The organism is Vibrio nigripulchritudo (assembly GCF_027924785.1).
GTDB classification, from domain to species: domain Bacteria; phylum Pseudomonadota; class Gammaproteobacteria; order Enterobacterales; family Vibrionaceae; genus Vibrio; species Vibrio nigripulchritudo.
Map to the genome: position 1 here is coordinate 2,708,246 of NZ_AP027049.1, position 461,373 is coordinate 3,169,618.

Here is a 461,373-nt window from a genome sequence, read left to right on the forward strand (position 1 = left end):
AATGCATTGATGAGTCCGACTTGTACACTAATGACATTCACCAAGATTGCCGTTCTATCATGAACGTGACATTTCGGATTGCCTGCCCTGAAACGGAACAACGGTTTTTAGATCGAGCTCATCAGGCGGGGCTGAAAGGGTTAAAAGGGCACAAAGTGACAGGAGGCATTCGCGCCTCCATCTATAACGCCATGCCTTATGAAGGAGTGGAGGCGTTAATCCAGTTTATGAAAGCGTTCGAAATAGAGCATACGCAGCGAGTTCGATCTGCGGTTAGTCCGTCAAGTAGCCCAACTGCTTAGAGATGTCTCGCGCTGCATTGCTGATCAAATCCAGATGGGTCTGGTCAATCGCCCGAGCGCTGTCAAAACCAATCAAAATGATGCTCGCGGCCATTTCACCTACTGCGTCAAAAATAGGGGCGGCGACGGCTTTGGCACCGGGGATCACAGGGTTTACCTCTTCTCGCACCGAGACAAAATTGGCTTTAATCTGCTCGCAGCTTTCAGTAAAAGCTTGCCACTGCTGCTGGCTATCGCCCAGCTCGCTCTTGGCAAGAACTTCAAATGCCGATATCGGAAGATTGGCCGCGAAGCAACGCCCTACAGCACTGCTGGTCACTGGTGCGTAAAAACCAATTTTGAAATTGACCGATACAGGGGACGGGTGATCGAGAAAGCGTATGATCATCGGTCCTTGAGTTGTCCACACCGCCAACGCCGCCGCTTGCTGGCTACTTTGTCTGAGAGCGTGAAGAAACGGTTCACAGGTTTGCACAATATCCGTTCTGCCAAGAATTTTTGCGCCCAGCTCCAGCAACTTAGAACCGTGAAAGTAATTCCCTGATTCGTCTTGCACCACCACACCTACTCTCAACAGACTTGCCAAGTATTTGTGCAGTTTGCTTTTCGACATCTCCAACTGCCCTGCGGCATCGCTCAGCGACATCGCCTGTTTTTGGTCGGCAAAAAAATCGATGATGTGGAACGCTTGTTCAACAGACTGAATGCCTTGGTTTTTCTTTTCCATAGTGTGTCTTCTGGGCGTACTCGAAAGAAGGATTGGACGAGGTACATACTACCGCGAGATGGGCGTTTTACAACGCTGAGTAATGGAATAAAGGATACGAGGAGTTAAGACATTGGTTGACTGGAGTTTACGCTTCATGAAACAGAAGCCTCAATAAGCAAACTATAAAGAGCCGTGGGGAGCGGCTCTCGTCGGTTTGTGTCTAGATTTTCAGTTTGGCAGCTGCACTTAACATCACTGCCACGGCAAAAGCACCAGGGTCCATATTTCCTTTTAAACTTTCTTCTCTGAGATATGAAGAGCGACCAGCACCAGCTTTGGTCATAGTTTTCGTGCTTTCAGCTCCCTTCAACGCTGAAGCTGCTGCCACGCTTACATCCCCACCGCTTAACAATGCCTCAAATGCTGGTATTGCAGCATCTAACATTGTCCTGTCTCCTTGCCTTGCCCCTCCGTATTCCTGAACTTTGTTCAAACCCTCAATGAAAGCCTCTGGCAGATTGTTGCCTTGACTTAAGTGATGGGAAGCTGCGGTAAAAAAGATGGAAAGCAGAACACCACTCGACCCTCCCATAACATTGGACAAGTCTTTGCCAATGCATTTAAGTAGCTGATCGGCATCATTAAGAGGCAATCCTTCGGTTTCTAGCTTAGAAATTACCGACCTGGCGGCATTTGCAAAGGTGGTTCCCGTGTCTCCATCCCCGACTTCAGCGTCAAGGGCATTCAGTTCACGCTCGTGCTCCAATAATGATCGACAAACCGACATTACAATGGCTTCAACCCTGTTATTTTCATGTTTACCAGAAATTGATTGGGATTTAATTATTTGCTGCTCAATGGTTTTCACCTCTTCAAACTGATGAGGGACAGGCCAACGCTCCACACTAACTGGCGCTTTAAGCGCTCGTTCAATAGAGGAATCCAATTGGATGAGCGAAATCGAGAATCCATACATATTTAGTGCGGTCATGAAGCTGCCAGGCGAGAAAACAATATCGACCACGGAAGCAAGCTCTGAATCTGCCAATTCAGACAGAAGTATCTGCATTTCAATTTCAGAAACAGAACCTAAGTTGTTTACTAACATGGCGAATTTACCCGGTGAATTGGAATAATACGGTTCAAGTTTTTGCACCATTTTCTCTATGGCATCACGCGCATTATCTATTTCTACTGATTCAAACCCCGGTTCTCCATGAATACCAAGTCCGAGCTCAGGTGCAAAATCATTCGCCCCCGTTGGATGATAAGGCAAGGCACACGTTGTCAATGCGAGCCCGATTGAGTGTATGCCTTTAGAAATTTGGCTCAGCTTCAGGAAGATGGAGTCAAGGTCTTCGCCAGTTTCAGAAAGGTAACCTGCAATCTTATGTACAAACAGGGTTCCAGCCACTCCCCTTGGGTTACTTGAGTCCGGAAGTGAGATGTCATCGCCAACAATGAGCACTTTTACATCATAGCCCATCGCCCTTGCTTGCTCAGCTGCGAGACCAAAGTTCAGCCGATCTCCAGTGTAATTCTTCACAATAAGTAAACAGCCTGAATCCCCTGCCACTGCGATAATGGCCTGTAAAACGGCATCCACACTTGGAGAAGCAAAAACATCACCGACGACAGCTCCGGTCAGCATGCCTTTGCCAACAAAACCCACATGTGCAGGTTCATGACCTGCACCTCCCCCAGATAAAATTGCAACTTTTGACTTATCCCAATCAGCGCGTACCACCACTTTCACGTTGTTGTCTCCAGTCAACATAGCCAATGGTTGTTCACTGCTTGTCGATACCAGCCCCTTTATAGCGCTTGCCACGTCCTGGTTATCATATGAAAAAAAACGACTCATGATTTTTACTCCCTGTAGTTCATCACAATTAAACTAAACAAAAAATATTAACTAAACAATAAAATTAAACAAAAAACTAAACACCAAAAATCACCATCAAAAATAATATGCCTATTTTTCATGCATTTACAATAAATAATAAAATAAATGTTAAATTATTGTTTACCTACCCTTGATTTTTGTTAAGTAATATATCAATGTTTAACCGTATTTAGTAAACACAAAACATCACATTACCCGGCTGTGCGGTTGTATGGATTAAGTGGTGATGTGGAGAACAAGATCTTTGGATCAGGGATACATTGAAAGGAGTCACAAATGAAAAGTGTGCACAGAATCAAGGCTTTTACAACTGTTGCTGCCCTTGGACTTACCCTCACCAGCAATATGACCACCGCGTCTGAAAAAAGCCTGACACTATGCTGGGCAGCATGGGATCCAGCGAATGCACTTGTCGAACTTTCCAAGGGGTTTACACAAGAATCAGGAATAAAAATGAACTTTGAGTTCGTTCCCTGGACCAGTTTCGCTTCTCGCTTTCAAAACGAACTCAACTCTAGAGGAGAGCTTTGCGATCTACTTATTGGCGACAGTCAATGGATAGGCGGATCAGCAGAGAACGGTCACTATGTGAAACTAAACGAGTTTTTCGACAAAGAAGGGATCAAAATGGATCACTTTATTCCAGCTACGGTAGAAGCGTATTCTACCTGGCCAAAAGGGACGAAAAACTACTGGGCATTACCAGCGATGGGCGATGCTTTAGGCTGGGTTTACCGGAAAGACTGGTTTGCCAGAGAAGACATTCGAGCAGAATTTAAGAGCAAATACCAACGAGAGTTATCTCCTCCAAAAACATGGACCGAGCTAAAGCAGGTTGCGTCGTTTTTCCAAGGGCGTGAAATCGATGGACAGAAAGTTTATGGGGCAGCTATTTATACTGAACGTGGCTCAGAGGGAATTACAATGGGTGCGACGTCCGCACTTTATGCCCATGGTTTTGAGTATCAAAACCCGTCCAAACCTTATGACATAGAAGGATACGTAAACAGTGCCAACGCTGTTCAAGGACTAGAAGCATACAAAGATCTCTATAACTGTTGTACCCCGCCGGGGCATTCAAATGCTTATATGGTAGCGAATTTAGATGCGTATAAATCAGGACAGGTTGCAATGCAAATGAACTGGTTTGCATTTTTCCCTGGAATAGTCAAAGACCCGGAAGTTGGTGGAGAGAAATCAGGATTCTTTTTAAACCCCATGGAAACATCCAGTGGCTCAACACTGGGTGGACAAGGCATCTCGGTGGTGTCTTACTCAAAAAAACAAGACCTCGCACTTGAATACATAAAATGGTTCGCTCAGCCTGCCGTCCAGTCTGACTGGTGGTCATTGGGTGGCTATTCTGCTCACCGCTCCGTTGTTGAAGACCCAAACTTTAAAAACACAGCACCGTTTGCTCTGGACTTTGTAAAAGCCATGAGCGACGTAAAAGATTTTTGGCAGGAACCCAACTACGCCGAGCTTCTGCAATCCATGCAGAAAAGACTCCATGACTACGTTGTTGCCGATAAAGGAACGGCTGAACAAGCACTTGAGAAGCTGAAAGAAGACTGGATTGAAATCTTTGAAGATGGCGGACAACTCTAGCGCACGCGAGGGAAGATCCAACTTCTTCCCTCAGTTTCTATTTACACAATAGTGGTTTCTTTATGGCAGTAAATCAATCTAGCGCTTTGGGTGGGTCTGGAAGTAACCGAGCTCAGGCTCGAAGCAAACCCAATGCGAAATGGTCAATGTCTGATAGAGCAATGGCTTGGTGGTTCATTTCACCAACTATCTTGTTGCTATTGGCCATCAATATTTTCCCATTGATATGGACAATTTATCTTAGCTTCACTAATTACCGCGCCAACAGGCTCAATCAGTCTATTGATTGGGTAGGCTTAAAAAATTATATCCGAATCCTGAATGACGAGGATATCTGGCAATACTTACAAGCGACTGCGCATTTCGTTAGCTGGACCATGATTCTCCAGTTAACCATTGGGTTTGGTCTTGCATTGCTGATCAATAAAAACTTTAAAGGACATAGTTTTTGGACAACCTTGATCCTTATTCCAATGATGATGTCACCGGCTGTGGTTGGCACGTTCTGGACTTACCTATTTCAACCTCAGTCAGGAGTATTTTCTTACGTCGTCAACTTCTTTGCTGATGTCGGTCCTGTTGACATGATTGGCGATACGCAACTTGCTCCATGGGCGATTATTCTTGTCGATACTTGGATGTGGACACCTTACGTCATGCTCATTTGTCTGGCTGGGTTAAGGTCGATTCCCGGAAGTATATATGAAGCCGCAGAAGTAGACCGAGCTTCTAATATCCGACAGTTCTTCTCAATTACCTTACCCATGGTGATGCCATTTCTGATGCTTGCCATCCTTTTCCGAGCAATCGAAAACTTTAAGATGTTCGACATGGTGGTGCAACTCACCTCAGGCGGACCAGGTTCTATCACTGAACTCGCCTCAATAAACCTAAAAAGGGAAGCTTTCGAGAAATGGAAAACGGGGTATAGCTCTGCATTTGCAGTCATCCTGTTTGTCACGGTATTTGGCGCAGCAAACATATATGTAAAAGCAATGAATAAGGTGAAAAGTCGATGAGTAACTCTGCATTTTCTGTCGTCGAACCAAGCCGACAAAGTAAAAACCTGGCGGCAGTCGTCGTCATCTTGTATGGACTCGTGACCATCGCTCCGCTCATATGGATCTTGATGACCAGCTTCAAGTCACCATCCGATGCGATTGCCTACCCGCCTAAGATAAGCTACGAAGCAAGCATGGAAGGTTACGTGAATCTTTTCACCAATCGTTCACGACAAACGGATGAATACATGGCATCTCTTCCTCCACCAGATACCTGGTATGAAGAGCTTGTGCGCGAGCAAAACATGGTTATTACTGGTCCCTCTCGTTTCATCGGTCGATATACAAATTCAATGATCATTGGCTTTGGTTCGACTTTTCTCGCGGTATTCCTGGGAACCTTAGCTGCGTATGGATTTTCTCGTTTTAAAGTTCCATTAAAAGATGATCTCCTGTTTTTTATTCTGTCTACCAGAATGATGCCACCGATAGCGGTAGCCATACCCATCTATCTGATGTATCGACAATTAGGGCTTTCTGATACCCATCTCGGCATGATCATTCTGTATACCGCCGTCAATGTCAGTTTATCTGTCTGGTTGCTCAAAGGTTTCATTGACGAAATACCTCGAGAGTATGAAGAAGCGGCAATGATTGATGGATACAGTAGATTTCAGGCTTTCATTAAGGTGGTGCTTCCTCAGGCTTCTACGGGGATAGCTTCAACGGCTATTTTTTGTCTGGTCTTCGCTTGGAATGAATACGCGTTCGCTTTATTACTGACAAGTGGCAATGCTCAAACCGCCCCTCCATTTATCCCAATTATCATCGGAGAAGGCGGTCTCGATTGGCCGGCAGTCGCAGCAGGAACATCTTTGTTCTTAATTCCGATAGTCGTTTTCACCATAGTTCTCAGAAAACACCTGCTTCGCGGCATTACATTTGGAGCGGTAAGGAAATGATGCAAATGAAACATAACATTCGACGCTTTTTACGACGCGGTTTTATGGAAAACGTAGCTTGCTCGATCATAGGAATCGGCATCGTAATGCTGATGCAGCCTGTCGCTATGATTGCTTTCACGTATTCCTTTAGCGTGATTTTATTTGGAACCGTTGGCTTCCTGATCGTCAGTCATTTCCCAGAATAGGAGAACCGTTTATGGCAGATATTACTGTAGCTAACCTGCACAAGAGGTTCGATAAATTTGTAGCAGTCAAAGATTCTAGCTTCAAAATCCATGATGGCGAATTCTTTGTTTTACTGGGTCCGTCTGGATGTGGAAAGACTACCACTTTGAGAATGATTGCAGGTTTAGAGCTTCCAACTTCGGGGCAGATTCATATTGAAAATGAAGATGTTTCTTTTCTGAGAGCAAGGCAAAGAGACATTGCCTTTGTTTTCCAAATGTTTGCGCTTTATCCGCATATGAACGTGCGCCAGAACATCAGTTTTCCTTTGAAGTGTCAGGGCATGCCCAGGAAGGAAATGAAACAACGCGTCAATGAAGTCGCAGACATACTTCAAATTCATGATTTGTTAGACAGTCCGGTAGGCGCATTGTCGAGTGGCGACAAACAACGCGTATCTTTGGGCAGAGCCATCATTCGCCGTCCTCAGGCGTTTCTTATGGACGAGCCACTAGGGGCGCTAGACAGTGAGTTTCGACACCTGATGTGTGATGAGCTTCGGGAGCTCCATAAAAAAATCGGAGCTACCACAGTTTATGTCACACACGATCAGCTTGAAGCTATGTCCATGGCAGACAAAATAATGGTAATGAATCATGGTGTCATTGAGCAGGTTGGAGAACCGCAGTTTATTTATGACTACCCAAACACCGTATTCGTAGCGAGCTTTCTGGGAGAGCCCTCTATGAACCTTATCGAGTTCGATGATGACACTCGTATGGCTCAATCCACGGTTCGAGTCCATGATGTTCCTATCAAGATTTCACCATTAAAGGAGTCGGTAAGCACAACGAAACTCGTGCTAGGAATTCGACCGGAACACATTAACCTTGTTGAGTATTCGCTAATCAACGGGATAGTCGAATCTGTCGAGTATTTAGGGTCCACACAAGTAGTGACCGTCAACTCTGTAATTGGTGTACTAAAAGCCAGAGTTGATACTCAACAGCGTCCCAAGAGAGGCGATATCGTCTACTTGGATCTGGAGGAACAAAAAACAACCTTGTTTCAACGCGAATCAGGGCAAGTCATCATGAACCAACGTTATATGGAGGCTGATCGTGGCTAGTCTAGAGTTTTGTAATGTATCGAAAAAATTTGGGAATGTGTCGGCTCTTAATTCGATCGACTTACACATCAAGGACGGGGAATTTATGGTTTTGCTCGGACCGACTGGAGCGGGAAAAACCACATTACTACGACTGGCTGCCGGTTTAGACAATTGCTCGAATGGACAAATATTAAAAGACGGGCTCCCTCTAGACAATGTACCTCCTGCAGAGCGTGACGTAGCGTTTGTCTTTCAGCAATATTCTCTCTATCCACACTTAAGTGTTTATGACAATCTGGCATTTCCATTGCGTTCAAATATCCGCAAAGTACCGGAAAATGAGATCAAAGATCGCATTCACAAAATAGCTGAAATTCTCCATATAAGTCATAAATTAGAAAATAAAGCGACAAAACTTTCAGGTGGTGAGATGCAAAGGGTCGCTATTGGCAGAGCTCTGGTCAGAAGCCCAACGATCTATTTCATGGATGAACCACTTTCATCACTTGATGCCAAGTTACGCGCCGATCTGCGAGTCGAGTTAAAGCGAATCCAGCAGGAATTAAATGCCACTATACTCTATGTAACTCACGATCAAATTGAGGCAATGACACTCGGTGACCGAATCGGTGTACTCAAAGAAGGGGAGCTGATTCAGGTCGGGACACCTGAAGAAATTTACACTGAACCAAACAGCGACTATGTTGCAACGAGACTGGGGTTGCCACAAATTAATTTTTTACCAAGACACTGTTTTGATGAAAATGAGCAATTCCTGTCAAAGAGTGCCTCTCTTATAGGTATCAGAACCGAGCATTTAAATCTAGCAAAAGGCAGCAGGAATAAATATCAGGCTCAGGTGTGCGGCATCGACCGTTTAGGTGATCAAAGTCATCTCCATCTGGACTTCTCTGGGGAAAAACTGACCCTACTCGTCCCCCCTAATGTATCACTGGACAGAGATGATGTGGTGTCTTTTGAGCTTCGGGATCCCATCCTCTTTGATGAACAGGGAAGACGAGTTTAAGGAGCAAGCTATAAAAATCTTCAAACATAGGGAACAAGCTCTGGCTGCCATTTGCCAGAGCTTATTCGAAAATGAGCACATCCTTACAGAATTGGACACAAAGATTGGTGATGGCGACCACGGTATAAACATGTCAAGAGGTGCGCACGCTATCGAGCTGGAAATGAGTGGGTGGCATCATTTGGAAGACAGGCAGTTTTTGCTCACTTTAGCCCAATCCGTACTCAAAAATGTAGGAGGCGCTTCTGGCGCTTTATATGGCACATTATTGATTGAGTGGAGTCGTTCTTTTGCACCAGAGTGTTTCCACGCAGATGAATTTCGTCGAGGCGTACTTGCTGTACAAAAACGAGGAAAATCCAACCTTGGAGATAAAACAATGCTTGATGTGCTGATTCCATTTTCGACACTTTGGCAGCAAACTAAAAATAAACCTTTGGACAAAGCCACCCTGAGCCATTTTAAGTCCGAACTGAGTCAATACTGTCAAAAAACTAAGGAACTTCGAGCACAAATAGGCAGAGCAGCGTATCTTGGGTCGAGGAGCATCGGTCATGTCGATCCCGGTGCGTACTCTAGTATGCTTATGATTAACGCTGCCTTAGACGTTTTAATGGAGAACATGTATGAGCCGCAATCCTGTTAGCCTGGTTATTGTTTCGCATTCTCAATTAGTCGCAGAGGGTGTGGCAGACATGGCCAAACAAATCGTTTCAGACATAGTTCCCGTATCTTGGACAGGAGGCACTATTGATGGCCAGTTGGGCTGTGACTCTCTCGCCATCAAAGACGCGATAAACTTAGTTTGGTCCGCGGACGGTGTCGCGATATTTGTGGATATGGGAAGTACAGAGCTGAACAGTGAAGTGGCAATAGACTTGCTACCGACAGAAAAAGCAAAGTCAGTTCGTATCATGGACGCCCCTTTGGTCGAAGGTGTAATTGTCGCATCATACAAAGCGAAGACTGGAGCGACATTAGATCAAATAGAACAGGCCGTTCACGAGCTGAATCATATTGGTTAGGAAATGAAAAATTGGATTCATACTAATGTACAGTTGTGTAATAGCGTAGACCTGCATGTGCGTCCTACAGCAGAAATTTGTAATTTACTCATGAAATTCAATGCGAAAGTCGAACTCTCTAACACTCGGGAAGGACCTTGGATATGCGCTACGCGACAAGCAGCAGTGGTTCGCCTTAAGCTGAGAGCAAACCAGTCTGTGTTTATTCGGGCGACGGGACCTGAGAGCCAAAAAGCGTCTACCGCTGTGGTCTCATATTTGAAGGGGATGGACAAAGCATAGAAGAGTCCGTGTTCAATCTTGGTATTCAAACATGTGTCTGATATTCTGCAAATCATCAGACAGACACCTCTTCTCACATCACAAGAGCAGCTATAAGTAGATGGGCATGGAAACAACGAAAGTATATAAGTACAAAAGCATACTACGCACTGTGATTGAGCACCGACCTTCAGGTATGCGCCAACGCTTAGCCGAAGCATTAGGTAAAAACCGTAGCTTTATCTCGCAGATTTCAAACCCTGAATACAACACGCCAATCCCATTCAAACATCTTCCCACAATATTTGACGTATGTATGTTTTCTGAAGAAGAGGAAATGAGTTTTCTTGAAGCGTATTATCAAGCTCACCCAAACAGGACGTCACTCAATAAAAAAGCAAAGCCAATGATTCAGTTTGCTGTATCTTTTCCTGACTTGGGCAGTGAAAAACGCAACAACGTAATCAAGAAGGCAATCCAGGACTATACTAAGCAGTTAATATCAACCATTGAAAAATTAGATTAATTTCTTGCGCAGGAAAGCAGAATGGGAAGGGTAAGAGACAACTTTACAGTAACCGATTGTCTGACAGGATACGCTTTTGCTCATCAAGACAAGATTATCCTTCAATCTGAACCCAAGGTCGTTTTTCGTCGATTCCCTTCCGAAAACAAGGTCGCTTTAGTATCTGGAGGTGGTTCAGGTCATGAGCCTCTGCACGTTGGATTTGTGGGAAAAGGCATGCTTGATGCTGCCTGCCCTGGAGAAATCTTTACCTCTCCCACTCCCGAACAAATCGTTTCCGCTATAAATCAATTCAGAAAAAACTCTGGTGTTCTTTTGATTATAAAAAATTACCAAGGTGACAAGCTGAATTTTGAGCTCGCCTCAGAGTTGACCGATGTTGGCGTCAAGTCAGTATTGGTTAACGATGACGCTGCAGGTCAAGACCGTAATTCAGCCAGAGGGTTAGCAGGAGTGGTTATAGTAGAGAAAATTCTCGGTGCAGCAGCAGAAAATGGTCTTGAGTTGTCACAATTGGAGCGGTTGGGAAAACAAGTTTCAGAACGAACCCGTTCATTAGGCATCGCTTTTTCGAGCTGTTCTTGGCGTAGTGGCTCCATGTCCACCGTGAAAGAAAACGAATTAGAATATGGGGTTGGTATTCACGGGGAGTTGGGTGCGCTGCGTATAGAGCGCCCTTCCCTCTCTTCCATCGTAAGCAAGGTGATAAATGATATTATTGCTTCGCTTGGCTCATACCCCAAAAATCCAATTTTACTCGTTAACGGTCTTGGTGTTGCTCCCCTGACACTTCTTTATCAAGTCGCTGAGATTGCGAATAAAAATCTTAGTTCGAAAGGCATCTCTATCGCGCGGGTGCTAGTTGGAAATTTCGTTACGACTCTCGATACCAACGGTTTTTCTTTAACCATAACAGACGCCAATCCAGAATGGCTGCCTCTTTGGGATTCTGCGGTTTATACTCCTGCACTAGTCATGTAAACGGCAGTAAACTCTTGTAGCTTTTTCGTCTACACAACCAACATATCACTATGCTTCAAGCCAGTTTTTGGATTCGTTTTCCCCTTGAACATAGCTGCCAAGGTGAGTGCTGAAGCGTTTGTTGATGGCGTCTTCAATCAAGGTACTTTTCAGCTCCGCTGGATAAACTCTGAGGTTTTTGATGGTGTCTAGCCTTACCCATTCGACATCCTGGATGTATTCCTGATCGTTCAACCCGATAAGGTTTTCTTTGCTCGGTTCGCCTTCGTAGCTTTCAATCAGATAGAAAAACTCAGCGTGATAACGCAGTGGGTGTTGCTCCTGAAACTCTCGTACACATATCAAGTCGCCCACTTTTACTCGTAAGTTGGTCTCTTCACGAAATTCTCGACGCAGCGCATCTTTAGTAGTGGCGTCTTCATTTTCCATTCCACCACCGGGTGGGATCCAATAAACGCCGGTATGGTCTTTGACTCTCACCAGAAGAATCTTGTCATCTTCGATAAGAATGCCTGCAGCTCGGATTCTGTGTTCCATCAATCATCCTTAAACACTTTAATGGCGGCTTGAATAAGCAACCTGTGAATGGGAACCAAGTCTTGGTGCTCAGTTCGATAACCGCCGCCCACAACCGATGCGATGGGAATGCCAGCGTTTTTAGCTGTTAAAAATATAAAATGGTCGCGTTGGTAAATGCCTTCCGCGCTCACTTGCAAATAGCCTAGTTCATCATCGGTATGAATATCCACACCCGCATCGTAAATGATCAGATCCGGTTGATGAATGTTGATCGCCATCTCAACCACTTGCTTAAAGCTTGAAAGAAATTCCTCGTCTCCGATTTCGCGGGCAAGTGGCACATCCATATCCGACGTCGGTTTTCTGGCAGGGAAGTTTTTATCACAATGAAATGACAGCGTGATGATGTCCTCTCTGCCTTCACATAGGGTTGCCGTGCCATCGCCGTGGTGGACATCGGCATCGACGATTAAGACTTTATCAATGTTCTCGTTTTTAAGTGCTTCATGCGCCGCCAGAACCAAATCGTTGATCAGGCAAAAGCCGCTACCAAAATCTTTGTGCGCATGATGGTAACCACCACTCAAATGCAGCGCGATACCGTGTTCAATTGCTTGCTTTGCCGTTTCTACTGTGCCCCCCGCCGAAGTTAGGGTTCGGGTGATCAGTTGCTCACTCCACGGAAACCCGATTCGTCGCATTTTTGCTGCCGGCATTTCGCCAGAAAACAGCAGTTGAATGTACTCTTCATCATGCACTTCCAGTACTTGCTCGGTGCTCAGCGCCGTTGGTTCCGCAAAGGACAGTTCTTCACGCCACTGCGCATCGTGTTCCAGTGTTTGAACTACGTTTTCGTACAGTCTGCGGTATTTGGTTATCGGATATCGGTGCTTCGGTGGAAGAGAAAGCTCTGAATAGATCGGGTGATAAATAACCGGAATCATTAATAAATAGTTGTGAAGTTGTTTGGAAAGATTGTATACCCAAGTGATATTGAGATTCTAGGAAGTTTATAGAGAAACTTAGCCTACTCCGTATTGATAATAGCTCTCATTTACAACTATATGCAATTCAACTAAAGTGATGCACCTCAACTGGTAATTAGAGGTTCAATATGGCTAAAAATCTGATGCTTATCTCAGGAACATTATGCGGTGTATTCGCTGCCATCATTTTGTTCGCCATGATTTGCTTTGGTAGCTGGCTTGCCGTTACTCTACTTCTATTCAAGTAACCTCAATCGGAAGTCTTCATGTCACACGTTGTCATTACGGGCGCAAACCGCGGAATTGGTTTAGCCCTTGTTAAACAATACCTAGCATTAAATTGGACCATTACCGCCACCTATCGTTCTAAAGAGACCGCACAGGATCTTATTGAACTTGCCGATGCGAACCCTCAACTGACCGCTCAATTATTGGATGTGACCGACTACAACGCAGTATCGGAATTGGCGACTCAATTAGGTACGGTCGATATGTTGATCAACAACGCAGGCTACTACGGACCGAAAGGTTACGGGTTTGGTAATACGGACCCGGAAGAGTGGCGTAAAGTTATTGAAATCAACACCATTGCCCCCCTTAAGCTGGTGGAATTGCTGTATGACAACCTGAAAGCTTCCGATGCCAAAACGGTGATCTGCGTGTCGTCGAAAGTAGGCAGCATGGCAGAGAATACATCCGGAGGCGGGTACATTTATCGCTCTTCAAAAGCCGCATTGAACTCGGTGGTAAAAAGCCTGCACAACGATTTAAGTGCTCAGGGTTTTAAGGTTGCCGCCGTTCACCCTGGTTGGGTGCTCACCGAAATGGGCGGTCCAAATGCCTTGATTACCACCGAGGTATCGGCTGAAGGGTTAGTGAAGGTGATTGCGTCTATCGACGAAGAAAAGAGTGGTGGCTTCTTCGATTATCAAGGCAATCCCATTCCTTGGTAAGCGCTCCCTGTTAATCGTCCAGCCAGCGCTTTAAATGCGACACCAGCTTTTGCGGTGCTTCTGAGAGTTGACGCCCGAGTCTGGTAATCAAATGCACCTCACCTTGTTTTAAGATGGGGTGTTCAACGGGCAGAGCGACCAATTGCCCGTCCGCTACTTCCCTCGCGACGACAAACTCTGGCAACAATGTAATCCCCATTCCTGAGCGGGCAAATTGCTTTAAGACGGCGATGGAGTCGGTGGTAAGTTTGGGATGAATGCGAACCCGCTGCTGAAATTCTGCCATCCCGATAATCTGACGAACGCCATAGTCCACGTCCTGTAGCCCAATGGGGTAATCCAGAAGTGATTCAAAAGTGACCGCATCACGTAATTGTGTAAGAGGGTGGTTCTGTGGAACAACAGCGCAGATAGGTCGCTGAACTCGGCTTTGGGTGCGAATATTGGGGTGCTTGCTCGGGTGAAACAACAACCCTATGTGCGCCTCGTCTTGCTCGACTTTTCGGATCACATCGTTTGATCCGCCAAGCATGACAGAATAGGTCAATTCGGGAAATTTGGCTTCAAATTGGGGAAGTACTTCCGACATTAATTCGCCAACAAACCCTTCCCCCACAGCAAGTTTGATATGACCACTTTGCAGCCCCTGTAACGATTCAAGCTTTTGAAGACAAGCTTCCTGACTGGAGACGGTTTCTCGGTGGTACTTAAGCAGTACTTCACCCGCTTCGGTTGCCGCAACACCTTTTCGGTGCCTCTCTAACAAGACACTTCCCAACTCTTCTTCGAGCATGGAAATCTGGCGGCTCACCGCAGACGGGGCAACGTTCAGTTTGTCTGCTGCTGCGCGAACGCTGCCCAGCTTGACCGCTTCATAAAAATAGGCAACGCGCTTGTCGTTAATCGGCTTCAAAGCGTCGCCTTATTTGAGTTCCGATTTCACAAGCTCGACCCAGTAGCTTGCGCCAAGGGCAAGGATATCGTCATTAAAATCGTAATGTGGGTTGTGCAGTTCCGCGCTTTCTTCGCCGACACCGTTTCCCACCCAAATATACGCGCCGGGTTTTTCTTGTAACATAAAGGCAAAGTCCTCAGCACCCATGCTCGGTGCCATGCAATGCTTAACATTGTCTGACCCCACCAAAGATTCTGCGACCTTTGAACACCTGTCGGCATACTCTGGCACGTTAATGGTCGGTGGGTACATGCGGCGATAGTCGACTTCTCCATTCGCCCCGTAAGCTTCGCAGATGTGATGAACCTGAGTGCGAATGCGAGATTCCAGCAACTCTTGCACTTCGGTCGAAAAGGCACGACAGGTGCCAGATAGAGTAACGCTGTCTGGGATGACGTTATAGGCTTCGCCCCCTTGCATCTTAGTAATGCTCACCACGCCCGATTCCAACGAACTGAGGGTACGCCCGACAATACTTTGTAGTGATGAGATTAGCTGACCCGCAATCACCACAGGATCGACGCCAAGATGTGGCATCGCCGCATGACAGCCTTTACCCGTGATAGAGATATCGAACAGATCCATGGAAGCCATAACCGCGTCGGAATGCACCGCAAATTTGCCGACTTCTAAGCCCGGCCAGTTGTGCATGCCATAGACCGCATCAACTGGGAATTTCTCGAACAAGCCTTGCTCGACCATGGCTCTGCCACCCGCTTCACCTTCTTCGGCGGGCTGAAATATCACCACAACTGTGCCCGCAAAGTCACGATTCTCAGCCAGATATTTAGCCGCGCCAAGCAGCATAGCGGTGTGACCATCGTGACCACAGGCGTGCATCTTACCTTCGTTTTTTGAGCGATATTCAAAGTCGTTGGCTTCGGTTAAGTTCAGGGCGTCCATATCGGCACGCAGCGCAATGGCTTTTTCACCAGGCAAGTTACCTTTGATTGCCGTGACGACTCCGGTTCCCCCTAAACCTTGGTCTACTTCCAGACCGAAACTTGTTAGTAAGGTCGCCACTTTTTCAGATGTGCGATGCTCCTGATAAGCGGTTTCTGGATGGGCATGAATATCTCTGCGCCACTCTCGCATGTCATTGTGCAAGCTCTGTCCAATTGGCAATTCTGACTTCATGCTTATCTCTCTTCTTCCGGATATATTTCTATTATGGTATTACCCGCGAATTTAGCAGGGATTCGTACCCCGCCTTCCTCTGTCTGAACATATGTTACGTCATTACTATCAAGATGTTGCATCGCTTTCTGCACAGAATGAGAACTTACGCGAATGGCAACACCCGTTGGCAATTCACTTTCTTCACAAGGCAACACCACGCCTTCAAAACGGCGACGCGCCCTTTCAGGTGACAGTACCTCAAATATGCCTCTGTCGGTCTGAACGTTTAAGTACCCCTCTTCAAGGGTGACCGCCTCTTCACCATAAATACCCTTAAACCTAGCTTCGAGATCAGCCGGGTCGCTCGCAATGTAGCTCACACAGGTAATGCCATTAGCACCATTGGGGTGGTTCATCCAGTCTTCGACCCACACCAGTTCGGGTTTGTGTTGGTGACAAAAGAAATGGGAAATAGAAGGGGTTTTGGAGTTAATCAGCATGACCAATGAGACAATCGCCTCTTCTTCCGTGCCATCTGGGCGGTGTGCTACACGACGGAAATCGACAATGCCGTTATTTTCAACGCCACGCTCTTCCATCAATTGATGGTCTTGGCGCGCGTCTTCACTGTGCAGCGCCACCAGCGAAATACCTTCTCTTCTTTCTATGGAATCACTGATGAAACGACCAAAGGCAAAGCCTCGCTCATTTTTCATATCGAGCTTGCTGTGATCATAAATGCTGATGAGTTCAATAAAGTTATCAGGAAACATCAAGAGGTGATTGTCGGTTCCCCATGGATGGTGATGACGCGGGTTGATGTAAAACCCCAGCCTGGCGAAATCGTCACTGACTTTGTCCATATCTTTAACAGCAACCAAAGGATGATCTATCCCTAAATGATTGTTACTCATGACTTGTTTTCCTTTCTTCCAACAGGTTGAGCCAATGTACCCACTACGGTGGTATTAGGCGCGACCGATTTGACGACCACGGCACCACCAGCCACTTTGGCATTCTGACCAATTTCAATGTTCCCAAAAATAACGGCACCCGAACCAATAAATGCCCCTTTGCGGACTTTCGGGTGGCGGTCGCCCTGACCTTTCCCAGTACCACCTAAAGTAACACTCTGGAACAGGGTTACGTCATCTTCCACCACGGCAGTTTCACCCACGACAATCCCAACCGCGTGATCGAGAAAGATGCCCTGACCGATTTTGGCGGCGGGGTGAATATCGACGCCAAATACCGCAACTACTTTCCCTTGAATGTAGTTTGCCATAGGTTGCATACCATTCTGCCAACAAAAGTGCGCAAAACGATAGCTCTGTAACGCTTGGTAGCCTCCAAAATAGAGCAGTGGTGTGGAATGGTCTTTGATACTGGCGTTACTTTCTAACTGACACAGCAAATCCTTGGTGAGCGCCTGAGCAATATTTTCGGATTGCTGCACCAGACCACAAAGAAAGGCGTGCCATTCGTGTTCGTCGCCTTGGGCATCGACCAGTTTTTCTGCCAAAACCGAGCATAAAGCGTCGCTCAGACTGCCTCGGCTTAGAATGTGCTTTTGGTAGAAACTGGCAAGCAATGGCTGGGATTGCACAATGTCTCGCGCTTCTTGTTGAATGGTCACCCAAAGGTTATCGACATCAATGTCGCGCTGGTAATCCGACATACCCTCTCCTTCTCTATTCGACCGAGTAGCCAAACGTCATGGCAGGATCTTGCGCGGTTTCTACCCATACACTCTTGGTTTGCATGTATTCCATAAGACCTGCATGCCCGCTGGAGCGACCATAACCGCTTTCCCCAAAGCCCCCGAATGGCGACATCACGTTGATCGCTTTGTAGCTATTGACCCAAAAAGTACCGGCATTCACTTGGGAAGCGATGCGGTGTGCCCGTCCTACGTCTTTGGTCCATACCGCACCCGCCAGTCCAAACTTGCTGTCATTCGCAATGGCGACCGCTTCTTCTTCGTCAGAAAACGGAATCACGGACACAACAGGACCGAAAATCTCTTCCTGCGCCACCGACATCTGATTATTCACGTTTGCCAGAACCGTAGGCGTATAGAAAAACCCTGACTCACCCCCTTCTACGATGGCCTGTCTGCCACCAGCGGCGAGCGACGCACCGTCCGAAATGCCCTGCTGAACCAATGACTGGATATGGGAGAACTGAGGCGCATTGTTGATGGGACCGACCATGGTGTCTTCCTGCCAGGGCAGCCCTTGCCGGATTTTTGTGGTAGCAGAGGCCAAACGCTCAGTCAGCTGATCGTATACCTTTTGTTGTACCAGTAATCGTGACCCAGATACGCAGCTCTGACCTGCCGCAGAGAAAACCGCCGCTTGTGCCCCGATGACGGCTCGGTCGAGATCGGCATCGTCGAAAACGATATTGGCGGATTTTCCACCCAGTTCAAGGACGCAAGGAATGACCCGCTGGGCGGCAGCAGAAGCGATAAGGCTTCCGGTTTTAGGGGAGCCAACAAAGACGACTTTTTTCGTTACTTTGTGCGCAATAGCGGCAGCCCCTGTGGTTTGTCCGAGTCCGTTAACCACATTCACCAGCCCTTTGGGCACCCCGGCAGTTTCAATCAGTTTGACCAGCGCGGTGGTGCTCAGTGGTGTGAGTTCACTGGGTTTGATTAGCACGCCATTGCCTGCGCACATGGCAGGTGCGATTTGCCAACCGCCAGTGAATATGGGGGCGTTCCAAGGCGTGATTTGAGTCACCACTCCATAAGGCTCGTGGCGAGTGTAATTCAGATGGCTGGTCGGGACGGGTATCACTTCTCCTGTGAGTTTGTCGCACCAACCAGCATAGTACTCGAACATCTCCGCCACTTTCGCGACTTCAATTCGGCAGTCCCGAACGGGCTTTCCAGCGGAAATGGATTCCAGCCACGCCAGATCATCCGCATGCTGGCGAATTGCTTCACCGCATTTCCACATTACCTGAGCACGGGCAAACGCAGTGAGGCTCCACCACGCTTTCTGAGCACGTTGCGCTGCATCCGCAGCGGCGTCTACAAGGCTTTCACCGGCATCTTTATAGGTAAGAAAGCTCCCGCCAGTCGCGGGGTTCGTCAGCGAGATGTCATCACCCTGACCTTGCACCAACTCACCGTTGATCCAACTGCCAAACGCATCGCTGCCCAACAAGGTTTTCAGGAGTACCTGAACCTGAACACGACCGTGTTCCTGAATGTCTACTTTCATGATTCAGACTCCTTTTTCACGTATTGGGTAATGCGATTAAAATCTTCACGACCTTCGACCGTCCCTTCGCTCTGCGACCAGATTTGGGCAACGCTCTCTGAGATGGGTAGGGACAAACCGCATTCGTCTAACAAAGCTTTGGCGAGCCCCAAATCTTTGCGCATCAGTTGCATGGTGAAACCAGAATCAAACTGCTCGTTCAATATCCAACGCGGAAAGTTCACTTCACTGATTGCACTTCGACCGGAACCCGCATTCAGCCCTTCAATCAAAAGCGCAGGATCCAATCCGGCTTTTTCACCTAAAGTGATGGCTTCGGCTGTTGTCACCAGATGGGCAGCGCACAACAGGTTGTTTACCAATTTCGCGACATGCCCGTTGCCCGACTCCCCTAAGTGCACCGTTTTTGCGCTTAGCGCATCCAAAAATGGCGTGGCGCGCATCAACGCTTCTTCGCTCCCCCCCACGAGAATCACCATAGTGCCAGCTGACGCACCAGCGGCTCCGCCACTCAAGGGGCAATCCAGCATGGCGTGACCTAACCGGCTCAGTTTGTCTGCTAACCTGCGGGTGACTTCCGGCTCAGAAGTTGTGGTGTCCATTATCAAAGTGTTTGGCTGAGCATGTTCAATAATGCCGCCCTCGCCTTCAACCACGGCCATCACGTGTTTCGCGGTAGGGAGGGAAAGAATAAGGTTATTGACCGACAGGCAGAGCGATTCAATATCTTGCACCACCGCAACCCCGAGAGTACGAGCGGCTTGCTGTTGCTGCGCTGACGGGTCGAGACCAAATACTTCGAAACCTTCACGAGTCAGGGTTTGCGCCATGCCCAACCCCATGCTGCCAAGACCGATTAATCCAATACTTTTTTTAGTGTCCACTGTTACATTCCATTAACAACCATAGCTACATAGTAGGTGTTAATAAGAAATAGAAGAATGACAACATAGACACTTTATTGTTCTAATTATAGCAACACTAAATTACACGACTCTGCGAAGTGAGTTGCGAGGGTAAATGCGGGTGGAGGAAATATGGAAAGAAAAAGAGACGACACAGGAACGCCTCTTTGATTGGTACTAGGAAAAGCTAAAGCGCTGTTACGCTTCAAACAAATAGAGGTAATCGCCGTAGCCTTGGCTTTCCATTTGCTCAACCGGCACGAATTTCATCGCAGCGGAGTTCATGCAGTAACGCAGACCTGTTGGTTGCGGTCCGTCTTTAAACACATGACCGAGGTGAGAGTCACCAAACTTACTGCGAATCTCGGTTCTTGGGTAAACCAGTTTAAAATCGGTTTTCTCTACCACATAGCTGGCGTTGATCGGCTTGGTAAAGCTTGGCCAGCCTGTGCCCGATTTGTATTTGTCGGTAGACGAAAACAGAGGCTCACCAGTAACGATATCAACATAAATACCCGCTTCTTTGTTGTCCCAATACTTGTTGTTAAATGGGCGTTCTGTGCCGTCTTCTTGGGTTACGTAGTATTGAAGTTTGGTCAGCTTCCCTTTGATTTCCTCGTCTGAAGGTTTCTCGTATACCTTGGCAGCAGACGCATTTTTCGCATCAATCAACTGGCGCAATGTTTTGGGGTTGGCTTTGCGATCATCACCAAACACTTCGTCTAAGTACTGGTCGCGACCCGAAGCGAAACGGTAGTACTTGTACTTCAGACTGCTCTTTTTGTAATAGTCTTGGTGGTAAGCTTCCGCCGGATAAAACTTATCAAACTCGATCAGTTCGGTTTTCAAAGGTTTTGGGAAGATCATCGCCTTGTCGATTTCCATCATAAATTGCTCGGCAATCTGTTTTTGCTCGATATTGTGATAGAAAACCGCAGGGCGGTAGTGAGCACCGCGATCTACGAATGACCCTTTGTTGTCTGTCGGGTCGATGTGGCGGAAAAAGTGATCCAGTACTTCTTCATAGCTCACTACGCTCGTGTCGAACTTAACGCTAATGACTTCGATGTGCCCCGTCCTTCCAGAAGCGACTTGTCGATAGGTTGGGTTTTCTTCTTTGCCACCAGAATACCCAGACACTACATCCAGCACACCCGGCAGTTTTTCTAAATCGGATTCAGTACACCAGAAACAACCGCCCGCTAACGTTGTGACTTCCGTTTTACCCGATGCGACTTTGGCTTCCATCGTATCTGCGGTTCCGGTTTGACTGAGTAAGATAAACAGCACTGGGACAGAGAATCCCACCAATAGTTTTGAGACTGTATTCATAACTTCCTTCAACGGCTTTTTATCAATGGAGTTACTTAAAAAGACAGACCTATCGAGAAAAAAGTTACAACCGGAATGAAAAATTCTCTGTCCGATAGGGGTCAGTGAACACCTAAGACTTTTTCGACCCAGAGCTGCGTTTTCTCGTTGAACCTGGCTTCTTCGCCGAACTTTTACCTGTGCTGCGGCGCTTTTTGTAGGCTGGGCGTTCGACTTTAGGTAGGTGCCTGAGCGATTCAGGGACAGGACCAAACTTCACTTTCTCCATCAGGGTATTGATCTTGGTTTCAAGTGCTTGCATGAAAGGCTGATACGCCTGATTGCGTTCCGCCATGCCCTGCAACTGATGCTCCCAATGGGCGGTCATGTCTGGGTAAGTGGAGTCGTTGGGCAGCGCATGCACCAGTCCCCGACCCGCAGGCGAGCTGAGAATGGATTTACCTTGTCGAGTCAGTAGCTTTCGTTTAAATAGGGTATCCAGTATTCCGGCGCGAGTTGCCTCAGTACCTAAGCCATCAGTTTCGCGCAGAATCTTTTTCAATTCTTTGTCTTCCACAAATCGGGCAATACCCGTCATGGCTTGCAACAAGGTCGCTTCGGTAAAATGCTTAGGTGGCTCGGTTTTTCTGTCTTTTATCTGCCCTTCTCGACAGGTTAGTACTGTTCCTTCTGGCAGCGGTGGCACCGTATCGACGCCATCGTCCTGTTCCGTTTTCTCTTTGCCCATCAGAATTTTCCAACCCGGCTCGACAAGCTGCTTTCCCGATGCGATGAAAGTGCCGCCAACGATATCGAAAATCAACTTGGCCTCGGCGTACACCGCTGGTGGGTAAAACTGCATCAGATATTGTCTGGCGATCTGCTGATAGATTTTCATTTCATTGCCAGAAAGCGCATTAACCGAGGCTTTTTTTGGCGTTGGGATGATGGCGTGGTGAGCGTCGACTTTGCTGTCGTTCCACGCTTTGGATTTACGAGAAAGATCCGCCCCCTGTACTGCTTGAGATAATTCACCGCAGTTGTTGGCAATGGCATCCGATACAGCTTTCGCCTGCCCAAAATGTTCCATGGGCAAATGGCGACTGTCGGAACGAGGGTAAGTGATGAGTTTGTGTTTTTCGTAAAGCGATTGACAAACGTCAAGCACGTCTTGAGCACTCATACCAAATCGCTTGGCGGCATCTATTTGTAGCGCCGAAAGTGAATAAGGCAAAGGGGCAGCTTGCTTGGTCTGCTTTTGTTCTGATTTGGTGACAGTCGCTGGCTGACCAGCAATGCGCGAAGCTACGTTTTCCACCAGCTTTCGGTTCAGGACTCGCCCTTCTTCATCCTGCCAGGGTTTGCAGGCTTCACTTGGTTTCCAACGAGCTCGGATATCAAAGCTGCCATTCTGGTCTTGATAAGGGATAAGCGCATGAAGGGTGAAATAGTCTCGCGGGACAAAGTTTTCGATTTCTTCGTCTCGACGAACCACCAAACCCAGCACTGGAGTTTGCACGCGCCCTACCGATAACACGCCCTGATAACCGGCTTTTTGACCAAGCAATGTATACGCGCGTGACATGTTCATACCATACAGCCAATCGGCACGGGAACGAGCCAGAGCTGAGACAGACAAAGGAATGAAATCTCGGTTACTACGAAGTTGCGAGAGTGCGCGCTTTACCGCAGGCAAGTTCAGGTCGCTGATCAGTAACCTTTCCATGTTCTCTTTTTTGCCTTTAGGGACTTTGCAGTAATCAATCACTTCATCCACCAGCAACTGACCTTCGCGATCAGGGTCGCCTGCATGAACGATGTGGCTGCTTTCTTTTAAGAGCTTTCGGATCACCGTGAGCTGTTTGCTTGAAGTCTTGCGAGGTCTGAGTTGCCATTGGTCTGGAACAATCGGCAGGTCATTCATGTTCCATTTTTTGTAACGCTCATCGTAGGCATCGGGTTCCACTTGCTCCAACAAATGCCCAATACACCAAGTCACGATGTCACCATTACTACACCGAATACACCCGTTTTCATTCTTTTGGGGTTTTGGAAGTGCCGCGGCAATCGCGCGCCCTAAACTGGGTTTTTCGGCAATGATGAGTCGAGACATAAATGGATGAAGTTCACTAAATAAAACAAAGCCACATTATCTAATGTGGCTTTGAGAATGCAAGGAAAGAAACTGTATTTTTATACAGTTATAAAAATTCCACGAACTGACTGAGGTCACGCTCAGGCACTTTCATTGGTGTACAACCTGGGGTGCCCACATAAAGGAAACCGACAATCTCGTCTTTGCCTTCTAACCCAAAGGCTTCATGCACTTTCGGGTGGAACATCCAGCTACCTGAACGCCAGAATGCCTGAAAACCTTGCGCGACCGCTGCCATCTGCATAGCTTGAACTGCGCAGCCTGCAGAAAGGTATTGCTCCAGAGCAGGCACTTTTTCGTTTTCTGTGACCTTGGCGATCACCGTGATCACCATGGGAGCGCGGAAAGGAGCATTTTTCAGTTTTTCGATGACAGTTTCTTCGCTGTTTTCCGCTTCGGCCGCAGAAACCAGAATGTCAGCCAGTTTTGCCAAGCCTTCACCTTGTGAAATCACAAAGCGCCAAGGCGTTAAGCCAGCATGGTCAGGCGCTCGAAGCCCGGCTTTAATGATGTTTTGAAGTGCTTCACCTTCTGGTGCAGGAGCAGAAAGCTTGGCAATTGAGCGACGATTCAGTAAGAGGTCTAACGCTTCCATTTGAAGTCCTTATTCGTTTTTTCCAAATGTAGCACAATCCAGACAAAATTTAGCCCCTGCGAGTGAGGGGCTAATTGGATTTGAATTTGAGAGCTTAAATAGCCACCGCCAGCTTTACGCCTTGTCGAATAGCACGCACCGCATCCAGTTCACCCGCATGATCCGCACCACCGATAATATGAAGTTTATCACCCAGCTTGCTCCAGTCGGATTCAAATGGGCGAACGGACTCTTGCCCTGCACAAACGATAACCGTATCGGCATCTAGAAGCTTTTCATCACCTTTATGCTCGATATACAGCCCTTTGCCATTCAGGCGTTGGTACTTCACACCACCAAACAGGTTCACTCCGCGTTTTTCCAAAGTACGTTTGTGGATCCAGCCTGTGGTTTTACCCGGCCCTTTCCCTACTTTGCCTTGACGGCGTTGAAGTACCCAGACGGTTTTGTCGCTTACCGAATCTGGGTAAGGGAATAACCCGCCGGGATGTTCGATATTCTTGTCAATGCCCCATTCGTGCAGCCAGTCGTCCAAATCGTGGCTGTTTGGTTCAGTCAGCATTGTGGCGACATCAATTCCGATGCCTCCTGCTCCGATAATTGCGACTTTTTCGCCTACTGGTGTCTTTTCACGAATCAGTGTCTGGTAGTCCACCACTTTCTCGGCATTATCGAAGCCCTCAATGTTGACTTCACGGGGAGCTACGCCTGAGGCCATCACCACTTCATCGTAACCTTCCAGCATGTCAAAGGTGACTTCGGTTTCCAGCTTGAGGTTGACGCCCGTGGTGTCAATGCGATTAGCAAAGTAGCGAATGGTTTCGCGAAATTCCTCTTTTCCGGGGATTTGCATGGCCAGACGGAACTGCCCTCCAATGCGATCGTTTCTTTCGAACAGGTCAACATGATGACCCCGCTCGGAAGCCGTAGTTGCAAACGACAGACCAGCGGGACCTGCGCCCACGACGGCAATCTTCTTTTTCTTGGTCGCAGGTTGCACCACAATTTCTGATTCGTAGCATGCTCTTGGATTCACTAGACAGCTTGCACGCTTGCCTTTAAAGACGTTATCCAAGCACGCTTGGTTGCAACCAATACAGGTGTTGATCAGTTGGCTTTGATTGGCTGCCGCTTTATTGACAAAGTCTGGGTCGGCTAAGAATGGCCTAGCCATGGACACCATATCAGCTTGCCCCGATGCAATGATTTTCTCGCCTTCGTCTGGCGTGTTGATTCGGTTACAGGTGATCACAGGGACATTGATGTGCGGTTTCACTTTCTCTGTCACCCAAGCAAAGGCACTCCGCGGAACCTGTGTAGCAATTGTGGGGATTCGCGCTTCGTGCCAGCCGATTCCGGTGTTGATGATGGAAACGCCGGCTTTTTCCAACTCTTTGGCCAGCATGATCACTTCTTCAAACGTGCTCCCCTCTTCAACCAAATCCAGCATGGAAAGCCGAAAGATAATGATGAATTCTTCACCCACTTTTTCACGAATTGCTCTCACCACTTCTAACGGAAAACGCATCCGATTTTCGTAGGTTCCACCCCATTCGTCATAACGCATGTTAGTGCGCTTACAGATGAACTGGTTGAGAAGGTAACCTTCTGATCCCATCACTTCGACGCCGTCGTATCCCGCTTGTTTAGCAAGAGATGCAGAGTTAGCGAAAGCATCGATAGTTTTTAGAATCTGACGATGACTCATCTCACTTGGTGCAAACTTGGCGATGGGAGCACGAATACCCGAAGCACTCTGAGAAAATGGGTGCATGGCGTATCGACCTGCGTGCAGAAGTTGCAGCGCTATTTTTCCTCCATGCTCGTGCACCGCATCTGTGACTACCTTGTGTGCATTGGCATGTTTGGGTTTACTGAACTCGGCGCTGAACGGGTGAAGCCTCCCACGCAGATTTGGCGAGAATCCTCCAGTGACGATCAGACCGACTCCCCCTTTCGCACGCTCGGCATAGAAGGCTGCAAGCTTATGTAAGCCTTTCTTATCTTCTTCCAGACCAGTATGCATTGAACCCATCAATACTCGGTTTCTGAGCTGGGTAAAACCCAGATCCAGCGGTGAAAGTAAATTTGAATACATAGGGAGAGCTCACTTTAGTTTTATTGTAATGGTCTGACCACTCTAGAACCCTTAAAACAAAAAATCAAACACCTGTTTACATTTATTCAACAACGATCAATCTTCTGTGTTTTTCTGCCTCAAGATGACGTAGGATGGAGAAATTACATAAGTACTTGTATTGGAAAGACATGAAAAAGTTATTTCGAGTTATAGGTCTGATTTTTAAGTGGATATGGAAGGCAATTTCCTTCCTGCGTCTCGCGATTATCAACCTGTTCTTTTTGTTTTCCCTGGCGATCATCTACTTCGTCTATACCCAAGCAGATACAGAAGGTCCTGTCGTTCAGGAACGTTCAGCATTAGTGATGAATTTATCTGGTCCTATCGTTGAACAAAGCACCTACGTTGCACCAATGGATTCCTTTACGGGTTCACTGTTGGGGAACGAATTACCAAAAGAAAACGTTCTGTTCGAAATCGTCGATGCCATTCGATATGCACAAAATGACGATCAGGTATCTGGATTGGTTTTGGCTCTTCGTGAAATGCCAGAAACGAATCTGACTAAACTGCGGTACATCGCTAAGGCAATCAACGAATTTAAAACCTCTGGTAAACCTGTTTATGCGGTTGGCGATTTCTACAATCAGAGCCAGTATTACTTAGCCAGCTACGCCGATAAGATCTACATGGCACCTGATGGTGCAGTGCTACTCCAAGGTTATGGCGCTTACAACCTTTACTACAAAGACATGCTGGAGAAACTGGACGTTAACACGCATGTTTTCCGCGTTGGCACCTACAAATCCGCCATTGAGCCATTCACTCGTAATGACATGTCCGATGAAGCGAAAGAGTCGGCTTCGCGTTGGCTTACTCAGCTTTGGGATGCCTTTGTTCATGATGTTGCCTTAAATCGTAAGATTGAAGCGGCAACACTGGCACCAAGTGAAGACGAAATGCTGAACCTGCTTCAGGAAGCGAAAGGTGATTTAGCCTTACTTTCCCATAAAGTAGGGTTGGTTGATGAGCTAGCAACTCGCCAGCAAGTGCGCAAAGCGCTGGTCGAAGAGTTTGGCAGTAACGGTAATGATAGCTTCAACCATGTGGGTTACTACGAGTACCTAGCCACCATGAACCCATTGCCTAGCTTTGCTGCTGACGACGTCGCTATTGTGGTAGCCAGCGGTGCTATTATGGATGGTTACCAGCCTCGCGGAACTATTGGCGGCGATACGGTCGCATCACTACTTCGCGATGCCCGTATTGATGACAAAGTAAAATCCGTCGTATTGCGCGTTGACAGCCCTGGCGGCAGCGCATTTGCATCTGAAGTTATCCGAAATGAGGTTCAGGCTCTGCGCGATGCAGGAAAACCGGTTGTGGTTTCCATGTCTAGCCTAGCTGCATCGGGAGGTTACTGGATTTCGATGAGTGCGGACAAGATTGTTGCTCAGCCGACAACGCTAACGGGTTCTATTGGTATCTTTAGCGTGATTACAACCTTTGAAAAAGGCTTGAATAATCTTGGTATCTACAACGATGGTATTGGTACTTCGCCATTCTCAGGTGTGGGCATTACACGTGGACTGACTCCTGCGGCTTCTGAAGCCATTCAGCTTGGTATAGAGCACGGTTACCAGCGCTTCATCGGCCTGGTTGGTGAAAACCGTGAAATGAGTATTGAAGATGTAGATAAAGTGGCTCAGGGTCGTGTCTGGACAGCAAAAGACGCCATGTCGTTTGGTTTGGTTGATCAGATGGGTGACTTTGACGACGCCGTTAAACTGGCTGCCGAACTCGCTGGTCTTGAGTCTTACAATATCTACTGGGTTGAAGAACAGCTGTCTTCAACTGAGCAGTTCATTCAGGAAATCATGAAGAACATCTCTGTAAAACTGGGCATTGATATGAACAGTATGGTACCTGAGTCGCTACGTCCGATAGCAAAACAGCTATCGCAGGACTTCAGCGTTATGCAAAGCTTCAATGACCCCAAAGGGCATTACGCATTCTGCTTAAACTGCCAAGTTCAATAGACATTTCTTCAATCAAAAAATAGACGCTTCGGCGTCTATTTTTTTAGGTAAGAGCTATTCAACAATAAAAGAGAATCCTTCTGGGGTTTTGACTAAAATCAGATATAATCCCCGCCAACACCATGACGTATAACAACTAGAAACGTAGCCCTATGCCAAAGAAACACATTTACATCGCTTACACTGGTGGCACCATTGGAATGCAGAAGTCTGACCAAGGGTACATCCCAGTCGCCGGGTTTATGGAAAAACAGCTACAGAGCATGCCGGAATTTCATCGCCCTGAGATGCCGGATTACACCATCCACGAATACGACCCTTTGATCGATTCTTCCGACATGACTCCGATGGACTGGCAACAGATCGCGGATGATATTCATGATAACTACGACAAGTACGACGGTTTCGTGATTCTGCATGGTACAGACACCATGGCATACACCGCTTCTGCGTTGTCTTTTATGCTGGAAAACCTAGGCAAACCTGTCATCGTGACAGGCTCTCAGATTCCTTTGGCAGAGCTGCGTTCGGACGGTCAGGCTAATCTGTTGAATGCCCTTCATATTGCGGCAAATTACCCAATCAATGAAGTGACGTTGTTCTTCAACAATCAGCTGATGCGTGGCAACCGAAGTACCAAGTCTCATGCTGATGGCTTCAATGCGTTTACTTCTCCTAATCTCCCTGCACTGCTTGAAGCAGGTATCAATATTCAGGTGAGCAATCACGTTGAAGTGGACAAGAAACCAGAAGGTGATTTCAAGGTCCATAAGATCATCCCGCAGCCTATCGGGGTAATCACTATGTATCCTGGTATTTCTCATGAAGTGATTCGCAACACCTTGCGCCAGCCTGTAAACGCGATGATTCTACTGACCTTTGGCGTAGGCAACGCACCGCAAAACCCAGAACTGCTCGCACACCTGAAAGAAGCGTCTGAACGTGGGGTTATCGTGGTAAACCTTACCCAGTGCCTAGCCGGTAAAGTGAATATGGGTGGTTACGCGACGGGTTGTGCGCTGGCAGAAGCCGGGGTCATCAGCGGATACGATATGACCCATGAAGCGGCGTTAGCTAAACTCCATTATCTGCTAAGTCAGAATTTGGGCTATGAAGATGTGAAAGCGGAAATGCAAAAAGTGTTGCGCGGTGAAATGAGTCTTTAAGGCAAACGTAACTTATTCAATACAAACGTAAAGAGGAGGCGACTGCCTCCTCTTTTTCATTCGTCTTTGTCTATTTTTATTCGGGCGATTTCATCTTCCTTCTCGGAAAATTCTTTTTTCAGCTCAACCTTTGACTTGAACTCTATTTCGCCACCCGCAGCAACCGTCATGTGTTGTGCCTCGTTGTTATGCTTGGATTGATATAGCATAACGGCTTGCATGCAGGAGTCTCGCTGTTCTTGGTTTAACGGAGTACCATCCGGCCATTTCCCTGTTTCTACTGCATAATTTAAGCGCTCGTATACCTCGGGCGTCATTGCTTCGATAAGTTGCTCTACATTCACTTTCTTTCCTAATTATAAGCAAATAGGTTTTGAATAAGACCATATCCGGCTACTATGCTTAGTCAAGTAATGGACAACAAATTAGAGCCTTAGATCACAAGCGGGATACCAATGCTAAATACTCGACTTCTAATCTGTATCGCTTCAGCTTCAATGCTTTCAGGATGTTTTGAAGCCCACCAAAATACCGGGGAATTGTGCGAAGCAAACCCTACTCTTCGATGCGAAAAACTCAACATGCGTGACGGACAATGCCGTATTCCAAGAACCGATTTAATCTGGCACCGTTACGACGCATTGCGTAACAACACAGTAGATAAGATGCTCAAAGAATTTGAGATCTTACATGAATATCAGCAGTGCCTTGAGTTAGCAGCTCAGATTCAGCCTATTGACCAAAGTGATCTAAAAGAAAGGCGATTCAATGCTCTGGTTCATACCTATGATGAACAAAAACGCATCCTTCACGATTTAAAGTCCTCCAAAGATCCTTATGCTTTGTATTTCCGCTGGACTCAGGGCGATGATGATGCCCAGAGAGAATTTCTGCAATTAGAAGGTACAACAAAACTTAATACGGCTAAGCTGCAATACGCATTGGCAACTTACTATGCCAATAGAGATAAGCAGAAAACACTTACCCTGCTCGAAAACGCGCTGACTCTGACCAAAAAAGGTCAGCTGAATAATGAAGTGATTAAGTCGCTCGCCAGCACCAACCAGTCATTGGGCAATCTGGAATACGCTTATATATGGGCAATGGTCGGCAAGGAGTACGAAATCCCAGTATCCTCAGATCGTAACTTGAGAAGGCTGTATCCATTCCCGGAGGAAAAACTGGGTAAACTCAATGATCTGGCAGATGATGTGGTTGATGCAATCAAAGATGGCCAGTACAAACCATCTTTGATCCCGGAAATCGATGCTCTCAGGAAATGGTAGGGTGTGAACTTTCGTTTCCGTATATGAAAGTTTTTTTCAAAGGTGATGTGTTACGCATCACCTTTTTTATTATTGTTGAAAATTAACGACACAGAGTTAACGCAAAAGCGTTCACCTGTGGTTTTAGGTCCGTCAGGAAAAACGTGACCTAAATGGCTATCACAGGCAGCACAACGAATTTCTACCCTCTTCATTCCGTGACTCAGATCTTCCAGATATCGTATTGCTGTATCATTGATAGGGGAATCAAAGCTGGGCCAGCCACACCCCGAGTCATACTTGTTATCTGAGTGGAAAAGTGGAATTTCACAGCAGGTACACAGGTATTCACCGCTCTGTTTATTATGAAGTAATTTTCCAGAAAAAGGGGCTTCAGTCCCCTGCTGGCGACAAACACGAAATTCCTCATCGCTCAGTTGTTCTCTCCATTCTTTCTCCGTTTTTTCAACTGGTTGCACCTTTTGGTTCACGTTTATATTTCTCCATTTTTCTTATTTTTTATTCATTTCATTAAACAAAGTCTTGCCTAAGACTGGGGTTGTAGCACATACTTCGTAACCGAAATATGACCCGTGCGTCATTTTTGACACACTGATGTTGACTGAACACTTCTGCGCATGATTGCTGGCGCTAGATCCACGCAGTCATGTGTAAAAAATATACGTTTGCAAAGATATGTTAAAAAAAGCATCGCTTTTTTTTGACTTTAGACAAGTTAACCTTGATTATCTGTTGCAGATTTTGACTGGATTCTGTAATTTTACTACCAGTTATCTTTAATCAGAAATTAAGTTGTGGAGCAACTATAATGACTATCAAAGTAGGTATTAACGGTTTTGGCCGTATCGGTCGTTTCGTATTCCGCGCTGCTCAAGAGCGTGCTGACATCGAAGTTGTAGGTATTAATGACCTAATCGACGTAGAATACATGGCATACATGCTTAAGTACGACTCAACTCACGGTCGTTTCAACGGCACTGTTGAAGTTGAAGGCGGAAACCTAATCGTTAACGGCAAAACTGTACGTGTAACAGCAGAGCGCAACCCAACTGAACTTCAGTGGGACCAAATCGGTGTTGACGTTGTTGCAGAAGCAACTGGTATCTTCCTAACTGACGAAACTGCTCGCCAGCACATCACTGCAGGTGCTAAGAAAGTTGTTCTTACTGGCCCATCTAAAGACGCAACTCCAATGTTCGTTATGGGTGTAAACGACAGCACTTACGCTGGTCAAGACATCGTTTCTAACGCTTCTTGTACTACTAACTGTCTAGCGCCTATCGCTAAAGTTCTTAACGACAAGTTCGGTATCGAATCTGGTCTTATGACTACAGTTCACGCAACTACTGCTACTCAGAAGACTGTAGACGGTCCTTCTGCTAAAGACTGGCGTGGTGGTCGTGGTGCTTCTCAGAACATCATCCCATCTTCAACTGGTGCTGCTAAAGCTGTAGGCGTTGTTCTTCCAGAACTAAACGGCAAACTAACTGGTATGGCTTTCCGCGTACCAACTGCTAACGTTTCTGTAGTTGACCTAACAGTTAACCTGAAAGAAGGCGCATCTTACGAAGCTATCTGTGCAGCAATGAAAGAAGCTTCTGAAGGCGACCTAAAAGGCGTTCTAGGTTACACTGAAGACCAAGTTGTTTCTCAAGACTTCATCGGCGAAGTTCAAACTTCAGTATTCGATGCTAAAGCTGGTATCGCTCTAACTGACAACTTCGTTAAAGTTGTATCTTGGTACGACAACGAAATCGGTTACTCAAACAAAGTTCTTGACCTAATCGCTCACATCTCTAAGTAAGCATTAGTTAAAGACTTTCTTTGATGAAAGATTGAAAAAAGGCGACCATTGTGTCGCCTTTTTTATTATGTACTTAGGGTTCATAGCCCTAGGTTCAACCCCTCTATTTGCAATAAAGAAAACAGGAAAGAAGATGGAACTACGTACTCTGCCCGCTCTGACTGTACTCTCAGATAATGTTTCGATTGTAGAAAAAGACAATGTAAAAATTGTTCGTGTTATTCACGAAAAAGCAGAAGCGGGAATCGCATTGCATGGCGGTCACGTTGTTTCTTTCAAACCCAGCGGTCAGCAGGACCTGATCTGGATGAGTAAAGAAGCTAAGTTTGATGGAAAAGCTGCACTTCGAGGCGGCGTGCCTGTTTGCTGGCCATGGTTTGGTCGCATTGCTGCACCTGCACACGGCTTCGCTCGTTCCAGCCAGTGGGATCTGGTTGAGCATCGTGAAAACGAAAACGGTGTCATCGTTAGCCTCGGTCTAAAGCCTAATGCCGAAACCAAAGCAATTTGGGATTTCGACTTCGAAGCGATTCTGAACGTAGAGATATCAGACACTCTCACCATTACGTTGGATGTAAAGAATACGGATAACAAAGCGTGGACTTTCTCTGGAGCGCTTCATACTTATCTCAATGTGGGTGATATTCTGAATACCGAAACTACCGGCATGGGCGCTGAGTACATCGACAGCCTTCAGGACGACAAAGTCTGCCAGGGCGGTGAAGTCCTCATACTGACTGACACCATTGATCGCGTATACACTCAGCCAGAAGCGCAAATCCGCGTGTCTGACTCTTCATTTGATCGCACAATTGTTATCGAGAATCAGGGTCATAACTCCGCAGTGCTTTGGAACCCTTGGAAAGAAGGCGCTGAAGGCATGGGAGACATGCAGAACGACGGTTACCAAACCATGCTGTGTGTGGAGTCCACACTACACGCACCAAGCATTGAAGAAGGTAAAACTCTGCAGCCTGGTGACAGCCATCAGTTAGCGACCACGATTTCACTCGCAAATTAGGGTCTGTTGGCCTTTAAAGATGAATGACTGAAGCGACCATAGGGTCGCTTTTCTTTTTCCAATTCCTAATCCATTGATCTGTTTTATAAATTAAGCCTTGCCATTTGCCAGTTTCATTGTTAAGACTGTATTTTCAAAAATACATTAAAGCGTTTGTAAGATCAGATAATCGTTCACTCGCCTGATGTTCTAGACTTTCAGTGTCCTTTACACATTCTATATCCCCAACAGATATAGCTTTGTACCACTTCCAGTCACAAAACGTCACAACCAGTTTAATCAGATTGCAATACACTCGGTTGTAATAAGTCAAGGAGAGGAAATGCATCTAATGGATTCAGCTAATCAATATAATTTGATGCTTGTTGAAGACGATATGGAACTGGCTGGATTGATCCAGGACTACCTCGAAAACCACGAATTCAATGTCACCCACGTCGCGAATGGAAAAGACGCTGCCGACAGAATCTTGTCCGATCAACCTGACATTGTGATTCTGGACGTGATGTTACCGGGTCAGTCAGGTATGGATGTGTGCAGACAAGTGCGCTCTGGTTACAGTGGGATGATACTGATGCAAACAGCATTGGATGACGATATCGATCAGATGATGGGGCTGGAGCTGGGGGCAGACGACTACATTGTGAAGCAGGTTCAGCCCAGATTGCTTCTTTCCCGAGTACGGGCCCTGCTAAGACGCAGCCAGCGTTCTAGTCTAACTGCTGAATCCTCACAGATCATGAACTTTGGTGCGTTGAAAATTGATTTACAAAAACGTCAGGTGATGCTGAATGGTCAGGAGATTCAACTCACTACCGCCGAATTTGAGTTGCTGCATTTGCTGGCTCAAAACTCTGGTCAGGTAGTATCTCGTGATGACATAGTGCAGCAAATTCGTGGATACGAATACGACGGTTTAGATCGTTCAATCGACCGAAGAATCTCCAGACTAAGGCGAACATTGCTAGACGATCCCCATAACCCTCAGATAATCAAGACCATTCGTGGTAAAGGTTATCAGCTTTGCGCCAGCAATCATTGATCGGAGACCATCATGATAAAAGCATTTTCAATACTTTGGCTGGTCATTCTGATTCCTATCGCGCTGGTATTCAGTCCATTTGGTTCTGTGCCTCTCAATGAGATTGGCAACAGCATGGCGCACAAATTTTATACCGAAGTCTACGGTCCCACGCTATACACTCTCGAAGATGATCTTCTCAAACTGCCCAAAGAAGAATGGAAAAGTTATTCTGACGAACTTCAACCTGAATTCGGTCACAAACTGGATGTGGTCTCGATTGTTGATTTTCCCTTCACAGATTCGAATAAAGCACTCATCAGTGACGGTGAAATGATTTATCACATTGGTGACCCACCCGCGTTAATGAAACGGGTTGGAGAAAGCGATCAGGCGGTTTATTTTGCAGTAGAGTTAGCCGTCCATGAAGCTGGAAAAATGGCCGCAAAAGGTCCACTTCATTTGCTGAGAAGACAGATACTGGAGTTGCCAAAAGAGCAGCGTGAAGAAGGGCTTCGTAAACTCACCGAGACTTTGCCTGTTATCGCCACTTTTGAAAAAATCGATAGCGTTAAACTATCCGAAGAAGAACAGAGAAAGCTTCTGTCGGGGGAAATAGCCGCAGAACTCAGCGAAAATGACGAGATTGTTTTTTATGCGCTAATCGAAGAGGGAGTTGTGCTCAAAATTTTCGAGCATAACTCGACTAAGCTGCAGTTACAGTTCTCAAGTTACATCATCATGGGCATCATGGCTTGCATAGCCGCTGGTATGTTTCTTTGGGCCATACCTCTGTGGCGAGATCTGAAAAGGTTAGCGGCAACCACCAATGCATATGGAAGAGGTGAACTTCAGTCCCGGGCCAAAATTTCCCGTATGTCTGTAGTCGCGCAGTTAAGTGGTTCTTTCAACAAAATGGCAGACAATATTGAGAAGCTGATACTGGGTCACAGAGAACTGACCAACGCCATTGCACACGATTTAAGAACACCTCTTTACCGTCTGCGTTTTGCTTTTGAAATGCTGAACGATAACAAACTCAGTGACGAGCAAAGAGCAAAATATAACGGGGTAGTCGAGAAAAGTATCGATGATCTGGACCACCTGATTAACCAAACCTTAATTTTGTCTCGCTACTCTCGAGTGCCGAGCGCTGAACAAATCGCCCCTTGCATACTTGAGCCGGTTTTACGCTCTGAAATCAATCACTTTCAGTTGGAGCACCCTGAGCTCTCCGTTAGTTTTCAATGCTCTTCATTACTGAAGGAAAGCGAAGTCATGGTGGATCAACGAGCCATGATACGAGCTCTGAACAACTTGCTCGCCAATGCGGCTCGGTTTGCAGAAGAAACCATTCAGGTAACACTTGAGCGTCACCCAAACAACTGGGTACTCATTGTTGAAGATGACGGGATTGGTATACCTCAAGATATGTGGCAGTCCATCTTCGATCCCTTTACCCAAGTCAATAATGAACAGCGAGATACAAGCACAGGGCATGGATTAGGTCTGGCAATAGTCAAACAGATTGCGCATTGGCACGAAGGCGAAGCTAACGTATCACAATCTGAATTAGGTGGTGCGAAATTCATCATCACCTGGAATAAGCCCTTAACAAACGATTCACCAAACCAAGCACAAGCGGTCACAAACCGTCACATTTCGTCTACAAGTGAGCATGGATGAGTGAACAGGAATTAATCAAACTAGAATCTCTAATCACAGAAAGTAATAGGTACAAGGATGAAGAATTTACATAAGTCCATCGGGTTGTTCTGCTTAACACTGAGTGCACCCACTCTCGCGTCGTATGAGGAAACACCTTTTGAACCTGGATGGCAGTTTATCCTTTCTGCAAACCTTGGTTACGGTTCCGAAACGTCGCAATCTAACACCCATGATGACAACAAAACTGCCGACTCTTTGGATAGCAACGGTAAGTCGGTTTCCGCGTTTCTCCCCTTCCCTTTTATTCGGGTGGAATACACGCTCGATAGTGGGTACACACAATTTTACCTTGGTCAGAGTGAAGATCAGGTAACCAGCGAACAGTTTCAAGCCGAGCTGGGTGTGAACCACTATCAGGAAGGCATTGGCTTACTGACTGCCGCGTACTTCCCGAAAGTTCCGGGTGTGAGTGAAGTATGGGAAGACCCTTATCTGATTGGTAGCGAAAGAAAGACCACACATTCTAACGCTCACGGCGGTCGAATCGCTTATTCACCAGATACTACATTGCCGCTAACACTGCGTTATGCATTCGTAACCTATGATGTCGACGACGAAAAATCTGGGCAAAGTCAGGGGCTGACCTCTGCCGAGCAGAAGAAGCTAGACAGAAACAGTGATTTTCAGCGATTTGGCGTTGAATCCCTTGTACCACTAGGTGATTCTTTCGCAATAATGCCTGCTGTTAGATATACGCTCAGGGACGCCAAAGGGGACGCTCACAGTTTCAAAGAGCTGTCGGGAGAGTTGGCATTTCAGTACGGCTACGAACAACATAGCTTTGTGTTGCAAACAGGTTTAGCCAAGCGAAACTTCGATACACTGAACCCTGTGTTCGACAAAAAACAAGATACAACGGTTACTAATCTGTTTGGTGTCTACACCTACAATGAACCTTTTGGCTATGAGAACTTTAGCCTGAGCGTTATTGGTGGTGTGAGTAACGAAGACTCCGACATCAACTTCCATGATACAAAGAGTCAGTACATTGCTACAGGTGTCATTTATTACTTCTAATAAGTAAACCTGTAGAAACCACAATGGTGACGACATTCTGTCGTTGGTCTAAGGTTTGTTCCTCTCAAGCAGAGCTTACAAACCCTATTTTTAAGGAGGAAATCTATGCGTAAAATAACCATTTTGACCATCTTTGTGTCTCTGACACTGGCACTGACAGGTTGCAGCCGATTTCCTCAGGACAACATCTTAGATTTTCTGCCCGTATCCGCACCTTCTCTGGAAAAAGTTATTCCTGCGTTTCAGGGGGAGTGGTTTGGAAACATGATGAAAGGCGAAGCGGGTGAAGACGAACATGTCACTTATCACATTTCATCGGGCAGTCTAGCAAAAGAAGTCACCAAAAACGTGGTGACCAAAGTAAGCGTATTTATGGTTACAGCGCGATTACCTGCACCACAGAAGCAGCAGGAACGAATACAAAAACTTATTCACGAATTGCGCGAATAACTCGGGTCTTACTATGGAAAAATTCGATACCCAAGTCTTCATAGAGGCTTGGGTATTTTTTATTTAGATTCTTCCCTGCCAGACACTTTTTATTTATCGCTATTGCCGCTAAACTTTGCCCCCAATTTGCGTCTTTGAGTTTGACATGACATATCAGTGCCCCCTTTGCCAAAACGATTTGGAGTTGAATCAACGAACCTATCGCTGCGAGAACAACCACCAGTTTGATGTCGCAAAAGAAGGCTACGTTAACCTGATGCCAGCGCATCATAAACGCTCCAAAGATCCTGGTGATAACAAAGAAATGACGCGGGCACGCAGGCGCTTTCTTGATAGCGGGCACTATCAGGTTTTACGAGAGTCTGTCGCCCAAACGTGCAGCCACTGGGTAAGCAGCTCACAAGGGCAACTATTGGATATAGGCTGCGGAGAGGGTTACTACACCGATTTAGTGGAAAAACATCTGGCGGATAAGCTTTCTGAACCTCGTGTTTTCGGTTTAGACATTTCCAAAGTCGCCATTCGTTACGCTGCTAAACGTTATACAAATTGTCAGTTCAGTGTCGCTTCCAGCCACCGCCTTCCGTTTAGCGACGAGTCTTTAGATGCGGTGCTAAGAATCTATGCCCCATGTAAAGCAGAAGAGCTAAGCCGAGTTATCAGCGACAAAGGCGTATTGATTACGGTTACTCCAGCAGCGCGGCATCTCTTTCAGTTGAGACAGGGGATTTACGATGAAGTCAGGCTGCATGACGAATCACCCGAAATACTGGAAGGCTTTACCCTTGTCGATGAGAAAAAAATCCATTACACCATGCCTTTAAAGGGCAGTGATGCTCTGGACTTGCTGCAGATGACACCATTCGCGTGGAAAGCAACAGACGAATTCCGACAAACACTGTCTGCCTCAGAGTGTTTTGACTGTGAAGCCGACTTTATGATTCGTGTTTATCAAAAAGGTTAAGGGCCGCTGACCTTTTATTTATTACCCCTAATTCCCCGAATTTTGAAGGGTTAGAAAGTCAGCAATTTATGATAAAGTCTGAACATACTGTATATCGTCACTGAACATTATTTTGAGCGTAACGGACCCTTCACTCAATCGGATTGAGAAACTGCTTAGCTATATTCATAGCAATGTTGACCTGCCTTTGACCTTGGAAGATCTATCCAAACAAAGCTGCTGGTCTCGCTGGCAACTGCAAAGGGTTTTCCATTCAAAAACCGGGCTCAACGTAGCGCAATATGTGCGAGAGATTAAGCTCAGCCTGGCAGCGGAACAAGTGTTGAGCTCTCAGGATCGAGTGGTTGATATTGCGTTAGCCTTTGGCTTCAATTCAGAAATCAGTTTCTCTCGCGCCTTTAAACAGCATTTTGGTCTCAGCCCAAGAGCATACCGTCAACAGGGGAACCGCAATGGCATCAAGATCCCCTTGGTTCGACCCAGCGCCTCTGCCCCGAAGTTTCAACCTGATAGCGACTATTTCCAGATTCGAATTGAGCACCGTGAAGCCTCAACCCTATATGGTATTAAACAACCCATAAAAGGTCTGTTTGCTGAAACACCAGATTTCAAACAAAAGGTTCCTGAGATATGGGAAAACCTGCACACGAATAACAAAGAAGTTCGTGGTTTATCCCCACAGCTCGGTGTCATTGATGTCACTCATAGCGTTATGGGAGAGGAAGGGCTTGAATACTGGGCAGGGCTAGATTCCGAAACTCTAAGTCAGCGCTCGAAAGACAAACTCACTCCACTTCTTATTCCAGAGCACGATTACGCCGTGCTGCCTGTACATGGACCGATCGATAGACTGAGTGATTTGGTCGAGTGGTTTATTCTTTTCTGGTTACCCGATTCAGGGTATCAGGGTGTCGATGGGTATGAGATCGAACTTTACGATCACCGCTTCAATGCAACCAGTGACGCATCTTACATGGAATATTGGTTCCCTATTCTTAAAAATTATTGAGCATGAGCTCAATAAAGTGAGAGTTGCACCAAATTGTTAATTTTCACTTCAGCGAAATCTATATGATTTCCACCTGATAATCATTATCATTTGTGTTCACAATAATAAGGCATACGTTTAGCGACTAACGCGCTAACCCGAGACACCCTTCGTGCAGGGCATCTCTCGCTCCTCCTTGATAAAACAACGTGGACACTTGGCTGATTTAAGGACATAGCTGAGGTATCAATGAACCGTACATCCCACAATCCGACGTTGCGCCGCTCTATTATTGCGCTTGCTGTTGCTGCGACTTTTTCCTATACCCCATTTGCAATGGCGGACACCGAGGAAACTGAAACCATTGAAGTGTTTGGTAAAACGTACCGAAACACGGCTACTAAAACTGTACTAGAGCCAGAAGAAACGCCACAAACACTGAATGTGATTGAAAGCGAACAACTTGAGCAACGTGGCAACAAGTCTGTGATGCAGGCTTTGCGCTACGCACCGGGTGTCTCGACTGAAAACAAAGGTGGCGCTGTTGTGCTTTCTAACTGGGTCAACATCCGTGGTTTCAGTTCTTCTGACAACTACTACGATGGCTTGATGATGCCGATGCTACCGGGCTGGAACGTCCAGCCACAAATCGACCCTGTTGCCATAGAGCGCTTAGAAATTTTCAAAGGGCCTACATCCGTACTTTACGGAACGATGCCTCCTGGCGGTATGGTGAATGTGATCGCCAAAGCACCACAACTGGATAAAAGCACTAAAGTAAATCTGGCAACGGGTTCCAATAACCTGATGGAAGCGTCTATCGATACAACAGGTGCGCTGGCAGACAACGTTGCATACCGTCTTGTGGCTCTGGGCAGAAAATCCGATACACAAATTGATCATGTGAAAGAAGAGCGATACGTGTTTGCTCCTTCCATTGACTGGTATGTTTCGGACAAGACTTTCATTAATTTCAACCTCTATTACCAGAACGATCCGGCATTGGGTCATAACGTTACGATTCCTTTGGAAGGGATTACCGCTACGGATCCAAAAAAGAAAATCGATCGTTCTACCTACGCTGGCGATGTAAATTACAACACCTTAAAACGTGATTTCTGGTTGGCAGGTTACAAATTCAATCACGAATTCAATAATAACTGGACCTTCTTACAGAACTTCCGCTACATGGATGCCAAGCTTTACCAGGAAGGAACCGCAAGTGGCGCATTTGATTCTGCTACAGGAAACCTAGCTCGTACCGCCTACAGCACGGATGAAAAGTCTAAAGGGCTAAGCGTTGATAACCAGCTTGCTGGTTTTGTCGATGTTGGTGAATCCCAGCATTACCTGTTGTTTGGTGTCGATTATCGCGAAGTTACAGGAACGGCTATCTACGAAGCATTTGGTGGCGTACCTGGCATTAACCTTTATTCGCCAAACAACAACCTGGCTAACCCAAGTTCGTTTGCAAAAACATGGTCACAAACTCAGGATATCACCATGAAGCAGTTGGGCGGTTACTTCCAGGATCAAGTTCTCTGGAACAACTGGGTATTTATCGCAGGCGGACGCTTTGATGATGTGAGATCAGATACCAGCCTGACGACGATTATTGAGCCAAAGCCAGTTGCTACGGAAAACAAAGCTTCTAAGTTTTCTTATCGTGTAGGGGCGATGTATCAGTTTGATAATGGCATTTCGCCATTCCTAAACTTTGCAACAAGCTTTGAGCCAAACGCAAAACAAGATAAAGACGGAAATTACCTGGATCCGGAAACTGGCGAACAAGTGGAAGCCGGGCTTAAGTACGCATCAGCAGATGGTTTAGCTACCGCATCAGCCGCACTATTCGACATTAAGAAGAAAAACGTTGGTGTACGCAAAGATGGTAAATCACCTTACACGGCTATCGGTGAAGTTCGTTCCCGTGGTCTTGAGCTAGAAGCCCGTACCATGCTGTCTGACAATCTGGATGTCATTGCTAACTACACCTACACAGACATTGAGACGACCAAAGACAACAACCCAGCTAACGTAGGTCAGGTGCCTGTATTCGTACCGAAAGAAGCAGCAAACCTATGGTCTAACTACTACGTTCACGACGGTGCTTTGCAAGGTCTGCGCGTTGGCGGTGGTGTCCGTTACGTAGGTGAAGCTGTTCTGAATGACACCGACGAGCGTAACATTGGCAAGGTAGCGGGTTACACCCTAGTTGATATGTCACTGGGTTACGACTTAAGCCAGTTCAGCGATTCATTGCAAGGTGCGTCAGCAAACTTTGTCGCCAACAATCTGTTTAACACGGAATACTACACCTGTTGGAATGAAAGCAACTGCTGGTATGGACAAGAAAGAACCATGGAGCTGAATGTTAAATTCGAACTTTAACCAGACCCACTGAATAAAAGCAGGAGGTGCTTAGGTACCTCCTGCTTTTGGTGTTTTTGAAAAGGACTGATAACCGGCGTGCAAGATACATTTCACCAACAACTGTTTAGTGCCTGCGAGCAGATTTCACCCTACCTTGCAGGGCACATAAACCAACCAGATGAAAGGATGCTGCGTTACAACCACTGTAATGAGGCGTTTTTCGCACAGCTCTATTCGAGTCTGAAAACCGCGCATCCCGAAGCCGGGAATGGCTACTGGCTGACTCGCTGTTGGGATCTGGCAACCTGGCAACCTTTGTACATTGCCTTCATCAGTGTATACGGGTTCAGAACACTGCCGGATTTTCATGAATTTGGTCAGTCGCAAATGGGCACTTTCGTTGCTGGTTTTTGCTTCGCTTCCTCTTCTCACAGGCATGGTGAAATCACCGAACTCGTGCCACACGCTGCTGAACAATTGAGCCAGATTTTTGAATCCTATCGAGTTCAACTGGACGAACAGTACCGTTGCAGACCAGGGTTTGTGAAACACTTATTGGCTGATGCCATCATCAATTGCTGTCTGAAACTCAAAGCCTTTGATCCTTCACTTTCTCTGGATGACGTTCGAAACAATGCTGCTATGTGGCTCAGCGCATTTCAGTTGCCCTTAGACCAAATCGCCAATATTCGAGAAAGAAACAATCAAGAAGACAACAGCATGATTTCTTATGTCAGAAAAAGCTGCTGTCTGGTGTACAAAACAACGCAAGGCACCTTGTGTGAAGACTGCCCTAGACTCAAAAATTAACCGCTAACTCTATGTATAAACTTAACGAAATCAAAGTCATCAGAGATGACAAAACCATACTGGACATTGATAGCCTGACTATTGACCCCAAAGGTTTCACCGTAATTTTGGGTCACAATGGTTCAGGTAAATCGACCTTGGTTAACTTGCTGGCAAAACAGTTTGCACCGGAGCATGGTGAAATTGAGCTCAATGGTCAGCCAATCAGTACATTTTCAGCCAAAGCACTGGCAAAGGAAGTGGCCTACCTGCCTCAGAAGCTGCCTGAAGTGGCTGGTTTAAACGTCAAAGAGCTGGTTCGCTTGGGGCGCTACCCGTGGCGAGGCGTCTTTGGTCAATGGAACAGTGAAGACAACCAAATCATTGAAACTGCCATGATGCAAACACAGGTGGATGATATGAGTTTTGAGCTCGCCGACCAGCTGTCTGGAGGTGAAAAGCAACGCGCCTGGATCGCCATGTTACTTGCCCAACAATCCAACTTTCTGATTCTGGATGAGCCCACTTCAGCGCTAGATGTTCAGCATCAATATCAAGTGATGAGCCTGCTCAAGAAACTAAATCAGGAGTCTGGCAAAGGAGTACTGGTCATCCTCCATGATCTCAATTTGGCGTTGCGATTTGCCAGCCATGTTATCGCCCTCAAACAGGGGAAAGTGTTGTTTCAGGGGGAACATTCACTTCTTTTGGATGAACAACGTTTGTCCGCACTTTATAACACCCCCGTATCACTTATCGATCACCCAAAACACAACCACAAGGTAGCCATCGTATGTTAAGGAATGCACTGATTTCCCTACTCTTTTTTACTGTTCAGGTATGCGCTGAAATCAAAGTTCAGGACAGCCGTGGTGAACGAACTCTGCCGGAAGTGCCTGCGAGAGTCGCGGCTCTCAACTGGGATATTGCAGAGCAAGTCTTAGAATTGGGTGTCACCCCCGTCGCAATGCCAGATATCTCTGAGTACAACAATTGGGTAGTAAAGCCTGCTGTGCCTGAATCTGTCGAAGATATTGGCACGCGTATGGAGCCGAACATGGCGCGGCTTGAACAGCTTAAACCTGACGTCATCATTATTGGTTCACCGCAGGTCGATCTGACTGAGCGGCTCGAGAAAATTGCTCCCGTACTTTATTACCATACCTACAAGCAAGAGCCGGGTAATGTTGAACGCTCTATCAAGCATTTCCACCAAATGGGTCACGCGCTCGGTAAGGCTGATGTTGCCAAACAAAAAGTCGAGGCAATGTACACCAAAATAGAGGCAATGAAAGCCAAACTCGACAAGCACTACCCAGAGACAAAACCCAAAGTCGCTGCATTTAGGTTTGCCAGTACAACAACCATTTACCTTTACGGAGACAATTCCAGTACACAAGAAGCACTCAGCCTGCTTGGTTTTGAAATGGCACTCCCTCAGCCAAGCACACAATGGGGCGTAACACAGAAACGAGTGAAAGAACTGTATGGTATCGGGGATGGTCTGGCGCTGTATTTCAAACCCTTTAATCAAGAAGCGGAGCTGGAAAAGTCAGTAATGTGGAACGCGATGCCATTTGTAAAAAATAACAAAGTACACTCGGTGGAACCTGTTTGGAACTATGGTGGGGCGATGTCTCTGCTTCACGTAGCCGACGCCTTGACCAACAGCCTGCTTGAGCTTGCACCAGATTCAGGTGAATAAATGGCTGCAATACGCTTAAGTTTTTTATTCATCCCACTGATCGCAGTTTCAGGCTACGTTGGCAGTGAGCTGACTCTCGGCCATCAATGGGGGATTGTATTCCAGCTGATGACATCGGGATTTGAACCTGCTGAGTTTGAGGAAATTCTGTTTGCCGAGGCGCACCTTCCCAGAATCCTGATTGCCTTGATGGTAGGCGGTGTTCTGGGGCTGGTGGGAAGCCTGTTGCAACAGCTCACTCAAAACCCATTGGTGTCTCCTCTCACATTGGGTACTTCTTCCGGTGCCTGGCTGGCTTTGATCATCGCTGGTGTCTGGCTTCCGCCTGCCACTGCCTTTGCCTCTATCCTTATTCCATTTATTGGAGCCATGATCAGTCTGGGAGTGGTTATCGCCATTGTCGGCTTAAAAGAGCTATCGGGGCTAAGGGTCGTGCTAGCTGGTATGGCGGTGAATATTCTGTTTGGCGCTATCGCAACAGGTATTGCTCTGTTCAACAACGAATACGCTAAAGATCTGTTTATATGGGGTGCGGGTGATCTGGCTCAAAATGGTTGGCAGCAAGTTGAGTGGCTTTACCCTCAACTCTTGTTGGCACTGGTTTTAATCGTCGTTTCTCCAAGGATTCTGGCATTGTTGAGGTTAGGGCAAACTAACGCCGCTGCCAGAGGGCTTAGCCTGATTCCTGCGTTTGCATGTTTGCTTATTCTTGGTCTTTGGCTCGTCTCTTCCGCCATCGCAACGGTAGGAATCATCAGTTTTATTGGATTGATTGCCCCAAATATCGCCCGATATGCGGGTGCAAGAACACCGAAAGCCGAACTTTGGTCCAGTATGGTGATGGGAGCCTGCCTGCTGCTGGCGACTGATACATTAACTGTTGCCATCAATTTGGTCTCTATCAGTGTTATTCCATCGGGTACCATCACAGCGTTCATTGGTGCTCCGGTCTTAATTTGGTTTGCTCGAAACAAATTGAAAATTCAGGATCAAATGAGCCTGTCGCTGCCAGAAACGTCCCTAAACTTCCGTTCAAATACGTTAGTTATCGCGGCTATCACGACTCTTATCATGGTCGTTTTAAGCGCGTTTGTTTATAACACTGGGCACGTTTCGGGCTGGACGATTCAAATGCCTACCGAATTTGTCTGGGAGCAACAATATCCAAGAATGCTGACAGCATTTAGCGCCGGATTTGGCTTGGCGATCGCTGGTGTCGTACTTCAGCGGATTATCTATAACCCGCTGGCAAGCCCTGACATTTTGGGTATTTCGGCAGGTGCCAGCCTGTTTCTGGTGGTTGGCATGATGCTGCTTGGGACGTCACTGTTTGAACTGCAGTTTTCTCTGGCTTTAGCTGGCTGTCTGGCTGTGCTGGCGGTGCTGCTTTTATTGGGTCGACGACACCAGTATTCACCGGGAATGCTGATACTCACAGGTATCGCTTTAACTGCACTGATTGAGTCACTTATCCACTTTATTCTTGCCCAAGGGAACGAAACCGCTTACTTGCTTCTGACCTGGCTATCTGGCTCTACTTACCGAGTGGAAGCTAACTCTGCCATTGCTCTCTTTGGTTGTACTCTAGTGCTCTCTGGGTTGGCTTTGTCGTTGCACCGATGGTTAACCCTGATTTCTGGAGGAAGAGGTTTTGCACAGGCGCGAGGGCTTAATGTTCCTTCAAAGTTTAAGATTCTTTTGATCCTCGTTGCCATGCTTTGTGCTGCGGTAACCGCCACCATGGGTCCTGTGTCCTTTATCGGGCTGCTTGCGCCACACGTTGCGGTAATGCTGGGAGCAAAGCGCGCCAAAGATCAAATGCTGGTAGCAGGCTTTACAGGCGCGTCATTGCTGATGTTTGCCGACTGGCTGGGTCAGAATGTGGTCTATCCCGGACAAGTATCAGCCGGTATTGTGGTCTCTATCATCGGCGGTTCTTATTTCTTAATTCTACTCATGCGGAGTAAAGTGTCCCGATAGCTCGAACTAACCCTTAGTGAAAACAATTCTCATTCATTGAATTTCATTCAGGGCTAGAATACACTGCGAGCTCTTTCGGAGGACCCTATGAAAAAAACAATTCCACTCTCTATGCTTCTTCTTGCAGGCTGTTCTGCTGTGCCTTCTACAGAGAACTCATCGTCTGCAATAAATACCTTCTATGATTATCAAATTTACGCCTCCGGAAAATCCAAAGCACTTCACGATCTTGTCGAGGAATTATCTTCTGAGGATGTGGTTCTGGTCGGTGAGTGGCATGGTCATTCTGCAACCCACCGTTTTCAGACAGACTTATTAGCTGCACTCAACCAATCGGGTCTACCCACTGCTCTGGCGATGGAGCAGTTTTCACGAGATGCGCAACCTGTAGTCGATGATTACCTTAGTGGTGAAATTGGCGAGCAAACCCTTATCAAACAAGGTAACGCATGGCCAAACTACACCAGCGACTACCGACCTCTTGTCGAATTTGCGCGCACCAATAATTTGGATGTGATTGCAGCCAACGCACCGAAAAACACAGTAAAGTGCATTGGTCGAAAAGGCTTATCCTGGACGGAACACTTAAGCGAAGAAGATCGCGGTTTTATTGCCAAAAACATCGATACCAGCGATTCGCCATACAAGCAGAAATTTATGGCATCCATGCACCATGGAAAGCCCGAGCAAACCGCAAATCAGTACGCGGCACAAGTTACCTGGGATGAAACCATGGCAGAGAGTATTGTTCAGTACCTTGGTGAGAATCAGGGTAAAAAAGTACTACTCACCGCGGGTAAGTTTCACGTAACCGAAGGCTTAGGGACAGCACATTCAATTAAGCGTCGAAACCCAGACTTAAATGTTGTTGTCATCGACCCTGTGACTGAAATTTCAGAAAGTGCTATCGGATACCAAGTACTGGTCGCAGAGCTTCCGCCTCGTTACATCAAGCAAGAAAACCGCATGAAAGCTTACCACCAGTTAGGTAAGCGAAATGCTGACTTGAATTGCGACATCAAGTAAATCCCTCTCCTCAGAACTGGACTGATTTTTGCTAGCTTCTTGACCATTGTGTACAAGAAGCTATCAAATTCGGCAGAAAAAACAGTCAAGGTTTTCTAACCTTTGCCGATAGAGTATTCAGGACATATTGAGGAGTACAATATGACTTCGATTGGATCAGAGCCAGTGCGAGTCACGCCAGCCACTGCAACCACCAGCAGCACGAATGCTAAAGCGACCGATGAAGCCGTCGCGAATTCTGCCGTTAAAGTGGAACAGAACAAAGTGACCTTGTCTGCTGAAGGCAAGGCTCTGCTGGCAGCATTACAACAAATCGAGAAAGAAGGCGTAGCTGTAGGCGATAAGAGCGTCGGCGATAAAGTCGAATCGTTTGCCCATGGCGCACTAGGGATGGATCACCCAGACAAATTTAAAGAAGAAGACGATACCTCCTATTCTGCGGGGCAATATTTGTCCGCAGCGGCAACACTTGGCGGCATCATTGCGCTTCTGATTTAATTTGCCGCTTTAACCTTCTTACCCTTAAAAAATTTGTCTTCAGGACAAATATCTTTGTTTGTCCGCAAGTTAACCTCAAATCCATAATAAGCCACATTTTTGTTATGGAATATCTTTGTGGACAAGCCCTTTTCATTAATCGATAAACCCACGTTTTTCGGTGCCCTCTTCTTACTTACCTTAGTTACGATTCCTCTTATCGCGTTTCCTGCCGAAGGTGCTCATTGGATAGCGATAGCCAAATCATTTATGACCGACAAGCTGGGCTTCCTGTACCTGACACTGGGGATGACCGCATTCTTCTTTATGATTTATGTTGTGTTCAGTGACATGGGACAAATCAAATTAGGTGACGCAGACGAGGAACCTGAGTTTGCAACTGCCTCATGGGCAGCCATGTTGTTTTGCGGCGGAATCGGAGCCAGCATTCTGTATTGGGGCTGTATCGAATGGGCATATTACTATCAATCCCCACCTTTTCAGCTCGAACCGGGAAGTGAAGAAGCAGTTCGCTGGGCAGCCACTTACGGCATTTTTCACTGGGGACCCATTGCATGGGCGATTTACCTGATTCCAGCTTTACCCATCGCCTATTTCTTTTATGTGCGTAAACAGCCAGTACTGAAAGTGTCTAGTGCATTGATGCCTGTACTCGGTGAGGAACGTACACAAAAAGCGCCAGGGAAAATCGTTGATGTGCTGTTCATATTTGGCTTACTCGGTGGTGCAGCGACGACACTTGGATTGGCCGCCCCTCTGATCGGTGAAGGGTTGTATCAGCTATTTGGTATTCCCCAAACTACATACAGCCAGATTGGTGTTCTTTTGGTTTGTACCGCGATTTTCGCCTACTCTTCTTATGCCGGTATGGAGAAAGGTATTAAAGTTCTCAGCAACATCAATTTCTGGGGTGCCATGGGCTTGCTCGTATTTGTCCTGATGGTGGGACCCACCATATTCATGCTGGAAACGGGCTTAGATTCAATTGGCAGAATGCTTTCGAATTTCTTTACCATGGCGACATGGGCAGAACCTTTTGGTGGCTATGGCAGCTTTGACAACACTCACTTCCCGCAGGACTGGACCATCTTTTACTGGGCGTGGTGGCTGGTCTTTGCACCGAGCATGGGCTTATTTATTGCGCGTATTTCCAGAGGAAGAACCATCAAACAGATGGTCACAGGTTCTATTTTCTTTGGTTCCCTTGGCTGTTTTCTGTTCTTTATGGTTTTGGGAAACTACGGTCTCTCTTTGCAACTTTCTGGCGAGCTGGATGTTGTCGCCATCCTGAATGCAGAGGGGGCGACCAAAGCCATTTTTTCTATGCTGGGTGCCCTTCCTTTTAGCAAAGTAGTTATCGCCGTATTCACCTTGTTGTGTGTGATTTTTACGGCGACAACCTTTGATTCCATTTCCTACATACTGGCATCGGTCGTACAAAACAATGTGTCCGAAGAGCCTATGCGCTGGAACCGTATGTTCTGGGCATTTACCCTGTCTCTACTACCAACGGTATTGATGTTCCTTGGCGGACTGAGCACATTACAAACCGCTGCGATTGTGGGTGGTCTTCCTTTGCTGGCGATCTCTGTCATGTTGATGGTATCCGCTGTCAGAGCCACCAGCCTGGATATCCGACATCAGGAAGATTATGTAGAGCCGACGATAAATATCGAAGACTTGCCCGATATGGATCCTTGGTCTTCAGAAGGAATGGCACTTGCGAGATTTGAACGCAGTAGAGACGCAGCCCGAGACGCGGCAGAGCAAGAGCGTGAGGCACTCGCCCAGTTACTCGCAATGCGAAAACGAATCCGAGCCTATGTGCTTGAACACAGTGAAGAGGAAAGCCTTGCGGATCACGAATTGCCTGCTGAAATGCAATCAGAGCTCCAATCACTGCAAGACTTAGTCGCCCAGACTAAAGAACACAAAGAGCAACTCTCTCAGCAGGCACAAGAAGCAAGGATGGAGTTTAATCGACAGATAAGTTGATTTTAGATTGACAGCGTCGGCTGCCATTTCTAATCATGCAGACCATGATTAATGTCCAGTCGTTAAGAACGTCCTGGGTGATTCAACACGTGATCTTCCCAGTCCACTACATCTATTTCATACACCACTTTATTGCGTACGCTTTCTCCAGCAGCATGCATGGCAGATTTAGAGCCAGTGATCAGTGGGTGCCATTCGGGTAGGTTTTGACCTTCGGCAAGAACACGATACGAGCAGGTTTCAGGTAGCCAGTGGAATTCGTCGATTTTGTCGCGAGTCAGTTTTAGGCACTCTTCGCCAGATTGAAAACGATTCGGGTAGTCTTTGCAGCCGCAGGTTTTGTCGTTTAGCCAACTGCATGCCACATTGGTGTAGTAAACCTCATCGGTATCTTCGTCCATCAGTTTGTGCAGGCAGCATTTTCCACAACCGTCGCAAAGAGACTCCCACTCTTTTTCTGTCATTGCTTCCAGCGATTTTGTTTCCCAAAAATGTGCCATGATTTTACCTGCTAAATGTTCACGCCTTAACCGAATGCGTTAAGGAGGCGTCGTTATATCCGTTCAGCACCAGTAGTGCAAGTGATTTAAATCTCTTCCTAGCACGCACCTCTCTTTAATCGTCGACACTTATCAGTATTCTTTGTTTCCATATAGCAACAGTTATTTGATTAAATCCCTATATATCAACAAATGAGCACTCTTTATTATCCTTCCTGACAATTAAATCAACAAATAGGAATTCAAATGAAAAAGCATTTACTCGCGGCTACTGCCTCTCTAATTTTAAGCCAGCAAGTAATAGCTGCACCAACTTTGAGTGAAAGGCTCCCCAATTTGCCAGGTGTAGAGTCCGTTGTGTTCGATGAAAACAAAGGGGTGTACTTCGTATCTCTTCAATCTGGTAATGAACCTGGAGATGGATCCATCGTCGCCCTGAATGCGGATTATCAATTTATTGCTACAATCGCCAACGGCTTAGACAATCCAAAAGGGATCGCACTAAAAGACAACCTTCTGTTTGCCAGCGATATGAAAGCCCTTCTAGAAATAGATTTAGCAACCGGAAAGGTGGTCACGCACCACGCTGAGAATGCTGAGTTTCTTAACGACGTCGAGATTGACGCAGATGGAAACGTCTATGTGTCTGATATGTTTACATCAGCTATCTATAAGCTGGAAAACAACACCATGTCGGTTTGGATGGATACACCGGAACTAGAAAATCCTAACGGACTAAAGTTTATAGATGGCGATTTATACGTCGCTGCGTGGGGTTCTTTTAACGATGGCGACCCACTTAACGCTCCTTTTGGACGTTTGCTAAAGGTCAACCCAGAAACTAAATCCATAAAACGTGTGACCGAAAAACCGTTTGGGAACTTAGACGGCATTCAAGTAAATGAAGATGGGAACCTGTTGGTATCCGACTGGAAACAAGGGGTTATATTTACTGTTTCAAACCAAGGAGAGATTCGAAAAACCGTTGACTTACCAAGGGGCTCTGGCGATATCTATTACTCCAAAAATCAAAAAACGCTTATGGTGCCAATGGCTTTAGAAGGCGAAGTGCTGGTTTACCAATACTGATTTGAAATTAAGAAAGCGCTGTGTGAATAAGCACGGCGCTTAAGCGGCATCAAATTTGTTTTTTATGAATTCAATGAAGGTTCTTAGCCTTTTGGGCTGATATTTATCTTTATGATATATGGCAGAAAGCGGGATACGAGGTATGCGCCATTCGGTCAGTACGGGAACCAATTTTCCAGCGTCAATCATGTCTTGGCAATACATTGCAGGCACGCGAATAATACCATTCCCAAGCAACGCTCCTTGAATCAGTGCTCGACCATTTTTGCAGACCAAATGTCCTTCTACAGTCACATCAATTTCGTCACTGTTGCTTTCCTTAGACTGAAAGCTCCATCGATTTACTGATCCGGTTAAACAACGATGTTCTATAAGCTCTTTCGGGTGAATAGGTGATCCGGTTTTGGCGAGATATTGAGGGCTAGCCAGCGTTACTATCTCAACGTTCAATAACTTACGCGCGATAAACCCTGCATCTTGCAAATCACCCATTCGGAAGGCAACATCAAAATCATCGTCTATCAAATCAACTCTGTGGCTGGTGAAGTCCAAATGCACTTGTATATCTGGATAAGTGGCCATAAATTCACTTACATAAACTGCAATGATGTCCTCACCAATCAACCCACCGACACAGTTAACCCGAATAATCCCCCTAACGTCTTCAGTATCATCCACGGCGGCCACTAATGCTTGGTCAATCTCTTTTAAAGCGCTTTCACATTGCTTAAAGAAACGTTCACCCGCCTGAGTGAGTTTTAATGTTCTGGTAGTACGTGTCAGTAACGTCACTCCCATCTGAGTTTCCAATGAGCTAATCTGCCTTGAAACATGCGATCGCGATACGGAAAGCGCATTTGCTGCCTTGGTAAAGTTGCCTAGTTGGGCAATCAATACAAAAGAGCGAATGTCCGCGAGATTCACATTGTTTATCATAAGAGCACTTACCTACCAATTGTTGCTATGGTGCAATAGTAATTGATGCCGATGTTATCAACTAATCTTTTCTGTTAATATCCCGCTCCTGTTTTCACTGAGAGGTTTTCTGATGGATTGTCGACTAGGCTGCGGAGCATGCTGTATTGCACCCAGTATTTCATCGCCTATTCCAGGAATGGAAAATGGGAAACCCGCAGGCGTCCGTTGTATTCAGTTAAATGAAAACAACCTTTGTAAGTTGTTTGGTAAACCCGAACGCCCAAAAGTCTGCCACCAGTTTAAGCCTTGCCCTATTGTGTGTGGTTCAACAAACCAAGATGCCATCACCAATATTACTGAGCTGGAAAGATTAACCTAATCCAACTTCATAAATTCACCTCTGTTCATTATTCATCCGGTCAGTTCTGGTTGTTCTAATTCATTGAAAAAAACAGAACTTTATAAATATCTAAATGTCATTAATATAATCTATTAATCGTGGAATCCGTCTCAAAAATACGAGACTGGACAAATACCGGAGAACACATGACAAAACCCAGCCTCTTCATTTCTATTTTGTTGTCTTTAGTTGTACTTTCTGGGTGCGCTTCGATGTCAGCAGAAGAATGTCAAACCACTCACTGGGGAGATCTTGGTTATCAGGAAGGTCAAAGTGGCACTGATCCTTCTGTAATCAGTGATTATGCGAAGGATTGTGGTGAAAACGGCATCAGTGTAGACAAAGCTGCATGGCAGAAAGGATACAACCAAGGGTTGATTCTGTACTGCTCACCTGCCAATGGTTACCGTGAAGGAGTAAGTGGAAGAACCTACTATGGCGTTTGTGACAACCAGCAGTTTGTCGCGCAATACCAACTAGGACGTCAACAATATCTAAAAGAGCAAAGGTTAGAAAAGATTGAGCAAGAGATTTCAGACATTGATTTGAAGCTAAGCAACAAACAAGGTCTGGATGAAGACGAAAGAAAGCGCCTGAACCGTGTACGTGACAGCTTAGTCAGTGAACGTGGTCAACTGCTTAGCACTCAATATCGATTTGAACTCAATTTGTAATAGAAAACCCCAATAGCCAGTAAACCAACTATTGGGGTTTGTTTTAACTGCGGTAAGAGATTTAAAGCTTTTGTCGACCCATTAGTGAATGAGACAGAGTAGTCCCATCAACCAGATCCAGCTCGCCTCCCATCGGGACGCCGTGAGCAATACGAGTCACATCCACATCATGAGCATGACAAAGCTCTGCAATGTAATGTGCTGTGGCTTCGCCCTCTACTGTCGGGTTAGTGGCGAGTATCACTTCCGTAATGTCTTTCCGTCTTAATCGAAAGTCGAGAACATCCAATCCGATGTCGCTAGGCCCGATACCATCCAGAGGGGATAGATGCCCCATAAGAACGAAGTAACGTCCGGAATACTGACCTGTTGCCTCTACAGCAGCAATGTCAGATGGGCTCTCAACTACGCAAAGCTGACCATTTTCCTGGCGCTTTGGATTTAAACAAATATGACAGGTTTCTTCTTCGGTGAACGTTCGGCATTCACTGCAATGACCAATCTCTGTCATTGCCTGAGACAACACTTCCGCTAACTGAAGACCGCCTTTTCTGTCTCGCTGTAACAAATGAAAAGCCATACGCTGAGCCGACTTGGGACCCACCCCAGGCAGACAACGTAAGGCTTCCATCAATTGTTCCAGCAAATGGCTGGTACGCATATATGTATTCTTCTATGAAGATTTAGAAAGGCATTTTCATGCCTGGTGGCATTTGCATTCCACCAGTGATCGACGCCATTTTCTCTTTTTGAGTTTCTTCAACACGGCGAGATGCGTCGTTGAATGCTGCTGCAATCAAATCTTCCAACATCTCTTTGTCGTCTTCCATCAGGCTGTCGTCGATGTCTACACGACGTACGCTGTGACTACCAGTAATAGTAACTTTAACTAAACCAGCACCGGATTCACCGGTTACTTCCATGTTCGCAATTTCTTCTTGAAGCTTTTGCATGCGTTCTTGCATTTGTTGGGCTTGCTTCATCAAACCGCCCATACCGCCTTTACCAAACATTTCTTTTCTCTCTGGTTTATCTAGGTTGTGGTTTCTTGATGGGGTCAAAAGTCAGTACTTTCAATCCCAGCATCTGTGTGTTCTCTGGAAATCAGATTGGTCTCACGCTATCACTGTCTATTTCTGCCGCAAATCGAGCCTGAATAAACTGAACATGAGGATCCTCGGCTAAACTTTCATGCGCTTGCTGAAGCTTGCCCTGATAAAGTTTGTCTCTGATTTCGAGTGGAGATTCCCCGTCTTCGCCAATTTTAACAATAAGCTCACACGGCTCTCCAAGCGCTGTTGCCAACGCATCTGATAAATCTTTCTGCGCCTTTTCTGTGTTGAGGTGCGCTTGCGACGCCCTCAAGGTCAGATGAATGGTATTGCCTTCTTTCATGTAAGACGAGTTGAGTGCTAACTGCTCAACCAGTTTTGCCGTATCCAGCTTTTGGATCAGGGCAGACCATTCGTCTGCATCTACAGACTCTTCTACCAGCTTAGCTGCCATTTCAGGGGTTTTGGTGTGTTCCAGCGCTTTTTTAATTTGCGTCGGTGTCAGTTCGGTTCTCTGCGGCTTAACCTGAGGCTTGGATGGTTTCCACTGATAAGGCTCATTGGACACTTCCTTTTTCTCGGCGGTGGCTGCCGCTGAACTTGCTGGCGACACCTGCCCAGCCGGCGCGAGCTGAGCTATACGCTCTGCTGCTGACTGTTTTTTCGCTGCGGGTGCCGCGTTAACCTTTTTTGGCGAACTGCTTGTTGGCTTCGAGTTCTGCCCACCAGGATTACGTTTGCTCCGAAGTTGATGTCGAAGACCCGAAAGTGGGCTTGCTGCCGCTTGAGGAACTGGTTCTGAAGGCTGCTGAGCCGCGCTTTGTTGAGCTGGTGCACTAGGTGCTGGCTCGGAAGAAACAGGTTGTGAGTAAGCAGGATCATCGTATTGCGGGGGCATTGAATCCTGTTCAATATCTCCGTAATTCGGCATATCACTGTAATCCGGCATTGGCTCACTGTGAGACTGAGGCGCTGCTTGCTGTTGCTGTTGCTGTTGCTGTTGCTGTTGCTGTTGCTGTTGCTGTTGCTGTTGCTGTTGCTGTTGCTGTGCAGTATTTTGTCGCGCTGCTTCCAGTTTCTCACGCGCTGTTTCTGCAGGAGAAACGGGGGAATGAGAAGCTTCTGGCTGAGCAACAGACGGTTGAGGCGCTGCAGATGCAGCAGGCTTCACTTCAGCAGGTTGTACTGGTGCTTTTGCACTTGGTACAGATGTCGTTGCAGGCTGCGCATTCAGTGGTACAGCCTGAACGGATGCTGGTCTGAAGGCGATTAACCGCAGTACAATCATCTCCGCTCCCATCTTAGGAGTAGGAGCAATGGCGAGATCTTCACGACCTTTAATCACCATTTGATAATACAGCTGCACTTCTTCTGGCGTCAGAGCTCGTGATAGCAACTCAATCTTTTCAGCATCTGGCTGAGCTTTGTCGAGTGTGGCAGGCAGTGCCTGATACATCGCAATTCGATGAAGCTGAGTAGCGAGCTCTTGTAGCAAACCATCCCAATCGACACCAATCTGTGCAAGGTGATCCAGAGCATTCAGAGCAGTCTGTGCCTGATGAGAACTGATGGCTTCGAGTAAATGAATTGCCTGATCAGTATCCAGTGTACCCAGCATATTCGCGACGGTTGCGGTATCAATTGAACCGTTACCAAGCGCAATAGCCTGATCGGTGAGGCTGAGCGCATCACGCATACTTCCATCTGCTGCATGGGAAATCATCCCAACCGCGCGTGCTTCGGCAGTAACTTGCTCATGAGCCAGAATATGGTCGAGCTGCTGATGGATATTATCAACGCTGATCGGTTTGAGATGGAACTGCAAACAGCGTGAAAGAATAGTTACTGGCAGCTTTTGCGGATCGGTCGTCGCCAATAGAAACTTCACGTATTCCGGTGGCTCTTCCAGCGTTTTAAGCAACGCATTGAAGCTGTGGCGAGACAGCATATGAACTTCGTCTATCAGGTAGACTTTGAATCGACCGCGCGCCGGTTTGTACTGAACGTTATCCAGTAACTCTCGCGTGTCTTCTACCTTAGTTCGGGATGCGGCATCTATCTCTAGCAGATCAACGAATCGTCCTTCGTCGATTTCCTTACAGGTAGAACATTCCCCACAAGGGGTTGCTGTGATGCCTGTTTCGCAGTTTAGCCCTTTGGCAAACAAACGACCAATCGTTGTTTTACCAACGCCACGCGTACCGCTAAATAGATAAGCGTGATGAAGACGATTCTGATTTAAGGCATTTTCCAGTGCCGTCAGCACATGGCTTTGCCCCACGACTTCATTAAACTTTTGCGGACGCCACTTACGTGCTAACGCTAAATAACTCATTCACACTTTCCAATTACGAATGAATGTGAAGAAGGGCTTAGTGCCCTTCAAATTCACAGATGCTGTAAACATTCAGACCAAATTCTTTCAGGCGAGTTTCACCGCCAATTTCTGGAAGATTGATAACGAATGCTGCATGTTCTACTTCACCACCAAGCTGACGGATCAGTTTTACAGTCGCTTCAATTGTACCGCCAGTTGCAAGTAGGTCATCAACGACCAGTACTTTGTCACCTTCAGAGATGGCATCAGTATGGATTTCCAGAGTGTCGGTTCCGTACTCAAGCTCGTAAGACTGAGCCACCGTTTCACGTGGCAGTTTGCCCGGTTTGCGAACAGGCACAAAACCCACACCCATTTCCAAAGCCAAAGGAGCACCAAAAAGGAAGCCACGCGCTTCCGTACCCACAATTTTGGTGAATCCCATGTCTTTGTACTTTTCTACCAAAAGCGCAATCGTTGCACGGTAGGCATCAGCATCTTCCATCAAGCTAGTTACGTCGCGGAAAAGGATTCCCGGTTTTGGGTAATCTGGAATGCTTTTGATGCTCGCTTTGATCTGGGCGATGGTTTCAGTAGTCATAGTGTTAATCTTTAATCTCTGGCGTTTTCACAACAAACGCACATTGTAATACCCCAGTTAACATGTTTCTGCGAACTGGAAAAAGAAAATGAAATCCGCTTTGAGAGCGGCGCTTAATGTTAGTGATTTTCTTCTTTATCAGCAACAGGCTCAAGAACCGGGATCCGAGAAAACCAGGCTAACAGAACACAAAGCAATACTAACAGCATAGCTTTTACCCAGATTATTGGGGCAACGATAATAGAGACAGTAAAGCTGATCACGATAAACACATAGGCTCTTCGTTTCACTTTGGGCTTGAGAGCGCGATGCTGCTGCCAGTCGTTAAGAATAGGACCAAGCTTGGGATGCGTATGAAGCCAGTGGTAAAACTTGGGGCTACCACGTAAAAAGCATGCACTGGCAAGCAGTATAAAAGGTGTCGTAGGAAGCAAGGGAAGCACGATACCAATCACTCCCAAGACGAGAGCAACAATCCCCAAAGCGTTCCACGCGGTACGACGAATACTGATAGCAAAACACCCAGTTAACGAATTTCGCCACTATCATACCGTGCAACACACGGATGCCAAAAACAAAAACGGTTTCCAGAGCGGAAACCGTTTTAAAGTTCAAGATTCATAAAAATCTAATATCCATTGAATACTCGAATCCAAGTCAGTGTTGCGGGCAGCGTTGGAATCAGTAGCACAGCGATAAAACCTAAGAAATATAAAAAATTGTATGGATCTTTGTAATTTTCGTGTTCCGACATGGCTCAGTTTTTCTCCTCGTTTTATAAGACGAATGACTATATAAAATGCGCCAGCCAGAAAAAACACACAAAATGAAAGGTTATTTAACCTTCGCAACAACGATCTCACTTTTCTCTTACATTTCGTAACAGGTATCGCTATTGAACGTTGCCCTGGTAAATATCCAGACAAAAACTGCTGGAGCCTACCTTACTGAGTGTTAACTGACCACCACTATGCACTTGCAAGTTGGAATGGGCTTTGTGGCGAATGTTCCCGTCTCCCAGTGTGATGCCATCCAGCAAGTGAATATTTTGACCTCCACTTGACCACACACTTTCCAAGCCTGCGGAGACCACTTCTAACGAGCTGTCCGTCATATCGACAACACCGAACAGTGCATTGATAGAAGACGCATATTCAGAGCACGCTATGCCTTTCTCTACCGCCTCTATCAGGTGATTGAGATCGATGGTATCGCTCTTGTTGTTTCGGAGATGGTCATTGAACAATGCCCTGACCAGTAAAGTCGTCGCGACGGATTGGGAGCCCCCAGAAGCGGCATCAACCAGATAGAAAACAAAGTGACCGTCCATAACCCAGGCGTAATCAAATACCAGAGGTAAGGATTCAGAAGACTGAAGTAAACGGTAAGAACACTTCCATCCCCCGACTTTTGTATCCCTCTCGGGCAAGAGGGCTTCCAGCAGGTCGCGCGCCATATTTGGGTTGCTTTGCAGGTGTTCAAGATGCCAGTGAAGTTCTTGCTCTTCAGGTAAATCACCCGACTCATCGACCCGGAACCACTGGCTCGCAAAATCGCGCTGCTCAGAGTCGTTATCTTCGGCGTCTTCTAATGTGTTGCTGATCGCTTTTTCCAGATGATTCATATCAGCAATAGGTTTGGACAGAAAGTCTTTAATGCCGAAACGCAAAGCTCTCGCTACGTCGGACATTTCTTCGGTCGCAGATACAACTATCATTGGAAGCGAAGGGTACTCCCAGCATACTTCCTCAACAAATTCGATTCCGTTCAAAACGGGCATAGAGATATCACAAATAACCAAGTCAGGCACTTCGGTACGCAGTTGCTTGAGACCGTCGAGACCGTCCTCTGCCTCCATAACTCGGTAACCGTTGGACTCCAGATAGCTGGTAATCAATCGGCGAAAGATAGTGTCATCATCAACGACCATGACAGTGGGTTTGTCTAACGCAACCCCCTTTGCCACCTGATGTTGCAATACGCTTGATTTAATCATGGATCTAACCTCAAAAAATAAAGAAAGCTTCCTAAATGAGTCTTATTATTTTTTTACTCATTAACATAAAAAGTAGTCAGTAAAGTGCGTTTCTACAACTTTCCAAATGTTATCCGTGCCGCAAATTGCGTTAAGCGATGGGCTATCTACGACACAAAATCGTTGACTTAAAACAACCTTCTTCTGAAAAGATGCGTTACACTAATTCTCTTGCATTTTTTGTGTGTCTTATAAATGAAACTTGATGATCTCAACCTTTTCCGGCAGGTAGTCGAGAATGGCAGCTACACTGCAACGTCGCGTAAAACCATGATTCCGGTCGCGACCATCACCCGTCGTATTCAGGCACTGGAAGACTCCCTGAACCTGCGATTGTTGAATCGCCACGCAAGGAAACTAACCCTTACCGAAGCTGGCGAGCGCTTCTATATCGAATGTTCCCCATTGCTCAAACAACTGGCTTCAAAAGCCGAAAATATTTCCGATGATTGTCGGGGAGCGGCAGGAAAACTGAAGATATCTGCCCCCGCCAATATCACCAAAAGAATGATCATGCCGTTGCTGAATCAGTTTATGGCGGAGTACCCTGAAATTCGTATTGAGCTGACCACAACAAACCAGGCTGACCAGCTTGATCCGACTGAATGGGACGTGATTTTCAGAGTCGGTCCACAACGTGACTCTAGTCTCATTGTGCGCAAAATCAGTTCAGTGAAAGACATTCTGGTGGCCAGTCCGGACTACCTGAAACTGCATCGACCTCTGCAACATGCGGAAGATTTACGCGAACACGCTCTGCTGAAAGGCCACCCTTTAATGCGCTGGCAGTTAAACAACAGCGAAGGCGAAACGGTGATCATTAATGAACGTGGTCGACTAGAAGCCAGCGAGCTTAATGTTGTAAGGCGCGCCTGCTCTGCCGGGCTTGGTATTACTCTTATGCCCAACGTAATGCTGGAAACCTACATCAAAGACGGAAGTCTGGTTCGAGTGTTAGATGGCTGGAGTGCCAACCCAAGGGAAGTGTACATGCTTTATAATCACAAGGATCACCAACCTGAAAAGGTTCGTCTGCTGATTGATTTCTTCAGCCAACATTCCATGACTTAAAGACAAGAAAAAGCCAGAGCAGTGCTCTGGCTTAGTTATTCTTAGCTAGTCTAAAAGTGCTTACGCGCCTTCGTTGTGCAGCTCTAGGTTGGCAAGATCCTGCTGGATTTCGCGCTGAATTTTAGCGTCGTCATTACGAAGCCCATCCAGGAAGTCCAGGTATTGCTGGTCTACATCGCCCGTCACGTATTCACCGTTGAATACGGAACTTTCAAAGCGTGCGATGTCTTGATTGCCTGTACCAACAGCCGAAACCAAATCTTCCAAAGTTTGGAAAATCAGAGCATCTGCACCAATCATCTTACAAATTTCTTCGTTATCGCGACCGTGTGCAATCAGCTCATTAGCACTTGGCATGTCGATACCGTAAACGTTCGGGAAGCGTACTTCTGGAGCCGCTGAAACCATGTATACATTCTTCGCACCAGAATCGCGAGCCATCTCAATGATTTGCTCTGATGTGGTACCACGTACAATGGAATCGTCTACTAGCAGAACGTTCTTACCCTTGAACTCAGAACGGATAGCATTCAGCTTACGACGCACTGATTTCTTACGTTGTTGCTGACCCGGCATGATGAACGTACGACCTACGTAGCGGTTTTTCACAAAACCCTGTCGGTATGGCTTGTCGATAATCTGCGCGATTTCTAGTGCAATGTCGCAAGACGTTTCTGGAATCGGGATAACCACGTCGATATCCAGGTCGTCCCACTCTTTTTTGATTTTGTCGCCCAGTCTCTTACCCATCTCAACACGAGCACTGTAAACAGAAATCTTGTCGATGAATGAATCAGGACGAGCAAAGTAAACGAACTCGAAAATACAAGGATTAGACTGAGGATTTTCCGCGCACTGCTGAGTGAAGAGCTCACCGTCAAAGGTTGCGTAAATGGCTTCGCCTGGCGCTACGTCACGAACAAAGTCAAAGCCGACTGCGTCTAGTGCTACAGATTCTGAGGCAACCATGTACTCTGTGCGCCCGCTTTCCAGCTCGCGCTTGCCCAGACAAAGTGGACGAATGCCGTTAGGGTCGCGAAATGCAACCATACCATGACCGATGATCATTGCCGCTACTGCGTAAGCGCCGCGGATTTGTTTATGAACGTTCGCAACTGCGCTGAATACGCTGTCTTTGGTCACTTCTTTCGTCAGGTCAACTTCATGAGCAAGAATGTTAAGAAGCACTTCAGAGTCAGACGTTGTGTTTACGTGACGACGCGCTGTTTCGAAAAGGCGGTCACGCAACTCGTGAGCGTTGGTTAGGTTACCGTTGTGGGCAAGTGTAATGCCGTATGGAGAGTTTACGTAGAAAGGCTGGGCTTCTGATGCGCTTGAACTACCCGCAGTTGGGTAGCGAACGTGACCGATACCTACAGTACCTTGCAGACGTTGCATGTGTTTGGCTTCAAATACATCTTTAACTAGACCGTTCGCTTTTCTCAAACGAAAACGATTGCTTTCTATGGTAATAATACCAGCGGCATCCTGGCCACGATGCTGTAGTACAGTCAATGCGTCATAAATTGACTGATTTACAGGTGTTGTACCCACGATTCCAACAATACCACACATGTCATAATCCTCGGTTTTTGACAGTAGCTGGCACTACACAGTGCCAGACAAAAAGCTTGAAGTTTCTTTTAAGTGCTCGAAAAACGGCGCTATGATTCGGCTGAATTCAGGAATCAATTGCGAGTTGATCCACCACTCTGAATTTGGCAATGCAGTGAATGCATCAATAAAAAACAGCACAGCTGAAACAATCAGAATCCCTCGTAATCCGCCAAAGACGATACCCAAGATTCTGTCGGTTCCAGACAGACCCGTTTTTTGCACCAGTTGTCCAATAACATAGTTGACTAACGAGCCAACAACCAATGTAGCGATGAACAAAGCTGCGATGGCGGCTCCGTTTCGAAACATATCATCTTGAATATTGGTAAAGTACACCGCCAATTTGGCGTAATAGTGACTGGCGACAAAAAATGCGCCAAACCAAATCACAAGAGACAATGCTTCTTTCACAAAGCCACGAATCAGGCTGATCACAGCAGATAGCCCGATTACCCCTAAAATGACAAAATCTATCCAGTTCATTCTGTTCTACATCTTAAGTTGGCGCGCATTTTAACAGAAAAAAACGCGACGCAAACGTTTTCTTATGGATTTAGTGGTTTAAATTTCAACAGTTGACCTTTGGCTCCGGTGATTTTTTCTAATTCCTTGATTTGCTTTTCCAATTTCGGTTTAGAAACATCCGGTCCAATGATAACTCGTGAAAATTCGTTTTCTTGCTTGATATGAGCCTGATAGCCCCGTTTCTGAAGGTCTTTAACCAGTTTTTTGGCATTTTCGACATTCTTAAGTGCCATCAGCTGTATGATCCAAGCGCTATCTGCATAGTCGTTTTTCTCAGCGACAGGTCTTGGTGTCACTTCTATTTCTTCTGGCTCAGATTCGGTTGATGCAACGGTAACGGACACCGGGCTATCTGGAAGCACCAGATCATCCTCAACAGGTTCCAGCACTTCAAAGACTTCCACCTCTCCTTCCAATTCAGGCTTGATTGGTATGGGGGCAAGTTCTTCTTTGTAGTGCTGCTTTTTCCCGTCCAGCAGGTCTGGCAAAACAATCACGCCAACAGAGACCAGCAAAATGGTCCCCACTAGCCTGCTTTGAAACTTACTCGCCATTCTGGCTCCTTTCTTTCTCCCAGTATTCCAGTACAGCACCTACCGTATGGAATGAACCGACAACGACAACAACGTCGTCTGGTTTTGCCTGCGCCTGAGCGTTTACAAATGCATCTACTGGGTTGTCAAACTTGCCTGAATATGAAGGCAAATGTGTAATTAATTCGTCAACTTTTGCGGCTCTTGGTCCTTCAAGTGATGCCGGATACCATTTTGTTGCAATAGGAGCCAAAACTTTGAGTGTTTCCTCAATGTCCTTGTCATGCAACATGGCAACCACCATATGAATCTTCTTGTTCGGGTGCAGTTTCGTAAGCTGCTCAACCAAGTAGCCCGCCGAGTGAGGGTTATGCGCGACATCCAGCAAAGTGAGAGGTGAAGAAGACAAGGTTTGCATTCTGCCTGCCAGTTTTGCGCCTTCCAGCCCTTTTACAATGTTAACGTCCGATATATCTAAATCTGCACAACCGAGTGCCATCAGCGCGGTAGCGGCATTTGGCAAAGGTAAACCTGGTATTGGAAGGTCATCTAAAATGAACTGCCCTGAGCGCCATTTCCAGCGGTCGCCTTCAACAGAATAGTTGAATTGAATTTCCACCTGATGAAGTTTGGCACCGATATCATCGGCATGCGCAGCAACGGTCGCTGGCGCTTTTGGCTGACCACACACCGCAGGTTTATTACTGCGGAAAATCCCTGCCTTTTCGTAGCCAATAACATTGATGTCATCACCCAACCAGTCCACATGGTCTAGAGCCAGACTGGTAATAACGGATACATCATGGTCTACCACATTGGTTGCATCGAGACGACCACCAAGTCCGACTTCTAAAAGCACCACTTCGACTTTTTCAGTCTGGAACAGGCGAAGTGCAGCCAGAGTCCCGTATTCAAAGAAGCTTAAGCTGATCTCTCCACGTTGCTTCTCGATAAAATCGAACGCTTCAGCGTGTTTTTCTTCTTCCAGTTCAGTGCCATTAATGCGGACACGTTCTGTATAGCGAATAAGATGAGGAGAGCTGTAAACACCGACTGAATAGCCAGCATCCAGCAAAATGGCTTCCATCAGTGCGCAGGTGGAGCCTTTGCCGTTGGTTCCTGCAACAGTGATGATTGTCGGAGCGGGTTTGGTAAGGTCAGCTTTTTCTGCGACGGCTTGGACACGATCCAAACCAAGGTCGATAGCACTGGTATGGATGTTTTCTAAATAATCAAGCCACATCGACAGAGGTGATGTGGCTTGTGGTACTTGATTTTGACTCATTAAACTCTTAACTGATTCTTAAGCGGCTGTTTAATGAATACTTTACTCTTTTTCGTCAGGAACTGGTACTTCGTATTGCTCTTCATTTGGAGAATCGTTAACCGATACCACCAATGGAGACGTCTGGTTAGTCAGTTTTGCCAACAAACCACCGATACGTTGACGCATTTCACGACGATCGACAATCATATCGATCGCACCATGCTCCAGTAAGAATTCACTGCGTTGGAAACCTTCTGGCAAATCTTCACGAACAGTCTGTTCGATTACACGGCGACCAGCAAAACCAATCAGAGCTTTCGGCTCACCGATGTTAATGTCGCCCAGCATCGCCAAACTTGCTGATACACCGCCCATTGTCGGGTCGGTCATCACAGAGAAGAAAGGCAAACCTTTAGCAGAAAGACGTTCTAGTGCTGCACTGGTTTTCGCCATTTGCATCAGAGACATCAAAGCCTCCTGCATACGCGCACCACCACTGGCAGAGAAACAAACCAGACCGCAGTTGTTCTCGATAGCGGCTTCAACAGCGCGAACAAAACGTGCACCAACCACAGAGCCCATGGAACCACCCATGAACTTAAATTCGAATGCACAAGCGACAACAGGCAAACCCAACAACTCACCTTTCATTACAACAAGTGCGTCTTTCTCACCACTGTTTTTCTGAGCAGCAGAAATACGCTCTTTGTAACGCTTGGAGTCTTTAAATTTCAGCTTATCTTGAGGCTCTAACTCAGTCGCCAGCTCTTCACGTTCACCTTCATCAAGGAAAGTTTCCAAACGACGGCGAGCGCCCATACGCATGTGATGGTCACATTTCGGACACACTTCTAAGTTACGCTCTAGTTCTGCATAGTACAGAACCTGCTCACAGGCGGTACATTTGGTCCAAATCCCCTCTGGAATGGATACTCTACGTGAGCTTACGATACTGCTTTTGTTTAAAATTTTTTCAAGCCAACTCATGGAAGACCTTTTCTATTAACTCTTCCGCCTCAATGCGAAAGATACAAATTCTGAATGATGCGTGAGGATTAAAACACAATATTCTCACACTGTGGATCAAAAACTGGTTGTACCTATTTTAAAGCAACAACAAAGTGCGATAACTCACAACTTTTCAATGCGTTTGGTGACCATAAAAACACCAATTCTCATTCGTTCTGTTTAGAGGTTATCTGGCAGAAATATCGGTCCAATCGGTTCCCTAGGCAACTCAAACTCTTCAGGGTAATCTACATCAACTAAGTAGAGCCCTTCCGCTTTCGCTGTTGCCCCGGCAAGCCTTCTGTCCTTAGCTTCCAGCAACCATTTGATCCATTCTGGTTCTTGGTTACCGCGCCCAACCTCGATCAGGCTGCCAGTGATATTTCTCACCATATGATGGACAAACGCATTCGCTTTAATGTCTATGACAACGTAATTGCCGTGTCTACTCACATTTAAATGCATGATATTTCGCCACGGGCTCCGGGACTGGCACTGAACCGCCCGAAAAGACGTAAAGTCATTTTCACCCAGCAGATACTGCCCGGCTAAATGCATTTTCTTTTCGTCTAAGTCGCCATGATAATGGCTGATGCCCGAGGATAAAATTCCTGGTCGATAGGCGTGGTTATAGATCACATAACGGTAGCGTCTTGCGGTAGCAGAGAACCGGGCATGAAATTCATCCGGCACCTCTTTTGCCCAGCGCACAGCAATGTCTTTAGGCATGTTGGCGTTAACCCCCATGGTCCATGCCACCATTTTTCTTACTGCGGTTGTTTCAAAGTGAACGACTTGACCTGTTCCATGCACGCCTGCATCTGTTCTGCCTGCGCACTGCACTTCAACAGGATGGTTTGCCACAATAGACAGAGATTTTTCGAGTTTTTCCTGAACACTGGCTACTTCTCTTTGGCGTTGCCAACCAAAGTATTTAGCACCGTCGTATTCGATGCCTAACGCAATTCGCATAGTCGTTTACTTCTCAATTTCACGGGGTCGGAGAGTATATACCCAAGTTACCTCAAGATGCTAGGTATGCCGAACACTCACAATATGACCAATAAAAAACAGGCAGCGAGTCGCTGCCTGTCTGGTTTTACAATGTAGCTTAGTTTTCGTTTAACTTGTCGATAAGTGACTTCGCTTCTCTTCTTACTTCATCATCACCGTAGACGATGGCTTCTTCAAGAAGCTTGATAGCGCCATCGGTGTCATTCATTTCGACGTAAATCTTAGCTAAGTCGAGCTTGCCTGCCGCTTCACTGTTGCTGTCTACATCGAATGGTTCTACGTTACCTAAAACATCTGGGAATTCATCAAGACCGACATCCAGCTCTAGCGCTTCCGCGTCAGGGTCTGGCTTGTCTCCAGATTCGGCTTCTTCACGCTCAACCTGAGCCATCAGCTCATCGACACTCATGAATTTCTGATCAGCATCTCCTTCATTTGATAGATCAGGCTGATCTGCCCAGTCCTCTTCATCAACTTTAGGTTCTTCAAGTGTTTCAGCTGCTCCCCAGACTTCTTTCTCTTCATCTGGTACATCTTCAGAAATGGATGCCTGCTGCTCTGGTGTCAGGTTAAAACCGTTCCAGTCTTCACCCGTTTCCAGCATGGCATCGATATCCATACCTGCGCTGTCGACTACTTTGCTGTCTAGTGGCTCATCAAACCCACCTATTGCTCCCCCATCAGGTTCAGAAAGCAACGTAGCCATGGTCGCAGACTCATCAAACTGGCTTAGGTCGTCTTCTGTAACTGGCGCTGTTGGCGTGTCTTCAGACAAGGAGAATGCGTCTTGCAGCGCAGCGGCTTCGTCATACTCACCCAAATCAGAGTCATCAAGCTGAATTGATTCTGGTTCATTCTCTTCATCATCGGAAATTTCTGATACCAAATCTTCGGCAAGAGGGGCTGGCTCGTCTGCCATTGCATCTAGGGCAGCAGATTCATCGAACTCACCAAGGTCCGTATCATCCAGTTCAATCGATTCGAGCTCTTCTGAAGCAACGTCTTCTGGAACCGGCGTTTCAACTTCTGGCTCTAGATCTTCTGCTAATGGAGCTGGCTCGTCTGCCATTGCATCCAACGCTGCCGCTTCATCGAATTCGCCTAGGTCGGCATCGTCCAGTTCAATGGGCTCTGGTTCTTCTAAAACAGGCTCTTCTGGAACAACTTCTTCTGAAACCGGCGCTTCAACTTCTGGCTCTAGATCTTCTGCCAGTGGAGCTGGCTCGTCTGCCATTGCATCCAAGGCGGCCGCTTCATCGAATTCGCCAAGATCGGCATCGTCCAATTCAATGGACTTTGGCTCTTCTGAAGCAACTTCTTCAGAAACCGGTACTTCAACTTCTGGCTCTAGATCTTCTGCCAGTGGAGCAGGCTCGTCTACCATTGCATCCAAGGCGGCATCTTCATCGAACTCGCCTAGGTCGGCATCGTCCAGTTCAACGGATTCTGGCTCTTCTGAAGCCATTTCTTCTGAAACTGGCGTTTCAACTTCTGGCTCTAAATCTCCTGCTAAAGGTGCAGGCTCGTCTGCCATTGCATCCAAGGCAGCGGCTTCATCGAACTCACCCAGGTCGGCATCATCCAGTTCAACGGATTCTGGCTCTTCTGTAGCAAGGTCTTCAGAAACTGGCGCTTCAACTTCTGATTCTAGATCTTCTGCCAGTGGAGTTGGCTCGTCTGCCATTGCATCCAAGGCGGCATCTTCATCGAATTCGCCTAGGTCGGCATCGTCCAGTTCAATGGGCTCTGGTTCTTCTAAAACAGGCTCTTCTGGAACAACTTCTTCTGAAACTGGCGCTTCAACTTCTGGTTCTAGATCTTCCGCTAATGGAGCAGGCTCATCTGCCATTGCATCCAACGCAGCCGCTTCATCGAACTCGCCCAGGTCTGCATCGTCCAGTTCAATGGGCTCTGGTTCTTCAGTAGCAAGGTCTTCCGAAACTGGCGTTTCAGTTTCTGGTTCTAGATCTTCTGCTAAAGGTGCTGGCTCATCCGCCATTGCATCCAAGGCGGCATCTTCATCGAACTCGCCTAGGTCGGCATCGTCCAGTTCAATGGGCTCTGGTTCTTCTAAAATAGGCTCTTCTGCAACAGCTTCTTCCGAAACAGGCGTTTCGACTTCTGGCTCTAGATCTTCTGCCAGTGGAGCAGGTTCATCTGCCATTGCATCCAACGCAGCCGCTTCATCGAATTCGCCTAAGTCGGCATCATCGAGCTCAACGGTCTCTGGCTCTTCTGAAGCAACATCTTCTGAAACTGGCGCTTCAACTTCTGGTGATGTTTCAGCTAAGTCAGCCGCTAGCTCTTGGTCTAGCTCGTTCAGTCCCATTTCGTCTGAGTTGTCGGCTTCTGCCTGAACTTCTTCCAGACCGCTTAGATCTGAACCCTCAAAGTCCCAGTCTTCGTCCTGTGGCGTGCCAAATTCATTTGGCACAGCTTCAGGCATAACTAATTCTGGCTCTGGCTCTGGCTCTGGCTCTGGCTCTGGCTCTGGCTCTGGCTCTGGCTCTGGCTCTGGCTCTGGCTCTGGCTCTGGCTCTGGCTCTGGCTCTGGCTCTGGCTCTGGCTCTGGCTCTGGCTCTGGCTCTGGCTCTGGCTCTGGCTCTTCAGATGGTGTGTCGAAGCTGTAGTTGTCAACGTCTTCTTCACTTATCTCTTCAATTTCTTCTTGTGGTGACTCATCTAAATCAGGCTGAAGCTCGGCTTCCAGTTCAGCTTCGTCGATTTCAAAGTCATCTTCTGCCTCAACAGAAAGTTCTGGCTCCGGAGCAACTTCCTGTTCGGTTTCCTCTTGAGGCGGCGCTTCTAAATCGATGTTATCCAGCTCGGATTCGTCTTCTTCCTCTGTAGCGTCGACCAAACTTTCGGTTTCTTCTACTTCTGGAAGTTCTCCGATCTCAGGCAGCTCAGGGGCATCTTCTTCATCGGTGACTTCACCCGAGAAGGCTTCAGCCTGCCAATCTTCTACCGATTCTTCTTCGTCGGATATCGCATCAGAATCGGATTTCAGACCACTTTCGTCCAGGTTTCCAATTTCGGCATCGGTAAATTCTGACTCTTCTCTGGTCTCCCCCATCAGGACATCTAATGGTTCATCATCGTGCCCTTTTAGAGAGAAAGCGGTTTCAGCGTCTTCAATAGGCTGCGCTGCGAACTCGTCAGACTTTTTATCGGATTTAGCATCTTCAGCGTCTTCTTCGATTTCAGGCGCATCAAGGTCAAGTTCAGGTGTATCAACCTCAGGCGTGTCTTCAACGTCTTGAGATGCTCCAACTTCTGGTTGTTCTGATTGAGTTTCTTCTTGTGCCAGATCTACTTCATCTGAAACTTCAGGTTCCTCAATCTCGGGTTCCGGCTCTGTTGTTTCCTGCTCTTCAGTCTCTACGCTTTCTTCTGACGCATCTTCTGAGACCGGCGCTTCTGTAACCTCTTCTTCTGGTTGAGTTTCTTCCGCTTCCGGTTCAATTGCGGGGGATTCCTCAAGGCTTTCAGGCACTTCTTCACTTACGTCTTGTGAAAAGGCATCGTCAAGCTCTTGGGCAAAGTCACCACCAGATTGATCTTCGGCAGTTTCAGTATCTAATTCAGCGGTTTCTGGTTCAGGTGTGTCTAGCTCATCATCAAGATGACTTTCCGATTCGAATTCAAAGTCCAATCCATCGTCTTGCGATGCGTTTTGGTCTGGTTCAAATTCGTCTAGAGTATCCGCACCTAAATCAAACTCTGCTGGGTCAAAGTCTTCTTCTAAATCAGTGGAATTCTCATCAACCAATTCATCCAGTAAATCGGTACTTTCAGGATCGACCGCGGTTTTTGAATCTTCCAGCACATCGTCAAGTAAATCCGTACTGTCTTCTGCCAATGAATCCGGCATATCCAGATCAAGATCGTCCTCGCTTACATCATCAAGAACGCTGTCTAGGAGGTCGGTACTGTCTGGGTCAATGGAAGATTTGGATTCGTCATCAACCAGGTCATCCAGTAAATCTGTGTTGCTTTCATCCAGAGACTCTGGGCTGTCGTCAGATTCTTCAAGTAAGCTGTCTAATAAGTCTGTTGAGTCTGGGTCGAAGGAAGGTTCATCCGGATCCGAAGATTCACTTTCATCCAGAACATCGTCTAACAGATCTGTGCTGTCATCGCTTAAGTCAAATTCATCTAACAAATCATCTTCTGAAGGAGTGCTACTTTCTTGCTCCAGAGCTTCTTCCAGAAGCGCATCTGGATCTAATGAGATATCGCCGTCATCAGCGTCAATCACATCATCCAACAGATCAGTGCTGTCTGAATCTAAATCGGTGCCAGCTTCGAGCATGTCATCAAGCAAATCCGAATCGCTGCTGTCTTCTGGCTCCGATAGCAGTTCATCAAAGGCGCTTTCATCCATACCTGCGTCGAGGTCAATGCTCTCGTCAGTACCACCTTCTTCTGCGTCACCTTCTTCATTTGACAGCAGCGTGTCGAAATCCAGATCGTCATCCGTTTCCGTGTCATCAATACCGGCAAACAGATCGTCGAGAGTCGACTGGTCTAGCTCGTCTGCGCCTAAGTCTTCAGCGGGTTCATCAGTATCAAACAGCGCATCAATGTCGTCATTTGACAGGTCATCGCCCTCTGACAAGTCGAACTCTTCTGTTTCCTCTGATGGACCTTCTTCGATCTCTGGCTCTATTTCATCCAGAGCACGTTCCATTTCTTCCAGACCAAGTGCCTGCTCGTCCGCATCGACGCTAATGCCATTTGCACTTGTATCGAGATCCGCAATCTCGGCATCCAGTTCACCATCGTCACCGATGCTTGCGAATGGGTCGTCGCCGTCTTCGTCCAGATTAAAGTCCAGATCTTCATCGTTTAGATCACCGAAGACATCGTCTACTTCTTCCGCTTTTTCACCACCTTCTTCGGATTCATCAGAGAACGCAGCTTCGGATTCATCTCCGAAGAGTTCATCGTCTAGGGACAACTCGTCTTCTTCGATGTCACCAATCAAGTCATCATCGAGGTTAATCTCGTCGATTTCTTCATCATCGTTCGCCTGTACTGGCGGAATTTCTGGCTGTGGCTGCTCTTCTGTTTGTTCTTCTGGCTCTGGTTCTTTACGGCGATTTAGAAGCAAGACTATCAACAGACCAATCAGAAGACCCGGAATCAGAGCAAGCGCTCCAAGCAGCAGAGGGTTAGCAACGATACGCTCCATGAGCGTTGGCGCGTTTTGCTGGCTTTCCAGCTGCTTGAGTTTCTCCGCTTCAAGCAGTTTTTCTACTTCATTTTTAATTCTGTCTTCGTCGCTGAGTTCTTCTTTCAGCGTTTCGACTTCCCCTTGCACTTCTGAAAGCATGAGGCGCAGTTGGTGGTTTTTCTCTTCCAGTGTCGAGAGCTCACTCTCGGACATATCAAGCTGTTCTTTAAGACGAACGACCTGCCCGTCATCCTTCATTTCCGGTTTGGATTCAGGTTTAGGCTCTGGCTTCGCTTCAGCTTTTGGCTCTTCCTGCATCATTTCTGGTTTAGGCTGAGCATTCGCGTCTGTCACTTGCTCGTCGGCTTTTGGCTCAACAACAGGTTTTGGTGGTTCAACTGGGCGAGGTCTGACGGCGGGTCGCGTGGTCGCAACCTGATTCTGAGAATCTAATCGTGCTTGATGCGCAGCCATGATACGGACGGCATCGGCTGTTGATTCTGACTGAACTTGCTGAAGAGATGGAATTCTTAAAGTACTGCCCGGCACAAGACCGTGAATATTCTGATCTTCAAATGCTTGAGGGTTAAGTCGATAAATAGCCAGCAGAGTTTGTTGAACGGTCAGACTGTTTGCTGGTCTTAATGCAGAAGCGATGCTCCAGAGTGTTTCATTACCCCTTGTAGGACCGTAAAACAAAGACGGTTGCCCCTGAGCGACGGGTTGACGAATTTGCTCAGAAAAGCGTGGGGAGTCTGAAATCTCTCCGTTGGAACCAATAACTCTGATGGTGTCAGCGCTAGCCACTGGAATTTGAGTCGAGACCATCAGAAGCAAGGGCGTTAAACAACGCTTGAAAAAATGATGCATATAAGGCTCAGCTTTCTTGCTTTCTTATCTTGAATAATAATGTGATCTGCTAAATATATCGGATAAATGTCGTAAAACTATAGCGCCCGCACGAAAAAATGTGTGTCCGAGTTGATATTCGTACCATTCTTACCCAAATTTGCATTATTTGAACAAAATAGCGCCATAAAAAAAGCCCCACTAAGTGAGGCTTTTCAAACAATTTTATTCAGAAATAATCACGAATTAGCACTTCTGCAATCTGGACTGCGTTTGTAGCGGCACCTTTTCTAACATTGTCTGCTACCACCCATAGATTGACGCCCGAGTGATGGCTGATGTCGTTGCGAATACGCCCAACCAAAACATGATCTTTTCCACCCGCATCACGAACCTGAGTTGGGAAGTCCTCACCGTGAAAAACTTCAACACCTTCGGTTTGCTCAAGAAGCTGAGTAACCTGATCCGCATCAATAGGGGTACGTGTTTCAATGTGAACCGCTTCAGCGTGACCATAGAAAACCGGCACTCGCACACAGGTCGGGTTGACCATAATTGACGAGTCGTTGAAGATTTTTTGGGTTTCCCACACCATCTTCATCTCTTCTTTGGTGTAACCGTTGTCCATAAATTTGTCGATTTGTGGAATACAGTTAAACGCGATTTGCTGACTGAACGCTTTTTCTTCAATCGGCTTCGCGTTAAGAAGATGCGCCGTTTGACCCGCTAACTCATCAATGCCTGCCTTGCCTGCACCGGAAACCGATTGGTAAGTAGAAACATTGATTCGCTCAATGCCCGCCGCATCGTGGATAGGCTTAAGTGCAACCAGCATTTGAATGGTTGAACAGTTCGGGTTTGCAATGATGTTACGATTGCGAAACTCTGCGATGGCTTCTGGGTTAACTTCTGGCACAACAAGTGGAACGTCGTAGTCGTAACGGAACTGGGAAGTGTTGTCGATAACAACCACACCTTCATCTGCGGCAACTGGTGCCCACTTTTCTGACAGTTCACCACCAGCAGAGAAGAGCGCAATGTGTACCTGTGACCAGTCAAAATTTTCGACATTCTGAACTCGAATCGTTTTGCCATTGAAGCGATACGTCTTACCTTCACTGCGTTCGCTTGCCAATAAGTGCAACTCGCCTACTGGAAATTCTCGCTCTTGCAGAACTTCTAGAATGGTTTCACCTACGGCACCGGTTGCACCTAAAATTGCAACGTTAAATTCTTGGCTCATCTGTTACCTCAATTTGAAAACCTAGTTTAGCGAGCGGCTCAAGATTGCAGTTTGCATCGCCCACTAAAGTGACGGCACTGTATTCTCGTCTGTCCCAGTAATTTTTACGCATTTCATCAAATGCGCCGGGGCGTGCAATATTGCGACGGAATATGGCGTCATCGTGGCGCACATCATAAATCAATTGTGTGAGATTGTGCAGTGTTGCGTTATCCCAAGCGCGATCCAGTTGCACACGCGGGACCGGAGCGATTGGCAGTAACTCAGATGCATACACCCGATCTTCACGCCCTAAGAACTCACAGAATGAGTTGAAAATCATGGTTGTGCCACGCGCTTTGCCTTCTAAGCCATAACCCGCAACATGAGGCGTCGCGAAGGCAAGAAGCGGCAACAGTTCCATGTCCACTTCCGGTTCGAACTCAAACACATCTAGTGCGGCAATGAAGCCGTCATTTTTTTGTAGGCGTTTTTTCAGAGCTGAATTATCAACCACTGGTCCACGAGCCGCGTTGATCAGAATTTGATCCGCACGCATGGCTTCCAAGCGGGTTTCATTAATAATGTGATGAGTCGAATGCTCGCCATCACGAGTAATTGGGGTGTGCAGCGTAATAATGTCAGACTGCTCTAGTAGCGTGTCTAGCTCTGTAAATTGGCGGCTGTCGCCTTCTGCCTGCTTGATCGGGTCATTGAGCAATACTTTAATGCCCATGCCTTCCAGACAGTTGGCAAGATAAGATCCCACCTGACCAGCACCGATAATTCCGACGGTTTTATCAAACACTGAAAAACCCTGTTGCTGGCCAAGAATCATCATCACGCTAAACGCATATTCCGCCACGCCCACTTTGTTACAGCCGGGTGCTGCGGTGAAGAAGATGCCTTTTTCTTTCAGTAGAGCCTGATCGACATGATCCATCCCTGCGGTTGCCGTACCAACAAATTTCAACTTGTTGGCTTTAGAAATCAACTCTGCATTCACTTTGGTGACCGAGCGAATCATTAAACCATCCACATCAACTAAATCATCGGCAGTCATGGTACGTCCTGGTTTCAAAACCACGTCGCCTAGTTGGCTGAAAAGTTTTTCAGCGTAAGGCATGTTTTCATCAATTAGGATTTTCATTTCAATTGGGGAGAGTGGGTTAAATTGGTTGCACTGATTCTGCCCCAATCTCAGCGGAGTTAAAAGCCTGACGTGCCTTCCACTCACTTTTATGCATGATCATTCTGGTTTACACCGCTTTACATTGGCTTTTAACCATAACGATTACCGTCACATTTTTTAAACATCCCCCACTGCTCCTCCCTCTAGAGAAAATGTATAAAACACCATAATTATCAGATGATTGAACCCCATCTTACTTAAGAATATTTTGCGTTCCTTCTTTTAACCCTGCCTTTATTGATAAACAAATCATTTACATTGATCATTTTTTAATCTAGTGTATTTTTTGTAATGCATTACATTTTGGCTGGTTTTATCAGAATGATACTAGGTACGAAATTACCTTAAAGAGTACGTTTTTACTTGATTCATACATGCATACAGATAGAAGGAACTAAAAAATGAATCGATTTATTTTTAAAGCTACTGCATGTGCCATATGTGCTTTGGCAACCCTACCAAGCTTTGCGAAAGATAAAGTGGTGGTTTGGGTAAGTGGCGAACCTGGACAGGTGACGGTCTACGACAAAATTGCTGTGACGTTCAATCAAAAGTACAAGGATGCGGAGATTCAGATTGTTACTCAGCCCTCTGACTTGTTTAACCCGGCGCTGATCCCTGCGCTTTCTTCAGGTGAAGGACCTGATCTGTTTACCTTCGGAACGGGACCCGGGCAGCCCGCCGCCATCATCAACGGTGGCTTAGTTGCCGACCTCACTCCTCATTACTACGAAAACAACTGGGAAAAATACATTCCTGAAGGCGTCGTATCGCAAACGTCGAAGTCTGGAAAGCTGTGGGCATTTGGCAGTGAAGTTGAAACCACAGCCATGTTTTACAACAAAGCGATATTTAAAGAAGTAGGTATCAACCCGCCAAAAACCTGGGATGAACTAGCCAGCGCGGTCAAAGCTCTGAAAGAGGCTGGTTTTAAAACGCCTATCGGTTTAGGCGCTGCCGACAAGTGGCCAATTTCGCACTGGCAATCCATGATGTTTGGTCGATACGCGTCACCACAAGGGATAGATAACGTTCTGTTTTCCGATGGCAAATGGACAGACAAAGCCTTTGTTGACGCCAGTGCTAAGTTGCAAAAAATGTCCAAAGACGGCTGGTTTGGTCCTAGCCCAATCGCGGTGAACTACGGCGATTTGATGGATAACTTCTGGGCGGGTCGTATTCCAATGACTTACACAGGTCCTTGGGTGATTCCGGGCGGAATCAAGTCAACAGGTAAGCGTATTGGCGAATTTGGCATTTTCCAGATGCCTCCAATGGAAAGTGGTCAGAAAATCTACCCAACCGAGTCGATTGGCAGTGGCTGGTACGTTCGTGCCAATTCAGAATCGAAGCAGCATGCAGTGGCTTTCCTAAACCACATGTTCACAACACAAGAAGGTCGAGTAACGCTTCTTAACGATGGCATCGTACCTGTCGGTCCTCTTGAAGACGCGCTGGAAAAAGCCTCTCTACCTGCTCTGAGCCATGAATTGCGCTCAAGCGTAGATACCTACCGAACCAACGGAACCGTACCTGCCTTCCTGGATACCATTACACCCGCAAACCTGACTACCGTTACTTATGACGGATTGCAGGCGCTACTACTAGGCGTAATGACACCTGAAGCCTTTACTGAAGAATTGCAAGCGGCTTGGGAAGAAGCCAAAGCTGAAGGGAAAATTCTTGAGCCAGGCGGGCTGGATAAGCCGTAACCACCATCCCCCTGCATTCGATGCAGGGGGGTTAACTCAAACCCGAATTGCAGGAAAAATTGATGCACCAAAACGCAGTAAAAGAGCAGGTGGTTCAAAAGTCCATCCCTTGGCTGTTTCTTCTGCCAGCCATGGCTATCTATCTGATTTTTGCTATTCACCCCACTTTCTCTGTTCTGGAGTATTCGCTATACGACTGGAACGGGATCAGCCCGGATAAAAAGTGGGTGGGCTTAGCAAACTACGAGAAACTGTTCAAAGACAGAATTTTTTGGGAAGCCTTCCAGAATACCTTTGCGTGGTCGGCGTTCATTATTGTGGTCAACGTAGGCATTGGAATGCTGCTTGCCGCCATGCTGGCTCGAGTCTGGAAAGCAAGGCTTATCATTCAGACCGCCATTGTTTTGCCTGTCGTTATCAGCCCGATAGCCGTCGCGACCATCTGGAAATGGATGTATCAGCCAGAGGGTGTGATAAACCACGTTCTCAGCAATATCGGGTTGGACGAACTGGTCACCCCTTGGCTCGGCACGCCAAACGTGGTGCTTTATGCACTGGCGTTAGCGCATTCGTGGTCGACTATTGGTCTTAGCGTCATCATTTTCCTGGCTGGTCTGCAATCCATTGATGAAAGCCTTTACGACGCAGCAAAAGTTGACGGTGCCTCACCACTTCAGTCTTTTCGATTCATCACGCTACCGGCACTTCGACCTGTGACCGCCGTGGTTTTCATTCTGACTCTGACACAGTCTTTTAAGGTGTTTGATCTGGTCTGGGCGACGACTCAGGGTGGACCGATTCGCTTTAGTGAAATTCTGTCTACCTATATGTACAAGCGAGGCGTACTGGAGAACAACTATGGTTATGGCTCCGCGATTGGCGTCGCTCTGCTGGTCATTGTCAGCTTAGCCACCATTATTTACCTGAAAATACAGACTAAGGAGGAGAAATAACGTGGTCCAAAGATATTTTTTACTCCTGTTTCTGACGACGGTCGCCATTTTGATGAGTGCCCCTTTTGTGATGACCATTTTTGCGTCATTTAAACCCGAAACAGAACTCGTTAACCCTGCCTGGTTCCCTCCTTTGGATGCCACCTGGGAACATTACGCTCGCGTTTGGAACGAAGGGAAATTCAGCCGTTACTTTTTTAACACGATTTTTATCTCGACCATTGATGCCATTGTGATGGTTGTGATCGCTTCTATGAGCGCTTACGCCCTGATTTTTATGCGATTCAGAGGGAAGATGATCATCAATATTCTGCTGGTGATTGGGCTTATGATTCCAGTCACCGCCATCATTCTTCCTTTGTACTCAACCGTGAGGCAGTTTGGTCTTATCAATACGCATCTGGCAGTGATTCTCTCGGATTTGGCGCTGGCGGTATCGGTGTTTGTCTTTATGTTTACCTCGTACTTTGTCTCGATTCCAAAACCCTTGTACGAAGCCGCAAAAATCGATGGTGCTTCGGAATTTTACATATACCGAAAAGTCATTATGCCGATTTCCGGTCCTGCCATCGTGACCACGCTATTGCTGGAATTCATCTGGAGCTGGAATGACCTTCTGTTAAGGCTTCTGCTGCTCCCAAGCGACAACATGAAGACTCTTTCGGTTGGCCTTCTGAACTTCCAGGGTTTGCAAACCCGGGACTTAACAGGTCTGTCGGCGGGAACTGTCATTATGGCGGTTCCGGTGGTCATTCTTTTTCTCATTTTTCAGCGTCACTTTGTCAGAGGCATGACGCAAGGTGCGGTGAAATAGGAGTACTGCAATGAAACCTATCCTGATTCTTGACCAACATTGGCGAAAGCTGGAAGAGCTGTTCAGCCCCGCTGCCTATAAAGAACTCCAGTCCATGTGCACGATCATCGGTGGGGTTAACTGGGCAATGGATGAACAAGAGATCGACAAGCATATAGAGAGTGCCGATTTTCTGGTGGCTAGCCTTCCGACACTGTCTGAAGCTCAGTTGAAGAAAGCGAATAACCTGAAAGCGGTCATTGAAGTTTCCGGCGCATTTCGACCGGGTCTGGATTACCACACCTGCTTTGATCGCAATATTGAAGTGCTCTCCTGCTCACCCGGTTTTCAGTACTCGGTGGCTGAAATGGCGCTGGCAATGATTCTGTCCGGTGCTCGTGGCTTGGTTAACGAACATGAAAACTTCCGCAACGGTTCAGAACACTGGCTGGACGACAACATAGGATCTGATTTTACTCTCTATGACCAGTCTGTTGGTTTTATCGGTTACGGTGCAATTGCCCGAGAGCTGAGCCGACTGATGCAGCCTTTTTCCCCTTCGATTAAGGCTTACGACCCTTGGTTGCAGGCACAGGCAGGCTCCTCTTCTGAGGTCGATTTATGCGATTTAGATGAACTGGTCTCAAACAGCAAAGTTCTGATTGTGGCGGCATCACCAACCGATGAAAACCATCAGATGATCAACGCTGAGTTAATCGAAAAGCTGCCTCGAGGCGCTTTAGTGCTTGTGATTAGCCGGGCTCATCTCGTTGACTTTGATGCTCTGGTTCAGGCGGCGAAGCGTAACCGAATTCGGCTTGCAACGGATGTCTTCCCAGTTGAACCCTTGCCTGATGACAGTGATGTTCGGCAGATCAAAAACGTGATTCTATCCCCTCACAGAGCTGCCGCAGTAGAAGGAGGGCGTCATCCAATCGGCGAGATGATCGTTCACGACGTCAGAAATATTCTCGAAGACAAGCCGGGCAGACGCTTAAAGCCTGCCACACCTGAACAGGTATTCCATATTATTAATGCGCCAGACAGCGCCTCAAGCCAGTAAAAAAGGAGTGTTGTTACATGGCTTCAGTGACTTTAAAAGGACTCTCTAAATCGTATGGCAAACAGACCATCTTACACAGCATCGATCTGGATATTGCAGATGGCGAATTCATTGTGTTTGTCGGTCCTTCAGGGTGTGGAAAGTCCACATTACTTCGCCTGATTTCGGGGCTTGATGACATTGACAAAGGCGAGCTCTGGATTGACGACCAATTGTGCAACCAAAAAACACCAAAGCAGCGTAACATCGCGATGGTATTTCAAACTTATGCACTCTACCCACAGCTTACTGTTGAGGAGAACATCGGCTTCGGGCTACGAATCGATAAGCTCCCTAAAAAGCAAATTAAGGAAAAAGTGTATGAGGCAGCGCAGTCACTAAAACTCACCGCACTTTTAGACCGAAAACCTTCGCAACTATCCGGGGGTCAACGCCAGCGAGTAGCCATTGGTAGAGCAATTGTTCGTAATCCCAATGTGTTTTTGCTGGATGAGCCTCTTTCTAACCTTGATGCTGCGCTTAGAACGGATACCCGAATCGAAATTAGCGAGCTTCATCAAAAACTAAAGACCACCACCATCTATGTTACCCACGATCAGACGGAAGCAATGACCATGGCTGATCGCATTGTTGTGTTGAATCAGGGGTACATTGAGCAGGTAGGCACACCTATGGAGCTGTACAACAACCCGGCGTCAAAGTTTGTCGCAGGCTTTATCGGCTCCCCGAAAATGAACTTTATTGAAGGGCAAATCGCAGAAGAGTTTGGCTGTCATACATTGGGAATTCGCCCAGAGCATCTTGAATTGTCTGAACAAAGTGGCACCTGGCCATCTACGATAACACTCATTGAAAGGCTGGGCTTAAACACTATGGTTTACACCAAATCTGAAAAGCTGGGCTCTGTCGCCGTTAATCTGGCAGGGCAACAAGACTTTCAGCTAGGACAAACGGTGTACCTCTCCCCAGAAGTCGAACACGTTCACAAGTTTGATTCAGATGGAAACCCCACAAAGTAAGGAAAGATTATGACAACAAAAGTTTTGGTTTGGTCTGAATTCATTCACGAACAGGAAAGCCCTGTTGTGGCTGACGTTTACCCGGAAGGCATTCATGGCTGCATCGCGAATGCGTTAAACCAGCATCCGTCAATTGAAGCAACGACCGCTACGTTGCAGGAAGACCAACATGGGCTGACTGAAGAACGTCTAGCACAAACAGACGTGTTGATTTGGTGGGGACATGCAGCGCATGGAGAAGTCAGCGATGAGGTTGTGGAACGTGTCGTTCAGGCAGTCTGGAAAGGCATGGGATTCATCGCTTTGCATTCCTCTCATTTTTCCAAGGTATTTAAAAGGTTATTGGGCACTTCATGCAATCTGAGCTGGCGTGAGGCAGGTGAAAAGGAGCGTTTGTGGATCACCGCCCCCCAGCATCCAATTGTGCAGGGGATGCCTAAATATTTCGAACTGGCGAATGAGGAAATGTACGGCGAACCTTTTGGGATCCCAGAGCCTCTTGAAACCGTGCTCATCAGTTGGTTTCAGGGCGGGGAGGTATTTCGCTCTGGCGTGACTTACCGAAGGGGTGCAGGCAACATTTTCTATTTCCGCCCTGGTCATGAAACTTACCCGACATTCTACGATATGAACGTCACTAAAATTTTGCAAAACGCGGTGCTTTGGGCGGATTCCCATCAGCCTAAGTTAACAGATGATGATGTTCTGGATGCACCAAATACGGAAGTACAGAACGCATTGGAACCGATTCAAGAACAAGGTCCTAAACTGCATAAAGAAGGGGAAGCCGGATTTAAATAATTTCCGGTTAAGATTTAGAATTTAGCAACAGCGGTAGAATTACGAACGATAAGATTCGCATTCAAGTAGTAATGCCCTACCGCTTCCTTACCTTCAATCAGATCCATCAGCAGCTTCATGGCTGCTTCCCCAATTTCTGCTCTCGGTTGATGAATGGTTGTCAGCCCGGGTTCACAGTATTCGGCAAATGGAATGTCATCGAACCCCATGACGGAAAGGTCTTCTGGAACGCGAATACCAAGCTCTCTCGCGACTTTCATAACTCCGATAGCCATTTCATCGTTATGGCAAAAAATGGCGGTTGGTTTATCTGCTCCACTCAACAAGGTTCTGCCAAGAGAATAGCCTGAACCAAAACTGAAATCCCCTTCCAGCACCCATTTTGGGTTGGAAGGTATTGCCGCCTGTTCCAGAGAGCTGAGATAGCCCTGATGGCGATCAATGCATATCGGGTTGCTCATAGGTCCCTGAATCACACCAAACTTCTTATGACCCAAACTCAACAGATAGACCATCGCTTTTTCAGCCGCTTGTTGGTTGTCTATGGACACCGTCGGTAACTGCATTCCCTGAAAATACTCACAAGCCATGACTAGCGGGAATCCACTGCCGTGTGTTTTTCCATGCAGCAGACGTTTAGAGACTTCCGCAGTCAAAAGGATAATGCCGTCAGCCTGATTGGTCGGAAGCAAGTCAAAATAGGATTGCACTCGTTCGGGTTCGTGACCCGCATCCCCTAGTAGCACCTTTTTACCCGCCTTGTGGGCAACGCCTTCAATGCCGGAAATCACCTGGGAGAAGTAAGGGTTGGATATGTCAGGCACCACCACCACAATGGTGTTAGTGATACTTCGCCGCAAAGAGCGCGCTGCGACGTTAAGGGAATACCCTGTTACATCAACGGCATGCAGCACTTTTTTGCGTGTTTTTTCAGAAACCATATCTGGATTGGTCAAAGCACGTGAGACCGTTGCGGTTGAACAACCCGCAACTCTGGCAACATCTTTTACTGTTGGTATCCCACGACTTTGATTTGTTCGGGGTTTAAGTGGAGAACTCAAACTTTCCTACACCAGAAAACAATTGGTTAACATTATATTGAGTTTACTATCATTTAAATTGTAATGCATTTCATTTTGGTGAAAAATTGTTCTACTTTAGTTCGAAATATACTTCTCCAATGTCTTCCAGGCACCATCTTCATTTGACGATTCCACTGCGGCTTCAATAAAACATAACCCTCTCACACCTTCATCCACCCCGGGAATATCGGGTTTCTGCGCTGAGCTGCCAAGAAACCAATCAGCAAAATCTGAATAAAGCCTTGAAAAGGCTTCCAGATACCCTTCAGGATGACCAGCGGGGATACGTGCAAAACCTTCAAATCCCGCTCCACCTTTCACTCGTTTCTGGGTGGGCTGGTCAATCAGGGACACCTGCAGTTCATTAGGTCTTTCCTGATGGAAGATCAAACTGCCTTTCTCTCCTATGACTCTAAGCTGCAGACCGTTATCGAAACCGACCGCTATCTGGCTTGCCCACATCATGCCTTTAACTTCATCTTCAAACTTGAACAGAATATGGGCGTTGTCATCCAGTTGGCGATCAGCACCAAAGCTGGTGAGATCAGCAGATAAAGACTGCGCCTTTTTGCCTGTCACAAACTCTGCTAACTGCAAGGCGTGCGTTCCTATATCTCCGATGCTGCCGCCTTTGCCAGAAGTTGCGGGGTTGAGTCGCCACTTCGCCTGTTTTCCATTCTCAGAATCTTTCGCCAGCCATCCTTGTACGTACTCCATCTGGATCACGCGGACGTTTCCAATCTCACCGCTTTCAACTATTCGCTTGGCTTCCCGAATCATTGGGTACCCTGAGTAGTTGTGAGTCAGCATGAAAAATACTTCAGAAGACAGTACGAGCTGACGAAATGCCACAGCATCGCTTAATGTCGATGTTAAAGGCTTATCACAAATGACATGGATACCCTGTTCAATAAACGCTTTGGAGACATCGTAATGCAGGTGGTTTGGAGTGGCAACGACGACCACATCAATGCCATCTTCTCTTTGAGATTCTTGCTCTGCCATGACTTTGTAGTCGGAATAAATTCGGGATTCTTCCAGTCCCAAAGCTTTACCCGACTCTAAACTGCGCTCCGGGGTAGAGGAAAGCACGCCAGCACATAACTCGTATCGCCCGTCTATGCGAGCTGCAACGCGGTGCGCTTCACCAATCAGGGCATCCTTACCGCCGCCAATCATGCCCATGCGTATTCTTTTTTCCATTTCTCACTCCTTTCTTCGGCACGTTTTGTTAGGGTCTAGGCACTTTCATGCGCCGCAGCTTGCTCGATATGTTCTCCGCTGTCACCCACAATGGCACTGACGATTTCACTCATGCTGGTTGTCTCTGTGTGCAGTTCTTTCGCAACCACACCCTGACGCAATACCACCACGCGATCTGTCACACTTAGGACATCATTCAGTCGGTGAGAAATGAGGATCACAGAAACCCCTTCTTCCTTAAGTTTGCGGATCAGATTCAGTACGCTCTGTACTTCTTTCACCGCCAGCGCGGCTGTCGGTTCGTCCATGATGACAATTCGAGGGTTAAAGGTCAGTGCTCGGGCAATGGCAACGGTTTGTTGTTGACCACCAGAAAATGCGCCAACTGATCGCTGAATATCGGGCAGATGCGCTCCTAGCCGGTCAATCATCAGTTGGGATTGCGCGTTCATTTCTGCTCTGTCTATCAACTTCGGTCCCCAGCCAAACAGACGCTTAGTGGGTTCCCTGCCTAAAAAGATATTGCTAGCGACATCCTGCTGTTTGGCAAGAGCCAGATCCTGATAGATCATTTCTATCCCTAACTCGCGCCTCTCTCCCGGCGTTTTTCCGTTTATGGGCGTACCGTCAAGCGTGATGCTGCCATCGTTTTCTTTATAGATACCGGTGATGGTTTTCATCAGTGTGGACTTACCTGCCCCGTTATCTCCCACCAGCCCGACGACTTCGCCAGCGTGGATGTCAAGATCGACACCATGCAGAACCTGCACTGCACCGAAGTGCTTTTTCACTCCCTGTAATCTAAGAAGACTCATTATTTACTCTCCTTTGATTGATACTGATCGACGAAGACGGCAAAAATCAGTACTGCGCCTATGGCCATTTGTTGGTAGTAGCTTTGCACCGCGAGCAGGTTGAGACCGTTTTGCAGCACCCCCATGATCAGAGCACCAATTAGAGTGCCCAGAATCGAACCTCTGCCACCAAACAAGTTGGTTCCCCCAATAATTGCGGCGGTAATCGCGGTAAGTTCATAGCTCAACCCGGCAGTTGGGTCGCCCGAGTTCACCCTTGCCATAAAAATCAGACCGGCAACAGCAGCCAGAATGCCCGACAGCGTATAGAGGGTGATTCGCAGTCTGGATACGTTGATACCAGCAGTTTTTACTGCTTGTTCACTATCACCTAGTGCTAGCGTGTGGCGACCAAATCGGGTATACGCGAGTACGATGTGCATCGAAAATGCCAGAATAAGAAACAGCAGAGCAGGCATTGGGATACCAAAAGGTCTGCCTTGTCCAAGGTAAACCAGAAAATCTGGCAATCCGTAAACGACCCGACCATCAGTGATGACAAGTGCCAGACCACGGGCAAGCCCCAACATTCCCAAGGTCACAATGAAAGCTGGCACTTTCGCTCTGGTGACCAGAAACCCATTCACACCACCTGCCATTGCACCGGCGAGTAAACAACCGGCGATGCCAATCAGTGCGCTATCAAACATGACTGCCAAAGTCGCGCCAACCACACCACTTAGCCCCATTACAGAGCCTAGCGACAGGTCGAGCCCACCCGACCCAATCACAAAGGTGGCAGCAATAGCCAGCACACCAATAGTCGCCGTCGCTAGGATGATGTTCAGAAAGTTATCGACAGAAAGGAAATAGGGAGAAAGCGCGGTCATTACGACGCAGAGCCCTAAAAGAACGACCAACGATTCAAGTCTTACATGAAACCTGTCTACCGTTGTCTTTTGCCATCGAATCCAAAAATTAGAGGCATGCTCAGACTGCATGAAATACATCCTTGTTTTTCCAATTGAAAGTGACCCCGCACAGAGCCACTGTGCGCTGGACGGGGTAGTTATCTATTTAACGAATTCTAAAAGTGGTTCCTTACCGCTCTCCATGACTTCTTTCGTCAATACAAGCGTTGGGACGTGGATAACACTCTCTGTAGATTCACCACTCATGATTTTCTTCACGCGTTCCACTGCCTGCTTACCAACCAGATAAGGTAGCTGAGCAATCGACGCATTCAGGCGACCAGACTGGATTGATTTCACCGCATCCGAGTTACCATCTACACCGATAACCGTCACTTGACCGCCTTTTCCGGCTGCGTAAACAGACTCCACAGCACCTAATGCCATTCCGTCGTTTGCAGCAAAAATACCGACTAAGTCTGGATGACGAATCAGAATGTCATTGGTGATCGATGCCGCTTTACCACGGTCCCAGTCACCCGGCAGGCTCGCAACCACTTTCAACCCTGGAGCAATCGACTTCAGTTTATCGGTGAAACCATTCACGCGTTTTTGACCAGTAATGTTGCCTGACAACCCTTCGATGACGAGTACCGCACCTTTCGCATCCGGACCCAGTTGCTCTGTCAGGTACCGAGCGGCTTGCTGACCGGCAGCGATGTTGTCGGAACCTATCTGGAATGCGATATCGATTTTGGCTCGCTTGAGGATGTCTGGGTCTAAGTTACCGTCCAGATCGACAACCGGAATTCCGCGCTCCTGCGCTTTAGAAAGGCATGGCAATAAGTTGGTGGAGTTGATCGCCGCAGTGATCAAAGCACTGGGTTTTCTTTGCAACATGGTATTACACACGTTGAGCTGAGATTCCGCCGCCTGATCACTTTCAACAGCCTGAATGAAGTAAGGTGTGCCGGATGATTTTGCCGCATCCTCTACACCTTGACCCATGGCACCCCAGAATGGGTTGGAAAGGGTTTTCATCAGTACGCCAACTTCCCCGTCTGCATGCGCTAAGGGTGAGCTAATGGCTACCGAAAGTGCTGAAAAACAAAAAATAAATCGGTTTATTTTTTTGAATTTACTGAATTGCATAATTCACTCCTTCGAGATTAGGAGCGTGCATTAATGTGTACATCGCTCCGGACTTCCTAGTCTTGATCATCTGATTCTCAGATAACCGGCTTGATACCTCTGCTAACGTTACTGCTCCACCTTTTTGGTGGACTCCCTAAAAACGACATCGCAATGCTCCATTACCGCAGTTGCTGACGTGTTTAAACCTTCAATTCTGTTAAATAACGCGCCAATTGCACGCTTGGCAATAAGCTCTACAGGCTGAATGACTGCCGACACTGACGGATAAGTCACCTGCATCCACTCGGCATCATCAAACCCGATTAGCCCGATATCATCAGGGCAATGTATATGTTTGCGCCGGAACTCGGTTAAAGTCATCAATGTGCTTTTTGCAAACAGTGAATACATAGCGCTGGGCTTTTTATCGTCCAGATATTCACTCAGGGTTTGCTTTAGTTCGCTAATGTCTTCGGGAAGAATGAGGTCGACCGTCACTTTTTCATCCCTGTTACAAGTCACTGACAAAAACCCTTCTACCCTTCTTTTTGTCGTCGCCCTGTCTCTGTTAATCCCAACAACGGCGATGTGCCTGTGCCCGTCTTCACATAACTTTTGTGCCACCTGTTTACTTGCACTTACGTCATCGACACTGACGGTATCAAACGTTTTGTTTTCGGTTACACGGTCAATCAGTACCGCATCTATGTCGGATTTTTCCAGCATTACAGACCCCATGCCTTGTTCGCTGGTGACTGGCGCTAACACGATCCCCGCTACGCGCCAGTCCTCTAACCGCTCAATCAGGTGCTGCTCTCGCGACTCACATTCGTTGCTCGACATCGCAACCATGGTGTAACCGCGCTTCTCCACATACCTTTCGAGGTTTGCAACAAGGTTCGAGAAAAATTCACCTGCCAGTTCAGGGACAACAACACCAATGATTCGACGCTTTTCCCGTCTCATATCCGATGCCATCGGATCAGGTCGATACCCCAGAACCTCGATGGCGTTGTTAATTCTCTCCACGTTAGCTTTTTTCACAGTTGTTACGCCATGAAGCACTTTAGAGACAGTGGCCGGAGATACCGATGCCATTTTCGCAACGTCGTAAATTGATGGTCTTTTCTTCGATGGGGGCATGCATAATCCTTTGCTGATATATCTATTATTCTCTTCGAACCATCTTAAACTCTGAACGCAGAACCTCAAAAATAAATCGATTTACTTTTTTATCATTTGGGTTAAATTATAACCAAACAAACCAAAAGTAAATCGATTTATTTTCATTTTTTACAATTTTGCAACAAGCAGCTTTCTTCTATGATTTGAGTGTGCATGGATTTCACTGATTCATTTTTCCGGGGATAGCAGCTTCTTAACCCAATGTTTTTTAACAAGCTTGGGCAGTTTCAATTTAACGGTTAAAGGAAATGGATATGACGCTAGATAACCGCCCCCTCATCGTGAGCGCACCTTACCCCAGAACACTGGATTTGATTTTCTCACCTGAACGAAAAGCTCAGCTTTTTGAACAATACAGAATTCTTGAGATGGAAAGTGAGGACGTGAATGACCTCAACGATGACATCATTTCCGAGATAACCTACATCATTGGTCAGCCCCCACTGGACGAGCAATTCATTCAGAAGGCGTCAAAATTACGCTGCATTTTTAACGTCGAGAGTAACCTTATCGATAACATGCCCTACCCTCTGCTATTCGAAAGGGGGATTCATGTCGTCACAACGGGTCAGGTATTCGCACTTCCCGTGGCTGAACTTGGGGTTGCACTCGCCTTAGCGTTGAAAAGAGATCTGATCAACGCTGACTTGATGTTCAGAGAAGGTAATGAACTTTGGGGAGGCGACGGAAACGCTAATGCCAGTCTGCTATCGGGCGCTACCGTCGGAATCATTGGTTTTGGTGACTTAGGCAAAGCACTCAATCAACTGCTTAAAGGATTTCGGGCGAAAGTTCAGTCCTACGATCCATGGTTACCGGAATCTCTTCTTAAAGAACACGAAGTCACACCCGCTGATCTGGATACGTTGCTATCGACAAGTGATGTGATTTTTGTAGTCGCTTCCGTAACCAGCGAGAACCAGCATTTTCTGAATAAGAGTGCTTTCAGCAAGATGAAAGCAGGCTCCGCGTTTATTCTTCTCAGTCGGGCTAACGTCGTCAATTTTGAAGATTTGATGGACGCTGTTGAGTCAAAACACATCGTCGCAGCCAGTGATGTGTTCCCTGAAGAACCTCTACCCTTAGACCATCCGGTTCGCAACCTGGATGGCTTTGTCCGCTCCGCCCACCGAGCAGGCGCTTTGGATGTCGCGTTTCTCAACATGGGTGAAATGGTCATGGAGGATCTCAAGCTTCTCGACCAGAACTTACCCCCACAAAGATGCAAACGCGCCGAACGCGAGACCGTCTCAAGAATGCGTTCCAAGCCAGTGACGACGAACTAGATTCTATCTACTAGATATAAAAAAACCGGCCTCAATTGAGACCGGTAAACTCCAGAACAAAAGGACTGAACCCCGCTCTCCTTGGGGAACTTTCCGCGTCTGTTCGGTTAGCAATGCCAACCAGCTCTGGAAACTCTTAGCCTTGGTACTTCTTCATTACCAAGGTTGCGTTTGTGCCGCCGAAACCAAAGCTGTTCGACATAACCGTATTCAGCTCTTGATCACGCGCTTCAGTCACGATGTCCAGACCTTCAGCTGCTTCGTCCAGGTTCTCAACGTTGATGCTTGGTGCAACAAAGTTGTGGTGAAGCATTAGCGTAGTGTAGATAGCTTCGTGTACACCCGCAGCGCCCAGTGCGTGACCAGTCATTGCTTTCGTTGCAGAAATAGCCGGGCTGTTGCCACCAAACACTTCCTGAATCGCACCTAGCTCTTTCACGTCACCAACAGGTGTAGACGTACCGTGCGTGTTGATGTAATCAACGCCATCAACGTCCTGCATTGCCATCTTCATACAACGCACTGCACCTTCACCAGAAGGTGCTACCATGTCGTAGCCATCTGAAGTTGCGCCGTAACCGACGATTTCACCGTAGATAGTTGCGCCACGTGCCAGTGCATGCTCAAGCTCTTCGATAACAACCATACCGCCGCCACCAGAGATGATGAAACCATCACGATCAGCATCGTAGGTACGAGACGCTTTTTCTGGCGTGTCGTTGTACTTGGTTGAAAGTGCACCCATCGCATCAAACATCATGGTCAGAGTCCAGTCCAGCTCTTCACCACCACCTGCGAATACGATGTCTTGTTTACCCAGCTGAATCAGCTCAAGTGCGTGACCAATACAGTGTGCAGAAGTTGCACATGCAGAACTCATTGAGTAGTTCACGCCGCGAATCTTGAACGGTGTTGCAAGACACGCTGAAACAGTTGAGGACATAGTACGAGGTACCATGTAAGGACCAATACGCTTAACGCCTTTTTCACGTAGTGTATCTACCGCTACCGCTTGGTTTAGCGACGATGCACCACCAGAACCCGCAACAATACCTGTGCGGTCGTTAGAAACCTGCTCTTCAGTCAAACCTGCATCTGCAATAGCCTGCTCCATCGAAAGGTATGCGTAAGCTGCAGCATCACCCATAAAGCGCATTTTTTTGCGGTCGATGTGCTCAGCAGGGTTGATTTTCAGATCACCCCACACCTGTGAACGCAGACCTTTTTCCTTGAACTGCTCAGATGCGTTGATGCCTGATTTACCCGCTTTCAATGACGCTAATACTTCTTCGACGTTGTTACCGATACTGGAGACAATACCCATACCAGTGATTACGGCTCGTTTCATGAGACATTCCTATAATTCAAAAATCCGTAGAATAATAACTAAGTTGCCACGCAAAAGTGGTCAGCTTTCCCAGAAATACGTACAATCCGCGATAGTCTCGCACATTTACCCAAGATCTTACCACTATGACATCCATTAAGAATGCAGTCCTCGGCTGGAATGAAGCCGGAACACCTGTGTCTGATCAATTCGATGACGTCTACTTCTCTAACGTCAATGGTCTGGAAGAAACTCGATACGTTTTCCTTACTCAAAACCAGCTTCCTCAACGCTGGCATAACTTTGAACACCGACGTTTTGTGGTTGCAGAGACCGGGTTCGGAACCGGGCTAAACTTTCTCGCGCTCTGGCAGTGGTTTGATACTTTTAGAAAAGAAAACCCAGATTCTGCATTAAAAGAGCTGCACTTTATTAGCTTCGAGAAATTCCCTGTCACTCGTGATGACCTTAAAAAAGCGCACGAATCCTGGCCAGAACTGGCGGACTATGCGAGCCAGCTACAAGCGCACTACCCGATTGCGGTGCCAGACTGCCATCGCATCGTTCTGGCAGACGGAGCGATAACCTTGGATCTATGGTTTGGTGACATCAAAGACTGTATGCCTAGCGTGCCAACGCCAAAAGAAGGTTTAGTCGATGCCTGGTTCCTGGACGGATTTGCACCCAGTAAAAACCCGGAGATGTGGAATCAGAACTTGTTTGATGGCATGGCAAAACTCGCCAGACAAGATTGCAGCTGTGCCACTTTTACTGCGGCAGGTTTTGTGCGCAGAGGTCTTATTGAAGCCGGTTTCTCTATGAAGAAAGTGAAAGGTTTTGGCACCAAGCGTGAGATGATTGCAGGCGCTCTCGAAGAAAAAACGCCCATCACTAACCTTCTACCTTGGCTGGCTCGCCAGAATACGTCCAATGTATCTGACGTTGCTATCATAGGCGGTGGGATCGCCAGCGCCACTCTGGCGCAAACTCTCGCCCGTCGTGGCATCAAAACAACGCTTTATTGCAAAGATGCCATTCCCGCCGAAGAAGCTTCGGGTAACCGACAAGGGGCAGTGTATCCGCTCCTGAATGGCACTCACACCGGAATGTCGCGTGTGTTTGCTCCTGCGTTTCTCTTTGCCCGTCAGTTTGCTGAACAAATGAGTGAAACTGTCGATTTCGATCATGACTGGTGTGGCGTCACTCAACTGGCTTGGGATGAGAAAGCAGCCGCTAAGCTCGACAAAATGTTACTCGGTCACTTTTCGAGCGATTTGATCCACAAACTGGATGCGAGAGAGACTAGCGAAAAAACGGGCATGACTTTCGATATGGAGAGTGTCCATTACCCATTAGGGGGCTGGTTATGCCCTCAGCAATTGACCCGTGGAATCATCGAGAACCTCGAGAACCAAAATCGGCTTAGCTGTCACTTTCAGACTGAAATAGACAAATTAGAAAAGACCGAGTCAGGATGGACACTTCATTCACAAAGCCAGAAATTCGAACATCAGGCAGTGGTTGTAGCGAACGGTTATCTGTTCAATCAGTTTGTTCAGGCAGACACCATTCCGGCATCGGCAGTTAAAGGGCAAGTCAGCCATATCCCGACGACAGATTCACTTAAACAGCTCAAAACTGTGCTCTGCTACGACGGTTACATGACCCCTCATAACCCTGCGAACATGGAGCACTGTATAGGCGCAAGTTACGACAGGGCTAACATCGATAAGTTGTTTGATGAATCAGCTCAGATAGACAATGCTGAAAAACTCAGGCGCTGCGTGCCAAATCAGGCATGGTCAAAAGAAGCCGATACGTCTGGTAATCAGTCACGGCAGGGGATTCGCTGTGTCACCCGAGATCATCTGCCGTTTGTCGGTGCCGTGGGAGATTACGAAACCATTTTGAAAGAGTACGCGGATCTACAAAAGCAAGACGAAAATAAGGTAACGGAAACCCCGATATATCAGGATTTGTATTGCATGATTGGCTTAGGCTCTCGCGGTCTGAGTTCTGCACCACTTCTTGCTGAATTACTGGCCTCTCAAATCTGTGGCGACCCCATGCCATTCCCGGTCGAAACATTAAACGACCTGCACCCATCGAGAATGTGGGTCAGAAGACTGCGTAAAGGCAAAGCCATTACCGAGCGATAATTTTTCTGGGTGCCCTGAATTCAACGAGTAAGGGCACCTTTTATTTTCTTCTCAAAATCACAATCGTCGCCACTTACCTTTTACAATTAAGTACCTAGTCACTATATTGAACAAAATTCAGGCAGTTTCTGGGAAGGGAAGTGGATGTTAAGCCAAGAGCAAATTGCGCAATATCATGAAGAAGGATTTTTGGTTCTCGACCAAGTGATTTCTCCTGAAACTCTTGCGGAACTGAAAGCTCAGGCGGCTAAAATTGTCGATGAATGGAAACCCTCCTCCGATACCTCCATCTTCACCACTAACAATAACTCACGCTCAGGTGATCTCTATTTTCTCGATTCCGCAGAAAAAATCCGCTGTTTTTTTGAGGAAGAAGCCTTTGATCGTCATGGCAATCTTGTCGATGAGAAATCGCTCTGCATCAATAAAATCGGGCATGCGTTACACGAACTTGACCCTGTATTTAGAGCCTTCAGTCATCTGCCAGCCCTTGGAGACATTGCGTACGACATAGGTATGCTAACGCCTCAGATCCGCCAGTCGATGTACATCTTCAAGCAACCCAAAATTGGCGGGGTTGTAAACTGGCACCAAGACGCGACGTTTTTCTACACCACTCCTCAAAGCGTCGTCACTTACTGGCTTGCAATTGAGGACGCCAATCTGGATAACGGTTGTCTGTGGGTAGAACCCAAAGGTCATAATGGACCGTTGAGAGAGAGATTTAATCGAGACGGTGATACCACTACGATGGTGCCTTTAGATGAAACCCCCTGGCCAGATGAAACCAGTGGAGAACCTGTAGAAGTGAAAGCAGGCAGCTTGGTTATATTTCAGGGTTTGCTTCCCCATTACAGTGCGCCAAATCGCTCATCCAAATCCAGACAAGCCTATACTTTGCATGTCACCGATGGCGATGCCAGCTACGCCAAAGAAAACTGGCTTCAATCCGACACCCTGCCACTCAGAGGCTTCGATTAGGGTATGTTGATTTAAGGACACCAATAATGATCATCCGGCTCGCAAAATTGTCAGATTCGGCAAACATTCATGCGCTTTCCCAGCATCTCGGCTATCAGGATGAAGGCGTATCTGTCGCAGAACAAAGGCTAAAAGCCTTACTGAATTCGAATCATGACAGGGTTTATGTCGCTCAACTGAACGGTAAGCTAGTGGGTTGGTTACATTGTTTTTACGCTCAGAGGCTGGCATCTGAAAGCTTTATCGAAATCGGAGGAATGGTCGTTCATCCTGATGTTAGAGGACATGGTGTTGGAAGAGCGCTGGTTGAACATGCCACTGAGGTACACAAAGGAAAGTGGCGAGTCAGATGTCATTCTGAAAGGGAAGATACGCACTCGTTCTATCTGAAGCTGAGCTTTAAAATCAATAAAACTCAGTGCGTATTTGAAAAGAAAAACAGTAGCGATTAGCCCAATATTAGTTCAGCACACTTTCGTGAAGCTGAGCCCATAGGTCACTCACTAAAATGCGATCTGATGGGGTCAGCTCTGATCTCGCATTTTCTAAGCTTTCTTCAATGCGTTTTGTTAACTGCTCAATTTCTGTTTCGCCCGCAGCTTCACAATCGGCTGCCGACAAAGAAATATGACCTCTTAAGTAACCACCAGCGAAAAGTTCGTCGTCAGACGCCGTCTCCACCTTTGAATCAATCAGCTCTAGCATTTTTTCTTCGTATTCTAGGATCATTGTGGTCTCTTACTTTGGTTACTTCACTTGGAACTGCTCAGGGTTGAGCGGAGCAGTCTGGTAAAATTGACGCAAGGCGTCGGATAAGCTTTTCATTCTGGGGGAAAGCCCCGTTTCAAGGATGCTGAGCACTTCCTGATGCACTTTTGCCATAAAGCCCAATCGGTCGGGCTCAAAATCGCCATGTAGATTGTCACAACTCACCGTAAAAGGAAAGCCCGCACTTTGGGACAAAATCCACTCATAGGCTTGCGGTCTAACCTCTACCTTTTCAAACGCAGCCTGAACTTCTTCTGTGCGGCCATCCGGCTCATACCAGTAACCGAAATCTTCAAGTAAACGACGTTCTGGCCCTGCCACCATCCAGTGCGCGATCTCGTGCATGGCGGACGCATAATACCCACGGGCAAACACAATGCGGTGGTAGTCTTTTTCTTCATCTGCCGGAAGATAAATAGGCTCATCCCCGCCCAGCTCAAGCTTGGTATTGAATGGACCGGAAAAGGTACGATTAAAAATATCGATAAGATCGGAATATTGGTGCGACATAAATCTTTAGTGGCGTGAATTCTGACGTGTATTTTCCTTGGATTTTCCGGTTTGTAAACCCAATTTACGTCTCGCTGCTGGCTTTGTTATTCAGTGCGCTAACAACTTACTTTAAAAAACCATACTCCATACGATTTTTTTCTCGCCAGAGAATCGATTTAACACTAGAATTGCCGCTCATTTTTTACATCTCTGATTAGCTGGATCTGGAACCATGCTGTTAAGCACGCTTTATGTTTTAGGTATCACAGCGGAAGCGATGACTGGCGCACTCAGCGCGGGTCGAAAAAACATGGATTGGTTTGGTGTTATGTTTGTTGCCAGTGCAGCTGCAATAGGCGGCGGAACTGTGCGCGATATTCTTCTCGGGCATTACCCCTTAACCTGGGTGAAGAACCCCGAATTTCTGGTTATCACTTGCGTTGCGGGCGTCGTGACGACTGGCATTGCAAAGTGGGTTATCAAGTTAAAAGGGCTGTTTATCCGCTTGGATGCGCTCGGGTTGATTGTATTCAGTATTATCGGCACTAAAGTGGCGCTGAATATGGGATTGCACCCAATCATCTGTGTGGTGTCTGCGGTGGTTACGGGCGTATTTGGCGGCTTGTTGCGTGACCTGATTTGCAGGCAATCGCCTCTGGTGCTTCACGAAGAGCTTTACGCCTCGGTTGCCTTATCCGCTTCGGTGCTTTACCTGACACTTCTGCATTTTGGTATCAACGAAGTGACTAGTACCGTTGTCACTCTTGTTGCCGGCTATTTATTGCGAATGGCGGCGGTCAGGTTCAAATGGAAACTGCCTTCTTTCCAACTCGAAACAGAAGGCTCATTGCATTAATTCAAACAACTGGCGGTTGATGCCGCCAGTCGCTCTTTTCGCTTCTAAATTGCGTGCCCTGCGTCAACGTCCATCGTTACCCCTCTCATCCCAACCGATGCTGGGGAAAGAAGGTATTCAATCGCAGGCACAATGTCTGACGTTTCTAGTATTCTGCCCAGAGGTGTAGACGCCATCATCTGTTTCAGTCCATTTATGGCTTCCTCATCAGCACCTGCTTTGCCCTGAATCTCGGTGGCTGTCACTCCAGGTCTGACACTATTAATTCGAATGCCTTTCCCTGCTAAATCCAGATTCAATCCTCCGACTAAACCTTCAAGTGCGGCTTTACTGGCAGCGTAAAGCGAAGACGTTGGGAAGGCTTTCTTGACCACAAGGCTGGACACCATAACGATACTCGACGACGGATTCATAACGGGTAGCAAGGACTGCAAAGTAAAAAACGGACCTCGGAAGTTTATGTTCATCGTGTGGTCAAAGGCTTCCAAAGTCGTACTTTCCAGCTCATTCGGGAAATACACACCTGCATTCAGTACAAGACCATCAAGAGTTATGCCTTTGCCGACCATCGTTTCACCTAAAGACTGAATATCCTCAACACTTTCACTGTCACACAAAATTGGCGTCACCTTACTGCTGTCCAGCGAATTCACAACTCTGGCAAGCTTGTCTGGGTTTCTACCTGTGATCACCAGTTCATAACCTTGTTGACTCAAAGATTGAGCAGTTGCCAGACCGATACCCGCCGTTGCACCAGTGATAAGAATTTTTCCTGAGTTCATGTTTTTCTCTCCTTGATGTTGATTATGTACTCAGACTAGCGCATCGTTTAAGGAACAAATAGACACCAATTAATCAACATTTTGTTTCCATAATTGCACCAATACTTATGAATACTCACAAGCTATTACCTTATATTCCTGTATTTCGATTAGTGGCATCGCAAGGTAGCTTTCAGGTCGCCGCAAACGCTTTGAACGTGCCAAGGTCTTCAGTAAGCAAGAAAATCAGCCAGCTGGAATCGCTCGTTGGGCAAAGACTTTTCCAGCGAACCACGCGCAAGCTGGTGATTACAGAAAGTGGACAGCAGCTACTTTGTATTTCTGAAGGGTTGCCTACGCTGCTTAACGGGATAGAGACGTTTGTTTCCTCACAGCAATCAGAACCTTCGGGGAAGGTAAAAATCAGCTGCTCTACCTTAATCGGTCATCAGTATTTGCTTCCACACGTTCAGGAGTTGAAAACCCGTTACCCCAAAATTGTACTGGAACTGAGTTTTACCGACAGCTATGTCGACCTTATGGAAGAACTGGTAGACATTGCGATTCGAGTTGGCAACTTGCCCGACTCTCCGATGCTGGCTAGGAAAATTGGTGATAAGAGTTTGGTTTGCGTCGCCAGCCCGGACTATTTACGTGCTCATGTAACACCTTTAACCCCTGAAGATCTGGAAGCGCACCAATGCCTGGTATTCAAGAGTAAAAGCAGCAATCACAGCTACTGGCATTTTCAGAATACGGAGGGGAACACACATGCAATTCCGGTTCGTGAAACCTTGATTTGTGATGATGCCAGAGCACTGATTGAAATGGTGAAATCAGGTTTAGGGATCACCATGGTTGATCCTCTATTGATTAGAAAAGAAATGGAAACGGGCGAATTGGTTCAGATTCTGGAGCCATTTAGTGTCACCTGTACTCAACCTGTTCAATTGGTGTGTTTAGGCAGAGCGACGCGCTCCAAGGCAGCCAAGGTGATCTGGGAAGAGCTAGCAAACCTGCTACCACCCCACTTTCGATAATATCAAGCACAGTAACTCATTGCTCAAGCAATAAAAAAGCGCTCATCAGAGCGCTTTATCAGGATTCTAACTCATTAGATTTTCGGGGTTTCTGTCGTCACACCGTGATTCTGACCACGATGACGAAGCAGGTGATCCAGAAGGACAATAGCTAACATTGCTTCGGCAATTGGCACCGCTCGGATACCTACACAAGGATCGTGGCGTCCCTTGGTAATCAGCTCCGTGGACTCACCCGCTTTGGTGATGGTCTCACCCGGAACGGTAATGCTGGATGTTGGTTTAAGTGCAATGTTCGCGACGATGTCCTGACCTGTTGAGATTCCACCCAAGATGCCACCCGCATGATTGCTCTTAAAGCCCTGTGGAGTCAGTTCATCACGATGCTGGCTGCCTTTCTGGCTCACAACATCAAACCCATCACCAATCTCAACACCTTTGACGGCATTAATGCTCATCAAAGCGTGAGCAATATCAGCATCAAGACGGTCGAAAATAGGTTCACCAAGACCAACAGGAACACTGGTTGCGACGACCTGAAGCTTGGCACCAACCGAATCCCCTTCTTTCTTAAGATCGCGGATAAGCTGGTCAAAGTCATCAATCTTGTCGACATCAGGGCAGAAGAACGGGTTATTTTCGATTTCGTTCCAGTCCACTTTGTCGATTTTTACATCGCCCATTTGGGACAGATACGCACGAATTTCAACTCCGAATTCCTGCTTAAGGTATTTCTTCGCCACAGCACCTGCGGCAACACGCATCGCCGTTTCACGTGCGGAAGAACGACCGCCGCCACGATAATCACGTACACCGTATTTTTGGTGATAGGTGTAGTCGGCGTGACCGGGACGGAATTTTTCTTTAATTTCAGAGTAATCTTTAGAGCGCTGGTCTGTGTTTTCAATCAGAAGACCAATAGACGTGCCCGTTGTTACCCCTTCGAAGACACCAGAAAGGATTTTCACTTCATCGGGTTCGCGGCGTTGTGTGGTATAGCGAGAAGTACCCGGACGACGACGATCCAGATCCCCTTGCAGGTCGGCTTCACTTAGCTCCAGACCCGGGGGGCAACCATCAATGACACAACCCAGTGCCAAGCCATGACTTTCACCGAATGTCGTTATACGAAAATGTTGTCCTATGCTGTTTCCTGCCATTTACTTCCTCTGTTTTGAAAGACTTTTCATCCTTTTTTAAGGTTTCGTCTCCGTCTTTCAGTTCAACCTGTCATTTTTCGTGTTTTCATAGTCGCTTTATAGACAGGCGTTGTAAACCCCTTGCAGGAAAAAATAAGAAAAACGCCAGTCGAAGACTGGCGTTTTGAGATGAGGAAAGACAATCAGTCTTTATAGATTGCAAACTCTTCAGCGTGTTCGAGCATTTGCTCTCGGGTCAGCATGAAGACACCATGCCCACCATTTTCGAACTCAACCCACGTAAACGGAATATGAGGATATTGTTCCATCATATGCACCATGGAGTTACCCACTTCACAGATCAAAATGCCATCGTCTGTCAGGTAATCAGGTGCATTCGCGAGAATACGGCGAACCAGCTTAAGGCCATCGGTTCCAGCGGCAAGCCCCAGTTCAGGTTCATGAGTAAACTCTTGCGGCAGGCTGTTCATGTCCTCTTCATCGACATAAGGTGGGTTCGAGACGATAAGGTTGTATTTGTCTTTCGGCAGATCGCGGAATAAATCGGAGCGAATAGGGAAAACCTGCTGCTCCATACCGTGATCCTGAATGTTTTGCTCAGCCACTTCCAACGCGTCAGAAGAAATATCAACGGCATCGACTTCAGCGTCAGGGAACGCATGCGCACAAGCGATGGCGATACAACCGCTGCCAGTACACAAATCCATAATACGGGTTGGCTCTTCCACCAGCCATGGCTGGAACTGAGCTTCAATCAGTTCACCGACTGGCGAACGTGGCACAAGCACACGCTCATCCACATAAAATTCCAGACCCACAAACCAGGCTTTATTGGTCAGGTAAGCCGTAGGAGTTCTGTCATTAATACGCTTAACCACACGTTCAACAATACGTAAACGTTCACTGCTGGTTAAACGAGAATTCAGTACATGAGAAGGCACATCAATCGGTAAGTAAAGCGTTGGTAGTATTAGCTGCACTGCTTCGTCCCACGCATTGTCTGTACCATGACCGTAAAATAGCCCGGCTGCGTTAAAACGGCTGACTGTCCAGCGAATCATATCTTGAAGCGAATGAAGTTCAGAAACCGCCTCATCTACAAAAATCTTATCCAAATTTGCCTCCGAAAAGCGCTACAATACTGCATATTAAGAATTATCTAAGAATCCCATGAGCAAAAACGATATCGACAAGGACGACGACTTTGCCTTGTTTCAGGACGCAGTAAAGGGCGTAAAAAAGTTGCGACAGGATACCATAGTCCAACAGCCAAACAGAAACGCGAAACAAAAAGAAGCCGTGAAAATAAAGCGCGAAGCGTCGGATAACGAGTTTTTCTTCTCTGACGAGTTCGTGCCTCATCTGGATGAGGATGGTCCTACCCGATATGCCCGCTCAGACGTTTCCAAATTTGAAGTAAAAAGACTGCGTCGAGGTGTCTATGTACCCGACGTATATCTGGACATGCATGGGATGACTCAGCAGGAAGCGAAACGTGAGCTGGGGGCGATGATTTCTCACTGCATCAAAGAAAATGTGCATTGTGCCTGCGTGATGCACGGCATCGGCAAACATATTCTGAAACAAAAAGTGCCCGTCTGGCTGGCTCAACACCCAGATGTTATGGCTTACCACCAAGCTCCTCTTGAGTTTGGCGGTGATGGTGCTTTATTGGTGCTTCTAAGTATTCCAGAGAAGTAGTATTCGCAAATTCTAAACCCGCAGATGGGTATATTAAGGGTGAATATGCCAGAGCAGCTCGCCCTGTCTCTTCTCCAGATTAAAATCAATACACACTAATCCTGAGGTTGGGAACATAGGCGGTGCCATATCAGGCACAAACTCTGCGGTTAAGTAACCAACCAAAGGCAAATGCGAAACCAGCAATACGGAATCTAACGCCTGAGTTTCTGCTAAAGCACATACATATTCAAACACATCGTCTGACTTGCCATATGGCGTGATATCTTTGCAGGTTTCCTGATCGCTAGTCTTAAAATACTGCTGAATGGCATTCCAAGTTTGCTGAGCACGCAAATAAGGGCTGACCAACACTTTACTCATTTCCGACTCACCCTGCTCTGCGCATGCTTTCGCAACAAGAACAGACTGATTGACTCCGCGGGAAGTCAGGGCTCTCTCTGCGTCACTGTCGGCAAACGTTTCTGCCTCCCCATGACGCATAATAAATATTTTCATTAGGTTATACCCGTTATGTATACCGGACCACTTGCTCGGTTTTCTTGTTTTTGTTTCAAATGACGGGGCAATTGTTTTCTATGTCGCCCTTTAATTATATCAAGTCAAGGGGCAAAGACTCTGACTCCGTTAACAAACTATTAAAAAATGACAGCTTTTGGTTTGCAGCGCGCATTAAGGCAGTCATAATTAACTCAATAGCTATAGTGGAGACACACTTGTGTACCTGAGCCCCAACGACAGCAACCAATATCGTTATCTCAACTTAAACAACGGCTTAAAAGTTTTACTGGTCCGTGATGAAAATGCTCAAAAATCCGCAGCCGCACTGGCGGTAAATGTCGGACATTTTGATGACCCTTCCGATCGTGAAGGACTAGCGCACTATCTGGAGCACATGCTGTTTTTGGGCACAGAAAAATACCCGAAGACGGGGGAATTTCAAGCTTTTATTAGCCAGCATGGCGGAAACAATAACGCCTGGACAGGAACTGAGCACACCTGTTACTTCTTCGATGTCTCGCCCAATGCGTTTGAGCGCAGTTTAAAACGCTTCAGTCAGTTTTTTATTGCTCCTCTTTTCAACCCAGACGCGTTAGACAAAGAGCGTCAGGCGGTCGAATCTGAATATCGTCTCAAGTTAAAAGATGACATGCGCCGTCTTTTCCAGGTTCATAAAGAAGTCGTCAACCCTGCTCATCCATTTTCTAAGTTTTCCGTCGGGAATCTGGAAACCCTTGCAGACAGGGAAGACAGCTCAATTCGCGACGAAATTATTGAGTTTTATGAGTCCCATTATTCTGCCGATTTGATGACCCTTTCAATCATGGGTCCGCAACCACTTGATGAACTCGAAGGCTGGATTACGGATTTATTTAGTCCGATTAAAAATCGTAGTCTGAAAGGGAAATCCGTTTCCATTCCGTTGGCGAATCCATCTTTGCCCTCGTGCTTTGTTCAGGTTGAACCCGAGAAAGATTCACGCAAGCTGGTGATGGCATTTACCCTGCCTTCTATGGACCAGCACTACTCGTCAAAACCCCTCTCCTACTTTGCACATTTGCTTGGCTATGAAGGCGAAGGCAGTCTAATGCTACACTTGAAGAATTTGGGCTGGGTGAATGGCTTAGCGGCCGGCGGTGGCATGAGCGGCAGCAACTTTCGGGAGTTCACCGTTAGCTGCACTCTCACGCCGGAAGGGCTAAATCACACCGACGAAATTGTGGAAGCCACATTCGCGTATCTGAACCTGATCGTGGATTCTGGTTTCGAAGAATGGCGCTATAAAGAGAAACAAGCTGTGCTGGAATCAGCGTTCCAGTTCCAGGAAGCGGCGAGACCTTTGGATTTGGTTAGCCATCTGGTCATGAACCTTCACCATTATCCAGAAGAAGATGTGGTGTATGGCGACTACAAGATGGACAGCTTTAACCCGGAACTACTTAGAGAAGTCAATCAGTACTTTACGGTTGATAATCTCAGGCTAACCCTGATCGCCAAAGGGGTAGAAACCAATCAAACCGCAAAGTGGTACGACACGCCTTATTCGGTGCAACCTTTTACCGACGAGCAGTTAGCTCGCTGGCGCGATCCCAAACCAAGCGACGACCACAAGTTACCAGAACCCAACCCGTACATTTGCTACGACCTTACGCCACAAGCTCTGGAAGGTGATGCTACCAAACCGGAACTGGTGCAGGACTTGCCCGGTTTTCGTTTGTGGCATCTTCAGGAGAAAGACTTTCGAGTACCTAAAGGGGTGGTTTACCTTGCAATCGATAGCCCACATGCCGTCTCGACACCACGTAAGATTGTCAAAACACGCCTTTGTGTAGAGATGTTCCTCGACTCTCTGGTAAAGGAAACCTATCAGGCAGAAATTGCAGGCATGGGTTACAACATGTACGCCCATCAGGGTGGTGTAACGCTGACTCTGAGCGGATTCAGCCAGAAGCAACCGCAGCTACTTAACGTCATACTGACGCGCTTTGCCAATCGAGATTTTCAGCCTGCACGCTTTGATATCATCAAACAGCAGATGCTAAGAAACTGGAAAAATGCCGCGAAAGATCGCCCGGTTTCTCAGCTCTTTAATGCCATGACAGGCATTCTTCAACCAAACAACCCGCCCTATCCTGAGCTGATTGAAGCGTTAGAATCGATAGAAGTCGATGAGCTGCCAGAGTTCGTCGACAACATTCTGAATGAATTGCACGTCGAACTGTTTGTGTATGGCGACTGGAATAAATCTCAGGCGGTAGGACTGGCAGAGACCATCAAGAATGCACTGCGCGTTAAAAACCAGCGTTATGAAGAGTCTTTACGACCGCTGGTGATGCTTGGTGAAAATGGCACTTTCCAGCGTGAAGTACATTGCAATCAGGCGGATTCCGCTATTGTAATTTACTACCAGTCTCCTGACATCAACCCGAGAAGTATCGCGCTCTACTCGCTCGCTAATCATTTGATGTCTGCGACTTTCTTCCACGAAATCCGCACCAAACAGCAGCTTGGTTATATGGTCGGAACTGGCAACTTGCCTTTAAACCGCCACCCAGGGCTGGTTTTGTACGTGCAGTCCCCTAATGCAGCCCCGATTGATTTGTTGTCTGCCATTGATGAGTTTCTGAATGCGTTCTATATGGTGTTGCTGGAACTGAATGAGTACCAGTGGCAGAGCAGTAAAAAAGGGCTTTGGAACCAGATTGCGACGCCGGATAACAACTTAAGAAGCCGGGCTCAACGCCTATGGGTCGCCATTGGCAATAAAGACCACGAATTCAATCAGAGAGACAAGGTGTTGGAAGAGCTGAAGAGCTTGACTCGCTCTGAAATGATTCGCTTTGTTGTCAGCGTGTTGAAACCACGCACAGCAAATCGTTTGATCATGCACAGCAAAGGTAGCGAGCATCAGGACGATCCGTGTCTGGATGTAGGGTTAGAAATCGGGTCGGTGGAAGAATTCCAGCTCCGCCCGAAAGATATCGAGCTTGGATAGTATTCACATAGAAAGATGTAAAACAAAGATGCCCGCAAATTGCGGGCATTGTTTTAAACCAAATCGATCACTGAATTAATCAGGTCGTCGGCGCTGGTATCGGTCACGATCAGATAGTCGCCAGTCTCAGTGTAGAACTCCGCGATTGTATAGTCTGCGGTGTAATCAACACCAAAATCATTCAGTCGCTGAGTCATCGCTGATGACAGATCTTCAGCCGTATACGTAGAGAAGTATCCAGCATATTCCGCCAGCCCGACATCAATCGTCAGGTTCACATCAGTAAAGACCATAACATTGGCGCTGCCATCGTCATTGTCTGCCCATGTGCCCTGAAGGTTGTTATCAAGCAAGTCTTTCGTAATATGAAGGCTGGATGCACCATCTCCGATGACCACTTCAAACCCGCTAAACTGAACGGCATTGTCTCCGCTCAGATACAATGCGTCGACCCCTTCACCGCCGTGAACTTGTCTGTGGCTTGTACAATCCGGTGCAGACAAGTCCATCACGTTAACAATGTCGTTTCCTTTCCCGGCAGAGATATTGAACTCCGTATAATCTCCACCAGCTATCTCAAAGAAACGGATAGTGTCATTGCCATCGCCAGTATCAATGTTGAATTCATTGCTCCATGCCCCACCGTTCGAAAGTACGTGAATGTTAACTTCATCGTTTCCGTTTCCTGTGGTGATGTCACCTCGCTTGGCTCCGTAAACGTTGACCGTGGCTCCGTTGTCCGACATAGAACGAATATTCACATCGACGAAATTTTTTACGTTAATCACATCCGTATTTGTGGTAACCAACGCTTCCTTGAGTCCTTCTGTGTTCCATTTCCATACAGAAACGTCGGTGACAGATTTATTTTCCCCATTTACCCAAACGTTTTGAGAACTGATGGATAATAAGCCTTCTTTCACCACGCCGTTACCGAAGTGCGTAACCAAAGAAGGGTTTTTGTCTACCCCATAATCATCCAGATACTGCGCAAATTTAGTAGTAGTGAGTGATTGCGGGTCAATAGCCATTTCATTGACAAGCGTTTCTACTACACTGCCGACATAAATGTCGGATTTTATTGTGTTACCTAGCATAGCCACTCCTGATATCTATCTTTCAGAAATAAAGTCTACTCCCTATGCGCAGAAGGGAATATTCACGCCTTTACACTTAGTTCTAAATTGGGGAGCTGTGATCCAAATTGTCATACTTTTGTCACGCGACCTAAGTAATCAAAATGCCACCCGTGCCAAATAAAAAATAAGCCGGTTTTCGACCGGCTTATGAACTTGACGCTTTTCTTATTTCTAAGATGCAGAATGAAAGGTTTCATCGTTGCCCGCACGGGTAAGCAGACCATCGCACGGAGCGAAGCGATCCCCATACTTCTGGGCGAACTCATTCATGATGTTCACCAGCTCTTTCAGCCCAATCTGGTCCATGTAACGGAACGGTCCACCTAAGAATGGAGGGAACCCAATACCGAAAATAGCACCGATATCGCCATCACGCGCACTACGAATGATTCCTTCATCCAGACATCGTACGGCTTCATTTAACATCGGTAACACACAGCGAAGTGCAACGTCTTTTTCTGGTAATTTGGATTCTGGCGTCAGCTTAAGTAGTTTGTATACGCTCTTATCGACGCCCTTTTTCTTACCTTTGTAGGTGTAGAAACCCTTGCCACTCTTGCGACCTTTGCGCCCATCATTGAGCAAGGTATCGAACACATCCGGTGCTTTGAAACGCGCCCCGAGTTCTTCCACCAGAATGGGAATGATTTTAGCCCCAACATCGACGCCCACTTCATCCAGCAAGGTGATTGGTCCTACCGGGAATCCGAAATTGAGCAGTGCCTCATCCAGAACTTCGATAGGCTCACCACTTAACAGCAAATGCGCGGCTTCATTCATGTAGGGTGCAAGAATCCTATTCACGTAAAAGCCCGCTTGATCGGCAACCACAATCGGGGTTTTACCTTGCTTACGAGCAAAGTCTACCGCTGTTGAAATCACTTCATCGGATGTCCCTTCGTGAGGAATCACCTCCACCAGTGGCATTTTCTCTGCCGGGCTGAAGTAATGAAGACCCACCACATTTTCCGGACGCTCACATTCAGCCGCAATTTGGTGAATCGGCAATGAAGACGTATTGGTCGCAAAAATAGTCGACGCTTTGCAGTTCTCCTCAATGTCTTTCACCATCGCCTGTTTCAGACCTAAATCTTCAAACACAGCCTCGATCACCATGTCGGTTCCGCGATAACCCGTGTAATCCGTCCCTCCAGTTAATTGAGACATATTGAATTGCAAGCCAGCTTTGGAAAGGATGCGGCGCTTTTTCTGCTTAGAAAACAACTTAAAGTTGTAATTCAAGGCGTTCATCACACCGTCGTTGGACACATCTTTCACTCGAACCGGCACTTTCGCTTTGGAAACGGAGACATGGCTAATGCCCGCTCCCATCAAACCGCCACCAAGCACACCAACCTGGTTGATCTTTCTTGGCTGGGCGTCACTGCCGTTTTCTTTCTTCATTTCTGTTGTGGCGAAAAAGATAGAGCGCAATGCCTTCGATTCAGACGTCATACACAACTGACCGAATTTCTTCGCTTCTATGGCAAGCCCCGCTTCCAGCCCCTTTTCCAGACCTTCACCGATCACCGTGAGAATGGCTTCGGCTGCCGGGTAGTTTCCGCGCGTTTTTGCCAACGTCTTTTTGATTGCCTGATCAAACACCAGCTTACGACCGAACCTGTTGCCAGAAATCAGCTTTTCTTTGGTGTCTGCTTTGAATTTCGCTTTTTTCTTGCCCGCAAACTGTTTCGCGACATCAAGTAAAATGGAATGCGGCACACTTGCATCAACCACGCCCAGCTTTTTGGCTTTCTTTGCTCTGAGCTGTTTACCCGTAAGAATGAGATCCAACGAATTCAGCAGACCAATTAGCCTTGGCAGACGTTGTGTACCACCTGAGCCAGGTAACAGGCCTAGCTGAACTTCAGGCAGACCAAGACGCGTTTTATCGGAATCGGTACACACTCGGTAGTCACACGCTAGGGCAAGCTCCAAGCCGCCACCAAGACATGGACCGTGAATGGCAGACACTGTGGCAAAAGGCAACGCTTCAAGCCGAGCAAACATTTGTTGCCCCTGTTTTGCCAGCCCTTCAGCCTCTTCTGCGGTTGTACACGCATCCAGCATTCGCACATCCGCACCGGCAACAAAGTTGTCGGGCTTTAAGGAGTGGATAACTAATCCTTTCAGTTCGTTCTTTTTCGCTTCAAGTTCAAGCAAGATCGCCTGCATTTCGTCGGTAAACTCAGCTTGAAGGGTGTTCATTTTCTCACCCGGAACATCAATCGCTAGCCACGCCAGACTCTGTTCATCAATTGTTAGCGTAAATGCACTTTGACCCGCCATTACTCCACCTCCAAAATCATCGCAGCGCCTAGCCCACCAGCCGCACATGCCGTATTCAATGCCAGCCCACCACCGCGTCGTTTCAGTTCTCGCAGTGTTTGAGTAATCATGCGCGCACCTGTCGCGGCAAATGGGTGACCATAAGCAATTGAACCACCCAGCACATTGAATTTGTCCATATCAATCTCGCCAATCGCTTTATCTCTTCCCAACACCTCTTTTGCGAATTTGTCGCTGGCAAACATCTTCACGTTTGCCAGAGTTTGTGCAGCGAAGGCTTCATGCATATCGATAAGAGTGAGATCAGATAAGTTTATCCCAGCGCGGTCCAGCGCAATAGGAGTCGCGTGTGAAGGACCCATTAGCATGTCTTCTTTGACATCAATAGCAGAAAACGCATAAGAGCGAATAAAGCCCATGATTTCTAAACCGAGCTCTTTTGCTCGCCCTTCATGCATAATCAACAAAGAGGCTGCGCCATCAGTTAATGGAGTGGCATTTGCTGCCGTTACACTGCCGTACTGACGATCAAACGCTGGGCGGAGCTTGGCATAACCCTCTATGGTAGAATCCTGACGGATGTTGTTATCGGTATCGAGCCATTTTTTATAAGGTTCTGGGAACGCCGTCATCACTTCATCACGAATCTTCCCTTCTTTCCAAGCCTGAGCAGCCAGAGTATGAGAGCGATGAGCCAACTCGTCCTGAGCCTGTCGGGTAATGCCATGGGTTTTCGCCATTTGTTCAGCGGTTTGCCCCATTGATAATCCGGTTGAGTATTCAGCAACAGCAGGAGGAACTGGCATAAGATCTTTAAATGACAGCTTGCGTAAAATTGAAAGTTTCTGACCCGCCTTTTTGGCTTTGCTCAATGCAAGGAGTGACGCAGCCAGCTTTTTCGAAACACCAATTGGCAGCACAGAAGAGGAGTCTGCCCCCCCGGCAACACCGATATCTATTGCGCCCGCCATAATACTTTCCGTCACGTTCACGGCTGCCTGAAAGCTGGTTGCACACGCTCGGGTAACACTGTAAGCGTCAGTATGGATGTTCATTCCCGTACCCAGAACAATTTCACGTGCGATGTTAGGAGCTTCAGGCATCTGAACTACTTGCCCAAATACAACTTGATCAATCAGGGCTGGATCAATGTCCGCACGAGTCAGCATTTCGCTCACAACCATCTTTCCTAAGTCCACGGCGGGGACCTGAGAAAACTCGGTACTCTGCCTTGCAAATGGCGTTCTGAGCCCTGCGACAACCGCTATCCTTTCACCGGAACGCGTCCTTAAATCCTGAATGCCCATTGTTTCTCCTTAAAGAGGTCAGACCTGTTATGTAACAAAAATGTTATCAGATTAAAACGCATGTTTGAATCGCTTTTTCTTTTATAGCGTGATCTAGAGCTAAAATGTAGAGACATCGGTTAAAGAAATACTATATGAAAGGTAGAAAAGACGGGGGATAACTGTGATAAATAGGCAGATTAAGTTACATTAAAACTGTGAATCTGGAACTGTAACCAAAAAAAAACCACACTTAATAGTGTGGCAGGAATAGATATATAGCGTATCGCCAAAATCAAAAAATCAGTTTCCTGATTAGGAGAAAGTAAAGTCAGCCTTCAAAAGGAAGTGTCATCTTGCTCAACGTGTCAGCCATACTGGCTAACGAGATGACAAGATGTACTATAACCAGATTCCATATGTGGATTTTGAATTAGATCAATTTATTTGTAGTTTATGCAATGCTGCCAAGAGGATTTTTGTTCAGAGAAGCCATTCGCAACTTTTTTGAACAATGTCTTATAGACACTCCAAAATCTTCTTAACAAAAAGTTCGCTTGCTTTCAGCAGGTTAGAATTAAGAAGTGTTGACCTTCCATAGACACAACCAGAGCAAACGGAGGCTCAGGTGTCGATAATCGATTTTTTTGGAAAGAAAAAAGAGAAGCGTCCGGTCAATTCTGATATGGACAAGCAAAAAAGATACGAAGCGCTCGTGCGCGCTTATCATACCGACCTGTATCGCTATGCGTACTGGTTGTGTAAGGACAGCCATGTCGCAGAAGATTTGGTTCAAGAAACCTGTTTAAGAGCCTGGAGAGCAATTGATAGTCTTCAGGATGAGAAAGCAGCGAAATCTTGGCTCATTACGATTCTGCGCCGTGAAAATGCACGTCGTTTCGAGAGAAAACAGTTAGAATTGGTGGATATTGATGACCACGGGAATGATGCAAAAGTCAGTGATGACCCGCATCACCAACAACAGTGGCTTCAAAATCAGATTATGAAATTAGAGATCGAGTATCGCGAGCCGCTGTTTCTCCAAGTTGTTGGAGGGTTTAGTGGCGAAGAGATCGGGCAGATACTGGAATTAAATAAAAACACAGTAATGACTCGATTGTTCAGAGCCAGAAACCAGCTCAAAGAGATGCTTGAAGATTCTCAATCGGATATGGGGGTGCATAATGGATGATTTAGAATTTCGCCGTCGCATTATGTCAGATCCAAAAGACAGGGACGACGAAATCGAAATGGCGATTTCTGAAAACAGTGCCAATGGTAAATTTGTCGATGACATTTTAAGCCTAGATGCACAGATAGAAAAAGCGATGAAGGTAGATGTACCAGATGGCTTGGCAGATCGTATTTTGTTTAACCAAAGTGCAGAAACCGAGCAGCCAAAATTCGCGAAAAAAGCGCTTGCGATGGCAGCATCTGTAGCCTTTGCTTTTGGACTGTTAGTAGGACAAGTAAACTGGGGCGGATTGGTTGTTACACCAGCATACGCGACGTTAGCAAATACTGCTTTGGCGCACGTGACGGCTGAAAAGCCATTTATTAATCCTATCGATGAAAACGTGTCTTCAACTCAGATTAACGTGAAAATGAAGCCATTTGCGTACCACTTCTCGCAAAACTTCCCTTATCACGTTTATTACTTAAACCACTGTGGGTTTGGCAAATCTAACGCCATGCATATGGTGTTTGAAGGTGAACATGGTCGGGTGACACTTTTTGTTACCAATATTCCGGCACCTAAGTCTGAGAAATTTGTGAAAGACGGCATGTCAGGCATCGTGATGCCTTTAATGGATGCCAGTATGGTTATCGTAGGTAGTATGGATGAAGATGTAGAGAAAATCGCGGAAACGCTGAAACCTATTATTCATCCTGCTAGCTAAGCACTATAACAATGCCTCATCACTTCGATGGGGCATTTTTTTATCTTCTGATTCCCACCAATTATTCTTACCATCTTCACCACTGGTAATTGACACACTTCACAACAATTTACTGTGCTTTTTTCCTCATTTCCTGAATGTTATCTACGCTTTAAACAATGGTCGGATTTCATTTAATGGTTCTCAGAATTAATATCTCCGCCATTGAGTAAAAGCTCAACTAAAAGCAGGGTTACCTACCCCTATAAAAGGTAGGTATGTACAGTTCCAAGCAGCTGACTTGGAAGAAAAATAATAAGGTAAATCCTATGAAAAACTGGCGTCTGTTTAAAAAAACGGTTATCGCTACCACTATTGCTCTCGCCTCTCAACAAGCTATCGCGGCTGGTTTCCAGCTTAATGCTCAATCTGCGACTGGTCTTGGCCGTGCTTTTGCAGGTGATGCAGTAATCGCTGATAACGCTTCAGTAATGGCGCGTAATGCGGCGGCAATGTCTCTATTTGAGTCATCTCAGTTTTCTGGCGGCGTAAACGTCATTAACACTGAAATCAAAGTCACTGACGTTAAAGCTGGCGGTCTTGTGGCAACACAAGATTCAGCGAAGAACACATCTTCAACTCCTGTACCAAACATCTACTACATTCACCGTCTAAGCGACAAAATCGCTCTAGGTGCTGGTATCTACTCGAACTTCGGTACTAAAAACAACTTTGACGACTCGTTTGGCAAAAAGCTAAACCCTGCATTAGCTGGTTTTGGTGGTAATACTGAAATCAAGAGCGTGAACTACGCTCTGGCAGCTTCTTACCGCGTAAACGAGCAGTTAAGCCTGGGTGCAGGTCTGGACATTGTTCAAGGTTCAGGACTAATGAAGCGTGACACAACAGGTAATGCGCTTGATTTGGATGTATCAGGTACTGGCTACGGATTTAATGTTGGTGCTGTATATGAGCTTGACGATCAAAACCGTTTCGGTCTGGCTTACCATTACAGCCCTGAAATCAAGGCAAGCGGCACTATCAAGCTTAAAACTGTTGTAGACATCTCTAACGAAGATTTGCTGCTACCACTTCCTAGCATGCTTGAATTCTCTGGTTACCACGAGCTGAATAACACTGATTTCGCGGTTCACTATAGTGTTCAGTGGATTGGCTGGAAAGCGTTCGACAAGATTGAAACAAGCAAAGGTACGTTCTCTAAAGATTACAACTGGAAAGATGGCTACCATTTCTCACTTGGCGGTACATACTTCCTGAACGAAGCTTGGACACTACGTGCTGGTTACATGTACGACACGGCGGCTCAGGACGAACTAACATCCATCTCTGTGCCTGATTCTAACCGTCACTGGTTGTCAGCGGGTGCAAGCTACAGCTTCGCTGAAAAGCACACTGTTGACGTAGGCTTTACTTACCTAATGGGTCAGGACGTTGCTGTAACAGAATACAGCCCTTCTGCACCAACAACGGTTGCTATGACAGCTACAACACACGCAAACGCAATCCTTGCAGGTGTTCAGTACAGCTACAGCTTCTAAAAAGTTAACAACTGTTCTTAAATTGAAAGACCGGCACTCGCCGGTCTTTTTTTATTCTCTTAACTGGCTCTGCCACATTTGAGCGTATTGCCCGCCTTTTTTGAGTAAGGCTTCGTGAGATCCACGCTCGATAATCTGACCTTCAGAAAACACCACGATCACGTCTGAATCCACAATTGTTGAAAGTCTGTGGGCGATGGTCAATACCGTTCTTCCTTCTCCCATTTGTTTGAGGCTTTCCTGAATCTCGCGCTCCGTTTCTGTGTCCAGAGCAGACGTCGCTTCATCAAGCAACAAAATAGGCGGGTTCTTTAGCAATGTTCGCGCGATTCCAACACGTTGCTTTTCCCCTCCAGACAGTTTCAAACCTCTTTCACCAACCTGAGTCTGGTATCCATCAGGTAACTGTTCTACAAAAGTGTGTATCTTCGCAGCTTTAGCGGCTTGTACGACTTCCTCGTAGGTGGCATCTGGTCGACCATAGGCGATGTTGTAATAGATAGAGTCATTGAACAGCACTGTATCCTGAGGCACCACGCCAATCGCATTGTGTAAGCTATCCTGAGTAACATCACGCAAGTCTTGACCGTCTATCCGTATCGCTCCGCTGGTTACGTCATAAAAACGAAACAGCAAACGACCTAAAGTAGATTTACCAGAACCAGATGAACCAACAATCGCAACCGTCTGCCCAGCTTCGATGTTAAGCGAGATGTTATTCAGGATTTGCCTTTGTGGATCGTAGTGAAAATCAATCTGATCAAACACCACTTCTCCTTGTTTAACATTTAGGTCCGGCGCGTTTTCTTTGTCTTTTACATCAGGGACTTGTCTGAGTAAGTCAAACATCTCGCCCATATCAATCAGTGACTGACGGATCTCCCGATACACATAGCCGAGAAAATTCAGTGGCATCATCACTTGCATCATGTAGGCATTGACCATGACAAACCCACCCACCGTCAATGCACCGCTGCTCACATCTCTCACTGCCAGCAGCAGTGCCAGAACCATGCCGCCATTTATCAGCAGCGCTTGCCCTAAATTCAATAAGGCGAGTGAGTTAACGGTTTTCAGAGAAGCGGCTTCAAACCCTTCCATAGAATCGTCATAACGTTTGGTCTCGCGCTTTTCTGCGCCAAAATACTTAACCGTTTCAAAGTTCAACAGGCTATCAATGGCTTTTTGGTTGGCGTCTTTGTCTTTTTCATTCATCTCTTTTCGGATACGCACGCGCCATTCGGTCACTTTTGCGGTGAATACGATGTAAGTCGTCACCGTCACACTGACCACCAGTAAGTACCAGAAATCAAAAGCAAACAACAAAATGATTGAGATGAGTATCAATTCCAGAAGCAAAGGACCGATACTGAACAAGATAAACCGGAGCAGAAAGTCGATGCCTTTCACTCCCCTTTCCATTACTCGACTCAACGCGCCCGTTTTTCTGGTTACGTGATATCGCAATGAAAGTTTGTGGATATGGGAAATGGTTTCTAAAGCCACCGAGCGAAGAGCACGCTGACCCACTTTGGCAAACACAACATTTCGCAGTTCTTCGAATCCAACCTTGAAGACTTGGTTCATACCATAAGCGACAACCAGCCCAATCGCACCAAGTGCAAATAACCACTCTTGTTCATTGCTTTCTCCCGCCAAAAGGTCGACAACCGCTTTGTACAGAAAAGGAGCAAACACAGCGACAAGCTTAGAAATGCCCAAAGCAACCATAGCAATCACTACACGTTGTTTTACCCACGGCTTGTCTTCTGGCCAAAGGTATGGGGAAATCTTTCTAATGGTGTGCCAGCCACTTTCGCGTGCCTGGTTCTCGACCGACTGATTGTCTGAGATTGCGGTCTTATCCGTTTCTACATTGCTGGCGTCTGACATGTGCTTCCTATTCTATTTTTAGTTTTACTTAGGTCGACCCTAAGTATAGAGAGATAAATCGAGGGCTTGTTGATCCCGTCGCTCAATGTAAGACGTTTGAGAAACAAAAAAGCCTAACGAAATTTCGTTAGGCTCTCTTTAATTGAAATTTGCTTTCTGCAAACTACTCGAATTCTTCATCAAGATATTCGTCTAAGAAGTCTTCTTCGTCTTCTTCGAAGGTTTCGGTTATGCCCGCTTTAAAGTCTCTTCTCTGAAGATAAACATCTCGTGACAGCGCATACGGATCAGGTGAAGATTCCAGTGTTCCTTCCTGTGGTATCAGCAGGTAACGTTTTTCCATACCTTCAAGTGCCCACTTTCCAAGCCCAGCCCAGAAATTCAGGAGAGATAGGGGTACGTACATGCCATCGACGGTATCGGTCGTTTTTCGCAACGTGATAGGACCATACCCTGGCACCATAAAATACGGACCGTTGCCTACCCCGTGATAACCAAGCATGTCACCAAATGCCCGCTCGTCGTATTTGGTGATCCCAGCAGCGGTCGCCACATCAATAAAGCCCAACAGACCAACCGTGGAGTTAATCCAGAAACGGTTGAAATGAGTCAGAGCCAGTTCACCCTCTCCCATCAGCAGGTTGTTGATCATACTTGCTGGTTCATCGAGGTTGGCGAGGAAATTGGCTATACCACCACGTATTGGCGTTGGCACTGTTTCAACATAAGCCACCGAAATTGGGCGAACAATGTAAGGATCAAGATAATCGTAGTTGATATCAAACATCGCTCGGTTAAAGCTTTCAAACGGGTCGTTTGGATGAGATACGTCAGCTTCGGCATTTTCCCCTTCCGGCACAGAGGAACAGCCAACGGCAAAAGCCAACATCGCGAGCAAGAGCCAGGAACCAATTCTATTTAACAACATAGTCCTTTACCAAAAAAACAAAGACCGGCTGGTAGCCGGTCTTCCTATCAACTCGCTTTATTCTAATGATTTCATAATAATCAGCAATATGAATTGATAGCGATCCATAGGTTCTGTCGACCTAACGTAAGACAATACATTAATAACGTTTATCTATGATTAACGCAACACTATCCCCTAAATTAGCAACATCGCTTTCACCGTGCCAATCACCGTCACGCGTTGCGACATTGCCATCAGTATCAAGCCTTGCTTTCACCACCAGCTCATCCAAAGAAGAAAGCTTGATATCTTGGAGCATGCTGTTGCCATCATCGAGTACAACCGTGCGAGGGAATGTGCCGAGCGGATAACGCGCCGCTGCCACGGGCATCGGGCTGCCGTCCGCTCTGTGTACAGATACGATCAATACTGAATTTGGATCAGGGTTTATGCCTTCACCTAAGGAAACATTCACCTGAACAGATTGCCCTTGGGCAGCTCCTGTATCACCCATTTTCTTCTTCGCGCTTTGAATACTCCTTTCCAGCATTTCATAGCGGTTATCAGACGGTCCAATCATTTTCTGCATCGCTCCCCAGTAGCGGATTGCAGCAGCATAATCGGCACGCTCAAACGCATCAAAAGCCAGAAGCGAGAATACGCGAAGGTCAACCATATCCTGCTGAACCAATCTATGGAGCAGCGACCTCGCCTGATTTTGGTCTACCTCATCTGAAGACAGCATTAATGCCTGCGCATAGCCAAGCTGAATATCCGTGTCTTTTTGCTCTAGCCGATACGCTTTCTTCATTGAACCAATAGCGGTGGTAACATCACGGTTTGCTAGGGCAATTCGCCCGAGTAACATCCAGCCCGTTGAATCTTCTGGCTGATGATGAAGACGTGTACGCAGCGCCAGAGTCAGATCTTTCATTTCGTCATCAGTCAGTGCCTGACCTTGTGGAGACATCAACTTTTTTGTCAGCACAGGAAGGTTACCTTCTGCCTGATGCCAATCCACAACTTTCTGTGAACCACCGAATTGGAAGTACATGCCATATGATAGTGCCGCCACAAACAGAACCGACGGGATCGCAACCATTGCTGTCGAAATCTTGGTTGTCGCTTCGTCTTTTTTGGCTTTTGGCACATCATCCAGCAAGGTTTGCTTCAGGTCAGCAATAAGGTCTTGCTGGTTTTCAACCAACCCTTCTTTGGCTTCTTCTTCAAGTTCATTCAGGCGATCTCGGTAAAACGCTTTATTGAGTTCATCGCGGCGAGCATCATCATTAACGGCACGCTTCTGAATTAAAGGAAATGCAATTAATACACTGGAGATAGCGATGATTGCTGCTGTAGCTATCCAAAAAAATGTCATTTTTTCGCGTCCCCATTGTTATCGTCTTCTTTAAGTAGCGCCTGTAATTGCGCTTCTTTCTCTGCATCCCATTCTTCGTCAGTCACTTTTTCAACGACTTTCTGTTTGCCCCGGCTACGCATGACAATCAAACCAAAGCCAATTACCAGTACCGCAACAGGACCGAGCCAAAGAATGGAAGTCGCTGCAGTAATTGGAGGGTTGTAAGTCACGAAGTTACCGTAACGTGCGATCATGTAGTCTATGATTTCCTGTTCAGACTTACCCTCTTTCAGCATTTCGTACACTTTTTGGCGTAAATCCTGAGCAAGAACGGCGTTAGAGTCACCAATAGAGTTGTTCTGACATTTCGGGCAGCGCAGGGTGTGACCAAGCTCTTTGAACAGTTGTTCCTGCTCAACCGTATCAAACTCATAAATCTCAATACTGGCGATCGCGGGCACAGTTAAGATTGCCAAGCCGAGTAAAAATCCACGCAGTTTGCTGATCATTTTGCCGCCTCCTCTATCAGTCTCTGATAAATCGGCTCTAACGTTTCTGCCCAGTTTTTCTCGTTCACATCTCCGACATGACGGTACTGAATGACACCTTTAGCGTCGACGATAAAGGTTTCCGGCGCACCATAAACACCCAGATCCAATCCAAGCATTCCGTTTCCATCAAACAGGCTAATCAGGTACGGATTCCCCAGCTCATTTAGCCACTGCACCGCTTTGTCTCGGTTATCTTTGTAGTTCAGACCAATGATTTTGACATCCTTAGAAGCCAGCTCATTCAGGTATTTGTGCTCTGCGTAACAGGTCGGACACCAAGTCGCCCAAACGTTGATAAGCAAAGGTTCACCAACAAAAATATCCTGCTCATAAAGCTTGCCGGGTTCCGCTAAATCTTCGAGTTTGAAGTTAGGGACGGGCTGACCAATGAGCACAGACTCCAGCTTTGTAGGATCGTCTCCATCTGCATTGCGACTTAACTGAGTTGCAAAAACTGCCACCAAAATTAGAAAGAAAGCTAACGGGGCAAATAAAATATTTCGGTTCACTTATGCTTCCTTTTCTTTCAATGCAGCGGCAGATTTAGAAGATTTTCTGAAACGGTATCGCTTATCGCTAATGGCAACCACACCACCAATCGCCATAAACAGACTGCCTAACCAAATCCAGCGAACAAACGGTTTGTAGTAAATTCTCACGGCCCACGCCTCGCCGTCATCGAGTCGTTCACCCATAGCAATATACAGATCACGAGTTACACCACGATCTATCGCCGCTTCCGTCATCATAGATTTAGCTGTGCGGTAGAAGCGTTTTTCAGCGTGAAGCACGTTTACAAACTTGCCGTCTTTGGTGATTTCGAAATCGGCAATGTAGCCATCGTAGTTTGGACCATCTTTGTCACGTAGCCCCTGGAAGTAGAAGTTGTAACCCTGAATCTGGAAATTCTCACCCGGTGCCAGTCTCACATCACGTTCAATGCTGTAGTTCTGCACCATCGCGATACCAATCACCGTGATTGCCATACCAATATGACCCAGCATCATCGCCCAGTGGCTTCTTTGCAGCTTGGTAACACCTACTTTGAATTCGTGGCGATGTGTCGCTCGTTGATGAAGCTCGAAGCCATGCATAGCGATAATCCAGATTGCCATCACCCAGCCAAGAAACGCTAAAGCTTCGAATTTATCCGCCAGTAGGAAAACGAAACCCGCTCCCAATACAACAGACAGAGCACCAGAAACAATCATGGGTTTAACTAAGCTGGTGAGGTCATCGCGCTTCCAGCGAATCAAAGGGCCAATACCAAGCAGGAAGGCGAAAGGCACCATTAGCCAAGTAAATAACATGTTGAAGAAAGGCGCACCGATAGATACAGAGCCTAATCCAAGTTGCTTGTGAACCAGTGGAAGTAATGTACCTACCAAAACCACAACCAGTGCCGCCACCAAAATGATGTTGTTCGCAAGCAAGGCATTTTCACGAGAGAAGAGTTCAAAGTTGCCGCGAACCCGAACTGTGGAGCCTTTTAGAGCAAACAGAAGCAGTGAACCGCCGATGATAAAAACCAGGAAGCCGAGAATGAACATGCCGCGAGATGGATCGGAAGCAAATGCATGAACCGACACCAAAATTCCCGAGCGTACAAGGAATGTTCCAAGCAAACTCAATGAGAAAGCCGATATCGCGAGTAGCACTGTCCAAGCTTTAAAGGTGCCGCGTTTCTCCGTTACCGCAAGAGAGTGCATCAACGCCGTGCCCGCTAACCATGGCATAAAGGACGCATTTTCAACTGGGTCCCAGAACCACCAGCCTCCCCAGCCTAGTTCGTAATACGCCCACCATGAACCGAGAGCAATCCCCAAAGTCAGAAATAGCCAGGCGGCAGTAGTCCATGGTCTGGACCAGCGTGCCCACGCGGTATCTAAACGCCCGGTCATCAGAGAGGCGATAGCAAAAGAAAACGCGACAGAGAACCCGACGTAACCCATGTACAACATTGGAGGGTGAATGATCAGTCCCGGATCCTGAAGTAACGGGTTCAAATCCCGACCGTCTACCGGGAAAAATGGCAGAGTACGCAAGAAAGGATTGGAAGTGACGATAATAAACAGCAGGAAACCTACTGTAATCATTCCCATAACCGCTAAAACACGGGCAACGGACTCTTGCGGCATACCTCGGCTAAACGTGGCGACAGCGACTGTCCAGGCTGCCTGAATCAACACCCAAAGTAGTAAAGATCCCTCGTGAGCACCCCAAACCGCTGTTAAACGATAATACCAAGGTAACTGGCTGTTCGAGTTTGTCGCCACATAAGTCAGGGTGAAGTCGTTTGCGTAGAACGCCCACAGCAGCACCAGAAACGACGCCATTAACAGGAGGAACATCCCCCACGACAGCGGTCTCGCCGTATTCATCAACGTGATATTGTTTTTAGAAGCACCAACTAATGGCAGGATGCTCAACAATACCGCAAAGCCGAGCGACACAATCAGGGCAAAGTGCCCGAGTTCTGCAATCATTGTGTGCTCTCCGCTTTCTGCTCATCAGTATAGGTAAGAGGCTCATGCACTTTTTCCATTGCCTCTGCTATTTCTGGTGGCATGTATTCTTCATCGTGCTTGGCAAGTACTTCAAACGCCTCAATGGTCGTTGCATCTCTCAATACGCCTTGCGCTACAATGCCCTGACCTTCGCGGAAGAGATCCGGCAATATGCCGTCATACAAAATCGTTACCTTAGGACCAACATCGGCAAGGTCAAACTGTACTTGCAGGGATTTGGAATTCCGAACTACAGAACCTTCTACAACCATTCCGCCAATACGCAGACGCTGACCGACTTCTGGTTTGGTTCCGTCAGGCTTACCATGGACTAGCTCTGTGGGGGTATAAAACAGGTCCATATTCTGATTCAGTGCATAAAGCATTAGACCTATGGTTGCGCTCAAGCCAAAAAACAGTGCGAGAATCAGCCCGAGTCTTTTTTTACGTCTTGGGTTCATAATGTGTTCTCCATGTTTTTAGCTGCGTCAATACGAGCCTGACGGTCAATTTTCGCGTTTACTTCACCCAGTAAATCTTTACTGCGTTTAATGCTGGCAAAAAGCAGGATCAGCATGGAGAGAAAAGTGATGCCAAAAGCACCCCATACATATGAGGCGTATCCGCCCATAGCAAGAAAATCACTGAAAGAATCGAAATGCATGGGCTACCTCTTAACGCCAAGTGGAGATGATGCCAACGCTTGAACCCAAGGACGATGGCTCTCTTTGCTTATGATTTCATTCTTGAATCGGATCAGAGTCAGTGCTCCAAAGAAGAAAGCGAAACCAAGAATATTCAGCAGTAACGGCCAAAGCATGTCGTTAGAGATAGAAGGCTTGGCAAATTTGGTAATGGTTGCCCCTTGGTGAAGGGTATTCCACCATTCAACGGAGAAATGAATGATAGGAAGGTTGATTACGCCGACTATTGCCAGTATCCCTGCTGCTTTAGCCCCGGTTTTCTGATCGTCAAACGCGTGATACAGCGCGATCACGCCAAGATATAGGAACAACAGGATCAATTCAGAAGTTAAACGAGCATCCCAAACCCACCACGTGCCCCACATTGGTTTACCCCATACTGCGCCTGTTACAAGGGCAACAAAGGTGTATACCGCACCAATTGGTGCCATGGCAGCGGCTGCCATATCTGACAGCTTTAACTGCCAAACCAAACCTATAAAGGCGGCAATCGCCATCGACATGTAAACCCCCATCGACCAGATAGCCGAAGGAACATGGATGTAGATGATTCGAAAACTGTCACCCTGTTGATAGTCGGAAGGCGCGTAAGCCAGCCCCCAAATGGTACCGGTGACGAGAAACACAGCCGCAAGAATAGAAAACCATGGCAAGAGCTTGTCGCTCAGCCTATAGGCATTCTCGGGCTTGGCATAGGGATGTAGCCATTTCCACATGGTTAAGGTCTCACTCTTACTTCTAGGGCTTCCTTATTTAAGACTCTAGCGGTCCACGGAAGTTGTAATATTAATTTTGAAATTGCGAGGTTTAGAGACTGACGTCTTTAAACCTGTAGCACATTCCTATCACTTTAACGGAATGTTAACTAAAAAAACTTGTTCAATATCAATTGACACTTATGCGCAGTGATGCACTTATTGCAAATGGTGTTAATGTTGCCGCTCCCGCAAGCATTGCACCAAGAATTGCCAGTTGTCCGTTATACGCAACGCCTAAGCCCGCTGCGTCAATTGCTGATGTTGCAAAAATTAAGATCGGAATATAGAGCGGTAATACAAGGAGGCTCAGAAGTACCCCGCCTTTTTGCAACCCGACAGTTAGTGCAACGCCAATTGCCCCGACAAAGCTCAACGTAGGTGTGCCGATGAGTAACGTTAAAACAACGGCACTCCAAGTATTAAAGTCTAAAGACAGCAAAATAGCCAAAAGCGGACTAATAAGAATCAGAGGCACGCCAGTAAGTAGCCAGTGAGCAATCACTTTCGCCATAACGGCTAAAGGTAAAGGGATAGGCATCAGCATCATTTGCTCAAGTGCTCCATCCTGGAAGTCGTCACGAAACAGCCTTTCAAGAGAAAGCAATGCGGAAAGTAAAGCGGCTACCCAAACGATTCCTGACGAAATTCTGGCAAGCAGATTGGGCTCGGGGCCGATACTCAACGGAAAGAGTGTAACCACAATAATAAAAAACCAGAGCGGGTTTAAGATATCGGCCTGTCGGCGAAATGCGATTAATAATTCCCGACGGACGATGGCTACCATGGCGCTTATCATATTAATCACCCAACTTGATTTTTCTTAGTAGAGAGTTGTCGGTAAACATGTCTTGGTGCGTGGTCAGCAAAACCATTCCACCTTTCTCAGCATGCCCTGCGAATAGAGATTCCAATACTTTGACACCTTGCTTATCTATCGCAGTTAAAGGTTCATCAAGAATCCAGAGTGGGTGCTCACTTAACCATAAACGTGCCAGTGCAACCCGACGCTGCTGACCAGCAGAAAGCTTGCCAGCAGGGATATCCTCTCTTCCTGCTAATCCAACCTGAGCAAGTGCTTTCCATAATGCGTCTTCGTCACTCTTTCCTTGATGAACTTGCATGTAGTAAGCAAGATTTTCGTATGCACTCAGCTCTTTTTTTACGCCTGTCTGGTGTCCGAGAAACAGTAGGTCTGAATGGTATTCTTCCCTTGAAGAGAAAATGCTCTCTCCCTTCCACTGAATCTCGCCACTCTCTGAGTCTCCAAGCCCTGCGACAATTCTCAATAACGTGGTTTTTCCAGTTCCATTTCGACCTTCAATTTGGAGTAGATCTCCAGGGTTTACTTGAAAGGAAAGAGACTCGAACAACACTCTTTCATCACGAACAGCAGTAAGGTTGGATACGTCTAACATGGTAAAAGTCTTGATTTTATTGAGGGTATATCTTAGCACAATGCCCACCACTCTAAAGGGGAACACTGTCCTGAGTTTCACGAAACTGGGTAAAAATCTGTTAATGAATCATCACAAAACATTAAATCTGTTCACTTGATCAAATAACTTGTTTTAAATTGCGGATACCCGAACTCTTGGACGATGACGAGCGCCGAAAAACAAAAAAGGAGCCGCCGGGCTCCCTTTCGTTATGTAGAAGTATCTTTTGGATCATTTTACGTTTTTTTGAGGACGTCTTTGATCTTGTCTTCGGCGAGGTGCAGCACGACCGCTCAATGGAGGCACTTTTTCCTTGCCTGCTATTTTGTTTTGCAGTGACATCATTAACTCGGCTTCAGCTTTTGGCAATTCACACTCTTCTATGAGTTCGTTTATGCCTGCCCCCAACTGCACCATTTTACTGGCGCGGGTATAAAGCCTGCCGTCGTTATCTGTATGCTCTAACTCAGTAATTCTCTCGCTGATATGCTGAATCAGATCTTGCTGCTCAGCGACTTTCTGACCGAGTCCCACCATCACAGAGCGCACTTCCAACAATTGTTTGTTCGTTTTTTGTAGTTCTTTTTCCAAACCACGAACTTGTTGTCTATGCTGATCCGCTTTTTGGCGGCTGCTCTTTCTTACTCGAAGAAAAACGATCACTAGCAACGAAGCGACTAAAACGGAGCCGCCCGCTACCAATGGCAAAACAGAATACAACTCGCCAGCCATTATAGGTGAGCCATTTCTTCCCACTCTTCGTCAGAAAGAAGTTTGTTCAGATCAACCAAGATTAGAAGCTTACCATCACGGTTGCTTACACCCTGGATGAACTTGGCACTTTCATCTGTACCAACGCTTGGAGTGGTGTCGATTTCAGAAGAACGCAGGTAAACCACTTCGGCTACGCTATCCACCAGAATACCGATAACCTGACGTTCAGATTCGATAACGATAATACGAGTGTTGTCGGTAATCTCACCCTGCATCAGACCAAAACGTGAGCGAGTATCGATAACCGTGACGACGTTACCGCGAAGATTGATGATACCCAGTACGTAATCTGGTGCACCAGGTACTGGAGCAATTTCGGTATAGCGAAGAACTTCACGTACCTGCATTACGTTAATACCGTAAGTCTCATCTTCTAGCTGAAACGTTACCCACTGCAGTACCTCGTCGTTAACTTGGTCTTTTCTTACTTCTACTTCATTAGCTTGAGACATGTTTTATCCTCATTTGTGTCGCTACCGACAATTCTACTACTAACTGTCTAATGCTTTGACGTCCAGCCCAGCATTGAGCATGGAAACTAATTCTTCTACATGAATTAAAGCACACATTTTTTCTTTAACCATGCCAGCGAGCCAAGGTCTTTTGCCTGCGCTTTCACGCCAGCGAACTTTTTCTGGGTCCAGCCACTCTGTACCCAACAGTTTGTTCGCGGCTAACCCCCAATGGCTTTCACCCAACATGACGATGTATTCGTAATTTTCTCGATGAGAGTTATCTGTCAATTTCTCAGACATCACCCAACGAGCCGTGTCCACAACGTCTAGCTGGTCACTCCGGTTCGTTTGCAGCCCCAGGTACCAATCTGGTCTTCCAATTAGGTGGTTAAGCTCTTCGTTCTTACGATGAATACCACCTAACTCATCCAAAGGAACCGCAAATGTCACACCATTTACATCAAAATAAAGTGCCTGAAACGCTTCATTTCTTGCAACAGTGTGCCAGGTATCTTCTGCATCACCGCCACTTTGAGTTTCTGGTGCTACATCCACTTCCGTATCAACGGTGGATTCAGGTTCCTGTACTTCAACCTCAGGTTCAGATACTTCCTCCTGAACCACTTCTTCCTGGGTCTGAACTTCCTGAGCCTCTGGAATATCTTCCACAACAGGTTCAGTGACATCCCAGCTTTGAATCTCGTCAGAAACCACCTCGACTGCAGGTTCTTCAACAGCAACTTCTTCAACAACAGTCTCTTCAGGGCTTAGCGTGGCAATTTCCGCTGTGTTCTGAACGATAAGCTCTTCAATTTCTGGCTCATCAGCAATGTTGGTTGATTCAAGCTGGCTAAGCAGCCTTTGAACATCCTCTAAATCAGGTGCTTCAAATTCGTTGTATACAGTTTCAGTATAGGACGGAATAGGCTCAGGTTGTACTTCTGGCTGAAGTTCTAACCCGTAGTCAGCCAGATTCGGTTCTTCTTCCTGCTCTGGCTGAGCTTCATCTAATTCTTGTTCTTGAGTTTCCTGGCCCTGAACTGACAGGTCCTCAGCGCTTGCAGTATCAACTGCTAGTTCTTCTGTTTCTGCATCAGAAGAGTCTATTGCGCTACCGGCTTGTTCACTCGGAACACTATCAGTAGAAATCTCGGTAGGAACTTCTGCCACCATTTCTTCCGAAACGGGTGTTTTTTCTGCAACGGCGGCGTTTTGCGCTTCGCGAGCCTCAGCTTCTACGGACGACAATAACCCCTCTTCATCAAGAAGCGAGGTAAAATATTCATCCAAAGCCTGTTCACTCGAAAGCACTGAATCTTTAATCATCGAAAGCTAACCTCTCGAGATAAAGTAATAGCTGCTTATAGGCAAAAACGCCACGACTGCCAGACGCAAAATGTGAGGCAGGTAAGTGTTTTAAGCTCGCATCGCGAAATTTTGTATCAATTGGGATAGCGGAAGGCCAGACCTGATTCGGATAACCTTTCTTCAACTGAGTCAGAGTCTGCAATGACGCATTGGTGCGCTTATCGTACATGGTTGGAACGATAGTCGTCTTGAACGGGTCTGGTCGAGATTTCTGCATGATAGCCAGCGTTCTAACCATGCGCTCCAAACCTTTCATAGCGAGGAACTCGGTCTGAACCGGTATCAAAATGCGATCGCTGGCAGCCAGCGCATTTACCATCATTACCCCAAGAATAGGCGGGCAATCAATAAGCACGTAATCGTACTCATCTTCAACGGAAATCAACGCTTTTTTCAGAATCAGCCCCATGCCGCTGCGATTACCCATGACACGATCCAGCGTAGCCAGAGACATGTGTGCAGGTACAATATCAATGTTTTCAATATCGGTGCCCAATATCAGGGCTTGCACATTGTCTTTCTCGACTTGTCTAAGCTGGAAAAGGTCAAACAGACTGGATGGAACCTCATCCGAGTCGTACCCCAGGTAAGTCGTTAGCGACCCATGAGGATCAGTATCCACAAGCAGGACACGATGTCCCTGCTTGCTCAAAAGTCCTGCCAGAGTGACCGTTGTCGTGGTCTTCCCTACACCACCTTTTTGGTTAGCAACGCTCCAAACTACCACATTGGCTCCTTACGATAGTCCAACTTCAACCAGCATGCGCTCCGCAATCCTGTCCAGAGGCAAATCCTCGGTTGATAAGCCAGCTTTTGCCACTGCCTGTGGCATTCCATATACCACACAACTTTCTTCGTCTTGTGCCCAAATAGTCGCTCCGGCGGCTTTCAACATACGAGAGCCTTCACGCCCGTCTGCACCCATACCGGTTAAAACCATGGAGAGCACTTTGTCTTGATAAATCTTGGCTGCCGATCCGAATGTCACATCAACACAAGGTTTGTAATTCATACGATCACCGCCATCAATGATTCGCAGCTTAGCGGAACCAGGACGACCATCAATCATCATTTGCTTACCGCCCGGTGCGAGATAAGCACAACCCGGTTTCAGCACATCACCATCTTCCGCTTCTTTCACCTGAATTTTGCACAGTGAGTTTAAGCGAGCAGCGAAAGCCGCAGTAAACGTGGCAGGCATGTGCTGAATAAGCACGATTGGATGTGGGTAGTTGACAGGTAGCTTGGTAAGGATCTTTTGAAGTGCAACGGGTCCTCCGGTGGAGGTGCCAATCGCAGTCAGTTGATATTTCTTACCAGTCGCACGAAACTTAGCGGCAACCGGACGACCACGTTCTGGAGCGGGAGCAGCCGGTGCTGGTCGCTGTAACGAAGTCGTTGCTGGTCTGGCTGTTGAGCGTGTCGTGCTCGTAGGAGCTGTGGTCGCTGCACCGCCAATTGGGCGACGCAGAAATGCACGTTTCCTGGAGATTTCCTGAACACGTTGCTGAAGCAGGTTTACAGCTTCATCGCGGTTACGTGCAATATCTTCAAATTTCTTAGGTAAGAAATCCAAAGCCCCGGCATCCAGTGCATCTAGCGTTGCTTTAGCACCGTCATGAGTAAGCGAAGAAAACATCAAGATAGGCGTCGGTTGCGCCTTCATTATTTCACGGACAGCGGTAATGCCATCCATGACAGGCATCTCGATGTCCATAGTAATGACATCAGGTTTCAATTTGATGGCTTTATCAACGGCTTCTTTGCCGTTGACAGCCATATCCACTACTTCAAGGCGCGGATCTGAGTTGATAATTTCACTAACGCGTCGGCGAAAAAAACTTGAATCATCAACTACTAATACTCTTACCGCCATATTATCCCTTCAATTAAATATGCGAGCGAGTGGCATATTTCTTCAATAAGTTCGGTACATCTAGAATCAATGCGATATGACCGTCACTGGTAATCGTTGCACCAGCCATACCTGGAGTACCTTGTAGTAATTCGTCGAGTGGTTTGATAACCACTTCTTCTTGACCAATCAATGAGTCAACCACGAAGCCAACACGCTGACTGCCCAGCTGAACAATCACTACATGACCGTGGTTAGACTTCTTCTGACCGTTAGCGCTGTCTGGTACTAACCAATGCTGAAGGTAGAACAAAGGAATGGATTTTTCTCGAACTATGATCGTAAGTTGACCATCTACTGTGTTGGTTTTGCTCAGATCTAAGTGGAAAATCTCATTTACGCTCGCCAGAGGCAATGCAAACGGCTGACCAGATACACCCACCATCAGGGTAGGAAGGATAGCCAGAGTCAGAGGCACTTTGATGGTGATCTTAGTACCTTTACCCATTTCAGAATCGATATCTATCGAACCATTCAGGGTATTGATCGCCGTTTTCACAACGTCCATACCTACTCCACGACCAGAGATGTCAGAGATTTCAGTCTTAGTAGAGAAGCCAGGCATGAAGATCAGGTTGTAGCATTCTTTTGGAGACAAGCGCCCAGCGGCGTCAGCATCCATAAGACCACGCTCAACAGCGATACTTCTTAGTTTGTCGGCATTCATACCACCACCGTCATCAACGATGCTCAGCTCGATATGATCACCTTCCTGAGATGCAGAAAGAATCACTTTACCCGTACGTGGTTTTCCGTTCTCAACACGGACATCTGGCATTTCAATACCGTGGTCAACCGAGTTACGAACCAAGTGAATCAATGGATCCGCCAGAGCTTCTACTAAGTTCTTATCCAAATCGGTTTCTTCACCGCGCATTTCAAGCACAATGTCTTTCTTCAGGCTACGAGCGATATCACGTACAACTCTAGGGAATCGACCAAACACTTTCTTGATTGGCTGCATTCGAGTCTTCATTACCGCGCCTTGAAGGTCGGCGGTCACTACGTCAAGGTTGGCAACCGCTTTCGACATTTCTTCGTCGTTGCTATTCAGACCCAAGCTCACTAAACGGTTACGAACCAATACAAGCTCACCCACCATGTTCATGATGTCATCCAGCGTCGATGTATCAACACGAACGGTAGCGTCAGCTTGTGGTTTCTTCGCATCTTTTGCTGCGGCTGGAGCTTGCGCTTTAGCAGCAGGTTTTGCTGGCGCTGCTGGTTTTTCAGCAGGCTTCGGTGCCGGTTTTGGTTCTGGCTTAGGTGCAGGTTTCGCTGCAGCAGCTGGTGCCGGAGCCGGAGCTGGCTCTACAGGCTTAGTCGCAGCTTCAAGCTCTTCAGGTGAAGGACCTTTTCCTGAACCGTGCAATTGATCCAGAAGATTTTCAAACTCATCATCGGTCATCAAATCGCCATCACCGCCAGCAGAAGCCGCAGGTGTAGGCGCTGGTGCCGCAGGGGCTGCTGCCGGAGCAGAAGCATTACTTGGACTGCCGCCTGAACCATGCAGTTCATCCAGCAGTTTTTCAAATTCGTCGTCGGTTATATCATCACCACCAGCCGCAGCGCCTGCACTCGGTGCTGGGTCAGATGCTGGTGCAGGAGCCGTTCCACCGGTTGTCGGAGGCGTGCCTTTACCGTGTAATTCATCGAGCAGGGCTTCGAATTCATCCTGGGTGATTTCGTCAATCGATCCGTTGTCACCGCCGGATGCTTCCGGAGCAGGTGCTGGAGCGACAGGTTCTGGGACAGGTTCCGGCTCAACGACTGGTGCAGGGGCTTCTGCAACAACTTCAGCGACGACTTCATCTTCGCTCTCGGGTTTACAGAGGCGGTGGAGGTCTTCAATCAAAGCAGGGTCGGCAGGTGTCAGTGGTGATCTTTCCTGCACCGCTTCAAACATGACGTTAACTGCATCCAAAGCTTGCAGAATAGTATCCATCAGCTCAGCTGTTACTGAACGCTGACCATTACGCAGAATGTCGAAGATGTTTTCCGCGCCGTGACAAACATCAACGAGTTCTGTCAGGGCTAAGAATCCAGCACCCCCTTTTACGGTGTGGAAACCTCGGAAAATTGCATTCAACAGGTCTTTATCGTCTGGATTGTTTTCCAGTTCTATTAACTGCTCTGAAAGCAGTTCCAGGATCTCACCAGCCTCGACCAAAAAATCCTGTAGAATATCTTCGTCTAATTCGTAACTCATATCTTACCCCTAGAAGCCAAGACTCGACAGCAAGTCATCAACATCGTCTTGTGAAGAGACAGCGTCCTCACGCTCATGAGCGTTGATAATAGGGCCTTCTGCTTCGGCACCTTTCTTCGCTTTGTTCTCTTCCTGCTTGTCTGTTTGTTGCTCAACACCAAAGGCCGTCAAAATCTCGACAAGTCGGTCTTCTACCTCACGGACTAAGGTAATGACACGTCTGATGATTTGACCAGTGAGGTCCTGAAAGTCCTGAGCCATGAGAATTTCCGTTAACTGGCTTCTCAACTCAGAACTGTCCCCTTCAACCTGGGTCATCAGCTCATCGATTCGATGGCAAAGAGATTTAAACTCGTCCAGCTCAATACGACCATTCATTAGACGGTTCCACTGAGGGCGAACCTGCATTAAGTGCTCATGCAAGTTGTCAGCCATTGGAAGAGAACGTTCTACCGCGTCCATGGTTTTGTTTGCGGCGGTTTCCGTTTTTTCTATCACATACTCTAGACGATCCCTCGCGTCGGGGATTTCATCCGTAGCGATTTCATTCATCCGTTGATCGACTTTGAATTGCGTCAAAGAGTCATGCAATTCACGAGTGAGTGTGCCAATTTCATGGATCACTGGGTTGTCGATAGACTTGGAAATGAATTGTACGAGATCATTAGCTTCTTGTTGCTTGTCGTTTTCCAACAAGCTCACCAACTCTTTCGCTTGCTCTAAAGAAATCATTCTACTTTTGCCCTTTCAACGCCTCTGTAAGTATGTTTGTTATAAGCGTAATCGTGGCTTACAAACGCTCGAAGATCTTATCTAGTTTTTCTTTCAGCGTTGCTGCTGTGAAAGGTTTAACAATGTAACCATTCACCCCTGCCTGTGCCGCTTCGATGATTTGCTCACGCTTCGCTTCAGCAGTAATCATCAAAACAGGAAGGTGTTTGAGCTCGTCGTCTGCACGGATATTCTTCAGAAGGTCAATCCCCTGCATACCCGGCATGTTCCAGTCAGTTACAACAAAGTCGAACTCACCTTTTTTCAGCATTGGTAGAGCGGTAAGACCATCATCAGCTTCCTGAGTGTTGTTGAAACCCAAGTCACGAAGTAGGTTTTTAACAATACGGCGCATTGTTGAAAAGTCGTCAACAATGAGGATCTTCATGTTTTTATTCAAAATTGCCTCCACTGAGGTCGAAGTCAGTGTTATTACTCGTTAAGTGTCCACGCGCTAAGTTTAGCTCGTAAACGTTGCATAGATTGGCTATGTATTTGGCTAACGCGAGATTCGCTGACATCCAATACTTCCCCAATTTCTTTTAAATTTAGCTCTTCATCGTAATAAAGCGAGAGAACTAAGGCTTCCCGTTCAGGAAGCGTTTTAATAGCTTCAACAAGGGCATGGCGAAAAGATTCGTCTGCTACCCCTTTGAATGGTAGGTTATCTTCGGACACTTCGTGAGGAGAAATTGCATCTTCCGACACTCCCAGGTCTTCAATACCCACCAGCCGAGAACAGTTTATATCAGTTAGCGCATTATGGTACTGTTCTAACGACATATTTAAGTGTTTGGCTACTTCTGCATCAGTTGGATCACGGTTCAATTGTGATTCTAGCTCATTTATCGCCTGACTGATGGTTCGATTATTCTTATGTACCGATCTGGGTACCCAATCTCCGCGTCGCATTTCATCCAACATGGCTCCGCGAATCCGAATACCAGCGTACGTTTCAAAGCTTGCGCCCTTACTGCCATCGTAGTTTTGCTGAGCTTCAATTAGCCCTATCATTCCGGCTTGAATCAGGTCGTCCACCAAGACACTTGGAGGCAACCGACCGATTAAATGATGGGCAATTCGCTTTACAAGATCGGAATAGCGCTCCAGAAAAGCGGATTGATTTCCTGGATTGCCAAATTGATCGTATGTCAGCGGCTTAGTCACCAAAAGGCTCTCCTGCTACTTCTCTGTTATTAAGTAAGCGTTCAACAAAAAACTCTAAATGTCCACTCGGAGTTTTAGGAATTGGCCAGGTTAATGCTTTGTTTGCTAACGAACTGATGGCCAGAGCGGCTGGAGATCGCGGAAAAGCGTCTACAACAATTTTCTGCTTCTTCACCGATTGACGTACTTTATCATCAAGCGGGATACATGCGACGAGCTCTAGACTAACATTCAGAAATCTCTCTGTGACCAAGGTCAACTTTGCAAACAATTCTCGCCCTTCACGGTAACTTCTTACCATATTGGCAACAATTTTAAAGCGCTGCACCTGATGTTCGCGACTTAATAATTTAATTAAAGCATATGCATCCGTGATTGACGTAGGTTCATCACACACAACAACTAAAACATCTTGAGCTGCTCGTGAAAAACTTACGACCATATCCGAAATACCCGCAGCGGTATCTATCAGAAGTACGTCTATATCTTCTTCAAGAGACCCGAAAGCACGAATTAAACCAGCATGTTGGGCTGGTGACAACTCTGTCATGCTCTGAGTACCAGAAGTTGCTGGAATAATTTTAACGCCATGTGGTCCTTCGACCATAGCGTCTTTTAGCTCACATTCACCAGCTAACACATGTCCGAGGTTTCTTTTTGGTCTAATACCCAGCATTACGTCAACGTTAGCCAAGCCGAGATCGGCGTCTAACACTACAACTTTTTTGCCTTGACGTGCCATGGAAAGCGCTAAACCAAGTGTGACATTTGTTTTACCAACGCCGCCTTTACCGCCAGTAACAGAAATTACTTTAGTAAGAGTTGGTTGCGTTAAGCGACGGAGGCCGCTTGCTTGATCTTGTATCATATCTTTATTCATAATATTCCGCCGCCTAAAGTCCTTCCGATTCACTATTCCAATAGTGAGGTTCATCTTCCGCTGACTTCTCTAGCAACTCGTTTGCTTTTGCAAGCATGTACTTAGGTTGGGCTATCACAATATCCTCTGGCACCCTTTGTCCGTTGGCGATATAAGCCACAGGGATGGCATTTTGAATAACCACGCTGATAACCTCTCCTAAGCTCAGAGACTCATCTAGCTTGGTTAAAATGCAACCAGATAGAGGAATCCGTTTAAAATGATCGATCGTTTCCTGAAGCACTTGTCGCTGTGCCGTAGTCGGCAGGACAAGGTAGCTGTTGATGACTTCACCGCTTTCTTGCATGAGCGTGTCTAACTGCTCGGAAAGCCGGACATCACGCTGCCCCATTCCTGCTGTATCAATTAAGATAAGTCTTCGATTTCTAAGCTGATATATGACTTCGGCAAGTTGCTCAGAATCTTTAGCAACTCTTACCGGACAGCCCATAATTCGACCATAAATCGATAATTGTTCGTGGGCACCGATACGATATGTATCGGTGGTGACGAGTGCGACGTTGTCGGCGCCGTACTCCATTGCAGCGCGCGCTGCCAGTTTTGCGACTGTGGTCGTTTTACCCACCCCGGTTGGTCCAAGTAGAGCAACGACACCGCCACGCTTAAGAATGTCTTCTCTTGGAATGGTGATTTGGTCGGAAATAAGCCCAAGCAGTGCTTTCCACGCATGAACAGGAGGCGTGTCTTCTGGGATGTAGCAAGCCATCTGATCAGCCAGCTCCTGAGAAACCCCCATTCTTTCAAGACGTTTGATGAGCATTGCACGAAGTGGTTCTCTTCTTTCCACTTCCTGCCACATCAAGCCGGATACTTGGTGCTCCAGTAGACGACGGATTGACGTCATCTCTTCGCGCATACTTTCCAATTCTTCAGTATTGGCTTTATCTCGGTTATCGCGCTCGCCCTTATCGTATCGGGTTGGGTCAAGCTTAGGAGCTCGGCGGTCCTGTGACTGATCGTCTTTCAGAAGACGAGAAAGACCGGATTCTTCAGCCAGAGAACGACCGCTTCCTGATGCTGGGCGTCGACGATCGTATGGGTCTTGATCGTTTCCGGCAGACTGACGCTTTAGAAGTGCCTCAAGGGAATCGGCTTCAGTATTCTTTTCTGGTTCCGCTTCCTGACTGTACTGCTTGAGCATATTGGCAAAACGGCGTGTCATCGACCCGCTTGCGCCTGTACCGTTCCCGCCAAGACTAACTCGATCTTCTTTCAGTTCACGCTTAGGCGACATTTGTGAGTATTCATCGGTTTGGCGAGCTAGGCCTGAATCTCTCGATCCATTTTTTGCCGCGCCGTCACCATCGACAGCCGCCACAATCTCGACACCGCCTGTGACTCGCTTGTTAGACATGATGACCGCATCGGAACCAAGCTCTTCTTTCACTTGTAACAATGCGCCACGCATATCTTTGGCAAAAAATCGTTTAATTTTCAAAATCGCTTTCCAAGTCTAACTTTGGTTGATTCCCGTCAGCGGTTAATTACCGACAGCCTGAACAATTCGGATTTGCTTTTCATCAGGTATTTCCTGATAAGAGAGCACTCTTAAATTCGGGATAGTGTTCTTAACGAATTTCGCTAGTGTGGTTCTTAATACACCCGAAGTCAGCAGTACAGCAGGCTCACCCTTGAGTTCTTGGTCATGTGTGGCCTGGCTGAGTGAGGATTGCAATCTTTCTGCTAACCCTGGCTCAATTCCAGCAGACTCTCCACCTGACGCCTGCATAGTCTGATGCAATATTTGTTCCAGTTCAGGAATCAAAGTAATGACAGGTAACTCAGGCTCTATACCATTGATTTCCTGTACAATTAAGCGTTTCAGTGAAATGCGAACTGCCGCTGTAAGGATGTCGGGTTCTTGACTCTTTGATGAATACTCGGACAAAGTCTGAACAATTGTTCGAATATCTCTGATTGGAATGGCTTCGTTTAGTAGGTTTTGCAGCACTTTTACAACAACACCAAGCTGAAGCTGATCCGGCACAAAATTCTCGACCAGTTTCGGTGCATTTCGTCCAAGCATTTCCAGCAGGTTCTGGACTTCTTCATGACCAATCAACTGAGACGCGTTATTCGTCAGCAACTGACTTAGATGAGTAGCCAGAACGGTGGAAGAATCCACTACGGTATAACCCAGCGCTTGGGCCGTTTCTTTCTGATCGTCTTTCACCCATACCGCTTCCAGACCAAAGGCGGGGTCTATCGTGGCTTCCCCTTCTACCACACCATAGACCTGACCAGGGTTAATGGCCAGTTCCTGATCTGCGCGAATCTCAGCTTCACCGACCGCAACCCCCATCAGAGTGATTCGGTAGCTGTTAGGTGGCAGTTCCAGATTATCTCGTATGTGCACCGCAGGAATCAGGAAGCCGAAATCTTGGGAAAGCTTCTTACGCACACCTTTCACGCGTTCTAATAACTCCCCACCTTGGTCTCTGTCCACCAGTGGAATGAGTCGATAGCCAACTTCCAGACCAATCACATCAACAGGCTGTACGTCATCCCACGAAAGTTCTTTCTGAGAAACGGGCTCAGATTCTGTTTTAGCCGGTGTTTTCGGTTTCTCGGCTTCTTCTTTCTGCTTCTTACGGATGTAGTAAGCTCCACCACCCGCGATAGCTGCCAGCAGCAGAAATGCGAAATGAGGCATTCCCGGCACTATACCCATAACCCCAAGAATACCCGCGGTAATCATCAGAGCTTTGGGATTGTCGAACATCTGGAACACCATCTGCTGTCCCATGTCTTCGTCGGTATTTTGGCGAGTTACCATGATGGCAGCGCCGATGGAAAGCAAAAGTGACGGGATTTGAGCAACCAGACCATCACCAATGGTCAGCAGTGTGTAGATTTGAACCGCATCGCCAAATGCCACGTCGTATTGGATCATACCAATCGACAGACCACCCACGATGTTGATGAAGAGGATCAAAATACCTGCGATGGCATCCCCTTTTACAAATTTAGAAGCACCGTCCATTGAACCGTAGAAATCCGCTTCTTTGGTCACCTCGGAGCGCCTTGTCCGTGCCTGTTCCTGATCGATAAGCCCTGCGTTCAAGTCGGCATCAATCGCCATTTGCTTACCGGGTAAGGCATCCAGGGTAAAACGTGCGCTTACTTCTGATATCCGACCAGCACCTTTGGTGACAACCATAAAGTTAATGATCATCAAGATGAGGAAGACAACCAAACCCACGGCGTAGTTGCCCCCGATAACCACGTTACCAAACGCTTCGATAACGTTACCAGCCGCACCCGAACCTTCATGACCGTAGAGAAGAACCACACGCGTGGACGCTACATTCAATGCAAGCCTCATCAAAGTTGCGATTAACAGCACAGTTGGAAAAGCCGCGAAATCCAGTGGGCGACGTGTGTAAACGGTAACCAGAAGCACAACCATAGCCAACGCGATGTTAAAGGTGAACATCAAGTCGAGCAGGAATGGAGGCATGGGTAACACGACCATTGCAAGGGTAGCAAGGACGAGTACCGGTGCCCCAATCGCTGGCATGGCGCGATTTGGCAGTTTAGGCAGCTTCTCTGCAAACGGCAGGTTCAATTTCATAGAAGTTAAGTAGAAGATTTAAATACAAAAACGCAAAGTGAAGGCTATTATGCAAATTCCAGTCCATCTGAATAGTCAAAAATTTGTCTACAGAAAATCAATATCTTAGGTCAGGAGGAATGGGCATATTCTTCTCTTGAAGTGTGGGGCGCTCTCCCCCTCGCTTACGGTACTGTTTAAGCTGGAAAACATACGCCAGAACCTGTGCGACTGCCGTAAACAGACCGTCAGGAATTTGTTGCTCCAGCTCAGTAGAATGATACAAAGCTCGGGCAAGAGGCGGAGCGGGTACGACATAGATGTCGTGTTCACGTGCGATTTCACGAATCTTAAGCGCGATATGATCGGTACCTTTGGCAACCACCACCGGTGCCTTGTCGGTCTTCTGGTTATAACGCAGCGCGACAGAGAAATGCTCTGGGTTGGTAATAATAACATCCGCCTGTGGAACGTCTGCCATCATGCGACGCTGGGCCATTTCTCTTTGAAGCATCCGGATGCGACCTTTTACTTCTGGCTTACCTTCGGTTTCTTTGAATTCGTCTTTCACTTCTTGTTTGGTCATTTTCAGCTGATTGGCGTGCTGCCAGATCTGAAAAGGGATATCGATAGCAACAACAACCAGCAGTGAGCAACTGATCAGCAAAATAAAGTTAAGAAGAATGTCGAGTGCGTGAAAGATATTGGCTGGGTACAAATCTAAGCTGAGCTGGAACAGGTCGGTACGAGATGCCTGAATTAAGTAAAACGCAACTCCCGCAACCAGTATCACTTTGAGTATCGACTTAATCAGCTCGACCCAGCTCTGCATGCCTACCATACGCTTCAGGCCGCTGAGCGGGTTCATCTTTGACGCTTTAGGCATAGCTGCTTCAACAGAAAAGCTGATTCCTCCGACACCAGCAGCTCCAGCGAGTGCTGCGACAAACAAAGTAATCAGAATCAGAAGAAGTGGAAGCAGCAGATACACGAAAGCGCCGGAAATGATTTCCAGCAGTTTTCCGAAGTCGTAAATTTCCTCGCGGCTTAAGGTAAACAGACGCGACATAATCGTAAATAACCCTCTTGCAAGGGATTCACCAAACCACATTAACGCCACTGACCCTACAACTAAAACAGACACGGAAGCGAGTTCCTTTGAGCGGGCGACCTGTCCCTTCTCTCTTGCCTGTTTTAGCCGCCTGGGCGTGGCGTCTTCTGTCCGTTCCTGGCCGTCTGATTCTGCCAAATCAGCCTCCTAACAATTGATTCGAACAAGGCGACATATCTGGTCTCTGCCTTCAATCCAGTAAAGGTCATAGTGGGTATAAATGCCAGCGATGATGTACCAGCAAATCAGCAGCCCCACCAACAAAGCAAAGGCAAAACCCAAGGAGAAAATATTCAGCTGAGGTGCCGCTCTGGTCATGACACCAAACGACAAGTTAATCGTTAACAAAGCAATAATGCCCGACAGCGACATGCTCAATGCCATCTTAAACATGGCACCAAACCACAAGGCTAACTCACGGTAATCCACCGTGTTGAGCGCTCCTTCACCAATCGGTAATGTCGTAAAGCTCATCACTACCAATTGGATCATTTGTAAGTGCCCGTCTGTCGACAAGAAAAACATGGTCGCCAGAAACATGAATAGCTGACCCAGCAAGGGAGTATTCTGACCATTGGCTGGGTCAACCATGGATGCAAAACCCAAACTGGCCTGCATACCCAAAATCTGACCCAGAACGACGAAGGTCTGAAGCATAAACTGGGTAACCATACCCATGGCTACCCCAATCACCAGTTGCTCAAAAGTAGTCAGGAAACCTTCAAAGGACATGAGCTCCAGCTCTTCTGGCACGGCAGGAATAGCTGGCATAACCGCAAACGTGATAGCTAGCCCAAGGTACAATCGAATTCGGGTAGAAACAAACCGAGCGCCCGTCACCGTCATAACCATCAGCATGGCTGAAATTCGGCTATAGGGCCAGAAGTAGTTTCCCATCCAGTCGAGAATGATGTCGGCGGAAAATTCCATAACGACCTCAGTGCAGGATCATCGGCATACGCTCAATCAGATCGAAGAAGAACTCCATCAACATGCGCGTCATCCAATGACCAAACAACATCAGCGCCAGCAATGTCACGACCAGTCTTGGCAGGAAACTTAGGGTTTGTTCGTTGATCGATGTCGCTGCCTGGAAAATCGCTACAATCAGACCAACTATCAGGCTGGGGATAATCGCGGCGCACACCATGACCAAGACAATCCAAAGTGATTCTCTGAACAGGTCAACGAACATTTCAGGAGTCATGGTTCTTCTCCCCTATATCGCAAAGCTGCCCGCGAGCGTGGACAATATCAGGTTCCAGCCGTCCACCAGCACGAATAACATCAGTTTAAATGGAAGTGAAACAATCATAGGTGACAGCATCATCATACCCATTGCCATTAGAACCGATGCCACAACTAGGTCAATGACCAAAAACGGCAAAAAGAGCATGAAACCAATCTGGAAAGCGGTTTTCAGCTCTGAGGTAATGAATGCTGGAATCAGGATACTCATCGGAACATCTTCCGGTCTGTCTACCTGCGCACCTGCGATATTCACAAACGTTTCCAGATCATTCACCCGAGTTTGCTGCAACATGAAGTCTTTCATTGGAGCCTGTGCAAGCGTAAAGGCATCACGCGCCGTCACTTGCTCATTAATGTATGGCTGAATGGCTTCTTGATTCACTCTATCGATAACAGGCGACATGATGAAAAAGGTCAGGAAAATGGCGATACCAATAATGACCTGATTCGATGGAGTTTGCTGAAGACCTAACGCCTGACGCAATATCGACATAACCACGACAATTCGCGTAAAAGACGTCATCAAAATAACCATCGCGGGCAAAAAGCCCAGCAAGGTCATTAACGCCAGAATCTGCAGGTTGATGGAATAGTCTTCCGACCCGTCAGGATTAGTCGTGACAGTGATGGCAGGAATACCACTTCCCGGAGCGCCGCCAGCAATGAAAGCGCTGGATGACGACGTGCCACTTTGACTTTCGGACACCGCGATACTTTCAGCCCCTACTGAATTTGCAGGGATGGTCGTCGCAAGTTCTTCCTGCGCCCAAAGACTGCTTGATTGACATAAAAACAGAAACGCTGCCAATAGGGCAGCGACAAAATTATTTCTTTTCATCTTTTTTCAATAACTGACTCAGTTGCTGGGCGAATTGCGCAGGTACTGGCTCGGCATCCTCAATCGGTTTTTCGAGCTTGGAAACCAGATTAATCGAATGCTGAGTGATTCCAACAAGGAACTGCTCTTCTCCTGCCTGAACAATCACAAGACGCTCTTTGGTGCCAACAGGTAACTGACGAACCACCTTAAGCCCGTCCTGCCCCATCATACTGGGTAAACGCATTCGTTTGAGTGCCCAGGCTAAGATAAAGATGATGGCTATAACAAACAGCAGAGAACCGAATGTGGCCGCCATATCCAGCTGACTGGCACTGGAAGCAAACGCTGGGAAAGGCATAACTAGCCAGCCAACAGACTTTTTCATGGTTACCTTAGTTTCTTAATTCGTTCTGTCTGGCTGATTACGTCGGTCAGTCGAATACCGAACTTGTCGTTCACCACGACCACTTCACCGTGTGCGATCAAAGTACCATTTACCAGTACATCTAACGATTCACCAGCAACCCGATCCAGTTCCACAACTGAACCCTGGTTGAGTTGCAACAAGTTACGAATGCTGATTTGGGAACGCCCGACCTCCATTGAAATGGTAACGGGGATGTCCATGATGGTGTCGAGTTTACGACGCTCATCTTCGGAAATAGGTGATGGTTCATCAGACAGTTCTTCAAGAGGAGCCGCCTCAATATCGTCACCACCGCCAGCGGCTAACGGGTCTTCACCTAACGCGGCTGCCCATTCGTCTGCCAGTTTCTGGTCTTCATTTGGATCCATACTCAATCACCTATTCATTTGTTTCTTGCGACAGCAATTCAATTTCGTCATCGCTATCAAGTTCAGATTCCATGTCGTTACCAAGGAATACCAAATCGGATTTAACCACATCAGGTCGTTTGATTTTTTCAGAGACCTGCACCGCCAGTTTATCGCCAGAGCGTCCCATTTTAACTCGGTAGGTTGGCAGTTCTTCAACGAACATGGTGGCATTTTCTGGCATTTCGATAGGTATGACGTCACCGGGTCTCAGTTCCATCAGATCTCGTAGCGAAATGTCTTTCTCTAGTAAATTCACCCGGAAGTTGACTGGCACATCCATGATCTCTTCTTTCAGCGCCGAACTCCAACGAACGTCGGTTTCCATCTTGTCGGACTGAACACCGGCATCGAGAAGCTCACGAATGGGTTCGACCATGGAGTAAGGCATTACCACGTGGAAGTCACCGCCGCCGCCATCAACTTCAATATGGAAGCTGCTCACCACGATCACTTCCGTCGGGCTTACGATGTTTGCCATGCTTGGGTTTACTTCAGAATCCAGATACTCGAATTCCACACCCATCACAGGCGACCACGCTTCCTGATAGTCAGCGAACACGATTTTAAGCAACAACTGGATAATTCGGCGTTCGGTTGGGGTAAATTCACGACCCTCAATTCGGGCGTGGAATCGACCGTCTCCCCCGAAAAAGTTTTCCACCAAGATGAAAACCAGCCGAGCTTCCATGGTAATCAGCGCCGTACCTTTTAAGGGTCTGAAGCGCACCATGTTTAAACTGGTTGGTACGTACAGGGTGTTTTGGTATTCGCCAAATTTCACCATCTGTACGCCGTTGATAGACACCTCTGCGGTTTTTCGCAGCATATTGAACAGACTTATTCGCAAATGCCGGGCAAAGCGCTCGTTAATAAGCTCCAGGGTCGGCATTCGACCACGAACAATCCTGTCCTGAGATGAGAAGTCATAGTCACTGGTATTTTCGGCTCCCGCCCCACCAGCGTCTAAATCATCATCATCCCCGTCATCTACATCGTCTACACCATGCAGTAACGCATCTATCTCATCTTGGCTTAATAAGTCTGTCACAAGGTACCTATTGCATTACGAAGTCGGTAAACAGCACTTTTTCAATCACTGGCTGACCTACCAACTGAGTTAAAGCCGCTTTGATGTCATCGGTGGCCTGTTCACGTAACTGGACTCGTCCAGTTGGCGTACGCAACTGCTCAGACGTGGCAACACCAAACGTGGCCAGCAAGGTGCTTTCAATCAGAGGAGTATGGTGCTTCGCCATTCCCTCATTGTCACCACCGCGAACCATGATTTGAACTTTTATCTGAACCAGCCTGTCCCTTTTGTCTCCCGCTACGTTGAAAACAAAGGGTTGAGGGATGTTAACGTATGAAGCAGGCTCATTGGTGATAACCGCCTCTTCTTCAACAACCGCTGATTCCTCTTCTGGAGAAGAACCCATCAGGAAGAACGCTGCACCACCACCGCCGGCTAATAACACCACAACCGCGATGATAATGATCAGGAGTTTACTTTTACCTTTGGGTGCTTCTGCTTCTTGATTTTCTTCAGCCATAAACGTCTCAGTTTAATTAAGTGGTTAAGTTATAATGTTAAGCGTAAAAACTGATTCCATCACGGTTTGGTTTCACATCAACGTTAACTTCGAGCGATTCGTCACCCTCTGAGCCCGATTCGCCACTTAAGCTGCCGTCGCCATTCCCCTTACCGGAACCTTGTCCCGCAACATACTGACTTTGTTGCTGTTGTCCTGCATTTTGCTGCTGAACGGACGTATCTGCAAGCTGTAAACCTTGTTGAGACAACATTTCTCTCAATCTGGGCATTGCTTGTTCAACAATATCTCGGGTTTGTTGGTTAGCGACGGTAAATTGCACAGAAGCAATGTCGTTGTTCATGGTCATGCGAATTTGCATTCGACCTAATTCAGGCGGATCTAATCGAATGTCCACGTTTTTCAGGTTTTTGGACATCATCATCTGCACACGCTCTGCCAGTTGATCACCGGCAGCACTGCCATCACGCGATAACTGAAGTGGTGATTGCTGCACGGATGCTGCAGCCTGAGCATCTGCCTTAGCCTGGGCTCCGGTTAGACCTTGTGTTGCAGCGACACCAGCCAGCTGCTGGGAAAAGTCTGATTTCTCACCACCCGGTTGCTCATTCCCTTTTGCCAGTTTTGTCGCTCCGAATATCGCTGCACTGCTGGCAGCAGACGCAGCGGCAGCGTTACTTGCCTGTGTTGCCGCTCCGGCAGTCATGGTTTGGGCAGCAACCTGCTGGTTCATTGCGGCGGCTGTTAATTCCTGAGGCATTACCTGAGTTGCGGCGGCAGCCGCCATTTTATCGGCAGGTAGTGGAGCGGTTGTAGGGTTTGTCAGGTGTGCAGTTAGAGCCGCACTGGACGCCATTTTAGCGCTAGTCGCCGCTTCAGACGTTCCTTTCACTGCCTGAAGCTCTGCTTTACCCATTTCGGAGGATGAGGTAGCCCACATAGGCTCAGCGAACTGCACATCTGCCTGTTCTGCTGCTGTCAGCGGCTGACCTTCAAATCCTGTCCCATTAACGGCTTGCGTTGCGGACACACCCGCTCCCACTGCGGCAGCTTCCGTGCCTTTCAAAGGCATTGCCTGACCATCTTTAAACGTTGTGGCTAACTGAGTTTCTTGATCAACCGTTGTGTTCTGTAAATTTCGCTGAGACCAGTCAATTTGAGCGTCTTTGGGTGCATGAGTCGCATGTTTGATGTCAGAGCTGCCGTCTTGAGCAGCCATCATCGCAGCGCCCGCCCCTACGACACCTGCCGATGCCAAGGCAGCTTCAACTTCCGCCAATTCTTGAGCATTCATCTTACTGGTATCAATCTCTGAAGGTACTGGGGTTTGGCTTGCATTAACCGATTGAGAAGCTGCGATTGCACCTCCGGCAAGTAATGCTGCCTGATTACCGGAATCATTGGATGCAATGGTTTCTCCATCGCCAGGAACATTGGATTCTGTAATCAGAGCCGAAGTCACCCCAGCGGATACCCCCTGAGCTGGTGTGATTTCATTGGTAGACGACTGTAAATACTTAGCTTTGGCTTCAGAAATAGCCTGCTCACTGACCTCGCCTTCCGATAATTGGCTCGCAACGACAGCGCCTGCTGCAGCCTGTGGCAATGGATTGCCTTCGTTATCTAGTGATGGACCTTGATTTGGTTTAACCTCAGCGGATTTTGTCTGGAGTGTTTTATTGGCTTCATCCAGTCTTCCAAGCAGTTGATTTCCCTCTGTCATTGCCTGGTCAACGTTCTGTTTCTTCGCGTTTTTTGTGCCTGTGCTTTCGCTTACAGCCTCTTCCTCAGCCGACAGCAGTTGGTCAACAGATTCTTCTCCTTCTGTTGCTCCTGCCTTTCCAGCGACAACTTTTGCCGTGTCGCCTGCTTCAGCCTCAGCTTCGCCTTCACCTTTTACACTGGCTGATTTACTGCCTTCTTCAACCTCTTCCGCCGTTGCTTTTTTAACGCTCTCGGTTGATTCCGATTCAGACGAAAACACAGACTTTAGCGCACTCAGAAAACCACCTGATTCACTTTCTTCTTTGGAATCAGCAGATTGAGTAGATTTTCCGAATAAGAAGGACTTGCTTCCTGATTCGTTCACTGACAGAGGATTTTGGCTCATAAACACACTCTCAAAGCATTGATCACACCCTTGTGACCAATCGCATAACGATTAACAGACGACTTCACGCGATTCAATTCAGTCTCTATATTTCAGAAAGTTTGCAAGAAGTGAGCCAATTTGAATATATATCGGACTAAAACGAACGTTTGTTACGAGCGAACTGCAAAGTAGAAAATTCATCCATTTGTCTTTGCTCGATTTTTTCTTGCTGGATACGTTTGTCGTTGGCTTTTTTCTCAATCATCCATTCATAAGAACGGCGATTCTTGCGCTGATCCAGCCAATGCTCTTCGCAATTGGTTACTTGAGTAACAAAGTGCTCTTCTGCGGCTTTTTGTTTCGCTAAGGTTTCATCTAGCTGAGTTAAAAAGCGGTTAAGGTGACCATATTGGCTAGCCGTCAGCCCACCTTTTCCTCTCTCAACTAACTGATTGCAGTAGTCCAGACGGTACTTTTCAATCTGTTCTACCTGCTTGTAATAGTCATCGAGCTCCGCACGCGCTTTGTTCAGAGCCAGCACTGCCTGTGACTCTTTTTCTTTCGCTTGTTCGAGCAAAAATTCCAGCGCGTTTTCCACCTAAATTCCTCTGACTATGACGGTTGCAATATGTTACGCAGCATGTTCACACACATATCGTATGGTACTGCTTCACCCATACCTTGCTGGGAATATTCATCCAGTTTAGGTTTGAGTGTAAATGCGGTATCGATTGCCGGGTCGGTTCCTGGTTTATAAGCCCCGATGGACACCAAATCCTGATTCTTACGGCACACAGACAGCACCTGGCGAACGGCTTTTGCCATCATCATATGTTCATCAGTAGTGATTTGAGGCATGACACGACTGACCGATTTTTCCACATCTATTGCGGGATAATGACCTGCGTCCGCAAGCTCACGGGAAAGTACGATGTGACCATCCAAAATGGCTCGCGAAGCATCTGCGATCGGGTCTTGAAGATCGTCCCCTTCGGTCAAAACTGTAAAGAATGCAGTAATCGAACCCTGATTTTCATCGCCGTTACCTGCACGTTCAACCAACGCTGGCAGCTTGGCAAATACCGAAGGCGGGTAACCTTTGGTTGCCGGCGGCTCACCGACCGATAATGCAATTTCACGCTGTGCCTGAGCAAAGCGCGTCAACGAATCCATCAGAAGGAGTACATCCAGCCCTTGATCGCGGAAATATTCTGCGATGGTCAATGCGGTCTGGCAGCCTTTTAAACGCATCAAAGGGGAAGAGTCCGCAGGTGCGGCGACCACTACCGAACGTTGCCGACCTTCTTTACCCAATATCTCTTCAATGAATTCTTTAACTTCTCGTCCACGCTCACCGATAAGTCCAACCACGACAACCTGCGCCGTAGTTCCTCGAGTCATCATGCCTAGAGTGACCGATTTACCTACACCTGAACCTGCAAATAGCCCGATACGCTGACCTTTACCTACCGTTAGCAGTCCATTTACTGCCTTTAAACCTACATCCAAAGGTTCTGAAATTGGTTTTCTCGCTAACGGGTTAATCGGCTGACCAGTAAATGACGCTTTCTTTTCTGTGTAGATGTCGCCAAGCCCATCGAGCGGATTACCAACACCATCTATCACTCGACCAAGCAGTTCCATACCGACCGGAAGACCGCTGTCACTGGTGATTGGTGTTACTTTTGCTCCCGGCAGTACACCAGTAATCTGCTCACTGGGCATAAGATAAAGATTGTCGCCAGAAAACCCGACCACTTCGGCTTCCATTTCACCACTAAGTGTTTCGACTTTACAGAGGCTACCTATTGGCGCTTTACATCCTGTCGCTTCAAGCGTTAAACCAACTACTCTCACCAACTTGCCAGAGGCAATGGCTTTGGTTGTCAGCCCCTGAATTTTGTAGTTGGAAAGCCTTTCTTCAAGCGCCAACATCAGAGTTGCTCCTGATGACGATTGACGCCACAAAATGACTGGATAACAGAACGAATTCGCTCTTCCATTTTGAAGCTTACGCTGGATTCACCCGCTTCGATATGAACATCGCCCCGGTTAAGAGACGGCTCACTAGAAAGTGTCCAGCTACGATTCTGAAGTTCCTCTTCACCGTATGACGCCTGCACAATGGTTAAGTCTTCAGGATTCAGTTTAATGGTAATGGCGTGACCTGCGATCGGCAGAGCTTCAACGCTCTGACGCACGGTATCCAAAATCACCTGCGGGTTAGTCTGCACTTCAACGTGAACGACCTCTTTCACCATAGTGAGAACCATGTCCACCAGCTGTTTTTCTACCTGAGCGTTCATCAGTTCCAGTGGCTGGGCGAATTGACTGGCAAGTGTCATAAAGTGGTTCACTTGCTCTTGAATATAGGATTGACCGGCTTCAACACCTTCCTGCTTACCCTGTTCCGTCCCTTCCTGGTGACCAGCAGTAAACCCTTCTTCTTTTCCTTTTTCGAACCCTTCTTGATAGCCAGCTTCTTGCCCTTGGGCTAAACCTTCCTGATAGGCGGATTGTTTGATTGCTTCGATCTGTTCTTCGGTCAGCTCAACGGGTTCTTCGGCTTCTGGAGTTTCGAAGTTAGGCATCCAGGACGGGTCATAATTCAGCGCCGTTTCTTTAGCATTGGCGGCGGCATCCCCGGTGTAGTCCGGCAGCCCCCAGGTTTCAGCATCCTGGATCATGTCATCTTCTTCGGGTCTTAAAAATCCGCGTTTACGTTCTAATGACATCACACTACCTATTTGAAATGATCAAGCAGCGCTCACTTTAGGAGCGCCTGAGGTTATAGGAATTCGTCTGCGCCACCACCCAACATGATCTCGCCGTTGTCGGCAAGTCGGCGGGCAATCGCCAGAATTTCTTTCTGAGCGGCTTCCACATCGGAAACTTTGACTGGAGCCATGGCTTCCATATCGTCGCGCATCATCTCTGCGGCACGTTTCGACATGTTCTTGAATACTTTCTCGCGCAAACCATCGTCGGCACCTTTTAGTGCACGTTGAAGCACGTCTTGAGGAATATCGCGCAGCAATTTCTGGATACCAGAGTCGTCCACTTCCATCAGGTTTTCGAACACGAACATCAGATCCTGAATCTGAGTTGCCATGTCTTCATCCTGCTCACGGATTTGATCCATCAGGATACCTTCCATGCTGTTATCCATGAAGTTCATGATTTCAGCGGCAGCCTTAGTACCACCAATCTTCGCAGCTTGGGCACCAGCCTGACCTGCGAACTGTTTCTCCATGATTTCGTTCAACTCTGCCAATGCAGATGGCTGAACTTCCTCAAGGTTGGCAATACGCATCACCAAATCCAATCGGTCACGCTCAGCAAACTGAGTCAGAATTTCAGCCGACTGATCGGCTTCTAAGTAAGACAATACAATGGTTTGAATCTGCGGGTGCTCGTTGATGATGATGCTCGCAACCTGACGAGGATCCATCCATTTCAGCGAATCCAGACCTTTCGAACCGGTACCAAGTAGAATCTGATCCACAAGGTTGTTGGCTTTGTCTTCACCCAGAGCGGCTACAAGGGCATTACGCATAAAGTCTTCGCTGCCCATACCAATGTTGGTGTATTTCTGAATGTCTTCGAGAAATGCTCTGTGAACAACACTGACTTTGTCTGAGTTCAGATCTGCCGCTCGCGCCATTGCACTACCAACACGCTGTACCTGCTTAGGTTCTAGATGTCGGATAATGCCAGCAGCATCAGATTCACTTAAGCTCAGTAGCAATATTGCTGCTCTTTCCTCACCGGGAATCGAGCCAATGTCGATCTCTGAACCTTTCTCGCCACCGTCTTCTGTTGTTGCAACGTCGTTAGCCATCTGCCACCCAATTCTTCACTACTTGTGCTGCCAGTTCTGGTTCGTTTGCTACCAGTGCACGCACCGCTTTTAACACATCTTCGTCTTTATGCAGGTTAGGTAAATCAATACCAGAGCCGAACTCAAACGAGTCGCCTGCATCGATGTCGCTACCAATCAAACTGGTATCGCCATCCGCCGATAGTGGAAGTCCATCGGCACCAAATTCTGAATCCTCGTCTTCTTCCGAATGAGGGTTGATAAGTTTCTTCATCGCCGGACGAACCAGAATCAGGATGATTGCGATGATAACCAGAGCACTTGCCAGCCAGCGAATCCAGTCGTTGAAGTTCGGGTGCTCCCAGATTGGTACATCCAACGCCACTTCGGCTTCAGGCTCTGCAAATTTAACACTGAGTACGTTCAGCAGGTCGCCACGCACTTCATTGAAGCCTACCGCACCCACCAAAACACTTCTGATGGCATCAATTTCTGCCTGAGCAAGAGGTTGATAGGTCACATCACCTGTTTCAGCGTTAACAATAGGCTTATGGCGAATGGCAACGGAAACAGTCTGACGATTAATCACACCAGTCTGACGACGTTCATGGCTAATGGTAGTATCCAGCTCAAAGTTACGTGTCGCTTCTTTGTGTACTGAGCCTTGTCCCATCAGGGAACCATCTTTCATCTGCTTCACATCTTGTGGAATAGACGCATCGGCAGGAGGCTGGTTAGAAAGCGCACCCGGTACACCTGCGACCACATTACCGTTGTTGTAGTCTTCTAGCGTGTATTCACTTCGGGTAGCTGGAGTATTCGGGTCAAAGCGTTTACGAGTCTGCTCAACCGCACTGAAATCCAGTTCAATGTCTACCTGAGAGGTGTAATTGCCGATACCTAAAATCGGGATAAGAACTGAGTCAATTTTTTCACGCAGCGCTTGTTCCTGTTTTCTCTCTAACTCATGTTCTTTACGACGCGCTGTCGCCATAGGGTCTTGTGAGCCAGAGCTGAGTAATCTCCCGTGCTGATCGGTAACGGTTACACGGGTAGGTTTCATGCCAGGTACCGCGCTTGATACCATGTCGACAATCGAATCGACTTCTTCTTGTTTGAGCGAGTTGCCTGTTGCCAGTGTCAAAAATACGGTGGCAGAAGCTTCCTGATTATGGCGAACAAACACGCTTTGTTTTGGTAGTGCCAACAATACCTGAGCTTTACGCACCTGACGCATTTGCTCAATGGCTTTGCCTAGCTGCCTTTCCCGGCTTAATTTCAGGCGCTCCTGCTCCAGACGCTGAGAAACGCCGAAGCCCATGTCCTGAAGAAGAATGTCGTCACCTGCTGGATCGGGTTGATTCAGTCCAGCGCGGGTCATATTCAGTTTGATGTTGCTGTATTCACTGACAGGCACACGAATGGTGTTGCCATCAAGCTTATAGTCAATTTTCTGTTGATCGAGATAATCAAGAACTGGAATCAGCTCTTCGGTTTCATAAGAACCTAGTGGGCGAAGCTCCGGCTCTCGTACCCAAAAGAACACCATTACAATCAATGCTACACATATCGAAATCGCGACAACCAAAACCACCTGACGCAACAGGTCAAGATCACCCATTGACATATCGAACTTCGAGGAGCTTTGCTCATCTAAGTCTAGGTTTTGACTCTCGTTATCCAGGTCACTTCCTACGGCAACTGCGCCACCATCGGATACTGCGAGATCTGTCGATTTATCTTCAGCCACTTGTCACTACCTGCTTTATACCGGCATGTTCATCAGCTCTTTATAAGCTTCTACCAGTTTATTTCTTACTTGAATGGTCGCGTCGAATGCCACACTTGATTTGTTTCTTGCAATCATTACATCAGATAGAGAAACGTTTGGATCGCCTTGGTCAAAACGGGTGGCTAAATTGCCTGACTGCTTTTGCAGCGCATTGACGTTATTGATGGCGTTGTCTAACAGAGCGCCGAAATCAGCGGACACCTGCGATCCTGTTGCAGGTTGAGTGGAGTTTGCTGCTTCAAGCATCATTGCTTGCATTTCCTGATTCATTCCACTGATTTTCATTGTTCACCTCTGTCGTCAATATTCTGACTTAATACTTCTGTCTTATCCTTGACGCTGCAATTAGTATGCCACTAGTCGAAAACGCAAGTATGACGTTTATCAGTTAGGGATTTCAATACCTGCATCGCGCATTTTGGCAAGCTTGTATCGCAATGTACGAGGACTGATGCCTAACTTTTCAGCCATCTCTTTTCGTCGCCCATTACATTCTGCCAAAGTATCCAAAATAATAGCGTATTCTTGCTCTCGCAGCTCAGAACCTAGACCATCCGCAGTCGCTCCCATGGATTTCGTGATCACGTTATCAGGTTCAGCAATTGGCTTAACAGTTGGAGTGGCAACTTCACCAGTTTCAACTACCGCTTGAAGACTATTTGCGTCTTCCCAGTCCACGCCTTCCAGCAAAATGTGCTCAGCATCGATATCGCCTTGCTCACTTAAGATGAGCGCACGCTGAATCACGTTATCCAGCTCACGAACGTTACCTGGCCAAGGGTAAGAAACAAGCTTGCTCAGTGCTGAAGGGGATACACCGGGAACAGGCATACCCAGCTTCTTGCAATGACGCTCTGCCAAATGTTTGGCAAGAGGCTCAATGTCGCCCTGACGCTGGTGCAGAGGTGGCCATGCGATTGGGAATACATTCAGTCGGTAGTAAAGGTCTTCACGGAAGTTACCTTCGGCAACGTATTGTTTGAGGTCACGGTTACTGGTTGCCAGAACGCGAACGTCTAACTTGATGCTTTTACGGCTACCAAGGCGTTCTACTTCGCGCTCCTGAAGCACACGAAGTAACTTGGCTTGAAGGTTCAGATCCATCTCGCTGATTTCATCAAGCAGGATAGTACCGCCCTGTGCCTGTTCAAATTTACCCGGACACGCCTGTACTGCGCCAGTAAATGCCCCCTTTTCATACCCGAATAGGGTTGCTTCGAGCATGTTGTCTGGAATGGCGGCACAGTTGATGGCGACAAAAGGACCGTCGCTACGTTGAGAGGCATTGTGGATGTAACGAGACATCACTTCTTTACCTGAACCACTTGGACCCAACACCATGACATTGGCATCGGTTTTTGCCACTTTGTCGGCAAGTGCGAGCAGCTTGAGGCTTTTTTCATCCGCGACAACCGCGTCACCTTCATCATCGCTTTTGACGGGTGCATAGCGGCTTACCATGTTCAACAGAACTTCTGGTGCAAAAGGCTTAGCCATGTAATCAATAGCACCTTCTTTCATGGCGGCAACCGCGTCTTCAATATTGGCGTAAGCCGTCATAAGAAGAACAGGAAGATTTGGCCAATGCTGTTTGATATTACGAAGCAGTGCCAATCCGCCCATGCCTGCCATCTGTACATCGGAGATGACGATATCGACTTCTTCCGATTTCAGTATGATCAACGCCTGCTCAGCGCAATCGGCTTCTACCCACTCGTAACCTGCTAAAGCAAGCGTATCCACTAGGGCTTCGCGTAGACCTTCATCATCTTCTACAATCAGTACTTTGCTTTGAGCCATTATTCTTCTCCAGAGTTTGTTGTTGCAAGGGGCAGACAGACAGTGAAACAGGCACCATCTCCCGGCTCTGAAATCAGTTCTAACCTTCCTTCATGGGCACGACAGACCATTTGTACTACCGCAAGACCAAGACCCGTTCCTTGTGAACGAGTCGTGAAGAAAGGTTCCATAATCTTTTGTTGTAATTCAACCGGAACACCGGGACCGCTGTCCTGAACCGAGATTTTCAATTCGTTGTTAACGACGCGGAAATACACATCAATTTGTGAGCCCTTACCTGAGATTTGAATGGCGTTAATCACCAGATTACTCAGTGCCGATGCAACGGCGTTGGCATTCCCCATCAAAGTCGCGTCTGGGTTTTCCATTTCCAGATGGTAGTCGATAGCGTTGGTTTTGATCGCGGTTTCAACCATCGGCTGGAATTCGTTACGCAAATCTTCAGGCGTAAATGGCTTCACGACTTTGTTATCACCACCTTTAGCGAATAGCAGCATGTCGTTCACCTGCTTTTCCAGATCATGCAACCTGTCGACGAGTTTCGTCTGGAATCGCTCACGAGTTGGGGCAGGTAGGTTAGGCGCACCCAAGTTTGAAGCGTACAACATCGCGCTTGATAGTGGCGTTCTGACCTGATGGGCAAGAGAGGCAACCATACGACCAAGCGAAGACAGACGCTGCAAGTCACTGACACGTGCTTGTAGCAATCGGGTTTCGGTTAAGTCGGTGATCAGAATTAATTGACCAGTTTGTGATGCTGAGATGGCAAGACGCACTTTGCGACCGTTTCTAAGAGAGATTTCATGACCATCATCTTCACGAGGTGCAAACGCCGCCTGAATCACTTCGAACCATTTCTGACCAACAAGAGGCACTTCCAACAACTTTTGCGCTTCAGGATTGGCTTCGCAAACATTACCTTGCGTATCAAGCAAGATAACGCCAGCGGGCATTACATCCAATACCTGCTTATAACGCGCAACCTGATCTTCCAGGCTTCCTAGCGTTGGGGCACTTTCTTGTAATTCTGATGGTGTCATGACAGGATTCCGACTAAAAACAACAATAGCCTGTTATGCATTATACATGCCAGGCCATTATTCATTTAAAATCAAAAAGTTAATCACATAAGACTGTGTCAATTGATTGACTAAGACGCTTATCGGTTGAGGTTGTACTTTCTCATTTTCTCAACGAGCGTAGTACGTCGCATACCAAGCATATCAGCAGCACGAGCTACAACCCCGCCTTGCGCTTCCAGCGCCTGGCTGATCATGTTCACCTCAACGTCTGCTAACAACTCTTTCAGGTTCACGCCTTCTGGAGGAAGTTCCTGAGGGCTGTTGGCGTTTTCTTCCATCTCCAGAGAGCCATCTCCGAAATTGAAATCTTCAGAGAAAATGTCGGAAAGCACGTCGCGTTCCTGTTCTTCAATCGATTTGCTTGAAGAGACATTTTCTGGCTGGAATTCAGGAATGTCGCTGTAACGATACTTGGTCGGTAGGTGGTTGACATCAACCAGACTGTTCGGGAAAAGAATGACCATACGTTCAACCAGATTCGCTAGCTCACGCACGTTACCTGGCCAGTCATGCTCCATCAGTGAGTTGATGGCACGCGGAGTAAAGCAGATTGGCATGCCACCTTCCGCTTCCATTCGTGTCAGCAGCTCTTTTAAAAGCAGTGGAATATCTTCTTTGCGCTCTTTAAGGGCTGGCATGTCGATTGGGAATACGTTCAGTCGATAGAATAGATCTTCGCGAAACTTCTCTTCCTCAATCATCTGCTCCAGATTTCGGTGGGTAGCCGCAACAACGCGAACGTCTGCCTTGATGGTGCTGTTGCCACCCACTCGCTCAAAGCAGCGCTCCTGAAGTACACGTAACAGCTTCACCTGCATCGACATTGGCATGTCGCCAATCTCATCGAGGAAAAGTGTTCCACCTTCTGACAATTCGAAACGACCTTTACGGGCTGTGATGGCGCCTGTAAAGGCACCTTTTTCATGACCAAAAAGCTCACTCTCAAGCAACTCAGGAGGAATTGCACCGCAGTTAATCGGTACAAACGGACCGTTGCGCCTTGGAGAATGGTAATGAATGTTTCGAGCAACCACCTCTTTACCTGTCCCGGACTCACCCAGAATAAGTACATTCGCCTCAGTCGCAGACACCTGTTCGATTAGGTGGCGAACATCACGTATTCCTTGGCTCTGCCCCACCAGACTGCGGAATAATGTGTTCTTACGACTCGCGGAAGGCAGTGGCCCGCCTTTGCGACCAAGAAATTCCTGGCAGTGTCGAAGTGCATCGCTGAGTTGAGGGTAATTGAGCGGTTGTTCCAGCTCACCAACGTAATGAGGAAATTCCTCTACGGAGATTTGGTTCGTGCTCAATGAAAGAAGTGGGATTTGATTCGATTGTTGAAGTAGCTTGGTAAGAGGCGCGACCTGAGACTTTTGGCTTACAGAGCCTAATATACATCCGGCCCAAGTTGCGTTCCAATCAACGCTGTCTAATTCATCTGAGCTGACAACTTTGCAGTGCTCACCGATGAATTCAAGAATAATGCTTAAATTGTGTTTAACCTGCTGGTCATCTTCAATAACCAACAATTGTGCCAAGCCTTGCATAGAAATAAGAGTTTGCCTTTAGAATTTAATCATTATCGTACATACCTAGACCCTGCAACTTTGTTTCATTTGCGAATTAAGTGTGCAATTTTTATCGGGCTAAGAAAGCAGCAAAAACAAATAAAGCCATTAAAAGAGTAGGCTCTAATAATGACTCTATTCTATGCGATAAAAAAAATAAGGCAACCAAGCACTTTGCGGATGTGAGTTTTGTTCTAAAACATCCTAAGTATATGCTTACTGACCGATTTCTGCGGAAGTCAGATTATGAAACTCTGCGGGTATCTGATCCCATGCTGATTTAATCTCACGGATGATATCAATCACATCATCAATCGGCTTGGGTTCGTTACTTTGGTTTGCCATCGTGATTTGAGAAATCATGAATTCGTATAGCTGATCCAGGTTCTTTGCGATGTCACCACCGTCGTCCATGGATAAACAAGAACGCAGTGCGATGATGATATCTAGCGCCTTACCCAAACGTTCGCCTTTAATGGCGATATTTCCCTGCTGCATTGCAGCCTTACCTTGGATCAGTCGCTCTATCGCACCAGCCATCAACATCTGGATGATCTTGTGCGGAGAGGCCGCAGACAATTGACTGTCTACTGAAACCTTTTTGTAAGCCTGTAAAGAACCTCGCATGGTAATCCTCTCTTATAAAAACTTCTTATAAAGCTGAACAGACTTGCTTCCGTGTCGGACTTTTTTCAAGTGTTCAGCAATCTTATTTGTATTCGCCTGCATCAGTAACACAATTTTCTGTGTCCTCTCCACTGCTCGTTGCCACTCTTCTTTATCAACGAGGTCAGGCGATTTTTCAAACTCGTGCAAAACACTTTGCAACAACAGTTCTCTTTTATCGACGGCTTCAGCAATTTCTTCAGCATTAATTTCATCTTTTTCTAAAAAAGATAATAGTCGTCGATCTAGCTCACTCAAGTCTGTCAAGTAATTGGACATACATTAACCGAATGCATTCATCATGCCAGAAAGTTGTGCTTGCATCTTACTGGTGGCTTCCTGCATGGCAGAAAACTTATCATGTGTACGTTTCTCAAGAGAATCCATACGGCGGTCCAGCTGAACTTGCTGATCGTTAAGTCGATAATTTTGCTCGTATAAACTCTTTTCACGTGACCGTATTGAGCCCGTTACACCCGTCATTGAGTGAATGGCATCTTCTACTTTTTTGGCAAAGCCGTCGTTGCCACCAAAAAATTCACCTAATTTAGTGAAGTTCTTATTGAGTTGGCGGTCAAGCATATCGTAATTCACTTCTAAAGTACCCTGACGAGTCGTGGTAATACCGAACTCCGTCAACGTTTTTAGATCTTCGGGTGCCCCCTTGATGGCGGTAGTGAACACGGATTTTAAGCGTGATTCTGCACTTCGAACGATACTGTCACCTGATAATGGTCCAGAGACACCAGATGAAGGGTCTGCACCCGCTAATTCTTTAGTTAAACCGTAAAATTGATTATAAGAATCAACGAATTGAAGAATATCGTTTCGAACTCGATCGCGGTCATAGTCGATACCAATTTCGGTTTGTTTCTTAGAATCTGACACGCCTTTAAGGGTCAGATCTACACCATCAATAGCATTTTCAATGACGTTGTTATCACTGCTCAGTTGCGCAATGCCGTCGAGCACGACCATGGAGTCCTGCCCTTTTTGCAGCTCATTCATACCGCTGTAGCCATTAAAAGCTCGTTGAGCAGCATCTATTCGAGCCTGGGCATCTTTAAGCTCTTGTTCACGCTGGGCTTTGGCGTTTTCCATTAACATGGCATCGCGCTCTTTAACCGTGACGTAAGAATCGGTCAGAGTACCAGATGCGGTAGGTGACCAGCCTGGGATATCTGGCGCTTTTTCACGGGCTTTATCATCAAGCCCGTCAGTTCCTGGGTCATAGGAACTAAGAAGGGTACCTGAAGCCGCTTCCGAGAAGCCGGGAATGGTATCTTCCGGCTTGGGTGGCGCTTGTTCTACGCCATCAATAATGACCGGCTCTTCAATGCCCGGCAGGTTGACGACATAAACAGGTAATGCACCATCAGGATTCTTTGGTTTGCCTTCTAGGGCTTCTTCAATTTCCTGTGGTGAGTATTTTCTCTCCAGAGCGGCAACATCTTGCCCGTCTGCAGTTAAAATAGGGGTACTTTGGAGCTTTAGAAGTGCCGCCTGCGCTTGTTCCAGATCGGTCATCCGGTCTTCAAGCGTTTTGTATTCAAGGGATTCTAAAGGATTAATAGGATCGGACGAATTGGCCGACACGTAGATTTGATTATCTTTGCCCGTTTTCTCGGAGGCTAAAATAAGGCGCTGACCATCAACATCGTTGATGATGGCAGCGCGTACACCGGGATTGCCGGTAGCTGCATTGATGCTTTTTACGACATCAATGAGCTTGGCATTTTGTTTTACTTCAACAGTAAATTCCCTGTTTCCTAAACGGATCTGCAGCTCACCAGTTCCAAAGCGGGTTTTCTCATCCACAATGTTAGAACCTAGCTTATGGTTCTGAGCAAGCTGCACCACATCGACAGCATATTTGCCTGCGATTGCGTCCGTTGTGGCTGTAGCTGAAACTACTTCTTCGTCGGAGGACTCTACCGAACGAACGGCGAAAGCCTTATCCTGACGAAACTGAGCCATCAGTGCCTTCATGGAATCCAGTGATTCTCTGAGCCGCCCATAGGCGCTAATATTGGTCTCAACTTTGGATCGCTCAGTATCGATACGTTGCTGTTTAGGCACACGCTCGGCATCGACCACTTTGCTCACCATAGAGTTGATGTCCATACCAGACATGCCACCCATTGGGTTTACACTCATTCTCTCACCTTCAAACCTATCACACCTTTTCCACGATTAATCCGGAGGAATTGGAGGCTAGGCGCCTTAAAATTTCAAGCATCTCTTCGCTTGGAATCTGTTTGATGATATCGCCTGTATCCGCATCGAATACAGTGACAACACGTCTCCCAGACTCGTCATCGAATTTAAAAGATAATCCTTTATTGAGTGAAGAAATGAAATCATTTACTTCATCAATCCGTTTCTCCAGCTCGGCTGCGTTAATCTTAGTACGCTCTTCCGAAAAAGACTGCGCAGATTCGTTCTGGATGACGTCTCTTGGATCTACCTCTTTTATTTCCGCTCGTTTTTGCGCATTAGCACTGGATGCATCTTCAGCTGTAGAAGCAATCTTCGTGCCACTACCATAAGAAGGCTGGGAAATCGATGTGTAGGATGATATGTCCATAACGATCTCACCTCCACCTTGATAGCGTACATCAGGTTACCCCAATGCATTGCTCTTACACAGAAGTATACCAGATTTAACCCAACAAACTCAGTGCCGCGGATGGTGACTGTTTTGCCTGAGCCAGGATAGACGTACTAGCCTGTTCCAGGATTTGAGACTTCGTCAATTGAGTCGTCTCTTTCGCAAAATCAGTGTCGCGTATGCGACTCATCGATGCGTTCACGTTTTCGTTAATGCTATCTAAGTTACTGATAGCGTGGTCAAATCGGCTTTGGAATGCACCAAGCTCTGCGCGCTTACTGTCGACACTTGTTAGTGCACCGTCAATGACGGCCACGGCTTGTTGAGAACCTGCAACCGTTGTTACGTCAATATCATTGACCGCAACATCTTCTGCCGTTCCCATGCTCAGTTCTCCGGCTAACCCGCCGCTGAACGTCACATCGCCATCTACTTTTTGGTTGTGAGCAAATACGCCCAACTCACCATTGTCGCCTACGTAAGCTTTCAGGTAGTCCTGCTGACCATTAATGTAAGTTGCAACTTCTTCAATATCGTCGCCGGCCAGAGCGTTGATAGTGATGTTTTGCGCGTTACCCTCTGAGTCTGTAAACGCAAAGGTCAGGTCATTGGACCCGCTCTCCACCACCCAGTTACCGTCTTTCGCATTGGCAGCTGTGTAGTTTTTACCGGCCATACCTTCATGGTCGGAACGAACGTTACCCATTTTCAACAATACCGCTTCACCGGAACTGGCACCTATCTGAAAAGACTGAGTACCATAAGTGCCGTTCAGCAACTTATTGCCACCGAAGGAAGTGGTTTCAGCAATACGATTCAATTCATCGTTTAGGGCTGCTACTTCTTCCTGGATCGCAACTCGCTCTGAGCGACTGTTGGAACCGTTAGACGATTGAAGTGCAAGGTCTCTCATACGTTGAAGGATGTTAGTACTTTCCTTCATCGCACCTTCCGCCGTTTGAGCTATCGAAATACCGTCATTTGCATTTCGCACCGCCACGTCTAAACCGCGACTTTGTGAATCCAAACGATTCGATATTTGAAGCCCAGCGGCATCATCTCTCGCGCTATTAACACGGTATCCCGATGATAAACGCTCCATTGATCTGTTCATGTCGGACGCAGCGTTGTTCAGGTTACGCTGGGCCGTCATAGCAGACACATTAGTGTTTACTGATATTGCCATAGTTAGATCTCCTTTGACATTAAGGATGATGGCGTCGCGTCTCTCACCTCGCTAAACCATCTCATTTCTCGCATTCCTTTTAACGGCGGATCCATTAAGTTCTTTAGGGAAAAACTCAGATTTTTTCGGATTTTTTTATGAGGGAGAGCAGGAAATACAAGAACCGTATGATGATCAGTAAGTTAACAAAAACGAGCATTTACTCATTAGCTCAAACTGGCTTCTAGAGAAGGGAGAAACATGCCAAAGCTAAAGCACTCTGCTTCGTGTCTTAAAACGCGCTCTAAGGGCACACAGGGCGTTTTATCGACTCATCAATAGAGATAACTAGATGCGATTCAATAAGGGGAATCAGAGTCGTAGCGAGAGGATTCGCGATAGCTGACCATTTCAAGTGTTTTCGTTAAACACTTAGTGTTTTTAAATGAGGTTTTTTTCTGAATTAGTGAAGCAGATTGGTTGCTGCGGAAGGCAATTGGTTTGCCTGAGCAATGATAGCGTTAGACGCTTGCTGCAAGATTTTCGATTTGGTAAGACTCGTCGCTTCTTTAGCGAAATCGGCATCTCTAAGTTGCCCCTTGGAATCATTCACATTAATGCTCATGTTGCCCAGGTTAGAGATACCACTTTCGAATCTATTGTGAATTGCGCCCAGCTGGCCACGCTGGCTATCGACGTAGGTCAAAGACGCATCCAGCACCGCGATTGCTTGCTGTGCGCCTCCTACCGTACTGATGTTGAGAGAGTCGACGGTAAGTTGACCTTGTTTCGATAGTGCAAGTTCTGAGGCAAGACTGCCACTAAACGTGAGATCAGATTTAACATCATGATTCGGCGCGAACAGCTGAAGTTGTCCGTTCTCGTTTACTGAAGCGCTGATCTCGTCCGTTTGCCCGTTAATGTAAGTCGCTAACTCTTCGATGTTATCACCAGATTTAGCTTCTATTTGTACATTCACAGTTTGGTTTGCGACATCCTGGAACTGGATATTCAATTGATTGGTTGCATCAGTGACTGTCCAGTTACTGTCTTTTCCATTTTGTGCTAGGTAGCTGTCTCCTCCCATGCGCTCCGAATCAGTGCGCATATCCGTTAGCGAAACCATAATGGCATCGGTGTTCGGTCCTATATGGAACGACTTGGTTCCATATGTACCGTTAATCAGTTTTTCGCCGCCAAAGCTAGTGGTTTCAGCAATTCTGTTCAGCTCGTCGTTGAGAGAAGACACTTCGTGTTGTAGTGCCTGACGATCTGCATCGCTGTTGTTACCGTTGGCTGACTGGATGGATAAATCTCGCATTCTCAGCATGATGTTGGTTGTTTCGTCTAACGAGCTTTCCGCTGTTTCAACGATGGACATACCATCATTTGCATTTCGAATTGCTACATCTATCCCGCGAGTTTGTACATGGAGTCTATTGGCAATCTGCAGACCAGCTGCGTCATCTTTTGCCGTGTTGATTCTAGAGCCTGAAGATAAACGTTCCAGTGATGTACTTGCGTCGCTCATAACACCTTTAAGTTGGTGTCTGGTTGCCATTGCAGATACGTTGGTGTTAACCGTTAATGCCACTGAAATGCTCCTGAAAAATCTTAAGGTTCCGTCTCATTCCACTACAAGGTAAACCTTGCCAGAGCGTTGGGTCTGACGATTCAATCGTGAACGGTAAACCGTCTTAACCCAGTGGAGTGCCAGGTGGCTGCAACACAACCAACCACCCAGACCGCCCTTAAACTTCGAGAATTAGCCCAGCAGCATTAACGCTGAATTTGGAGATTGCTTTGCCTGAGCTAATACCGAGGTAGATGCTTGTTGCAGAATCTGAGACTTAGTCATCGCAGTAGTTTCTTTCGCGAAGTCTGTGTCTTTGATTCGGCTCTGAGACGCGTTCACGTTCTCATTGATGTTATCTAAGTTGCTGATTGCGTGGTCGAATCGGTTCTGGAATGCACCCAGCTCTGCTCGATGGCTGTCAACGTATTGAAGCGCGGCATCCACGACTGCTACAGATTGTTGCGCACCGGATACGTTTCTTACGTCGATATCGCTTACTGTTGTCGCCTGAGCAGCACCCATAGCCAGCTCACCACCAAGTGCACCACCGAAGGTTACTGCACCGTCGATTTTGTTGTTGTCAGCGAAAACTTGCAGAACACCGTCATCACCTACAGAGGCTTTAACTTGATCCGTTTGACCGTTGATGTAGGTCGCCACTTCTTCAATGTCATCGCCCGCTTTCGCATTAATGGTCAGGTTTTGAGCCACACCGTCTTTGTCGGTGAATGCGATGGTCAGGTCAGATGCTGCTGCATCAACTGTCCAGTCTGCGCCTTTCGCGTTTGCAGCCTGGTAGCTTTGTCCGCCCATTGCAGCTTCATCAGAACGCATGCTCTTAAGACCCAGCATGACCGCTTCACCGCTGTCTGCACCAATCTGGAATGAAGCGTTGCCGAATGTTCCGTTTAGAAGCTTGTTACCACCAAATGAAGTGGTTTCAGCGATACGGTTCAATTCGTCGTTCAACGCTGTGATTTCTTCCTGAATCGCAACACGGTCAGACTTACTGTTTGAACCGTTAGCAGATTGCAGCGATAGGTCTCGCATACGTTGAAGAATGTTTGTCGTTTCTTTCATCGCCCCTTCAGCTGTTTGTGCAATCGAAATACCGTCGTTAGCATTTCGTACTGCCACATCCAAACCGCGGCTTTGAACATTTAAGCGGTTAGAGATTTGCAGACCCGCTGCATCATCTTTAGCGCTGTTGATTTTGTAACCAGATGATAGACGTTCCATCGATGTGGTTAAGTCACTTGCTGCATTGCCTAGGTGACGCTGTGCTGTCATCGCAGATACGTTAGTGTTTACTGTCATACTCATGGTGATTTCTCCCATTGATTTTCCGTTAAGGGCGGCTTCCGACGTCTCGGAAAACCAACTAGTTCTCTCAAAGTCATAAATTGTATCGACTTACTATTTCTATTCTTTAGGTTTTTTTGGATAAAAATTTAAAATATATGACTTTAGATATTATTTTTCATTTAAAAGCATATAGTTAGGTATTAATTTAATTTTTTCTTTTATATACATGCAGTTATAAATTAATAAAATACAATTTAAATGAAATATTAAAGGCGTGAACAGACCCTACCTGAATGGCAGTAAAGGAGATAGGAGGCGCTATGGTTTAATAAAAAACCATTATCAAGATACTGAAATGAATCACCGATTATCGAATGCTATGGAAAGGCTTTGTCTAATCATTCTTGGATATTCAGATACCACTCTGATACACCAGACGTACAGCCTCAGCTGCCGCGGTACCATCGTGTATAAGTTCTGAAATCCAACAAGTAGATAGATCTGTGCCATCTCTAAAACAGGGTGAACGGATACAAATACGCTTGAGAAAAATGCATGAACTAAAATTTTCTTCAGTACATTTTTACGTAATTTGCATGTCCTCCTTACTGTTTCGCATCGTTGGGTACTGGATCGAAAGGTAGATACAAGGAACGGTTAACACGGATAAAGTCTAATTTCGCTTGTACGCGTTTAGATGGATCTGTGCTAGTTGTTCTCCCTATCTGTTCCTAAAGATCGTTACCGATATATATTTGGTGCTTCGTTTCAATACTCCTCTGTACGAATTGTTCTTCTGATATGGGAAAGTCCCTATCAGGCTACGGTTTAATCACTCAAACCGTTTTGCTGTTATGGCTGTTCAACCAGAACAGCAAAGCGGTCTGTACCCATGCTTTCTTGAACTCGCTCCTCTCTAAAGAGAGGCGGGAAGGGACGTCATGGGCGTGCGCCCCTCCCCGCGAGAGAGTCGGTTTAGCCCAGCAGACTCATTGCTGCGTTTGGCGCTTGCTTCGCCTGGGCCAGAATCGAGGTGGATGCCTGTTGCAGGATCTGCGCTTTGGTCATCGACGTTGTCTCAGAAGCAAAATCGGTGTCTTTGATTCGGCTCTTCGACGCGTTCACGTTCTCGTTAATGTTGTCTAAGTTACTGATGGCGTGTCCGAATCGGTTCTGGAATGCACCCAGCTCTGCTCGGTGGCTGTCCACGTATTTCAGTGCACTATCCACTATCGCAACGGATTCCTGAGCACCCGCCACAGACGTCACATCAATGGTGTCGACCGTAACGTTCTGACCTGGGTTAAACGCCAGTTCACCTGCCAGTGCGCCACCGAAAGTGACATCACCTGTAACTTTGTTGTTCCCTGCGAAGACTTGTAATTTACCGCCTTCACCCACCGATGCTTTCACCAGGTCTGTCTGACCATTGATGTAAGTCGCCAGCTCTTCGATGTCGTCCCCTGCTTTCGCACTGATGTTCAGTGTTTGCGGGTCGCCGAAGCTGTCAGTTAGTGTGATGGTCAGGTCCGTCGCGGCATCTGGTACTGTCCAGTCTTTGTCTTTGCCGTTCGCTGCCTGGTAGCTCTTACCCCCCATCAGGGCGTTATCACTACGCATGTCTTTCAGGGTAAGCATGACCGCTTCACCATTGTCTGCACCGATTTGGAATGCCGCTGTACCGTAAGTCCCGTTCAATAGTCGGTTACCACCAAAGGATGTGGTTTCTGCGATACGGTTCAGTTCGTCATTCAGTGCGGTCACCTCTTCCTGAATCGCGATACGTTCGGCTTTGGAGTTAGAGCCGTTCGCAGATTGCAGGGACAGGTCACGCATACGTTGCAGGATATTTGTGGTTTCGTTCATCGCACCTTCGGCTGTCTGAGCGATCGAAATACCATCGTTAGCATTTCGTACCGCTACGTCCAGACCGCGGCTCTGTACGTTCAGACGGTTGGAGATCTGAAGACCTGCCGCGTCGTCTTTCGCGCTGTTGATTTTGAAACCGGATGACAAGCGTTCCATAGATAGGTTTAGGTCACTTGCTGCGTTGTTTAGGTGACGCTGCGCTGTCATTGCTGATACGTTGGTGTTTACAGTCATGCCCATGATGTAATTCTCCAGTTGAAATTTTTGTAACTAAGGACTCTCGCTCATTTTGCGTGAACCCTTTCCTCTCTCTGTACTTTCTATAACGGCTCAATTTTTATTTTCTTTAGGCAAAAATCAGCCAAAAGAAGAAAAAATAAACCTCAAAAGCACAAATCAAATCCTAATCACAAAAACAAACAATAAAGTAAGAATTATGCTCAAGATAATTGGCAGAAAGCCGATAAAAACCGCCCTATTCATCATGAGTACTTTTATTCTTGAAAATTGAGGATTGCGTTAAGCAGATCCGTTTTGCTGTTTCGGCTGTTCAACCAGAACAGCAAAGCGGTCTGTACCCATGCTTTCTTGAACTCGCTCCTCTCTAAAGAGAGGCGGGAAGGGACGTCATGGGCGTGCGCCCCTCCCCGCGAGAGAGTCGGTTTAGCCCAGCAGACTCATTGCTGCGTTTGGCGCTTGCTTCGCCTGGGCCAGAATCGAGGTAGATGCCTGTTGCAGGATCTGCGCTTTGGTCATCGACGTTGTCTCGGAGGCGAAATCAGTGTCTTTAATTCGGCTCTTCGACGCGTTCACGTTCTCGTTAATGTTGTCTAAGTTACTGATGGCGTGCCCGAATCGGTTCTGGAATGCACCCAGCTCTGCTCGGTGGCTGTCCACGTATTTCAGTGCACTGTCCACAATCGCAACGGATTCCTGAGCACCCGCCACAGACGTCACATCAATGGTGTCGACCGTAACGTTCTGACCTGGGTTAAACGCCAGCTCACCTGCCAGTGCACCACCGAAAGTGACATCACCTGTAACTTTGTTGTTCCCTGCGAAGACTTGTAATTTACCGCCTTCACCCACCGATGCTTTCACCAGGTCTGTCTGACCATTGATGTAAGTCGCCAGCTCTTCGATGTCGTCCCCTGCTTTGGCACTGATGTTCAGTGTTTGCGGGTCGCCGAAGCTGTCAGTTAGAGTGATGGTCAGGTCCGTCGCGGCATCTGGTACTGTCCAGTCTTTGTCTTTGCCGTTCGCTGCCTGGTAGCTCTTACCCCCCATCAGGGCGTTATCACTACGCATGTCTTTCAGGGTAAGCATGACCGCTTCACCGTTGTCTGCACCGATTTGGAATGCCGCTGTACCGTAAGTACCGTTCAATAGTCGGTTACCACCAAAAGATGTGGTTTCTGCGATACGGTTCAGTTCGTCATTCAGTGCGGTCACCTCTTCCTGAATCGCGATACGTTCGGCTTTGGAGTTCGAGCCGTTCGCGGATTGCAGGGACAGGTCACGCATACGTTGCAGGATATTTGTGGTTTCGTTCATCGCACCTTCGGCTGTCTGAGCGATGGAAATACCGTCGTTGGCATTTCGTACCGCTACGTCCAGACCGCGGCTCTGTACGTTCAGACGGTTGGAGATCTGAAGACCTGCCGCGTCGTCTTTCGCGCTGTTGATTTTGAAACCGGATGACAAGCGCTCCATAGATAGGTTTAGGTCACTCGCTGCGTTGTTTAGGTGACGCTGCGCTGTCATTGCTGATACGTTGGTGTTTACAGTCATGCCCATGATGTAATTCTCCAAAAAATGTTAGTTAATTCGAGCCCTGTTTCTCACGCAGAACCCATTCCTCTCTCTGTACTTTCCTTAACGGCACCCAAACCAGATACTTTAGAATTTTTTCCAATTTTCTTTAAAAACTTTTCCAAATCTAATTTTTAGTAAGTTACTAACACCAAAAAAGCACCGAAACCCATAAGATATGTTAGTAATTAATTATAAAGCTCAAAAAAAGGAGCCATTCGGCTCCTTTTAATGTTTTGGTCTTTTAGAAGTTAAGTTAACCCAGCAGACTCATCGCTGCGTTTGGCGCTTGTTTCGCCTGAGCCAGAATCGAGGTGGATGCCTGTTGCAGGATCTGCGCTTTGGTCATCGATGTCGTCTCGGAGGCGAAATCAGTGTCTTTGATTCGGCTCTTCGACGCGTTCACGTTCTCGTTAATGTTGTCTAAGTTACTGATAGCGTGACCGAATCGGTTCTGGAATGCCCCCAGCTCTGCTCGGTGGCTGTCCACGTATTTCAACGCAGTATCCAGAATCGCAACGGATTCCTGAGCACCCGCAACAGAGGTTACATCGATAGTGTCGACTGTAACGTTCTGACCTGGGTTAAACGCCAGTTCACCTGCCAGTGCACCACCGAAAGTCACGTCGCCAATGACTTTGTTGTTCCCTGCGAAGACTTGTAATTTACCGCCCTCACCGACTGATGCTTTCACCAGGTCTGTCTGACCATTGATGTAAGTCGCCAGCTCTTCGATGTCGTCCCCTGCTTTGGCACTGATGTTCAGTGTTTGCGGGTCGCCGAAGCTGTCAGTTAGCGTGATGGTCAGATCCGTCGCGGCATCTGGCACTGTCCAGTCTTTGTCTTTGCCGTTCGCTGCCTGGTAGCTCTTACCACCCATCATTTCGTTGTCGCTACGCATGTCTCGCATGGTGAGCATAACCGCTTCACCGTTGTCTGCACCTATTTGGAATGCCGCTGTGCCGTAAGTCCCGTTCAGTAGTCGGTTACCACCAAAGGATGTGGTTTCTGCGATACGGTTCAGTTCGTCATTCAGTGCGGTCATTTCTTCCTGAATCGCAATACGCTCTGATTTTGAGTTAGAGCCGTTCGCGGATTGCAAAGACAGGTCACGCATACGTTGCAGGATATTCGTGGTTTCGTTCATCGCACCTTCGGCTGTCTGAGCGATCGAAATACCGTCGTTAGCATTTCGTACCGCGACACCTAAGCCTCGGCTTTGCACGTTCAGACGGTTGGAGATCTGAAGACCTGCCGCGTCGTCTTTGGCGCTGTTGATTTTGAAACCCGATGACAAGCGCTCCATAGATAGGTTTAGGTCACTCGCTGCGTTGTTTAGGTGACGCTGCGCTGTCATTGCTGATACGTTGGTGTTTACAGTCATGCCCATGATGTATTCTCCAGTTGATTTTCCGTTATTACGGTCTCCGCCGTCGCGGAAAACCAAGCGTATTTCTCTCTCGTGCTTTTTATAACGGCTCAGTCACAAAGATCTTTAGAGAAAATTCATCGTGTCTTTGAATATTTTTTAAACATCCATTTATTCAGATAGTTGCGTGAAGAATTGGGCGTGATTTTTGAGCGAAACTGACAAAGATCCTTAGATTGATCTCACATTAATAGGTGTTATTTGATGAGGTTTATTTCGTGGCAGGGTCAGGATTATGCATAAAGACGGGCAGAAATCTCTGCCCGTGCTTCTTTTAATACTTCTGTTGGCAGGTAGTGGGCAAATTAGCCCAACAGGCTCATTGCTGAGTTTGGTGCCTGCTTAGCTTGTGCAAGAATCGATGTGGACGCTTGCTGAAGGATCTGTGACTTAGTCATTGCCGTCGTCTCCGCCGCAAAATCAGTGTCTTTGATTCGGCTCTTCGACGCGTTGACGTTTTCGTTAATGTTGTCCAGGTTACTGATGGCATGGTCAAAGCGGTTCTGGAACGCACCTAACTCAGCACGGTGGCTGTCTACGTACTTAAGCGCCGAATCAATAATCGCAACCGATTCTTGAGCACCGGCTACAGAAGTAACGTCAATACTGTCTACTGTTACGTCTTGCTTAGGTCCCATCGTCAGCTCACCGGCTAAGCCACCACTGAAAGCGAGATCACTTGAAACTTTGTTATTGCCAGCAAAGATCTGAAGCTTACCTTCTTCCCCTACCGATGCTTTTACTAAGTCCGTCTGACCATTGATGTAGGTAGCAAGCTCTTCAATATCGTCACCGTCTTTTGCGTTGATAGTCAGAGTCTGTGCCTGACCGAAACTGTCTGTCAGGTTGATAGTAAGATCAGATGCCGCCGCTGACACTTCCCAGTCTTTATCTTTACCATTGGTTGCCTGATAAGACTGACCGCCCATCATGTTGTTGTCGCTTCGCATGTCTTTTAATGAAAGCATAACGGCTTCACCATTGTCAGCACCGATCTGGAACGACTTGGTACCGTAGGTACCGTTGAGCAGTTTATTACCACCAAATGACGTGGTTTCTGCAATACGGTTCAGCTCGTCGTTTAGTGCAGTAACCTCTTCCTGAATCGCGATACGTTCAGCTTTGGAGTTAGAGCCGTTAGCTGATTGAAGAGAAAGGTCACGCATACGTTGCAGGATGTTTGTTGTTTCATCCATTGCACCTTCGGCGGTCTGAGCAATCGAAATACCGTCGTTGGCGTTACGTACTGCCACGTCAAGACCACGGCTTTGTACGTTCAAGCGGTTCGAGATCTGCAAGCCCGCAGCATCGTCTTTCGCACTGTTGATCTTAAAGCCTGAAGAAAGTCTTTCCATAGACGTTGTGAGATCGCTAGCCGCATTGTTCAGGTGACGTTGTGCCGTCATTGCCGAAACATTGGTATTTACTGTCATGCTCATGGGTATTGCTCCAAATGATTTTCCGTTGTTGCGCTTTCCGTGCAAACGGAAAACCACGTTGTTATTTTCAAGATGCAATCATTAACGACACGACATGTGTTTACTTGAGCGGATTTCGTTAAAAAAATGGATTTATTTGTTCAACTGGCTACAAATGAATCAAACGCGCTATTTCTTTCGATTTCCTTCTAAAGTTCGATTTCACTTCGCCGATACAAGCTTCTTTTTTGCCACTCAATCCCTTTAAAATAAAGGCATAAAGCCTATCAATAACAGGGTTAATTGAATGCCTTGCTTCTATATCGGACTTGCTTAAAGTAAATAAAACACCTAATAATTCCGTCAATTATTTGGCTTTACTTTAAAATACACGCCATTCTGGTTACTTTTTATTCCAAAATACAAATTTGACCTCTTTTGGCAAAAAGGCGAGCTCTTTGGCTCGCCTTGCTGGTTTGTTGAGTTCTATCTGTACAAATAGGGAGCAAGCTTTCGCTCACTAAACTCCGTCGCATCATGCCCAATCCAAAGTTCAGCTCCTGTTTGCTTCAGAATGGCATCCACTTTTTTGAAGGCGGCTACGGTTTGCTCTTTCTGATTGAATATCGGAATGGCTTTGCGTTTGTAGTTTTCACGGGTGTGGTATAGGTCGCCGGACAGAAGGATTGGACCATGCTGAGGTAAATCAATATACAGCACCTGATGACCAGGAGAGTGACCGTAAGCAGAGATAAGCACCACAGAGCCATCCCCAAACACCTGATGATCCCCTTCTATGACTTTCGCTTTTGGTTGCAGGTGCTGATAGTCGCTCAAATTGAATCCATAGTTCTGGAGCTTTTGTGTGTCGAACGCAACGTCAAATTCTGGCTTCTGAACTAACCAGGTAGAGTTTTGAAACTTGGTGGCGTTTCCAGAGTGATCCCAGTGCAGATGCGACAGTGCTATATAGTCAAAATCTTTCGTAGACACATTAAGTGTCTGCAATTGCTCAGACAGCGTTTTCTTAACGGAAAAGTGAAATGCCCCATCCATGACTTCAATGCCGTCTTTCTGCGTAATGAACTCGTCATTAATGCCAGCATCCCAAAAAAGCTTACCTTTCGGGTGAGAAATCACATAACAACTGTTCACCATTTTCAGTGGCTTCTCGCTGGTCGCCTTTGGATTAAACATGGATGGTTTTCTTGACTCAATTCGACCGCAATCCAAAACACTGACCGACACATCGACACTGCCATCGGTTGAAAACTGAGGCTGACTGGTTTGTGCAAATGACAAAGGGGACACAACTAAAGCTAGGATAAAACTTTTGATTTTCATGGTATTGACTCCTTTCACGAACGAGCCAATGGTATAGACCCAAATATGAAACTCAAATAACATAAAGAGAACGCAGCATCCCATTTTTGGGATTAATCTTGAGAGCCTTATTAATGATTAACCTAAATGACTTACGCGTTCTTAAAGCCATTGCTGATAAAGGCAGCTTTAATGGCGCGGCAGCAGTACTTGATATGCCCACCAGCACAGTGAGTCGGCGTGTTTCTGAACTGGAAAAAAGCCTGCAAGTGACTTTGGTTCAACGCACCTCCAGAACCGTCTCTTTGACAGAGGCGGGTCAACTGCTTAACCAACAGGCGTCGCCACATTTGCAGGGGTTGCTGGATAGTGTCGATTTTCTGCAGGAACAAGGGGGGCATATTCGGGGAAAGATGACTATCGTTGCGCCTATTTTCTTATCTTACTTCCGTCTTTCATCCTGGGTAGCCGAATTTCAGGGGTTGCATCCAGACCTAGAAATCGAATTTCGTATCAGCAACAAACTGGAAGATGTGTTTGGTGATCAAATCGATCTCGCCATTCGCCCCGGTCCTTTAAAAGATTCAAGCTTGATAGCCAAAAAGCTCTACGATACAAAAATGAACCTGTTTGCGAGCCCAAAGTGGCTTAAAAGCAATAAATTACCCAAACACCCAAGTCAGTTAAATAAGGTATCGGCGCTCACTATTCCATATCTCGCGAAAGACTGGCGGGTATACAAAGACGGTCAAAGCGATGTGATTTCCACCAATTATCGAATTTTCAGCAACGACTTTGGACCACTGGCGGAAGCACTGGTTCATGGAAACTCAATTGCGGTTCTCCCGCAAGTTTTTGGGGAAGAGTTTGTTAAGCGAGGTAAGTTGGTCAAACTGCTTCCAGACTATCAGGTCGAAACGCCGGGGCCTATTTACGCGGTATACCCTTCCCAAAGGGACAAATCCAGAAAAACACAGGCGTTAATCAGTTTTTTAGAAAAGAAATTTAAAGATCTTTGAGCTCGTTTAGCCAAGTAGCGTCAAAGCAATGTTGGGCGCTTGCTTCGCTTGAGCAAGAATGGTGGTACTGACTTGTTGAAGCATTTGCTGCTTGATCATCTCAACCGATTCTTTGGCAAAGTCGGTATCTTTGATTCGACTTTTTGAAGCGGCGAGGTTCTCATTAATGTTATCGAGATTGCTGATCGCATGATCAAAGCGATTTTGATACGCCCCCAGCTCTGCCCGATGGCTATCCACATACCCTAATGCTGTATCGATAACAGAGACGGCACGTTGTGCCCCGCCGACATCGGTAATGTCGATATCGTCCACGGTTTCGAGTGCAGGACCGGACATCGCAAGTTGGGCTGCCAGGCTGCCACTAAAGCTGACTGGGCTCGCAACTTCGTTAGCAGAAGCAAAAATCTGAAGCTGCCCGTCTTCGTTGACAGACGCAGACACCAAATCGGTCTGACCATTGATGTAGGTCGCCAGTTCTTCGATGTCGTCTCCGACTTTCGCTTGAATACTAATGTTAATTGCAGCACCAGCGCTGTCAGTAAAGGAGAGATTGAATTCGTTTTGCCCGGCACCAACTGTCCAGTCACTGCCAGCTTTTCCCGCGGCAATATAACTGGCGCCCCCCATGGCAAGAGTGTCAGATCGCATGCTATTCAGCGACACATTAACGGCTTCACCAGCGCTCGCACCTATCTGAAAAGCCGAACTACCGTAAGTGCCATTCAGCAGTTTTTTTCCGCCAAAAGAGGTGGTCTCGGCAATTCGATTAAGCTCGTCATTTAACGCGCTCATCTCTTCTTGAAGTGCAATTCTCTCGGCTCGACTGTTAGAACCATTGGCAGACTGGAGGGAAAGATCCCGCATTCTTTGCAGAATGTTGGTGGATTCTTTCATCGCCCCTTCTGCGGTTTGCATAATGGAAATGCCATCGTTCGCGTTTCGGACTGCGACGTCCAAACCACGCATCTGTGTTTCCAGTCGGTTAGAAATTTGCAAACCAGCGGCATCGTCTTTTGCACTGTTAATACGATTCCCTGAAGACAAGCGCTCCAGAGATTGATTCAACGCCTGAGTCGCCACCCCAAGATTTCTCTGGGCAACCAGTGCTGAAACATTAGTATTAACGGTAACTGCCATTGTTCTGCATACTCAAATTAAGGGTATTCAGCTTTATAGCGGCGGGGGCTTAAAAACCTTTAGGAAAAAATTGAATATTTTTTGTTCATGACAGGAAACGCTTATTTTCTGGCTACTTAACCTGTACTCGGGATAAGTAGCCAGAAGGACTCAGGCTAAGCCAATGCTAATTCAGAAAGCATCGCTTCAGAGGGTGCAAAGAAATACGCGCCAGTCACTGCTGAGGTAAAACGCAGCAACTGATCGGTTTTACCGTCGGTTTCACCATACATACTTTCAAGCATGGCTTTGAAGTTATGCAGTGTTTGACAGTAAGCAATAAAGAGTAACCCGTGTTCACCCGACATTGAGCCATAAGGCAGGCTGTGACGAACAATCTTCAACCCCTTGCCCTCTTCTTTAATGTCTACACGACCAACGTGGGAAGCAGCGGGTACATTATCAAGTTCGATGGAATCGGGTTTGGTTCTTCCCACCACTTTTTCCTGCGCTGATACATTGAGACGATTCCAGGCGGGCAAGTTATGAACAAAGCGCTGAACCATCACGTAACTGCCACCAGCGAAATCGCCTTCAGGGATTATCGCGACATCATGACGCTGATCCCCTTTCGGGTTTTCTGTGCCATCAACAAAATCGGTCATGTCTCGGGAGTCGAGGTAGCGGTAACCATAAGTTTCATCCACCAGCTCTACGTGCTCTGCGATGGGTGTTAAGAATTTGCGCAATACAAAGAAGTGCAGATCATGCCTGTCTGAATGACAATGAACCAGGAAGTCGACATCTGTTGCTGGTGCAATAATGTCGCCTTTGCCCAGTTCGCGGAAAGGTTCCAGTTCACCCGGCATCGGCTGATTTAATTTGGACCAGAACTGATGTGTGAAAGACACGCTCAGTTTTACATCTGCTTCCTGTTGATCATTCACTTCTTTGATTAAAGAAGGAAGAGCTTGCAGTGCAGACAAAACAGCTTGAGGTTCGCTACTGATTTTAAACAAAGAATAAAGAGCGAATGCACCTGCTTCCGGCACAATCGCGTGTTGCGGATTCGACATATTATTACTCACATTTAGTTAGCGATTATTACTCCCGCCTCTGCTTGGGGGGATATAACAAGCATAGTGCCATAAATGTAAGTCATAAAAGTGAAAGCGAAATCAAAGAACCGTGATATTTATTTCACCCATTTCAGGCTTTCTTTTAGCCTGCGGCTTTTCCAGACAAACAGAAAAAACCAGATCAGTAAAACTGCAGTGATGGAGTGAGACCAACTGAAAGCTGCACCACCCAGTTTGATTTGGTACACCACTAAAGCGAAGTGACTGACTATCAGACCTAAGGTAATCCCTCTTCCCCAACTCATTAACCGATTAATCCAGCTCCTTTCCGGGTTGCGAAAGCCAATTAACCACATCAGTAAAATTGACGGTAACCCCATGGCTAAGCCGAGATAAAGGGTGTCTTTCACCGGGTAGATCATTTCCAGCAGTTTACTTCCAGATTCTCGACTGACACCTGCAACGACAAATACAACCCATGCTTTTGCTAAAAAAAGCCAGCCTAACCATAGCCAGATAGGGGCTTTCAAATAACCATGTTTGTCGTAATCTTCAATCGGATAGCGCACTATCACCTCTGCGTTTCATAATGTTAGACTAGGGCATCACCCTCTAGGCCAAACATACCAAGCCGCGGTTCGCAATGAAACAGAAAAAAATTGTCCCATCTGCAGAAACACAATCTGAAGCCCAAAAAATTGCTAAAGCGACGCAAAAGCCCGGGCAAACTAAGGAGCAGACCAAGTTAATTGCTCAAGGAATTGAAAAAGGCATTGCACTCTACAAAAAGCAGCAGAAAGAGAGGCAACGTCAGGCAGACAAAGCCAAAAAGAAGGTTCAGAAAAGTAAGCAGCAGCAAAATTTGGTAGAAAATGATGAGCCACAAACGGCTGACGCACCCGTGCAACAAAAATCTACTAACCTTTTACCCTGGATTCTTCTGGCAGTAAGCTGGATAGGCTTTATTGCGTTCATTCTGGGTAATAAATAATGTTGAAGTTCATTGGGCGTGCAATCTTCTTGGTCAGTGTACTAGCGCTGGCGGCATGTTCTACGCCATCTCAAAGAATACAACCCAACGCCCAGCACGTTTCGGTTTATGCAGATTCTGCCGAGGTAGATAAAGCCTGTCAGTGGAAAGGCGAGTTAACAGGCAGTGAAGGTCACTGGTATTCATTTTTGTTTTTCAACAACGATGCCATGATTCAGGGCGCAGTCAATGACTTAAAGAACCGGGCTTCATCACTTGGGGCGAATCGCGTTTACTTAAACAGCCCAATCCATTTCAAAACATCTGTAACCTTCTTTGGTAACGCTTACTTTTGCCCATAAAAAATCAGCCAGCAAAACTGCTGGCTGAATCAATCCACCTTTACGCTCAATATCCCAGCGTTGATGCAATGTCTTTTTGTCTGTCTAGTACCCATTGGCTGTCAAATGGTCCCCAATCGGATAATTGGTAATAGCCATCGTTATGACGGCGTCCATCCTGTACAAACATGAGTTCAATGCCTAAGCCTGGCAATGCTTTAAGAACATCTTGAATGGTGCGTCTGGGCCAGCCAGTTTTCTCGATAAGCTTAGGAACGTTCGGTCTGTCCAGACTCTCTACTAATAAAGCCAAATATAATCGTCTTGCAAATACAGGATTCAATTCCATTGACACCTCCTACCGCTGTATTCTCTAGCCAAGGATCTTCTCCTTTGAGATCTCTGGTAATACCCCCACTCATGGTGGGAACTTCCTCATTATTGATGTTCTGGCACGTGATATGTTGCGCTTGATCAAACTTAATGAGATTGGGAGTGATTAACCTCTCGTTTATCGTACACGAAACGCTTTGCTGATAAATGAGACATTATTGCTTTCCGAGTGCCTGTTTTTAGTTATCAACTGGCCAATAAATACCGTATTTTTGCTTTGACGAGCGCTTTGGACTTGCGACCCCTTTTTAACCTGATAGGATTTGAAACCTCAAAAGTAAAAAGGAAGCAATAGCGCTATGGCAAACATCATGTACGGCATTCCTAACTGCGAGACTTTTTAGACACTTCCGTACATAAAAGCAAAATAAATATAAGTCATTGATTTTTAACGCCGTAAGCTCTGATGGCAACATAAACCAATGAGCATATAGTGTAAGTTCCGACAATCAACCAGTCTGCCTTAGGAATCGGTTCGTTCTGAAACATAGCGTACCCAATATACGCCCATGCAATCACAGTCCATAGCAAAGGGGTTAATGCTGCTCCTAACAATTCAAAATATCCTCTCTAACTAAATCATTAGGGTCTACCCTGTGAAAATCTGTTCCAAAAATAGAAAAACGACCCTAAAGACATGGTCTCTAGAGCCGTTTCATATTTGTCACTGGGCTATACCCTAAAACATCTCACTCTGAAATGTAGAGTCAGTCACTTTTGACGCCTCATACTTGTATACTCTACCAATCTCCTGACCTAACAAAAGAAAGTTATCAAGTTTAGGTGGCAATACTGTCCAGAACCTTTCGGAATGATGGATTTTGATTTGCTCACGCAGTTCCATTAAAAGCCGCCCTAATACATTCTGTCCCAGAAGCCTATCTCCTGTCACTGGAGTCGCACCCCAAAACTTGTCCTTAAAAGATATTTCAACTATATGAAGGTCTTGCGTTGCTAATAGCTCCTTAGAAAATGCATCCCAGTTCTGAGCAAGTTTGACTCTCAGGCACCATTTCATAATGAAGACTCTCCTCTCCATCCAGTCTTCTGAAGTAGCTGCATCAAAATGTCTGGCTATAGATTTGGCGTCCATCGGATTCTTCTGAGTTATTATTTTCTCTTGAATATCCGGTCTATGGGGAAAACGACAAGCTTGATAAAGAGCTTCTGAATTCGCAATGTGATAACCATTGATAGCTAGAGGGAAGCCTCTTGCCATATTGGATAGTTTCCCCCACTTTTCAGTAGTCTTGAGAAACGCAGCACTATCTGCTTTGAAATACTCTCGCTCAATACTCTTCATCATTCGATATTCAATAAGTTATTCTTGGCATCAAAGGATACCATCGGCTTAGCGGACTCCAAGAGTCAGCATTTGCATCCCCCCACCAAAAAGCCAATGGTGCATTGTTAGGGCAGTTTCTATAAGAAAATGTAGTAGCCCCAAAGCCAAATCCGTCAAGCGAGCTATACCCTAAAGGCTTCAACAAAAAATGAGGGTCTGCAGAGAATCCAATAATCCTTAGACCGTACTTAACCATTATGTTCTCAAAACGTTCTCTGCGTGAAGCCCCAAAAGTTGATGAGAAATTAAAGTTTCTATAGCTGAAAGGGTATGTAAGGCCCTCTAAAAACTGAGTAACTCCAGGTTCACCAGCCACACTAGGCATAGGCCAAAATACTTGAGCTCCATTTCGTTGAGAAACACGATTTTCTTTCACTCCAGCTCGACCTAAACATCTAAAGATAAAGTTGATATTTTTATTGGCATTGTTTGCTGCTTCGACAAGAAGATTATGGGTTTTCCATTGCCCATAAACATAATAGCCCATTACGGGGATGTAAACTGTGCAGTCATTAGGTGCAGTTGTCTCTATCCAGTCGCGTAAGTCTTGATATAGCCGATTGCCGGAGAAAACCACGTCATCTAGATACACGAACGTATTGATGTTTGCATATTGATTAACATGTATGCCAGATAAACTATGCGGCGCTCTCACACTGACATATCTCTGCATTAAAGCCACTAATTCACGCTGACTACTTCCATTTTTTTGCAAGTCTAGAAACGACATACAGTTCCAGTTTACACGCTGAATCACATACAGGTATTCAACAACTTGCTCGATGAAATTTTTAAAGTCACTAAGTGTTAAGTAGTTGCCCTTCAGTAAACGTTTAGTTTCTTCGAGCACAATACGCCTTTCAGGCTCGTCAAATTGTGCAATCCAAGTTTCGACATGTGTTGCATCGTAGTTTCTATTTTGATACTCACGAATAACAGCGGCAATTTCTTCACAAAGCTGCGGCAACGTTAACAGCGGCGGCGGTGGTGGAGGGGGTGGGGCAATCAAAGACACTATAAATCCTTAAAAACTTATGGTTTCAACCTATATACGCTAGAAAGGCTAATTCCAAGATCTTTCGCAACCTGCGATTTACTCTTGCCTTCTGCGAGCATATCTCGAATTTGAGCTTGTTTGGCTCTGGCTGTCGGTTTACGTCCTTTATATTTACCTTTCTGTTTAGCCAGTGCTATTCCTTCAGCCTGACGTTCCAAGAGAAGTTGGCGCTCAAACGTAGCGATAGCTCCAATTAGTGTTACCATTAGGCGCCCTGTTGGGCTAGAAGTATCTATTCCGAGATTTAAAACCTGAAGTGATACCTGTTTATCATCAAGAGTCTCAACAACTTCAAGTAAATGCTTGGTATTTCGCGCCAACCTGCACAGCTTAGTTATTTTGACAGTATCACCCTGCCTTACGTACTTGAGCATTCGGGACAGTTCTTCCCGTTCTGCGTTAGCACCAGATTCTTTCTCTTGGAAGATAATATCGCAATCTTTTAGTACATTTAGCTGCGCTTCAAGGTTTTGCCCTATTGTGCTAACCCTTGCATAACCTACGGTTGCCATGCTTGCTCCTTAAAAATAGGAATATGGCAAACACTTACGATAAATTTTGCCATATTTTAGTTTTAAAATCATGTAGATAATTGATGTCATTTTGCTCTACGGGCGAGAGCTTCATTTAGAATTGCAATGAGAACTTCCAAACCTCGAATAATTAAAAGTTCTAAGATAAATTGTTTGATTTTCAAGTCTATTTCCTCGCTATAAGTGAATGTGAACCCCTGAGAGTCAAAACGTCTCCACATCTTTCTTTTAACAAGCGACAATACGGATATTGAACTAGAGCAAAGCTAGTTCTTCAGCTAAATAGTGACTTTCCCAACCTGCTTCATTTGCTCGGTCAAACAGATAATCATCCATGTAATGAGCCTGTTTGGGGGAATCAAAGTTCCATTGAATGAAGCCATATGAATGGTGGGGCTCTTCATATGAGGTGTGAAAATACTCAGCTTGGTAGCTATCATCACGGTGCAGTGCGGCGTGTCTAGCTGTCGAAAATTTTCCAACCCATTTCTTTTCTTCTGCGTCCCACGCTCGAAAGTAGTCATGTACCCGTTTAACCCCGAACCAGTGCTTATAGCTAGGCTGATTATCCTTGGCTAGATTGTTTTGACGTGAACTGCATACACGCAAGTTTCCTCTGCGATTATTTAACGTATTTTGGTCTACATGGTCGACTTCTTGCCCTCGCTCAGGGCTCTCAATGAGCCTGTGAAGCAGTTTACTGTCTTGAGAGCATCTCGCTACCCAATTACCATCATTACGCTGCTGAGCGTAAAAACTGCGCTCTGAGAGCAATTCAATATCGCAAAGGTCTATCATGGCGACCTTTCGCTTTCCTAGGCTGATTAGGGCTACAAGTTGCCCTTCAACGTTAGCTATTTTTACTTCTTTAGTGTGTTTTCCGTATCCATCACGGAAGCGTTTGATGACGTTCATATTCATTCCTTGAAAAGTCACAAAATCCCATGTTTGTAGCGCAAATGTCACAGAAAAAAACTAGGTATGACGGGCATTCCTAGCCGTCTGTGACATCGCTACATTTCAAATCGAGTTTTTAAATACACGTATAGTGAGTGATATACGTAGATTGGGGTGGTTACGACGATACCTAAATTTAAATTCTCATTGTAAATACTGGGTATTTAAGCATCGAAGAATTGCCACAAAGGCAAAAATCAGTTGATGTGGTGAATAGGTAGAGTTGGGGGATACCACTTATAACCACCCAACTATCATAGGTATACCATGCTGAAACATGGTACGATTTAGACTACATGACAAGAAATTAGTTCACTTGATGCCTACTGAGCAGGCATGAAGGACAACACATCTCCAGACTCTTCGACGATAAACTCAAGTGGTTTTTTGCTTGTCGTTCTCCCAAGATAAGTCGGAACATCATCACTGTGCAGTTCATAAACTTCAGAGCTAGTACCATGAGCACCTTTAAGCTTAGTAAAGTGCTGCTCCATCACAGGGCTGCCATTGATAACATAAATCAACGCCGATCCCTTCTTATGTGGATGCTCAATCATTTCAATTTTATCAATTACAGTGCGCAATTTTGAGTTAAAAGCTCTACGTTCATCAATTGATTCAAGTGGCTCCAAACCCAAAACAATTTGCTCTCTATTTATCTGCGCAGCGATACGTTGCTGCTCAAGTTCTAACTGTTGTTTAGTGGTAGCTAGCTGCAACTCAGCTTCTTGCAGCTTTTCAGCAACTTTTGGAGTGAAAGCTCTGTCCAACAGCGATTCTAAAGTGGCAACTTGCTCATTTAAAGCCCTAACTTCAAGCTCTAATGAAGCAGTTTCATCACTGATTGGAGCTCGATATTTCTCGATTACCGATTGCAATGAACTCAAAGCACTGAGTACTTGCGGTTCAGTGTATTTATAGTTCATCCGAGCTTTAGATTCACACCTCAATGTGCATTTTAGATAGCCTTGAGGCGTTTTAGTTGTTTGGCTGCTTGTGACAACGGCAGCACCACACTCTCCGCAGCGAATAAGCCCCGTAAACAAATTAGTAAATTGTCCAAAGCGATTACCTGAGCCACGTTTGTTACGCAAATCCATACCTTGCTGAACCGTGAGAAAAAGCTGCTTTGAGACAAGTTCAGGATAATAATTTGCTATCGGCTCCCCTACTGGCACTCTTTTACCCTGCTCATCTTTTTGATAAAACTGGAACTCACCTATAACGGCTCTGTTTCTCAATAACTTGGAGATTCCACTAGAACGCCAACCCTTGCCTTGCTTAAACGTCCTAGAACCTTCCTCGTTCAATGTCCTTGCGATAATTTCAATCCCAGAACCACCAGCAGACAGTTGAAACACACGCTGCACAATTTCCTTGGCAGAATGGTTAACGACAAAGTCCGTTTTATCCTCATTCCAACTCAGCCAATCTGGTAATCTTGAGTTTTTAACTTTGATACCATTCAAGGCATCGATACGAGCCTTACTCCACGCAGCGGAAGTTCTCTGAGATTTCATTTCAGATTCTTCATTGGCTCGACTCATAGTAACTATGGAGAGAATCAACTTTGTCATATCAAGCTCACCACGTTTATAAACATGGTTATCTGACAACGTGACGAGTGTTATCCCCCTGTTTACGACTTGGAGTAACAAAGCCAAAGCATCCTCAACCGCTTGACGACTCAGCCTGTCAAATGACTCGACAAGTAGATAGCAATCCGAATCTATTTTTTGTTCATCAACGAGCTTTAAGAATGTACCTAAAGCGCCTTCTGTTGCGTTTGAACCTCGAAATGCACTCACTCCAAAATCACTAATGGATACATCCTGCAAATCCAGTTCATGCTCATCCGCATACGCTTGAGCAAGCTCTGTCTGCCTTCTAATGGAGTCGCCATCCGCTTGTCGGCTTGAGCTAAAACGAATGTAACTGTAAGCTGTCTTCATATTTTTACTCCACTAAATGGATGTACCCGAATGACTATTATTATGTACGGAACCCCTGCAAATTGCGACACAATTAAGAAAGCAAAAAAGTGGTTAGACGCTGAAAACATCGCATACGAATTTCACGATTACCGCAAACAGGGAATCGATAAATCTATGGTTGAAACCTTTTGCCAACAACTGGGTTGGGAACAGGTTTTGAATAAGCGCGGCACAACCTTCCGTCAGCTTTCACAAGAACAAAAAGACTCGCTGAATGAACAATCGGCAATTGAATTGCTGGTCGAGCACCCTGCGATGATTAAACGCCCTATTCTTTTGGTAGAAGATGCCTACCACATCGGTTTTAAAGCCGATCAGTACCAAGATATTTTCAAGTAAGTAAGGATTTTCAAGGATGACAGACAGCCCAGTATTGGCGCTAGCCAAAGATCTCATTAGCCGCCCTTCAGTAACGCCACTGGATGAAGGCTGCCAGGAAGTTATGATCGAACGCTTAAAGGCGCTAGGGTTTGAAATTGAAGTGATGGTGTTTGAAGACACCACTAACTTCTGGGCACGCCGTGGTACAGAAGCACCTCTGTTTGCTTTTGCAGGACACACTGATGTCGTGCCAGCTGGTCCATTAGAGCAATGGCACACCCCTCCGTTCGAGCCAACGGTTATTGATGGCCACCTCCACGGACGTGGGGCTGCTGACATGAAAGGTTCACTGGCATGTATGGTGGTTGCGGTCGAACGTTTCGTGACTGAAAACCCAGATCACAAAGGCTCGATTGCTTTCCTTATTACTTCAGATGAAGAAGGACCATTTATCAATGGTACCACTCGTGTCGTTGATACATTAGTGGAGCGCAACGAGATAATCGACATGTGTATTGTCGGTGAACCTTCCAGTACCCATCATGTGGGTGACGTAGTGAAAAATGGTCGTCGCGGCTCTATCACTGGCGATCTTGTCGTGAAAGGAACACAAGGGCACGTGGCATACCCTCACCTGGCGAACAACCCAGTGCATCAAGCACTGCCAGCTTTGGCTGAATTGGCGGCGACTAAGTGGGATGATGGCAACGACTATTTCCCACCAACCAGTTTCCAGATCCCAAACCTGCAATCTGGTACTGGGGCTTCTAACGTCATTCCAGGAGAGTTTAACGTCCAGTTCAACTTCCGTTTCAGTACTGAACTGACGGATGAAGACATTAAGCGTCGCGTTCATTCCACACTGGATTCATACGGATTGGATTACGATCTGGAATGGACACTAAGTGGTCACCCATTCTTAACAGATGCAGGTGCACTGAAAGATGCCATTGTGACTGCCGTTGAGAAAGTGAATCACAAGAAGCCAGAACTACTAACAACTGGTGGAACATCTGATGGTCGCTTTATTGCTCGAATGGGAGCCCAGGTTATTGAACTCGGTCCTGTTAACGCCACTATCCACAAAGTGAATGAGTGTGTTAGTGTTGCTGATCTAGAGCTACTGACCGACATGTACCAAGTTACGCTTGAAGAGTTACTGGCAGACAAATGAGCCGTGAATCGCTGACAGGACTGACTCAAAACCACCTAACTGAGTGCCAGATAGGCACTCAGTCGGTACTCGCTCACCCTTTGGCCGGAGAAGCTTTAGAAAAGCTTTACCACCAGGCAGAAAAGGCTGGATTTGAGTTAGGTATTGCCAGCGGGTTTCGCGATTATCACCGTCAGAAGGCGATATGGGATGCTAAGTACTCTGGTCAGAGAGTGATTCTCGATAACCAGTCTCAACCCATTGACCCTGCTTCTTTGTCGGACGAAGAAAAAGTGCTGGCAATATTGCGTTGGTCTGCATTGCCCGGCGCGAGTCGCCATCACTGGGGAACCGATTTTGACGTTTACGCCAAAAACTGTCTGCCTGAAGGAATGAGCCTGCAACTGGAGCCCTGGGAATACCAGACAGGTCATCAAAAAGCCTTTTCAGACTGGTTAAGTCAGGAAATGCAATCCTTCGGGTTCTATCTGCCTTATCAGAATGATTTAGGCGGAGTAGCCATCGAGCCCTGGCACATCAGTTTTGAAGCGGTAGCAAAACCCAATTTGAACGCTTTGAATGTGGAAACAATCCGAGAGACGTTGCACATTTCCCCCATTGAAGGGCTGCAAATCGTTCTCCCCATGCTTTATACCATATACAATCGCTTCATCAACAACGTAGGGGATTAGAATGGAATTTCTCACCAACCCTTGGGTTATCATTATCATTGTATTAGCGGTCGTGATTGGCAATATCGCCGCATTAAAGTACACAGCAAAAATGAAGTTTACGCAGGTTGAAAGAGGGAAAAGCGACCTGGATAAGCTGAACGATCTGGATAAAGACAACCAGCAGAAGAAGCAAGATTGACGATAATTGCGAAAAATGAACACAAAAAAGGTGCCATTGGCACCTTTTTCTATTTCATCGAACTGTGATGTTACTGAACGGAGTTTTCAGCGACTTTCGCCAGAATTGGCGCTAAGTCGGTCAGCAATTGCTCGTTGATTGGTTTATCAGAACTGTCTGTCACGTTGATAGAAGTTCGGTTATCTAAATCCCCCATCAGGAACGTAAACGAACTGCCACTCAAATCCAGTGGTTTCATACCAATCTTCTGCCAAAACTCATCATCTGGCTTAGCGTACTTCACTTTTATGATGCCCTGAGACTGGTTGCGATCTTCGATTTCAAACCCAATCTGCGGCAGGATGGTTGGCATGTGCTGCCACAACGTAGCATAAGGTGCACGTGCAATGATGACAGGTAGCCCGCTTCGGTCTTTACCCAGGCTAATAGGAATACGCTTCACAAGCTCTTGCGCTTTCAGCGCAGCCTCAGCACGAAGATTATTGTCGTACGTTGAGGTAACCAGGTTAGTCATTAAAATGTTGTAGCGCTCTTTGTCGGTCGCTTTCACAGGTTTTACCTGATTGCCTTCACGCCAGTCGATCAGTGAAATCTTAAAACCATATCGGCGATTAGACTCAAAACGCTCCAGCAAATATCGACTACCAATGTCTGTGTCTTCGTCCTCCGATCTCCAGGTGACCCAGTCCGTTTCAATACGATTTGACGTGTTATCACGCAGACCAATACCTTGATTAGAAATCATCTGAAGCGCTGTGCGCCACACTTTTTCCTGTTCCGATTCACGAACTAACCATAACGTTGCTTCACCTTCTTTCACTTCAGAACGCGCTCCTGGAATCAGATCCAGAATTTGTTGAGGTGGACGAATATCAACGCTCTTACCAATGCCGCCAGTGTACTCACCAGCAGGGATATCGTAGTTAGGGTAGAACTGAGGCGTCGCACCCTGAGGTAGCGACCACTCTTTCAGAGGCTTGGTTTCAAGATAGGTAAAATCATCTTTTGCCTGACGGCGAGAAGACGGGTCGCTTGAACAAGCAGCCAGTACGAAAACAGCCAGCGAACCAGTCACTAGCTGACGTGAAAACTTCATTAAAACTCCTAAATGTTTCCCGAAGCGCAAAGCTTCGGGATCAACGTTTATGCTTGGATTCCTGCTTCTGCCAGAGATTTTGAAATCACTGGTTGTGCTTGCTCGGACAGCTCGGTCATTGGCAGTCTTAGGTGACCACATTTGATAAGACCCAACTGATGAGCGGCCCATTTTACAGGGATTGGGCTTGCCTCAATAAACAGGTTCTTGTGCAGAGTCATCAAACGTTGGTTGATTTGTGCTGCTTCTTCAAATTCACCATCTTTTGCAAGATGCATCATTTTCGCCATGTCTGCTGCCGCAATATTGTTGGTAACAGAGATAACGCCATGACCACCTAGTTTACAGAATTCAAGACCTGTAGAGTCATCGCCACTTAGTAAGATAAAATCTTCGCCACAAAGTTCACGGTGAATTGCAACTCGTTCCAAATCACCTGTCGCATCTTTGATCGCAACGATGTTTTCAAGCTCGGCAAGACGCGCAACAGTTTGAGGTTGAAGATCAACAGCCGTACGCCCAGGTACGTTGTAAAGAATGATCGGCACATCACTCGCTTCAGAGATGGCTTTGTAGTGCTGGTACAAACCTTCCTGAGTTGGCTTATTGTAGTAAGGCGTAACACTCAGAACACCAACAATGCCAGAACCTTGAAGCAATCGGCTAAACGTAACCGATTCGTGCGTTGCATTCGCACCTGTACCAGCCACGATAGGAATACGACCATTTGCGTATTCCACTGCCTTATTCACAACTTTGACATGCTCTTCAATTGTTAAAGTGGCAGATTCTCCTGTCGTGCCTACCGCGACAATTCCATCTGTACCGGCGTCAACGTGGTACTCAACAAGTTGCTTTAGGCTTTCGAAATCCACTTCACCTTCTTCATTAAACGGTGTCAAAAGCGCAACCCAGCTTCCAGAAAACATGTCCATCTCCTTAATAATTTTTTATACCAAATGGCGTTAAAGCCTCCCCAAACGGGTACGTCTACGCTCAAATGGGTTTCTAGCATGGTACTTTAACATCCTTGATTAAAACAAGGGTTCAGACCGCCTTAGATGACAAACTCGCGTCAATAATTGGAGGTTAAGCATGGATTGGCTGTTTTTTTAGCAGAGCGGCGATTTTTTCGTGTCAGAGAACAGAATTTACCACCCCGCTATCAGGCTATCTCAAAGGAACTGTGCTACGATGCAGAATAAGACTTATCGAAAAATTGCTTCCCCATGTTACAACATCTAGTGATAACCGCTATTGGTACGGATCGCCCGGGTATCAGTAACCAAATAACTCATCTGGTCACTGAGTCAGGTTGTAATATTATCGACAGCCGAATCGCACTGTTTGGTAGCGAATTCACCCTCATCATGCTGTTATCTGGCAATAACAACAGTCTGGCACGCGTTGAAACCAGTCTCCCACTTATGGGACAAGAACATGATCTAATTACGATCATGAAACGTACCTCTCCTCATCAAGACCCAGAACATGTTTACCGCATCGAAGTCTTTGTCGAATCGGAAGACAAAATGGGTCTGACCGAAAAGTTCACGCAATTCTTTGCCGACCGCCAAATCGGAATGTCTTCGCTGAGTGCGCAGACGATAGATAAAGCAAAGGTTGAAAAAGAAAAAAATCAATTTCATATTGCGTTAACTGCCCATGTAGATGGTGAGTGTAATCTGATGCAACTGGAAGAGGAATTCCAGACGCTATGCACTGAACTGTCGGTTCAAGGGTCCCTGAATTTCATAAAAAACAGCCAATAAAAAATTAAAGGATCGCTCAATGGAAACTTTGACTGCTGGTACTCCGGCACCTGCCTTCTCACTTCTCGATCAAGACGGCAACACAGTGACTTTGTCTGACTTTAAAGGCAAAAAAGTGTTGTTCTACTTCTACCCTAAAGCCATGACACCCGGCTGTACGGTTCAGGCACAAGGCTTGCGCGACGTAAAAGCTGAACTGGATGAACATAATATTGTCGTTCTGGGTGTCAGCATCGACCCAGTAAAACGTCTGGGCAAATTTATTGAGCGCGACAACCTGAACTTCACGCTTCTTTCAGACGAAGACCACGCAGTCGCTGAACAGTTTGGTGTCTGGGGCGAGAAAAAATTCATGGGTAAAGTGTATGACGGGCTTCATCGCATCAGCTTCCTGATTAACGAAGAAGGTGTGATTGAGCATGTGTTCAACAAGTTCAAAACCAAAACGCACCATGAAGTGGTATTGGATTACCTAAAACAATCTGCGTAACAGCAAACCACTTTCAGATACAAAAAAGACCTCTAATCAGAGGTCTTTTTTTCTATTCAGCTTCGGCTATCGAGGTTTTAGATTCCGTATTGGGTAAGGCGTTTATTACCGCCTTGACTAACGTGGCCAGCGGAATAGCGAAGAAAACGCCCCAGAATCCCCAGAGCCCTCCAAAAACCAGAACTGAAACAATGATGGCGACTGGGTGCAGGTTGACTGCCTCAGAAAACAAAACCGGAACCAATACGTTTCCATCCAGCGCCTGAATAATGCAATAGGCGATCAGTAACCAGTAAAACTCTGAAGTGAGCCCCCACTGGAACAGACCAACGATAGCAACAGGCACGGTCACTGCGGCTGCGCCAATGTAAGGAATCAATACCGACAACCCTACGGCAACCGCCAGAAGTACTGAGTATCTTAAATCCAGAATCGCAAAGGTGACGTAGCTGACACCACCAACGATAAGGATTTCCATCACCTTGCCTCGAATGTAGTTCGAAATCTGCTGGTTCATTTCACGCCAGACCTTGGTTGCCAAACGTCGGTTTTCTGGAAGAAAGCCACTTAGCATAGAGAGCATTTCGGCTTTGTCTTTAAGAAGGAAGAAAACCAAAAGAGGCACAAGAATCAGGTATACAGCCAGGGTCGCAATGCTGACCAAAGACGCCAATGAACCTTTAACGACACTTTCGCCCAAGCCCAGTACTTTATTTTTGGCATTTGAGACTATGGATTCCACAATCTGAAGGTTAGCAAGCTCGGGGTACTTTTCTGGTATCGAGGCGATAAACCCTTGCAGCCCGTTATACATATTCGGAATGTCGTTAATAAGGTTACCAACCTGACTCCAGATAGTCGGCATCAAGCCAAAAATGGCCATTAACATCAATCCAAGGAATGCGAGCACGACGATCGGTACCGCAGCAGTACGGGGTAAACCAAGACGAATCATTTGAGTGACCGGCCATTCAAGCAGGTAGGCAATCACAATGGCAACCAATAGTGGAGCAATCAAATGTCCGAAGAAATAGATAGTGGCAAAGCCAAATAACAGAATGGCTACCAGACTAACAGCATGAGGGTCGGAAAAACGTCGCTTATACCAGCGGCTGACCATATCAAACATCAGGTGTTGCTCTCTCTTATTACGGTTAACGTGGAAACACTCTCATTCTCTTCCAATCGGACCGAAAAGAGGGCAGAAGAGAAGTATCGTATCATATCTTGAACTGAACTTTTGTCATTGGAATGAATGACTAACATTTCCTGCGTTTTCAAACTCGCTGCACGCCGCTTTGCTTTCAGCAACGCCATTGGGCAGCGTTCTTCACATAAATCAAGCGTGTAGCTGTTCATTCTGAATCCCAATATTTACTATATTGCCTGTATTCTATACCCAAATAACCTCTAGATGCAGGATTCAGAACTCATATTCTGTTTCAGTTCAAGGAAAAGAATGCAGCGTAATGGTGAGCCCTTTCCAAATTCTTTGACGATGAAATGTGACAGAATATGAGCTCCCAAGGGCGAGTTTAATTGATTCCCATGCTACGTTACCGATTCTTGATTTAGAACCACTAAATCTTTAAATCGGTGCCTTGCCTGAAAATCAATTAAATCTCGCTGAACCAAGCATCTTGAGGTCACTTGGGTATAATGACATTTAGACCCGTGTTCTCCATTTTCAATTGCAGATGTGAGGCAAAACGTATCGAAATTTGTGAGCTTTTAACGTTTTAAACTGCGCTAATTGTTGAAAAGAACAGCACCTGAACCGCGTTAAACGAACCTTAAAGGTGTTCAGTAGTCCAATAAAACGATAAAAAATAAAAATGACAATATGATGGAGCAGAATGTTTAAACTTACTCGTTCAACCCTGTATCTCAGCATGGCAGCCCTGATCGGTCAGCCAGCGATTGCTCAGAATTCGGGGTATGAATTGCCAGATATTGGTACGGCAGCTGCTTCCACCCTGACTATTGATCAGGAGCTGCAGTACGGGGACGCTTACATGCGCATGTTGCGCAGAAGCCAGCCAATTGTGCATGACCCTGTTTTAAATGAATACATCAGCAACCTTGGGCACCAACTTGTCGCCCATGCCAATGACGTAAAAACGCCTTTCAATTTCTTTCTGATTCAGGATCGTGATATCAACGCATTTGCCTTTTTCGGAGGCTATGTCGCACTGCATTCCGGGCTGTTTTTGCATGCTCGTTCAGAAAGCGAACTCGCTTCAGTTATCGCGCACGAAATTGCTCACGTAACTCAACGTCACTTAGCAAGAGCAATGGAAGATCAAGCGCGTCGTTCGCCAGCAACCATTGCTGCCTTGGTCGGCTCACTTCTGTTAGCCGTCGCCGCGCCGCAAGCCGGTATTGCCGCCATTACTGCTACTCAGGCGGGAATGATCCAGAGCCAAATCAACTACACCCGCTCTAATGAAAAAGAAGCGGATCGCTTTGGCATTGTCACCATGTCCAAAGCGGGTTTTGACCCTCAGGCCATGCCCCGATTTTTTGGTCGTTTAGCGGATGAATTCCGATACGTGAGCAAGCCACCACCAATGCTATTAACTCACCCACTGCCTGAAGACCGAATCACAGATTCCCGTGCCAGAGCACAGAGTATGCCTCCGAAGCGCTTAGGCCCTTCCATTGAATACCATCTGGCTCGGGCTCGTATTATCGCTCGCCATGCTGGTATCGACAGTGATGCTGCCATCGACTGGATGGACAGACGCCTTAAGAAGGCGCACAAGGACATCGTCCCTACGTTGAAATACGGTAAAGCGCTGGCGTATCTGGATTTGAAAAAACTGGATAAGGCAGAAGCCTTGTTGGTAGAGCTAGACAAGCAGGATCCTAACAACAATTTTTATCTTGATGCGCTTTCAGATCTGTACCTTTACAAAAAAGAGTACGACAAAGGTTTGGCCATGTTAAAACGAGCACTGGACAAAAAGCCGAATAACCCAGTTCTCACCATTAACTACGCAAACTTAATGATAGAGAGCGACAAATACGCTGAAGCGACTCGACTACTTCAACGCTATACTCATGATCATCCAGAAGATTTGAACGGTTGGGCATTGCTGTCTGATGCTTCTGGAAAGCAGGGTAAACGTGACGAAGAAGCGGCGGCGCGCGGAGAGATCTTCGCACTCAAAGCTGACTGGAAACAGGCGATCAGCTTTTACGCAGAAGCCAGTAAGCTCGTTGATCTGGGAAGCCTAAAACAGGCAAGATACGATGCGCGAATTGACCAGCTTGGGCTGGAACGCGATCGCTTCTATGCATTGCAGAACTAATAAGCACTACAAAAACAAGTATTACAAAACCAAGAATTGGGAGAAGACATGTCGGTCACTATTTATCACAACCCACGCTGTTCTAAGAGCCGCCAGACTCTGGCGTTACTAGAAGAAAAAGGCATTACACCAGACGTTGTTAAGTATCTTGATGCGGACCTCACGGTCGAACAACTGAAAACCGTTTTTGCTCAGCTAGGTCTTGATAGCGTGCGCAAAATGATGCGCACTAAAGAAGATATCTATAAAACGCTTAATTTGGGGGATGCCTCAGTAACCGACGAGCAACTGTTTGAAGCCATGGTCGCCAACCCAAAACTTATCGAGCGCCCAATCGTGATCAAGGGTGACGCTGCTCGTCTTGGTCGCCCGCCAGAGCAGGTTTTAGAAATCCTATGAGTGTAAAGGTCGTTATCCTTTACTACAGCCGCCACGGTAGCACGCGCAAACTAGCGCGTCAGATTGCCCGTGGCGTTTCTTCGGTTGAGGGATGCGAACCTCTCATCCGAACGGTAGAAGAAATTAGCGAAAGCGTCTCACAACCGGAAGATCCCGTCATTTCGCTCGATGAACTGAAACAATGCGACGGTTTAGCCATGGGAAGCCCCGTGTGGTTCGGTAACATGGCGGCACCTCTTAAGCATTTTTGGGATTCATCTACCCCACTTTGGGTGGCAGGGGATCTCATTGATAAGCCAGCATGCGTTTTTACGTCTTCATCTTCGCTGCATGGCGGTCAGGAAACCACGCTTCAGAGCATGATGTTGCCACTGTTTCATCACGGTATGATACTGCTCGGTATCCCATATTCTGAACCTGCTTTGCACACCACATCACAAGGTGGCACACCGTATGGTGCATCCACCCTTGGAAGCCAGATACAATCCAATCAATCCGATGAAGGACAACTTGCTTTCGCGCTCGGTAAACGTCTGGGCGAATGCGCTAAGAAGCTGAAAAACTAGGGTCTGTTGACTAAGGATCTGTGATGGTAGAAACATCCTCTATCAAGTTTCGTTATCTTGCTTTGGCTGGAAATATTGGGTTGCTGGGTTGGGTACTATTATGGCAGCTAAGTCTGTCCCCTCACCCTCATATCAGCAACATAACATTAGCCATCGCCTGGAGTGTCCCATTGCTGCTGCCACTGCCTGGGATTCTTGCTGGCAGACCGTACACTCATGCATGGGCGAACTTTGTTCTGATGCTGTATTTTCTTCATTCACTGACCATTTTATATGTCAATGAAGGGGAGCGTTGGTTAGCCATCGTGGAGCTGCTGCTGACCACCTTGGCGTTCATGGGAAACACCTTGTATGCAAGGCATCGTGGCAAGGAACTGGGTTTAAAACTCACCAAGTTGTCTGAGGTCGAGAAGCAAGAAAAAGCGCGATTTGAAGAATAGACGCTGATACAAAAAACGCTCCAGTCAGGAGCGTTTTTTTACTTTCTAGGGAAATACATCCTAGTGAGGAGAAATATTAGACAGGCACTGAATGTGCACCGTAATTTCTTCACGGTCGTGATACAGATGCTTAGCCTGAAGGCGGAATTTCACCTTATTGTCGATTAGGAACACTTTCAGGTTTTCAATATCCTGAAGCACTTCATCATAGCGCCCCTTCATCGGCAGCTTAAGGTTGAAGATTGTCTCTTTCGCCCAGCCTTTAATAAGCCATTCTCCCATCAACTGAGCAACACGAGAAGGCTTTTCAATCATGTCACATACCAGCCAGGTGACGTTTTTTCTTGGTGGCTCGAACTTGAAGCCATCTTCCATGTGGTGTTTCACCTGACCCGTATCCATCAGACTTTGCGCCATCATGCCATTGTCAATCGCGTGGACGAACATCGACCGCTTAACCAATTGATATGTCCAGCCACCAGGACAAGCACCCAAATCCGTTGCCCACATGCCCGACGCCAGTCTTGTATCCCACTCCTCTTTAGGAATGAACACGTGGAACGCTTCTTCCAGCTTAAGCGTTGAACGGCTCGGGGCATCTGCCGGGAACTTGAGCCTTGGAATCCCCATAAAGAATTTAGAGTTGTTGTCTGATAAGGAGTAACCAACAAAGCAGTGACCTGGTGCGACAAAACAAGCGTGAAGTACTGGTTTTTTCGGGTTGTCTTTATTGTAAAGAACACCTTTTCCGCGCAAAGCCTGACGCAGTGGCACCGTAAATTTACGGCAGAACTTCAGAAGTTCTTTGGCTTCGTTGGTGTCGGGCGTTTCAACACGTAAGTCGCCACAGCGTGGCAAATCTTCGTATTCGGTCAACCCTTCCAGAATCGGAGAAATACGGTCATCTTGAGGAAGGTCTTTACACTCTACCGCCACAGCAAAAATCTGACGAGCAAAGATCAACGAATTGAAGTCCAGCTCCTGAGCCAGTTTCGCACCATCGCCTTCCTGATAGCATTCAAACAGAACATAACCCGTGTTCTTTTGTACTCTCGGGAAACCGTACACCTCTAGCTGGGTAGCACGATCTTGGATCTCACCTGCACACTCTTTTTCAAAACCCTGGCGGCAGTAGAGCATTAAGTGTTTCACGACTTCACCTCTTCAATTCTTAACGCAGCAATAGTGAAGCTCACCCAACCCACAATAAACATTACGCCACCAAACGGAGTGATAGGACCAAACCATTTGATGCCAGTCAGTGCCAATGCGTATAGGCTGCCACTAAAACAAAGGATGCCGATGATAAAGCAAATGGCGGCGAATCGCAGTCCTTTTTGCGCCTTTTCACCAAGATTTCTTTGCAGCAGAATCGCCACCAAAATCAGGGCAAGCATGTGGACAAACTGGTACTGAACTCCGGTCTCAAAAACACCAATAAGGTAGTCTGAGAGAATTTTTTTCAATCCGTGAGCGGCAAATGCCCCGAGCATCACCGCTGTTGCACCAAAGAAACCTGCTGTAGCAAGAATCGTTTTACTTTTCATAGCAACTCCGAATGAATCGTTCTAGGTGGGATACCGCTAACTCAATATTGCTGTCCTGAGTATGTCCCGAACTTTTTCTGGGTTTGAAACTGTGGTCGCCATCTGGGATAAAAGTGAGCTCGACATTCTTTGAAAAAGCAAAGTCGGAACACTCTTCTTTCTTCCCGAAAGTATCTCGCTCTCCCTGAAGAATCAGGGTAGGTTTTGCTATCGTAGCCAGATGGTCGCCTTTGTAGTTTTCAGGCTTGCCCGGTGGGTGAAACGGGAAACCAAGGCAGGTAATACCACTGACAAGTTCCGACTCAGACATCAGGCTAGCCATTCTTCCACCCATGGATTTACCACCGATAACCACTGGCTTGCCGTTAGCTTGGTCTTCCAGAATGGTTTGAAAGGCTTCCAGTAATTTTGGCGCACGATCAGGCGGGCGCTTCTTCCCGTCTTCGCTGCGTTTCACCATGTAAGGAAAATTAAAGCGAACCACACGGATTCCAAGACCAGACAAGCCTTTGGCAACCTGCTCCATAAACTCGTGTTCCATGCCTGCACCCGCGCCGTGAGCAAACAAAAACGTTAAGTCACCTTCTCCATCGATTAACACCTGGGTCATTCAATAAAATCCTCTTGTTCTTTTGCCGCTTTCGCCAACATCCAATCTCGGAATGTCGCGATCCGACCGGTATCCGCCTGTTGTTCATGACACACAACATAAAAGGCATTTTTGCTGACTAGCACTTCGTCAAACGGACACACCAACCGCCCAGCATCAATTTCAGGTTGTGCCAATACGTTATTACCTAGTGCAACGCCCTGACCGTGAGCCGCCGCTTGCAGCACCATGGTGGAATGGCTGAAGATCGGGCCGTGGTTTACATTCACGCCTTCAATATCATGAATGCGAGTAAATTGTTTCCAATCTTTTCTGGATGTGTCGTGCAATAACGTATGATGTTTTAAATCCCCAAGAGATTCTAATGGTTTTTTGCTCAATAACAGTTGTGGAGAGCAGACCGGAATCAAACATTCCTGATAAAGTTTATCTGCTCGCAAACCTGACCAGTTTCCCCGACCATAGTAGATGGCTACATCCACATCATCCGTCAGCGAACCTTCATCCATATCAACCGCTTTAATCCGAACATCGATATCTGGCTCTTGCAGATTGAAATCCGCCAACCTTGGAACCAGCCACTGAATCGCAAAACTTGGGGGTAAGCTGATGGTCAAAGCCCCTTTCTCACTACGTTCGAGCACTTTATCTGTCGCTTCTGCCAGCGAGGTAAAGACATCTTTGATGTCCAGGAAGTAGCTTTGTCCTTCTTCAGTAAGCAGCAATGATCGATTACGACGGCGGAAAAGTTTCAGCCCTAAATAGTCTTCTAACGTTTTAATTTGGTGGCTAACCGCCGCCTGAGTAACGAAGAGTTCTTCAGCAGCTCGGGTAAAACTCAGGTGTCTGGCTGCTGCTTCAAACACACGGAGTGAATTGAGAGGGGGAAGACGTCTCGACATGTTTCACCTAATTCAACTAAGCATTAGTTTTTTTTATCCGAAACATTATAAATTGTCGATTGCCGATGAGCCAGAGAAAATCTATATTTCGTTTCGCAACGCTGAGCCTGAACGGCTTGATTATCTTTGATAATCAATTGGTTTAGTTGTTGCGATGTTGTGTTTGCATAAACTCGAATTTCGAGTTGGTAGAGTTATCTACCAGTGTCTCGGCGCTCAGCGCTAGGACCATACTTCCTGTATTATTTTGACCTGTCTGTCAAATTTTCACACCGCCTACTTAGGCGGTGTTTTTTTATCCGCGAGAAAGACTCAAATTAGAGTACGCGCCAGCGCATCTTTCCAACCTTCATACCATTTCTCTGCCAGATCAGCTCCCACCTTCGGGTAAAAAGACTGAACGGGATGATCAAGTGCTTTCAGGCTCTCGTGAGTTTCCCACCAGCCTATCGATTGACCCGCAAGAAAAGCCGCTCCAATGGCAGACACTTCCGCATCTAAGTTGCGAATAACTGGCTTTTGAATCAGATTGCTTAAAAACTGCATGAGCCACGCATTAGCAGTTGGCCCGCCATCCACCATCACTTTCGTGACCTGCTGCTTGGTATCTTTTTCGATGGCATCCAAAATATCCTTTACCTGATACGCGATCGACTCCAGACCAGCTCTGAGCAACTGATATTTGGTCGTACTGATATCCATACCGGAAAATGTCGCTTTCACATCTGTTTGCCAATGCGGTGCACCAAGCCCTGATAGAGCAGGCACAAAATAAACGCCCCCATTGGTTGGTGCATGCGCTTCTATATTGTTGAGTGCACTTTCAGGAATATCACCAATAACGGAGCGAACCCAGTCCAGTGCAGATCCTGAATGGGTAATGTTTCCTTCTAACGCCTGACAAACGCCATATTTATCAGCCCAGGCGATGGTTTTGGTTAACCCATGCTCCGGCTGCTTGCTGATATTGGTGACGGACATAAGAGACGACCCAGTACCAAATGTCGCTTTTACGGCACCCTCTTCAAAGCCTTTGTGCCCATAAAGCGCGGCGTGTGAATCACCAATCATAGAGGCAATGGGAACACCGTCAGGAAAACCATCGATATTATGCGTTTTCCCATGGATACAGGAAGATGGATTCACCTTAGGCAGCAAAGAAGCAGGCACTTCAAACACATCCAATAGGGCTTTATCCCATTCTTGAGTGTTGAGGTTGAATAGCTGAGTTCGGGATGCGTTTGAACTGTCTGTTGCAAACTCCTTAGTACCTGTCAATTTCCATAGCAACCAGGCATCCACAGTACCTGCGCAGTAGAAACCTGTTTGTGCTTTTTCAAATCCATTTGGTAAGTCATTTAATAGCCAGTTTATTTTGGCTGCGGGAAAGAGCGGGTCAATCATCAAACCTGTTTTCTCAATCAATAACGGCTCGATATTGCTTTCTTTAAGCGCTTGGCAAAATGGCACAGAACGTCGGCATTGCCAGGAAATAAGCGGGGTAATTGCCTTTGCAGAGTCCCGCTCCCACATCATCACCGACTCTCGTTGATTACTAATGGCAATTGCAGCAATGGCATCTGGAGAAGAATATTCAATACAAGATCGTAATAGCGAAACCACAGCCTGCCAAATCGACTCAGGGTCTTGCTCCGACCAATCCGCTTGTGGGTGAAACACGTTAAGCGGACGAGAGTCCTTAAAAACAATTTCTCCCTTCTGATTGATGAGTAATGCCTTCGCGTTGGTCGTGCCTTCATCAATAGCAAGAATGTACTTTTCCATGTCGCCTCGCCCTTAAGAATCCATTAGGTTTTTCACCAGATTATAGATAGAGTTCGCATCTATCCCATGATGCGCTCGCATATCTTCTCGATTGGCCGCTATCGCATATTCGCCGTCGTTGATACCTAACCGGATTAATCGTGCACCTGAACCTTGTTCTGCCAGAACTTCTGAGACTAGCGCTCCGACTCCACCATTTACATTGTGTTCTTCCACTGAAATCACAAACGGTGTCTGACCAACGGCTTCAATCAACTCCGCTTTGTTAAGCGGTCGGATGGACGACAAGCTGATCACATTCGCACTGATCCCTTCTGACAACAGCCTCTCAGACGCTTCGTAAACTTCATGCACAGTAGACCCTAACGCCACCAGCGATACATTCTCACCTCGCTTCAACACATCCACTTTGCCCGGTTCAAAGCGATAACCTTCATCGTGAAGCACAGGAAGCTGTTTGCCGTCCATTCGAATATAGACTGGTCCTACTTTGTTTATTGCGTACTGAATAATCTGCTCACATTCAATAGGATCGCTCGGTGCAAAAATGTCTAACCGACCAAACCCTCTCATCACAGATATATCATCGATTGAATGGTGAGTACTTGCCAAAGGACCATAGCTGGCACCGGAATTCAGGCCAAACATTTTTACGTTGGTGTCGTTGTAGCAAACATCTATTTTAATTTGTTCGTTTGCCCGAGAAACCAGAAATGGAGCCGCGTTACACGTGGCAACCACTTTACCCCCTAGCGCCAGCCCTGCCGCTGTACTCACTAATGCCTGTTCTGCTATACCTACATTGACGACCCTTTCTGGATACGTCGACATAAATGGGGAAATTTTGGAGGTTGACGTTGAATCGGCGACCACAGCAATTAGGTCAACACCGTTTTCGACCGCTTTCGTGAACTGCTCAATCATGACATTCGCTAAGTGCTTCTTTTCCATTGTCATGCCTCCAACTCTGCCAACGCGAGCTCAATCTCATCGCCTTTTGGTACTCGGTGGTGCCATTCCGCTGCATCCTGAATAAAGCTGACTCCATAGCCTTTCAATGTATGGGCAATAATGACATGAGGTTTGCCATTGTCGTAATTAACCTTTGAAAAGGCCATCAGACATTCTTCGACATCATTACCATTGCAGTCCGATACATCCCAGTTAAATGCTTTCCATTTATCTTCAAGCGGGTCGGTAGGCATGATTTCACTTGTGCGACCAGCTAACTGAAGTTTGTTGTGATCAATGATTACAACCAAGTTATCCAGTTTGTATTTTGCCGCAACCAAAGCTGCTTCATAAATACTGCCTTCTGCCAACTCACCATCTCCACACACCACGAACACTTTACGGCTACTGCCAGATAGTTTGGCTGCCAGAGCAATCCCCACAGCTACTGGCAACCCATGCCCCAACGCACCGGTATTAAGTTCAACACCCGGGGTTTTCTGCCTGACTGGGTGCCCAGGAAGCATAGAATCACAATGTTGATAAGTGGCTAACGCCTGCTCTGGAATAAACCCGGCTTCTGCCAAAATACAGTAGTACCCTCCTACAGCGTGACCTTTTCCCTGAATGTAAATATCCCGATCCGGGTCATTGATTCGTTCGGGAGACACATTAAGTACATTGAAATAAAGGCTGGAAACAATCTCCACCTGAGATAAATCCGCTCCAGTATGCCCACCTGCCGGGCTATTCGCATTGAGCAAAATGATTCTTCGTCTGATTAGCCGAGCCTTCTCCTTAATCTGTTCAGCATTGAGCTGATACATATTCATGATTCTCTCCTTCTACTGAAAATCCTTATTCAGAATTAAATATATATTCACAACAAAATAAATATCAACCATGTTTTTGCAAACATTCCAAGAACAGTGATTAAAAAGATCGATTCATAGCTTATCAATCAAAGAGTTAGGGTTATAAAAATAATTAAAAAATCAAACAACAGATTGATTTATTTAAATTTCAATAAGTTAACCCAACATAAGTGACAGTGATCAAAATTTAACCACAAAAAACTGTTGCTCTCACAAACATCAATCCAATATATATTCATTGCAAATTATTTATTCAAGGATATAAAAATGACTAGCTATGATGTAAACCTGAGCTACGGAGTGGACAATACTTTCTCCCTTCATGGAAAGGTGATAGCGGTCACTGGAGGATTAGGGGGAATCGCCATGGCAACCAACCGCCTCTACTTGGAAAAAGGAGCCAAAGTTGCTGTTATCTATCCTCCTTTTGAACAGGAACGTGTTTCTCAGGCAAGCGAAGTACTCAGTGCCATAGCCAAAGATGCAGTCTCATTTCATTGCTGTGACATCACACAAGCTGATCAGGTGGATTCAACTTTCGACCAGATAATAGAAGAGCATGGCAAGTTAGACGGTCTGGTTAACTGTGCTGGCTATGTCATGTTGCAACCCGCATTAGAAGTCACTGCAAAAGAATGGCAGAAGCAACTGGATGTGAATCTGACTGGTTCATTTTTATGCGCAAAAGCCGCTGCCAATATTTTTATTCAACATGAGTCCGGCGGAAAAATCATCAACATCGCTTCTCAGGCTGCCACTATCGCTATCGACCAGCACGTTGCCTACACCTCGGCAAAAGCAGGGCTAATAGGAATGACGAAAGTACTGGCGCTGGAATGGGCTAAGCACAAGATCAACGTCAATACCATTTCACCGACTGTCGTACTCACCCCAATGGGTGAAAAAGCCTGGCAGGGAGAAAAAGGCGAACACATGAAGCAGAAGATTCCAATGGGGCGTTTTGCCTATACAGACGAAATTGCCGCCGCAATTTTGTTTTTTACAAGTAATGGCAGCGACATGATCACAGGAGCGGATTTGATGATAGATGGCGGTTTCACCATCTTTTAATTGGCAAGGATAGAGAAACCAAAACTCAGATTAAAAGGCGTTTTGAGGACAATAAGTTAGAGAGAGTTCCAACTCATCAAGATCGCCAAAGTTACCTAGTATTAAAAGAAGGAACGACAAACATTATGGACATCTCGGAGGTAAACGTGGGTCGCGCTAAAGTGAATATTCCCATTCAGCAGAGAATCATGTCGAATCCGGCATTCGGACCTTTCATTGGATTGGTTCTGATTTGTATCGGTTTCGCCTTCTCCTCAGAGTACTTTTTCACTCTGAGAAATGCGCTCAATATTCTCGACCAGATCACCGTATTAGGGATTTTGGCAATAGGTATGACAGCGGTCATCATTATTGGAGGTATTGATTTATCTGTCGGCTCTATTCTCGCTCTGTCCATGATGACCATGGGTTTTCTCGAACGCCATTTGGGTGTCCCCATCGAATTGTCGATTCTGCTTGGCATTTTAGCAGGCGGACTATGCGGATTAGCATCAGGGCTTCTCATTTCCGTCGCCAAACTGCCCGCCTTTATTGCCACCTTAGCCATGATGTCTGTCGCGCGTGGTATCGCCAATATCCTGACCGACGGTCGACAGGTTGTGGGTTACCCCGATTGGTTTACTGGTTTATCAACCATCCGCTACTTTGAAGTGTTCACTGTCACTATGGGCATATTTATTCTGCTCACTTTAATCGCCGGGCTTTATCTCAAATATCGCGCCAATGGCAGAAACCTTTACGCCATCGGAGGTAATGAAGTAGTCGCAAGGTTAGCCGGGATCAACGTTCATAAGCAGACCATTCTGGTTTACGTCGCATCTGGGTTACTCGCAGGTATTGCAGCAATGACTCTGGCAGCAAGGCTGGACTCATCGCAACCCAGTGCCGGTATAGCGTATGAACTCGACACCATTGCCGCTGTTGTGATTGGCGGAGCGAGTCTCAAAGGAGGACGCGGCGCCATCATAGGCACGGTAGTGGGTGTGCTAATTATCGGGGTGCTGAGAAATGGGTTAAACCTTTTGGGCATCTCACCTTTCTTTCAACAAGTGGTCATCGGCATTGTTATCGCGGTAGCGGTCGCTTTCGACACACTTGGCAGGAAATCCTCTTAAACCCATCCCCTTAAAACTAAGTGGGAAAGTAATGACAACAAGGAGAGTTACATGTTTAAGCAAGTGAAAAAATGGCTGCAAAGTGCTGCTATCTTGTCAGCAGCATTGGTCGCACATGCCTCATGGGCAGAGACTACCATTGGGTTAGCGGTTGCCAACCTTCAGGCGGACTTTTTTAACCAGATAAAACAGTCGGTCGAAGCAGAAGGTAAGAGAGTTGGAGCCAAAGTGATCGTGGTGGATGCTCGTGGAGATTCCGCAACTCAGGTTAGCCAGATTCAGGATTTGATCACTCGTAAAGTGGACGCCATCATCTACATCCCAGCGGGAGCAACAGCTGCGAGTGTTCCGGTGAAGGCTGCTCATAAAGCGGGAATTCCAGTCGTAACCGTGGATAGAAACCCAGAAGGTGCACCTGGTGATACTTTCATTGCAACAGACAGTGTTGCTGCCGCCAAAGAACTGGGTGAATACGTTGCTAAAATTACTGGAGGGAAAGGTCGAATTGGCGTCGTTCAGGGTCAGATCGGTACAACACCGGAAATCGATCGTAATCGCGGCTTTAACGAAGCCATTGCAGATTACCCAGACCTGAATGTCGTAACCAAACAAGCCAGTAAAGCGTGGATGCAGGACGAAGGATTCTCTATTGCGCAAGACATGCTGCAACGAGACCCTAACATCACCGTATTCTTCGGTCGCGCCGATGCTCTGGCATTGGGCGCTGCACAAGCAGTGAAAGTGGCGAATCTGGATCATGATGTGGTGGTCGTTGGATTCGACGGAGATGCTGCTGGTTTGGAAGCGGTCAAAAAAGGCATTCTTGCAGCAACCATGACTCAGCAAACTCAGTTTATGGGTCGCCTAGCTGTTCGCTCTGCACTTGATTTGAAAGACGGTTTGTATGTGCCAAAAACTCAATTGCAAGGCGCAACATTAACCGTAAAAGACAACGTTGATCAGTTCATTAAAGTTCATCCTTAATCAAAGGTAGGAAGTATGAAGTCAGAACATGCTCAAACTTCCGCCTCTGCCACAAGCTCACCCAACAGTGGGCTTGTGGTGAAAGGTGCCGGAAAGAAGTACGGCGATATCGAAGTACTTTCAGATGTTAACCTCACCGTAAAACCCGGAGAAGTGGTGTCTCTATTGGGAGAAAATGGAGCCGGAAAATCCACTCTGTCTTCCATTATTGCTGGAGTCATTCAACCCTCTTCCGGTGAAATGACCTGGCAGGGAAAACCCTACTCCCCGTCCTCCCCGGCAGATGCACTGGATTCAGGAATTGGCTTGATACATCAGGAAATACGTTTGTTGCCCGACTTGAGCATCGCCGAAAACGTCTTTCTTGGTAGAACTATTGTTCATAATGGGCTGGTCAATCAGGACGCAATGGTCGAAGCCGCAAGTATTCAACTTGAGCGGTTGGGCCTGGACGTCTCGGCTAACATGCTAGTCAAAGATCTCAAAGTTGCAGCTCAACAGCAGGTAGAAATTGCCAAAGCGTTAACACTGAATGCCAAACTGCTGATCCTTGATGAGCCGACAGCTGCTCTTGGAGGTGAAGAAACTGAGCGTTTGTTCGAGCAGATTCGTTATTTAAAAGCAGAGGGAGTGTCTTTCATCTACATCAGCCACCGGCTCGAAGAGATAGCCCAGATAGCAGATCGCATTGTGGTCTTAAGAGACGGAAGTCAGGTAGCAAACCATGAGCGTGCCGATGTCCCGGTCAAACAACTGGTCAGTGAGATGGTGGGTCGAAGCATCGACAGAGTTTTCCCCGAACGAATCCACCAGATTGGCTCCCCCGTCATTGAGGTTCAGAACCTAAGCTCAGCAACCGATGAATTTCAGGACATCAATTTCTCCGTCAATAAAGGGGAGATCTTCGGAATTGCCGGCATTGTGGGTGCAGGTCGAACCGAATTGGTCAGAGCCATTTCGGGTGCAGACCCCACTCAGTCTGGAACCCTTTTACTGGATGGCAAGCCAACCGCCATTTCAACCCCCAAAGACGCCATTGATAAAGGGATCGTTCTGGTGCCCGAAGACAGAAAAATTCAGGGCGTTATTTTGGAAGACTCCATTTGTGACAATGTCGCTTACGGCAACTTCGACCAGTTCAGTTCCGCAGGCTGGGTCAACCCAAAAGGCATGGCGGACTTTGCTCAGGAAACCATAGATAAAATGGGCGTCAAAGGTCAGATTCATCAAAGAGTTTCTGACTTATCTGGCGGTAACCAGCAGAAAGTCATCATCGCCAAATGGATCGCTCGCAACCCGAAAGTGTTCATTCTCGATGAACCCACCAGAGGTATAGATGTAGGGGCACGAGCCGCAATCTACGATGTGATATCCGAACTGGCTCAGAAAGGGATGGCGGTCATTATCGTAAGCTCTGACCTGGATGAAGTATTGGGTCTGTCGGACCGAATCATGGTGCTCGCCCACGGGGAACAACAGGGCATTTTGGAAGCCAAAGACGCCAGCCAGGTCGCAGTTATGGCGCTTGCCACACAATAATAAGGAAATTTTCAATGAGTCAATTTAACAACAAAAGCGTGGTTATCACCGGAGCCTGCAAAGGCATTGGTAAAGGTATAGCTGAACATTTTGCCTCTAAGGGCGCAAACTTAGTCATAGCCTCCAATGACAAAATCATTCACGAAACTGCCCAGCAGATCAGCCAGAAATATTCCGGCGTACACGTTGAATCCAAAGTGGTTGATGTCTCTTCTGAACAACAAGTGAAAGATCTGTATCAGCTCGCATTCGACACCTTTTCTGCCATTGATATCAGCATTCACAACGCTGGTATCATCACCATTAAACCGTTCGATGAGATGACTCATGAAGAATTCAACAAAGTACTTCATGTCAACACCACAGGGGTTTGGTTGTGTAGCCGTGAAGCAGCAAAATACATGGCAAAACAAGGAGGTGGACGTATTGTTAACACTTCTTCCTTGCAAGGCAGAAATGGCTTTATTTACACGCCTCATTACGCGGCGAGCAAAATGGGTGTCATTGGTATCACCCAGTCATTAGCACTTGAATTGGCACCAAAAAACATCACAGTAAACTCGGTTTGCCCCGGAATCATTGAGAGTGACATGTGGAAATATAATGATAAAGTATGGGGTGAAATGCTCTCGACTCCTGATAAAACCTACCAAGAGGGAGAGTTGATTGCGGAATGGGTCAGCAATATTCCCCTGAAAAGAGCTGGCACACCACAAGATGTGGCGAACGCCATCGCATTTTTCGCCTCTGACGAAACAGGCTATATTACAGGGCAAGCGCTCAATGTCTGTGGCGGCATGGCAATGAATTAATCCACTCAATATTAGGTGAATCCCCGGAAATGTCAGAGCTTGATGAACTCAGATCCGTACTGAAAATCGCAAACCTTTACTTTAAAGACGAACTCAAGCAGCAAGAAATTGCCAAGAAACTCCGAGTGTCTCAGTCTTATGTGTCCCGGGCGATTAATCGGGCTCAAAAGGAAGGGTTTGTTAAAATCAGTATCATCCAGCCACCTGGAGTTCATCTGGATTTAGAGCTAAAGATTCAGCGTCACTACGACCTTAAGCAAGTCATCGTGGTCGATACGCCTGCCGAGTCTTCCCCTGCTTACACTAAATCTCTGGTCGGCAGTGCTGCCGCACATTATCTGGAATCTATCCTGAGAAAGAACGACATTCTGGGAATCTCCTCATGGAGTACCACCATTTCTGCCATGGTCGATAACATGCATTTCGCACGTTCCAAGGTGAAAGAGGTGGTTCAGCTTATGGGGGGTGTGGGAAACAATGGTGCTTTTCAGGCAACCTACCTTACCCAGCGCTTAGCCAATCTTCTGAATGCGTCTGCGCACCTTTTACCTGCACAAAGCATCGAGCGATCTTATGAAGCGAAAGAGAAGATTCTTCAAGATCCAGAAATCAAAGAAGTGTTCGACACCTTTCCTAAGATCGATATCGCTTTGGTTGGTATTGGGCAGCTTGAACCCTCGGAGCTGTTGCAAAACAGTGGGAACTACTTCGATAAAGAGATGCTTCAAACCATGGTCGACGATGGTGCCGTTGGAGACATCTGCCTTCACTACTTCGATAAACGAGGCAAACCCGTCATTGAGGAAAGCCACGACCCTGTCGTTGCAATCTCACTGTCTCAGTTAAAAGATGTGCCTCACGTAATTGGTCTTGCCTGCGGAAAAGAGAAAGTCGCGGCCCTAGACGGCGCTCTGAATGGCGGATACTGCGACGTGCTTATTACGGATGTGAACACGGCTCGTTCATTGTGGGAATACTTTTATACCCATTAGTTTGCCGTGAACTTAAAAAGTAATGAGGTCTTCTTTTAAGTAAAGTGAATAAAATAAAAGCCCCGCAAGTGCGAGGCTCAAATATTAGCGCTTTAACTAGGCAACTATCGTCCCTTGATCCGAATCTCCGCTGCTAGAATTCTCTTTCGGGTTCGGTCCATACTGGTTTGTGCCTGCCTGACTATCCATCACACTAAACACCAAAAGCATGATAGACGCCGCTGCTACCATCGCGCCCCCAAATAAAATGATGGCTTCTGAAGACAGACTCATGCCAAACAATACGATAGGTAAACCTGCAAATGGCGATGCCATCCACCAGCCACTTTTACCGATGTCGTGCAAACGACGAATACCCAGTCCAATCTGAGGCACCAGCGCCATCAACGGATAGACCACATTAATGAGTGGAATGAAAGAGACGACCATATTCAGGATGAAGTTGATCAGTAGAAACATCCAGTAATCTTTTCGGCGAGAGCGACCTTTAAATTCAAAAGCCAGTTGCCACGCTTTGATAAATTCATTCATAAACTTTGTCTTTGCTATTTCTTGGGTGTTAATTCAATAAAAAGCCACTCTGGTGAGTGGCTTGGAAAACACTAACGAGCTTTGTTACGGGCGATACACTTTTACGTTGTTGTAGCCCTGCTCTTGCAAGTAAAGCGCTTGCAAGCGGCTCATTACGCCGCGGTCGCAGTATAACAGGTAAGTTTTATCCTGGTCTAAATCACCGAACTTAGTCGCCAGTTTGAAGAATGGAATGTGAACCACTTCAACGCCATCAATCTCAAGTGGTTTTTCGTCCTCTTCTTCTGGGCTACGGATATCCAGCACGATGCCATTTTGGTCAACGTCTTCCACCTGCTCGACTTCTGGTGCTTGCTCCAGGCTTTCTTTCGCAATATCACGAATGTCCATGATGCGTGCGTCGTACACCACCTGCTCTAGCACAGAGAAATCGAACTTCGCTTCTTCCGCTTCCAGCTTCTCTTTCACCGCTTTCACAGTCGGCTTTTTGGAAATCACACCACAGTACTCAGGCATGGTTTTCGCGAAATCTTCTGTGCCAATGTCACGAGCCAAATCGATGATGTCTTCTTTGTCCCAGTTGATAAGTGGACGAAGGATCAACGTCTCAGTTACGCCGTCAATATGACGCAGGTTGGTTAAAGTTTGAGAAGAAACCTGACCAAGTGCTTCACCCGTTACCAGAGCCTGAATGCCAAACTTCTCGGCAATCATTCCACCTGCGCGCATAAACATACGCTTAAGGATAACGCCCATTTGACCGTCATCGACTTTCTCAAGAATCTCAGCAACCACAGGTTCAAAATCCACAGAAATGAATTTCACCTTGGCAGAAGAACCGTATTTGTCCCACAGGTAGTGAGCAACTTGCTTAACACCAATTTCGTGAGCAGGACCACCCAGGTTAAAGAAGCAGTAATGAGTTTTAGAACCACGTTTGATGTGCAGGTAGCTGGATACACCAGAGTCAAAGCCACCAGAAATCAAGCTCAGCACGTCTTCCTGAGTACCCAGAGGGAAACCACCTAAACCTTTGTGACGAGCCAGAATCTGATTCAGCTTGTCGCTGGCCACTTCAATTTTTACCGTTACATCTGGCTTGTGGAGTTTTACGCTCGCACTTTCAACCGCCTGGTTCAGACCACCACCGATGTAGCGCTCCAGTTCGATCGACGTAAAATCGTGTTTGCCGCGACGCTTCGCACGAACAACAAAAGTTTTCCCTTCGATCTTATCGCGGTTCAGTTCCAGTACCTGCTCGTAAATATCGTGCATGTCTTCGAAGTCTGATTGTTGAACCTCAAGCACATGATGAATACCCGGAGTCTGAGTCAGGATGGACAGAACTTTATCGTAGTGCTCGTCGTTTTTACCGCTCACCTCAATGTGATCACGACGGTTAAATACCGCCACGTTCTCAGTGTGCTTTTGGATAATGATACGAATATTGCACTCCAGAATACGAGTAAAACGCTTACGTACGGATTCACTTTTAACAAAAATTTCTGGATGGGGCTTAACGATAAACTTCATGGATATGCTTCACTGGTTAAGAACTGGATTGCCGCAGCAATTCTGAGGCGCGCGATTATAACCGAGATAACCACACAAAAAAAGGTGAGCACTTTATGTACTCACCTTAATATTATTAGAAACATCAATTCTTGCTAAATTACTGCTGTGCTGAGACCTCATCACTGAAGTGTGGTTTACCCTGCATGATGTTGATTTCAACGCGTCGGTTTTCCACTCGTCCTTCAGCAGTGTCATTGCTGACCAATGGCTCAGTATCCGCCATACCCCGAACCCGAAGCCTTGAATGTTCAAAACCTCTGACTTTTTCCATTTCGTGCGCAACGGAAACCGCTCGTTGAGAAGACAAATCCCAGTTCGAACGATACAGCTCAGAATCCAGTGGTTGATTGTCTGTATGACCAGAAACACGAACGATACCCGGTACGTCTTTCACCAGCTCAGCCACCTGACGAACCAAAGGTCGGAACTTAGGTTGCAGGAATGCCGAACCTTCAGGGAAAGCCCCTTTTTCACGAATTCGGATAACAATTTGCTGACCTAGGTTTTCTACCTCTATCGCGCCTTCATCAATTTCACGCTCCAGCGCTTTTTTGATGCTTTCGACGATGGTTTCCATTTCTTGCGATTGCGCTTCAGACTGTTGCTGTTGCTGCTCAGACTCGTTGTTCTGGTTCATTTTGGTGGATGTATCTGGCGACTTACCACCCGTCAGCTTACCCACTTCACGTTTGGTACCACCCGCACGGTCAGACTCCCCTTCATGAAACTCCAGCGTTTGCTGAGTCATGTCGATGGTTTGCTGCATAATCACGTCAATTGGTGTCGGTTCAGGTCGACCCGGGCGAAATTCCTGAGCGATAACACTGGTACCCTTTGGAATGTCTTTCACTTCCAACTGGTTTTGAACACCAAATGCGAACTTCATGGAACCGGCGATCTGCTTAAACTTCAGTACGTCCATTTCGGAAAACGAAAGCAGAAGTACGAAGAAGCACATTAGCAGTGACATCAAGTCAGCAAACGTACCCATCCACAATGGGAGCCCCGGGGGGGGACATTTGCACTCTTCTTCTTCCATCCTACTTCCCCTTACTCACCATCGACATCAAGAACACGCTTACTTTCGTTCAGGTAGTTCTTCAGGTAGCTGTCGATTACACGAGGGTTCTGGCCATCCTGGATCGCCAGTACGCCATCCATTATCAGACGGCGATTCAGTTTTTCCTGCTCACGACGCAGAGACAATTTATCCGCGATTGGGAAAAACACCATGTTAGAAAGAATAGCACCATACAGAGTTGTCAGAAGTGCTACCGCCATCGCGGGACCGATGGATTTTGGGTCATCCATGTTTGAAAGCATGGCAACCAGACCAACCAGTGTACCGATCATACCCATCGCAGGAGCAACGTCACCGAAAGCTGAAAATACCGCTCTACCCTGTTCATGGCGCTCATCGGTTAATGAGATATCTTTTTGTAGTGTTGCACGCACAACGTCTGCATCGTGACCATCCACCAGCAAGTCGATACCCTTTTGCATGAAGGAGCTGGTGATCTCCATTTCTTCCAACGCCAAAAAACCACCTTTACGGGCGGCATCTGCCATTTCGACTACTTTCGCGATTAAGTCTTCTGGCTCGTCTGCTTTAAACATGAAGGCTTTACCAGCGATTTTAGCTGCACCGAAAAATTGCCCCATGGTGAATTTCATCAAAACCACGAAAGTCGAACCACCCACAACGATCAGGATAGATGTCACATCGATAAAGATACCGATGCCTCCCCCCAAAACCATTGCCATGATTACGAATGCAAATCCGCCAATTAATCCAATTAACGTTGCTAAATCCACAAAGCACCCCTCATGCTAAAAATTCTAATGTGCGCTTAACTCCAGCTATCGGCAGGGTCTTCGTTTTGTTTAGGACTTTTACCGACAGCGTTCGCAAATTTTCTTTTAACTTTAACAGACTATACCTAATTTTACCTATGGTCCCAGCCTAAAGACATTGTAGGCAATTTCCTGTTTTGTGCTGTGACTTCAGCTTGATTGAACAAAAAAGAGGCACACTCATACTTTGAGACCATTTGATAATAACGAATCCATTGTAAAAACTGATATACTGCACTTTTGTTAAATTTTCTCTATTGCGAGTTTGACCAGCCGCTATCGCTGAGTTAACTTGCGTGCAACGTTTTAGCAGCAGAAATCGTATGGCAAGCAAAAAACCAGAAAACATGACTTTTGAAGAGTCGCTTACTGAATTAGATTCTATTGTAGAGCAGCTGGAAAGCGGCGATCTGGCATTAGAAGACGCCCTCAAAAAGTTCGAGCGTGGTATTCACCTTGCCAGAGCTGGCCAGGGAAAACTGTCTGAAGCTGAACAACGCGTTGCCATTCTGACCCAAGAAGACGATCAGGCTGAATTAACGCCCTTCGATCCAAATTCTGAAGAATAATTACTATGTCCGCATCTTTAACCTCTTACCAAGAGCGCAGCAACGCACAGCTGAACGCTTGGTTGGATACTTTGCCCTATCAGGATCTACCTCTTATCCAGGCCATGCGCCATGGTTTAACTCTGGGTGGCAAAAGAGCTCGTCCGTATCTGGTTTATATTACGGGTGAAATGCTTGGTTGCACCTTAGGGGGACTCGATACTCCAGCCTGTGCCGTTGAATGCATTCATGCCTACTCTCTGATTCATGACGATTTGCCTGCAATGGATGACGATGAACTGCGTCGCGGGCAACCCACCTGCCACATCAAGTTTGATGAGGCGACCGCTATTCTCACTGGCGATGCACTGCAGACTCTGGCTTTTTCGATTCTTTCCGAAGGCGAACTTAGCCCAGAAGGCGAAACCAACCGTATAAAGATGGTCCAGACTTTAGCTCAGGCATCTGGTGTGCGCGGCATGTGTATGGGACAGGCGCTGGACTTAGCGGCTGAGAATCGATCGGTTTCTTTGCAAGAGCTGGAAAGCATTCACTTGAATAAAACTGCTGCCTTGATCAAAAGCGCCATCAAGATGGGGGCAATGGCAGCGGGAGAAAAAGGGCTTAAAGTCCTGCCTGAATTAGAGAAATACGCCGATTTGGTCGGTCTCGCATTTCAGGTTCAAGACGACATCTTAGATATCATTAGTGATACCGAAACTTTAGGAAAACCTCAGGGTTCGGATCAAGAATTAAACAAAAGTACATACCCATCCTTGTTAGGATTGGAAGGTGCTCAGAAGAAAGCGCAAGAGCTGCTTGATGATGCACTGGGAGCGCTGGAAGCCATCCCTTATGATACACAGTTACTTGAAGAGTTCGCCCGTTACGTGGTCGAGCGCAAAAACTAAACAATAAGCGCTGATATATATGACTCTCGATATTTCAAAATATCCTACTTTAGCACTGGCAGATACACCCGATGAGCTTCGCCTTCTTCCGAAGGAAAGCTTGCCTACGTTATGCGATGAGTTGAGAACTTATCTGCTTAACTCGGTGAGTCAATCCAGTGGGCATTTGGCATCCGGTCTGGGTACAGTGGAACTGACCGTTGCTTTACATTATGTCTACAACACACCCTTTGATCAGTTAATCTGGGATGTGGGTCATCAGGCCTATCCTCATAAAATCTTAACTGGACGTCGTGAGCAACTGCCGACTATCCGTGAAAAAGGCGGGCTTCATCCGTTCCCATGGCGCGGAGAAAGTGAATACGATGTGCTGTCAGTCGGACACTCATCAACTTCTATAAGTGCGGCACTTGGTCTTTCTATCGCGGCGGAAAAAGAAGGCAAAGACCGTAAAGTCGTCAGTGTGATTGGTGATGGTGCCATCACTGCGGGCATGGCGTTCGAAGCCATGAACCATGCGGGTGATGTTCATACTGATATGTTGGTGATTCTGAATGACAATGAAATGTCGATTTCAGAGAACGTTGGCGCACTTAACAACCACCTTGCACAGTTGCTTTCCGGTAATCTGTACACCTCAATCCGCGAAGGCGGAAAGAAGGTTCTTTCTGGTCTGCCTCCAATCAAAGAACTGGTTCGCCGTACTGAAGAACATTTAAAAGGCATGGTGGTCCCTGGCACCCTGTTCGAAGAGCTTGGTTTTAACTACATTGGTCCTGTTGATGGGCACGATGTGAATGAGCTGGTTAAGACGCTGAAAAACATGCGTGGCTTAAAAGGTCCTCAGTTCCTGCACATCATGACCAAAAAAGGCAAAGGTCACGAGCCTGCTGAAAAGGACCCAATCGGCTACCACGCTGTACCTAAACAGTTTTTGAACCCTGATCCGAACAAGCCAAAAGCCAAGGCAGCCTCACCGACTTTCTCTAATATTTTCGGTGATTTCCTGTGTGATATGGCGGCGCAAGATCCTAAGTTAATGGCGATCACTCCTGCCATGCGTGAAGGTTCGGGTATGGTGCGTTTCTCTAAAGCGTTTCCTGAGCAATACTTCGATGTAGCGATTGCAGAGCAGCACGCTGTCACACTAGGCAGCGGCTTTGCTATTGCGGGTCTTAACCCGATTGTGGCGATTTACTCTACCTTCCTACAGCGCGGTTATGACCAGCTAATTCACGATGTCGCCATCATGAATTTACCCGTCATGTTTGCTATCGACCGTGCAGGACTTGTCGGTGCAGATGGTCAGACTCATCAGGGTGCCTTTGACCTAAGCTACATGCGCTGTATTCCTAACATGGTGATCATGGCACCAAGCGACGAAAATGAGTGTCGTCAGATGCTCTACACCGGTCACAAGCACACCGGACCTTCTGCTGTTCGTTATCCTCGCGGTAGTGGCTGTGGTGCAGAAATCCAGCAAGACATGACAGCACTTGAAATTGGTAAAGGTCGAATCGTTCGCCAGGGTGGTAAAACAGAGCAGCCTAAAGTCGCCATTTTGAGCTTTGGTACTTTCTTGCCAAATGCATTGAAGGCTGCTGAGGCATTTGATGCGACAGTAGCGGATATGCGATTCGTCAAACCGCTCGACGAAGCACTTATCTCCCAACTTGTTGCTGACCATGATGTACTTGTTACCATCGAAGAAAACGTGGTTGCTGGTGGCGCTGGTGCTGGTGTTGTCGAACACCTGATGAACAGTAAGCAGATTCTCCCAGTGCTCAACTTGGGTCTGCCCGATGAGTTTGTTGCTCAGGGCACACAAGATGAAATGCACGCCGAGCTAGGTCTGGATTCTGCCGGAATAGAACAGTCTATTCGTGAATATCTAGCCAAGTAAGCTGAACTTGGGTTAACTAAACTTAGATCTCTCACCCGTAAAAACAGATAAAGCCGAACTCAGTTCGGCTTTATTTTTTCAAATTCAACAGACCCTAGAGCCAGCCCGCGTACTTACCGACCAACCAAAGTGAAATAGCTGCCATGACTCCGGCGACGATATCATCCAGCATAATTCCGAGCCCGCCGTGTACACGCTTATCTAACCAACCGATTGGCCACGGTTTTACCATGTCGAAAAAACGAAAAAGGATAAAACCTGTAATCAGCCACTTCCAGTCATCAGCAGGTATTTTAAATAAAGGCACCACCATCATAGTTAGCCAGAAGCCTGCAAATTCGTCCCAGACAATCGAGCCATGGTCGTGCACACCCATATCATCGGAAGTCACCTGACAAATCTTTATCCCTATAAAACAGGAAGCGACTACGGCTACCAAATACATAGGAAAAGGTAACTGCACCAGCAAAAAGTAAAATGGAACTGCAGCCAAAGTGCCCATGGTGCCCGGCACGACTGGAGAAAGCCCACTGCCAAAACCCGTTGCTAACAAATGCCAGGGGTTTTTAAGCGAAATCAGGGATAAAGGTGAAGACATTACGAGTTAACCTTGAAGTGATCATAACCAGACAATTGCCAGTCCAGTTTTTTTCCTTGTTGTTCTAATACCAATTCGTCGCCAGAGCGGATCTGACCAATACAAGTGGCGGTTGTTCCGGAGTATGCCAGTAAAGTGTCCATTTGTCCTTTGTGCTCTTCAGGTACACAGAAGCACAGCTCATATTCTTCGCCGCTGGTCAGTGCCAGTTGAAGAGCCTCTGTGTCGTCTGAGCAAAAGGCTTTTAGCTCATCAGACAATGGAATACTGTCCACATCAATCACAGCACCAACATTGGATGCTTCCATGATATGGCGAAGGTCGGACATCAATCCGTCTGAAATATCCAGACAAGCTGACGCGACATCTCTTAAGGCTTGCCCCACAACCAGGCGAGGGGTGGCAAGATAGTGGCGTTTTTCAAGCTCTTCGGCATGTGGTTTCGCGCGTTTGGTTTCATCCAGTACAACCTGCAAACCAGCAGCACTGTCTCCTAGAGTACCTGTTACGTAAATCCAATCGCCTACTTTGGCACTGTCACGTCGCATGGCTTTACCTTCAGGTACGAAGCCCTGCACGGTCAGAGTGATACTCAAAGGACCTTTCGTCGTATCACCACCAATTAACTGAATGTTGAAGTAATTAGCCAGTTCAAAAAAGGATTCACTAAATGGTGCCAGCCACATTTCATCAGGCTCAGGCAGTGTTAGTGCTAAGGATACCCAGGCTGGTGATGCCCCCATCGCAGCTAAATCACTTAAATTAGACGCAAGAGCCTTATGCGCTACCCAAGCAGGGTTTGCATGTTCTAAAAAGTGTGTCCCTTCTACAAGGGTATCGGTGCTGATTGCGATCTGAACGTTTTCGGGGGATGTAACTAATGCGCTGTCGTCTCCTAAGGAGAGCTGAACATCTTTGCGCTGGGTTTGTCGATTGACGAAATAGGTGGTAATTAGGTTGAATTCACCTGCCATGGCTGACTCTTGTATGTTGTTATTTGTGTTAATTATACCTAAGTAAATCAAACTTGCCTGACGCAGTTTACTTAATGCCCCATAAAAAGAAAAAGGTCAGCGTTTAGCTGACCTTTTAAAAATTCTAGCGATTACTTTTTGCGAACATGCGGTGCGGCTTTATCAAGTACACCATTCACAAATTTATGGCTATCTTCTGCGGCAAATACTTTTGCCAGCTCAATCGCTTCGTTGATCACTACTTTGTAAGGTACATCTTCACGACGTGTCATTTCGTACATCGCAAGACGCAGCAAAGCCAGCTCCATCATATCCAAATCTTGCATCGGGCGAGACAAGTATGGACGCAGTTTGCTGTCTAGCTCTGTGTGGCTTAATACAACGCCAGACAACAGGTCACGGAAGTAAGCAACGTCAGTTTCCGGTGCAGACAATGAAGGCTCTGACGCATGATGCTCTTCTTCATCATACTTGCCTCCAGATAGGAATTGCTCTTCAACAGTAGCAACATTCTCTTTAGTAATCTGCCACGAATATATGGCTTGTAATGCAAATTGACGTGCGTTACGACGTGCGGCTGGTTTCACACTGGCCCCCATTAGGAATCAATTTCAGAAAGAACGTTGATCATCTCTAGCGCGCTTAGTGCAGCCTCTGCACCTTTATTACCAGCCTTGGTTCCTGCACGCTCGATAGCTTGATCGATGGTATCAACGGTTAGTACACCAAACGCCACTGGAAGACTGTATTCCAGAGACACCTGAGCCAAACCTTTGTTGCATTCACTACAAACATAGTCAAAGTGAGGAGTACCACCACGAATAACCGAACCCAAAGAAATAATGGCATCGAATTTACCTGTCTTTGCAACGCGCTGAGCGGTGAGAGGTAGTTCAACGGCACCCGGGCAACGTACTACAGTGATGTTGTCTTCGCTGATTTGTCCATGACGCTTTAAAGTATCGATTGCACCAGATAACAGGCTTTCGTTAATAAAACTGTTAAAACGAGAAATAACGATAGCAATTTTTGCATTTGGCGCTGGGAAACCGCCCTCGATCACTTTCATAAAGCTTTCCTTTAACTATGTTCATCAAGTGAGAATCGCCGGATTCTAGCACAAAAGTGTGAGAGATATCTAATGGAAATTGAGAGTAAGTTCTAGCCTCAAACCACGCCAAGATGCGCAATTCGGGGCGATATCTTCTGGTTCGGTCCAAAGGAAAAGTCACAGTAGAATGGCGGTTTTTTCCAAGTCTTTTGATATGAAATGCAATTGATTGTGTGAAATTCGTTCATCAAAACTTAAACGCTCTGTAATCCTTACAACTTTTAAGAAGACCATATTATAAAAGGCACCTCGTTTTATATCCGAGTTTGGAATTAGAACTAACCCTGATATTTCAGTAATTATTTCAACTAGCCTAACGCCATCCATTAAAAATTCTTTGTTAAGAATGCATTTGGGCATTGAGAACAAGAAGCCACCCTATTTTTTCAAAAAATCAAAAACATAAGAACCTAATTGAGCCAACTGGAAGTTTCCAACCTAATTTTTGGAGGTGCCTACAAAAAGCAAAAGGAATAGCAAATAAAAACAACCATTAAGGAACATAAAATGGCAATTTTCAAAAACACCATACTGCTGGCAACGTCACTGGCAGCAGTAATCATCGGAACCTCTTACGCCAATACGCCAAGCGATATGGGTATTGTGAATGAAGAGAGAATAGCAGAAATGCTGATTCGCTCTGGAAAACTCAATGAAAATGCAACACAAATAGAACAAGAAGAAGCCGTAAAGACTTTTTTAGATACAAAGTTCTCCCCATCAAGATATGCAAACACAAGATTTCTAGAAAAGGTTGCTAAGCATAGAAATAAGGTACTTAAGTCGTTAACAAGTAAGAAAGGGCAGAATTTTTTCTCCTCCCACTCAGTCAGAACCAGAAGAACGGACAGAGTCATCGCGCTAATGATCGACTTTCCTGACTTACCCTGGGATAACAACAGAGTCACAGATGAGCATACCGATATGCTGTATGACTCTTACCCTATTTCACATTATACGGATTTATTGTTTTCTCGTTCAGGCTACAAAGGACCTAATGGGGAAAATAGTATTTCAATGAATCAATACTACGAACAAGAATCCGGTGGAACTTACTCGGTGTGGGGGAAAGGATTTGGATGGTACAGAGCCACTAAAGATGCTGCCCATTATGGCGGGAATGACCCCCGTTATGGTAGCGACAGCAATGTACATGAACTAGTGCGTGAAGCGCTTAATCAGCTCGCGAATGATCCGAATATAGACTTGAGTCACTACGATAAAGAAGACCGATACGACTACGACAACGATGGCAATTACTACGAGCCGGACGGGCTTATCGACCACCTTATGATCTTCCATTCCTCGGTAGGTGAGGAGGCTGGTGGCGGCGTTTTAGGTGAAAACGCGATATGGTCACACAACTGGAATTTAGGCAGAGCTTATCCACTTCCAGGAACGTCTAGCAGGCTACCCGATCGTTTCAATGGCCAGTATGCTGCTTTTGATTACACAATTCAGCCTCTCGACGTTTCCGTCGGGGTTGCTGCACACCTATACGCACACGACTTAGGTTTACCAGACGAGCATAACTTGCAAGGAACGGGGGCGGGTAAACCTGCGGCGCACTGGTCAATCATGTCTTCTGGTAGTCAGGCTGGCGAATTAAATGGGATTCGACCAACCGCGTTTAGCCCTTTCGCAAAGCTATTTCTACAAGAATCGTTAGGGGGGCGCTGGTTGAATACCACTCAACTTTCGCTTGAGGTGTTAACAGGGAAACCTCGCTACTTAACCTTATATGAAACCACAGACAACCTTCGCCCGAATATTGTAAAAATTGAGTTGCCGGAGAAAAAAGTCGTCGACGTAGCACCTTTTGGTGGTGAATATGCTTACCATTACTCATCTCAGCCAGTCTATTTTACTCACGGCACTATGAGACGCAAGATTATTGTCCCTTCCGGTGATTCAGTGAATCTCACTTTTAAAGCGTGGTACCAGATGGAGGTGGGTAGAGAGTACACTAGAGTAATGATTAACAGAAACCAAATCGCGGGCAACATTACCACCAATTATGATCATTTTAATGTAGGAGGATTGGTTCCCTATATTACGGGGGACTCTGAAGGGTGGGTAGACGCCCGCTTTGATTTATCGGAATGGGCTGGCAGCGAGATAGACCTCACCTTTGAATTCGTCAGCTATAGTGACTCGACACCGGAAGGCTTATACATTGATGACATCGCCTTTGAGGTCGACGGGACAACTCATGTTATTGATGATGCCGAAGGTGAAAGTACGTTTAATTTGTATGGATTTGACAAAGATCCAGGATTCCACTTCGCGGATCACTATTATTTGCTCCAATGGCGTAATCATGACGGCATTGATAAAGGGCTCGAGAGTATTCGTCAATTTGGACAACGGATTTCTTACGATCCAGGCTTGGTCATATGGTACGTCGATACCTCCTTGACAGATAGCTGGACCAATGACTTCTATATAGGGTTGCTCCCAGAGGAAGGCTGGTTGAGTGTGGTCGATGCCGACCAAACCCCACTAGTTTGGTCTAATGGCGAAATGGCGCGATCTCACTACCAAGTTCGTGATGCTGCTTTTTCTCTGGAAGACAATTCACCGCTCGTTATCGTCGACAAAGAAGGCAACACACTGCAAGACACCCACTTAACATCAAATGGGGTGTTTGATGATGGAGACGATTATTTTTCGCCTAGTGCCTCAGACACTGGTCGTAAATTGCTGGAATACGGTTTGTCTGTAGAACTGCTCCTTCAATCGCCTGATAACAGCTACGGTGTACTACAAATCTCTCATGAACTTCCCAATGAAGCGCCCATTGCTGATTTCACTTTAAAAATCGAAGGTAAGAGCGTTATTTCATCCAACGAGAGTAGCGACCCCGACGGCAATATTGTTGGCTACTTATGGGATTTTGGCAACGGTCAAACCAGCACGGAAGCAAACCCAAGCTGGCAATACGTGGAAGCTGGCGAATACACGGTGGTCTTAACCGTGACTGATGACAAAGGTGCCACTGCTAGCCATTCGGAAACGATAGAGATCATCGCTGTGACCTACGTGCATCCTATCGCTCAAGGCGGATATTTACGCGTATTCGATGGTTACACTTTACTTTACTCGACAAGCTATGACCCGGATGGATATATTAAAAAAACTCGCTGGAAACTGGGTAAACCATATGTGTACTTTGGATCAATTGTCCTCACCCGCCTCTCAACCAATACAAAGACGGTTTGGCTAAAAGTTCAAGATAACCAAGGATTATACGGCTCCACTGAAATTCATTTGGATTAAAAGCAGAATATAGAAATAACGAAAGCCAGCGATATAGAGAAAATCTGATCGCTGGCTTTATCAGTTCTTAGCTTACCCACTATACATCTGCAGGCTAAGAATGAACGGAATTTAAAAAGAGCAAAGATACTTTCCTTGCTCTTTTGTATTTTTAATCAGAAGAAACTTAGTCGCAGACGTATTCGGTAACGTTCAGACCGAAACCTGACAATGAGTGATAACGTTTCTTGCTTGAGGACAACAGGCGCATGTCGCTGATGCCAAGATCGGCGAGGATCTGAGAACCGACGCCGACACGGCGTGAAGTGCCCTGCTTTTTCGCCATTTTAGGGGCGTTGCCGCTGTCTTGCTGTTCAAACGTCTTCACTTTGTGGATGATGAATTCGGACGACTCTTCATTGCCCAGAATCACTAGTACACCACCTTCATCGCTGATACGTCTCATGGCTTTATCGAGCGTCCAGCTACGTTCGGCGCTGCGGTCGCTGCGAAGCACGTCTGTAAAGGTATCTTGCAAATGAACACGCACTAGTGGTGCTTCTTCTTTCAGATCACCTTTTTTCAGTGCGTAATGAATTTGACTGTCAATTGTGTCGCGGTAAGTGACTAACTCAAATTCGCCGAATTCGGTTGGCAGCTTACATTGCGCCACACGTTCAATCGTTGTTTCCGTGTTGTTTCGGAATTCAATCAGATCAGAGATTGTACCCAGCTTGATGTTGTGTTTTTCTGCAAACACTTCCAAATCCGGGCGACGCGCCATGGTGCCGTCATCGTTTAGGATTTCAACGATAACACCAGCTGGTTCTAAACCTGCCAATCTTGCTAGATCACATCCGGCTTCCGTATGACCAGCACGAGTCAGAACTCCACCGTCCTGAGCGGTCAGCGGGAAAATATGACCAGGCTGAACCAAGTCTGCAGCTTTCGCTTCTTTGGCAACAGCTGCCTGAACCGTCAATGCCCGGTCAGCGGCAGAAATACCGGTTGTGACACCTTCTGCTGCTTCAATCGAAACAGTAAAAGCTGTTGAGTACTGTGCGTTGTTGTCCTGAACCATAGGAGGAAGTCCAAGATGTTCACAACGCTCCTTGGTCATAGTTAGGCAAATAAGACCACGACCGTAAGTCGCCATAAAATTAATGGCTTCTGGCGTCACGAGCTCAGCGGCCATAATGATATCGCCTTCATTCTCACGATCTTCGTCATCCATCAAGATGACCATCTTACCTAAACGAATGTCTTCAATGATTTCTTGTGGCGTACTGATTGACATAATGATGTTCCCTAAGCAAAACCGTTTTGTTGTAAAAATTCCATGGATATCTTGGATTCTGGCTCTTGATGCTGATTTCCCTGAAGCAGACGTTCCATGTAACGTGCTAATACATCAACTTCCAAATTCACTTTTCGACCGACCTGGAAATCGTTGATGGTTGTTTCCAAAGAAGTGTGTGGCACGATAGTGAGCTTAAAGGCATTCTTACGTAACGCATTGACGGTCAGACTGATTCCGTCAACGGTAATCGAGCCTTTCTCAGCGACGTATTTGCTGATTTCAGCAGGCATATCAACCCAAAACTCAACCGCTCGCCCAACCTGATTTCGCTCGACTATTTCACCAATGCCGTCCACGTGACCAGAAACAATATGACCGCCAAAGCGTGTAGTCGGTAACATTGCCTTTTCCAGGTTCACTTTGTCACCCGCTTGGTATTGGGTGAACCCTGTTTTGTTCATGGTTTCCACAGATAAATCTGCTGTGTAGCTATTCTCAGTAAACTCGATAACAGTCAGACACACACCGTTAGTGGCAATACTGTCACCGAGTTTCACGTCTGCCATATCCAGCTTACCAGTTTCTACTGTTACGCTGATGTCTTCGCCCTTGGGCGTGATGGCAGTAAGAGTTCCTACCGCCTCTACAATTCCTGTAAACATAACTACTTCTACGTATTTTTAATAACTTTCGCGGTAATTCGGATATCCGGTCCTACCATGCGAACATCATTTATCTCTAGGTCAATGGCTTGCTGCATTGAAGTGAGACCGAGATTATGAACCAAACCACGACCATCACTGCCCATCAATTTGGGCGCCAGATAAACAATCAATTCATCCACCAATTCTTGCTCAATTAAACTGGCTGCCAGTGTCGCGCCTGCCTCAACCCAGATGTGTTGAATGCTCAGCTTTTCAGCAAGCTTATCGAAAACATGGGGAATATCCACCTGCCCGGATGAATTAAGCTGAAAGTATGGAGATTTCGGGTCTACGACTTCAATCTTGCCAGAAGTCTGAAACAAGGAGAGATTCTGATGGAGTTTTTGCTGTCGATCCAAAATCACACGAGCAGGTTGTCTTAGCTCCGATTCAGGATACATTGTCTGCGTACTTTCAGGTAGTTCAGACCAACGTACATTCAGTGATGCATTGTCATCTATCACTGTTTTGCTGGTAGAAACAATCGCACAAGACTGCGCTCGATAGGCTTGAACATCCTGACGAGCCTGAGGTGAAGTGATCCATTTACTTTCCCCGTTACTCAATGCCGTCTGCCCATCCAGACTTGCTGCAAGCTTAAGCTGAACAAAAGGTTTTCCAGTTTCCATACGCTTGAGGAACCCTTTGTTTAACGCGCGAGCATCCGATTCCAGCACCCCGACTTCAACCTCTACGCCAGCATCACGAAGCATTTTAACACCTCGCCCAGCGACGACCGGATTTGGGTCCTGCATTGCGCAGACGACTCTTGCGACACCTGCCTTTATGAGGGCTTCTGAACAGGGAGGAGTACGACCATAATGAGAACAAGGTTCCAGAGTGACATAGGCTGTCGCCCCTTCCGCGTTTTCCCCTGCCGCTCTTAAAGCATGAACTTCCGCGTGTGGTTCTCCCGCTTTGAAATGCAACCCTTCGCCAACAATGTCGCCATTTTTGGTAATGACGCAGCCGACATTTGGGTTAGGAGAAGTGGTGAAACGCCCTTTTTTTGCCAGCGCGATTGCCCTTGCCATCATTTGATGGTCTAACTCGGTATTGCGCATCAGTCTTCCAGCTTAGCGATTTCTTCGCCGAATTCTCGGATATCTTCGAAGCTGCGATACACCGAAGCAAAACGAATATAGGCAACCTTATCCAACTCTTTAAGCTGATCCATTACAAGATTCCCTATCATCTCACTAGGTACTTCGCGTTCACCCGTAGCACGGAGCTGAGATTTGATGGTGCTGATAGCTAATTCAGTTGCGTCGGCGGCAACCGGACGTTTCTCCAATGCGCGCTGTAAACCACCTACCATTTTATCTTCATTAAATGGCTCACGGTTACCGTTAGACTTGATGACTTTTGGCATCACAAGCTCAGCACTTTCAAACGTAGTAAAACGTTCATTACACGCCAGGCATTGACGACGGCGACGAACCTGGTGTCCATCTGCGACCAATCGTGAGTCAATTACTTTGGTGTCATTTTCTGAACAAAATGGACAATGCATATCACCTCCAAAAATTTGTCTTAGTCTAACGGAATTCAACAGGTTGAGAAAAGCAAAAAGGGCTCACGAGGAGCCCTTATCGATACTTAAGCACATATTTTGTTAACTACGCGGCAAATAGTTCGCTTTTCCGACCCATTTGTAACTGGTTAATTCTTCTAAACCCATTGGACCGCGAGCGTGCAGTTTCTGCGTGGATACCGCCACTTCGGCTCCTAAACCAAACTGAGCACCGTCGGTAAAACGGGTTGACGCGTTCACATATACTGCTGCTGAATCGACTGAATTAATAAAGCGTTCAGTGTTCACCAGGTCGTTTGACATAATGGCGTCTGAGTGACTGGCATTGTGCACACGCATGTGATGAATGGCTTCATCAAGATCTTTGACCACTTTGACTCCCAGTGTGAAGCTGAGCCACTCGGTATCAAAATCCCCGTCTTTCGCATCGCGAACATTACTCGCCTCTAAAAGCAGTGCTTTGGCACTTGAATCCGCGACAAACGCCACTTTATCAGACATTTTCGCAACCAGCTTTGGTAAAAATTCGTCAGCAACCGCTTCATGGACAAGCAAAGTATCGAGCGCGTTACAAGCAGACGGACGCTGTACTTTGGCGTTCTCAACCACATCCAGAGAACGCTCTAAATCGGCACTTTCATCAACAAAAATATGGCTGATACCAAATCCACCGATAATTACAGGAATATTGCTGTTTTCTTTACACATTTTGTGTAGGCCAGCGCCACCACGCGGGATGATCATGTCTACGTATTCATCCAGCTTAAGAAGCTGAGATACCAGTTCACGATCTGGCTTTTCAATGTACTGCACCGAAGCGGCTGGTAACTCTGCCTTTTCGAGTGCCGACTGGATAACTTTCACTAGCTCCATGTTGGAGTGGAAGGTCTCTTTACCACCGCGAAGAATACTGGCATTACCAGTTTTCAAACACAGTGCTGCGATATCAATCGTCACATTAGGACGCGCTTCATAAATGACTCCGACAACACCAAGTGGCACTCGGCGCTTAGTTAGAAACATGCCATTTTCAAGCACCTTGCTGTCGATTTCACTGCCAACCGGATCCGTTAAATTGATGACGTTACGCACATCACTGGCAATCCCTGCAAGGCGTTCCTTGTTCAAGAGTAGTCGGTCAAGCAAGGCTTCTGTTAGCCCCGCTTGTCTGCCAGCCTCGATGTCTTTGGCGTTGGCTTCGAGAATGATTTGTTCATTGGCTTCCAACTCATCCGCAATGATTGCAAGCGCTTTGTTTTTTTGAGCGGTGGATGCAGTAGCCAGATGAAAAGCTGCGTCTTTTGCTGCTTTCCCCATATTTGTTAAATTCACGACTTTTCTCCTTAAAACTTATTCTTGAATCACAACAAGATCATCGCGGTGAATGACTTCTGCACCGTACTCATAACCTAATATCGCACTGATATCTTTGCTGTGTTTTCCAATAATCTTGGCGAGATCGCCACTTGAATAACTCGCGATTCCTTTCGCGACGAGCTGCCCGCCCGATGTTGTGACTCTCGCCACTTCACCACGTGCAAATGAACCACTGACATTAACCACACCTTTGGCGAGTAAACTGCTTCCACGGGTGATTACAGCGTTAACGGCACCTTCATCAATAATAATGTCGCCACTGGCGGCGGGACCCGCCAGAATCCAACGCTTACGGTTTTCTAAAGACTCTTCCAGAGGTAAGAATCGGGTACCTTGTGGCGATGGGCTCAGAGCATCAAAAATGACATTTTGCCCACTGCCTGCGGCAATGATCACTTCAATCCCTGCTCGTCTTGCAATGTCAGCAGCCTGAAGCTTGGTCGCCATGCCCCCTGTCCCCAACGTTGTGCCACTGCCACCCGCAATCTTGCGTAGCGTGTCATCAATCGTTTTCACTTCTTTAATGAGTTCTGCGTTTGGGTCTTTTCGTGGATCAGCTGTAAACAGACCTGGCTGATCGGTCAGAAGCAGAAGCTTATCAGCGCTGCACAGAATGCCGACCAGCGCAGACAGGTTGTCGTTGTCCCCGACTTTGATTTCAGAAGTTGCAACTGCATCGTTCTCATTCACAATTGGGATAATGTCATTCTCGACCAAAGCCTGAATGGTATCACGTGCATTGAGAAACCTTTCTCTGTCTTCCAGATCGGCGCGAGTTAACAACATTTGACCGATTTTAAGACCAAATAAATCAAACAACGATTCCCAAGTTTGGATCAATCGGCTTTGCCCAACCGCTGCCAGTAATTGCTTACTCGACATGTTGTTGGGCAATGTCGGGTAGCCTAAATGCTCTCTGCCTGCTGCAATAGCACCAGAAGAAACCAGAACCACAGAGTGACCTTGCTTTTTCAACTCTGCACATTGTCTGACTAGCTCAACCATGTGGGGTCGATTGATCTCCAAAGTGCCACCTGTCAGCACACTGGTTCCTAATTTCACCACGATAGTTTGAGTTTGGGAGGCTTTCCCGATTTTTTGATTCATTGTCATTGTCAATTTGGTTAAAACAAACGAAGAACAGATGTTGTAACAATGAAGTGAGGTTTTAACAAGAAGAAAAGGCGCAAAAATGCGCCTTTTTATGCATGAAGCAATTCAAATGCGTGATTTAAGTGACTTCTACTGATTCTTTATGCAATTCATAATCAATTTCAAATCGCTCAGATAACGCTTTTTTCAGTTTTTTATCAAAGTCTTCCAAGGTTCTGGTGACTTCATCCTGTGCTTTTTTGGGAATAGCTTTCGCTTCCCAATTACCTTCAAGATTGTAGAGCCCTAAACTGTAGTTAGCGACGAAGCCTTCTTCCTGCTTGTCGAAATCTAACCACCACCCCCAAAATTCTCTCTCCTCCGGTGACTTTTTGTCATTAACGCAAACAGACAAGCAATCAAACAAGTAATGACCTTCCTGAGATTCCTTCTCTCGCAAGTACGGACCTATCGCTTTTAGAGCCGATAGCAAACGAAAGTGTGTGGGATTCGCAGTATTTTCAGCCATATTGAATCTCCATTTCAGTTTTTAGATTTATTAGTTTTTTCCATGCTCAATTGCTACCTGCCAGAGCATGGATATCTGCCAATTCATGCGCAGGATAAATTGGATAGATATACTTAATCATTGACTAAAATAGATCAAAAGTCATTATTTTAGTTCATCTTTTAGCCATTGCATCGCCAATGAGAGAGCTTCCTCATATCCTTGCGAAATTGATTTAGAAGACACTTTCTTTGCCTTGCCACCTTGACTAAAAAATGACACCAGTTTGTTATCGGAATAGGGAGAAACTGGGTCTCCTTCCAGTCCTATTGCCAAAATGGGCACCTGAGTACGTCGGCTACTTAAGAAACCTTGAGCTTTTAACGACCAAGCTCTCATTTGTCCCGCCAGGCTGTGGATATCAACAACATCCTTACCCAGACGAGAAGCCAGCATGTCCAAATACATCTTCGGCATTTGAAGCAGCTTATCCGTGGATGAAAGAACATCATGAATTGGCGCCCCAAGAGCAACGCAAGCTTTGATTCTGTCTTGCTCCAAGAAGCTCAACCTTACCGCAGCATTGCCACCAAACCGGAACCCGACCAACCCTACTTTAAAGTGATCAACCCAAGGCAGGTTAGGTAGCTCATCCAATACGGCTTTATGGAGACAACTCGAATCTTCAGTCAGATCCCAGTGACTGCTGTGCCCTATTGAAGGCATATCCAGAGTCAGCATAGCGATATCATTTGGCGCAAGGTAATCTCTGAACAGTCGCCACATATCCGACTGTAAGCTGTCTAGCCCAGCACTGACAATCACGACTGGCAGCTGCCTATCGGTATGAGGCAAATGCAAATTGGCCTTAATTTTCCGTTTACCAAAAGGCACTTCGACTTTCTTAGTCACGTATTGGCTGTGCTCCATCGCCTTGTCATACGCTTTGTGAACCAGAATCTGAGCCTGTATAGATAAGCTATCCCCTTTGATATGCGGATACCCAGCAATGCTGAAACACAAGCTAGCATTGAAGTAAGCGTTGCTAGCCTCCTCGCCCTTCAGCTCATCGCCTTTTTTCTGATTGATCATTCCTTGATGAATCCATTCATACGTCCAGTTTCCCGAGTGATACCCCATCACGGTATCCAGCCATTCATCGTGAGTTCGTGAATGATCAGATGAGGCGATACGAGATAAAACGCTTTCCAACTCCAATGGTTCGATTCCCTGCCAAATCCACTGCATTTTTCTTAGCGTTCGATACCATGACTCTCCCTGCTCTTCACGCTTTTTATCCAGATAGGATTCATTGCTGGGCATGTAGCGAACAAGGGCTGACGTTTCTTTAGCTTGGCGGTGATTCTGGAACAGTTCTTCTGAAAGGTTTTTGCTGGTTTGCTCTTCAGATATGGACATAAGGCAAGGATCTTTTTCAGTGGAATTGGGAAACTTTGTCCCTAATAGTAATAAAAAAAATGACCCTATAGCAGGGTCATTTTGAAAATTTGAGTGTCTGATGAAGCATTCAGCTTCGGATTAGCGATTACTTGTTGATTGGATCAACAAAGGTAAGCGACATATCCCATGGCTGCTCAATCCACGTGTCCTGAGGAATATCAACAATGTAATCGTCAACGAGGTCTATACCTGCTGGCTTCGCACACACAGTAATCAGCTTTGCTTTTGGATACATATCGCGGATTTTACGCGCAGTATCACCACTGTCTGCCAGGTCATCAACAATCAGGAAACCTTCACCGTCTCCTTCTGGTGCTTTCAGAACTGTCATGTCACGCTGATGGTCGTGATCATAGCTAGAGATGCACACGGTATCTACATAGCGAATACCCAGTTCACGCGCCAAAATAGCTGCTGGAACCAGGCCACCGCGACTCACACCAATAATGCCTTTCCATTGTTCAGCAGGCATTTGACGCTCGGCAAGCTGACGACAGTACATCTGCATGTTGTCCCAGGAGATGATAAATTTGTTACTCATAATTGTTATAAACCTGTTTAGACGAAATCTTAAGCTGCGCTAAGAACGAATTTAATTGTGAAGATGGCTGCCATCACCCAAACACTTATGGACACATCTTTCGCTTTACCACTTAAACCTTTGATTGCCGCATAAGCGATAAAGCCTAATGCGATACCATCTGCGATTGAGAAGGTTAAAGGCATAAGAAGACACGTCACAACAACAGGAGCCGCTTCAGTCAGATCGCGCCAGTCGATACTAACCAAGCCAGAGAGCATTAGGATTGCAACATAAAATAGCGCACCTGCTGTCGCATAAGCGGGGATCATGCCAGCTAATGGCGAGAAGAATAAAGCAAGTAAGAACAAAATGCCAACTACAACCGCCGTTAAACCTGTGCGACCACCCGCAGCAACACCAGATACACTTTCGATGTAAGAAGTCGTGTTCGACGTACCCAGAACAGCACCCACAGAGGTAGCGGTCGAATCCGCAAGAAGGGCACGGTTCAGGCGAGGAATTTTGCCATCTTTCTGAATCAGGTCAGCTTTTTGTGCAACGCCAACCAGAGTCCCTGCTGTATCAAACAAATCGACAAACAAGAATGCAAACACCACAGAAATCATGCCAATTTCAAATACGGCAGAGAAATCCAGTTGCATGAATGTTGGCGCAATGCTTGGTGGCATTGAAACTACGCCGCCCCACTGCACATCACCAAATGCCAGACCCAGACCGGTGATCGCCAGAATCGCGATCATTACAGAGCCTTTCACACCTTTATGTACCAGAGCAATCGTCAGGAAAAAACCCAAAGAAGCCAGAACAGCAGGAAGAGAAGTAATCGCACCTAAAGAGACAAACGTTGCTGGGTTATCAACAACAATACCCGCATTTTTAAGACCGATAAACGCCAAAAACAAACCGATACCAGCAGAAATACCCGTTCTTAAAGACATTGGAATGGAGTTAATGATCCACTCACGAATCTTAAATACGCTAAGAAGAATGAATAAAATACCGGAGACAAATACAGCTGCCAGTGCGACTTGCCACGTATGACCCATTCCTAAAACAACGGAATAGGTGAAAAAGGCGTTCAAGCCCATTCCCGGAGCCTGAGCAATCGGATAGTTGGCAACAAAACCCATAATGAAACAACCCACCGCTGCGGCAAGACAGGTCGCGACAAATACCGCACCGCGATCCATACCCGCATCAGCAAGAATTGCTGGGTTAACAAAAATGATGTAAGCCATGGTGAGGAAGGTAGTCAACCCGGCAATGATTTCCGTGCGCACGCTGGTATTGTGCTCACTCAATTTGAATAGCCTTTCGAGCATAATCGAGTCCCTAAAAATGTGTAAAATAAACGTTTGCGTAATCGATTGGCGCGAATTATAAAGATATCAAATATCAAATTCTAGCTAGAATTAAAGCTCTACCCTTTCTCTATAACTCATAAAGAATGCAAGTCACATCTTTACCATTTATATCAATCACTTAATCCCTTAACTTTTGACTATGCCGTCTTCGCATAGAGCTCATCATTGTAGGTTGAAATATGAACACATTGTTAGACTAAGTACACATTTCGTAGAAATTTGGTGACGGTAGTGTTTAAAAATGAGCCTGTTATGAAATTGCAGGCTTATGTGAGGTAAAAGTCACGGAATGGGAATTTCTTAGGCATAAAAAAACGCCACTCAACTTGAGTGGCGGTAGAATCTTGATATCCCGACAGCAAAAAAACTGGGTTATATATGAATTCCAATTATAGGGGTGAACAATTAGTTCAATCACACTTTGATTATGACTAGTAACCAAAGCTGGTTGGGTATGCGAAGTTACCTGTGTAAATAGATGGTACATTCCAGAACATCGCAGACGGTAAACCTTTCATAGCTATCACCTTTAAATCAATTAAACAGAAGTTGATTCTCAGTTCCTTGGAGGCGATAAACGGACTCATCCTTTGAGCATTTTCTCTTCATCTCTGAAGTTGGTTGCCAATATACCATCGCGAAAAATAATTACAAGATCTAAATCGATCCAGATCACAAAAAACTTCGAAAGTTGCGATAAATCAAATTATCAATGTAATTTAATTACAAAAATATCAAATAATGACAATTTATTAATAAAACTTATTTCATAACAACTTACGAGAAATTTTGATATATCCATCACCAAAATGGGTGCTGCCAACTATTTGTTACGCACTTGCTAAAGATTAGATTGAGAATTGGTACGTAAATCCGATAGGGAAATGGTATTCTAAGCCCATCGTCACAGAGCTGATTAGGATGAAATGTGGCAATCAGTTCTATGGTTGCGATTTTTGGTTAGCTTCCTGCTCTCCACTTACAATTTCATCCTGTCAGTATTCAAAAAATAAAGGAGTTTTCCGTGTCTGAGTTCCATTCTGAAATCAGCCAGTTGCAACCCGCTAAACTTTGGCAGTTTTTCGACAAGATTTGTTCAATCCCTCACCCTTCCAAACATGAAGAAGAGCTCGCGCAATACATCGTTAATTGGGCGACTGAACAAGGTTTTGATGTAAAGCGCGACCCGACAGGAAACATCTTCATCAAAAAGCCAGCAACTCCTGGTATGGAAAATAAAAAAGGCGTGGTTCTTCAAGCACACATTGATATGGTGCCTCAGAAAAACGAAGACACTGACCACGACTTCACAAAAGACCCTATCCAACCATATATCGACGGCGAGTGGGTTACGGCGAAAGGCACTACCCTAGGTTCTGACAACGGTATCGGTATGGCTTCTTGTCTGGCGGTTCTGGCATCAGATGATATTAAGCACGGTCCTTTGGAAGTGCTGCTAACCATTGACGAAGAAGCTGGTATGACGGGTGCTTTTGGTCTGGAAAAAGGCTGGTTGGAAGGCGATATCCTTCTTAACACTGATTCCGAGCAAGAAGGCGAAGTTTACATGGGTTGTGCCGGTGGTATCGATGGCTCAATCACATTCGACATCACCCGTGAAGCGCTTCCGGAAGGTTACGTGACTCGCCTGCTCACACTGAAAGGTCTAAAGGGTGGTCACTCTGGTTGTGATATCCACACTGGTCGCGGCAATGCGAACAAACTATTCGCTCGCTTCCTGGCAGGTCATGCACAAGAACTGGATCTACGTCTAATCGATTTCCGTGGTGGTAGCCTACGAAACGCAATCCCGCGTGAAGCTTGGGTAACGGTCGCAGTACCGGCTGCCAACCAAGACAAACTTGCCGAGCTACTTTCAACCTACACTGAGCTTCTTAGCGCTGAACTAGGTCGTATCGAAACTGACATTGTTTCTTTCAATGAAGAATCTGACACCACTAGCGGTGTATTCTCTCAAGCAGATCAATCCCGCTTTATTGCTGCTCTTAATGCTGCGCCGAATGGTGTGATTCGTATGAGTGACGATATCGAAGGTGTAGTGGAAACGTCTTTGAACGTGGGCGTAATCACGACTGAAGCTGATAAAGTAACTGTACTTTGCCTTATCCGCTCTCTGATCGATTCTGGTCGTCAGCAAGTCGAAAGCACGCTTCGTTCTATTGCCGAGCTTGCTGGTGCTCAAATTGATTTCTCTGGCGCGTACCCTGGTTGGAAACCTGATGCGGATTCAGAGATCATGGCAATTTTCCGTGACATGTATGAAGGCATTTACGGTCACAAGCCAAACATCATGGTTATCCACGCAGGTCTTGAGTGTGGTCTGTTTAAAGAACCTTACCCTGAAATGGACATGGTTTCTTTCGGTCCAACAATCAAATTCCCGCACTCTCCTGATGAAAAAGTGAAAATCGATACGGTTGCACTTTACTGGGAACAGATGGTCGCACTGCTAGAAGCGATTCCTGAGAAAAAGTAATCTCCTGAAAAAAAGAAAAGCTGGCAAATCAATTTGCCAGCTTTTTTTGTATCTTAGGAAAGACGTTTTACTCGTCGTCTTCTTCGTCAGCGATTTTTCTCGCTTCTTCGAATGCTTTTTTCTTTTCAGCGGCAGCCAATGCCGCTGCTTCACGTTCGCTACGTTTTTCTGCTTTGCGATCGTTACGCTTTGCTTGATTCTCTACAAATTCAGCAAGCGTTTTTTCCGCCCAGTCTTGTGCCTGTGCTTCAGACTCAAAACCACTTTCACGCTTCGATACCATAGTACGGCGAGAAGTCACTTGGCGGGTAATTTCTGCTGTCCAGCCTTTGCGCTTTTCGGAGACTCGGATAGCAAATTTTCTGTTTTTCGACATTTCTGTATTCCTAAGGGATTTCGGTAAAGGGATTCAGCCATCCCTTGGCAAGCGCGGTATTATACCCAAAGCTAGAAACTTTGCTCGTAATTTTTACGCTCATGCAGTCGTACAAAAAACCGCCAGAGCTTTCACTCTGGCGGTTACGGTAAACTGAGATTCAGTTGCTAGCGAAAACTCAATTAACCGACATTTTTGCGAGCATTTTGGAACATACGCATCCAAGCGCCGTTCTCGCCCCAACCTTCTGGTGACCAAGAGTTGGCTACGGTACGGAACACACGCTCTGGGTGAGGCATCATGATGGTTACACGACCATCTTGTGTAGTCAGACCCGTGATTGCGTTTGGAGAACCGTTCGGGTTGTTCGGGTATTGCTGCGTTGGGTTACCGTGGTTATCAACGTAACGCACAGCCACTGTACCAGACGCTTCAATTGCGGCTAGGTGCTCTGCATCGCGAACTTCAACACGACCTTCACCGTGTGACACTGCGATTGGCATGCGAGAACCTTCCATACCATTGAAGAAGACAGAGTCGGACTTCTGAACCTCAACCAGGCTGAAACGAGCTTCGAAACGCTCAGATTCGTTGCGCACGAAACGTGGCCACAAGTCAGCACCAGGAATCAGTTCTTTCAGGTTTGAAAGCATCTGACAGCCATTACACACACCAAGAGAGAAGGTGTCTTCACGCTTGAAGAAGCCTTCAAACTGCTCGCGTGCCTGACCGTTGAACAGGATGGATTTCGCCCAGCCTTCACCTGCGCCTAACACGTCACCGTAAGAGAAACCACCACACGCCACAAGACCGTTGTACTCATCCAGTACTGCTTTACCAGTCAGGATGTCGCTCATGTGAATATCAGTCGCTTCAAAACCAGCACGATCAAACGCCGCAGCCATTTCAACGTGAGAGTTAACGCCCTGCTCACGCAGGATTGCCATCTTAGGTTTAGCGCCTTTCGCAATGTATGGTGCAGCGATGTCTTCATTCACGTCGTAGCTCAGTTTGACGTTCAGACCTGGGTCTGAGTTGTCTTTCTTCGCTTCGAATTCTTGGTCTGCACAGGCAGGGTTATCACGGAGACCTTGCATCTTGTGCGTTGTCTCTGCCCAGATAGTACGCAGCTCTGTGCGTGAACGCTCAAGCACAACTGTATCACCTGAAGTGATAACAAAGTCGTCAGAATCTTCAACACTACCGATAACGTGAGAGCATGTCTCCAAGCCATTCGCAGCCAGAGTAGAAAGCACTGCATCCAAGTCATCGTTCTTAACCTGAACCACGGCACCCAGTTCTTCATTAAATAGCGCTGCCAGTACATCTTCGCCAAGTTCTGCAATATTCGCTCGAACACCACAATGACCTGCGAATGCCATTTCCGCTAGGGTGACAAACAAGCCACCGTCGCCTTTATCGTGGTATGCCACCAGCTTGTCTTCACGGACAAGGGTCTGCATTGCGTCGAAGAAGCCTTTTAGTTGCTCAGCGTTGTCTACATCAGCAGGCTTGTCACCCAACTGTTTGTATACCTGTGCCAGTGCTGTTGCACCTAAACGGTTCTTACCGTTACCCAGGTCGACCAGAACCAAAGATGATTCACCTTTGTCTGTTAGTAGCTGCGGAGTGACTGTCTTACGTACGTCTTCCACACGACCAAATGCCGTGATAACCAGTGAAAGTGGCGAAGTGACTTCTTTGTCCTCACCGTTTTCATTCCACTTAGTCTTCATCGACATAGAATCTTTACCCACAGGGATAGTCAGACCTAGTGTCGGACATAGCTCTTCACCCACTGCTTTTACTGCTTCGTAAAGACCAGCATCTTCGCCAGGGTGACCCGCTGGAGACATCCAGTTTGCGGACAGTTTGATGTGTTTGATGTCGCCGATGTCTGTCGCTGCAATGTTCGTTAGTGACTCACCTACTGCTAAACGAGCAGACGCGCCGAAGTCAAGCAGTGCAACTGGTGTACGCTCACCCATCGACATCGCTTCACCGTGGTAAGAATCGTAGCTTGCCGCCGTTACTGCGCAGTTCGCCACTGGAACCTGCCAAGGACCAACCATTTGGTCACGAGCAACCAAGCCCGTTACGGTGCGGTCGCCAATGGTGATAAGGAATGTTTTTTCTGCCACGGTAGGAAGACGAAGAACACGATCCGCCGCTTCGTTCAGTTCGATGCCGTCACGTGCGATAGCTGGGCTATCCACTTTAAGCGTAATGGCTTCACGGTGCATCTTAGGCGTTTTACCTAACAAGATGTCCATTGGCATATCAATAGGCGTGTTGTCGAAGTGTGAATCTTCCAGCGTTAGGTGGCGCTCTTCAGTTGCTTCACCCACTACCGCATAAGGAGCACGTTCACGCTTACAGATAGCATCAAAAGTTTCCATGTTTTCTGGTGCGACCGCCATTACATAGCGCTCTTGTGATTCGTTACACCAGATTTCAAGCGGGCTCATGCTCAGCTCATCATTAGGAACGTCGCGTAGCTGGAACTTACCGCCACGCTCACCATCGTCACATAACTCTGGCAGTGCGTTTGAGATACCGCCAGCGCCCACATCGTGGATAAATGCGATTGGGTTGTTTTCACCCAACTGCCAACAACGGTCAATCACTTCCTGACAACGACGCTCCATCTCTGGGTTTTCACGCTGTACAGAAGCAAAATCCAGGTCTTCTGCCGATTGACCTGAAGCCATAGAAGAAGCCGCACCGCCACCAAGACCGATGTTCATCGCAGGACCACCCAGTACGATAAGTTTCGCACCTACTGGGATTTCTTTCTTCTGAACGTGCTCATCGCGAATGTTACCCATACCACCGGCAATCATGATCGGCTTGTGGTAACCACGTACTTCTTCACCCGCGTGAGAAGTCACTTTTTCTTCGTAAGTACGGAAGTAGCCCAACAGGTTAGGACGACCAAATTCGTTGTTGAACGCTGCGCCACCGAGTGGACCTTCTAGCATGATGTCCAGAGCGTTAACGATACGACCCGGCTTACCGAAATCAGTTTCCCAAGGTTGTTCGTAACCAGGAATACGCAGGTTAGACGTTGTGAATCCAACAAGACCCGCTTTTGGTTTGCCACCAATACCCGTAGCGCCTTCGTCACGGATTTCACCACCTGAACCTGTAGAAGCGCCCGGCCAAGGAGAAATTGCTGTTGGGTGGTTGTGTGTTTCTACCTTCATCAGGATATGAGCATCTTCGTGATGGTAGTTGTACTGGCGAGTTTCAGGATTTGGGAAGAAACGACCGACTTTTGAACCTGTCATTACCGCTGCGTTGTCTTTGTAAGCAGACAGTACGTGATCTGGCGTAGTCTCGAAGGTGTTCTTGATCATCTTAAACAGAGACTTATCTTGCTGTTCGCCATCGATAGTCCAGTCTGCATTAAAGATTTTGTGGCGACAGTGCTCTGAGTTCGCCTGTGCAAACATCATCAGCTCGATGTCATTAGGGTTACGACCCAGCTTAGTGAAGTTTTCCACTAAGTAGTCGATTTCGTCTTCTGCAAGGGCAAGACCAAGAGAAACGTTTGCTTCTTCAAGCGCCGCTCGACCACCCGCTAAGATATCAACGTGAGCCACTGGCGCAGGCTCTGCAACCGTGAACAATGCAGATGCTGCTTCAAGATCAGTGAACACAGATTCCATCATGCGATCGTGAATCAGTGCTTTGACTGCCTGAGTTTGCTCGTCAGACAGTTCAGCTGACGTTTCAATGTAATAAGCCGTGCCGCGCTCAAGACGTTTTACTTTCTCAAGACCACAGTTGATGGCGATATCCGTGGATTTAGAAGACCAAGGAGAAATAGTACCCGGACGTGGAGTCACAAGAAGTAGAAGACCTTCTGGCTCGTGCTCTTCGATCGTTGGACCGTAAGTCAGCAGTTTTTCTAGCTTGTCGAGTTCAGACGCATCTAGATCCGCTGTCAGGTCAGCAAAGTGCATAAACTCAGCGTAAATACCTGTTACTGGCAGGCTTTGCTCACGACAAAGTTCAAGTAATTTGTTAACACAAAACTCAGAAAGAGCTGGGGAGCCACGCAAAATTCTCATGTGCTTAGGTCTCTTATGCAGTTAGTTAAGGTGATATTGCAATAAATTCAATGAGTTAAAATCAACTCAAAAACTCATACCAATTTCACCTCGCTTTTGCGGGCGTATTATAGAGGAAAAAATTTGTGACGTAACCACAAATAGCAACCGTTTGCGTCTTTTTTTGTCGCACGTGGTTTCAGACGCCTCTCAATTCTGACTTCGGTTACGTAGCTGAATGAACTTTCATCCACCAGCTCGCGCTTTTTAATTCTTTTTGAGCATCTGACTTTGCCCTACTGACCTGCTTTGATATAAAGAGGGCTCAGCTTTAATATGAGTATGTCACTTTGAGTAATTTTGCCCCGTTAGTTTGGTTAAGGCGATTAACACTTTTCTCCCTTTTCAGCCTTGTGCTGGCTGGCTGTCAGATAGAATCGAACCCTAAAAGTGAACTGGAAAAAGTTCGCGAAAGAGGTACGTTGAGAGTCGGAACTCTAAATAACCAACTCTCTTATTACATTGGTCCTGATGGTCCAACCGGGTTGGATTTCGAACTGGCGAAGCGATTTGCTGACGAATTGGGCGTAAAACTTGAAATGAAACCTGCCTATCGTTTAGCTGAATTGTTCCCGGCGTTAGAGCGTGGCGAAATTGACATGATTGCCGCAGGTCTGAGCCAGACCCCAGACAGATTAAAGTTGTTTAGAGCAGGTCCCGCTTACTACTACGTTTCTCAGCAAGTGGTGTATAAAAAAGGTTCCTGGCGACCACGTAATGTCGACCAGCTCGTCGACAAACAAATCCCTATTGTCGTGGTGAAAGATTCTCACTTTGAACGCACGTTAAAAGCACTGCAAAAAGAAAAACCCGGGCTCGTTTACCGAGATGAAAACGATGCCGATGTGAATGATCTCCTTCAAAAGGTCTACAAAGGCGAACTGGCACTGACGATGGCGGATTCTGTAGAGTTGTCACTTTCCCAGCGCCTCTACCCTTCTCTGGCACTTGCTTTTGAGCTGACAGAAGACCAGCCTATTTCCTGGTACATGCGTCGCAGTGACGATGAAAGCCTGTATGCCTTACTAATAGAATTCTTCGGTCTGCTGAAACAATCCGGAGACTTGGCACGTTTGGAAGAAAAATACTTCGGGCATGTAGAAAGCTTCGATTTCGTTGATACACGTGCCTTTATTCGTGCTCTGGACAGTAAACTTCCGAAATGGGAATCTCTGTTTAAAAAGCATTCCAACGAATTTGACTGGCGTTTGATCGCCGCTTTGGCTTATCAGGAATCCCATTGGAATCCTCTGGCTAAATCGCCCACCGGTGTTCGGGGTATGATGATGTTAACCCTGCCAACTGCGAAAAGTGTCGGGGTGAAAAACCGACTCGACCCGGAGCAGTCAGTACGTGGTGGTGTGGAGTACTTGCGACGTATTGTGGATCGCGTACCCGATTCCATTTCAGAACATGAGAAAATCTGGTTTGCATTAGCGTCTTATAACGTTGGTTATGGTCACATGATGGACGCGCGCCGCCTGACCAAACGTCAGGGTGGCGACCCGGATTCCTGGGCAGATGTGAAAGATCGCCTGCCTTTACTGCGCAAAAAAGAGTTCTACAGTAAAACACGATATGGTTACGCGCGTGGCGATGAAGCTAGGAACTACGTAGAAAACATCCGTCGCTACTACCAATCGATCATTGGTCATGTGGATAAACAGCGAATCGATAATGAAGAGCTCAGTATCGATGACTTACAGGTGATTGATGTGCCTATCTCTTCCGCATCAGAGTCGGTTTCTAGTTCAGTATCTACAAACGACGAAGATCGCTCTGAAAACGAAAACGTTGATTCAAACAAGGCATCTTCAGAAGAAAGTAAATCGACAGAAGATAAAAAGTAATCCTACCGCGCTCGAATCTTCTTTCGGGCGCGAATTTTTCTCTCTTAAATAGCAGTCATTCGACAACAAAATCCTACCACTTGAAAAATGTTAAATTCGCCCTTACATTGAACGGGATGGCGATTGATCTTGATTCGTCATCAACCCGTAACAATCGAAGCTTATAAACAGTGCTTCGCAGTAAACGAAATCTCACTTTTCGCCGCAGACAAGACGTAGTGAAAAGCGGTGAAATGAGTGATTGGGCGGTGCCAGAAAAATAAAACAGCACCGTTATTGTTAGCTTGGTAGAGGAGAGAAACTATGTTCTCCAAAAGAAAGTCGTCTAAACGACTGCTCCAAAAGGCTGTATCTTCTAACCGTCGTAAGCGAATGCTTGCCAATAACAAGAAAAAAGTGATTTGGCGTAGCAGAGCTTTTGCTCTTTGCTTCGACTCTTAATTCAGAAGATACGGTATTTCTAAACGGCAAACATCAATCCTGATGTTTGCCATCAGATTTCTTCTCTTTCAGCGCTTTCTTCTCTTTACGTCTTCTCTTGAAAAAACTCTGCAACTGTTCGCGACACTCTTGTTCCAGCAAACCGGATTCGATAACTGCATAGTGATATGACGCCTGACTTTCAAACAGATTTAATACGGTACCAGCTGCCCCTGCTTTTAAATCGGGCGCGCCATAAACAATGCGCTTCACACGGCTGTGGAGCAGAGCACCAGCGCACATTGGGCAAGGCTCTAGCGTCACGTACAAAGTGGTATCTAGCAAACGATAGTTTTCAATGGCTGAACCTGCTTTGCGGAGCACCTGAATTTCGGCATGAGCAGTCGCATCATGCTGACCAATCGAGCGGTTCCACCCTTCTGCAATAACTTCCCCATCTTTGACCAGAACAGCGCCGACTGGCACTTCCCCTTCCTGTTCGGCTCTGTCTGCTAACGCCATAGCATGGCGCATAAACTGTTCGTCTTGTTCGCTAAAAGGCACGTTTTTTCTCGATGTATCGGCTTCTGAGGCGGATTATATTCTAGTTTGACTAAATGGACAGTCTTTCGGCAAGAAAGTCGATCAGCAGACGGACCTTAGAAGACAGGTAACGATTATTAGGATAAAGCGCCCAGATCCCTTCTTTGGTGTCCCGAAAATCTGTAAGCAGTTCCACCAGTTTACCTGTCGCCATATGTTGATGAACGTAGTAATCCGGTAACTGCACGATTCCAATGCCATTTAGTGCGGCGTTAATCAGTACTCGCCCACTGTCACACGTCATCCTCCCTTCTACAGAGAGCTGTCGCTTGTGACCATTTTCTATAAATCGCCAGTACGGATGGTTACCAATCAGGCATTGATGCTGAGACAGCTCCAGCAGTGCGCGCGGCTCACCGTGCTTTTCTATATAGCCAGGGCTGGCGCAAACGTGCATCTGACGAGACCCCAACCGCTTCGCAATGTAAGTCGAGTCACCAAGGTGCCCAAGGCGGATAGCGAGATCGAACCCGTGTTCTAACATATCGAGCTTTTGGTTGGACAAATGAAAATCCAGCTCTACTTCAGGATAAATCGTCAAAAACTCGCTGAGTACAGGTGCCAGCATCTGCTCGCCATAGGTGACAGGTGCCGTCAGCTTTATTTTGCCTTTCAGGGTACTTTGCAACTCCGTCACGGCTTGTTCGGCAAACTCCAGCCCATCGACAAGGTGCCGACAGTGCTGATAATAAACCTTGCCTGCATCGGTCAAAGTCACTTTACGCGTGGTACGAAGCAGCAACTTGACAGACAACCGTTGTTCTAACTTTGATATCTTGCGACTCACTTGTGCGACTGAGGTTGATAATTTTTGAGCTGCTAACGTAAAACTGGACTGTTCAGCAACGGCAACAAACTCTGTTACCCCTTCCCATTGCTCCATAATCAACCTCTTATCGCAAAAACCATTATTACAAATATGTAATAGTCATTTTCATTTTAGCCTGATTATCAACTGAGATAAATTAATTAAACTAGAGCTCATAATCTGCCAACTCCTTCATTGAGTTAGAGTAATGGCGGGGGATACTAATTATTAGGGAACCAATTATGTCTGAGCAATTCATCAAATCTCGTGCCGCTGTGGCATGGGGGCCGAATCAACCACTCTCGATCGAAGAAGTGGATGTCATGTTGCCTAAAGCAGGCGAAGTCCTGGTAAAAATTGTTGCGAGTGGCGTTTGCCATACTGACGCATTTACTTTGTCTGGCGAAGATCCAGAAGGCATCTTCCCATCTATCCTGGGTCATGAAGGTGGCGGGATTGTCGAAATGGTGGGTGAAGGCGTCACCAGTGTTGAAGTTGGTGACCACGTAATCCCTCTTTACACCGCTGAGTGCGGAGAGTGTAAGTTCTGCACTTCCGGCAAAACGAACCTGTGTCAGGCAGTACGCGAAACACAAGGTAAAGGCTTAATGCCAGACGGCACTACCCGTTTCTACAAAGACGGCGAGCCTATCTACCACTACATGGGTTGCTCAACCTTCTCAGAATACACAGTATTACCAGAGATTTCATTGGCGAAAGTAAACCAGAACGCCCCTCTTGAAGAAGTGTGTTTGCTGGGCTGTGGTGTAACAACGGGAATGGGCGCGGTGCTTAATACTGCCAAAGTGCAGAAAGGCGACACCGTAGCGATATTCGGTTTAGGTGGCATTGGTCTCTCTGCGATCATCGGCGCGACGATGGCAGGTGCGAGCCGGATTATTGGTGTCGACATCAACGAAAGTAAGTTCGATCTTGCTCGTCAGCTAGGCGCGACCGATTGCATCAACCCTCAGCACTACGATAAACCTATTCAAGACGTCATCATAGAAATGACTGACGGCGGCGTAGATTTCTCGTTCGAATGTATTGGCAACGTCAACGTGATGCGCTCAGCATTAGAGTGCTGTCATAAAGGCTGGGGAGAATCTGTCATTATTGGCGTAGCGGGCGCTGGCCAGGAAATCTCAACCAGACCTTTCCAATTGGTTACCGGGCGAGTTTGGCGAGGCAGTGCCTTTGGTGGCGTTAAAGGTCGCTCTGAATTACCTGGCATTGTGGAACGCTACATGGCAGGTGAATTTGGGCTGCAAGAGTTCATCACTCACACCATGGGGCTAGATGGGATCAATGACGCATTTGATTTAATGCACAAAGGCGAAAGCATCCGCTCTGTTGTACATTTCGACAGATAACTCACAATCCGGCAGAGCGGTGCTTCCGCTCTGTCGCTTTTAAGGAAGCTCCAATTCATGGCTATCACTGAAATCAGCGCCGCGAAAGTGCATGGTGGCTGGCACAAACAATTCACCCATCAGTCCGCCTCTGTCGACTGCGAAATGCGATTCGCGATTTTCCTTCCTCCAAAAGCCGAAACAACTTCCGTTCCCGTTTTGTATTGGTTATCCGGGCTTACCTGTACCGACGAAAACTTTATGCAAAAGGCTGGTGCATTTAAAAAAGCAGCCGAGCTTGGTATTGCGATTGTTGCACCCGACACGAGCCCGCGTGGTGAGGGCGTACCGGATGACGAAGATGGCGCATACGACTTTGGGCTAGGAGCTGGTTTTTACCTGAACGCAACCCAACCCCCTTGGAACCGTCATTACAATATGTATGACTATGTGGTCAACGAACTGCCCGCAATCATTGAATCTGAATTTCCTGTTACCGCAGAAAAATCGATTTCCGGTCACAGCATGGGGGGTCATGGCGCACTCTCTATTGGAATTAAAAACTCAAAGGATTACCAAAGTGTGTCGGCATTTAGCCCTATCACCAATCCGATAAACTGTCCTTGGGGAATCAAAGCGTTTTCAAATTATCTGGGTGACAACAAAGAAAGCTGGAAGGATTACGACAGCTGCGAACTACTGTCTCAGGCAGAACAAGTGCCGCCAATTTTAATCGACCAGGGCGATGCGGATTCTTTCCTAAAAGAACAGCTAAAACCTGAAGCTTTTGAAGCTATGGCTCAGGGTCACGATAATATTGAGTTAAGAATGCAGCCCGGCTACGACCACAGCTACTTCTTTATTCAAAGCTTCATTGAAGAGCATTTGGCATTTCACGCCAGATACCTTAAATAGCAAGTGTCTTAAATAGCACTTACCTAAAATTAGAAAACCCAGCTTAATCGCTGGGTTTTCTTTTATCCGGACAGTTTCTAACAGAGCTTAGAAACCCAGTGGAATACTAAAGCTAAAGAAGCCAATTAGCACGGCTGTCCAGATAGTCAGGAACGCGATGGAGTATGGCACCATCATTGCGATCACATCACCAAAGGTCAGCTCAGGCTTGTACTTACGCATGAATGCCAAGATGACACCCGCATAACTCATCATTGGTGTAATGATGTTGGTCGACGAATCGGCAACACGGTACGCTGCGGTGACCAAATCTGGAGTCATGTTCGGATTAACCTGATACAGCATAGGAACAAAAATAGGACCAAGCAGCATCCACTTAGACGTTAGACCTCCCACGAACAGGTTGATCAATGCGGTTGTGATGATAAATCCGATGATCAGCAATACTGGGAACTTCTGCAAACCAAGAGACTGCAAGAAAGTAGCACCTAAGTAGGTCACATAAGTACCAAGACCGGAATAGCTTAATAGCGCCAGGAAGTTGTAACAGAAGAACGTCAGAACAAGGATGTAACCCATGGTGTTCATCTGAGTGACCATGGCTTTAACCACGTCTTGTAGATTCTTGAATTTACCCGTTGCGTAACCAAAGCACAGACCAGACACTGCAAACACCAGTGAAATCAGCAGAATCACGTTATCCAGATAAGGGGTAACTTCTTTGCCTGCTTCATTTGTATAGGTGCCAAGTGGTCCTGTTGACATCAGGTAAATCGCAACAAGAGAAGCTATCAAACCCAGCCCTGCCCAGCGAAGGCCTTTGCTTTCTTTGGCATTCAACTCGAACTCATCGAAGTTGATTTCTTCAGGCAACTGGTAAGACATTTTTTCAAGACGAGGACTTACAAATTTAGCAGTAACCCATGCACCAACAGCAGCCAGAACAAACGTGGATACCAGAATGAAGAAATAGTGCATGGTTGCGGGGTTAAGTGCTTCACCGTTACCACCGACGAAAGGAACGCCCTGAGATTCAGCAAAGATCTTAGCGTTAACACCCAGAACAACGTCAGCGGGTGTTGCAGGAAGTAAGTTGGCACTGAAACCAGCAGAAACCCCGGCAAAAGCGGCTGCCATACCAATCAATGGGTTCTTACCCAGACCGGCATAGAGAAGACCAGCCAGTGGAATAAGTACCAGATAACCCGCATCTGCGGCGATAGAACTCATGATCCCCAGGAAGACGATCAAAGCCGGTAGAAGTTTATCAGGGATCTTTAGACCGACTTTTTTGATCACCGCTGTCAGCAAACCGGAGTTCTCAGCAATACCGATTCCCAGCATTACAATCAAAATAACGCCTAAAACTCCATGACCAAATGCCAGCCAGTTTTTTAGCAACGCGTTATCAAACATCCAGCGAATATGCTCGGCTTGCAGCATATTTTTAATCTCATGCTGAACGGCTTCACCACCCCGACCAAGGGTCTCAAATGAAACACCATCAGCTAGCCCTGTTACCACCAAAGAAAATACAAACAAAAACATGAAGATGATAACGGGGTCAGGAATCTTTTTACCCGCTTTTTCTATAAACCCAATCACACCTTTCGGCTTGGGTTCAGGAGCTACCGCTTCGCTCATTTTTCTACTCTCTCCAAATGTGTTCTACATCACAAAAAAAATAAGCAATGACATTAGCAAAGTCGCCTAACCCTGTAAAGATTGAATATAGAACCTTGAGAAACACATTTAGAAACCCAGAATAAACATAGAATTAATAACCATATATTAGATTCTTACTTGGTTATAAATTTCAAACAATTGGATTTTCGCTAGTTTTATTAACCTTTAATTAAATAGTTTTCAACATTGGAAATATTCAACATTTCTGAATTTAAAGTCATTTAATTCTACATAAAACAAAGCCCTGCAATCGCAGGGCTAATATTCTGAGTAAAGGTGCTTTTTACATAGTGTAAGTATATGGAGCCTGAATCCCTAGCGGGATGCCAAGTGCCCAGTACGCCAGCAAGAAGATGGTCCAGCCAATCAACATGGCGATGGAGAATGGCATCATTAACGACGCTAACGTGCCAATACCGGTAGACTTCACGTAGCGTTGGCAATACACCACTACCAGAGGGAAGAATACCATCAGTGGTGAAATGATATTGGAAACAGAATCGCCTACACGGTACGCCGCTTGCGACAGTTCTGGCGAAATGCCTACCGCCATCAACATGGGAACCAGAATAGGACCAATCAATGCCCACTTAGCAGACGCGGAACCGACAAGCAGGTTCACGAAAGCAGTGAGTAGAATCATGCCAACCACCGTTGCCTGACCTGGTAACTCCATAGCTTTCAAACCTTCAGCGCCATACAGAGCCAGCATTGTACCAATGTTTGACTGACCAAATGCCGACAGGAACTGCGCACAGAAGAAGGACATCACAATGTAGGCACCCATGGTTGCCATGGTATCGGACATCGCTTTGATAACGTCGTTGCTGTTTTTAAATGTGCCTGAAACGCGCCCGTAGACAATGCCCGGAATGATAAACAGAATGAAGATAAGTGGCACAATGGATTTCATCACTGGCGCAGAAAACGCCGTCAGCTCACCTTCAGGGGAACGAAGCGCAGAGTTTTCTGGAATAAGGGCAGCGACCAGCAGTGCGATACCCGCAACCATTGCCCAACCCGCGTAACGGAATGCTTTAGATTCTATTTCTGTAAATGAACCTAAATCCGGTGCTTCTTCTGCATCTTCATCAACTGGTGTGTTAGTTAGGCGTGGCTCGATGATTTTCTCGGTCACGTACCAGCCGATCGCAACAATCACTATTGAGGACAATCCAGTAAAGAAGATATTCGCCAGTGGGTTAATCACATAACTTTCGTCCAGTACCTGAGCTGCCGTTTGTGTAAATCCCGCAAGCAGGGGATCAATACCGGAAGGGATGAAGTTCGCGGAAAAGCCGCCGGATACACCAGCAAACGCAGCAGCGATACCCGCAAGAGGGTGACGACCAGCTGCGTGGAAGATGATGCCACCAAGAGGAATAACCAGAACGTAGCCTGCATCTGCAGCGGTATGAGATACGATCGCAACCAGAATGAGCATTGGTGTCAGCAATTTAGCAGGAGTGAAGTTCAGCATCTTCTTCAGACCAGTGGTAATAAAACCAGAAGAGTCTGCAACGCCTACCCCCAACATTGCCACCAGAACAATTCCAAGTGGCGCAAAACTGGTGAATGTTGTCACCATATTTGCGAGGAAACTTGCCAGAGCTTCACCCGCTAGCAAGTTATTAATTTGCAGTGCTTCACCAGTGCGTGGGTTCATCAGATCAAAGGAAACGTTAGAAAGTAGAGCGGATGAAACCCAAACGATGACTAGTGCCCAAAAAAACAAAATTGCCGGATCCGGTATCTTGTTTCCAGCGCGTTCAATAAAGTTTAAAAATCGGTCCATGCCCGACGGTTGGGACGATGGTGCCTGTTTAACAGCTTGGTTACTCATAGGTAACTCCATAGTATTTGGATGTTGTTTACGGGCGTGTAGTTTTCTAATTTTTGCCCACCTCGCAAATAACTATTCTATTTCAACCCCAAATTAAAAGCACAATAAACCAACCATTTTTATAATCTCAGACAATTATTTCTAAAAAATTTACAAATAACCAACAATCGAACTGCAATCACGTAACTAGCACAAAATAAAAGCGCTACAGGAAAGTTAATTTCCCCATAGCGCTTCAATATGAATACTTTAATTATTAGCCTGGTGAATTTTACGTCAATGACATTCCGGCGAAAGTTATCCGGATAACTGGTGATAAAGGATAGAGTCTGTTGGCCTAATCAAACTCATTGTATTTTGACAGCATGGTTTGCAAAGTCACTTTCTGAGTGGTGTTTAAGCGATCCTGCCATGCACTATCAATCGTTATAACTTTAACCGCAGATGACACTGTGCCCGTTGCCTGAGAAACCGACCAGGTTAAAGTGTATCCTCCACTTCTGGCTTCGCTGCCAGACGCAATCAAGCTAAATTGAATCGTGCCGTTTGCGCCGCTAACCGAACGTTTCCTGAAATGCTCCAGTTTCGATTCTGCCAAGTATAACGCTTCAAGGCTCCGTGCTGCATGTTCCGATTTATGTTCCATAAACGTCTGTAGCTTCACCATACCCAGCATACCTACACCAAAAAGCAAAAACGCAATCATCACTTCAATCAGGCTGAAACCCATCTGCTTTTTAGAAGTCATTCCATGATCCTTTTAGCCATTGAGGAGGAGAATTTTTACTGCGAGCGTAGTCAATAATGTCTTTGTTAAAATTCAAACTTATAGCCTGATCAAAAAGTGCGTAGTGACTGAGCTTCTTAGTAGGATCGCTAGGGTCAGTAAACTCTTTTGAATCAATATATTGCCCACCAGAGAAAGTAAATGCTCCTCTTTGGAAGTAAGTAGCACGTGCTCTTATTTCTGCCGAAAACTCAGACGTACCAACAGGGTTGATATATGTATCACCACCGGGTAATGCTTCCCAGTGTGTAAGGTTAGGTGTATATGTAGGGTTGATATGGAAGAGTAAACCTTTGAATTCACCTGTTGCCGTACTAGACATCAATGAAAGAGGTCCATTACTCACCACTAAAGTGACACCATTCGCCGTACGATTTGTCGCGGTTATCAGTGAATCGTACTGTGCATCGTTAATTTCACACCCTCCGTTCACCCAAATAAACTCACCGCCATTACTAATTGCATCTGCAATTTTTGCCCCGCAGTTGCTCAGTATTTTCGTACCATGGCTCAACGATCCCTCAAGAATAGTAAAGTTACCATTGTCGCGGACTTCGTCAGCCCTGCTCAAAGGCACACCAAAAAAGTTCTCAAATGGTTTTACATCTGTATCTTGGTAAAAATCTCCGGTAGAAATGTTTTCAGAACCTCCACTTGTCGTTACTGTTTTGTGCGAACTTCTGCAATCTTTTCCTTTATGATCGAATGTTGCCCAAGGTTTTTCTCCTTCTTTTACACCTTTATTTTCTATATTCCCCCTCACTCTAAAGGCATCTTTGTAACGAACTGCTACACACTCCCAACCATCCTTTTTGAGCATACCGGGATCAGGAGTGTCGAAGGCAGTGGCACCAAAAAGATAAATACTGGCGCTTGATTGCAACACTCCTGAACCCAGTGAACCACCGTAACGAATCTCTTTTTCCAATATCGTCGTGCCAACTTTGGCAACCGCCATTCTTCCTGCCGAAGAAGTATTGAGATCAAGCGTTAAACCGGCTTGACTCGAACATCCAGTAACACTGCCTGCGGAAATTTTATCGACATGCGCTCGGGTATAGATGCACTCCAATCCCCCTTCCGCTAACCAGTGCTCCTGCCTGTTTTTCACTTCATTCTGGGCACGCTTAATTTGAAAAAACACTTGCTTGTATGAACCGAGAATCAAGATAAGCGCGGCAACCAACACAAAGCTGGTGACAGTTAGGGTAATGTATCCTTGATTGCGCCGCATCATTTCCAGTTCCTTTGTTTAAATGAGGTGGAGAGCGTCACTGTGTCGGTGGAGTTTTTCAAAGATCCTGTCATTTTTATGGATATGAAAGCGGAACTTACGGTCGATCCCAGAGGCGTGTTTCCGACCTCAAAAGCGGTCACCTTAACCTGTTTCTCATCAAGCATTTTAAAATAGGGGCTACATGACGCTTGTGTACTGATTGCTGCCGACTGTTTCGAACAAATCTTGACGTTGTTATCATCGTGTTTAAAGAACACGTGCTCATATTTGTTTTCTTTATTGAGATAGACGTAACCAATCGAACTAGAAGTCGTGAGGAACACACTTGAAGCCCCAGAAACCATTGCGGCTTTGTCGTTGCTTCCGTTATAGCCTGCTCTGAGTGCGTCTTCTTTTATGTATTTCAACGTGTCAGACATGCTCTGAAGCACCAATAAATCTAACGAACGTTGTGTCGCTGATTTTTGGGCAGAAAGATAAATAGAGCCAACCGACGCAATTGCCAACAGGCTGAGAGCGGAAGCGATCATCAGCTCGATTAAAGACGCACCTCGCTGACGAGAAGCGCTAGCAGTCTGTAAAGCCATGGCTATTCCCCGTACTACCGCACACTTTGACTCGACCATTGGTGAAGTGAGTAATCACAGCTCCACTGTCGGACATGTTTTCCTGATAGCTGAATTTAAACGTTCCGGCTTCGATGCGACCATTCACCCCCTCTATTTTGAAAGGTGGACCATGATTGCTTGAAACATAAATATTCTTGAAAGGTTTTCCGACGATAGACTGAACCAAAGCGCCAGAAATAGAGGACGATTCTCGCAAATCGATAATCCAGTCACCGCTTTTAGACGCACTAGAAACAGAAGCACCAGATACCGTGAAGTGAACCCAAAGGTCACGATTTCTCATTACGGCTTCAGATCGAGCTTCAATCAAGAAGCCCTGTAATTCATTGGCGAGACGATTGATACGGTTGTCATCGGTCACAGATTTATAACTAGGCGCGAATGCACCAAGCAAAATGGTCATCACAGCCAGCGTTATTAAGAGCTCTATTAAAGTAAAGCCGCGAGCCATTTCCCAAATTCCTCTGAAACTTCGTATATGCACTTAAATTGACTTGCAGCGATGCTAGCACCGCCTAAGAATAGCGGGGCAAAATTGAAGGAAGTTATGGAAATGATTCGAATAAAAAGATGTAAACAGAGCAAAAAGAAGGGCAAAGGAATGACATTGCTCGAACTTTTGATCGCCGTTTCTATCGTTGCGATATTCGCAGCCATCGCATATCCATCTTTCAACAACTATGTTTATCAAGGACATAGAAATCAGGCCATGGCGGATCTGGTCAAAATTCAGCTCAGTCTTGAGCAGCTATACAACAACGGTTACTCCTGGTCCTCCATCATGTCAGGGTCAACCTGCACCATATGCGATACTTCTGATGACAGATACACCTTCGCTGTGACATCTGCGGGAGGGTATACAATCACCGCGACACCTAAAATCGCAAAAGGGCAGAATAATGATCAGTGCGGAACACTGACATTAAAAGCAGACGGCACTTCTCTTCCCAATACCTGCTGGTAAACCTATACCAACCGTAGTAAGCAATTAGCATTATTCAAAAAAATACCCGCGCTCGGCGGGTATTTAATCAATCAATTTTATTGAGCAAAATTTACTTCGCTACCATCACCATCGCTGGGCGAATCACACGACCGTTCAACTCGTAACCTTTCTGCATCACTAGCATAACGGTGTTTGATTCATGATCCGGGCTTTCTTGAATCGACATTGCCTGGTGGTATTCAGGGTTAAACACTTCGCCTTCAGGGTTGATTTCTTTCAAGCCAAACTTGGCAACCACATCAACAAATGTTTTATGGGTTAGCTCAACACCTTCAAGAAGAGGTTTCACCGCTTCGTTTTCAGCATCTGCCGCCTGAATCGCACGCTCTAAGTTATCAATAACAGGGAGAAGTTCCTCAGAGAACTTGTTCAGAGCATATTTACGCGCTTTGTCGATTTCCTGCTCGGTACGACGACGCATGTTTTCTACGTCCGCTTTTGCACGAAGAACAGACTCTTGCTGCTCTTTCACTTTCGCTTCACTGGTCAGCAGTGCCGCTTCTAGCTGTGCGATTTTCGCTTCCGTTTCGTCTTGCTCTGACTCTTCGTTCCAATCGATATCGGCATCTGAGCCAACTGCTTCCACTTCTTCTGCAGTTTCTTGTTGCTCTAGCTCTTCTTCTTTAACCTTGTTTTCTTCGTTGCTCATGATATCTCCAGAATTCAGAATTCAACTACTTATGCGATGATATGCTCACAATTTTGAGACAAAAATACTCGCATAGTTCTTCAACTTGCCTTTATTATGGGGATGAAGATTTGCGTTTCAAGCACAATAACCTCAGACAACGGATTTTCTCTATGCCAAAGCCTTTTGAAGTCATCGCAATTATAGGCAAACCCCGTGACAGCAAAGCCGTTCAAACACACAAAGAGTTGTATCATTGGCTCACAAAAGAAGGCTACTCAGTCCTTATTGATGACCGACTTCAGGAAATCCTAAACGACATCGACCACTCTCATTTCACCAGCTTAGTAAACATTGGTAAAAAAGCCGATCTGGCCATTGTTGTGGGTGGTGATGGAAACATGCTCGGTGCCGCTCGCGTCCTGTCGAGATTCGATATTTCTGTGATTGGTGTAAACCGCGGCAACCTAGGGTTTTTAACAGACCTGGATCCGGAAGAATTTGAGAAGGCACTTTCCAAAGTACTGAAAGGCGAGTTTATGGAAGAAAATCGCTTCCTGCTTGAAGCCGAGGTACACCGCCATGGGCAGGTCAAAAGCCACAATGCTGCATTAAACGAAGCGGTGCTTCACCCAGGTCAGGTGGCGCATATGATCGAGTTCGAAGTCTATATTGATGACCGATTTGCCTTTTCTCAGCGATCCGATGGCTTGATCGTATCGACGCCAACTGGCTCTACCGCTTATTCACTATCAGGCGGTGGCCCTATTTTATCACCAAGTTTGAATGCCATTTCTCTGGTTCCCATGTTTCCACACACCTTGTCCAGCCGCCCATTGGTGGTGGATGGAAACCGCAGAATTAAGCTATTAATTTCACCAGACAACCGAGGCACTCAGGAAATCAGCTGCGATGGTCAGATATCATTACCCGTGTCACCCGGCGATGAAATCCATATTTACCAAAGCCCGAATGTGCTTAAGCTGATTCACCCAGAAGATTACAGCTACTACCATGTTCTACGTAATAAGCTGGGCTGGGCGAGCAAGCTTTTTTAGTACGAGTTTGTTTGCGTTACTCGAGAAAACATAGAGTTACAGCCATGCGGTTGAGAACGCTCACAAAAATTCGGATTCGTAAAAAAATATACCTGTACAACTTTACTGTATAAAGAAACAGTATATACTCTTATACAGTATTGTTCAGTTATACAGGTAAATAAAATGCTGGCTCATTTAAGTGTTAATAATTTTGCGATTGTTAAGTCTTTACAGCTAGAACTTGCCAAAGGCATGACAACGATTACCGGCGAGACCGGTGCAGGTAAATCCATTGCTATTGATGCTCTGGGCTTATGTTTAGGCGATCGAGCAGAAGCAAGCTCGGTTCGTCAGGGCGAAGAAAAAACCGACATCAGCGCCTCGTTCCTACTGGACAACAATATTCACGCAACGCGTTGGCTAGAAGATAACGACTTAATGGATGGCAGCGAATGCATCCTGAGACGAGTTATCACCAAAGAAGGCCGTTCAAGAGCCTTCATCAATGGCAGCCCAGTGCCAGCTTCGCAGCTTAAAGCACTTGGGCAGCTCCTCATCAATATTCACGGACAACATGCACATCATCAATTGATGAAAAGCGAATATCAGCTTTCCATGCTGGACCAATACGCTGGGCATTTAAACCTGCTGAATAAAACCAAAAACCACTATCAGACCTGGCGTCAGGCAGACAATCATCTTAAGCAACTCAAACAAAACAGCCAGGAAAATCTGGCGCAAAAGCAGTTGCTCGAATACCAGATCAAAGAACTTAATGAACTTGCTATCGGTGAAGAAGAATTTGTCGAGCTCGAACAAGAACACAAGCGCTTGTCTAACAGCGGTGAACTGGCTTCTACCTGCCAACAAGCCATTGAATTAATTTATGAAGGTGATGATGTCAACGCACTGGGCATTTTGCAAAGCGCCAACCAGTCTATGATTCAGCTCGCTGAACTGGATGAAAAATTAACCGCTCTGCCAGACATGATCGCGGAAGCCATCATCCAGCTTGAAGAAGCCAACAGCGAACTTCGACACTACTTAGACAGTATCGACGTCGATCCCGCACGCATGGCGTATGTTGAAGATCGTTTCTCCAAGGTGATGTCGACGGCACGCAAACACCATGTCATGCCAGAAGAGCTTTACCAACATCATCAAGATCTTCTCAAGCAAATCGAAGCTCTGGACTGCTCGGATGAAAAACTGGATGCTCTGGCGCAAGAAGTAGAAGATAAGCGCCTGAAGTTTTTGACAACGGCTGAAAAACTGAATAAATCACGCCAACGTTATGCCAAAGAACTGAACAAGCTCATTTCTCAAAGCATGCATGAACTCAGCATGGAGAAAGCCAAATTCTGCATTGATGTGGTTCGCGATGAAAACCACGCCTCTCCGCTTGGCATCGACCAAGTGACATTCTTGGTTTCGACCAACCCAGGTCAGCCTCTACAGCCAATAGCCAAAGTGGCATCTGGTGGTGAGCTTTCTCGAATTTCTTTGGCGATTCAGGTCATTACCGCCCAGAAAGTAGATACCCCTAGCCTGATTTTCGATGAAGTCGACGTGGGTATCAGCGGTCCAACAGCCGCAGTGGTGGGTAAAATGCTACGTAAACTAGGTGAATCGACGCAAGTCCTGTGTGTTACTCACTTACCGCAAGTTGCAGGCTGTGGTCACCAACAGTTGTTTGTGGCGAAAAACACCAAAGGCGGAAAGACAGAAACTAAAATGAACAACCTAGATCAGGACCAACGCGTCGCAGAGCTGGCCAGATTGCTTGGTGGTAGCCAGATCACTGACAGTACATTAGCCAATGCTAAAGAACTATTGATTGCGGCTTAGTTTCAATGGTTCCCTCATAATAAAAGAACGCTCCATCATCTTTGATTAAGCGTTCTTTTTCCACGTTTCAATCTCTTAGCTACGCGCTTTTATTACGACTGAGTTCATGGAATTGATTAGTCTGCGGGTTGACGCTGAGGGACTCTTCCAACCGAAAGCTTTGACACCAAAAGGTAGACAAAGCCTGTTGCTGCCATAGCTAACACAACACTGGGACCAATGGGATAATCCCAAAGCAGAGATGCATAAAATCCCCCCACGCCACCAATTACACCGATTGCCAACGCACTCAACCAAATAAGACGGCTGCCACTCATGATTACTGCCAAAGCGGGAATTATCAGACAAGCAAATTCTAAATAGACTCCAAGGCTTATCACCAGAGCCGGGATGGCCAAAGCAAAAAGTACATAAAAACCACGACCAGAAAGCCAGCTTGGTCGCCAGATTTGAACGATCGCGAGAATAAATGCAACACAAAAAACTGGCAAAATGTCGCTTGGGCTGCTCCACAAAAGTCGCCCATTTAAAAGCGCCGAGATCATCTCTTTACCATGTGGGTTGTGGCTCACCATAATCACAGCAGCACACGCAGCCAACACGTAAAGCAAGCCAATTAGCGCTTCAAGATGATGTTTTACTTTGTCTTCTAGCCAGCTAAGCAAAAGAGCCGCCGGAACAGTGAGTAGCCAGGATGCCAACAGCTTTGTTGTGAAGTCAACGCCCGCATGCCCCGCTGAAAGTTCAACAAATAAAACACCCAGCGCCGCAATTTGGGCCATCGCCAAATCTATAAATATCACGCCGCGCTGAAGCACCTGCCGCCCAAGAATAATGTTGGCGAACAAAGCAAATAGCCCTACTAAAGCGGGAGCAACCATCCACGAATAAGCCACTGCTACTGCCTTTGCAAACTGAGTAGTTGAACAATGCTGTCATCAACAAGTGTGGCTAACGTATCCGTATTGGCACGCCCGCCTACACTCTGTGCCAGTTCTGCCACTGGCAGACCAGTACGCTGAGACAGCCAGTCTGAAGCATCGGTAGGTTGGTGACTGGAATATACAATGCCCGCGGCGTCATCTGAACTGATGGAGCTGAGGGAATTCAAATGTGCGACTGTCGGTGGCAGCCCCGGTTTTGGCTCTAAATCTGCGATTTGCTTAATACCAAGCCATGCAAATAGATAGCGATGGGTTTCGTGGTAACCTACTAGCTGCATGCCCTTTAATGCTTCGCCCTGCTTCTGCCATCGTGACATGTGCTTACGCCAGTTTGCACGAAACTTTACTCCTTCCCCTTTGTACAACGCTCGGTTTTCAGGATCGATTTTCGCAAGCCTTTCTACTAAGGCTTTGGATACATTGGGGATATCCGCTACCGCGAACTGAACGTGAGGGTTGCCGTGGCTGTGTACATCCCCCATTGAACGATCGACGTGGTCGTGAGTGTCCAACATTTTTACGTAGTCGGTTACCCAGAACAGCCCGTCTTTACCATTCTGTACATTTCTGTTTCGACTCTGACGTTGCAATTCTGGCAGCCAACCGATTTCTAATTCAGCTCCTGAACACACCACTAAATCCGCTTTACGCATTTTAGAAATCAGTGATGGTCTTGCCTGAATGTAGTGCGGGTCCTGCATTGCAGTGGTCGCCGAGAAGACTTCTGCATTTGGCGCGTGTTGTTTGACCAAGGATGCCCAATCAGGTTGGCAGGTAAACACGTTCAGGCTTGCGTTTACAGAAAGAGAGGTAACCAGCAAACCACTTGTCAGAAAAAATTTAGAAAGCATGAGCAGGGTGCGCTCCGAAAGACATAATGTATTGAATGGTGAAGATGTTCTGAGATTTACTTGTGAGTTGCTCACGGGTTACCTGAGCGCGCACTCGCCCGAAGTGAGAACCATGCCAGTCCAACGCTATATCCGTTTCCTGAATATCAGATTTCGTTAATTCTCCATGGTGATGATCCACGTGCCAGTGCACTTGCCCCGTTACTGCATCCACCTCCCCATAACGTCCACTGATAGTCCAGTTTGGCGAAAACTGATAAGCCAGCTCCGCATACCACCCGTGTGCCTGATCATTTGCATTTGGAATAGATTCCATTCGTTCATCGTATCGGTCGTTAATAAACCAGGCTTCAGCCGTCACTCGGAGGTTTTCCTGCTTGTAGTTACCATTCGGCGCCCACTTCCAGGTCATATCAATACCGTGTAACCATTTTCCTGTGACGGTTGGACCGTGTGAATGACCGTGGTCACCATGGCTGTGAGAGGAATGATCATGAGAAGAATGATGATGTGAAGAACCAGAGGTTTCCTCAGCCGCGAATCCGAGACCGTTTGCATTGTATAGGGTGCTCAGACCGACTCGCCAACTGTTCGAGTCATTCACGTCGTCACCAATTTGAAGATTTGCGGTGTAAACTCCGACTGTCGCGGGATCGGTGTACCCTACATCCCACTCTTTCCCTCCGAACACTTCAAAACTTGCCGCAACAAACGTTTCTGTTGGTGCTAACCATGATAGCTGAATGCCATCATCAAAGTAGTGACTGCCAAATACTGCGCGATAGACGGCGGGTCTGTCACTAAAGGCATCTTCGTGTAAGTGCTTGCTGTTTAAATAACCCACATTTGACAGCATTCTGCCAGCTTTAACCTTTATACCTGCTGGAAGACTTAGGGTTTCTACAAAAGCCTCTTCTACTTCAAATTCAGTTTTTCCGCCGTGAGATGCCACCACAGCAATCAACTGACCGCGAAAGTTCTGGTCTATATTGTTGCTGAGTAAGATTTCGGAATGCCCAAGACCAAAGCCTTTATCTCGCATTCCCCATTGGCGAGCTTCACTTTGATATGCCCCATCCAAAACGACGCCAAGATCAACGTCAGGTGCACTGATTGCTAATGGAGAAATCAAGCCAAGAATTGAAGCCGTACAAAACGCATTTAAAGAGAACTTTTTCACCTATACCTCTGAAATGTAAATATTTATTAATTGCGAAATTAGTTGAATATCGCAAATGCTATGTTATAACATCCCGCAAAGTCAATCAGACATTGAATAATTCTCATTCAACATATTCATGAACATTCGAAAAGGAAGTCACATGCACTTTGCTTCTAATCTATTTGGAAAAAAAACACTTCTCGCCTTATCTGTTGCCGCTTTTGCCAGCGGCTGTTCAGACGGTGAAAACAAAACCGATACGGCGGCACAAGACAATAAGCAAGATAATCACCAGAGCACTGAGAGCTTTAGCCGAGTTGCGGTGAGTGAATTCAATAGCAACAGCGTTTATGTATTAAATGCGAACAATTTTGGGGTCGTCGACCAGTTCGCGATGACCCATTCACCGTCGGCATTAAAAACCAGCCCTGATGGTCGATACGCCTTAGCCTTTCAGCGCAGACAAAACATAGTAGAAGTGATAGACAGTGGTATTTCTGCCGAAGCACACGGTGACCATTTCCATTTACATTCAGAGAAGCCTTCACTGATAAACGGAAAATATGAGAGCACAGCACCAACCCATTATGATCTTGCAGGTAGCCAAGCCGCTCTGTTCTTTGATGGTGATTCAAAGACAGGAGTAAATGCAGAGTTTAGAGTGATTGATGATGCAACCATTGGTACCACTAGTCATGTCGCGAGCTATCCGTTTAACTATGCTGTACACGGGACGGCTCAGATATTTGGTGAGCATGTTTTCACCGGGATAGTTGATAACGCGGTAGACCCTCGCCTGCCAAACAAAGTTCTCGCACTAGAACTTCACAACGACCATTTCCACGAATTGAGTATAGCCACGGATAACTGTCCTTCTTTACACGGCAGTGCACAATCTAAAACTCAGGTTGCGTTTGCATGTAACGACGGTGTTGTTGTCATTGATAACCCGGGAGGTTCGCCGCAATTCAGTAAAGTTCCAAATCCGACGACTCTGGTTGCAAACTCACGCATCGTTAAAGTTCTAGGATTTAAGAGTGCAGATAAACTTCTTTTTGTTACGGCGGCACTTCAGGCTTTTCAACTTAATGATCAAGGTGCTTTGACGGAAATCAATTGGAAAGAAGCCGATACTGAAGAATACCTTGCCTATACTAGTATCGACTCTGCATTCTTGGTACTTTCTTCTAATGGCAAATTGAAAGCTTTTGACCCAGCTAAAAACTTCGAACTTGCGTCCGAAGTTCAGATTTGGGAAACGGCACCGACTTTAGATCAAGGCCAAAAATTCAGCATTGTTCATGACAAACGCAACAATCATGTATTTGTTACTGATCCAAAGAACAAAAAGTTGTTTGAAGTAGAGCTTGGTCAGCAGCCAACTGTCAAAACGCACGAATTAAGCTTCATTCCTCACCTAATTACTTGGGTAGGAACAACCCAGCAAGAACATCATCATTAATACCGCCACAATGTTAATCAAATCACAGCGCAGTTAACCACTGCGCTAATTGTCTTTTTTACGATGCAACTTATCGCTATAACTATGGTCATACACTCGTTATGGGCATTTCGATTCCCTCGACGTTGAGTTTGCCAAAGGATGGCAAGATAATTTTTACTTCTTGGGCAAAGGTGATTATCATTTTGCCCGAGAACTTAAACTAAGTAATAAAGAACACAATAACTATGCAATTTAAGAAGTGGATCATTGCCGTACCATTAGCGCTTACCATGTTAACGGGTTGCTCGGTTGCAGAAAAACTGGTTTACCGAATCGATATCAACCAAGGGAATTACATTGAACAAAACGCTGTGGATCAGCTTAAGTTCGGCATGTCTAAAGAACAGGTTCGCTTCGTGTTGGGTTCTCCAATGCTGGTAGAAAACGGATACCCAAATACGTGGTACTACATCTATCATCACACCAAAGGGCATGATGACTCGATTCAGAAAAACCTCTTCGTTCGTTTCGACAACAATGAAAGGCTGGTTAAAGTTGAAGGCGACTTCCCAACCGGTGCTAATTTCTTCGAAGGCGTTTACTAATCCAATCGCCACACCAGATCAAAAAAGGCTCGTCATATGACGAGCCTTTTTACTTTGAATTCATTGAGCCATTAACTAAATCGCTTGGTAACGCCAAATCTACGATTTTTCCTTTGCCTGCTCGGCTTCTTGCTTGGCTTGCTCAGCGCGTTTTCTACGAATTTCTTTCGGATCAGCCAAAAGTGGGCGATAAATTTCAATTCTGTCTTTGTCCATCACTGTCGAATCCAGCTTCACATTGCGACTGAACACGCCAACTTTGTTCTTAGCCAAATCAATCTCGGGGTAGATATCCATCACTCCAGATTGCTCGATGATTTCTTTCACCGTCATTTCCGCTTCCACCGCTAGGGTGATCACCCGCTGTTCTAACGGTAATGCGTACACCACTTCTACGTGGATCATGTTCGGTTCACTACTCATTACACGTACACCTGTTTCGCACGCTGGGTAAAGGCATTCACCATATTATTGGTCAGCTCGTTAAACACTTTGCCAAACGCCATCTCAACGAGCTTACTGGTGAACTCAAACTCGAGTTTCAGTTCGACCTTACATGCCGTCTCATCCAACGGCGTAAATTCCCAACCGCCGTGGAGATGCTTAAAAGGACCATCCACCAGTTGCATCAAGATCTTTCGCCCCGTTTCCAGTTGATTAGACGTTGTAAATGTCTTGCTAATCCCAGCTTTAGACACATCAACCGATGCCACCATAGCGGTTTCCGAGTTTTCTATAATTCTTGAACCAGAACATCCAGGAAGAAAATTGGGGTAGCTGGCAACATCATTCACCAGGTTAAACATCTGTTCAGCGCTAAACGGCACTAACGCGCTGCGGGTCACTTGCGGCATATTTTCCCACTTAAACAAAACATTGGGGTTGTACAAAATAACTTAGGGTTTTCAGTTATATGACAATATCGTGACTGATTCAATCGTCCTATAATATCGAGCTGACTCTGGCTATGTTACCAACACCAGCTCTTTCAACCTCACCTTATGGTACTTCACGCAACCTCCCTATGAAAGTTTTGATTATTGAAGACTGCCCGACCACGCAACTGGCTATGACGCGAATGTTGGTAAAGATTGGTTTGAAAGAAAACAATATCACTTTCAGCTCAAATGCTGAAAAAGGTATCTGGCTTATCAGCCAACGTGAATTCGATCTTATCTTCATCGACCAAAATTTGGGGCAAGGAAGTACTGGTCTGGACTTGCTAGAAGCCGTGCGTATACAAAATTTGCTTCCCGACACCACCACACTTATCGCACTTTCTTCAGATTCAACTCGTTATGTAAAAGAAAGCTTTCTAGATTTGGGCGTACACCAAATCGAACGTAAACCCATTCTGATAGACAGGCTGGATCGGATCGTTAGCGAGCACTATCAGTTCAAAAAAGCGTTAAACACCGTACTTACTTCATATAAACAGAGCGGTATAAAAATCGCTGCATCGGGCTTGAAGCTCGCCAAAACACGCACACACATCCTGCGTATTACCCTTATCTTGGCAAACAAGCTGAAAGAACGAGGGCTATTTAAGCTCGCTTCCAATTTGTGTCAAAAAGTGAATATACAGCTCAAGAACCCTGTATTGAGTGCCACAATCCACGACCTTAACTTCGAACATATCTCTCCGAAAGAGAGTTTTGAGTTGGTATCGCAAGAAGCAGGGCGAATCGAGTTGCCGCAAGAAGTTGCAGACGTATACAGCAAAATGCTGCTCCAACAAAAACAGATGCAACCTCTTAGCAAATCGTTGCAGCACAACCTTGATAAATACCCAACGTCTTTGATTCGACTTATGCAAAATGTGTGGCTTCATCTGGTTGATCCTGACTGTCCGCAAAGGCAGGCTAAAATTGCTCAGTCATTTGAAAAGATCGCCCCCACCTCCATCGCACTCGATAGCGATATTAAGATGCTTATCTTATGGGCACTAGAAAAATCAAACCAAGACGGCATAAACGCCATAAAAGAGCAATGGGCAAAATTCCCGACTAAAACCAAACGATTAGAGTTGGAAAAATCCATCTTCGAGCTACTCGCACTTTGGAATCAGGCAAATCAATCAGAAAATAAATTGATGGATGAAATTCTTGAGATACAAAACCGAATCGAAAGAATGGCTGGTCAAGCGTTTAGCTTACCTAGAGCAATGCTGTTGTTGGACGCAGGCAGACGACTAGAGATGGATGAATTCACACATCAGATGCTACAAAATGCTATGGGTTTAGCCGCCAAAGAAGACAGCCTGCTGTCACAGTCCCTTATTCATATCAGCATCAAGCACTTACAGGGCTCTAAAAATCAGCAAAGCTTGCACCAACTCCACGAGAATAGTCTTTCCCTAATGGGAGACTAGGCATATAATGCGCCTGTTATGGCAAAGAAAAACTCAAAATCAAAAGCGGGTAGCAATACCATCGCGCAAAACAAACGAGCTCGCCACGAATATTTCATTGACGACGAAATCGAAGCTGGTCTTGAACTTCAGGGTTGGGAAGTGAAATCCCTGCGCCAAGGTAAAGCCAACATCGCCGAAAGCTATGTATATATCCGCGATGGTGAAGCATTCATTAGTGGGATGAGCATCATTCCACTACAACAAGCAAGTACCCACATCGTTGCTAACCCAACACGTGTCCGCAAACTGCTGATGTCTCGTCGTGAAATCGACAATCTCTTTGGCAGAGTAAACCGTGAAGGCATGACTCTAGTTGCAACCACTATGTATTGGTCCCGTTCTTGGGTAAAAATAAAAGTGGGTGTCGCCAAAGGTAAAAAACTGCACGACAAACGTACTGATATGAAAGAAAAAGATTGGGCTCGCGATAAAGCTCGAGTTATGAAGAGCAATCTGCGCTAATCTTGACCACTTGAGTTGCACAGTGCTAGACACGTTAAGCTTTTCTGGTACTATGCAACCTACACTTTGGGGCTGATTTAGGATTCGACGGGAATACTGCAGTCTGAGGTGCATGCCGAGGTGCGGTAGGCCTCGTAAAAAAGCCGCAAAAAAATAGTCGCAAACGACGAAAACTACGCACTAGCAGCTTAATAACCTGCTCAGAGCTCTCTCGCCCTAGCTTCCGCACGTAAGACGGGGACCAACGAGAGATCAAACCCAAACGCGCTAGTCCGGATTCTCCCGCCTGAGAGATGAACGACGAATTCTAATTCAGGCTAGTCATTCATTAGCGTGTCGGTTCGCAGGTGGGTGGCGAAATTAAAGATCGACTAAGCATGTAGTACCAATGATGAATGATTTTCGGACGCGGGTTCAACTCCCGCCAGCTCCACCAAACGTTTGGAAAGCCCGCTAGCTCATAGAGTTAGCGGGCTTTTTGTTTCTTTTAAGCTTCACGAACTCTTCAAATCACTAACCTGCTTGTTATATCGAAACATCTGTGTTTTCGACTGTTCTAATCGATTACTTATTTTGTAAATACCAAATATGTATAGGTGAGCAACAAACTTTCTCTTCCCTACTGTACCCAACCCTGTTATTTGCTATCTTGTAAATAAAACATTAACAACAAGTTACAAGGCAAAATTGATGCGAATTTTATTTATGCTGCTGAGTTCGCTTGCCATGCTTTCCTCCGCGTTTGCACAGCAAGAACCCTACTCCGAAAAAGACATTCTCGATAAGCCTTTGGTGGAAAGGTATATCTTGGATGAGCTGAAATCCCTTCGACAGGATCAGCAAGATTTAGAAAGGCGCTTGGTGGTGCAAATTACGGACAGGGAATTGGAAGTCGCAGACAAGTCATTGAATTATGCCAACGTTACCGTGACCTACTTTTTCTACATTATTGCAGGTGTCGCGTCACTGATTGCGTTTATCGGCTGGCAGTCGCTTAGAGAAATCAAATACAACACACGCAAAATGGCGGAAGAACGGCTGGAAAAAATTGCCAGTGAGTACGAGCGAAAATTCGTAGCACTAGAGCGAGATTTGAAACGGAAAACGCGCATCATTAGTGAAAACAACAAAGAAATTGAAATCATTAATGAAATCCACAACTTGTGGCTGCGCGCGCAAAGCATGCCGACGGCGGATGAGCGTATCGATGTCTACGATGAGATCTTGTCTATTCGACCTGGCGATTTGGAAGCTCTTACCTACAAAGCTGATGCGGCGATGGAAATTAAGGAATACCACTGGGCACTCAGCTTAAGTAACCGAGTACTCGCGTTGGATGAAACCAATGGCCCTGCGCTGTATCAGCGTGCTTGTGCGTATTCGCGTTTAGGGGCAGAAGAACAAGCGATCGAGGATATCGAACGCGCGATTGAAGCGAGCCCATCTATCCGTGACCTAATTTACAGCGAACCGGACTTGGAAGGCTTACATGGTAACCCTCGCTTTGAAGCTCTCATTCAACAGGAAGAAATATAGTACGATCATCAGGTATTTAGCATTTGTAACCATCTTTCAATTGCACCGCATTTAAGATTACTATCAAAGACTCTAAGAAGTTCTCTTTGGTAGTTCTATGGCATCTAAAAATAAGCTCGTTCGTTTTAAAAGTATTGAAGTCGAAGATGTTTTTGAAAAGGAAAGCGAGTTGCTCAAGCAGGTTCAATCTGGTGTGCTTTCGCAAGTTCTAATGCTATGGCAATCCAAGAGCGCTACGCTGGTGTTGCCTTCGGGTAAAAAGTGGAAGACATCGGCGGAACTGGAAAACGGGCTCAGTGATCTCGGATGGCGACTGATATCTCGGAAAACAGGCGGCGCTCCTGTCCCACAAATTCCAGGCATTATAAACCTATCCCATATCTACCATTGGAATGAAGATTCCCCCTATGACATTCAAATCTCTTATCAGAAATTGTGTTTAGTACTCACCAAGTTCTTTGAATCGTTAGGGGTGAAAACGGAAATCCATGCCACACCAGGTTCTTATTGCGATGGCGATTACAACCTGAACATAAATGGAAGAAAGATCGTAGGAACCGCACAAAGGGTACTGCTGAAAAAAGACGGTGGCAGAGTCGTACTTTCACAAGCCTGTATTTTGGTAGATGCCGTAATGGATGAAATCGTTCAGCCCGTGAACCTATGCAACCAACTATGCGGTCATAGTGGCAAGATAGAAGCAGGGGTTCATACGTCATTGTTTGAACATTTAGAAAGTAAACCCAACACGGATACGCTATTTCAACTTCTTACAGAAGCTTTTTTGAAATATGCATAATTAGATGTCCAGTGGGCTGGTATTATCTTATATAAAGTAATAGCTAACTAATAGACAGAGTAAATGCTGGAACATCTGAAATCAGTATAGAGTATTATGATAGAACACCAGTAGAAACATTAGAATGTGGGAAGTTAGCCCGGATATGATCTGACAGTCACAAAGAGGGTAACTGTCAGATCAAGTCTGAAATTAGTAAAAACTATAGATATCTTCTTGGTTCAATTTCATCAATATAAATCACGGGAGTAGCTTTGCTTTTCATTTCTTCAAATAAAATTTTAGCTTCATTAATTTCTTCTTCAGTGAATTTATCATTAGGGTCAAGATATCTACGTTCAAATTCCCAGTATTCTACCCTACCACCAAACTCCCCTCTGTATGTATTAGAAAGCATAGAAACTGCCAAGCTAAAAATTAGTTTACTTTTATCATTACCATATGTATCAGAATAATATTCTAATATATTCAAATCTTTGTGACCAACTAACAACCCATAATTTCTGAAAATAGTATCTTTGTATTCTTTTGAGTATCCATATTCACTATAGTACAGCATTGTTAATGCAGGGGGGTAATTATGATGCAAAATTAATTGTAGTATCTCCTTTTCAAATTTTTCTCTCTCTAAATTAACCCCCTCATAATTAGGAAAAGCTAATTTATACAGCGGCTGGAGATAGTGATTTCTTGCGCTAACCAATGCGACTTCAGCAGCCTCACTAAAGTCTTCTTTAGAGTTCCAACCTCGGTATCGGCTCAATGCATAACGCGCTTTGTAGTCACCATTGGCTACTCGTTCTTCTAGCAATTTTTCAGCAAGGTCGCCCCACTCTTTACTGCAATGCCTGCCCATAAAACGTTGGCACTCTTTGTTGTCACTATCTAATTTTAAGGCTGCATATGGGTTACCTAGTTTTGCGGCCTTTTTAAATAAGGTTGCACCATAGGTTCCTGAGAAAGCACCTGTGGAGTAATTAATCTCTGCCAACCAAAACATGGCAGTGGTATCACCCGCCATAACTAAAGGTTCAAGAAGTTCTTGCGCATCATCCCAACGCCCCTGCTGTACTGCCAGTATTGGCTCGTATAATTTATCCTCTGGTCGGTAGGCGCTTGAAATATACGGATCACTGCTTAGTCCTCTCGTATACCCCTTATCTTCTAGAAGGCTCATAAAAACATGAGGATTGTTTATTCGCTCTTCTTGAAAATCAGTAGGTAACCTGTCGTATATATTCCTAACAAAAACAAACAGAAAAAGCAAAGTAATCGCAATAAGGATTAATAATATTGAATATATTATTATTTTTATTTTATTTCCCACTTCACCATACTCCATCTCGAATCTGAACTGTAAGCATTTTTAAGTAATTTTTGCTTTTCAATTAGCTTTCCACTTTCATAAGATATATCTTTTTTCACCGTGCGATAGTATGTCCCACTTGATGAGCTAACATATCTAAACAAAAAGTACTCATCATTAAGAACGCCAATGCTCTCATTAATCCTTGACTTCACTAATATTAAATCGTTGTTAATTTCTCTTACTAGAACTTTATCATCGCTATCAATTATATTTTTTCGTTGATCTAGAAGATGAATAAACAAATCTATCATTCTCCAACTATCAGCCAATTTTTCCCATTGAAGTAAAGGCGATTTATTTTCTTCCAAATTAGAGTCCATCCTTATAAGCGCTTCTTCTAATTGCCGACATACTTTGTGGTTATTCTCTTTGTTTGGTACTGAAGGTTTAATCCAGTCAAATAATTGAGCCAACGCTTTCGCCATATTGAGTTTTTCTAGAAATCTTTTCTTTTCCTCTTCAACTGATTCAAACCAACCCTTTTCTTTTGCGTTAATCAAGCAAGAAAACAGGTTACTTAGCGTCTCTGGTGGTAAGTTTTTCACCCAAGCCTGTGTGCCTTTTTGAGACTTATCCAAAATATGGCGAGCTATGGTAGGCGCATAATCTTCTTGTAGAATATCGAATTTGTAAGAGTTATAGGATGTGGCAGGAAGTAAAAGCACTTCACCTAATGTGAGCCCGAGACAAACTGCTAGGGTTAGGCTTTGGTTCAGCTCCTCGAATGCCTCATTTTTACCATGTTCATCCTTTTCGCCAAAGAATCGAATGTATCGGAAACCCGATTCTTTCAAAATACTTAGCAAGTGTGCAATAAATCGGTCGGCATTAATGGCGTTGAGTGCAAATGAAAACTTACCTGAGACACCAGGTCCACATACCACTTTTGCTGCTGTAATTATGGTCAATACCCCGTTGTCTAACACTAAGCGAAATTCACCTGAAAAGCCGATTCCGTAATTACCAGCTAACTGCGTACCGACACTGCCGAGCTTTAATGTGCTCCCTTTGTGTGCGATGCCTGAAATAGTTATTGTTGGAGGTCTCCAGTAAACATCTGCGTTGATATTTCCACCAGCTTCAACACCTGCAAAAAGGTCCACTTTAGCACCGGCTTGTGCCACACCCTTGGGAATTTTCATGTTGGTATCATGTACTCTTGCTGAAGCATGGGCATTTACTTGCTCGTTGTAACTCGCGACGTTAAATGCCTGCCCTCGAACTCCAACACTTCCCTGTTCTGTTGCTGAAGGTCCATAAGATAGCTGAGCTGATAGGTTACAACTTGCCCCTGCTGTCCCGTATACGGTTGCAGACACTTTCATGAAAAGTTCACCGCCGTCGAAGATCCTTTCTTCCACGGCATCTTGCTGAGGCAGTTTGGCGATGTATGGAATATCTAATCGAATACCTTCGACATCTTTGGCGGGTTTATTAGCATCGTTATTTAAGGGAAACCAAGTAGCAAAATGCAACTGAGCACTTAAAATGTTAAGTCGCATCCCTATTGAACCACCCCCAGTTAGGTCTCGGTTTACATCAATCCCGCTCACTTGCGTTGCAGGTAACTTCAGCGTACCCTCGGTGCTTGATGTAAATCGGAAAAACTGGGCTTGTGCATTGGCGATATAGGCTGATTTTTCTTCATGCATGCCTCCTTGCCAGTGATATGAATCCTGCCAGAATGCTTTTGACTCAAATTTATCTACTTCTAGCTTTAAATTTAACTTAGGTCCTGATAGCGATGATAAAGCTCCATCTTTGATCGCTTTTAACGCATCTCCTAGTGTCAGCTCAGGAGAATGCATAGGGTCTACAAGCCCAACCTTTTCTGTTACGTCCTTTACGTGTCCTTTTGCTTTCGCTATTTCACTTTGCGATGAAGGAATAAACCAACTTGGGCCCCTAACCCAATACACATTACCATCTGAAAGAAGAGAACACTCCACGACTTGCAAATCTGCTGCCCCAGAATCAGTCCGAAATAAACCTATATTCTTTCTACTTGCGACAAATTTTGTTTCATCCCATAAAACTTGGAATGTTTTTGGCACCGTATCGATGTTCATTCGGTCCAAATAATGGTTGTATATTTTGCTGCCTTCTACTTCAGCACGCTCTTTCGCTATGTTTTTCAAGTTTTCTAGGCGAGCTTTTGCAATTGCTTTTACCCAAACAAATTCACTGAATATGTCTGGAATGGCGGAAGCAGTACTTCCTCCCTGGTTAGCAAGAACGGTTCTTAAGTCGCCAAGCCATTCAGATAGTGTGGCATCAATAGTTCCGATAACCGCTAATGTTGGGTAATAAGACCAGTTAACTTGTTTAGATTTCTCTGCAATTAGGTTGGAGCGTACTTCTGAATCGACACCTCTTAGACTTTGTAAGCCTAACTCTTGAGTCAGTGCCTCACGGACATCCTGTTCATCTTCAATTTCAATCGGGACAGCTTTGTCTGAAAACCAAGCGCTTTCTCTAAAGTGTTTATAGCGAGAAGAGTTATTAAGGGAATTTGGACCAAACTGAGTACCACTTCCTCCAAACAACTCATCCTTAGTCAGTATTTGCTCCTTAATAAGGTAGCCATATATATTCAGTTTGTTTAATGACTTAATAAAGGAGTGGTACATCCTTACGTTTTGTGGCATTCCACGCGTAATAGGTTCTTCATTGAAAATAAAATCTGCCGTATCTTTTGCATCTTCATCCCAAAATTTATCGTATTTTCGCAACGCATCAGCATGGGAGTTTAAGGACATATCTTGGTCTTTATATGGTCTTCCTCGAAAAAGCTGTTTTACTCTTGCGGCGATGTCCTTTTGCCGTTCACTAGTAAAGTATTTGAGGTTCGTATCGTAGACAAATGCAGTTCCATCATCACTATTTTTGGTTTTGGCACTTCTTTCAGCTAAGTATTCCAACCTATCTATTTCATCTTGTAAGTGATCAACCAATTTTGCCTGCACTCGCCAGCGAGCACTCTCGATTAGGCTGATTTTTTTCTCATCTTCCATAGCCCAATTTAATAATACGCCAGTGGGAGGTGAGACATAAGGAAGTATCTTAAGAAAGTACTGCTTTACGTTTTCCCAAGTAATACTTCTATCTAACAAGCTTACGTAATCTATACCTTCTTCTTCAGCAATATAAATGACGTAACCCGCTTCACCATTTTTTGCATATTCTGCAGCACCTGAACGCAGCGCAACGAGCTTTCGTAATACATCTCTGTATCTCTCTTTGTCGTTAGGGTTTTCCAAAAATGCTTCATGAGGTGCAGTTTGAAATTTTGATAGAAGTCCAAGTTCATTCATTTTTGAGAGTGTTGCATTGGGGTCCTTAGACACCGCGCCACTAAGCAGGTCTTGCTCTTTTTTAATGACTTCTTGTGCCTCTTTTGTAATAGCGTACCAACGAGGTTCTCCGTTACTCGGGTGGGCAGGCACGTAGAGAATGTCAACAAAGTCTGCTTTCTTTTCTGAGCATATTTCATTGCCACACGCGCGCTCATTTGGTTCGTCGGGAAGGGGAGTGCGTTTCTCAGCCTCGCTAGCATTACCAGCTTCAACAGTTTCTTTTGTTAGCGAATAAAAATCCGAATACTTGAGCTGGCTACTGTTAAGTTCTTTTACAATATCGACGCTTAAACCAAATTTTCGAGATATTAACGAGACAGGGTCGTTGTTTTCAATTACGCAGATGTCTTTTGTGATTATCATTTATATCAATTCCAAAAAATAGCTCGAATTTAAGTCCAATATTTCATTGTTTGATTTGGGTTCGCTTACTTCATTCCCCTGATAAATCACAAGTTCTTTGTTTTCATTTACCCAACTAACGTATCGACTAGGTCCTAAAAGTGTATCGATATCACTTTGGTCCATTTTTCCTAATGAAGAATTCCAGAACTTACTTGAATAAAACCGAAGCAAAGTTTTCTTGCTGTCGATATTCACAACCATTAGTGATTGTAGGTGTTTGAGAATACGATAAGGCGAAACCTCTGCGCTTGCAGAAAACATGACGCTGCTTGTACGAAATGCAAAGTCATTAAAAAGCTGGTCAGATAAACCCTTGGCACCAAAATATTGGAATATCACAGGGCTTTGTTTGCGAAATTCCTGAAACGGGCTTTCATCATAAAGCTTAAAAGCTTCTGAATCTGGTTCATGAAGATAAATCTGTTCTTCTATATCAGGTACTCGAATAGCGTCGACAACTATCCAATGATTAAGAGCACTGTTTGCCAATAGTGCTTTGAGTTTATTCACGAGCCCCCCTTACTAGCAACCATTGCCGCAATATGGGCAATGTCCACCGGAAGAACGATTACAGAAAACGGCTGTTAGTTGATCTGCCACCGCAAGCTCGACGAGTGTTTGTACACTTACCCACTCACCCGCGCTGGGCAACTCTCGGCTATCTTCTTCCTGCTTCCGATTGGTTTTTGAAGTCCCGGAAGAACCACCGCCACCCATTACTCCACTGGATTTTTCACCTATCAACACAGTCGGATTACCCGAAGCGACCGAGCCACCATGCGATGTGCCATCTCCCTGACGGGCAGCTGGTTTGCCGTTAATAAATACGCCGGATGAGCCTGCTGCAATGCTGTCAGGTGGTCCAACACAAACGCACATGTCGCCCTGACGGGCGGCGGGCATGCCTCCAACAAAAACATTTGGAGATCCAGCAGCGACTGGTCCTCCTACATGAGGGATCTTTCCTGTTACTGCGGGGCAGGTATGAGCAGAACCGATGTGAGCTGCAGGCTTTCCCATTTTGATATCCTTCGCACGGTTTAGCAGAGGGCTATTGCCCTAATGTCAAATTGGTCAATATGAAATGTATTCCTTATCAGCGCGCGAACCTAACATAATGAGCGTTTTCAGACAATTAGAACGATTATTAGGCATGCCCGCAGGTTGATTTCTGCCGCATTTTTACTCCAAGATCCGACTAACTCACTAATTTATAAGATTTTATTGATAATATTAACATGATCATTCCTACCTTTAGATTCTGCACCGTTTGTTGGTTCTCTCATCCACTTTTCGTGAATTCTTAACATGCACCACTAATATTGGTCGTTATAATGCACCTACCTCTTTTTCATGGACTTGTTTTTATGGACCATTCTGACCAACTACCCTCTCAACCTGCACCTTCCTCGTCAGGAACAGGGTTATCCGATACCAAAAAGTTTTGGATGACGTTGTTGATCATCGCCATTACCGCTTTAGGTTTTGTGCGAGTCACCGACGAGAAAGCCCATGAAATGGTCAATGAAAGCATGTTGGTTGCGGGTGCCAGTTTTGCTACGGCGAGAACGTTAGATGCGGCAATTTCGCTGGTAAAAAGCGCGGAAGTATCGGTTGGAGTTGCGTCTGTAACGTTGGGGCAGGTACTAAACCCAGTGAGCGATCTGATAGATAAGTTTGCTTGGGTTATGACACTTTCCGTGGGCTCGCTGGCATTGCAAAAGGTACTGCTATTGATGATGTCGTCCCATTTAGCTAATGCGTTACTGGCATTTTGTGCACTGGGTTTGCTGTTAGCCATGTGGTCGTCTGTCATGCAAAGCTATCGGAAACACTGGTTCAGCGCGTTTAAATTTATGGTCCTTATTCGCTTTGCGGTGGTGATTTCTTTGGGTTTGAATATTGCTATCGATACCCTGTTTCTGGATAAGCAGATTGAATCACGCGCAAATTACATTGAAGAAGTGACCATGCTGGTTCAGCAAGCCTCCGATCCGTCTTCCATTGAGCAAGAAACGGAAGAATCCGGTTTTATGGGTTCCATTCGAGATAGCTGGGATAGCCTGACAGGAAAGCTGAGATCACACACACAAAGGCTAGACATTATCCAGAACAGTGTAGAAGACTCCATCATCAGTCTGATGGAACTCATCGCCCTATTTATCTTAAAAACGGTGTTACTCCCCATTGGGTTTCTGGTTGTCTTTAAGAACATCATTTTGAGTAAATCTATTAACCTCCTCTAAAAATAGAGATTAATAACAAATAGTTATCTGATATTAACTTTCTTGATGATAATTTATCCGTCAAAGGCTCTTTTATTTTGAACACTGTTTTATTACTATAAAAAGAACAGCAATGGAAAGTTGGATAACAATATGGCTTTTAGGATTGTCTCGAGTGACATATATCTCCCTGAGTACCCATGGATCGCGGAAGACTTTGATGTCTACCTGGGTTTAAGTAAGGGAACCAGCAAGAAAAAGTTCGCAGTAGAAAAGCGCTATATCGCATCAGGACAAGAAAGCGCAATATTCATGGCCACACAAGCCATTCTTAAGTGCTTAAAACAGAGTCCTTATTCGCTTTCTGACATCGATTTACTCATCTACGCCAGTGGCACCCACCATCAATCACTACCCTATGATGCTGCCGCGGTATTGGCAGAGCTCAAAGCCCCACCTTCAATCACAAGTTTAGACATCAATAGCACCTGTCTTTCATTTTTGTCTGCTCTCGATTATGCCCAATGTGTTTTTGCGGCTAAACGTCATCAACGGGTTTTGGTCGTAACAAGTGAGCTGGGATCTGGGATCACCTTAAACAAGTTCAAAAAGCCCAAACCTGAAGTGGCAACCCTATTTTCAGACGGAGCGGCCGCATACCTTCTGGAGGCTTCGGAGCTCAGTTATGGCTTGCACGGCGCATTGTTCGAAACACATCATGAAGGCTATGAATGTTGCCAGATTAAGGGGGGTGGCAGCCATGTCAATCCACATAAAGTCTCTCACTCTGAATACCTAGCTGCCTGCCAATTTGAAATGGATGGTAAATCCCTGTTCAGACATATTGTTAACGTCATGCCTGAGTTTTTGAAACGTGGAATAGCCAACGCTGGGCTTACCCAAAGCGACATTGCTTACTTTCTTCCGCACCAAGCCAGTCATCATGGCATGGCAAAGCTGCCGAAACTCACCGGTTTTAGCGCGGAAAAAATCGTCAACAACTTCCGTGAATTAGGCAATCAGGTGGCCGCATCACTCCCCATTAACCTGCACTTACTTCGCCTAGAGAAAGCGGGAAGTGGTGAAAAGGTTTTGCTCGCTGGCTCTGCCGCTGGTCTCTCTTTAGGAATGGGAGTCATAGAGTTATGAGAATATTGGTCACTGGGGGAACAGGCATGCTGGGTAGTGCTATCTTGCGTATGTACCACCAACAACACGATCTGTCTTTCCTTGGAAGAAATCAAACCATTGCAGAAAACCTCACTCAAAAATATGGGGTAACGGCTCATATTGGGGACTTGTCCAACAAAGCGGTTTTGCGCGCCGCATGTGAAAATGTGGATGCCATTATTCATACTGCCGCGCTTTCTAGCCCTTGGGGAACCTACCAAGAGTTCTATCAGGCGAATGTTGCTGGCACACAAAACCTGCTAGAAGCGGCTACAGAAGCACAGGTTAAAACCTTTATTCACATCTCCACCACCAGCGTCTATTTTGATGAAACCGATCGCTGGTCAATTAAAGAGTCTGACCCGGTTGCCAGCAAGTTTTGTAACGACTATGCGAAGACCAAGTACCAGGCAGAACAGCTTGTGCAGTCTTCTCCTGTTCACAGTGTCATCTTAAGGCCAAGAGGCATATTTGGTCCTAACGACCGATCCATAGTGCCAAGGGTAATGAACGCTATTCGGGGTCAAACTCTGTTGCTGCCTTCAAGTCGTAATCCGGTTCTGGATCTGACATACGTAGATAACGTTGCCGAAGCGGCTTTGTTGAGCTGTGAAAAAGCCGAGCAAATCGATTCAGGTACTCTCCTAAACATAAGTAATGATCAACCTATGCCTGTTGAACATATTTTGTCTGAGCTTTTCAGCCAAAGTAACATGACGATAAAAATGAAAAGGCTACCGTATCCAATTCTTTTATCCATCCTGACGTTCAGTGAATGGGTCAGAGATAAACTTCCAAATCGACCAGAGCCAAAAATCACGCGCTACTCCGCTGGATTATTCCATTATCATCAGACTCTGGATATCAACCGAGCGAAAGCACTACTCGGATACCAACCCAAAATATCAATAAAAGAAGGGATTCAACGTTATGTCAGTTGGCGTGAAAATCAGATTGTATGAAGGCGGTCACTGCGTTCACCCAGGCTTTGTGGTGAAACCGGGCAGTGGTTTGAAACCGCGAGCCTTTCCTGCGGCAGTGGCATTGCTGCATCATCCAGAGCATGGATACGTCCTGTTCGATACGGGTTACCATCAGGAATTTTTTAAGCAGACCCGACCATTTCCAGAGCGATTTTACGCGTGGACTACACCTTGTCACTTCAATCACGGAGATGGCATTCTTGAGCAGTTTGAAAAAGAAGGCATTCAGAAAAGTCACATTGAACATGTGGTGCTTTCTCACTTTCATGCCGACCACATCGCGGCTATCAGTGAGTTTGAGCATTGCCCCATTCACTGTGATCCGCGGGGTCTTGATGCTCTTGTACATTCAAGCCGTATGGGTGGAGTTCGCAAAGGGTATTTAAAAAAGCTCCTTCCTGAGCACGTCAAAAAGAACATTCAGTTTCATTCAGACTATTCGATTCCACTGAATACTATTTTCCCGCAAGCAAAGGGGATTGATTTGCATTGTCTGGATTTGTTTGGCGACGCTTCGATGTATCTGGTCGACCTTCCCGGTCACGCTGCCGGGCAAGTCGGCTTGCTTGCCAGGCTGGAAAGCAAGTGGGTATTTTTGCTGGCTGATGCCTGCTGGTTGATTGAAAGCCTTTCAGACCGAATTGATCAACACTGGCTTGCTAATATGCTGTGTGATGATGTGAAAGCCTATAAGCGAATCCTGCACGAACTCAGAAAATGTCATGACCAGTTGAGCGATGTTGTCGAACTGGTTCCATCTCATTGCTCTGACACCATTAATCGCCTCAAAGCAGAAGGGTGGATATCATGATCACCCTTCTTCGCCATTATGTTCAGGCTCGCTACCCAAAATTTAAATCCCGGGAACAAGTAGAAGAGTGGCAACAGAACCGTTTGCAACGCCACCTGAACTGGGTGTGCGATAACTCTCCTCTTTACTCGCCATTAAAAGGGCTGCCGCTGGATGCTTTTCCTGTCATAAACAAAAGTTTCATGATGGAAAACCTGTCGAAAATAAACACGGAAAGGCTAAAAGGTGAAGACCTTATGACGCGGGCGCTAGAGGCAGAATCTTCACGCCAGTTTAATCAATCCAAAGTTGGGAATATTACCGTCGGGCTTTCATCCGGTACGTCGGGGCAGCGTGGGCTTTTTCTTGCGAATAACCATGAAAGGCAAATGTGGGCAGGTAACATTCTTGGAAAACTCCTGCCTAATGTCTGGCAAAAACACCGTATCGCGCTTGCGCTCAGAGCCAACAGCCCACTCTATAGCACCATAAACCGAGGCCCCATCCAGTTCTATTTCGCTGATTTGATGAAGCCAACGGATGAATGGATAAAAGAGCTCGATGAGTTTCAGCCCTCTCTTCTGGTAGGGAGTGCGCAGGCATTGCAGTTGTGTGCAGAGTTCAGCGGTACTTTTGGGTTACCGGCAATGAACCCACAACGCATCATTTCCGGAGCAGAAGTGCTCACACCATCTGATAGAGCTTTCATCGAAAACCGATTCAACGCTGATTTGCACGAAGTCTACCAATGCACTGAAGGCTTTTTAGGCTGCACTGACAGCAATGGTCAAATGCGCTGGAATCAGGACATTGTTTACATCGAAAAGCACTGGTTAAACAAAGAAAAAACACACTATAGCCCTATCATTACCGACTTCCGTAGGCGCACCCAACCCGTTATTCGATACCAACTGGATGACATCATAGAAGCCAAAGAGGACGAAGGCATTTTCGAACCCATTGGAGCAATTGCCGGCAGAAGTGGAGACAAACTTCTTCTGCCGAGGAACTCTATGCCAACCCCTGTTTTACCCGATTTGATTTACCGCGCTGTCACCTTAAATTGCTGTGAACGAGTTGATTACCGAATCACACAATCTGCACGAAGTGAAGTAACCATTGAGTGCGACTCTAAGTGGCATGAAGCAATTTGCAACTCGCTGAAGCAGCTATTTCTAACTCTTCAGCTTGATGAAGTGAATTTTAAATTTGGTGCCCCGCCCGACTGGACACCAGCGAATAAACAGCGAAGAGTGGTAAACCAATATGTCTGATACGAAAAGAGTTTTAGTTACCGGAGCCAGAGCACCTGTAGCTGTCGACTGGGCGCGCGCATTAATGCGTCAGGGTCATCAGGTGTTCATGACAGATTGCAGCCGCTATCCATTAGCCCGCTTTTTAAAAGGCACTCAAGGGTATTTGCGAACGCCGCCGCCAAGACTGGCATTCTCTGACTACAAAGAGGCTGTTTTGCAAATCATTGACGTTCACAACATCGACATGGTGATTCCTACGTGTGAAGAAGTGTTTTACCTTGCTCAAATAAAAGCTGAGCGCCCTGATGTCGATTGGGTTCTGGCTGATTTAGATCTGCTGCATGCGCTGCACAATAAAAAGCGAATTTTTGAGGTTCTGGAAGGACTTCCTGAAATCAAGCTTCCCGATACAAATATGGTCACGGCAAAGCAGCAGATTGAAATAAGCCCAGAGACCATACTCAAACCTGTTTACTCTCGCTTTGGCGAGGAGATCATCAGAGACGTAACCAAAGAGGCGATTTCAGGCATCGAAGTATCGGACCGTATTCCCTGGGTTCAACAACAAAAGCTGCGAGGAAAAGCCATTTGTCTGTACGCTCTTTTCTCGCACGGAAAGCTCATTGCTCACCAAAGCTACTTACCACGCTATTGCCTGAACAAATCGGCTGCTTCCTATTTTGAACCGATAGCGGATAAGCGAATTCAACATTTTCTTGAAACGTTTGGAGAACGGCACCAATTTCACGGGCAAGCTTCTTTCGATTTTATGGAAGATGAAGGCGACTTGTATGTCATCGAATGTAACCCAAGAGCAACCAGTGGCTTACACCTTGTGGCAGAAGGAATAGATTGGGGGGAAGATGGATTTATACGGTCATCTAATCACAAATCTGCTCCTAAACATCTAGGTTCGGTCATGCTGTTATCCGATGGACTTAGCACTCTGACCTCGAAGAAAAGCTGGCACGATTACCGCACTACGCGTTGCGCTATCAATTGTAAACGCTATCCAATTTCGGGCTTGGCACCACTGTTTGTGCATTCTGAACTGATTTATAACGCGATTAAACAAAAGCGCACCCTCTCTGCTGCAACGACTTTCGACATCGAATGGGATGGGGAGAATGCATGCTAACGTCGAATGAATGGCACCAGCGCTTTTTAAAATTAATGGCTGAACCAGACATGATTCAGCAGTGCAACGCCAAATTCATAAACTACGACGTCAACGGTGTGTTCGTTCCAGCCACGGTTTCTTTGCCAGTGCACAACAACTGTTACGCGGTTTCGCCTCTTACATTGATTTCTGGGTACGGTGAAGACGAACTGCCAAAGCTCCAAAATCCCCTGCTCAGAATACTCAGTTCTGTACTGTTAAAGGCTCTGACCAAACCATTGGAATGGGCTGGGCTGAATCAGGTCCAAATACTCAACAATCAATGCCTTTCTACCAATATGTACAGCTCACACTGGAACACCATTCACCTTAGTGAACTTAGAATAAAAGCAATCGCAGCGCACCCAGACAAAGCGCTACTTCTGCGATCATTAAACAACGTGCAGCATAGTTCAATCCTTCAAAATGCGAGGCGCGATGGCTGGCTAGCTGTCGCGACTCGCCAAGTTTACTTGCATTGTGATTGGCAAAGTTTCATTCCTAGCACTGACATTAAAAGGGATAGAAAGCTTTTAGAAGAGAAAGGCTGGCAATTCAGACTATTGAAAACTCAGAATGAATGCCATCAGGCAAAGCAGTTGTATGACGTTTTGTATCTCGATAAGTACAGCCAGCACAACATTCAGTTTTCAGCCGAATATATGTATCACGCCGTTCAACACAAACTGGTTACGTTATTCGGGTTATTTTACCAAGATGAAATGGTGGCTACGTTAGGTCTTGTTGTAATCGACGGAGACATGACTTGTCCGATATTTGGATATGACGTCAAGAAGCCATCAAAAGTGGGGCTTTATCGTCGAATATCGATATTCACGATTGAATATGCCAGAGAGCGAAATCTCAATTTCAATATGAGCTCAGGTGCCCCCAGTTTCAAAGCCAACCGACGAGCCAAACCAGAAATTGAATATTCTTATGTATACACCCGACATCTCAATCCCTACAAAAGGCTAGTGTGGAGAGTACTGTCGTTTCTCACTAAAACGGTATACAAGCCAATTCTACAGAAGTATCGGCTATAGCTCTTGGTACTCACTCAGTCGCACTTCCCTATGCTTTTACAACCTCAAAACTGGTCAAATAATAGTCTTCTTATTTTCCAGGAATCGCTTTATATTAGTTTTATCATTTACTTCAAATGAGCGTCTTTGAAGAGGAGTCACCATGTTTAAACCCTCTCCACCTATTGTGCTAACGATCGCTGGCTCAGACAGCAGTGGTGGCGCAGGCATCCAAGCTGACATCAAATCTATCTCGGCTACGGGGGGATATGCGTGTTCGGTGATCACTGCTCTGACAGCTCAAAATACTCAAGGGGTGTCAGGAATACATTCCGTTCCTGTCGAGTTTGTTGAACAACAGCTCGATTCGGTGTTTAGCGACCTCAATGTGATTGCAGTGAAAGTGGGCATGCTGAACGACGCTCAGATCATCAAATCAGTCGCTCGGCGATTACGTCAATACCAGCCTCAATATTTGGTTGTCGACCCAGTGATGGTTGCAACCAGTGGGGATAAATTATTAGAAGACAGTGCGGTTGAAACCCTAAAGCAAGAATTGATTCCTCTCGCAACCTTGATCACGCCAAACTTACCTGAAGCAGCAGTATTAACTGGGTTAGACCTTCCAGATAATGAAGACGATATGGTAGCAATGACCGATGCATTAAAAGCCACTGACGCTTTAAACATTTTATTGAAAGGCGGTCACCTAGAGACGGACGACAGCAGTACCGATCTACTCATCACCTCCCAAAAGATATCGCGATTCAGCGCAAAACGTCACGCTTCCAAAAACACTCACGGCACTGGGTGCACGCTTTCGTCTGCGATTGCCTCTTATCTGGCTCAGGGTCAGCCTTTGGAACAGGCTGTCAGCATGGCAAAAAACTACATTACGAAAGCCATTGCTCATGCTGATGAACTGGAAGTAGGAAACGGTCGCGGACCCGTTCACCATTTCTATACCGATTAAAAACAAAAAAGCCGAAGCATAAGCTTCGGCTTTCTTTAATCATCTAACGACTAAGGCGTATAGTATGTTGCTGCACCTGGTCCAACAGGCAAGCCAAATACGAATACCCAAGCGTAGAACAGGATACTCCAACCTATGATGAAGCAGATTGAGTATGGCAACATGGTCGCAATCAGCGTACCGATGCCCAAGTTCTTCATGTAGCGCGTTGCAACCGCCAGGATCAGGCCAAAGTAACTCATCATTGGAGTGATGATGTTAGTGGTCGAGTCACCAATACGGTACGCCGCCTGAATGGTTTCTGGCGCGTAGCCAACCAGCATCAACATTGGAACGAAGATAGGTGCTGTTACCGCCCACTGAGCAGAAGCAGAACCAATCATCAGGTTGATGAAACCACACATCAGAATGAAGGCGAAGAATAGCATAGGACCAGTCAGACCAATGCTTTGCAGGAAGTCTGCACCCGCAACTGCGAATACCTGACCAAAGTTCGTCCACTTAAAGAAAGCAACAAACTGAGCCGCGAAGAACACCAGCACAATGTACATGCCCATAGAAGACATAGACTTCGCCATGGCATCAATCACATCGCGATCCGTTTTCATTGTGCCCACGACTTTGCCGTAAACAAAACCTGGAATTGCAAAGAAAACAAAGATAAACGCTACGATACTCTTCAGGAATGGAGAGCCAGCTACTTCACCTGTAACCGGGTTGCGAAGTACACCGTTTTCAGGAACGATAGTCCACGCCAGTAAACCGCTCACTACAAGAACTGCAAGACCAGCAAGTTTCAGGCCTTTCTTTTCCTGAGCAGTCAGTTTACCCATTTCATCTTTAGACAGATCTTCAGACGCTTCTTCAGAATTGTATTTGCCTAGCTTAGGCTCAACAATCTTCTCAGTTACGAAAGCACCCGTGATAGCAATGAAGAAGGTAGAAACAAACATGAAATACCAGTTTGATTCAGGTCCTACTGTGTAAGTAGGGTCGATCATCTGTGCTGCTGTTTCAGTAATACCTGAAAGAAGTGGGTCAACCGTGCCGATCAGCAGGTTCGCAGAGTAACCGCCAGATACACCAGCAAATGCCGCAGCCAGACCCGCTAATGGGTGACGACCCAAAGAGTGGAATAGCATCGCTGCCAGTGGAATCAGAACAACGTAACCAAGTTCGGAAGCGGTATTGGATATGATGCCGGCAAAAACAACCGTAAAGGTTACCATGCGCTTAGAAGCACCCATTACCATGCCGCGCATTGCTGCAGAAAGTAGACCAGAATGTTCAGCAATCGCTACACCAAGCATAGCTACCAATACGGTACCTAGCGGTGCAAAACCAACAAAGTTTTTCACAAGGTTAGTTACGATCAACTGCAAGCCTTCAGCATTCAACAGGCTGACAACCTGAATCATGCCATCTGCTGAACGACCTTTTGCTCCTTCTGGACGCGGATCGACAACAGAGACTTCAAAGTACCCTGCGATACCGGACATAACCAGAATAGCAACACAGAAAATAGCGAATAGAGTGATTGGGTGGGGCAATAGATTCCCCAAATATTCCACACCATCAAGAAAACGTGTAAATAACGACTTTTTAGGTGGATATTGTGTATTTGAAGCAGATGAACTCATCTGTTCCCTCCTTGTAGTAATTCCTCGCTTTGTTTGACGTACCTATCAAAAAAGCAGGCGGAGATTACGTCACATAGAGAGTAATTTAAAGTCATAAATGTTACAAATGGTAAATATGTAACAAATTTAAAACCAGTTTCACGATTTTATATAAACAAATAATCCAAAATATTTATACTTTACGACATATAAAATACACAATTATGAAACTCTGCACATTTCTACTTACTGTTTTTTACCCAGCAACGAACAGTATGAATTCAATGGGAATGAACCAGTTAGGCTCTCAATAAATGTTACGCAACTGCTGTTTAAATTCTGAAAAAATTCAGACATAAAAAAATCGGTCTCAGAAAGCATCTGAGACCGATTTTTTAAGCCGTTTATCGTTTAAAAACTTAAACGACCTGCTATAAGGATTGTTTACTTACGCTTCTTAACCTTTCCCTGAACCGCTTTGAAACGAGGGTTGGTTTTGCAAATCACGTAAACACGTCCACGACGCTTAACAATCTGGCAGTCTGGGTGACGCTGCTTAGCGCTTTTTAGGGAACTTAGTACTTTCATTATTCACTTGCCTCTTCTTTTTTCTTAGAAGTCATGCCGCCAAAGCGACGGTTAAAGTTAGCCACACGACCTTCTTTATTAACCACACGTTGTTTGCCTGTGTAGAAAGGATGGGACTCAGAAGAAACATCCAAGGTGTAGTATGGGTAAGTATTACCGTCTTCCCATTCGATCGTGCGATCTGTTTGCAGCGTCGAGCCGATCAAAAAGTACTTATCTACACTCGTGTCATGAAATACGACAGTTCTATATTCAGGATGAATACCCGGTTTCATTTTAAGTTAACTCCGAAAAACTTAGTGTTATGTTATAACAGTGCATATTGATAACGATTATCACTTAAGATTGCAAGTATTTTTTATGATATCGTCAGCTTAATTAGTCTGTTTTGAGCACCGATTCCCATTCATGACACACTCCATCGTTCCTATAGGTTTTATAGAATCTCCCTATAAAGAAAAGTTTGCCGTGCCTCGTCAGCCAAGGCTTGCGCCAAGTTCAACAGCACGAATCAAATTAACGGGAGAAGCGAATTCTCCAGAAGCTGTTCGAGATATTGAGCAATTCAGCCACATTTGGCTGTTATTTCTGTTTGACCAAAATTTAACCGCAGGTTGGAAGCCAACGGTTCGCCCTCCAAGGTTGGGGGGCAATGACAGAATCGGGGTATTCGCCTCACGAGCCACATTTAGACCAAACGGTATTGGCATGTCAGCGGTCGAATTAAAAGGGGTTGTAAAAGAAGGTGAACAGGTCTATTTGGATCTGGGCAGTGTTGATTTGGTAGATGGCACACCTGTCATCGATATCAAACCGTATATTCCGTATTCCGATTCTATCCCTGACGCAACGGGAGGGTATGCGGAACAAGCGCCCAGTAAATTTGAGGTTAGTTTTTTGCCTGCCGTATACGAGGCACTAGATAAACACCCGAACCGCACTCAAATTGTGAATGTCATAACCGAAGTGTTAGCGCAGGATCCGAGACCGGCTTACAAGAAAAACAAGCCGGACAGCAAAGAATACGCAGTAAATTTGTTCGATTTGAATGTAAAATTTTCGGTCAGCGACAACTTAGTGCTAGTTCGGGCAATTGAACACTTTTGACAATCACATTTGGCTGATATCATAAGCGGCTTGATTCGGGCTGACAGCCCCAACCTCCCTGAATAGGGACTCTTTACTCCTGCCCATTCTGGCTTGAGTAGCTAACTTTAATAAACGGATAAATTGAATGCGTACCAGTAACTATCTTCTTTCTACTCTGAAGGAGACCCCAAACGACGCAGAAGTAGTGAGCCACCAGCTCATGCTACGTGCAGGTATGATCCGTAAGCTGGCTTCAGGTTTGTATACCTGGCTGCCTACTGGTCTTCGTGTACTGCGTAAAGTCGAAAACATCGTTCGTCAAGAAATCAACAATGCAGGTGCAGTTGAAACTTTGATGCCCGTTGTACAGCCGTTTGAACTATGGGAAGAGACAGGGCGCAGCGAGAAAATGGGCGCTGAGCTACTTCGCCTTACTGACCGCCATGAACGTCCGTTTGTACTTAGCCCAACAGCTGAAGAAGTGATCACTAGCCTTGTGCGTAACGAAGTGAACTCCTATAAGCAGCTTCCGCTAAACCTTTACCAGATTCAGACCAAGTTCCGCGACGAAAGACGCCCACGTTTTGGTGTCATGCGTTCACGCGAATTCTCAATGATGGATGCGTACAGCTTCGACATTGATAAAGACGGTCTGCAACAATCTTACGACGCTATGCATGATGCTTACTGCAAAGCGTTTGATCGTATGGGTCTTAACTACCGCCCGGTTCTTGCTGATACTGGTGCTATCGGTGGTAATGGTTCTCACGAGTTCCATGTACTGGCGGAAAGTGGTGAAGATCTGATCGCTTTCTCTTCTGAGTCGGATTACGCAGCAAACATCGAAAAAGCAGAAGCACTCGCTCCAACAACCGAGCTAGCAGCACCAACTCAGGAAATGACGTTGGTCGATACGCCAAACGCGAAAACCATCGCTGAGTTGGTAGAGCAGTTTGAACTGCCAATCGAGAAGACAGTGAAAACTCTGTTCGTTAAAGCCTCTGACGAAGTAGACGCCGACATTATCGCGCTGATCATTCGTGGCGATCATGAGCTAAACGAAATCAAGGCTGAAAATCTAGCGCAGGTTGCCTCTCCACTTGAAATGGCAACAGAAGAAGAGATTCGTGCACTGATTGGTGCAGGTCCTGGTTCACTTGGTCCTGTAGGTCTAAAACTTCCGTTCATTGTTGACCGTACCGTTGCCGTAATGAGTGACTTTGGCGCTGGTGCAAACATTGATGACAAACACTACTTCGGTATCAACTGGGGTCGTGACGTTGAGCTTGGTCAGATTGAAGACCTGCGTAACGTAGTTGAAGGCGACCCTAGCCCATGTGGTCAAGGTACCATTCAGCTTAAGCGCGGTATTGAAGTCGGTCATATCTTCCAGTTAGGTAAGAACTACTCTGAGAAGATGAACTGTGGCGTACTTGGTCCAGATGGCAAAAACGTCATCCTGGAGATGGGTTGTTACGGTATTGGTGTAACACGTGTTGTTGCTGCCGCTATCGAACAGAACCACGATAAGTTCGGCATCATCTGGCCAGACGCGATTGCACCATTCCAGGTAGCTATCGTTCCTATGAACATGCACAAATCTGAGCGTGTGAAAGAAGCCGCTGAAAAACTGTACGCTGAATTAACCGCAGCAGGTATTGAAGTACTCTTTGACGATCGTAAAGAACGCCCTGGCGTCATGTTCTCTGATATGGAGTTGGTTGGTGTCCCACACACTATCGTAATTGGCGACCGTAGCATGGACGAAGGCAACTTCGAATACAAAAACCGCCGCACAGGTGACAAGACGCCTGTAGCCATGGCTGATATTGTAGACCACGTTAAGGGTCAGCTGGTTTAACTCCTCTCTACAGTTTTAATCCAAAAAAGAGCAACTGAGTTGCTCTTTTTTTATTTCTGAATCCACTCTCTGGCTCCTCACAGATTCATATTCATCTTTCATTCATATTGCCGAGCGTACTCTGGCTCAGTCCTTTAAAGCGGAGGTGAGTATGGATCTCAAAAGTCTGTTAAACCAAGCACTGAATTCTGATGTGTTAAAGCAAGGTAGTCAAAGCCTAGGGAACACTGCGCAAAGTCTCGGTAAAAGTGCGCAGCAGTTTGGGCAAGACAAAAGCCAATTAGCGACATTAGGAGCTGGTGCAGTAGGAGGTGGTTTAATCGGCTTGCTAATGGGTTCCAAAAAATCCCGCAAAATGGGGAAGAAAGCCTTAGGAGTAGGAAGCGCCGCCGCCCTTGGAGCACTTGCTTTTAAAGTTTACAACGACTGGCAGAAAAGCCAGTCAGGGAATACTTCCCCACCTCCTTCCGTTCCTCAGCTTTCAGAAGATCAACACAGTATTTTGATCTTGAAATCCATGATTGCCGCAGCGAAAGCCGATGGTCATGTCGATGCTGATGAACAACAAAAGATCCAGCAAGCCGTTGCTGAATTAGGTGCGGACGAATCCGTTCAACAGCTCGTTCAAGCTGAGCTGAATAAACCTCTGGATCCTTCTGAAATTGCGTTAGCAGTATCCCACAAAGAACAAGCAGCTGAAGTATATTTAGCATCGCTTCTAGTCGTCGATGATCAGAACTTTATGGAAAAGAGTTATCTCAAAGAACTCGCTAATCAGCTTGGTCTTGCTGACGAGCTTGTGCAACAACTCGAAGCTCAGGTACAACGTTAAGTTTTCTCAGGTGGCTTTGTTCCCTCATTGCGGAGCCACCTGAGCTTTATTCTTCCTAATTGAGCGCTTAAATAAGCACCAACCTGTTCCCCATCTTGCGCTGAAACAAACTCATGTTTTGAGTTTGTTTTTTTGTATATTGAGGTCACCTGGGTATCTCGGTATATTGACCGCAGTTTTCCTTTTTCTAGGTAGTTGTTATGAAAGTATTCGATTGTTGCGAAATGATTCGTGAAATGTATGCGCAGATAGGCAGTGGTGACCAAGCTTATGTGCCTAAAGCCATCGCTTGCTCTATTCGAGCACTCAATGACATCGCAGCAGACTCTAACCTTCCAAAAGACGTTCGTGAAAAAGCGGCATTTGCGGCAGCGAATCTCCTGATCTCCGATTTCGAGGATGCTTAAATGAACTTATCGAATTACGAAAATATGGATCCGGTCATGCTGATGAGTATCGTGAACATGAAACTTCGCGACGACTTCGGTGGCGATCTCGACAAGCTGGTCGTTTTCTTCGACATCGATAAAAGCAAACTGGAAGCGAGACTGGCAACGGCTGGTTTCGAGTTTCTACCTGACGCAGGTCAGTTCAGATAAAAAAACGCCGCTCAACTTGAGCGGCGTTTTTTTGTTTCCAATTTCTATTAACCGAATGAAGCCCAGATGACCGTAGCAACAAGAACAGGGCACACAAACTTCACATAAGCAGGCCATATCTTACCAAACCAACCTAACTGGAAGTCTGGGTTTCCTTGCTCTAGTTCCTTAATTTTGGAATGACGGTTCCACACCCAACCACCAAATAAGCAGAACATCAAAGCTGCTGTCGGCTGAAGATATTGCGTTGCCACCATAGCAACCAGACCAAACAGATCGCCAAAGTTAAAGACAATCACCACACTAAAGAGTGCGATTAATCCACCAAGCACCCAACTTGTCAGGCTACGACCTGTATCCATTCTCTCACTTACCAGTGCGACAGGGCATTCAAGCATCGAAATTGAAGAAGTCAGTGCTGCAATCGTCAGTAATAAGAAGAAAATGATGGCAAAGATCTGACCGAGTAAGCCAAGGCTTTCAAACATCAGAGGCAATACCGTAAACACAAGCGTGTCAGAGCTCAGAAGAGAGCCGTCTTCCGCGTAGATTTGCACCCCCTTCTGCATGGCAACAAACATCGCAGGCATAACAACAAGACCAGCAATAAATGCCACGGCGGTATCTACAAGCGTTACATTCATCGCCATTTTAGGCAGGTTCTCTTTTTTACTCAGGTAAGAACCGTAAATCAGCATGGAACAACCACCAATGGTTAGCGAGAAGAAGCCTTGTCCCATAGCCGCAAGAATCAGTTTTCTGTCCCACACTTTTTCAAAATCTGGAATCAGATAGTGTTTCAAGCCTTCCATCGCTCCGGATTGCATCATGATATAGATGAACAGCAGACCAAAGAGAATAAACAACGCAGGCATCAGACGAGAAGACCACTTCTCAATACCCTGTTTTACACCACCTTGAACAATCAGAATGGTAAGAACGTAAAAAGTGATGGTACCAAAAAGGTTACGTTCTACACTGAATCCTTTAAACCACTCTGCCGCCGAGACAAATCCAAATAACTCAGCGATGGCACCTAAAAGAAAACAGATTAACCAACCGCCTACAATGGAATAAAACGCCAGAACAGCACTTGGTACACTGAGACCAATCCAGCCGACTAACCCACCAACAGTTTTCCCGGCCGGATTTGCTGTTAACGACTTCATACTGTCGACAGGGTTAGCCTGACCGTGCCTGCCTATCGCCATTTCGACCACAAGCATTGGAAATGCCACAACCAAAATCATAATGAGGTAGACCATTAAAAATGCGCCACCACCATTACTTGCTGCCTGAGTAGGAAAACCCCAAATGTTTCCAAGACCTACCGCAGCTCCTGCCGCTGCTAGAACAAACCCTAAACGCGACCCAAAATTCTCTCTTGTACTTGCCATACTTCGTTACTGACACACCTCTGAACTAGTTGACTAGTACAATAGTGTTTTCAACGCCAAATAACAAGAGATAGCAGTATCATTAACCAGCTAACAGCTCGCAAAACAAACGATTCATCTAGTAAAAAAGAACTGGCTATTCATCAGATAGAAACAACCTTTTCAATAAAGTGAGATGCCTCGTAAAGCTGTTGAAATAGCCAGTTAGCAGAATATTTCTCTGTGATATTCCATCTAGTTTTGCAATTAATTCAAAACCCTACCAATGACATTGCTTAAAAATCCATCTAATAAGGGAAAGATTCGTGCTTTTTGCGTTTGTAGATTGAAGCACTTTAGTTCTGGGGGAGCAGTCAGTCCCCATTTTTATGACGGGAGAAGAAATGAAAAGGACAATTATCAGCGGCGCTATTCTGTCCGCTCTTAGCCTTGCTGGCTCAGTACAGGCGGCGACGGTCGACTGTACTGCTTTGCCAGTTTGGCAACCAGAAACAACCTATTCCACAGATGGAAAGGTCCAGTTTGAAAACAATGCTTATCAAGCGAGATGGTGGTCGCAAGGAAAATCGCCGGCTACCCATTCTGGTGACTGGCAGGAGTGGCAATGGTTAGGGGCTTGCAGTGGTTATAATGCACTGCCAGAAGTGACCATCACTTCCCCATTGAACAATGCTCAGCTATCTACAGGGCAGATAATCGGATTACAAGCCAACGCATCAGACATTGACGGAAATGTCGCACAGGTAGAATTCTTCCTTTCTGGTGTAAGCCTGGGTGTTGTAACTGCCGCTCCTTACACTCTGGACTGGACAACAACGACAGGTAGCCACACCATTTCTGCTGTTGTAACTGACAATCTGGGCGCAACAAACGAAGCCACCGTGCAGATCAGCGTAAGCCCTGCGGGTGATTTGGTTCCGCCAAGCATTCAATTGACGTCTCCGACAGGCTCAGAAACCTTAGTTCAGGGTGATGTGTTGGCTATCGCGGCTAAAGCTTCTGATACCGATGGCTCTGTCTCGAAAGTCGAGTTTTATGTTGATAACGCCTTGGTTGCAACAGACACCACCGCACCATTTGAGCATAACTGGACAGCCGTTGCGGGTACGCACGTTATTTCCGCTAAAGCAACGGACAATGACAACCAGTCTACCGCTAGTCAGGAAGTCACAGTTAACGTGAATTCAGGGTCTTCTGGTGGTTGTGCCGATGCTGTTCCATACGTAGCTGGGACAGCCTACTCAAACGGCGATCTGGTTGAAAACAATAACCAGAAATACCGTTGTGACCAAGCAGGATGGTGTTCATCAAGCTCCGCGTGGGCGTATGAACCTGGAGTGGGTGCGCACTGGCAGGAAGCGTGGACAGGTTTGGGCGCTTGCAGCGCGGCACCTGAAGTAACACTAACTGCACCAGCGACAGGTGACGTCATCCTTGCAGGATCCACAGTTGCTGTCAGCGCCAATGCATCTGATGCAGACGGCACAGTGACGCAAGTTGAATTCTTTGCAAACAGCACCAGCATCGGAGTTGATACTCAAGCGCCTTACACTGTGAACTGGTCTGCAACTGCTGTTGGCGAGACAACGGTCAAAGCCGTCGCAACAGACAACGGCGGTTCAACGGGTGAAGCTTCTGCTTTGGTGACTGTTAGCGATCAGCCTGTTGTTACCCGCTTAACGGCACCAGCAAACGGCAGTGTGGTTGGAGTAGGTAAATCAACGCTAGTGAGCGCTGACGCCACCAGCCTGACAGGCACAGTCCAAAGCGTTGATTTCCTGGTGAACGGTTCAGTCATCGCTTCAGATACTACTGCGCCTTACAGCACAAACTGGACTCCGGCAGCCATTGGTAGCTACACACTGACGGTTATCGCTAAAGATTCGGCTGGCAACAGTGCGGTATCTTCAGGTGTTACAGTAAGCGCTGTCGAGCAGGTAGCGAAAAAACATAACCTAATTGGTTACTGGCACAACTTCGTTAACGGCTCAGGTTGCCCAATTCGCCTAGCGGATATGTCTGAGCGTTGGGACATCATTGATATCGCGTTCGCAGACAATGATCGTAACAGCGACGGAACGGTCCACTTTAACCTTTACTCTGGCGACATTCACAGCACCTGCCCTGCAATGGATCCTGTTCAGTTCAAGCAGGACATGGCAGCGCTACAGGCGAAAGGTAAGATCTTCGTTCTCTCTCTAGGCGGTGCAGAAGGCACCATCACTCTTAACACAGATCAGGATGAAGCTAACTTTGTCAGCAGCCTGACCGCTATCATCAAGGAGTGGGGTTTTGATGGTCTAGATGTAGACTTAGAAAGCGGGTCAAACCTTGTTCATGGCTCCCAAATTCAGGCTCGTCTCGGTCGTGCTCTGAAGGCTATTGAAGCTAATACAGGCGGAGATATGTACCTGACCATGGCACCTGAACACCCTTATGTACAGGGCGGAATGGTCGCTTACACGGGTATATGGGGTGCGTATATTCCGGTCATTGACCAAGTACGCGATACGCTAGACCTGCTTCACGTACAGCTCTACAACAATGGCGGTTTGCCTAACCCTTACATGCCAGGTGCAGCGCCTGAAGGTTCTGTCGATATGATGGTGGCTTCAGCGAAGATGCTGGTGGAAGGCTTTGCTCTGGCGGACGGTTCTCAGTTCGCTCCGTTGCGTGACGATCAGGTAGCCATTGGCTTGCCATCTGGACCTAGCAGCGCGAACTCTGGTCAGGCTCCGGTTCAAAACATCTACGACGCTCTGGACTGTCTGATTAAGGGCACTAAGTGTAGTTCTGTTGTTCCGGCGAAACTGTACCCGAACTTCGGTGGTGTGATGACCTGGTCCATTAACTGGGATCAGCACGACGGTTTCAACTTCTCTGTCCCTGTTGGTAACAAACTAGACCAACTGAACGCAGGCAAGTAAAGCGAACTCAAACACAAAGGGGAGCCATCGGCTCCCCTTCTTTATGCATACCTAAATTAAAAACACCGGATAATCTTTTAACTCTGGAATCTTCTCATGCAGCTTCTGTTCTTCTGTTGCCACGTCTTTCAGTTGCTCACAGTATTGCTGTGCTTCTTTACGAATCTCTTCAGACTGTCCTTGGATTTTCTCTTTTAAAGAATCTTTAAGAGCACTCATCTGTTTTTGCATTTCGGTAAAGTTAATGCCACCGTCGGTTTTCATTTTTTCCGACAACGCTGAAAAAGCGCTCGAGAAAAACTCACCATTAAAGGTTTGCATGGCACCTTCAAAGTCTTTCTTCCAATTGCTGAAAGCATCTTTGAATGCATTTTCCTTCAGGATGAACTCGCCTTCCTGATAGTAGCGTGACTCCAGCTCTGAATAGAAATCATCAATAGCGGTTTTTACATTGCTAAACGCTTCGCTATTGTCAAAGCTGGCACTGACGTCATCCACAATGTCTTTTGCCAGATCAGCACCGTTATTGGCGATGTCTTTGGCTCTTGGGACGTACTCGTTCATTTTTTCGCGGTAAGTGTCCACCGCCTGAGCTTGCCACTCACTGAGTGACAATTTTTCTCCATTAATGAATACGTTGTTGTCTTTGTCGATCAGAACTTTCGCCTGACCTTGTTGATATACTTCGACTTCATGTCCGTCCAAATGGACTTCATTTTCTACATCTACTTCGCATTGAGACGCATGTGAGTAAGTACTCATTGTCAGCAATGCCAATCCTATCCATTTTTTATACATAGTCACCTCAACATCGACCACTACTTCGCCCAAGTTAGCAAAGTGAGTGAGTAAAATGTCAGTAGTTTGTTATATAAGGGAAACAATTTCGTATTCGGTTCGCTGGTGTCCCGCTTGCAGAGACACTTCATCCCCCAAGTATTTTCCCTTCAATTCTTGTCCAAGAGGCGCTTGCAGAGTCACAACTGCAACGGGCTCGCCGTTAAGCTCAACGCTCATTCCACCTGCAGAAGGACCGATAAAATACCAGAAAGTTTTGCCTTCTCGGTTTTCAAGTTGGATCAGTGCCGTCATGCCTATCGGTGTATCTTCGTCATACTCACGCAGGATCAGTTCTGAGTACAAGCGGATATTTTCTTCACACTCAGCCACTCTCTGCGCCTGACCATGCGCCAGGTACGCCGCTTCCAGTGCCAGAGTGTCGTACTTGTGTTCGGGTACGGTTTCTTCATCTGTCGCAGAATCAATGGCAGTTTGCGCAGCGCTGTGCGCGGTTTGATGTGTGCGTTGCAATTCAACCAGAAATGCCTGTCGGAGTTCAGACTTGTTCATATTCTTTTGATTATGGTTTCCAATGAACTGCTAGAATACTCGCACTGATACTCATAGGGGAAGTTTTAGATGGTCGATCAGGCTGTTCGCCAAAGTTTGCAGCAGGTTTTTGGCTTTGATTCATTGAGAAATGGTCAAGAAGAAGTGGTTACTCACATACTGCAGGGACACTCCAGTGCCGCTATTTTTCCAACGGGATCAGGTAAATCACTGTGTTATCAATTACCTGCCCTGCATTTACCTCACCTGACATTGGTTATATCTCCACTGCTTGCCCTGATTAAAGACCAGCTTCAGTTTCTCAAGAGCAAAGGCATAGCCGCCGAGTCTATCGATTCAACGCAAGACCGAGAAACTTCTCAACACATTATGCAGTCGGTACGAAACGGGACCACCAAGATCCTGATGATTTCTGTAGAAAGACTGAAAAACGAACGTTTCAGGCAGTTTATTTCGCAAGTGCCGATTTCCATGTTGGTGGTGGACGAAGCGCACTGTATTTCGGAGTGGGGGCACAACTTCCGTCCTGATTACCTTAAACTGCCGCAATATCAAAAATCCCTGAATATCCCACAGGTACTTTTGCTGACCGCGACCGCGACGCCAAAAGTCATCGAGGATATGCAATCTAAGTTCAATATCCAGAGAGAGCACATAACGGTGACCGGGTTCTACCGTTCCAACCTGCGACTGGACATTCAACCCTGCCTTCAGTCTGAGCGTTTGGACAAGCTGACGAGTATTCTTCGTAGCCAGCCTGATAGCCCGACGATTGTTTACGTCACACTGCAAAACTCCGCTGAGCAAGTCGCCAGTTATCTGCGCGAGTATGGCATTAACGCGCTGGCGTACCATGCGGGTTTAAAAAGTGAAGACAGAGAACACATCCAGCACGACTTTATGACTGGCGCCGTTCCTTGCATTGTGGCAACCATCGCTTTTGGTATGGGCGTGGATAAATCCGACATACGACGAGTGATTCATTTTGATTTACCTAAATCGATAGAGAATTACTCACAGGAAATTGGCCGTGCAGGTCGGGATGGGCAACACTCTGACTGCATTTTACTTGGAGACAAATCTGGGCTGACCGTTCTGGAGAATTTCGTTTACGGCGACACACCCGACGCCAATGCCATTCAGTTAGTGATAGAGCAGATCTACCAGAGCGGAAGTGAGTGGAGCATTATGCTCAACCGTCTTTCTAAAGAATCCAATATTCGTCAGTTGCCACTTAAGACTCTGTTGGTGTATCTGGAACTGCAAGGCGTGATTGAACCAAGGTTCAGTTACTTTGCAGACTATCGATTTAAGCTGAATATGGAACAGCAACAGATTTGTGCTCGTTTTCAGGGTGAAAGAAAACAGTTTGTAGAAGCGATTTTCCAATGTTCACCAAAAGCCAAGACGTGGCACACCTTAGACTTTGATGCGCTTTGGCAGGGATACTCCGCCGAGCGCAGCCGAGTAGTTTCTGCGTTGGACTATTTCCATGAAAACGGATGGATTGAGTTGGAAAGCAAACAAGCCACCGATGTGTACCGAGTGCTGAATACGCAATCTGCTCCAAATGAGCTCGCTCATCAGATGCACAGCCTGTTTGAGCAAAAAGAACTAAGTGAGGTAGAACGCATACGAACCATGGTGGCGTTTTTTGAAGAGTCGCGCTGTCTGAGTTATCAACTTGCCTCCTACTTTGCTGATGAAAACGCGCCAGCGGAATGTGGTCATTGTTCGGTCTGTGAAGGAAGAGTGGCTCAATTGCCCGGAGCAGAACCAGTTCCTGTTGATTCCACGAACATTGAGCATTGGATCACACCCTATTTAAAGGCAACGAGAGGCTCGGCAACTCCTCAGGCTCTGGCTAGGTTTCTTTGTGGTATTGCCACCCCAGAGTCCACCAGCGTCAAAGCAAGGCAAATGGAAGGCTTCGCGAAATTAGAAAGTACGCCATTTAGTGAAGTGCTTAATCACGTAAAACAGTCTCTCTAGAAGAAGCTGAGCTGACGCGCCTCCTGCTCGGGTTTAAGCATCACGTTTAACCCGAGCAACCGGATCTCACGACCTTTCTGGCGTTGAAGTACTTTTTCTAATAAGCCCCGAAAATCTTCCAACTCCAGTTCACCGTGAATGTGTTCAATGGTGGTTTGCTGAAAATCGGCAAACTTCATTTTAATACCTTGCTTAATGATGGATTTATCCGGAGACGCTTTTACCAGTCGCTGCTCCAGTTCCGGATACAACTTTTCAGAGATCACCTGCCAGCATTCATCAAAGGTACTGATATTTTGTGAAAAGGTTCGCTCTACCCCAACTGATTTCCGTTCGCGCTCTGTTTCAATATTCCGGTTATCAATGCCATGGCTTCGTTTCCAAAGCGACGCCCCTAATCTGCCAAAACGAGTCAAAAGGTCACGATAATCGGATTCACGAATGTCCAGGCAAGTGTAAAAGCCAGCATTATTAAGTTTTTCCAGGGTCACTTTTCCAACCCCAGGGATCTTATCTAGCGTCAGTGTATCTATGGTCTCCTGCACCTTCTCAGGTGGAATGACACACAGACCATTCGGTTTATTGATGTCAGACGCCACTTTCGCCAGAAACTTGATGGGGGCAACACCAGCCGAAGCCGTTAGCTTCATCTCATGCCAAATATCGTATCGGATTGCCTCGGCAATTAATGTGGCGCTACCGTGAAGAACGTTGGACTCCGACACGTCCAGATAGGCTTCATCCAGTGACAGAGGCTCTATCAGTTGAGTGTATCGTTCGAAAATACTGCGGATCTTGCGGGATGTTTCTACGTAAACTTGCATGCGTCCGGGAACCACTAACAAATTGGGGCATAACTTGAGTGCCTGCCCCGTAGGCATGGCAGAACGCACTCCGAATTTTCGCGCTTCATAATTGCAGGTACTCAGCACGCCGCGCTGTTTTTCGCTTCCCCCAACCGCCAGAGGACGACCGCGATAGGATGGGTTATCGCGCATTTCAACGGCGGCATAAAAACAATCCATATCAACATGGATGATTTTCCTCGTCGTATCTACTGACATGGTTATCACTCAAAGCACAAAAAATACTGTATATAAAGTCAGTATAATAAAACTCATGCTCTTTTCACAGTACAAAGATGAGCTGAGTGTTCGCTCTGCTGACAGCTCATGTCAGTAGTCAAGATTCGTGTAGTCATCAACCTAAGAATTTTGATTGTGATCCAGAAAGAAATCCGCCCTTTGAAAATGATTGATTATAAAGCTGAATCATATTTGGAATATGTCTCAACCTTTTTACCAGTGTGGAAATAATCCAGTTTTTAATGGAAGTACTCATTTTTGTGATTAAACTTAACAAACGGGTAACGTATATCAAAAAGAAGAAGTTGGAGCTCTGGTGTTAAATCGGATTTTGGTTGTCGAGGATAGCCGCGCTTTTCGCAACTATCTCAACTCACAACTTGGACAAATTGGTTTTGAGGTCGTTCTGGCAGAATCGCTGGAAGCAGCCAATAACATAATAAAACATGATACTAACTTTCTATGCGCTGTATTGGACTATTGCTTGCCGGATGGTCCCGACGGCGAAGTGATCGATCTTGTCTTGTCGCACAAAGTCCGTGCTATCGTCCTGACTGCGCAATTTAACGAGAACATTCGTGAAAGTGTTATCGCAAAAGGTGTGTTGGATTACATCACCAAAGACAGCAGTGCCTCCGTTTCTTATCTTATCCCTTTACTGAAACGCCTGATGGCGAATCACACCCATAAAGCCTTGGTGGTTGACGATTCAGTGACCGTCCGCAACCATGTCGTCTACCTTCTGGAACATCAGTATATCGATACACTGCAAGCTAAAGATGGCGAGCAGGCCATGGAAGTTCTGGCGAAAAACCCTGATATTACGATGATCATCACCGATCATGACATGCCAAACAAAGACGGCATTACCATGACTCGTGAGATCCGTAACCAGTACGACAGAAACCATCTAGCGATTTTGGGGCTATCTGGAAACAACGACAGAACCATGACCGCTCGATTTTTGAAAGCGGGCGCAAATGACTTCTTGTATAAGCCATTCAACCAGGAAGAGTTTTACTGTCGGGTTCAGCACATATTGGATATGAAAGACGCCACCGACGAGTTGTATCGAATAGCTAACCAAGATGCTCTCACCGGATTATGGAACCGCCGCTACCTGTTTGGCGAAAACGGCACTAAATGCTGCGATAACCGCAATGTTGCCATGATAGACATCGACTTCTTTAAGAAGGTAAACGACACCTACGGACATGACGGCGGGGATCGCGCACTGGTCACAGTGGCTCAGATTATTTCTATTTACTTTAAGAATGAAATTGCTGCCCGATTCGGGGGAGAAGAGTTCTGTATTCAGCATTGTGGTGATTACGAAGAGTTCCAAACCCGATTAGAAAACATGCGTCAGCGCATTGAAAAAACAGCGGTTCAATACGAAGACCAGCGAATTAATCTCACCGTAAGTATTGGGGTGAGCTGCGGCGACCAGAGCAAGTCTTTGGAAGACATTATCCGTGACGCAGACGATCTGCTTTACCAAGCGAAAGAAGAAGGTCGAAATCGCCTCATTGCGCGGTAACGACCTCCGACCTCCCCCATAAATCTCCAAAATTCACCCAGACACTAAACAAAGCACAGCATACGTTTAATTTTCTAGCCGCGGCTTTATTGCACCGAACCCCAAGGGTTTTCACAATACCTTAGTCACCCTCAGTGACCTTATGAAGCCGCGAAAATTGGGACTCTCTATTCCCACATCAGCTTCCGGGGTCGCTCAACTCAAATTCGACCAAATGGAGCTTCATTGTGTGGAAGAAACTGACTTCTCTTGCTGCAAGTACAATCCTGCTTATCCACTCTCCTTTCACTGCTGCGAAACAATTTAACGAGCTTTTTTCTTCCAATAATAGCGAAGCACAAACCGTCGAAGAATTTCTAGAACAAGACGACCTGTGGTTTGAAATACTCGATAACAAAGCACTGGCAGAAATCAAAAGCGTTTCCCTTTATTTCGAAGGAAAAGCCGTCACTGAAAAAGAAAAAACCGAACTGCTTAAGCTCTCTTCCATCCTGACTAAAAAGATGAAAGACAATGGACTGAAGGTGCGAAGCTGTATTGAGTGTGGCAAGACTCAAGTGGCGATGTCTGCGTCGAACGTAAGATATAAGCACGGTTTAGCCAGCAACGACGAACTGAGAAAGCTCGGTAAGCAAATTCGGGTAGATGCGTTTCTTTCATGGCGCGCCCCGCTGAATCAAGACACACACAGCATTACCATGTCACTAGTAAGCACCAAAAATAACGAAGTGGTGTGGACGGGAAACTTCGACCTGAAGGAGTCGCCGGAAGAGATAGCAAAGAAGAGTGTCAAGGAGAGCGGGTTCGGGGTCGCTCTTGGTTACATTGGTATCGCCGGTACTTCTAATAAAGGCGAAGACATTCAAAACGTCACTGACATTTCTGTCCGATACTACAGCGGGCACAGTCCGTCGGAAAAAGCACACTTTGCATTTATTGGTAACTACTTCCGCAATTTCGACAGCAGCAGCGATTTCTCTATTCAAGGTTTTGGTGCGGAAGCGCGGGCTCTTTACGCCATTACTGATGACTGGCTTTCCATTTATGCGGGTTCTGGATTTCAGTTTGTGGAAAATAAACAGAAAATCTCGGTTCGAACCGGTATCGAGCTTTCTCCACCTCGCAATGCTTTCTTTACTCATGGCGACATCTTTGTCGATATTGGTCTGATGTACATTACCAAAGACACCTACGAAAACGGCACCTGGGGTGGAAATCCTGCGTTTGATCTGACCTTAGGTGTGAGGTTCTAAATACGATGAAACTTAAATTAGCTTGCCTGTCATTAATGCTAGTCGCATTTCAGTCTATGGCGCAGGAAACCGATACTTCGGCTATCAATCAGAGAGTCGAAATGAAGGACGGTAAGATCACCATCCATTTACAGGGGCATGCCTATGAGTCTGGAGTTCAGTTCGATCTCTCTGACCCAGATATGGTGCTTACGATTGAAACCGATCCAAGTGCAGCGCCTCAGGCACTCCAGCCATTGCCAGAACCAACAAATGACGAGTTGGAAAGTGAACTGGAAAATCACCAGAACACCCCTGCTCCAGAAGAAGACTCTCCCTTTAATGAAGCTAAGGCACTAGCGTTAAAAGTAGAAGCTCAAGAAAGAGCAGTGAGCGGAGATTTTGATCAAGCTTTACAGCTTCTTAATGAGGCACAACCTCTTACTGCCCAACCTGCAAAAATATTAGCCACAAAAGGCAGTGTTCTATACAAGCTGGGAAATGTTGAAAGCGCGATTGTCGCTTGGCAACAAGCACTGGAACTCGACCCGAATCTCGGTGAGGTTAAACGTATGATGGAGTGGCTAGAGAAATGATTAAACTGCATCATCTGACCTTCGCGGTTGCATTAGTCGCAGCTTTTGGCGTGGTCGCTCAGCCGTCTAGTGAAATTCAGGCACTGGAATTTTCAGCAAAGCTGGAACAGCGTTTGAACAGCGACATTGAACGTATTATTGGTGCCAATAAGCACGTGCTGACTATTCAGTCGGAGCTGGTTACCAAGAAGCTTCAAGCTGATCCTCAAAATCAGAAGTCTGCTGCACCTGAAATATCTGAAAGACCGGAAGCGCCACAAACTGTCGCCGTTCCAGTGACCATACCTACGCAACCTGTCCCCGAATTGCCTGGACTGAGTGGCATCCCCGCTCAAGACACGATAGACGTACCTGCTCTTGCAGCACCTGCTGTTGAGCCTGTTTCATCACCTAAGCCAAAGCTACCTGTACCTAAAGTATCAGTAGCGCCAACAAAGCCAGAGAGTTCAACGGAGATCAACAAAATAGCCGTTACTTTATTGCTTGAAAATCAGGTAACGAATGAAAATGCTCAGCTAATTAAAAAACTGCTGATTCAAAAAGTGGATTACAACCCGTTACGGGGAGACACTATTGATATCATTCGCACAGAATTCTCTGTGCCTGTACCTGAGGGTACACCTCCGGTTGAAGCTCAGCCTTTGTGGCAGGAGTACCTATGGGTAGCCTGGATCGTTGCCGCACTCATTTTGCTGCTGTCGGTCATGCTGTGGCGAAAAGCGAGAGCAAACAACCAAACTTCAGTCACTAATGCTGAACCAACTACAGGCGTAAAAGCATTGCAAGCAGAACCGCTGCTTTCTCAGCAATGCTACGAGCATGAAGCTTGCCGTCAGGAGCTGGTTAAATACAGCCTGAGCGAACCTCAGAAAGTCGATAGCGTTATCCGAAAGCTGAGTCTGAATGAGCAGAACCTGCCTATGTTCGCCTGTGTGTATCAAGAACTGGGACGCGCGCTGTTTACTACCATGTACCCAAGTCTGACGGCAAAAATACCAAGTTACATCAAGTACCTTGAAGAATCGCCAGTCGATAAAGAGCAGGTAATGGCTCACTTAAAATCGTTTAAACAACTACTAGTGGATTCCAACCCAACAACCGATTCTGCAAGGAAAAACCAGCCATTTGATTTCTTGGAAAACCTGACGACCAACCAGCTAAGATGGCTTCTGGAAAACGAATTTGACCGAATTCAGGCAATGGTGATCTCTCAGCTTTCACCTTCACGCTCATCAGAATTGTTGGCGGCTTATCCAACAGAAAGGCAGGCGCATCTTGCGATGGAGATTGCACGACTAGAGGCATTACCCATGACTGCATTTAATGATGTTGCTTCCTCTCTGGCGGCAAAAGCGCAGTCTGTTCCGGATTTCCGTACTCTGCCAACTGACGGTCCTCAGGTGCTTTCTAATATTCTGGACGGGCTAAACATCAGTAAGCAAACTGAACTGCTGAACCAGCTAAAAGACACCTCTCCGGGGGCATACGTACAGCTTAAACAAAGCTATTTCACCTTTGATGACATCTGGCGCACACCTGCCAAAGTCATCAGCAACCACATTCGAAGTGTCCCTCCTCAGACTCTGGCAATTGCGCTTTCTGATGTACCAGAAGAAAAAGTATGCAGCCTGATCTCCGAGTGCCCGGAACGTTACATCACCATGGTGTCCAGTGAGGTTGAAATGCAATCCGATGTGGATGAAGAAACCAGAAATGCTGCCAGGCTTGAAGTCGTGCAGGTGATGCGACAGGCGCTGGAAGAGAAAAAATTTAAAATGAGCGATCTGGAGGTCACTGCCTAATGTCGATTAGCACCATTACAGGCTGGATTTTTGCTACCGCGGTACTGGTCACCGCAGTGGTCACCAGCACCGATAATTACTGGCTCTTCGTCAGTTTATCGAGTTTTCTCATCGTATTGGGTGGCACTTCTACCGCCGCGTTGATCAGTTATTCATACCCGTTGTTCTTCCGTGCAATTCAAGCTGTGCTAAAAAGTCTGTTTGATGGCAAGAATGAAACCAAGCTCAAACACTCATCTATTCTCCGTTCTATCGAGTGGAACAAGGTATACCGTACGGATGGTATTACCGGGCTGGAAAACTCTCTGTCAGAGAAAGAACAAAAAGATCCTTTTCTCTCAATGGCTATTGAGCTTTTAGGTACAGGGTACAAAGGGAAAGAATTGCATGCACTGCTGATGGAAAGTAACGAAAGCCAGCGCGCCCGCGAAGCTCAACCCGCCAATGTGCTGAGCACCATGGCAAACTTTTCACCCGCGTTTGGCATGATAGGGACATTGGTGGGTCTGATTGTGATGCTTGATAGCCTGGATGGCGATATGGCGACCATGGGCAAAGGGCTGGCTATCGCATTGTTGACGACACTTTACGGCACTTTGATGGCACAGGTGTTCTTTAAGCCTTCGGCCATTAATGTGCGTCGGAAATCTGATGAAAACTACCACCGAAGAGAAATGCAGATCAAAGCGTTTGTGATGATGACAGAAAAGCAGCCTGATCTGCACATCAAAGACTCTATGAACTGCTATCTGCCTCCTAAAAAGCGTCTGGAGTCTTAATATGCCTCGAAGACGCCACAACGATGCTGATGTACGTGAAGAAAATGACTGGCTTGTCACCTATAGTGATTTCATCACTTTGCTGATGACGTTCTTCATCGTCATTCTGGCTACTTCACAAATCGATCAGGGTAAGTTTGAAGACTTCAAAGCAGGCTGGAATGCATTGACTCAACGCGATGTGCCCTTACCCATGAATGATCTGCTCAAATCACTGGAGTCTGCCACGGAACAAGAGCCCATCACCCTGACTCAGGTGCCAGACGGCATTAAAGTGGACTTTGATACCGAGGCGCTGTATCAACAAGGCTCCGCCGATTTAAGTGAAGAAGGAATAAGATTGCTTGGCATTTTTGCAAACTCTCTCAAACAGGTGGACATCTCTGGCAAAGAAGTGGTTGTCGAGGGGCATACTGACGACGTACCTATTCAAAATGAAGAGTTTGACAGTAACTGGGAGCTTTCTGGGGCAAGAGCCATAGGGGTAGCACGGCATCTGATTTCGCTGTCTGTCGACAGAAACAAAGTCAGCGCCGTTGCCTTTGCAGACACTTACCCACAAAGCGCAGAGACTGACTCAATTGAAGAACAGAGAAAACAGAACCGCCGGGTAAGCATCTATATTCGACGTAGTTCGAGGCACTGATGTTCGAGGTATTAATAGCCTAGATACTTACTGGTTCCCTTCACCGAAGAATAATCCAAGTATGGGTGTAACCGTATGTATATTTCTTCGGTGATTGCTTTACAGTTTTCGTCCTGCTTGTGGTATCGTCCACCGCTATATTTATGAAACCAGCTCCTAACCCTGAAAAGTCATGACCACGGAAAATGAAACACCTGTAACCAAACCATCGATCTTTCGAAAAATATTGATGTTCTTAGGTTTGGCTATTTTTGGACTGGTGACCGGGGTCGCCATCGCATTAGCCGTTGGTGTGAACATTAACCTCACCCCCTATAAAGGAAAACTGGCTGACCTGATTCAACAACAAATCTCCCACCCGGTATCCATCGAAGGTGACATCCGACTGCGCCTTTCGTTCCGCCCTGAAATCGAAGTCAATCAGATTGAAATTGCCAATATTCCGAGTATCGAGTGGCAGCCTACCCTGAAAGTTGGTCATGCTTCGGCAAAAGTGGCGGTACTTCCTTTACTCGACAATCAGGTTTACATCGACTTTATCGATCTGAAAGACATTCATTTGTATCTGGCTAAGGATTTTGATGGTCATTCAAACTGGGAGTCTTTTCAGACGAACTCAGAGCAACCAAAAACCCTTTCAGATCAGTCTCATCAAGCTTGGTCACTCAGCCTCGGGGAACGCATTCATGCAGAAAACCTGAGTGTCGTGTACGACGACCAACAGGAAAGCGTTTATCTAGACTGGTTTCTAGACACTTTTGATTTAACCAAAGACGGCAAAATCTGGAAGTTAAATACTCAAGGGGCAACCTTAGGTCAGGCTTACGATCTGGCTATCACCGGTGAGTTGGAGAGCATCCTTAACCACCAGTCAGGGAAGTTGGATATCCAAGGCAGCTTTGCGGGCGCGGCTTTATCCCTGAGCTCGGAAATTCATCCTCTCAATGAAGGGCTATCTACTGCTAGCCTTCAACTTGACTGGCAAGACACTGGTCCCATTGAAGCACTGCTAGGATGGGATGTATACCACATAGCTCCGTTGCACATTTCAGCTAACCTAGCCGCTCAGCAAGGTCACTTAAGTGTGAAAGACTTAACTCTGGACAGCCCAGCAACTCAGGCATCTGGATATTTGGAAGTCACACTAGGCGACATCAACACGATTGATGGCAAGCTCGATGTTCCCGTGATTGATCTCAGACCCTGGCTTCAGCCGGAACCAGAACAGCACGCGATGGGCTTTGCTTCTGCCCCACCACAAAAATCACCATTACAGCGAGCATTGGATCAGTGGTTGGTTGCAACCCACACCAACCTTAACTTGACCATAGGTAAGATCTTGGGGCTGGGAACGGACATCAACAGCCTCTCGCTGTCTGTTGTAGGCAAAGAAGGCAAGCTGAGCGCTCCCCTCGCCGCCAATATTGCTCAGGTTCCTTTTCAGGGAAATGCTGAAATCGACGCCACCGAGTGGACATCAAGATTAAACATAGAGCTGGGTGCGAAAGACTCCTCATTGGGAGAGCTGGCAAGTTGGCTTGCAGGTATGGATGACGCACGCGGGCATTTAGACAATGCATTGCTGACTGTATCAACGGAAGGAACCAAGCTCAAGGAATGGATCAGCAACAGCGATCTCTCTTTTAACGTCGACAATGCTCACGTTGAATGGGCACAAGATGCCAGCTTCGCCATTGATAAAGCAAGATTCAGAGCCGGAATGAACATTCCAGTCGACATTGATATTCGCGGCAAACTGCAAGGCGTGCCTGCGACTATTACGGCAGACGCCGGTGCTCTATCTGATATTGTCAATCGCCGTGACTGGCAAACCACGCTTACCTTAGATAGCCCAGTGTTGCAATTGTCCGCATCTGGAACACTGCCACAAACCAAATGGGGCGTTGGCAGTCAATTTGCGCTTCAAATCCACAGCCCGGACATTGCTAAGCTTAGCCCTTGGCTGGGAACTCAAGCACAGGCGACGGGTCCCCTTAAGTTTGGAGCCAACCTTGTCCATCAGGGTCGTTGGATAACCTTTGAATCCCAAAATCTTCAGTTAATGGACAGCAAAGGGAAGTTCAATCTCAAATGGCAGGAAGGGTCTGAACAGGGTCTAGTCAACATTGATGCTCAATTCGACAAACTGGATTTCAACCAGTTGGCGCTTCTGGCGAAAGAAGAGTCTCTGCCAGAAGTTGAACAGGCGGTTCCAACCAAAGGGGTCAACCTTTCCGTTCCGCTACTTAGTAATGACATCCATATTCTTGACGCCAATCTCTCATTAAAAGTGAATCAAGTGCTCTGGGCACAGCAGCGACTGGAACGTTTATCTTTTAGCGGGAAAATCAGAAACGGGATGATGAGCTCAGCGCCCTTTTCCATGCGCTTTGCTAACAGTCTTCTCAAAGGAGATTTGTCCCTCAGCGTAGATGCAGCAAAAATCCATTCTGAGTTGAATCTTAGTGCCAGCACACCTGACATTTCAGAAATGGCAAAGACATTTGGTGTGGCTGATGACATGAAGATGTCACTGGACAGTGCAAAGATCAGATTGGCACTCTCTGGCAAAACCTTGCTTGAATTTATGGAGATGACCGAAGTTGATGCCCAGCTCCAGGGTGGTTACCTAGAAATCCCCGATATCTACACAGGCAAGGCAATGGCAATCCGCATTGCGGAAGGACGCTTTCATACCGGACCTGAGCGTTCAACTGAATTGCTTATAAACGGCGATGTAGCAGGAAAAGACACGCAACTGCAAATCACATCAGTGTCTTTGAAAGAAGCCAATCAACTGACAGAAAGTCTGCCAGCCGACCTCATATTCAATATCGGTGACATCGCGTTTAAAGCTCAAACTCAGCTCTCCTTACCCCTTGATTTCACCAAGCTATCGTTAAAGCTAAGTGCCGACATTCCTAACCTTGATCGCCTTAACGAATTCACTGGGGTTGCGCTTCCTCCCTACGGCCCCATCAAGTTAAGTGCAGAGCTTTCTTTGGATGAAGTCCAATATCAGCTAAAACATCTGATTCTTAATGTTGGCAGCAGTGAACTGAAAGGCAGCGGTCATCTTCGCTCGCTTGGTCGATTTAATCGACCAGACATTGCTCTATCCCTTTCCTCTGATCTGATTCAGATGGACGACTTCAAAGTCGGCAACTGGAGAGCATGGCTACCAAATGATGACAAAAAAACAAAAGAGCCAGAAGAAACGAAACCGGAAGAACACAAGCAGCCGTTGGTACTCAGCCCAGAAGGGCTATCGTGGGCGAATTTAGAACTCTCTCTGGACGTCAAAAACGTACGTTCAGGCAAAGACTGGCTGGGCGCTACAGAAGCCCGACTAAACCTGACAAACGGAAAGATGACCGTGTCGCCTTTAAAGGTTCGTATTCCGGGCGGTTCTGTATCCCTAGCTGGTGAAATAGCCGCACAAGAAGAGCTGTTTGATATTGCCATGCAAGGTCAGGTTCATCGTTTCGATTACGGGGTAATTGCTCGTCGTATCGACAATAAAACAGACATGGGTGGAGAGCTCAGTACATACTTTAATCTGACCAGTCTGGCCAACACCCCTGACAGCCTAATGAACAACGCCAATGGCTTTATTGGTTTTGCGGTTTGGCCGAAGGAGTTTGAGGCCGATCTTATCGACTTATGGGCAGTGAATTTAACGGACGCCATATTACCAAGCTTTACTGAAGAGCAAGAGTCGGTGCTTAACTGTGTCGCGGGCGGGTTTGACGTTCAAAATGGTGAGATGAGCCAGCGTGATGTGTTACTCGATACCACACGAATTCAGGTAAACGGTTCGTTTAACGCTTCATACCCAAATCGCACATTTGACCTGTACCTGACACCAAGACCTAAGTCAGCGCAGATATTTAGCTTACAGACACCAGTAGAAGTGTCTGGCAGTTTTGAGGACTTTGATTTCAATGTCCCACTTTCCGCAATTTTGGAAACATCCGTACGCTTCACCACCAGCCCGGTTATCTCGCCGATTCGCTGGCTGGTAGAAAAACCATTGCAAAGCGACGGTAGCCATGTATGTGAAGCAATTTCACGCGGAATAGCAGTTAAGCAGTAAGGGTTAAAAAATGAGAAAAGTATTTGCAGCAGTGGTGCTGTCTACAATGTGCTTTCCCGCATTTGCCAATTTTGACTACAAGCTATGCATCACTTTAGATGAAGGGGCACGGAATCACTATTTCGAGGCGTTTCTGGAGTCTAATGAGTGGGGAGCTGCAGTTTCAGGTGAATGCAAATACTTAGGGCGAATCACCCCTAAGTCGGACGGGCAGGTAATAATAGAGAGTAACCTAACCTGCCAGAATAACGGACAATCAGTGACAACTGAGTTGCCCGTCTACACACTGGACAAGCGCGGTGGAGAGGCAAACATGGCTTTTCAGGGGGATCAGGGCGAATCGTGGCGCTACGCTGTGGCTCTCACCAGTCCCAAATAGTCTGAACTTGGTACAAGCGTCTGACTTCAACACCACATACATCCAAAAAGCCAAAGATCAAAAAAGCTCAGCAATTTGCTGAGCTTTGTTCATTCTGAGAGTGCTTGATATCAGAGGATTTTGTCTTTTTCCCAAGAGGCAATCTTTTCTGCACGCATCGCTTCTCGTGCTTCACGCTTCTTACGTGCATCGCAAGGCTCTGGGCAATTACATACCTTATCAATACCTACAGCATCCAAGCCGCCACAACTGCCCTTAACCACTTTTTTCTGGAAGATGTAACCAACAGACATAGCGGTAACAATCGTCAAGAAAAACCCGAATGTAACGATAAACTCAGTCATTGCTCACGACTCCTATTATTTATTTAAATACTGCTTAAAAGTGTCTGAGTAGATTTCTTCGAACCCTTGCTCTGTTTTTACAATAATCATAACGGCAAGGTTATTTTCGTTCGCGATCTCCAGACCAGCATCTTCACCTAACACCATGATACCAGTAGATAGACCATCTGCGGTCATACTGGATGGGTGAAGTACTGTGACCGACACCACTTTATGGCTAATCGGTTTCCCGGTTTGCGGGTTGATGATATGCGAATAACGAACACCATCCTTTTCAAAGTAGTTTCGGTAGTCACCTGATGTGGCAATCGCCATGTTACCCGGCTCAATGATTTCCTGAATCGCTCGCTCAGTGGTCGATGGCTTCTCAATCGCTATGCGCCAAGGCACCTCTTCCTGATTGACGCCTTTTAAGCGAATCTCACCACCAATCTCAACCATGTAGTTGTTGATGCCCAGCGATTCAATGTAGTTCGCCACCACATCCACACCCCAGCCTTTTGCGATTGTCGATAAATCAACATACAAGTCTGGTAGTGTTTTGGTTAACGTACTCGACGTAACGCTCAGATGCTGAATACCTGTCATCGCTTTGCGAGCGTTCAGCTCTTCGTCTGATGGAACCACTTCAGGGCGAGCTTCAGGACCAAATCCCCACAAGTTAACAAGAGGACCTACAGTCACATCTAAAGCGCCACGAGTCAGTTGGTTTAACCTGATCGCTTCCTTCACTACAATTGCCGTTTCAGGCGAGACTTCAAATGCGTCGCTACCTTTGTACTGGTTGAAACGGCTCAGCTCAGAATCTTTACGATACGTCGACATCTGGTCGTTAACCAGTTCAAGCAATCTGTCCACTTCAACCTGAATATCGCCAGATGCTGGCGCACCGTCCACCTCGATATATTTAATATTATAGGTGGTTCCCATAGTAGGACCGGATAAATGGATCTGTTCTTTCGGTTGGGTACATCCCACCAGTGCCAGTAAGGAAGTTAATGCAACAAGCCAAAGTTTCACTTGCTCACTCCTGATAATTATTATGAAAGTTGATAAAGAAAAGAGTCTTGCACCGAAGGCGCTGTTCTATAGCAACTTGAGACTGCAAAAATAAATGGCCGACTCAAATGAGTCAGCCATAATTCAATCACTTAGGTGAGATTAGCCACCGAAGTCATCCAGTAGGATGTTTTCGTCTTCTACACCAAGATCTTTCAGCATGCCAATTACAGCCGCGTTCATCATTGGTGGACCACACATGTAGTACTCACAATCTTCAGGCGCATCATGATCCTTCAGATAGTTTTCATACAGTACGTTGTGGATGAAGCCTGTGTAACCTTCCCAGTTATCTTCTGGCATAGGATCAGACAGAGCACAGTGCCAAACGAAGTTATCGTTCTCAGCTTGCAGACCGTCGAAGTCTTCCACGTAGAACATTTCACGCTTAGAACGTGCACCGTACCAGAACGACATCTTACGAGAAGAGTTAAGACGCTTAAGCTGATCGAAGATATGCGAACGCATTGGCGCCATACCAGCACCACCACCAACGAATACCATTTCAGCATCAGTATCTTTCGCGAAGAACTCACCAAATGGACCAGAAATCGTACACTTGTCGCCTTCTTTCAGAGACCAGATGTATGAAGACATGATACCAGGTGGTACATCAGGATTATTAGGCGGCGGCGTAGCAATACGCACGTTCAGCATAATAATGCCTTCTTCTTCTGGGTAGTTCGCCATTGAGTATGCACGAATGGTTTCTTCGTCAACTTTAGACTCGTAACGGAACAGGTTGAACTTGTCCCAGTCTTCGCGGTATTCCTCAGGAATATCGTAATCAGCGTATTTCACGTGGTGAACAGGTGCTTCGATCTGAATGTAACCACCAGCACGGAAAGGTACTGACTCGCCATCAGGGATCTGAAGCTTAAGCTCTTTGATGAATGTTGCTTTGTTATCGTTAGAGATAACCGTACATTCCCACTTTTTAACACCGAAGATTTCTTCTGGAAGCTCGATGTCCATGTCGGTTTTCATTGCAACCTGACATGCCAGACGCTCACCTTCACGCGCTTCACCTTTTGTAATGTGGTCAAGCTCGGTAGGTAGGATATCACCGCCACCAGATTTCACTTTTACGCGACACTGACCACAAGAGCCACCGCCACCACAAGCAGAAGATACGAATACACCTGCACCAGCCAGAGCACCAAGCAGTTTGCTACCTGGTTGAGTCACGATCGCCAGATCAGGGTTATCGTTTACGGAAATTGTAATGTCACCTGTTGGTACTAGCTTGGATTTGGCAAACAAAATTACCAGAACCAGGGCTAGAACAATCAGTGTAAACATCACTACACCAAGAATAATGTCCATTGACTATTCCTTATACCTTACAGTTGAACACCAGAGAAGGACATGAAGCCCAGCGCCATAAGACCAACAGAGATAAACGTGATGCCTAGACCACGTAGACCCGGAGGGACGTCTGAGTACTTCATCTTCTCACGAATACCCGCCAATGCGACGATTGCAAGCATCCAACCCACACCAGAACCGAAGCCGTAAACCACAGACTCAGCAAAGTTGTAATCACGCTGTACCATGAATGATACCCCACCAAAGATCGCACAGTTCACTGTAATAAGCGGCAGGAAGATACCCAGTGCGTTGTATAGAGGTGGGAAGAATCGGTCTAGAATCATTTCCAGAATCTGAACCAATGCTGCGATTACACCGATGAACGTAATGAAGTTCAGGAAGCTAAGGTCTACGCCTTCGACCAATGCGTTCTCTTTAAGAACCAGGTTATAAAGCAGGTTGTTTACTGGTACTGCAACTGTTAGTACGAAAACAACCGCTACACCAAGACCGAATGACGTCTTAACTTTCTTAGATACCGCAAGGAAAGTACACATACCTAAGAAGAACGACAGTGCTAAGTTTTCGATGAAAATCGATTTAACTAACAGACTAATATAATGTTCCATGACGCCCTTACTCCTTCGCTTCTACTTGTTCTGGTTTGAACGTACGGATCGCCCAGATAAGGAAGCCGATCAGGAAGAATGCAGACGGTGCAAGAAGCATCAGACCGTTAGGCTGATACCAACCACCGTTGCTCACTAGAGGAAGTACTTCCATGTTGAATAGTTTGCCCGAGCCAAACAATTCGCGGAAGAATCCAACAGTAATAAGAACGAAGCCGTAACCCAGACCATTACCAATACCATCGATTAGAGATGGCAGTGGAGCCGATTTCATCGCGAATGCTTCAGCACGACCCATTACAATACAGTTTGTAATGATCAAGCCAACGAATACAGACAACTGCTTAGAGATGTCGTACAGGTAAGCTTTCAGAATTTGGTCTACCACGATTACCAGTGATGCGATGATTGCCATCTGAACGATGATACGCACACTGTTAGGAATGTGATTACGAATAAGAGAAACAAAGAAGTTAGACAATGCAGTAACAAATACTACCGCCAGTGTCATAACGAATGCTGTCTCTAGTTTGGTGGTTACTGCAAGTGCAGAACACACACCCAGTACCTGAAGCGCGATTGGGTTGTTATCCAATACAGGCGCTAACAGGCTCTTTTTAACATCTTGTGCACCAGACATTAGTTCAGACCTCCGTCACGAACTTTAGCTAGGAACGGACCAAAGCCCTTGTCACCTAACCAGAAGTCGAATGTACCTTGAACACCATTACCAGTCAGTGTTGCACCTGATAGACCGTCAACGCCGTGCGCTGAACCTTCAGGAGCTCCACCTTTTACAACCTTGATTGCTGGTTGATGGTTTTCGTCGAACAATTTCTTGCCTACGAACTGTGCACGCCAGCTTGGGTTTTCAACCTCACCACCAAGTCCAGGAGTTTCACCCTGCTCGTAGTAAGTGATGCCCGAAACTGTGTTGCCATCGGTTTCAACCGCAACAAAAGCGTACATCATTGACCATAGACCATTACCGTGAACAGGGATAATCACTTTAGATATTGCGTCGCCATCTTTAACCAGATAAACGATACCTGTGTTGGCACGACGAATGATTTTCGCTTTGTCGTCGTCAGCGGTCAGTTTGATTGACGAAGAAGGATCTTTCGATGCTTTACGCTGATCATAGTCAGCCGCAGTGAAGCCATCTTCTGTTTTTTCAATGAAGTCACCTGATTTAAAATCAACCAGACGCGGTTCGATTTTCTCACCAAACAGTGAACGAACCTCTGCAGCACTACCTGCTTCATAGCCTGCAACTTCAACGATCTTGCTTTGTTTGTCGAGTACAGCATTAGCTTTCTGCTGACTACGTAGACCTACGGCTGCTGTTGATACAACGATTGAACAAACCAGGCTCAATCCGACAACAACACCCAGCGTCTTTTTAATGCTATCGTTATTACTTGCCATAACGTGCTTTTCTCCGCTTGATGTTCTTCTCGATCACTACGTGGTCGAACAGAGGTGCGAATAGGTTCGCGAATAGAATCGCCAGCATCATACCTTCAGGGTAAGCTGGGTTAACTACACGAATCATCACACACATAGCACCAATCAATGCACCGTATGCCCATTTACCTTTGTTGGTAAAGGAAGCTGATACTGGGTCGGTTGCCATGAAGAACATACCAAATGCAAAGCCACCCAAAACAAGGTGCCAGTGCCAAGGCATGCTGAACAGTGGGTTCGTGTCTGAACCGATGATGTTGAACAGGAATGACGTTGCCACCATACCCAACATAACACCAACGATGATTCGCCACGAGGCAACACCAATGTAGACAATAAACGCGGCACCAATCATCAGTGCCAGAGTTGACACTTCACCAATAGAGCCAGGGATATTACCTAGGAATGCATCCATCCAAGTGATTGCTTCACCAGTGATTGTGTTCACTAGTGCACCGTTACCGCCTTGAGCCCACTGGCTTAGAGCTGTTGCACCAGAGAAACCATCTGCCGCAGTCCAAACTACATCACCAGAGATTTGTGCTGGGTAAGCAAAGAATAGGAAAGCACGACCTGCAAGCGCTGGGTTAAGGAAGTTACGACCTGTACCACCGAAGATCTCTTTCGCAACAACAACACCGAAGGTAATACCTAGTGCTGCCTGCCATAGAGGAAGTGTTGGTGGAACGATTAACGCAAACAGGATAGAGGTAACAAAGAAACCTTCGTTAACTTCGTGCTTACGAACCATACAGAAAAGGACTTCCCAGAAACCACCCACAACAAAGACTGTCAGGTAGATCGGCAAGAAGTAGGTTGCACCAAGAATCATCTTGGTTCCCCACCCTGCTTCCAGGGAGAGTGGTCCGGCAATCATCTCTGTTAACCAGTAGTGCCAGTTGCCAGCAACAACGCCTGCAAACTCTGCACCTTGGTAAAGATGATTCAGACCCATAATTGCTTGGTTACCTGCGTTGTACATACCCCAGAAAATTGCTGGGAAAGTCGCAAACCAAACCATGATCATGATACGTTTTAAGTCAACGCTATCACGAACGTGAGAACCACGTTTTGTCACCAAACCTGGTGTGTAGAAAACTGTCGCTACAGCTTCGTACAGAGCAAACCATTTCTCGTGTTTACCACCTGGCTCAAAATGGTGCTCGATATCTTCAAGAAACTTCTTCAGGGCCATGACTTAACCTTCCTTCTCGATCTTGTCTAGACATTCACGAAGCAACTCGCCGTATTCGTATTTGCCAGGGCACACAAAGGTGCACAATGCCAAATCTTCTTCGTCCAGCTCTAGCGCACCCAGTGCTTGAGCACTGTCAGTGTCGCCGGCACACAGGTCACGAAGCAGCAAAGTTGGTTCCATATCCAGAGGTAGTACCTTCTCATAGTTACCGATTGGCACCATAGAACGATCACTACCGTTGGTCGTTGTTGTCATGTTGAATAGACGGCCTGAGAACAGGTGACCAAGATATGCACGAGTAATCGAGTATTTGTTCTTACCAGGCATTGCCCAGCCAAATAGCTCTTTCTCATAGCCTTCACGAATTGCAGATACTTGAAGGTGGTAACGACCAAGGTAGGCATGGGGACCTTTCGCTTGAGTACCAGCAAGCACAGAACCGGAAATAATACGTACATCGCCAGGCATCAACTCGCCATCAGCCAGTTGTTCCAGGCTTGCACCTACAGTTGTACGAACCAAACGTGGATTGTTTACAACTGGACCTGCCAGAGAAACCACACGATCAGTGTATAGCTCACCTGTCAGGAATAGCTGACCAAATGCAATCACATCTTGGTAGTTGATGCTCCATGCAGAGACAGCTTCATTAACAGGGTATAAGAAGTGCATGTGTGTGCCAGCAAGCCCAGCAGGGTGCGGTCCATCAAATACATGTTCTTCAACATTAGATTGAGATGAGCGAGGCAGACTATTGCCATTTTTACATACGTAAACTTTGCCTTCAGTCAGACGAGAGATAATGTCTAGACCAGCGGTAAACGCTTCGGCTTGCTCATTGATGATAACTCCAGCATCTGCTGCCAATGGATTGGTATCCATTGCCGTAACGAAGATAGCTTGAGTTGAAGACTCGATCGCAGGAACCTTGCTGAACGGACGAGTACGAAGTGCAGTCCACATACCTGATTCAACTAGCTGAGTTTTGATCGCTTCACGGTCAAGACTGACTAGTTTATCGGCTGCGTAACTGTCGAAAGTCACTTTCTCATCACCTTCTACTTCAATTACTACAGATTGAAGTACGCGCTTAGCGCCACGGTTAATTTCAATGACTTTACCACTCGCTGGAGCAGTGAATTTAACGCCTTCATTCTTTTTGTCGACAAAAAGAACTTGACCTTTTTTCACTACATCGCCTACGCGACAATGCATCGTAGGACGCATTCCAACGTACTCTTCGCCAAGCAAGGCGACTTTATTGATGGACTTGCCATCACTTATCACCTGGGATGGAACTCCAGAAATTGGAATATCCAAACCCTTCTTTATTGTAATCATACGCACTTGCACTACTTTATCGGGAAAAAGATTCTTTTAATTGCGTAAAAGTTAGACACGACATTTTGTGTCCGGTTTTGACCTGACACCCTGGTCAAAATCGCAACATCCTCTTAAATAACTCGTCACAAAAAAATGCGAGTTTTATCAGGTGCGATAGTCTAGCATCTTTTGTGAAGGTGATGCCATGACCATGCACCGGATTAATCTGTAATTTTTCGTTTGTTGGTTACAGATTAGCTAGTCAATGTGAATAAGTTTGAACGTCGCACAAATGTTAATAAATCATAAAAATAACTGGATCTAACCCATTCATTTTTATTTATAAGTTTTTTTAACAAATCATTTCGTTCACAAATATTCACTCAACAGACATTTAAAACGCAAAAGCACTTTAAACACACTCAAATGAGCCGTTTTCTAAAGTCTTATTGTTTTATTTGTTACCCCAGTTTGCTTCCACCCAAACACATTGGGCTATCTGGAGCACCACCTGTTTGTTGTAACCATTCTGATTCAGTATAGGTATGAATAGAGAGAGCGTGTATGTGATTTTCTAATTCTTCTGTCAATACACCATTTACTTTGCGGTGACGACCTATTAAACGTAGCCCTTCAAATGCTTCACTCACAATAATCACTTTAAAGTGACTTTCTGAACCTTTAGGCACATTGTGCATATAGCTTTCATTCAACACTTCCAAATGCTTAGGTTGAAATTCGTTTTGCAGTTTTTGCTCAATGATTTCTTGAATCATGTACTTTCCTTGCTGTAAGCGGTTCACCTTATTGTGTATTGATAAGATTATATTCGGACTTAACTCTACTCGCTATGTTCTTCCCCACGATCCTGACTCAAATCTAATTCATTTGGGTATACGGAATAAACGCGATATATGACACAGCAATCGATAAAAAAGTGGCTTTGATCTGATTTTCTTGCAATTAAAGCAATCAAGCTTATCTCTTAGATCAGACCGAACATCTTTTATTAAGCTTTCTTAAAACACGATAAAAGAGAGCCGAAAAATAACTTACAAAGATAAGCAGCTAACTTCCGGTTGCTCGCGTACTGCGCTTTCTGCGACAATGCGCACTTAGCCCACTACCTACCTTATTCCATGAACACCGAGTTACAACTTCGAGGTCGAAAACTGACCTTACATCGCTTCCCCAAAAAAGCTCAAGAAACCCTACAAGCATGGAATGCCGGCGACGAATATCTAATCAACCATGTCGAGGATGAAATCCAGCTGGCAGAAGGCAGTAAAATTCTGATCTTAAATGATCATTTTGGCGCTTTGTCGTGTTGGTTTTCAGAAAAATACCAAGTCACCATGGTGACAGATTCGTTCATCTCTCACCGTGGTGCTTTGAAGAACTTGCAACGTAACCAGTGTAATAAGATTGAGTTTTTAACGAGCTTAGAATCCATCCCAAACGACGTTGATCTGGTTCTGATGCAGATTCCAAAAATCAACCGGTTTCTGACGTGGCAACTTAGCCAGTTAAAAGAAACTCTTCCCAAAAACTGCAAAGTCATTGCAGTCAATAAAGCAAAAGAGATTCATACCTCGACACTCAAATTATTTGAAAAGCATTTGGGGACGACAACGACATCGCTGGCATGGAAAAAGCACCGTCTGGTGTTTTCAACGTTAGATGCGGAGCAACCGCCAACGGTAGAGCCAGAAACAAGATGGAAAGTCGAAGGTGAGAACTTTGAACTGGTGAACCTCGCCAACGTTTACTCTGGAGAAGGGCTCGACTTGGGTGCTCGCTTCATGCTGGAACATATCCCTCAAGATAAGGATTTACGCCATATTGTCGATTTGGGATGTGGTAATGGCGTTCTGGCTGTAAAAGCGGGTCAACTTAATCCTCAGGCTCGCATTACCTGTGTGGATGAAAGTTACATGGCGGTGGAATCAGCCAAGCGCAATCTCACAGAAAACCTGGGAGAAGATCGCAATATCCAGTGTATCGCCAATAATTGCCTTGATGGTTTTAAAAAAGAGAGTACTTACTTAGTGTTATGTAATCCTCCGTTCCATCAACAACAAGCCATTACTGACCACATCGCATGGCAGATGTTCTGTGATGCAAAGCATGTTCTTAATAGCGGAGGGGATTTATTTGTTATTGGCAACCGTCACCTGGGCTACGATATAAAACTTGAACGTTTATTTGGAAAATCGCAGGTGAAGCTCGTCGCATCCAACAGTAAATTTGTTATATTACAAGCCACTAAGAAATAGGGTCTGTTGACCTTTCGAGCTGATTTTTGCAGCGAATTGTGGGTTCTTTATACAAGGCAGCGCTTATTCGGTGTAGTCGCTCTACATCAATAAGCGATAACGCAGTAGAAAGGAGCCACAAACGCTGCCCAAAGGGTTCGGCTATAAGCGTTTTACTCTTTGTTGCAAGGTATTTGCTTAGAGTGACTAGGCTAAAAACCTTGCGCCGCGATTAAAACGCTTATAGCTCGAACAAAATTTAACCGCGAAAGGTCAACAGACCCTAAAAAACCGTCCTGCGAGATTGTTTAATTAAAGGAATTAGTCATGAGAAAATTGATACTTGCTGCATCTGTGATTTTGTTGGCAGCATGTGCTTCTCCTCAGAAAGAAGAGCAAATCAACCTCACGCCAACCCCTACCCTTAGCAGCGTTAAATTGGTCGATGGTCAGTCTTTCTCTTTAGAAAGCCGTGACATTCGTACTTCTCAATATGTTGCGCTGGTGAATAGCGGTCGTCGCTCTACACAACCAATCCATACCAAGCAAAACCTGCGTATTGCTATTGAAACCGCTGTATATCAACAGTTGGTGTCTCAGGGGTTTCAACTGGTCGCTAACAGCAACAACACATTAAGTCTGGAAGTTCAGGAAGCGCTGGTCAATGTATCCAATACGCTGATGGAAAACGAACTGGACGCCAAAGTGACCTTGCAGGTTACGGCTGAAACACCACGCGGTAAGCTGGTTAAGTCCTACAACGGCACTGCGAAAAAGACTGGCACTTTATCGGCATCCAATGAAGACATTGAACTTGTATTGAATGATGTTGTGGACTTGGTTCTGGCAGAAATTGCTAACGATAAAGAACTTCTTAATTACATGAAGGAGAGATTCTAATGCGCAGCCTGATTTTATCTTTGGTATGCCTTTTTTCATTACCAGCCTGGGCACAAAGCGTGGTCTTCGAAACCAACTTGGGTTCCTTTACCGTTGAGCTGGATGAAGCCAAAGCCCCTGCCACGGTGAAAAACTTCCTTCGCTATGTAGAAGACGGAAGCTACGAAGGTTCTCAGTTCCATCGCGTTATTGCAGGATTTATGGCTCAGGGAGGCGGTTTTGACGCCAAGATGGGTCGTCTTCCAACCTATGCTCCCATCAAGAATGAAGCAAGCAACGGGCTTAAGAATGACGCCGCAACAATTGCGATGGCACGTACGTCCAATCCAGATTCTGCAACTCGTCAGTTCTTTATCAACCTACAAAACAACGACTTCTTAAACTACTCTGCTGCTAACCCTGGCTATGCGGTTTTTGGCAAGGTCACAAAAGGGTTTGAAGTGGTTCAGAAAATGGCAACTAAGCCAACCAAATCCATGGGACGCATGCAGGACATTCCTGTAGAGCCAATCGTGGTGAAAAAAGTCACACTACAAAAATAATAATTAAAAAACGCTGGCTCCTCGCCAGCGTTTTCTTTTCTCTCTTACAAGGAGTGTTCTATGTCAAGCAACATGACCTGGCTTGAAACTATCCGTAGTTACTTCGACAAACGCTTGCTATGGGTATTTATGTTGGGCTGCTCCAGCGGCTTTCCATGGGTGCTTATCGGCTCCAACATGTCTGGCTGGTTAAAAGATGCGGGGCTTACCCGCGCCGCGATCGGCTATTTTGGCTCAGTATTTGCGGTATATGCCCTTAACTGGTTGTGGGCTCCGTTGGTTGACCGGATCAAACTGCCTGTTTTGCACTCAATTCTTGGTCAAAGGCGTAGTTGGGTTTTCCTTTGCCAGTTCTTCATTTTGATTTGCACCCTATTTATCGCTGGCGTCGACCCTGCCAAAAGCCTGATGTTGACATCGATGATCGCCTTAGGCATTGCCCTGGCTTCGGCAACACAAGATATTGCCGTCGATGCTTATCGTATTGATACCTTCCCGAAATCGGAATCCAATAAACTTCCGCAGGCCTCTGCCATGGCGGTAATCGGCTGGTGGACGGGTTATTCATTACCGGGTTATCTTGCCTTTATTAATGCTGACAGCATCGGCTGGAATGGCGTCTTTTATGGAATGGCATTAATTGTTGGCATCCTTATGCTCTTTACCATTTTGGTTGGAGAGCCGAAAACTGACCGCGACAAACTGCAAAAGCAAGCTGAGGAGCGCCATTCAAAGTTTATAGGATCTCCTGTGGCTGCATGGTTTACGGTAACCTTAGTTGAACCTTTCATTGACTTCTTCCGTCGCAACGGTGTTCAAGTTGCAGTCACCCTGCTGTTGTTTGTTTTCCTATTCAAGATTGGTGAAGCCTTCTTGGGTCGCATGTCCATCACCTTCTATAAAGAGGTAGGCTTTAGTAACGAGCAGATTGGTTACTACTCCAAGTTAATTGGATGGGGCTTCACTATCCTGTTCACCATTTTGGGCAGTATGGTCAATGTGAAGTTTGGTATTGTCCGCGGTCTGATGATCGGTGGTATCGCGATGGCGGCAAGTAACCTGATGTTTGCCTGGATTGCAAAAGCAGGTCCAAGCGAAACGCTGTTCTTTGCGACTATCGTGATTGATAACTTCACCACAGCTTTCTCGACTGTCGCTTTTGTTTCGTTCCTGACGGCAATGACCGGGCAAGCCTTCTCGGCGACTCAATACGCGCTGTTGGCGTCTCTGGGTAACTTTGGCAGAACAACACTGGCTTCATTCAGTGGTGAGCTGGTTGACTTTCTGGACGACTGGACAACGTTCTTTATCATTACATCGTTGATGGTCATTCCAAGTCTGTTAATGCTTTATTCTCTGAGACATTACTTCGCAAGGCTTTTGGACAAGGCAAAGGAAGATGCCTATGAAGAAAGCTTAAAAGCGAAAGGACAGGAGTAACGCCCAGTTCAATGGATACAGAAAGAGGCTCGAATGAGCCTCTTTTTCTTTCTTGGACTTTGTTTTTTATGTTTAGGGAAACAAAGTTTAAGGAAAAACACCGCGACCAAACAGGTTGAACACTCTTGCTACGCCTTGTGTGAAAATCATTGGCTCGGTTAACACAGTTAGGCACAGACAATCCTGTCCTTCTGGAGTCTGTGGTGAATGTTTCACAGACGCATCCCGAGTCATAAAGTCACCTTCATCATAGTGACCATGCTCGTCGGTAAATCCGCCGTGTAACACTAAAGTCGTTTCAATCCCTTTGTGAGTATGTTGCGGCACCTGAACCCCTTCTTTTATATAAAGCAGATTCATTCTGGCACCTTCCTCTTCCAGTTCGACAGCAGCGCTGTATACCTTCCCACCGTAACTTCGCCATTCACCAATACGAGTGATGTGGTTTCGCAGTGCTTTGGGAAGAACAAATTTCTTACCATTCAGCTCAATGTGGTGATTTGCAGGCTGTTCCTGAACTTGTGTGTCTGGCTTAAGTTGCTTCATGTCCATAATAGAAGACAACATATCTTCCATTTCCGGTAGGTCGGTGTCGATTTCAGCCATATCAGCACTGAACATCTCTTGCGCCGCTTCCGCTTCCAGACGTTGAACCGTCTGTCTGGATTCGCTGGATGTTTCAAGATGAGCTGCCACCATGATTCCGTGGCATGGGTCTATTGTCCCATCAACGTAAGCTTTAAACATTTCTAAATCCGGGTGATAACTCATAGCGACTCCCCATTCATTGAATGGCGCAATTTCTCTACCGCCAGTCGCAAACGTGACTTCACGGTCCCCAACGGTATATCAAACATATCGGCCACATGCTGGTGCGGCAGCTCGTCTAAATAAACAGCTTTAACCACGTCTTTCTGGCTTTGTGGTAACACGTCTAAAAAACGGACAACCTGTTCCTTCAACATGTTTTGTTCCGGCGAGTAATGGTCAACAAGATCCGGCGGACAGTAATCGCTCGCCCAAATATCTTCAGAGTGGACGTGTAAGTCTTTGCCTTTTTGCTTTCTGAGCAGGTCAAAACTTAAGTTTCTCGCGATAGTGTAGATCCAGGTCGACAAGGAACTTTTTGCTGGATCAAACAGGTGGCTTTTCTGCCATACCATCGCCATCGTATCCTGAATGATTTCGATAGCAACGTGCTCGTTACTCACGTGTTTGATGACAAAAGTTTTCAGTCTTGGTGAGAAGAACCGAAATACTTCAGCGTAAGCCTGTTTGTCGCCGTTTTGTATTTTAGCCATACAGGCAGACCAGTGTGCCCGATCTAACCCTGACGATTTGGTTTGTGTTCCGGAGCCTGCTTCTAGCGTCTTGCTCATGATCGTTCCTTACATCGAACTGGTTATATCCCTGATTGGATATTGTCCTTATTAAAGTGAGTATACGATGCAGCGGAAAAAAAGATCACTTATTTACTGTCTATAGCATCCGATAAAAAATCTAACGTGGCAATGCATGAATCTTGCGACACCAGCAGATCGAATTTGGACTGATTGATAGGTAACAACTCGAGCCAGCGTTGACTCACCCATGTGGCATCATCAAAGAAGCACTGTTCGTAGAGCTTTTTCACTTGGGGAAACTGCTGATACACTTCCTGTAGTTGCTTGGCTACGTGCTCTGAACTCTCTCCGAAACTGTGAGTCTGCCAGTTTGGAAGGTGTTCAATTTCTCCCACTCTCAGACCATCATGTTCTGACCACACTCGTTTAACCCTGATACGCTGCTTTCCGTACACAGTTATGCCCAGTAAACCATCGTCCAGCGTTTCGAAATCAACGATTTCTACCAGAGTGCCTATCTGAGAGATGTTATGTGGAGAAGTGTCGTTGCTGTCTGAGACCAAACAAATCACGAACCCCTCTCCGTTTTGACAACATTCTTTAACCAGACGTTTATATCTGGGCTCAAAAATCCTCAAGTTCATTTTGCCTTCTGGCAAAACAACCGAACTCAAGGGAAATATTTTAGTAATGAGTGACATGCTCGCTTCCTTATCTTTATGTTTTGGGTTTACGAGAACTTCCAATATCACGATCACCACTCTTTTCCATTTACCGCACAAATGCAGGCACCACGGATGTTTCAGCTAAGAAATATCTGCATTCCCAACTCTGTTGAAAGTAAGAACGAAAACGTTTTTCCCAAATTAACAATTTTGTCATTAAGAAAACGCTGATTAATATTGCACCTAATTGACAAAGTTAACAAATAAGATCAATTACGTGATCAGAGTCATGCAATCGTTTTCTATTTTCATTTCTTTGCACTTCCAAATGAGAAGTAAATATATAGAATGCGCTGCATCGGATTTACAGATCATGGATTGAGATCGTTTCAATTCAACTAAGAGAGAAGAACCATGCGCAAGTCATTTTTAGCACTTAGCCTCGCGACAGCAGCGGTTGCTGTTCCAGCTCAAGCAGAATATCTATACGGATTCGGTGGCGTTTACCTTGATCACCAAAGCTGGGATCACGGACCACAAGCAATCGAAGGTGCTGCAAACCGCAACCAGTTTGTTCTGGGTATTGAAGGTGGTGCAGGTTTTAGCTGGGGTGAACTATACGGTTTCTACGATTACGAGAGCATCGAAAAGTCTGCAGAAGATCGCAAAGCATCTCTAAAAGGTCAGGCTCATGTTTATCTAGGTGAATCTGGCGCGAGTCTTTACGCACAAGTGTACAACCACGATAACTCTGCACAAAGTGAGCAGAACCGTGTTCTGGGTGTTGGTTACACAAAACTGACTGGCGAAGACTGGTGGTTCAAACCTTGGGTAGGTGTTCATCAGGTAAACGCTTGGTCTAACTTTGGATCTGAGTTCCGTTACAACGGTAACAACGGTTACATGGCGGGCTGGTCTGCAGGCTACAACTTTGAAGCTTTCGGTCAGAACTTTGCTTTGGTCAACTGGAACGAAATCGAATTTGATCGCGCAGAAGCTTACGCTGAAGACCAAGGCAGCAAAACCGGTCTGAACGGTGCAGCTATCCTTTTCTGGCACGTAACAGACAACTTCTCTACAGCTCTGACTTACCGTTACTTCCAGAACAAACTGGGCGTGAAGAGCGAGTTTAACAACGGTCGTGATTACGGTGATGCTCTAATCTACCGCGTACAGTACAACTTCTAAATCGAAGTTATGTAATCTAATAAGTGGCGCTTTTTAGCGCCATTTTTGTTTGAATTTATATTCGAACTCAAAGAAACCCCGCCAGATATTGCATCTTTTCCTGCTCTCGCTATCCTTGCTGCAACTTTCTCTCTGTAAGGCATTTCAGTTTGAACATTACCATTCTTGGTCCTGGGGCTGTTGGTGCGTTGTGGGCAACGTCCCTGCACGATGCTGGGCATAATGTGTCTCTTTGGAGTCGCAGTTGCACTGCTGAAACACTGCACCTTGCCAAAGACAAACAGGCTCCTATCGAGTTTCGAAGCAACGACGATAACGATCTGGCAAACGCCGATCTCATCCTGATCACTGTCAAAGCCTGGCAGGTAGAAGAAGCAATTACCCCAATTCTGCCAAAACTGAGCACCGACACCATTCTGCTATTTATGCACAATGGAATGGGGGCGGTTGACGCGATATCAGAGCGTATTAAAGATTTCCCTGTCGTGCTTGGCACCACAACGCAAGCCGCTTACAAGCCATCAGCGAATCAGGTTCAGCACACAGGTCACGGAGTGACTCAACTGGGTGGTGTTAATGCCAAAGGCTGTCACTGTGACTTTTTAGCAGAAGTCCTCAATCACGCAATGCCAGAAGTAAGTTGGAATCCTGATATTCAACAAGCCTTGTGGGACAAGCTCGCCATCAACTGTGCCATCAATCCATTGACCGCCATAGAACGGTGTTTGAACGGAGATCTGGCTCAGGAGCAATATCAGTCAACATTAGATGCCATAGTCAAAGAAGTGGCGGTTGTTATGAAGGCTGAGCAGCAAGAAGCGGACTATTCCGACCTTCGGAGCAAAGTCGATTTAGTCATAAATGCCACAGCGAAAAATCACTCTTCAATGCAACAAGATGTGTTTTATCAACGCAAGACTGAGATAGAATTTATAACGGGATACGTAGTCAGCAAAGCCAGACTGCACGGTATTCCGACCCCAGTAAACCAATCTTTACTGGATGAAATACAAAGAACCGAACAAAGCTGGAGTTCATCATGAGTTTTAAAGTACTGGTCCCGATCGCACCGGGTACCGAAGAAATGGAAGCGGTTACCATCATCGATATCATGGTGCGCGCTGGCTACGATGTGACGATTGCCAGCGTCGACCCTGAAGGCTCGCTCACCATGAAAGCATCTCGAGGTGTTATTCTGACGGCGGACTGCAAATTAGTTGAAGTAGCGGATGAGCAGTTTGATGTGATTGCTTTGCCTGGAGGTGTCCCCGGTTCAGAAACTTTCCGCGACAGCGTGCTCCTGATCGAGATGCTCAAGCAGCACATGTATGAAGGACGTTGGATGGCGGCAATATGCGCGGCTCCCGCTTTAGTCCTTCAAACACACGACTTGTACCCAGAAGCCATCATGACCTGTCATCCTAGTTTTGAAAAACACATTCCAGAGGCACAGTGGCGAGTTAAGCGTGTAGTAACAGACGTGATACACAAGCTCATTACCAGCCAAGGTCCTGGCAGCGCATTGGAATTTGCGATGGAAATCGTGATTCGACTGTCTGGAAAGCCCCATGCCTGGAGTGTCGCTGAACCTATGGTTCCGGTTCCACAGCTTCATTTCCATGAAATGGGTAAGTAACACCTAGTCCATTTCAGGATAGAAAATAAAAGCTTAACGAGTAATGGTTTGAATGTGCTTAACAATGGCTTTCAGACCATTACCTCGGGAGGGGCTCAGGTGAGTAAACAAACCTGTCACTTCGAAGTAAGCGTCGATATCGAAACTCTGAATCTGCTCTGAGGTTTTGCCTTCGTAGGCAGCGAGCACTATCGCTATCAAACCACGTACAATTCGGGCATCAGAGTCGGCACAAAAATGCCACTGCTCACCCACCTTTTCTACAACAAACCAAACCTGGCTTTCACAGCCAGAGATAGTCACAGTATCGGCTTTCAGGTCTTCAGGCATATCGGGCAGTTTCTTACCCCACTGAATGACCTGTCGGTAACGGTCTTCCCAGCTTTTAAAACCTTGCATGGTTTCAGCAATCTGCTCGCTAGAAATGTCAGTATCAAATGGGGAAGAAGGGAAATTGCTCATTATTTTGATTAGGTTTTGAATATTAACTGGCGGGGATTATACCCACTTTCACCACCAGTTGCCCACGGCTTACTGGCATAAAAAAGCCCAACATTTGTGTCGGGCTACTTCAGATGGGCTATCTTAGGACTTCTTCATTCCACGCTGAATCAGCTTCTCAACGACTCGTGATACGGCAACAAAGCCGAAAGTGGCGGTCACTACCGTTGCCGCACCAAAACCGCTGGCACAATCCATGCGTTTTGACCCTTCTGCTGTCGATTTGGTGGCACAAACACTGCCGTCAGCTTGTGGGTACTTCAATTGTTCGGTTGAGAATACGCACTCAATACCAAACTTTCGCTGTGGATTCTTCGGGAAGTTGTGGTGACGACGCAAAGTATCTTTGATTTTCTTTGCCAGTGGATCCTGAATGGTTTTGGTTAAGTCCGCGACCTGAATTTGCGTCGGATCTACCTGACCACCAGCACCGCCTGTCGTTACTACTTTGATTTTATTGCTGCGGCAGAACGCCAGCAAGGCAGCCTTTGCTTTGACGCTATCAATGGCATCCAATACATAGTCAAAATCTTTGCTGATGTATTCTTTCAAATTGTCCGGTGAGATAAAGTCGTCAATCAGATTAACCTTACATTCCGGGTTGATCAGCTTTACTCTCTCTGCCATCACTTCAATCTTGCTTTGACCAACCGTACCATTCAAGGCATGGATCTGACGATTAATATTGGTGACACACACATCATCCATATCGATCAGGGTCAGCTCTCCGATCCCAGTTCTGGCTAATGCTTCTACCGCCCAGGAACCCACACCACCAATTCCAACGACACACACATGCGATGCACGCAGGATCTCCACTTCGGAGTTTCCATATAAACGCCTTGTACCACCAAATCGCTGATCGTACTGCTCGGATGCTGGAGGAAGGTTGTCTTGCATGATGTCGCCTTGTGCAAAATTGAGTTCAAAAAGAAAGAGTGCGATTTATACGCACTCTTCATCAAAAAGTCTAGCCTACACGTTTAATCGCGCTTTTCAGGTGGCAGTGCCCAAGGTGATTGCGTCGCGGATGCTTCTAAACCTAATTTCCAAACCCGACCAAAATGCTTGTAGTGACCTGCCTGAGTTCCGGCTCTTGGTCCCATACCATGGTATAAGTCGAGATGGTTTTGTTTCACTGCACCGCCAGTATCCAAAACAATCAAAAGACGCAACTCATGCGCGCCGCTGAATGTACCATCGGCGTTCAAAAGCGGCACTTCTGCCAGAATGGGTGTGCCCATTGGAAAGAGTCTTCTGTCACCAGCGACCGAAGCCATAGGAAGCAGTGGGATGCCTGCCGTACCCGTTACTGGTGCTGCCTGTCTTGGTTCAAAGAAAACATACGAGGTGTTTTGTTCAAGCAGTTCACGAACAACTTCTTCTTCCTGTGCGAGAACCCATTCTTTGATCGCTTTAAGAGACATTTTTTCTCGTGGAACCTGATTTCTCTCAATCAGCACCTTACCAATGCTGACGTATGGATGACCGTTTTTCCCGCCATAGGCAAAGTATTCCAGAGTATCGTCGTCTTCAAAATGCACAAAACCACTGCCCTGCACTTCCATAATAAACGGGTCAATCATGTTTGCCGCATAGCCAAGTTCAAGACCCATTCCTTCAAGCACACCACTGTTAATTTCGGCTCGTGTCGGGCATTGCTCTTCACAGGTAGGCATTTTGTAGACAGGGTATTTGAACGTGTCATTCGGCTGATGGCGCAATTCAATTACTGGAGAGAAGTAGCCGGTAAACAACACGTTGCCTTTGTCGTCACCACCACCAAGCTGCGCAGCCTGAATACCGTAATTAGCCAGTTCTTTTGGATCGCCACTGTTTAGTGTCCACGCCGATAGCTGCTCGTATAAAGGCTGGAAAGTTCGTGACATCGAAGGCGACTTCACAAGAACTTGCTCTGCCTGGGCGTTAAATGCCAGATAATTTCGAGGTTTGTTGGATTCGATTTGCTCGGTTTGATTGAGCGCAGAAGAGAATTCACCGTCGAGGTATTGTTGACCTCGCTCGGTTGGGGCGGCACAACCCACTAACGTTGCTACCGCACCAAAGCAAAGAAATTTTTTAAACACAAAAACATCCAGACATAAAGGTTTGTATCAGCATGGCAAAATATATCGCCATCAGCAATACACTCTCTGTCTAATTGCTTGGATTTAACACAACCGGCTGCGGATTAGTATTGAGGAAAATAGACTCGTAATGCTCCGGTTTAATGCGGCGCATTTTTTTGAATGTTTCTGAGATGATGATGAACTCATGCTTAGAGCCGCCACTGCTGAATTTGAGCTCATTGCCATTAAAACTGAAGTCCGATGCGATTAAGCGGCCATCTCTGTACACCCCTTCCTGTTTAATGGTGTACGAGTCTCGCATGTAGGGTGCAACATTCTGTTCGACCCAGTGTCCGTAGATGTGCTTTCGCAACTCTTTTTGCTCCGCATTGTACTGGTTAAGGACGTGATATAAGCCAACCCCAACCCCGACAACTAGCGTACCTAAGAGTAATCCCGCCTTCAGATAATAAGACATATCCTGACGACCTCCCTGCCAGAGCTTGCTCATTGCACTACTCATCACTTCTACTTCCTAAACAGTGTGTACAGATACCACGGCGAGCCCAAAAACTTTCACAGAAAGACCAACCAACGACGACATATTAGTCAGTCTAAACCATACCATACATATTTTACTCAACATATGGACTTTATTTGGCACAGTTCGAAAATTTTCATTGAACAAATCTCAAATAGGAGTCAATATACAAAAATAATTACTCATAAAATTAGCATATTTAGTCACGGACAGATTTTATAGTGAAAATAAGAAGCACAGCACTGGTAAAAGGATTCAGGCAATCCGCGCCTTATGTCAATGCCCACCGTGGCAAAATCATGGTGGTCATGATCGGTGGTGAGGCATTTGAAGATCAGAACTTCGGTAACATAATTAGTGACATTGCCCTACTGCATAGTCTGGGGGTGAAAATTGTACTGGTTCATGGTGCACGACCTCAGATAAACCGCTTGCTGGACAAACAAGATCACCACACGCCATACCACAAAGGCATACGGGTGACAGACGAAGATGCACTCAGTGTCGCCATGCAAGCAGCAGGTCAGCTTCAACTTGCCATTACTGCCCGACTTTCTATGAGTTTAAACAATACTCCAATGGCAGGTACGCAACTTAATGTTGTGAGCGGAAATTTCATTGTTGCTCAACCTATTGGCGTAGATGACGGTATTGATTACTGCCACAGCGGGCGAATTCGCCGAATCGATACCGAAGGCATTTATCGGACTTTGCAGCAAGGTTCCATTGTGCTTCTTGGTCCTATCGGCTGCTCGGTTACTGGCGAAAGTTTTAACTTACTTTCTGAAGAAGTCGCCACACAAGTTGCCATCAAACTCAACGCCGACAAACTTATCGGATTCAGCTCAGAACAGGGCATCATCGACGACAACGGCGACGTTATTGCTGAGCTGTTTCCTAAAGGTGCTCAAGAGATCCTTCAACAAAGATTGTCGAAGGAAGGTGACGAAAATGGGCGTCGTGGTTCAATTCGCTTCCTGAAAGCTGCAATAGCCGCTTGCCGAGCTGGCGTGCCAAGAAGCCACTTAGTCAGTTATAAACTTGATGGCGCCATTTTGCAGGAATTGTTCTCGCTGGATGGTATCGGAACGCAAATCGTAATGGCCAGTGCGGAGCAGGTTCGAAGCGCTGACATTGATGACATCGGCGGGATCTTGGATTTGATTCGTCCACTTGAGGAACAGGGAATACTGGTTCGTCGCTCTCGCGAACAGCTTGAGCAAGAGATCCACCAGTTCACTATCATAGAAAAAGACGGAATGATCATCGGTTGCGCCGCGCTTTACCCTTATATTGAAGCTAAAACGGCTGAAATGGCGTGTGTTGCTATCCACCCAGATTATCGGGATGGCAACCGCGGAGTTCATCTGCTCAAGCACATCTATAATCAGGCTAAAACCCTAGGCTTAGAGAACTTATTTGTGCTTACTACAAGAAGTATCCATTGGTTCAGAGAGCAAGGGTTTACCGAAGTCGGGATTGACGCGCTCCCGGGGGAAAAACAGGATTTATATAACTACCAAAGAAGATCGAAGATTTTACAGCTCAGAGTTGTTTAATAGAACCTCATACTAAAAAACTTCATTTATAAGCAACTGATTTATAATAGGTTGCTAAATTAACGATGAAATTGGTTAAATTTTGACTTTTCATCTGCAAAACTGCTGGTACAATCACCGCCGCTGGAGAGGGTCACCTTTTCCAGCGTTCAAATTCAGATGAGTGTTTCTTTACGAGTACAACGTCAGATCATTGAGAAACATTCACTGCCACACGGAGGTTCCCTCTAATTTAGGGTCAAATGCTAGGAAGCGAGAGTCCACAACTTGCGAGCATAAACTCAATGAGAACCATAATTTGCAACTCAGCCCAAAGCTTTTGGGATATGGCTGATAACCAATTTTTAGACGGCAGAGACGTTCACTGCGTGTTTCCAGTAAACAGCAGTATGAAGCGTTACATTATGTCGTATCAAAACCGCTGTAATATTAAGAACATTTCTTTTTCTGATGTCTTTAGCACCAAAATTGAAGAAGATGTTAGCACCAAAGATTTGTTCCGCTTTCTGGCTCTGAATGAAGCCTAATCGCGTTAAGATTTAAAATGCTTACCACGGACGGTGCCTTTCTCTACCCCACATACCTAACCCAGTCGACTCGCTAACCCGCTCGCTCTCAACGTTTTTACTTTCACTCCACGACTCATTACCGCGCGATCACCAAACAGATCTAACTGCTTCTTAGCACGCGTAATTCCGGTATAAATCAACTCGCGGGTAAGAATTGGGCTGTAATTGGGTGGTAACACCATGATTGTATGCTCGAACTCACTTCCCTGAGATTTGTGAATCGTCATTGCATAGGCGGTTTCGTGTTCGGGAACTCGGCTTGGAAGTACGCCTTTCACCGTGCCATCCGGTAACTCAAAATATACCCTTAGCCTTGGCGTTTCTTCCGATTCGTCCAACATACACACGCCGATGTCACCGTTATACAGCCCTAAGCTGTGATCATTCCGAGTCACCATAACTGGGCGTCCGGGATACCAAAGCTCATCAGTGGCGGGCAATTTTCCCTTCTTTCTCAAGAGCTGTTCAATGCGTGTATTTAACCCTGCCACACCAAAATCCCCTTCACGTATCGCGCAAAGCAATCGACATTGGGAAAACAGCTTCAAAACCTGTCTGGCTTTCAACGAAGGCGTTTCATCGTGGTTCAACGGTCTTGTGACAGCTTGGAGATAATTGTCGTAACCCTTGGCAGCCATATTTAACATCGTTTGGTAGGCTGCTTTATCCAAGTCATGATGCGCGATGTCTTCAAACCCTTGGTTCCACACTTTTTCAACCTGGATCGACTGCCCCGAATTTATGGCTTTCGCCAGTTGCCCAATGCCCGAACGAGCATCGAATCGATAGCTTTTTTGCAGCATACACAAGCAATCGACAATCGCAGGGGCTTGAGTGGATACGTGTTTTGCTATCGCCGAAAAACCGGTCAGTGCCGATATCTGCTGGCTTTGAGTCGCGCTCATATGTTGATCACTGAAATCACAGATGTCGCCCAGAACTGCCCCTGCCTCTACCGATGCGAGCTGGTCTTTATCGCCTAGCAGAATCAATCTTGCCTGCGGTGGCAAAGCTTGCACCAATTTATGCATCATGGATAGGTCGACCATCGAGGCTTCATCGACCACCAGAATATCCAAATGAAGAGGGTTCTCACTGTGATGACGAAATTCTGCGCGCCCTGGAATTGCCCCCAGCAAGCGATGAATGGTGCTGGACTCGGTAGGAATTCGCGCTCGGATTTCTGGTTCGACCGGCAGGGCATCAACCGCTTTACCAGTCGATTCAGTCAAACGAGCCGCCGCCTTTCCGGTTGGCGCAACCAGTTTTATGGTGGGCACTTCACCAATATCTGAACCTTGCTGAACCAACGCCGCCAAAAGTTTAGTCACTGTTGTAGTTTTACCAGTACCCGGTCCACCTGAAATCACCGCAAAGCGACGGGTCAATGCCACCGCTGCTGCCACTTTCTGCCAGTTCAAGCATGCCGACTGAGGCACCAAATCATTCAGAGCTTCCAAGTCGGTAACCTTATTCGCTTGGGTAATTACCTTATCTATCGCTTCCCAATTTAAGGAATTGGAATCCACCACATCCAAATGATCGCACACCCATTGTTGCCTCTGTACCTGCGAACTTTGATCGGCTTTTGTCACGGCACTGAATAGGTAGTGGTAACTGCGCGCAAACAGATGATCTAAAGTGGTTTTCAAGCGATTGATTTGATCGTTAGAAAGCGGGATCGGGCTCATCAGTTTTTTTAATGTCTGGCTAAGCGAGGTCTCATAGTGCCAATAGCGATGCAAATACAGATTCGCGCCATCAAGGATTAACGGTTTCGCCTCACCCGATTTTCCCACCAAAGAAGAAGCAAGCAATTCAGACTGCCAGTCAATACCCGAAAACTGGTTGCGAAGGGCTTCCGCTTGCTCACCATACAGCCCCAAACAGGTCACCAAATCGACTTTGTCCATTGGAATACAGATGTGCCCTTTGCCTAACTCAGCGCTGACCAACCCAGCCAGAAAAGGGATGTTCTCACCATTGTCTGGCTGCTGGGACGCAATAAACTGAGCAAACTGATAATCCAATTGCCTTACGATGCCTTGCTCGGTCAGTTGTTGTAATAATTTAAGCATCTGCATCTATCGCTTCTCCGTCGATAAGCTTGTCGAATTGTTCTAAGAAAGTTTGAGTCGGCTTGGCAGAAAATATGCCGTGTTCGGATTGCCCGTCAACACCACGGAGGAATAGGTAATAGACCCCACCAAAATGCTGATCGTAGTCGTAGTTGGCAAGGCGGCTTTTCAAGAAGCGGTGCAGAGCCAGTGCGTAGATCTGGTACTGCAAATCGTAGCGATGATCAGCCATGGCATTATTGAGGTTTTCGCCGTGATAGTCAGCGACGGTATCCCCAAGGTGGTTCGATTTCCAGTCCAATACGTAGTATTTACCCTGATGCTCAAACACCAAATCAATGAAGCCTTTGAGCATGCCTTTTAAGGTATGAAAGCCCAATTCTCCTGCTTGTTTAGATAAAGCATCGTGTTGGTGCGCCAGCTGATTAAATGAAGGAGCGATCAATACATCAATCGGCAACAGAAATTCCATTTCCACCAACAACTGGCTTGGTAGCTTGCTGGAAAGGCGAAGCGATTCCCCATCCAAAGGCGTATTCAACACTGTATCGACTAGGTGCTCCAACACCGGCTGCCATTCGGGTTCCAGTTGCTCCAGCTCTATTAGCTTCGAAATGATTTCTCGGTTAGTGTCACCGTCTGCTGGTTCGTTGAACACCACTTCTTCAAACAAGGTGTGTAAAAACGTACCGGGTTTAGCACCACGTGGGAAATTAAAAATACTGCGCTCCTGCTCTTCTAACAGGTGTTCGTCTTCTTCCGCAAATGAGTCAATATCAAAGCCCGCCACTTCGAAACTCGCATCGTGTGAACCGTGGCCGGATTGCTTCACTAACCCAGAATAACTGCTGATACGCCAGAATCGGTCAATCTGCTGTTGCAGTTCATTCGCGGTGAGCGCTTGCGTTTCCTTAGCTGCTGCTGAATAGCCAGAACCTGGAAGTTCAGGCGGCGTCACTATATCCATGCAGTCAAATCCCGTCACCACTTGTGACAGACAAGATGCCAGCTCTTCGGGTAATTTAGCCTCGCCATTTTGCACCAAATGCCCCATCGCGCTCAGATGTAAGCCCGATGGTCCTTTGGTGGCTCGCCCTTTGCGTATCGGTGTCATGCCAATAAAGCAGCCATAGACGGCGCGGGTCAGGGCTACGTAGATAAGACGAAGATCTTCTGCTAAACGCTCTTTGTCTGCCAGAGCAATGGCGTCTGAATTATTGGTAATATCGAGGACGGTTTTATCCTGTTCTGCATCGTAATACTTGCCTTCACTGGCTTCGCGATAGCTGCTCACAAATGGCAGGAAAACCAAGTCGTATTCCAGACCTTTGGATTTATGAATGGTGACGATTTGCACCAGATTTCTTTCTGATTCGAGGCGTTGAATCTGCTCATCGCTACCACCCGTCAAACCAGATTGCACATCGCTGATGGTGTCCGATAGCCAACGCAATAATCCATGATCACTTTCCAAAGACAAACTCGCCTGCTGCAACAACTCACCAATGTGCAGCAAATCGGTGATCACTCGCTCACCTTCGTCTTCTTCCAGTAGCCTCTCGGCAATGGCTCGCTTTGCCATCACGGAGCGAATCATGGGCATGACACCGCGCTGTTGCCACAGCTTACGGTATTCCCGAAACTCGTTCACCGTGTTTTCCCACAGCATTTCGTCGTTATTCAGCGCGTCCAACTCTCGGGCATTCATCGCAAACAACGCCGACGCCAAACACGCTCGCAGCGCTTTATCCTGCTCAGGAGTCAGAACGGCTTGCAGTAGCCGCTGAACGTCGGCGGCGACATGGCTGTCAAACACGCTGTCACGGTTCGACAGATACACACTAGCAATGCCTTGTTTTGCCAGAGCCTCTTTGATTCGCCGACCTTCTGCGCCAGTTCTCACCAATACGGCAATATCGCCTGCCTGCACTGGATGCGACTGTCCGTCTTTTTCAAACCACGCTTGCTGGTTATCGGATGCAGTTAACACCGTCTGAATCTGGCTGGCGGTTGCCTCCGACATGACCGACAGGTAATCCCCTTTGGTCACTGGTTTGCATGCTTCATCTTCATGAAGCCAGAACGTGACCGCTTTTTGTTGGTTGCCATGTAAAACCCAATGGCTGCTTTGTGCTTTGGGGCTGAAATTTACTGATCGGAAAGGGATGTCGTCGTCATACAAAAACGGGGCATCACAAAACTCAAACAACCGGTTGACCGACGTCACCACGTCGGCGCTCGAACGCCAGTTGGTGTCCAAGGTGTAGTGGTCGGTCACTTCATTTCGGGCTTTGATGTAAGTGAAAATGTCTGCACCGCGAAACCCGTAGATCGCCTGCTTCGGGTCTCCAATCATAAAGAGCCCTTTCTCTGGCTGCCCGACATATATCCGGCTGAAGATCTTGTATTGCAGCGGATCGGTATCCTGAAACTCGTCGATCATGGCGACGGGATACAGCGAGCGAATGCGCTCAGCCAATAGATCCTCTTCATCTAAATCCAGTGCGGCAGAAAGTTGAGTCAGTAAGTCATCGAAAGATAGCCAATTCTTTCTTTGCTTGGCTTTGGCGAGCAATACGCGACATTCTGAAATCGCATGCGCCAGAATAGGGTCTCGCAGCGAAACCGAATTAGTAATAAACGCCTCTACAGTGTCAAAAACGGGATGGCAGGGTGGCGTCCCTTTCGGAGTTTTCTCGTTCAACGCTGCTTGGCTAAATCGCTCCAATTTGTCTGGAAAGGCGTAATCGACCGTTGGGCTCGCTGCCCAGGCATTCACCTGCTCAAGCCAGGTGGGCAGTGACTTTTTGGTGTAGCTGCGTTTGTTGATGTCGGAATTGGCGATCAGGTCATGGAAATCCGCTTGGGATTCAACCCACTTCGCTTTGAGCTCATCAATTCTGACCAGATTCTGCTGATGGAGATCGGCAATATTGGTCGACAAAGGGGCAACAGTAAGCTCAATGTTCGCACCAGTCAGATATCGAGAGACATCGGCAAGCAGCGCAGCAGGGGATGCCCAGATTTTGCAGATTTCCGCTGCCAGTTGAATCGGTAATGGGTAGAACTGTCTTCGCCAATAATCCGCTACCACCTGCGCTTTCAGTTGTGTTTCATCGGTCACGAACTCGTTGTTAAAACGGCTACCAGATTCAAAGGCATTTTGAGTCAGCATGCGTTGGCAAAAGCCATGAATCGTATAGATGGCGGCTTCGTCCATCTGGCGTTCGGCTTGAAGCAGGATCTTAGCGGCTTCTTTGTGATCAGAAATGGCATCCAACAAAGGGGCGATCACCGGATCACTGCTGCGATTTTCTGGCGACGCATCCGCTCGGGAAAACGCCAGACGTGCATCATGGATACGCGCACGAATACGATCTCGAAGCTCAGCAGTTGCCGCCTCGGTAAAAGTCACTACCAGAATTTGATCGACGGTTAACGGACAAGGGTGTGAAGTAGCACCATTGCCATGACCAAGAAGTAAACGAAGATACAAACCTGCAATGGTGAAAGTTTTACCGGTTCCCGCAGAGGCCTCAATGAGCCTCGCTCCGTGTAATGGGAAGTCCATCGGTGATAAAACCATCGCTTGCTGCAAGTGGGTATCAGATTGATGAGTCATAATTCGTCGATTCCGCCTAATAATTTGTGATCGAACACTTGTTTTGTAGCAATAAGTTGCTTTTAAAGATCAAAATAAAACAGGGTGAGATCTTCCTCACGGATAAGCCTAGAGCGCATGGGTACTATCCCCTCCACAGAATTAGTGGTCACCTCTGACCCTGTGGTCGCACAGCGAACACCCTACAAATTACAACGATTTGCTGGCGACCACCCTACACTTTCTCTTTTCTGTTTTACCCTTCTTCCGCATCATGCGTGGCTAATACTGCGGCTTGTAATACTAAACTCGCATTTAACCGGATCGCTTTTCCTAGATCATCATCCCATGAAGACCAGATGCGTTGTATGTATCGGTCTGAACCTTCACCTGGGAACAAGTAGCCATCATTAAAAGCATCAGCCATTTTCTTGAACGCAGCTTCTTCATCATCAACCCACTCGCCCGCTTTATTGATGCATGCCTGAATACCTGCCAATGCGGTTTTGGGGAAGTAAGCCAGCGGCTGATTCATCCCTTGATAAAACAGCCTTACTAACTCTTGAAGCATCATCTTGGCTTGGCTGGCATTGTCTTCAATTGAGCCTGCCAGCGGTGAGATGACCCAGTGCACCACGCCCTCTTTTTTGTCATAGCCAATGAGGTGAGTTCTGCTGCTTTGCCCCATTGCTGCCAGACAAAGGTGATCAATCCAGGCAGCTAACCAGTCCTGTGCACGAATTTTTCCGCTACGATAACGAAGTAAGCCAGACTGATAGCGCTGAGTTAGCCAGCCTGTAAGTTCACAAGGTTCTCCCTCTACACTCAGTTCAAGGCGAACTTCGCTGTCTTCTAACGGCTTTCCGGTTAACGGGTAAAGCACATTGACCATAGCGTCGGTTTGTTCCCGATTGGCGGCAAATTCGAGCTCGCCAAACGCTCCCACTGGCAGTAAACCTTTGGCGCGTTGCTGCTCCATATAGCGATGCAATACGGGCTCTTCTGGCTCACCGTTTAAACGGCATTGGAGCAAAGTATCGACCAGTTCATCGCGCATCTTGTAGCTCTGCAATCCTCCCAAGGTAAACGGTTCATCGTTTTCCATTGTTGCCATTGGTGGTTCAAAGAAAACTTTCAAACGACGATTGAAGAAGTACTGAACAGGCAGACGCCAGAAACGTTGGAGCTCAACAAGATCCAACTGATAAGGCGCCGTCATTTCAGCGAGGTAATCGTCCAATGGCTGCTCAAACGCCCCAGATCTTGCACCGAGGCGGTTTACACTGGGCAGCCATTCTTTGGCGTAACTTTTGTCTTCTCCGCTAAATGCATCTGGGCTGAACGGCACCATGGGGTGAATATGAATGAGAGAGTCCAAAAGTTTGTCGCCTGAGGCATCCACCCCAAGAGACAGATCGTCTTCAAGACAGTAATTCTGATGGCAGTATTCGAGCAACTCAGAAACCAGCACAGAAGGCACTTTTTCTGTGTTGTCCTGAATGGATCGCCCAACATAGCTGATGTACAAAGACTGCTGCGCAGACAGTAAGGCTTCGAGGAACAGATAACGATCGTCGTCACGGCGGGAACGGTCACCCGGTCTCGCTCGGTTGTTCATCAAGTCGAAACCTTCCGGCGGCATAGAGCGCGGGTAAGCCCCATCGTTCATGCCAAGCAGACACACCAACTTAAATGGAATAGAACGCATCGGCATCAGGGTACAGAAGTTCACTTGCCCAGCCAGAAAGCGCTGGCTGACTCGGGTGCCCGACAGTTTGTTGTGCAGGTATTGCTGCAATACCGTATGTGACAGCGTCTCTTGGTAGCTGGCATCGCTCAGCTGCTCAAGCAACTGCGACATCGTATCCCGAATCGATTTCAGTGCCATTTCCCCTTCCAGCTCTACGCTAAAGAAGGCGCCTAACATGTCGCTAATGATGCGATACCAGTCCTGCGCGCTTTGTGTGGCATTAAGCTGACGCTGGAATTGATTAAGGGTATCAACATAATGCGCGAGCTTCCCAGCCAATTCGGCATCCATCCCCTGAACTTCATTGTAGGCGGCGATGGTGCGCTCCCCTTCAAACAGACCCGCACTCTCTGGCATGGCGTAGCCCAAGAGCATTCTCTGAATCCCAAAAAGCCAAGTGTTTTGATTCAGTTGAGGCAGCTCAAACTGCCCAGCGGTTTGCTCGTCCAACCCCCAGCGAACGCCAATTTCTTCAATCCAGATTTTGGCGCGCTCAAACTGGTCTTCGTTTATCCCGAAACGCGCCATAATGGCTGGTACTTCAAGCAGTTCCAGCATTTCAGAGGCTTGGAATCGGCTGTCTGGCAACAGCATCAATTGCATGAAGGCATTGAGTACCGGGCTTTCTTCCTGCGCGGTTCGGTCGGAAATCGAATAGGGAATGAAACGTTCACCCGGCGCGTTACCAAACACTGCCTGAATGGCTGGGCTGTACGCATTGATGTCCGCCACCATAACAATGATGTCGCGAGGTTTGAGGTTAGGATCGGCATCGAACATCGCGAGCAGTTGGTCGTGCAACACTTCCACTTCGCGCATCGGGCTATGGCAGGCGTGTACAGACAGAGACTTATCCCCTAGCTGAACCACTTGCTTGTGCTCGCTGGTCTCTAACTCGTCGTCTTTCTGATGTTCTTCTAAGTTAAGAATGTCTGCCTGAAGCTGATGCAGAATGCTGTCGCGGTCTACATCGACAAAGGCTTCCACTTCATGGGCTTCTAGCTGAGACAGTAAATACATGTTGTCTCGCCCTAGTTTTCCCATCGAAGCCAATAAACTGTTGCCCACCACGTCGGTGTGCAGTTCATCAATCACATTATCATCAACGTCGCCTTTGAGCTGCTCTGATACACCATGTGCTTCTGAATGGTCTTGTTTCCACTCCACGTGTTTACGATGGCGAGCCGCCAACTTGGCGAGGTACTTTCTGTCTCGCACTTCTCCCCAGTAGTATCGGCATGGGTTAGTGAACATCAGGTGGACATCAATGTGCTCGCCAAGTGCTTTGAGCGCGTCCATATAGCGAGGTGGCAGTGATGAAATACCAAATACAAACAGGCGCTTTGGCAGCTCATCCAAATTTGGTGTTGTGTGTGCCAGAGCGTCGATAAAGTGCTCGTAGAGGTTCGCCCGGTGATACGGTGACTGACCCAGCGATACGGTTTTGTCGTACAGCGCTTGCCATAAAATCGGCTGCCACGGGTGCTCTTCACCAATCTCGGAGATCGCTTCACCGGACTCCCATGTGGCAATCCACTCTGGTCGATACACTAAATAGCCGTCAAAAATGTCGGCAATCTTTTCCGAAAGCTGGAAAAGCTTAGCGTGGTCTTCATCCCCTTCCAGATAACGGTTCAGCGCCGAGAAATCGGGCTCATCGAGCAGAGTTGGAAGAATGTCCATCAATTTCCACGTCATGGCTTCTTTGTTAAACGCACTGCGCGAAGGCACGTCTGGCAACACATGCGTGAAGCATTCCCAAATGAAAGTCGCTGGCAGAGGAAAATCGATGTTTGCTGCTACACCAAACTCTTTAGCCAGTTCCATTTTCAGCCATTGGGACATACCCGGGCTTTGTACCAGGATTTGTTCTGCTTCAAATGGGTTTTCTAATGGGGAAAGTTTTATGAGCTCAACCAGCAAGGATTTAAGCAATTCAATCTGGTTGGAATGGTAGACAGTAAACACAAAGAGTCCGTCGGCGGTGTGGATATTAGTGCCTAGATTAGCATACAGGTTTGTTGTCGTAGAACTGAAAACGTCGCTCAGGCGTATTCCTGTCTGCCGTCGCACATTTTATGATCACAAGCCGCTATGAAACTAGAGTATTGCCAAACTTATGGAATATAAAAAACAGCTCAATTTTTCGACCATTTCCACATCATCAGACGCAAAATCGATGTGCTTTTCTGATGGATGAGATTTTGCATTTTTATGACGTGGCTCAGTTTGACTTCTAATGGAAGCATGGTGAAGTTTAGAACATGGTTGGGAGGAGATCTGCCGAAAGTATGCGCTGCAATTTTAATGTAAATCCAGATTAGGTTGGAACTGGGTTTATTACCTCTACTTGTGTTGCGCATACCTTGTATTTTTTATGCCTACTGCACTTGCTCATTTGCTGCAAACTATGGGTAGGCATTGTTGTAAAAAGAAAAAGGTAAGATATGCCAAATCAAGTGGCAAGAGCCGTTAAAAAATGGATGAAATACCCAGTTCATCAGGTGAAGCGCTATCGTGCAAAATCGTCGCTCCAGTACCTCACATCTCACAAACTGACTTCTGTCCAAGCCGTTGGAAATGCTCTTCACGATGCATTACACGATGTTGCTTCAGAACAGGAGTGTGAATTGATGGGTAGAATTGAACAGAGGAGAAACACTCTGCTCAATATGCATTCCGAAATCGTAGTCGTTGACTATGGCGCGGGTCGCCCTTCAGATCGACGTAGCCTCGAAGAAATGGACAAGGGGGTGAAGTCGTCATCGACCATCAATAAAGTCTGCCGTTCAAGTAAGCCTGAGTTCTGGTGTTCTTTCTTGTTCAAGTTGATTCAAAACCTGCACCCTATCCGATGTGTTGAACTGGGCTCCTGTGTCGGCATATCCGCCAGCTATCAAGCCACAGCCCTTAGGTTAAACAACCAAGGCATGTTAGTAACGCTTGAAGGCTCACCGGAAGTGGCTGAGATAGCCCGCCAGACTTTAAACCAGATGGATCTCGACAATACTTCGGTTATCACTGGACCTTTTCACACAACGCTTGAAGCCGTTCTGGGTGATGCCAAACAGGTGGATTTTCTTTTTAATGACGGGCACCACGACCACGACGCTGTGATTCGGTACTTCAATATTGCGATCCCCTATCTTTCTGATGAAGCCATGGTGGTGTTTGATGACATCAACTGGTCATCGGGGATGCGAAACGCTTGGGATAAGATAGAGAACGATCCACGTGTTGCCGTGTCGATTGACTTGCACGAAATAGGCATTGCGTTGGTTAGCGACAGAATCTCGGGAAAGGAAAAAATAAGAATCCCGCTATAAAAAAGCGGGATTCGATTAGTTCGTCACTTTGCTGCCCATAATAATGGTGGGCAGTACATGTCTGGCGTAACACCAGCTCACGTAGAACACTACGGCACTCGCCACCAGCAGCTCAAATATCGCCAGGTAACGCACCTGTTCAACGTATTGCTGCGCTACGGAGATACTTTCCAGCCAGTCAGCCATTTTGAACAGTGCGGTTGCCCCAATCACCATGGGAAAGGTAAAAGCAGCGTAAGCAGGGCTGAACGGCAACCTTAACAGGTGGAAAAACGCGGCATAGATAACCACCGTCATAAGAATGGCAATACCGAAAAGTAACGCAACCAGTACAGGCGATGGATCCTGAGTTACCGTTAAGTACCCTGCAAGGGAAAGGCTGGCCGGTGCAGCCATAATGGCGATGGTAGGCTTCGCGGCATCAGGTACACTTTCACAAAATACTAAGCGATAGATCATGGTTGGCAGCAGGATGGCATAGGTCACCAGACCAAAATTCAGAATTCCATCGGCAATGTACGCCAATTCAGGCGTGCCTGAAAAAGAAACATCCGCCACAATCAGACCAACAGGGGGAACAAACCAGCTTGGTACCATGTGGCTAAGCTGAAAGTCGCTGCTTCGGTGATAGATAAAGCTGACCAGAAAAGAGACGTGAATTAACACCGCCATCATCCAGACTGCATCACCAAAACCGCGGTTCCACTGTCCAAAACTGTGTGAAATCACCATTAGCGCCATAGCAAACGTTGGCAATACGCTGCCCACAACCGGATGCGCCATGTCTTGTTTGAGAAGGTGACCATGAGCCATAAATTTGATGGTCAAAACGATAAGCAACACACCCGCAATCACAGCGCCAGTGATTTGCCCCATACCGTCAAGCGGTGCGACATTCTCCCAACTCCAACCTAAACTGGCGATCCCTAAAGCAAGCCCGGCCATAGGTGTCGGAGCAAGAGCACTTTTGGTGGTCACTTTTTTGATCATGGCTGCTTATCTCTATTTAACTCAATAGCAACATAATAGACTTGCCAAGCATTTAATAATATCTGAATATATTTAAACCAAGGTTAAGTAAAACTGAACACATGAATATATCATTGAAACAGCTTAGAGTTTTTGTCGCCATTACGCAGGAAAAAACCATAACTGCCGCTGCGCAACAACTTTACCTTTCAAAAGCCGCTGTCAGCATGTCCCTTGGAGAACTGGAAAAACAAGTTGGGCATGGGCTCTTTGACAGAGTTAATAACCGTTTGATTCTTAACAGAGAAGGGAAACGTCTGCTGCCTCTCGCCGATGAGATACTGCACCGAGCAAACGACATTGATGAACTGTTTCAGAGCGACCAACCTCTTCACGGCGAACTGCATATTGGTGCCAGTGACACCATCGGCAATCAGGTTGCCCCGTTTTTGCTGAGCGGCTTTCGCTCATTGACCAATCATAACCACCAGTCTCTGTTTATCTCCAATACCGCATCCATCTGTGAAAAGCTCGCAGATTACGAACTTGATATCGGCTTAATTGAAGGTAAAACCCAGCACCCTCAGCTCATCACTCAACCGTGGTGTCTGGATGAAATGTGCATCATTGCCAGCCCGAATCATGAGTTAGCCAAAAAGGACAATTTGGGTGTTCGTGATTTGGAATATACCCAATGGCTGCTTCGGGAGTCGGGATCAGGTAGCCGGGAATTTTTCACCCAGAGAATCGCCCCAAGACTGGAATACTGGCAGGAAGCGTTTCAACTTAACACCACAGAAGCCATCATCAATTGTACGGTCGCCAACCTGGGGCTGGCTTGTCTGTCTCGCCGATCGGCTCAGTACGCTATCGATGATGGGCGGGTTGTGACTCTGGATTTACCTATCGATTTCCAGCGTAAATTCTGGATTCTGCTCCATAAAGAAAAGTACCAGAGCCCGTTACTCAAAACCTTCTTAGAGTTTTGTTCTCGCTGGCAGGCATAAGGGTTAATTAGCTCTCACTCCGACCTTACCGACTGGACACTTGAGCAAACAATCTGTATAAACAACCAGTAGATCAAATCTAAAGTTTAAAAGAGGATAACCATGGCTGTAATCGTCAAGTACGTGGTGGAGCGCAACGGAGAAGAAAAGATGACTTTTACCTCTAAAGCTGAAGCTGACGCTTATGACAAAATGTTGGATATGGCAGATGAGCTATTCAGCCTTCTGGCCGGCAGCAACCTGATTGAAGACGAAGAGAAGCAGGAAGAGCTGTCTCTTTACTTGGCGAAGAATAAGGAAGAAGTCCTTTATGCTCTGGGTGCTAAAAAGCGTAAAGCGGCAGCACCTAAAAAGCCAAAAGCGGTTGAAAACCCTAAAGAAGATGAAGCCGGCTCTGAAGAAGACGCAGCTTAGCCTTCCGACACAATGAGAAATTCATCACGCAAATAGCCAGCCCATCGCTGGCTATTTTCTTTTTAGCGATATTATATCTCTCATCGGACAGCATATATCGTTTGGCAGACTATCCGGCTTTTGCCTCTTTCATCTCATGAGCTGGGTGCGTAGGATGCCTCTTAACAAGTTTCTGTTCGGTTTTGGAAATCCGGACAGCAAGAAATTTAACCAAGGAGATTTCACTCATGGCAACTTTTTCTCTGGCATTTGGTACGGCTACCAAAAACCGTGATGGCAAAATTATTGAAGCCTTTTTCCCTAATCCTGTATTGAATCCAAGCGACGCACTTGTAGCTGCAGTAGCGGGCGTTGCAGGTTACGAGCAAGGCAACCAGGCGATTGAAATCTCGGCAGCTCAAAGCGCTGAACTAGCAAAAGCATTTGAAGCGAACGGCGATGCTGCCAATGCGTCTTTCGCAGCCAAAGCGGCAGAGTCTGAGCAACCACTTGTTTTGGTGATTCTTGCCACTGACGAAAAACCAAGTTCCGTTGCAGAAGGCTTCCTGAAACTGCAACTTATCTCTAACCGTCTGGTAAAGCCACACGGTACCGTACTAGACGGCATCTTTGGTCTGCTTCACAACATCGCATGGACTAACGAAGGACCTATCGATCTTCCTGAACTAGCTGACCGTCAAATCGAAGCGCGCCTTGCTGGTCGTAACCTGTCTGTCGATTGCGTAGACAAGTTCCCTAAAATGGTGGACTACGTGGTGCCGGCTGGTGTTCGTATCGCGGATACATCTCGCGTTCGTCTGGGTGCACATGTGGGTGAAGGCACAACCGTTATGCACGAAGGCTTCATCAACTTCAACGCGGGTACAGATGGCGTGAGCATGGTAGAAGGTCGTATTTCTGCTGGTGTTGTTGTAGGCAACGGCTCTGACATCGGTGGCGGTGCGTCTATCATGGGTACGCTTTCTGGCGGTGGTACTGTGGTTGTCTCTATCGGCGAGAACTCGCTACTTGGTGCAAACGCAGGTCTTGGCTTCCCTCTAGGTGACCGTTGTACGGTTGAATCTGGTCTTTACGTAACTGCAGGTTCAAAAGTACGCATGCTGGACTCAGAAGGTAATGAAGTTGAAATCGTGAAAGCACGTGACCTAGCGGGCAAACCTGATTTGCTGTTCCGCCGCAACTCAGTAACAGGTCAAATCGAGTGTCTGACCAACAAAACTGCTGTTGAACTAAACAGCGAGCTTCACAGCAACAACTGATTCAGTTTGCAACCCAAGATCGAAAAGACCAGCACAGCGCTGGTCTTTTTTATTGTCTAACCTTAGCTCGGGCCAATAAGTCGCGTTAATCTTTCACAGGCTTGTTTTACCCTGTCTCTCGGGCACCCTAAATTGAGACGAACATACCCACTTCCCCCCTCTCCGAACTCTGTCCCGACGGAAGGCAGCACTCCGATTTCAATGAATCGATTTCTGAGCTCGTCATCGCTTAAATTCAAATTCCGACAGTCTATCCAAGCCAGATAGCCAGATTGAGGAGTCGTCATTTGAAGCTGAGGTAAATGCTCTTTTAGGAACCTATCTAAATAGTCGAAGTTACCCTGAATATAGGCTTTCAGCTCTTCTAACCAATTCAAGCCTGTCGAATAGGCACTCTGTGTGGATGTGATCGCCATAGCATCAAACAGATCGAGAAAACGCGTGGCTTTCATCTTCTCAAATGCTGCACGAACCTGAGGGTTGGGAATCAACATATTGGCGATGCGTAGTGACGCCAAACCAAAGGTCTTGGTTGCCGCCGATGCCACAATTAACCTGGAATGGAAGGATTCTTCCAGATTCAAAGCACTCCAACAGCGTTGATTGGGCAGTGCAAGATCTATCCATATTTCATCGCTGATCAGCCAGACATCATATTGATGGCATAAACTGGCAATGGAACGCACTTCCTGTTCTGTCCAGATTCGTCCGACAGGGTTATGAGGATTACAGAGGATAAACGCCTTACAGCCATTTCTGAAACTCCCCTCAAGCGCTTCCAAATCTAAGTCATATTTGCCTGCGTTGTGTTTTAAGCGTACTTCTTCAACTTGTCTGCCCGCCATCTGAACTGCGAAGTTGAACTTACCGTATCCTGGCGACTGAACAGCGATTTTGTCACTCGCCTCGGTAATTAACTCGATGATTAAAGCTACGCCGGGCATGACGCCACTGATTGGGGATATCCAATCCGTATTCAGTTCGAGTTCATGCTGCGACGCATACCATTCTTTGATTGCGGCAAAGTAACTCGAAGGGATTTGGGTATACCCGAAAACACCATGTTCGACTCTTTGCTGCAAAGCATTGGCAACGGTAGGCGGGATAGCGAAATCATAATCCGACACCCACATCGGAATGGCGTCTTCATCATCCACTCCGAATTTCTGAAGGTTAGCGTCCCACTTGATGGCGCCCGTTCCGATTCGCTGATGTTGCTGATCAAACAGAGAAGACATGAACATTCCTTTGTATTGAGCTAGGGTCTTAAAGAAATCTCACCCTTAAGACTTTTTAAATCGAATTGCTGACGCAATAATAAAGTTATACCTACACTGCCGGATTGTTACTTTAATCAGGCAATTTGGGGAAATGAACTAGATAAATAACGGAAATCAATATGCGTTTACTTTTAGCTTTACTGCTGCCTTGGTTGCAGTTTTTCACCATTGGCAGACCATTTAGCGGAATCATCTGCCTGATCCTTCAAATTACTCTCGTTGGCTGGATCCCAGCAGCAATTTGGTCAGTATATGCTTTGAGCCAATACAAAACGGACCAAAAGATAAAAGACGCAATGAGCGACAGTTAAACCTGCACTTCAGAGGCAATGTCTTTCATTGCCTCTACCAAAACATCGACAGGCTGCGCCCCACTGATTAGGTGTTGTTGATTCACCACTAATGCTGGCACGGCGTGAACCCCAAGCGATAACCAGTGCACCTCGTCATCTTCCACGACTTTATTCCAATGCTCTGAAGCCGCAACTTGCTTGGCTTCGACTGGATCTAATCCGGCATTTTTCGCTGCTTCTGCCAACACATCATGATCTTCAATGGCTTTATTTTCTGAGAAGTACGCTTGAAACAGAGCCAGTTTCATCTCGGTCTGTTTACCAGACTCCGCTGCCCAGGCAACCAGCTTATGCGCATCTCGGGTGTTGTAGACATTCATGTCGTCAGAAAAATGAAAATCAAACCCCACTTCCTTGCCAAGCTTAGTCAGATTGTCTCTCACCTGTACACTTTGATCTGCTGTGGTGCCGTAACGTTTCATTAGGTAATCACGTAAGTTCACACCACCTTGGTGGAGATCGAGATTCAACTCAAACGGATGCCAGTGCACATCAACATCAATAGTGTCCGCAACCTGCGCCATCGCAAGCTCTAGTCTTTTATAGCCTACAATGCACCACGGACAGGACACATCCGAGACCAAATCAATCCTAAGTTGTTGCTTACTCATCCGTGGCTCTCCAATTTAACTCGTACCAACTTACTGTAACCCAACTTATTGAATTTATCCCGCTTTGGTACTAAACAAGTACAAAGTTATGATCGAGAGCCAAACAACCGAAATGCCCAGTTTTCTACTGTGCCGGTTTCGATGCGTTTTTCAATCAGCGCACGCCATGAATCTACCAGTGGTACTTCAATCAGAGACTCCAGCTCTTTCTTATCAAGAATGCCTCTGTACACTGCACCCATAATGCGCGCGAGGCTAAAGTCAGGATGCGGTCGCTCAATCAGGAGAATGTCATCCCCTGCTCCAATTTCACCTTCCTCGATAACTCGGAAATACCAGCCTGTGCGCATAGTCATTTGCAGGCGAAGTGCCATATCTGGCTCTTCACAACGATCATTGAGTTTCCAGCAAGGCATTCTTCCCTGAGACACTTCCAGCAAGGTAGAACCAATTTTTATTCTGTCCCCAATGCAAATTTGGGATTCACTGATACCAGTGGAACTGAGGTTTTCACCAAAAGCACCAACCTGTTCAAAAATGGGCTTATTTCCAAGTTCTTCACACCATTTCGGGTAATGCTCGGAAGGGTACATGTGCAGCGCTTTTTCAATGCCGCCGTGGAAGCGAGGATCCCCTTGTTCATCGTTCGTGAAACCAAGCGAGTTTGCGTACAGGCGACCGGACTGTATTTTTTTGTCAATGGCGCTGACTGCCCCTCTGGAATAAGGCTGGGTTTTACCGGATAGAACAGACTCGACAGTTCCTATCTTTTTCATTGAACGACTCCATTTGAAAAGGTGGGAGCGTTACTTTAACAGTAACTCATCAGTTCAATAAAATTTTTATAAAGTACAACATGTTAATTTAAGGTTGATACACAACCTGAAGGACAGGCTTGGCACGTTTATGAAGTTTATAGACGACAAAATTCAGCCCGCTGATCCACTCTTCACTGAGAATACGAACCCGGTTTTCAATTTCGATTTCGTTATCTTCCAACACAATTCGGTAGTCTCCGGGAACCAGATCTTCAATAAAGTAGAATCCATCTTGTTCTACTCTGGCGGAATAGGATTTGCCGCTTTCTTCATGAAAAAAATTCAGATGCCAGCCAGCAAAACTATCAGGCGCCGTCACAATCCCATCAACACCAAAGCTTTTATTTACCCGCACTTCTATGTGCGTCTTGCCACCCTTCTCCGCATGAAAATAGATGGGATTCTCTTCGGGCTTTAAGTTGAGGTCTAAGCTCGATTCATCCACATGCAATTGCAAGTCCTCTCCATAACCGACGTGGGTAAATCTGAAATACCCTTCTGAATCTGTGGTAGCGCGTTTGTTATTGACCTTGAGCTTCACATTGGGAACAGGCTGGTCATGGTTGTCCAGTACCCTTCCTGTTAGTTCAGCATAAATAAATTCTTCCCATGGAAGTTGGGATGTTTTTGTAGCCTCGTCATCAGCGATTACTCGTCCACCCCATTTGGTTTCGAGTGCAACCGAAATGCTTTCATCAGTAAATGCCACTTCTCCAGACCAGTTCTGGCTGAACTCCCACCTCGCATTACCGGAATATCCTAGTTTCTGATTCGTCCATGTCGCTTGAGCACTGTAGGTGCTTTGAAGTGTTTGCCACCAACCAGAGAAAAAGCAGTTAGAACATAAATAACGATAACCGACCCTGTACCTTGGACTAGCTTCATCGGCAAAAATAGAGCTGAGATTGACTGAGCCGTAGTCGTGAGTATGGATGGCGTATTTCAGCGAAAGCTCGTCGCGAATCAGGACAGGGGTTCTGCGATTTTTGAGTTCTAGGGTTAAGAACTGTGAAGAAGCGGTTTGAGCGCGAAGCTGTGGAATCACCGTCAGTTCATACTCATCGTAATTGGCATCCAGGTTGAAGCTGATGGGACTGCCGAGATAACGGTATCGGACATTGTGTTCTCGCTTTAACGGGTCTTCACCCAGCATATCGATATGGTTGATATCGGCTTCCAGCTTATGGCTTTCTCCAACTGCCATCTCAAGCGTCAGAGGCGCAATGGATTGTCTGGGTAACCATTCAAACTCAATTGACAGAAAGTGCACCGGCAGCCAGCGCATTCCAAAGCCACCAGAATTTTCTGTTTCACCTTTATACAAGCTACCCACAGCGGTCAGGGAATCGGTTAAGCCATAACTAATTTGACCTTTTCCGGTTTTATCATCGGTCAGTGATGCGCCAAATTCTAAGTTCCACTGCCCCTGATTCAGCAAGGTTTCATCAATATCAGCGACTTTTATGGATTTACGCTCCACCACACCGGAACGCACCATTTCATGCAGTTCCACCTGATCACCGGCTGACAAAGGAAAATCAGAAATGCTGTAGCGACCAGAGGCATCAGACTTTACCGTTCCGCGATACACGTCGTTCACATACACGTCGACGAAAGTATTCGGCAAGGTCTGCTCTTCAATCACCAGACTGCCCGACTGAGTTTTTGGTTTGAGCCTGGAGTAATAGATGCCATCTTCGTAGGTATCGCTGTTGCTTGCGAGCCCAGAATCGAGCACCACGTGCCCCATTTGAAACTGATACCCTAGCGGAAATGGGCTGATTTCGAGTTGGTAGAAATCCACTTCGTCTGGCGTCTGAGTATCGTAAGAAACTTCAAAGCTAGCGTCTTGATGAACAAGATAGGCATCAGTTCGAACGCTGTACTCTGGGTTAGCATCAGAGAAGTATTCAGCTCGACCTTTTACTCTCGCCGATGCACTGGTTACTGAGCTGGGCAATATCCGGGGCTGCGCTTTCTGAGCTTCAAGTTCGTCCGCTTTTTGTTTGGCTATGGCACGTCGCTGCGCCAGCTTTTTCTCCAGTTCCTGATAGGTACTGTAGTGAAGTTTGACCTTCAGGCTGTATCTGTCGAGATTCCAAAGAATCGTAACCGGAAAGCAATCCACAAAGGAGCTCCAGTGCAGCCAGGCTTTTTCTTCGGAGTAGACAAGGTCTATGGTCAGGTCACTATTGTTATCTGGCAGCGTGCACTGTTTTTGTTTCAAATCCAGACGATAAGGTTTGTGCTGTTCTTTAACGTCCTTAGGCTGGTAAAACAGGCATATCTGGTTACGACAGCCTCCTTCAAGTTGCAGCCACTGCTTGGCGAAGGTTTCCAGTTCTAAGTAAGGTTCCTCACTGACGTTTTGCATGACACGATAGAAACTGTCGTGCTCAAACGGCATAAAAAGCTCAACGTACGCTTCAAAAACTTCGTCATTTTCTTCTTGCGCAAAAACGCAATTTGCCCACACACATGTGCAGGCAAAAAAGAGAAACAGGGCATGACGAAAAATCATCATCAAGCGCGAGTCAGATTAGTTGCAGGAGCCTATGATTTGGTCGTCCACAACAAACTGCGCGCCTTTAGAATGAGTGACTGGTTTTTCCAGAGAGGAGTCTCGAACCAGAAATACGTTCTGTACCTGATTCCCAGCAACCAGTTTGCCTTTCAGTTGATAGTTTCCTTCATTAAACACTCGAACTGCATTGGGCTTACAATCCAGACGCACGCTGTGCTCCACCGCACCTTTTTGAGCGTATACAGGAATCATGGTGTTGATGATGAAGTCCAGATTCATGGTCATACCTTGAGCGTTTCCATCATCAAGGATTTTGTCATCTTTTAGCGGAATGGGTTGAAATAGCAGGTAGGTGCGGTATTCCCCTTCTTCATACTCAGCGGGAAGCCCCTGAATTCTGACCCTGACGGTTCTTCTCTGGTTTGGTTTCAGGTTGCCAATGATCGGCGGAGAAACCTTAACAAACTTGCTTAAATCTTCCTGAACTTCGATATCTTGTTCTAATCGCGTTTTTGATTTGTCGTTCCCGGCAAGAGCCGAACGGTAAACAACCGACACTTTAACGCGCATAGGATCAGATGTGGTGTTTTCTATGAATAGCTTATGGGTAGACGCCTGCTCACCTTGAGCGACGATTCGGGTAGGTGCAATTTTTAACTGCGCATAACTCAGGTGGCTAAATCCGAGCAGGCAAACAAATAACAAGGAAAGAAACTTCATAAATACTTCACTGTAATTGGGACCACGACCGAAAAATGCCCCGATTGCGAACTGGATTTCACAACCGCTCTTGCGCCAATACAAAGCACTCCGGACTGCCCTTGTCCATCAAGCCGAATTCGACCTTTCTTATTCAGCCCACATCCATATTTAAAACGCTTAACAACCACCGTTTTACCAGTTTGCCCATTCAGCATTTTAAAATCTTTTCCATCGACTCTGACCTGTATTTTTTTATTCGGATCGCCAGAAATACGGAAAAGAAACACGCCGTTAGTTGACGTTGTTGGTTGTAAATACACAACGGTTTTAGCACCACCAACTGTGGGTTCAAAAACCATTGGCTCCAACTGTGTAATTGCCAGGGATGCAATAGCAAACTTCGCCATCCCAAGATACAGAAGGATGCCCCAAATCACGCGCGGCATAAGATTGATGTGAGAAAGAAGGCGGCATAAAGCCGCCCAAGATCGGTATCTTATTGGTAAGCTACCGTGATGTTCACCGTACCGTTGTAGGTACCAGCTACCAGAGTAGTTTCACTGGCGATATCTGCCACACCACCAATTTTCACTGTCGCAGTACCACCTGTTAGCGTTGGTGTCGCGTTGTCTACCGCAATACTGTTCACTGCGATGTCGTTACCACTTCCATCAGCCATTAGCGCAGTCGCATCAACAGTCACATCAACCACACTTCCGGTTTGACCGTTAATTGTGAACGCTGCAGCGCCTGCGTCTGTCGTAGCAACAGTGACGTTTGTGGTTGCATCAGTAAAGATTGAACCAAAATCTAAGTCCGCAGTTTTAGAAATAGAAACTGGCTCCAGTACAACAATACTGGAAGTAAAAGTGTCAGATGCGGCCATTACACCAGGTGCTACTGCAGCTAAAGAAATTAGCGCAAGCTTCTTCATGGATTTCATTTTAAATACCCCAAGTCCATTTATATTAAATAACCTTATTTTTATTAATACTTTTTTGTACTACTGAAAACCAGAAAAGTATCAGGCGTATTTAAAGATCAACTAATAAATAATTTCATAATATTTTTATTTTTGTCACTAATATTTGTGAGGCAGTTCAAAAATACGTACAACTCGATCAATATAAATAGTGTTTCTACCATAAAGAACATGTTGCATATTAAAAATTACACCATAAATATCAATCAATTAGATAGAGACAAAGTACCATAAAAAGCAGAATTCACTACAAAGAGAGACAGATCGAGAATAACTATCCACATAATTACAAATGTATGAATATCAATAAAACATTTAGTAACAATTCTACTATTTGAAACGAAGTGAATTATCCAAGGAATTAAAAAAGAATGAAAAAGTAAACTTTAGTATTAGTTTATAAGACTCTACGCATAACCATCGAACAAAAGAGATATTAGCTTTAAAAATAAAAACTCCACTTTGAACCATAGAGAAAAGAAATTACTCCTAATATATTTTATCAAATAAATATATTAATAAAGACATGGCTCGCAAAATTCAAAGAGTCTAACTCCAAGATATAAATAGAAATTGCATTTAGTCCATTAAATTTATTTTTTACCTCATCATAGAATTGTATCAATCAAATAAATACAACATTATCTTAATCAGCTCACAAGCCATTACAGAGCAGGGGTTAAAGTACATTAAAATCCTGAATACACCTCAACAAGAAGTCCCCATTTAACTCACTTGGTTTTTGGTTTCAAAAAACTAGAACTCTACACTTCAGTCACTTTTGATTGTGAAACTTCCGAATTTTTCGAAAATTAAGCATTTCTGTCACACTTAACAGGTTGAGCTTATTAGGAAATCTTTCAATATGACGTGTCGATCTGTTTAATCCTATCGTCCGCAGAGCTTCCTAACCTTCACGGAAGAGGCTTAAAGTTCGGATTCGACGAATACCGGAGTTCATGAAATACTTATGTTTTGATGAGCAGTTAAATGAAATGGAATGACCTGACCTATGTACATATTCGGATACGGCAGTTTGATTAATCCGGAATCTCGTAAGCTAACAGGGCAAACGGGCGATGCTTTTCCTGCGATTGTGAATGGATTTGATCGCCATTGGAGCAAAGTGGATGGCAGTTATCAAATTTCACCGTTAGTGGTGACCAGCGGTAAGGGATCGGTTAACGGTGTTCTGATTGAGATTGATGACCAGGAGCTACTGGAGTTCGACAAACGAGAAGCAGGCTACCATCGTATCAAGGTTGCCGTTTCCCAGATTGAATCTGATACGGCTATTGATGCCAGTGCCGACGTCTGGATGTATGTGAAAGACGAAACGGCTTCCCCCTGTGTCAATGCTCCTATCATGCAAAGCTATGTCGACACGGTTCTGGCAGGTTGCTTGTCTATCTCTTCTCAGTTTGCTGAACGTTTTGTTCAGTCGACACTTGGCTGGCATCACCCTCTTGAAAATGATCGCCACCAGCCTAAATACGGCAGAATAGCGGGTGTAAAAGCGCACCATCTTTCCCTGATTGACGATCTTATTGCGTCGGTTCGTAATTAGGTAAACGTCATGATTTTAGAGCAGCAACTGGCCCAGCAAATTGTCGACCGCACTATGGCGATCATTGGTAACAACATCAATGTGATGAACCAGGCGGGCGTCATTATTGGCAGTGGTGATCCTCATCGTATAGGTCAGACCCATGATGGTGCTTTGCTGGCTTTAAAACATGGCGACACAGTCGAAATTACTCAACAAAGCTGCCAGTCGCTCAAAGGAGCCAAGCCCGGCATTAATATGCTGATGAAAAGCCAGCATGAAGTGATTGGAGTAGTAGGCATCACTGGGGATCCTGACTCCATCCGCAATTACGCGTCTCTGGTGAAGATGACGGCAGAAATGATCGTTGATCAGGCTGCTCTGATTGAACAGCTTCAATGGGATCGCAGACATAAAGAAGAATTTATCTCCGCCTGGATCACCAATTCTGTGCCAATAGCCGAACTTAAAGACTGGGCAGCGCGTTTAGACATCGATCTGGATATGCCAAGAGTCGCCGTCGTCATCGAACTCCATGCCAACAGTGCGCCCCTCAGCTTGAGTCAGACACGCCAGATCGTTGAACTGCTTGAATACCCGAAACGCGACAACTTGGTAGCCGTAACTTCAATGCGTGAAATCGTCGTATTGAAACCCAGCCATAATCGACACGGTAAATGGGACAGCCAGCAGGAAAGTGTACGTATCGACATTCTGTTGGACAGGCTACATAAACAGGGCATTCAGGAACTGGACATTGCATTGGGTGAATACTTCCCGAATGTCGAAGACATTCACCTGTCGTATCAGAGCGCCAGACAAGTTTTGCAGTTTGGTCAGAAACATCATCCAGAGCACAATAAGTATCTGTTTGAAGAGATGCGCTTACCTGTCTTGTTGTCTCCTCTTGGTCATTTTTGGCAAGGTGACCAATTATGTAAATCAATCGTTAAGCTAAAAGAACAGGACAAAAGCGGACAACTTCTGAAAACGCTGTACGCATTATTTGAACATCAGGGAAATCAGAAATTGTGCGCCGAATCCTTATACATCCATAGAAACACGCTACGTTATCGGCTAGATAAAATCGAAAAGATTACCCGAATCTCTCCCAAAAACTTCACAGGTCTGGTCGAGCTTTATATTGCAAGCCAGATCACGAAATAACACCAACTTTGTGCATTAGCACAAATTCCTTCCTTTCAATCACCAAAAAATTTGTTACTCCTGTCTAAAGGATTTGGCTCAGAAACTGACGATAATATCCACACTCCCTGCCTCTGGCTAAATTGGGGAGCCATTTCCGAGACGCCTACAACTCGGAAAATGATAAAACCGTTCCTACCGCGAACAGCAGTCGGAAATGGTAAAAATAAACGGAGTTATTATGAGTCTTATACTAATCCTGCTGGCTGTGATCGCGTTTATCGTTGTCGCTACCACCAAATTTAAAGTACACCCCTTCCTCGCCCTTCTGGTTGCAGCATTTCTGGCTGCCTTTGCCTATGGGCTCCCTGCGGACAGCATAGCTAAAACCATTGCAAGTGGCTTTGGCGGCATTCTTGGTTACATCGGTCTGGTCATTGTATTAGGTACCATTATCGGTGTTATTCTGGAAAAAAGTGGCGCTGCTATTACCATGGCCGACACCGTCATCAAAGTACTTGGCGACCGCTTCCCAACCTTAACCATGACGCTAATTGGCTACATCGTTTCTGTGCCAGTTTTCTGTGATTCCGGTTTCGTTATTCTGAACTCGTTGAAAGAGTCTCTGGCAAACCGCCTGAAAACCTCCAGCGTAGCCATGAGTGTGGCACTTGCCACCGGGCTCTACGCGACACACACCTTTGTACCGCCAACGCCGGGACCAATCGCAGCTGCGGGTAACTTAGGGCTGGAATCCAACCTTGGTTTGGTTATCGCGGTCGGTATCTTTGTTGCTGGCGTGGCGGCTCTGGCTGGTATGCTATGGGCAAACCGATTTAAAGATGTTCAACCAGATGGTGAAGAAGCGCAATCCCCGGCTGATAACCAAGACTGGAAAGCACTAAAAGAATCTTACGGTACTCTGCCAACTGCTGGTCAGGCATTTGCCCCTATTTTTGTGCCGATTCTGATGATCTGTCTGGGCTCTGTCGCTCGCTTCCCAAGTAAACCTCTGGGCGAAGGCTTTCTGTTTGATGCGCTGAATTTCCTTGGGCAACCTCTGACGGCACTGGTGATTGGTCTTCTGTTAGCGGTTCGTCTGCTTAAGTCCGACAACAAAGCAAAAGAATTCAGTGAACGCATTAGCCAGGGCATTACTGCCGCTGCCCCTATCCTTCTGATTACAGGTGCAGGTGGTGCATTCGGTGCAGTGTTGAAAGCCACTCCACTTGGCGAGTATCTGGGTACAACCTTATCTGCACTGGGTATTGGTATCCTGATGCCATTCATTGTCGCCGCGGCACTGAAATCTGCTCAGGGTTCATCGACGGTTGCTCTGGTCACCACATCGGCATTAGTCGCGCCTTTGCTTGGTCAGCTTGGTCTAGATTCCGAAATGGGTCGCGTCCTGACAGTCATGGCGATTGGTGCAGGTGCAATGACGGTTTCTCACGCTAACGACAGCTTCTTCTGGGTGGTATCTCAGTTTAGCCGTATGAGCGTAGGGCTCGCATACCGTGCACAAACTATGGCAACCTTGGTACAAGGCATTACTGCCATTGTATTGGTTTACATTCTTAGCCTTGTTCTACTGTAACTGTCACCAATTGAGGAGAGTGATATGAAAGTGGTTATCGCCCCAGATTCGTTTAAAGAGAGCTTAACCGCCAAAGAGGTGTGTCAGGCAATAGAATCTGGATTCCGCCGCGTATGGGCAGACAGTGAATTTGTGCATGTTCCCGTCGCCGATGGGGGTGAAGGAACAGTACAGTCGCTCGTAGACGCAACCCAAGGCAAACTGGTTCACCTTGCGGTAACTGGCCCTCTAGGTAACTCTGTCGACGCGTTTTACGGCTTACTTGGCGATAACCAAACCGCCGTGATAGAAATGGCGGCGGCCAGTGGCCTTCACCATGTCTCGCTCTCTCAGCGTGACCCAAAGCTGACCACCTCATTCGGCACAGGTCAGCTTATTAATCATGCACTTGAACACGGTGCACGAAAGCTGATTATAGGTTTGGGTGGCAGTGCGACCAACGATGGTGGCGTCGGCATGATGGCAGCCTTGGGCGCCAAATTCCTTAACCAGAACGGGCAGCCTATCGCCCTTAATGGTGGGGGGCTGAGTGAGCTTTCTCATATTGATCTTGGTGACCTCAACACCAAGCTTGCAGAGTGTGAAATTCTGGTGGCTTGTGATGTTGATAATCCTCTTTGTGGAACAAAAGGGGCTTCTGCAACATTTGGCCCACAGAAAGGAGCAACCGAAGCCGACATTCGTCTGCTAGACAATAACCTGAACCACTATGGTCAACTGATTCGCCAGCAGCTTGGGCGAGACGTACTGAGCAAAGAAGGCGCAGGTGCAGCGGGCGGTATGGGAGCAGCTTTGCTGGCATTTACCGATGCCAAACTTCAGCCCGGTATTGATATCGTGTTAGAAACGGTCAACCTGAAAGATCAACTGCATAATGCCGATCTGGTGATAACGGGCGAAGGCAGAATTGACTGGCAGACAGCTCACGGCAAGACCCCAATGGGCGTCGCTGTGCTGGCCAAACAGTTTGATTTACCTGTAATAGCCTTAGCTGGTTGTGTGGGCGAGAACTACCAGGCGGCATATCAATGCGGTATTGATGCTGTATTTGCTGCCGTGCCCCGAGCATTGGATCTGTCCACCGCTTTTCAAGAGGCAGGAACAAACCTCACCAACCTGTCTGAAAACGTCGCACGCCTTTGGTCTGTTAACTTAGCAAAATAAGTTCGAACCCAAAAAGTTCAAAAGCGCAGGAAACCCTGCGCTTTTTTTGTTTTGATTCATTGGTGTTTTCGTCTTTGACCATGCACAATTCCCCTATGAACGAAGAGAAACTGTTAATTCCCCTGCCGTCCCTGATTCATCGAATTGGTGGTGACAATGCCAAAGTAGCGAAAAGTCTGGCGACCAAGCACCAGTGCGAAATGAAGCGAGTCCGGCGTTCACGCAACTGGCAGGTTACAGGCACTCCGGACAACCTCTCCGCTTTGCTTGCCAATATCCAATCAATGGGCTCGGACACTTACCAGTTCGTTATCAAAAAAATGAACGAGAAGCTAAGCGCTTACTATGAAGTTCATGAGCCAGTTGAACAGCAATTGCATTCGCTTATCCTTCAAAACCCGAATATCACGCTATCGGAGTTGATGGAACGCACCAATTGCACCTTAGCCGAAGCGCGGCTGGCTCGGTTTGAAGCAGACATCGTATAGATATCCTGTTCATAAATACCCAAGTCTCCATTTATGCTATTGACAGCAATAACAATAAACTCAACACTGGTTTCATCCTTTCTATAACACCATAAATATCCAATACGGCGAATCGAGCATTATCGTCTTTAGAAAATGCGAGGGAGCCGCAATGAGCACGAATAAATGGAGTTTAGTTATCCATGATGTGGGCACGCATCATGCGAGAATTTGGGTAGGAACCCTGTACCAGTATCTCGCCAAACCTGAACAGTTTCACGTTAAAGTCTATGACAAGCCAATCACCTCACTGAACCGAGTCCCCATCTTTGAATACACCATCAATCAGGAAGAATGGGAGCGTCCTTTTCGAGCATTAAAACAACGGTTCTATAAGGTGGTAGAAGTTACGGGGCTTAACTCAAACCAAACCTACTACGTCGATTTCGTTCGTGGCACACACCATGTGAATGCCAAAACCATTGATGAACATGTAGTAGAAACAGGGTCACTGCGCACGCTCCCCACATCACTGTCAGAAGAAGACCCGTTTGTTGTCATGATGGGGAGTTGTTACTTCAATGACGACGATGAAAAAGGGCAAGCAGCCAAGGCATACACTCACCTCTATTTTAATGGAGAACCTCAAGAAAAACCCCACGTGAAGTTTCTAACCGGGGATCAGGTGTATCTGGATATTGGTCTGGATTCGCTTTCTCCCGTGATCGGCGAGGTTCATCAACGAATAGCGGCAGATTACGCGGACACATGGCGTTCTAACCGTAAACTCTATCGCCATGGGGGTTGCTGGTTTTTAGCCGATGACCACGAATACTGGAATAATTACCCTTATGCTCAAGGCACCAATCCGTACTTATGGGCAATCACTTTCTCAAAAAAAGTCAAAGCAGCGTGGACAAAAAGTGCCAGAGACGGCGTTAAAAGAATTCAGCAAGTCGAACCTTTTCGCACCTTTGATGTGGGTGATGACCTGTCCTTTTGCTTTGTTGATCTAAGAAGTGACCGAGATAAACGCACTCCACCCAAATCCATGGTGACCAAACGAGTGTTCAAACAACTTATCGACTGGGCAAAAAATCTAAACAAGATTGGCGTTCTGGTTTTACCCCAGCCACTGATTGTTGAAGCAGGGTCAGATTCCGACTATAACCTCGCGAATTATGAAGCCCAATACAAAGCGCTCTGGGAGGCACTTGCACATTCAGGGAACGATATTGTTTGCCTCTCGGGTGATGTGCACTTTGGCCGGATAGCCAATGTCAAACTGGGAAACGGAAACGCCAAGCTGCATGAAATCATTTCTTCTCCTATGTCGAATATCACTCCTATAAACGGAGGGAGATATTCCGCAGCCACACCCGAAAAAATCCAAGATCTCCCTTCTTTTATTGGCGGAGACTACAAGGTTCACTACGATGGAGTCTGGTGCACCAGATCGGAAGTAGTCAGCAAATGGTACATGCTGGAAGACTACTATCAGACCAAAGAACATTTTATGACCCTGAGTTTTACGCGTTCCGCTGAAGGCAATGTTGAACTGGATGTGCAGGCTTGGTTGGTCAGGGATTGTGACCGAACAGGCAAGCCTAAAAAGCAGTTTTCAAATCGAAAACCCATCGTATTAAGCAAAAGGAGTTAAAACTCGTTCCACCAGCAACTGTTTCAAAGTTGGTACACATATTGAAATACCCCATGTAACTGCTCTCAAATGGATAGAGGTGATCATGGGCGTATTACTTTCGGTATACAGCGACAAAAAATTCAACGAAGACCAGACATTACTGGTGGAACAAGCGGTAAAGCTCATAGAAAGCTACGGTAAAAAGGAAGTCCGTTGCTTTCAAAATGATAAGGTACTTATTGCACAATGGGATTTTAATGCATACAAGCAAGCCGCCTGGCTGCAAAATGACACGCAGATTGCGTCACTGGTTGGTCACCCACTGATCAGTGACAACAGAACGGACGACTTACAGTGTTTAGCAGAAAGCCACTTACTCTCCAGCAACTTAAGCGAAAGCGAAGGGGCGTTCTGCTTTGTTAAATACACGCCTCACAATCACCATCTGACCATTGCCACTGACCCTCTCGGTCTACGACCATTTTTTGTGATGGAGTATAAAGGGCTGAAAATCATCTCCAGCCGAGTCAGTGTGTTCAAAGAGTTAGGACTGGATCTGACAGCCAATGCAGATGCTCTGACTGAATACGCCACTCTGGGCTACTACCTTCTTGATCATACGCCTTATCTCGAAGTGACTTGCAGCTATCCGAGTGAAACCATTAGCCTCAAGCCCGATGAAGAGCAGCGAAGCCACTATTTTGACTGGGTTGAGCTGGCGAAACAGAATCTCACCATGAAGCAGGCGGTGTCGAATATCGACCGGGCGTTCAAACGCTGTTGCGACAAATACCTGTCTGTCGATCAGAATGTCATTTCCACATTATCTGGCGGGCTCGATTCCCGAACCATTGCCACGGAGCTGAGAAGACGCAATGCCAATGTGAAAGCATTCAATTTCTCTCGTCAGAAAACTCAGGATCTTGCCTGTGCTATTGCTTATGCTGAGCACCAGAGCATTGACCTAGACATCATAGAAGTGTCCGACACACAAAAAGCCAGCGTGGAAGACCGGTTAGGTAAACATTGGCAAAGTGAATTAAAAAATACCCCGACAAACATCGAACGCCCGCAATTGTCCTGGTCTGGTAATGGCGGCAGTGTAGGAATTGGTCTGATTTACTACTCGGAGCCACTTTATCAGGCTGCGCTCACTGGAGATCCGGAAATTCTGGTTGACGCTTATCTGGAGCAGCAATATGCCTATCTGCCAGAGAGCATTGTAGAAGATGCTCAGCAGCTTCAGGACAACCTCAGAAAAAACATTCTCAAATCGCTGGAACCGCTTTCCGATCTACCGCTGGAAAAAGCGTACCAATTGTTTTTGTTCCTGAATGATCAGCATCATCACCTGAGCATTCCATTCGAAGAGATCACCACGTTCAAAATGGAATTCTGTCTGCCTATGTATTCATGGAAGGTTCTGGCTGCGCCGCTGGGACTGCCCGTTGAAGAAGTTCGCAAACATAAGTTTTATCTGCAATGGCTGCATCACTCTTATCCGCAAGCCACAGAAGTTGCCTGGCAGGCATACCCGGGTCACATCCCCTGCCCGCACCCTATGCCAGACATCGACCAGTGGCAAATGGCTTCGGACAAACGCACCGCTGCCAGCGAGGTGATTGCAACTTGGAAAAAGGCATACCGATTTAAGTCGCACCAGCTATTGAAAAAATCGCGCATCAGTGTGCTTTGCATTCTTCATCTGCTGGGTCTGAAAAACGCACGACCCCAACTCAACGTGGTCAATAAGCTGATTCACTGGTAATGGTTATGAGCCGAGGGTTCCCTCGGCTTTTCCTCTGGATGGAATTTCGTATATTCCATTTTTACATCCTGCCCTTGTTACCGTAACAACAAATGAAAAACACAAGGTCAGCGACATGTCTCGACGCAACACCCTATCGGGGCAGGGAACGCCATTAGTCAAGCTGGCAGGGACTGCTTTCAAAAGCCTTATAAAACTCACCATTGCCGCGGCGATTCTGTATTTCGCCTCTCTTAGCTTTTCCAAGTTAGGCACCATTCATGGCACCGAACTGCCTGAATCCTATTTCTCAGATGGTTACCCAAGCATTCTGGTACTTCTGGATTCTGAATTTTTTATGGGGCTGATATTTTTCGTCACTCTAAGCATTGTTATCTATGTGATCTACCTGTTGTGGCAGTTACATGAAGTCGCGGTACACAAAGCCAAGAAAATGTCTTCAGCGCACACTCAAATTGTCTTTGCACTGTCTCTGTGTGGCTTGTTTATCGATAAAGCGTGGTGGGTGCTCGCCATCATCATTGCCTTTACGCGTTGGGACATAGTGTCTGATGCTTTATCCGGCATTATCCGCAAAGGTCTTCAAATTTCCCGCCAGACTAAGGAGTAATTTATGAAAGAGATCATGCTCCCGTATATTTTGATTTGCTGGATTCTAGTGAAACTCAAAGTCATCACCTGGAACCTGAAAAATGCAGTGCTCATGGTCGGCATTGGCGCCTTTATCGCCTTTATGCTGTTTACTGCTCACCGCTTTTGGTCACCGGCAGACCTGACCGACAGCACCACTGTAAAAGCACCACATGCGGTGCTAAGTCCCTTGATAGGACAAGAAGTGGAACAAGTGATGGTGACTCATAACCAGCAGGTAAAGGAAGGAGATCTGATTTATGTATTGAAATCTGAAGATACGGATTCTCAGGTCAGAGGTTACGAAGCGCAAAAGCTGGCTGCCGAGGCAGAGATCGTGGCTTTAAAACATCAGATCAAGAACGATGAAAAGACCTTAGATCGCTTAAAGAAACTGGATGATTTCGCTCAGGATTCACAGCGAGATGAGATTCGAACCCGGATTGATTCCAACAACGCGAAAGTGGCAGCGGTGTTTGCTCAAATTAAATCGATAGAGGCTCAGATAGCGACCGCCAAATGGCAGAATGATCGCCGGGAAATTCGTGCGCCGTTTGATGGACAGATCTCCATCGCTAATCTGGCAGAAGGCACCCGCGTCGGTAACATGCACCTCTACAACACATCAAAAAAGTTTGTTGAAATGCGCATTGCCGATCAGACTTATCGCTACATTAAACCGGGACAGTTTGCCGAGTTCTATGTGGACGCGTATCCCGGAGAAATATTTCGTGGACGTGTGCACAGCGTAACGACGGGAACAGGTGAAGCGAGAGTTTCCGTGCTCAATGGCACTCAGCAGGTTCGCCGACACGTGAACAATAACTCAGGCACACATGGTCGGACTGTGGTGATTGAGTTTGAAGAACCTGAAGGCTACAACGTGCCAATTGGTGCTACAGGTTCAGGGTGGATTTCGGCAACCAAACCTCACGAGTCACTGGGCTTTATGGACATTATTGGCGCTGCAACTGTCAGGCTGAAAGCTTATAAAGCGTATTTGTCGGCAATGTAATTCCATGGACGCAGTGATTAGGGTCTGTTGACCTTAGATGTCACTGCGTTATTTTTCTGCCCAACTTTTGGCTTTCTCTGCCAATACGGTTTCTACCAAAGACATCAGCCACTGAATTTTCGGGTGATTGCGTCTGGAGGCTTTCACGATAATGGCAATATCAAGCTCTATTGGCGTCAAATGGTCATGTGCGGCAAATGGCGCGTAACGAATGGTATAACAGTCATCCATTAACCGATTCATCAGCTCGTAGTTATCAATCTGAATGGTTGGTTCAATAGAGGGGTCAATGGCGTGGAAATGGTGGGTGTACTCATTGATGCCAGACACCATAAACTTTACGTACTCCCCATCAGGGTTCCCATCAATGTACCCCGCACCTTTGTGCAGTTTCTTCTGGTAAAACAGCTGAGACTTGTCACTCAGAATATGAACGCCAAGATCCACGTCCTCTTCCGCAATCAAAGGTTCGCTGAGTTTCTGCCAGGTTCGCAGCTCTATGACCGCCTGTGTTTCTTTTCGAATGGCTTTAATCAACTCAGAACCACACGCCACCAGATAAGGCTCAACAATATGCAAAGTCACCTTATCCAGCCTGGTAGGGTCGAAAACTTCCGGATGCAGTGCCTGTTGTACCTGTTCCAGTGCAGTTCTCAGTTTAGGTTCGATTTCACAGGCATAACTGGTTGGAGAAAGCCCGTCACCACCGCGAACAAAAAGTGGGTCACCCAGTTCCTCCCTAAGCTGCGCCAACACCTTAGATACGTACGACTGTGAACGCCCTAACTTGAGGGCAGCCTTCTGCGTGGAATGTGTCTGCATCAACGCCAGAAAGACAGGAACAAAGTTTAAATCGCTTAGCAAAATGAAATTCCTCTTATGCCTTGTTCTTTATTGTATTTCTTCTTTTACCAATTCACGGAGCCATATGTTTTTGTCTCGAGTGTGCTGTCGTGATGGCCAAATCAAAGAAATAGCAAAGTCGTTCACATCAATGGGCGGCTTGGTCATCACCAGTTGGTCATCAAAGCCTTCAATTTGTGCCATTCGCTTGGGCACAATGGCAAGCAGCTTTCGCCGACGAAGCAATTGTCGAATGGTCAGGAAATTCCCTGCTGCTACCCGTACCTGACGACTTTCTCCCATCAGCTCCAGATGTTTATCGATACCAGTGACCAGTTCGCCGCCCGGACTGACTAACGCATGGTCAATAGACAGATATTGCTCCAGTTTTAGCGCTTTGACCTTGCCAAACAGAGACTCATCAAACAGGCATACATGTTCTTCGTCATATAGATGCTCACTTTGAAATCGCGCATCCAAATCAGGAAAGCTTCCCACGACCACATCCAACTTTTGCTCTTCGGTCAACCTTACATAATTACTTCGGTTGACGTTAACAAAACAGATCTGACTTTCAGGAGCCTGTCTGGAGATAACATCAAACAGTACAGGTGCAAAGATAAACTCAGCGTAATCCGTTAGCCCGATGCGACAAACGCCCTGATACTCTTCTGGCAGAAACGTCTTAGGAGAAAGGAGCTCACCGGTGACCTGATCCAGAATACGCTCGACGGTTGATGCCAGCGAAATCGCCCGCTCGGTGGGCAACATGGTGTGCCCGTGTCTTTCGAACAGGGGGTCATCGAGCAGAGTTCTTAGACGAGCAAGACTATGACTCATCGCAGACTGGCTGACGTGCAACTGAGCGGCGGCAGCGCTGACGCTCTGGCTTTCGAACAGAGCGGAAAATGCCACTAAAAGATTCAAGTCAATGCTTTTCCAGTTAATGTCGTGTCGCATATTTACTCTAAGCCTTAACCCATTTCATTCATATTCTATATTAAATCTATTAATTTGAGTCATTTTAAAGCTCTCCGTAGACTATGCCCAATAACCATATTCCTTTATTTTTGGATTCAGCAGATGTTCTCGATTTTCAAAACCTTCTTTCTGCTAGGCTGGGTCAGCTTTGGTGGTCCTGCAGCGCACATTGGCTACTTTCGCAATACTTTTGTAGAAAAGCTGAAATGGCTGAGCGAAACCGAATACGCTCAGATCGTTGCACTTAGTCAGTTCCTTCCGGGACCGGGATCCAGCCAGGTAGGCTTTGCCCTAGGTTATCGAAAAGGTGGAATAACGGGCGCAATTGCAGCGTTCCTTGGTTTTACATTCCCTTCCGTTATTCTGATGCTGTTACTTGCTGTCCTTAGCAGTCAGTTGACGGATTCCAGTATTTTTCAAAGCATCATTCATGGATTGAAACTGTTAGCCGTTGTAGTCGTAGCAGACGCCACGATTGGCATGTATAAAAACTTCTGCCAACAAAAAGTTACCATCGCTTTGTGCGTCGCTACGGCTATGGCGCTATTACTCTTCCCCAACTTGTACACACAGATGATCGTCTTGGTTGTCGCGGCTCTGGTGGGTCAGGCGTTACTTCGTGGGGATCAGGTAAATACTGAAAGTCGTGAACCTACACAAGTAAGTTGGTTACCATTGGTTCTATTTGCCGCACTTCTTTTCGGCTTGCCTGTGTTAGGTAATCTGGCTACAGAAATCCGACTATTCAGCGATTTCTATCAGGCTGGTAGTCTGGTTTTTGGTGGCGGTCATGTGGTGCTGCCACTTCTGCAAAATATCGTCGGAGATCAGCTTAGCCAGGACGCATTCTTAACCGGATACGCAGCCGCACAGGCAGTGCCGGGACCAATGTTTACGTTCGCAACCTACATCGGTTACGAGCTATTGCCAGCCAGCCCAATTCTTGGCGCTCTGCTGGCTACTCTGGCAGTATTCTTGCCGGGCTTTTTGCTCTTGCTTGCGGTGCTAAACAACTGGCAGGAGTTGGCTAGCCGACCGAAACTTTCGGGGGCAGTAGCCGGAGTGAATGCTTCCGTTGTCGGTCTGTTGCTTGCGGCTCTATACCAACCCGTGTTTACCAGTGCAGTGTTGTCAGGGGCTGATATGGCTGTGGTAGTGGCTGGTTTTTATCTACTCAAGCAACGAAAGCTACCAGTTGTCGCTCTAGTCGCCTTCTTTATCGGTGCTGGTATGTTGCTTGGCATGCTTTGATTGAAATAAATATTAAGGGAAAACCGAGCTCGTATAGGCTCGGTTTTTTCTTTTCATGAGCAGCCAAACTGGTGGTTAAATTTTCAGCAATATTTCACTTTCTTGTCTAAACTTGATCGTTAGATATTCACTAAAGCTTATTGCAATTTTATTGATAATAAATATGTCATGAAGCTATAGGGAACCGGCATCAAGAGGAAAGCGGTTATGTTTATTCGGCAGCGTCAGTCGTTTCATTCTTTTCCAAGCCAGATGGCATCTCTCAATCAGCATTTGGAGCATGTTCACAACCAGATAAAAGACAAAGTGCCAGAAGTGGATCGGGTATCATTCACTCTTTACGATGCTCATCTGGACTTACTCAGAACGTATGCGGAAAGCGATACCGATGGCAATTCCCTGAGCCATCACGAATACCCATTTTCCGAGTGTCGATCTTTACAGGAATGCGCCAACAAAAACGTGCATCGAGTGATCAACGACATTGCTGCCACGGTCAATTCAAACCGACACCACTCTCGCTGGTTGATTGAACAGGGGTATCATTCCTCGTTTACTGTTCCGACATATCACCATCAGCAGTTCATTGGCTTTATAAACTTCAACTCGCACCAGAGCCATGTATTCAGCCCGGAGGTACAACGTGAGCTAATGCCCTTTTGCGAGCAAATCAATTACACCATCAACTCCGAGTACTCGTTAGTCCATTCCATTCTGACGTCTGCCGAGCTCACCCGAGACATCTACCCTGGGGCGCAAAGCGATTCCGATGAACATATTCTCAGAGTCAGCCTGTACGCAAAATTGATCGCGCTCGAAGTGTCAGAGTTGTACCAACTGGACGATGAAACCATTGAGCACATCCACCTCTTTTCCCGTCTTCACGACATTGGGAAAATAGCGCTTCCTGACACCTTACTGCTCAAGCCGACAAAGCTGGATGAGAAGGAACGAAAAGTGATGGAAAACCATGTAGAGAAAGGGCTAACCATCGTTAATAAGATCCTGCAAAATCTTGGTTCTCCAGATCACCCCTGTATTCAGGTATTGAAAGACATCATGACCTACCATCATGAATTTCTTGATGGTAGCGGATATCCGTCTGGTGCGAGCCATGCAGATATACCTGTCTCTGCGCGAATCGTCACGGTTGCCAACATTTTCGATGCCTTAACGAGTCACAGACCTTACGCGCAGGCGTGGTGTGTGACTTCTGCTTTGCTGGAGCTGGAGAAAATGGTCGCTGAAGGTAAGTTAGACGGAAACTGCGTGAATGTGTTGCGCGATCACCAGGGTTACATTTCTCAGGTTCTGGAGCAGCACCCTGAACACGATCCAAGAGAAGGAATTACTCACCACTAGAGCTGGTCAGTTTTTCTAAATCAATGCCATGCTCGGTGAAGTGCGCTTCCAGCTTTCTGGTGCGTACAATCGCTACGCTTAAGTGATTAAACATACCATCGTGTTTTTGCTGAAGAGCCAGTGAAGAAGGATTTTGGCTGACGGCTTTCGCGATAAAATTCAAAACCCAATCAGATTCTTGTGTTAATTCATCCTGTGTAAAAGGAAAAGTGACATAAGCAAGCAAATGGGGTTCTTCTGCCACACTCACTTCGCTGCGGCTGACCAGATAATCTGCACATTGCTTGCTGATCCCCAGTGTTCGAATTTCTTCTGCCAGCCAATAATCAATCGTAGAAAAGTGATGAGATGAGCTGTATTTGTGACTCTCAAGAGCAATATTTTTACCTTGATTAGCACCGCTTCCCAACCCAATGGTTTGATGGTAGTCGATAACAGGTGCGTTACAATTTGTAATGAGAGCGTTGGAATGGCGTTCAAGATGATCGGAATAGACTGAACCTGTGAGAAATAAAAATAACGCAGTACTTCCGATGAGGCATATTTTTTGTTGTTTAAAATGTGTCATAGAAATAATAAAACACCGAACACCAAAATATAGCTCGACTGTAAGAAATCAGAGACGAAAATTTAAAACACAAAGTGTATGGTTATATTTTCAAAAAATCCGCAACACTCTTATTCAGAGTAAGAAACCGCGCCCCCTTCTGAAATCGATGTAATGGCTTCTTCCAGAAAAACCTGCAAGTCTTTGTCAAAAATCGCGATAACAACGGCTGACAAAGCAACACCAATAATGGCGTACTCCACAGCAGTGACACCACGTTCGTTTTTCACAAACTTTCCAGCGTAGATTCTGATGAAGTGGATAATCGCAGTAATCATCACGCTCTCCTTTTCTCTGCCAGAGAAAAATCTTCATATATTAAGGCTAGTTCGGAGCGTGTAGTTATTCAAACATGGAACTGCCTTATCTATAGAATTAAATATCGGTTATAAATAACTGCATGGTAATTAAAAGAAAAACAGAGGTTAGAAAATGTAAATATTGTTACTGACAATTAAATAAGAAATACATCTAAGTTTGAGATCTCAACGTGAACTAAAATTTGAAAGGCTTGGTTGACCACGGCTATACTAACAGACTAGTTTAACATCATGATAACAATTACAATTCATTATAAAAAAGACATGGAGTCATCTGATGGTTCAGCCTCAATCGACACAGAATGTGAAATGCTCTCTCACCCCTCCTAATGAACTGATCCTGAAATGGGCAGAGGAACGTCCTAACGACGTTTATCTCAAGCAAATCATCAATCGACAGTTTGTAGAATTTACTTACGCTGACGTTGCCGACAAAGCACTAAAACTCGTCTCTGCGTTGCAGGGTCTGGGCTTGAATCCCGGCGACAAAGTCGCGCTGATCTCCAAGAACTGCGCGGAATGGTTCATCACCGACCTGGCGTTAATGCTAGGTGATTACATCAGTGTGCCTATTTTCCCGACCGCAGGCAGCGATACGATTGAACACTGTATCACTCACAGTGGCAGTAAAGCGCTCATCGCAGGTAAGCTTGATGATTCAGCGGCGACCACAGAGGTCATCAACAAACTCAGTGATCTGATCACCATATCGCTGCCTTACGATTCAGCACCCAACTGCCAGCATGCATTCACTTCGCTGATTGAAAATCAATCGCCGAGTGAACTGAGACCAGAACACTACGACGATAAGCTGATGTCTATTGTGTACACATCGGGTACATCTGGTTTGCCAAAAGGGGCGATGCTGACCTATGGTGCTTTCAACTGGTCAAGTCAGAAATTGATCGAACACTTAGGAGTAGACAGCGACGGAAACGACCGCCTGATGTCTTATCTTCCTCTGGCGCATATTACCGAACGCGTCTATATCTTCGGTACTTCGATTCGTGAAGGTGTACAAACTGCCTTCCCTGAATCGTTAGATACCTTCATTGAAGATGTAAAAATGCAGCGTCCTACGCTGTTTATTTCAGTGCCACGCTTATGGACGGTGTTCCAGCAGCGCATTCAGGAAAAGCTGCCGCAGAAAAAGCTAAACATTCTGCTGAAAATCCCGTTCATCAATTCCTTAATTAAGAAAAAGCTGGCAGACGGGCTGGGCCTGAACGAAGCGCGTATTCTTGGTTGCGGATCAGCTCCTGTTTCTCCGGCTCTCTTAGAATGGTATCGCTCGGTAGGTCTTAACATCACCGAAGCTTGGGGCATGACAGAGTCGTTTGCTTACAGCACGTTGAACTACCCGTTCCGTCCAGAAAAAATAGGAACCGTCGGTAATGCGGGTCCTGGAGTTGAAATCAAAATCGCTGACGACGAAGAGATTTTAGTTCGCAGTAAAGGCATGTTTGCGGGCTATTACAAGAATGACGAAGCCACTCAGGATTCATTCAATGAAGACGGTTGGCTTCATACGGGGGACATTGGTTCCCTAGACAGCGAAGGCTACCTGACCATCCAGGGGCGCAAGAAAGACACTTTCAAAACTGCAAAAGGGAAGTTCGTTGCGCCAGTCCCTATCGAGAAAAAACTGTTTGAATACAGTAAAGTCGAAATGATGTGTCTGATCGGTTCCGGTCTACCAGGTCCTATTCTGCTGGCTATTCCACACGCCTACCCTAACTTTGACCGAGCTCGCTATGAAAGACGCGCAGTCAAAGTTGTTGAACGCATGAATCAAACCTTAGAATCCCACGAACAAATTAAAGGGGTTCTTATGGTGAAAGAGCCATGGAGCATTGAAAATGGCGTTCTGACCCCGACCCTCAAAATAAAGCGACATGTGCTTGAGAAGAAGTATCACGACATAGGTGCTAACTGGCCCAAAGGGCAAATGGTTGTGTGGGAAGATTAATCTCATAGTCTGTTTAAATCTCTTAGAGAGTCCTAGTGGCTCTCTTTCTTTTTTATATAAACGCTGTTTACTAAATAACACTCGATACTAATAACCTCTACTTATAGAAAGCGTATGTAATCCCGATTGGACTCTGGTTGAGTTTCCATACCCACATCTTTTTGTATGTGTGGTGACATTTTGGTTAGTAAGGCATATCTCTGCTTGTATCGCTTAGAGCCAAAACTCCATGATAACTTGGTCTTGGGGAATGTAATTTCAAAATCGAACCCCCAATGTAATGCTATTCTCATGACATTCTCCCCTTATTGACGCTTGTGACTTAGCTTTATTTACGGCTATTATGGAATCAACATGATCAATATTCGAACGACAATTTCTTACATCTAATATAAGTACACGTTATGGATTCCAGATTGCGACATTTATCCGGGCTGCGCTATTTCGAAGCCGCGGCTCGATTAAGTAGCTACAGCAAAGCAGCAGAAGAACTGTTTGTCAGTCAGGCAGCGGTTAGCCAGAAGATCCGCCAGCTTGAGCAGGTTCTGGGCTGCAAGCTGTTTATCCGTCAGGGTCGGGAAATGGCGCTGACCGAAAAAGGAAAAACGCTCTACAAGCAGGTATCTAAAGGCTTTGAGAGCATTCTTACCGGGCTGAATCAAATCACCAATGAACCCATAGATGGCGTGTTGTCTGTCAGTTCTCCCCCATCCTTCGCGTCGCGTTGGTTACTGCCAAGGTTGTGGAAATTCTCCATACGCCATCCTTCTATTCCCATCAGGGTCATGACAACCTGCAACGACATGGATTTGCGTCATGGAGATATTGACGTCGCAATCTGGCAAGGAGAAGAAATGGAAGATTCTGAAGGGCTGTTGTGTGAACGCCTTTTGGAAGAACCAATCTATCCGTACTGCTCACCCGAACTGGCTGACTCGATGAAGTTCGACGATCCAAAACAGTTGCTGGATTGCTGGTTGATACATTACGAATCTAAATGTTTCCCTTGGGAAGATTGGTTTAAAATTTTAGACATAAAAATGAAGAAGTCATCCATTCAATGGATGGAAGTCGGTACCTTTGACCTCGCAATGAACGCTGTCGCGGCTGGGCATGGTGCCTGTCTGGCAACCGAATGTTTAGCCAGCGATTACGTTGAACGCGGCATGCTGGTTCGCCCTTTTGATATCGGCATGACACCGGGGCTGACGTTTCACCTGTTTTCTGACCCCGACTCCCCCAGAAGAGAACGTATCAAAGCCTTTTCAGACTGGTTGCATTCAGAAGTCGAAGCCACGCTGAATCCTATCGAATAACCGCAAGGCTAAAAAAGAAAAAACTCAGCATGAAAAACATGCTGAGTGCGCGACATTAAGATCGTTTTGTTAGCTCCTACGCCGACAACAAAACGGGATACAGGAAGGTCGCTAACTTGGAGTTAATCCCAGAATGGTCTACGAATTTCTTTGTTTGCCTGTTCTTTCGTAATACCAACGTCGTCTAACAGGTGTTCTGGTATCTCAGCCAGTTGCCTGCGAGTGCGGTAATTTTGAAACCATCGCTTAATCAAAGAGAACGCTTTCTTTACTAAGCTGGTCGGTTTCTTAACCGCAACTCGTGCTGAATAAATCGCTGATGTCGTCATCATTTCCTCCTTGATTGTTATTAAGCTCGAGATCAATAATTAATCAAAATAGGTGCGTAGACAAACGATAGAAATTGACATTGAGTTAAGGAAAACTTAAGTGAAAGAAAAAATGCCGCCACTTCAAGGGCTCTACTACTTCTATATTGCTGGAGAAACAGGCAGTTTCAAGTCTGCTGCAGACCGCTTATTTGTTACCGCTGCTGCTGTTAGCCAACAGATCCGGTTGCTAGAAGACTGGCTCGGCACAGAACTTTTTATCCGGCAGCACAGAAAGGTACACTTAACTCATGAAGGTGAGATGCTATTCAGGCAAGCTCAAAAAGGATTCGCGCATTTACAGGATGGAATTCGACAGATAAACCAGGATCCTGACCCGAATCGACTCTCCATTTCAACGCTCCCTTCCTTTGCGCAGCACTGGCTGGTGCCGCGCATTCGGCATTTTCGCGAAAAGCACCCAGAAATCGCCTTGTTGATTGAGCCCAAAAACGAACTGGTAACCTTTCAAGATTCCAGTGTTGATCTCTGTATTCGTTATGGCACTGGCAACTACAAAAACGTAGAAAGTATCTGGCTGATGGATGAAGTCGTATACCCAGTCTGTCACCCCCTCTATCAGAAAGAGCATCAAATTACCTCGATAGAAGATTTAAGCAAAGCAGACTTAATCGAAGATATGTGGCCAGATATGGACTGGCAGTTGTGGCAGGAAACTCTGGGTATAGAAGGCGGGAAGTCTACGCTGCAATACGATGGTTCGCATTTTGTCTTAGAAGGCGCTCTGTCGGTGCAGGGGGTGGCGCTGGTTAAGCACAGCCTGGCCTACCGATACTTGCAAGAAGGCAAACTGGTCAGAATCGGGGACGTCGGTTTGAAGCCAAGATTCAACTATTTCTTGTGCGCTCCTTCTGGCTATTTCAGACGGGAAAAAATCCAGACCTTTGCCACCTGGATACAACAGCAAGTTCAGGAGTTTTGTGGCTTAGGGCGTGAAGGGTTAACCGTCATTGAAACCGACTACTCTTTGAAATGGAACGGGAAAAAGAAGTTCTGAGTCCCTTGTTGTTCATTCATAGCTACTTTGACAAAGACCGACAATAGAAATCCAAAATACCATCGAGGCGATTAACGTTTAATTGCTCTCGATCTGAATTGCAATTGAGTGCTAATGCAAAACCATGAAGATAATCGACAAGCAGTTCTAACGCTGCTTGTTGCTCTCCTTCATCCAAAGAAAGCGGTTGAATAATTCGCTCAAATCGGGTGATGAACACTTCAGCAGGACCCGTTGATTTCATCGTTAGCAATGTTTGCAAAAGCCCGGAATACGTGTCCAGTAAGGAGACATAGCTCCTGCACAAGGATTTCAACTCTTCTGTCCAATTTTGGTTGTCCTGAGGCTCGTATATGCCATCCACCAGCGAAATCGTGATTGCCTCTAAAAGAACATTCTTGTTTTTGAAGTAATGATAGATTGCCATTGCATCGACATCTAACTCACTAGCAAGCTTGCGAATACTCGGGATGGCACCTGTCGCTTTCATCAACTGTTTCGCCGTATCAAGAATGCGCTCTTTACTGAGCTGACTGCTCTTTGGCCGACCTCTTTTTTTCACTTCTTTTTCCATTCTATTTTTTTCTGGATTATTTCTACACTGTAGAATTATAATTAAACCTTCTCTGTAATCAAGCAACAAAGACGAGGGCAACATCCATGGCAAATATTGTTTTTATCGCCACCAGCATTGATGGTTACATCGCAGACAAAGAAGGTGGTCTTGATTGGTTGCACGCTGCACCCGTGCCCAATGACCTTGATACCGGCTTTAACGCCATCATGGAGCGAGTTGATGCATTGGTGATGGGAAGAAACACTCTGGATGTTGTTTTAGGGTTTGGAGTTGAATGGCCGTACAGCAAGCCTGTTTACGTGCTGAGCAATACATTAACCAAGGTGCCAGAGGGCTACGAAGACAAAGTGTTTTTGGTGAATGGAGAGTTGAAAGAGATTGTTGAACAATTGAATCAGAAAGGCTTAAACGACCTGTATATAGACGGCGGGGCAACCATTCAGGGCTTTTTACAGCAAGATTTGATTGACGAGATGATCATAACCACCATACCTGTATTACTCGGTGGCGGTGCACCTTTGTTTGGTGATTTAAATACGCAGCAGGCTTTCAAGCTGGTAAAAAGCGAAACCTTTGCGGGCGCAATCAACCAGGTTCACTACCAGCGAAACCGCTAAGCTGTTTTTATAATAAATCCCACAGATAAACAAAAGCCCCGCCAAATTGGCGGGGCTTTCAATTACTTAGCTAGAAAAGAATTACTTGTTTTCTTTCTCTTCTTTCGCTTTAGCAATTACTTCTTCTGCAACGTTTTGTGGACATGCAGAGTAGTGTGCGAACTCCATAGAGAACTGACCACGACCAGAAGTAATTGTACGTAGGTGACCGATGTAACCAAACATTTCTGATAGAGGTACTTCAGCCTTGATACGTACGCCAGTAGTACCAGCTTGTTGGTCTTTGATCATACCACGACGACGGTTAAGGTCACCGATTACGTCACCAACGTTGTCTTCTGGAGTGAACACGTCAACGTTCATGATTGGCTCTAGAAGTTGAGCGCCAGCTTTTGGCATAGACTGACGGAATGCGCCTTTCGCTGCGATTTCAAATGCGATTGCAGATGAGTCAACTGCGTGGAAGCCACCGTCGAATAGCTCAACTTCAACGTCTAGCGTTGGGTAACCAGCTAGAACACCGTTTTCCATCATAGACTCGAAGCCTTTCTCTACTGCAGGCCAGAATTCCTTAGGAACGTTACCACCTACTACTGTAGAAGAGAACTTGAAGCCAGAACCAGTTTCACCTGGCTTGATGCGGTAGTCGATCTTACCGAACTGACCAGAACCACCAGACTGCTTCTTGTGCGTGTAGCTATCTTCAATTTCTTGAGTGATAGTTTCACGGTAAGCAACCTGAGGTTGACCAACGATTAGGTCTACACCGTAAGTACGCTTAAGGATATCAACCTTGATGTCTAGGTGAAGTTCACCCATACCTTTTAGGATTGTTTCACCTGAATCTTCATCAGTCTCAACCTGGAATGATGGATCTTCTGCAACCATCTTACCAATCGCGATACCCATCTTCTCGCTGCCGCCTTTATCTTTAGGCTGAACTGCGATAGAGATTACTGGTTCCGGGAAGATCATCGCTTCAAGCGTACATTCGTGCTTAGGATCACATAGAGTGTGACCAGTCTGAACGTTCTTCATACCAACAACAGCGATGATGTCACCCGCTTGTGCTTCAGTAAGCTCGTTACGCTCGTCCGCTTGCATTTCACACATACGGCCAATACGCTCAGTCTTACCAGTCGCTGAGTTAAGGATAGTGTCACCCTTCTTCAGACGACCAGAGTAGATACGGATAAACGTTAGTGCACCAAAACGGTCGTCCATGATCTTGAACGCTAGCGCTTTTAGTGGCTCGTCTGCATCAACAGTTGCTACGTCGCCAGTTGGCTCACCAGTTTCTGGATCAGTTAGAGGCTGAGGATCAACTTCTGTTGGAGCAGGTAGGTAATCTACAACTGCGTCTAGAACTAGCTGAACACCCTTGTTCTTAAATGCAGAACCACAGAATGTTGGGAAGAATGCTAGGTCACGAGTACCTTTACGGATACAAGATTTTAGTTGCTCCAAAGTCGGCTCTTCGCCTTCCATGTAAGCTTCCATTAGGTCGTCGTCTTGCTCTACAGCAGTTTCAACTAGCTCTTCACGGTACTGTTCTACGTCGTCAACCATGTCAGCTGGAACGTCTTGTACTTCGTAGTTTTCTGGAAGACCAGAGTCATCCCAAACGTAAGCTTTACGAGTTAGTACGTCTACAACACCAACGAAATCGTCTTCACGACCGATAGGCAGAGTCATTACTAGTGGGTTAGCACCTAGAACGTTCTTCACTTGGTCAACAACGTTGAAGAAGTCTGCACCCATACGGTCTAGTTTGTTTACGAAGATCAGACGAGATACTTCGGAATCGTTCGCGTAACGCCAGTTAGTTTCTGACTGAGGCTCAACACCACCAGAACCACAGAATACACCGATACCACCGTCAAGAACTTTAAGAGAACGGTACACTTCAACTGTAAAGTCAACGTGTCCCGGAGTATCGATCACGTTTAGGCGGTGACCTTTCCACTCACAAGTTACAGCTGCAGACTGGATTGTAATACCACGCTCAGCTTCTTGCTCCATGAAGTCAGTTGTAGACTCACCGTCGTGTACTTCACCCGTTTTGTGGATTTTACCAGTAAGCTTTAGTATACGCTCAGTGGTGGTAGTTTTACCCGCATCAACGTGCGCGAAAATACCAATGTTTCTGTACTTTGATAAATCTGCCATTGTCTTACTCTGTTAATAGGATATAAAATGCGCGCAGAGTATATCACAATCAGCCAAGACTGATACCCTTGCGTGCATTTGAAGAAAAAAAACTTTTTAACACTATTTATAGATAAAAAATAGCGCTAGAAGTGATTTATTTTTATGAAGGTGCTTTGACCTTAGTATTCCCTTAAATGGGGACTTATTTATTGAAATCAAGAGCGCGTAAGCGGCGATTGATTTGCAAACACAATATGCCAGTCTTCCTTCATAGAAATACGAGAGAACATGCCCAGCTCATCCAAAGACGCCTGAGTACGTGCCCCAAATGGGTATACATATTCCCTCTCTTTGTCGTCATGGTCAACCAGATAACAAAGTGCCTCTTTATTATTAGCAGAAATCCACTCCAACAGTTCCAGATCGCCGTCTGAATTTCCCACCACTATCACAGGCTCTGCAGGGCAACGTTTCTGAACGGAGCGAATTTTCTCATCGTGGATGTTTAAGTTTAGGGCACGCCCCTGTGACGTACTGTACAAAACAGAGCCCAGTACCCGATCTGCCGGAATCCCAAACACCGCTTCAACCCATGGTCTGACAAATTCTTCAGAGCTGCCTGTACAAACGTAGCAGGCAAATTGGTTTTGATGCAGTGCATCAATCCACTCTTTGACGGGCAGATAAATCATATCCAGATAAGAATGACCATGTTCTGTATGTAACGCTGTGTCCAACCACTCCCCGCACATCTGCTCAATCTCTGTGCTGGTACTATCGGGGTAAGCAAGGTTAAAGGCATCCAACAACATTTTCCCTGAACCCGCAAACTGGCGCTGTGCACGGTCAACCGCATCAGTGAGAACCTGTTTATCCGGCTCATCCAATTCAGTCTCTATGGCTTCCTTTAGTTTATCTATCACGAAAAAGAGCTCCGCGAAGTAAGGCTTTTCACACCACATCGTGCCGTCAAGGTCAAACACAGCAATTCGCTCCTCGACTGGTAAATAAAGAGGGGACTTTGGATCGGTCCATTTATTTAATGTGCTTAAACATTGAGGAAATGCGGTGTTTTCTTTCCAGTAACTGGGCTGTTTCAATGATGACTCCCTGCTTCATGGCAATAACTCATTTCAAGTTACTTCAAGTTAGAATATTCAGCGAATTATTCTGCTCAATTTACGGTCTTTATATGAATCAAGAACGCGAAAATCGACCATTCCTTGGCAGCAGATCACAAAAAATAGGCACTTTTTGACCAGTAAACGTAATCTTAGTTCAAGAAAAGTATGTAATGCTTGCAATGACTTCATAATTGATACCGCCGATATTTCCCCCAATATTTATCAAGGAAATTAGATAGATATATATGACACTTTTATTACCTAGTTAATACTTCGTAGTAAAGTACCAAAAAACCATCCTATTGGACTGAGTGCGAACTCATCAATTAACACTTTTATCATGTAGGAGATCTTGTCTGGTTAGCTTATTTTTTGCTCAACGCTCAAAAGGCAAACTTGCTTAAAAGCAGGGACGCAAAATGACAGTGCCACTGATTTTTGGAGAGGATTATTGGCAGGCTGCATTACAAGAGCAGATGTTGAAGCAAATCAACACCACTAAAATAAACAGACAAGGAACGAGCGTGATGACTAGACGAGTTCTTTTTACAGCCACTACGCTGGCTTTAACTACAGTATCTGCGTTTGCAGTATCCGGGGAAACGTACACTCAAAACTTTAGCGGCTTCGCTGATCAAACTGATCGTGGTTCTTGGGGTACTATCACATTTACACCAGGTGAGCCTAGCCTCACTCCTTCAGATAAAGCGGCTTACACCAATGCCAGCGACGAACTTCTGTTTGAAGTGCGTTGGACCTGGAACACCATGCGTCGAATGCTTGGTAAGCCCGCATTTAACAAATTAAGAAAAGAAATTGGCGTTCAGAAGCTTCGCGAACTTATTGATGAGCAATGTGAAGCACGAGTAGAAGTTGGTACTCAGCGTACTTACAACTATGGCGCCCCTTCCGTTGGTGGTTACGTAGCAGAGATGGATTCTGACATTTATCACTGTAATCGCAACAATCCAAAAATTACCGTAAATGGCGTTGTTTACCCACTTTCATATCCGCAGAAATCTTCAACTGTGAATATGCGCACTTTTGTACCAACAACTCCAGGTTCCAAATACACATTGACCATCAAATACCACAAGCGTAACTACAACTACAGTCGCTTTGGTATCAACGCAAACCAAGCTTATCGCAACATGAACGTCTGGGTTCGTGGTGCGCTGGAAGAAGCTTCGTTGGAAGGTCTTGGTGATATTGCGTTTACTGGGCAACGTGTCCGCTTACCTGCTAACCCATCAGTCAGTGATGCAAACCAGGAAGACGGATTTAATGTTGCAACCATCAGCTTTACGGCTAACCGCTTCTACACGCCTGTTGCTCTGGCAGACAGCGGTCACCCAGATTCCTACGGTCTTTTGATTAACGAAATCCAGACCGAGGTTACCGAAGAAAATCCGTTCAAAGAAACATGTGAACTTTTCTTCCCACCAAACAGTGGCGGTTTGAAAAAGTGTCTGACTTCTGGTGGCGAAGAAACGCCTAGCATCCTGAGCTGTAATCTTGAAATTGATGAAACGCTTGGCAACTTCAAGGTCAACAGAGAAGGTTACCGAATCGAAAGTGAGCCATGGCGTTACGATCCAAACAACCTGTTCCACGCGAAAAACTACTACAGTGTTGGTAAGGCTGGAATCTCAACCTTGAGATTGGCGAACAATGGTCAATTTTCTGGCTGTCCTATTTACGGCAAGACACTAAAATTAGAAGAGTTCACAGGCAATAACTGGGATTACGAGCGTTACGCGGAACAAGGATGGGTTCAGGTAAGACTGGCGTGTCTGGATGAGAACAACCTACGCGTGGCACGTTGGGAAACGCTTGAGACGGATCACCCTGATAACCTGCTTATCACGGCTAAGAAAATCGATAAAGTGTTTAACGACGACAACTATCAATCTTGCTTGCTCCGTGCTATCCGCTTTGTGGACAGAACTCACACCATTCCAGAAGACCAACCTGGATATGACGCAAACAGCGACGGCTACGAAATTCGTAACGTCCGCATCGAAGATTAGAAGTCTTAGGGTCTGAGTACCTTAGGTTGAACTGCATAACTCAATCTCCTCCAACCCCGGAGTTATGCAGTTCCTTTTCCTGATGTATATACCTCTTTGTTATACATGAGCGCTCTCTTATATAAGATATGAGTAGCATATTTGAGAATGCTGACGATCGTGCATTTTTTCTGAACGAAGATCATGTATTCTACCGCGACTCTTAGGGCAAACCCATTGAGAAGTGGGGGCGCAAAATGACAGTACCTAGTTTAACTTTAGGACGTTCAATTTAGGTAGGCTGCATTGCTGAGTGTTTTTACCGAGACAAAAACACAAAGGATTTAGAGTAATGAAACTGAAATTTTTAGTTGCAGGTATAGTCACACTAGCAACCGCACAGGCTCAGGCATTTGTTCCAGCCTCTGTTATCGACAACAATCAATTACAACCTGAAGAATACGTTCAAGACTTCAAAAGCTATTCAAATCAGGTAGGTCACTACTGGGCGACTGTCGACCTTTCTCCAAACCAAACTCTCTCGCCAAGTAACAAAGCGGCGTATACAACAAGCAGTCAAAAAATCTTGTTCGAAGTTCGTTGGACTTGGAACACATTAAGAAAGATGCTTGGTGCCAGCCAGTTTGATGAGCTACGTAACAGCATTGGTGTTGATGAGATCCGCCGCTTGGTGGACAACGTTTGTGAAGCTCGCGCAGAAGTGGGCAAACACAAAACATACAACTTCGGCAGCCCGCTTCCATGGTGGGAACAGAAGAAACACTACCTGACTGAGCTAGACTCAGACACTTACCATTGTAAGAAACACAACCCAGCGATTTACGTTGGTGGTAAACGTTACGGATTGTCTTACCCACAAAACAATGCGTCTACTGTTAACCTACGTACTTTCATCCCAACAACACCTGGGTCTGAGTACGAAGTAGAAATCCGTTACACAAAACGTAACTACCACAACAACGCAAGCAATGTATACCGTGACCTGGCTGTATGGGTTCGTGGTGACATTCTTTCTGCGAAACTGGATGGTGGTTCAAACGCCAGCTTTGATGGTCATCGTGTTAGCTTGCCAGCCGCTCCGTCTGCACATCGCGACAGCCACGGTTTCTACGTTGCACGCATCAAATTCAAAGCGGACCGTTTCCACACTGCCGTTGCTCTAGCGGATAAAGGTCTGCCTGATTCTTACGGTATTCTGGTGAACAAAGTACGTACTCACGTCACAAAAGTGAACCCGAACAAAGAACAGTGTGAACTGCTATTCCCAGCTGGCAGCCCAGAGTTGCTTAACTGTCTGAACGGTGGTGAGCCTGCGCCAGAAGAAATCAGCTGTAACCTTGAAGTGGATGAGTCACTAGGCAACGTTGTGGTTGATAATGCTGGTTTCCGTCTGACTGCTGAACCTTGGCGCTACGACCCTGCCAACATTCTTCATCATAAGAATTTCTACGGTGTTGGTCGTGAAGGTATCATCACATTCAAGCTAGCGAATAACGGTAAGTTTGCAGGTTGTCCGATCAAAGACAAGCGTCTGACTCTGGATGAGTACACAGCAAACAACTGGGATTACGAGCGTTACGCAGAGCAAGGTCTGATCAAAGTGAAACTGTCTTGTGTTGAGAATGGTATCCGCGCAAGCCGTTGGGAAGTGGTTGAAACCGAACTGGAAAACAACTACCTGATCACTAACAAGAAGATCGACAAACTGTTTAACGACTCAGCTTACGACAACTGTCTACTGACAGAAGTACGCTTTGTTGACCGTACTCACCTGATTCCTTCATCTCAGGCGGGATACGATGCAAACAGCGACGGTTTCGACATTCGTGCAATGAAGATCAACTAATCCTGTTTTAAAAAACAACTGCCTAAAGCGCCACTGGAATTCCAGTGGCGTTTTTTATTGGGTCTTACCTAAGCGACGACATATTTCTTATTAAGGAGAACGACTCTACGACTTTAAGACACCGAGTATATTAGCGATTTTTCTGATTTTAGGTGCGCTAACCTGACTTCGCTCTAAGGGCAAACTGGCTGTAAAGTCAGGGCGCAAAATGACAGTGCCTGATGGCAGTGGTCGCTGAGTTTAAGTTATTCAGCTGTGTTGATTTTTCACAATAAGTCGCGTTAACGCTCAATGGAAACATCAACAGTCCAATCAGGCAGGCTGCATTGCTGAGTGTTTTCAGTTTGAAACACAAGGAATAGAGTCATGATAAAAAAAACATTGGTCAGCTTAGGATTGGTCTCTTCCGTCTTAGCTTTACCAGTCACCGCAGATACATTAGATAAATACACCCAGCTGTTTAATACCTACCATAACCAGCTAGAGCACGGAACCTGGGGGTTGGTCGACTTCACGCCATCGGGTCCTCAGCTTACGCCCGATAACCCTGCTGCATACACATCGGGTCGGACATTGTTGTTTGAACCACGCTGGACAAAGCGCACCATGCGTCATGTACTTGGTCAGTCGGAATACCAGTATCTGGAAAGCACCATCGGGGAAGAAGAGGTACGCAGAAGGATAAACAATCACTGTGAAGCTCAGCTAGAAGTAGGAAGATCGAAAACCTATGGTCAGCAATACAAAGGCGGCGGCTTTCTGGCAGAGCTGGATTCAGACACCAGTCACTGCCCTCAAAACCGTAGGCTCAACGTAGGTGGCACCTACTACCCACTGGACTTCAGCAACAACCAATCTGCGGTGAACATCCGCACCTTTGTGCCAACCGTACCGGGGGCAAAATATCGTCTGGTGTTCAAATACCAACGCCGCGCTTACACGCCGACTTCTCAGGCTAACAATTATCACCGAGATCTGGTCACTCACCTTAACGCAAACATCACCAGTGCTAAAGTCAATGATCACGGTGGTGTCGGAGTAAGCGGCCACCGTTTGCAGTTCCCTATTCAGCTTAACGATTCCAACCTGATAAAAGGCTTTAACAAAGCCGTGGTTCATTTCACCGCAGATCGTTTTTACACACCGCTGGTCTTTCGTGACAAAGGGTTGCCAGACTCTTACGGCATGCTGCTAAAAGACGTCAAAGTGTTCCTGACAGAGCAAAACCCAAACAAACAGCAGTGTGAGCTTCTCTACCCACCGGGCAGCGCAGCTTTGCAAGATTGTCTGAATGGAGGCTCCACTGGTGTACCTTCAGAGATCAGCTGTAACCTGAACATTGATTCTCAATTGGGTAACTTTGTGGTTAATGAAGCGGGTGAGCGCATTGCCAGCGAACCTTGGCGTTATGACCCACAGAATGTTCTCAGCACTTCGGATTTCTATTCCGTAGGGAAAGGGGGCGTATCAACATTCAATATGTCGAACAACGGTCAGCTATCGGCTTGCCCTATATACAATAAACGCGTCAGGTTGGAAGAATTTACCTCGAACAACTGGGACTACGAACGTTATGCCGAGCAAGGTTACGTGCACGCGAAACTCAACTGCTTAGCAGCCAACGGGACTCGTGAAACTAGCTGGGTAACGCTGGGCACTGAGCGAACCGACAACCTTCTGATCACTCAGGGTAAAATTGACCAGACGTTCAATGATGCTAAATATCAGAGTTGTTTTCTGCTTGCCTTCCAGTTTGAAGACCGCACACACATCATTCCGACCACTCAGGCTGGATACGATGAAAACAGCGATGGCTACGACATTCGTGCACTGACGCTCAACTAATTCAATCGGGAAAAACGCAAAGCAAACGCCACTGGATAACCAGTGGCGTTTTTTATTGGGTCTTACCTAAGCGACGTGAAATTTCTTATTAAGGAGATCCACTCCACGACTTTGAGACACGATGCATATTAGCGATTTTTATAAATTCAGGTGCGCTACTCTGATTTCGCTCTAAGAGCAAATTAGCTGTGTTAGTGAATGATTCCAAAACCTATCGAATGTGTGTATTCGCTAGCTTGCTTCGCGCGAAAGAAATCAATGCTAACACGACATTTCACAATCAACCTTTTTAAAAACTTAACTTAAGCAGTCCCAAGTTACACCGTTAGAAATTTGTTTATTAGCTACCCGCATAATCATGAACTCTCCCTTTGTAAGGCTTGATTGCCAGCCATTGGGAATTCAGAACAGGACTAGGATTATGGATATTTTTTCTATTGCACTCGGTTTACAGGTGCTTCACAAAGATTATGAAGTGAATGGTGTTCATATTGCGCCCGCACATCAGGGAGTAGAGGTGCAAGAGCTTATTCACATGTCGAGCTTAGCAGGAAGCGACGTGCTTCGTATTCCTCTGGATCTGACTTGGACGACACCAACCGGCGTGCCCCAATGGGTATTGGATCGGATAGAAGTTTATCTGCAGCAAGCGCAAAGCCGGGGAATCAAGGTGATTTTACAACCCGGGCAAACTCCCGTTGACCTGATTCGTAATGGAGGAACCAACGCAGATGCCCCGAACGTAAATAACATTCCCGAACTGGCGAACCGGTATGCCATCTATGTGAACGAAGTTTACCAAAACCTGCCGCAATACCGGGACACCATCGCTGGCTGGGAAGTCGGCAATGAACCCAACATGGGCTTTCAGGCGGAGGATGGAGGGTATGTTGTGACCGATAGTAATACACACAGATACTATGCCGTTTCACTGGCAAATGCCGCCCATTACGCCAATTACTTAGCTTATACCGCCAAAGCCATTGATGCCCTGCAACTAGGCTATGAGGTGAATGTAATAGGAGGAGGCATTGCCCACAACGATGTCCCCTACCTCAATACATACCTCAGTACACTTTCACAAAAACTTAACGAATTGGGAACGAGCGTAGACGGCATTTCTATCCACCCCTATACAACCTACATTCGCACTTTTACCAGCCCGGAATCTGGTCGCCCGACCGTATGGGTTGATGTCCCCGAGGCAGGTGCTCACGTCGCAAGCTGGAATTATCACTACAGTTTTCAGGGGGCTCTTTATAATGTGCAACGAATTATGCTGGAAAACGGATTCGATCAGACCGACCTCTGGATTACCGAATTCGGTGTGCCCTCTTATCTGGGTTACAGGAATGCGGGTCCCGATGGCGAGCTTGACCAGGCACGTTGGTTTGCAGAGGCATTTGGCGTGCTCGATAGCTGGGGGAACGAGCATCTGAAGGGAGTGATTGCTCACCATGTTCTGGATAGCCACACGTTTGAATACAATGCCCAGTTCAGCGCTTACGACAGCAATAAACCGAATGGGGATGTGAGTCACGCAGAGAAATCATTTGGGCTGTTCCACAAGAAAAACGGCTCCTTCACTTCTAAGCCCGCAGGCTGGCTGATGGACTATATCTCCAACAATCGGACTTTCTACTACCACAACATCATTAGCGAGCGTGATAAAAGCGTGTTAGACGCCTCTCACTGGGGGGCATACAGCGGAATCTTTAGCGGTTTTGTCATGCTGACCCATGATGGAAACGACACCGTCACGGGCTCCAATCACGATGACAGTATTTTTGGAGGCAGTGGTAATGATGTGATTTCTGGATTGAACGGGAACGACCGACTTTACGGTGGCTCCGGAGATGACGACATTCGTGGCGGAGGCGGTGCGAATGACATATACGGAAATGATGGCAACGATGAAATTAGAACCAGTCAGGGGCGGGTTGATGGAGGACGAGGCTTCGATACCTTGTTTTTATCTGCTAACCCTTCGAGCTATTCGATTACAGGTGACGCTATTGAGTTCACCATCTCGGGTTCAGGTCAGTCTATACGCGGTAGAGACGTTGAAAGAATCCAGTTTGCGGACAACTCTTTTGTCGATTTATCGAACGCCGACGTCGGCAGAGGGAATGGGTTCATTTCCGCTCAGAGTGCCATTGATGCTCAGGATGATCCCAACAACAATGTGACCTACGGGCAGACCATTACCATTCCTGTATTAAGCAACGATACAACCACACCAGAGACGCGAATCACACAAATCAACGGAATTGACATGCAGCCGGGATGGGCAACTTGGGCAAACGGTGCCGGACTGGTTTACTTCCTGCACGACCAGACACTGGCGCTGGAAGCTTACGGCGAGGATTACAGTTTCACTTACACCATATCGGATGGGACTCAAACTGACGTTGCAACGGTCAGCGGTACCATTTACCCCGCCACAGCTCCGAACGCCGTCGATGACCCAAACCACAATGTAGCCTACGGTGCCAGAATCACTATCCCGGTTCTTGATAACGATAGCGACCCAAATGGAGACACGTTACAGATTACGCAAATAAACGGGATTGATATGCAGCCCGGCTGGCAGACATGGGCTAATGGTGCTGGATTGGTTTACGTTCGACACGACCATAAATTGGAGCTGGAAGCGTACGGTGAAAATTACAGCTTCACCTACACGGTTTCCGATGGCACGGAAACTGACGTCGCGACAGTCAGCGGAACGATAAGCTCGCAGTAAATCGACAGCTACATCCGTCGATTGCCTAAGATTTGTCGTTGACCAAAACAAATACGGGATTTCGTTATTAGAAATCCCGTTCATTCCCTATAGCTCGTCGAAAGCTTCAATGGCTTCCGAGAGCTTTTGGACACCATGTATCTGCATGCCCTTTATGCCCCCTTTTGGCATGTTTGCAGCAGGGACAATCGCTTTGGTGAATCCATGCTTGAAGGCCTCCATCAATCGCTCCTGACCACTTGGAACAGGGCGAATCTCACCAGCCAGACCGACTTCTCCAAACACCACCACATCTTTTGGTAACGGGCGATCACGGAAGCTGGACAACAGCGCCATAAGCAACGCTAGGTCCGCACTGGTTTCTGTTACTTTTACGCCGCCCACCACATTCACAAAAACATCCTGATCGGCCATTTGCAGACCGCCGTGTTTGTGTAAAACAGCCAGAAGCAAAGATAAACGGTTCTGCTCCAAACCCACTGCTACACGTCGAGGGTTTGCCAATTGGGAGTAATCCACCAGCGCCTGAATTTCAACGAGCAAAGGTCGGGTCCCTTCCCACACCACCATCACTGAGCTGCCCGAGGTTTCTTCTTCACCACGAGACAGGAAAATCGCCGAAGGGTTGCTGACTTCTTTCAGCCCCTGCCCTGTCATCGCAAATACCCCCAGCTCATTCACCGCGCCAAAACGGTTTTTGTGGCTACGCAAAGTGCGGAAACGACTATCTGTACCGCCGTCCAGCAGCACCGAACAGTCGATAATGTGTTCCAGAACTTTAGGTCCCGCGAGCGTGCCATCTTTGGTTACGTGACCAACAATGAACACCGCGACGTTGTTTTGTTTTGCGTAACGGGTCAAAGCAGTTGCGGATTCACGAACCTGAGCCACGCTGCCCGGCGAAGACTGTACGTCTGCAACGTGCATAACCTGAATGGAGTCGATCACCATAATGCGGGGTTGTTCTTTTTCCGCAATCTGGCAAATTTTATCGACATTGGTTTCCGACAGCATGCTGAGGTTGTCTTTTGGTAATCCAAGGCGGGAAGCACGCATCGCCACCTGCTGCAATGACTCTTCACCGGTGACATACAAAGTCGGCATCTGACCAGACAACAAACACATGGTTTGTAAAAGAAGTGTTGATTTACCTGCCCCAGGGTTACCACCAATCAGAATAGCGGCTCCGGGCACAACTCCGCCCCCAAGAACACGGTCTAACTCTTTGAAACCGCTACTGAACCTTGGTACTTCTTGCAGGTCAATTTCGGAAAGTTTCTGAACCTTAGATTCGGTTGCAGAACCTGCATACCCTGATAAACGTTCGTTTCGAGCTACGGTTGGCGATGCGGCAAGACGAATTTCCGAGATGGTGTTCCATGCCCCACATGCACTGCACTGCCCTTGCCAGCGGGGGAAATCTGCACCACAATCATTACATACATATGCACGTTTTGCTTTCGCCATAGAACTTGCCGTCTCTCAATTATTTACAATAAAAATTTAACATTGGGGTCATATCTCTGGGTAGAAGAGTATAATTATTTTAAAGATAACGATTCCGTCGTCGATAACCCAATTAGGACAAGTACTTTAACAGAAACAATGGAACAAGCTGAAATACTCTCGCTGGTTGAACGTCTCATACCTGTGTATCGCTCCGATGATTTTGACCTCGTTCTGTCTCAAATGACTGAGGGAGAACACCCGTCTGTCAAAATCCTAGTCAAAATGGAGATGAAACGGGTCATGGCGCCGTGCACCAAAACCATCGATCTGCGAGGGCGAGTACAGGGAGAATGCCGCGAATACAAGCTAGATGGTCTGACCCATTGGCTCGACGACGTTGCGATTAATGCCTACCACAAAAAAGTGAAGCGTTACGGCGCCTATACAGAAGGTGTCTGGGAAGCGCTGATCAATACGCGAAATAACTTCCGGGTGATGAGTAAAAATCGCCCTAATATGACCTACAGCATCACCGACCCAGACAGCCCTTACGAAGCGGAAGCGATACGTTTGGGTTACGACCTGCGACGTCAGGAAAACCGGCTACGTATGTCCAGTCAGGTCGATATTCATCTAAAATCCGGGCAGGAAATACATGGGGTCAGCGTTGACCTTTCCAGCTCTGGTGCCAAATTCAAAGTCCCCAGTGCGTTTGACTACAAGCTGGGAGAAGTGATTGAAGCGCGCTTTGTACAGCTCGCCAAAGAGACCAACAACCCAGAGCTGGAAGAAGCCATTGAATACCGTATTCTGGGAGTTGACGACTGTTTCGAAAACAACAGTGTAAAATGGCTGAGGTTGATGAAGCTGACGGAAACCGACGCGATCGCCCATGCCATAGAGTTGATGCTGAAAAACAGCAGCAAACGCGCCAAACACGACAATCAGGATCACATCCTTCGCGCCCGAACGCGAGGCTACGAACATAGCTACTTAAAGCACACCAGTAATCTTCCCCTGTTTTTCTCGGGTACCGAGCTTCGTTATTCCTTGCTCACTGATGCCAATCAGGCACTGTGGAAATACTGGCATGATGAACGAAATCAGCAGACCTTCGGAACACTGTTCAACCGTGAAAGAATGGCACCGCTGACGCAGCCGGGCATGAGAAGCAGCAGTAATTTTATTTACTCATTCACCCATGATCATCAGGGCAAGCACCTCTTCTACAGCATGATGCTGCCAGAAGCCTCGCGTGAACAACGTCAGCTTTTCTGGCATGTAGGAGCAAGGCGCGATAGCTGGCGCGTGTTCCGTTTGCACATGTTCGAGTTGTCCAAAGATGAGATTTCTCACTTGCTAGATGTGGCACCTGAGATGTCGGAAACCATCAAAACCCTGACTCACACGGGTATTTTGCAGGAAGTGAGTGACGCACAAACCAGCCACGATTATCTGTTGACTGAAAAGCCAAGCATTCCTAGCTCTGAGTTAAACCGCTTCCGCCACTCACGTCAGGTAATGGGCGCACCTAATGGCATCTATTTTGATTCCAGCTCTCGTCGCTCTGAACCCAGATTCATGTTCGACTCACCCGTAGAGTTAGCCATTGGTACTAAAGATCCCATCAAGGGTAACACCGTAGACTTTTCCAGCCGCGGCTTAAACGTAAAACTCAGTGCACCTTTGCAAGCCAAAGCGGGCGATGAAATTTGCGTAAACTTTATCGAGCTGCAACGTTACGACAGCGATGTCCCCTTGAGTGATGTGCCTTATACGGTGATAAAACTCAGCCCGGACTGTAAAAATGTGCATCTGTCGATCATTGAAAATGCCCAGACGACACGCTGCCTTAACTTTCTGAAACGCCTGATTAATCACAATCAAGGCAAACTGATTGAAGACAACGAGCCTATTCCGTCTTCTGAACTTTTGAGTACCATGCATCATCTGTTGCTGGGTCGAATGGTGTCTGTGCCTTTCTACATTGAAAAGAAAGATCGGATTCTTCAGCCACGCGCGATTGGAGTCAACTTCCCACTGGATGAACTCACCAAGATTTTTCAGTCCCTTGGGCATGGTGGCAAGCTCTCAATGGAGCCGATTTTTAAGAACAGAACCAACACCTTACTTGCCACACCAATGCGTCCAATCGAGGGAGCGGAACCGACCTTCTACGAGCTGTACATTGCTGTAGTTCAGAAAGGTAATCAGATAGAAGAGATTCATACCCGGTTGCTGTCCGACTTTGAGTCGATCAAAGAAAGAATACGATTTGTGAAAAAAGCCAAGTCGGTAGGCGCGTTTTACGTTATTCGAATCTCTGGAATGCCCGTGTTTGATTCGCTTACCAATCTGCTGAATGAGGAATTGAGCAGCTTGGCAAAAGCCACTATCCATCACGCAAGGGCATTGGAGAAAGAGTTTACCAGCTTGATTGGGTACGGAGAGTTTACGGACATTACGGAAGAAATACTGATCCGGTTAGAATTGACTTAAGGTTGGTCAATCTCGCAATGTATATTTATAAAAAAACGGGCTTAAAAGCCCGTTTTTTTTCAACTGAATAAGAGCTTACCAAGCGATCTTCTGTTGTTTGATGAGGCTGGCACTTAAGATACAAAGCACGCCTCCTAATCCACTGTAACGAACCGCGGTTTGTGCCTGCTGTTCTACTTTAGGTTTCGCGTGGTACGCCACCCCTAAACCAGCAGCATCCATCATCACCAAATCGTTAGCGCCATCGCCGACTGCAACGGTGTTTTCTGGCTCAATCTCATACTGTTCTGCCAACTGGCGCAGGATGTCCGCTTTGGTTTGAGCCGATACGATATCGCCCAAAACCTTACCTGTCAGTTTGCCATTTACAATCTCAAGCGTATTCGACTGGGCATGGTCCAGGTTGAGTGTCTCTTTCAGGTAGTCTGAGAAGTAAGTAAACCCGCCAGATGCAATTGCCGTTTTCCAACCCAATGCCTGAAGGCTAGCCACGAACTCCTGCAAGTCTGGCATCATTGGCAGTTCACTGCGCACTGATTCCAGAATACTCTCATCCGCATCTTTCAGCGCGCCAACACGCTGTCTTAGGCTTTGTTCAAAATCCAGCTCGCCTTGCATTGCACGCTCAGTCACCTCTGATACCTGCTCTCCTACACCAGCGAGTTTGGCAATTTCATCGATACATTCAATCTGAATGGCAGTGGAGTCCATATCCATCACGACTAATCCCGGCTTACTGAGGTCAGGTACATCGGTCAGGCTGGCGTAATCCAAAGAAAGCGCTTGCAGGATGGTCTCGTGTTCTTTGGTAAGTTCACCGGACATCAGTGCCACTTCGTACTGCCCCACTTTCCATGTGGCGACAACGGCATTGTAGTAACCAGTAAAAAAGTCGATATCTTCAAAATGACTTGGCGACAAATAATTGGAAAAAACAATCCAGTTTGCGCGTTGTAGGTCGATCTTTGAAGAAAAGCGCGTTTCAGGAAGACGTTTTAGCAGTGTGATGTGTTTCTTTATAGGCAGTGTTTTCATTGCGTCCGTGGCAGAGTTGTCCTGTAGTGACCGTAAACTTACCCTATTGCAATTTAGAAACGCAAGCTTATGATCAATTTAAATCTTAACCAGTGGCAGACCTTTCGATGAGCAGTTCACTATTTTCATTCCGGGCTTTTCTGCGCATTATCGCCATGATAATGCTGGCTTTGCTGTTTTTCTCTATGGTGCAAAACAGCGTAGTGATCAGTAAAGGCAACGAAGCCATTCAGGCTCGCCAGCTAGAAACGCTGACCAATGTTCTGGTCTCTCAGGCAGCGTTATCTGCCAGCGATATGCTGGTCAATCAAGATCAGGAAAATCTTCTCAAGCTGACTCAACAGCTTTCTAAAGATCGACTGGTATTTGATGCCACTATTTATGATGCTGAAGGCGTTAAGCTGGCCGCAAGCAGCAACGCCAAACCGGTGCGTGAGATGCTTGGGCTCGATACCCCGCTGGGTACGGCGGCAATTGGTCGTCAGCAACTGGTGGAGCCCATTTACAATGATGGTGCCATGATCGGATACATGCGAATTACGTTTGAAAAAGGACGAGTGACTGCGATTTCCGACCACCACTACCGCAACAGTGATCGCTTAATGTATTTGATGATTCTGATGAGCTTTGCCAGTGGCGTGCTGATCACCATTCTGTTCAGACGCCAGCGACGCAGCCGTAAGAAGGGAGAAAATCTGCTGCTGAAAAACGTTGCGTCCCAATAGAAATTTATATTCAACAAAAAGCCCCGCGATTGATTAGCGGGGCTTTCTTTTTAGGGTACGTTCTTACTTGTCGCCAAGCAGAACTGAATCGAGTGCAATTTCGATCATTTCGTTGAACGTGGTCGCGCGTTCTTCAGACGTAGTTTGCTCACCCGTCTTAATGTGGTCAGACACGGTACAGATAGTCAGCGCTTTTGCGCCGTACTCTGCACATACGCCGTAGATACCAGCCGCTTCCATTTCTACGCCTACAATGCCGTACTTATCCATTACGTCGAACATTTCTGGATCTGGTGTGTAGAACAGCTCTGCTGAGAACAGGTTACCCACTTTTACATCGATACCACGCGCTTTCGCTGCTTCTTCTGCGTTTTTCACCATTTGGTAATCAGCAATTGCCGCAAAGTCGTGACCTTTAAAGCGGATACGGTTTACTTTGGAATCGGTGCTGGCGCCCATTCCGATAACAACGTCGCGTACTTTGATGTCTTCACTTACCGCTCCACAGCTACCAACTCGGATAATTTTCTTCACACCGAAATCTTTGATTAGCTCAGTCGCGTAAATAGAGCATGATGGGATACCCATGCCGTGACCCATAACAGAGATCTTGCGACCTTTGTAGGTGCCAGTGAAGCCAAACATATTGCGAACATCGCAGACTTGCTCAACGTTTTCCAAAAAGTTCTCTGCGATGTATTTAGCACGTAGCGGATCGCCCGGCATCAAAACAACATCAGCAAATGCACCCATTTCAGCATTAATATGTGGAGTAGCCATTGAAATAGTCCTTGTAAATAAAATTGAGGGCAATCGCCCCTGTTTGCAGGCAAATTATGGTGGATAGCGTGATTACTTCAACCTATTTTGCCCGCTCACTAAAATTAACCGCTCCAAGCTTAAACCTCTGGAGCGAAAACCTGATGAATCCAGGGTTACAGGAAGCTTTTCCCGTAATCCATCGGTGACGTGCCAAAGTAGCTCGCAACCGACTGACCGATATCGGCAAACGTTTTTCGGAATCCTAGAGAGCCCGCTGGCACCTTGCTTCCGTAGACCAGAACAGGGATGTGTTCTCGGGTGTGCTCCGTACCTGACCAGGTAGGGTCGCAGCCGTGATCGGCCGTTATTATCAGCACATCGTCTTCTTGCAGAAGGTTAATCACTTCATTGATGCGGCTGTCGAAGTATTCCAGTGCCATCGCATAACCCGCGACGTCACGGCGATGACCGTACACAGAGTCAAAGTCGACAAAGTTGGTGAACACAATGGTGTTATCACCGGCTTGCTGAATCTGCTCCAACGTAGCTTCAAACAGTGCCGGAATACCTGTCGCTTTCACTTTTTTGCTGATACCACAGTTAGCATAGATGTCGGCAATCTTGCCTATCGACACCACTTCGCCCTGTCTTTCATCAACCAGCTTTTGCAATACCGTTGGTGACGGCGGCTCTACAGACAGATCTCGACGATTCCCCGTACGCTCAAACTGCCCTTTGCCTGCCCCAACAAACGGTCGTGCGATAACACGTCCGATGTTATAGTCTTCCATCTCTTCACGGGCGATTTGGCACAGTTCCAGCAAACGCTCTAAACCAAACGTTTCTTCATGACAGGCGATCTGAAACACAGAGTCAGCAGAGGTGTAGAAGATAGGCTTGCCCGTCTTCATATGTTCTTCGCCTAAGTCATCCAGAACCTGAGTTCCGGACGCATGGCAGTTTCCGAGAAAACCGTCGATTCCCGCTCGCTCAAGGATGCGATCCGTCAGTTCTTTAGGGAAGCTGTTTTCTTTGTCAGAAAAGTAGCCCCAGTCAAACATCACAGGAACGCCAGCGATTTCCCAGTGCCCTGAAGGCGTGTCTTTGCCCGACGACAATTCGGCTGCGTGAGCGTATGCCCCAACAACATCACTTTCCGACTCAAGACCCGGTGCAAATGCACCAGTGGACTCTTTGTGCGCCAGAGCTAAGCCCAACTTCGATAAGTTAGGCAGAGACAAAGGTCCGTTACGCTCAGAGGTATCAGCTAACCCTTTGGCACACTGCTCGGCGATGTGACCCAGAGTATCTGAACCTGCATCACCAAACTTGTCAGCATCCGCAGTCGCGCCAATACCGAATGAATCTAAAACTAAAATAAATGCTCTTTTCATTGCTTTCTCCACCAGCACCTTTACACGTCTTCTGCTCGAATCTGACGGTAAACGTCTGGTGTTTTCTGATACTCACCGCCAACAGCAATGGCGCTTTGCAGTGCTTCAGCGGCTTCACTCCACTGCTCTTCACTGCGGGCGTGAATCATCGCTAACGGAGTTTCGCTGTTGGCGACTTCACCGAGGCGGATAAACTGGTCAAAACCGACAGCGTAGTCGATAGAGTCCGTAGCCACGCGACGACCACCGCCCATAGCCACGACTGCCATGCCGATGGCTCGGGTATCCATTGAGGAAACAACGCCACTCTCTTTGGCATAAACTGGTTTGATGATCTCGGCTTTTTCGAGGTAGTTGTCGTAGTTTTCAACGAAGTCGACAGGACCGCCTAAGCCAGCCACCATCTTGCCAAAGCATTCTGCGGCTTTCCCGTTATCCAGTACAGCCATCAGCTTTTCGCGCGCATCTTCGGTATTGTCTGCAAGCTTGCCCAGTACCAGCATTTCACTGCACAGCGCTACGGTGATCTCTAGTAAACGTGGGTTGCGGTATTCTCCTGTCAGAAACTGCACCGCTTCGCGCACTTCCACCGCGTTACCCGCAGAAGAAGCCAGCACCTGATTCATATCGGTGAGGATGGCGGTGGTTTTAGTGCCAGCACCGTTGGCTACCGCAACGATCGATTTCGCCAGCTCTTCCGACGCTTCGTAAGTTGGCATAAAGGCACCAGAACCTACTTTTACGTCCATAACCAGTGAGTCCAGACCAGCTGCCAGTTTCTTAGACAGAATAGACGCGGTGATCAGGGAAATGTTATCGACGGTCGCCGTGATATCGCGGGTAGCGTAAACACGCTTATCAGCAGGAGCGAGGTCGCCTGTCTGACCGATAATTGCAACGCCCGCTTCTTTGGTCACATCACCAAACACTTCGTTGTTTGGCGTAATGTCGTAGCCCGGAATGGATTCCAGCTTATCCAGTGTGCCGCCAGTATGTCCCAGCCCACGACCGGAAATCATAGGGACAAATCCGCCGCATGCTGCCACCATAGGACCAAGCATCAAGGACGTTACATCTCCCACACCACCGGTGGAGTGTTTATCGACAATCGGACCACCAAAGTTCATGTGATCCCAATTGATGACCATGCCAGAATCTCGCATCGCACAAGTCAGTGCGATTCGCTCAGGCATGCTCATTTCATTGAAGAAAATGGCCATCGCGAATGCCGCGATTTGTCCTTCAGACACTTCGCCTTTGGCAACGCCCTGGATAAAGAATTGAATTTCTTCCGCAGACAGCACTTCGCCGTCACGTTTTTTACGGATAATTTCTTGAGGTAAATACATTAGAACCTCCCACGCACCTTCATAGGTGCAGAGCTGTGGTTGTAGAGTAAAGAGGTAAGGCAACAAGCTGTGTTCAGACAGCTTGTTGCATCAGACTTTTAGGATTAGTAGGCAGTAGGGTCTGCCGTCTCGTCTGTTACTTCTAATGTATTAAGTAGGTTAGTCAGCAGGCTTGATGCACCAAAGCGGTAGTGACGAGCATCTACCCAGTTGTCACCAAGGATCTCGTCTGCCATTGCCAGGTATGCCGCTGCGTCTTCTGCAGTTCGAACACCACCTGCTGGCTTAAAGCCTACTGTTTCTGCTACGCCCATGTCGCGGATCACTTCCAGCATCATGCGAGCGTATTCAGGAGTGGCATTCACAGGCACTTTACCTGTAGATGTTTTGATGAAGTCTGCGCCCGCTTCGATACAAATCTGAGACGCTTTCTTAATGAGTGCTTCTTCTTTTAGTTCACCCGTTTCGATGATGACTTTAAGAAGGATATCGCCACATGCTTCTTTACACTGTTTCACCAGTTCGAAGCCCACTTTCTCATCACCTGCGATCAGTGCGCGGTATGGGAAAACGACGTCAACTTCGTCTGCACCGTAAGCGACTGCAGCCTTGGTTTCCGCTACTGCAATCTCGATGTCGTCGTTGCCGTGTGGGAAGTTAGTTACGGTCGCAATGCGAACGTCTGGCGTACCTTGCTCACGAAGTGTCTTCTTAGCAATAGGAATAAAGCGAGGGTAAATACAGATGGCAGCAGTATTGCCAACCGCTGATTTTGCGTCGTGACACAGCGAGATGACTTTTGCATCTGTGTCATCGTCATTCAGCGTTGTGAGGTCCATAAGTTTAAGTGCACGTAGAGCAGCTGCTTTTAAATCGCTCATTTCTATCTCCGATCAGTTTATTCAATGATTAGATGGCTTGCCCCTTGGCAATCCATCACAACATGAACGGACTTGGTTCCCTGAAGACTTGAACTCGTTACAAGTTCAATTGCTATCCTTGTCACCGCACAGTACCTATTTGGTCTATGGCACGACTCTAGTTTTTTCCTTTCATCGTGGCTAACGTTTTTACAAATCTGGTCTCTTTGCTTCCTGCAAAGGTCTGACCATTTAGTAATTTATACAATACGCATTATTTGTTCAAAACAATAGCATTCCGGTTGACGCAAACGGTTTGTATCTCAAAAAACTCAGTCCATTAGTTACAAAAATTTTTCTCTTTAAAACAAAAAAACCCCGCAGCAATCTCTTGCTACGGGGTTGGTTTTCGTGGCGTCTATATAATCTTTCTCTTACTAACTTAGAAAGACAGGAACAGACCAGCGATCGTCGCTGCCATCAGGTTAGATAGCGTACCAGCGATTACCGCTTTCACACCCATGCGTGCGATGTCGTGACGACGATTTGGCGCAAGGCTACCCAGACCACCTAGTAGGATCGCGATAGAAGAAAGGTTCGCGAAACCACACAGAGCAAACGAGATGATTGCTGTTGTCTTCTCAGACATTGGCAGACCTGTTTCTGCTACCACTTTCGCACCTTCACCGATGTAAGGAGTGAAGTTCAGGTAAGCAACGAATTCGTTCACAACGATCTTCTGACCGATGAAAGAACCCGCCAGTGTTGCTTCTTCCCATGGCACACCGATAACGAATGCAAGAGGAGCGAATACCCAGCCTAGAACAAGTTCCAGAGTCAGCTCAGGCATACCGAACCAACCACCAACGCCCCCAAGAACGCCGTTGACTAGAGCAATAAGACCGATGAATGCCAATAGCATTGCACCTACGTTAAGTGCTAGCTGAAGACCTACAGATGCACCGCCTGCCGCTGCATCGATAACGTTCGCTGGCTTATTGTCGCCACCGTCGATGTCTGCGTCGATGTCGTCTTTAGGCGCTTCAGTTTCAGGCATGATGATCTTAGCGAATAGTAGACCACCTGGTGCTGCCATGAATGATGCTGCAACTAGGTATTCTAGAGGTACACCCATAGATGCGTAACCAGCTAGTACACCACCTGCAACCGATGCCAGACCACCACACATTACTGCGAATAGTTCAGATTGAGTCATCTTAGGCACGAACGGACGAACAACTAGAGGCGCTTCCGTCTGACCTACGAAAATGTTAGCTGCTGCTGACATGGACTCCGCACGAGAAGTACCCAGTGCCTTCTGAAGTGCACCACCAAGAATCTTGATAACCCACTGCATAACACCGATGTAGTAAAGAACAGAGATCAACGCAGAGAAGAAGATCAGTGTTGGCAGTACTTGGAATGCGAAGATGAATCCGATGCCGTCAACAGAGAAGTTAACCAGGCTACCGAACAGGAAACCTGTTCCGTCTTTACCGTAGTCGATAACGTTCTGAACACCTGCAGAGAATGCAGCCAGAAGGTCACGACCCCAAGGGATGTATAGAACAAAAGCACCAAGTGCAAATTGGATAGCAAAAGCGCCACCTACAGTTCTAAAATTAATTGCTTTGCGGTTGCCGGATAATAGTACTGCAATTCCTAGTAGTACTACGATACCGACGAGGCTCATAAACAGGCTCATAGTTTATGACTTCCTTATTAGTTATTTATTGGCGTGTTACAAATTGGCTCGTATTTGAAGCGTGGGCATTATAATCATCCCTCAATCAATAAAGTAATGGCATGGTCACAATTTGTAGTCTTATTCACTCTTGTATCATTAAATTATGTGATGATAGTCACGTTACGCAAACGTATACTTGCGGAACTTTCACAGAAGATAGCGATTAATCACAAATTCCGAACACTAAATTGCTTTTAGACCATAGCTGTGGCGCAATCGTTTGCTTTGGTCTTTTTTTGAGCTCAGAAAGACATTCCAGTATCTCAGGCAGAAATTTGGGGTGATTGGGTAAACCTTGATATCCATTCAATGGCATATCTGGTGCATCGGTTTCGAGCACCATGGCATCTATCGGTATTTGGGCGATGGTATTGCGCGTTTTTTGAGCTCTTGGGTAAGTAATCGTCCCGCCTACTCCAATCGCAAAGCCTAAATTGAGCCAGTCTTTGGCTTGCTGATAACTTCCACTGAATCCATGAATCACGCCCCCTTGATCGAAACGCATTTTCTTTAGTGTAGAGGTCATCAGCTGATGAGATTTTCGCTGATGAAGCACCAAAGGCAACTTGTGCTTATTCGCCAATTCTATCTGCCCTCTGAACAATGCTTCCTGTTTTGACTGAGTGTCATTTCCTGAGTAGAAATCCAGCCCACACTCTCCAACGGCAACGCATTTGCCTCCACGACGACTGAGCCTGTCATCGAGTAAATCGAGATGCGTATCAAGATGCTGGTCAATAAAATAAGGGTGAAGTCCGAGTGAGAAATAGATTTCATCATGGCTTGAGGCAAGTTCGCTGACTTTATCCCAGTTCGATAATCCGACTGACGGGATCAGGATGCGCCCCACACCCGATTGCTTAGCGGTTGCTAACGCTTCATCGGTATTGGAAAAGGCATCAAAATCAAAATGACAGTGAGTATCAAAAAGTCGGGACATAAGCTGGCTGCACCAATAAGGAGTTCAGAGCTTAGTTTATACCCGTGTAGTCACGAAGTGTTAGGTCCGATTAACAAGGCTGGATGTGATTTTGGCATTGACCTTAGAAAGTGCTTTCACTGAGTCGTGTAGATGCAGGTAGACGTTTTGATAGTAATCGTTGTAAACATCCACATTCTTGGCGTTGGGCTTAAAGCCGTGTTTGATGGAAACCATGCGTCGCGCTGCAGCTTTGCAATTAGAATATTCACCGCATCCAACCGCTGCACTAATGGCAGCCCCCAGCGCGGTGGTTTCTGACGTTTCCGGGATCAACAGGGTTTTGTTAAATACATCGGCAAAAATCTGGTTCCAGACATCGCTTCTCGCAGAGCCACCGTACATTTTGATCTGCTCAATGTCGGTATTAGCCCCCGCTTCCATCAATTCCCCCTGCCTTCGCGACTCATAAGCCAGCCCTTCCATGATCCCCCGCACCACTTGCGGCTGACCATGTTCGGTATGAAGCCCAAACGCCATTCCCCGTGCATTCAAATCCCAATACGGTCCGTTTGCCCCCTGGAAATACGGCAGTATCATCATGCCCATATTGCCAACCGGGCTCTGTTCAGCACTTCGGTACACGTCACTCCAGTCTGGGCAGGCTTCGTCTTTCCCGACATTGAGGCAAAAGTGATCGCGATACCATTTCATTAATGCTGAGCCACCACTGGGAATGTAATTTTCCATCACATAGTTGCCAGACGGGCTGATTTCGATGACGTAATCCTGCTTTGCCCGTGAAGGTACATTGTTCACCAACATTTCATTGGTACAGGAAGTGCCGCCATTGATACCTATTTCTCCAGGTTCGGTGACGCCTGCTCCAAGAATGCCGCAAGGCTGATCCCCTGCTGTTACGACCACAGGTATCCCTTGTGGAAGACCTGTTATCTGGCTGGCTTGTGCGGTGACAGAACCGGCAGTGCTGCATCCGGGTAAAATCGTATCAATCCAGATGTCCTTTCTTACTCCCAGCGAATCAATAATATCGCTCGCCCATTGCGCGCCGTGCTCAATATCCAAGGCTCCGGTCATTGTCGCTGCGCCGCTCAAAGTCACCAACTGGCTTGTCAGCTTATAGATCAGATAATCCTGTACCAGCATCAGTTTATAGGTTCGCGAATACACATCTGGTTCATGCCGCTTAAGCCACAGCGCCTTATAAAGCGTCCACTGACCGGGCGCATACCCGGTTTTTTCAAATATCTGTTGAACACCTACCTCTTGCCCCGCAAATTCGGCTTCCTCACTGCATCGGATGTCATTCCACAAGATGGCATTTCTGAGCGGTCGAATATCAGAATCGACCGGAACAAAAGTAAACCTCTGGTGGGTGATACCGATACCCGCTATCTTGCTGCCATCCACATCTGGGTGGCTCATCACTTCCAGACAACCAGCAATGAACGCATTCCACCAGTCGTCGGCTTTCTGCTCTACCCATCCTGGTCTTTGCATGATGAGAGGGTAGCCATGAGCACTTTCAGCAATGATTTTCCCCGACATAGAAAACACAATCACCTTGGTTGCACTGGTACTGCTATCAACACCTATCAGCAACTTTTCACTCTTGTCCATGCTACCCCCCTCAAACTCTTAGAAAACGAACAGGTTTTTAACCGCTTGCAGGTTTTCTAGCTGCTGAAAAGCACTCTCAAAGTCCTGCAATGAATAGGTCCCAGACATTAAAGGGGCAACGTTGACTCGCTTCGAATCGAGCAAATCAATCGCGGTTTCCCAACTGGTCCAACTGGTGCTGTAGCTGCAAGATAAGGTCACCGAATTGTGCATCGCCAGATTCCACGGCACGGGTACTGAGTCCTTTCCGGTTAACCCTATGGCACAGATTCGACCATCCCGACGCACCAAATCGAACGCTTGATGAATCGCCGCTGGTGCGCCGCTGGCTTCCACGACCAGATCGGCACCTAGCCCGTGTGTCCATTCCGCAACCTTCTGTTTGATGTCCACCCGCTGAACGCTTATTGCATCGTCCATGCCCATCTCTTTGGCGATTCTTAACCGAACATCAAGGTCGTTATCAGTTCCAGTCACCAGAACCTTTCGGGCTCCACTGGCTTTGGCTGTCGCGGCGGCAAGTAGCCCTATTGCGCCACAACCTAACACCACCACAACGTCGTTAGGCTCGACTTTGCTGCGCTCTAACACCGCTTTCACTCCTACGGCAAGCGGCTCTGCTAATGCGGCTTCTTCAAAAGGCAGTGAATCGGGTATTCGGTGCAATGAGGTAGCAGGCATGCAGATAAACTCTGAAAAGCAGCCATCAATCTTATAGCCAATGGCTTTTTTATCCGGACAGATTTCGACCTGTCCGTTTTTGCAATAGCGGCAATGTCCACACCCACCTTTATGAGGCTGAGACACAATGCGGTCTCCTTTCTGAAAGCCGGTGACCGCCTCTCCAACGGATACAATTTCTCCTGAGAATTCATGCCCCAGTGTGACTGGAGGGAAGTTGATGAAGGTGTCTTTTTTAATGTGCAGATCGGTTCCGCAGATGCCTGCGGCTCTGACTTTGACCAACACTTCATCTGGCATTGGAGTAGGTTTCTGGACGTCAGACAACCTCAGGTTCCCGACTCCCGATTGGGTTTTCACTAGCGCTTTCATTCAGACCTCACATCGATAAAAGGAAAATTACGAATCTGGTCGCTCCGCCATTTCGTGCATCAAAGGCATCATGGCGTCGTAGGTTCTTTCGTATAAGTCGAAATAGAACTGATAGTTCTGATGGGATTTTGGGTTAGGTTTGATGACCTTGGTAATGGTGACCATGTTGTCGGATGCCGAGACCAAATCGTCATAAAACCCAGCGGCTTTCGCGGCGCAAATGGCACTGCCCAACACCGTCGCTTCGGTAAATTCCGGAATATGGATTTCCACATTGCTGACATCCGCATGAAGCTGCAGGCTGAACTCACTTTTTGAAAAGCCGCCACCAAAATACATGGCGTTGATGTGCACGCCATTTTTTCTAAGTCGGGTGAGCATGCTTTCGGTCGCGTAGGCAATGGATTCGCAGATCGCCCGATATACATGGGCTTTGCCGTGCTTCAGAGTCAGTCCCCAGACCGCACCCTGCACCTTATAGTCGGTATGTGGCGTGCGGTTTCCCTGCCAGTAATCCAGAACAATCAAACCTTCAGAACCAATCGGAATGCTTTTGGCTTCCTGCGTGAGCTTTTCCAGTTTGTCGGTGTCTTTTTCTGGTAATCCGGGATTGTCGAACATGGCTTCGTGAATAAAGTTGTCGTTGTACCATTTGATGATGGAACCACTCGACACCTGACCACCTTCGTAAACCGTCAACCCGGGAATGACGCAATCCGGATGAGGACCAAACACGCCTTTGATGGGGGTTTCGCTGTCAGACATAGGAAGAAACACATGAGAAGAACCGGTAATCAGCGCCGCCTGATTTTTTCGGATCGCATTGAGCCCTAGCATACCGACATAAGCATCGCAGCCGCCCATGGCGATAATGGTGTCTGGCGACAGCCCGGTTAGTGCCGCAACCTCAGCCGAAATATTGCCGACGGATTCTCCCATCGGCAGCACTCTTTCAGGAAATTTCTCAACAATATTCTCCAGCCCGATATGCTGATAGAAATCGTGCGGCCAGCCACCCGTGCGAGGATTATAAAACCAGCGATGGGTGATGTGGTTGATACTCAGCGCAGGCACACCACTGAGCTTCATGGTCAGAAAATCCACTTCTTCCATAAAGTAGCGAGACTGAGCGAAACGTTCTGGATCGTGTTCTTTCAGCCACAACAGCTTGGGCAGCATCATCTCTGAGCTGACTCCGGCACTTGAGCGCTCCAGAGCAGGGTGACCAGTGCGAAAAATGTTTTCTGCCTGATCGCTGGCGCGAGCATCCATCCATAAGATCGCAGGGCCAATAGACTCACCGTGCTCATCAACACAAACCACTGTACTTGCGGTTCCATCCACTGCAACAGCGCGTATCTGCGCAGGGCTGATATCCGTTTCATCAAACAATGCCTGAACGGAACTGACTAACGCATTCCACCAGTCTTCCGGGCTTTGCTCCGCCCATCCGGGACGAGGGAAATGGGTGGAGTAATCCTGATTTTTTAAGTACCGACAGTCCCCATCGGCGTTGAATACGCCAATTCGCAAGCCACCTGTACCCGCATCAATGCCCATGACCAAAGGTTCTGTGATTTTGTCTGCGCTCATATCCATTTATTCCTTTAAAAAGATAACGTCTAACAAACGAAAGCGTAGGCTCTCCCGACCTAAAGCGTTTAGCGTCCACCCGAAGTAGAGATAAACTGCCCAGTGATGTAGGAAGATTCATCGCTCATCAGATACGCCGCCAGAGACGCCACATCTTCTGGCGTCCCCAACCGACCGATGGGTACGCTCTTTTCATATTTAGCGCGCACGGTTGAATAGTCTTCCCCGGTGGTTTCTACCCGAGACTCCAGTATTTCTTCAGTCATTCGAGATTCGATTCGGCTAGGGCAAATGGCATTCACATTGATGTTATGAGGTGCGAGCTCCAACGCCAGTGCCTGAGTTAAACCATTCAGACCGAACTTGGACGCGCTGTAAGCCACACGTCTTGGTCTGCCGAAAATCCCTGATTGAGATGAGATGTTGACGATTTTGCCGTAAGCATTCTCCAGCATGGTTGGAATCACGGCACGTGTGACCAGAAACACCCCAGTCAGGTTTACGGAAAACACCTTCTCCCATTCGGCAAGCGAGATATCAACGAAGCTGCTTTCCTGCACTATCCCAGCACAGTTGATTAATGTATCCACCTTGTGCTCTGAGACCCATCGACCGATGGATTCAGCTACCTGTTCTTCATTACAGATATCGAATGCCTGTAGGTGACAACGACCGCTTTCAGTTCCAATGAGCGTCTGAGTTTCTTCCAACCCCTGGCGGTTGATGTCGCATATCAGAACGGTTGCGCCATCCTTTGCCAGCTTAAGTGCACACGCTCGCCCGATACCATTTCCTGCTCCGGTTATGATGACCGTCCGACCGTCGAATCGACTCGTGTTTTGCATGTTTCACCGTCCCTATGATCTGTAGACCTTCCTGTTATTTTGACGAAAGCACCGACTTATCGGCTTCGTAGGGCTGTTTCTCCTTTGCCTTTAGTGCGTGAATGCGTCCTCCGCGGATCAGCACAAACACCCCAAACAGCAACAGTCCCCCTTTCACCATATCCCTTTCGTAGTTTGCCCATCCTGACAAACCGGCTCCGTTGGTCAGCACCGTCAGAATCAATACCCCGATCAGCGTACCCAATACATTGGCTTTCCCTTGTCGAAAAGCCAGACTGCCCAAGAATATGGCGGTCAACCCGTCAATGAAGTAGGAATTACCGATACCGGGCTGACCAGACGACAGGCTCGCGGCGATAAAACACCCCGATAATGCCGCCATCACACCGGCAAACAGGAAGAGATACACATTCAGTTTTTTGACCGGGATACCCGCTTCATGCACCGCTTTATAATTGGACTCTTGAGCATAAATATAGTGTCCCAGCAGCAGTTTTTCCTGACACACCCATAGGACAAAGGCGATAAACAGAGCGAGAACCATGGTTGCCGGAAAAATGCCAAACGAAGCATTCACCAAGTCCCCCATAAATCCGGTGTCGTCAATTCGAAAAGATGCGCCTGCGCCAATGGCTTTCGCGATAGAGAGAGTCAGCCCACCCGTCGCTATCGTGGTCACCAGTGACGACAAGCGCAAATACCCGACTAACACACCGTTTAAGATGCCAAACACCACACCAACCATCAGACCCGCGACAATACTGATGCCCCATCCCATTCCCTGCTGAACTGACCAAGCTGTCACTACGTTTGAGAGCGCAGCTATGTTGGTAAAACTGACGTCCACTTCTCCAATCGAAAATATCCAGGTAACCCCAGCGAACATAATGAAAGAGATGCTCGCCGCCGCAAATATGGTGGTAATGTTCTGTGGCAGAAGGATATTAGGTCTGACAAAAGCGAACCCAAACAGAAGCAAAAACAGCCCTATCAGTACCCCATATTTCATCAGCCAGGTGGTCATTCTTTTACTGTTACTCATCGTAAAAACCTCATCTCTGTGAAATTCAGGCGTGGGTAACCTGATGGAATCTGGCTTTGATCCACCCTGTCACTTTGTCTCTGGTGTCCGGGCTAAACAGAATGCTGCCCACCAGCATCAGCATACTGGTCGCGCCATCGCTCCAGTAATAAGGAATGTTGATCAGAGTGAATCCATTCAGAACCATAGAAATCAACACCGTACCTGCCAGCGTCGCCAGTACAGATGCCCTGCCGAAAAACGCAATTCCGATGAACACCGACGCAAAGGCTGGCATTAAAAATCCATTGCCCGCGATGGGTTCAGACTTGCCAGTTTCGGCAATCACTAACAAGGCAGAAAACAACATCAGAGTTGAGCAAAGCACGTAAGCAATACAGGTGTACTTACGTACATTCACCCCTGAGTAAAACGCAGACTTTTCGTTATACCCAACCGCATAAAGGCTGTTTCCAAACCTCGAGCGATGAAGGTAAAACCACGACAATGCGTACATAGCAACCAGAAGATAAGTTGAGTAGTTCAGCCCAAACCAACGTCCATCGTTGATATCGAGCAGCCCAGAAGTGAAGAAGTTGCGAAAAATAGACGGACCGCCACTGAACAGGAATGCCGCTCCCCCCGCGATTGACCCCACCGCGATGGTCATGACAATGTCGGGCAGTTTCAGATAACTCACGGCATAACCGTTGATCACCCCAAATGCGATACTCACCAGCAACCCGATGAAAATGGACAAGTAGAGGTCAATGCCTGCGGCGATGCCATACCCAATCGTCATCGCCACAAAAGAGATGATGCCGGGAAAGGAGAGATCAAACTTTTTCAGAACCACCACAAACGTCAGTCCCAACGCCGCCAGCCCCGTGGCGGCTAAGTGGCGCAAAATAGCCGTAATGTTTGAAGACGTGACGTATCTGGGCTCGACCATGTAGAACGCTAGGGTAATCGCTGCAACAATTACCAGATAAAGCCCGACGCGAATAAAAGCTGCTCTTTTGGCATTGGTCTTGGTCATGCTTTGCTCTCCCCAGATATACCCGCGATGAGGAGTTCATCCCGGCTGATATCACTCACCGGAGCGGAAACCTGCTCGCCTTTGTAGAGAGCAAACATCCGGTCTGATACCCCATGCACTTCATCACAATCCGACGACATCACCACCACGGCAGCGGTTTGAGAGAGCTTTCTCAGCAGACGATAAATGGTGGCTCGCGCGCCGATGTCGACGCCAATGGTGGGTTCGACAAACAGGTAAATTTCAGCTTCAGCGTATAAGCCTTTGCACATGACGATTTTCTGCTGATTACCACCGCTAAAATGACTGGCGGCTTCGTCCAGCTCGACGGGATGAAGCTCGGTCAGGCTGACCAGTTCCAGACTGTCTTCGTGAGTTTGTTCAGAATTCAATACCCCCAATCCAGACGACGCCCGGTCAAGATTGGCAAGAGAAATGTTAAACACCACATTTTCTTCCAGCACCAGTCCTTCTTTTAACCGGTCTCCGGGGAGCAAAAACAGTTTGTGATTCAAGGCATCTTGCGTGGTTTCAAATTCCACCTTTTCGCCGTGAACACGAATATTGCCGCCCCCTTTGATGCGAGCACCAAAAATCACTTTGGAGAGGTCTTCAATGCCAGAACCCACCAGACCAAAGATCCCCAAAATCTCGCCTTTTCTGGCTTCAAAAGAGACATTGCTGAATGAGTCGAAAGAGAGATTTTCGACCTGAAGGTATGTGTCGCCATTACACGCTTCTTCCAGTTTAGGTGGAAACATGTTGGAGACCGATTTCCCCAGCATGAGTTCGGCTATCGCCGCTGGAGAAAGGGCTTCCTGAGCCACATCATGACACCCGACATTTTTGCCGTTTCGAAATACCGTAAAGCGATCCGCAATCTGCTTCACCTCTTCCAGACGGTGAGTAATGTAGATGATGGATACACCACTGGATTTCAGAATCGACATCAGCTCAAAGAGGTACTGCTTTTCTTTTTCCGTTAGTGTGGACGTTGGCTCATCCAGAATAAGCGCGGTGATTTTGTCGTTCACCATGGAGTGCAGAATGGCGGTGGCTTCCCTTTCAACCGGATTCATCTCGGCAATGGTTCTGTCCAGATTGACCGGGATGGGCAGTTTTTCCAGCAACTCATCGGCTCTGCGCTTAAGGTCATCACTGTTGAACAGTGAGAAAAGCCCGAAGCTGTTGTTTTCCCTGCCCAGAAAGATGTTTTCATAACCAGTGAAATCATCAATCATTTCGGGGTGTTGCTGCACAGAGACAATGCCCTGTTGCAGCGACGCGCTTGGAGTACCAAGCTGAACTTCCCGCCCTTCAATTTCTATCTGCCCGCCATCCTTCTGGTAAATACCGGAAAGGATCTTAATGAGCGTGGACTTCCCTGCCCCATTCATTCCAAGCAGTGCGTGGATTTCACCCTTCCTGAGTTCAAAATCCACGTTATCAAGGGCAGTGACAGAACCGAATTTCTTGTCTATCCCTGACATCGAAATAACGTTGCTGTTCATAATGTTCTCCAGTTAAACGACGCGAACCCAGCCCAGCTCTTTCGCTCGACCCGGTCTGTCGTAGTCGGCGGCTTTTTCACCCAGCCCTTGCAGCGTTTCCTCGGTAGCTTTGTAGCAAGGTGTGATAACCAGGCGAGGAATGTTTCTGCCAGCAGCGTACTCATGGGCGTAAAACACATTTGAGAACGCCATTTCGTAGAAACTTTGGGCACAGCTCATCTTGAAGGCAGAGCCGCCACTGATATAACCAAACGACTGGGGACCACCATCAATACCCGTCAGGAAGATGTTTTTACGACCCGCTGCTCTCACTGCAAGTGCACCTTCAATAGCGGCACCATCCCAGGCACACCAGATGGCATCAATGTCATCTCGCGCCGTAAGCATGTTGTCGACCGCCTGACGCGGTGTGGTACTGGCATTAAAGTTAAAGGCCCATTTGGCAACCACCTCAATACCGGGGTGTTCACGCAATGCCCATTCCATACCAAGCGTACGCTGATCCCAGCTTTCGTTTTGTGGCAGGGTCACAATCGCAACTTTACCTTTACCGCCTAATTGCTCAGCAAGCCACTCAGCGGTAAACCAACCCATGGCGTAGTTACTCGACATAGCCGTACTGTGAACTGCCACGCCCGGCACCTGACTATCGCCCGCAAAGACTGGGATACCGGCGTCTATTGCGCGTTGTACTGCTGGAGCAATTGCCGCTGCATCGGCCGGAGTGATAAACAGCGCATCGGGTTTACTGGCTATGAAAGCATCGATGTTCTCTGTCTGCTTCTTCGGGTCAAAACCTGCGTCAGTAATGGTCAGTTCACCCCCCAGCAACTCAACTGCATCTTTATACCCCTGATGCAACGCTGCCCCAGAGTCGAAAGCCGTCCACCCCAGTGCCGCGGCGAATTTCAGTTTCTTGCCTGATGCCGCCATAGCTGGGCTGAAGGTCATTGGTCCCATGGTTGCAACGGCAAAGGCGGTCCCCATGCTCAGTTGCATCATTCTTCGACGGGACAAACCAATCGGTGATAAATCGCTGTTGGATTCGTGTGTAACCTGCTCTGTATTTTGAGTATCAGATTCGCTGACACCCTTGTTGATGCGCTCTTTCATGTTCAATTCCTTATTCCAGTACCACTACGTCCTATAGTGTTGTTTCCGATCCTGCTCATACTCGGAAAAGTCCATGTGCCCATTTGGTGTGAAAGGCTGAATGCACAAATGAGCCCCGAAAGCTTTCTTCCTACCCGACTATCTGACGGCAGACGTTTAGGTCGACCTCAGAAAGGTTGTCCACGACTCGGTTTGCTCCGCTGAAATCCTCGTCAGCGGTGTAAAAAGATTTGGTCACCAGACAGTTCATACCTGCGCTTAACGCCGCTCGCATACCAATGTTGCTGTCCTCGACCACCAGGCAACGATTCGGCGTTAGCTGCATCTTTTCTGCTGCCAATCGGTATACCGCCGGGTCTGGTTTTTTGGCTGACACCACGTCTCCGGCAAACACCCGAATATTTTTGGCAATCTCGTCCCCAACGCAGGTTTTCACTACCGTTTTGACCGCATTTTCATTTGAGGTAGAACACACCGCCAACGGCACACCCTGCTCGTACGCTTCTGTAATCAGGGCTTTGACCCCGGGTCTGGGGGCAAGCTCGCCGGAATTAATCAGGTTCATAAAAATTGAAGTTTTTAGCTGATGAAGGTTCTTGATCAGCTCGTCCCGGCTGAGAGCGGTTTCTGGCCAACCCACGGTATTGAAGTAGTAAGACATTCGCTCTTTCCCACCGGCGACACTGAGCAGTTCTTCGTATCGGCTTTTCGACCAGTAATCGAGCAGCCCTTTCTCCTGAAACGCCTGATTGAACGCGACCCGATGCCCGTCGCATTCGGTGTCCACCAGAACGCCATCGCAGTCAAATATCAATGCGTCCATGACTCTGCCCTTTGCTGAGAACCAAATTTTGACATCATCAGCTCCACGCCTTCTTTCAGCGTCTGGTACTGGGCTTCGATGTAAGGAATTGGCTCTTTAATGCCCGGTTTTTGCAGAGCAAGAGTGACAAACCCTTCGATAAACTGATGCTTGTGCATGGTTGAAATATTGACCTTAGCGCAGCCAGACTGGATGCAACGTTCAAACTGAGCATCGGCTAAACCCGTTCCGCCGTGCAGAGCGATAGGAATATCGATGTTCTCTGTAATGTTTTCCAGCAGGTCATAAGCTATGACAGGCTCACCTTTGTACTGACCGTGTGCCGTACCTATAGCCGGTGCGAACGCGGCCAATTCCGGCATTTCCGCGCAGAACTGCAAGCATTCCTGATAGTCCGCCAGCATGGCATGTTCCTGTGATACCACCTTGTCGTCTTCTACCCCGCCAATGGCACCAAGCTCAGCTTCCAGTCCAACGTTGGCATCGGTTGCCAGTTTGTAGGCTTTGAGTGACATGGTCAGATTTTCTTCAAAAGGCATGTCGGAGCCATCGAACATTACTGACGTCCAGCCCGCATCAATACAACGCTGAATCACTTCCAGATCGGCGCAGTGATCCAGATGCAATGCCACTGGCACATCCACGTTTTGCGCCAGACTTTTCACCCAGGACGCGATGGCGTCGTACCCCCATAAACGGATGGTTTTCACCGAAAGCTGAACAATGACTGGCGAATTCAGATCCTGAGCGGCAGTGATCACAGAGCGTGCGCTGTTGTAATCAATAATGTTGAAGGCAGCGATGCCGTAACCGTCTCGCTTTGCATCCTGCAACATTGGCTTCATTGAAATTAAAGGCATAATCGATTCTCCTCAGAGAGTGTCTATTTTTAATGCCGAGTCACTTGTGCGCTTCGGCGTAATTCATACATTCATGTTGGTGATGCTTTCCTTCAGCTTTATCATAAATTCGGCGCCATATACGCCATCGACTGCTCGATGATCCGCCGACAATGTCAACACCATAAAGTCTCGCCATCCGAGTTCGTTATTGATGCAGCAAGCGCGTTTTTTGATCGCGCCTACGCCAAGAATGGCGGTTTCGGGCGGGTTGATGATAGGGAGAAGTTCTACGTCCCATTTGCCCATGTTTGAGATGGTGAAAGAGCCGCGGGCTTTGGATTTGATCACGCCGTTTCGCGCACTTTCTGCCAGAGAGCGAGAAGCCTGATTGATTTCTTTCAGGGATTTACGGTCGGCATGGTCAATCACCGGAACCAGCAAACCTTCATCCACAGACACTGCCATTCCGATGTGAACGTCTTCCAGCAGTGTGCAGCGGTCCTCAAAGACATGAGAATTCAGTTTGCCGTAGTATTTTAACTGGCGGGAAACCGCGAAGATAACCAGATCGTTAATCGACACCTTGTCTTGGTTTGACTGGTTGTAGGCGTTTCGCTTCACCAGTAAATCCGTTACATCGACTTCGGTACGCAGATAAAAATGAGGCTTGGTCTGCTTCGACTCACTCATTCTGTCGGCAATCACCTGTCGGACTTTTGAATAAGGCTGGTCTCCATACTCTTTGTCGGAACTCGGCTCGGCATCTGCGAGATCCCTTTCCAGAACAACCCCTCCGGGACCGCTACCGTTCACCGCGGTTAAATCAATGTTTCGGTTGGCAGCCATTCTTCTCGCCAAGGGCGAAGCCCGCAACTGACCATGATTGACGGACTCCGTTGAGCTTTGAGGCTGCGCTTTGATTTCTGCACTGCTTTGAGCATCAGAAGTGTTATTCGCGGCGGGAACCGCTTCAGCCTGTGGCTCGGCTTGCTCCGGACTTTCCACTTCGTCAGGATCCCCGATATACATAATGGGCTCTAACACTGTGGTGGTATCACCTTCTTCATAAAGCAGTTCCAACACAACGCCTTCCTGATAGGTTTCTACCTCAAACGACGCCTTTTCAGATTCAACCACCGCCACAACGTCGCCCTTTTTAACGGTATCCCCAACCGCTACCATCCACTCTGTTAGCGTGCCTTCTTCCAGATCCTGACCAACTTGTGGCATCAATACCGGAGTCGCCATAATTTCACTTCCCTGTCTGCGCGCTAAGTTGCGCGATTCGTCCAATGTTCCTGTTAACCGGCTTCGCTCTGAACCGTGCTGTGCACCACTTTCAAAATGCCTTCTCGGATCTGTTCCTTCTGCGGAATCGATGCTTTTTCCAACTCCAGATTGAATGGGATTGGGGTATTCAGCCCGGCCACGATTTCTATCGGCGCATCGAGGTAATAAAACACCTTGTCCTGAATGATGGAGCAGATGTCTGATGCCACACCACCGCGGCGCACCGCTTCCTGCACAATCACCACCCGATTGGTTTTCTTAACGGATTCAATGATGGTGTTTTCATCCAGCGGAACCAGAGTTCTTGGGTCAATGACTTCCACAGAAATGCCCTCTTTTGCCATCTCTTCTGCGACTTCCAGTGAACGAGGGATCATGTTCGACCAGGCAACCAAAGTGACGTCCGCCCCTTCGCGTTTCACATCCGCCTGTCCAAATTCGATTTCGTACTCTTCTTCCGGCACATCTCCTTTGGTCATGTAGAGATGCTTGTGCTCAATAAACATCACTGGGTTCGGCTGTCTGAGTGCATGTTTCAGCAACCCTTTGGCATCACGGGGTGTGGACGGCATGACCACGCGCAAACCAGGAATGTGATAGAAAAGGGCTTCCAGACTCTGTGAGTGTTGAGCCGCCACTCCGCCACCAGCGCCACCCTGAGTTCTAAGCACAAACGGGACATTTCCCGAACCGCCGGTCATAAGCCGGAACTTGGCTGCCTGATTGACGATCTGATCCATGCCTAACATGGCGAAATCGACATAAAGAATTTCTACAATCGGTCTCGCACCCGATATGGCAGCGCCAACGCCCACACCAATCATGCTGGCTTCTGAAATTGGCGTATCACGAACTCGTCGTTCACCGTATTTGGCAAGCAGCCCTTCGGTGACTTTGTATGAACCGCCTCGTTCCGCTATCCCTTCACCAATAATGAAGACATCGCTGTTTCTTGCCATTTCTTCGTCGAGAGCTTCTCGAAGCGCTTCCCGGTACATCATTTCTCTGCTAGCCAAAACCATCTCTCCTTTGATGTTTCATTCCTTTGAATCGGTTTTTCCGGTTCGCTTAATAGTCTTCAATTGCCTGCTTAAACTCTTCCACACTGACCTGTGTACCCGCTAAGGCAAACGCCAGTGCTTCTTCCAGTTCAGATTCAATCTGTTCTTCCAGCGCCGTCACCTGTTCTTCGGTGTAACCACCCAGAGTTCTAAGGTTGTCGCGAGCTGAAATAACCGGGTCTCGGTCTTTGTAATACTGGAGTTTGTTTTCAGGCATATAAGTGCCCGGATCGTTGACGTGGTGCCCTGAATGACGATACGTTTTGGCTTCAATTAAGACGGGTCCTTTGCCTGCACGGCATAAATCGCAAGCTTCCGACACCCGTTCGTAAACCGCCAGTGGGTCGTTCCCGTCAACCAGATAACTGGGAACACCAATGCTTTCACCCCGTCGATACAGCTCGGTTTGTCTAGTTGATTCTTCAATCGGTGTCGATACTGCGTATTGGTTGTTCTCGATGATGAGTACCACGTTGAGATTCCAGATAGCAGCAAGGTTTAGAGCTTCCAGAAATGTTCCGTTGTTTACACCGCCATCAGAGGTAAACACTATGGTGACGGCATCGCTGTCTTTCACCTGATTGGCCAGTGCACTACCTACACCAATGGGTGTCCCTGCACCCACGATGCCGTTAGCTCCCAGGTTGTTGGACTGAATGTCTGCAATGTGCATTGAGCCACCGTAGCCTTTGCAATACCCTTCTTTCTTTTGCAAAAGTTCTGAAAGCATGCGTTTCACATCCGCGCCCCAGGAAATACAGTGACCGTGCCCTCTGTGTGTAGAAGCGATGAAATCAATGCTTTGATCCGCCGCGGCACACGCCCCTGCTGCAATACCTTCCTGCCCTAAGTAAGGATGAAAATACCCTCTTACGTGACCCTGTCGATAAAGCCTGATCCCTTCAGTTTCGAACAAGCGCGTTTTGTAGCAGCTTGTGAAAATTTTTTTCAAAGTCTCGCTGGAGACCTGTGTTTCCGCTTGTATTTTCGTCGCGTCCATGTCGTTACCCAACTCTTTACTTAAACCTGTTTTCCGTGGTGTTTTCTCAATATGGAACTGACTATAGATCGTACGATTTTAAATGTAAATAATTTCACACATATCAAAAACCATATACTTACAACCACACAAACAGTATAAAATATAAGCAATTAGAGTCGATATAAGTCATTTCCCATTTACTAAAAAGATTGAAAAAATAAACATAATCAATTGTTTTTATTGAATTAAAAAATCAAATCTGAGAAAGATCACAGTTTGTGAAAATTATTTTACTAATTTATTTGAAAAGGCTGTGAACTGGAAAATTGACTTACTGAAATTTCCGTAGGATTATGGATGTTAAAAATTACTTACATTTATATTTTGTGTTTGAATAGCCCAATGACTGAATGAGAAGATGAACAGAATGGACAAGCAAGCAGGCACCGAACTGGTGGAACGGATCCACTCAAATTATGAAAAGTTGCGCAAATCGGAAAGGTTGGTCGCAGACTTTATTTTGAGCCATTTAGGAAAAAGGCTTAACTACTCAATCACAGAGTTTGCGGACAAACTGGAAATCAGTGAAGCGACAATCAGCCGGTTCACGCGCTCCATAGGTTATGCGGGTTATTCAGACCTGAAATTGTCGATGGCGGCAGCCAGTAGCATTGCTGAAGAAAATACTATTCCTAACATCCCCAGCGAGCTATCAGAAAAAGACTCATTGGTCGTCCTGAGCCAGAAACTGATGAATGCTTTGATCAACGGTTTGGGCACGACTCAGAAAAATCTGGACTATGAAAACCTTGAACATGCCGTTGATGCTATTCATAACGCCAGCAAAGTTGTGTTGGTTGGTGTGGGTGGCGCTGCAGAAGTTTGTGACGAGGCGGTGCACTTACTACTGAAAATCGGTATTGATGCTGCCAGCTATTGCGATGGATATACCCAAACCATCGTCGCCTCTACTCTGCCTTCTGACGCGGTAATGATTGGGATCTCACACACTGGCGAAACGGAAACCGTTGCTAAGGCTCTGATTCAGGCAAAAAATAACGGTGCAAGTACCGTTGCCATTACCAGCGCAAAAGATTCTATTGTGGCACAAAGCGCCGATCATACCTTACTGACCTGGCACAACCTCAACCCGAGACAAGTTCCCCTATATGGCGACTTCCTTGAAGGGCGAGTCTGTCAGCTATACCTGATTGATCTGATTTATCTGGCATTGATGTTCCGCCGCGGCAAAGAAGCAAAAGTATCGTTAGAACTGACCCGGGATGCCTTGGAGAAATACTATCAGGGTCAGTCTCGCTACGGAGAGAGTTAAAGGCGTAAAATTTCTGTCATTCCGTCTAAAATAAAACACATTCTCGTCACTCAGTAACCCGACGTAGTCAGGTTACTTAGGTATACGATTTTGTTAAACTCGGACTACACGCATAGTTAAAGGACTAATCCATGCCGAACGATACATCTGAGTTTCAGTTGATGACTGAAATCGCGACACTTTACTACATCGAAAGTGAAACTCAGGAAGCCATCGCCAGCCGATTTGACATCTCTAGAATGAAAGTCGGCCGATTGCTTAAAAGAGCACATGCAGAAGGCATTGTTGACGTTCGGGTAAAGCATCACCCCGCCCTGATAAACGACCTTGAGCAGAACTTAATTGAAAAGTTTGGCATTAAGCGTGCGTTGATTGCCCCAGACTATGCCAACCCTGACGTTCAGAGAAAAGAAGTCGCGGCGTTAGTATCAGACTACTTTACCAGCCAGTTAGAAGAAGAAAGCGTGGTCGCCGTCGGCATGGGGCGCAATGTCGCAGCCGTTGCCGATAACGTGTTCGCTGATAAACAACACTCCTGCACTTTCGTATGTGCAATAGGTGGTTCTCTCAAAGCGGGAGAGCTCATCAACCCTGATCATATATGCCGTCGTCTGGCGAGCAAATTCGGAGGTAAAAGCCAGTCCCTTTATGCGCCTGCCTTTGTCCAGAATATGACGCTCATGGAAGAGTTACTCAAGAACAGCACCGTAAAACAGACATTGGACAAAGCACGCCGAGCAGACTTTGCGCTGGTGGGCATCGGTGATATGAGTGAAGATTCCAACATGGTAAGAATGGGCTGGTTTTCACCGCAGGAAATTGCGGAAGCCAGGCTCAATGGCACGGTTGGGGATATGATGGGGTATGACTTCATTGATATTCACGGAAAAGAATCAACGACCAAGATGCAAGGAAGAGTGATTGGTTTGCAGTTAGACGACCTGCTGCGCATCCCCAATGTGATTGCCATTGCCAGTGAATCAACCAAAGCCGCTGGCATTTTAGGAGCTTTACGCACTGGCGCTATCGATACGCTGGCAACCAGTTACGCCAACGCGCTCACGGTGCTCAGCCTGGACGATGCGATAAAGAAATCGTAAGAATATCCCCTTCCCCACCGGGCTTTGTTGCCCGATGAGTAAAGGGGTATTTATCTTAAGGAACTAACACCACCTTGAGCGCATCCTTACCGCTGCTCACCAATTCAAATCCTTTCTCGAATTCACTGAGTGGTAAGAAATGCGTGACGACCCCTTCTGTGGGTAAGCTGCCATCGACAATCCCCTTGATCACCAGAGGATAACAGTAAGGTCCCAGGTGCGAGCCCAGCACATCCAGTTCTTTTCTGTCACTGATGATGCTCCAGTCCACCGTCACAGGATCTTTGAATACGCTGAATTCCACAAACCGCCCTAAGTTTCGGATACAAAGCAATCCTTGCTCGACCGATTTGGGATGACCAGTGGCTTCAATGTACACATCGCAGCCATAACCTTCGGTCATGGCTTTGATTTCTGCTTCGGTATCGACTTTGGAAGGATTCAGAACGATATCCGCACCGAATTTCTTTGCCAGCTCTAACCGCTCATCTTTCATGTCCAAGACAACTAAAGTTTCAGCGCCCGCTTTTTTAGCGGCTCCAATCATGCCTAAACCAAGCGTGCCAGCACCCGCTATAACCACTGTATCGCCTAGCTGAATGTTGGCTCGCTGAACCGCATGAAACGAGCATGCATAAGGTTCAATCAATACGGCTTTTTCTATTGGAAGATCTTCTGGCACCTTGAAGTTAATGGCTTCCTTGGGGAACTTCATGTATTGCGCCATCCCGCCATTTACGTTGTTCTGAAACCCATACACATCGTGCTTCTGGCACATCCAGTACTGACCACTTTTACAGAACCGGCAATCCCAGCACGGCACGATTTGTTCTGATATCACTCGGTCGCCGACAGCGAAGCCTTCCACGTCTTCACTGATCGCCACTATCCGACCAATGAACTCGTGACCCGGTATCATGGGGGCTTTTATGTATGCGGGCTGGGTTTCATCCCCCCAGAAACTGGGAGCCCCATGGTACGCCTTGAGGTCACCAGCACAGATGCCACACGCTTCAACTTTTATCAGAATTTCACCAGCACTGATTTCTGGAGACGAGACTTCTTCCAAGCGGTAATCGCCGGGGGCATATGCCACCACAGCCGACATGGTCGTAGGAATAGCCGCTTCAGCACGCTGTTGAGCTGACACATGTTGTTCACACATCGCTTTCTCCTTTTACTGAGTAGGAACTCTTGAACTGACTTACTCCGCCAACACAAAAGGACCTGTGTATTTATCGGCGTTGTCTGCGGTTATGAGCAGACAATCAAATAGCTGTTTCTCGGTATCCGCACCTGTCTTACCGGTTCGAATAAAGTTGTCTGCCTGACGGATAGACTCAGCAGCAAAAACAGCCACAGGCTGAAGAACGGTGTACTCAAGCTCTCCGGCTTTAACGGCATCGACAGCATCAGGTGAACCGTCAAACCCGCCCACTTTGACCTTGCTGAGTTTTCCGGACTCTTTTAGCGCGGCAATAGCACCTAACGCCATTTCATCGTTACCACTAATAACGCCAATGATGTCTGGGTTGGACTGCAACATAGACTGCATTTTGTTGTAACCCTGAGTGCGATCCCAGTTAGCCACATCAGACGCCGCGAGCTCTAGATCCGGGTATTGGCTTAACACGGTTTTGAAACCATTAGAACGCGTTGCGGCATTGTTATCCGAAGGCGCACCAAACAGTTCTACATATTTGCCGCTTTCACCGACACTCTCTACCCATTGCATTGCACCGAGTGCTGCTCCCTGAGCGTTATTCGACACGAGCTGGCTTTTGGCTAATCCTTCCTGGTTAATCTCGGCATTAATGAGGAAGACTGGAATACCCGCGTTCACTGCTTTGCGCACCGCACCTATTGATCCATCGGCATTTGCAGGGTCCAGAATGATGGCAACGGATTTGTTGGTAATGGCAGTATCAACCAATTTACTTTCGGTATTGGTGTCGCCTTTGTGGGCGCTCACGTTTGCCTGATACCCCATTTCCAATGCTGTCGCTTTTGCCACTTCACCTTCGGTGTACCAATACGGGTTAGAAGGGTCATTGATGATGATTGAAATCAATCCGTTTGCCCACGCAGTTCCGCTAAACACAACGGCAATGACTGAAAGCCAGGTCAGCCAAATGGTTTTTAATTTGTTGTTCATTGGTATTGCTCCTTGTCCTAAGTTTTACATCCTTACGTTTTGGTCATGGCATTGCGGTTAACTGGAACCTGGCAACGACCATGACCTGAACTCTAACGGCGACCGTACTGGATGCTGTTAAGTAACACAGCAAAGACGATTACGGTGCCGGTAAACACGGTTTGCCAGTAAGCGGACACGCCAATCATCACCAGACCATCCGATAAGAAGCCGATGACGAATGCGCCCAAAAGCGTACCGTTTACGTTGCCTCGCCCACCGGTTAGCGCAGCGCCACCGATGACGACTGCCGCAATGGCAGTCAGCTCATAAGTGGTCCCCGCCGTCGGTCCTGCTGAGGTCAGTTGAGAAGAGAGCACCAGCCCTGCAATGGCGGCGCACACTCCAGAAATTACATAAACCCAGACCTTGACGCGTTTTACAGGTACGCCTGAGAGTTCCGCTGCTCTCTCGTTACCACCAGACGCATACAGCCAGCGACCAAAGCTGGTTTTTATCAGCACGATGGCGACAATGGCAGCTACCACGCCGAGCACGATGACTCCAATGGGCACACCCGCAATTCGATTGAATCCAAGCCAGTCAAAGCCTGTATTTCCAAGAAGTGGATCCCCCGCCAATTTGTTGTATGTCAGCCCATTTGTCATCAGTAGTGCCACACCTCTGGCAACGTAAAGGGTTCCTAAAGTGGCAACAAATGCTGGTACTTTCAGGTAGGCAATCAGCACTCCGTTAATCACTCCAACCAAGGCACCCAGACCACACGTCAGTAGAACCACTACCCAGACGGGTGGATAGAGAATCACACCTCCCCATTCGATGGTGATGCCTTGCATCAGGAACCCGGCGAATACACCGCACAAGCCGAGGGTCGACCCGACAGAAAGGTCGATTCCGCCATTCAGAATCACCAGCAGCATGCCTATCGCCAGCAAGCCAAAAATCGCGACATGCGATGACATGATCATCATGTTTTCGACAGTGAGATAGTGGGGAGACAGCAACGAAAAGGAGATAACGATAGCAATCAAAGCGAAAAACGCTCTGCCTTCCAATAAAAACCGAGCCAGTTCTTTTCCTTTACTAAGCTGCGATTTGGCTTCCAATCGTGACGTCTGTACCTCAGTGGACATATCCCTTACTCCATAATGATTGGTGAGTGGTTTCTCTGGTGATGATTTCTAGGCGATGAGTGATTCGCCTGAAGCCGCCATGATGTCTTCCTTGACTGCATTCGAATCAAAAATGGCTGAAATTTTTCCTCGTCGAAGCACCACGATTCGATGTGCAATACTCAAACACTCTTCAATCTCAGAGGTTGAGTAGATGACGGATAACCCTTGGCTCGCCTGCTGGCTAAGTAACTTAAACACTTCTGCTTTTGCGCCAATATCAATTCCTCGGCTGGGCTCATCCAGAAGAATCACTTTAGGTCGCGTGGCGAGCATTTTTCCTATCACGACTTTCTGCTGATTTCCCCCAGACAAAGCACCAATCTGGCTGTCAGGACCGTCGGTCTTTATCGTGACATTCTGAATTGAGTCAGAAACCAGAGCGGCTTCGCTTCCACTGGAGAGCAGGTAACGCCGGACAAAATGTCCAATGCTGGCAAGTGACAGGTTGCTCCCGACACTCATGGTCTGAACCAGACCGTCGCGTTGTCGGTCTTCGGGTACTAACACCAGCCCGGCATCGATTCTCTCAGCGATACTCATGCCTGTGAGCGCCTGCCCGTTCATTTCAACCTGACCGGACGATTCTTTTAAACGACCAGCAATGCACTCCATTAACTCAGTTCTGCCAGCGCCCATTAACCCGTAAATGCAAACGATTTCATTTCGATGAAGGCTAAGAGAGAGCTGATCAACCAACTTAAACTCCGAGCCAGAAGGGTCATCGACAGACAGATTGTTAATATTGAGGACAACCTCTTGTTGCATCGCTTCCTGAGGAGGCTGACCCAGACTGTAGTTGTCTCCCACCATATGCCTGACAATCCAGCTAAGATCGATGTCGGCTCGGGGCGCGTATGCCGTCATGGCACCATCTCTAAGTACCAGAGCGTGATCAGTAATCTGTAGCGCTTCTTCCAGATGGTGGGAGATATAAACAATGGAGACTCCCCGGCTGGTGAGGTCTCTGATCACTTTAAACAGGACCTCAACCTCGGCAGCACTTAACGCTGAAGTGGGTTCATCCATAATGAGAATTCTGGAATTAACAGAGAGGGCTCGCGCAATTTCTACCAGTTGCTGCTGACCAAGCCGAAGGTCTTCAATTCGGGTGAGAGGATCGATATCTTCTTCCAGCTCACTCATAAGCGCGCGTGTTTGACGCTCTTCCTCTGCGTAGTCCACACCAAACGAGGTCTGAATTTCACGCCCCATAAAAATGTTGTCACGAACATTTAAATTGGGCGCCAGACTCAGTTCCTGGTGAATGATACAAATCCCTTGCGCGCGTGCTTCATTGGCGGAATGGAATACAACAGGTTCGCCATCGAGCAGAATGTCGCCTTTAGAAGGGCGAAGAATGCCGGACAGGACATTCATCAGGGTCGACTTCCCTGCCCCATTTTCTCCAAACAGCGTGGTGACCTGGCCGCGATAAATCGAAAAATTAACGGCTTTCAGGGCGTGAGTGTTACCGAAAGACTTAGACACTTGCCTCGCTTCCATGATCACGTCGGTACTCATGTTGTTATTGGGATTCATGGCTGGACCTCAAACTTAACCGGAGTGACCAGCCAGTTTTTGGCGTTGATCAATTTGAATACGCCGGTAACAGCAATCCGTTTCCCTTCCAGATTTTTATTGTCTATCGAAGACAGCACCTGCCTTTTCATTTCATTGTTGAGCGCCGCCCCGACATCTTGATACTCAATCTGGTTTTTAAACTGGTTAAACCCAATGGTGCCGGTTGCATCCCTAAGATCCGTTCCATTGATGGCAGGTCCAGTCTGAACTCGTACTCGGATCTTCTCTGGAATACCTTCAATGTTGACCGAAAAAATGCCCGACTTTCCCTTTTCGACCAGCCCCTGAAATGAAACGGGAATGACAGAACCGATGCCACCTTTGGACTTTACGCCGTATTTCTCGGCCGCCTTCTTTTTGTTTTCTGTTATTGCGTTTGCAAGCTCGTTAGCGTCCACCGCTCGGGAGACAATGCTGCTTTGAATTTCGGGAAAAGTTTTTAAAGCATAACCATCAACAGAAAATGCCTGTTGGCGAGTGTCGTCTTCAGAACCAATCACAACCACTTTGGTGTCCAGAATGACTGCAACGGTCAAGGCGAGCGATCCAAGCCATAACCACAAAGAGGATCCTCCCCTTTTTGCCGGGAGCAAGGCATTGTTATTTGTCATCACAGTTTCCATACCGTTTAAATATTGTTCATTTGTATACTACTACTAACATTTGAACATTTAGTGACAAATATCACAATATGACAGATAGACACCCTCAAATTTAAAACAAAATCGAAACAATTAAGAAACAAAACCCCATAAAATGGGGCTTTTAAAGATGAGAGAATAATTACGAAGTTAAATGAGATTTGAAAATTCAGATAAGTAGAGTCGGTTCATTTGTATAGAGCCTAGCCAAAACCGCACAAAAATGTGCAACATTTGAATTAATAACAAATCAAATGAACAAAGGGTATATCACTCTTTCAATCGAGAACGATCCATCATGACTGCCAACACAATGATGGCTCCTTTGACGACTTGCTGGTAAAAAGAAGAGACGCCAAGAAGATCGAGACCATTGTTTAGAACACCGATAATCAAGGCGCCAAATAGCGTCCCTACAACGCTTCCCACTCCACCCGCTAAACTGGTTCCTCCAATCACCACCGCCGCAATCGCATCCAGCTCATAGGCGACGCCTGCCTGCGGCAAAGCTGCGGAAGTTCGGGCAGACAAAATCAGTCCCGCTAAACCACTTAGCAAACCCGCAATGCCATAAACACTAAAGGTCACCCACTTAACGCTGATTCCCGACGTTCTAGCAGCTTTGGGGTTACCACCTACGGCATACACATAACGCCCATAGGTAGTGTATCTGAGCACAAACCAGCTGATGGCAAACACCGCCAGAAACAGAATGACGGGCATTGGTACACCCATGACCAAGCCTTGCCCAATGAACTTGTAACTTGGGTTGAGATTGGAAATTGGCATCCCGTCGCTGTAAATCAGAGTCAGTCCGCGCGCCATACTGAGCATGCCAAGGGTCATCACAAAAGGAGGAACCGCAAACTTAGCAATCACAAAACCATTTGCTGCCCCAAGTGCCAGACCAGCACCCATACCAAGTAATACCGGTGCCATAACGGCGGTATTCCCCGACCCTGTCGCAAAGCTTGCGGCGACCATGGCAGTGAAGGCCACCATTGACCCGACAGACAAATCAATACCCCGAGTCAGAATGACAAAGGTCATCCCAAGCGCAAGTATCCCGTTTATTGAGGTTTGACGAAGGACATTGATCAGGTTGTTAGCGGTTAAAAAGTACGGACTGGCAATCGATAAAATAAGGCAAATCGCAATGAAGGCTAAGACAATTCCATACTTAGCAGCGAAGGTTCGCCAATTCACCTTGTGGCTCTCGTTTGCACTTTGATTTGTCTGTACTTGTTGTTTTGTATCCATCTAATTCAATCCTTCGATTAGCTTTTTTTGGAGGTTAAGACGCGAGCCTTGAGAGCGCTTCCTGACTGAGCGCCTCTTTTGACAGTTCTCCTGCCACTTTTCCTTTGCGAAATACAATCACTCTGTCGCTCATTCCTAATATTTCCGGTATTTCAGAGGAAACCAGGATGATGGCTCGTCCCTCTTGGGCAAATTGAGACATAAATTGGTAAATTTCCCGCTTGGCGCCCACATCGACCCCTCTTGTGGGTTCGTCCAGCAACAGAACTTTGGGTTGAGTCGCCATCCATTTCGCTAACACCACTTTTTGCTGATTACCACCACTCAGACTTTTGACGGGCATGTCTTTGGTGGCTTTTATTGAAAAGCGATCAAACATGTCATTGGATACGTCCTGCTCCCGATTCAATTTCAACACCCCCCAGCGAGACAAGTGATTTAGAGAGGCATAAGAAATGTTCTGAAGCACACTCGATTCAAGAAATAGCCCACTGCCTTTTCTGTCTTCTGTTACCAGTGCCAGCCCTTTGTTCATGGCTTGTTTAGGTGAGTCAGGGAGATAACGTTCGCCATTCAGCTCGACCTCTCCCTGGCTGGCTTCCCGAATGCCAAACACCGTTTCAAGAAACTCGCTTCTTCCGGCGCCCATCAAACCAAATATTCCAAGAATCTCCCCTTGATGAAGGGTTAAGTCGACGGGTTCAAACGTTTCTTCATTCCCCAACTGGTGAACCTGCATAAGTGGCTCATCGGTTAGCTGATTGAATTTGGCGTATTCTTCTTCCAGTTCAGAACCAAGAATTAAGTTAATCAGTTCGTGGTGATCGATATCCTGCATGGAGCCGGATTGAATGAACTGACCGTCCCGGAAAATGGAGTAGTCATCGGCAATGCGAAACAGTTCATTCATGCGATGCGAAACGTAAATGATGGATGTGCCGGACGCTTTAAGCTGGCGCATGGTTTCAAACAGATCATCCACCTCCTGCTCACCGATAGCTGAGGTCGGTTCATCCATAATAATGATGCGTGCCTGATAAGAGATGGCTTTTGCAATCTCCACCAACTGAATCTGAGATAAGCTAAGATCACGCATCAACGCCGTGGCGGAAATATCGAATTTAAGTTCTTTAAGCAGCTGCGCGGTATTGGCTTCCATGGTCTCTTTATCGACCACCAGCCCACTCAGCTTCTTAGGCTCACGCCCGAGATAGATATTTTCAGCGACCGTCATTGCAGGAACAGGTTCCAGTTCCTGGCTGATAAAAGATATTCCAGCTTTCAGTGCCTGCGACGGACTGGCAAATTTTACGGGTAAACTGTTGAGCAGTATTTCTCCTTCATCTCTGGCATAGATGCCCATGAGCACGTTCAGAAAAGTCGACTTCCCAGCCCCATTCCCCCCACACAGCGCGTGAATGGTGCCCTTTCGAAGGTTCAGCTCCCCGTTTTTTAGCGCCACAACACCCGAAAATGTTTTTTTAATGCCCGTCGCCTGCAGAACATATTCCGTCATCTTGCTCTCCGATTACTGGATGGTGTATCCGCCATCGATCACCAGATTGGCTCCACTGATCATCGCTGCCTCATCGCTCGCGAGATAAACCGCAGCTGATGCGATTTCATGAGGCTCAGCAAAGCGTCGTGTGGGAATTTTCAGTTTCATTTCTTCTGCCATGTCTCCCGACCACGCTTTTTTACCTAACTCGGTTAAAACGACAGTCGGAGATATCGCGTTCACGGTGACCCCTTTTGGTGACCACTCCAGAGCCAGAACCTGTGTTAGGGAAATAACCCCTGCCTTGCTTGCGCAATAGGCTAAATGTTTGTCTATTGCGACCATGCCTGCCTGAGAAGCGATATTCACGATTCGACCGTACCCTCTTGCCACCATTTCTCTTCCTACGATCTGGCTCATCAGGTACACGCCTTTCAGGTTAATGTTCATGGTGTTGTCCCAATCCTGGTCGGACAACTCCAGAGCGTCATCCAGAGCAACGATCCCAGCGCAGTTCACCAGAATATCGATGCCACCAAATCGGCTTTTCACTTCATCTGTCGCCAGTTGAATGCTTTGACGACTGGTAACATCGACCTTAATGCCAACGGCATTGCTCGTACTTAATTGCTCGGCAATCTTCCCTACGTCAGGGTGTACATCCAGTAACACGACGTTCGCCCCTTTTGCCAGATACGCCTCACAAATCGCATGACCAATCCCCGCGGCTCCCCCGGTGACCATTGCCGTTTTTCCAGCCAGTGAAAACTCATGATTGGGTACTCGCTGCATGCCTGTCTCCTTTGCTAAATATGTAAACAAGCACCCCAAGCCACAAGCTAAGGGTGCCGTTATGATCAGAGATTAATTACCACGTTTGCTGAGCAACTGGTCAACATTTTCCAAGGTGACTGGCGTCCAGGGCACGTTGTAATGTTTTTGCGCACCATCATTCCATGGCATGCCCGCTTTATAGGCTGCCCAGATTGGGGATTTGGGTTGGTAGCTGCTGCCAACGACCTGACGGATAGCCACGTCAATTGCACCATGCGCCTGAGCTTCAGCATCCTGAAGCACCGATTCCATGCTGCCATCTTTTACTGCGGTTAACGCATCGGTAATGCCATCCACACCAGCAATAGAGAAGTCTTCAACTTTTAGCCCAGCCGCTTTTATGGCTTCGATTGCACCCAGAGCCATTTCATCATTTTGAGCAATGATGCCGTCGATTTTTCCACGATGTGCCGTTAGCCAGTTTTCCATTAGGGAGAGTGCTTCCGCACGAGACCAGTTTGCTGTGCGCTTTTCTAATACCTTCACATTTGGATTTTTATCAAGAACATTTTTGATGCCTTGTGCGCGGTCAATTTGCGCCGACTGACCAATCGGTCCTTCGATCACCACCACATTGCCCTTAAACCCAATTTTCTCTAATACTGCATTTGCGACCATTTCCCCTGCTTTCACATCATCGGAACCCACAAAGGAAGCGAGCTGATCCGAGTTACAGCGGGTATTTGATCCCACAACAGGAATGTTGGCGGCCGCCGCCTTAGCCACTGCGCTCGCACATGCGACTGCATCAATAGGAACAAAAACGATGGCGTCAAACTGACGAGTCACCATGGTGTCAAACTGGTTCTCCTGCACTAGCGCGTCGTAACGCCCATCAAAAACAGTGACTTCTGCGTCGCCTGACTTCACAGCAGGATGCTGCTTTGCCGCGTTACTCCAGAGCTGCATGAATTCTGCCTGCAATCCGTAAACAGCAGCACCAATTCGCACTGTTTTTGCAGACACCGTCTGAGCGCCCATAAGGAGAGCAGCTGTTGCCAGCATCAGTGAGGTTTTCCTAAAAGCATGTCTCATAATCATTCCCTTTGTTTGCAGCCAAAGTCTTTCCTTCTGAGCGCACAACTCAATTTTTTATGGCTTTGTTTTATAGGATAGACAGAAGCAAGAAGCCTGCATTCCCACTCACTGTGAAAATGAACATCCACACCTCAATCTGTTCATTTGAATAATATGACCAACATTTGAACAATGCATGTTTGAGATCACATATTTTTAACATGGTTTATCTTACTTATAAGACCAAAAATAAATAATGTAAATAACTATTTGTTTTAATTATAAAAATACATTTTAAAAACCATAAGTACTATTGATATTTTTAAAATTACACAATTGACACTTGGTCACTTTTACAACAACCTAGTCAACACAAATGAAAATTAACCGTTCATATGTTCATCACAAAAACACATGAGCAAAAAGGTAAGGAGGCAAGATGGACGACTTCTCAATCGCCATTGGCAGTGATGATGCAGCAACAGATTTGAAGAATTCCATCATGGCGTTTCTCAAAGAACAGGGGTTTCATGTTGAAGATTTTGGTGATCTTTGTCTGGATGGTACAAGTTACCCAGACGTAGCCTATGAACTGGCAACATCGATTCGCTCTGGTAAACACCAGCGAGGCATTTTGTTTTGTGGGACAGGTATTGGTATGGCGATCACTGCCAATAAAGTCCCGGGAATAAGAGCGGCGCAGGCTCATGATACGTATTCAGCTCAGCGCGCCAGAAAGAGTAATAATGCCCAAATTCTCACTTTAGGTGCGAGAGTGATTGGAACCGAACTTGCCAAAGAGATTGTAAAAGCGTTTCTGGAGTCGGAATTTGAAGCTGGTCGCTCTGGTCCCAAAGTTGAGCGAATTCAGTTTTATGAAAATGCCTCGAATAAGAAAGACTAAGATATACATAGCCCCTTTGCACTTTCACATTTAGCCAATATTCAAAAATAGAAGGAAGGAACCTACTATGATGCAAAGAATCATTAATGACCCAGACCAGGTCGTCGAAGACTCTCTCAAGGGTTATTTGTCTGCATACCCTCAATACATAACCGCAACCGACAATCCACGAGTAGTAAAAAACAGCCAGTTAACACCGGGAAAAGTCGGCGTTATCACGGGTGGTGGGTCCGGGCACGAGCCAGCGTTTCTTGGGTATGTAGGACGTAACCTGCTGGATGCCGTCGCTGTCGGTGAAATTTTCTCTTCTCCCACTGCCATCAGTTTTCTGGATGCCGCCAAAGCCGCCGATTCAGGAAAAGGCGTTGCCTGCTTATACGGTAACTACGCGGGCGACAATATGAACGTCAAGATGGCGTGTAAAATGGCAGAAAAACAAGGCATTACTATAAAGACTGTCATTGCAAATGACGATGTCCCCTCTGCTCCTCCGACTGATCTGGAGAAACGCCGTGGTGTCGCTGGCGAAATCCTGATGTGGAAAGTCGCCGGAGCGGCGGCTGAAAGAGGTGACGATTTGGACTCGGTCATTGAGCTCGCACAGCACGCCATAGATAGCACGCGCAGTATTGGAATTGGTTTATCTCCCTGCGTTATCCCTGCGGTTGGCAAGCCAAACTTTCATATAGAACCGGGAAAAATGGAAGTGGGTATCGGGCATCACGGTGAACCGGGAATTGATGTCAGCGATCTGGTTCCGGCGGCGCAAATGGCAAAAATAATGACGGATGCCGTCGTTAATGATCTTCCTTTCTCATCCGGTGATGATGTCGTGGTGTTGATTTCTGGTCTAGGTGCAACGCCCAACAACGAGCTGCACATTCTTTATTATGAGGTGGCTACGTTACTCGAAGAACAGGGCATTCGCATTCACCGACAATACGTGGGTAACTATTTCACTTCTCTGGAAATGCATGGCGCGACGCTGACAGTTATGAAGGCAGACGAGCGCCTGAAACCGCTTATCGACGCACCCGCACACTCCATCGGATTCCATCAGGAGGGTTGATTATGGCGTACCTAAATGCACTCGACGGCAAAGCCATCATGATTGAGATTTGCGATGTGATTGTTGAAAACAAAGCCTACCTTAGCGAGATTGACGGGCTGATTGGTGATGGAGACCACGGCATCAATATGGCAAAGGGATTTGCATTGTGTAAGTCGGATCTGGAAAAGCTGAACGATGTTAATCTGGGTCAGGCTTTTCAGGTATTGGCCAATATTTTAATGGGCTCGATTGGTGGTTCTATGGGTCCGATTTATGGCAGCGTATTTGTTGCAATGGGGCTTGAAGCCGACGGCAAAGAGCAAATCACCCAACAAGACTTTGCTGAAATTCTTTCTGAAGGGCTAATCGGATTGCAAGACATCAGCGACGCCAAAGTAGGTGACAAATGCATTATGGACACCCTAGTTCCGGCAGTAGAAGCGATGCAAAAAAGTGTGCGCGAAGAGTTTTCCTTTGAGGGTAGCTTGAGCAATATGGAAGCGGCAGCAAAAGCGGGGGCGGAATCGACCAAAGACTTGGTATCCAAAATAGGTCGCTCCAGCCGACTGGGTGAACGCTCTGTGGGCGTGTTGGATGCTGGTGCGGTGTCGTGCTCACTGATACTCAGTCAGTTAGCGCAGTCGACTATTTCCCGGCTTCAAAGTTAGCCCAAACAAAAACGTCGCCCTAAGGCGACGTTTTTCGTTGGTCTTTAGAAACCGATTAGTGTTCGCGAGTAGCGCGGAAGTTGATATCCGGGAAACGCTCCTGAGCCAGATTCAGGTTCACCATAGTTGGGGCGATGTAACTCAGGTTGTCGCCGCCATCCAACGCCAGGTTGGTCTGGTTCTTACGCTGGAACTCATCCAGTTTCTTGTCGTCGTCACACTCTACCCAACGAGCCGTTGCAACATTTACGCTCTCGTAAATCGCTTCAACGTTGTACTCAGATTTCAAACGAGCCACAACCACATCAAACTGAAGTACACCAACCGCACCAACGATAAGGTCGTTGTTTTGTAGTGGACGGAACACCTGTACCGCACCTTCTTCAGAAAGCTGAACAAGACCTTTCAGAAGTTGCTTCTGCTTCAATGGATCTTTCAGGCGAATACGACGGAACAGCTCTGGCGCAAAGTTCGGGATGCCCGAGAATTTCAGTGCTTCGCCTTGTGTAAAGGTATCACCAATCTGAATCGTACCGTGGTTGTGCAATCCGATGATGTCGCCCGCGTACGCGTTTTCAGCACGAGAACGGTCACCTGCCATAAAGGTTACGGCGTCTGAGATGCTCACTTGCTTGCCAAGACGAACGTGGTTCATCTTCATGCCTTGCTTGTAAGTGCCCGATACGATTCGCATAAAGGCAATGCGGTCACGGTGTTTCGGGTCCATGTTTGCCTGAATCTTAAAGACGAAGCCAGAGAACTTTTCTTCCTGCGCTTCAACTTCACGCTCATTCGCCTGACGAGGAAGTGGCAGCGGAGCCCATTCAGTCAAGCCATCCAGCATGTGGTCAACACCAAAGTTACCCAATGCTGTGCCGAAGAATACAGGTGTCAGCTCACCGCTTAAGAACAATTCGCGATCGAATTCGTGAGAAGCACCCACGACCAGTTCCAACTCTTCACGAAGTTGTTCTGCCAGCTCAGAACCGACGGCTTCATCTAGCTCTGCGTTGTCCAGACCTTTGATGATACGCTCTTCCTGAATGGTGTGGCCCTGACCTGTTGAGTACAGAATCGTTTCGTCGCGGTGAATGTGGTAAACGCCTTTGAACTCTTTACCACAACCAATTGGCCAGGATACAGGAGCACAAGCGATGTTCAGTTCACTTTCTACTTCATCCAGCAATTCCATTGGATCGCGAATGTCGCGGTCCAGTTTGTTCATAAAAGTGACGATTGGCGTATCACGCAGACGAGTCACTTCCATCAGCTTACGAGTACGATCCTCGACACCTTTCGCTGCATCGATCACCATCAAACAGGAGTCAACGGCAGTCAGTGTACGGTAGGTATCTTCCGAGAAATCTTCGTGTCCCGGAGTATCAAGCAGGTTAACCAGACATTCGTTGTATGGGAACTGCATCACCGATGTGGTCACCGAGATACCACGTTCTTTTTCCATTTCCATCCAGTCAGATTTAGCGTGCTGGCTAGAGCCACGACCTTTTACTGTACCCGCAGACTGAATCGCGCGTCCGAACAAAAGAACCTTTTCTGTAATGGTGGTTTTACCCGCATCCGGGTGAGAGATGATGGCGAAGGTTCTGCGCTTCGACACTTCTTGAACAAAAGGAGAATTAGACATTTCAATAATCTTCTTACTGGTTTACCGCCTTGTGTAGGCAATAACACAAAAAACTGGGTGCACAACACGCCTGATAAGCCACACAAACTGAGGCTCGGGCACATATAGCGAGGAATAATCTGTCTTGTAGACGTTCAGGCTATTACATCGGTCTTATGATCAGGCGTGAGGAAATGGCGCAATTGTATGAGATCCACGCTCAGCTTTCCAGTTGGTTATCGAAAGAGCAAAAACAAGGCGAAGAGAACGCTGCCGAAAACCGGCTTTTCGCATATTAATAAGTCATCACACCATTTACAAAATGGCTTTTCTGTTTACCCATTTTACTTTATTGCGAGGACCGTCAAACTTTACAATAGTGTTACAAACGTCACGAACGTGTCGATAAAATACCGCATAACACCCTCAAAAACGTCAATTTGACGGTTCCACGTCGCAATTGGATAAAAATGTCTCAAATGAAAGTTCTTGTTACACAAACTGTCGCATTCTGAAATCACATCCAAATGTAAATGATAGTTATTCCCATTAACATGTGTCCGATTTATTTGTTGATGTCAGAGGAACCAATGAAAATCGAACACAGGTACAGGAAAGCGACGTTAGCGCTAATGATTGCTTCAGCACTTGCTGGCTGTAATGACAGCGATAGCACGTCCAGTACAACAAAGAATACGGCCCCCGTTGCTGCCGCTAAAAACGCGGAAAAAAATGTGGTAGCACAAGATGTGCAGCACTGGAAAGCACACAGGCTGAACCGTTACTTGTCTGAGAATTTGTCAACTTGGTCGATCGAGCAAGAAGGCAAAGTACTGACAGCAACGGAAGGTGTTATCGAAACTCAGCATGGTCACGTTATCAAACGTGGTGATCAGCTTGTTTATGTGTCGCAAAGTGCACAGGCAGAAACGTTCACACTGAAGAACGATTCCGGCACTCAAACTGAAACAGTCACCATCAAAATTGATCAGGTATTGGGTGATCCACTGGCAGATCAACAATGGCATCTGCATAACACGGGTCAGATGGCTTATGCCCAGCCAGAAGGTATCGCGGAACTTTGGCACGACTACCTGATGAACAGCAAACTGCGTTATTCACGTGAACGAGCTGATGAAAAAATCGCAGAGCTACAAGCGCGCCCTGCCAGCGTTGCTGGTGAAGACATGAACGTGCCAGCCGCCTTTGCTTTGGGCGTAACAGGTAAAGACACCATTGTAGTGGTGGTAGACAGTGGTCTTGAGATAGCTCACGAAGATCTGGTCGACAACGTATTGCCAAACCGCTCTCTGAACTTCAAACGTGCGGCGCATTCTCCTACAGATCCAACCAACACCGGTGTTAATGGCGATCACGGTACGTCAGTTGCCGGGCTGATTGCAGCTAAAGGCTGGAACAACCTTGGTGGTCGTGGCGTTGCGCCTGACGCCAGTCTGATTGGCATGAACTTCCTGGAGACTCAGTCTGATTCCGACAATATGATCAGTCATGGTATGACGGGAAGTGGTATTTCAGTGAAAGAACCCGTTGTGGCGTTCAACCGAAGCTATGGACGCGATTTGGTCTCTTTCCAAAGCTACGACGAAATTGATGCTGAAATGACCGCTCACACGGTTAACAACCTTCGCGATGGTAAAGGTGCGCTTAACGTTAAGTCTTCGGGGAACAGTTTTGTTTCATCTGGTTCTACTGGAGACTTCTGTCAACACACTGGCGCGATTGAGTACGGTCTGACCTGTACTAACTCTGCATTAGAATCCAACCTTTCTTTTGAGCATTACATTGCTATCGGTGCGGTAAATGCGGACGGTACTAAGTCGAGTTACTCCACAGCGGGCGCGAACATCTTTGTATCGGCTCCGGCTGGCGAAAACGGCGACTGGGAACCGGCGATGGTCACTCCGGACCAGAGTACCTGTCTTCGTGGCTATGCAGGTAGAAACCGACTCGATGTTCTGGATAACTACGTATTTGAATACGCAATTGCACATGACCTTTACCCATTCAATGCAGGAAAGGAAGAAGACAACCTAACGTGCCACTACACCAACACGTTCAATGGTACGTCTTCCGCAGCACCAAACACATCTGGTGTAGTTGCACTGATTGCCTCTGCAAACCCGTCACTAAGCTGGCGTGATATCAAACACATTCTGGCCAGCACATCAGACAGAAACAACCCTGAAGATCCAACAGTTTCTATCCCGGCGGGTAACGGAAACTTTGTGGCTCACCTGGGCTGGATTGAGAATGGTGCGGGCTACCAATTCAACAACCATTACGGTTTCGGTCGCGTTAACGCGGGTGAAGCGGTGAAACTGGCTCTGGATTACAAGCAGCCACTACCAGCGCAGATCAAAACTGACTGGACTGTAGGTATTGCTCAAAATGCAGACGGTCAACCTGTCAATCCGATCACCATCCCTGATAACAACGCCAGCGGTGCTGAACTCATTGTCGAAGTCGCGGACAACGTCACCATCGAAAGCATGCAGTTTATGCTGGATATCTACAACGAGGAATTCATTAAAGACACCTACATCAACGGTAGACGCCAGTCTACAGCAGGTATTGACTTAGCCATTGAAGTTACCTCACCAGCAGGTACTAAGAGCATTCTTTTGAGTTCTCGTCAAGCCATTTTGGAACCCGTTCAGACGGCTCATAGCCCATTCCCTCTGTATGCAGACGGATACATCCTGAAAGATTCTCTGATTGCAGCAAACGCTTTCTACGGAGAAAACGCTAAAGGTAAGTGGAAACTTCGCTTCTTGGACACGTCGGGTAGCGGCATCAATGAAGCAAGTAACTTCCACTCTTCTTACTTCAATAACACGGTTAATTCGCTGGTCAAGAAGGCGAACCTAAGAGTCGTAGGTCACTAATATGAAAAATCTATTATTGCTTTCCGCTGTATTGGGTAGCTGGGGTGCATTTGCCCAAAACCCGGTTTACCAACTGCACCCGAATTCTGTACCAGCAGGGCACACTGAAACTGCTATCAACGATAAAACTCGACTGGTTGAAGAAACCCGTATTCTGAACACCCAGACTCAGGAAACCATTACGGTTACCGGAAAACTGTTGATTCTGGTGAAGGATGAATCCGAACTTCGCCAAATCGCTCATGACTTCGGGCTGCTGCTTTCAAGCTATACCCCCGGCTCTAAGCTAGGAGTATTCACTGCTTCCAAACAAGTGGATCTCAATGAGCTACAGGCTCGTCTCACCCGAGACGAACGAGTCCGAAAGGTTCGAATAGAAACCGATGAAAAGCGCTTTATCGCGCACTAATTGAAACATCTAAAGTGGCAAGTCCTAGCGGGCTTGCCCTTTTGCATAAACGTATAACAATAAAAATTGGAGTACCGACATGGAAATGAACACGCCTGAAGCTCAACAATGGAAAGAGCGGATCGATAGCATTCTGAATGACGCTATTTCATCTGGCGAGAAGATCCATATGCCTTGGCTGGTTGAACAGCTCGCTTATCCAAATCGGAAAAAACTCGAACGCGATTTTCGTCGTTATCTGGATACGACGTATTGCGAATACTTAAATAAAATGAGACTTCATATCGCCAGCAGGATGCTGTGTCATGAGAACGTTTCAGTAAAGGCTGTTGCTTTGTCTAGTGGTTACCAAAACCCTGCAACGTTTTGCAATGCGTTTAAACGCGTTTTTGGTACGGGACCTTCTCAATACAGAACGGAAATGATTGAACACTTCCACCAATACGGCTGCCCTTATGCTAACGGGATTTGCAAGAAAAAACTGAATTAACCGAATCACAAATCACGTTACACGCAAAACAGACTCTACACTTTACTGGCTTAAGTTGGCTGCCAGTATTTTGTTTTACCTATAAAAAACCCTCGCATTGCTGCGAGGGTTTCTTTTGACTCTGATTATTGTACTGTAACTACTTCCCGAACGAACAAGACTCGGCTACCGGATCCGTTGTTTCGATTGACCGCTCCAATATCTCCAATATTGTCAACTTGCCAAATGAGACTCTGATAATATTGAGCGGGTGTAGAGCTCCAAAGCTTCGCTTTTTCATGAATACTTGGGAATACCGTTGTATTCACTGCCGGGCGAGAACAGCCGACCTCTACAATAGAAACCAACTCTTTAATGTTAGGTAATCGCCAGTCAGAATAACCAGCATAAGTCGAGGCTTCTGCGCTCTCTAGTGCTTCAAACCACTTATGGTGAACATCACCCACTTTGACACAATCAGAAGTCGTGTTGTCCCACTCTTTGCCCAGAGTGCAACGCGTCCACATCAAGTTGGTCATGTTATCAACGGCAGTGCCATCAGCACCCAGAGTGAATCGATTAGCAGTTGCGGTAGCTTCCAGGTTCTCCTGGTATTCACACGCACCTGCAGCCGCAGAAATCATTAACGCCACTGGCGCAATCCATTTCAGGTTCATTACTGTGCTCCTCCTGCATTCTGCTCTGGCTGCGCAACTAAACGGATGTAGTTACGATCATCTTTGAACTGGTTTGGCAGACCTTCATAGAAATGGAAAACTTTGACAATATTCCCAACGTGCGAAGGGTATTGGTACTGGCCACGAGTTGCCTGAGAAGTCCAGTAGGTACCATCTTTGGTATCTGGGAAGAAATCTGTATCAATCATTGCGGTATTCTTTTCAGCACCAAAATCCACAATAGAAATTAACTGATAGAATGTGGGTAATGACCAGGTGTTAATGCCACAGTAACCAGCGGCATTTGTTGCTTCAACGTAAGCCTTAGTATCGCAGTCAGAACCTGAGCAGTAACCGCCATTCTGAAGCCCTTCGTTACCGCCATTTCGCGTTGGATCTGGGTTATACCAAGTGTAGGTATTGGTGTTGTCATGCAAACCGGTTTTGTCGCTCTTGACCTGCCAGATAAGTCCAGTGTGGTTATCTTTCACACAATCCCATTCTGTTGCGGATACCGGTAGAGCATTCCCTTCGTTGTCCAGCTTAGAGAAATCAAACCCTGCTCGACCACTGCCAACTTTTGCCAGCCTGCCTTCTTTTGCAAGCACGTCACGACCGAAGTGACCATCCTGATTTGCAGGAATGGATAAGCCTTCGTCATCTGTCAGCAAGGTGCAGTCAACACGGTTATTGTCTTTAAATTCAACAGGACCGCCGCCCGGAATAGGGGCAACAATGATGTCAGAAGCGTCGTTTGCACATAGCGTCGCCCCGGTATCATTTAATATTAAGTCACCTTCAGGCGCTGGGCGATCGGTCGGTTCTACCGTCAGGGTAAACTCTGCCGAAGCACTGCGACCGAACGCATCCGTTGCTGTTGCTCGAATGGCGATATCTGCAATCGTGTTTGAGTAAGGAACAACGGCTGTTGCTTGTGGGGTTTCGGTGTCTTTCAACCATACCGCTGGTCCCACACCGACCTGCTCCCATTTGTAAGTCAGGGTTGCAGGATCTGCATAACTGGTCACAACAAGCGGCATCGCAATCTCAACACCACCAGGGTGATTACCCAGTGCAGATGCTGCTACTTCTGGAGGTAGCGGGCGCACAGTGACAAGCTGTGTCTCTGTAGACACAAAACCTTCGTTATCCGTCGCAGATAACTTGAACGTCAGTTCCACTGGCGGATTGTGACCGACATTTGGTGTCGCAAAGGTCGCTTTACCAGTCTCACCAACAATCAGCTCAACCGTTGGTTCTTCACCGACAATCACCTGCTCCCATGCCAGAGATACGACTTCACCATCATCGGTCGCCGACCCAACCAGTTCAAAGTTGTGCCCACCATCGACTTCTCCATTCTGAGAAACCACAACCGTTGGTTTCGCCCCAAATGGGTAAACGGTAACGGCCACTTCCTGCTTCACTACCGAGTTATGTCCGTCATTGACACTGACTTCAAAAACAAGCGTTTCTTCTTGCTGCACATCCGGCGCTTCAAAGTTCAGGGTATCATTGACTTTAGTAAGTGGCACAGCGGGACCACTTTTTTGTCCCCAACGAATGTCCAGTTTGTCATCTTCCGCATCCTTGGCTTCTACACGGATACTGACGATCGAACCTTCGCTTTGGCGTTCGGGTGCCGAAATCGCAAGTGTTGGTGGCACGTTTACTGGTTGTTTGGTTGATGTCGGTGGCGTAACCGGGGTATCGGGTACCGCTGAAGAAGACGAGTCACCGCCCCCACATCCCACCAGTGCGGTACTGACAGCCAGAGCAATCGAGGTCGATTTGAACTGTGGCCAGTATCTGAAAGTCATGCTTCTATCCTCAAGCAACTAAAAAATCCACCTTAATTTACGTGAATCCACTTAGATGTTAATGAGAATCAATTTCATTATTGGAATTTTGATTTCATATTAAGACAGAAGAGTTATATCTTTTATATTCAGTATGTTATGCGAAATTTATATATGAACTGAGAGGACTATTATTCGCACCCAGAAGGACTGGGTGCGAGGAAAGTTATACTAGTAAGACAAAGTCAGGTTAGCGAAATATGAACGACCTAAACCATCAAGAGCACCATAAGGTTCATGGTAAACCTTGTTGGTCAGGTTACGAATACCCGCATTCAGTTTTGCCGCCTTATAACTGAAACCAAAGTACAGGTTGTAGAGATCAAATGCATCGAAACCATCCACTTGCTTAACCTCTGGTTTGTCTGTCACCCATCTGGCATTAAGTTTGATCCAGGGGCGAAAATCGGGATTATCAAACCGATAAGTCGCTTCGGTCATTAATTCCCAAGGTCTGGATTGGTGGCCGACGAAAGGATCTTCGGAAGACATCTCGTTATAAGACAGGTTACCCAGAATTTCGAACTGACGAGACAGCTTGTGATGCGCTAACAGCTCAGCCCCTTTGTTGGTGACATTTTTGGCGTTGTAGAATTCGATGTGTGTTTCGAAAAAGTCGCGTTCCTGATTGTTAAAGTCCCCCGTTAACGGGTCACATTTACCTAGCTGGATACACAGTTCTAAAGCTGCCTGATTCTTAATTGCTCTTTTTTCTTTTGTATTGATAAAAGATGAGAAATCATTCTGGAAGATCGCAGCAGACACAAATAAGTCGTCGCTCAGGTATTTCCACGCCAGTTCATAGTTATCAGCGCTTTCTGCTTCACAGTTATCGAAGCATCCTCTGAAGTGATCAAACGCAACGCGTTCGTAAACACTCGGTTGGCGATGAGTTTTCGCGTAGTTAACCGTCACATTCTGATTGGGTGTAAGCGAGTAAACCGCACCCAACGAATAGGTTGGTGTTGAGTCTGTCTGCTCTGGCAAACATCCAAGTAACCCTTCTAACTGACAGCGAAGTTCTTTGTTTTCACCTTTTCGAAAAGTCTTATTAATTTTCCAGTAATTGAAACGGATACCCGGCGTAACGGTCAGGTCACCGAAGTACCAGTTCGACGACCAGAATGCCGCGTAATATCCCTGCGAGGCACTGACTTTATTGTCTGCCGTATCTTTGATCAGCTCTCCGCCAAAGATATGATCTCCCCCCAGCCAGTTAAGCTCGGCACGAAGACCAAAAGTGTCGCTCGTTAAGGTATTTTCCACCGTATTGGTCACCGAATTGATTTCACTTCGGTTGTACGAAAAAATCAGGTTTTCAAAGCGATAAAGTTGAGGCAGCCGATAGGTCACACTGATGCTGTCGCGTTTTAGTTCATCCGTTCTTAATACACTAGCGCTAGAGCCATGAGTGAAATTAATGTCTTCGCCCTGATAGTTGGCATAAGAAGCATCTACACGACCAAGCTGTCCGCCATCGTAAAATACATTCAACGCTGCGGCTTTGTCTTTGTATCCAAGATCGAGAATCTGGTTATCCCCTTCCCTCTCCTGAATCAGATTACTGTCTTCTAACGTTTTATCTAGCTTGTCTTTATCGGCAACTTTGTAACCTTTGGCGACGTTTTTGCTACCAGACAATCGCAACCCAAAGCCGTTGTATGCGGTTGAAACACCTGCATGTTGCGATGTTTTGTCGTACCCTTCGTCATAACCAAACTTAAGCTGTCCCTTAAGATGATCTTCAGTGTTGTCCTGCAAAGTGTTGATGTTAACAATACCCCCGGAAGCGCCCGGGTCAAAAATGACAGCTGGGCTGCCTTTGATGACTTCAATGGACTCCACGGTGTTAATGTCGTTCAGGTTTCCTTCTCCACCCCCACTGTGCGTCATACCCTGATTCGAGATTTTCACCTCATCAACCACATAAAGGACTCGCTCTCCGGATAATCCGCGGATGCTGACCTGTTTGGAAAATGCCCCCTGATCGGTTACCCGAACATTAGACACGCTGCGCAGTGCATCCTTAATATCACCAGCGGATTTCTCATCCAACTCTTGTCTGCCGATGTACTCAGAAGAAAAACTTTGCTCAAACACTTCTGTGTTTTTGGTCCACGCATCATCATTTGGAGTTGCGGTCCCCACAACGGTTACCTTCTCGACAGACTCGTCGCTGTTCGCCAGAGTAGTAGGAGGCACAGACAATAAAAAAAGTGGAATTACATACTTCATTTATTCAATCCAAGAGAAAAGCCTCCCGAGGGAGGCTAGATAATTAGGGTTAGTGACTTAGTAGTACAGCCAGGATGCAAATGGGAGCTGGTCGATGGAGTCTGTGCTGCCTGGTTTATCTGCCTGTCCTGCCACCATAAACCACTGGTGTCGACCAGGTTCGTAGCGCAGTCCAAATGCAGTACCCAACCCGGCAATAGGAAGACCAGAACCTGCACCTAGTACCGATTTAATCGGCGTACCAGATACTTTGTCTTCGACATTTGGTTCAATGACAGTATCGGTTGTGACGTTTTTAAGCTCTCCGGTCAAAGCATCCCATGCGAGTACTTGCCCTTCTAGTCGCCCATCGTCGAAACGAGCAGAAAGAGTGAAGTAGCTTCGACCAGCGGTCTCGGAAACTTTCTGCTGAGTTTCCGTATTGAAACCGTACAGAGTGTATTGGTGACCAACATTTCCGCCACGCTGCGCTTGTTGCTTCAGGATATTGATGTAAAGTACACCATTGATGCTAAACGGCGGTAAACGAAGTGCAACAAAGTACTTAAGGTTCCGCTTGCTGGCTAAATGGCCATCCATCACTTTTCTATCCTTGGATGAATCAAAAACGTAACCGTAATCAACGTTTAAGCAACCGAAACCTCGATCTGTAATGCATGTGCCACCTCCTGGAATGCCGTCGTAACTTGCAATTTCCAAATACACTCGACCATGCTCGGCGGTAATCAGGTTGATATGACCACCAACAACTTCACCGTATGAGTCGTTACCTTGGTCAATACCATCACCAGTATCAAACAATTTCACCGCTTCTGTTCCAGTAAATTTAATCACCAGACCATTTTTATGCATATTCACCGGCATCTCATATGGCGTTCCTTTGAAGATGTGATCAATCGGAGTATCGATATCAAGGTCATAGTTAATCGCAGCAAACGCATTGTCACCCTGCTGCAAGCGAGTTGTAATTCCAGACAAAGCTGTAAAGTTGTTCAGTGCGACACCAGCTCCGTGACCATCTGAACTGATGAGATGGTGCTCAGAATCAAACACGGCTGGGTAAGCTGCTCCTGTTACTTCGGTAAGGGTTTCAGAAACTTTATCTAAAGCATAGAACTTGTTACTCCCTTGCTTTGTAAAGTACACGTGTGTGTTGTTGGTGGCTGTGTGATAAAAATCTCCGTCTGCTATTGATCGACAGTTCTCCAAATGTGTATCGCACATTTTTAGGTAACGTCTATCGTCATGACCTGAAGGATAGGTAGATGCGGTATGCGGAGCTTCATGGCTTACCAGTACTTTGTCTGTCTTACCTTGGTCGTTAGTCAGAATGGTCAGCGGGCGACCTGTCGTTGCCTTTCCGTCAGACAATCTGACCGTCAGTTCGGCATGTAACTTGTCCTTAGACAACTCACCACGAAGCGGATCCGCCAAAGATTCAAATGCCGTTACCTGAACATAAGAGTTAAACTTATCATTCAGATTATCCACCACACGGAAGGACTTTCCGACCACATTTACGCGGTCTGTTATCGCAGCAGGAATCATGCTTGAGTCGAAAATGGTCCACTCTTGAGAAGGTCTATTGACGTCATAAGCTAACAGCGCGTTATCAAATGAGAATTGGTATTCGTAGTCATTCCCCATGTAGTCTTTTCCGGTGCGGGTTTCCTGATGAGTATCAGGATCGAGCACCAGACCATAAGCGCGAGAATGGAGGACCGTTTTCCCGCCTTGTCGCTCACCATTGAAAATAAATGCTCGGTTACCTGTTATCGCATTGGTTTTCAAAACACTTTGTGTATTGGTGTCGGTGTTATGAACGATAAGCTGCTTATTGTTGGTGGCAGTATTTGGCACCGTGTAGTACATCAGGCTCAAGTTGTTACTTGCCGATGTATCTGTTTCCAAAGAAATAAACGGAAAGCTTTTCACATCGAATGAATCTTTTTCCAGAATAGCTAAGGTCAAACGCTTATCTTTTGGATCCAGTCCATGCATCACCGATGCGAGAATTTCTTCTGGCTGAAGCGTGACTCTGCGGTTCACTACCGCAAGAGACAAGAAGTGCTCCACCAATGCATTAATATTTCTTTCTGCAATTTCTGATAGTGGCGAGTTTGGATCAATCGTGATATTTGCAATATCTAAAATCGTAGAGCGAATGTTGGCTTTAATGAACGTTGTCACAAGTTCGCTGTTTGCGGTCTCAATGCCTTGATATACGCTTTCCAACTTGTGCTTAGTTGCTTCCCTGTCTTTTAAAATCACATCCAGATCAGACAGTGAAAGACCAGAAACTTCATCCAGACCCGCCACAATTTGTGAATAAGGCACTCCGGATTTCAGAAGTAATGTGATTTTGAATGCGAGTTTCTGCAGCTCGGATTTACTTGCCGGATCCAGTAGCAGTTCTGTGTTGCCTAGCTTGTTTATTAAACTTTGGAGTTCGCCAGCTTCAAGCGTGCTGCCAAGAAGTGTTGTTAATGGAGAAACCACCAGCTTGGAATTGTCAGCAAATGCCTTGATAGGTGCTGATAATTTAATCCCTTTGAACGACAACCCGGTTTGTGTGTCTTTACCTTCCGTAGCAGAAAGGTACAGATCATTTGGATTAAGAGAACCATCGAATTCCAGAGTAAAACGACCAACCTGATTCGTCGTCGCTGTTGCCAGCGCAATACCCGACTGATTAAACAGGGTCACTTTTGCGTTGGCAATTGCTGGGTCAGAAACCACACCGGCAACCGACTGTTTTGGCCCGGTAGTTGAGTCGACGGAATTGTCGGAGCCTGAACCACATCCGGTCAGGGCAAGGGAAGAACCTAATATCGCAGAAGATATAAGCGTTCGGCTGAGGACTTTGTCCATGAAATTTTCCTTCCTGTTGTCGCGGAAGGGACTTTCTACATCAAATGATAATAAATCTCATTTTTATTGATTTTGTTTTTAGACAGCCAGTCACCGAGAAATAACGTTAGCCCTTGTAGGGTCTTGTCTCACTTATTCTGAATTAAATCACCCATGCAGGACACTAACTGGTATGAGCTGTTATCGATTTTTGTGTCGCCTGCACCGATGGGAACAATACTTCACTTCATTCCAGTTCTTCTCCCACTTTTTTCGCCATGTAAAGGGTCGCTGGCATGTCAGGCAGATTTTTTCTGCCAGATACGGTTTCTTGTGAGTCATACTAGAGTCTGTGACCTATGCTTTCTCATTCACAGAAGGCACGATCGGCCAGTCGACATAATCTACCGATTCTCCACTCAGCTCTGTGCCTGCCTCTCCATTCCAGCGATGAATGAATTCTCGGTTTGGATCGTACATCAAAGTCTGTTTTTCCAGATTGAATTGTCGGTTACCACGAGGGTCCGCTCCTACCCCCGCCAAGTATTGCCAGTTCCCCCAGTTTGAAGCCACATCGTAGTCCACTAATTGTTGTTCAAAATAAGCAGCGCCATAGCGCCAGTCCAGTTGCAGCTCATGAACCAGACAGCTGGCAACCAGCTGACGGCCGCGGTTGGACATATAGCCAGTGTCGTTAAGTTGCTTCATGCAGGCATTCACGATTGGGTAAGGCGTTTCTCCCTGACACCATTGCTTAAATCGACTGGGGTAAAACGTCGTCAAAGGCTTATGACCACGAATTCCCTCAAAGCGGAAAAGATGGGCACCATGTTTGTGGGCATACCACTGGAAGTATTCTCGCCACAGAAGTTCAAACTCTATCCAGTAGGTCGATTCGTTTGCGCCGTTGATCGATTCATATTGTTTGAGTAACCACAACACACGATTAGGGGAAAGTGATCCATTGGCAAGCCATGGTGAAAATTTTGTAGACGAAGACCAGTCGTCCAGAGCATTACGAGTCTCTTTGTAGCGGCTTGCGTTATCGGTAGAAAAATAGCTATCCAAATGGCGCAGTGCCGATTTGCATCCTCCAGAGAACGCTTCCGAGCCAGTATTCGTTTCCAGCTGAGCTTTCCATTCCGAACTGTTGGCACACAAAGGCTCAGGCCACGAAGCTGGGGGAAGCATTGGGGCGACGAGCCGTCGCTTCTCTTTCTCGACCAGTTTTCTAAATTTGGAAAAGGTTTCCGGCAGGTCGCTCAAATCAAATGGCAACGTTTCGGGATTAAACAAAGTGTGGCTGTGCGATGCATTTAGAACCACATCAGGGCGCTGCGAGACTCTGCTAAAAAATGCCTTTTCGTATAGCCCCGCAGTCACACTGTGGTGAATCCGACGAACCGAATACTGCTGATAGAGGCGGCAAAACAGATCATCCGGATTTTCCAGATACACATGCAGGTGTTGACCAAATGCTCGGAGCGTTTCGTCCAGTTCAGCCAGAGATTGCAATAAGAAACTCAGCCGTTTCTCCCCGATGGGTTTTGTACTATACCTACCCGGCTTTAGAGAGCGAGGGTCAAGACAATACAGAAAGTGTAAGGTGTTTTCCGTCTGCAGAGCACGAATCAGAGCGAGGTTATCTTCTATTCTAAGGTCGTTGGTAAACCAATACACAGCATTCGACATAATTCTTTTAAACCAATGTGACTGTTTATTTGATTTACGTATTTTCGCCCTCTGCGGATTGGCTCGGTGATCGAAATTTCTTTGCTGACCGTAACCAATTTGATTTTAAGCCCCGAGAAACGAATGAAACCAATACATACTCTCAACGCATTAAACGAGGCAGACACCTCCAGACTCATCGAGATGGCGTGGGAAGACAGAACCACCTTCGACGTCATCTTTAAAACCTACGACATCAATGAGAAACAGTTGATCGCGTTTATGCGGCGAAACCTCCAAGCCTCTTCTTTCCGTTTGTGGAGAAAGCGAGTCTCCGGCAGGAAAACCAAACATCAAAAACTGCGTTCACCTGATATCACCCGAGCGTATTGCCCCACTCAATACAAACGCTAACACAATGATCTTCTTAGCTTATCGCTGCGTAGAAACAGAACGGTTTTCTGAGGGGTGAAGAAATGTCTGCCATCAATTTAGTCTGGTTCAAAAGAGATTTGCGCCTGAACGACCACGCACCGATAGCCGATGCCATTCAATCAGGGTTGCCTACCTGTTTTCTTTACGTGTTTGAACCCATTTTGCTTAACGACCCGCATTACGATGAAAGGCACTGGCGATTTGTCTGGCAGAGCATTGAAGACATTAACCAACAGCTTGCTCAATATGGCGGTAAAGTCGAAGTAGCATTTGGCAACGTGCTGGATGTTTTCCAGAATATCCATAAACAGCACCCCATAGCAGGTTTGTATTCCCATGAAGAAGTCGGAATAAGTCGAACTTTTGAACGAGACAGATACGTCGCGAAATGGTGCCAGTCTCTCGACATTCAATGGCACGAAACACCCTACGCTGGAGTAATTCGCGCAGCGTCACACAGAGATGACTGGGATAAAAACTGGCAGAAAGTGATGAGAGCGCCACTTGTCACTCCCGAATTTCAACGTTGGGTTCCGGTGACACTGCCCGCCTCAAGCCCCCGCATTCCAGAAAGCTGGAAAAAGCCAGTGGATGATATGCAGGCTGGTGGGCCAAGTGCGGCAAATGCAGTGATGGATTCGTTTTATGAGTCTCGGGGAAAGCAGTATCACCGGCATATTTCCAAACCTGAGCTCGCGCAACAGAGCTGTTCCCGCCTTTCACCCTATCTCGCATGGGGCAATCTCAGTGTACGTCAGGCTTATCAGCATTTGCTTGCACACTGGAATACCACCGGTTGGAGACGGGCATTAAGTGCTTTGGCTTCTCGCTTTCACTGGCACTGCCACTTCATTCAGAAATTTGAAAGTGAGTCTCAGATGGAGTTTCGCCCCGTTAACCGAGGGTATGAACTGTTTCCCTACCGAGAAGACAGCGAAACCGAACATCACCTGCTTCGGTGGCAACAAGGAAAGACGGGGTACCCAATGGTAGACGCCTGCATGCGTTGTGTGACCCAGACGGGTTATCTCAATTTTCGGATGCGTTCGATGCTGGTCAGCTTCCTCTGCCATCACCTGAATATCGACTGGAGAACAGGTGTTCATCACCTTGCCCGATTATTTCTAGATTTTGAACCCGGGATTCATTACCCCCAGTTTCAGATGCAGGCTGGCATTACGGGCACGAACACCATAAGAATCTACAACCCAGTAAAACAATCCCAGGAACACGATCCGGAAGGCTCTTTTATCCGCCAATGGGTTCCCGAACTCGCCCCGCTCCCTAATGAACTCATTCATACCCCATGGATGCTTACACCGATGGAGGAACTCATGTATGGGGTGTCACTCCCTAAAGATTATCCGTTCCCCGTGGTTGATATTGAACAGACCGGCAGACAGGCAAGAGAAAGGCTTTGGGGCTTTCGTAATCACGCTGCCGTTCAGGCAGAAAAGCCCCGAATATTGCGCAGACACGTCAGGAACAATTGAAGTTCGACGAAGAGTCTTATTTTTGAGCTTTTTAATAAATGAGAAAAGTAGTAAAGGCACTTCATACTAAGATAATAGGTTTGGCAAAGATCTTCCTGAGTACTATTTTGTAAAAGATTTAGGGTATTTGTGATATTTATCATTCACATATGTTGTAAACACTCTAAAATCTAAACTTCACGCTTCTATAACAATCAGGAAGAAAGACATCATGCTCAAGGACCAGTTGCGAGTTTTTTTCTTCGTGATGTTTTTTTCATTACCTGTTATTTCCAAAGAACTTTCTCTGGCTGCCATTCATTACCCACCGTATACCGTGGTCAGCAAACACGGTGAAATAAACGGCACCGACGCCCAGTTGGTCCGAGAAGTGTTTGCCATGCAAAACACCCGCGCTCACATACTGAATCCCCCTTGGTCCAGGGCACTAAAGAGCGTAGAGCATGGGAAAATCGACGGCTTAGTGAGCTGTACAAAAAACAACTATAGAGCTAAATATATGTTGTTCTCGCAGCCCATCAATGAAATCAATAACGGGCTCATCGTCAAGAACGACTCTAATATTCCCCCACCTAAAAGCATTGAAGATCTACGCGGGTTAAAACTCATCGCGATCCATAAATGGAACACTCAGACCGAGCTAAATAATCATGGTATTGCCCATGCTCAGGCCAACTCTATTCCTCAGGCACTGGATATGCTTTTGATGCGAAACTTCGATGCGATTTACAGCGGTACTGAGAGCATTACGTATTTTGCCAAACAAGCTCAACTCGGCAATAAGCTGAAAGTCGTATTGTTTGAAGAAAGACCACCCATCACACTGCATATGTGTTTGGGAAAAAAGACGCGAAATGCAGAATCTATTATGACGAGGTTTAATCAGGATCTCGCACAATACAATAAAAACAAAAAATAAGAACACCAATAACGTCAAGGAAGAAGATTTGCAGCATCAGTCTAGAAAGTCACTCGCCACCCGCCAGACAAAAACCGTTTTTCTGGTTGCCGTAGCTTTGGGGCTGTTGTTCAGCTTTTATCAAATCGTGCTCGACTTTCACCGAGAGCGCGAAAAGATCGTTGCCAAATACAATTTGAAGCTGGAACAAAACTACGAAAATGCCAGCCAGGCGGCTTATCACGTGAGCTCTTTGCTGGCTCGGCAGGTTGCTGACAGCATTATGGATGACAAAGCCATTCGGCACGTCATCATCACCGATGACTTTGACGACATTCTGGCGGAAGAATCCCGCACCTTTCACAAACAAAGCCAATTAAATCTTGCTCTGGCTGAGTGGCTGTTCGCTCAGGAGCGGGTTTATACCATGGAGCTGCACCAACCCGGAACTCAGCAGGCTGTGGGTATTCTTAGCTTTACCGTGAACGGAATTGCCTCTGCCAGTGGTTTTCTTGAACGCGCCAAATCTCTGTTGATGTTCGACCTGCTCCGTAACGTGATTCTAGCCAGCATCTTAATGGTCTTCTTCTACAAAAAGCTGTCCAAGCCACTGACCGACCTGACTTACTGGGTGCGTTCTCTACAGTTTCAGGGAGCTCAGCAAAAACTCCCGGGCGCGCTTCGCAACGACGAACTCGGTCAGCTTGCGCAATCTTTTGAGATCATGTGGAATGAACGAGAGCTGGTCACTTCGCAGCTGAATGAAAATATTGAAGCACTGGAGAAGAGCGAGCACTTTGCCAGTACCATCATGGACAACTCCAGTGATGCTCTTCTGCTAATAAACCGTGAAGGAAAAATCACTCACGTTAATCTGAATGCCTGTTTTTTGCTGGGTTACGATCGGGAAGAGCTACTTAACTCACCTGCGGTAACCATCAGTGTGAGCTATTCGGTCGACTATCTGGACTTCAAGGTTAAGCAAACCTCTGATACCCAACCCACGTTATTCGAAGCCATCCACAGAAAAAAAGAAGGGGAAACCTTTCCCGTAGAAGCCACCGCCATTGAGCTGACCATGAACGACGCTCAAATGTTTCTGGTTCAGGCCCGTGATATTTCTCGCCGTAAACAAGCGGAAGTGCAAATTCACAATCTGGCGTATTACGACGGATTAACTGGCTTACCTAACCGAAAGCACCTACTCGACAGGCTGGATGAATCTCTGAACAAATCGTATCGGACCAGTGAGTCCGGTGCCTTGCTGTATCTTGACCTCGACCGGTTCAAAACCATTAACGACTCTCTTGGTCACGCCATTGGGGATCAACTTCTTCAGGCTGTTTCACTGCGAATGCAGAAACTGCTCGACCCGATTCATCTGTTTGCCAGAATCGGTGGGGATGAATTTGCGATTTTGATGCCGAATGTCACTTTAACGCAGGCAGAACTGCACGCCAAAGACATACTGTCTCTCGCCAGCTCTCCGTATGTGGTGGAATCTCACCACCTGTATTGCAGTATCAGCGTGGGGATCACCACCTTTCCAGATCCAGACACCAGCGCACTGGAATTGCTTCGTCAGGCTGACACCGCACTGTATCGCGCTAAATCCGCGGGCAGTAATACTTACAAAGTCTACGAGCCAGAAATGCGTAAGCTGGTGGACTCTTTTCTGTCGATTGAAAAAGGCCTGCACGAGGCACTCAACCAAAACCAGTTCGAGCTTTTCTATCAGCCTCAGGTGAACCGTAACGGCGAGCTTGTTGGCGCGGAAGCACTCATTCGCTGGAACCATCCGGAACAGGGAATCGTGCCGCCGGATACCTTTATGTCGATAGCAGAAGAAACCGGGCAAATTATCCCTATGGGAGCCTGGATTCTGGAACAGGCTTGCCTGCAAATGGCACACTGGAAAGAGAACGGCATTGTACCGGAGAGCTTTAACCGGCTTGCGATAAACATAAGCCCGTTGCAGTTTTCTCAGGCAAATTTCGTTGAAGAGGTAACAGGTGCGGTTGAACGTTCGGGTATATCCCCACAGGATATCGAGCTTGAGCTGACCGAAAATATGCTTTTGAAGAACATTGATACCTGTGTAGTCAAAATGGCGCAGCTGAAACAGCGTGGATTTAAGATCGCCATTGATGATTTCGGCACGGGCTATTCATCTCTGAAGTACCTGAAAAGGCTGTCACTGGATGTACTGAAAATCGATCGCTCTTTCGTAACGGAACTGCATCTGAATCAGAATGATACGGCAATTGTGGACTCCATCATTTTGATGTCGGAGCGTCTGGGGCTGGAAGTCATAGCGGAAGGTGTGGAAGATCCAGAGGAGCTCAAAGCACTGACTTCATTGGGCTGTGAGCAGTTTCAGGGGTACTTCTTTGACAAACCGTTAGACGCACAGGGAATGGAAGAGAGGATGCGAAACCCGCAATATAAAGACCGCATCCAGAAAGAGCTTAAACCTTCTAAAAAGAACGCTTAAAAGACAAAAACAGATAGCTCATGATGATGGCGTCTTCTTTGCCTGTTGCTGTCGGGTAGTAATTGATGCGTCTGTCGACTTCATTGAAGCCTTCAGACTCGTACAAAGCGAAAGCGCCTTGATTACTTTCCCGTACTTCCAGCCAGGCGCTTTCTGCCTTCATCGCTTCGCATTGCTCTAGAAAAGCGTTCAGTAACACTCTACCAAAACCCTTTCCCTGATGCTCTGGGGCAACCGCGATATTCAGTAATGTCACTTCCCCAACAACATGCTGAGCGTAAAAATACCCCACCAGTACTCCGTCAACCAGCAGAGCGTGGTGACAAGCACCACGTGAATTGAGGTCGCGAATCATGGACTCTTTCCATGGATGGGAATGTGCAGTTTGTTCGATTGCCCACACCGAGTCTAAATGCTCAGCTTGAAGTGGCACTATGTCTTGATTCATAAGGTTGGGGTTTTATTCATAAGATTTGATTTGCTTCCAGAGTGCCCGTTTGTGCTCTGTCTCCGATTCGACCAAAGACAGCGCCGGAGAGTGTAATACCTTCACATCTTCAAGCTCAGAAGGTGGACACTGACAGAACCACACCCATTCAACGTGAGCTAACTCGACTCGATTCAGATGCTCTGGCGAAAGAAAAAACGCGTCATCAATGGTGAGGCTAAAGCTGCCCAACACCTTGGTAAGAAACGCAACTTCTTCTTGATTGGGCTGTATAGGAGAAAGCAGAAGTAAACGGCACTGCTCAGGTAGAGCCACAGTGGCAACGCTCACACCTTCCAGCCTTTCAGGATGGCGAAGCTGCCATTGATCGATTTGCATTTCTTGAAGGAAAGAAGCGTTACTCATAAAACAGGCACAGGTTGATTTGATTTATGCGCTGATAGTATCAAATCCACCTGTGCTCGTCATGATATGGAATGCTTAAAGAACCCAAGAAGTCAGCCCAGGTACAAAACTGACCAACGCCAATACGAGTAAAGCAACGAGATAAAATGGCAACAGATGAACAACCACTTTGCCCATCGGCACCCGCTCTATGGCGACGGAGACAAACAGTGTGGTCCCGACCGGCGGTGTGTATAAACCAATCGCCAGGTTCACCACCATCATCACTCCGAGCTGTATGGGCTCCAGACCGATTTTAGCGGCTACAGTCATAAAGATAGGCGCAAGCAGCAGGACTGCGGCAGGTAAATCAAGGAACGTACCTATCAGAATCATGAGCAGGTTCATGCCTAGAATGATCGCCCAAGGCGATTGCAGAGTACTGAGCATCCAGTTAGCCAGATTCTCTGGCACACTCTCGAAAGACATGATCCACTGAAGAACGCTCGACCCCATAATGACCAGCATAATTACCCCGGTCATCATACCCGTGGTTAGCACGCATCGCAGCAACACATCCAGCGTTAGGTCTCGGTAGATTAATGTACCAACGATTAACGCATACACCACGGCAAACACACTGATTTCCGTTGGCGTGACCACGCCACCACGCGCCAGAATCACTACCAAAATTGGCATCATTAACGCCGGAATCGCTTTCACCCAGTTGCTCTTATTGCGAACGACCTTGCCATCAATGGTCAGGCTCTGCCCATCCTCTTCCAGAGGAGAGCGAGGGAGGTTTCTTACCTGAGCGACAGCAAAACAAATCAGGAAAATCAGAACCGTCAGCATCACGCCGGGTACAATGCCCGCCAGAAACAGTTTAGGGATCGACGTTTCCGTGACTAAGCCATACAAAATCAAAGGAATGGATGGTGGAATCAGTACTGAAATCGTGGATGAAGAAGCGTTGACCGCCGCCGAGAAGCCTTGTGGGTAACCTTGTTTCTTCTGAACAGGAATCAGCGCATTACCCATAGCCGATGCATCTGCCACGGCGCTTCCGGATACGCCGCCAAAAAACAGTGAACCAAGTACACTCACCTGTGACAGACCGCCTTTCATGCCGCCCACCAGCATTTTAGAAAACTTGATCAGGTACTCACCAAATCGACCAGACATCATGATATCGCCCGCCAAGATGAAAAACGGGATCGCCAGCATTGGGAAACTGGACGTCGGTTGATACAAATTAAGGATGGCTTCGAACAAATAAAGAGGCTCGTCGAGCATCATAGTCAGCCCGCTTGCCAAAAGCAGCGCATGTGCGACGGGGGTCGCAAGTAACAACAGACAAACAAACGCAATGGCAGCCGTTGAAGACATAATTCACTTCCTTATGAAATATCTGTACTTTCGAAATTCAAATCACTGTCGACAAGAATGCGATAAAACGTCGTCAGTGCAGTCAGCCCTATCAATGCATAACCAACCAAAAGAGCGAGGTAACTCCATGACTGCGCAACACCAAGCGAGGTGAATGCGACGTCACCAGCGGCAAATGCCATACCTCCTTCAAACTCACCGAAGCCTAAATAGACATACCCGACCGTAATACACCCAACCAAAATGAGCTGTTGGACGATAAGCGTCATAACCTTTGCGACTCTGGGAGAACAGACAGTCAAAATAAACGACACGCCGATGTGTCTGCCATGTTGCGCCGCCAGTACTGCGCCCGCCATGATGAACCACGGAAACACCAGTTGAATGATTTCCACCGACCAGTTCAGGCTGGAGTCTGTGGCGTACCTCAGTACGGCGTTGAAAAACGTAGGTGCCAGCATCACCACAAAGGACACCCACAAGGTCAACGCGCACAAGTATCGAATCAGGGTATCCACTTTTTGAACAACGGGGCTTAACCACCCCGAACAAGGAGGCGCTGTAAGCAGCGCCTTTACTTCAGATTGTTTCACTTACTAACCTCAGCATCCGCAGCGGCTTTCTGAATTTGCGGTACAATATCGCCAATCTTCTGCTCCCACTTGGTGTACACACCTTTGGTTGCGTCTTTGAAAGCCTGAGTATCTACTTCATTTAGCTTAGCGCCTTCTGCCGTAAGTGTTTGTTCCAGTCTTGCATCATCAATCAGGAACGAACCACGGTTGTACCAGGTGGCGGCATTCATCGCGTTCTGGATCATGGCTTTGTCATCCGCGCTCAGCTTATCCCACCACTTTTTCGAAGCCAGAATCGGCGCCATTTCATATTTGTGGTTGGATTTAGCAATGTAAGGCGTCAGCTCATGAAGCTTAGAAGAGTAGATATTCGCAAGTGGGTTTTCCTGCCCTTCAAATACACCAGATTGCAGAGCCGCTGGCAATTCAGAGAACGCCAGTGGTGCTGGGTTGGCACCTAAAGCAGTAAACGCATCAATCGTTACCTGACTTTGTGGCGTACGGATTTTCATGCCTTTAATGTCGTCGGGATGCTTAATGGCTTTTTTCACGTGGGTGATTTTACGAATACCGTTATCCCACCAAGCCAGTACGATGTAGCCTTTTTTCTCAAGCTTCTCGGCAATTCGCTCACCGATAGGACCGTCCAGAACTTCCCAAGCCTGAGGCAGGCTAGAGAACAGGTAAGGCAAACCAAATGCACTCAGCTCCGGCACAATTTCAGCCACAGGACCATCCGAGTTCACCGTGATTTGCATGGTCCCCAGACGAACAGATTTCAGCATTTGGCGGTCATCTCCGAGTGTGGCGGAGTGGGCAACTTTCACGTTGTATTTGCCGCGTGACGCCTGATGCAGCAAGTCTCCAAACATTTGTGCACTGGTTACACGTGGGTTCCCCGGTTTACCGTTAGTACCGATAACGATGTCGTCTGCCTGAACATAGCCACTGATCGCTACGCTGCAAGCCATTGCAAGTCCTAAAATCTTGGATTTCATAATAATTTCCTTATTCATGAGCGCCACAGGCGGTTTCTTTATCACGAGAAAACTCTCGGTATTGCACTGTTTATTACACCCCTGCACCCATGCCTTATCAACATCAATATATTAACCATATATTAACTTATACTTAACATTTTTACCTTTTTCATCCAGAATCAGTTAAGAAATTCTTAAAAGAGATGGGTATGTCGAGACACTTAAACATGAATGCTGTGATGTATTTCGAAGCCGTCGCCCGGCATTCGCGTGTGAATCTGGCGGCTGAAGAGCTGCAGGTTTCCCCTTCAGCAGTGAGCCAGCAGATAAAAACATTGGAAGAGCAAATGGGCGTGATGCTGTTTCGCCGGGTCAAGAAACGTCTGATTCTGACGGAACAGGGAGAACGCTTTTACCACGCGGCTTCCGGGTCGATTCGAATGATCAAAGATGCTCAGATACGGCTGACGAACCAACGGGAATACCAGCGCCTGATGATCCGCGTTTCCGCCAGTTTTGGAGTTCGATGGCTCAGCAAAAGACTGTCGCATTACGTACAGTCGAACCCCGATATGGATTTGCACATTGATGCGACCTCTGAGCTGACGGACTTCGACAAAGAAAAAGTCGATCTAGAGATTCGCTATGGTCTTGCTCCGCCCCCAACCCTTTACAGTCAGTCGTTAATTACAGATCGCGTGTTGCCGATGTGCAGCCCAGAGTTTGCACAGAAAAATCAAGGGGAATCCCCGAGTGAACTGCTCGCCAGCAGCAGCCTGATCCACACGGTGAAGGCAGAAGTAACATGGCGACATTGGCTACAAGCGAAAAAAATCGCCGATGTTGATGACCTTCACGGATTGCGATTTGATCGTTCTTCCATGTCCTTACAAGCTGCCAAAGACGGGTTGGGCGTGGTACTGGAAACCGCAACTCTGGCAATGGAAGAGTTGAAGTCCGGTACTCTGGTTCCGCTGTTTCCCGACCTCGGTACCCTGGATTTTGAAACCTACTGGTTGATTTGTCCGGCTCGCTACCTCAATCACACCTCAGTGAAACGCTTCGTCCAGTGGATAGAGAGCGAAGCCAGCCAGCATGAATCCGAAAAACAAAGCATACTGACAACACTTGGAGTCACCGGCTCTGCTCCTTTTCAGCCTGAAGTAATATCAAGCTAAACCGGAGCAGAGAGAGTTATGGGTGTTTACGACACTTAAATTTCATTCCCCGTAGAACGACATTCGACATGCCCTTCGATGTTATCGATAACCTGTCGCCATACCTCCTGCATCGCTGCCAGAGATGCCCAAGCCGTATGCGGTGTCACTATCACATTGGGCAATGAGGCAATTTCGAAGATAGGGTGATCGTTGCGAGGCGGTTCCTGAGTCAGCACATCCAGACCAACAGCGGCAATCTGCTTGTCTTTGATCGCCTTCACCAACGCCGACTCATTAATCAGCCCGCCACGTGACGCATTGACCAAGATCGCCGACGGTTTCATCCATGTCAGCTCCTTTTCGCTGATCATATCCCGCGTATTTGGTGTTAACGGAGCATGCAGAGAAATCACATCACTGGTTTCAATGACTTCCCCAAAAGGCAGATAGCCTTCCCTGCACATTTCCGACCCTTTGCGTTCAGCAAACACCACTTCCATGCCCATCGCACGACCGATTTTCGCCACAGCTTGCCCTATCGCACCAGAGCCAATAATGCCAAGTCTTGAGTTAGCCAAATCCTGAATATCATGGTTAAAAAAGCAAAACTGCTCGCTCTTTTGCCATTCGCCATCAATCACATCCTGACGGTATCCGACCAAGCTGCGTCTCAGAGCCAGAATAAGTGAAAAAGTGTGCTCGGGGACGGTATTCACTGCGTAACCGCGGACATTGGCAACCGTGATGCCTCGGGCTTTGCAGGCATCAAGGTCAATTACGTCGTAGCCCGTTGCTGCCACCGCCACCATTTTTAAGCGGGGAAGCTGCGCAAGGGCTTCCTCACGAATGGGCACTTTATTGGTCACAACAATATCGGCGTCGACTAAGCGCTCAACAACCTGATCCTGACGCGACTTTCCATACTCAACCCACTGGTGCTCAAAGCTGGGTTTGGTCATTTCAACGCCAGGTCCTATGGTGTCCCGGTCAAGAAATACGATGCGTTTCAAGACTTCACCTCCGAGTTTTGAGCTGAGTTGAGCGAATGGTCCATCAAGGCTTCATACACTTTCACCACAGCAGAATCGTCGAGCTTGCCATGACCCATCCCAGAAGCGGCCACCAGCATTTGGTGTGCAGCAGAACTCAATGGCAGAGCCGCCTGAAGATCTTTTCCGGTTTGTAGCACCAAGTCCAAGTCTTTGACAAAAATGTCCACCATGGAGCGAGGTGTGAAGTCTTCGTCCAGCATGTGAGGCACGCGGTCACTGAACATCCAGCTGTTCCCCGCTGACGTCGACACAATATCAAACAAGATTTTTACATCGCACCCCGCTTTCGCCCCCAAGGCAATCAGCTCTGCCGCAGTCACGAGATGCACACCAGCCGCCAGTTGATGCACCACTTTGTAGGTGGAGGCCATTCCGGGATCAATACCAAGTTGATGCACTTTTTTGCTGATGGCATTCAACACACCATCTGCCTGCTTGAATGCGTGTTCACACCCTGATGCCATGACGGTTAATGTGCCTGAGTCTGCCCCCACTTTTCCGCCAGATACTGGCGCATCTAATAGCACCAGATTGTAAGAGGTGAGCTGAGCCGCTATTTTGCGAGTATCGGATGGCGAGACCGTAGAGCACAGCATCACCACCCCATTTTTTGCCATGTTTTTGGCAGCACCCTGAGCAAACAACACTTCTTCTGCCTGAGCCGCATTCACCACCATCAGTACCAGCAGATCGCAATACTCAGCAGCATCAGACACAGAAGAACAGGGAGAGCCACCGATAGACTGAAAACGCGAGAGTGCGTCGGGAGACACATCATATCCACGCAATGCAATACCGCTGCCGATAATGTTGCGTGCCATGCCTTGTCCCATAGAGCCAAGCCCAATTAATGAAACCTGTGCCGTCATATCAGTCACCTAACCAGTCTTTGACCTGCGAAACAACTCGCGAAACCGACAAGCCATACTGATCATGCAGACTTGGCAAAGCCCCCGCATCCAGAAAAGCATCTGGCAATGCGATTTGGCGGCATGGAGCGTGAATGCCATTGAGCAATAATTCACTCATCACGGCTTCACCTAAACCACCAACCCGGCTGTGGTTCTCTGCGATCACCACCAACCGCCCGGATTTACTGGCTTCGCGCTTTATGGTTTCAACGTCCAACGGCTTGATGGTTGGCACATGCAATACACCACAAGAAACGTTGTCTTGTTTCAATTGTTTGGCAGCTTCCAGCACACGCATGGTCATCAGACCGGTCGAAACAAAGAGCACATCGCTCCCATCGATAATGGTTTTGGCTTTGCCCAACTCAAACTGATAACCGTATTCACTGAGGACATCCGGTACCTGCCCACGTAACAAACGCATATAAACCGGACCCTGATATTCGGCGATGGCATGGGTCGCCTGCTGAATTTCAGTGGCATCACAAGGATCCACAATGGTCAGATTTGGCAGACCACGGAATATCGCAATGTCTTCTGTTGCCTGATGACTTGGACCGTATCCTGTCGTCAGCCCCGGCAGCGCACAGACGATTTTCACGTTCAGCGATTCTTCCGCAATCGCCATGCAGATAAAGTCGTAAGCTCGGCGTGAAGCAAATACGGCATAGGTCGTGGCAAAAGGTGTAAATCCTTCCCTCGCAAGCCCCGCCGCCGCGGAAATCATCACCTGCTCTGCCATGCCCATTTGGTAGAAACGGTCTGGGTTTTCTTTGGCAAAAACATGCAGATCGGTATATTTGGACAGATCCGCTGTCAGCCCGACAATTTTGTCATTATTTTTCGCCACCTCATTCAGAGCATGGCCAAATGGCGCAGCGATGGTTGGCATACCTTCCGCCGCCAGCGACGCTATCATCGCCGAGGTTCGTTGCCTTTCACCGGCAGGTGCAGGTGTTCTTGGTTCGTACTTGGACTTTCTCATTATGCTCTCCCTGCATCCAAAATCTCGATGGCTTTATCCCACTCATCTGCTTCCACACGCAGGAAGTGATTCCTTTCACGTTGCTCCAAAAACGGCACGCCTTTGGCCATTTTGGTATTGCAGATAATCACTCTGGGCTGTGCAGCATCCAGATTGCGCGCAGTATCGAACGCTTTGATCACTTCGGAAAGATCGTTGCCATCAATACGCTGAACATGCCAGCCAAATGCGCGCCACTTGTCATCAAGAGGCTCGGAGCAAAGCATGTCCTGAGACGGACCATCAGCCTGCTGGTTGTTAAAATCGACCACCGCGATAATGTTGTCGAGTTTATGATGCGATGCGGACATGGCAGCCTCCCAGGTGGAGCCTTCCCCAAGTTCCCCGTCGGACAGGAGGTTGTAGATAAACGACTCGGACTGTTTTCGTTTCAAGCCAAGCGCTGCCCCTACCGCAATGCCTAGCCCATGCCCAAGTGACCCGCCTGTTATTTCCATTCCGGGTGTGTACGCTGCCATGCCCGACATCGGCATTCGGCTGTCATCACATCCATACGTTTCCAACTCGTTTTCTGGAAGAATATCGGCTTCAATCATCGCCGCATAAAGCGCAATGGCGTAGTGACCGATAGACAGATAAAGTCGGTCTCTTCCTTCCCATTCTGGGTTATCTGCCTGATAGTTGAGCGCGTGGAAATAACACACTGCCAACACATCGGAAAAGCCCAGCGCCTGCGCAATGTAACCTTGCCCCTGCACCTGCCCCATTCGCAGCGCGTTGCGCCGAATCTTGTAGGCACGATGCTCTAACGCTTGAATATCTGCTTGTTTAGATTCCATTTTTTCGTTGTCCTTACTTTGAATACAAAGCTAACGGCTGGAATACGCCCTGTGCGATTTGCCACTGAACACTCAGTGCTCGCTTCCTCACAGGCAACTTGTTAATAAACCGTTAACATTGCATTTATCTTTGCGTATCGAAGAATGGGAAAAAAGCTAAGAAAAGTGACCAGTTGTTTAGAATTTCTAAACTACATCTGAGACAGAAAAAGGAACCCTGCTGAAAAATGGGCATAAAAAAGGAGCACCGAAGTGCTCCAAACATAGAGAATAAATGACGTTGTTAGAGATCGCGCATCAGGATTTCGAACTCTTCCGTTGCATCATCAATGCATTCCTGAAGAACTCGTGCGTCACGGTGGCAAAGTGGTAGCCGCCACGTTTTTCCCGTTCTTGCGTTGGGAGTTTGCCCAACCAATTCCGTAACATTTCCTTTACGTTCAAATCGCAATGAATCAAATTCAGTTTTCAGGCTCTGGTGGCTTTCTTTAATTTCTACTGCCACTGTACCAATCGGGTTAACTTCAATGTGTGCCTTGGAATGAGACACATCGTTCAGAGCACAATCTAAATGTCTAGCCAGCATAGAAACCTCTCCCTATTTCCCAATCAAACTGTTCACAACCGCTAAAACAGTATAGTCAATAGACTGAGCTTGAGAGAGAAGATTGAGGAAAATTTCACTTAAAGTGAATAAGAAATTGATTACTATCAAATTAAATCTTGAAAAAATTTGAGCTCCGACCGCACAGAAAACCATGCTAAAAAGACAAGAACAGGCATCCTACATTTGAACGATAGTGTGCGATTTTCTTACGTGCTAGTGTAAACAAAATGTTAAGCAAATTTTCTAACTAAGCATCGAAAATTGTCTGGGTAAGGAGTCAAAAATGGCGAACAATTCTGAGTTAAATGATTGTCATCTTACCGCCTTTAGTGAAACCCTCCTTGCGATCTACGACATTGCTCGTCACTCCAGTCTGGAGGATTTCCAGCGTAACGTTTTAGAAGAAATTGAACTGCATTTGCCGCATTCCAGTGCCTGGTGGGGAAGAGCCTCCATTCATAATGACGGACCTCACCTGCACAGTACTCATCTAAAGAATCTGACCGATGCATACCTGACAGAATGGAAAGCGATGCGTGAAAATGACATTACGGTTGAGCGAGTGTTTGACGCTCCGGGAAAAGCCATCATCATTGATTTTTCTGACGATGAGACACCAGCAGAACTCAAGCAGCTAGGGAAAAATCATCATATTGATCAACTGCTTTGTGTTATCGCGATTGATCCCGTTACTCAGCTTTGTGATCACCTGGCTCTGTATCGGCAACGTCATGAACCGGATTTCACTCAACAGGATATTGCGCTTCTTAGTAGCCTGATGCCCCATCTTGTTTCTGCAATGGCAACCAATCAGCTTCGGACTTTGTACAACCTTCGTGAATCCGTCAATCCTCAGAGAGTGGCGTTCGCCATTTGCGATAACAAAGGTATTCTGCAAATGTCTGAGCCTTCGTTTACTCAACTCATATTGCAGGAAATTCCTGACTGGAAAGGTCCGCAGTTACCTCAGGATTGGTGCCAGTCTGAATTCTCTGGTCAACACATTTCAATCAGCCTTGATCGCATAGGCGGGCTCTTATTGCTTCAGGCCAGACTAAGAGATCAGGCAGACCATTTGTCCAGCCGGGAAATGAGTGTCGCCAGGCTAATGAATGAAGGCATGACTTACAAAATGATCGCCAGAGAACTCGACATCGCACCCAACACAGTTCGGCATCATATCCGTTCAATGTATCAAAAACTCAATGTGCATAACAAAGCAGAATTAGTGCGACTGATGCAATCGTCTCTGCATTAAGCGCTTTCCGCGCAAGAATACCTAAACCAACAAAACACAAATCATAGCAACGCCTTTGGCTTGCTAGGGGTTTGTGCACTCTGAAATCAGCGAAAAGGACAACGCTATGAGAAACACAAGTTCCGCCCCAGATGAAATTCGCATGGTTACCGCTTTGGTGATCATTGCCGCTTTCATGCCAACGATATTGATGGTTGCCCCGGCAATCGCAGCTCAATTGGCGCAAGAATATCAGTTAGGTCCTGCCCAAATCGGCAGTGTAATTTCCTCCGAACTAGCAGGTATGAGCCTCGCTACTTTGCCAGCCTGGTATTGGCTGCACAGGTTTAGCTGGTCAAATCTGGTTCGAGTCTGGATAGCTGTGTTTGTCTTATGTAACGTCATCAGCGGGTGGATGAGCAGCGCTGAAAGCCTGATGATAATGAGATTTGCGAGTGGAGTGGCAGGCGGCTCGCTAATGATCATTTGCCTGTCGGCGGCATCTCACACCCAAAATCCAGACCGGGTTTACGGATTGTGGGTACTCGGACAACTTGTCGTCGGTGCCATTGGGCTGGCTTTCTTACCGGGGTTGTTCGAAAGCTATGGTCTGAAGGTGGGTTACTGGATATTGGCAGCCATTGTGTTGTGCTGTTGGTCCCTAAGCCATCGATTTGTGACAAGCAACCAGCAGAAGGAAGAGGCTTCCGGACAAAAGCTGGGGACGCTGGCGCTTGCAGGACTCGCAGCCGTGCTTCTTTTCTACGTGAGTCTGAATGGAGTGTGGACGTTTTCAGGTATGTTCGCTGAGCGGTTGTCTCTGTCTGCGGAACGAACTGGTGACATTCTGGCAATTGCCACGATTTTCGGAATTGCGGGCGCTTTGTGCGCCTCCTGGGTTGGTGACCGCTGGGGGCGCTTTCTTCCTTTATTTGCCGGGTTTGGCATGATGATCGCCGGAACCTACCTGCTCAGGCAACAAAGTGAGCTCATATATTCTAACGCCACTTTTCTTTTCAAGTTCGCCTGGACTCTTGCCCTGCCCTTTATCTTAGCCACGCTTGCCAGAATCGATCATCAAGGACAACTGATGAACAGTACCAATTTGGTGATTGGCGGAGGGCTGGCAATAGGACCTTTGATATTTGGACACATGCTTGAAGCAGGTGTAGCCATCGACCAGCTGATTATTGTCGCCTGCATTACCGCGCTCATTTCTTTCTTACTTTTGGTTTTTGTCCAAAACGCCACTCACTCTTCTTCTCAACCTATCAAAGGAGCCCAACATGAGCAGTAAAACCGGATTTCTCTATGACGAACACTGTTTCTGGCATACCGCTGGTGAGCATGCACTGATTCTTCCTATTGGCGACTGGGTGCAACCAATGGCTGCAGGCGGTCATGCCGAGTCCCCCGAAACAAAGCGACGCTTTAAAAATCTGTTAGAAGCTTCTGGGCTATCGTCGCACTTAGCAATGAGCAGCGCCCCACCCGCATCTGAGGCACAGCTTCTTAAAGTTCATCCAGAGCACTACCTGAATGAATTTAAATTGCTCAGTGACCAGAAAGGGGGCGAGCTTGGTCTGTACGCCCCATTTGGCAAGGGGAGCTATGAGATTGCCAGCCAATCGGCAGGATTAGCGTGTTCAGCCGTAGACAGGGTAATGAGAGGTGAATGGAAAAACGCCTATTCCCTTTCGCGACCACCGGGTCACCATTGCTTAGCCGATAAAGCTATGGGTTTTTGCCTGCTTGCCAACATCGCCGTTGCAGCGGAACACGCCATAGCTGAATACGGAGTAAATCGCATAGCAGTTATTGACTGGGATGTTCACCACGGGAACGGCACACAGGATATTTTCTATTCGCGTTCCGATGTACTGACGATCTCTATTCATCAGCAAGGCTGCTTTCCACCGGGTTACAACGGTGTGGAAGATACAGGGTCAGGTAATGGGCAAGGAAAGAACATCAACATTCCACTGATGCCGGGAGGTGGTCACCAAAGTTATCTGGATGCCATGGAAAACATCGTGATTCCGGCGCTTCATGCGTATCAGCCTGAACTGATTTTTGTTGCATCCGGTTACGACGCTAGTGGTGTCGATCCGCTGGCCAGGATGCTGGCGCACAGCGACACGTATCGTCAAATGACGAAAATTACAATGGAGGTTGCGAATCAACACTGCGAGAACAGGTTGATTGTGGTTCACGAAGGCGGCTATTCAGAAGCATATGTGCCATTTTGCGGGCTCGCCGTTATGGAAGCACTGACCGATATAAGAACAGGCGTTGAAGACCCGTTGCTGGATTTAATTTGTGCTCAGCAACCCGACCAGGACTTCGTTCAGCTCCAACGCGAGAAGGTTCTAGCCATGTCGGAGCGTTTCGACTTACTAAAACCCAGCTAGCGTCTTGTACATCAAATGAAAAAGGGAGCCAATCGGCTCCCTTCTGAATGATTCTGGTGCTTTTACAATTCTGAAAACTCTTGGCTGTAAAAGATTTTTCCCGACTTCCCGTCTAACTCGCCTTCCATCAGTTCTTGAATTTGGAAAGCGCCTTCCGGTAACTCCCACTGAGTGTCCATGCCATATTTAGCCGCACTTTCAAAACCAAAGCGACCGTAAAACTCAGGCTCGCCAAGCACGACACATGCTGGGTATCCCAGCTCTGCCAGAGAAGACAACCCTTCTTTAATTAACTCCGAAGCAATTCCCTGACCGCGGTACTCTTCTTTAACCGCCAGTGGAGCCAGTCCCTGCCAGTTGTAATCTTGCTGATCCAGAGTGACCGGGCTAAACAGAATGTAACCCACAACTTCACCTTCATCGCTGCATGCCACCAGCGATAGCGTTCTTTGTCCATTTTCCATCAAACGGCTAACCAGCTCAGCTTCAGCATGAGTGGGAAACGCTTGTTTAATCAGTTGTTGGATTGGCAGAATGTCTGCCGGTGCTTCAGTTCGAATAAGCATTCATCACCTCTTTGTTGTCGGGCGGTGATTGTAGCCCTTTTTGTACAAAGTCGGCTAATTGATTTAGCAAAGTGTTAAGTGGTTTCGGCAACGCATCCAAATCCACACTGTCCATTAAGTTTTTTACTTCCAAACCGAGCTCGGTATCACCCTCGATTTTCAATCTGCGCTGGAAAAACAGGGTATCAGGGTCTTCTTTTCTTCCGGCAATGAGAACCAAATCATTCAGGCAACCACTGAAACTTACATCTTGGCACTCAGAGTCTCGTTTTACGACCAGCGCATCATTGTTATAGCTGATAAACCATTGAAGCCCCAAATCCGTCACTTCAACTTTCAGCCATTTGTCTTGTAAAAATTCAAAATCACCGTCTTCCAGCGCTTCTTGGAAGACTTGTTTTAAGCCTTCTAGCATCGCCTTATTTTGTAGTGTTTCAGGTAAGAATTGGACTGGAGATCTCAAAATGGAAGCAGCGTTATGCACTAACTTGGTGCGCAATAGGTTAAACACGATAATATCTCTCTGAAATGCCATATCCATGCAATAGTAGAGCAATGTTTGTCTCGAATTTATGTTATGTATCAAAAAAAGCTCAGCTAGGCCTTGGATCGCTTTAACATCTCGTATATCAAGGTTATAGTTAACTTATCGACCCGCACCCGTAGGTGTTCGCTTTACCTCCCCCGGAGACTCGGTAACAGATTGATGCCAACAGAACAATTACAACACTGGTTTTCAAAACTCACTGATCACAGTCCGTTTTTCTTTGCCATTTTGGACAGGCAACACAATTACCGCATGGTGAATGCCCGTTATTGTGAAATTGCAGGCTTAGAAAGCGATGAATTGGTTGGCATGCGAGACACGCAAGTGCTTGGCGAAGCCTTTTACCGCAATCTGAAACCGTACTATGAACGCGCATTTGAAGGGGAATCGGTGGAAGCCGAAATCACTTTGAATGACCACAGTTTAGAAACCAGTCTCCACTTCAGTCTTTCACCAGTTATCGGTGATCACACGGTCGAATACATTGCATTCCATGCGATAGATACCTCTGAAAAACAAATACTTGTACGTTCTTTAGAAGAATCTGAAAACAAATTTTCAAAGCTGACAGAACTGCTTCCTAATGGACTTTTGTTAGTTGAAGATGGCTGCATCATTTCTGCCAATGCTTCGGCAGCGCGTTTGCTTGGTTTTAACTCTTCTACCGAATTGCTGGGTGAAGAACTCAGTCGATTGTTTATTGATGAAAAAACCAAGCGTACCTTTGGCAATCAACTCGTCAACATGGTGGCTGAAACCCACCTGACATGTTTAACGGGTGCCCGTTGCGGCATTGAAAGACGGGTTTCATTACAGGCAGAGCTCACCAGCTTACTAGGAAACCAGTCTCACATTGTATTGGTACAGGGGCTGGATGAAGCGGCGAATGATTCCTCCATTGGTCAGAACGAAACGCATATCGACTCACTGACCAAGCTCTACAACCGCTTTGGTTTCACTAAACGTTTAGAGCAATTTATTCAAAACGAAACGCCATTAGTGATGCTGTACCTGGACATTGATAACTTCAAAAACATCAATGACTCCCTTGGCCATCACATTGGCGACAAAGTCATCAAAGAAGTTTCTTCCCGTTTGCAACGCCTTCTGCCAGTGCAAGCGGTGCTCGGTCATTTAGGGGGGGACGAATTTGGCATCATCCTTCCTGAACCAGACCACAACCGCACAGTAGACCAGCTTGCGGAACGCATTATCTCTCTGATTAACCAGCCTTTTGATCTTCACCACTTTAGTAAGCGTTTAGCCTGCTCAATTGGTAGTGTGTGCTACCCGGGAGATGGGCATGATGCACGTATTTTGCTGCAAAACGCCGATACCGCGATGTACGAAGCGAAGGACAGAGGTCGCAACCGCTTAATCAAATTCAACGACCAGATGAACAAAGAAGCGCGCATGCGTCTGTGGCTGGAAATTGAATTGCAAAAAGCGCTGCAACAGAACGGTTTGGAAGTCTGGTATCAACCTAAAGTGAACGCGCGTGATTTCAGCATCAATGGTGCAGAAGCACTGGTTCGCTGGAAACACCCAGTTGAAGGTTACATCAGCCCGGGCGCATTCATTCCAGTCGCTGAAAAAGCTGGCTTGATTGAACACTTGGGTCGCGTGGTGATGCGCGAAGTATTCTCAACGGTGAAACGCTGGAAAATGCAGGGTATTTTACCCGGTCGAGTGGCGATCAACCTTTCTCCTGAACAGTTTGGTAACCCTAAGCTTATCGACTATATGGAAAAGCTACTCAGCACCACGGAACTTGATCCGAGCTGCATTACGTTCGAGCTAACAGAAAGTGCCGTAATGAGTGACAGCGACCACACGCTGCAAATGCTTAACGCTATCAAAAATCTTGGCTTTGCCCTTTCTATCGATGACTTTGGTACGGGATACTCCTCTTTGTCTTATCTTGCCCGATTCCCATTGGACGAATTGAAAATAGACCGAGCCTTCATTACCGATTTAGACACGCTGCCAAAACAGCTTACGGTAATTGAAAACATCATTAATCTCGGTAAGTCTCTGAACCTGGTTGTGGTAGCGGAAGGGGTCGAAACCACTCAGCAGGCAACTTTGCTTTCTAATCTGAACTGTCACTCCATTCAGGGTTACCACTTCTACCGTCCATTACCAAAACAAGACATCGAAGAATTGCTGGTTCAGAACCGCCGACACAAGAATTGATATCTCCTGAGCGAATCTGAGTAAAAACTGCCTTATATCAAATCCCGTCCTGCCAAAGCTTTTAAAATGCTCGATTACTAACAATTAAAATCAAAGGTAACGAGCGTATGGAACTGCTATGCCCTGCTGGCAATTTACCCGCTCTGAAAACCGCCATCGACTGTGGTGCCGATGCGGTTTATATCGGGTTCAAAGACGACACCAATGCCCGACATTTCGCTGGTCTGAATTTCACTGGAAAAAAACTGGATAAAGCCGTGCAGTATGTGCACGACAATCACAAAAAGATTCATGTCGCGCTAAACACTTTCGCTCACCCTAATGGGTTTGAAAGGTGGACAACGGCTGTTGATACTGCCGCTCAACTCGGGGTTGATGCTCTGATCGTGGCGGATATTGCAGTGCTCGACTACGCGGCTTCTAAATATCCGCACTTGGAGCTTCACCTGTCCGTTCAAGCCTCGGCAACCAATGTGGCGTCCATCGATTTTTATCACAAAAACTTCAATGTGAAGCGGGTGGTCTTGCCTCGCGTTTTGTCCATTCATCAGGTCAAACAACTGGCTCGTAATATGACGAGTGATGTCGAACTGGAAGTGTTCGCTTTTGGCAGCCTTTGCATTATGGCGGAAGGCCGTTGCTATCTGTCTTCTTACATGACGGGCGAATCTCCAAATACGGTGGGGGCTTGTTCACCTGCCAAATTTGTCCGCTGGCAGGAAACAGAAAAAGGCCTGGAGTCACGCTTAAATGACATCCTGATTGACCGCTATGGTGAAGGTGAAAATGCCGGGTATCCAACATTATGTAAAGGCAGGTTTGATGCGGAAATCGATGGCGAGCACAAGCGCTACCATGCGCTTGAAGAGCCAACCAGCCTGAATACTCTTTCATTGATTCCAGAGCTGTTTGCCGCGAATGTATCTTCCGTCAAGATTGAAGGTCGCCAGAGAAGCCCTGCGTATGTCGAGCAAGTTACCCGAACCTGGCGCGCTGCCATCGATCGCTATCAAGCCTCTCCTGATTTGTATCGAGTAGAAGAATCATGGGACGCAGCGTTAGCAAACGTATCTGAAGGCACCCAAACAACTTTGGGCGCTTACCATCGAAAATGGCAGTAAGCAGGAATCAACAACAATGAAATATGCTCTAGGTCCCCTGCTGTATTTCTGGCAGAAGGATGACGTTGAAAGTTTTTATCACCAAGCCCAATCCAGTCAGGCGGACATCGTTTATCTTGGTGAGAGTGTCTGCTCCAAGCGCAGACTGGTAAAAATGAAAGACTGGCTGGAAATGGCCAAAGCACTCGCCGGCTCAGGAAAGCAGGTGGTGTTGTCGACAATGGCTCTGTTGGAAGCGCCTAGCGAAGTCAATATCATGAAGAAATACGTCGACAATGGTGATTTTGCCATTGAAGCGAATGACGTATCTGCCATTCAGTTGGCATCGGAGAAAGGCGTTCCTTTTATTGTCGGTCCCGCCATCAACGCATACAACGCGCACACTCTGAAACTGTTTCTTAAACAAGGGATGATTCGCTGGTGTATGCCCGTGGAACTGTCCCGAGACTGGCTGAACAATGTTCTTCAGCAATCGGAGCAACTCGGTATTCGCAATCAGTTTGAAGTGGAGGTGTTTGGTCACGGGTATCTTCCCCTCGCCTATTCCGCAAGATGCTTCACGGCAAGAGCGGAAAACCGCCCCAAAGATGAATGTGAGACCTGTTGTATCCGATACCCGAACGGATTAAAAGTCAGCAGTCAGGAAGGGCAAGAAGTCTTTACATTAAATGGCATTCAGACTCAATCAGGCTACTGCTACAACCTGATAAACGATCTGGCTGGCATGCAAAATCTGGTCGACGTAGTTCGTCTCAGCCCGCTTGGTGTGGAATCACTCAAGGTCATCGAACAATTCAAAAATAATGAAGATGGCACACAACCTGTGCCGCTTAATAATCGAGACTGTAACGGCTACTGGCACCAAATCGCTGGTTTGAATACTGTTAGCTAAAATCTGTATCCCCAAAAACGGAAAAGGTCTGATTCCGAAAAACATCGAAATCAGACCTTTTTAATAAGATCAGCAATAAACTGTTCACCGATTCTGAACTGAGCTCAACCCAGAATCGGATGGAAAGCGCTTTAAGGCAGCTCTTCCAGTTCTTCGCCTTCTTTTTCTATTTGCGGTGGCATTAAGTGCTCGCGAGTGATGCCAAGCTTGAGTGCCAATGCTGATGCAACGTAGATAGAAGAATACGTACCAACGGTAATACCCAGTAGAAGTGCTGTTGCAAATCCGTGGATCATTGCACCACCTTGCGTGAACAGGGCGATAACCACAAACAACGTTGTACCAGAGGTGATCAAAGTACGGCTTAGTGTTTGAGTTACGGAGTTGTTCATCACTTCAGCAGGCTCACCTTTACGCATTTTGCGGAAGTTTTCACGGATACGGTCGAATACAACAATGGTGTCGTTCAACGAGTACCCGACTACGGTGAGCAAGGCGGCGACGATGGTTAGGTCTACTTCGATTTGTAAGAAGGAGAACACACCTAAGGTGATGATGACATCGTGTGCCAGTGCCAATACCGCACCTGCAGCCAGACGCCATTCGAATCGAATCGATACGTAGATCAGAATACAGATCAACGCCGTCAGAATTGCCAGACCACCCGCCTCGGTAAGCTCGTCACCAACGTTAGGACCAACAAATTCGATACGACGCATTTCCAGGTTTTCACCTGTGCCTTCTTTAATGGCATCCAGAATCTGATTGCCCAGCGTTTCACCTTTTACGTCATCACGTGGGCGAAGGCGAACCATTACGTCACGAGATGAACCAAAGTTCTGCACTGTGGCATCGCCAAAGCCTTTCGCTTCAAGTGCCGCACGTACTTCTTCAAGGTTTGCTGGTTGCTCAAAGCCGACTTCGATCAGCGTACCGCCAGTGAAGTCTAAGCCCCAGTTCAACCCTTTACTCGCCAGCGTACCAATTGCACCGATGATCAAAACCACTGAAAGGAAGAATGCCCCTTTCGACCAACGCATGAAGTCGATCGTTTTTTCTGTTTTCAATATCTGAAACATGATAATTCCTTAGATCGACAACTTGTTGATTCGCTTACCACCATAAAGCAGGTTCACGACACAACGTGTACCAATGATGGCAGTAAACATGGAGGTCAGAATACCGATAGACAGTGTAACGGCGAAACCTTTGATCGCACCCGTACCCACAGCAAATAGGATAATTGCTGTAATCAGAGTGGTGATGTTGGCATCGGCA

The 461,373-nt window shown here is 46.7% G+C and carries 419 protein-coding genes, 1 other RNA gene and 3 riboswitches (2 of these 423 only partly in view); of the genes, 167 read left to right on the top strand and 253 right to left on the bottom strand.

From position 1 onward, the window contains the following. On the top strand, positions 1-302 hold the end of the coding sequence (gene serC, locus QMG91_RS12390) for a 3-phosphoserine/phosphohydroxythreonine transaminase (protein WP_281826780.1). Its footprint begins 841 nt before the window's first position; 302 of the gene's 1,143 nt are visible here — the last part of the coding sequence; its start codon lies off the left edge, out of view; its stop codon occupies positions 300-302. On the opposite strand, the gene QMG91_RS12395 is transcribed toward serC, so the two are convergent. After that, on the bottom strand, positions 274-1,029 hold the full coding sequence (locus QMG91_RS12395; RefSeq protein WP_281826782.1) for an IclR family transcriptional regulator: 756 nt from the start codon (positions 1,027-1,029) through the stop codon (positions 274-276). The genes serC and QMG91_RS12395 overlap by 29 nt on opposite strands. A gap of 202 nt (positions 1,030-1,231) precedes the next feature. Continuing rightward, the gene (locus QMG91_RS12400; RefSeq protein WP_281826784.1) at positions 1,232-2,875 is read right to left on the bottom strand and encodes a dihydroxyacetone kinase subunit DhaK; all 1,644 of its coding nucleotides are present in this window, start codon (positions 2,873-2,875) and stop codon (positions 1,232-1,234) included. Positions 2,876-3,193: 318 nt separating this feature from the next. On the opposite strand from QMG91_RS12400, the gene QMG91_RS12405 reads away from it, so the two are divergent. The 11 genes from QMG91_RS12405 (at position 3,194) to QMG91_RS12455 (ending at position 11,587) form a co-directional block, all read left to right on the top strand. Beyond that, on the top strand, positions 3,194-4,525 hold the full coding sequence (locus QMG91_RS12405; RefSeq protein ID WP_281826786.1) for an ABC transporter substrate-binding protein: 1,332 nt from the start codon (positions 3,194-3,196) through the stop codon (positions 4,523-4,525). A gap of 62 nt (positions 4,526-4,587) precedes the next feature. Then, positions 4,588-5,544 carry a carbohydrate ABC transporter permease gene (locus QMG91_RS12410; protein ID WP_281826787.1) on the top strand — a complete coding sequence of 319 codons (957 nt, stop codon included), beginning with the start codon at positions 4,588-4,590 and terminating at the stop codon, positions 5,542-5,544. Continuing rightward, complete coding sequence (locus tag QMG91_RS12415; RefSeq protein ID WP_281826789.1) at positions 5,541-6,488, top strand: carbohydrate ABC transporter permease; 948 nt, start codon at positions 5,541-5,543, stop codon at positions 6,486-6,488. The genes QMG91_RS12410 and QMG91_RS12415 overlap by 4 nt, the downstream gene beginning before the upstream one ends. A 5-nt stretch (positions 6,489-6,493) precedes the next feature. Beyond that, complete coding sequence (locus QMG91_RS12420; RefSeq protein ID WP_281826791.1) at positions 6,494-6,676, top strand: hypothetical protein; 183 nt, start codon at positions 6,494-6,496, stop codon at positions 6,674-6,676. An 11-nt stretch (positions 6,677-6,687) separates the two neighbouring features. Further along, positions 6,688-7,785: an ABC transporter ATP-binding protein gene (locus tag QMG91_RS12425; RefSeq protein ID WP_281826793.1), complete on the top strand. Its 1,098-nt coding sequence runs from the start codon at positions 6,688-6,690 to the stop codon at positions 7,783-7,785. Next, on the top strand, positions 7,778-8,794 hold the full coding sequence (locus QMG91_RS12430; protein ID WP_281826795.1) for an ABC transporter ATP-binding protein: 1,017 nt from the start codon (positions 7,778-7,780) through the stop codon (positions 8,792-8,794). Before QMG91_RS12425 ends, QMG91_RS12430 begins: the two co-directional genes overlap by 8 nt. After that, positions 8,772-9,440 (top strand): dihydroxyacetone kinase subunit DhaL, encoded by a 669-nt coding sequence (dhaL, locus tag QMG91_RS12435; RefSeq protein WP_281826797.1) that lies wholly within the window; start codon positions 8,772-8,774, stop codon positions 9,438-9,440. Before QMG91_RS12430 ends, dhaL (QMG91_RS12435) begins: the two co-directional genes overlap by 23 nt. After that, positions 9,421-9,819 (top strand): dihydroxyacetone kinase phosphoryl donor subunit DhaM, encoded by a 399-nt coding sequence (gene dhaM, locus QMG91_RS12440; RefSeq protein ID WP_281826799.1) that lies wholly within the window; start codon positions 9,421-9,423, stop codon positions 9,817-9,819. Before dhaL (QMG91_RS12435) ends, dhaM begins: the two co-directional genes overlap by 20 nt. Before the next feature lie 3 nt (positions 9,820-9,822). After that, positions 9,823-10,101, top strand: coding sequence for an HPr family phosphocarrier protein (locus tag QMG91_RS12445; protein WP_281826801.1), 279 nt, complete (start codon positions 9,823-9,825; stop codon positions 10,099-10,101). Positions 10,102-10,207: 106 nt separating this feature from the next. Further along, positions 10,208-10,606, top strand: a complete 399-nt coding sequence (locus QMG91_RS12450; protein WP_281826803.1) for a hypothetical protein — start codon at positions 10,208-10,210, stop codon at positions 10,604-10,606. A 21-nt stretch (positions 10,607-10,627) separates the two neighbouring features. Further along, positions 10,628-11,587, top strand: a complete 960-nt coding sequence (locus QMG91_RS12455) for a dihydroxyacetone kinase subunit DhaK (protein WP_281826804.1) — start codon at positions 10,628-10,630, stop codon at positions 11,585-11,587. A 48-nt stretch (positions 11,588-11,635) separates the two neighbouring features. Here QMG91_RS12455 and QMG91_RS12460 read toward each other — a convergent pair whose 3' ends face one another. Then, the gene (locus tag QMG91_RS12460) at positions 11,636-12,124 is read right to left on the bottom strand and encodes an NUDIX domain-containing protein (RefSeq protein ID WP_004402175.1); all 489 of its coding nucleotides are present in this window, start codon (positions 12,122-12,124) and stop codon (positions 11,636-11,638) included. Then, a complete protein-coding gene (locus QMG91_RS12465; protein ID WP_281826809.1) occupies positions 12,124-13,050 on the bottom strand; it encodes a histone deacetylase family protein in 927 nt (308 codons plus the stop codon). Before QMG91_RS12465 ends, QMG91_RS12460 begins: the two co-directional genes overlap by 1 nt. A 308-nt stretch (positions 13,051-13,358) precedes the next feature. Here QMG91_RS12465 and QMG91_RS12470 point away from each other — a divergent pair, with 308 nt between their 5' ends. Continuing rightward, entirely contained in the window at positions 13,359-14,045 is a 687-nt protein-coding gene (locus tag QMG91_RS12470) for an SDR family oxidoreductase (RefSeq protein WP_281826811.1), read from the top strand. Positions 14,046-14,055: 10 nt separating this feature from the next. Here the strand turns inward: QMG91_RS12470 and QMG91_RS12475 are convergent, their stop codons facing one another. The 10 genes from QMG91_RS12475 to QMG91_RS12520 all read right to left on the bottom strand — a co-directional run bounded on the left by QMG91_RS12475 (position 14,056) and on the right by QMG91_RS12520 (position 26,413). Continuing rightward, positions 14,056-14,958, bottom strand: coding sequence for a LysR family transcriptional regulator (locus QMG91_RS12475; RefSeq protein WP_281826812.1), 903 nt, complete (start codon positions 14,956-14,958; stop codon positions 14,056-14,058). Positions 14,959-14,967: 9 nt separating this feature from the next. Next, positions 14,968-16,137 carry a M20 aminoacylase family protein gene (locus QMG91_RS12480; RefSeq protein ID WP_004402180.1) on the bottom strand — a complete coding sequence of 390 codons (1,170 nt, stop codon included), beginning with the start codon at positions 16,135-16,137 and terminating at the stop codon, positions 14,968-14,970. Between the two features lie 2 nt (positions 16,138-16,139). Continuing rightward, entirely contained in the window at positions 16,140-17,033 is an 894-nt protein-coding gene (locus tag QMG91_RS12485) for a VOC family protein (RefSeq protein ID WP_281826815.1), read from the bottom strand. After that, on the bottom strand, positions 17,030-17,797 hold the full coding sequence (gene epsC, locus QMG91_RS12490) for a serine O-acetyltransferase EpsC (RefSeq protein WP_281826817.1): 768 nt from the start codon (positions 17,795-17,797) through the stop codon (positions 17,030-17,032). Before epsC ends, QMG91_RS12485 begins: the two co-directional genes overlap by 4 nt. Positions 17,798-17,810: 13 nt before the next feature. After that, positions 17,811-19,349: an aldehyde dehydrogenase family protein gene (locus QMG91_RS12495; RefSeq protein ID WP_281826818.1), complete on the bottom strand. Its 1,539-nt coding sequence runs from the start codon at positions 19,347-19,349 to the stop codon at positions 17,811-17,813. Next, the gene (locus QMG91_RS12500; RefSeq protein ID WP_281826820.1) at positions 19,346-20,233 is read right to left on the bottom strand and encodes an NAD(P)-dependent oxidoreductase; all 888 of its coding nucleotides are present in this window, start codon (positions 20,231-20,233) and stop codon (positions 19,346-19,348) included. Before QMG91_RS12500 ends, QMG91_RS12495 begins: the two co-directional genes overlap by 4 nt. A 219-nt stretch (positions 20,234-20,452) precedes the next feature. Continuing rightward, positions 20,453-21,586 carry a peptide-methionine (R)-S-oxide reductase MsrB gene (gene msrB, locus QMG91_RS12505; protein ID WP_281826821.1) on the bottom strand — a complete coding sequence of 378 codons (1,134 nt, stop codon included), beginning with the start codon at positions 21,584-21,586 and terminating at the stop codon, positions 20,453-20,455. Positions 21,587-21,698: 112 nt separating this feature from the next. Continuing rightward, complete coding sequence (locus QMG91_RS12510) at positions 21,699-23,678, bottom strand: DNA topoisomerase III (RefSeq protein ID WP_281826823.1); 1,980 nt, start codon at positions 23,676-23,678, stop codon at positions 21,699-21,701. Between the two features lie 88 nt (positions 23,679-23,766). Continuing rightward, complete coding sequence (locus tag QMG91_RS12515; protein WP_281826825.1) at positions 23,767-24,315, bottom strand: NAD(P)H nitroreductase; 549 nt, start codon at positions 24,313-24,315, stop codon at positions 23,767-23,769. 94 nt (positions 24,316-24,409) lie between these two features. Further along, complete coding sequence (locus tag QMG91_RS12520) at positions 24,410-26,413, bottom strand: NADPH-dependent 2,4-dienoyl-CoA reductase (protein WP_281826826.1); 2,004 nt, start codon at positions 26,411-26,413, stop codon at positions 24,410-24,412. Positions 26,414-26,583: 170 nt separating this feature from the next. Here QMG91_RS12520 and sppA point away from each other — a divergent pair, with 170 nt between their 5' ends. Beyond that, positions 26,584-28,434 carry a signal peptide peptidase SppA gene (gene sppA / locus QMG91_RS12525; RefSeq protein WP_281826828.1) on the top strand — a complete coding sequence of 617 codons (1,851 nt, stop codon included), beginning with the start codon at positions 26,584-26,586 and terminating at the stop codon, positions 28,432-28,434. A 152-nt stretch (positions 28,435-28,586) separates the two neighbouring features. Further along, positions 28,587-29,600, top strand: coding sequence for an asparaginase (ansA, locus tag QMG91_RS12530; protein WP_004402190.1), 1,014 nt, complete (start codon positions 28,587-28,589; stop codon positions 29,598-29,600). 56 nt (positions 29,601-29,656) lie between these two features. Here ansA and QMG91_RS12535 read toward each other — a convergent pair whose 3' ends face one another. Then, the gene (locus QMG91_RS12535) at positions 29,657-29,944 is read right to left on the bottom strand and encodes a YeaC family protein (protein WP_004402191.1); all 288 of its coding nucleotides are present in this window, start codon (positions 29,942-29,944) and stop codon (positions 29,657-29,659) included. A 111-nt stretch (positions 29,945-30,055) separates the two neighbouring features. On the opposite strand from QMG91_RS12535, the gene QMG91_RS12540 reads away from it, so the two are divergent. Next, entirely contained in the window at positions 30,056-30,886 is an 831-nt protein-coding gene (locus tag QMG91_RS12540; protein WP_281826833.1) for a DUF2989 domain-containing protein, read from the top strand. 50 nt (positions 30,887-30,936) lie between these two features. On the opposite strand, the gene msrB (QMG91_RS12545) is transcribed toward QMG91_RS12540, so the two are convergent. Continuing rightward, the gene (gene msrB / locus QMG91_RS12545; RefSeq protein ID WP_281826834.1) at positions 30,937-31,356 is read right to left on the bottom strand and encodes a peptide-methionine (R)-S-oxide reductase MsrB; all 420 of its coding nucleotides are present in this window, start codon (positions 31,354-31,356) and stop codon (positions 30,937-30,939) included. 338 nt (positions 31,357-31,694) lie between these two features. Here msrB (QMG91_RS12545) and gap point away from each other — a divergent pair, with 338 nt between their 5' ends. The 16 genes from gap (at position 31,695) to QMG91_RS12625 (ending at position 50,245) form a co-directional block, all read left to right on the top strand. Then, a complete protein-coding gene (gap, locus tag QMG91_RS12550) occupies positions 31,695-32,690 on the top strand; it encodes a type I glyceraldehyde-3-phosphate dehydrogenase (RefSeq protein WP_004402194.1) in 996 nt (331 codons plus the stop codon). A 133-nt stretch (positions 32,691-32,823) separates the two neighbouring features. Next, positions 32,824-33,711: a D-hexose-6-phosphate mutarotase gene (locus QMG91_RS12555; RefSeq protein ID WP_281826836.1), complete on the top strand. Its 888-nt coding sequence runs from the start codon at positions 32,824-32,826 to the stop codon at positions 33,709-33,711. Positions 33,712-34,042: 331 nt separating this feature from the next. Continuing rightward, the gene (locus tag QMG91_RS12560) at positions 34,043-34,753 is read left to right on the top strand and encodes a winged helix-turn-helix domain-containing protein (RefSeq protein ID WP_038124064.1); all 711 of its coding nucleotides are present in this window, start codon (positions 34,043-34,045) and stop codon (positions 34,751-34,753) included. A 12-nt stretch (positions 34,754-34,765) separates the two neighbouring features. After that, positions 34,766-36,418, top strand: coding sequence for an ATP-binding protein (locus QMG91_RS12565; protein ID WP_281826838.1), 1,653 nt, complete (start codon positions 34,766-34,768; stop codon positions 36,416-36,418). Positions 36,419-36,475: 57 nt separating this feature from the next. Further along, complete coding sequence (locus QMG91_RS12570) at positions 36,476-37,477, top strand: DUF2860 family protein (RefSeq protein WP_281826839.1); 1,002 nt, start codon at positions 36,476-36,478, stop codon at positions 37,475-37,477. A 105-nt stretch (positions 37,478-37,582) separates the two neighbouring features. After that, positions 37,583-37,927 carry a hypothetical protein gene (locus tag QMG91_RS12575; RefSeq protein ID WP_004402199.1) on the top strand — a complete coding sequence of 115 codons (345 nt, stop codon included), beginning with the start codon at positions 37,583-37,585 and terminating at the stop codon, positions 37,925-37,927. A 145-nt stretch (positions 37,928-38,072) separates the two neighbouring features. After that, entirely contained in the window at positions 38,073-38,891 is an 819-nt protein-coding gene (gene rlmA, locus QMG91_RS12580; RefSeq protein ID WP_281826841.1) for a 23S rRNA (guanine(745)-N(1))-methyltransferase, read from the top strand. A gap of 112 nt (positions 38,892-39,003) precedes the next feature. After that, entirely contained in the window at positions 39,004-39,900 is an 897-nt protein-coding gene (locus QMG91_RS12585) for an AraC family transcriptional regulator (RefSeq protein ID WP_004402201.1), read from the top strand. Positions 39,901-40,128: 228 nt separating this feature from the next. Continuing rightward, on the top strand, positions 40,129-42,270 hold the full coding sequence (locus tag QMG91_RS12590) for a TonB-dependent siderophore receptor (protein WP_281826842.1): 2,142 nt from the start codon (positions 40,129-40,131) through the stop codon (positions 42,268-42,270). A gap of 78 nt (positions 42,271-42,348) precedes the next feature. Beyond that, positions 42,349-43,062 (top strand): siderophore ferric iron reductase, encoded by a 714-nt coding sequence (locus QMG91_RS12595; protein WP_281826843.1) that lies wholly within the window; start codon positions 42,349-42,351, stop codon positions 43,060-43,062. 11 nt (positions 43,063-43,073) lie between these two features. Then, the gene (locus tag QMG91_RS12600; RefSeq protein WP_022591564.1) at positions 43,074-43,841 is read left to right on the top strand and encodes an ABC transporter ATP-binding protein; all 768 of its coding nucleotides are present in this window, start codon (positions 43,074-43,076) and stop codon (positions 43,839-43,841) included. Next, positions 43,835-44,746: an iron-siderophore ABC transporter substrate-binding protein gene (locus tag QMG91_RS12605; RefSeq protein WP_281826846.1), complete on the top strand. Its 912-nt coding sequence runs from the start codon at positions 43,835-43,837 to the stop codon at positions 44,744-44,746. The genes QMG91_RS12600 and QMG91_RS12605 overlap by 7 nt, the downstream gene beginning before the upstream one ends. Further along, on the top strand, positions 44,747-46,726 hold the full coding sequence (gene fhuB / locus QMG91_RS12610) for a Fe(3+)-hydroxamate ABC transporter permease FhuB (protein WP_281826848.1): 1,980 nt from the start codon (positions 44,747-44,749) through the stop codon (positions 46,724-46,726). A gap of 87 nt (positions 46,727-46,813) precedes the next feature. Continuing rightward, positions 46,814-47,752: a ChaN family lipoprotein gene (locus QMG91_RS12615; protein WP_281826849.1), complete on the top strand. Its 939-nt coding sequence runs from the start codon at positions 46,814-46,816 to the stop codon at positions 47,750-47,752. A 141-nt stretch (positions 47,753-47,893) separates the two neighbouring features. Continuing rightward, entirely contained in the window at positions 47,894-48,250 is a 357-nt protein-coding gene (locus tag QMG91_RS12620) for a hypothetical protein (RefSeq protein ID WP_004405999.1), read from the top strand. Positions 48,251-48,367: 117 nt separating this feature from the next. Beyond that, positions 48,368-50,245: a BCCT family transporter gene (locus QMG91_RS12625; protein ID WP_281826852.1), complete on the top strand. Its 1,878-nt coding sequence runs from the start codon at positions 48,368-48,370 to the stop codon at positions 50,243-50,245. 62 nt (positions 50,246-50,307) lie between these two features. Here the strand turns inward: QMG91_RS12625 and QMG91_RS12630 are convergent, their stop codons facing one another. Next, on the bottom strand, positions 50,308-50,745 hold the full coding sequence (locus tag QMG91_RS12630) for a YcgN family cysteine cluster protein (RefSeq protein WP_022591570.1): 438 nt from the start codon (positions 50,743-50,745) through the stop codon (positions 50,308-50,310). A gap of 246 nt (positions 50,746-50,991) precedes the next feature. Here QMG91_RS12630 and QMG91_RS12635 point away from each other — a divergent pair, with 246 nt between their 5' ends. Next, complete coding sequence (locus tag QMG91_RS12635; protein WP_281826854.1) at positions 50,992-51,834, top strand: SMP-30/gluconolactonase/LRE family protein; 843 nt, start codon at positions 50,992-50,994, stop codon at positions 51,832-51,834. Between the two features lie 39 nt (positions 51,835-51,873). Here the strand turns inward: QMG91_RS12635 and QMG91_RS12640 are convergent, their stop codons facing one another. After that, positions 51,874-52,770 carry a LysR family transcriptional regulator gene (locus QMG91_RS12640; protein WP_281826856.1) on the bottom strand — a complete coding sequence of 299 codons (897 nt, stop codon included), beginning with the start codon at positions 52,768-52,770 and terminating at the stop codon, positions 51,874-51,876. A gap of 112 nt (positions 52,771-52,882) precedes the next feature. On the opposite strand from QMG91_RS12640, the gene QMG91_RS12645 reads away from it, so the two are divergent. Continuing rightward, positions 52,883-53,131 (top strand): YkgJ family cysteine cluster protein, encoded by a 249-nt coding sequence (locus tag QMG91_RS12645; RefSeq protein ID WP_022591573.1) that lies wholly within the window; start codon positions 52,883-52,885, stop codon positions 53,129-53,131. 167 nt (positions 53,132-53,298) lie between these two features. After that, the gene (locus tag QMG91_RS12650; protein WP_281826859.1) at positions 53,299-53,826 is read left to right on the top strand and encodes a DUF2799 domain-containing protein; all 528 of its coding nucleotides are present in this window, start codon (positions 53,299-53,301) and stop codon (positions 53,824-53,826) included. Between the two features lie 61 nt (positions 53,827-53,887). On the opposite strand, the gene recR is transcribed toward QMG91_RS12650, so the two are convergent. From recR to QMG91_RS12680, 6 genes are all read right to left on the bottom strand, one after another. Further along, on the bottom strand, positions 53,888-54,487 hold the full coding sequence (gene recR / locus QMG91_RS12655; RefSeq protein ID WP_004405978.1) for a recombination mediator RecR: 600 nt from the start codon (positions 54,485-54,487) through the stop codon (positions 53,888-53,890). A gap of 22 nt (positions 54,488-54,509) precedes the next feature. After that, positions 54,510-54,839, bottom strand: coding sequence for a YbaB/EbfC family nucleoid-associated protein (locus QMG91_RS12660; protein WP_004405977.1), 330 nt, complete (start codon positions 54,837-54,839; stop codon positions 54,510-54,512). A gap of 91 nt (positions 54,840-54,930) precedes the next feature. Continuing rightward, positions 54,931-57,213 carry a DNA polymerase III subunit gamma/tau gene (gene dnaX, locus QMG91_RS12665; protein ID WP_281826863.1) on the bottom strand — a complete coding sequence of 761 codons (2,283 nt, stop codon included), beginning with the start codon at positions 57,211-57,213 and terminating at the stop codon, positions 54,931-54,933. Between the two features lie 37 nt (positions 57,214-57,250). Further along, the gene (apt, locus tag QMG91_RS12670) at positions 57,251-57,796 is read right to left on the bottom strand and encodes an adenine phosphoribosyltransferase (protein ID WP_004405975.1); all 546 of its coding nucleotides are present in this window, start codon (positions 57,794-57,796) and stop codon (positions 57,251-57,253) included. A 119-nt stretch (positions 57,797-57,915) separates the two neighbouring features. Next, entirely contained in the window at positions 57,916-58,308 is a 393-nt protein-coding gene (locus QMG91_RS12675) for a YbaN family protein (RefSeq protein WP_200767467.1), read from the bottom strand. 380 nt (positions 58,309-58,688) lie between these two features. Next, a complete protein-coding gene (locus QMG91_RS12680) occupies positions 58,689-59,792 on the bottom strand; it encodes a response regulator (RefSeq protein ID WP_281826869.1) in 1,104 nt (367 codons plus the stop codon). Between the two features lie 234 nt (positions 59,793-60,026). Here QMG91_RS12680 and QMG91_RS12685 point away from each other — a divergent pair, with 234 nt between their 5' ends. Continuing rightward, the gene (locus QMG91_RS12685) at positions 60,027-60,902 is read left to right on the top strand and encodes a LysR family transcriptional regulator (protein ID WP_004405971.1); all 876 of its coding nucleotides are present in this window, start codon (positions 60,027-60,029) and stop codon (positions 60,900-60,902) included. 60 nt (positions 60,903-60,962) lie between these two features. Here the strand turns inward: QMG91_RS12685 and purF are convergent, their stop codons facing one another. The 9 genes from purF to QMG91_RS12730 all read right to left on the bottom strand — a co-directional run bounded on the left by purF (position 60,963) and on the right by QMG91_RS12730 (position 75,266). Next, the gene (purF, locus tag QMG91_RS12690) at positions 60,963-62,477 is read right to left on the bottom strand and encodes an amidophosphoribosyltransferase (RefSeq protein ID WP_022590752.1); all 1,515 of its coding nucleotides are present in this window, start codon (positions 62,475-62,477) and stop codon (positions 60,963-60,965) included. Between the two features lie 33 nt (positions 62,478-62,510). Next, a complete protein-coding gene (locus QMG91_RS12695) occupies positions 62,511-63,002 on the bottom strand; it encodes a CvpA family protein (protein ID WP_004405969.1) in 492 nt (163 codons plus the stop codon). 62 nt (positions 63,003-63,064) lie between these two features. Beyond that, positions 63,065-63,598: an SPOR domain-containing protein gene (locus QMG91_RS12700; RefSeq protein WP_022550023.1), complete on the bottom strand. Its 534-nt coding sequence runs from the start codon at positions 63,596-63,598 to the stop codon at positions 63,065-63,067. Then, positions 63,588-64,862 carry a bifunctional tetrahydrofolate synthase/dihydrofolate synthase gene (folC, locus tag QMG91_RS12705; RefSeq protein WP_281826874.1) on the bottom strand — a complete coding sequence of 425 codons (1,275 nt, stop codon included), beginning with the start codon at positions 64,860-64,862 and terminating at the stop codon, positions 63,588-63,590. The genes QMG91_RS12700 and folC overlap by 11 nt, the downstream gene beginning before the upstream one ends. A gap of 42 nt (positions 64,863-64,904) precedes the next feature. Beyond that, positions 64,905-65,831, bottom strand: coding sequence for an acetyl-CoA carboxylase, carboxyltransferase subunit beta (gene accD, locus QMG91_RS12710; protein WP_004405965.1), 927 nt, complete (start codon positions 65,829-65,831; stop codon positions 64,905-64,907). 201 nt (positions 65,832-66,032) lie between these two features. Continuing rightward, positions 66,033-66,824, bottom strand: coding sequence for a tRNA pseudouridine(38-40) synthase TruA (truA, locus tag QMG91_RS12715; protein WP_004405964.1), 792 nt, complete (start codon positions 66,822-66,824; stop codon positions 66,033-66,035). A gap of 139 nt (positions 66,825-66,963) precedes the next feature. Next, positions 66,964-72,915 (bottom strand): FimV/HubP family polar landmark protein, encoded by a 5,952-nt coding sequence (locus QMG91_RS12720; protein ID WP_281870039.1) that lies wholly within the window; start codon positions 72,913-72,915, stop codon positions 66,964-66,966. A gap of 208 nt (positions 72,916-73,123) precedes the next feature. Then, entirely contained in the window at positions 73,124-74,137 is a 1,014-nt protein-coding gene (locus QMG91_RS12725) for an aspartate-semialdehyde dehydrogenase (RefSeq protein ID WP_004399419.1), read from the bottom strand. Then, a complete protein-coding gene (locus QMG91_RS12730) occupies positions 74,121-75,266 on the bottom strand; it encodes a 4-phosphoerythronate dehydrogenase (RefSeq protein WP_281826880.1) in 1,146 nt (381 codons plus the stop codon). Before QMG91_RS12730 ends, QMG91_RS12725 begins: the two co-directional genes overlap by 17 nt. 443 nt (positions 75,267-75,709) lie before the next feature. Between QMG91_RS12730 and QMG91_RS12735 the strand changes: the two genes are divergently transcribed. The 6 genes from QMG91_RS12735 to QMG91_RS12760 all read left to right on the top strand — a co-directional run bounded on the left by QMG91_RS12735 (position 75,710) and on the right by QMG91_RS12760 (position 81,649). Further along, entirely contained in the window at positions 75,710-77,020 is a 1,311-nt protein-coding gene (locus QMG91_RS12735) for an ABC transporter substrate-binding protein (protein WP_022550019.1), read from the top strand. Positions 77,021-77,082: 62 nt separating this feature from the next. Further along, positions 77,083-77,973: a carbohydrate ABC transporter permease gene (locus tag QMG91_RS12740; RefSeq protein ID WP_022550018.1), complete on the top strand. Its 891-nt coding sequence runs from the start codon at positions 77,083-77,085 to the stop codon at positions 77,971-77,973. A gap of 1 nt (position 77,974) precedes the next feature. Further along, positions 77,975-78,787: a carbohydrate ABC transporter permease gene (locus QMG91_RS12745; RefSeq protein ID WP_004399400.1), complete on the top strand. Its 813-nt coding sequence runs from the start codon at positions 77,975-77,977 to the stop codon at positions 78,785-78,787. 10 nt (positions 78,788-78,797) lie between these two features. Continuing rightward, positions 78,798-79,829: an NAD(P)-dependent oxidoreductase gene (locus QMG91_RS12750; RefSeq protein ID WP_281826884.1), complete on the top strand. Its 1,032-nt coding sequence runs from the start codon at positions 78,798-78,800 to the stop codon at positions 79,827-79,829. 17 nt (positions 79,830-79,846) lie between these two features. Continuing rightward, complete coding sequence (locus tag QMG91_RS12755; protein WP_281826886.1) at positions 79,847-80,848, top strand: ABC transporter ATP-binding protein; 1,002 nt, start codon at positions 79,847-79,849, stop codon at positions 80,846-80,848. 9 nt (positions 80,849-80,857) lie between these two features. After that, complete coding sequence (locus tag QMG91_RS12760; protein WP_281826888.1) at positions 80,858-81,649, top strand: ThuA domain-containing protein; 792 nt, start codon at positions 80,858-80,860, stop codon at positions 81,647-81,649. Between the two features lie 14 nt (positions 81,650-81,663). On the opposite strand, the gene QMG91_RS12765 is transcribed toward QMG91_RS12760, so the two are convergent. The 6 genes from QMG91_RS12765 to QMG91_RS12790 form a co-directional block, all read right to left on the bottom strand. Beyond that, positions 81,664-82,668, bottom strand: a complete 1,005-nt coding sequence (locus tag QMG91_RS12765; RefSeq protein WP_409351265.1) for a LacI family DNA-binding transcriptional regulator — start codon at positions 82,666-82,668, stop codon at positions 81,664-81,666. A gap of 138 nt (positions 82,669-82,806) precedes the next feature. Beyond that, positions 82,807-83,934, bottom strand: a complete 1,128-nt coding sequence (locus tag QMG91_RS12770) for a Gfo/Idh/MocA family protein (RefSeq protein ID WP_281826892.1) — start codon at positions 83,932-83,934, stop codon at positions 82,807-82,809. Positions 83,935-83,969: 35 nt separating this feature from the next. Beyond that, the gene (locus QMG91_RS12775; protein WP_281826895.1) at positions 83,970-84,749 is read right to left on the bottom strand and encodes an ATP-binding cassette domain-containing protein; all 780 of its coding nucleotides are present in this window, start codon (positions 84,747-84,749) and stop codon (positions 83,970-83,972) included. Then, the gene (locus tag QMG91_RS12780; protein ID WP_022550011.1) at positions 84,749-85,729 is read right to left on the bottom strand and encodes an ABC transporter permease; all 981 of its coding nucleotides are present in this window, start codon (positions 85,727-85,729) and stop codon (positions 84,749-84,751) included. Before QMG91_RS12780 ends, QMG91_RS12775 begins: the two co-directional genes overlap by 1 nt. 72 nt (positions 85,730-85,801) lie before the next feature. Then, positions 85,802-86,791, bottom strand: a complete 990-nt coding sequence (locus QMG91_RS12785) for a sugar ABC transporter substrate-binding protein (protein ID WP_281826898.1) — start codon at positions 86,789-86,791, stop codon at positions 85,802-85,804. Positions 86,792-86,899: 108 nt separating this feature from the next. Then, the gene (locus QMG91_RS12790) at positions 86,900-87,916 is read right to left on the bottom strand and encodes a LacI family DNA-binding transcriptional regulator (RefSeq protein WP_281826899.1); all 1,017 of its coding nucleotides are present in this window, start codon (positions 87,914-87,916) and stop codon (positions 86,900-86,902) included. A 296-nt stretch (positions 87,917-88,212) separates the two neighbouring features. Here QMG91_RS12790 and QMG91_RS12795 point away from each other — a divergent pair, with 296 nt between their 5' ends. Then, positions 88,213-89,244: a hydroxyacid dehydrogenase gene (locus QMG91_RS12795; protein WP_281826901.1), complete on the top strand. Its 1,032-nt coding sequence runs from the start codon at positions 88,213-88,215 to the stop codon at positions 89,242-89,244. 136 nt (positions 89,245-89,380) lie between these two features. On the opposite strand, the gene fabB is transcribed toward QMG91_RS12795, so the two are convergent. Next, positions 89,381-90,592, bottom strand: a complete 1,212-nt coding sequence (fabB, locus tag QMG91_RS12800) for a beta-ketoacyl-ACP synthase I (protein WP_004407999.1) — start codon at positions 90,590-90,592, stop codon at positions 89,381-89,383. A gap of 125 nt (positions 90,593-90,717) precedes the next feature. Between fabB and mnmC the strand changes: the two genes are divergently transcribed. From mnmC to QMG91_RS12815, 3 genes are all read left to right on the top strand, one after another. Further along, a complete protein-coding gene (gene mnmC, locus QMG91_RS12805) occupies positions 90,718-92,730 on the top strand; it encodes a bifunctional tRNA (5-methylaminomethyl-2-thiouridine)(34)-methyltransferase MnmD/FAD-dependent 5-carboxymethylaminomethyl-2-thiouridine(34) oxidoreductase MnmC (protein ID WP_281826904.1) in 2,013 nt (670 codons plus the stop codon). A 144-nt stretch (positions 92,731-92,874) separates the two neighbouring features. After that, the gene (locus tag QMG91_RS12810; RefSeq protein WP_281826906.1) at positions 92,875-93,711 is read left to right on the top strand and encodes a phytanoyl-CoA dioxygenase family protein; all 837 of its coding nucleotides are present in this window, start codon (positions 92,875-92,877) and stop codon (positions 93,709-93,711) included. A gap of 26 nt (positions 93,712-93,737) precedes the next feature. After that, a complete protein-coding gene (locus QMG91_RS12815) occupies positions 93,738-94,163 on the top strand; it encodes a GNAT family N-acetyltransferase (RefSeq protein WP_281826908.1) in 426 nt (141 codons plus the stop codon). A 7-nt stretch (positions 94,164-94,170) separates the two neighbouring features. On the opposite strand, the gene QMG91_RS12820 is transcribed toward QMG91_RS12815, so the two are convergent. Both QMG91_RS12820 and QMG91_RS12825 read right to left on the bottom strand, forming a co-directional pair. Next, the gene (locus tag QMG91_RS12820) at positions 94,171-94,440 is read right to left on the bottom strand and encodes a YfcL family protein (protein ID WP_004407982.1); all 270 of its coding nucleotides are present in this window, start codon (positions 94,438-94,440) and stop codon (positions 94,171-94,173) included. Between the two features lie 18 nt (positions 94,441-94,458). Next, positions 94,459-94,989 carry an elongation factor P hydroxylase gene (locus tag QMG91_RS12825; protein ID WP_022550000.1) on the bottom strand — a complete coding sequence of 177 codons (531 nt, stop codon included), beginning with the start codon at positions 94,987-94,989 and terminating at the stop codon, positions 94,459-94,461. A 214-nt stretch (positions 94,990-95,203) separates the two neighbouring features. Between QMG91_RS12825 and QMG91_RS12830 the strand changes: the two genes are divergently transcribed. Beyond that, a complete protein-coding gene (locus tag QMG91_RS12830) occupies positions 95,204-95,827 on the top strand; it encodes a trimeric intracellular cation channel family protein (RefSeq protein WP_004407980.1) in 624 nt (207 codons plus the stop codon). A gap of 44 nt (positions 95,828-95,871) precedes the next feature. On the opposite strand, the gene QMG91_RS12835 is transcribed toward QMG91_RS12830, so the two are convergent. Next, on the bottom strand, positions 95,872-96,609 hold the full coding sequence (locus QMG91_RS12835; protein WP_281826913.1) for an SDR family NAD(P)-dependent oxidoreductase: 738 nt from the start codon (positions 96,607-96,609) through the stop codon (positions 95,872-95,874). 107 nt (positions 96,610-96,716) lie between these two features. On the opposite strand from QMG91_RS12835, the gene QMG91_RS12840 reads away from it, so the two are divergent. Beyond that, positions 96,717-97,628 carry a LysR family transcriptional regulator gene (locus tag QMG91_RS12840; protein ID WP_281826915.1) on the top strand — a complete coding sequence of 304 codons (912 nt, stop codon included), beginning with the start codon at positions 96,717-96,719 and terminating at the stop codon, positions 97,626-97,628. Positions 97,629-97,702: 74 nt separating this feature from the next. Here the strand turns inward: QMG91_RS12840 and aroC are convergent, their stop codons facing one another. Further along, entirely contained in the window at positions 97,703-98,788 is a 1,086-nt protein-coding gene (gene aroC / locus QMG91_RS12845; RefSeq protein ID WP_281826917.1) for a chorismate synthase, read from the bottom strand. Between the two features lie 182 nt (positions 98,789-98,970). Then, positions 98,971-99,903 (bottom strand): 50S ribosomal protein L3 N(5)-glutamine methyltransferase, encoded by a 933-nt coding sequence (gene prmB, locus QMG91_RS12850; RefSeq protein ID WP_281826918.1) that lies wholly within the window; start codon positions 99,901-99,903, stop codon positions 98,971-98,973. Between the two features lie 55 nt (positions 99,904-99,958). On the opposite strand from prmB, the gene smrB reads away from it, so the two are divergent. Further along, entirely contained in the window at positions 99,959-100,489 is a 531-nt protein-coding gene (gene smrB, locus QMG91_RS12855; RefSeq protein WP_004407961.1) for an endonuclease SmrB, read from the top strand. Between the two features lie 33 nt (positions 100,490-100,522). Here smrB and sixA read toward each other — a convergent pair whose 3' ends face one another. Further along, positions 100,523-100,987, bottom strand: a complete 465-nt coding sequence (gene sixA / locus QMG91_RS12860; protein ID WP_004407959.1) for a phosphohistidine phosphatase SixA — start codon at positions 100,985-100,987, stop codon at positions 100,523-100,525. 220 nt (positions 100,988-101,207) lie between these two features. Between sixA and QMG91_RS12865 the strand changes: the two genes are divergently transcribed. Further along, positions 101,208-103,985 carry an insulinase family protein gene (locus QMG91_RS12865; protein WP_281826921.1) on the top strand — a complete coding sequence of 926 codons (2,778 nt, stop codon included), beginning with the start codon at positions 101,208-101,210 and terminating at the stop codon, positions 103,983-103,985. 53 nt (positions 103,986-104,038) lie between these two features. On the opposite strand, the gene QMG91_RS12870 is transcribed toward QMG91_RS12865, so the two are convergent. The 3 genes from QMG91_RS12870 to fadI all read right to left on the bottom strand — a co-directional run bounded on the left by QMG91_RS12870 (position 104,039) and on the right by fadI (position 108,720). Then, positions 104,039-105,082 (bottom strand): hypothetical protein, encoded by a 1,044-nt coding sequence (locus tag QMG91_RS12870; RefSeq protein WP_281826923.1) that lies wholly within the window; start codon positions 105,080-105,082, stop codon positions 104,039-104,041. A gap of 213 nt (positions 105,083-105,295) precedes the next feature. Beyond that, entirely contained in the window at positions 105,296-107,413 is a 2,118-nt protein-coding gene (gene fadJ, locus QMG91_RS12875; protein WP_281826924.1) for a fatty acid oxidation complex subunit alpha FadJ, read from the bottom strand. Next, entirely contained in the window at positions 107,413-108,720 is a 1,308-nt protein-coding gene (gene fadI, locus QMG91_RS12880; RefSeq protein WP_281870042.1) for an acetyl-CoA C-acyltransferase FadI, read from the bottom strand. The genes fadJ and fadI overlap by 1 nt, the downstream gene beginning before the upstream one ends. A 664-nt stretch (positions 108,721-109,384) precedes the next feature. On the opposite strand from fadI, the gene QMG91_RS12885 reads away from it, so the two are divergent. The 3 genes from QMG91_RS12885 (at position 109,385) to QMG91_RS12895 (ending at position 112,138) form a co-directional block, all read left to right on the top strand. Further along, complete coding sequence (locus QMG91_RS12885) at positions 109,385-109,891, top strand: sigma-70 family RNA polymerase sigma factor (RefSeq protein WP_230690586.1); 507 nt, start codon at positions 109,385-109,387, stop codon at positions 109,889-109,891. Beyond that, positions 109,884-110,600 carry a DUF3379 domain-containing protein gene (locus QMG91_RS12890; protein WP_004407925.1) on the top strand — a complete coding sequence of 239 codons (717 nt, stop codon included), beginning with the start codon at positions 109,884-109,886 and terminating at the stop codon, positions 110,598-110,600. Before QMG91_RS12885 ends, QMG91_RS12890 begins: the two co-directional genes overlap by 8 nt. A gap of 308 nt (positions 110,601-110,908) precedes the next feature. Next, positions 110,909-112,138 carry an outer membrane protein transport protein gene (locus QMG91_RS12895; protein ID WP_281826929.1) on the top strand — a complete coding sequence of 410 codons (1,230 nt, stop codon included), beginning with the start codon at positions 110,909-110,911 and terminating at the stop codon, positions 112,136-112,138. A gap of 51 nt (positions 112,139-112,189) precedes the next feature. On the opposite strand, the gene QMG91_RS12900 is transcribed toward QMG91_RS12895, so the two are convergent. The 53 genes from QMG91_RS12900 to QMG91_RS13160 all read right to left on the bottom strand — a co-directional run bounded on the left by QMG91_RS12900 (position 112,190) and on the right by QMG91_RS13160 (position 168,330). Further along, positions 112,190-114,031, bottom strand: coding sequence for an ABCB family ABC transporter ATP-binding protein/permease (locus QMG91_RS12900; protein WP_281826931.1), 1,842 nt, complete (start codon positions 114,029-114,031; stop codon positions 112,190-112,192). Positions 114,032-114,194: 163 nt separating this feature from the next. Next, on the bottom strand, positions 114,195-114,959 hold the full coding sequence (locus QMG91_RS12905) for an MlaA family lipoprotein (RefSeq protein ID WP_004407919.1): 765 nt from the start codon (positions 114,957-114,959) through the stop codon (positions 114,195-114,197). A 139-nt stretch (positions 114,960-115,098) separates the two neighbouring features. Next, the gene (gene ccmI / locus QMG91_RS12910) at positions 115,099-116,319 is read right to left on the bottom strand and encodes a c-type cytochrome biogenesis protein CcmI (protein WP_281826934.1); all 1,221 of its coding nucleotides are present in this window, start codon (positions 116,317-116,319) and stop codon (positions 115,099-115,101) included. After that, a complete protein-coding gene (locus tag QMG91_RS12915) occupies positions 116,316-116,810 on the bottom strand; it encodes a cytochrome c-type biogenesis protein (RefSeq protein WP_281826936.1) in 495 nt (164 codons plus the stop codon). Before QMG91_RS12915 ends, ccmI begins: the two co-directional genes overlap by 4 nt. Continuing rightward, positions 116,807-117,361: a DsbE family thiol:disulfide interchange protein gene (locus tag QMG91_RS12920; RefSeq protein WP_022549984.1), complete on the bottom strand. Its 555-nt coding sequence runs from the start codon at positions 117,359-117,361 to the stop codon at positions 116,807-116,809. The genes QMG91_RS12915 and QMG91_RS12920 overlap by 4 nt, the downstream gene beginning before the upstream one ends. After that, the gene (locus QMG91_RS12925) at positions 117,362-119,338 is read right to left on the bottom strand and encodes a heme lyase CcmF/NrfE family subunit (protein WP_281870044.1); all 1,977 of its coding nucleotides are present in this window, start codon (positions 119,336-119,338) and stop codon (positions 117,362-117,364) included. Continuing rightward, the gene (ccmE, locus tag QMG91_RS12930; RefSeq protein ID WP_004407909.1) at positions 119,335-119,820 is read right to left on the bottom strand and encodes a cytochrome c maturation protein CcmE; all 486 of its coding nucleotides are present in this window, start codon (positions 119,818-119,820) and stop codon (positions 119,335-119,337) included. Before ccmE ends, QMG91_RS12925 begins: the two co-directional genes overlap by 4 nt. Continuing rightward, positions 119,817-120,023, bottom strand: coding sequence for a heme exporter protein CcmD (ccmD, locus tag QMG91_RS12935; protein WP_004407907.1), 207 nt, complete (start codon positions 120,021-120,023; stop codon positions 119,817-119,819). The genes ccmE and ccmD overlap by 4 nt, the downstream gene beginning before the upstream one ends. 3 nt (positions 120,024-120,026) lie before the next feature. Further along, positions 120,027-120,779, bottom strand: a complete 753-nt coding sequence (locus tag QMG91_RS12940; protein ID WP_281826939.1) for a heme ABC transporter permease — start codon at positions 120,777-120,779, stop codon at positions 120,027-120,029. 169 nt (positions 120,780-120,948) lie between these two features. Further along, complete coding sequence (ccmB, locus tag QMG91_RS12945; RefSeq protein WP_004407903.1) at positions 120,949-121,617, bottom strand: heme exporter protein CcmB; 669 nt, start codon at positions 121,615-121,617, stop codon at positions 120,949-120,951. Between the two features lies 1 nt (position 121,618). After that, entirely contained in the window at positions 121,619-122,236 is a 618-nt protein-coding gene (ccmA, locus tag QMG91_RS12950) for a cytochrome c biogenesis heme-transporting ATPase CcmA (protein WP_004407901.1), read from the bottom strand. A 252-nt stretch (positions 122,237-122,488) separates the two neighbouring features. Beyond that, on the bottom strand, positions 122,489-122,989 hold the full coding sequence (locus QMG91_RS12955) for a DUF2802 domain-containing protein (protein ID WP_281826941.1): 501 nt from the start codon (positions 122,987-122,989) through the stop codon (positions 122,489-122,491). Beyond that, complete coding sequence (locus tag QMG91_RS12960) at positions 122,989-123,483, bottom strand: chemotaxis protein CheW (protein WP_004407897.1); 495 nt, start codon at positions 123,481-123,483, stop codon at positions 122,989-122,991. The genes QMG91_RS12955 and QMG91_RS12960 overlap by 1 nt, the downstream gene beginning before the upstream one ends. A 39-nt stretch (positions 123,484-123,522) precedes the next feature. After that, the gene (locus QMG91_RS12965; protein WP_409351241.1) at positions 123,523-124,812 is read right to left on the bottom strand and encodes a chemotaxis protein CheW; all 1,290 of its coding nucleotides are present in this window, start codon (positions 124,810-124,812) and stop codon (positions 123,523-123,525) included. Next, a complete protein-coding gene (locus tag QMG91_RS12970) occupies positions 124,805-125,581 on the bottom strand; it encodes a ParA family protein (RefSeq protein ID WP_004407893.1) in 777 nt (258 codons plus the stop codon). Before QMG91_RS12970 ends, QMG91_RS12965 begins: the two co-directional genes overlap by 8 nt. Positions 125,582-125,590: 9 nt before the next feature. Then, a complete protein-coding gene (locus tag QMG91_RS12975) occupies positions 125,591-126,730 on the bottom strand; it encodes a protein-glutamate methylesterase/protein-glutamine glutaminase (RefSeq protein ID WP_004407891.1) in 1,140 nt (379 codons plus the stop codon). Between the two features lie 13 nt (positions 126,731-126,743). Beyond that, positions 126,744-128,978, bottom strand: coding sequence for a chemotaxis protein CheA (locus tag QMG91_RS12980; protein WP_281826948.1), 2,235 nt, complete (start codon positions 128,976-128,978; stop codon positions 126,744-126,746). A 9-nt stretch (positions 128,979-128,987) separates the two neighbouring features. Beyond that, the gene (locus QMG91_RS12985) at positions 128,988-129,710 is read right to left on the bottom strand and encodes a protein phosphatase CheZ (protein WP_004407889.1); all 723 of its coding nucleotides are present in this window, start codon (positions 129,708-129,710) and stop codon (positions 128,988-128,990) included. Between the two features lie 58 nt (positions 129,711-129,768). Beyond that, a complete protein-coding gene (gene cheY, locus QMG91_RS12990; protein WP_000697871.1) occupies positions 129,769-130,137 on the bottom strand; it encodes a chemotaxis response regulator CheY in 369 nt (122 codons plus the stop codon). 44 nt (positions 130,138-130,181) lie between these two features. Beyond that, a complete protein-coding gene (locus QMG91_RS12995; RefSeq protein WP_004407885.1) occupies positions 130,182-130,916 on the bottom strand; it encodes an RNA polymerase sigma factor FliA in 735 nt (244 codons plus the stop codon). After that, the gene (locus QMG91_RS13000; protein WP_004407871.1) at positions 130,909-131,796 is read right to left on the bottom strand and encodes a MinD/ParA family protein; all 888 of its coding nucleotides are present in this window, start codon (positions 131,794-131,796) and stop codon (positions 130,909-130,911) included. The genes QMG91_RS12995 and QMG91_RS13000 overlap by 8 nt, the downstream gene beginning before the upstream one ends. Before the next feature lie 13 nt (positions 131,797-131,809). Next, a complete protein-coding gene (flhF, locus tag QMG91_RS13005) occupies positions 131,810-133,294 on the bottom strand; it encodes a flagellar biosynthesis protein FlhF (RefSeq protein ID WP_022589716.1) in 1,485 nt (494 codons plus the stop codon). 42 nt (positions 133,295-133,336) lie between these two features. Beyond that, positions 133,337-135,430 (bottom strand): flagellar biosynthesis protein FlhA, encoded by a 2,094-nt coding sequence (gene flhA, locus QMG91_RS13010; protein WP_004407869.1) that lies wholly within the window; start codon positions 135,428-135,430, stop codon positions 133,337-133,339. A 97-nt stretch (positions 135,431-135,527) separates the two neighbouring features. Next, positions 135,528-136,658, bottom strand: coding sequence for a flagellar biosynthesis protein FlhB (flhB, locus tag QMG91_RS13015; protein ID WP_022549976.1), 1,131 nt, complete (start codon positions 136,656-136,658; stop codon positions 135,528-135,530). A gap of 9 nt (positions 136,659-136,667) precedes the next feature. Continuing rightward, positions 136,668-137,450 carry a flagellar biosynthetic protein FliR gene (gene fliR / locus QMG91_RS13020; protein ID WP_022603599.1) on the bottom strand — a complete coding sequence of 261 codons (783 nt, stop codon included), beginning with the start codon at positions 137,448-137,450 and terminating at the stop codon, positions 136,668-136,670. A gap of 7 nt (positions 137,451-137,457) precedes the next feature. Next, entirely contained in the window at positions 137,458-137,727 is a 270-nt protein-coding gene (gene fliQ, locus QMG91_RS13025; RefSeq protein WP_004407866.1) for a flagellar biosynthesis protein FliQ, read from the bottom strand. Positions 137,728-137,739: 12 nt separating this feature from the next. Next, positions 137,740-138,609: a flagellar type III secretion system pore protein FliP gene (gene fliP / locus QMG91_RS13030; protein ID WP_281826955.1), complete on the bottom strand. Its 870-nt coding sequence runs from the start codon at positions 138,607-138,609 to the stop codon at positions 137,740-137,742. Continuing rightward, positions 138,596-138,976, bottom strand: coding sequence for a flagellar biosynthetic protein FliO (gene fliO / locus QMG91_RS13035; RefSeq protein ID WP_004407864.1), 381 nt, complete (start codon positions 138,974-138,976; stop codon positions 138,596-138,598). The genes fliP and fliO overlap by 14 nt, the downstream gene beginning before the upstream one ends. Positions 138,977-138,978: 2 nt before the next feature. After that, entirely contained in the window at positions 138,979-139,386 is a 408-nt protein-coding gene (gene fliN, locus QMG91_RS13040; protein WP_004407862.1) for a flagellar motor switch protein FliN, read from the bottom strand. 10 nt (positions 139,387-139,396) lie between these two features. Continuing rightward, the gene (gene fliM / locus QMG91_RS13045; protein ID WP_004407860.1) at positions 139,397-140,476 is read right to left on the bottom strand and encodes a flagellar motor switch protein FliM; all 1,080 of its coding nucleotides are present in this window, start codon (positions 140,474-140,476) and stop codon (positions 139,397-139,399) included. Between the two features lie 7 nt (positions 140,477-140,483). Then, a complete protein-coding gene (gene fliL / locus QMG91_RS13050; protein WP_004407858.1) occupies positions 140,484-140,978 on the bottom strand; it encodes a flagellar basal body-associated protein FliL in 495 nt (164 codons plus the stop codon). Positions 140,979-141,015: 37 nt separating this feature from the next. After that, positions 141,016-143,088 carry a flagellar hook-length control protein FliK gene (locus QMG91_RS13055; protein ID WP_281826958.1) on the bottom strand — a complete coding sequence of 691 codons (2,073 nt, stop codon included), beginning with the start codon at positions 143,086-143,088 and terminating at the stop codon, positions 141,016-141,018. A gap of 136 nt (positions 143,089-143,224) precedes the next feature. Further along, entirely contained in the window at positions 143,225-143,668 is a 444-nt protein-coding gene (fliJ, locus tag QMG91_RS13060) for a flagellar export protein FliJ (RefSeq protein ID WP_281826960.1), read from the bottom strand. A gap of 14 nt (positions 143,669-143,682) precedes the next feature. Next, positions 143,683-145,005 carry a flagellar protein export ATPase FliI gene (fliI, locus tag QMG91_RS13065; RefSeq protein ID WP_004407850.1) on the bottom strand — a complete coding sequence of 441 codons (1,323 nt, stop codon included), beginning with the start codon at positions 145,003-145,005 and terminating at the stop codon, positions 143,683-143,685. After that, entirely contained in the window at positions 145,005-145,805 is an 801-nt protein-coding gene (fliH, locus tag QMG91_RS13070) for a flagellar assembly protein FliH (RefSeq protein ID WP_022589710.1), read from the bottom strand. Before fliH ends, fliI begins: the two co-directional genes overlap by 1 nt. Before the next feature lie 53 nt (positions 145,806-145,858). Beyond that, positions 145,859-146,911, bottom strand: coding sequence for a flagellar motor switch protein FliG (gene fliG, locus QMG91_RS13075; protein ID WP_004407847.1), 1,053 nt, complete (start codon positions 146,909-146,911; stop codon positions 145,859-145,861). Further along, positions 146,904-148,640 (bottom strand): flagellar basal-body MS-ring/collar protein FliF, encoded by a 1,737-nt coding sequence (fliF, locus tag QMG91_RS13080; RefSeq protein WP_004407845.1) that lies wholly within the window; start codon positions 148,638-148,640, stop codon positions 146,904-146,906. The genes fliG and fliF overlap by 8 nt, the downstream gene beginning before the upstream one ends. Positions 148,641-148,655: 15 nt before the next feature. Beyond that, entirely contained in the window at positions 148,656-148,967 is a 312-nt protein-coding gene (gene fliE / locus QMG91_RS13085) for a flagellar hook-basal body complex protein FliE (RefSeq protein ID WP_004407843.1), read from the bottom strand. Between the two features lie 99 nt (positions 148,968-149,066). Further along, positions 149,067-150,482 (bottom strand): sigma-54-dependent transcriptional regulator, encoded by a 1,416-nt coding sequence (locus tag QMG91_RS13090; protein WP_022589709.1) that lies wholly within the window; start codon positions 150,480-150,482, stop codon positions 149,067-149,069. After that, complete coding sequence (locus QMG91_RS13095; protein WP_281826965.1) at positions 150,482-151,522, bottom strand: sensor histidine kinase; 1,041 nt, start codon at positions 151,520-151,522, stop codon at positions 150,482-150,484. The genes QMG91_RS13090 and QMG91_RS13095 overlap by 1 nt, the downstream gene beginning before the upstream one ends. Before the next feature lie 119 nt (positions 151,523-151,641). Further along, positions 151,642-153,114, bottom strand: coding sequence for a sigma-54 dependent transcriptional regulator (locus QMG91_RS13100; RefSeq protein WP_004407836.1), 1,473 nt, complete (start codon positions 153,112-153,114; stop codon positions 151,642-151,644). A 237-nt stretch (positions 153,115-153,351) separates the two neighbouring features. Then, complete coding sequence (gene fliS / locus QMG91_RS13105) at positions 153,352-153,762, bottom strand: flagellar export chaperone FliS (protein WP_004407832.1); 411 nt, start codon at positions 153,760-153,762, stop codon at positions 153,352-153,354. 12 nt (positions 153,763-153,774) lie between these two features. Beyond that, entirely contained in the window at positions 153,775-154,080 is a 306-nt protein-coding gene (locus tag QMG91_RS13110) for a flagellar rod protein FlaI (protein ID WP_004407830.1), read from the bottom strand. 3 nt (positions 154,081-154,083) lie between these two features. Beyond that, complete coding sequence (fliD, locus tag QMG91_RS13115) at positions 154,084-155,958, bottom strand: flagellar filament capping protein FliD (RefSeq protein ID WP_281826968.1); 1,875 nt, start codon at positions 155,956-155,958, stop codon at positions 154,084-154,086. A 19-nt stretch (positions 155,959-155,977) separates the two neighbouring features. Beyond that, a complete protein-coding gene (locus tag QMG91_RS13120; RefSeq protein ID WP_004407825.1) occupies positions 155,978-156,388 on the bottom strand; it encodes a flagellar protein FlaG in 411 nt (136 codons plus the stop codon). Positions 156,389-156,464: 76 nt separating this feature from the next. Then, positions 156,465-157,598 (bottom strand): flagellin, encoded by a 1,134-nt coding sequence (locus tag QMG91_RS13125; protein WP_022589708.1) that lies wholly within the window; start codon positions 157,596-157,598, stop codon positions 156,465-156,467. Between the two features lie 442 nt (positions 157,599-158,040). After that, the gene (locus QMG91_RS13130; RefSeq protein ID WP_022549965.1) at positions 158,041-159,171 is read right to left on the bottom strand and encodes a flagellin; all 1,131 of its coding nucleotides are present in this window, start codon (positions 159,169-159,171) and stop codon (positions 158,041-158,043) included. A 171-nt stretch (positions 159,172-159,342) separates the two neighbouring features. After that, positions 159,343-160,476 (bottom strand): flagellin, encoded by a 1,134-nt coding sequence (locus tag QMG91_RS13135; protein WP_022549964.1) that lies wholly within the window; start codon positions 160,474-160,476, stop codon positions 159,343-159,345. Between the two features lie 957 nt (positions 160,477-161,433). Further along, positions 161,434-162,567, bottom strand: a complete 1,134-nt coding sequence (locus QMG91_RS13140) for a flagellin (RefSeq protein WP_022549963.1) — start codon at positions 162,565-162,567, stop codon at positions 161,434-161,436. Positions 162,568-162,990: 423 nt separating this feature from the next. Further along, positions 162,991-164,124 (bottom strand): flagellin, encoded by a 1,134-nt coding sequence (locus QMG91_RS13145; protein ID WP_022549963.1) that lies wholly within the window; start codon positions 164,122-164,124, stop codon positions 162,991-162,993. A gap of 271 nt (positions 164,125-164,395) precedes the next feature. After that, a complete protein-coding gene (locus tag QMG91_RS13150; RefSeq protein ID WP_022549962.1) occupies positions 164,396-165,529 on the bottom strand; it encodes a flagellin in 1,134 nt (377 codons plus the stop codon). 344 nt (positions 165,530-165,873) lie between these two features. After that, positions 165,874-167,007 (bottom strand): flagellin, encoded by a 1,134-nt coding sequence (locus QMG91_RS13155; protein WP_004408391.1) that lies wholly within the window; start codon positions 167,005-167,007, stop codon positions 165,874-165,876. Positions 167,008-167,472: 465 nt separating this feature from the next. After that, positions 167,473-168,330 (bottom strand): N-acyl homoserine lactonase family protein, encoded by an 858-nt coding sequence (locus tag QMG91_RS13160; RefSeq protein WP_281826974.1) that lies wholly within the window; start codon positions 168,328-168,330, stop codon positions 167,473-167,475. A gap of 113 nt (positions 168,331-168,443) precedes the next feature. Here QMG91_RS13160 and QMG91_RS13165 point away from each other — a divergent pair, with 113 nt between their 5' ends. Then, positions 168,444-169,328 (top strand): LysR family transcriptional regulator, encoded by an 885-nt coding sequence (locus QMG91_RS13165; protein ID WP_281826976.1) that lies wholly within the window; start codon positions 168,444-168,446, stop codon positions 169,326-169,328. Between the two features lie 6 nt (positions 169,329-169,334). Here QMG91_RS13165 and QMG91_RS13170 read toward each other — a convergent pair whose 3' ends face one another. From QMG91_RS13170 to QMG91_RS13180, 3 genes are all read right to left on the bottom strand, one after another. Next, positions 169,335-170,468 carry a flagellin gene (locus tag QMG91_RS13170; protein ID WP_281826978.1) on the bottom strand — a complete coding sequence of 378 codons (1,134 nt, stop codon included), beginning with the start codon at positions 170,466-170,468 and terminating at the stop codon, positions 169,335-169,337. A 155-nt stretch (positions 170,469-170,623) separates the two neighbouring features. After that, positions 170,624-171,523 (bottom strand): Dyp-type peroxidase, encoded by a 900-nt coding sequence (locus QMG91_RS13175; RefSeq protein WP_281826981.1) that lies wholly within the window; start codon positions 171,521-171,523, stop codon positions 170,624-170,626. A gap of 119 nt (positions 171,524-171,642) precedes the next feature. Beyond that, the gene (locus QMG91_RS13180; RefSeq protein ID WP_281826982.1) at positions 171,643-172,095 is read right to left on the bottom strand and encodes a DUF2919 domain-containing protein; all 453 of its coding nucleotides are present in this window, start codon (positions 172,093-172,095) and stop codon (positions 171,643-171,645) included. A gap of 74 nt (positions 172,096-172,169) precedes the next feature. On the opposite strand from QMG91_RS13180, the gene QMG91_RS13185 reads away from it, so the two are divergent. Both QMG91_RS13185 and QMG91_RS13190 read left to right on the top strand, forming a co-directional pair. Further along, entirely contained in the window at positions 172,170-172,517 is a 348-nt protein-coding gene (locus QMG91_RS13185) for a DUF2956 domain-containing protein (protein ID WP_281826984.1), read from the top strand. Beyond that, entirely contained in the window at positions 172,517-172,858 is a 342-nt protein-coding gene (locus QMG91_RS13190) for a DUF4156 domain-containing protein (RefSeq protein WP_004408399.1), read from the top strand. Before QMG91_RS13185 ends, QMG91_RS13190 begins: the two co-directional genes overlap by 1 nt. Positions 172,859-172,904: 46 nt before the next feature. Here the strand turns inward: QMG91_RS13190 and QMG91_RS13195 are convergent, their stop codons facing one another. From QMG91_RS13195 to QMG91_RS13220, 6 genes are all read right to left on the bottom strand, one after another. Further along, the gene (locus tag QMG91_RS13195; RefSeq protein ID WP_004408400.1) at positions 172,905-173,186 is read right to left on the bottom strand and encodes a winged helix-turn-helix domain-containing protein; all 282 of its coding nucleotides are present in this window, start codon (positions 173,184-173,186) and stop codon (positions 172,905-172,907) included. A 723-nt stretch (positions 173,187-173,909) separates the two neighbouring features. Continuing rightward, a complete protein-coding gene (locus QMG91_RS13200; protein WP_281826988.1) occupies positions 173,910-174,536 on the bottom strand; it encodes an NADAR family protein in 627 nt (208 codons plus the stop codon). A gap of 7 nt (positions 174,537-174,543) precedes the next feature. Next, a complete protein-coding gene (locus tag QMG91_RS13205; protein WP_281826990.1) occupies positions 174,544-175,590 on the bottom strand; it encodes a phosphoribosyltransferase-like protein in 1,047 nt (348 codons plus the stop codon). Between the two features lie 17 nt (positions 175,591-175,607). Continuing rightward, positions 175,608-176,144 (bottom strand): recombinase family protein, encoded by a 537-nt coding sequence (locus QMG91_RS13210; protein ID WP_281826992.1) that lies wholly within the window; start codon positions 176,142-176,144, stop codon positions 175,608-175,610. Between the two features lie 276 nt (positions 176,145-176,420). After that, positions 176,421-177,080: an HNH endonuclease gene (locus tag QMG91_RS13215; RefSeq protein ID WP_281826994.1), complete on the bottom strand. Its 660-nt coding sequence runs from the start codon at positions 177,078-177,080 to the stop codon at positions 176,421-176,423. Positions 177,081-177,445: 365 nt separating this feature from the next. Then, positions 177,446-179,074: a recombinase family protein gene (locus tag QMG91_RS13220; RefSeq protein ID WP_281826996.1), complete on the bottom strand. Its 1,629-nt coding sequence runs from the start codon at positions 179,072-179,074 to the stop codon at positions 177,446-177,448. Between the two features lie 30 nt (positions 179,075-179,104). Here QMG91_RS13220 and QMG91_RS13225 point away from each other — a divergent pair, with 30 nt between their 5' ends. Genes QMG91_RS13225 through QMG91_RS13240 form a run of 4 tightly spaced genes read left to right on the top strand, consistent with a single transcriptional unit; the run spans position 179,105 to position 181,463 of the window. Further along, the gene (locus QMG91_RS13225; protein ID WP_281826998.1) at positions 179,105-179,455 is read left to right on the top strand and encodes an ArsC family reductase; all 351 of its coding nucleotides are present in this window, start codon (positions 179,105-179,107) and stop codon (positions 179,453-179,455) included. Between the two features lie 16 nt (positions 179,456-179,471). Continuing rightward, positions 179,472-180,611 carry a succinyl-diaminopimelate desuccinylase gene (gene dapE, locus QMG91_RS13230; RefSeq protein WP_281827001.1) on the top strand — a complete coding sequence of 380 codons (1,140 nt, stop codon included), beginning with the start codon at positions 179,472-179,474 and terminating at the stop codon, positions 180,609-180,611. Then, positions 180,608-181,282 carry a M15 family metallopeptidase gene (locus QMG91_RS13235; RefSeq protein WP_281827003.1) on the top strand — a complete coding sequence of 225 codons (675 nt, stop codon included), beginning with the start codon at positions 180,608-180,610 and terminating at the stop codon, positions 181,280-181,282. The genes dapE and QMG91_RS13235 overlap by 4 nt, the downstream gene beginning before the upstream one ends. Position 181,283: 1 nt before the next feature. Next, positions 181,284-181,463 carry a DUF2897 family protein gene (locus tag QMG91_RS13240; protein WP_004408404.1) on the top strand — a complete coding sequence of 60 codons (180 nt, stop codon included), beginning with the start codon at positions 181,284-181,286 and terminating at the stop codon, positions 181,461-181,463. Positions 181,464-181,533: 70 nt separating this feature from the next. Here QMG91_RS13240 and bamC read toward each other — a convergent pair whose 3' ends face one another. After that, complete coding sequence (gene bamC / locus QMG91_RS13245; RefSeq protein ID WP_281827005.1) at positions 181,534-182,559, bottom strand: outer membrane protein assembly factor BamC; 1,026 nt, start codon at positions 182,557-182,559, stop codon at positions 181,534-181,536. Between the two features lie 47 nt (positions 182,560-182,606). Next, a complete protein-coding gene (gene dapA, locus QMG91_RS13250) occupies positions 182,607-183,488 on the bottom strand; it encodes a 4-hydroxy-tetrahydrodipicolinate synthase (protein WP_004408406.1) in 882 nt (293 codons plus the stop codon). Between the two features lie 300 nt (positions 183,489-183,788). Between dapA and QMG91_RS13255 the strand changes: the two genes are divergently transcribed. Next, the gene (locus QMG91_RS13255) at positions 183,789-184,331 is read left to right on the top strand and encodes a glycine cleavage system transcriptional repressor (protein ID WP_004408408.1); all 543 of its coding nucleotides are present in this window, start codon (positions 183,789-183,791) and stop codon (positions 184,329-184,331) included. A 19-nt stretch (positions 184,332-184,350) separates the two neighbouring features. After that, the gene (gene bcp, locus QMG91_RS13260; RefSeq protein ID WP_022549951.1) at positions 184,351-184,821 is read left to right on the top strand and encodes a thioredoxin-dependent thiol peroxidase; all 471 of its coding nucleotides are present in this window, start codon (positions 184,351-184,353) and stop codon (positions 184,819-184,821) included. Between the two features lie 52 nt (positions 184,822-184,873). Here the strand turns inward: bcp and QMG91_RS13265 are convergent, their stop codons facing one another. Together QMG91_RS13265 and QMG91_RS13270 are read right to left on the bottom strand one after the other, a co-directional pair. After that, positions 184,874-185,950: an AI-2E family transporter gene (locus tag QMG91_RS13265; protein WP_281827008.1), complete on the bottom strand. Its 1,077-nt coding sequence runs from the start codon at positions 185,948-185,950 to the stop codon at positions 184,874-184,876. Further along, positions 185,950-186,180 carry a sulfurtransferase TusA family protein gene (locus QMG91_RS13270; RefSeq protein ID WP_004408411.1) on the bottom strand — a complete coding sequence of 77 codons (231 nt, stop codon included), beginning with the start codon at positions 186,178-186,180 and terminating at the stop codon, positions 185,950-185,952. The genes QMG91_RS13265 and QMG91_RS13270 overlap by 1 nt, the downstream gene beginning before the upstream one ends. Positions 186,181-186,677: 497 nt before the next feature. Here QMG91_RS13270 and bepA point away from each other — a divergent pair, with 497 nt between their 5' ends. Genes bepA through QMG91_RS13290 form a run of 4 tightly spaced genes read left to right on the top strand, consistent with a single transcriptional unit; the run spans position 186,678 to position 189,540 of the window. Continuing rightward, positions 186,678-188,135, top strand: coding sequence for a beta-barrel assembly-enhancing protease (gene bepA, locus QMG91_RS13275; RefSeq protein WP_022591620.1), 1,458 nt, complete (start codon positions 186,678-186,680; stop codon positions 188,133-188,135). A 48-nt stretch (positions 188,136-188,183) separates the two neighbouring features. Then, positions 188,184-188,534 carry an arsenate reductase (glutaredoxin) gene (gene arsC, locus QMG91_RS13280; protein ID WP_022594565.1) on the top strand — a complete coding sequence of 117 codons (351 nt, stop codon included), beginning with the start codon at positions 188,184-188,186 and terminating at the stop codon, positions 188,532-188,534. Continuing rightward, the gene (gene wrbA, locus QMG91_RS13285) at positions 188,531-189,100 is read left to right on the top strand and encodes an NAD(P)H:quinone oxidoreductase (protein ID WP_281827013.1); all 570 of its coding nucleotides are present in this window, start codon (positions 188,531-188,533) and stop codon (positions 189,098-189,100) included. The genes arsC and wrbA overlap by 4 nt, the downstream gene beginning before the upstream one ends. 23 nt (positions 189,101-189,123) lie before the next feature. Next, positions 189,124-189,540 (top strand): DUF2069 domain-containing protein, encoded by a 417-nt coding sequence (locus tag QMG91_RS13290; RefSeq protein ID WP_045961653.1) that lies wholly within the window; start codon positions 189,124-189,126, stop codon positions 189,538-189,540. A 60-nt stretch (positions 189,541-189,600) separates the two neighbouring features. Here the strand turns inward: QMG91_RS13290 and rlmM are convergent, their stop codons facing one another. The 7 genes from rlmM to QMG91_RS13325 form a co-directional block, all read right to left on the bottom strand. Beyond that, positions 189,601-190,692, bottom strand: coding sequence for a 23S rRNA (cytidine(2498)-2'-O)-methyltransferase RlmM (gene rlmM, locus QMG91_RS13295; RefSeq protein WP_022591622.1), 1,092 nt, complete (start codon positions 190,690-190,692; stop codon positions 189,601-189,603). Then, positions 190,689-191,087, bottom strand: coding sequence for a DUF423 domain-containing protein (locus tag QMG91_RS13300; RefSeq protein ID WP_022603433.1), 399 nt, complete (start codon positions 191,085-191,087; stop codon positions 190,689-190,691). Before QMG91_RS13300 ends, rlmM begins: the two co-directional genes overlap by 4 nt. Beyond that, complete coding sequence (locus tag QMG91_RS13305; protein WP_022591624.1) at positions 191,077-191,697, bottom strand: alpha/beta family hydrolase; 621 nt, start codon at positions 191,695-191,697, stop codon at positions 191,077-191,079. The genes QMG91_RS13300 and QMG91_RS13305 overlap by 11 nt, the downstream gene beginning before the upstream one ends. After that, the gene (locus tag QMG91_RS13310) at positions 191,694-192,599 is read right to left on the bottom strand and encodes a transcriptional regulator GcvA (RefSeq protein WP_004408421.1); all 906 of its coding nucleotides are present in this window, start codon (positions 192,597-192,599) and stop codon (positions 191,694-191,696) included. The genes QMG91_RS13305 and QMG91_RS13310 overlap by 4 nt, the downstream gene beginning before the upstream one ends. Positions 192,600-192,911: 312 nt before the next feature. Next, on the bottom strand, positions 192,912-194,384 hold the full coding sequence (locus QMG91_RS13315; RefSeq protein ID WP_281827020.1) for an FGGY family carbohydrate kinase: 1,473 nt from the start codon (positions 194,382-194,384) through the stop codon (positions 192,912-192,914). Positions 194,385-194,396: 12 nt separating this feature from the next. Then, complete coding sequence (locus QMG91_RS13320) at positions 194,397-195,335, bottom strand: transketolase family protein (protein ID WP_038199558.1); 939 nt, start codon at positions 195,333-195,335, stop codon at positions 194,397-194,399. 2 nt (positions 195,336-195,337) lie between these two features. Then, on the bottom strand, positions 195,338-196,168 hold the full coding sequence (locus QMG91_RS13325; protein ID WP_022549940.1) for a transketolase: 831 nt from the start codon (positions 196,166-196,168) through the stop codon (positions 195,338-195,340). A gap of 309 nt (positions 196,169-196,477) precedes the next feature. Here QMG91_RS13325 and QMG91_RS13330 point away from each other — a divergent pair, with 309 nt between their 5' ends. From QMG91_RS13330 to QMG91_RS13355, 6 genes are all read left to right on the top strand, one after another. Further along, on the top strand, positions 196,478-197,281 hold the full coding sequence (locus QMG91_RS13330; RefSeq protein ID WP_281827023.1) for a GolD/DthD family dehydrogenase: 804 nt from the start codon (positions 196,478-196,480) through the stop codon (positions 197,279-197,281). A 125-nt stretch (positions 197,282-197,406) separates the two neighbouring features. Beyond that, positions 197,407-198,396 (top strand): ABC transporter permease, encoded by a 990-nt coding sequence (locus tag QMG91_RS13335; protein WP_281827025.1) that lies wholly within the window; start codon positions 197,407-197,409, stop codon positions 198,394-198,396. Between the two features lie 51 nt (positions 198,397-198,447). Further along, a complete protein-coding gene (locus QMG91_RS13340; RefSeq protein ID WP_022591630.1) occupies positions 198,448-199,380 on the top strand; it encodes a sugar ABC transporter substrate-binding protein in 933 nt (310 codons plus the stop codon). Positions 199,381-199,395: 15 nt separating this feature from the next. Continuing rightward, complete coding sequence (locus tag QMG91_RS13345; RefSeq protein WP_281827028.1) at positions 199,396-200,919, top strand: sugar ABC transporter ATP-binding protein; 1,524 nt, start codon at positions 199,396-199,398, stop codon at positions 200,917-200,919. 14 nt (positions 200,920-200,933) lie between these two features. After that, positions 200,934-201,731, top strand: coding sequence for an SDR family oxidoreductase (locus tag QMG91_RS13350; RefSeq protein WP_281827030.1), 798 nt, complete (start codon positions 200,934-200,936; stop codon positions 201,729-201,731). 29 nt (positions 201,732-201,760) lie between these two features. Further along, positions 201,761-202,723 (top strand): sugar-binding transcriptional regulator, encoded by a 963-nt coding sequence (locus tag QMG91_RS13355; protein WP_022591633.1) that lies wholly within the window; start codon positions 201,761-201,763, stop codon positions 202,721-202,723. Between the two features lie 96 nt (positions 202,724-202,819). On the opposite strand, the gene QMG91_RS13360 is transcribed toward QMG91_RS13355, so the two are convergent. The 4 genes from QMG91_RS13360 to pomA form a co-directional block, all read right to left on the bottom strand. Beyond that, the gene (locus tag QMG91_RS13360) at positions 202,820-203,254 is read right to left on the bottom strand and encodes a DUF805 domain-containing protein (RefSeq protein ID WP_281827033.1); all 435 of its coding nucleotides are present in this window, start codon (positions 203,252-203,254) and stop codon (positions 202,820-202,822) included. Positions 203,255-203,338: 84 nt separating this feature from the next. Further along, complete coding sequence (thiI, locus tag QMG91_RS13365) at positions 203,339-204,787, bottom strand: tRNA uracil 4-sulfurtransferase ThiI (RefSeq protein ID WP_281827035.1); 1,449 nt, start codon at positions 204,785-204,787, stop codon at positions 203,339-203,341. A gap of 139 nt (positions 204,788-204,926) precedes the next feature. Then, positions 204,927-205,868 carry a flagellar motor protein MotB gene (locus QMG91_RS13370; protein ID WP_004408425.1) on the bottom strand — a complete coding sequence of 314 codons (942 nt, stop codon included), beginning with the start codon at positions 205,866-205,868 and terminating at the stop codon, positions 204,927-204,929. 11 nt (positions 205,869-205,879) lie between these two features. After that, on the bottom strand, positions 205,880-206,644 hold the full coding sequence (gene pomA, locus QMG91_RS13375; protein ID WP_004408426.1) for a flagellar motor protein PomA: 765 nt from the start codon (positions 206,642-206,644) through the stop codon (positions 205,880-205,882). Between the two features lie 362 nt (positions 206,645-207,006). Between pomA and xseB the strand changes: the two genes are divergently transcribed. From xseB to dxs, 3 genes are read left to right on the top strand one after another with little or no spacing between them, the layout of a single operon-like run. After that, positions 207,007-207,252 (top strand): exodeoxyribonuclease VII small subunit, encoded by a 246-nt coding sequence (gene xseB / locus QMG91_RS13380; RefSeq protein ID WP_004408428.1) that lies wholly within the window; start codon positions 207,007-207,009, stop codon positions 207,250-207,252. Between the two features lie 5 nt (positions 207,253-207,257). After that, positions 207,258-208,142, top strand: a complete 885-nt coding sequence (gene ispA, locus QMG91_RS13385; protein WP_281827039.1) for a (2E,6E)-farnesyl diphosphate synthase — start codon at positions 207,258-207,260, stop codon at positions 208,140-208,142. A gap of 19 nt (positions 208,143-208,161) precedes the next feature. Further along, the gene (gene dxs / locus QMG91_RS13390; protein WP_281827041.1) at positions 208,162-210,045 is read left to right on the top strand and encodes a 1-deoxy-D-xylulose-5-phosphate synthase; all 1,884 of its coding nucleotides are present in this window, start codon (positions 208,162-208,164) and stop codon (positions 210,043-210,045) included. 94 nt (positions 210,046-210,139) lie between these two features. Here dxs and pgpA read toward each other — a convergent pair whose 3' ends face one another. The 4 genes from pgpA to ribH form a co-directional block, all read right to left on the bottom strand. Continuing rightward, positions 210,140-210,643 carry a phosphatidylglycerophosphatase A gene (gene pgpA, locus QMG91_RS13395; protein WP_281827043.1) on the bottom strand — a complete coding sequence of 168 codons (504 nt, stop codon included), beginning with the start codon at positions 210,641-210,643 and terminating at the stop codon, positions 210,140-210,142. Continuing rightward, on the bottom strand, positions 210,643-211,617 hold the full coding sequence (thiL, locus tag QMG91_RS13400; RefSeq protein WP_004408436.1) for a thiamine-phosphate kinase: 975 nt from the start codon (positions 211,615-211,617) through the stop codon (positions 210,643-210,645). Before thiL ends, pgpA begins: the two co-directional genes overlap by 1 nt. A gap of 131 nt (positions 211,618-211,748) precedes the next feature. Then, positions 211,749-212,216 carry a transcription antitermination factor NusB gene (gene nusB, locus QMG91_RS13405; RefSeq protein WP_022549928.1) on the bottom strand — a complete coding sequence of 156 codons (468 nt, stop codon included), beginning with the start codon at positions 212,214-212,216 and terminating at the stop codon, positions 211,749-211,751. Further along, complete coding sequence (ribH, locus tag QMG91_RS13410) at positions 212,216-212,686, bottom strand: 6,7-dimethyl-8-ribityllumazine synthase (RefSeq protein ID WP_004408440.1); 471 nt, start codon at positions 212,684-212,686, stop codon at positions 212,216-212,218. The genes nusB and ribH overlap by 1 nt, the downstream gene beginning before the upstream one ends. 549 nt (positions 212,687-213,235) lie before the next feature. On the opposite strand from ribH, the gene QMG91_RS13415 reads away from it, so the two are divergent. Next, positions 213,236-216,007, top strand: a complete 2,772-nt coding sequence (locus QMG91_RS13415) for an immune inhibitor A domain-containing protein (protein WP_281870059.1) — start codon at positions 213,236-213,238, stop codon at positions 216,005-216,007. 166 nt (positions 216,008-216,173) lie between these two features. Here QMG91_RS13415 and ribBA read toward each other — a convergent pair whose 3' ends face one another. The 10 genes from ribBA to QMG91_RS13465 all read right to left on the bottom strand — a co-directional run bounded on the left by ribBA (position 216,174) and on the right by QMG91_RS13465 (position 225,828). Next, positions 216,174-217,283 (bottom strand): bifunctional 3,4-dihydroxy-2-butanone-4-phosphate synthase/GTP cyclohydrolase II, encoded by a 1,110-nt coding sequence (gene ribBA / locus QMG91_RS13420; RefSeq protein WP_004408442.1) that lies wholly within the window; start codon positions 217,281-217,283, stop codon positions 216,174-216,176. A gap of 11 nt (positions 217,284-217,294) precedes the next feature. Next, entirely contained in the window at positions 217,295-217,948 is a 654-nt protein-coding gene (locus tag QMG91_RS13425; protein ID WP_022549925.1) for a riboflavin synthase, read from the bottom strand. A gap of 8 nt (positions 217,949-217,956) precedes the next feature. Then, positions 217,957-219,054, bottom strand: coding sequence for a bifunctional diaminohydroxyphosphoribosylaminopyrimidine deaminase/5-amino-6-(5-phosphoribosylamino)uracil reductase RibD (ribD, locus tag QMG91_RS13430; protein ID WP_281827048.1), 1,098 nt, complete (start codon positions 219,052-219,054; stop codon positions 217,957-217,959). Continuing rightward, a complete protein-coding gene (nrdR, locus tag QMG91_RS13435) occupies positions 219,054-219,503 on the bottom strand; it encodes a transcriptional regulator NrdR (RefSeq protein WP_022549923.1) in 450 nt (149 codons plus the stop codon). The genes ribD and nrdR overlap by 1 nt, the downstream gene beginning before the upstream one ends. A gap of 102 nt (positions 219,504-219,605) precedes the next feature. After that, positions 219,606-220,856, bottom strand: coding sequence for a glutamate-5-semialdehyde dehydrogenase (locus tag QMG91_RS13440; RefSeq protein WP_281827049.1), 1,251 nt, complete (start codon positions 220,854-220,856; stop codon positions 219,606-219,608). Positions 220,857-220,874: 18 nt separating this feature from the next. Next, on the bottom strand, positions 220,875-222,014 hold the full coding sequence (gene proB / locus QMG91_RS13445; protein WP_022591644.1) for a glutamate 5-kinase: 1,140 nt from the start codon (positions 222,012-222,014) through the stop codon (positions 220,875-220,877). Positions 222,015-222,132: 118 nt separating this feature from the next. Further along, positions 222,133-222,522: a sigma factor-binding protein Crl gene (gene crl / locus QMG91_RS13450; RefSeq protein WP_004408452.1), complete on the bottom strand. Its 390-nt coding sequence runs from the start codon at positions 222,520-222,522 to the stop codon at positions 222,133-222,135. A gap of 144 nt (positions 222,523-222,666) precedes the next feature. Continuing rightward, positions 222,667-223,920: an esterase FrsA gene (frsA, locus tag QMG91_RS13455; protein ID WP_281827052.1), complete on the bottom strand. Its 1,254-nt coding sequence runs from the start codon at positions 223,918-223,920 to the stop codon at positions 222,667-222,669. Between the two features lie 127 nt (positions 223,921-224,047). Next, positions 224,048-224,503: a xanthine phosphoribosyltransferase gene (gpt, locus tag QMG91_RS13460; protein WP_281827054.1), complete on the bottom strand. Its 456-nt coding sequence runs from the start codon at positions 224,501-224,503 to the stop codon at positions 224,048-224,050. A gap of 29 nt (positions 224,504-224,532) precedes the next feature. Further along, positions 224,533-225,828: an NCS2 family permease gene (locus tag QMG91_RS13465; protein ID WP_004408459.1), complete on the bottom strand. Its 1,296-nt coding sequence runs from the start codon at positions 225,826-225,828 to the stop codon at positions 224,533-224,535. A 1,066-nt stretch (positions 225,829-226,894) separates the two neighbouring features. On the opposite strand from QMG91_RS13465, the gene QMG91_RS13470 reads away from it, so the two are divergent. Then, entirely contained in the window at positions 226,895-228,367 is a 1,473-nt protein-coding gene (locus tag QMG91_RS13470; RefSeq protein ID WP_281827056.1) for an aminoacyl-histidine dipeptidase, read from the top strand. Positions 228,368-228,434: 67 nt separating this feature from the next. Here the strand turns inward: QMG91_RS13470 and QMG91_RS13475 are convergent, their stop codons facing one another. Together QMG91_RS13475 and purL are read right to left on the bottom strand one after the other, a co-directional pair. Further along, positions 228,435-228,743: a DUF3622 domain-containing protein gene (locus QMG91_RS13475; protein ID WP_022605770.1), complete on the bottom strand. Its 309-nt coding sequence runs from the start codon at positions 228,741-228,743 to the stop codon at positions 228,435-228,437. A gap of 182 nt (positions 228,744-228,925) precedes the next feature. Further along, entirely contained in the window at positions 228,926-232,819 is a 3,894-nt protein-coding gene (purL, locus tag QMG91_RS13480; protein WP_281827059.1) for a phosphoribosylformylglycinamidine synthase, read from the bottom strand. 329 nt (positions 232,820-233,148) lie between these two features. On the opposite strand from purL, the gene mltF reads away from it, so the two are divergent. Continuing rightward, positions 233,149-234,708: a membrane-bound lytic murein transglycosylase MltF gene (mltF, locus tag QMG91_RS13485; protein ID WP_022611217.1), complete on the top strand. Its 1,560-nt coding sequence runs from the start codon at positions 233,149-233,151 to the stop codon at positions 234,706-234,708. A gap of 474 nt (positions 234,709-235,182) precedes the next feature. On the opposite strand, the gene tadA is transcribed toward mltF, so the two are convergent. Together tadA and QMG91_RS13495 are read right to left on the bottom strand one after the other, a co-directional pair. Next, on the bottom strand, positions 235,183-235,692 hold the full coding sequence (gene tadA, locus QMG91_RS13490; protein ID WP_022549914.1) for a tRNA adenosine(34) deaminase TadA: 510 nt from the start codon (positions 235,690-235,692) through the stop codon (positions 235,183-235,185). Between the two features lie 49 nt (positions 235,693-235,741). After that, a complete protein-coding gene (locus QMG91_RS13495; protein ID WP_281827062.1) occupies positions 235,742-236,614 on the bottom strand; it encodes a LysR substrate-binding domain-containing protein in 873 nt (290 codons plus the stop codon). A gap of 167 nt (positions 236,615-236,781) precedes the next feature. Here QMG91_RS13495 and QMG91_RS13500 point away from each other — a divergent pair, with 167 nt between their 5' ends. Together QMG91_RS13500 and fghA are read left to right on the top strand one after the other, a co-directional pair. Beyond that, entirely contained in the window at positions 236,782-237,912 is a 1,131-nt protein-coding gene (locus QMG91_RS13500; RefSeq protein ID WP_022591652.1) for an S-(hydroxymethyl)glutathione dehydrogenase/class III alcohol dehydrogenase, read from the top strand. A gap of 57 nt (positions 237,913-237,969) precedes the next feature. Further along, positions 237,970-238,806 carry an S-formylglutathione hydrolase gene (gene fghA, locus QMG91_RS13505; protein WP_281827065.1) on the top strand — a complete coding sequence of 279 codons (837 nt, stop codon included), beginning with the start codon at positions 237,970-237,972 and terminating at the stop codon, positions 238,804-238,806. Positions 238,807-238,893: 87 nt separating this feature from the next. On the opposite strand, the gene QMG91_RS13510 is transcribed toward fghA, so the two are convergent. The 6 genes from QMG91_RS13510 to QMG91_RS13535 all read right to left on the bottom strand — a co-directional run bounded on the left by QMG91_RS13510 (position 238,894) and on the right by QMG91_RS13535 (position 245,439). Next, positions 238,894-240,450, bottom strand: a complete 1,557-nt coding sequence (locus QMG91_RS13510) for an AbgT family transporter (protein WP_281827067.1) — start codon at positions 240,448-240,450, stop codon at positions 238,894-238,896. Positions 240,451-240,775: 325 nt separating this feature from the next. Beyond that, positions 240,776-242,335 carry an AbgT family transporter gene (locus tag QMG91_RS13515; protein ID WP_281827070.1) on the bottom strand — a complete coding sequence of 520 codons (1,560 nt, stop codon included), beginning with the start codon at positions 242,333-242,335 and terminating at the stop codon, positions 240,776-240,778. Positions 242,336-242,672: 337 nt separating this feature from the next. Beyond that, positions 242,673-243,083 (bottom strand): type IV pilus modification PilV family protein, encoded by a 411-nt coding sequence (locus QMG91_RS13520; RefSeq protein WP_281827072.1) that lies wholly within the window; start codon positions 243,081-243,083, stop codon positions 242,673-242,675. Continuing rightward, complete coding sequence (locus QMG91_RS13525) at positions 243,073-244,359, bottom strand: hypothetical protein (protein WP_281827074.1); 1,287 nt, start codon at positions 244,357-244,359, stop codon at positions 243,073-243,075. The genes QMG91_RS13520 and QMG91_RS13525 overlap by 11 nt, the downstream gene beginning before the upstream one ends. Next, complete coding sequence (locus tag QMG91_RS13530; RefSeq protein WP_223096173.1) at positions 244,356-244,946, bottom strand: pilus assembly protein PilW; 591 nt, start codon at positions 244,944-244,946, stop codon at positions 244,356-244,358. The genes QMG91_RS13525 and QMG91_RS13530 overlap by 4 nt, the downstream gene beginning before the upstream one ends. Continuing rightward, positions 244,927-245,439: a pilus assembly FimT family protein gene (locus QMG91_RS13535; RefSeq protein ID WP_281827077.1), complete on the bottom strand. Its 513-nt coding sequence runs from the start codon at positions 245,437-245,439 to the stop codon at positions 244,927-244,929. The genes QMG91_RS13530 and QMG91_RS13535 overlap by 20 nt, the downstream gene beginning before the upstream one ends. A 102-nt stretch (positions 245,440-245,541) precedes the next feature. On the opposite strand from QMG91_RS13535, the gene QMG91_RS13540 reads away from it, so the two are divergent. Beyond that, positions 245,542-245,952: a type IV pilin protein gene (locus QMG91_RS13540; protein ID WP_022591658.1), complete on the top strand. Its 411-nt coding sequence runs from the start codon at positions 245,542-245,544 to the stop codon at positions 245,950-245,952. Positions 245,953-246,043: 91 nt separating this feature from the next. Here QMG91_RS13540 and grpE read toward each other — a convergent pair whose 3' ends face one another. After that, positions 246,044-246,643 (bottom strand): nucleotide exchange factor GrpE, encoded by a 600-nt coding sequence (gene grpE / locus QMG91_RS13545; protein WP_004408505.1) that lies wholly within the window; start codon positions 246,641-246,643, stop codon positions 246,044-246,046. 152 nt (positions 246,644-246,795) lie between these two features. On the opposite strand from grpE, the gene nadK reads away from it, so the two are divergent. Together nadK and recN are read left to right on the top strand one after the other, a co-directional pair. Then, positions 246,796-247,680 carry an NAD(+) kinase gene (nadK, locus tag QMG91_RS13550; protein ID WP_004408506.1) on the top strand — a complete coding sequence of 295 codons (885 nt, stop codon included), beginning with the start codon at positions 246,796-246,798 and terminating at the stop codon, positions 247,678-247,680. 165 nt (positions 247,681-247,845) lie between these two features. Beyond that, a complete protein-coding gene (gene recN / locus QMG91_RS13555; RefSeq protein WP_281827081.1) occupies positions 247,846-249,510 on the top strand; it encodes a DNA repair protein RecN in 1,665 nt (554 codons plus the stop codon). 116 nt (positions 249,511-249,626) lie between these two features. Here the strand turns inward: recN and QMG91_RS13560 are convergent, their stop codons facing one another. Genes QMG91_RS13560 through QMG91_RS13570 form a run of 3 tightly spaced genes read right to left on the bottom strand, consistent with a single transcriptional unit; the run spans position 249,627 to position 252,485 of the window. Further along, the gene (locus tag QMG91_RS13560) at positions 249,627-250,406 is read right to left on the bottom strand and encodes a metal ABC transporter permease (protein WP_281827083.1); all 780 of its coding nucleotides are present in this window, start codon (positions 250,404-250,406) and stop codon (positions 249,627-249,629) included. A gap of 2 nt (positions 250,407-250,408) precedes the next feature. Continuing rightward, positions 250,409-251,305 carry a metal ABC transporter solute-binding protein, Zn/Mn family gene (locus tag QMG91_RS13565; protein WP_281827085.1) on the bottom strand — a complete coding sequence of 299 codons (897 nt, stop codon included), beginning with the start codon at positions 251,303-251,305 and terminating at the stop codon, positions 250,409-250,411. Further along, positions 251,295-252,485: a TonB-dependent receptor gene (locus QMG91_RS13570; protein ID WP_281827087.1), complete on the bottom strand. Its 1,191-nt coding sequence runs from the start codon at positions 252,483-252,485 to the stop codon at positions 251,295-251,297. The genes QMG91_RS13565 and QMG91_RS13570 overlap by 11 nt, the downstream gene beginning before the upstream one ends. Before the next feature lie 142 nt (positions 252,486-252,627). On the opposite strand from QMG91_RS13570, the gene QMG91_RS13575 reads away from it, so the two are divergent. Together QMG91_RS13575 and bamE are read left to right on the top strand one after the other, a co-directional pair. Then, positions 252,628-253,929 carry a YncE family protein gene (locus QMG91_RS13575; RefSeq protein ID WP_281827088.1) on the top strand — a complete coding sequence of 434 codons (1,302 nt, stop codon included), beginning with the start codon at positions 252,628-252,630 and terminating at the stop codon, positions 253,927-253,929. A gap of 227 nt (positions 253,930-254,156) precedes the next feature. Further along, positions 254,157-254,516: an outer membrane protein assembly factor BamE gene (gene bamE, locus QMG91_RS13580; protein ID WP_004408518.1), complete on the top strand. Its 360-nt coding sequence runs from the start codon at positions 254,157-254,159 to the stop codon at positions 254,514-254,516. A 99-nt stretch (positions 254,517-254,615) separates the two neighbouring features. Here the strand turns inward: bamE and QMG91_RS13585 are convergent, their stop codons facing one another. Continuing rightward, positions 254,616-254,939 carry an RnfH family protein gene (locus QMG91_RS13585; protein ID WP_004408520.1) on the bottom strand — a complete coding sequence of 108 codons (324 nt, stop codon included), beginning with the start codon at positions 254,937-254,939 and terminating at the stop codon, positions 254,616-254,618. After that, positions 254,939-255,370, bottom strand: a complete 432-nt coding sequence (locus tag QMG91_RS13590; RefSeq protein ID WP_004408522.1) for an SRPBCC family protein — start codon at positions 255,368-255,370, stop codon at positions 254,939-254,941. Before QMG91_RS13590 ends, QMG91_RS13585 begins: the two co-directional genes overlap by 1 nt. Before the next feature lie 170 nt (positions 255,371-255,540). On the opposite strand from QMG91_RS13590, the gene QMG91_RS13595 reads away from it, so the two are divergent. The 5 genes from QMG91_RS13595 to QMG91_RS13615 all read left to right on the top strand — a co-directional run bounded on the left by QMG91_RS13595 (position 255,541) and on the right by QMG91_RS13615 (position 259,726). Further along, positions 255,541-256,887 (top strand): response regulator, encoded by a 1,347-nt coding sequence (locus QMG91_RS13595; protein WP_281827091.1) that lies wholly within the window; start codon positions 255,541-255,543, stop codon positions 256,885-256,887. Between the two features lie 18 nt (positions 256,888-256,905). Next, entirely contained in the window at positions 256,906-257,391 is a 486-nt protein-coding gene (smpB, locus tag QMG91_RS13600) for an SsrA-binding protein SmpB (protein WP_004408524.1), read from the top strand. A 68-nt stretch (positions 257,392-257,459) separates the two neighbouring features. After that, positions 257,460-257,827: a transfer-messenger RNA gene (gene ssrA, locus QMG91_RS13605) on the top strand. Between the two features lie 254 nt (positions 257,828-258,081). Beyond that, positions 258,082-258,927, top strand: coding sequence for a tetratricopeptide repeat protein (locus QMG91_RS13610; RefSeq protein WP_281827095.1), 846 nt, complete (start codon positions 258,082-258,084; stop codon positions 258,925-258,927). A 97-nt stretch (positions 258,928-259,024) separates the two neighbouring features. After that, complete coding sequence (locus QMG91_RS13615) at positions 259,025-259,726, top strand: lipoate--protein ligase family protein (RefSeq protein WP_281827096.1); 702 nt, start codon at positions 259,025-259,027, stop codon at positions 259,724-259,726. 202 nt (positions 259,727-259,928) lie between these two features. Here QMG91_RS13615 and QMG91_RS13620 read toward each other — a convergent pair whose 3' ends face one another. The 4 genes from QMG91_RS13620 to QMG91_RS13635 are packed head-to-tail and all read right to left on the bottom strand — an operon-like array spanning position 259,929 to position 265,876. Continuing rightward, the gene (locus tag QMG91_RS13620) at positions 259,929-261,053 is read right to left on the bottom strand and encodes an SEL1-like repeat protein (protein WP_281827098.1); all 1,125 of its coding nucleotides are present in this window, start codon (positions 261,051-261,053) and stop codon (positions 259,929-259,931) included. Beyond that, entirely contained in the window at positions 261,038-264,814 is a 3,777-nt protein-coding gene (locus QMG91_RS13625; RefSeq protein ID WP_281827100.1) for a hypothetical protein, read from the bottom strand. The genes QMG91_RS13620 and QMG91_RS13625 overlap by 16 nt, the downstream gene beginning before the upstream one ends. Then, a complete protein-coding gene (locus tag QMG91_RS13630; RefSeq protein ID WP_281827102.1) occupies positions 264,815-265,366 on the bottom strand; it encodes a DUF4123 domain-containing protein in 552 nt (183 codons plus the stop codon). 12 nt (positions 265,367-265,378) lie between these two features. Further along, entirely contained in the window at positions 265,379-265,876 is a 498-nt protein-coding gene (locus tag QMG91_RS13635) for a PAAR domain-containing protein (protein ID WP_281827104.1), read from the bottom strand. 347 nt (positions 265,877-266,223) lie between these two features. Here QMG91_RS13635 and QMG91_RS13640 point away from each other — a divergent pair, with 347 nt between their 5' ends. From QMG91_RS13640 to thiD, 8 genes are all read left to right on the top strand, one after another. Beyond that, positions 266,224-267,102: a hypothetical protein gene (locus QMG91_RS13640; protein WP_281827106.1), complete on the top strand. Its 879-nt coding sequence runs from the start codon at positions 266,224-266,226 to the stop codon at positions 267,100-267,102. 132 nt (positions 267,103-267,234) lie between these two features. Further along, the gene (locus QMG91_RS13645) at positions 267,235-268,230 is read left to right on the top strand and encodes a 3-oxoacyl-ACP synthase III family protein (protein ID WP_281827108.1); all 996 of its coding nucleotides are present in this window, start codon (positions 267,235-267,237) and stop codon (positions 268,228-268,230) included. Next, the gene (locus QMG91_RS13650) at positions 268,227-269,213 is read left to right on the top strand and encodes an NAD-dependent epimerase/dehydratase family protein (RefSeq protein WP_281827109.1); all 987 of its coding nucleotides are present in this window, start codon (positions 268,227-268,229) and stop codon (positions 269,211-269,213) included. The genes QMG91_RS13645 and QMG91_RS13650 overlap by 4 nt, the downstream gene beginning before the upstream one ends. Further along, complete coding sequence (locus QMG91_RS13655) at positions 269,182-270,045, top strand: MBL fold metallo-hydrolase (RefSeq protein WP_281827111.1); 864 nt, start codon at positions 269,182-269,184, stop codon at positions 270,043-270,045. The genes QMG91_RS13650 and QMG91_RS13655 overlap by 32 nt, the downstream gene beginning before the upstream one ends. After that, a complete protein-coding gene (locus tag QMG91_RS13660) occupies positions 270,042-271,298 on the top strand; it encodes a F390 synthetase-related protein (protein WP_281827113.1) in 1,257 nt (418 codons plus the stop codon). Before QMG91_RS13655 ends, QMG91_RS13660 begins: the two co-directional genes overlap by 4 nt. Beyond that, positions 271,291-272,418, top strand: a complete 1,128-nt coding sequence (locus tag QMG91_RS13665; RefSeq protein ID WP_281827115.1) for an ATP-grasp domain-containing protein — start codon at positions 271,291-271,293, stop codon at positions 272,416-272,418. Before QMG91_RS13660 ends, QMG91_RS13665 begins: the two co-directional genes overlap by 8 nt. Then, complete coding sequence (locus QMG91_RS13670; RefSeq protein ID WP_281827117.1) at positions 272,412-273,485, top strand: GNAT family N-acetyltransferase; 1,074 nt, start codon at positions 272,412-272,414, stop codon at positions 273,483-273,485. The genes QMG91_RS13665 and QMG91_RS13670 overlap by 7 nt, the downstream gene beginning before the upstream one ends. 142 nt (positions 273,486-273,627) lie before the next feature. Beyond that, a complete protein-coding gene (thiD, locus tag QMG91_RS13675) occupies positions 273,628-274,437 on the top strand; it encodes a bifunctional hydroxymethylpyrimidine kinase/phosphomethylpyrimidine kinase (protein ID WP_022549886.1) in 810 nt (269 codons plus the stop codon). A 50-nt stretch (positions 274,438-274,487) separates the two neighbouring features. On the opposite strand, the gene QMG91_RS13680 is transcribed toward thiD, so the two are convergent. The 3 genes from QMG91_RS13680 to QMG91_RS13690 form a co-directional block, all read right to left on the bottom strand. Further along, on the bottom strand, positions 274,488-276,077 hold the full coding sequence (locus tag QMG91_RS13680) for an AbgT family transporter (protein WP_004401612.1): 1,590 nt from the start codon (positions 276,075-276,077) through the stop codon (positions 274,488-274,490). Positions 276,078-276,500: 423 nt separating this feature from the next. Further along, on the bottom strand, positions 276,501-276,644 hold the full coding sequence (gene ykgO, locus QMG91_RS13685; RefSeq protein ID WP_004401614.1) for a type B 50S ribosomal protein L36: 144 nt from the start codon (positions 276,642-276,644) through the stop codon (positions 276,501-276,503). After that, on the bottom strand, positions 276,644-276,919 hold the full coding sequence (locus QMG91_RS13690) for a type B 50S ribosomal protein L31 (RefSeq protein WP_004401615.1): 276 nt from the start codon (positions 276,917-276,919) through the stop codon (positions 276,644-276,646). The genes ykgO and QMG91_RS13690 overlap by 1 nt, the downstream gene beginning before the upstream one ends. Before the next feature lie 133 nt (positions 276,920-277,052). On the opposite strand from QMG91_RS13690, the gene tsaA reads away from it, so the two are divergent. The 5 genes from tsaA to QMG91_RS13715 all read left to right on the top strand — a co-directional run bounded on the left by tsaA (position 277,053) and on the right by QMG91_RS13715 (position 281,025). Further along, positions 277,053-277,751: a tRNA (N6-threonylcarbamoyladenosine(37)-N6)-methyltransferase TrmO gene (gene tsaA, locus QMG91_RS13695; protein ID WP_281827123.1), complete on the top strand. Its 699-nt coding sequence runs from the start codon at positions 277,053-277,055 to the stop codon at positions 277,749-277,751. A gap of 127 nt (positions 277,752-277,878) precedes the next feature. Then, entirely contained in the window at positions 277,879-279,594 is a 1,716-nt protein-coding gene (locus tag QMG91_RS13700) for a proline--tRNA ligase (protein ID WP_223096141.1), read from the top strand. A 151-nt stretch (positions 279,595-279,745) separates the two neighbouring features. Beyond that, positions 279,746-280,426 (top strand): tellurite resistance TerB family protein, encoded by a 681-nt coding sequence (locus QMG91_RS13705; protein WP_004401620.1) that lies wholly within the window; start codon positions 279,746-279,748, stop codon positions 280,424-280,426. A 200-nt stretch (positions 280,427-280,626) separates the two neighbouring features. Further along, on the top strand, positions 280,627-280,833 hold the full coding sequence (locus tag QMG91_RS13710) for a YaeP family protein (protein ID WP_022549882.1): 207 nt from the start codon (positions 280,627-280,629) through the stop codon (positions 280,831-280,833). Further along, complete coding sequence (locus QMG91_RS13715) at positions 280,834-281,025, top strand: DUF4250 domain-containing protein (protein ID WP_022549881.1); 192 nt, start codon at positions 280,834-280,836, stop codon at positions 281,023-281,025. Between the two features lie 47 nt (positions 281,026-281,072). Here the strand turns inward: QMG91_RS13715 and QMG91_RS13720 are convergent, their stop codons facing one another. Next, positions 281,073-282,422 carry a sodium-dependent transporter gene (locus QMG91_RS13720; RefSeq protein ID WP_281827128.1) on the bottom strand — a complete coding sequence of 450 codons (1,350 nt, stop codon included), beginning with the start codon at positions 282,420-282,422 and terminating at the stop codon, positions 281,073-281,075. A 383-nt stretch (positions 282,423-282,805) separates the two neighbouring features. Between QMG91_RS13720 and QMG91_RS13725 the strand changes: the two genes are divergently transcribed. After that, on the top strand, positions 282,806-285,349 hold the full coding sequence (locus QMG91_RS13725) for an Ig-like domain-containing protein (RefSeq protein ID WP_022594672.1): 2,544 nt from the start codon (positions 282,806-282,808) through the stop codon (positions 285,347-285,349). A gap of 51 nt (positions 285,350-285,400) precedes the next feature. Here the strand turns inward: QMG91_RS13725 and QMG91_RS13730 are convergent, their stop codons facing one another. Further along, a complete protein-coding gene (locus tag QMG91_RS13730; RefSeq protein ID WP_281827129.1) occupies positions 285,401-286,147 on the bottom strand; it encodes a YggN family protein in 747 nt (248 codons plus the stop codon). A gap of 69 nt (positions 286,148-286,216) precedes the next feature. Further along, on the bottom strand, positions 286,217-286,699 hold the full coding sequence (locus QMG91_RS13735) for a transcription elongation factor (RefSeq protein ID WP_281827132.1): 483 nt from the start codon (positions 286,697-286,699) through the stop codon (positions 286,217-286,219). A gap of 69 nt (positions 286,700-286,768) precedes the next feature. On the opposite strand from QMG91_RS13735, the gene QMG91_RS13740 reads away from it, so the two are divergent. After that, complete coding sequence (locus QMG91_RS13740) at positions 286,769-288,691, top strand: RecQ family ATP-dependent DNA helicase (protein WP_281827133.1); 1,923 nt, start codon at positions 286,769-286,771, stop codon at positions 288,689-288,691. Here the strand turns inward: QMG91_RS13740 and dinB are convergent. After that, positions 288,688-289,755, bottom strand: a complete 1,068-nt coding sequence (gene dinB / locus QMG91_RS13745) for a DNA polymerase IV (protein WP_281827134.1) — start codon at positions 289,753-289,755, stop codon at positions 288,688-288,690. The genes QMG91_RS13740 and dinB overlap by 4 nt on opposite strands. A 337-nt stretch (positions 289,756-290,092) precedes the next feature. Between dinB and QMG91_RS13750 the strand changes: the two genes are divergently transcribed. From QMG91_RS13750 to QMG91_RS13785, 8 genes are all read left to right on the top strand, one after another. Further along, a complete protein-coding gene (locus QMG91_RS13750) occupies positions 290,093-291,316 on the top strand; it encodes a diguanylate cyclase (RefSeq protein WP_004403064.1) in 1,224 nt (407 codons plus the stop codon). A 227-nt stretch (positions 291,317-291,543) separates the two neighbouring features. Next, complete coding sequence (locus QMG91_RS13755) at positions 291,544-292,569, top strand: hypothetical protein (RefSeq protein ID WP_281827137.1); 1,026 nt, start codon at positions 291,544-291,546, stop codon at positions 292,567-292,569. A gap of 5 nt (positions 292,570-292,574) precedes the next feature. Then, complete coding sequence (locus tag QMG91_RS13760; protein WP_281827139.1) at positions 292,575-293,144, top strand: tetratricopeptide repeat protein; 570 nt, start codon at positions 292,575-292,577, stop codon at positions 293,142-293,144. After that, positions 293,141-294,946, top strand: a complete 1,806-nt coding sequence (locus QMG91_RS13765; RefSeq protein WP_281827140.1) for a FliG C-terminal domain-containing protein — start codon at positions 293,141-293,143, stop codon at positions 294,944-294,946. Before QMG91_RS13760 ends, QMG91_RS13765 begins: the two co-directional genes overlap by 4 nt. Next, positions 294,946-295,725 carry a motility protein A gene (locus tag QMG91_RS13770; protein WP_281827142.1) on the top strand — a complete coding sequence of 260 codons (780 nt, stop codon included), beginning with the start codon at positions 294,946-294,948 and terminating at the stop codon, positions 295,723-295,725. Before QMG91_RS13765 ends, QMG91_RS13770 begins: the two co-directional genes overlap by 1 nt. A 1-nt stretch (position 295,726) precedes the next feature. After that, positions 295,727-296,371, top strand: coding sequence for an OmpA/MotB family protein (locus QMG91_RS13775; protein ID WP_281827144.1), 645 nt, complete (start codon positions 295,727-295,729; stop codon positions 296,369-296,371). Between the two features lie 172 nt (positions 296,372-296,543). Continuing rightward, positions 296,544-300,467 carry an AsmA family protein gene (locus tag QMG91_RS13780; protein ID WP_281827146.1) on the top strand — a complete coding sequence of 1,308 codons (3,924 nt, stop codon included), beginning with the start codon at positions 296,544-296,546 and terminating at the stop codon, positions 300,465-300,467. 10 nt (positions 300,468-300,477) lie between these two features. After that, entirely contained in the window at positions 300,478-300,846 is a 369-nt protein-coding gene (locus tag QMG91_RS13785; protein WP_281827148.1) for a hypothetical protein, read from the top strand. Between the two features lie 110 nt (positions 300,847-300,956). Here QMG91_RS13785 and nqrM read toward each other — a convergent pair whose 3' ends face one another. The 9 genes from nqrM to QMG91_RS13830 form a co-directional block, all read right to left on the bottom strand. Continuing rightward, on the bottom strand, positions 300,957-301,190 hold the full coding sequence (gene nqrM, locus QMG91_RS13790) for a (Na+)-NQR maturation NqrM (RefSeq protein WP_004403034.1): 234 nt from the start codon (positions 301,188-301,190) through the stop codon (positions 300,957-300,959). A gap of 15 nt (positions 301,191-301,205) precedes the next feature. Further along, the gene (locus QMG91_RS13795; RefSeq protein ID WP_022549860.1) at positions 301,206-302,210 is read right to left on the bottom strand and encodes an FAD:protein FMN transferase; all 1,005 of its coding nucleotides are present in this window, start codon (positions 302,208-302,210) and stop codon (positions 301,206-301,208) included. 141 nt (positions 302,211-302,351) lie between these two features. After that, complete coding sequence (gene nqrF, locus QMG91_RS13800; protein ID WP_022594729.1) at positions 302,352-303,575, bottom strand: NADH:ubiquinone reductase (Na(+)-transporting) subunit F; 1,224 nt, start codon at positions 303,573-303,575, stop codon at positions 302,352-302,354. A 17-nt stretch (positions 303,576-303,592) separates the two neighbouring features. After that, positions 303,593-304,189, bottom strand: a complete 597-nt coding sequence (nqrE, locus tag QMG91_RS13805; protein ID WP_004403029.1) for an NADH:ubiquinone reductase (Na(+)-transporting) subunit E — start codon at positions 304,187-304,189, stop codon at positions 303,593-303,595. Between the two features lie 7 nt (positions 304,190-304,196). Then, positions 304,197-304,829 (bottom strand): NADH:ubiquinone reductase (Na(+)-transporting) subunit D, encoded by a 633-nt coding sequence (locus tag QMG91_RS13810; protein ID WP_004403027.1) that lies wholly within the window; start codon positions 304,827-304,829, stop codon positions 304,197-304,199. Next, positions 304,829-305,617 carry a Na(+)-translocating NADH-quinone reductase subunit C gene (locus QMG91_RS13815; protein ID WP_004403025.1) on the bottom strand — a complete coding sequence of 263 codons (789 nt, stop codon included), beginning with the start codon at positions 305,615-305,617 and terminating at the stop codon, positions 304,829-304,831. Before QMG91_RS13815 ends, QMG91_RS13810 begins: the two co-directional genes overlap by 1 nt. After that, a complete protein-coding gene (locus tag QMG91_RS13820) occupies positions 305,607-306,851 on the bottom strand; it encodes an NADH:ubiquinone reductase (Na(+)-transporting) subunit B (protein ID WP_022549859.1) in 1,245 nt (414 codons plus the stop codon). The genes QMG91_RS13815 and QMG91_RS13820 overlap by 11 nt, the downstream gene beginning before the upstream one ends. A 3-nt stretch (positions 306,852-306,854) precedes the next feature. Beyond that, positions 306,855-308,195 carry a Na(+)-translocating NADH-quinone reductase subunit A gene (locus QMG91_RS13825; RefSeq protein ID WP_022549858.1) on the bottom strand — a complete coding sequence of 447 codons (1,341 nt, stop codon included), beginning with the start codon at positions 308,193-308,195 and terminating at the stop codon, positions 306,855-306,857. Positions 308,196-308,638: 443 nt separating this feature from the next. Next, complete coding sequence (locus tag QMG91_RS13830; RefSeq protein WP_004403014.1) at positions 308,639-308,953, bottom strand: BolA family protein; 315 nt, start codon at positions 308,951-308,953, stop codon at positions 308,639-308,641. Positions 308,954-309,316: 363 nt separating this feature from the next. On the opposite strand from QMG91_RS13830, the gene QMG91_RS13835 reads away from it, so the two are divergent. The 4 genes from QMG91_RS13835 (at position 309,317) to QMG91_RS13850 (ending at position 313,314) form a co-directional block, all read left to right on the top strand. Next, positions 309,317-310,453: a methyltransferase gene (locus QMG91_RS13835; RefSeq protein WP_281827152.1), complete on the top strand. Its 1,137-nt coding sequence runs from the start codon at positions 309,317-309,319 to the stop codon at positions 310,451-310,453. Between the two features lie 306 nt (positions 310,454-310,759). Then, positions 310,760-311,332 (top strand): YajG family lipoprotein, encoded by a 573-nt coding sequence (locus QMG91_RS13840; protein ID WP_004403012.1) that lies wholly within the window; start codon positions 310,760-310,762, stop codon positions 311,330-311,332. Further along, a complete protein-coding gene (locus tag QMG91_RS13845; RefSeq protein WP_022549856.1) occupies positions 311,332-311,874 on the top strand; it encodes a peptidylprolyl isomerase in 543 nt (180 codons plus the stop codon). Before QMG91_RS13840 ends, QMG91_RS13845 begins: the two co-directional genes overlap by 1 nt. A gap of 60 nt (positions 311,875-311,934) precedes the next feature. Further along, on the top strand, positions 311,935-313,314 hold the full coding sequence (locus tag QMG91_RS13850) for an AmpG family muropeptide MFS transporter (RefSeq protein ID WP_281827156.1): 1,380 nt from the start codon (positions 311,935-311,937) through the stop codon (positions 313,312-313,314). Positions 313,315-313,401: 87 nt separating this feature from the next. Here QMG91_RS13850 and QMG91_RS13855 read toward each other — a convergent pair whose 3' ends face one another. The 3 genes from QMG91_RS13855 to QMG91_RS13865 form a co-directional block, all read right to left on the bottom strand. Further along, a complete protein-coding gene (locus QMG91_RS13855) occupies positions 313,402-314,085 on the bottom strand; it encodes a ChrR family anti-sigma-E factor (RefSeq protein ID WP_281827158.1) in 684 nt (227 codons plus the stop codon). After that, a complete protein-coding gene (locus QMG91_RS13860) occupies positions 314,082-314,615 on the bottom strand; it encodes a sigma-70 family RNA polymerase sigma factor (RefSeq protein ID WP_281830470.1) in 534 nt (177 codons plus the stop codon). Before QMG91_RS13860 ends, QMG91_RS13855 begins: the two co-directional genes overlap by 4 nt. 167 nt (positions 314,616-314,782) lie before the next feature. Continuing rightward, entirely contained in the window at positions 314,783-315,358 is a 576-nt protein-coding gene (locus QMG91_RS13865) for an LON peptidase substrate-binding domain-containing protein (protein ID WP_022591699.1), read from the bottom strand. A gap of 378 nt (positions 315,359-315,736) precedes the next feature. Between QMG91_RS13865 and QMG91_RS13870 the strand changes: the two genes are divergently transcribed. From QMG91_RS13870 to QMG91_RS13880, 3 genes are all read left to right on the top strand, one after another. Beyond that, positions 315,737-316,510 carry an outer membrane protein OmpK gene (locus QMG91_RS13870; RefSeq protein ID WP_281827161.1) on the top strand — a complete coding sequence of 258 codons (774 nt, stop codon included), beginning with the start codon at positions 315,737-315,739 and terminating at the stop codon, positions 316,508-316,510. A 149-nt stretch (positions 316,511-316,659) separates the two neighbouring features. Next, complete coding sequence (gene panE / locus QMG91_RS13875; RefSeq protein WP_281827163.1) at positions 316,660-317,553, top strand: 2-dehydropantoate 2-reductase; 894 nt, start codon at positions 316,660-316,662, stop codon at positions 317,551-317,553. Next, positions 317,550-318,146 (top strand): DJ-1 family glyoxalase III, encoded by a 597-nt coding sequence (locus QMG91_RS13880; protein WP_022591701.1) that lies wholly within the window; start codon positions 317,550-317,552, stop codon positions 318,144-318,146. The genes panE and QMG91_RS13880 overlap by 4 nt, the downstream gene beginning before the upstream one ends. A 33-nt stretch (positions 318,147-318,179) precedes the next feature. On the opposite strand, the gene csdE is transcribed toward QMG91_RS13880, so the two are convergent. The 4 genes from csdE to QMG91_RS13900 form a co-directional block, all read right to left on the bottom strand. Next, positions 318,180-318,608, bottom strand: coding sequence for a cysteine desulfurase sulfur acceptor subunit CsdE (csdE, locus tag QMG91_RS13885; protein ID WP_281827165.1), 429 nt, complete (start codon positions 318,606-318,608; stop codon positions 318,180-318,182). Positions 318,609-318,731: 123 nt separating this feature from the next. Beyond that, positions 318,732-319,547, bottom strand: coding sequence for a tRNA cyclic N6-threonylcarbamoyladenosine(37) synthase TcdA (tcdA, locus tag QMG91_RS13890; protein WP_281827166.1), 816 nt, complete (start codon positions 319,545-319,547; stop codon positions 318,732-318,734). 83 nt (positions 319,548-319,630) lie between these two features. Continuing rightward, positions 319,631-320,734, bottom strand: coding sequence for a murein transglycosylase A (mltA, locus tag QMG91_RS13895; protein WP_022591703.1), 1,104 nt, complete (start codon positions 320,732-320,734; stop codon positions 319,631-319,633). 70 nt (positions 320,735-320,804) lie between these two features. Continuing rightward, complete coding sequence (locus QMG91_RS13900) at positions 320,805-321,239, bottom strand: DUF2850 domain-containing protein (protein ID WP_004402997.1); 435 nt, start codon at positions 321,237-321,239, stop codon at positions 320,805-320,807. A 239-nt stretch (positions 321,240-321,478) separates the two neighbouring features. Between QMG91_RS13900 and argA the strand changes: the two genes are divergently transcribed. Together argA and QMG91_RS13910 are read left to right on the top strand one after the other, a co-directional pair. Continuing rightward, entirely contained in the window at positions 321,479-322,816 is a 1,338-nt protein-coding gene (gene argA, locus QMG91_RS13905; RefSeq protein WP_022549847.1) for an amino-acid N-acetyltransferase, read from the top strand. A 326-nt stretch (positions 322,817-323,142) separates the two neighbouring features. Beyond that, the gene (locus QMG91_RS13910; RefSeq protein ID WP_153286226.1) at positions 323,143-323,343 is read left to right on the top strand and encodes an exonuclease V subunit gamma; all 201 of its coding nucleotides are present in this window, start codon (positions 323,143-323,145) and stop codon (positions 323,341-323,343) included. 56 nt (positions 323,344-323,399) lie between these two features. Here the strand turns inward: QMG91_RS13910 and recD are convergent, their stop codons facing one another. The 3 genes from recD to recC form a co-directional block, all read right to left on the bottom strand. Next, complete coding sequence (gene recD / locus QMG91_RS13915) at positions 323,400-325,469, bottom strand: exodeoxyribonuclease V subunit alpha (protein WP_281827168.1); 2,070 nt, start codon at positions 325,467-325,469, stop codon at positions 323,400-323,402. Then, positions 325,456-329,085 carry an exodeoxyribonuclease V subunit beta gene (gene recB, locus QMG91_RS13920; protein WP_281827170.1) on the bottom strand — a complete coding sequence of 1,210 codons (3,630 nt, stop codon included), beginning with the start codon at positions 329,083-329,085 and terminating at the stop codon, positions 325,456-325,458. Before recB ends, recD begins: the two co-directional genes overlap by 14 nt. Positions 329,086-329,320: 235 nt before the next feature. Continuing rightward, positions 329,321-332,782 carry an exodeoxyribonuclease V subunit gamma gene (gene recC, locus QMG91_RS13925; protein WP_281827171.1) on the bottom strand — a complete coding sequence of 1,154 codons (3,462 nt, stop codon included), beginning with the start codon at positions 332,780-332,782 and terminating at the stop codon, positions 329,321-329,323. 479 nt (positions 332,783-333,261) lie between these two features. Between recC and QMG91_RS13930 the strand changes: the two genes are divergently transcribed. Continuing rightward, positions 333,262-334,140: an O-methyltransferase gene (locus tag QMG91_RS13930; RefSeq protein ID WP_281827173.1), complete on the top strand. Its 879-nt coding sequence runs from the start codon at positions 333,262-333,264 to the stop codon at positions 334,138-334,140. Positions 334,141-334,155: 15 nt separating this feature from the next. On the opposite strand, the gene QMG91_RS13935 is transcribed toward QMG91_RS13930, so the two are convergent. Then, complete coding sequence (locus QMG91_RS13935; RefSeq protein ID WP_022549842.1) at positions 334,156-335,130, bottom strand: TDT family transporter; 975 nt, start codon at positions 335,128-335,130, stop codon at positions 334,156-334,158. A 101-nt stretch (positions 335,131-335,231) separates the two neighbouring features. Between QMG91_RS13935 and QMG91_RS13940 the strand changes: the two genes are divergently transcribed. From QMG91_RS13940 to dapD, 3 genes are all read left to right on the top strand, one after another. Further along, positions 335,232-336,116, top strand: coding sequence for a LysR substrate-binding domain-containing protein (locus QMG91_RS13940; RefSeq protein ID WP_022549841.1), 885 nt, complete (start codon positions 335,232-335,234; stop codon positions 336,114-336,116). A 102-nt stretch (positions 336,117-336,218) separates the two neighbouring features. Then, positions 336,219-336,530, top strand: a complete 312-nt coding sequence (locus tag QMG91_RS13945; RefSeq protein ID WP_022600582.1) for a YebG family protein — start codon at positions 336,219-336,221, stop codon at positions 336,528-336,530. A 227-nt stretch (positions 336,531-336,757) separates the two neighbouring features. After that, complete coding sequence (gene dapD, locus QMG91_RS13950) at positions 336,758-337,789, top strand: 2,3,4,5-tetrahydropyridine-2,6-dicarboxylate N-succinyltransferase (RefSeq protein ID WP_281827176.1); 1,032 nt, start codon at positions 336,758-336,760, stop codon at positions 337,787-337,789. Positions 337,790-337,851: 62 nt separating this feature from the next. On the opposite strand, the gene QMG91_RS13955 is transcribed toward dapD, so the two are convergent. Beyond that, on the bottom strand, positions 337,852-339,027 hold the full coding sequence (locus tag QMG91_RS13955) for a MalY/PatB family protein (RefSeq protein WP_281827178.1): 1,176 nt from the start codon (positions 339,025-339,027) through the stop codon (positions 337,852-337,854). Positions 339,028-339,188: 161 nt separating this feature from the next. Between QMG91_RS13955 and QMG91_RS13960 the strand changes: the two genes are divergently transcribed. Next, positions 339,189-339,380, top strand: coding sequence for a YqaE/Pmp3 family membrane protein (locus QMG91_RS13960; protein ID WP_004408661.1), 192 nt, complete (start codon positions 339,189-339,191; stop codon positions 339,378-339,380). Here QMG91_RS13960 and QMG91_RS13965 read toward each other — a convergent pair. The 6 genes from QMG91_RS13965 to QMG91_RS13990 form a co-directional block, all read right to left on the bottom strand. Further along, a complete protein-coding gene (locus QMG91_RS13965; RefSeq protein ID WP_281827180.1) occupies positions 339,377-340,033 on the bottom strand; it encodes a DsbA family oxidoreductase in 657 nt (218 codons plus the stop codon). The genes QMG91_RS13960 and QMG91_RS13965 overlap by 4 nt on opposite strands. A gap of 86 nt (positions 340,034-340,119) precedes the next feature. After that, positions 340,120-340,809 (bottom strand): MOSC domain-containing protein, encoded by a 690-nt coding sequence (locus QMG91_RS13970; protein WP_281827182.1) that lies wholly within the window; start codon positions 340,807-340,809, stop codon positions 340,120-340,122. An 88-nt stretch (positions 340,810-340,897) separates the two neighbouring features. After that, entirely contained in the window at positions 340,898-343,375 is a 2,478-nt protein-coding gene (locus tag QMG91_RS13975; RefSeq protein ID WP_281827184.1) for a carboxypeptidase-like regulatory domain-containing protein, read from the bottom strand. A 15-nt stretch (positions 343,376-343,390) separates the two neighbouring features. Beyond that, a complete protein-coding gene (locus QMG91_RS13980; RefSeq protein WP_004408665.1) occupies positions 343,391-344,095 on the bottom strand; it encodes a fimbrial biogenesis chaperone in 705 nt (234 codons plus the stop codon). Beyond that, the gene (locus tag QMG91_RS13985; protein ID WP_004408666.1) at positions 344,092-344,523 is read right to left on the bottom strand and encodes a DUF4402 domain-containing protein; all 432 of its coding nucleotides are present in this window, start codon (positions 344,521-344,523) and stop codon (positions 344,092-344,094) included. The genes QMG91_RS13980 and QMG91_RS13985 overlap by 4 nt, the downstream gene beginning before the upstream one ends. A gap of 50 nt (positions 344,524-344,573) precedes the next feature. Next, a complete protein-coding gene (locus QMG91_RS13990; protein ID WP_022591716.1) occupies positions 344,574-345,020 on the bottom strand; it encodes a DUF4402 domain-containing protein in 447 nt (148 codons plus the stop codon). Positions 345,021-346,071: 1,051 nt separating this feature from the next. Here QMG91_RS13990 and QMG91_RS13995 point away from each other — a divergent pair. From QMG91_RS13995 to QMG91_RS14035, 9 genes are all read left to right on the top strand, one after another. Further along, the gene (locus tag QMG91_RS13995) at positions 346,072-346,626 is read left to right on the top strand and encodes a gamma-glutamylcyclotransferase family protein (protein WP_022591721.1); all 555 of its coding nucleotides are present in this window, start codon (positions 346,072-346,074) and stop codon (positions 346,624-346,626) included. Between the two features lie 9 nt (positions 346,627-346,635). Then, a complete protein-coding gene (locus QMG91_RS14000; protein WP_281827188.1) occupies positions 346,636-347,772 on the top strand; it encodes a sugar diacid recognition domain-containing protein in 1,137 nt (378 codons plus the stop codon). A 220-nt stretch (positions 347,773-347,992) separates the two neighbouring features. Further along, a complete protein-coding gene (locus tag QMG91_RS14005; protein ID WP_022591723.1) occupies positions 347,993-349,348 on the top strand; it encodes a GntP family permease in 1,356 nt (451 codons plus the stop codon). A gap of 24 nt (positions 349,349-349,372) precedes the next feature. Continuing rightward, positions 349,373-350,512 carry a glycerate kinase gene (locus QMG91_RS14010; protein ID WP_281827190.1) on the top strand — a complete coding sequence of 380 codons (1,140 nt, stop codon included), beginning with the start codon at positions 349,373-349,375 and terminating at the stop codon, positions 350,510-350,512. 95 nt (positions 350,513-350,607) lie between these two features. Further along, on the top strand, positions 350,608-351,000 hold the full coding sequence (locus QMG91_RS14015) for a ribosome recycling factor family protein (RefSeq protein WP_281827192.1): 393 nt from the start codon (positions 350,608-350,610) through the stop codon (positions 350,998-351,000). 151 nt (positions 351,001-351,151) lie between these two features. Further along, positions 351,152-352,639 carry an alkaline phosphatase D family protein gene (locus tag QMG91_RS14020; RefSeq protein WP_281827194.1) on the top strand — a complete coding sequence of 496 codons (1,488 nt, stop codon included), beginning with the start codon at positions 351,152-351,154 and terminating at the stop codon, positions 352,637-352,639. Positions 352,640-352,724: 85 nt separating this feature from the next. Next, positions 352,725-354,389 carry an asparagine synthase-related protein gene (locus QMG91_RS14025; protein ID WP_281827197.1) on the top strand — a complete coding sequence of 555 codons (1,665 nt, stop codon included), beginning with the start codon at positions 352,725-352,727 and terminating at the stop codon, positions 354,387-354,389. A gap of 115 nt (positions 354,390-354,504) precedes the next feature. After that, positions 354,505-354,999, top strand: coding sequence for a hypothetical protein (locus QMG91_RS14030; protein ID WP_022603567.1), 495 nt, complete (start codon positions 354,505-354,507; stop codon positions 354,997-354,999). A gap of 3 nt (positions 355,000-355,002) precedes the next feature. Further along, entirely contained in the window at positions 355,003-356,034 is a 1,032-nt protein-coding gene (locus QMG91_RS14035; RefSeq protein ID WP_022600169.1) for an HlyD family secretion protein, read from the top strand. A gap of 48 nt (positions 356,035-356,082) precedes the next feature. Here the strand turns inward: QMG91_RS14035 and QMG91_RS14040 are convergent, their stop codons facing one another. Continuing rightward, positions 356,083-356,901, bottom strand: coding sequence for a LysR family transcriptional regulator (locus QMG91_RS14040; RefSeq protein ID WP_281830471.1), 819 nt, complete (start codon positions 356,899-356,901; stop codon positions 356,083-356,085). Between the two features lie 24 nt (positions 356,902-356,925). Next, complete coding sequence (locus QMG91_RS14045; RefSeq protein ID WP_281827200.1) at positions 356,926-357,837, bottom strand: LysR family transcriptional regulator; 912 nt, start codon at positions 357,835-357,837, stop codon at positions 356,926-356,928. A gap of 123 nt (positions 357,838-357,960) precedes the next feature. Here QMG91_RS14045 and chrA point away from each other — a divergent pair, with 123 nt between their 5' ends. Together chrA and QMG91_RS14055 are read left to right on the top strand one after the other, a co-directional pair. Further along, positions 357,961-359,109, top strand: a complete 1,149-nt coding sequence (gene chrA / locus QMG91_RS14050) for a chromate efflux transporter (protein ID WP_281827202.1) — start codon at positions 357,961-357,963, stop codon at positions 359,107-359,109. Between the two features lie 207 nt (positions 359,110-359,316). Next, on the top strand, positions 359,317-360,471 hold the full coding sequence (locus QMG91_RS14055) for an HD domain-containing phosphohydrolase (RefSeq protein WP_004407032.1): 1,155 nt from the start codon (positions 359,317-359,319) through the stop codon (positions 360,469-360,471). Here the strand turns inward: QMG91_RS14055 and QMG91_RS14060 are convergent. Further along, the gene (locus tag QMG91_RS14060) at positions 360,458-361,039 is read right to left on the bottom strand and encodes a hypothetical protein (RefSeq protein ID WP_281827204.1); all 582 of its coding nucleotides are present in this window, start codon (positions 361,037-361,039) and stop codon (positions 360,458-360,460) included. The two genes, QMG91_RS14055 and QMG91_RS14060, sit on opposite strands and share 14 nt — an antisense overlap. 110 nt (positions 361,040-361,149) lie before the next feature. Next, positions 361,150-361,356: a Flp family type IVb pilin gene (locus QMG91_RS14065; protein WP_004407037.1), complete on the bottom strand. Its 207-nt coding sequence runs from the start codon at positions 361,354-361,356 to the stop codon at positions 361,150-361,152. A 319-nt stretch (positions 361,357-361,675) separates the two neighbouring features. Here QMG91_RS14065 and QMG91_RS14070 point away from each other — a divergent pair, with 319 nt between their 5' ends. Together QMG91_RS14070 and QMG91_RS14075 are read left to right on the top strand one after the other, a co-directional pair. After that, entirely contained in the window at positions 361,676-363,367 is a 1,692-nt protein-coding gene (locus QMG91_RS14070) for an AMP-binding protein (RefSeq protein WP_281827206.1), read from the top strand. 404 nt (positions 363,368-363,771) lie between these two features. Continuing rightward, positions 363,772-364,683: a LysR substrate-binding domain-containing protein gene (locus QMG91_RS14075; RefSeq protein WP_022549815.1), complete on the top strand. Its 912-nt coding sequence runs from the start codon at positions 363,772-363,774 to the stop codon at positions 364,681-364,683. 122 nt (positions 364,684-364,805) lie between these two features. On the opposite strand, the gene QMG91_RS14080 is transcribed toward QMG91_RS14075, so the two are convergent. Further along, the gene (locus QMG91_RS14080; protein ID WP_375342724.1) at positions 364,806-365,015 is read right to left on the bottom strand and encodes a DUF1127 domain-containing protein; all 210 of its coding nucleotides are present in this window, start codon (positions 365,013-365,015) and stop codon (positions 364,806-364,808) included. Positions 365,016-365,112: 97 nt separating this feature from the next. On the opposite strand from QMG91_RS14080, the gene QMG91_RS14085 reads away from it, so the two are divergent. After that, positions 365,113-366,069 (top strand): LysR substrate-binding domain-containing protein, encoded by a 957-nt coding sequence (locus tag QMG91_RS14085; protein ID WP_022549814.1) that lies wholly within the window; start codon positions 365,113-365,115, stop codon positions 366,067-366,069. Positions 366,070-366,091: 22 nt separating this feature from the next. Here the strand turns inward: QMG91_RS14085 and QMG91_RS14090 are convergent, their stop codons facing one another. Then, positions 366,092-366,643, bottom strand: a complete 552-nt coding sequence (locus QMG91_RS14090) for a TetR/AcrR family transcriptional regulator (protein ID WP_281827209.1) — start codon at positions 366,641-366,643, stop codon at positions 366,092-366,094. 86 nt (positions 366,644-366,729) lie between these two features. Between QMG91_RS14090 and QMG91_RS14095 the strand changes: the two genes are divergently transcribed. Beyond that, complete coding sequence (locus QMG91_RS14095) at positions 366,730-367,263, top strand: dihydrofolate reductase family protein (RefSeq protein WP_022600185.1); 534 nt, start codon at positions 366,730-366,732, stop codon at positions 367,261-367,263. Positions 367,264-367,344: 81 nt separating this feature from the next. Here QMG91_RS14095 and fusA read toward each other — a convergent pair whose 3' ends face one another. Both fusA and QMG91_RS14105 read right to left on the bottom strand, forming a co-directional pair. After that, positions 367,345-369,432, bottom strand: coding sequence for an elongation factor G (fusA, locus tag QMG91_RS14100; RefSeq protein ID WP_022549811.1), 2,088 nt, complete (start codon positions 369,430-369,432; stop codon positions 367,345-367,347). A gap of 197 nt (positions 369,433-369,629) precedes the next feature. Further along, a complete protein-coding gene (locus tag QMG91_RS14105; protein WP_281827213.1) occupies positions 369,630-370,514 on the bottom strand; it encodes an HAD family hydrolase in 885 nt (294 codons plus the stop codon). 403 nt (positions 370,515-370,917) lie between these two features. Next, a riboswitch (cyclic di-GMP riboswitch) is annotated at positions 370,918-371,010 on the top strand. 55 nt (positions 371,011-371,065) lie between these two features. Here QMG91_RS14105 and QMG91_RS14110 point away from each other — a divergent pair. From QMG91_RS14110 to QMG91_RS14125, 4 genes are all read left to right on the top strand, one after another. Next, entirely contained in the window at positions 371,066-372,568 is a 1,503-nt protein-coding gene (locus QMG91_RS14110; RefSeq protein WP_071211813.1) for a hypothetical protein, read from the top strand. A gap of 196 nt (positions 372,569-372,764) precedes the next feature. Further along, a riboswitch (cyclic di-GMP riboswitch) is annotated at positions 372,765-372,861 on the top strand. Positions 372,862-372,899: 38 nt separating this feature from the next. After that, positions 372,900-374,414, top strand: coding sequence for a hypothetical protein (locus QMG91_RS14115; RefSeq protein WP_281827216.1), 1,515 nt, complete (start codon positions 372,900-372,902; stop codon positions 374,412-374,414). A 168-nt stretch (positions 374,415-374,582) separates the two neighbouring features. Then, positions 374,583-374,661: riboswitch (cyclic di-GMP riboswitch) on the top strand. 119 nt (positions 374,662-374,780) lie between these two features. Continuing rightward, entirely contained in the window at positions 374,781-376,259 is a 1,479-nt protein-coding gene (locus QMG91_RS14120) for a hypothetical protein (RefSeq protein ID WP_022549807.1), read from the top strand. A 421-nt stretch (positions 376,260-376,680) separates the two neighbouring features. Continuing rightward, positions 376,681-379,005, top strand: a complete 2,325-nt coding sequence (locus tag QMG91_RS14125) for an Ig-like domain-containing protein (protein ID WP_281827219.1) — start codon at positions 376,681-376,683, stop codon at positions 379,003-379,005. Between the two features lie 87 nt (positions 379,006-379,092). Here the strand turns inward: QMG91_RS14125 and radA are convergent, their stop codons facing one another. Further along, positions 379,093-380,472, bottom strand: a complete 1,380-nt coding sequence (radA, locus tag QMG91_RS14130; RefSeq protein ID WP_022549805.1) for a DNA repair protein RadA — start codon at positions 380,470-380,472, stop codon at positions 379,093-379,095. Positions 380,473-380,610: 138 nt separating this feature from the next. Between radA and QMG91_RS14135 the strand changes: the two genes are divergently transcribed. Next, a complete protein-coding gene (locus tag QMG91_RS14135; protein ID WP_022549804.1) occupies positions 380,611-382,953 on the top strand; it encodes a PilZ domain-containing protein in 2,343 nt (780 codons plus the stop codon). Between the two features lie 75 nt (positions 382,954-383,028). On the opposite strand, the gene serB is transcribed toward QMG91_RS14135, so the two are convergent. Further along, a complete protein-coding gene (serB, locus tag QMG91_RS14140; protein ID WP_004407060.1) occupies positions 383,029-383,988 on the bottom strand; it encodes a phosphoserine phosphatase in 960 nt (319 codons plus the stop codon). Positions 383,989-384,095: 107 nt separating this feature from the next. On the opposite strand from serB, the gene QMG91_RS14145 reads away from it, so the two are divergent. Then, complete coding sequence (locus tag QMG91_RS14145) at positions 384,096-384,713, top strand: YtjB family periplasmic protein (RefSeq protein WP_281827222.1); 618 nt, start codon at positions 384,096-384,098, stop codon at positions 384,711-384,713. Positions 384,714-384,776: 63 nt separating this feature from the next. Here QMG91_RS14145 and deoD read toward each other — a convergent pair whose 3' ends face one another. The 19 genes from deoD to QMG91_RS14240 all read right to left on the bottom strand — a co-directional run bounded on the left by deoD (position 384,777) and on the right by QMG91_RS14240 (position 406,576). Then, a complete protein-coding gene (deoD, locus tag QMG91_RS14150) occupies positions 384,777-385,493 on the bottom strand; it encodes a purine-nucleoside phosphorylase (RefSeq protein ID WP_004407064.1) in 717 nt (238 codons plus the stop codon). 155 nt (positions 385,494-385,648) lie between these two features. Further along, the gene (locus tag QMG91_RS14155; protein ID WP_281827225.1) at positions 385,649-386,869 is read right to left on the bottom strand and encodes a phosphopentomutase; all 1,221 of its coding nucleotides are present in this window, start codon (positions 386,867-386,869) and stop codon (positions 385,649-385,651) included. A 20-nt stretch (positions 386,870-386,889) separates the two neighbouring features. Continuing rightward, complete coding sequence (gene deoA / locus QMG91_RS14160) at positions 386,890-388,218, bottom strand: thymidine phosphorylase (protein ID WP_281827226.1); 1,329 nt, start codon at positions 388,216-388,218, stop codon at positions 386,890-386,892. A 104-nt stretch (positions 388,219-388,322) separates the two neighbouring features. Beyond that, positions 388,323-389,099 carry a deoxyribose-phosphate aldolase gene (gene deoC, locus QMG91_RS14165; RefSeq protein WP_004407071.1) on the bottom strand — a complete coding sequence of 259 codons (777 nt, stop codon included), beginning with the start codon at positions 389,097-389,099 and terminating at the stop codon, positions 388,323-388,325. A 421-nt stretch (positions 389,100-389,520) separates the two neighbouring features. Beyond that, positions 389,521-390,783 carry a NupC/NupG family nucleoside CNT transporter gene (locus QMG91_RS14170; RefSeq protein WP_004407072.1) on the bottom strand — a complete coding sequence of 421 codons (1,263 nt, stop codon included), beginning with the start codon at positions 390,781-390,783 and terminating at the stop codon, positions 389,521-389,523. A gap of 205 nt (positions 390,784-390,988) precedes the next feature. Further along, a complete protein-coding gene (locus QMG91_RS14175) occupies positions 390,989-391,765 on the bottom strand; it encodes a TatD family hydrolase (RefSeq protein WP_281827231.1) in 777 nt (258 codons plus the stop codon). Between the two features lie 60 nt (positions 391,766-391,825). Next, positions 391,826-393,385 (bottom strand): FGGY-family carbohydrate kinase, encoded by a 1,560-nt coding sequence (locus tag QMG91_RS14180; protein ID WP_281827233.1) that lies wholly within the window; start codon positions 393,383-393,385, stop codon positions 391,826-391,828. An 18-nt stretch (positions 393,386-393,403) separates the two neighbouring features. Further along, entirely contained in the window at positions 393,404-394,438 is a 1,035-nt protein-coding gene (locus QMG91_RS14185; protein ID WP_281827234.1) for a zinc-dependent alcohol dehydrogenase, read from the bottom strand. Positions 394,439-394,465: 27 nt separating this feature from the next. Then, entirely contained in the window at positions 394,466-396,031 is a 1,566-nt protein-coding gene (locus QMG91_RS14190; RefSeq protein WP_281827237.1) for an FGGY-family carbohydrate kinase, read from the bottom strand. Positions 396,032-396,099: 68 nt separating this feature from the next. After that, a complete protein-coding gene (locus QMG91_RS14195; RefSeq protein ID WP_223096071.1) occupies positions 396,100-396,876 on the bottom strand; it encodes an SDR family NAD(P)-dependent oxidoreductase in 777 nt (258 codons plus the stop codon). Between the two features lie 34 nt (positions 396,877-396,910). Further along, complete coding sequence (locus QMG91_RS14200; protein WP_281827240.1) at positions 396,911-397,918, bottom strand: ABC transporter permease; 1,008 nt, start codon at positions 397,916-397,918, stop codon at positions 396,911-396,913. Positions 397,919-397,943: 25 nt separating this feature from the next. Continuing rightward, positions 397,944-398,936: an ABC transporter permease gene (locus QMG91_RS14205; protein WP_281827242.1), complete on the bottom strand. Its 993-nt coding sequence runs from the start codon at positions 398,934-398,936 to the stop codon at positions 397,944-397,946. Next, the gene (locus QMG91_RS14210) at positions 398,933-400,447 is read right to left on the bottom strand and encodes a sugar ABC transporter ATP-binding protein (RefSeq protein ID WP_281827243.1); all 1,515 of its coding nucleotides are present in this window, start codon (positions 400,445-400,447) and stop codon (positions 398,933-398,935) included. Before QMG91_RS14210 ends, QMG91_RS14205 begins: the two co-directional genes overlap by 4 nt. A gap of 12 nt (positions 400,448-400,459) precedes the next feature. After that, complete coding sequence (locus tag QMG91_RS14215; RefSeq protein ID WP_004407091.1) at positions 400,460-401,560, bottom strand: sugar ABC transporter substrate-binding protein; 1,101 nt, start codon at positions 401,558-401,560, stop codon at positions 400,460-400,462. 130 nt (positions 401,561-401,690) lie between these two features. Continuing rightward, positions 401,691-402,383: an HAD-IA family hydrolase gene (locus tag QMG91_RS14220; RefSeq protein WP_004407094.1), complete on the bottom strand. Its 693-nt coding sequence runs from the start codon at positions 402,381-402,383 to the stop codon at positions 401,691-401,693. After that, on the bottom strand, positions 402,371-403,243 hold the full coding sequence (locus tag QMG91_RS14225) for a class II fructose-bisphosphate aldolase (RefSeq protein WP_004407096.1): 873 nt from the start codon (positions 403,241-403,243) through the stop codon (positions 402,371-402,373). The genes QMG91_RS14220 and QMG91_RS14225 overlap by 13 nt, the downstream gene beginning before the upstream one ends. A 63-nt stretch (positions 403,244-403,306) precedes the next feature. Beyond that, positions 403,307-404,473, bottom strand: coding sequence for a dihydrolipoamide acetyltransferase family protein (locus tag QMG91_RS14230; protein ID WP_281827247.1), 1,167 nt, complete (start codon positions 404,471-404,473; stop codon positions 403,307-403,309). 53 nt (positions 404,474-404,526) lie between these two features. Continuing rightward, positions 404,527-405,537 carry an alpha-ketoacid dehydrogenase subunit beta gene (locus tag QMG91_RS14235; RefSeq protein ID WP_038142466.1) on the bottom strand — a complete coding sequence of 337 codons (1,011 nt, stop codon included), beginning with the start codon at positions 405,535-405,537 and terminating at the stop codon, positions 404,527-404,529. Between the two features lie 46 nt (positions 405,538-405,583). Next, on the bottom strand, positions 405,584-406,576 hold the full coding sequence (locus QMG91_RS14240) for a thiamine pyrophosphate-dependent dehydrogenase E1 component subunit alpha (RefSeq protein WP_022549789.1): 993 nt from the start codon (positions 406,574-406,576) through the stop codon (positions 405,584-405,586). A 409-nt stretch (positions 406,577-406,985) separates the two neighbouring features. Between QMG91_RS14240 and QMG91_RS14245 the strand changes: the two genes are divergently transcribed. Together QMG91_RS14245 and QMG91_RS14250 are read left to right on the top strand one after the other, a co-directional pair. Next, entirely contained in the window at positions 406,986-407,891 is a 906-nt protein-coding gene (locus tag QMG91_RS14245) for a MurR/RpiR family transcriptional regulator (protein WP_004407103.1), read from the top strand. A 131-nt stretch (positions 407,892-408,022) separates the two neighbouring features. After that, positions 408,023-408,991, top strand: coding sequence for a sugar-binding transcriptional regulator (locus QMG91_RS14250; protein WP_004407105.1), 969 nt, complete (start codon positions 408,023-408,025; stop codon positions 408,989-408,991). A gap of 55 nt (positions 408,992-409,046) precedes the next feature. On the opposite strand, the gene QMG91_RS14255 is transcribed toward QMG91_RS14250, so the two are convergent. The 9 genes from QMG91_RS14255 to QMG91_RS14295 form a co-directional block, all read right to left on the bottom strand. Continuing rightward, positions 409,047-410,156: an MDR/zinc-dependent alcohol dehydrogenase-like family protein gene (locus QMG91_RS14255; protein WP_281827250.1), complete on the bottom strand. Its 1,110-nt coding sequence runs from the start codon at positions 410,154-410,156 to the stop codon at positions 409,047-409,049. Between the two features lie 39 nt (positions 410,157-410,195). Further along, the gene (locus QMG91_RS14260; RefSeq protein WP_281827252.1) at positions 410,196-411,146 is read right to left on the bottom strand and encodes a D-ribose ABC transporter substrate-binding protein; all 951 of its coding nucleotides are present in this window, start codon (positions 411,144-411,146) and stop codon (positions 410,196-410,198) included. A 92-nt stretch (positions 411,147-411,238) separates the two neighbouring features. Next, positions 411,239-412,279 carry an ABC transporter permease gene (locus tag QMG91_RS14265; protein ID WP_022600229.1) on the bottom strand — a complete coding sequence of 347 codons (1,041 nt, stop codon included), beginning with the start codon at positions 412,277-412,279 and terminating at the stop codon, positions 411,239-411,241. A 48-nt stretch (positions 412,280-412,327) separates the two neighbouring features. After that, positions 412,328-413,860, bottom strand: a complete 1,533-nt coding sequence (locus tag QMG91_RS14270; RefSeq protein WP_281827256.1) for a sugar ABC transporter ATP-binding protein — start codon at positions 413,858-413,860, stop codon at positions 412,328-412,330. Further along, positions 413,857-414,513 carry a DUF2291 family protein gene (locus QMG91_RS14275; protein ID WP_045961819.1) on the bottom strand — a complete coding sequence of 219 codons (657 nt, stop codon included), beginning with the start codon at positions 414,511-414,513 and terminating at the stop codon, positions 413,857-413,859. Before QMG91_RS14275 ends, QMG91_RS14270 begins: the two co-directional genes overlap by 4 nt. Positions 414,514-414,813: 300 nt before the next feature. Then, positions 414,814-415,803, bottom strand: a complete 990-nt coding sequence (locus QMG91_RS14280; RefSeq protein WP_022549783.1) for an ABC transporter permease — start codon at positions 415,801-415,803, stop codon at positions 414,814-414,816. Positions 415,804-415,837: 34 nt separating this feature from the next. After that, positions 415,838-417,319, bottom strand: coding sequence for a sugar ABC transporter ATP-binding protein (locus QMG91_RS14285; protein ID WP_281827260.1), 1,482 nt, complete (start codon positions 417,317-417,319; stop codon positions 415,838-415,840). A 12-nt stretch (positions 417,320-417,331) separates the two neighbouring features. Continuing rightward, entirely contained in the window at positions 417,332-418,093 is a 762-nt protein-coding gene (locus QMG91_RS14290) for an SDR family oxidoreductase (protein ID WP_281827262.1), read from the bottom strand. Positions 418,094-418,165: 72 nt separating this feature from the next. Further along, positions 418,166-419,170, bottom strand: coding sequence for a substrate-binding domain-containing protein (locus QMG91_RS14295; RefSeq protein WP_022589397.1), 1,005 nt, complete (start codon positions 419,168-419,170; stop codon positions 418,166-418,168). Between the two features lie 421 nt (positions 419,171-419,591). Between QMG91_RS14295 and rpiB the strand changes: the two genes are divergently transcribed. From rpiB to dhaL (QMG91_RS14310), 3 genes are all read left to right on the top strand, one after another. Further along, a complete protein-coding gene (gene rpiB, locus QMG91_RS14300) occupies positions 419,592-420,056 on the top strand; it encodes a ribose 5-phosphate isomerase B (protein WP_022549779.1) in 465 nt (154 codons plus the stop codon). Positions 420,057-420,123: 67 nt separating this feature from the next. Further along, positions 420,124-421,125, top strand: coding sequence for a dihydroxyacetone kinase subunit DhaK (locus tag QMG91_RS14305; RefSeq protein ID WP_281827264.1), 1,002 nt, complete (start codon positions 420,124-420,126; stop codon positions 421,123-421,125). A 2-nt stretch (positions 421,126-421,127) separates the two neighbouring features. Further along, a complete protein-coding gene (dhaL, locus tag QMG91_RS14310; RefSeq protein ID WP_004407125.1) occupies positions 421,128-421,775 on the top strand; it encodes a dihydroxyacetone kinase subunit DhaL in 648 nt (215 codons plus the stop codon). Positions 421,776-421,830: 55 nt separating this feature from the next. Here the strand turns inward: dhaL (QMG91_RS14310) and prfC are convergent, their stop codons facing one another. Further along, positions 421,831-423,420 carry a peptide chain release factor 3 gene (gene prfC, locus QMG91_RS14315; protein WP_004407127.1) on the bottom strand — a complete coding sequence of 530 codons (1,590 nt, stop codon included), beginning with the start codon at positions 423,418-423,420 and terminating at the stop codon, positions 421,831-421,833. A 569-nt stretch (positions 423,421-423,989) separates the two neighbouring features. Between prfC and QMG91_RS14320 the strand changes: the two genes are divergently transcribed. From QMG91_RS14320 to QMG91_RS14330, 3 genes are all read left to right on the top strand, one after another. Further along, positions 423,990-426,305 carry a S8 family serine peptidase gene (locus QMG91_RS14320; RefSeq protein ID WP_281827267.1) on the top strand — a complete coding sequence of 772 codons (2,316 nt, stop codon included), beginning with the start codon at positions 423,990-423,992 and terminating at the stop codon, positions 426,303-426,305. 1 nt (position 426,306) lies between these two features. Continuing rightward, positions 426,307-426,714, top strand: a complete 408-nt coding sequence (locus tag QMG91_RS14325; protein ID WP_281827269.1) for a hypothetical protein — start codon at positions 426,307-426,309, stop codon at positions 426,712-426,714. 79 nt (positions 426,715-426,793) lie between these two features. Continuing rightward, the gene (locus tag QMG91_RS14330; RefSeq protein ID WP_004407140.1) at positions 426,794-427,204 is read left to right on the top strand and encodes a helix-turn-helix transcriptional regulator; all 411 of its coding nucleotides are present in this window, start codon (positions 426,794-426,796) and stop codon (positions 427,202-427,204) included. A gap of 125 nt (positions 427,205-427,329) precedes the next feature. Here QMG91_RS14330 and QMG91_RS14335 read toward each other — a convergent pair whose 3' ends face one another. From QMG91_RS14335 to QMG91_RS14360, 6 genes are all read right to left on the bottom strand, one after another. Continuing rightward, entirely contained in the window at positions 427,330-427,860 is a 531-nt protein-coding gene (locus QMG91_RS14335) for an Lcl C-terminal domain-containing protein (RefSeq protein WP_281827272.1), read from the bottom strand. Further along, on the bottom strand, positions 427,860-429,680 hold the full coding sequence (locus QMG91_RS14340) for an Lcl C-terminal domain-containing protein (protein ID WP_281827274.1): 1,821 nt from the start codon (positions 429,678-429,680) through the stop codon (positions 427,860-427,862). Before QMG91_RS14340 ends, QMG91_RS14335 begins: the two co-directional genes overlap by 1 nt. Before the next feature lie 210 nt (positions 429,681-429,890). Continuing rightward, positions 429,891-431,954 carry a TonB-dependent receptor gene (locus QMG91_RS14345; RefSeq protein WP_281827276.1) on the bottom strand — a complete coding sequence of 688 codons (2,064 nt, stop codon included), beginning with the start codon at positions 431,952-431,954 and terminating at the stop codon, positions 429,891-429,893. Positions 431,955-432,011: 57 nt separating this feature from the next. Further along, positions 432,012-434,825: a carboxypeptidase-like regulatory domain-containing protein gene (locus QMG91_RS14350; RefSeq protein WP_281827278.1), complete on the bottom strand. Its 2,814-nt coding sequence runs from the start codon at positions 434,823-434,825 to the stop codon at positions 432,012-432,014. A 180-nt stretch (positions 434,826-435,005) separates the two neighbouring features. Then, positions 435,006-435,146, bottom strand: coding sequence for a DUF2256 domain-containing protein (locus QMG91_RS14355; protein WP_281827279.1), 141 nt, complete (start codon positions 435,144-435,146; stop codon positions 435,006-435,008). A gap of 15 nt (positions 435,147-435,161) precedes the next feature. Then, on the bottom strand, positions 435,162-436,496 hold the full coding sequence (locus QMG91_RS14360; protein WP_281827281.1) for a DASH family cryptochrome: 1,335 nt from the start codon (positions 436,494-436,496) through the stop codon (positions 435,162-435,164). Between the two features lie 123 nt (positions 436,497-436,619). Here QMG91_RS14360 and QMG91_RS14365 point away from each other — a divergent pair, with 123 nt between their 5' ends. From QMG91_RS14365 to QMG91_RS14380, 4 genes are all read left to right on the top strand, one after another. Continuing rightward, positions 436,620-436,889 carry a TIGR03643 family protein gene (locus tag QMG91_RS14365; RefSeq protein ID WP_281827282.1) on the top strand — a complete coding sequence of 90 codons (270 nt, stop codon included), beginning with the start codon at positions 436,620-436,622 and terminating at the stop codon, positions 436,887-436,889. A 62-nt stretch (positions 436,890-436,951) separates the two neighbouring features. Then, positions 436,952-438,403, top strand: coding sequence for an FAD-binding domain-containing protein (locus QMG91_RS14370; protein ID WP_281827284.1), 1,452 nt, complete (start codon positions 436,952-436,954; stop codon positions 438,401-438,403). A 211-nt stretch (positions 438,404-438,614) separates the two neighbouring features. After that, positions 438,615-439,322: a substrate-binding periplasmic protein gene (locus tag QMG91_RS14375; protein ID WP_281827286.1), complete on the top strand. Its 708-nt coding sequence runs from the start codon at positions 438,615-438,617 to the stop codon at positions 439,320-439,322. 28 nt (positions 439,323-439,350) lie between these two features. Next, positions 439,351-441,795, top strand: a complete 2,445-nt coding sequence (locus tag QMG91_RS14380; protein ID WP_281827288.1) for a putative bifunctional diguanylate cyclase/phosphodiesterase — start codon at positions 439,351-439,353, stop codon at positions 441,793-441,795. Here the strand turns inward: QMG91_RS14380 and rimI are convergent. The 5 genes from rimI to QMG91_RS14405 all read right to left on the bottom strand — a co-directional run bounded on the left by rimI (position 441,779) and on the right by QMG91_RS14405 (position 445,589). Further along, on the bottom strand, positions 441,779-442,243 hold the full coding sequence (rimI, locus tag QMG91_RS14385) for a ribosomal protein S18-alanine N-acetyltransferase (protein ID WP_281827290.1): 465 nt from the start codon (positions 442,241-442,243) through the stop codon (positions 441,779-441,781). The genes QMG91_RS14380 and rimI overlap by 17 nt on opposite strands. Before the next feature lie 12 nt (positions 442,244-442,255). Continuing rightward, complete coding sequence (locus tag QMG91_RS14390) at positions 442,256-442,648, bottom strand: DNA polymerase III subunit psi (RefSeq protein ID WP_281827293.1); 393 nt, start codon at positions 442,646-442,648, stop codon at positions 442,256-442,258. Positions 442,649-442,723: 75 nt separating this feature from the next. After that, the gene (locus QMG91_RS14395; RefSeq protein WP_022549763.1) at positions 442,724-444,016 is read right to left on the bottom strand and encodes a TRAP transporter large permease; all 1,293 of its coding nucleotides are present in this window, start codon (positions 444,014-444,016) and stop codon (positions 442,724-442,726) included. A gap of 11 nt (positions 444,017-444,027) precedes the next feature. Beyond that, complete coding sequence (locus tag QMG91_RS14400) at positions 444,028-444,609, bottom strand: TRAP transporter small permease (RefSeq protein ID WP_004407171.1); 582 nt, start codon at positions 444,607-444,609, stop codon at positions 444,028-444,030. Beyond that, complete coding sequence (locus tag QMG91_RS14405; RefSeq protein WP_004407173.1) at positions 444,606-445,589, bottom strand: TRAP transporter substrate-binding protein; 984 nt, start codon at positions 445,587-445,589, stop codon at positions 444,606-444,608. The genes QMG91_RS14400 and QMG91_RS14405 overlap by 4 nt, the downstream gene beginning before the upstream one ends. A 191-nt stretch (positions 445,590-445,780) precedes the next feature. Between QMG91_RS14405 and QMG91_RS14410 the strand changes: the two genes are divergently transcribed. After that, positions 445,781-446,749 (top strand): LysR substrate-binding domain-containing protein, encoded by a 969-nt coding sequence (locus QMG91_RS14410; protein ID WP_281827296.1) that lies wholly within the window; start codon positions 445,781-445,783, stop codon positions 446,747-446,749. Between the two features lie 35 nt (positions 446,750-446,784). Here QMG91_RS14410 and QMG91_RS14415 read toward each other — a convergent pair whose 3' ends face one another. The 5 genes from QMG91_RS14415 to QMG91_RS14435 form a co-directional block, all read right to left on the bottom strand. After that, a complete protein-coding gene (locus tag QMG91_RS14415) occupies positions 446,785-447,690 on the bottom strand; it encodes a D-2-hydroxyacid dehydrogenase (RefSeq protein WP_281830472.1) in 906 nt (301 codons plus the stop codon). Between the two features lie 47 nt (positions 447,691-447,737). Beyond that, the gene (ltnD, locus tag QMG91_RS14420; RefSeq protein WP_281827298.1) at positions 447,738-448,652 is read right to left on the bottom strand and encodes an L-threonate dehydrogenase; all 915 of its coding nucleotides are present in this window, start codon (positions 448,650-448,652) and stop codon (positions 447,738-447,740) included. A gap of 1 nt (position 448,653) precedes the next feature. Beyond that, positions 448,654-449,679, bottom strand: coding sequence for a transketolase family protein (locus tag QMG91_RS14425; RefSeq protein ID WP_022612114.1), 1,026 nt, complete (start codon positions 449,677-449,679; stop codon positions 448,654-448,656). Continuing rightward, positions 449,679-450,518 carry a transketolase gene (locus QMG91_RS14430; RefSeq protein WP_004407186.1) on the bottom strand — a complete coding sequence of 280 codons (840 nt, stop codon included), beginning with the start codon at positions 450,516-450,518 and terminating at the stop codon, positions 449,679-449,681. Before QMG91_RS14430 ends, QMG91_RS14425 begins: the two co-directional genes overlap by 1 nt. 283 nt (positions 450,519-450,801) lie before the next feature. Then, complete coding sequence (locus QMG91_RS14435) at positions 450,802-451,104, bottom strand: hypothetical protein (protein WP_004407188.1); 303 nt, start codon at positions 451,102-451,104, stop codon at positions 450,802-450,804. Positions 451,105-451,408: 304 nt separating this feature from the next. On the opposite strand from QMG91_RS14435, the gene QMG91_RS14440 reads away from it, so the two are divergent. The 3 genes from QMG91_RS14440 (at position 451,409) to QMG91_RS14450 (ending at position 454,773) form a co-directional block, all read left to right on the top strand. Next, positions 451,409-452,383: a helix-turn-helix domain-containing protein gene (locus QMG91_RS14440; protein WP_281827302.1), complete on the top strand. Its 975-nt coding sequence runs from the start codon at positions 451,409-451,411 to the stop codon at positions 452,381-452,383. Positions 452,384-452,489: 106 nt separating this feature from the next. After that, positions 452,490-453,659: an MFS transporter gene (locus QMG91_RS14445; RefSeq protein WP_281827304.1), complete on the top strand. Its 1,170-nt coding sequence runs from the start codon at positions 452,490-452,492 to the stop codon at positions 453,657-453,659. After that, on the top strand, positions 453,649-454,773 hold the full coding sequence (locus QMG91_RS14450) for a class II histone deacetylase (RefSeq protein ID WP_281827306.1): 1,125 nt from the start codon (positions 453,649-453,651) through the stop codon (positions 454,771-454,773). The genes QMG91_RS14445 and QMG91_RS14450 overlap by 11 nt, the downstream gene beginning before the upstream one ends. A 62-nt stretch (positions 454,774-454,835) precedes the next feature. Here the strand turns inward: QMG91_RS14450 and QMG91_RS14455 are convergent, their stop codons facing one another. Together QMG91_RS14455 and ubiT are read right to left on the bottom strand one after the other, a co-directional pair. Further along, positions 454,836-455,339: a GNAT family N-acetyltransferase gene (locus QMG91_RS14455; RefSeq protein WP_045961858.1), complete on the bottom strand. Its 504-nt coding sequence runs from the start codon at positions 455,337-455,339 to the stop codon at positions 454,836-454,838. Beyond that, positions 455,323-455,850: a ubiquinone anaerobic biosynthesis accessory factor UbiT gene (ubiT, locus tag QMG91_RS14460; protein WP_004407198.1), complete on the bottom strand. Its 528-nt coding sequence runs from the start codon at positions 455,848-455,850 to the stop codon at positions 455,323-455,325. The genes QMG91_RS14455 and ubiT overlap by 17 nt, the downstream gene beginning before the upstream one ends. Before the next feature lie 195 nt (positions 455,851-456,045). On the opposite strand from ubiT, the gene QMG91_RS14465 reads away from it, so the two are divergent. The 3 genes from QMG91_RS14465 to QMG91_RS14475 all read left to right on the top strand — a co-directional run bounded on the left by QMG91_RS14465 (position 456,046) and on the right by QMG91_RS14475 (position 460,095). Then, complete coding sequence (locus tag QMG91_RS14465; protein WP_004407200.1) at positions 456,046-458,082, top strand: putative bifunctional diguanylate cyclase/phosphodiesterase; 2,037 nt, start codon at positions 456,046-456,048, stop codon at positions 458,080-458,082. A gap of 107 nt (positions 458,083-458,189) precedes the next feature. Beyond that, a complete protein-coding gene (gene ubiU, locus QMG91_RS14470; protein ID WP_022549753.1) occupies positions 458,190-459,203 on the top strand; it encodes a ubiquinone anaerobic biosynthesis protein UbiU in 1,014 nt (337 codons plus the stop codon). Positions 459,204-459,219: 16 nt separating this feature from the next. Next, entirely contained in the window at positions 459,220-460,095 is an 876-nt protein-coding gene (locus QMG91_RS14475) for a U32 family peptidase (protein ID WP_004407203.1), read from the top strand. 131 nt (positions 460,096-460,226) lie between these two features. On the opposite strand, the gene secF is transcribed toward QMG91_RS14475, so the two are convergent. Next, complete coding sequence (gene secF / locus QMG91_RS14480) at positions 460,227-461,174, bottom strand: protein translocase subunit SecF (protein WP_004407204.1); 948 nt, start codon at positions 461,172-461,174, stop codon at positions 460,227-460,229. A 9-nt stretch (positions 461,175-461,183) separates the two neighbouring features. After that, a protein-coding gene (gene secD / locus QMG91_RS14485; protein WP_004407205.1) for a protein translocase subunit SecD crosses the window boundary here: on the bottom strand, positions 461,184-461,373 show its final stretch. 1,667 nt of this gene lie beyond the right edge of the window; the window shows 190 of its 1,857 coding nt (coding positions 1,668-1,857); the start codon falls outside the window, past its right edge; it ends in the stop codon at positions 461,184-461,186.

What these genes read in the sequence shown, in the direction of transcription:
- QMG91_RS14285 (WP_281827260.1), bottom strand. Translation starts at nt 417,319, where the DNA reads ATGACGGAATATGTTCTGCAGGCGACGGGCATTAAAAAAACATTTTCG.
- QMG91_RS14225 (WP_004407096.1), bottom strand. Translation starts at nt 403,243, where the DNA reads ATGCCTTTAATTTCAATGAAGCCAATGTTGCAGGATGCAAAGCGAGAC.
- QMG91_RS12830 (WP_004407980.1), top strand. Translation starts at nt 95,204, where the DNA reads ATGCTGTTAAGCACGCTTTATGTTTTAGGTATCACAGCGGAAGCGATG.
- QMG91_RS14120 (WP_022549807.1), top strand. Translation starts at nt 374,781, where the DNA reads ATGATAAAAAAAACATTGGTCAGCTTAGGATTGGTCTCTTCCGTCTTA.
- QMG91_RS14210 (WP_281827243.1), bottom strand. Translation starts at nt 400,447, where the DNA reads ATGAACAGCAACGTTATTTCGATGTCAGGGATAGACAAGAAATTCGGT.
- QMG91_RS14390 (WP_281827293.1), bottom strand. Translation starts at nt 442,648, where the DNA reads ATGAGTAACGCTTCTTTCCTTCAAGAAATGCAAATCGATCAATGGCAG.
- QMG91_RS13670 (WP_281827117.1), top strand. Translation starts at nt 272,412, where the DNA reads ATGCTAACGTCGAATGAATGGCACCAGCGCTTTTTAAAATTAATGGCT.
- bamC (WP_281827005.1), bottom strand. Translation starts at nt 182,559, where the DNA reads ATGAAGTTTTCACGTCAGCTAGTGACTGGTTCGCTGGCTGTTTTCGTA.
- QMG91_RS13850 (WP_281827156.1), top strand. Translation starts at nt 311,935, where the DNA reads ATGTCAAGCAACATGACCTGGCTTGAAACTATCCGTAGTTACTTCGAC.
- ccmA (WP_004407901.1), bottom strand. Translation starts at nt 122,236, where the DNA reads ATGTTAGACGTATCCAACCTTACTGCTGTTCGTGATGAAAGAGTGTTG.
- QMG91_RS13820 (WP_022549859.1), bottom strand. Translation starts at nt 306,851, where the DNA reads ATGGCCCTGAAGAAGTTTCTTGAAGATATCGAGCACCATTTTGAGCCA.
- QMG91_RS13145 (WP_022549963.1), bottom strand. Translation starts at nt 164,124, where the DNA reads ATGGGCATGACTGTAAACACCAACGTATCAGCAATGACAGCGCAGCGT.
- QMG91_RS12605 (WP_281826846.1), top strand. Translation starts at nt 43,835, where the DNA reads ATGTTAAGGAATGCACTGATTTCCCTACTCTTTTTTACTGTTCAGGTA.
- recD (WP_281827168.1), bottom strand. Translation starts at nt 325,469, where the DNA reads ATGCAGATGCTTAAATTATTACAACAACTGACCGAGCAAGGCATCGTA.
- QMG91_RS14355 (WP_281827279.1), bottom strand. Translation starts at nt 435,146, where the DNA reads ATGACTCACAAGAAACCGTATCTGGCAGAAAAAATCTGCCTGACATGC.
- bcp (WP_022549951.1), top strand. Translation starts at nt 184,351, where the DNA reads ATGGAAACTTTGACTGCTGGTACTCCGGCACCTGCCTTCTCACTTCTC.
- QMG91_RS13985 (WP_004408666.1), bottom strand. Translation starts at nt 344,523, where the DNA reads ATGCCGCGCGTGATTTGGGGCATCCTTCTGTATCTTGGGATGGCGAAG.
- QMG91_RS13220 (WP_281826996.1), bottom strand. Translation starts at nt 179,074, where the DNA reads ATGAAGACAGCTTACAGTTACATTCGTTTTAGCTCAAGCCGACAAGCG.
- QMG91_RS13190 (WP_004408399.1), top strand. Translation starts at nt 172,517, where the DNA reads ATGTTGAAGTTCATTGGGCGTGCAATCTTCTTGGTCAGTGTACTAGCG.
- QMG91_RS12955 (WP_281826941.1), bottom strand. Translation starts at nt 122,989, where the DNA reads ATGGCTGGCGAGTTGTATTCTGTTTTGCCATTGGTAGCGGGCGGCTCC.
- QMG91_RS13100 (WP_004407836.1), bottom strand. Translation starts at nt 153,114, where the DNA reads ATGCAAGGCTTGGCACAATTGTTGGTTATTGAAGATGACCAGCAGGTT.
- QMG91_RS14185 (WP_281827234.1), bottom strand. Translation starts at nt 394,438, where the DNA reads ATGAAAGCGCTAGTGAAAACCCAATCGGGAGTCGGGAACCTGAGGTTG.
- QMG91_RS13840 (WP_004403012.1), top strand. Translation starts at nt 310,760, where the DNA reads ATGAGAAAATTGATACTTGCTGCATCTGTGATTTTGTTGGCAGCATGT.
- QMG91_RS13735 (WP_281827132.1), bottom strand. Translation starts at nt 286,699, where the DNA reads ATGAACAAGTCTGAACTCCGACAGGCATTTCTGGTTGAATTGCAACGC.
- ykgO (WP_004401614.1), bottom strand. Translation starts at nt 276,644, where the DNA reads ATGAAAGTACTAAGTTCCCTAAAAAGCGCTAAGCAGCGTCACCCAGAC.
- QMG91_RS14090 (WP_281827209.1), bottom strand. Translation starts at nt 366,643, where the DNA reads ATGGAAAAAGAAGTGAAAAAAAGAGGTCGGCCAAAGAGCAGTCAGCTC.
- QMG91_RS13810 (WP_004403027.1), bottom strand. Translation starts at nt 304,829, where the DNA reads ATGTCTGGTGCACAAGATGTTAAAAAGAGCCTGTTAGCGCCTGTATTG.
- QMG91_RS12405 (WP_281826786.1), top strand. Translation starts at nt 3,194, where the DNA reads ATGAAAAGTGTGCACAGAATCAAGGCTTTTACAACTGTTGCTGCCCTT.
- QMG91_RS14205 (WP_281827242.1), bottom strand. Translation starts at nt 398,936, where the DNA reads ATGACCAAGACCAATGCCAAAAGAGCAGCTTTTATTCGCGTCGGGCTT.
- thiI (WP_281827035.1), bottom strand. Translation starts at nt 204,787, where the DNA reads ATGAAGTTTATCGTTAAGCCCCATCCAGAAATTTTTGTTAAAAGTGAA.
- purL (WP_281827059.1), bottom strand. Translation starts at nt 232,819, where the DNA reads ATGAGAATTTTGCGTGGCTCCCCAGCTCTTTCTGAGTTTTGTGTTAAC.
- QMG91_RS13310 (WP_004408421.1), bottom strand. Translation starts at nt 192,599, where the DNA reads ATGTCGAGACGTCTTCCCCCTCTCAATTCACTCCGTGTGTTTGAAGCA.
- QMG91_RS12415 (WP_281826789.1), top strand. Translation starts at nt 5,541, where the DNA reads ATGAGTAACTCTGCATTTTCTGTCGTCGAACCAAGCCGACAAAGTAAA.
- QMG91_RS13585 (WP_004408520.1), bottom strand. Translation starts at nt 254,939, where the DNA reads ATGAGTAGTGAACCGAACATGATCCACGTAGAAGTGGTGTACGCATTA.
- QMG91_RS12980 (WP_281826948.1), bottom strand. Translation starts at nt 128,978, where the DNA reads ATGAGTTACGAATTAGACGAAGATATTCTACAGGATTTTTTGGTCGAG.
- QMG91_RS13930 (WP_281827173.1), top strand. Translation starts at nt 333,262, where the DNA reads ATGCCAAATCAAGTGGCAAGAGCCGTTAAAAAATGGATGAAATACCCA.
- QMG91_RS12725 (WP_004399419.1), bottom strand. Translation starts at nt 74,137, where the DNA reads ATGAGCCAAGAATTTAACGTTGCAATTTTAGGTGCAACCGGTGCCGTA.
- QMG91_RS12570 (WP_281826839.1), top strand. Translation starts at nt 36,476, where the DNA reads ATGAAGAATTTACATAAGTCCATCGGGTTGTTCTGCTTAACACTGAGT.
- QMG91_RS12635 (WP_281826854.1), top strand. Translation starts at nt 50,992, where the DNA reads ATGAAAAAGCATTTACTCGCGGCTACTGCCTCTCTAATTTTAAGCCAG.
- QMG91_RS13425 (WP_022549925.1), bottom strand. Translation starts at nt 217,948, where the DNA reads ATGTTTACAGGAATTGTAGAGGCGGTAGGAACTCTTACTGCCATCACG.
- QMG91_RS14445 (WP_281827304.1), top strand. Translation starts at nt 452,490, where the DNA reads ATGAGAAACACAAGTTCCGCCCCAGATGAAATTCGCATGGTTACCGCT.
- QMG91_RS14010 (WP_281827190.1), top strand. Translation starts at nt 349,373, where the DNA reads ATGAAAGTGGTTATCGCCCCAGATTCGTTTAAAGAGAGCTTAACCGCC.
- fliS (WP_004407832.1), bottom strand. Translation starts at nt 153,762, where the DNA reads ATGCGAGGTTCTTTACAGGCTTACAAAAAGGTTTCAGTAGACAGTCAA.
- QMG91_RS13345 (WP_281827028.1), top strand. Translation starts at nt 199,396, where the DNA reads ATGAAGTCAGAACATGCTCAAACTTCCGCCTCTGCCACAAGCTCACCC.
- QMG91_RS12835 (WP_281826913.1), bottom strand. Translation starts at nt 96,609, where the DNA reads ATGAACTCAGGAAAAATTCTTATCACTGGTGCAACGGCGGGTATCGGT.
- QMG91_RS13770 (WP_281827142.1), top strand. Translation starts at nt 294,946, where the DNA reads ATGTCGATTAGCACCATTACAGGCTGGATTTTTGCTACCGCGGTACTG.
- QMG91_RS13370 (WP_004408425.1), bottom strand. Translation starts at nt 205,868, where the DNA reads ATGGAAGAAGAAGAGTGCAAATGTCCCCCCCCGGGGCTCCCATTGTGG.
- ccmE (WP_004407909.1), bottom strand. Translation starts at nt 119,820, where the DNA reads ATGAACCCAAGACGTAAAAAAAGACTCGGGCTGATTCTCGCACTGTTT.
- QMG91_RS14440 (WP_281827302.1), top strand. Translation starts at nt 451,409, where the DNA reads ATGGCGAACAATTCTGAGTTAAATGATTGTCATCTTACCGCCTTTAGT.
- QMG91_RS12740 (WP_022550018.1), top strand. Translation starts at nt 77,083, where the DNA reads ATGCACCAAAACGCAGTAAAAGAGCAGGTGGTTCAAAAGTCCATCCCT.
- QMG91_RS13565 (WP_281827085.1), bottom strand. Translation starts at nt 251,305, where the DNA reads ATGCTTTCTAAATTTTTTCTGACAAGTGGTTTGCTGGTTACCTCTCTT.
- QMG91_RS14435 (WP_004407188.1), bottom strand. Translation starts at nt 451,104, where the DNA reads ATGCTGGCTAGACATTTAGATTGTGCTCTGAACGATGTGTCTCATTCC.
- QMG91_RS12465 (WP_281826809.1), bottom strand. Translation starts at nt 13,050, where the DNA reads ATGATTCCGGTTATTTATCACCCGATCTATTCAGAGCTTTCTCTTCCA.
- QMG91_RS13415 (WP_281870059.1), top strand. Translation starts at nt 213,236, where the DNA reads ATGGCAATTTTCAAAAACACCATACTGCTGGCAACGTCACTGGCAGCA.
- QMG91_RS12900 (WP_281826931.1), bottom strand. Translation starts at nt 114,031, where the DNA reads ATGTCAGACGCCAGCAATGTAGAAACGGATAAGACCGCAATCTCAGAC.
- ccmI (WP_281826934.1), bottom strand. Translation starts at nt 116,319, where the DNA reads ATGACATTTTTTTGGATAGCTACAGCAGCAATCATCGCTATCTCCAGT.
- QMG91_RS12890 (WP_004407925.1), top strand. Translation starts at nt 109,884, where the DNA reads ATGGATGATTTAGAATTTCGCCGTCGCATTATGTCAGATCCAAAAGAC.
- QMG91_RS14215 (WP_004407091.1), bottom strand. Translation starts at nt 401,560, where the DNA reads ATGAAAGAGCGCATCAACAAGGGTGTCAGCGAATCTGATACTCAAAAT.
- QMG91_RS14290 (WP_281827262.1), bottom strand. Translation starts at nt 418,093, where the DNA reads ATGCAGCGAGTACCCAATCATGAGTTTTCACTGGCTGGAAAAACGGCA.
- QMG91_RS13175 (WP_281826981.1), bottom strand. Translation starts at nt 171,523, where the DNA reads ATGTCGAATCCGCAACACGCGATTGTGCCGGAAGCAGGTGCATTCGCT.
- QMG91_RS12400 (WP_281826784.1), bottom strand. Translation starts at nt 2,875, where the DNA reads ATGAGTCGTTTTTTTTCATATGATAACCAGGACGTGGCAAGCGCTATA.
- gpt (WP_281827054.1), bottom strand. Translation starts at nt 224,503, where the DNA reads ATGAGTAACAAATTTATCATCTCCTGGGACAACATGCAGATGTACTGT.
- fliD (WP_281826968.1), bottom strand. Translation starts at nt 155,958, where the DNA reads ATGAGTGTAAACCCAATGGGTGGCATGTCTGGTATGGACATCAACTCT.
- QMG91_RS12975 (WP_004407891.1), bottom strand. Translation starts at nt 126,730, where the DNA reads ATGGCGGTAAGAGTATTAGTAGTTGATGATTCAAGTTTTTTTCGCCGA.
- QMG91_RS12925 (WP_281870044.1), bottom strand. Translation starts at nt 119,338, where the DNA reads ATGATTGCAGAACTCGGGCACTTTGCCCTGATTGTGTCGCTCGGCTTT.
- QMG91_RS12785 (WP_281826898.1), bottom strand. Translation starts at nt 86,791, where the DNA reads ATGCAATTCAGTAAATTCAAAAAAATAAACCGATTTATTTTTTGTTTT.
- QMG91_RS12560 (WP_038124064.1), top strand. Translation starts at nt 34,043, where the DNA reads ATGGATTCAGCTAATCAATATAATTTGATGCTTGTTGAAGACGATATG.
- QMG91_RS13955 (WP_281827178.1), bottom strand. Translation starts at nt 339,027, where the DNA reads ATGTCTTCTCTGTTTGATCAGCAACATCAGCGAATCGGAACGGGCGCC.
- QMG91_RS13215 (WP_281826994.1), bottom strand. Translation starts at nt 177,080, where the DNA reads ATGAACGTCATCAAACGCTTCCGTGATGGATACGGAAAACACACTAAA.
- QMG91_RS13125 (WP_022589708.1), bottom strand. Translation starts at nt 157,598, where the DNA reads ATGGCAATATCAGTAAACACTAATGTGTCTGCTATGACGGCCCAGCGT.
- QMG91_RS13210 (WP_281826992.1), bottom strand. Translation starts at nt 176,144, where the DNA reads ATGGCAACCGTAGGTTATGCAAGGGTTAGCACAATAGGGCAAAACCTT.
- QMG91_RS13655 (WP_281827111.1), top strand. Translation starts at nt 269,182, where the DNA reads ATGTCAGTTGGCGTGAAAATCAGATTGTATGAAGGCGGTCACTGCGTT.
- QMG91_RS13290 (WP_045961653.1), top strand. Translation starts at nt 189,124, where the DNA reads ATGGTAGAAACATCCTCTATCAAGTTTCGTTATCTTGCTTTGGCTGGA.
- QMG91_RS13270 (WP_004408411.1), bottom strand. Translation starts at nt 186,180, where the DNA reads ATGAACAGCTACACGCTTGATTTATGTGAAGAACGCTGCCCAATGGCG.
- QMG91_RS12450 (WP_281826803.1), top strand. Translation starts at nt 10,208, where the DNA reads ATGGAAACAACGAAAGTATATAAGTACAAAAGCATACTACGCACTGTG.
- wrbA (WP_281827013.1), top strand. Translation starts at nt 188,531, where the DNA reads ATGAGTGTAAAGGTCGTTATCCTTTACTACAGCCGCCACGGTAGCACG.
- QMG91_RS12615 (WP_281826849.1), top strand. Translation starts at nt 46,814, where the DNA reads ATGAAAAAAACAATTCCACTCTCTATGCTTCTTCTTGCAGGCTGTTCT.
- QMG91_RS14065 (WP_004407037.1), bottom strand. Translation starts at nt 361,356, where the DNA reads ATGATTACTGCGATTATCCACTTCATCAGAATCTACGCTGGAAAGTTT.
- QMG91_RS13335 (WP_281827025.1), top strand. Translation starts at nt 197,407, where the DNA reads ATGGACATCTCGGAGGTAAACGTGGGTCGCGCTAAAGTGAATATTCCC.
- bamE (WP_004408518.1), top strand. Translation starts at nt 254,157, where the DNA reads ATGCAATTTAAGAAGTGGATCATTGCCGTACCATTAGCGCTTACCATG.
- QMG91_RS13170 (WP_281826978.1), bottom strand. Translation starts at nt 170,468, where the DNA reads ATGGCAGTTACCGTTAATACTAATGTTTCAGCACTGGTTGCCCAGAGA.
- QMG91_RS13870 (WP_281827161.1), top strand. Translation starts at nt 315,737, where the DNA reads ATGCGCAAGTCATTTTTAGCACTTAGCCTCGCGACAGCAGCGGTTGCT.
- QMG91_RS14250 (WP_004407105.1), top strand. Translation starts at nt 408,023, where the DNA reads ATGCCGAACGATACATCTGAGTTTCAGTTGATGACTGAAATCGCGACA.
- aroC (WP_281826917.1), bottom strand. Translation starts at nt 98,788, where the DNA reads ATGGCAGGAAACAGCATAGGACAACATTTTCGTATAACGACATTCGGT.
- QMG91_RS13845 (WP_022549856.1), top strand. Translation starts at nt 311,332, where the DNA reads ATGCGCAGCCTGATTTTATCTTTGGTATGCCTTTTTTCATTACCAGCC.
- QMG91_RS12815 (WP_281826908.1), top strand. Translation starts at nt 93,738, where the DNA reads ATGATCATCCGGCTCGCAAAATTGTCAGATTCGGCAAACATTCATGCG.
- QMG91_RS13515 (WP_281827070.1), bottom strand. Translation starts at nt 242,335, where the DNA reads ATGAGTAACCAAGCTGTTAAACAGGCACCATCGTCCCAACCGTCGGGC.
- QMG91_RS12810 (WP_281826906.1), top strand. Translation starts at nt 92,875, where the DNA reads ATGTTAAGCCAAGAGCAAATTGCGCAATATCATGAAGAAGGATTTTTG.
- fliR (WP_022603599.1), bottom strand. Translation starts at nt 137,450, where the DNA reads ATGGAATTTTCCGCCGACATCATTCTCGACTGGATGGGAAACTACTTC.
- QMG91_RS14365 (WP_281827282.1), top strand. Translation starts at nt 436,620, where the DNA reads ATGAAACCAATACATACTCTCAACGCATTAAACGAGGCAGACACCTCC.
- QMG91_RS13635 (WP_281827104.1), bottom strand. Translation starts at nt 265,876, where the DNA reads ATGGGAAAGCCTGCAGCTCACATCGGTTCTGCTCATACCTGCCCCGCA.
- QMG91_RS14325 (WP_281827269.1), top strand. Translation starts at nt 426,307, where the DNA reads ATGAAAAATCTATTATTGCTTTCCGCTGTATTGGGTAGCTGGGGTGCA.
- QMG91_RS12840 (WP_281826915.1), top strand. Translation starts at nt 96,717, where the DNA reads ATGAATACTCACAAGCTATTACCTTATATTCCTGTATTTCGATTAGTG.
- QMG91_RS13495 (WP_281827062.1), bottom strand. Translation starts at nt 236,614, where the DNA reads ATGGAGCAATGGGAAGGGGTAACAGAGTTTGTTGCCGTTGCTGAACAG.
- QMG91_RS13815 (WP_004403025.1), bottom strand. Translation starts at nt 305,617, where the DNA reads ATGGCAAGTAATAACGATAGCATTAAAAAGACGCTGGGTGTTGTTGTC.
- QMG91_RS14115 (WP_281827216.1), top strand. Translation starts at nt 372,900, where the DNA reads ATGAAACTGAAATTTTTAGTTGCAGGTATAGTCACACTAGCAACCGCA.
- dapA (WP_004408406.1), bottom strand. Translation starts at nt 183,488, where the DNA reads ATGTTTTCTGGAAGCTGGGTTGCGCTTTTGACACCGTTTAATGAAGAA.
- QMG91_RS12660 (WP_004405977.1), bottom strand. Translation starts at nt 54,839, where the DNA reads ATGTTTGGTAAAGGCGGTATGGGCGGTTTGATGAAGCAAGCCCAACAA.
- QMG91_RS14410 (WP_281827296.1), top strand. Translation starts at nt 445,781, where the DNA reads ATGTCGAGACACTTAAACATGAATGCTGTGATGTATTTCGAAGCCGTC.
- QMG91_RS14095 (WP_022600185.1), top strand. Translation starts at nt 366,730, where the DNA reads ATGGCAAATATTGTTTTTATCGCCACCAGCATTGATGGTTACATCGCA.
- purF (WP_022590752.1), bottom strand. Translation starts at nt 62,477, where the DNA reads ATGTGTGGTATTGTTGGAATCGTGGGTACAACACCTGTAAATCAGTCA.
- QMG91_RS13740 (WP_281827133.1), top strand. Translation starts at nt 286,769, where the DNA reads ATGGTCGATCAGGCTGTTCGCCAAAGTTTGCAGCAGGTTTTTGGCTTT.
- QMG91_RS13975 (WP_281827184.1), bottom strand. Translation starts at nt 343,375, where the DNA reads ATGATGATTTTTCGTCATGCCCTGTTTCTCTTTTTTGCCTGCACATGT.
- pgpA (WP_281827043.1), bottom strand. Translation starts at nt 210,643, where the DNA reads ATGTCTTCACCTTTATCCCTGATTTCGCTTAAAAACCCCTGGCATTTG.
- arsC (WP_022594565.1), top strand. Translation starts at nt 188,184, where the DNA reads ATGTCGGTCACTATTTATCACAACCCACGCTGTTCTAAGAGCCGCCAG.
- QMG91_RS13185 (WP_281826984.1), top strand. Translation starts at nt 172,170, where the DNA reads ATGAAACAGAAAAAAATTGTCCCATCTGCAGAAACACAATCTGAAGCC.
- QMG91_RS13910 (WP_153286226.1), top strand. Translation starts at nt 323,143, where the DNA reads ATGGCTGATAACCAATTTTTAGACGGCAGAGACGTTCACTGCGTGTTT.
- QMG91_RS14320 (WP_281827267.1), top strand. Translation starts at nt 423,990, where the DNA reads ATGAAAATCGAACACAGGTACAGGAAAGCGACGTTAGCGCTAATGATT.
- QMG91_RS14060 (WP_281827204.1), bottom strand. Translation starts at nt 361,039, where the DNA reads ATGACACATTTTAAACAACAAAAAATATGCCTCATCGGAAGTACTGCG.
- QMG91_RS12425 (WP_281826793.1), top strand. Translation starts at nt 6,688, where the DNA reads ATGGCAGATATTACTGTAGCTAACCTGCACAAGAGGTTCGATAAATTT.
- QMG91_RS12960 (WP_004407897.1), bottom strand. Translation starts at nt 123,483, where the DNA reads ATGTCTCAAGCTAATGAAGTAGAAGTAAGAAAAGACCAAGTTAACGAC.
- QMG91_RS12485 (WP_281826815.1), bottom strand. Translation starts at nt 17,033, where the DNA reads ATGAGTAACAATCATTTAGGGATAGATCATCCTTTGGTTGCTGTTAAA.
- QMG91_RS14055 (WP_004407032.1), top strand. Translation starts at nt 359,317, where the DNA reads ATGTTTATTCGGCAGCGTCAGTCGTTTCATTCTTTTCCAAGCCAGATG.
- dapD (WP_281827176.1), top strand. Translation starts at nt 336,758, where the DNA reads ATGGCAACTTTTTCTCTGGCATTTGGTACGGCTACCAAAAACCGTGAT.
- QMG91_RS13980 (WP_004408665.1), bottom strand. Translation starts at nt 344,095, where the DNA reads ATGAAGTTTCTTTCCTTGTTATTTGTTTGCCTGCTCGGATTTAGCCAC.
- QMG91_RS12905 (WP_004407919.1), bottom strand. Translation starts at nt 114,959, where the DNA reads ATGTTGTTAAATAGAATTGGTTCCTGGCTCTTGCTCGCGATGTTGGCT.
- QMG91_RS14240 (WP_022549789.1), bottom strand. Translation starts at nt 406,576, where the DNA reads ATGGACGCGACGAAAATACAAGCGGAAACACAGGTCTCCAGCGAGACT.
- fghA (WP_281827065.1), top strand. Translation starts at nt 237,970, where the DNA reads ATGGCTATCACTGAAATCAGCGCCGCGAAAGTGCATGGTGGCTGGCAC.
- QMG91_RS12565 (WP_281826838.1), top strand. Translation starts at nt 34,766, where the DNA reads ATGATAAAAGCATTTTCAATACTTTGGCTGGTCATTCTGATTCCTATC.
- QMG91_RS13200 (WP_281826988.1), bottom strand. Translation starts at nt 174,536, where the DNA reads ATGATGAAGAGTATTGAGCGAGAGTATTTCAAAGCAGATAGTGCTGCG.
- QMG91_RS14020 (WP_281827194.1), top strand. Translation starts at nt 351,152, where the DNA reads ATGAGCACGAATAAATGGAGTTTAGTTATCCATGATGTGGGCACGCAT.
- QMG91_RS14265 (WP_022600229.1), bottom strand. Translation starts at nt 412,279, where the DNA reads ATGTCCACTGAGGTACAGACGTCACGATTGGAAGCCAAATCGCAGCTT.
- QMG91_RS12820 (WP_004407982.1), bottom strand. Translation starts at nt 94,440, where the DNA reads ATGATCCTAGAATACGAAGAAAAAATGCTAGAGCTGATTGATTCAAAG.
- QMG91_RS14375 (WP_281827286.1), top strand. Translation starts at nt 438,615, where the DNA reads ATGCTCAAGGACCAGTTGCGAGTTTTTTTCTTCGTGATGTTTTTTTCA.
- fliG (WP_004407847.1), bottom strand. Translation starts at nt 146,911, where the DNA reads ATGGCTAACGACGTTGCAACAACAGAAGACGGTGGCGAGAAAGGTTCA.
- sppA (WP_281826828.1), top strand. Translation starts at nt 26,584, where the DNA reads ATGAAAAAGTTATTTCGAGTTATAGGTCTGATTTTTAAGTGGATATGG.
- QMG91_RS14125 (WP_281827219.1), top strand. Translation starts at nt 376,681, where the DNA reads ATGGATATTTTTTCTATTGCACTCGGTTTACAGGTGCTTCACAAAGAT.
- QMG91_RS12460 (WP_004402175.1), bottom strand. Translation starts at nt 12,124, where the DNA reads ATGGAACACAGAATCCGAGCTGCAGGCATTCTTATCGAAGATGACAAG.
- dapE (WP_281827001.1), top strand. Translation starts at nt 179,472, where the DNA reads ATGACAGACAGCCCAGTATTGGCGCTAGCCAAAGATCTCATTAGCCGC.
- QMG91_RS12965 (WP_409351241.1), bottom strand. Translation starts at nt 124,812, where the DNA reads ATGATTAAAGATTCAGTGCTTTCGAGTGAACAGGCTTTGGATGAATAT.
- QMG91_RS12470 (WP_281826811.1), top strand. Translation starts at nt 13,359, where the DNA reads ATGTCACACGTTGTCATTACGGGCGCAAACCGCGGAATTGGTTTAGCC.
- QMG91_RS13315 (WP_281827020.1), bottom strand. Translation starts at nt 194,384, where the DNA reads ATGGAAAAGTACATTCTTGCTATTGATGAAGGCACGACCAACGCGAAG.
- ribD (WP_281827048.1), bottom strand. Translation starts at nt 219,054, where the DNA reads ATGCGCAATACCGAGTTAGACCATCAAATGATGGCAAGGGCAATCGCG.
- QMG91_RS14230 (WP_281827247.1), bottom strand. Translation starts at nt 404,473, where the DNA reads ATGGCGACTCCGGTATTGATGCCACAAGTTGGTCAGGATCTGGAAGAA.
- QMG91_RS13595 (WP_281827091.1), top strand. Translation starts at nt 255,541, where the DNA reads ATGAAAGTTTTGATTATTGAAGACTGCCCGACCACGCAACTGGCTATG.
- QMG91_RS12410 (WP_281826787.1), top strand. Translation starts at nt 4,588, where the DNA reads ATGGCAGTAAATCAATCTAGCGCTTTGGGTGGGTCTGGAAGTAACCGA.
- QMG91_RS12895 (WP_281826929.1), top strand. Translation starts at nt 110,909, where the DNA reads ATGAAAAACTGGCGTCTGTTTAAAAAAACGGTTATCGCTACCACTATT.
- fadJ (WP_281826924.1), bottom strand. Translation starts at nt 107,413, where the DNA reads ATGGCGGGTCAAAGTGCATTTACGCTAACAATTGATGAACAGAGTCTG.
- prfC (WP_004407127.1), bottom strand. Translation starts at nt 423,420, where the DNA reads ATGTCTAATTCTCCTTTTGTTCAAGAAGTGTCGAAGCGCAGAACCTTC.
- QMG91_RS12985 (WP_004407889.1), bottom strand. Translation starts at nt 129,710, where the DNA reads ATGATTTCTTTAGAGCAAGCGAAAGAGTTGGTGAGCTTGTTGGAAAAC.
- recR (WP_004405978.1), bottom strand. Translation starts at nt 54,487, where the DNA reads ATGCGTACCAGCCATTTGCTGGAACAATTGATGGAAGCCTTACGTTGT.
- QMG91_RS13665 (WP_281827115.1), top strand. Translation starts at nt 271,291, where the DNA reads ATGTCTGATACGAAAAGAGTTTTAGTTACCGGAGCCAGAGCACCTGTA.
- QMG91_RS13090 (WP_022589709.1), bottom strand. Translation starts at nt 150,482, where the DNA reads ATGGCTCAAAGCAAAGTACTGATTGTAGAAGATGATGAAGGTCTACGC.
- QMG91_RS14000 (WP_281827188.1), top strand. Translation starts at nt 346,636, where the DNA reads ATGATTTTAGAGCAGCAACTGGCCCAGCAAATTGTCGACCGCACTATG.
- QMG91_RS12640 (WP_281826856.1), bottom strand. Translation starts at nt 52,770, where the DNA reads ATGATAAACAATGTGAATCTCGCGGACATTCGCTCTTTTGTATTGATT.
- dnaX (WP_281826863.1), bottom strand. Translation starts at nt 57,213, where the DNA reads ATGAGTTATTTAGCGTTAGCACGTAAGTGGCGTCCGCAAAAGTTTAAT.
- ansA (WP_004402190.1), top strand. Translation starts at nt 28,587, where the DNA reads ATGCCAAAGAAACACATTTACATCGCTTACACTGGTGGCACCATTGGA.
- csdE (WP_281827165.1), bottom strand. Translation starts at nt 318,608, where the DNA reads ATGAGCAATTTCCCTTCTTCCCCATTTGATACTGACATTTCTAGCGAG.
- QMG91_RS12685 (WP_004405971.1), top strand. Translation starts at nt 60,027, where the DNA reads ATGAAACTTGATGATCTCAACCTTTTCCGGCAGGTAGTCGAGAATGGC.
- QMG91_RS14170 (WP_004407072.1), bottom strand. Translation starts at nt 390,783, where the DNA reads ATGAGCCTGTTTATGAGCCTCGTCGGTATCGTAGTACTACTAGGAATT.
- fliP (WP_281826955.1), bottom strand. Translation starts at nt 138,609, where the DNA reads ATGAAAAGAAATAATTTTGTCGCTGCCCTATTGGCAGCGTTTCTGTTT.
- fusA (WP_022549811.1), bottom strand. Translation starts at nt 369,432, where the DNA reads ATGGCAGATTTATCAAAGTACAGAAACATTGGTATTTTCGCGCACGTT.
- QMG91_RS13640 (WP_281827106.1), top strand. Translation starts at nt 266,224, where the DNA reads ATGGACCATTCTGACCAACTACCCTCTCAACCTGCACCTTCCTCGTCA.
- QMG91_RS12780 (WP_022550011.1), bottom strand. Translation starts at nt 85,729, where the DNA reads ATGCAGTCTGAGCATGCCTCTAATTTTTGGATTCGATGGCAAAAGACA.
- dhaM (WP_281826799.1), top strand. Translation starts at nt 9,421, where the DNA reads ATGAGCCGCAATCCTGTTAGCCTGGTTATTGTTTCGCATTCTCAATTA.
- QMG91_RS13355 (WP_022591633.1), top strand. Translation starts at nt 201,761, where the DNA reads ATGTCAGAGCTTGATGAACTCAGATCCGTACTGAAAATCGCAAACCTT.
- ribBA (WP_004408442.1), bottom strand. Translation starts at nt 217,283, where the DNA reads ATGTCAATCAGTACGCCACAAGAAATCATTGAAGACATTCGTTTAGGT.
- QMG91_RS12495 (WP_281826818.1), bottom strand. Translation starts at nt 19,349, where the DNA reads ATGAAAGTAGACATTCAGGAACACGGTCGTGTTCAGGTTCAGGTACTC.
- QMG91_RS13935 (WP_022549842.1), bottom strand. Translation starts at nt 335,130, where the DNA reads ATGATCAAAAAAGTGACCACCAAAAGTGCTCTTGCTCCGACACCTATG.
- QMG91_RS13340 (WP_022591630.1), top strand. Translation starts at nt 198,448, where the DNA reads ATGTTTAAGCAAGTGAAAAAATGGCTGCAAAGTGCTGCTATCTTGTCA.
- epsC (WP_281826817.1), bottom strand. Translation starts at nt 17,797, where the DNA reads ATGTCGGATTACCAGCGCGACATTGATGTCGATAACCTTTGGGTGACC.
- QMG91_RS12555 (WP_281826836.1), top strand. Translation starts at nt 32,824, where the DNA reads ATGGAACTACGTACTCTGCCCGCTCTGACTGTACTCTCAGATAATGTT.
- QMG91_RS13945 (WP_022600582.1), top strand. Translation starts at nt 336,219, where the DNA reads ATGGCTGTAATCGTCAAGTACGTGGTGGAGCGCAACGGAGAAGAAAAG.
- QMG91_RS13255 (WP_004408408.1), top strand. Translation starts at nt 183,789, where the DNA reads ATGTTACAACATCTAGTGATAACCGCTATTGGTACGGATCGCCCGGGT.
- QMG91_RS14030 (WP_022603567.1), top strand. Translation starts at nt 354,505, where the DNA reads ATGTCTCGACGCAACACCCTATCGGGGCAGGGAACGCCATTAGTCAAG.
- dhaL (WP_281826797.1), top strand. Translation starts at nt 8,772, where the DNA reads ATGAACAGGGAAGACGAGTTTAAGGAGCAAGCTATAAAAATCTTCAAA.
- QMG91_RS13730 (WP_281827129.1), bottom strand. Translation starts at nt 286,147, where the DNA reads ATGTATAAAAAATGGATAGGATTGGCATTGCTGACAATGAGTACTTAC.
- QMG91_RS14270 (WP_281827256.1), bottom strand. Translation starts at nt 413,860, where the DNA reads ATGAATCCCAATAACAACATGAGTACCGACGTGATCATGGAAGCGAGG.
- QMG91_RS13155 (WP_004408391.1), bottom strand. Translation starts at nt 167,007, where the DNA reads ATGAGCATGACAGTAAATACCAATGTTTCGGCAATGACGGCACAACGT.
- QMG91_RS13785 (WP_281827148.1), top strand. Translation starts at nt 300,478, where the DNA reads ATGAGAAAAGTATTTGCAGCAGTGGTGCTGTCTACAATGTGCTTTCCC.
- QMG91_RS14135 (WP_022549804.1), top strand. Translation starts at nt 380,611, where the DNA reads ATGGAACAAGCTGAAATACTCTCGCTGGTTGAACGTCTCATACCTGTG.
- fliL (WP_004407858.1), bottom strand. Translation starts at nt 140,978, where the DNA reads ATGGCTGAAGAAAATCAAGAAGCAGAAGCACCCAAAGGTAAAAGTAAA.
- dinB (WP_281827134.1), bottom strand. Translation starts at nt 289,755, where the DNA reads ATGTCAGTAGATACGACGAGGAAAATCATCCATGTTGATATGGATTGT.
- QMG91_RS13225 (WP_281826998.1), top strand. Translation starts at nt 179,105, where the DNA reads ATGACTATTATTATGTACGGAACCCCTGCAAATTGCGACACAATTAAG.
- QMG91_RS12700 (WP_022550023.1), bottom strand. Translation starts at nt 63,598, where the DNA reads ATGGCGAGTAAGTTTCAAAGCAGGCTAGTGGGGACCATTTTGCTGGTC.
- QMG91_RS13725 (WP_022594672.1), top strand. Translation starts at nt 282,806, where the DNA reads ATGAAAAGGACAATTATCAGCGGCGCTATTCTGTCCGCTCTTAGCCTT.
- QMG91_RS13865 (WP_022591699.1), bottom strand. Translation starts at nt 315,358, where the DNA reads ATGTCACTCATTACTAAAATATTTCCCTTGAGTTCGGTTGTTTTGCCA.
- QMG91_RS12680 (WP_281826869.1), bottom strand. Translation starts at nt 59,792, where the DNA reads ATGATTAAATCAAGCGTATTGCAACATCAGGTGGCAAAGGGGGTTGCG.
- QMG91_RS13650 (WP_281827109.1), top strand. Translation starts at nt 268,227, where the DNA reads ATGAGAATATTGGTCACTGGGGGAACAGGCATGCTGGGTAGTGCTATC.
- nqrF (WP_022594729.1), bottom strand. Translation starts at nt 303,575, where the DNA reads ATGGACATTATTCTTGGTGTAGTGATGTTTACACTGATTGTTCTAGCC.
- QMG91_RS13625 (WP_281827100.1), bottom strand. Translation starts at nt 264,814, where the DNA reads ATGATAATCACAAAAGACATCTGCGTAATTGAAAACAACGACCCTGTC.
- QMG91_RS13965 (WP_281827180.1), bottom strand. Translation starts at nt 340,033, where the DNA reads ATGAGTAAGCAACAACTTAGGATTGATTTGGTCTCGGATGTGTCCTGT.
- crl (WP_004408452.1), bottom strand. Translation starts at nt 222,522, where the DNA reads ATGGCTGAAAATACTGCGAATCCCACACACTTTCGTTTGCTATCGGCT.
- QMG91_RS13475 (WP_022605770.1), bottom strand. Translation starts at nt 228,743, where the DNA reads ATGTCGAAAAACAGAAAATTTGCTATCCGAGTCTCCGAAAAGCGCAAA.
- QMG91_RS14415 (WP_281830472.1), bottom strand. Translation starts at nt 447,690, where the DNA reads ATGACCAAACCCAGCTTTGAGCACCAGTGGGTTGAGTATGGAAAGTCG.
- QMG91_RS12775 (WP_281826895.1), bottom strand. Translation starts at nt 84,749, where the DNA reads ATGAGTCTTCTTAGATTACAGGGAGTGAAAAAGCACTTCGGTGCAGTG.
- thiL (WP_004408436.1), bottom strand. Translation starts at nt 211,617, where the DNA reads ATGGCAGGTGAATTCAACCTAATTACCACCTATTTCGTCAATCGACAA.
- smpB (WP_004408524.1), top strand. Translation starts at nt 256,906, where the DNA reads ATGGCAAAGAAAAACTCAAAATCAAAAGCGGGTAGCAATACCATCGCG.
- QMG91_RS13330 (WP_281827023.1), top strand. Translation starts at nt 196,478, where the DNA reads ATGACTAGCTATGATGTAAACCTGAGCTACGGAGTGGACAATACTTTC.
- QMG91_RS12445 (WP_281826801.1), top strand. Translation starts at nt 9,823, where the DNA reads ATGAAAAATTGGATTCATACTAATGTACAGTTGTGTAATAGCGTAGAC.
- QMG91_RS14075 (WP_022549815.1), top strand. Translation starts at nt 363,772, where the DNA reads ATGGATTCCAGATTGCGACATTTATCCGGGCTGCGCTATTTCGAAGCC.
- gap (WP_004402194.1), top strand. Translation starts at nt 31,695, where the DNA reads ATGACTATCAAAGTAGGTATTAACGGTTTTGGCCGTATCGGTCGTTTC.
- QMG91_RS12885 (WP_230690586.1), top strand. Translation starts at nt 109,385, where the DNA reads ATGGACAAGCAAAAAAGATACGAAGCGCTCGTGCGCGCTTATCATACC.
- QMG91_RS14280 (WP_022549783.1), bottom strand. Translation starts at nt 415,803, where the DNA reads ATGGATACAAAACAACAAGTACAGACAAATCAAAGTGCAAACGAGAGC.
- accD (WP_004405965.1), bottom strand. Translation starts at nt 65,831, where the DNA reads ATGAGTTGGCTTGAAAAAATTTTAAACAAAAGCAGTATCGTAAGCTCA.
- fliH (WP_022589710.1), bottom strand. Translation starts at nt 145,805, where the DNA reads ATGTCATTAGAACGTAAACGCGGATTTTTAAGACCCGAAGAAGATGAC.
- QMG91_RS13775 (WP_281827144.1), top strand. Translation starts at nt 295,727, where the DNA reads ATGCCTCGAAGACGCCACAACGATGCTGATGTACGTGAAGAAAATGAC.
- QMG91_RS14465 (WP_004407200.1), top strand. Translation starts at nt 456,046, where the DNA reads ATGCCAACAGAACAATTACAACACTGGTTTTCAAAACTCACTGATCAC.
- ubiU (WP_022549753.1), top strand. Translation starts at nt 458,190, where the DNA reads ATGGAACTGCTATGCCCTGCTGGCAATTTACCCGCTCTGAAAACCGCC.
- QMG91_RS13150 (WP_022549962.1), bottom strand. Translation starts at nt 165,529, where the DNA reads ATGGGCATGACTGTAAACACCAACGTATCAGCAATGACAGCGCAGCGT.
- QMG91_RS13575 (WP_281827088.1), top strand. Translation starts at nt 252,628, where the DNA reads ATGCACTTTGCTTCTAATCTATTTGGAAAAAAAACACTTCTCGCCTTA.
- QMG91_RS12825 (WP_022550000.1), bottom strand. Translation starts at nt 94,989, where the DNA reads ATGTCGCACCAATATTCCGATCTTATCGATATTTTTAATCGTACCTTT.
- QMG91_RS13265 (WP_281827008.1), bottom strand. Translation starts at nt 185,950, where the DNA reads ATGTTTGATATGGTCAGCCGCTGGTATAAGCGACGTTTTTCCGACCCT.
- msrB (WP_281826821.1), bottom strand. Translation starts at nt 21,586, where the DNA reads ATGAATACAGTCTCAAAACTATTGGTGGGATTCTCTGTCCCAGTGCTG.
- fhuB (WP_281826848.1), top strand. Translation starts at nt 44,747, where the DNA reads ATGGCTGCAATACGCTTAAGTTTTTTATTCATCCCACTGATCGCAGTT.
- QMG91_RS13360 (WP_281827033.1), bottom strand. Translation starts at nt 203,254, where the DNA reads ATGAATGAATTTATCAAAGCGTGGCAACTGGCTTTTGAATTTAAAGGT.
- folC (WP_281826874.1), bottom strand. Translation starts at nt 64,862, where the DNA reads ATGAGTCAAAATCAAGTACCACAAGCCACATCACCTCTGTCGATGTGG.
- nrdR (WP_022549923.1), bottom strand. Translation starts at nt 219,503, where the DNA reads ATGCATTGTCCATTTTGTTCAGAAAATGACACCAAAGTAATTGACTCA.
- QMG91_RS12770 (WP_281826892.1), bottom strand. Translation starts at nt 83,934, where the DNA reads ATGGAAAAAAGAATACGCATGGGCATGATTGGCGGCGGTAAGGATGCC.
- QMG91_RS12870 (WP_281826923.1), bottom strand. Translation starts at nt 105,082, where the DNA reads ATGCTAGGTAACACAATAAAATCCGACATTTATGTCGGCAGTGTAGTA.
- QMG91_RS13780 (WP_281827146.1), top strand. Translation starts at nt 296,544, where the DNA reads ATGACCACGGAAAATGAAACACCTGTAACCAAACCATCGATCTTTCGA.
- QMG91_RS14155 (WP_281827225.1), bottom strand. Translation starts at nt 386,869, where the DNA reads ATGAAAAGAGCATTTATTTTAGTTTTAGATTCATTCGGTATTGGCGCG.
- QMG91_RS14245 (WP_004407103.1), top strand. Translation starts at nt 406,986, where the DNA reads ATGGACAAGCAAGCAGGCACCGAACTGGTGGAACGGATCCACTCAAAT.
- ribH (WP_004408440.1), bottom strand. Translation starts at nt 212,686, where the DNA reads ATGAAAGTGATCGAGGGCGGTTTCCCAGCGCCAAATGCAAAAATTGCT.
- QMG91_RS14405 (WP_004407173.1), bottom strand. Translation starts at nt 445,589, where the DNA reads ATGAAATCCAAGATTTTAGGACTTGCAATGGCTTGCAGCGTAGCGATC.
- QMG91_RS12720 (WP_281870039.1), bottom strand. Translation starts at nt 72,915, where the DNA reads ATGCATCATTTTTTCAAGCGTTGTTTAACGCCCTTGCTTCTGATGGTC.
- QMG91_RS13530 (WP_223096173.1), bottom strand. Translation starts at nt 244,946, where the DNA reads ATGGCTTTACAGACTGCTAGCGCTTCTCGTCAGCGAGGTGCGTCTTTA.
- QMG91_RS13855 (WP_281827158.1), bottom strand. Translation starts at nt 314,085, where the DNA reads ATGAGTTATCACCCGGATTTAGAAATGTTTAAAGCTTACGTTGATGGG.
- truA (WP_004405964.1), bottom strand. Translation starts at nt 66,824, where the DNA reads ATGCGAATTGCGTTAGGCATCGAATACGACGGTGCTAAATACTTTGGT.
- QMG91_RS13995 (WP_022591721.1), top strand. Translation starts at nt 346,072, where the DNA reads ATGTACATATTCGGATACGGCAGTTTGATTAATCCGGAATCTCGTAAG.
- QMG91_RS13305 (WP_022591624.1), bottom strand. Translation starts at nt 191,697, where the DNA reads ATGACCCAGGTGTTAATCGATGGAGAAGGTGACTTAACGTTTTTGTTT.
- QMG91_RS12730 (WP_281826880.1), bottom strand. Translation starts at nt 75,266, where the DNA reads ATGAAAATCCTAATTGATGAAAACATGCCTTACGCTGAAAAACTTTTC.
- QMG91_RS14345 (WP_281827276.1), bottom strand. Translation starts at nt 431,954, where the DNA reads ATGAAGTATGTAATTCCACTTTTTTTATTGTCTGTGCCTCCTACTACT.
- QMG91_RS14475 (WP_004407203.1), top strand. Translation starts at nt 459,220, where the DNA reads ATGAAATATGCTCTAGGTCCCCTGCTGTATTTCTGGCAGAAGGATGAC.
- QMG91_RS12790 (WP_281826899.1), bottom strand. Translation starts at nt 87,916, where the DNA reads ATGCCCCCATCGAAGAAAAGACCATCAATTTACGACGTTGCGAAAATG.
- QMG91_RS13960 (WP_004408661.1), top strand. Translation starts at nt 339,189, where the DNA reads ATGCGTTTACTTTTAGCTTTACTGCTGCCTTGGTTGCAGTTTTTCACC.
- rlmA (WP_281826841.1), top strand. Translation starts at nt 38,073, where the DNA reads ATGACATATCAGTGCCCCCTTTGCCAAAACGATTTGGAGTTGAATCAA.
- QMG91_RS14360 (WP_281827281.1), bottom strand. Translation starts at nt 436,496, where the DNA reads ATGTCGAATGCTGTGTATTGGTTTACCAACGACCTTAGAATAGAAGAT.
- QMG91_RS13535 (WP_281827077.1), bottom strand. Translation starts at nt 245,439, where the DNA reads ATGGCTCGCGGCTTTACTTTAATAGAGCTCTTAATAACGCTGGCTGTG.
- QMG91_RS13300 (WP_022603433.1), bottom strand. Translation starts at nt 191,087, where the DNA reads ATGAAAAGTAAAACGATTCTTGCTACAGCAGGTTTCTTTGGTGCAACA.
- QMG91_RS13055 (WP_281826958.1), bottom strand. Translation starts at nt 143,088, where the DNA reads ATGAGCCAAAATCCTCTGTCAGTGAACGAATCAGGAAGCAAGTCCTTC.
- rpiB (WP_022549779.1), top strand. Translation starts at nt 419,592, where the DNA reads ATGGACGACTTCTCAATCGCCATTGGCAGTGATGATGCAGCAACAGAT.
- QMG91_RS13900 (WP_004402997.1), bottom strand. Translation starts at nt 321,239, where the DNA reads ATGAGTAGTGCAATGAGCAAGCTCTGGCAGGGAGGTCGTCAGGATATG.
- nadK (WP_004408506.1), top strand. Translation starts at nt 246,796, where the DNA reads ATGCCAAAGCCTTTTGAAGTCATCGCAATTATAGGCAAACCCCGTGAC.
- QMG91_RS13765 (WP_281827140.1), top strand. Translation starts at nt 293,141, where the DNA reads ATGATTAAACTGCATCATCTGACCTTCGCGGTTGCATTAGTCGCAGCT.
- QMG91_RS12940 (WP_281826939.1), bottom strand. Translation starts at nt 120,779, where the DNA reads ATGTGGAAATGGCTACATCCCTATGCCAAGCCCGAGAATGCCTATAGG.
- QMG91_RS13760 (WP_281827139.1), top strand. Translation starts at nt 292,575, where the DNA reads ATGAAACTTAAATTAGCTTGCCTGTCATTAATGCTAGTCGCATTTCAG.
- QMG91_RS12420 (WP_281826791.1), top strand. Translation starts at nt 6,494, where the DNA reads ATGAAACATAACATTCGACGCTTTTTACGACGCGGTTTTATGGAAAAC.
- nusB (WP_022549928.1), bottom strand. Translation starts at nt 212,216, where the DNA reads ATGGGGGCCAGTGTGAAACCAGCCGCACGTCGTAACGCACGTCAATTT.
- QMG91_RS12620 (WP_004405999.1), top strand. Translation starts at nt 47,894, where the DNA reads ATGACTTCGATTGGATCAGAGCCAGTGCGAGTCACGCCAGCCACTGCA.
- QMG91_RS13860 (WP_281830470.1), bottom strand. Translation starts at nt 314,615, where the DNA reads ATGGCTAAAATACAAAACGGCGACAAACAGGCTTACGCTGAAGTATTT.
- QMG91_RS12650 (WP_281826859.1), top strand. Translation starts at nt 53,299, where the DNA reads ATGACAAAACCCAGCCTCTTCATTTCTATTTTGTTGTCTTTAGTTGTA.
- QMG91_RS13610 (WP_281827095.1), top strand. Translation starts at nt 258,082, where the DNA reads ATGCGAATTTTATTTATGCTGCTGAGTTCGCTTGCCATGCTTTCCTCC.
- sixA (WP_004407959.1), bottom strand. Translation starts at nt 100,987, where the DNA reads ATGAAAATATTTATTATGCGTCATGGGGAGGCAGAAACGTTTGCCGAC.
- QMG91_RS12795 (WP_281826901.1), top strand. Translation starts at nt 88,213, where the DNA reads ATGACGCTAGATAACCGCCCCCTCATCGTGAGCGCACCTTACCCCAGA.
- tcdA (WP_281827166.1), bottom strand. Translation starts at nt 319,547, where the DNA reads ATGCAAGACAACCTTCCTCCAGCATCCGAGCAGTACGATCAGCGATTT.
- QMG91_RS14260 (WP_281827252.1), bottom strand. Translation starts at nt 411,146, where the DNA reads ATGAACAACAAATTAAAAACCATTTGGCTGACCTGGCTTTCAGTCATT.
- xseB (WP_004408428.1), top strand. Translation starts at nt 207,007, where the DNA reads ATGGCAAGCAAAAAACCAGAAAACATGACTTTTGAAGAGTCGCTTACT.
- QMG91_RS14340 (WP_281827274.1), bottom strand. Translation starts at nt 429,680, where the DNA reads ATGACTTTCAGATACTGGCCACAGTTCAAATCGACCTCGATTGCTCTG.
- recB (WP_281827170.1), bottom strand. Translation starts at nt 329,085, where the DNA reads ATGACTCATCAATCTGATACCCACTTGCAGCAAGCGATGGTTTTATCA.
- QMG91_RS12630 (WP_022591570.1), bottom strand. Translation starts at nt 50,745, where the DNA reads ATGGCACATTTTTGGGAAACAAAATCGCTGGAAGCAATGACAGAAAAA.
- QMG91_RS13350 (WP_281827030.1), top strand. Translation starts at nt 200,934, where the DNA reads ATGAGTCAATTTAACAACAAAAGCGTGGTTATCACCGGAGCCTGCAAA.
- fadI (WP_281870042.1), bottom strand. Translation starts at nt 108,720, where the DNA reads ATGGGCATTCAGGATTTAAGGACGCGTTCCGGTGAAAGGATAGCGGTT.
- QMG91_RS12590 (WP_281826842.1), top strand. Translation starts at nt 40,129, where the DNA reads ATGAACCGTACATCCCACAATCCGACGTTGCGCCGCTCTATTATTGCG.
- deoC (WP_004407071.1), bottom strand. Translation starts at nt 389,099, where the DNA reads ATGAGCGATTTAAAAGCAGCTGCTCTACGTGCACTTAAACTTATGGAC.
- QMG91_RS13705 (WP_004401620.1), top strand. Translation starts at nt 279,746, where the DNA reads ATGGATCTCAAAAGTCTGTTAAACCAAGCACTGAATTCTGATGTGTTA.
- proB (WP_022591644.1), bottom strand. Translation starts at nt 222,014, where the DNA reads ATGACAATGAATCAAAAAATCGGGAAAGCCTCCCAAACTCAAACTATC.
- tsaA (WP_281827123.1), top strand. Translation starts at nt 277,053, where the DNA reads ATGACACACTCCATCGTTCCTATAGGTTTTATAGAATCTCCCTATAAA.
- QMG91_RS13690 (WP_004401615.1), bottom strand. Translation starts at nt 276,919, where the DNA reads ATGAAACCGGGTATTCATCCTGAATATAGAACTGTCGTATTTCATGAC.
- QMG91_RS13325 (WP_022549940.1), bottom strand. Translation starts at nt 196,168, where the DNA reads ATGAATATGTATCAGCTCAATGCTGAACAGATTAAGGAGAAGGCTCGG.
- QMG91_RS13165 (WP_281826976.1), top strand. Translation starts at nt 168,444, where the DNA reads ATGATTAACCTAAATGACTTACGCGTTCTTAAAGCCATTGCTGATAAA.
- QMG91_RS14305 (WP_281827264.1), top strand. Translation starts at nt 420,124, where the DNA reads ATGATGCAAAGAATCATTAATGACCCAGACCAGGTCGTCGAAGACTCT.
- QMG91_RS14235 (WP_038142466.1), bottom strand. Translation starts at nt 405,537, where the DNA reads ATGGTTTTGGCTAGCAGAGAAATGATGTACCGGGAAGCGCTTCGAGAA.
- nqrM (WP_004403034.1), bottom strand. Translation starts at nt 301,190, where the DNA reads ATGACTGAGTTTATCGTTACATTCGGGTTTTTCTTGACGATTGTTACC.
- secF (WP_004407204.1), bottom strand. Translation starts at nt 461,174, where the DNA reads ATGTTTCAGATATTGAAAACAGAAAAAACGATCGACTTCATGCGTTGG.
- deoA (WP_281827226.1), bottom strand. Translation starts at nt 388,218, where the DNA reads ATGTATTTACCTCAAGAAATTATCCGTAAAAAACGTGACGGCGAAGTG.
- ltnD (WP_281827298.1), bottom strand. Translation starts at nt 448,652, where the DNA reads ATGACGGCACAGGTTTCATTAATTGGGCTTGGCTCTATGGGACAAGGC.
- QMG91_RS13525 (WP_281827074.1), bottom strand. Translation starts at nt 244,359, where the DNA reads ATGATGCGGCGCAATCAAGGATACATTACCCTAACTGTCACCAGCTTT.
- QMG91_RS14190 (WP_281827237.1), bottom strand. Translation starts at nt 396,031, where the DNA reads ATGAGCGCAGACAAAATCACAGAACCTTTGGTCATGGGCATTGATGCG.
- frsA (WP_281827052.1), bottom strand. Translation starts at nt 223,920, where the DNA reads ATGTCCATATCTGAAGAGCAAACCAGCAAAAACCTTTCAGAAGAACTG.
- QMG91_RS13940 (WP_022549841.1), top strand. Translation starts at nt 335,232, where the DNA reads ATGAATATATCATTGAAACAGCTTAGAGTTTTTGTCGCCATTACGCAG.
- QMG91_RS14425 (WP_022612114.1), bottom strand. Translation starts at nt 449,679, where the DNA reads ATGAGAAAGTCCAAGTACGAACCAAGAACACCTGCACCTGCCGGTGAA.
- dxs (WP_281827041.1), top strand. Translation starts at nt 208,162, where the DNA reads ATGACTCTCGATATTTCAAAATATCCTACTTTAGCACTGGCAGATACA.
- ispA (WP_281827039.1), top strand. Translation starts at nt 207,258, where the DNA reads ATGTCCGCATCTTTAACCTCTTACCAAGAGCGCAGCAACGCACAGCTG.
- QMG91_RS14455 (WP_045961858.1), bottom strand. Translation starts at nt 455,339, where the DNA reads ATGCTTATTCGAACTGAAGCACCGGCAGACATTCTGCCAATCCAACAA.
- QMG91_RS13120 (WP_004407825.1), bottom strand. Translation starts at nt 156,388, where the DNA reads ATGGACATATCATCCTACACATCGATTTCCCAGCCTTCTTATGGTAGT.
- QMG91_RS14350 (WP_281827278.1), bottom strand. Translation starts at nt 434,825, where the DNA reads ATGGACAAAGTCCTCAGCCGAACGCTTATATCTTCTGCGATATTAGGT.
- QMG91_RS13830 (WP_004403014.1), bottom strand. Translation starts at nt 308,953, where the DNA reads ATGATTCAAGAAATCATTGAGCAAAAACTGCAAAACGAATTTCAACCT.
- flhA (WP_004407869.1), bottom strand. Translation starts at nt 135,430, where the DNA reads ATGAAATTGAACCTGCCGTTTGCAGAGAAGCTGCCTAAACTGCCAAAT.
- QMG91_RS13615 (WP_281827096.1), top strand. Translation starts at nt 259,025, where the DNA reads ATGGCATCTAAAAATAAGCTCGTTCGTTTTAAAAGTATTGAAGTCGAA.
- QMG91_RS13095 (WP_281826965.1), bottom strand. Translation starts at nt 151,522, where the DNA reads ATGACACCATCAGAATTACAAGAAAGTGCCCCAACGCTAGGAAGCCTG.
- ccmB (WP_004407903.1), bottom strand. Translation starts at nt 121,617, where the DNA reads ATGATAAGCGCCATGGTAGCCATCGTCCGTCGGGAATTATTAATCGCA.
- QMG91_RS12515 (WP_281826825.1), bottom strand. Translation starts at nt 24,315, where the DNA reads ATGGAAGCGTTAGACCTCTTACTGAATCGTCGCTCAATTGCCAAGCTT.
- QMG91_RS12480 (WP_004402180.1), bottom strand. Translation starts at nt 16,137, where the DNA reads ATGAAGTCAGAATTGCCAATTGGACAGAGCTTGCACAATGACATGCGA.
- QMG91_RS13825 (WP_022549858.1), bottom strand. Translation starts at nt 308,195, where the DNA reads ATGATTACAATAAAGAAGGGTTTGGATATTCCAATTTCTGGAGTTCCA.
- QMG91_RS13835 (WP_281827152.1), top strand. Translation starts at nt 309,317, where the DNA reads ATGAACACCGAGTTACAACTTCGAGGTCGAAAACTGACCTTACATCGC.
- QMG91_RS12455 (WP_281826804.1), top strand. Translation starts at nt 10,628, where the DNA reads ATGGGAAGGGTAAGAGACAACTTTACAGTAACCGATTGTCTGACAGGA.
- QMG91_RS13590 (WP_004408522.1), bottom strand. Translation starts at nt 255,370, where the DNA reads ATGCCGCAAGTGACCCGCAGCGCGTTAGTGCCGTTTAGCGCTGAACAG.
- QMG91_RS12600 (WP_022591564.1), top strand. Translation starts at nt 43,074, where the DNA reads ATGTATAAACTTAACGAAATCAAAGTCATCAGAGATGACAAAACCATA.
- cheY (WP_000697871.1), bottom strand. Translation starts at nt 130,137, where the DNA reads ATGAAGATCCTCATTGTTGACGACTTTTCAACAATGCGCCGTATTGTT.
- QMG91_RS12915 (WP_281826936.1), bottom strand. Translation starts at nt 116,810, where the DNA reads ATGATCAGCAAACTGCGTGGATTTTTACTCGGCTTGGCAATCTTAACT.
- QMG91_RS12395 (WP_281826782.1), bottom strand. Translation starts at nt 1,029, where the DNA reads ATGGAAAAGAAAAACCAAGGCATTCAGTCTGTTGAACAAGCGTTCCAC.
- smrB (WP_004407961.1), top strand. Translation starts at nt 99,959, where the DNA reads ATGAGCAAAAACGATATCGACAAGGACGACGACTTTGCCTTGTTTCAG.
- grpE (WP_004408505.1), bottom strand. Translation starts at nt 246,643, where the DNA reads ATGAGCAACGAAGAAAACAAGGTTAAAGAAGAAGAGCTAGAGCAACAA.
- QMG91_RS14220 (WP_004407094.1), bottom strand. Translation starts at nt 402,383, where the DNA reads ATGGACGCATTGATATTTGACTGCGATGGCGTTCTGGTGGACACCGAA.
- QMG91_RS13720 (WP_281827128.1), bottom strand. Translation starts at nt 282,422, where the DNA reads ATGGCAAGTACAAGAGAGAATTTTGGGTCGCGTTTAGGGTTTGTTCTA.
- QMG91_RS12645 (WP_022591573.1), top strand. Translation starts at nt 52,883, where the DNA reads ATGGATTGTCGACTAGGCTGCGGAGCATGCTGTATTGCACCCAGTATT.
- QMG91_RS14015 (WP_281827192.1), top strand. Translation starts at nt 350,608, where the DNA reads ATGAACGAAGAGAAACTGTTAATTCCCCTGCCGTCCCTGATTCATCGA.
- QMG91_RS12760 (WP_281826888.1), top strand. Translation starts at nt 80,858, where the DNA reads ATGACAACAAAAGTTTTGGTTTGGTCTGAATTCATTCACGAACAGGAA.
- QMG91_RS14430 (WP_004407186.1), bottom strand. Translation starts at nt 450,518, where the DNA reads ATGGAATCTAAACAAGCAGATATTCAAGCGTTAGAGCATCGTGCCTAC.
- QMG91_RS14370 (WP_281827284.1), top strand. Translation starts at nt 436,952, where the DNA reads ATGTCTGCCATCAATTTAGTCTGGTTCAAAAGAGATTTGCGCCTGAAC.
- QMG91_RS13465 (WP_004408459.1), bottom strand. Translation starts at nt 225,828, where the DNA reads ATGCTCGAAAGGCTATTCAAATTGAGTGAGCACAATACCAGCGTGCGC.
- QMG91_RS12750 (WP_281826884.1), top strand. Translation starts at nt 78,798, where the DNA reads ATGAAACCTATCCTGATTCTTGACCAACATTGGCGAAAGCTGGAAGAG.
- QMG91_RS13970 (WP_281827182.1), bottom strand. Translation starts at nt 340,809, where the DNA reads ATGAAAAAGATAGGAACTGTCGAGTCTGTTCTATCCGGTAAAACCCAG.
- radA (WP_022549805.1), bottom strand. Translation starts at nt 380,472, where the DNA reads ATGGCGAAAGCAAAACGTGCATATGTATGTAATGATTGTGGTGCAGAT.
- QMG91_RS13240 (WP_004408404.1), top strand. Translation starts at nt 181,284, where the DNA reads ATGGAATTTCTCACCAACCCTTGGGTTATCATTATCATTGTATTAGCG.
- QMG91_RS13715 (WP_022549881.1), top strand. Translation starts at nt 280,834, where the DNA reads ATGAACTTATCGAATTACGAAAATATGGATCCGGTCATGCTGATGAGT.
- QMG91_RS14275 (WP_045961819.1), bottom strand. Translation starts at nt 414,513, where the DNA reads ATGACAAATAACAATGCCTTGCTCCCGGCAAAAAGGGGAGGATCCTCT.
- ccmD (WP_004407907.1), bottom strand. Translation starts at nt 120,023, where the DNA reads ATGCATTTCGATTCTTTCAGTGATTTTCTTGCTATGGGCGGATACGCC.
- QMG91_RS14450 (WP_281827306.1), top strand. Translation starts at nt 453,649, where the DNA reads ATGAGCAGTAAAACCGGATTTCTCTATGACGAACACTGTTTCTGGCAT.
- QMG91_RS12540 (WP_281826833.1), top strand. Translation starts at nt 30,056, where the DNA reads ATGCTAAATACTCGACTTCTAATCTGTATCGCTTCAGCTTCAATGCTT.
- QMG91_RS13140 (WP_022549963.1), bottom strand. Translation starts at nt 162,567, where the DNA reads ATGGGCATGACTGTAAACACCAACGTATCAGCAATGACAGCGCAGCGT.
- QMG91_RS13700 (WP_223096141.1), top strand. Translation starts at nt 277,879, where the DNA reads ATGCGTACCAGTAACTATCTTCTTTCTACTCTGAAGGAGACCCCAAAC.
- QMG91_RS14110 (WP_071211813.1), top strand. Translation starts at nt 371,066, where the DNA reads ATGACTAGACGAGTTCTTTTTACAGCCACTACGCTGGCTTTAACTACA.
- QMG91_RS13520 (WP_281827072.1), bottom strand. Translation starts at nt 243,083, where the DNA reads ATGACTTCTAAAAAGCAGATGGGTTTCAGCCTGATTGAAGTGATGATT.
- QMG91_RS13000 (WP_004407871.1), bottom strand. Translation starts at nt 131,796, where the DNA reads ATGAATAAAGATATGATACAAGATCAAGCAAGCGGCCTCCGTCGCTTA.
- QMG91_RS13645 (WP_281827108.1), top strand. Translation starts at nt 267,235, where the DNA reads ATGGCTTTTAGGATTGTCTCGAGTGACATATATCTCCCTGAGTACCCA.
- QMG91_RS13320 (WP_038199558.1), bottom strand. Translation starts at nt 195,335, where the DNA reads ATGGAAAAGAAGCACTTAGCGAATGTCATGATTGAGCAGTTCACGAAA.
- QMG91_RS14195 (WP_223096071.1), bottom strand. Translation starts at nt 396,876, where the DNA reads ATGCAAAACACGAGTCGATTCGACGGTCGGACGGTCATCATAACCGGA.
- QMG91_RS14035 (WP_022600169.1), top strand. Translation starts at nt 355,003, where the DNA reads ATGAAAGAGATCATGCTCCCGTATATTTTGATTTGCTGGATTCTAGTG.
- QMG91_RS14070 (WP_281827206.1), top strand. Translation starts at nt 361,676, where the DNA reads ATGGTTCAGCCTCAATCGACACAGAATGTGAAATGCTCTCTCACCCCT.
- QMG91_RS14395 (WP_022549763.1), bottom strand. Translation starts at nt 444,016, where the DNA reads ATGTCTTCAACGGCTGCCATTGCGTTTGTTTGTCTGTTGTTACTTGCG.
- fliI (WP_004407850.1), bottom strand. Translation starts at nt 145,005, where the DNA reads ATGTTGGCGCTTGAAGAAAGGCTTTCCAACTACAAAATTCAGGGGCTG.
- QMG91_RS14025 (WP_281827197.1), top strand. Translation starts at nt 352,725, where the DNA reads ATGGGCGTATTACTTTCGGTATACAGCGACAAAAAATTCAACGAAGAC.
- QMG91_RS13680 (WP_004401612.1), bottom strand. Translation starts at nt 276,077, where the DNA reads ATGAGTTCATCTGCTTCAAATACACAATATCCACCTAAAAAGTCGTTA.
- QMG91_RS13880 (WP_022591701.1), top strand. Translation starts at nt 317,550, where the DNA reads ATGAGTTTTAAAGTACTGGTCCCGATCGCACCGGGTACCGAAGAAATG.
- rimI (WP_281827290.1), bottom strand. Translation starts at nt 442,243, where the DNA reads ATGAATCAAGACATAGTGCCACTTCAAGCTGAGCATTTAGACTCGGTG.
- QMG91_RS14145 (WP_281827222.1), top strand. Translation starts at nt 384,096, where the DNA reads ATGAGCAGTTCACTATTTTCATTCCGGGCTTTTCTGCGCATTATCGCC.
- fliN (WP_004407862.1), bottom strand. Translation starts at nt 139,386, where the DNA reads ATGGATCCAAATGAAGACCAGAAACTGGCAGACGAATGGGCAGCCGCG.
- QMG91_RS14335 (WP_281827272.1), bottom strand. Translation starts at nt 427,860, where the DNA reads ATGAACCTGAAATGGATTGCGCCAGTGGCGTTAATGATTTCTGCGGCT.
- apt (WP_004405975.1), bottom strand. Translation starts at nt 57,796, where the DNA reads ATGACTACTGAAACCATCGCCCAGATCAAAGCGAGCATCAAAAGCATT.
- QMG91_RS13540 (WP_022591658.1), top strand. Translation starts at nt 245,542, where the DNA reads ATGATTCGAATAAAAAGATGTAAACAGAGCAAAAAGAAGGGCAAAGGA.
- QMG91_RS13160 (WP_281826974.1), bottom strand. Translation starts at nt 168,330, where the DNA reads ATGAAAATCAAAAGTTTTATCCTAGCTTTAGTTGTGTCCCCTTTGTCA.
- QMG91_RS14180 (WP_281827233.1), bottom strand. Translation starts at nt 393,385, where the DNA reads ATGGACAAGAGTGAAAAGTTGCTGATAGGTGTTGATAGCAGTACCAGT.
- QMG91_RS13135 (WP_022549964.1), bottom strand. Translation starts at nt 160,476, where the DNA reads ATGAGTATGACAGTAAACACTAACGTATCTGCGATGACAGCACAGCGT.
- QMG91_RS12575 (WP_004402199.1), top strand. Translation starts at nt 37,583, where the DNA reads ATGCGTAAAATAACCATTTTGACCATCTTTGTGTCTCTGACACTGGCA.
- QMG91_RS14295 (WP_022589397.1), bottom strand. Translation starts at nt 419,170, where the DNA reads ATGAGACATGCTTTTAGGAAAACCTCACTGATGCTGGCAACAGCTGCT.
- QMG91_RS13500 (WP_022591652.1), top strand. Translation starts at nt 236,782, where the DNA reads ATGTCTGAGCAATTCATCAAATCTCGTGCCGCTGTGGCATGGGGGCCG.
- mnmC (WP_281826904.1), top strand. Translation starts at nt 90,718, where the DNA reads ATGACATCCATTAAGAATGCAGTCCTCGGCTGGAATGAAGCCGGAACA.
- QMG91_RS12755 (WP_281826886.1), top strand. Translation starts at nt 79,847, where the DNA reads ATGGCTTCAGTGACTTTAAAAGGACTCTCTAAATCGTATGGCAAACAG.
- QMG91_RS12520 (WP_281826826.1), bottom strand. Translation starts at nt 26,413, where the DNA reads ATGTATTCAAATTTACTTTCACCGCTGGATCTGGGTTTTACCCAGCTC.
- QMG91_RS14005 (WP_022591723.1), top strand. Translation starts at nt 347,993, where the DNA reads ATGAGTCTTATACTAATCCTGCTGGCTGTGATCGCGTTTATCGTTGTC.
- QMG91_RS14175 (WP_281827231.1), bottom strand. Translation starts at nt 391,765, where the DNA reads ATGTCCCGACTTTTTGATACTCACTGTCATTTTGATTTTGATGCCTTT.
- QMG91_RS14080 (WP_375342724.1), bottom strand. Translation starts at nt 365,015, where the DNA reads ATGATGACGACATCAGCGATTTATTCAGCACGAGTTGCGGTTAAGAAA.
- fabB (WP_004407999.1), bottom strand. Translation starts at nt 90,592, where the DNA reads ATGAAACGAGCCGTAATCACTGGTATGGGTATTGTCTCCAGTATCGGT.
- QMG91_RS13510 (WP_281827067.1), bottom strand. Translation starts at nt 240,450, where the DNA reads ATGAGCGAAGCGGTAGCTCCTGAACCCAAGCCGAAAGGTGTGATTGGG.
- QMG91_RS13990 (WP_022591716.1), bottom strand. Translation starts at nt 345,020, where the DNA reads ATGAAATCCATGAAGAAGCTTGCGCTAATTTCTTTAGCTGCAGTAGCA.
- QMG91_RS13110 (WP_004407830.1), bottom strand. Translation starts at nt 154,080, where the DNA reads ATGTCCAATTACTTGACAGACTTGAGTGAGCTAGATCGACGACTATTA.
- QMG91_RS12510 (WP_281826823.1), bottom strand. Translation starts at nt 23,678, where the DNA reads ATGTCTCGACTCATCATTGCCGAAAAACCCAGTTTAGGGCGCGCGATT.
- fliE (WP_004407843.1), bottom strand. Translation starts at nt 148,967, where the DNA reads ATGAAAATCAGTGGAATGAATCAGGAAATGCAAGCAATGATGCTTGAA.
- dhaL (WP_004407125.1), top strand. Translation starts at nt 421,128, where the DNA reads ATGGCGTACCTAAATGCACTCGACGGCAAAGCCATCATGATTGAGATT.
- QMG91_RS14255 (WP_281827250.1), bottom strand. Translation starts at nt 410,156, where the DNA reads ATGTGTGAACAACATGTGTCAGCTCAACAGCGTGCTGAAGCGGCTATT.
- fliO (WP_004407864.1), bottom strand. Translation starts at nt 138,976, where the DNA reads ATGAAAAAGTCTGTTGGCTGGCTAGTTATGCCTTTCCCAGCGTTTGCT.
- chrA (WP_281827202.1), top strand. Translation starts at nt 357,961, where the DNA reads ATGTTCTCGATTTTCAAAACCTTCTTTCTGCTAGGCTGGGTCAGCTTT.
- QMG91_RS13235 (WP_281827003.1), top strand. Translation starts at nt 180,608, where the DNA reads ATGAGCCGTGAATCGCTGACAGGACTGACTCAAAACCACCTAACTGAG.
- nqrE (WP_004403029.1), bottom strand. Translation starts at nt 304,189, where the DNA reads ATGGAACATTATATTAGTCTGTTAGTTAAATCGATTTTCATCGAAAAC.
- recN (WP_281827081.1), top strand. Translation starts at nt 247,846, where the DNA reads ATGCTGGCTCATTTAAGTGTTAATAATTTTGCGATTGTTAAGTCTTTA.
- thiD (WP_022549886.1), top strand. Translation starts at nt 273,628, where the DNA reads ATGTTTAAACCCTCTCCACCTATTGTGCTAACGATCGCTGGCTCAGAC.
- QMG91_RS13710 (WP_022549882.1), top strand. Translation starts at nt 280,627, where the DNA reads ATGAAAGTATTCGATTGTTGCGAAATGATTCGTGAAATGTATGCGCAG.
- QMG91_RS12735 (WP_022550019.1), top strand. Translation starts at nt 75,710, where the DNA reads ATGAATCGATTTATTTTTAAAGCTACTGCATGTGCCATATGTGCTTTG.
- QMG91_RS13660 (WP_281827113.1), top strand. Translation starts at nt 270,042, where the DNA reads ATGATCACCCTTCTTCGCCATTATGTTCAGGCTCGCTACCCAAAATTT.
- bepA (WP_022591620.1), top strand. Translation starts at nt 186,678, where the DNA reads ATGTTTAAACTTACTCGTTCAACCCTGTATCTCAGCATGGCAGCCCTG.
- deoD (WP_004407064.1), bottom strand. Translation starts at nt 385,493, where the DNA reads ATGGCTACTCCACATATTAATGCTGAAATGGGTGCATTTGCTGATGTT.
- QMG91_RS14045 (WP_281827200.1), bottom strand. Translation starts at nt 357,837, where the DNA reads ATGCGACACGACATTAACTGGAAAAGCATTGACTTGAATCTTTTAGTG.
- QMG91_RS14200 (WP_281827240.1), bottom strand. Translation starts at nt 397,918, where the DNA reads ATGAGTAACAGTAAAAGAATGACCACCTGGCTGATGAAATATGGGGTA.
- fliQ (WP_004407866.1), bottom strand. Translation starts at nt 137,727, where the DNA reads ATGACTCCTGAAATGTTCGTTGACCTGTTCAGAGAATCACTTTGGATT.
- QMG91_RS12695 (WP_004405969.1), bottom strand. Translation starts at nt 63,002, where the DNA reads ATGAACTGGATAGATTTTGTCATTTTAGGGGTAATCGGGCTATCTGCT.
- QMG91_RS13195 (WP_004408400.1), bottom strand. Translation starts at nt 173,186, where the DNA reads ATGGAATTGAATCCTGTATTTGCAAGACGATTATATTTGGCTTTATTA.
- serB (WP_004407060.1), bottom strand. Translation starts at nt 383,988, where the DNA reads ATGAAAACACTGCCTATAAAGAAACACATCACACTGCTAAAACGTCTT.
- QMG91_RS14330 (WP_004407140.1), top strand. Translation starts at nt 426,794, where the DNA reads ATGGAAATGAACACGCCTGAAGCTCAACAATGGAAAGAGCGGATCGAT.